The 461,373-nt window shown below is 35.3% G+C and carries 418 protein-coding genes, 1 tRNA gene, 2 pseudogenes, 4 riboswitches and 4 other annotated features (2 of these 429 cut by a window edge); of the genes and pseudogenes, 199 read left to right on the forward strand and 222 right to left on the reverse strand.

Annotation, left to right across the window (positions count from 1 at the left end; translation table 11 throughout):
- From NMG63_RS03600 to NMG63_RS03615, 4 genes are all read left to right on the forward strand, one after another.
- Window positions 1-3,720, forward strand: the 3' portion of a protein-coding gene (locus tag NMG63_RS03600; RefSeq protein WP_254006358.1) for a SpaA isopeptide-forming pilin-related protein. It extends 795 nt beyond the left edge of the window; the window shows 3,720 of its 4,515 coding nt (coding positions 796-4,515); its start codon lies off the left edge, out of view; the stop codon is at window positions 3,718-3,720.
- 64 nt (window positions 3,721-3,784) lie between these two features.
- Window positions 3,785-4,618, forward strand: a complete 834-nt coding sequence (locus NMG63_RS03605) for a conjugal transfer protein TrbL family protein (protein WP_254006359.1) — start codon at window positions 3,785-3,787, stop codon at window positions 4,616-4,618.
- 56 nt (window positions 4,619-4,674) lie between these two features.
- Complete coding sequence (locus NMG63_RS03610) at window positions 4,675-5,514, forward strand: hypothetical protein (RefSeq protein WP_254006360.1); 840 nt, start codon at window positions 4,675-4,677, stop codon at window positions 5,512-5,514.
- A 2-nt stretch (window positions 5,515-5,516) separates the two neighbouring features.
- Window positions 5,517-7,421: a helicase HerA domain-containing protein gene (locus NMG63_RS03615; RefSeq protein ID WP_254006361.1), complete on the forward strand. Its 1,905-nt coding sequence runs from the start codon at window positions 5,517-5,519 to the stop codon at window positions 7,419-7,421.
- 303 nt (window positions 7,422-7,724) lie between these two features.
- Here the strand turns inward: NMG63_RS03615 and NMG63_RS03620 are convergent, their stop codons facing one another.
- Window positions 7,725-8,528: a hypothetical protein gene (locus NMG63_RS03620; protein ID WP_238000645.1), complete on the reverse strand. Its 804-nt coding sequence runs from the start codon at window positions 8,526-8,528 to the stop codon at window positions 7,725-7,727.
- A gap of 158 nt (window positions 8,529-8,686) precedes the next feature.
- The gene (locus tag NMG63_RS03625; RefSeq protein WP_254006362.1) at window positions 8,687-9,331 is read right to left on the reverse strand and encodes a hypothetical protein; all 645 of its coding nucleotides are present in this window, start codon (window positions 9,329-9,331) and stop codon (window positions 8,687-8,689) included.
- A 367-nt stretch (window positions 9,332-9,698) separates the two neighbouring features.
- Here NMG63_RS03625 and NMG63_RS03630 point away from each other — a divergent pair, with 367 nt between their 5' ends.
- The 8 genes from NMG63_RS03630 to NMG63_RS03665 all read left to right on the forward strand — a co-directional run bounded on the left by NMG63_RS03630 (window position 9,699) and on the right by NMG63_RS03665 (window position 17,978).
- Window positions 9,699-10,544, forward strand: a complete 846-nt coding sequence (locus NMG63_RS03630) for a M23 family metallopeptidase (RefSeq protein ID WP_254006363.1) — start codon at window positions 9,699-9,701, stop codon at window positions 10,542-10,544.
- Window positions 10,545-10,995: 451 nt separating this feature from the next.
- Entirely contained in the window at window positions 10,996-11,760 is a 765-nt protein-coding gene (locus NMG63_RS03635) for a hypothetical protein (protein WP_254006364.1), read from the forward strand.
- A gap of 336 nt (window positions 11,761-12,096) precedes the next feature.
- Window positions 12,097-12,450, forward strand: coding sequence for a hypothetical protein (locus tag NMG63_RS03640; RefSeq protein ID WP_254006365.1), 354 nt, complete (start codon window positions 12,097-12,099; stop codon window positions 12,448-12,450).
- 387 nt (window positions 12,451-12,837) lie between these two features.
- Window positions 12,838-13,104, forward strand: a complete 267-nt coding sequence (locus NMG63_RS03645; RefSeq protein ID WP_238000577.1) for a hypothetical protein — start codon at window positions 12,838-12,840, stop codon at window positions 13,102-13,104.
- Between the two features lie 23 nt (window positions 13,105-13,127).
- On the forward strand, window positions 13,128-14,603 hold the full coding sequence (locus NMG63_RS03650) for a hypothetical protein (RefSeq protein WP_254006366.1): 1,476 nt from the start codon (window positions 13,128-13,130) through the stop codon (window positions 14,601-14,603).
- A 147-nt stretch (window positions 14,604-14,750) separates the two neighbouring features.
- Window positions 14,751-16,676 (forward strand): type IV secretory system conjugative DNA transfer family protein, encoded by a 1,926-nt coding sequence (locus NMG63_RS03655; protein ID WP_238000579.1) that lies wholly within the window; start codon window positions 14,751-14,753, stop codon window positions 16,674-16,676.
- Window positions 16,677-16,723: 47 nt separating this feature from the next.
- On the forward strand, window positions 16,724-17,056 hold the full coding sequence (locus NMG63_RS03660) for a single-stranded DNA-binding protein (protein ID WP_238000580.1): 333 nt from the start codon (window positions 16,724-16,726) through the stop codon (window positions 17,054-17,056).
- A gap of 145 nt (window positions 17,057-17,201) precedes the next feature.
- The gene (locus tag NMG63_RS03665; protein WP_254006367.1) at window positions 17,202-17,978 is read left to right on the forward strand and encodes a hypothetical protein; all 777 of its coding nucleotides are present in this window, start codon (window positions 17,202-17,204) and stop codon (window positions 17,976-17,978) included.
- A 243-nt stretch (window positions 17,979-18,221) separates the two neighbouring features.
- Here the strand turns inward: NMG63_RS03665 and NMG63_RS03670 are convergent, their stop codons facing one another.
- Complete coding sequence (locus tag NMG63_RS03670; RefSeq protein WP_238000633.1) at window positions 18,222-18,626, reverse strand: hypothetical protein; 405 nt, start codon at window positions 18,624-18,626, stop codon at window positions 18,222-18,224.
- A 680-nt stretch (window positions 18,627-19,306) separates the two neighbouring features.
- Between NMG63_RS03670 and NMG63_RS03675 the strand changes: the two genes are divergently transcribed.
- Window positions 19,307-22,990, forward strand: a complete 3,684-nt coding sequence (locus tag NMG63_RS03675; protein ID WP_254006368.1) for a YobI family P-loop NTPase — start codon at window positions 19,307-19,309, stop codon at window positions 22,988-22,990.
- A 57-nt stretch (window positions 22,991-23,047) separates the two neighbouring features.
- Here the strand turns inward: NMG63_RS03675 and NMG63_RS03680 are convergent, their stop codons facing one another.
- Window positions 23,048-24,016: an LPXTG cell wall anchor domain-containing protein gene (locus tag NMG63_RS03680; RefSeq protein WP_254006369.1), complete on the reverse strand. Its 969-nt coding sequence runs from the start codon at window positions 24,014-24,016 to the stop codon at window positions 23,048-23,050.
- 273 nt (window positions 24,017-24,289) lie between these two features.
- A pseudogene (locus tag NMG63_RS09205) lies at window positions 24,290-24,403 on the reverse strand (hypothetical protein); the annotation flags it as partial.
- A 416-nt stretch (window positions 24,404-24,819) separates the two neighbouring features.
- On the opposite strand from NMG63_RS09205, the gene NMG63_RS03685 reads away from it, so the two are divergent.
- The 6 genes and pseudogenes from NMG63_RS03685 (at window position 24,820) to NMG63_RS03710 (ending at window position 38,202) form a co-directional block, all read left to right on the forward strand.
- Complete coding sequence (locus tag NMG63_RS03685) at window positions 24,820-29,970, forward strand: Cna B-type domain-containing protein (RefSeq protein ID WP_254006370.1); 5,151 nt, start codon at window positions 24,820-24,822, stop codon at window positions 29,968-29,970.
- A gap of 345 nt (window positions 29,971-30,315) precedes the next feature.
- A pseudogene (locus tag NMG63_RS03690) lies at window positions 30,316-30,932 on the forward strand (DDE-type integrase/transposase/recombinase); the annotation flags it as partial.
- A 721-nt stretch (window positions 30,933-31,653) separates the two neighbouring features.
- The gene (locus NMG63_RS03695; protein WP_254006371.1) at window positions 31,654-31,842 is read left to right on the forward strand and encodes a hypothetical protein; all 189 of its coding nucleotides are present in this window, start codon (window positions 31,654-31,656) and stop codon (window positions 31,840-31,842) included.
- Between the two features lie 413 nt (window positions 31,843-32,255).
- On the forward strand, window positions 32,256-33,851 hold the full coding sequence (locus NMG63_RS03700) for a type I restriction-modification system subunit M (protein WP_254006372.1): 1,596 nt from the start codon (window positions 32,256-32,258) through the stop codon (window positions 33,849-33,851).
- The gene (locus tag NMG63_RS03705) at window positions 33,841-35,016 is read left to right on the forward strand and encodes a restriction endonuclease subunit S (protein WP_254006373.1); all 1,176 of its coding nucleotides are present in this window, start codon (window positions 33,841-33,843) and stop codon (window positions 35,014-35,016) included. The genes NMG63_RS03700 and NMG63_RS03705 overlap by 11 nt, the downstream gene beginning before the upstream one ends.
- A gap of 21 nt (window positions 35,017-35,037) precedes the next feature.
- The gene (locus tag NMG63_RS03710; protein ID WP_254006374.1) at window positions 35,038-38,202 is read left to right on the forward strand and encodes a type I restriction endonuclease subunit R; all 3,165 of its coding nucleotides are present in this window, start codon (window positions 35,038-35,040) and stop codon (window positions 38,200-38,202) included.
- Window positions 38,203-38,316: 114 nt separating this feature from the next.
- On the opposite strand, the gene NMG63_RS03715 is transcribed toward NMG63_RS03710, so the two are convergent.
- Window positions 38,317-39,336, reverse strand: a complete 1,020-nt coding sequence (locus NMG63_RS03715; RefSeq protein WP_367399273.1) for an IS3 family transposase — start codon at window positions 39,334-39,336, stop codon at window positions 38,317-38,319.
- Window positions 39,276-39,980, reverse strand: coding sequence for a helix-turn-helix domain-containing protein (locus NMG63_RS03720; RefSeq protein WP_254006375.1), 705 nt, complete (start codon window positions 39,978-39,980; stop codon window positions 39,276-39,278). Before NMG63_RS03720 ends, NMG63_RS03715 begins: the two co-directional genes overlap by 61 nt.
- A gap of 573 nt (window positions 39,981-40,553) precedes the next feature.
- Between NMG63_RS03720 and NMG63_RS03725 the strand changes: the two genes are divergently transcribed.
- Window positions 40,554-41,707, forward strand: a protein-coding gene (locus NMG63_RS03725; RefSeq protein WP_254006376.1) for an IS3-like element ISErh1 family transposase whose coding sequence is annotated in 2 segments (ribosomal slippage) — window positions 40,554-40,827 and window positions 40,827-41,707 — 1,155 coding nt in all. Because the reading frame shifts where the segments join, the coding sequence is not laid out codon by codon here.
- 58 nt (window positions 41,708-41,765) lie between these two features.
- Here the strand turns inward: NMG63_RS03725 and NMG63_RS03730 are convergent.
- A complete protein-coding gene (locus tag NMG63_RS03730; protein ID WP_254006377.1) occupies window positions 41,766-47,297 on the reverse strand; it encodes an endo-alpha-N-acetylgalactosaminidase family protein in 5,532 nt (1,843 codons plus the stop codon).
- 444 nt (window positions 47,298-47,741) lie between these two features.
- On the opposite strand from NMG63_RS03730, the gene NMG63_RS03735 reads away from it, so the two are divergent.
- The 11 genes from NMG63_RS03735 to NMG63_RS03785 all read left to right on the forward strand — a co-directional run bounded on the left by NMG63_RS03735 (window position 47,742) and on the right by NMG63_RS03785 (window position 57,444).
- On the forward strand, window positions 47,742-48,074 hold the full coding sequence (locus NMG63_RS03735; protein ID WP_254006378.1) for a hypothetical protein: 333 nt from the start codon (window positions 47,742-47,744) through the stop codon (window positions 48,072-48,074).
- 473 nt (window positions 48,075-48,547) lie between these two features.
- Window positions 48,548-50,455, forward strand: coding sequence for a BglG family transcription antiterminator (locus NMG63_RS03740; protein WP_254006379.1), 1,908 nt, complete (start codon window positions 48,548-48,550; stop codon window positions 50,453-50,455).
- Window positions 50,456-50,464: 9 nt separating this feature from the next.
- Window positions 50,465-50,797 (forward strand): PTS sugar transporter subunit IIA, encoded by a 333-nt coding sequence (locus NMG63_RS03745; RefSeq protein WP_200548734.1) that lies wholly within the window; start codon window positions 50,465-50,467, stop codon window positions 50,795-50,797.
- Between the two features lie 201 nt (window positions 50,798-50,998).
- The gene (locus NMG63_RS03750; RefSeq protein ID WP_200548732.1) at window positions 50,999-51,322 is read left to right on the forward strand and encodes a PTS sugar transporter subunit IIB; all 324 of its coding nucleotides are present in this window, start codon (window positions 50,999-51,001) and stop codon (window positions 51,320-51,322) included.
- Between the two features lie 4 nt (window positions 51,323-51,326).
- The gene (locus NMG63_RS03755) at window positions 51,327-52,679 is read left to right on the forward strand and encodes a PTS sugar transporter subunit IIC (protein ID WP_254006380.1); all 1,353 of its coding nucleotides are present in this window, start codon (window positions 51,327-51,329) and stop codon (window positions 52,677-52,679) included.
- Window positions 52,680-52,764: 85 nt separating this feature from the next.
- Window positions 52,765-53,283 (forward strand): GrdB-related putative oxidoreductase, encoded by a 519-nt coding sequence (locus NMG63_RS03760; protein ID WP_254006381.1) that lies wholly within the window; start codon window positions 52,765-52,767, stop codon window positions 53,281-53,283.
- 15 nt (window positions 53,284-53,298) lie between these two features.
- Complete coding sequence (locus NMG63_RS03765; RefSeq protein ID WP_254006382.1) at window positions 53,299-54,294, forward strand: hypothetical protein; 996 nt, start codon at window positions 53,299-53,301, stop codon at window positions 54,292-54,294.
- Window positions 54,287-54,850, forward strand: coding sequence for a hypothetical protein (locus tag NMG63_RS03770; protein ID WP_254006383.1), 564 nt, complete (start codon window positions 54,287-54,289; stop codon window positions 54,848-54,850). Before NMG63_RS03765 ends, NMG63_RS03770 begins: the two co-directional genes overlap by 8 nt.
- On the forward strand, window positions 54,850-55,365 hold the full coding sequence (locus NMG63_RS03775; RefSeq protein ID WP_254006384.1) for a zinc-binding metallopeptidase family protein: 516 nt from the start codon (window positions 54,850-54,852) through the stop codon (window positions 55,363-55,365). The genes NMG63_RS03770 and NMG63_RS03775 overlap by 1 nt, the downstream gene beginning before the upstream one ends.
- Before the next feature lie 11 nt (window positions 55,366-55,376).
- The gene (locus NMG63_RS03780; RefSeq protein WP_254006385.1) at window positions 55,377-56,333 is read left to right on the forward strand and encodes a glycosylasparaginase; all 957 of its coding nucleotides are present in this window, start codon (window positions 55,377-55,379) and stop codon (window positions 56,331-56,333) included.
- Between the two features lies 1 nt (window position 56,334).
- A complete protein-coding gene (locus NMG63_RS03785) occupies window positions 56,335-57,444 on the forward strand; it encodes a Sapep family Mn(2+)-dependent dipeptidase (RefSeq protein ID WP_254006386.1) in 1,110 nt (369 codons plus the stop codon).
- A 108-nt stretch (window positions 57,445-57,552) separates the two neighbouring features.
- On the opposite strand, the gene NMG63_RS03790 is transcribed toward NMG63_RS03785, so the two are convergent.
- From NMG63_RS03790 to NMG63_RS03810, 6 genes are all read right to left on the reverse strand, one after another.
- Window positions 57,553-58,074, reverse strand: a complete 522-nt coding sequence (locus NMG63_RS03790; RefSeq protein ID WP_254006387.1) for a DUF8453 domain-containing protein — start codon at window positions 58,072-58,074, stop codon at window positions 57,553-57,555.
- A 211-nt stretch (window positions 58,075-58,285) separates the two neighbouring features.
- Entirely contained in the window at window positions 58,286-58,720 is a 435-nt protein-coding gene (locus NMG63_RS03795; protein ID WP_254006388.1) for a hypothetical protein, read from the reverse strand.
- 1,158 nt (window positions 58,721-59,878) lie between these two features.
- On the reverse strand, window positions 59,879-60,019 hold the full coding sequence (locus NMG63_RS09210) for an Arm DNA-binding domain-containing protein (RefSeq protein ID WP_367399272.1): 141 nt from the start codon (window positions 60,017-60,019) through the stop codon (window positions 59,879-59,881).
- A gap of 77 nt (window positions 60,020-60,096) precedes the next feature.
- Window positions 60,097-61,224: a restriction endonuclease gene (locus NMG63_RS03800; protein WP_254006389.1), complete on the reverse strand. Its 1,128-nt coding sequence runs from the start codon at window positions 61,222-61,224 to the stop codon at window positions 60,097-60,099.
- A gap of 28 nt (window positions 61,225-61,252) precedes the next feature.
- Entirely contained in the window at window positions 61,253-61,477 is a 225-nt protein-coding gene (locus tag NMG63_RS03805; RefSeq protein WP_254006390.1) for a helix-turn-helix domain-containing protein, read from the reverse strand.
- 415 nt (window positions 61,478-61,892) lie between these two features.
- Window positions 61,893-62,105, reverse strand: a complete 213-nt coding sequence (locus NMG63_RS03810) for a hypothetical protein (RefSeq protein ID WP_254006391.1) — start codon at window positions 62,103-62,105, stop codon at window positions 61,893-61,895.
- A 1,101-nt stretch (window positions 62,106-63,206) separates the two neighbouring features.
- On the opposite strand from NMG63_RS03810, the gene NMG63_RS03815 reads away from it, so the two are divergent.
- From NMG63_RS03815 to NMG63_RS03865, 11 genes are all read left to right on the forward strand, one after another.
- Window positions 63,207-65,366, forward strand: coding sequence for a bacteriocin-associated integral membrane family protein (locus NMG63_RS03815; protein WP_254006392.1), 2,160 nt, complete (start codon window positions 63,207-63,209; stop codon window positions 65,364-65,366).
- A gap of 3 nt (window positions 65,367-65,369) precedes the next feature.
- A complete protein-coding gene (locus tag NMG63_RS03820) occupies window positions 65,370-65,984 on the forward strand; it encodes an ATP-binding cassette domain-containing protein (RefSeq protein WP_254007568.1) in 615 nt (204 codons plus the stop codon).
- Window positions 65,985-66,646: 662 nt separating this feature from the next.
- On the forward strand, window positions 66,647-66,889 hold the full coding sequence (locus tag NMG63_RS03825) for a hypothetical protein (protein ID WP_254006394.1): 243 nt from the start codon (window positions 66,647-66,649) through the stop codon (window positions 66,887-66,889).
- Window positions 66,890-67,207: 318 nt separating this feature from the next.
- A complete protein-coding gene (locus NMG63_RS03830) occupies window positions 67,208-67,612 on the forward strand; it encodes a hypothetical protein (RefSeq protein WP_254006395.1) in 405 nt (134 codons plus the stop codon).
- Between the two features lie 308 nt (window positions 67,613-67,920).
- A complete protein-coding gene (locus tag NMG63_RS03835) occupies window positions 67,921-68,349 on the forward strand; it encodes a hypothetical protein (RefSeq protein ID WP_161636567.1) in 429 nt (142 codons plus the stop codon).
- 28 nt (window positions 68,350-68,377) lie between these two features.
- A complete protein-coding gene (locus NMG63_RS03840) occupies window positions 68,378-69,244 on the forward strand; it encodes a hypothetical protein (protein ID WP_254006396.1) in 867 nt (288 codons plus the stop codon).
- A 707-nt stretch (window positions 69,245-69,951) separates the two neighbouring features.
- The gene (locus NMG63_RS03845) at window positions 69,952-70,587 is read left to right on the forward strand and encodes an ABC transporter ATP-binding protein (RefSeq protein ID WP_254006397.1); all 636 of its coding nucleotides are present in this window, start codon (window positions 69,952-69,954) and stop codon (window positions 70,585-70,587) included.
- Window positions 70,588-70,945: 358 nt separating this feature from the next.
- Complete coding sequence (locus NMG63_RS03850) at window positions 70,946-71,560, forward strand: C39 family peptidase (RefSeq protein ID WP_254006398.1); 615 nt, start codon at window positions 70,946-70,948, stop codon at window positions 71,558-71,560.
- A 2-nt stretch (window positions 71,561-71,562) separates the two neighbouring features.
- Window positions 71,563-72,483: a hypothetical protein gene (locus tag NMG63_RS03855; RefSeq protein WP_254006399.1), complete on the forward strand. Its 921-nt coding sequence runs from the start codon at window positions 71,563-71,565 to the stop codon at window positions 72,481-72,483.
- Window positions 72,484-73,002: 519 nt separating this feature from the next.
- The gene (locus NMG63_RS03860) at window positions 73,003-73,881 is read left to right on the forward strand and encodes a hypothetical protein (protein WP_254006400.1); all 879 of its coding nucleotides are present in this window, start codon (window positions 73,003-73,005) and stop codon (window positions 73,879-73,881) included.
- A gap of 483 nt (window positions 73,882-74,364) precedes the next feature.
- On the forward strand, window positions 74,365-75,000 hold the full coding sequence (locus tag NMG63_RS03865) for an ABC transporter ATP-binding protein (RefSeq protein ID WP_062810464.1): 636 nt from the start codon (window positions 74,365-74,367) through the stop codon (window positions 74,998-75,000).
- Window positions 75,001-75,099: 99 nt separating this feature from the next.
- Here the strand turns inward: NMG63_RS03865 and NMG63_RS03870 are convergent, their stop codons facing one another.
- On the reverse strand, window positions 75,100-75,942 hold the full coding sequence (locus NMG63_RS03870; protein WP_013852874.1) for an aldo/keto reductase: 843 nt from the start codon (window positions 75,940-75,942) through the stop codon (window positions 75,100-75,102).
- 212 nt (window positions 75,943-76,154) lie between these two features.
- On the opposite strand from NMG63_RS03870, the gene NMG63_RS03875 reads away from it, so the two are divergent.
- The 3 genes from NMG63_RS03875 to NMG63_RS03885 all read left to right on the forward strand — a co-directional run bounded on the left by NMG63_RS03875 (window position 76,155) and on the right by NMG63_RS03885 (window position 77,450).
- Window positions 76,155-76,352, forward strand: a complete 198-nt coding sequence (locus tag NMG63_RS03875) for a YwbE family protein (protein WP_003773387.1) — start codon at window positions 76,155-76,157, stop codon at window positions 76,350-76,352.
- Between the two features lie 250 nt (window positions 76,353-76,602).
- Complete coding sequence (locus NMG63_RS03880) at window positions 76,603-77,019, forward strand: hypothetical protein (protein ID WP_013852875.1); 417 nt, start codon at window positions 76,603-76,605, stop codon at window positions 77,017-77,019.
- Between the two features lie 47 nt (window positions 77,020-77,066).
- The gene (locus NMG63_RS03885; RefSeq protein WP_238000297.1) at window positions 77,067-77,450 is read left to right on the forward strand and encodes a GNAT family N-acetyltransferase; all 384 of its coding nucleotides are present in this window, start codon (window positions 77,067-77,069) and stop codon (window positions 77,448-77,450) included.
- Window positions 77,451-77,967: 517 nt separating this feature from the next.
- Here the strand turns inward: NMG63_RS03885 and NMG63_RS03890 are convergent.
- Window positions 77,968-78,135, reverse strand: coding sequence for a hypothetical protein (locus tag NMG63_RS03890; protein ID WP_254006401.1), 168 nt, complete (start codon window positions 78,133-78,135; stop codon window positions 77,968-77,970).
- Here NMG63_RS03890 and NMG63_RS03895 point away from each other — a divergent pair.
- The gene (locus NMG63_RS03895) at window positions 78,128-78,544 is read left to right on the forward strand and encodes a bacterial Ig-like domain-containing protein (protein WP_254006402.1); all 417 of its coding nucleotides are present in this window, start codon (window positions 78,128-78,130) and stop codon (window positions 78,542-78,544) included. The two genes, NMG63_RS03890 and NMG63_RS03895, sit on opposite strands and share 8 nt — an antisense overlap.
- A gap of 99 nt (window positions 78,545-78,643) precedes the next feature.
- Here NMG63_RS03895 and NMG63_RS03900 read toward each other — a convergent pair whose 3' ends face one another.
- Complete coding sequence (locus NMG63_RS03900) at window positions 78,644-79,432, reverse strand: DeoR/GlpR family DNA-binding transcription regulator (RefSeq protein ID WP_013852877.1); 789 nt, start codon at window positions 79,430-79,432, stop codon at window positions 78,644-78,646.
- Between the two features lie 156 nt (window positions 79,433-79,588).
- On the opposite strand from NMG63_RS03900, the gene ulaG reads away from it, so the two are divergent.
- The 17 genes from ulaG (at window position 79,589) to NMG63_RS03985 (ending at window position 97,661) form a co-directional block, all read left to right on the forward strand.
- Window positions 79,589-80,659: an L-ascorbate 6-phosphate lactonase gene (ulaG, locus tag NMG63_RS03905; protein ID WP_254006403.1), complete on the forward strand. Its 1,071-nt coding sequence runs from the start codon at window positions 79,589-79,591 to the stop codon at window positions 80,657-80,659.
- A 15-nt stretch (window positions 80,660-80,674) separates the two neighbouring features.
- Window positions 80,675-81,118, forward strand: coding sequence for a PTS sugar transporter subunit IIA (locus tag NMG63_RS03910; protein WP_161636558.1), 444 nt, complete (start codon window positions 80,675-80,677; stop codon window positions 81,116-81,118).
- 19 nt (window positions 81,119-81,137) lie between these two features.
- Window positions 81,138-82,622 (forward strand): PTS ascorbate transporter subunit IIC, encoded by a 1,485-nt coding sequence (gene ulaA / locus NMG63_RS03915; protein ID WP_013852878.1) that lies wholly within the window; start codon window positions 81,138-81,140, stop codon window positions 82,620-82,622.
- Window positions 82,619-82,930, forward strand: a complete 312-nt coding sequence (locus tag NMG63_RS03920; protein WP_013852879.1) for a PTS sugar transporter subunit IIB — start codon at window positions 82,619-82,621, stop codon at window positions 82,928-82,930. The genes ulaA and NMG63_RS03920 overlap by 4 nt, the downstream gene beginning before the upstream one ends.
- The gene (locus tag NMG63_RS03925) at window positions 82,923-83,567 is read left to right on the forward strand and encodes a 3-keto-L-gulonate-6-phosphate decarboxylase UlaD (protein WP_254006404.1); all 645 of its coding nucleotides are present in this window, start codon (window positions 82,923-82,925) and stop codon (window positions 83,565-83,567) included. Before NMG63_RS03920 ends, NMG63_RS03925 begins: the two co-directional genes overlap by 8 nt.
- Window positions 83,564-84,430, forward strand: coding sequence for an L-ribulose-5-phosphate 3-epimerase (locus tag NMG63_RS03930; protein ID WP_003773398.1), 867 nt, complete (start codon window positions 83,564-83,566; stop codon window positions 84,428-84,430). Before NMG63_RS03925 ends, NMG63_RS03930 begins: the two co-directional genes overlap by 4 nt.
- Window positions 84,414-85,145 (forward strand): L-ribulose-5-phosphate 4-epimerase AraD, encoded by a 732-nt coding sequence (gene araD, locus NMG63_RS03935; protein WP_003773399.1) that lies wholly within the window; start codon window positions 84,414-84,416, stop codon window positions 85,143-85,145. Before NMG63_RS03930 ends, araD begins: the two co-directional genes overlap by 17 nt.
- Window positions 85,146-85,341: 196 nt before the next feature.
- Complete coding sequence (locus NMG63_RS03940; protein ID WP_254006405.1) at window positions 85,342-86,874, forward strand: leucine-rich repeat domain-containing protein; 1,533 nt, start codon at window positions 85,342-85,344, stop codon at window positions 86,872-86,874.
- A 295-nt stretch (window positions 86,875-87,169) separates the two neighbouring features.
- On the forward strand, window positions 87,170-87,874 hold the full coding sequence (locus NMG63_RS03945) for a helix-turn-helix domain-containing protein (RefSeq protein WP_254006375.1): 705 nt from the start codon (window positions 87,170-87,172) through the stop codon (window positions 87,872-87,874).
- A complete protein-coding gene (locus tag NMG63_RS03950) occupies window positions 87,847-88,833 on the forward strand; it encodes an IS3 family transposase (protein WP_254007443.1) in 987 nt (328 codons plus the stop codon). Before NMG63_RS03945 ends, NMG63_RS03950 begins: the two co-directional genes overlap by 28 nt.
- Before the next feature lie 209 nt (window positions 88,834-89,042).
- Window positions 89,043-90,224: an NAD(P)-dependent malic enzyme gene (locus tag NMG63_RS03955; protein ID WP_013852882.1), complete on the forward strand. Its 1,182-nt coding sequence runs from the start codon at window positions 89,043-89,045 to the stop codon at window positions 90,222-90,224.
- A complete protein-coding gene (locus tag NMG63_RS03960) occupies window positions 90,224-91,591 on the forward strand; it encodes a class II fumarate hydratase (RefSeq protein WP_238000289.1) in 1,368 nt (455 codons plus the stop codon). The genes NMG63_RS03955 and NMG63_RS03960 overlap by 1 nt, the downstream gene beginning before the upstream one ends.
- 35 nt (window positions 91,592-91,626) lie before the next feature.
- The gene (locus NMG63_RS03965) at window positions 91,627-93,021 is read left to right on the forward strand and encodes an aspartate ammonia-lyase (protein WP_254006407.1); all 1,395 of its coding nucleotides are present in this window, start codon (window positions 91,627-91,629) and stop codon (window positions 93,019-93,021) included.
- Window positions 93,022-93,099: 78 nt separating this feature from the next.
- Window positions 93,100-95,262 (forward strand): bacteriocin-associated integral membrane family protein, encoded by a 2,163-nt coding sequence (locus tag NMG63_RS03970; RefSeq protein WP_254006408.1) that lies wholly within the window; start codon window positions 93,100-93,102, stop codon window positions 95,260-95,262.
- Window positions 95,259-95,882 (forward strand): ATP-binding cassette domain-containing protein, encoded by a 624-nt coding sequence (locus NMG63_RS03975; RefSeq protein WP_238000287.1) that lies wholly within the window; start codon window positions 95,259-95,261, stop codon window positions 95,880-95,882. The genes NMG63_RS03970 and NMG63_RS03975 overlap by 4 nt, the downstream gene beginning before the upstream one ends.
- A 59-nt stretch (window positions 95,883-95,941) precedes the next feature.
- Complete coding sequence (locus tag NMG63_RS03980) at window positions 95,942-97,330, forward strand: Y-family DNA polymerase (protein ID WP_013852886.1); 1,389 nt, start codon at window positions 95,942-95,944, stop codon at window positions 97,328-97,330.
- Entirely contained in the window at window positions 97,290-97,661 is a 372-nt protein-coding gene (locus tag NMG63_RS03985; RefSeq protein WP_013852887.1) for a hypothetical protein, read from the forward strand. Before NMG63_RS03980 ends, NMG63_RS03985 begins: the two co-directional genes overlap by 41 nt.
- A gap of 784 nt (window positions 97,662-98,445) precedes the next feature.
- Here the strand turns inward: NMG63_RS03985 and NMG63_RS03990 are convergent.
- Entirely contained in the window at window positions 98,446-100,230 is a 1,785-nt protein-coding gene (locus tag NMG63_RS03990; RefSeq protein WP_254006409.1) for a beta-N-acetylhexosaminidase, read from the reverse strand.
- Window positions 100,231-100,628: 398 nt separating this feature from the next.
- Between NMG63_RS03990 and NMG63_RS09190 the strand changes: the two genes are divergently transcribed.
- From NMG63_RS09190 to NMG63_RS04035, 8 genes are all read left to right on the forward strand, one after another.
- On the forward strand, window positions 100,629-102,485 hold the full coding sequence (locus NMG63_RS09190; RefSeq protein WP_301332388.1) for an N-acetylmuramoyl-L-alanine amidase family protein: 1,857 nt from the start codon (window positions 100,629-100,631) through the stop codon (window positions 102,483-102,485).
- Window positions 102,486-102,702: 217 nt separating this feature from the next.
- Window positions 102,703-103,686, forward strand: a complete 984-nt coding sequence (locus NMG63_RS04005; RefSeq protein ID WP_013852890.1) for a tRNA dihydrouridine synthase — start codon at window positions 102,703-102,705, stop codon at window positions 103,684-103,686.
- A 12-nt stretch (window positions 103,687-103,698) separates the two neighbouring features.
- Window positions 103,699-104,526, forward strand: coding sequence for a RecQ family ATP-dependent DNA helicase (locus tag NMG63_RS04010; protein WP_254006410.1), 828 nt, complete (start codon window positions 103,699-103,701; stop codon window positions 104,524-104,526).
- A 15-nt stretch (window positions 104,527-104,541) separates the two neighbouring features.
- Window positions 104,542-105,501: an RQC domain-containing protein gene (locus tag NMG63_RS04015; RefSeq protein ID WP_254006411.1), complete on the forward strand. Its 960-nt coding sequence runs from the start codon at window positions 104,542-104,544 to the stop codon at window positions 105,499-105,501.
- Between the two features lie 332 nt (window positions 105,502-105,833).
- Window positions 105,834-106,880, forward strand: coding sequence for a PTS sugar transporter subunit IIC (locus tag NMG63_RS04020; RefSeq protein ID WP_003773416.1), 1,047 nt, complete (start codon window positions 105,834-105,836; stop codon window positions 106,878-106,880).
- Window positions 106,881-106,901: 21 nt separating this feature from the next.
- Window positions 106,902-107,897, forward strand: a complete 996-nt coding sequence (locus NMG63_RS04025) for a D-2-hydroxyacid dehydrogenase (RefSeq protein WP_254006412.1) — start codon at window positions 106,902-106,904, stop codon at window positions 107,895-107,897.
- 91 nt (window positions 107,898-107,988) lie between these two features.
- A complete protein-coding gene (locus NMG63_RS04030) occupies window positions 107,989-109,032 on the forward strand; it encodes an Ltp family lipoprotein (RefSeq protein WP_254006413.1) in 1,044 nt (347 codons plus the stop codon).
- Window positions 109,033-109,209: 177 nt separating this feature from the next.
- A complete protein-coding gene (locus NMG63_RS04035; protein ID WP_254006414.1) occupies window positions 109,210-110,490 on the forward strand; it encodes a hypothetical protein in 1,281 nt (426 codons plus the stop codon).
- A gap of 119 nt (window positions 110,491-110,609) precedes the next feature.
- On the opposite strand, the gene NMG63_RS04040 is transcribed toward NMG63_RS04035, so the two are convergent.
- Together NMG63_RS04040 and NMG63_RS04045 are read right to left on the reverse strand one after the other, a co-directional pair.
- A complete protein-coding gene (locus NMG63_RS04040) occupies window positions 110,610-111,629 on the reverse strand; it encodes an IS3 family transposase (protein ID WP_367399273.1) in 1,020 nt (339 codons plus the stop codon).
- Window positions 111,569-112,273 carry a helix-turn-helix domain-containing protein gene (locus NMG63_RS04045; protein ID WP_254006375.1) on the reverse strand — a complete coding sequence of 235 codons (705 nt, stop codon included), beginning with the start codon at window positions 112,271-112,273 and terminating at the stop codon, window positions 111,569-111,571. The genes NMG63_RS04040 and NMG63_RS04045 overlap by 61 nt, the downstream gene beginning before the upstream one ends.
- Before the next feature lie 328 nt (window positions 112,274-112,601).
- Here NMG63_RS04045 and NMG63_RS04050 point away from each other — a divergent pair, with 328 nt between their 5' ends.
- Window positions 112,602-113,306 (forward strand): GntR family transcriptional regulator, encoded by a 705-nt coding sequence (locus NMG63_RS04050; RefSeq protein WP_003773421.1) that lies wholly within the window; start codon window positions 112,602-112,604, stop codon window positions 113,304-113,306.
- Window positions 113,293-114,105 (forward strand): triphosphoribosyl-dephospho-CoA synthase CitG, encoded by an 813-nt coding sequence (gene citG, locus NMG63_RS04055; RefSeq protein ID WP_238000338.1) that lies wholly within the window; start codon window positions 113,293-113,295, stop codon window positions 114,103-114,105. Before NMG63_RS04050 ends, citG begins: the two co-directional genes overlap by 14 nt.
- Here the strand turns inward: citG and NMG63_RS04060 are convergent.
- The 4 genes from NMG63_RS04060 to citC form a co-directional block, all read right to left on the reverse strand.
- Window positions 114,102-114,644 (reverse strand): biotin transporter BioY, encoded by a 543-nt coding sequence (locus tag NMG63_RS04060; protein ID WP_013852895.1) that lies wholly within the window; start codon window positions 114,642-114,644, stop codon window positions 114,102-114,104. The two genes, citG and NMG63_RS04060, sit on opposite strands and share 4 nt — an antisense overlap.
- Window positions 114,634-115,620 carry a biotin--[acetyl-CoA-carboxylase] ligase gene (locus NMG63_RS04065; protein ID WP_003773426.1) on the reverse strand — a complete coding sequence of 329 codons (987 nt, stop codon included), beginning with the start codon at window positions 115,618-115,620 and terminating at the stop codon, window positions 114,634-114,636. Before NMG63_RS04065 ends, NMG63_RS04060 begins: the two co-directional genes overlap by 11 nt.
- Window positions 115,621-115,713: 93 nt before the next feature.
- Entirely contained in the window at window positions 115,714-116,202 is a 489-nt protein-coding gene (gene citX, locus NMG63_RS04070) for a citrate lyase holo-[acyl-carrier protein] synthase (protein ID WP_238000339.1), read from the reverse strand.
- A gap of 3 nt (window positions 116,203-116,205) precedes the next feature.
- Window positions 116,206-117,225 carry a [citrate (pro-3S)-lyase] ligase gene (gene citC, locus NMG63_RS04075; protein WP_013852897.1) on the reverse strand — a complete coding sequence of 340 codons (1,020 nt, stop codon included), beginning with the start codon at window positions 117,223-117,225 and terminating at the stop codon, window positions 116,206-116,208.
- 180 nt (window positions 117,226-117,405) lie between these two features.
- On the opposite strand from citC, the gene citD reads away from it, so the two are divergent.
- The 8 genes from citD to NMG63_RS04115 all read left to right on the forward strand — a co-directional run bounded on the left by citD (window position 117,406) and on the right by NMG63_RS04115 (window position 124,633).
- Window positions 117,406-117,702 carry a citrate lyase acyl carrier protein gene (citD, locus tag NMG63_RS04080; RefSeq protein ID WP_003773429.1) on the forward strand — a complete coding sequence of 99 codons (297 nt, stop codon included), beginning with the start codon at window positions 117,406-117,408 and terminating at the stop codon, window positions 117,700-117,702.
- Window positions 117,699-118,592 (forward strand): aldolase/citrate lyase family protein, encoded by an 894-nt coding sequence (locus NMG63_RS04085; protein ID WP_013852898.1) that lies wholly within the window; start codon window positions 117,699-117,701, stop codon window positions 118,590-118,592. Before citD ends, NMG63_RS04085 begins: the two co-directional genes overlap by 4 nt.
- Window positions 118,589-120,136 carry a citrate lyase subunit alpha gene (gene citF / locus NMG63_RS04090; protein ID WP_003773434.1) on the forward strand — a complete coding sequence of 516 codons (1,548 nt, stop codon included), beginning with the start codon at window positions 118,589-118,591 and terminating at the stop codon, window positions 120,134-120,136. Before NMG63_RS04085 ends, citF begins: the two co-directional genes overlap by 4 nt.
- A gap of 9 nt (window positions 120,137-120,145) precedes the next feature.
- The gene (locus NMG63_RS04095) at window positions 120,146-121,444 is read left to right on the forward strand and encodes a 2-hydroxycarboxylate transporter family protein (protein WP_003773437.1); all 1,299 of its coding nucleotides are present in this window, start codon (window positions 120,146-120,148) and stop codon (window positions 121,442-121,444) included.
- A 72-nt stretch (window positions 121,445-121,516) separates the two neighbouring features.
- Window positions 121,517-122,914: a pyruvate carboxylase subunit B gene (locus NMG63_RS04100; RefSeq protein WP_003773440.1), complete on the forward strand. Its 1,398-nt coding sequence runs from the start codon at window positions 121,517-121,519 to the stop codon at window positions 122,912-122,914.
- A complete protein-coding gene (locus NMG63_RS04105) occupies window positions 122,911-123,180 on the forward strand; it encodes an OadG family transporter subunit (RefSeq protein WP_003773443.1) in 270 nt (89 codons plus the stop codon). The genes NMG63_RS04100 and NMG63_RS04105 overlap by 4 nt, the downstream gene beginning before the upstream one ends.
- A 13-nt stretch (window positions 123,181-123,193) precedes the next feature.
- Window positions 123,194-123,517, forward strand: coding sequence for a biotin/lipoyl-containing protein (locus NMG63_RS04110; protein ID WP_003773447.1), 324 nt, complete (start codon window positions 123,194-123,196; stop codon window positions 123,515-123,517).
- A gap of 3 nt (window positions 123,518-123,520) precedes the next feature.
- Complete coding sequence (locus NMG63_RS04115) at window positions 123,521-124,633, forward strand: sodium ion-translocating decarboxylase subunit beta (protein ID WP_003773449.1); 1,113 nt, start codon at window positions 123,521-123,523, stop codon at window positions 124,631-124,633.
- Window positions 124,634-124,680: 47 nt separating this feature from the next.
- Here NMG63_RS04115 and NMG63_RS04120 read toward each other — a convergent pair.
- Both NMG63_RS04120 and NMG63_RS04125 read right to left on the reverse strand, forming a co-directional pair.
- Window positions 124,681-125,855, reverse strand: a protein-coding gene (locus NMG63_RS04120) for an IS3 family transposase (protein WP_254006415.1) whose coding sequence is annotated in 2 segments (ribosomal slippage) — window positions 124,681-125,582 and window positions 125,582-125,855 — 1,176 coding nt in all. Because the reading frame shifts where the segments join, the coding sequence is not laid out codon by codon here.
- 395 nt (window positions 125,856-126,250) lie between these two features.
- Window positions 126,251-127,186 (reverse strand): beta propeller repeat protein, encoded by a 936-nt coding sequence (locus NMG63_RS04125; protein WP_254006416.1) that lies wholly within the window; start codon window positions 127,184-127,186, stop codon window positions 126,251-126,253.
- 120 nt (window positions 127,187-127,306) lie between these two features.
- Between NMG63_RS04125 and NMG63_RS04130 the strand changes: the two genes are divergently transcribed.
- From NMG63_RS04130 to brnQ (NMG63_RS04150), 5 genes are all read left to right on the forward strand, one after another.
- The gene (locus NMG63_RS04130) at window positions 127,307-127,984 is read left to right on the forward strand and encodes a DNA alkylation repair protein (RefSeq protein ID WP_254006417.1); all 678 of its coding nucleotides are present in this window, start codon (window positions 127,307-127,309) and stop codon (window positions 127,982-127,984) included.
- A 65-nt stretch (window positions 127,985-128,049) separates the two neighbouring features.
- Complete coding sequence (locus tag NMG63_RS04135) at window positions 128,050-128,502, forward strand: CBS domain-containing protein (protein WP_003773454.1); 453 nt, start codon at window positions 128,050-128,052, stop codon at window positions 128,500-128,502.
- An 18-nt stretch (window positions 128,503-128,520) separates the two neighbouring features.
- Window positions 128,521-129,054, forward strand: a complete 534-nt coding sequence (locus NMG63_RS04140; protein ID WP_003773455.1) for a DUF4256 domain-containing protein — start codon at window positions 128,521-128,523, stop codon at window positions 129,052-129,054.
- A gap of 104 nt (window positions 129,055-129,158) precedes the next feature.
- Complete coding sequence (locus NMG63_RS04145) at window positions 129,159-133,760, forward strand: polysaccharide lyase family 8 super-sandwich domain-containing protein (RefSeq protein WP_254006418.1); 4,602 nt, start codon at window positions 129,159-129,161, stop codon at window positions 133,758-133,760.
- A 53-nt stretch (window positions 133,761-133,813) separates the two neighbouring features.
- Window positions 133,814-134,048 (forward strand) — a binding site (T-box leader).
- A gap of 46 nt (window positions 134,049-134,094) precedes the next feature.
- On the forward strand, window positions 134,095-135,387 hold the full coding sequence (gene brnQ / locus NMG63_RS04150) for a branched-chain amino acid transport system II carrier protein (RefSeq protein WP_254006419.1): 1,293 nt from the start codon (window positions 134,095-134,097) through the stop codon (window positions 135,385-135,387).
- Between the two features lie 25 nt (window positions 135,388-135,412).
- Here brnQ (NMG63_RS04150) and NMG63_RS04155 read toward each other — a convergent pair whose 3' ends face one another.
- Window positions 135,413-135,769 carry a DUF2513 domain-containing protein gene (locus tag NMG63_RS04155; protein WP_003773461.1) on the reverse strand — a complete coding sequence of 119 codons (357 nt, stop codon included), beginning with the start codon at window positions 135,767-135,769 and terminating at the stop codon, window positions 135,413-135,415.
- A 308-nt stretch (window positions 135,770-136,077) separates the two neighbouring features.
- Here NMG63_RS04155 and NMG63_RS04160 point away from each other — a divergent pair, with 308 nt between their 5' ends.
- Window positions 136,078-137,838, forward strand: coding sequence for an N-acetylmuramoyl-L-alanine amidase family protein (locus NMG63_RS04160; protein ID WP_254006420.1), 1,761 nt, complete (start codon window positions 136,078-136,080; stop codon window positions 137,836-137,838).
- Between the two features lie 6 nt (window positions 137,839-137,844).
- Here NMG63_RS04160 and NMG63_RS04165 read toward each other — a convergent pair whose 3' ends face one another.
- A complete protein-coding gene (locus NMG63_RS04165; RefSeq protein WP_254006421.1) occupies window positions 137,845-138,432 on the reverse strand; it encodes a nuclease-related domain-containing protein in 588 nt (195 codons plus the stop codon).
- A 166-nt stretch (window positions 138,433-138,598) separates the two neighbouring features.
- On the opposite strand from NMG63_RS04165, the gene NMG63_RS04170 reads away from it, so the two are divergent.
- The gene (locus NMG63_RS04170) at window positions 138,599-139,789 is read left to right on the forward strand and encodes a coenzyme F420-0:L-glutamate ligase (RefSeq protein ID WP_013852911.1); all 1,191 of its coding nucleotides are present in this window, start codon (window positions 138,599-138,601) and stop codon (window positions 139,787-139,789) included.
- 49 nt (window positions 139,790-139,838) lie between these two features.
- On the opposite strand, the gene NMG63_RS04175 is transcribed toward NMG63_RS04170, so the two are convergent.
- Entirely contained in the window at window positions 139,839-140,672 is an 834-nt protein-coding gene (locus NMG63_RS04175; protein WP_115354778.1) for a LicD family protein, read from the reverse strand.
- A 119-nt stretch (window positions 140,673-140,791) separates the two neighbouring features.
- Between NMG63_RS04175 and pip the strand changes: the two genes are divergently transcribed.
- The 8 genes from pip (at window position 140,792) to NMG63_RS04215 (ending at window position 148,942) form a co-directional block, all read left to right on the forward strand.
- Window positions 140,792-141,703: a prolyl aminopeptidase gene (gene pip, locus NMG63_RS04180; RefSeq protein ID WP_254006422.1), complete on the forward strand. Its 912-nt coding sequence runs from the start codon at window positions 140,792-140,794 to the stop codon at window positions 141,701-141,703.
- Between the two features lie 15 nt (window positions 141,704-141,718).
- Window positions 141,719-142,582 carry a Cof-type HAD-IIB family hydrolase gene (locus NMG63_RS04185; RefSeq protein WP_254006423.1) on the forward strand — a complete coding sequence of 288 codons (864 nt, stop codon included), beginning with the start codon at window positions 141,719-141,721 and terminating at the stop codon, window positions 142,580-142,582.
- Between the two features lie 61 nt (window positions 142,583-142,643).
- Window positions 142,644-142,892, forward strand: a complete 249-nt coding sequence (locus tag NMG63_RS04190; protein ID WP_003773475.1) for a hypothetical protein — start codon at window positions 142,644-142,646, stop codon at window positions 142,890-142,892.
- 39 nt (window positions 142,893-142,931) lie between these two features.
- On the forward strand, window positions 142,932-143,414 hold the full coding sequence (locus tag NMG63_RS04195) for a MepB family protein (RefSeq protein ID WP_115354781.1): 483 nt from the start codon (window positions 142,932-142,934) through the stop codon (window positions 143,412-143,414).
- 178 nt (window positions 143,415-143,592) lie between these two features.
- Window positions 143,593-144,972 carry a dicarboxylate/amino acid:cation symporter gene (locus NMG63_RS04200; protein WP_254006424.1) on the forward strand — a complete coding sequence of 460 codons (1,380 nt, stop codon included), beginning with the start codon at window positions 143,593-143,595 and terminating at the stop codon, window positions 144,970-144,972.
- A 109-nt stretch (window positions 144,973-145,081) separates the two neighbouring features.
- Window positions 145,082-146,235, forward strand: a protein-coding gene (locus tag NMG63_RS04205) for an IS3-like element ISErh1 family transposase (protein ID WP_123171090.1) whose coding sequence is annotated in 2 segments (ribosomal slippage) — window positions 145,082-145,355 and window positions 145,355-146,235 — 1,155 coding nt in all. Because the reading frame shifts where the segments join, the coding sequence is not laid out codon by codon here.
- Window positions 146,236-146,467: 232 nt separating this feature from the next.
- Window positions 146,468-148,204 carry a C69 family dipeptidase gene (locus NMG63_RS04210; RefSeq protein WP_254006425.1) on the forward strand — a complete coding sequence of 579 codons (1,737 nt, stop codon included), beginning with the start codon at window positions 146,468-146,470 and terminating at the stop codon, window positions 148,202-148,204.
- 60 nt (window positions 148,205-148,264) lie between these two features.
- Window positions 148,265-148,942 carry a TIGR00266 family protein gene (locus NMG63_RS04215; protein ID WP_003773481.1) on the forward strand — a complete coding sequence of 226 codons (678 nt, stop codon included), beginning with the start codon at window positions 148,265-148,267 and terminating at the stop codon, window positions 148,940-148,942.
- Window positions 148,943-149,059: 117 nt separating this feature from the next.
- Here the strand turns inward: NMG63_RS04215 and NMG63_RS04220 are convergent, their stop codons facing one another.
- Complete coding sequence (locus NMG63_RS04220; RefSeq protein WP_013852916.1) at window positions 149,060-149,707, reverse strand: peptidylprolyl isomerase; 648 nt, start codon at window positions 149,705-149,707, stop codon at window positions 149,060-149,062.
- Window positions 149,708-150,030: 323 nt separating this feature from the next.
- Here NMG63_RS04220 and NMG63_RS04225 point away from each other — a divergent pair, with 323 nt between their 5' ends.
- The 5 genes from NMG63_RS04225 to NMG63_RS04245 all read left to right on the forward strand — a co-directional run bounded on the left by NMG63_RS04225 (window position 150,031) and on the right by NMG63_RS04245 (window position 159,266).
- Window positions 150,031-156,306: an Ig-like domain-containing protein gene (locus NMG63_RS04225; protein ID WP_254006426.1), complete on the forward strand. Its 6,276-nt coding sequence runs from the start codon at window positions 150,031-150,033 to the stop codon at window positions 156,304-156,306.
- Between the two features lie 114 nt (window positions 156,307-156,420).
- Window positions 156,421-156,795, forward strand: coding sequence for a helix-turn-helix domain-containing protein (locus tag NMG63_RS04230; protein WP_254006427.1), 375 nt, complete (start codon window positions 156,421-156,423; stop codon window positions 156,793-156,795).
- A gap of 47 nt (window positions 156,796-156,842) precedes the next feature.
- Window positions 156,843-157,490, forward strand: coding sequence for a DDE-type integrase/transposase/recombinase (locus NMG63_RS04235; RefSeq protein ID WP_254006428.1), 648 nt, complete (start codon window positions 156,843-156,845; stop codon window positions 157,488-157,490).
- Window positions 157,442-157,654 carry an integrase core domain-containing protein gene (locus NMG63_RS04240; protein WP_254006429.1) on the forward strand — a complete coding sequence of 71 codons (213 nt, stop codon included), beginning with the start codon at window positions 157,442-157,444 and terminating at the stop codon, window positions 157,652-157,654. Before NMG63_RS04235 ends, NMG63_RS04240 begins: the two co-directional genes overlap by 49 nt.
- An 877-nt stretch (window positions 157,655-158,531) precedes the next feature.
- Window positions 158,532-159,266: a YwaF family protein gene (locus NMG63_RS04245; RefSeq protein ID WP_013852919.1), complete on the forward strand. Its 735-nt coding sequence runs from the start codon at window positions 158,532-158,534 to the stop codon at window positions 159,264-159,266.
- 92 nt (window positions 159,267-159,358) lie between these two features.
- On the opposite strand, the gene NMG63_RS04250 is transcribed toward NMG63_RS04245, so the two are convergent.
- Entirely contained in the window at window positions 159,359-160,495 is a 1,137-nt protein-coding gene (locus NMG63_RS04250) for an MFS transporter (RefSeq protein WP_115354787.1), read from the reverse strand.
- Window positions 160,496-160,699: 204 nt separating this feature from the next.
- On the opposite strand from NMG63_RS04250, the gene NMG63_RS04255 reads away from it, so the two are divergent.
- Together NMG63_RS04255 and NMG63_RS04260 are read left to right on the forward strand one after the other, a co-directional pair.
- Window positions 160,700-161,662 (forward strand): CobW family GTP-binding protein, encoded by a 963-nt coding sequence (locus tag NMG63_RS04255; protein ID WP_254006430.1) that lies wholly within the window; start codon window positions 160,700-160,702, stop codon window positions 161,660-161,662.
- 4 nt (window positions 161,663-161,666) lie between these two features.
- Complete coding sequence (locus tag NMG63_RS04260; RefSeq protein WP_254006431.1) at window positions 161,667-162,260, forward strand: hypothetical protein; 594 nt, start codon at window positions 161,667-161,669, stop codon at window positions 162,258-162,260.
- A gap of 88 nt (window positions 162,261-162,348) precedes the next feature.
- Here the strand turns inward: NMG63_RS04260 and NMG63_RS04265 are convergent, their stop codons facing one another.
- Window positions 162,349-162,612 (reverse strand): helix-turn-helix domain-containing protein, encoded by a 264-nt coding sequence (locus NMG63_RS04265; protein WP_123171524.1) that lies wholly within the window; start codon window positions 162,610-162,612, stop codon window positions 162,349-162,351.
- Window positions 162,613-162,717: 105 nt separating this feature from the next.
- Here NMG63_RS04265 and NMG63_RS04270 point away from each other — a divergent pair, with 105 nt between their 5' ends.
- Window positions 162,718-163,482: a lipoate--protein ligase family protein gene (locus tag NMG63_RS04270; RefSeq protein WP_254006432.1), complete on the forward strand. Its 765-nt coding sequence runs from the start codon at window positions 162,718-162,720 to the stop codon at window positions 163,480-163,482.
- Window positions 163,483-163,519: 37 nt separating this feature from the next.
- Window positions 163,520-164,353 (forward strand): hypothetical protein, encoded by an 834-nt coding sequence (locus tag NMG63_RS04275; protein WP_254006433.1) that lies wholly within the window; start codon window positions 163,520-163,522, stop codon window positions 164,351-164,353.
- A 40-nt stretch (window positions 164,354-164,393) separates the two neighbouring features.
- On the opposite strand, the gene NMG63_RS04280 is transcribed toward NMG63_RS04275, so the two are convergent.
- The gene (locus NMG63_RS04280) at window positions 164,394-165,332 is read right to left on the reverse strand and encodes an IS30 family transposase (RefSeq protein WP_254006434.1); all 939 of its coding nucleotides are present in this window, start codon (window positions 165,330-165,332) and stop codon (window positions 164,394-164,396) included.
- Window positions 165,333-165,462: 130 nt separating this feature from the next.
- The gene (locus NMG63_RS04285) at window positions 165,463-166,359 is read right to left on the reverse strand and encodes an RluA family pseudouridine synthase (protein ID WP_254006435.1); all 897 of its coding nucleotides are present in this window, start codon (window positions 166,357-166,359) and stop codon (window positions 165,463-165,465) included.
- Between the two features lie 234 nt (window positions 166,360-166,593).
- Between NMG63_RS04285 and NMG63_RS04290 the strand changes: the two genes are divergently transcribed.
- From NMG63_RS04290 to NMG63_RS04380, 19 genes are all read left to right on the forward strand, one after another.
- Window positions 166,594-167,013, forward strand: coding sequence for a YbaN family protein (locus tag NMG63_RS04290; protein WP_254006436.1), 420 nt, complete (start codon window positions 166,594-166,596; stop codon window positions 167,011-167,013).
- On the forward strand, window positions 166,982-168,676 hold the full coding sequence (locus tag NMG63_RS04295; RefSeq protein WP_254006437.1) for an ABC transporter ATP-binding protein/permease: 1,695 nt from the start codon (window positions 166,982-166,984) through the stop codon (window positions 168,674-168,676). Before NMG63_RS04290 ends, NMG63_RS04295 begins: the two co-directional genes overlap by 32 nt.
- A complete protein-coding gene (locus NMG63_RS04300; RefSeq protein ID WP_254006438.1) occupies window positions 168,676-170,316 on the forward strand; it encodes an amino acid ABC transporter ATP-binding/permease protein in 1,641 nt (546 codons plus the stop codon). The genes NMG63_RS04295 and NMG63_RS04300 overlap by 1 nt, the downstream gene beginning before the upstream one ends.
- Window positions 170,317-170,334: 18 nt before the next feature.
- Window positions 170,335-170,817 carry a methylated-DNA--[protein]-cysteine S-methyltransferase gene (locus NMG63_RS04305; protein ID WP_254006439.1) on the forward strand — a complete coding sequence of 161 codons (483 nt, stop codon included), beginning with the start codon at window positions 170,335-170,337 and terminating at the stop codon, window positions 170,815-170,817.
- Between the two features lie 334 nt (window positions 170,818-171,151).
- Window positions 171,152-172,372, forward strand: coding sequence for an arginine deiminase (arcA, locus tag NMG63_RS04310; RefSeq protein WP_123171516.1), 1,221 nt, complete (start codon window positions 171,152-171,154; stop codon window positions 172,370-172,372).
- A 31-nt stretch (window positions 172,373-172,403) separates the two neighbouring features.
- Complete coding sequence (argF, locus tag NMG63_RS04315; protein ID WP_003773514.1) at window positions 172,404-173,396, forward strand: ornithine carbamoyltransferase; 993 nt, start codon at window positions 172,404-172,406, stop codon at window positions 173,394-173,396.
- A 9-nt stretch (window positions 173,397-173,405) separates the two neighbouring features.
- Entirely contained in the window at window positions 173,406-174,341 is a 936-nt protein-coding gene (gene arcC, locus NMG63_RS04320; protein WP_003773516.1) for a carbamate kinase, read from the forward strand.
- Between the two features lie 35 nt (window positions 174,342-174,376).
- Window positions 174,377-175,777 carry a YfcC family protein gene (locus NMG63_RS04325; protein ID WP_254006440.1) on the forward strand — a complete coding sequence of 467 codons (1,401 nt, stop codon included), beginning with the start codon at window positions 174,377-174,379 and terminating at the stop codon, window positions 175,775-175,777.
- Window positions 175,778-176,111: 334 nt separating this feature from the next.
- Window positions 176,112-177,404, forward strand: coding sequence for an AraC family transcriptional regulator (locus NMG63_RS04330; protein WP_254006441.1), 1,293 nt, complete (start codon window positions 176,112-176,114; stop codon window positions 177,402-177,404).
- A gap of 99 nt (window positions 177,405-177,503) precedes the next feature.
- Window positions 177,504-177,824, forward strand: a complete 321-nt coding sequence (locus tag NMG63_RS04335) for an acriflavin resistance protein (RefSeq protein ID WP_254006442.1) — start codon at window positions 177,504-177,506, stop codon at window positions 177,822-177,824.
- A gap of 88 nt (window positions 177,825-177,912) precedes the next feature.
- Window positions 177,913-178,881 carry a nucleoid-associated protein gene (locus NMG63_RS04340; RefSeq protein ID WP_254006443.1) on the forward strand — a complete coding sequence of 323 codons (969 nt, stop codon included), beginning with the start codon at window positions 177,913-177,915 and terminating at the stop codon, window positions 178,879-178,881.
- Between the two features lie 151 nt (window positions 178,882-179,032).
- Window positions 179,033-179,887 (forward strand): DegV family protein, encoded by an 855-nt coding sequence (locus NMG63_RS04345; RefSeq protein WP_254006444.1) that lies wholly within the window; start codon window positions 179,033-179,035, stop codon window positions 179,885-179,887.
- Window positions 179,888-180,037: 150 nt separating this feature from the next.
- Entirely contained in the window at window positions 180,038-180,937 is a 900-nt protein-coding gene (locus tag NMG63_RS04350) for a diacylglycerol/lipid kinase family protein (protein WP_254006445.1), read from the forward strand.
- Window positions 180,930-181,181, forward strand: coding sequence for a penicillinase repressor (locus NMG63_RS04355; RefSeq protein WP_254006446.1), 252 nt, complete (start codon window positions 180,930-180,932; stop codon window positions 181,179-181,181). The genes NMG63_RS04350 and NMG63_RS04355 overlap by 8 nt, the downstream gene beginning before the upstream one ends.
- A gap of 58 nt (window positions 181,182-181,239) precedes the next feature.
- Window positions 181,240-183,057, forward strand: a complete 1,818-nt coding sequence (locus tag NMG63_RS04360) for a GHKL domain-containing protein (RefSeq protein WP_254006447.1) — start codon at window positions 181,240-181,242, stop codon at window positions 183,055-183,057.
- Between the two features lies 1 nt (window position 183,058).
- Complete coding sequence (locus tag NMG63_RS04365) at window positions 183,059-183,787, forward strand: LytR/AlgR family response regulator transcription factor (protein WP_254006448.1); 729 nt, start codon at window positions 183,059-183,061, stop codon at window positions 183,785-183,787.
- A 107-nt stretch (window positions 183,788-183,894) separates the two neighbouring features.
- Window positions 183,895-184,587, forward strand: coding sequence for an ABC transporter ATP-binding protein (locus tag NMG63_RS04370; protein WP_254006449.1), 693 nt, complete (start codon window positions 183,895-183,897; stop codon window positions 184,585-184,587).
- A 3-nt stretch (window positions 184,588-184,590) separates the two neighbouring features.
- Window positions 184,591-186,129, forward strand: coding sequence for a putative ABC exporter domain-containing protein (locus NMG63_RS04375; protein WP_254006450.1), 1,539 nt, complete (start codon window positions 184,591-184,593; stop codon window positions 186,127-186,129).
- 12 nt (window positions 186,130-186,141) lie between these two features.
- On the forward strand, window positions 186,142-186,300 hold the full coding sequence (locus NMG63_RS04380; protein ID WP_254006451.1) for a glycine zipper domain-containing protein: 159 nt from the start codon (window positions 186,142-186,144) through the stop codon (window positions 186,298-186,300).
- Window positions 186,301-186,351: 51 nt separating this feature from the next.
- Here the strand turns inward: NMG63_RS04380 and NMG63_RS04385 are convergent, their stop codons facing one another.
- Window positions 186,352-186,543 carry a helix-turn-helix transcriptional regulator gene (locus NMG63_RS04385; RefSeq protein WP_254006452.1) on the reverse strand — a complete coding sequence of 64 codons (192 nt, stop codon included), beginning with the start codon at window positions 186,541-186,543 and terminating at the stop codon, window positions 186,352-186,354.
- A gap of 183 nt (window positions 186,544-186,726) precedes the next feature.
- Between NMG63_RS04385 and NMG63_RS04390 the strand changes: the two genes are divergently transcribed.
- The 8 genes from NMG63_RS04390 to NMG63_RS04425 all read left to right on the forward strand — a co-directional run bounded on the left by NMG63_RS04390 (window position 186,727) and on the right by NMG63_RS04425 (window position 193,285).
- Window positions 186,727-187,056 carry a hypothetical protein gene (locus NMG63_RS04390; protein WP_254006453.1) on the forward strand — a complete coding sequence of 110 codons (330 nt, stop codon included), beginning with the start codon at window positions 186,727-186,729 and terminating at the stop codon, window positions 187,054-187,056.
- A 105-nt stretch (window positions 187,057-187,161) separates the two neighbouring features.
- A complete protein-coding gene (locus NMG63_RS04395) occupies window positions 187,162-188,634 on the forward strand; it encodes a DUF1538 domain-containing protein (RefSeq protein WP_254006454.1) in 1,473 nt (490 codons plus the stop codon).
- Between the two features lie 3 nt (window positions 188,635-188,637).
- A complete protein-coding gene (locus NMG63_RS04400) occupies window positions 188,638-189,306 on the forward strand; it encodes a P-II family nitrogen regulator (protein ID WP_254006455.1) in 669 nt (222 codons plus the stop codon).
- A gap of 182 nt (window positions 189,307-189,488) precedes the next feature.
- Window positions 189,489-190,811, forward strand: coding sequence for a PTS sugar transporter subunit IIC (locus tag NMG63_RS04405; RefSeq protein ID WP_254006456.1), 1,323 nt, complete (start codon window positions 189,489-189,491; stop codon window positions 190,809-190,811).
- A gap of 58 nt (window positions 190,812-190,869) precedes the next feature.
- Window positions 190,870-191,019, forward strand: coding sequence for a hypothetical protein (locus NMG63_RS04410; protein WP_254006457.1), 150 nt, complete (start codon window positions 190,870-190,872; stop codon window positions 191,017-191,019).
- Window positions 191,019-191,468 (forward strand): DUF3284 domain-containing protein, encoded by a 450-nt coding sequence (locus NMG63_RS04415; protein WP_254006458.1) that lies wholly within the window; start codon window positions 191,019-191,021, stop codon window positions 191,466-191,468. The genes NMG63_RS04410 and NMG63_RS04415 overlap by 1 nt, the downstream gene beginning before the upstream one ends.
- A gap of 14 nt (window positions 191,469-191,482) precedes the next feature.
- Complete coding sequence (locus NMG63_RS04420; protein WP_254006459.1) at window positions 191,483-192,571, forward strand: DUF871 domain-containing protein; 1,089 nt, start codon at window positions 191,483-191,485, stop codon at window positions 192,569-192,571.
- A 54-nt stretch (window positions 192,572-192,625) separates the two neighbouring features.
- Complete coding sequence (locus NMG63_RS04425) at window positions 192,626-193,285, forward strand: GntR family transcriptional regulator (RefSeq protein ID WP_254006460.1); 660 nt, start codon at window positions 192,626-192,628, stop codon at window positions 193,283-193,285.
- A gap of 21 nt (window positions 193,286-193,306) precedes the next feature.
- On the opposite strand, the gene NMG63_RS04430 is transcribed toward NMG63_RS04425, so the two are convergent.
- The gene (locus NMG63_RS04430; RefSeq protein WP_254006461.1) at window positions 193,307-194,842 is read right to left on the reverse strand and encodes an ABC-F family ATP-binding cassette domain-containing protein; all 1,536 of its coding nucleotides are present in this window, start codon (window positions 194,840-194,842) and stop codon (window positions 193,307-193,309) included.
- Between the two features lie 182 nt (window positions 194,843-195,024).
- On the opposite strand from NMG63_RS04430, the gene NMG63_RS04435 reads away from it, so the two are divergent.
- The 16 genes from NMG63_RS04435 (at window position 195,025) to NMG63_RS04510 (ending at window position 209,799) form a co-directional block, all read left to right on the forward strand.
- Window positions 195,025-195,570: a hypothetical protein gene (locus NMG63_RS04435; protein WP_254006462.1), complete on the forward strand. Its 546-nt coding sequence runs from the start codon at window positions 195,025-195,027 to the stop codon at window positions 195,568-195,570.
- Window positions 195,571-195,609: 39 nt separating this feature from the next.
- Entirely contained in the window at window positions 195,610-196,665 is a 1,056-nt protein-coding gene (locus tag NMG63_RS04440; RefSeq protein WP_254006463.1) for a VanZ family protein, read from the forward strand.
- A 285-nt stretch (window positions 196,666-196,950) separates the two neighbouring features.
- A complete protein-coding gene (locus tag NMG63_RS04445; protein ID WP_123171498.1) occupies window positions 196,951-199,353 on the forward strand; it encodes an AraC family transcriptional regulator in 2,403 nt (800 codons plus the stop codon).
- A 200-nt stretch (window positions 199,354-199,553) separates the two neighbouring features.
- Window positions 199,554-200,249 (forward strand): prepilin peptidase, encoded by a 696-nt coding sequence (locus NMG63_RS04450; protein ID WP_254006464.1) that lies wholly within the window; start codon window positions 199,554-199,556, stop codon window positions 200,247-200,249.
- A gap of 9 nt (window positions 200,250-200,258) precedes the next feature.
- Window positions 200,259-200,432, forward strand: a complete 174-nt coding sequence (locus tag NMG63_RS04455) for a Flp family type IVb pilin (RefSeq protein WP_003773565.1) — start codon at window positions 200,259-200,261, stop codon at window positions 200,430-200,432.
- Between the two features lie 23 nt (window positions 200,433-200,455).
- Complete coding sequence (locus NMG63_RS04460) at window positions 200,456-200,626, forward strand: Flp family type IVb pilin (RefSeq protein WP_003773567.1); 171 nt, start codon at window positions 200,456-200,458, stop codon at window positions 200,624-200,626.
- A 140-nt stretch (window positions 200,627-200,766) separates the two neighbouring features.
- Entirely contained in the window at window positions 200,767-201,306 is a 540-nt protein-coding gene (locus NMG63_RS04465) for a TadE/TadG family type IV pilus assembly protein (RefSeq protein WP_013852944.1), read from the forward strand.
- On the forward strand, window positions 201,281-201,856 hold the full coding sequence (locus NMG63_RS04470) for a TadE family protein (protein WP_013852945.1): 576 nt from the start codon (window positions 201,281-201,283) through the stop codon (window positions 201,854-201,856). The genes NMG63_RS04465 and NMG63_RS04470 overlap by 26 nt, the downstream gene beginning before the upstream one ends.
- Window positions 201,850-202,338 (forward strand): TadE/TadG family type IV pilus assembly protein, encoded by a 489-nt coding sequence (locus tag NMG63_RS04475; protein WP_003773572.1) that lies wholly within the window; start codon window positions 201,850-201,852, stop codon window positions 202,336-202,338. Before NMG63_RS04470 ends, NMG63_RS04475 begins: the two co-directional genes overlap by 7 nt.
- A gap of 21 nt (window positions 202,339-202,359) precedes the next feature.
- Window positions 202,360-203,169: a Flp pilus assembly protein CpaB gene (gene cpaB / locus NMG63_RS04480; protein ID WP_254006465.1), complete on the forward strand. Its 810-nt coding sequence runs from the start codon at window positions 202,360-202,362 to the stop codon at window positions 203,167-203,169.
- Window positions 203,170-203,183: 14 nt separating this feature from the next.
- Window positions 203,184-204,422, forward strand: a complete 1,239-nt coding sequence (locus tag NMG63_RS04485) for a CpaE/TadZ family protein (protein WP_003773577.1) — start codon at window positions 203,184-203,186, stop codon at window positions 204,420-204,422.
- Window positions 204,422-205,786: a TadA family conjugal transfer-associated ATPase gene (locus NMG63_RS04490; RefSeq protein ID WP_013852948.1), complete on the forward strand. Its 1,365-nt coding sequence runs from the start codon at window positions 204,422-204,424 to the stop codon at window positions 205,784-205,786. The genes NMG63_RS04485 and NMG63_RS04490 overlap by 1 nt, the downstream gene beginning before the upstream one ends.
- Before the next feature lie 11 nt (window positions 205,787-205,797).
- Window positions 205,798-206,721, forward strand: coding sequence for a type II secretion system F family protein (locus NMG63_RS04495; RefSeq protein ID WP_013852949.1), 924 nt, complete (start codon window positions 205,798-205,800; stop codon window positions 206,719-206,721).
- A 9-nt stretch (window positions 206,722-206,730) separates the two neighbouring features.
- Window positions 206,731-207,651, forward strand: coding sequence for a type II secretion system F family protein (locus tag NMG63_RS04500; RefSeq protein ID WP_254006466.1), 921 nt, complete (start codon window positions 206,731-206,733; stop codon window positions 207,649-207,651).
- Entirely contained in the window at window positions 207,651-207,962 is a 312-nt protein-coding gene (locus NMG63_RS04505) for a DUF192 domain-containing protein (RefSeq protein ID WP_254006467.1), read from the forward strand. The genes NMG63_RS04500 and NMG63_RS04505 overlap by 1 nt, the downstream gene beginning before the upstream one ends.
- Window position 207,963: 1 nt before the next feature.
- Window positions 207,964-209,799: a hypothetical protein gene (locus tag NMG63_RS04510; RefSeq protein WP_254006468.1), complete on the forward strand. Its 1,836-nt coding sequence runs from the start codon at window positions 207,964-207,966 to the stop codon at window positions 209,797-209,799.
- 43 nt (window positions 209,800-209,842) lie between these two features.
- Here NMG63_RS04510 and NMG63_RS04515 read toward each other — a convergent pair whose 3' ends face one another.
- Window positions 209,843-211,915 (reverse strand): glutamine synthetase III domain-containing protein, encoded by a 2,073-nt coding sequence (locus tag NMG63_RS04515; protein ID WP_254006469.1) that lies wholly within the window; start codon window positions 211,913-211,915, stop codon window positions 209,843-209,845.
- A gap of 276 nt (window positions 211,916-212,191) precedes the next feature.
- On the opposite strand from NMG63_RS04515, the gene NMG63_RS04520 reads away from it, so the two are divergent.
- The 4 genes from NMG63_RS04520 (at window position 212,192) to NMG63_RS04535 (ending at window position 217,570) form a co-directional block, all read left to right on the forward strand.
- On the forward strand, window positions 212,192-212,569 hold the full coding sequence (locus tag NMG63_RS04520) for a cytidine deaminase (protein ID WP_254006470.1): 378 nt from the start codon (window positions 212,192-212,194) through the stop codon (window positions 212,567-212,569).
- A gap of 166 nt (window positions 212,570-212,735) precedes the next feature.
- A complete protein-coding gene (locus tag NMG63_RS04525) occupies window positions 212,736-213,323 on the forward strand; it encodes a TetR/AcrR family transcriptional regulator (RefSeq protein WP_013852952.1) in 588 nt (195 codons plus the stop codon).
- Window positions 213,324-213,327: 4 nt separating this feature from the next.
- A complete protein-coding gene (locus NMG63_RS04530) occupies window positions 213,328-215,436 on the forward strand; it encodes an efflux RND transporter permease subunit (protein WP_254006471.1) in 2,109 nt (702 codons plus the stop codon).
- Window positions 215,426-217,570, forward strand: a complete 2,145-nt coding sequence (locus NMG63_RS04535) for a YhgE/Pip domain-containing protein (protein ID WP_254006472.1) — start codon at window positions 215,426-215,428, stop codon at window positions 217,568-217,570. Before NMG63_RS04530 ends, NMG63_RS04535 begins: the two co-directional genes overlap by 11 nt.
- 23 nt (window positions 217,571-217,593) lie before the next feature.
- Here the strand turns inward: NMG63_RS04535 and brnQ (NMG63_RS04540) are convergent, their stop codons facing one another.
- The 3 genes from brnQ (NMG63_RS04540) to NMG63_RS04550 form a co-directional block, all read right to left on the reverse strand.
- The gene (brnQ, locus tag NMG63_RS04540; protein ID WP_123171486.1) at window positions 217,594-218,886 is read right to left on the reverse strand and encodes a branched-chain amino acid transport system II carrier protein; all 1,293 of its coding nucleotides are present in this window, start codon (window positions 218,884-218,886) and stop codon (window positions 217,594-217,596) included.
- A 63-nt stretch (window positions 218,887-218,949) separates the two neighbouring features.
- Entirely contained in the window at window positions 218,950-219,462 is a 513-nt protein-coding gene (locus NMG63_RS04545; RefSeq protein WP_254006473.1) for a hypothetical protein, read from the reverse strand.
- Between the two features lie 348 nt (window positions 219,463-219,810).
- Window positions 219,811-221,052 carry a competence/damage-inducible protein A gene (locus NMG63_RS04550; protein WP_123171484.1) on the reverse strand — a complete coding sequence of 414 codons (1,242 nt, stop codon included), beginning with the start codon at window positions 221,050-221,052 and terminating at the stop codon, window positions 219,811-219,813.
- A 186-nt stretch (window positions 221,053-221,238) separates the two neighbouring features.
- Here NMG63_RS04550 and NMG63_RS04555 point away from each other — a divergent pair, with 186 nt between their 5' ends.
- From NMG63_RS04555 to NMG63_RS04565, 3 genes are all read left to right on the forward strand, one after another.
- Complete coding sequence (locus NMG63_RS04555; RefSeq protein WP_254006474.1) at window positions 221,239-221,784, forward strand: carbonic anhydrase; 546 nt, start codon at window positions 221,239-221,241, stop codon at window positions 221,782-221,784.
- A gap of 158 nt (window positions 221,785-221,942) precedes the next feature.
- The gene (locus NMG63_RS04560) at window positions 221,943-223,526 is read left to right on the forward strand and encodes an ABC-F family ATP-binding cassette domain-containing protein (protein WP_003773615.1); all 1,584 of its coding nucleotides are present in this window, start codon (window positions 221,943-221,945) and stop codon (window positions 223,524-223,526) included.
- Between the two features lie 20 nt (window positions 223,527-223,546).
- Window positions 223,547-224,707: a VanZ family protein gene (locus NMG63_RS04565; RefSeq protein WP_254006475.1), complete on the forward strand. Its 1,161-nt coding sequence runs from the start codon at window positions 223,547-223,549 to the stop codon at window positions 224,705-224,707.
- 52 nt (window positions 224,708-224,759) lie between these two features.
- Here NMG63_RS04565 and NMG63_RS04570 read toward each other — a convergent pair whose 3' ends face one another.
- Complete coding sequence (locus NMG63_RS04570; RefSeq protein WP_254006434.1) at window positions 224,760-225,698, reverse strand: IS30 family transposase; 939 nt, start codon at window positions 225,696-225,698, stop codon at window positions 224,760-224,762.
- Window positions 225,699-225,823: 125 nt separating this feature from the next.
- Complete coding sequence (locus NMG63_RS04575) at window positions 225,824-226,054, reverse strand: hypothetical protein (RefSeq protein ID WP_013852959.1); 231 nt, start codon at window positions 226,052-226,054, stop codon at window positions 225,824-225,826.
- A 171-nt stretch (window positions 226,055-226,225) separates the two neighbouring features.
- Between NMG63_RS04575 and NMG63_RS04580 the strand changes: the two genes are divergently transcribed.
- The 23 genes from NMG63_RS04580 to NMG63_RS04690 all read left to right on the forward strand — a co-directional run bounded on the left by NMG63_RS04580 (window position 226,226) and on the right by NMG63_RS04690 (window position 251,375).
- Entirely contained in the window at window positions 226,226-227,527 is a 1,302-nt protein-coding gene (locus tag NMG63_RS04580; RefSeq protein WP_003773620.1) for a PTS sugar transporter subunit IIC, read from the forward strand.
- 3 nt (window positions 227,528-227,530) lie between these two features.
- Window positions 227,531-228,568 carry a MupG family TIM beta-alpha barrel fold protein gene (locus NMG63_RS04585; RefSeq protein WP_123171481.1) on the forward strand — a complete coding sequence of 346 codons (1,038 nt, stop codon included), beginning with the start codon at window positions 227,531-227,533 and terminating at the stop codon, window positions 228,566-228,568.
- A 68-nt stretch (window positions 228,569-228,636) separates the two neighbouring features.
- A complete protein-coding gene (locus NMG63_RS04590; protein WP_123171480.1) occupies window positions 228,637-229,809 on the forward strand; it encodes a PTS transporter subunit EIIC in 1,173 nt (390 codons plus the stop codon).
- Between the two features lie 21 nt (window positions 229,810-229,830).
- On the forward strand, window positions 229,831-230,673 hold the full coding sequence (locus tag NMG63_RS04595) for a MurR/RpiR family transcriptional regulator (RefSeq protein ID WP_003773626.1): 843 nt from the start codon (window positions 229,831-229,833) through the stop codon (window positions 230,671-230,673).
- A gap of 84 nt (window positions 230,674-230,757) precedes the next feature.
- Window positions 230,758-231,660, forward strand: a complete 903-nt coding sequence (gene murQ / locus NMG63_RS04600; protein ID WP_254006476.1) for an N-acetylmuramic acid 6-phosphate etherase — start codon at window positions 230,758-230,760, stop codon at window positions 231,658-231,660.
- 9 nt (window positions 231,661-231,669) lie between these two features.
- On the forward strand, window positions 231,670-232,836 hold the full coding sequence (anmK, locus tag NMG63_RS04605) for an anhydro-N-acetylmuramic acid kinase AnmK (protein ID WP_123171478.1): 1,167 nt from the start codon (window positions 231,670-231,672) through the stop codon (window positions 232,834-232,836).
- A gap of 274 nt (window positions 232,837-233,110) precedes the next feature.
- Window positions 233,111-234,439 (forward strand): exopolysaccharide biosynthesis polyprenyl glycosylphosphotransferase, encoded by a 1,329-nt coding sequence (locus tag NMG63_RS04610; RefSeq protein ID WP_013852965.1) that lies wholly within the window; start codon window positions 233,111-233,113, stop codon window positions 234,437-234,439.
- 68 nt (window positions 234,440-234,507) lie between these two features.
- On the forward strand, window positions 234,508-236,280 hold the full coding sequence (locus NMG63_RS04615; protein WP_123171477.1) for an EpsG family protein: 1,773 nt from the start codon (window positions 234,508-234,510) through the stop codon (window positions 236,278-236,280).
- A 9-nt stretch (window positions 236,281-236,289) separates the two neighbouring features.
- On the forward strand, window positions 236,290-237,495 hold the full coding sequence (locus tag NMG63_RS04620) for a glycosyltransferase family 4 protein (protein ID WP_013852967.1): 1,206 nt from the start codon (window positions 236,290-236,292) through the stop codon (window positions 237,493-237,495).
- Window positions 237,496-237,500: 5 nt separating this feature from the next.
- Entirely contained in the window at window positions 237,501-238,514 is a 1,014-nt protein-coding gene (locus tag NMG63_RS04625) for a polysaccharide biosynthesis protein (protein ID WP_123171476.1), read from the forward strand.
- Window positions 238,515-239,624 carry a polysaccharide biosynthesis C-terminal domain-containing protein gene (locus NMG63_RS04630; protein WP_254006477.1) on the forward strand — a complete coding sequence of 370 codons (1,110 nt, stop codon included), beginning with the start codon at window positions 238,515-238,517 and terminating at the stop codon, window positions 239,622-239,624.
- Window positions 239,625-240,749, forward strand: a complete 1,125-nt coding sequence (gene wecB / locus NMG63_RS04635) for a non-hydrolyzing UDP-N-acetylglucosamine 2-epimerase (RefSeq protein WP_123171474.1) — start codon at window positions 239,625-239,627, stop codon at window positions 240,747-240,749.
- Window positions 240,749-241,921, forward strand: coding sequence for a glycosyltransferase (locus NMG63_RS04640; protein ID WP_254006478.1), 1,173 nt, complete (start codon window positions 240,749-240,751; stop codon window positions 241,919-241,921). The genes wecB and NMG63_RS04640 overlap by 1 nt, the downstream gene beginning before the upstream one ends.
- 57 nt (window positions 241,922-241,978) lie before the next feature.
- Window positions 241,979-243,724: an NTP transferase domain-containing protein gene (locus NMG63_RS04645; protein WP_254006479.1), complete on the forward strand. Its 1,746-nt coding sequence runs from the start codon at window positions 241,979-241,981 to the stop codon at window positions 243,722-243,724.
- Window positions 243,725-244,561 (forward strand): LicD family protein, encoded by an 837-nt coding sequence (locus tag NMG63_RS04650; protein WP_254006480.1) that lies wholly within the window; start codon window positions 243,725-243,727, stop codon window positions 244,559-244,561.
- Window positions 244,551-245,489: a DMT family transporter gene (locus NMG63_RS04655; protein WP_254006481.1), complete on the forward strand. Its 939-nt coding sequence runs from the start codon at window positions 244,551-244,553 to the stop codon at window positions 245,487-245,489. The genes NMG63_RS04650 and NMG63_RS04655 overlap by 11 nt, the downstream gene beginning before the upstream one ends.
- Before the next feature lie 112 nt (window positions 245,490-245,601).
- A complete protein-coding gene (locus NMG63_RS04660) occupies window positions 245,602-247,359 on the forward strand; it encodes an NTP transferase domain-containing protein (RefSeq protein ID WP_254006482.1) in 1,758 nt (585 codons plus the stop codon).
- Window positions 247,346-248,539: an ethanolamine utilization protein EutH gene (locus NMG63_RS04665; RefSeq protein WP_254006483.1), complete on the forward strand. Its 1,194-nt coding sequence runs from the start codon at window positions 247,346-247,348 to the stop codon at window positions 248,537-248,539. Before NMG63_RS04660 ends, NMG63_RS04665 begins: the two co-directional genes overlap by 14 nt.
- 130 nt (window positions 248,540-248,669) lie before the next feature.
- On the forward strand, window positions 248,670-248,939 hold the full coding sequence (locus NMG63_RS04670) for an ACT domain-containing protein (protein ID WP_254006484.1): 270 nt from the start codon (window positions 248,670-248,672) through the stop codon (window positions 248,937-248,939).
- Between the two features lie 8 nt (window positions 248,940-248,947).
- Window positions 248,948-250,306, forward strand: a complete 1,359-nt coding sequence (locus tag NMG63_RS04675) for a PFL family protein (RefSeq protein WP_254006485.1) — start codon at window positions 248,948-248,950, stop codon at window positions 250,304-250,306.
- Between the two features lie 12 nt (window positions 250,307-250,318).
- Window positions 250,319-250,684: a PaaI family thioesterase gene (locus NMG63_RS04680; protein ID WP_254006486.1), complete on the forward strand. Its 366-nt coding sequence runs from the start codon at window positions 250,319-250,321 to the stop codon at window positions 250,682-250,684.
- Window positions 250,685-250,694: 10 nt separating this feature from the next.
- Entirely contained in the window at window positions 250,695-251,012 is a 318-nt protein-coding gene (locus tag NMG63_RS04685; protein WP_254006487.1) for a DsrE family protein, read from the forward strand.
- Window positions 251,013-251,141: 129 nt separating this feature from the next.
- Complete coding sequence (locus NMG63_RS04690; RefSeq protein WP_254006488.1) at window positions 251,142-251,375, forward strand: hypothetical protein; 234 nt, start codon at window positions 251,142-251,144, stop codon at window positions 251,373-251,375.
- Between the two features lie 54 nt (window positions 251,376-251,429).
- Here NMG63_RS04690 and NMG63_RS04695 read toward each other — a convergent pair.
- From NMG63_RS04695 to truB, 21 genes are all read right to left on the reverse strand, one after another.
- A protein-coding gene (locus NMG63_RS04695) for an IS3-like element ISErh1 family transposase (RefSeq protein ID WP_123171090.1) occupies window positions 251,430-252,583 on the reverse strand; the annotation gives its coding sequence in 2 pieces (ribosomal slippage) (window positions 251,430-252,310 and window positions 252,310-252,583; 1,155 coding nt in all).
- Window positions 252,584-252,736: 153 nt separating this feature from the next.
- Window positions 252,737-254,416 (reverse strand): adenine deaminase C-terminal domain-containing protein, encoded by a 1,680-nt coding sequence (locus tag NMG63_RS04700; RefSeq protein ID WP_254006489.1) that lies wholly within the window; start codon window positions 254,414-254,416, stop codon window positions 252,737-252,739.
- Entirely contained in the window at window positions 254,416-255,444 is a 1,029-nt protein-coding gene (locus tag NMG63_RS04705; protein ID WP_254006490.1) for an ABC transporter substrate-binding protein, read from the reverse strand. The genes NMG63_RS04700 and NMG63_RS04705 overlap by 1 nt, the downstream gene beginning before the upstream one ends.
- Before the next feature lie 9 nt (window positions 255,445-255,453).
- Complete coding sequence (locus tag NMG63_RS04710; RefSeq protein ID WP_254006491.1) at window positions 255,454-256,458, reverse strand: ABC transporter ATP-binding protein; 1,005 nt, start codon at window positions 256,456-256,458, stop codon at window positions 255,454-255,456.
- Window positions 256,458-257,240, reverse strand: coding sequence for an ABC transporter permease (locus NMG63_RS04715; protein ID WP_254006492.1), 783 nt, complete (start codon window positions 257,238-257,240; stop codon window positions 256,458-256,460). Before NMG63_RS04715 ends, NMG63_RS04710 begins: the two co-directional genes overlap by 1 nt.
- On the reverse strand, window positions 257,233-258,066 hold the full coding sequence (locus tag NMG63_RS04720; protein ID WP_254006493.1) for an ABC transporter permease: 834 nt from the start codon (window positions 258,064-258,066) through the stop codon (window positions 257,233-257,235). The genes NMG63_RS04715 and NMG63_RS04720 overlap by 8 nt, the downstream gene beginning before the upstream one ends.
- A gap of 51 nt (window positions 258,067-258,117) precedes the next feature.
- Window positions 258,118-258,215, reverse strand: a riboswitch (purine riboswitch).
- Between the two features lie 22 nt (window positions 258,216-258,237).
- Window positions 258,238-258,340, reverse strand: a riboswitch (purine riboswitch).
- A gap of 68 nt (window positions 258,341-258,408) precedes the next feature.
- Window positions 258,409-259,320 carry a hypothetical protein gene (locus NMG63_RS04725; RefSeq protein WP_254006494.1) on the reverse strand — a complete coding sequence of 304 codons (912 nt, stop codon included), beginning with the start codon at window positions 259,318-259,320 and terminating at the stop codon, window positions 258,409-258,411.
- 44 nt (window positions 259,321-259,364) lie between these two features.
- Window positions 259,365-260,552, reverse strand: coding sequence for a phosphopentomutase (locus NMG63_RS04730; RefSeq protein ID WP_254006495.1), 1,188 nt, complete (start codon window positions 260,550-260,552; stop codon window positions 259,365-259,367).
- Window positions 260,539-261,453, reverse strand: a complete 915-nt coding sequence (locus tag NMG63_RS04735) for a tyrosine-type recombinase/integrase (RefSeq protein WP_254006496.1) — start codon at window positions 261,451-261,453, stop codon at window positions 260,539-260,541. The genes NMG63_RS04730 and NMG63_RS04735 overlap by 14 nt, the downstream gene beginning before the upstream one ends.
- On the reverse strand, window positions 261,434-262,615 hold the full coding sequence (dinB, locus tag NMG63_RS04740) for a DNA polymerase IV (protein ID WP_254006497.1): 1,182 nt from the start codon (window positions 262,613-262,615) through the stop codon (window positions 261,434-261,436). The genes NMG63_RS04735 and dinB overlap by 20 nt, the downstream gene beginning before the upstream one ends.
- On the reverse strand, window positions 262,603-264,258 hold the full coding sequence (gene recN / locus NMG63_RS04745) for a DNA repair protein RecN (protein ID WP_254006498.1): 1,656 nt from the start codon (window positions 264,256-264,258) through the stop codon (window positions 262,603-262,605). The genes dinB and recN overlap by 13 nt, the downstream gene beginning before the upstream one ends.
- A gap of 15 nt (window positions 264,259-264,273) precedes the next feature.
- Window positions 264,274-266,052, reverse strand: coding sequence for a 1-deoxy-D-xylulose-5-phosphate synthase N-terminal domain-containing protein (locus tag NMG63_RS04750; protein ID WP_254006499.1), 1,779 nt, complete (start codon window positions 266,050-266,052; stop codon window positions 264,274-264,276).
- Window positions 266,053-266,064: 12 nt separating this feature from the next.
- Complete coding sequence (locus NMG63_RS04755) at window positions 266,065-266,904, reverse strand: polyprenyl synthetase family protein (RefSeq protein WP_254006500.1); 840 nt, start codon at window positions 266,902-266,904, stop codon at window positions 266,065-266,067.
- Window positions 266,897-267,106, reverse strand: a complete 210-nt coding sequence (gene xseB / locus NMG63_RS04760) for an exodeoxyribonuclease VII small subunit (RefSeq protein WP_254006501.1) — start codon at window positions 267,104-267,106, stop codon at window positions 266,897-266,899. Before xseB ends, NMG63_RS04755 begins: the two co-directional genes overlap by 8 nt.
- Window positions 267,099-268,589, reverse strand: a complete 1,491-nt coding sequence (gene xseA / locus NMG63_RS04765) for an exodeoxyribonuclease VII large subunit (protein WP_254006502.1) — start codon at window positions 268,587-268,589, stop codon at window positions 267,099-267,101. Before xseA ends, xseB begins: the two co-directional genes overlap by 8 nt.
- The gene (locus tag NMG63_RS04770; protein WP_003773699.1) at window positions 268,586-268,990 is read right to left on the reverse strand and encodes a transcription antitermination protein NusB; all 405 of its coding nucleotides are present in this window, start codon (window positions 268,988-268,990) and stop codon (window positions 268,586-268,588) included. Before NMG63_RS04770 ends, xseA begins: the two co-directional genes overlap by 4 nt.
- Before the next feature lie 38 nt (window positions 268,991-269,028).
- Window positions 269,029-269,358: an Asp23/Gls24 family envelope stress response protein gene (locus NMG63_RS04775; RefSeq protein WP_003773701.1), complete on the reverse strand. Its 330-nt coding sequence runs from the start codon at window positions 269,356-269,358 to the stop codon at window positions 269,029-269,031.
- A 90-nt stretch (window positions 269,359-269,448) separates the two neighbouring features.
- On the reverse strand, window positions 269,449-269,967 hold the full coding sequence (locus NMG63_RS04780; RefSeq protein WP_254006503.1) for a DUF4303 domain-containing protein: 519 nt from the start codon (window positions 269,965-269,967) through the stop codon (window positions 269,449-269,451).
- Between the two features lie 12 nt (window positions 269,968-269,979).
- Entirely contained in the window at window positions 269,980-271,278 is a 1,299-nt protein-coding gene (locus NMG63_RS04785) for an RsmB/NOP family class I SAM-dependent RNA methyltransferase (RefSeq protein ID WP_254006504.1), read from the reverse strand.
- Entirely contained in the window at window positions 271,262-272,200 is a 939-nt protein-coding gene (locus NMG63_RS04790) for a bifunctional riboflavin kinase/FAD synthetase (RefSeq protein ID WP_254006505.1), read from the reverse strand. The genes NMG63_RS04785 and NMG63_RS04790 overlap by 17 nt, the downstream gene beginning before the upstream one ends.
- Entirely contained in the window at window positions 272,200-273,033 is an 834-nt protein-coding gene (gene truB / locus NMG63_RS04795; protein WP_254006506.1) for a tRNA pseudouridine(55) synthase TruB, read from the reverse strand. The genes NMG63_RS04790 and truB overlap by 1 nt, the downstream gene beginning before the upstream one ends.
- 100 nt (window positions 273,034-273,133) lie before the next feature.
- Window positions 273,134-273,301: riboswitch (Lysine riboswitch) on the forward strand.
- Window positions 273,302-273,362: 61 nt separating this feature from the next.
- Here truB and NMG63_RS09215 point away from each other — a divergent pair.
- Together NMG63_RS09215 and NMG63_RS04810 are read left to right on the forward strand one after the other, a co-directional pair.
- Window positions 273,363-274,976: an ABC transporter permease subunit gene (locus NMG63_RS09215; protein ID WP_367399269.1), complete on the forward strand. Its 1,614-nt coding sequence runs from the start codon at window positions 273,363-273,365 to the stop codon at window positions 274,974-274,976.
- A 2-nt stretch (window positions 274,977-274,978) separates the two neighbouring features.
- On the forward strand, window positions 274,979-275,713 hold the full coding sequence (locus NMG63_RS04810; protein ID WP_254006507.1) for an amino acid ABC transporter ATP-binding protein: 735 nt from the start codon (window positions 274,979-274,981) through the stop codon (window positions 275,711-275,713).
- A 526-nt stretch (window positions 275,714-276,239) separates the two neighbouring features.
- Here NMG63_RS04810 and rbfA read toward each other — a convergent pair.
- From rbfA to rplU, 19 genes are all read right to left on the reverse strand, one after another.
- Window positions 276,240-276,575: a 30S ribosome-binding factor RbfA gene (rbfA, locus tag NMG63_RS04815; protein ID WP_003773715.1), complete on the reverse strand. Its 336-nt coding sequence runs from the start codon at window positions 276,573-276,575 to the stop codon at window positions 276,240-276,242.
- A 17-nt stretch (window positions 276,576-276,592) separates the two neighbouring features.
- Entirely contained in the window at window positions 276,593-278,449 is a 1,857-nt protein-coding gene (gene infB / locus NMG63_RS04820) for a translation initiation factor IF-2 (protein ID WP_254006508.1), read from the reverse strand.
- Entirely contained in the window at window positions 278,442-278,768 is a 327-nt protein-coding gene (locus NMG63_RS04825) for a L7Ae/L30e/S12e/Gadd45 family ribosomal protein (protein ID WP_254006509.1), read from the reverse strand. Before NMG63_RS04825 ends, infB begins: the two co-directional genes overlap by 8 nt.
- A complete protein-coding gene (gene rnpM, locus NMG63_RS04830; protein WP_003773722.1) occupies window positions 278,758-279,012 on the reverse strand; it encodes an RNase P modulator RnpM in 255 nt (84 codons plus the stop codon). Before rnpM ends, NMG63_RS04825 begins: the two co-directional genes overlap by 11 nt.
- A 16-nt stretch (window positions 279,013-279,028) precedes the next feature.
- Complete coding sequence (gene nusA / locus NMG63_RS04835) at window positions 279,029-280,630, reverse strand: transcription termination factor NusA (RefSeq protein ID WP_254006510.1); 1,602 nt, start codon at window positions 280,628-280,630, stop codon at window positions 279,029-279,031.
- Between the two features lie 12 nt (window positions 280,631-280,642).
- On the reverse strand, window positions 280,643-281,074 hold the full coding sequence (rimP, locus tag NMG63_RS04840; RefSeq protein ID WP_003773725.1) for a ribosome maturation factor RimP: 432 nt from the start codon (window positions 281,072-281,074) through the stop codon (window positions 280,643-280,645).
- Window positions 281,075-281,222: 148 nt separating this feature from the next.
- On the reverse strand, window positions 281,223-285,524 hold the full coding sequence (locus tag NMG63_RS04845; protein WP_254006511.1) for a PolC-type DNA polymerase III: 4,302 nt from the start codon (window positions 285,522-285,524) through the stop codon (window positions 281,223-281,225).
- A 16-nt stretch (window positions 285,525-285,540) separates the two neighbouring features.
- Window positions 285,541-286,221 (reverse strand): ribonuclease III, encoded by a 681-nt coding sequence (gene rnc / locus NMG63_RS04850; protein ID WP_254006512.1) that lies wholly within the window; start codon window positions 286,219-286,221, stop codon window positions 285,541-285,543.
- A gap of 27 nt (window positions 286,222-286,248) precedes the next feature.
- Window positions 286,249-288,207 carry an ATP-dependent DNA helicase RecG gene (locus NMG63_RS04855; RefSeq protein WP_254006513.1) on the reverse strand — a complete coding sequence of 653 codons (1,959 nt, stop codon included), beginning with the start codon at window positions 288,205-288,207 and terminating at the stop codon, window positions 286,249-286,251.
- Between the two features lie 25 nt (window positions 288,208-288,232).
- Window positions 288,233-289,858 (reverse strand): DAK2 domain-containing protein, encoded by a 1,626-nt coding sequence (locus NMG63_RS04860; protein WP_254006514.1) that lies wholly within the window; start codon window positions 289,856-289,858, stop codon window positions 288,233-288,235.
- Window positions 289,858-290,217 (reverse strand): Asp23/Gls24 family envelope stress response protein, encoded by a 360-nt coding sequence (locus NMG63_RS04865; RefSeq protein ID WP_016357183.1) that lies wholly within the window; start codon window positions 290,215-290,217, stop codon window positions 289,858-289,860. The genes NMG63_RS04860 and NMG63_RS04865 overlap by 1 nt, the downstream gene beginning before the upstream one ends.
- 33 nt (window positions 290,218-290,250) lie before the next feature.
- Entirely contained in the window at window positions 290,251-291,063 is an 813-nt protein-coding gene (locus NMG63_RS04870) for a cell division protein FtsQ/DivIB (RefSeq protein WP_254006515.1), read from the reverse strand.
- Window positions 291,047-292,138, reverse strand: coding sequence for an undecaprenyldiphospho-muramoylpentapeptide beta-N-acetylglucosaminyltransferase (gene murG / locus NMG63_RS04875; protein ID WP_254006516.1), 1,092 nt, complete (start codon window positions 292,136-292,138; stop codon window positions 291,047-291,049). The genes NMG63_RS04870 and murG overlap by 17 nt, the downstream gene beginning before the upstream one ends.
- A gap of 9 nt (window positions 292,139-292,147) precedes the next feature.
- Window positions 292,148-293,158 (reverse strand): Holliday junction branch migration DNA helicase RuvB, encoded by a 1,011-nt coding sequence (gene ruvB / locus NMG63_RS04880; protein WP_254006517.1) that lies wholly within the window; start codon window positions 293,156-293,158, stop codon window positions 292,148-292,150.
- Complete coding sequence (gene ruvA, locus NMG63_RS04885) at window positions 293,159-293,746, reverse strand: Holliday junction branch migration protein RuvA (RefSeq protein ID WP_254006518.1); 588 nt, start codon at window positions 293,744-293,746, stop codon at window positions 293,159-293,161. It abuts the gene before it with no gap.
- A gap of 14 nt (window positions 293,747-293,760) precedes the next feature.
- Window positions 293,761-295,044 carry a GTPase ObgE gene (gene obgE / locus NMG63_RS04890; RefSeq protein WP_003773743.1) on the reverse strand — a complete coding sequence of 428 codons (1,284 nt, stop codon included), beginning with the start codon at window positions 295,042-295,044 and terminating at the stop codon, window positions 293,761-293,763.
- Between the two features lie 53 nt (window positions 295,045-295,097).
- Entirely contained in the window at window positions 295,098-295,382 is a 285-nt protein-coding gene (gene rpmA, locus NMG63_RS04895; protein WP_003773744.1) for a 50S ribosomal protein L27, read from the reverse strand.
- The gene (locus tag NMG63_RS04900; RefSeq protein WP_254006519.1) at window positions 295,379-295,699 is read right to left on the reverse strand and encodes a ribosomal-processing cysteine protease Prp; all 321 of its coding nucleotides are present in this window, start codon (window positions 295,697-295,699) and stop codon (window positions 295,379-295,381) included. The genes rpmA and NMG63_RS04900 overlap by 4 nt, the downstream gene beginning before the upstream one ends.
- A 4-nt stretch (window positions 295,700-295,703) precedes the next feature.
- Window positions 295,704-296,018, reverse strand: a complete 315-nt coding sequence (rplU, locus tag NMG63_RS04905) for a 50S ribosomal protein L21 (RefSeq protein ID WP_003773746.1) — start codon at window positions 296,016-296,018, stop codon at window positions 295,704-295,706.
- Window positions 296,019-296,036: 18 nt separating this feature from the next.
- Window positions 296,037-296,107 (reverse strand) — a sequence feature (ribosomal protein L21 leader region).
- Between the two features lie 373 nt (window positions 296,108-296,480).
- On the opposite strand from rplU, the gene NMG63_RS04910 reads away from it, so the two are divergent.
- Window positions 296,481-297,851 carry a polysaccharide deacetylase family protein gene (locus NMG63_RS04910; RefSeq protein WP_254006520.1) on the forward strand — a complete coding sequence of 457 codons (1,371 nt, stop codon included), beginning with the start codon at window positions 296,481-296,483 and terminating at the stop codon, window positions 297,849-297,851.
- A 37-nt stretch (window positions 297,852-297,888) separates the two neighbouring features.
- Here NMG63_RS04910 and NMG63_RS04915 read toward each other — a convergent pair whose 3' ends face one another.
- The 9 genes from NMG63_RS04915 to NMG63_RS04955 all read right to left on the reverse strand — a co-directional run bounded on the left by NMG63_RS04915 (window position 297,889) and on the right by NMG63_RS04955 (window position 310,415).
- The gene (locus NMG63_RS04915; RefSeq protein WP_254006521.1) at window positions 297,889-298,827 is read right to left on the reverse strand and encodes an IS30-like element ISErh4 family transposase; all 939 of its coding nucleotides are present in this window, start codon (window positions 298,825-298,827) and stop codon (window positions 297,889-297,891) included.
- Window positions 298,828-298,935: 108 nt separating this feature from the next.
- Complete coding sequence (locus NMG63_RS04920) at window positions 298,936-300,342, reverse strand: sensor histidine kinase (RefSeq protein WP_254006522.1); 1,407 nt, start codon at window positions 300,340-300,342, stop codon at window positions 298,936-298,938.
- The gene (locus NMG63_RS04925; protein WP_254006523.1) at window positions 300,326-300,994 is read right to left on the reverse strand and encodes a response regulator transcription factor; all 669 of its coding nucleotides are present in this window, start codon (window positions 300,992-300,994) and stop codon (window positions 300,326-300,328) included. Before NMG63_RS04925 ends, NMG63_RS04920 begins: the two co-directional genes overlap by 17 nt.
- A gap of 20 nt (window positions 300,995-301,014) precedes the next feature.
- Window positions 301,015-304,080, reverse strand: a complete 3,066-nt coding sequence (locus NMG63_RS04930; RefSeq protein WP_254006524.1) for a DNA polymerase III subunit alpha — start codon at window positions 304,078-304,080, stop codon at window positions 301,015-301,017.
- 39 nt (window positions 304,081-304,119) lie between these two features.
- Entirely contained in the window at window positions 304,120-305,043 is a 924-nt protein-coding gene (locus NMG63_RS04935; protein ID WP_254006525.1) for a DHH family phosphoesterase, read from the reverse strand.
- Window positions 305,030-306,232 carry an acetate/propionate family kinase gene (locus tag NMG63_RS04940; RefSeq protein WP_254006526.1) on the reverse strand — a complete coding sequence of 401 codons (1,203 nt, stop codon included), beginning with the start codon at window positions 306,230-306,232 and terminating at the stop codon, window positions 305,030-305,032. The genes NMG63_RS04935 and NMG63_RS04940 overlap by 14 nt, the downstream gene beginning before the upstream one ends.
- Window positions 306,225-306,542, reverse strand: a complete 318-nt coding sequence (ylxM, locus tag NMG63_RS04945) for a YlxM family DNA-binding protein (RefSeq protein WP_013853002.1) — start codon at window positions 306,540-306,542, stop codon at window positions 306,225-306,227. Before ylxM ends, NMG63_RS04940 begins: the two co-directional genes overlap by 8 nt.
- Complete coding sequence (gene ftsY, locus NMG63_RS04950) at window positions 306,532-307,491, reverse strand: signal recognition particle-docking protein FtsY (RefSeq protein WP_254006527.1); 960 nt, start codon at window positions 307,489-307,491, stop codon at window positions 306,532-306,534. Before ftsY ends, ylxM begins: the two co-directional genes overlap by 11 nt.
- A complete protein-coding gene (locus NMG63_RS04955; protein ID WP_254006528.1) occupies window positions 307,491-310,415 on the reverse strand; it encodes an AAA family ATPase in 2,925 nt (974 codons plus the stop codon). The genes ftsY and NMG63_RS04955 overlap by 1 nt, the downstream gene beginning before the upstream one ends.
- Before the next feature lie 124 nt (window positions 310,416-310,539).
- On the opposite strand from NMG63_RS04955, the gene NMG63_RS04960 reads away from it, so the two are divergent.
- Entirely contained in the window at window positions 310,540-311,064 is a 525-nt protein-coding gene (locus tag NMG63_RS04960; protein WP_254006529.1) for a hypothetical protein, read from the forward strand.
- Between the two features lie 57 nt (window positions 311,065-311,121).
- Here the strand turns inward: NMG63_RS04960 and NMG63_RS04965 are convergent, their stop codons facing one another.
- The 9 genes from NMG63_RS04965 to parE form a co-directional block, all read right to left on the reverse strand.
- Entirely contained in the window at window positions 311,122-311,799 is a 678-nt protein-coding gene (locus tag NMG63_RS04965) for a 5'-methylthioadenosine/adenosylhomocysteine nucleosidase (protein ID WP_254006530.1), read from the reverse strand.
- On the reverse strand, window positions 311,796-312,467 hold the full coding sequence (locus NMG63_RS04970; RefSeq protein ID WP_254006531.1) for a class I SAM-dependent methyltransferase: 672 nt from the start codon (window positions 312,465-312,467) through the stop codon (window positions 311,796-311,798). Before NMG63_RS04970 ends, NMG63_RS04965 begins: the two co-directional genes overlap by 4 nt.
- Entirely contained in the window at window positions 312,448-312,786 is a 339-nt protein-coding gene (gene rsfS, locus NMG63_RS04975; protein WP_123171425.1) for a ribosome silencing factor, read from the reverse strand. Before rsfS ends, NMG63_RS04970 begins: the two co-directional genes overlap by 20 nt.
- Window positions 312,779-313,789 carry a nicotinate (nicotinamide) nucleotide adenylyltransferase gene (gene nadD / locus NMG63_RS04980; protein WP_256478920.1) on the reverse strand — a complete coding sequence of 337 codons (1,011 nt, stop codon included), beginning with the start codon at window positions 313,787-313,789 and terminating at the stop codon, window positions 312,779-312,781. Before nadD ends, rsfS begins: the two co-directional genes overlap by 8 nt.
- On the reverse strand, window positions 313,786-314,070 hold the full coding sequence (locus NMG63_RS04985; RefSeq protein WP_254006533.1) for a YhbY family RNA-binding protein: 285 nt from the start codon (window positions 314,068-314,070) through the stop codon (window positions 313,786-313,788). The genes nadD and NMG63_RS04985 overlap by 4 nt, the downstream gene beginning before the upstream one ends.
- A complete protein-coding gene (locus tag NMG63_RS04990; RefSeq protein ID WP_254006534.1) occupies window positions 314,070-315,092 on the reverse strand; it encodes a GTPase in 1,023 nt (340 codons plus the stop codon). The genes NMG63_RS04985 and NMG63_RS04990 overlap by 1 nt, the downstream gene beginning before the upstream one ends.
- A complete protein-coding gene (gene purB / locus NMG63_RS04995) occupies window positions 315,082-316,386 on the reverse strand; it encodes an adenylosuccinate lyase (protein ID WP_254006535.1) in 1,305 nt (434 codons plus the stop codon). The genes NMG63_RS04990 and purB overlap by 11 nt, the downstream gene beginning before the upstream one ends.
- A gap of 100 nt (window positions 316,387-316,486) precedes the next feature.
- Window positions 316,487-318,955, reverse strand: a complete 2,469-nt coding sequence (gene parC, locus NMG63_RS05000) for a DNA topoisomerase IV subunit A (RefSeq protein ID WP_254006536.1) — start codon at window positions 318,953-318,955, stop codon at window positions 316,487-316,489.
- Entirely contained in the window at window positions 318,945-320,855 is a 1,911-nt protein-coding gene (parE, locus tag NMG63_RS05005; RefSeq protein WP_123171420.1) for a DNA topoisomerase IV subunit B, read from the reverse strand. Before parE ends, parC begins: the two co-directional genes overlap by 11 nt.
- 130 nt (window positions 320,856-320,985) lie before the next feature.
- Between parE and plsY the strand changes: the two genes are divergently transcribed.
- The 3 genes from plsY (at window position 320,986) to NMG63_RS05020 (ending at window position 324,098) form a co-directional block, all read left to right on the forward strand.
- Entirely contained in the window at window positions 320,986-321,588 is a 603-nt protein-coding gene (plsY, locus tag NMG63_RS05010; protein ID WP_254006537.1) for a glycerol-3-phosphate 1-O-acyltransferase PlsY, read from the forward strand.
- Window positions 321,589-321,687: 99 nt separating this feature from the next.
- Window positions 321,688-322,404 carry an ABC transporter ATP-binding protein gene (locus tag NMG63_RS05015; RefSeq protein WP_254006538.1) on the forward strand — a complete coding sequence of 239 codons (717 nt, stop codon included), beginning with the start codon at window positions 321,688-321,690 and terminating at the stop codon, window positions 322,402-322,404.
- Window positions 322,401-324,098: an ABC transporter permease gene (locus tag NMG63_RS05020; RefSeq protein ID WP_254006539.1), complete on the forward strand. Its 1,698-nt coding sequence runs from the start codon at window positions 322,401-322,403 to the stop codon at window positions 324,096-324,098. Before NMG63_RS05015 ends, NMG63_RS05020 begins: the two co-directional genes overlap by 4 nt.
- A gap of 72 nt (window positions 324,099-324,170) precedes the next feature.
- On the opposite strand, the gene NMG63_RS05025 is transcribed toward NMG63_RS05020, so the two are convergent.
- Window positions 324,171-325,324, reverse strand: a protein-coding gene (locus NMG63_RS05025) for an IS3-like element ISErh1 family transposase (protein ID WP_254006376.1) whose coding sequence is annotated in 2 segments (ribosomal slippage) — window positions 324,171-325,051 and window positions 325,051-325,324 — 1,155 coding nt in all. Because the reading frame shifts where the segments join, the coding sequence is not laid out codon by codon here.
- A 215-nt stretch (window positions 325,325-325,539) separates the two neighbouring features.
- On the opposite strand from NMG63_RS05025, the gene NMG63_RS05030 reads away from it, so the two are divergent.
- Both NMG63_RS05030 and NMG63_RS05035 read left to right on the forward strand, forming a co-directional pair.
- A complete protein-coding gene (locus tag NMG63_RS05030) occupies window positions 325,540-326,244 on the forward strand; it encodes a helix-turn-helix domain-containing protein (RefSeq protein WP_254006375.1) in 705 nt (234 codons plus the stop codon).
- On the forward strand, window positions 326,217-327,203 hold the full coding sequence (locus tag NMG63_RS05035; RefSeq protein WP_254007443.1) for an IS3 family transposase: 987 nt from the start codon (window positions 326,217-326,219) through the stop codon (window positions 327,201-327,203). Before NMG63_RS05030 ends, NMG63_RS05035 begins: the two co-directional genes overlap by 28 nt.
- A gap of 78 nt (window positions 327,204-327,281) precedes the next feature.
- Here NMG63_RS05035 and NMG63_RS05040 read toward each other — a convergent pair whose 3' ends face one another.
- From NMG63_RS05040 to NMG63_RS05065, 6 genes are all read right to left on the reverse strand, one after another.
- Entirely contained in the window at window positions 327,282-327,632 is a 351-nt protein-coding gene (locus tag NMG63_RS05040; protein ID WP_254006542.1) for a YtxH domain-containing protein, read from the reverse strand.
- A 138-nt stretch (window positions 327,633-327,770) separates the two neighbouring features.
- Window positions 327,771-328,493 carry a YebC/PmpR family DNA-binding transcriptional regulator gene (locus NMG63_RS05045; protein ID WP_254006543.1) on the reverse strand — a complete coding sequence of 241 codons (723 nt, stop codon included), beginning with the start codon at window positions 328,491-328,493 and terminating at the stop codon, window positions 327,771-327,773.
- Window positions 328,494-328,511: 18 nt separating this feature from the next.
- Window positions 328,512-330,887, reverse strand: a complete 2,376-nt coding sequence (gene pheT, locus NMG63_RS05050; RefSeq protein ID WP_254006544.1) for a phenylalanine--tRNA ligase subunit beta — start codon at window positions 330,885-330,887, stop codon at window positions 328,512-328,514.
- Window positions 330,888-330,896: 9 nt separating this feature from the next.
- The gene (pheS, locus tag NMG63_RS05055) at window positions 330,897-331,928 is read right to left on the reverse strand and encodes a phenylalanine--tRNA ligase subunit alpha (protein ID WP_301332389.1); all 1,032 of its coding nucleotides are present in this window, start codon (window positions 331,926-331,928) and stop codon (window positions 330,897-330,899) included.
- A gap of 34 nt (window positions 331,929-331,962) precedes the next feature.
- Window positions 331,963-332,157 (reverse strand) — a binding site (T-box leader).
- Window positions 332,158-332,196: 39 nt separating this feature from the next.
- Window positions 332,197-332,994, reverse strand: coding sequence for a metal ABC transporter permease (locus tag NMG63_RS05060; protein ID WP_254006545.1), 798 nt, complete (start codon window positions 332,992-332,994; stop codon window positions 332,197-332,199).
- Window positions 332,987-333,664, reverse strand: coding sequence for a metal ABC transporter ATP-binding protein (locus NMG63_RS05065; protein ID WP_254006546.1), 678 nt, complete (start codon window positions 333,662-333,664; stop codon window positions 332,987-332,989). Before NMG63_RS05065 ends, NMG63_RS05060 begins: the two co-directional genes overlap by 8 nt.
- Before the next feature lie 227 nt (window positions 333,665-333,891).
- Here NMG63_RS05065 and NMG63_RS05070 point away from each other — a divergent pair, with 227 nt between their 5' ends.
- Window positions 333,892-335,241: an FAD-dependent oxidoreductase gene (locus NMG63_RS05070; RefSeq protein ID WP_254006547.1), complete on the forward strand. Its 1,350-nt coding sequence runs from the start codon at window positions 333,892-333,894 to the stop codon at window positions 335,239-335,241.
- Between the two features lie 38 nt (window positions 335,242-335,279).
- On the opposite strand, the gene NMG63_RS05075 is transcribed toward NMG63_RS05070, so the two are convergent.
- From NMG63_RS05075 to NMG63_RS05215, 29 genes are all read right to left on the reverse strand, one after another.
- On the reverse strand, window positions 335,280-336,497 hold the full coding sequence (locus NMG63_RS05075) for an immunoglobulin-like domain-containing protein (protein ID WP_254006548.1): 1,218 nt from the start codon (window positions 336,495-336,497) through the stop codon (window positions 335,280-335,282).
- A 66-nt stretch (window positions 336,498-336,563) separates the two neighbouring features.
- A complete protein-coding gene (locus NMG63_RS05080) occupies window positions 336,564-337,247 on the reverse strand; it encodes a zinc metallopeptidase (RefSeq protein ID WP_254006549.1) in 684 nt (227 codons plus the stop codon).
- Between the two features lie 52 nt (window positions 337,248-337,299).
- A complete protein-coding gene (locus NMG63_RS05085) occupies window positions 337,300-337,584 on the reverse strand; it encodes an HU family DNA-binding protein (RefSeq protein ID WP_003773810.1) in 285 nt (94 codons plus the stop codon).
- A gap of 55 nt (window positions 337,585-337,639) precedes the next feature.
- Complete coding sequence (locus NMG63_RS05090) at window positions 337,640-338,638, reverse strand: NAD(P)H-dependent glycerol-3-phosphate dehydrogenase (protein WP_254006550.1); 999 nt, start codon at window positions 338,636-338,638, stop codon at window positions 337,640-337,642.
- Entirely contained in the window at window positions 338,638-339,948 is a 1,311-nt protein-coding gene (gene der, locus NMG63_RS05095; RefSeq protein WP_254006551.1) for a ribosome biogenesis GTPase Der, read from the reverse strand. Before der ends, NMG63_RS05090 begins: the two co-directional genes overlap by 1 nt.
- A complete protein-coding gene (cmk, locus tag NMG63_RS05100) occupies window positions 339,941-340,603 on the reverse strand; it encodes a (d)CMP kinase (RefSeq protein WP_254006552.1) in 663 nt (220 codons plus the stop codon). The genes der and cmk overlap by 8 nt, the downstream gene beginning before the upstream one ends.
- Before the next feature lie 10 nt (window positions 340,604-340,613).
- The gene (locus tag NMG63_RS05105; RefSeq protein WP_254006553.1) at window positions 340,614-341,591 is read right to left on the reverse strand and encodes a hypothetical protein; all 978 of its coding nucleotides are present in this window, start codon (window positions 341,589-341,591) and stop codon (window positions 340,614-340,616) included.
- Window positions 341,592-341,626: 35 nt separating this feature from the next.
- Window positions 341,627-342,154 (reverse strand): ECF transporter S component, encoded by a 528-nt coding sequence (locus NMG63_RS05110; protein WP_254006554.1) that lies wholly within the window; start codon window positions 342,152-342,154, stop codon window positions 341,627-341,629.
- A 46-nt stretch (window positions 342,155-342,200) separates the two neighbouring features.
- A riboswitch (FMN riboswitch) is annotated at window positions 342,201-342,316 on the reverse strand.
- A 105-nt stretch (window positions 342,317-342,421) separates the two neighbouring features.
- Window positions 342,422-342,979 (reverse strand): elongation factor P, encoded by a 558-nt coding sequence (gene efp / locus NMG63_RS05115; protein ID WP_003773819.1) that lies wholly within the window; start codon window positions 342,977-342,979, stop codon window positions 342,422-342,424.
- Between the two features lie 2 nt (window positions 342,980-342,981).
- Window positions 342,982-343,332: a hypothetical protein gene (locus NMG63_RS05120; RefSeq protein WP_254006555.1), complete on the reverse strand. Its 351-nt coding sequence runs from the start codon at window positions 343,330-343,332 to the stop codon at window positions 342,982-342,984.
- A gap of 410 nt (window positions 343,333-343,742) precedes the next feature.
- Window positions 343,743-344,009 carry a competence protein ComGD gene (locus tag NMG63_RS05125; protein ID WP_254006556.1) on the reverse strand — a complete coding sequence of 89 codons (267 nt, stop codon included), beginning with the start codon at window positions 344,007-344,009 and terminating at the stop codon, window positions 343,743-343,745.
- Between the two features lies 1 nt (window position 344,010).
- Window positions 344,011-344,298, reverse strand: coding sequence for a competence type IV pilus major pilin ComGC (gene comGC, locus NMG63_RS05130; RefSeq protein WP_254006557.1), 288 nt, complete (start codon window positions 344,296-344,298; stop codon window positions 344,011-344,013).
- Window positions 344,299-345,189: 891 nt separating this feature from the next.
- Entirely contained in the window at window positions 345,190-346,065 is an 876-nt protein-coding gene (locus NMG63_RS05135) for an ATPase, T2SS/T4P/T4SS family (RefSeq protein ID WP_256478921.1), read from the reverse strand.
- Between the two features lie 97 nt (window positions 346,066-346,162).
- Window positions 346,163-348,169, reverse strand: a complete 2,007-nt coding sequence (locus tag NMG63_RS05140; RefSeq protein ID WP_254006559.1) for a recombinase family protein — start codon at window positions 348,167-348,169, stop codon at window positions 346,163-346,165.
- A 14-nt stretch (window positions 348,170-348,183) separates the two neighbouring features.
- A complete protein-coding gene (locus NMG63_RS05145; protein WP_153297310.1) occupies window positions 348,184-348,357 on the reverse strand; it encodes a hypothetical protein in 174 nt (57 codons plus the stop codon).
- Window positions 348,358-348,415: 58 nt separating this feature from the next.
- A complete protein-coding gene (locus NMG63_RS05150; RefSeq protein ID WP_254006560.1) occupies window positions 348,416-349,267 on the reverse strand; it encodes an ATP-binding protein in 852 nt (283 codons plus the stop codon).
- Window positions 349,268-349,460: 193 nt separating this feature from the next.
- A complete protein-coding gene (locus NMG63_RS05155) occupies window positions 349,461-350,183 on the reverse strand; it encodes a replisome organizer (RefSeq protein ID WP_254006561.1) in 723 nt (240 codons plus the stop codon).
- An 88-nt stretch (window positions 350,184-350,271) separates the two neighbouring features.
- The gene (locus tag NMG63_RS05160) at window positions 350,272-351,270 is read right to left on the reverse strand and encodes an ORF6N domain-containing protein (RefSeq protein ID WP_254006562.1); all 999 of its coding nucleotides are present in this window, start codon (window positions 351,268-351,270) and stop codon (window positions 350,272-350,274) included.
- Between the two features lie 146 nt (window positions 351,271-351,416).
- On the reverse strand, window positions 351,417-353,162 hold the full coding sequence (mobQ, locus tag NMG63_RS05165) for a MobQ family relaxase (RefSeq protein ID WP_254006563.1): 1,746 nt from the start codon (window positions 353,160-353,162) through the stop codon (window positions 351,417-351,419).
- Between the two features lie 374 nt (window positions 353,163-353,536).
- Window positions 353,537-353,941: a hypothetical protein gene (locus tag NMG63_RS05170; RefSeq protein WP_254006564.1), complete on the reverse strand. Its 405-nt coding sequence runs from the start codon at window positions 353,939-353,941 to the stop codon at window positions 353,537-353,539.
- A gap of 100 nt (window positions 353,942-354,041) precedes the next feature.
- Entirely contained in the window at window positions 354,042-356,162 is a 2,121-nt protein-coding gene (locus NMG63_RS05175; protein ID WP_165737423.1) for a peptidase domain-containing ABC transporter, read from the reverse strand.
- Between the two features lie 11 nt (window positions 356,163-356,173).
- A complete protein-coding gene (locus tag NMG63_RS05180) occupies window positions 356,174-359,401 on the reverse strand; it encodes a type 2 lanthipeptide synthetase LanM family protein (protein WP_037606964.1) in 3,228 nt (1,075 codons plus the stop codon).
- An 81-nt stretch (window positions 359,402-359,482) separates the two neighbouring features.
- Window positions 359,483-359,710, reverse strand: a complete 228-nt coding sequence (locus tag NMG63_RS05185) for a plantaricin C family lantibiotic (protein WP_037606966.1) — start codon at window positions 359,708-359,710, stop codon at window positions 359,483-359,485.
- 71 nt (window positions 359,711-359,781) lie between these two features.
- Window positions 359,782-360,504 (reverse strand): ABC transporter permease, encoded by a 723-nt coding sequence (locus NMG63_RS05190; RefSeq protein ID WP_012858494.1) that lies wholly within the window; start codon window positions 360,502-360,504, stop codon window positions 359,782-359,784.
- A 13-nt stretch (window positions 360,505-360,517) separates the two neighbouring features.
- A complete protein-coding gene (locus NMG63_RS05195; protein WP_012858493.1) occupies window positions 360,518-361,252 on the reverse strand; it encodes an ABC transporter permease in 735 nt (244 codons plus the stop codon).
- Window positions 361,245-362,174: an ABC transporter ATP-binding protein gene (locus NMG63_RS05200; protein WP_437124111.1), complete on the reverse strand. Its 930-nt coding sequence runs from the start codon at window positions 362,172-362,174 to the stop codon at window positions 361,245-361,247. The genes NMG63_RS05195 and NMG63_RS05200 overlap by 8 nt, the downstream gene beginning before the upstream one ends.
- Window positions 362,175-362,183: 9 nt before the next feature.
- On the reverse strand, window positions 362,184-362,417 hold the full coding sequence (locus NMG63_RS05205) for a helix-turn-helix transcriptional regulator (RefSeq protein ID WP_012858491.1): 234 nt from the start codon (window positions 362,415-362,417) through the stop codon (window positions 362,184-362,186).
- Window positions 362,418-362,845: 428 nt separating this feature from the next.
- Window positions 362,846-363,862, reverse strand: a complete 1,017-nt coding sequence (locus NMG63_RS05210) for an endonuclease/exonuclease/phosphatase family protein (RefSeq protein ID WP_254007455.1) — start codon at window positions 363,860-363,862, stop codon at window positions 362,846-362,848.
- Window positions 363,863-363,926: 64 nt separating this feature from the next.
- Entirely contained in the window at window positions 363,927-364,682 is a 756-nt protein-coding gene (locus NMG63_RS05215; protein WP_165737421.1) for a DUF6973 domain-containing protein, read from the reverse strand.
- 383 nt (window positions 364,683-365,065) lie between these two features.
- Here NMG63_RS05215 and NMG63_RS05220 point away from each other — a divergent pair, with 383 nt between their 5' ends.
- Complete coding sequence (locus NMG63_RS05220) at window positions 365,066-365,872, forward strand: helix-turn-helix domain-containing protein (RefSeq protein ID WP_012858488.1); 807 nt, start codon at window positions 365,066-365,068, stop codon at window positions 365,870-365,872.
- Between the two features lie 192 nt (window positions 365,873-366,064).
- Here the strand turns inward: NMG63_RS05220 and NMG63_RS05225 are convergent, their stop codons facing one another.
- The 23 genes from NMG63_RS05225 to NMG63_RS05335 form a co-directional block, all read right to left on the reverse strand.
- Window positions 366,065-366,694: an MBL fold metallo-hydrolase gene (locus NMG63_RS05225; protein WP_254006565.1), complete on the reverse strand. Its 630-nt coding sequence runs from the start codon at window positions 366,692-366,694 to the stop codon at window positions 366,065-366,067.
- 33 nt (window positions 366,695-366,727) lie between these two features.
- A complete protein-coding gene (gene rpmG, locus NMG63_RS05230) occupies window positions 366,728-366,877 on the reverse strand; it encodes a 50S ribosomal protein L33 (protein WP_003773835.1) in 150 nt (49 codons plus the stop codon).
- A gap of 60 nt (window positions 366,878-366,937) precedes the next feature.
- Window positions 366,938-368,974 carry a peptidoglycan D,D-transpeptidase FtsI family protein gene (locus NMG63_RS05235; RefSeq protein ID WP_254006566.1) on the reverse strand — a complete coding sequence of 679 codons (2,037 nt, stop codon included), beginning with the start codon at window positions 368,972-368,974 and terminating at the stop codon, window positions 366,938-366,940.
- 20 nt (window positions 368,975-368,994) lie between these two features.
- Window positions 368,995-370,335 (reverse strand): DEAD/DEAH box helicase, encoded by a 1,341-nt coding sequence (locus NMG63_RS05240; RefSeq protein WP_254006567.1) that lies wholly within the window; start codon window positions 370,333-370,335, stop codon window positions 368,995-368,997.
- Window position 370,336: 1 nt separating this feature from the next.
- Window positions 370,337-370,990, reverse strand: a complete 654-nt coding sequence (locus NMG63_RS05245) for a class I SAM-dependent methyltransferase (RefSeq protein WP_254006568.1) — start codon at window positions 370,988-370,990, stop codon at window positions 370,337-370,339.
- A 1-nt stretch (window position 370,991) separates the two neighbouring features.
- Window positions 370,992-372,371, reverse strand: a complete 1,380-nt coding sequence (gene rpoD, locus NMG63_RS05250) for an RNA polymerase sigma factor RpoD (RefSeq protein WP_254006569.1) — start codon at window positions 372,369-372,371, stop codon at window positions 370,992-370,994.
- Entirely contained in the window at window positions 372,371-374,134 is a 1,764-nt protein-coding gene (gene dnaG / locus NMG63_RS05255) for a DNA primase (protein ID WP_254006570.1), read from the reverse strand. Before dnaG ends, rpoD begins: the two co-directional genes overlap by 1 nt.
- Before the next feature lie 18 nt (window positions 374,135-374,152).
- Window positions 374,153-375,526, reverse strand: coding sequence for a glycine--tRNA ligase (locus NMG63_RS05260; protein ID WP_254006571.1), 1,374 nt, complete (start codon window positions 375,524-375,526; stop codon window positions 374,153-374,155).
- Between the two features lie 29 nt (window positions 375,527-375,555).
- Window positions 375,556-376,254: a DNA repair protein RecO gene (gene recO / locus NMG63_RS05265; RefSeq protein WP_254006572.1), complete on the reverse strand. Its 699-nt coding sequence runs from the start codon at window positions 376,252-376,254 to the stop codon at window positions 375,556-375,558.
- On the reverse strand, window positions 376,244-377,140 hold the full coding sequence (era, locus tag NMG63_RS05270) for a GTPase Era (protein ID WP_003773851.1): 897 nt from the start codon (window positions 377,138-377,140) through the stop codon (window positions 376,244-376,246). The genes recO and era overlap by 11 nt, the downstream gene beginning before the upstream one ends.
- A complete protein-coding gene (gene cdd, locus NMG63_RS05275; RefSeq protein WP_123171393.1) occupies window positions 377,130-377,531 on the reverse strand; it encodes a cytidine deaminase in 402 nt (133 codons plus the stop codon). Before cdd ends, era begins: the two co-directional genes overlap by 11 nt.
- Window positions 377,528-377,896, reverse strand: coding sequence for a diacylglycerol kinase family protein (locus tag NMG63_RS05280; protein ID WP_254006573.1), 369 nt, complete (start codon window positions 377,894-377,896; stop codon window positions 377,528-377,530). The genes cdd and NMG63_RS05280 overlap by 4 nt, the downstream gene beginning before the upstream one ends.
- Window positions 377,871-378,314: an rRNA maturation RNase YbeY gene (ybeY, locus tag NMG63_RS05285; RefSeq protein WP_254006574.1), complete on the reverse strand. Its 444-nt coding sequence runs from the start codon at window positions 378,312-378,314 to the stop codon at window positions 377,871-377,873. Before ybeY ends, NMG63_RS05280 begins: the two co-directional genes overlap by 26 nt.
- Before the next feature lie 64 nt (window positions 378,315-378,378).
- Entirely contained in the window at window positions 378,379-379,011 is a 633-nt protein-coding gene (gene phoU / locus NMG63_RS05290; RefSeq protein ID WP_254006575.1) for a phosphate signaling complex protein PhoU, read from the reverse strand.
- A gap of 8 nt (window positions 379,012-379,019) precedes the next feature.
- Complete coding sequence (gene pstB / locus NMG63_RS05295) at window positions 379,020-379,772, reverse strand: phosphate ABC transporter ATP-binding protein PstB (protein WP_254006576.1); 753 nt, start codon at window positions 379,770-379,772, stop codon at window positions 379,020-379,022.
- Between the two features lie 2 nt (window positions 379,773-379,774).
- Window positions 379,775-380,998 carry a phosphate ABC transporter permease PstA gene (gene pstA, locus NMG63_RS05300; protein WP_254006577.1) on the reverse strand — a complete coding sequence of 408 codons (1,224 nt, stop codon included), beginning with the start codon at window positions 380,996-380,998 and terminating at the stop codon, window positions 379,775-379,777.
- A complete protein-coding gene (pstC, locus tag NMG63_RS05305) occupies window positions 380,995-381,939 on the reverse strand; it encodes a phosphate ABC transporter permease subunit PstC (RefSeq protein WP_254006578.1) in 945 nt (314 codons plus the stop codon). Before pstC ends, pstA begins: the two co-directional genes overlap by 4 nt.
- On the reverse strand, window positions 381,936-382,850 hold the full coding sequence (locus NMG63_RS05310; protein WP_254006579.1) for a substrate-binding domain-containing protein: 915 nt from the start codon (window positions 382,848-382,850) through the stop codon (window positions 381,936-381,938). The genes pstC and NMG63_RS05310 overlap by 4 nt, the downstream gene beginning before the upstream one ends.
- 61 nt (window positions 382,851-382,911) lie before the next feature.
- Window positions 382,912-384,123, reverse strand: coding sequence for a sensor histidine kinase (locus tag NMG63_RS05315; RefSeq protein ID WP_254006580.1), 1,212 nt, complete (start codon window positions 384,121-384,123; stop codon window positions 382,912-382,914).
- Window positions 384,104-384,778, reverse strand: coding sequence for a response regulator transcription factor (locus NMG63_RS05320; protein ID WP_254006581.1), 675 nt, complete (start codon window positions 384,776-384,778; stop codon window positions 384,104-384,106). Before NMG63_RS05320 ends, NMG63_RS05315 begins: the two co-directional genes overlap by 20 nt.
- Entirely contained in the window at window positions 384,747-385,730 is a 984-nt protein-coding gene (locus tag NMG63_RS05325) for a PhoH family protein (RefSeq protein WP_254006582.1), read from the reverse strand. Before NMG63_RS05325 ends, NMG63_RS05320 begins: the two co-directional genes overlap by 32 nt.
- Window positions 385,731-385,811: 81 nt before the next feature.
- A complete protein-coding gene (rpsU, locus tag NMG63_RS05330; protein ID WP_003773874.1) occupies window positions 385,812-385,997 on the reverse strand; it encodes a 30S ribosomal protein S21 in 186 nt (61 codons plus the stop codon).
- A gap of 188 nt (window positions 385,998-386,185) precedes the next feature.
- Window positions 386,186-387,613 carry a DEAD/DEAH box helicase gene (locus NMG63_RS05335; protein WP_254006583.1) on the reverse strand — a complete coding sequence of 476 codons (1,428 nt, stop codon included), beginning with the start codon at window positions 387,611-387,613 and terminating at the stop codon, window positions 386,186-386,188.
- Window positions 387,614-387,776: 163 nt separating this feature from the next.
- Between NMG63_RS05335 and NMG63_RS05340 the strand changes: the two genes are divergently transcribed.
- The gene (locus NMG63_RS05340) at window positions 387,777-388,412 is read left to right on the forward strand and encodes an ABC transporter ATP-binding protein (protein WP_254006584.1); all 636 of its coding nucleotides are present in this window, start codon (window positions 387,777-387,779) and stop codon (window positions 388,410-388,412) included.
- Window positions 388,405-389,187, forward strand: coding sequence for an ABC transporter permease (locus NMG63_RS05345; protein ID WP_254006585.1), 783 nt, complete (start codon window positions 388,405-388,407; stop codon window positions 389,185-389,187). Before NMG63_RS05340 ends, NMG63_RS05345 begins: the two co-directional genes overlap by 8 nt.
- A gap of 67 nt (window positions 389,188-389,254) precedes the next feature.
- On the opposite strand, the gene deoC is transcribed toward NMG63_RS05345, so the two are convergent.
- The 13 genes from deoC to NMG63_RS05410 all read right to left on the reverse strand — a co-directional run bounded on the left by deoC (window position 389,255) and on the right by NMG63_RS05410 (window position 400,373).
- On the reverse strand, window positions 389,255-389,917 hold the full coding sequence (deoC, locus tag NMG63_RS05350; protein WP_254006586.1) for a deoxyribose-phosphate aldolase: 663 nt from the start codon (window positions 389,915-389,917) through the stop codon (window positions 389,255-389,257).
- The gene (locus tag NMG63_RS05355) at window positions 389,904-391,370 is read right to left on the reverse strand and encodes a UDP-N-acetylmuramoyl-L-alanyl-D-glutamate--2,6-diaminopimelate ligase (RefSeq protein WP_254006587.1); all 1,467 of its coding nucleotides are present in this window, start codon (window positions 391,368-391,370) and stop codon (window positions 389,904-389,906) included. Before NMG63_RS05355 ends, deoC begins: the two co-directional genes overlap by 14 nt.
- Before the next feature lie 2 nt (window positions 391,371-391,372).
- A complete protein-coding gene (locus tag NMG63_RS05360) occupies window positions 391,373-392,119 on the reverse strand; it encodes a hypothetical protein (RefSeq protein ID WP_254006588.1) in 747 nt (248 codons plus the stop codon).
- Window positions 392,116-392,817 (reverse strand): RsmE family RNA methyltransferase, encoded by a 702-nt coding sequence (locus tag NMG63_RS05365; RefSeq protein WP_254006589.1) that lies wholly within the window; start codon window positions 392,815-392,817, stop codon window positions 392,116-392,118. The genes NMG63_RS05360 and NMG63_RS05365 overlap by 4 nt, the downstream gene beginning before the upstream one ends.
- Window positions 392,817-393,557, reverse strand: coding sequence for a pseudouridine synthase (locus NMG63_RS05370; RefSeq protein WP_254006590.1), 741 nt, complete (start codon window positions 393,555-393,557; stop codon window positions 392,817-392,819). The genes NMG63_RS05365 and NMG63_RS05370 overlap by 1 nt, the downstream gene beginning before the upstream one ends.
- Entirely contained in the window at window positions 393,541-394,077 is a 537-nt protein-coding gene (gene scpB, locus NMG63_RS05375; protein WP_254006591.1) for an SMC-Scp complex subunit ScpB, read from the reverse strand. Before scpB ends, NMG63_RS05370 begins: the two co-directional genes overlap by 17 nt.
- Complete coding sequence (locus NMG63_RS05380; RefSeq protein ID WP_254006592.1) at window positions 394,077-394,802, reverse strand: segregation and condensation protein A; 726 nt, start codon at window positions 394,800-394,802, stop codon at window positions 394,077-394,079. The genes scpB and NMG63_RS05380 overlap by 1 nt, the downstream gene beginning before the upstream one ends.
- Before the next feature lie 22 nt (window positions 394,803-394,824).
- Window positions 394,825-396,123, reverse strand: coding sequence for a pyrimidine-nucleoside phosphorylase (locus tag NMG63_RS05385; RefSeq protein WP_254006593.1), 1,299 nt, complete (start codon window positions 396,121-396,123; stop codon window positions 394,825-394,827).
- A 2-nt stretch (window positions 396,124-396,125) separates the two neighbouring features.
- Window positions 396,126-396,578, reverse strand: coding sequence for a dihydrofolate reductase (locus tag NMG63_RS05390; RefSeq protein ID WP_254006594.1), 453 nt, complete (start codon window positions 396,576-396,578; stop codon window positions 396,126-396,128).
- A complete protein-coding gene (thyA, locus tag NMG63_RS05395) occupies window positions 396,578-397,447 on the reverse strand; it encodes a thymidylate synthase (protein WP_254006595.1) in 870 nt (289 codons plus the stop codon). The genes NMG63_RS05390 and thyA overlap by 1 nt, the downstream gene beginning before the upstream one ends.
- A 46-nt stretch (window positions 397,448-397,493) precedes the next feature.
- On the reverse strand, window positions 397,494-397,784 hold the full coding sequence (locus tag NMG63_RS05400) for a single-stranded DNA-binding protein (RefSeq protein WP_254006596.1): 291 nt from the start codon (window positions 397,782-397,784) through the stop codon (window positions 397,494-397,496).
- A gap of 119 nt (window positions 397,785-397,903) precedes the next feature.
- Window positions 397,904-399,160, reverse strand: a complete 1,257-nt coding sequence (gene yfmH, locus NMG63_RS05405) for an EF-P 5-aminopentanol modification-associated protein YfmH (protein WP_254006597.1) — start codon at window positions 399,158-399,160, stop codon at window positions 397,904-397,906.
- On the reverse strand, window positions 399,147-400,373 hold the full coding sequence (locus NMG63_RS05410; protein ID WP_254006598.1) for a M16 family metallopeptidase: 1,227 nt from the start codon (window positions 400,371-400,373) through the stop codon (window positions 399,147-399,149). The genes yfmH and NMG63_RS05410 overlap by 14 nt, the downstream gene beginning before the upstream one ends.
- Window positions 400,374-400,450: 77 nt before the next feature.
- Between NMG63_RS05410 and NMG63_RS05415 the strand changes: the two genes are divergently transcribed.
- The gene (locus NMG63_RS05415) at window positions 400,451-401,899 is read left to right on the forward strand and encodes a nicotinate phosphoribosyltransferase (RefSeq protein WP_254006599.1); all 1,449 of its coding nucleotides are present in this window, start codon (window positions 400,451-400,453) and stop codon (window positions 401,897-401,899) included.
- A 109-nt stretch (window positions 401,900-402,008) separates the two neighbouring features.
- Here the strand turns inward: NMG63_RS05415 and NMG63_RS05420 are convergent, their stop codons facing one another.
- The 22 genes from NMG63_RS05420 to NMG63_RS05525 form a co-directional block, all read right to left on the reverse strand.
- Window positions 402,009-402,962: an ABC transporter permease gene (locus tag NMG63_RS05420; RefSeq protein WP_254006600.1), complete on the reverse strand. Its 954-nt coding sequence runs from the start codon at window positions 402,960-402,962 to the stop codon at window positions 402,009-402,011.
- A complete protein-coding gene (locus NMG63_RS05425; RefSeq protein WP_254006601.1) occupies window positions 402,962-404,068 on the reverse strand; it encodes an ABC transporter permease in 1,107 nt (368 codons plus the stop codon). The genes NMG63_RS05420 and NMG63_RS05425 overlap by 1 nt, the downstream gene beginning before the upstream one ends.
- A complete protein-coding gene (locus tag NMG63_RS05430) occupies window positions 404,055-405,590 on the reverse strand; it encodes an ABC transporter ATP-binding protein (RefSeq protein ID WP_003773913.1) in 1,536 nt (511 codons plus the stop codon). The genes NMG63_RS05425 and NMG63_RS05430 overlap by 14 nt, the downstream gene beginning before the upstream one ends.
- Window positions 405,591-405,926: 336 nt before the next feature.
- Complete coding sequence (locus NMG63_RS05435; RefSeq protein ID WP_254006602.1) at window positions 405,927-407,018, reverse strand: BMP family lipoprotein; 1,092 nt, start codon at window positions 407,016-407,018, stop codon at window positions 405,927-405,929.
- A gap of 108 nt (window positions 407,019-407,126) precedes the next feature.
- Complete coding sequence (locus NMG63_RS05440) at window positions 407,127-408,227, reverse strand: BMP family lipoprotein (protein WP_254007558.1); 1,101 nt, start codon at window positions 408,225-408,227, stop codon at window positions 407,127-407,129.
- 219 nt (window positions 408,228-408,446) lie between these two features.
- On the reverse strand, window positions 408,447-410,198 hold the full coding sequence (gene thrS / locus NMG63_RS05445) for a threonine--tRNA ligase (RefSeq protein WP_254006604.1): 1,752 nt from the start codon (window positions 410,196-410,198) through the stop codon (window positions 408,447-408,449).
- Between the two features lie 40 nt (window positions 410,199-410,238).
- Window positions 410,239-410,436: a binding site (T-box leader), on the reverse strand.
- 33 nt (window positions 410,437-410,469) lie between these two features.
- Entirely contained in the window at window positions 410,470-411,699 is a 1,230-nt protein-coding gene (locus NMG63_RS05450) for an aminopeptidase (protein WP_123171373.1), read from the reverse strand.
- Complete coding sequence (locus NMG63_RS05455) at window positions 411,699-412,613, reverse strand: ROK family protein (RefSeq protein WP_254006605.1); 915 nt, start codon at window positions 412,611-412,613, stop codon at window positions 411,699-411,701. The genes NMG63_RS05450 and NMG63_RS05455 overlap by 1 nt, the downstream gene beginning before the upstream one ends.
- 10 nt (window positions 412,614-412,623) lie before the next feature.
- Window positions 412,624-414,051: a pyruvate kinase gene (gene pyk, locus NMG63_RS05460; protein ID WP_123171371.1), complete on the reverse strand. Its 1,428-nt coding sequence runs from the start codon at window positions 414,049-414,051 to the stop codon at window positions 412,624-412,626.
- Between the two features lie 13 nt (window positions 414,052-414,064).
- Window positions 414,065-415,024, reverse strand: coding sequence for a 6-phosphofructokinase (pfkA, locus tag NMG63_RS05465; RefSeq protein WP_123171370.1), 960 nt, complete (start codon window positions 415,022-415,024; stop codon window positions 414,065-414,067).
- Between the two features lie 63 nt (window positions 415,025-415,087).
- Window positions 415,088-416,008, reverse strand: coding sequence for an ATP-binding protein (locus NMG63_RS05470; RefSeq protein WP_254006606.1), 921 nt, complete (start codon window positions 416,006-416,008; stop codon window positions 415,088-415,090).
- The gene (locus tag NMG63_RS05475) at window positions 416,009-417,169 is read right to left on the reverse strand and encodes a DnaD domain protein (RefSeq protein WP_254006607.1); all 1,161 of its coding nucleotides are present in this window, start codon (window positions 417,167-417,169) and stop codon (window positions 416,009-416,011) included. It abuts the gene before it with no gap.
- Window positions 417,169-417,756 carry a dephospho-CoA kinase gene (gene coaE, locus NMG63_RS05480; RefSeq protein WP_254006608.1) on the reverse strand — a complete coding sequence of 196 codons (588 nt, stop codon included), beginning with the start codon at window positions 417,754-417,756 and terminating at the stop codon, window positions 417,169-417,171. The genes NMG63_RS05475 and coaE overlap by 1 nt, the downstream gene beginning before the upstream one ends.
- On the reverse strand, window positions 417,753-418,574 hold the full coding sequence (gene mutM / locus NMG63_RS05485; protein ID WP_254006609.1) for a bifunctional DNA-formamidopyrimidine glycosylase/DNA-(apurinic or apyrimidinic site) lyase: 822 nt from the start codon (window positions 418,572-418,574) through the stop codon (window positions 417,753-417,755). The genes coaE and mutM overlap by 4 nt, the downstream gene beginning before the upstream one ends.
- A 2-nt stretch (window positions 418,575-418,576) precedes the next feature.
- Entirely contained in the window at window positions 418,577-421,078 is a 2,502-nt protein-coding gene (polA, locus tag NMG63_RS05490; RefSeq protein WP_254006610.1) for a DNA polymerase I, read from the reverse strand.
- A gap of 36 nt (window positions 421,079-421,114) precedes the next feature.
- Window positions 421,115-422,077, reverse strand: coding sequence for a metal ABC transporter substrate-binding protein (locus tag NMG63_RS05495; protein ID WP_254006611.1), 963 nt, complete (start codon window positions 422,075-422,077; stop codon window positions 421,115-421,117).
- 30 nt (window positions 422,078-422,107) lie between these two features.
- Entirely contained in the window at window positions 422,108-423,202 is a 1,095-nt protein-coding gene (locus NMG63_RS05500) for an AI-2E family transporter (protein WP_254006612.1), read from the reverse strand.
- A 25-nt stretch (window positions 423,203-423,227) separates the two neighbouring features.
- A complete protein-coding gene (locus tag NMG63_RS05505; RefSeq protein ID WP_254006613.1) occupies window positions 423,228-423,758 on the reverse strand; it encodes a hypothetical protein in 531 nt (176 codons plus the stop codon).
- Window positions 423,755-424,594, reverse strand: a complete 840-nt coding sequence (mreC, locus tag NMG63_RS05510; protein ID WP_013853063.1) for a rod shape-determining protein MreC — start codon at window positions 424,592-424,594, stop codon at window positions 423,755-423,757. Before mreC ends, NMG63_RS05505 begins: the two co-directional genes overlap by 4 nt.
- Window positions 424,595-424,662: 68 nt before the next feature.
- Window positions 424,663-425,370 (reverse strand): RadC family protein, encoded by a 708-nt coding sequence (gene radC, locus NMG63_RS05515; RefSeq protein ID WP_254006614.1) that lies wholly within the window; start codon window positions 425,368-425,370, stop codon window positions 424,663-424,665.
- A 199-nt stretch (window positions 425,371-425,569) separates the two neighbouring features.
- On the reverse strand, window positions 425,570-426,646 hold the full coding sequence (ftsZ, locus tag NMG63_RS05520) for a cell division protein FtsZ (protein ID WP_254006615.1): 1,077 nt from the start codon (window positions 426,644-426,646) through the stop codon (window positions 425,570-425,572).
- A gap of 18 nt (window positions 426,647-426,664) precedes the next feature.
- Window positions 426,665-427,900: a cell division protein FtsA gene (locus NMG63_RS05525; protein WP_013853066.1), complete on the reverse strand. Its 1,236-nt coding sequence runs from the start codon at window positions 427,898-427,900 to the stop codon at window positions 426,665-426,667.
- Between the two features lie 202 nt (window positions 427,901-428,102).
- Here NMG63_RS05525 and rpmB point away from each other — a divergent pair, with 202 nt between their 5' ends.
- Window positions 428,103-428,294: a 50S ribosomal protein L28 gene (gene rpmB / locus NMG63_RS05530; protein ID WP_013853067.1), complete on the forward strand. Its 192-nt coding sequence runs from the start codon at window positions 428,103-428,105 to the stop codon at window positions 428,292-428,294.
- A 30-nt stretch (window positions 428,295-428,324) separates the two neighbouring features.
- Here the strand turns inward: rpmB and NMG63_RS05535 are convergent, their stop codons facing one another.
- Genes NMG63_RS05535 through gmk form a run of 8 tightly spaced genes read right to left on the reverse strand, consistent with a single transcriptional unit; the run spans window position 428,325 to window position 436,885 of the window.
- The gene (locus NMG63_RS05535; protein ID WP_254006616.1) at window positions 428,325-428,918 is read right to left on the reverse strand and encodes a thiamine diphosphokinase; all 594 of its coding nucleotides are present in this window, start codon (window positions 428,916-428,918) and stop codon (window positions 428,325-428,327) included.
- Window positions 428,915-429,565 carry a ribulose-phosphate 3-epimerase gene (gene rpe / locus NMG63_RS05540; protein WP_123171363.1) on the reverse strand — a complete coding sequence of 217 codons (651 nt, stop codon included), beginning with the start codon at window positions 429,563-429,565 and terminating at the stop codon, window positions 428,915-428,917. Before rpe ends, NMG63_RS05535 begins: the two co-directional genes overlap by 4 nt.
- Window positions 429,562-430,416 carry a ribosome small subunit-dependent GTPase A gene (rsgA, locus tag NMG63_RS05545; RefSeq protein WP_254006617.1) on the reverse strand — a complete coding sequence of 285 codons (855 nt, stop codon included), beginning with the start codon at window positions 430,414-430,416 and terminating at the stop codon, window positions 429,562-429,564. The genes rpe and rsgA overlap by 4 nt, the downstream gene beginning before the upstream one ends.
- Window positions 430,416-432,167, reverse strand: coding sequence for a Stk1 family PASTA domain-containing Ser/Thr kinase (gene pknB, locus NMG63_RS05550; protein WP_254006618.1), 1,752 nt, complete (start codon window positions 432,165-432,167; stop codon window positions 430,416-430,418). Before pknB ends, rsgA begins: the two co-directional genes overlap by 1 nt.
- The gene (locus NMG63_RS05555; RefSeq protein ID WP_254006619.1) at window positions 432,160-432,891 is read right to left on the reverse strand and encodes a protein phosphatase 2C domain-containing protein; all 732 of its coding nucleotides are present in this window, start codon (window positions 432,889-432,891) and stop codon (window positions 432,160-432,162) included. The genes pknB and NMG63_RS05555 overlap by 8 nt, the downstream gene beginning before the upstream one ends.
- A 31-nt stretch (window positions 432,892-432,922) precedes the next feature.
- Window positions 432,923-434,137, reverse strand: a complete 1,215-nt coding sequence (locus NMG63_RS05560) for a transcription antitermination factor NusB (protein WP_254006620.1) — start codon at window positions 434,135-434,137, stop codon at window positions 432,923-432,925.
- Between the two features lies 1 nt (window position 434,138).
- Window positions 434,139-436,289, reverse strand: a complete 2,151-nt coding sequence (gene priA, locus NMG63_RS05565) for a replication restart helicase PriA (protein ID WP_256478923.1) — start codon at window positions 436,287-436,289, stop codon at window positions 434,139-434,141.
- Between the two features lie 23 nt (window positions 436,290-436,312).
- On the reverse strand, window positions 436,313-436,885 hold the full coding sequence (gmk, locus tag NMG63_RS05570) for a guanylate kinase (RefSeq protein ID WP_115354929.1): 573 nt from the start codon (window positions 436,883-436,885) through the stop codon (window positions 436,313-436,315).
- A gap of 115 nt (window positions 436,886-437,000) precedes the next feature.
- On the opposite strand from gmk, the gene NMG63_RS05575 reads away from it, so the two are divergent.
- A complete protein-coding gene (locus tag NMG63_RS05575; protein ID WP_254006622.1) occupies window positions 437,001-438,623 on the forward strand; it encodes an Rqc2 family fibronectin-binding protein in 1,623 nt (540 codons plus the stop codon).
- Here NMG63_RS05575 and NMG63_RS05580 read toward each other — a convergent pair.
- Window positions 438,577-439,236 carry a M48 family metallopeptidase gene (locus tag NMG63_RS05580; RefSeq protein WP_254006623.1) on the reverse strand — a complete coding sequence of 220 codons (660 nt, stop codon included), beginning with the start codon at window positions 439,234-439,236 and terminating at the stop codon, window positions 438,577-438,579. The genes NMG63_RS05575 and NMG63_RS05580 overlap by 47 nt on opposite strands.
- A 45-nt stretch (window positions 439,237-439,281) precedes the next feature.
- On the opposite strand from NMG63_RS05580, the gene NMG63_RS05585 reads away from it, so the two are divergent.
- From NMG63_RS05585 to NMG63_RS09220, 4 genes are all read left to right on the forward strand, one after another.
- Window positions 439,282-440,052, forward strand: coding sequence for an HAD-IIB family hydrolase (locus tag NMG63_RS05585; protein ID WP_254006624.1), 771 nt, complete (start codon window positions 439,282-439,284; stop codon window positions 440,050-440,052).
- Between the two features lie 13 nt (window positions 440,053-440,065).
- The gene (locus tag NMG63_RS05590) at window positions 440,066-440,617 is read left to right on the forward strand and encodes a hypothetical protein (RefSeq protein ID WP_254006625.1); all 552 of its coding nucleotides are present in this window, start codon (window positions 440,066-440,068) and stop codon (window positions 440,615-440,617) included.
- Between the two features lie 109 nt (window positions 440,618-440,726).
- On the forward strand, window positions 440,727-441,617 hold the full coding sequence (locus tag NMG63_RS05595; protein WP_254006626.1) for a hypothetical protein: 891 nt from the start codon (window positions 440,727-440,729) through the stop codon (window positions 441,615-441,617).
- 91 nt (window positions 441,618-441,708) lie between these two features.
- Window positions 441,709-442,080, forward strand: coding sequence for a prepilin peptidase (locus NMG63_RS09220; RefSeq protein WP_367399275.1), 372 nt, complete (start codon window positions 441,709-441,711; stop codon window positions 442,078-442,080).
- A gap of 24 nt (window positions 442,081-442,104) precedes the next feature.
- Here NMG63_RS09220 and NMG63_RS05600 read toward each other — a convergent pair whose 3' ends face one another.
- The 11 genes from NMG63_RS05600 to NMG63_RS05650 form a co-directional block, all read right to left on the reverse strand.
- Entirely contained in the window at window positions 442,105-442,761 is a 657-nt protein-coding gene (locus tag NMG63_RS05600) for an HD domain-containing protein (RefSeq protein ID WP_254006627.1), read from the reverse strand.
- Window positions 442,748-444,451 carry a phosphoenolpyruvate--protein phosphotransferase gene (gene ptsP / locus NMG63_RS05605; RefSeq protein ID WP_254006628.1) on the reverse strand — a complete coding sequence of 568 codons (1,704 nt, stop codon included), beginning with the start codon at window positions 444,449-444,451 and terminating at the stop codon, window positions 442,748-442,750. Before ptsP ends, NMG63_RS05600 begins: the two co-directional genes overlap by 14 nt.
- Before the next feature lie 251 nt (window positions 444,452-444,702).
- Window positions 444,703-445,293: a V-type ATP synthase subunit D gene (locus NMG63_RS05610; protein WP_254006629.1), complete on the reverse strand. Its 591-nt coding sequence runs from the start codon at window positions 445,291-445,293 to the stop codon at window positions 444,703-444,705.
- A 1-nt stretch (window position 445,294) separates the two neighbouring features.
- Entirely contained in the window at window positions 445,295-446,740 is a 1,446-nt protein-coding gene (locus tag NMG63_RS05615; RefSeq protein ID WP_254006630.1) for a V-type ATP synthase subunit B, read from the reverse strand.
- A 12-nt stretch (window positions 446,741-446,752) separates the two neighbouring features.
- Window positions 446,753-448,477, reverse strand: coding sequence for a V-type ATP synthase subunit A (locus NMG63_RS05620; RefSeq protein ID WP_254006631.1), 1,725 nt, complete (start codon window positions 448,475-448,477; stop codon window positions 446,753-446,755).
- Window positions 448,478-448,488: 11 nt separating this feature from the next.
- Window positions 448,489-449,055 carry an ATPase gene (locus tag NMG63_RS05625; RefSeq protein WP_254006632.1) on the reverse strand — a complete coding sequence of 189 codons (567 nt, stop codon included), beginning with the start codon at window positions 449,053-449,055 and terminating at the stop codon, window positions 448,489-448,491.
- Entirely contained in the window at window positions 449,056-449,364 is a 309-nt protein-coding gene (locus tag NMG63_RS05630; RefSeq protein WP_254006633.1) for a V-type ATP synthase subunit F, read from the reverse strand.
- Window positions 449,361-449,795 (reverse strand): ATP synthase subunit C, encoded by a 435-nt coding sequence (locus NMG63_RS05635; RefSeq protein ID WP_003773995.1) that lies wholly within the window; start codon window positions 449,793-449,795, stop codon window positions 449,361-449,363. The genes NMG63_RS05630 and NMG63_RS05635 overlap by 4 nt, the downstream gene beginning before the upstream one ends.
- A 13-nt stretch (window positions 449,796-449,808) precedes the next feature.
- Window positions 449,809-451,599, reverse strand: coding sequence for a V-type ATP synthase subunit I (locus NMG63_RS05640; protein ID WP_254006634.1), 1,791 nt, complete (start codon window positions 451,597-451,599; stop codon window positions 449,809-449,811).
- A gap of 11 nt (window positions 451,600-451,610) precedes the next feature.
- Window positions 451,611-452,603, reverse strand: coding sequence for a V-type ATPase subunit (locus NMG63_RS05645; protein ID WP_254006635.1), 993 nt, complete (start codon window positions 452,601-452,603; stop codon window positions 451,611-451,613).
- A gap of 7 nt (window positions 452,604-452,610) precedes the next feature.
- Complete coding sequence (locus tag NMG63_RS05650) at window positions 452,611-452,931, reverse strand: hypothetical protein (protein ID WP_254006636.1); 321 nt, start codon at window positions 452,929-452,931, stop codon at window positions 452,611-452,613.
- Between the two features lie 104 nt (window positions 452,932-453,035).
- On the opposite strand from NMG63_RS05650, the gene NMG63_RS05655 reads away from it, so the two are divergent.
- Window positions 453,036-453,124 (forward strand) — tRNA-Ser (locus NMG63_RS05655).
- Window positions 453,125-453,276: 152 nt separating this feature from the next.
- On the opposite strand, the gene NMG63_RS05660 is transcribed toward NMG63_RS05655, so the two are convergent.
- From NMG63_RS05660 to tsaB, 8 genes are all read right to left on the reverse strand, one after another.
- On the reverse strand, window positions 453,277-454,488 hold the full coding sequence (locus NMG63_RS05660) for a diphosphate--fructose-6-phosphate 1-phosphotransferase (RefSeq protein ID WP_115354942.1): 1,212 nt from the start codon (window positions 454,486-454,488) through the stop codon (window positions 453,277-453,279).
- Window positions 454,489-454,567: 79 nt separating this feature from the next.
- Complete coding sequence (locus tag NMG63_RS05665; RefSeq protein ID WP_238000405.1) at window positions 454,568-456,418, reverse strand: ABC-F family ATP-binding cassette domain-containing protein; 1,851 nt, start codon at window positions 456,416-456,418, stop codon at window positions 454,568-454,570.
- Window positions 456,419-456,432: 14 nt separating this feature from the next.
- The gene (locus NMG63_RS05670; protein WP_238000404.1) at window positions 456,433-457,731 is read right to left on the reverse strand and encodes an N-acetylmuramoyl-L-alanine amidase; all 1,299 of its coding nucleotides are present in this window, start codon (window positions 457,729-457,731) and stop codon (window positions 456,433-456,435) included.
- Between the two features lie 9 nt (window positions 457,732-457,740).
- Window positions 457,741-459,123 carry an asparagine--tRNA ligase gene (asnS, locus tag NMG63_RS05675; RefSeq protein WP_003774009.1) on the reverse strand — a complete coding sequence of 461 codons (1,383 nt, stop codon included), beginning with the start codon at window positions 459,121-459,123 and terminating at the stop codon, window positions 457,741-457,743.
- 19 nt (window positions 459,124-459,142) lie between these two features.
- Window positions 459,143-459,766, reverse strand: a complete 624-nt coding sequence (locus NMG63_RS05680; RefSeq protein ID WP_003774010.1) for a redox-sensing transcriptional repressor Rex — start codon at window positions 459,764-459,766, stop codon at window positions 459,143-459,145.
- Window positions 459,767-459,823: 57 nt separating this feature from the next.
- The gene (gene tsaD / locus NMG63_RS05685; protein ID WP_181877696.1) at window positions 459,824-460,834 is read right to left on the reverse strand and encodes a tRNA (adenosine(37)-N6)-threonylcarbamoyltransferase complex transferase subunit TsaD; all 1,011 of its coding nucleotides are present in this window, start codon (window positions 460,832-460,834) and stop codon (window positions 459,824-459,826) included.
- Window positions 460,835-461,263 carry a ribosomal protein S18-alanine N-acetyltransferase gene (rimI, locus tag NMG63_RS05690; RefSeq protein WP_181877697.1) on the reverse strand — a complete coding sequence of 143 codons (429 nt, stop codon included), beginning with the start codon at window positions 461,261-461,263 and terminating at the stop codon, window positions 460,835-460,837.
- Window positions 461,263-461,373, reverse strand: the 3' portion of a protein-coding gene (gene tsaB, locus NMG63_RS05695; protein ID WP_254006637.1) for a tRNA (adenosine(37)-N6)-threonylcarbamoyltransferase complex dimerization subunit type 1 TsaB. The gene runs 453 nt beyond the window's last position; 111 of the gene's 564 nt are visible here — the last part of the coding sequence; its start codon lies beyond the right edge, outside the window; its stop codon occupies window positions 461,263-461,265. The genes rimI and tsaB overlap by 1 nt, the downstream gene beginning before the upstream one ends.

The raw sequence follows: 461,373 nt of genomic DNA on the forward strand, positions 1-461,373 counted from the left end.
GGTGAAACCATCACCGTCACATGGCGCGCAGACCGTAGTTTTTACTGGCAATTATGGGGTGGGATTTCAGAACTTTTTGTAAATGGAAATCGTGCTTACTGTCTTGAACCATCCATCTTTGATCAAGTCGCAACCAACAATGCATCTTTCACAACCTTAGATAGCGTTAACGGTGTGCGCGTGCATCCAGATGGTCGTCTTGCATTTACCCCATCATCTAAACAACGCATTAACCTTGAGCTTATTGCGAATTATGGATACAAGTATCCAGGACATCAAACCATGCGTTATGAATGGGCAACCAAAAAACTTATCTGGAATGAAATGGGATGGGATGTGACCGGTGGTCCTAATGTTGATACTGAAATGGCAGAAATTCGTTCATTAATAGCACAACATAACGATAAACCATCGTGGCATGGCCAATCACGCAAGGTGAAGAAAGGTCAAGTAATTGATTTATCTGAAGCAGGATTAAATAAGTATAGTGTTAATGACAAACTAACACATGGATTAGAAATCATAAAAGATAGCGGCAACACTTTAAAAGTTCGAGTAGTTGAAAAAGATGCGAGATTAGTGATTAGAAAGAAAGGTGGATCAGAGCAAGGTACATCATATGTTTATTCGGACGGTCATTCTCAAAAAGTAGCTCACTTTAGATTTCAAGATCCAACGGATGCAAATATAAAATTTGAAATTAAAACAGAAAATATTAGCTTTAAGAAAACCGATACGAATGGAAGCCCTGTTGCAGGCGTTGTGATTGAAACATCGTATCAATCTGATATGAGTGGGCAAACATGGAAGCGTACAACGGACAAGAACGGACAATTTGTCAGTCGTGACTGGGAAACAGATCGAATGATGTATTATCGTGAAGTATCAGCACCAGCACCTTATGTGGTTGATCCAACAATTAAGTCTCATCGGGTGGTGGAAGGCGAGAATAAAAACATTATTTCGATGGTGAATAAATTCCAACGTTCTAACATCACGCTTACTAAAATTGAAAATGACTGGGATCAAAATTTTCCAGAAAATAAAGGTAAGAAATTAAGTGGGGCAAGCATTGAACTTTATGCAAAGGAAGATATTTATGAAGGAAGTCATCGTGTTTATCAAGCAGGAGACCTCTTGGGGACAAAAGTAACTGATTCAACAGGAAAAGTTGTCTTTAAAAATGTACCAATCGGTCAATATTACGCTAAAGAAACTAAAGCGCCAGAAGGTTATGTTCTCTTCCAAGGACAATGGGATATTTCGATTAAATATGATGGCGGTAAGCCAACAGTCAAAGTTACCGAAACCGGTAAGACAGTTACCAACCAAGTTATTTACGGTCAAGCTAAACTCATTAAGACCGATGGAAATCGTAAGCTTTTAGGGGGCGTTGTGTTTGGCGTCTATCGACTTGATGGAACCCTTGTTGAAGAGAAAACGAGTGATGCCAATGGTGAGATTCTTACATCAAATCTTCGTTATGGTGATTACTACTTTAAAGAACACCAATCCTTAAGTAATTATTGGCCAGATGAAACTCCAGTTTACTTCTCTATTCAACAACATAAAGAGGTGAAACATGTAACAATGGCTAACAAACAAGTCCTTGTACATCTTGAATGGAGTAAAACAAATGAAGATGGAATGCCTCTTGAAGGGGTTGGATTTAAAGTAAAAAATACAAAGACCAATGAATTTGTAACACTATCTTATGCAGATGGTAAGAAGGTGGTTGAAGAGGATATCTGGTTTACCGATGCACAAGGGGATGTATTTATTAAAGGTTTAATCGAAGCTGGTGAATATGAGCTTGTGGAAGTGGAACCTCTTGATGGATACCAAGTAATACAGCCGCTTAAATTTACGGTTGATAACAAGCAAAATTACATTGATCTCGGGGCGCTTATTGGACTGTCTCTCAATGTTGGAGACGTTGTGAATGAGTGGAATAGAGGAAATCTTAAAATTACTAAATGTGATATTGATACTAAAGAAGCTTTATCAAACTTTGGTTTCAAGCTCTACGATATGAAAAATAATTTGATTGGCTACTATGAGACAGGTGCTGATGGTACTGTAAGCATCGATAACTTAAAATACGGCACTTATGTTGTAGAGGAAGTAAAAGTTGGTGGCGACTACGGAATTGACCCTCAAAAAGCACGTCAAGAAGTATTCATTGAAGAACATGGGAAAACATATGAGGTAACCTTTGAAAATAAACATGCAGATATTAAAACGAATGCTTCGTTTGTAGCGTGTGATAAGGAAAATCCGGATATTGTGACCCTTGTGGACGTCGTTAAATACACTGATTTACAAGTTGGTAAAGAGTATGTACTTGATGGAACACTCATGTATAAAGATATTCAAAAACCCGTGAAGATTGATTATGAAATTGTTAAAGGGCAAACAGTATTCACACCTACATCAAAAGATGGAAGCATTGAAGTTAAATTTACATTAGATGCAAGCAAGTTAGAAGCTAAAACACTGGTTGTGTTTGAAGATTTATCACGCGAGAAACAATCAGTCGTTGTTCATCATGACATTAACGATATTGATCAAACAGTAACAATTCCAGAAATTGGTACAAGTTTAACGTATACAAATCGTGATAAAGAAACACCGAATATCGTCACATTGACGGATAAAGTACGTTATAACGATTTAGTCCTTGGCAAAGAATATACTGTTAAAGGTCAACTTCAAGATGGGCTTACGGGCTTACCTTTACTCATTGATGGAAAAACAGTCGATGGTGAAACGACATTTATCGCAAACCAAAAAGATGGCTTCGTGGATGTTACATTCACATTCGATCAAAATAAACTCGAGACAGAAAAAATCGTTGCGTTTGAAAATCTCTATGAGAAAGAGCGACTTATCGCAGTTCATGCGGATCTTGAAGATAAAGACCAAACAATTGAGATTATTACATATCGCATTTTAAAGAAAGATATTGATACCAAGGAAGTACTTAAAGAAGCTGAATTCACGCGCTATGACTTAGATGGAAACATCATTGAGGTATTAAATACAGATGAAAAAGGTGTTGTTGAATTTAAGTTATTCAAAGGTGAAGTCAATACAGCTAAGGAAACAGGAGCACCTCTTGGTTACAAGTTAAGTGATGAAGTTGTAACGATGGATACAAATGTGAGTGAAGATGGAAGCTTATTTGTTATCGAATACTATAACGAACTATTACCTGATGATGCTTTACCAGCAACTGGAGTTTCAAACTCATTTACGATTGTCGCCACGATACTCGTAATGTTAGGAGGAATTTTTATCGCATTAAACAAATTATTTAATAAACGAAAAGTAAACGTGGTAGGTTCTACCACAATAAAGAATAAACCAACCAATTGGTTTAAAAATATACTAAACGGATTCGCTGTATTAGCGACTTCTGCTATCGTTTTAGGAATCAGTACTGTGAGTGTAAGAGCGGATGTGATTGATGATTTAAACAGTCTTTGGAATAACTCAAAAAGAAATATTGGTCGACTTTTAACTTTAATTGGTACTGTCATTACTTCGATTGCGACAGTGGTTTTATTTATTGCATTTGTTATCCTTTTATTTAATTTTGTGATGTCAAGACGCCGCGGTGAGGATACAAGTGAAAAGATGATGCCGCTTTTTGGAGTACTTATTGGTTTCGCAATCGTCATTGCGTTATCTGCCTTCGGTTGGGCTTCATTAATTTAATTTTTAATTTTTAATTTTGTGATGATAAGTGTGGTAGGTTCTACCACACTCGAAAGGAGGGTGTATGGGTTTTATATTCCAATGGTTGTTGGATGAATTTATATCGATGCTTTTTGTGGTGATGGAACTCATTTATTCTGTGGTTTCATCGAATATCTTTGAAAATTCATACATACAATTCATACTAATTATTTTATCAAGTTTTGCAGGTGTATCATTCTTCTTAGGTTTAGTACCTGCAATATCAAAATATGTGTCGGAAAAGAATATCAATATCAATGAATTGATCAAAAATATCTTTACAGGATCACTTTTTGCTTTGTTATTTACACCGTTTTCAACGGCTATTTATCAGGTTGGTTATTTTTTATCAAGTGAAGCATTAACGATTGCAGGAAAGGCATCATCTATTATTACGAAAGATAATATATTCGATGGAGCAAGCCTCGTTACAATGATTAATGGTTATACAGGCTGGGGCATTATCATTAAAAGTAGCGTCGTTTTAGCTATGGTTGTTTTACTCATTATTATTCTATGGCAACAATATATACGAGCTGTAGATTTACTTATTTATCAACTGCAAGGTGTCATTTCGGTCTTTAGTATGGTGGGTGGTGATAATTCAGCTTTTAAAACCTATCTTAATGGCGTGCTGGCACTGACGATTACGCAATCGATTCAAGTAATGTTTTTATACGGTGGGCTTACGATTGTTCGGTTGGGTGGCATTACGGATATGTTTATGGCGCTTGCCTTCTTTGTGGCTGGAGTAGGCCTTCCTAAGAAAATGAAAGAATGGTCCTACACAACAGGAACTGCAAAAGGAATCTCTGCACTCGCTCAAACAAGTATGCAAACTTACACCACACTTCGTATGACTACGATGATGCAGTAGGAGATGCAATGTGGTAGATTCGTCCACGTACATTTAACTTTGAAAGGAGTGAAATTATGACCCAGCGAAAACAGAAAGAATTTGTTTATTTATCACAACTTGATCGTGGTGATAAGTTCTATAAGTGGAAATTAGGAAACTTTGTAATCGCGATAGTTCCTTTACTTGTATCAGCGTTATTCAAATCGGGTTGGGGTCTTATTTTTTCGATTGTTTTCTTAGTTACAACTTTAGTTTTAACTTTTGAAGTATACCCCGAAGAACATTTGATGAATTATTTGAAAGTGAGAGTGATCTATATGTTTAAACGAAAAGTAGATGTAAACCAACAGGTATATTCTCAAAATAGATTAATGCAGATTTCAAATCAAATTAAATTTGGAAAAATATATGAGCATCATATCACTTTAAGTAAAGGAGGGTATGCAGTTTTGTTTGAGTATCAACAACTTAACCCTGATTTAATGAGTGATTATGAAATTGAAATTGCAACGAAACAGAAAGCAGCATTTTTAAGCAATTTCCCTAAATTAAAAGAAATGGTCGTAGAATTATCCCAATCCTATGATGATGTTATCGCATATAATAAGGAGCTTTTAAAAACAGCGCCTCCACATCTTCACACCTGGATTGAGAAACGTATCGCTTATATTGAAAGATCGAGCCGCAGTAATAAAGAAGATGAAAAAACAACGATTTTATATTTAGAAAACAAAGACGATGATATTAATCAATTTATTCGTGACGTTGAACGTTTAGGAATAGAAAACAACGTGTCGCTACATATCTTACAAGGCGATAAATTGAAACGTGTAATCGCATCAATTATTGCGGATGTACGCTATAACGATATTTATCCAGAAAATACAGCACAAGCATTAGAAATGGAGGACTAGCAATGTTTGGAAGAAAAAAGAAAAAACAACAACTTCAAGAGAGCATTAAAGATCTTGAATTTAAAGACATGATTCTGCCTAACCGTATGCAGTCTCGATATGATCGCATTGAATTTAGTAATGGTAATTATGTTTCGTATGTTGCTATTAAAATCTATCCACGACGTACCGATACCAAACTTATTTTAAAAGATCTTGGATCGGTAAAAGGTGTATCAATCCTTTTTGATTTATCAGAACTATCGATATCAACATTCGAGAAACAGCTTAATAAAACGGTTCAAAATGAAGCAGATGGTATGAAGCGCAAAAGTAATGTGGATATCGTTAAACAAGGTGTGAATGAAAAAGCACAAAGTAACTTTATGACAGAACTTTACAATAATAATGAGAAAACATACAAAGGAACAGTCATTATCAAGATGGTTGCACCAAGTATAGATGAACTTAATACATTACGCAAAACAGTGAAATCTAAATTAAGTGCACGGTCTATTTTGGCGGATAATCTTAGCTATCGTCAAAAAGATGCCTATGCATCATTTATGCCATTCAATAACAACAAGATTCATGGATTTATTGAACACCCTTATACTGCGCAAACATTTGCGAATTTATGGTTGCCAAACTATGCGTCATGGGTTCAAGCCAAAGGGTTTCCCTTAGGCCAGATTGAAAATGGTGGTGCTTTCTACTTTGATCCCTTTGAACGGAGAATGAGTGTATCAAATTCTAATGGATTTGTGGTTGGAATGTCTGGGCGTGGTAAATCGTTCTTACTTAAAATACTGATTTTTAATATGGTATTAAACGGTAAGAATGTCATCATGCTCGACCCTAATAATGAATTTGCAGATCTTGTAACAAATTTAGGTGGGCAGGCAATACCCTTACCACTTCTGAATGTTTTAGAGATTCGTGTTCATGATAATGAATTGAAACAAGAAATCATGAATATGAAAGATGCGGAAATTTCAGACTTTAAGTTCCATCTTAATTTCTTAAGAACATGGTATACAACCTATGGAACAGATATTGAAAACAAAGAGGATAAATGCTTTGAATTCTTATGTAAGCATATATACGCGAAATTCAATATTAATGAGGAGATGGATTATTTAAATTTACCGGCTCACCAATATCCACGATTACGCGATGTTTATCATGAAGCAGTAGCCTTATCTAAGAAACGATTATCTGAACTTGTGGATGAAGGCATTATTTGGAAGCCAGAGCAGTTCTTGTCAGTAGCACAGACGCTTCAAACCGCAGTGCTTGATGGTAGTGATAGCCAATATTTTGATGTATATACCTCGGCTCCTATGGATTTGAGCAAGCAAATAATTCTTGCAATTCAACTAAAAACCATTAACAATCTAAAACCAGCTACAAAATCTGCAATCTACCTCAACATGAATAATTACATTAGTGCGCTCATTTTAAGTGACCGGACAACACCATTTCTTTATGGATGGGATGAATTACACATGGCGGTTGATAAACGTGCTGATGCAGATAATCAAGCGATTAAAGAGTTTGCGACAATTTATGCTATCGCGCGTAAGTTTGAAGTTGCTACTTGGGCAGCAACAACCTCACCTCAACACCTTAAGCATCATAGCGTGGTAGATTCAACCACAACAATTTTCTCACAATGTGCGTTCAAATTTATCTTCCAAGTTGTCGGTGATGACTACAAGCATCTTATAGAGATGGTAAGTAACTTGAATGAGATTGTAAAAGAAAAAGTTCAACTCTTACCACGATTTGAATGTATCTCTGTAATTGGTGAAAACATCAATTTCAAGGTAAAAGTGAAAGGGGCCAATCTCAATGATCTACAGGGTGATGAAGATCCTTACCTTGTTGAAATGGCACAGCTATTCGGTGATGCAGGTGGTCGATAGGTTTACAAGTAACACAAAAGAAATGCGTGGTAGGTTCTACCACGCTAGAAAGGTCTTCAAATGAATGTTTATGTATCACTTCTATTAAGCTTTTTATATTCATATAAATTTGCTCAAATTAGTGAAGTAAAGAAAAATGATAGATCAAGAAGAATAATTTCAATACCAACATTCTTCCTGTGCTGGATAAATTTCTTAATTTATATATGCTGGGCATATTATTACCAACATAACCAACTCAATACAGCTCTAAATATATTTAATGTATATGGGCTAATAACTGTTTTAGTCTTTACAAAGTTACTAGCGAAAACGCCTGTTAGAAGGTCTTCGATTCATTCTAGAGTAATTAACTTTGCAATTGTCGTGCTGGTAATTCTTGGTTGGTGTATCAAATAATGATTTCAAAAGTATGTAAAAAGAAGGAAACGATGCACTGATGAAAAGAGTTCTGTAAAGATCAATTTGCTCTTTCAAAACCACCCCATTAAAAGTAGTCATTGCTTCTTGAAAAGTTATTGATGGATTTGTCTCTTTGATCGTGTTGAATAGCATTTCTTGTAAATATGCCGAACCATAAGAGGCTATAAACACACCAACAAATAAATAGGAAATTAATATGGAATATTGCAAGGAAGCAAATAGTTTTTTTGAAGATTTGGGGGTGTTAGTTGTATCGAGTGTAAATGTAGCAAAAAGCAAAAAGAGTAAGATTGCAAGAAGTAAAGAAAAGAACAGGTGAGCTAAGAACAATGTTAGAGTAGTCGATTTGTAAGTCCTCCCAAAAGGCAGAGTGAATAATAATATCATTGAAAGCACAAATAATAGAGATAGCATTATTGATATCATCGAAAACCCTATCATAGGACTGTTGTAAGGCACATTGTTTTTAAGTCTTAAGACAAAATCAATTAAAAAAATAACTGCATAAACTAGAAAAACAACAAACATAACAGGAAGTGCAATATTTTTGAAGAATATACAAGTAATCATGATTGTCGCAATACTAGTGCCTATAAAACACCACACAATATAAAAATTAGTTCGATTGTTAATGTAGTAATCTTTTGTAGCAAAATCATTAAAAAAATCATTCATTATTTCCATCTCCCCTCTATATGATTATAACAAAGAAATAGGGTAGAACCTACCACACTAGAAAGGACAAGCTAATGAAAACAGATGATAATAAAAATCAAGAAATAATAATTGCGAACACTGATGAGGAATATTTGCAATTTATAGAAAGAATTAAATCTAAATAATTATTTTGAAAAGAATTTCTCAATATATTTTAGTTGTTTCCCAAGTGTATTTACAAAATCTCTTTTCTTACCTGGAGTTTCGAGTTGAATAAGTGAGTGAAATGAATTTAAAAGATGGAATGCAATCCAATCATTTCCAGTATAAAAAAAGAGCAATGGATAAAAGTTTTGTGTGAAGCATGAAACTGAAAATGAGATATTGTTATTAATGTTGTAATTCAACCTTTTGTTACCATCAACTATAAGCATCGGAGGCTGATTGTTAAGTGGTGAATACAACGCGATTATAGGAGTTTTAGAAACTGAATTTTGTGGTTTTTCATTGTTGTATCTAAACATTTCTTTATTATCAAAAAAAAGGACTTCTTTAAAAACCTGTGGTTGTTTAGTATAGAAATTAAGAATGTTTTCAATATTAAGAGTTATATTTATACTTCCATTATTGTAATAAAATGGTGCAGTGTAAGTCTCATATTTGTCATTATCACTATCACCAAAACCAGAGGAGTAAACAATTTTATGGGCATGTTTTTCTATAAAACGACTCCATAATTTAAGAGTTTGCTTTTCTTCGAATGAGCTACCTTTGTTCTCGAAAAAATCGAACAGAGCATCTATATCATTTTTTAATAAAAACTTCTCCATGTGATATCTCGCTTTCTTTAATAATTATACTAATTTTAGTATATCAAACATAACCTATGAATAAAAGTTGACACTATCTTCACACTAGAAAGGATGATGTCCTATAAAAACAAAACTACTGATCTCATTTTTAAAAAGCAATACTGGTAAGAAAATAATAAAGCTAACTGCAATCGTAGCGGTAGGTTTACTCTTTCTAATAGCAATTATTCCTGTAGCATTCATTGAAGCAATTAATCCGTTTAAAAGTAATCCATATTTAACTAATGAAATTGAAAAAGGTAATCGACGAGATGATGTATATGATAAAGCACTCAATGAAATCAAACAGAGTAAAAACACTGATGAACTTTATGTCAATTTGGATATGGTCCGTATCTTTGAATATTTTGTTGTCTATGATACGAAAAAAGAGTTAACGGAAGTTACGCAAGAAGACGCAAAGAAACATCTTGAAACCTACTATATTTATCAAGAAGATAAAGAAATTAAGATACCAAAATTAAACGATGAAGGTGAAGCGGTAATAGACGAAGAAACAGGAGAAGCGCTTCATGAAACTAAAGTAATAACGATTGAGAAAGCAAAGAGTCTCGATCAAATTATTGAAGATTTAAGTGTTGATTATCCAGCACTCCTTAATGAAGCCTATGCGCTTCAAATTGTGAATATTTATGACTTCCAAAAAAATATTACAAAGCGACGGATTCATGGTGGTGGAAATGGGGAACCAGTCGCAAAAGAATGTTATGTATATTACGAACCATTTGGTGAGTATTTGAAAGGTGGAGCCCATTATGCAGTTGATTTATCAGGTGAAAGAGGAACTCCAATTATGGCGGTTCAGGATGGTGTTATTAAAGAAATTGTAAATCAATATGATGATACCCCGGTCGGTTTAAGTTTTAATGAAGCGCAAGGATATTCAGGTAGAGAAAATTATGTTCTCATTGAACATGATGCTGCACTTGCTGGAGCATCTTCATTTAGTACACGATATATGCATATGACTGCGTGGGACGAGATGCCTTATAAGGTAGGGGATGTGGTAAAGATTGGGGAAATTATTGGTTACATGGGAAACAGTGGTTTTTCAACTGGATATCATCTGCATTTTGAGACTTGGGTTGATGGTAAACGCATTGATCCCCTCACGTTTTTTGATTTCGGCCAGTTGCGGGACAGTTCCAATTATAAAGGATGTGGATATTAAAAAAGTGTGGTAGGTTCTACCACGCATGAAAGGAGGAAATATGAGGCGCAGAAGAAAAATAGTGATTTTAATTATAGCAATTATGCTTTTATTTGTACTGTTATCCATGAATTTGAATTTTTATGAATTCATTCCGTTTGTATTACTTCTTTTAGTAATGCTTCTTATTGTACTAGTATTTCTATTATAAAAATATAAAAAATTAAAATTTTAGTGGAGGTGGGAGATTGTATATGTTTTAGGGATTTCCAAACACACTTTCACAGTTCTTAGATTAACTCTGATGTACTTTGTAAAAAATTAGATGAAAGATTAGAAAGGTATATGAAGGAAGGTGAAAAAAGTGCTAAACAGGGTTGGTAAAAAACAAACAATGATTCTCGTTGTTATAATAACGCTTATTTCATTCGTATTTTGTTTTAGTATTTATTCGTGGAGATCATCACTTAAGGTGAATGAGAAAAAAGACGTACCTATGCAGGAATTGAAGTTGAGTGTTACTGAATACGAATTAGAACTTGGAGATGCTCCACCTGATTTTAAACAATTTATTATGAAATCAGATATTAAAGAAAACGTAGATATTGATTTAAGTCAATTCAATAAGGATGAAATAGGTGAGTATGAAATCAAGTATCGTTATACGGATCTAAATATTCCGTACGGAAATTCTCTTATTGTTAAAATACATGACACCATGCCCCCGTTTATGAAACTTAAAAATTTAGTGATGGAAATGGGAAGTACAGTTGATGTCATGCAATTTGTTGAAGAATATCAAGACTATCAAGAAGTCGTTTTCTCATTTAAAGATGAACCGGATATGAATCGCAAAGGAAATCAATATATTAGAATCCTTGCAACAGATGCAAGTGGAAATTCTACATATAAAACAGTGATGTTAACGCTTAATGAGAAAATTGAGTCTTCACCCAATCATAACGCTGCTGGTGTGGTAGAACCTACCACACCTAATAAAGAACAACCATCATCTGCACCTTCATCATTCGAATCAAAACAACCACCTTCATTTCCTAATAAGAATGGTTCTTATGTTAAATTTCCAATTGAACAACACGGAACATTTGATGATGCTTTTATAGCATGTCAAAGAGAACGAGCGGAGCAAATAAACTCAGGTGTTACAGGTATTGGTAGTTGTAGACCTTATAAAGTCAATGGAATCAATAAAGGTTATGAGCTGATTTGGGAATAAAATAGCATCCTTTCAAATAAGGTTGAAAGCGTAATTGAAAAAGGAAATACTTTAATTTATACTCCTACACAAATGAGGGGTAACTATGTGTTAAAAAGGATTCATTTTATTTATAAGTTCATTTAAAAATACTTAAAAAAACTTAAAAAAAACGATATATCAAAATGAGTTTTTGATAAGGTCTAGAAGATGCTAAATATATCATTTTATATATCAAAATAAACTGCTTAAAAACCCAGTATTTAAAGGCTTTAGCGATGAACTCGTTCAGCGCTGTGATGGGAATGGGTACATTTATGGGTACATTCCCTTATCTTGCAGACAAAAAGAGGAAAAATGGGAACAGGAGTTGAGATTATGGAAAAGATAAAAGAGACTAAAATTAGAATCAATGAAGCCGATCTTAATCGTTTAAAATGCTTAACTGGCGCAACTACGATGAATGGAGCCGTGGATATAGCAATTAAATACACGCTTGATAGTTATCGCAAAGATATTGATTTTGATTTATTAAATTTTGTAGAACGAGTTGTTAAGGAGCGAATGCAACAGTATACGCAAGAATTATTTACTCGTATTGATGCAGTACAACAGGAGTTTGAACAATTATATATCATAGAGGCTGAAGTAACAGAAGCTATCAATGACCTAGTCTTTGCAATTCAACAAAAGCAAAGACCACAAAAATAAAGATAATAAAAATGTGGTAGGTTCTACCACGCCCAGAAAGGAAGAAGTTATTAAGATGATTTATGCATTATTGTTAATTTGGTTAGTTACCTTTACCGCAAGCTTCTTTATTTTAGATATAGCAAGTAAACGACTTGAATTACCCAATAAAAGGAATCGGATCTGTTTTTGCTTAAGATTCTCTTTATTGATAAGTACAGCTTTTACGGTGTTACTTTTTGTGCTTCATTTATTGACGGTTTTAAATATATTTTATTAAGAATATAGATTTAGAGACAATATGTGGTAGAACCTACCACATGTGTTAAAGCAAAAATAATCAATTAATTATGTAAGGAGTGATGAATTATAGATAAGCAATATTTGTTAAGGCTATCAAAAGAAAAGATGGATACATTAAAGGTTCGCCTGGATGTTAATACCTATAATAAAGCAGTAAGAACAGCGCTTGATTTTACCTTAGATAACTACAACCGTAGTATTAAGAATGAAGCGATGGAAATTATTGATCTTACAATAACAAATTCAATTCGTGCAGAAATTGTACCAGCATACAATTACATTAGAAAAGTGGAATACCTTCAATCACTGTTTAGAAAAAATCATGGAATCATGCTCAAAACGCTTAGTGATGCAAAAGAAAAAATGTGGTAGGTTCTACCACATTCTAAAAGGAGGTGATCCAGATAATCACGATAAAAACAAAATATAGTACGAATAATAAGAGTAACATCGCTTATCTCAATTACATTGCAACACGTGAAGGCGTAAAACTTGAACTATCACATGATCACATAAATAAACCTGTATCGCAAAAACAAAAAGATTTATTGAAGCAACTCTTTAAAGATGACGCTTTTAATGATGATTTAAAAGAATTGAAAGCGTTTCGAGATAAACCAAGCAGTTACACTGCAAGTGAGCTTATATCTCGAGGGCTTGATTACACATTGAATGTTGATAATAAAGTCTATCTTAATTATATCGCTACGCGTGATGGTGCTGTGGTAGAACCTACCACAAAACATGGACTCTTTGATTTGGAAGGAACTGCAGATTTAAAATCATTTAAGGAAATTATGAATAATTATTCGGGCCGTGTCTATAAGATGATTATTTCCCTACCATATAATTCAGATTTTAGAGAGAAGGAAAAGTGGGAAATGTTAATTCGCTCATCGCATCCAAAGATTGCGAAAGTATTTAATAGAAATGTATCTGATATAGCGTGGGTTGGTGCTGTTCATGAAGCAAGTAATCCCCATGTTCATTTAATGATATGGTCAAAAACAGAAAGGGAATTAGATTTAAATAAGACTGAATTTAAAAAAGCTATGGAATATTTAAAGATAACCTTTGCACAAAAAATCTATAAGAATGAATTTCGAGAATTAAATCAACTGCGTCAGGAAACAATGCAAGGACTTAGAAGTGAATTAATGAAGCATTTGAAATCATATAATCAAGGAATATTTCATAATGGTTTGGATGTGAATACATTTCACTTAATGCAGGCATTTGCGCGTGATATACCAGACGTTAAATATGGATATCAAAGTCCAGAAAATAAAGTAAAGATTAATCAAATTCTTGTATCGTTGATTGAACATCATCCTGATTTATATAAAATGTTAGAAGCGCTTGTCGAGAATCAAAGCAAACGAATTGATTACTATAATATTTCCAGAGAAGCAGATAAGAAAGATCATATAGAACAATTTATACAGAAGCTTTTCAATCCTACTAAAAATGATAAACCAATCTTACAAAATATGCTTATAACTGAATTACAGAGTATGGGGGATTTACTAGAAAATCGTGGTATCAATGTGGTAGAACCTACCACAAGTGAAAAACATAAATGTCAGTTTTCACTAGAAAAAGAACCACAACTTCTAAAAATGATTAAAACGCAAAGAGAAGAATATTTTAAAGGAACGCTTCCGAAACGTGTTCAGCAGGATCTTCAAATAATAAATATAAATAAGCAGGAGAATAAATTTTTAGATTCGAAGCAAGCTGGGAAAGAAAGCAAAAAAGAAATACTAGATTTTAAGAATAAAAAATACAGTGAAACAAGATTTTTCGTCAACAAGGAGTGTGGTAGAACCTACCACATCAAGAAGTCAAACTATAGGATTGAAACTGGGTAAAGGATTAATGCGATCAATGATGCAAATTTCTATGGAACTTGAAATGACATACAAACAAGCTTTCATTCAAAGTAAAAAGCATCAACATCAAAATCAAAATAAGAAAATAAAACTCGCACATCGTTTAGAAAAGGAGGAAAGGTATAAATGATTTTTATAGTGTCAATGATTTTGTATCTGTTTGGGATTATGACTTATATTGTATTAATGTCATATGATTATAGTACAAATAAACTGATTATGTCAGCGTTACTACCATCTTTTCTAAACATTAAGTGGCAATACTTATTAAGTAGTGCGATATTGTTTATCGTTATACCCTTGTACATTCATCTAGGAAAGAAAGCACAAGCTTCTGCAAATAAAAAACAAGTTGCAGGTGATTTGCACGGATCAGGTGCTTGGGCAGATCTTAAAGAAATTCGTGAGAATTATCAAAGTTATACCTTTAAAGATTTTTATAATGATAAATGTGTTCCAAGTGGATGGCTTGTCTACTATAGTCCCAAGACTCATGAACATTTTTTCGATATAACACCTTGTTCGGCATTAACACTTGCTCCCGCACGAAGAGGAAAAACTACAGCCATCTCAATCCCTGAAATTCTGTATAATGCTAAATCCGATGCATCAATGTTTATTCCGGATACCAAAGGAGAAATGTTAGATTTGCTTAAACCAATACTTGATGAATTGGGTATTCGAATTATCAACTATAACCTTGATGATACCGAGTACTCTGATAAATATAATTTGATTGGAGATGTGTCTGATTACTGGGATAAACATCTCGAAGCTTTAAGTAATGGAGACACAACAGAGAGTAATAAAGCATTAGCATTATGTCAACAAAACGCATTAATCATTGCAGAACAAATGATCCTTGCAACAAAACGTGAGGATACGGGAGCAATGCATAGTTTTTTCCTAGGGACATCGATTGGATGGATTGCATCATGCATTTTACTTGTGGTTCAATTTGCACCGAAACATTTACGACACTTTCCATCAGTAGTATCGGTATGTAAAGATCTTGCAGTTCAATCATTTGAAGAGAATAAACTTGGATTAATTTTGAGTAAACTTAAAAGTGACAATCTTGCAGTGAGTGTTGCAGGAGGGGCGATGTCAGCTGAAAAAGAACTCTTAAACAATGTGACATCATCCGTTCTTGATGCAATGCAACCATTTGAAAACAAAGCATTATTAAACGTATTTAACTATAGTGGAAGCAATTGTTTAGAGGACTCAGTAAATCAACAGACATTCACTTTCTTAAATTTTCCACTAAACAATACATCAGCATGCAGTATTGCTTCACTTATGATTACCCAACATGTTGAAGGACTAGCAGTTATTGCTAAGAATACAAAGTCTAATCATTCAAGTGATGTCGGAAAATTAAAGAGACCTTACCGTATTGAAGGTGAAGAAATTGGAAATATTCCAGCAATAAAAGGGATGGAGAAATATTTATCTCTTTATCAAGGATTCGGAATTACCTTTTCATTAGTATTTCAAGATTATACTCAGATTAAAAGACGGTATGGTAATAATGCAGAAACCATTCTTAAAAATGCAGACATCAAACGCTATATTGGCTTTAATGCCGATGATGTGGATTTTGGAAAGCGTGTGTCACAAGCATTAGGTACAATTACTGTCGAAACAAAAAGTCAGTCAAATTCATATCGAGGAGGCTATGGTGGTGGACCACATCGCTCTACAAGCACAAACCTCATTAAACGGGAATTAATGACTGTAGAAGAGGTCTTACAAACAAGAGATGCAATCATTATGAAAAGCCCCAACAAACCGCTTAAAACGAGTTTTGTGCCATATTATGATAAAAGATTCCCCGTTAAACTTAGCAGAAGTGGTTACAAAGGAAAAAGGGTGGGATTTGAGAATATAAAAGTGTTTAATGAATCTGAATTATTTGAAATTATTAACCTCAAAAAGATTAAGAATGAAAATGTCATCGATTCAATAAAAGCTGATGATATGTTAACAGAGGTAAAGAAACGTGAACTTGACCTAACAATGATGGATATAGAGAATAAAATAAATTAGATTATAAATAGTAAAACAAGGAATAAAAGAAAAGGAGAATAGTATTTATGAACAAAGTAATTATTACAGGAACACTACATGGACAATTAGTTAAAAATGAAATTGGAGAAGGTAAGAGCAAATTATTATTTACTATTATCTCACGAAATGATTATCCAAATCGAGAAGGAATTTATGAAAACACGTTTATTAATTGTGTTGCATGGAATGAAACAGCGGGTTTTATTTTAAGAAACTTTAAATCAGGAGATTCAATTGAAGCAATAGGAAGCATTATAAATGAAACTTGGGAAAAAGATGGGGTAAAACAATATAAAGATCGTATACACATTAAAGATGTGGGCTTTGTTCCAGTTAAATTAAAAAGTCAAACAGAATAGAAAAATTTAATGGATTTTATATACTTAACGATTTCGCTATAATTTCGTTATATATAAATTACTCATAGGGTGATTGCTTAAATAATTAATAGATAATATACTAAGATTAACATATGAAAATATATTATAGAGGGAGTGTTGCGGAATGGATCTTGTTGAATATTTTATCAATCACATTGGTGATAAAGAAAATGCATTTTATTTAGAGTTCGCAGAAAATTTTACCGACAAGTTACATGATTTTGAATTACCTGTAAAAGATCAATTGGAAATAATAGAGGAATGGAGAACACTTCTTTACCCCTCAAATCCAAAATCTAAACAATTGGAGGCCGAAAATTGTCTCAAATTTGTATTATATTCATTTTGGCTTTATAACAATGGTTACAATATTGAGGGACATTCTAACTTATTAAGTAGAATAAAACATCCAAGACAGATATCGGATGGAGAGTTTTATAATGCAACGGAGAGTAAATTTGGTAGAGACGAACGAGGTAGTGTAACTTGGTCGAGTAGAAGGAAATATATAAATGAATTGGAATTTAAAACCGTTGATGTAGTTTCAGATTTTATTGACTCTGATTTGAATACACTTATTAACTCAATTTCAACAAGCAATGATGATTTTTGCAATAAAAGATCGGATGACAAACTAGCACATATCAAAAATGTATTAGAAAATATAATGAAACCAACAAGAAGCGGAAGCTATATTGATGTTCCTTTTAGCGAGCTAACTAATGGATACATCACAGAAGAATCTGTCCGCGATTTTGGCAATGAACTACAGGTTTTTAGACATGCTAGACCTGATTCAATTCTTAAAAGACAGGAGTATTCAGAAGATCAAAAAAACTCCCTAATAAGTTATGGAATTGCAGTAGCAACGATAGCTTATAATTATGTTAATCAAAATTAAATTTTATTAGTATGTATAAATTAGATTTGGTGTCAAAATAGTAAACACTATATGATTTAGAAAATAAGTAATTAGAAGAGAGCGTCTTTTAAAATGAAGGCATGATGTTGAGATGGAAAAAACGTGACAAAGGCCGTTTTTTCAGAATATCGTAAGTTTCTACATCATGCCGTTAAGAATTTTAAAAGGTGCGACCGCGAAAAGGTTGTAGGGGTTCCTGCAACCTTTTTATTATATTAGAGATTAATTATCTTCATCTAAATCTTTATTTATAATTTTACCGTTTTCACTTCGGTACTGCTCAAATAATTCAGCCATTTCATTATCCTTTAAAGCAAATTTTTCAAGTTGTTCCAGCATTTTAATTTCACTGATTTTGGCTTGCATCTTGTCAAAAATAATTCTATTTTCAATCTCTTTTTTTGTCTTTTGTTCCCAGGATTTGATATTTACTTTATCGATTATTTCAATTGGTTGAATTGGTGATACAAGCACTTGATAAGGTGGCACAATTTTTTCAACACGTCCAGTAATTGGGTCGTTGTTGTAATCTGGAATTACCACCACATCATTTGGGTTAAGTTCTATTTTTGATGAACATAATACACTGATTTCATTTTTAATTTCTTTCACTTGATAATATAACATTGTTTATTTTCTCCCTTTCTATAACTTATTTTTACAATTGCAATTTTAATTAACTCTAGATTAAGTTACTTGCTCATTGTTTATCGCTCCTTTCTGATAATCAAGGGCTAGTCCCTTTGACACCCTATCCTTAGCACACAATTAGGTGAGAAATGCAAAATGAAATGAAGAGATGGCCGTAAGTCGTACTAGTGCGGGAGGAGGGTGAATGTAGTGAACGAATCATCTCGAAATGAAACTCGAGAGAAAAATTTTAAAAATGTTTTTAATTTAAAAATTTTCGAATTTTGCATTACGAACGAGTGTGCTATGGTAAGGGTGTCAAATACTACTATTAGTTATTAATGAGTTATATTTGGAAAAGTCTTGATTAATGTTCAGAAGTAACATATTTAGAAACTGATCTAGATCTTGAGGTGAGAATTTAACATAGCTTTATAGTAGATATTTCATTTAAGTGGTAAAAATAACAAGTAATAAATAATTTTGAGTTATTATTACGAAATTTAACTTATGAATTAATCAAATAGCAATGAAAAGAGAATAAAAGGTTTGCTTCATTATTATCGAGGTTTAAACAAAAATTAGATGATATTCCCATGATTAGCCTATCATCAATATTATTTGATATAATAAAATTAAATAAACGTGATTTAAATTGTCGTAAGGAGGCACTAAATATGGGTGATAACTTTTCAGAAGGATTACGAAATATGAAATCAGATATTAACAAAATGTATTCATATACAAAGTTGTGTATAAACGGAGCCAAAAAATTATTTGTTGAGAAAACTAGTGACGATTTATATTCAAGTCTTGGAGCAACTGATAATGCTGCCGAAAATGAAGCGTATGAAGAAGCTTTAGATTCTGCAATTTCAAATACAAACAACTTGAATATAGCTATAATGGGCAAGTACTCGTCAGGAAAGAGTAGCATAATAAAAACGTACTTTAAAAAACCAGAAAACGCAATTTTAAATCCAATTTATATTTCTTTAGCATCATTTAATGAAATAAAGACCCCCAAAAAAGGAGTGAAGAGAAATGAATACTTCCAGTCAATAGAAAAAAGTATTCTTCAACAAATTTTCTATAACGTAGATAGCAATAAAATTCCACTTTCAAGTTTTAAAAGAATTAATAAACATCCGAAATGGAAAACATTACTGACTTCAGTGACAGTAGTACTGCTGTTGGGATCAATTATCGTTTTTTTAAATCCTAATGCATTTGATTTTTTAGTGGAACACTATAATATTCTAACTTCGAAAAAAGGAGCTGGCTTTTCTCTTTCAGTTGTTACTTTTTTATTCGTTTTTTTTATGGCACTGATAAATAAGATCGCCTACTTCACTCTCACAAGTTTTAATATTAGTAAGTTCAAATTCAAGGATGCTGAAATAGAAATTAACGGAAAAAACGAATCATTATTTAACAGATTTGTTGATGAGATACTGTATTTCTTTGAAGTTACATCACACTCTGTAGTTGTTATTGAGGATTTAGATAGATTTGACGAACCTACAGTTGTTTTTACCAAGTTACGTGAAATGAGTTTATTAATTAATAGTTCTAATCAGATTAAAAGAAGGATTGTTTTTGTATATGCAATGAAAGATGATTTTTTTACTGACTATGCTGATAGGACTAAGTTTTTTGATTTTATTTTGCCAGTAATACCTTACGTTTCTGCCGTAAATTCAAATGAAATACTCTGGAAAAAACTAGATAAAAGACTTGGAATAAGTAAATCAGATTCAACGAAAAGTTGTGACATTGATAAAGAGTTTATCAACGATATCAGTGTATACATTTCAGAAAGTAGAATAATTGATAATGTTGTAAATGAATTTAGTTTATTTAAGAAAAAGTTAAATAAAACCGAGATGAGTGATAGGGGTTTGCTTTCTTTAATTATTTATAAAAACTTATTTCCGAGAGAATATAATGAATTATCTTCAAATCAAGGATTTATGTTTGATTTTATACAAAAAAAAGGAGAGTTATCGGATAGACTTAAAGCAGCTCATGAAGAATCAAACACTGAACTTATAGAAAAAAGGATCAAAATAATTGAAGAATCTTTAAACGGAATGAAGGAAATCAAGGAAGTTTTTATATCAAGGTTAACAAGTCATGAAAATCGTATAGTTACTAGTTTTAAATTAAATGATAACTCAAGTATAGATGTGTTAGAATTTCTAGAACTTGAAGATGAAGACATCTTTGAAAGAATAACTAATTATACAACTTACTCTGCCTCATCTATTGATCATAGTCATTTTGTGTATTCAACATTTGGTGGATATGATACCTTAGTTAATAGAATAAAAACTATAGGAATAAACAAATCAAAAAGTCTAGAGATCATTGACAAGAAAATCAAAAAAAACAATTCTTTAATAAAAGAAATTGATGATTATAAAATATCGACTTTTTTTTCAAAAATTAACATGAATGATTTAACCAAAAATCTAATGGAATTTGAGATATTTTTACTTAGAAGAGGATATATTTCAGAAGACTATAGAAATTATATTAATATATTTCACTCAGGCGACATTACAGAATCAGATTTCAATTATATTTTAACAGTGAAGAAAAACTCGATGTTAAGTTATGACTATGAAATAAACAACTTGAAAAATACAATTCTCAGACTAAATATTTCTGATTTTTCGGATTCTAATTTTTTAAATAATGATATAGTGGAAGAAATAATAATAAAAAAAGTAGATTATCCTAAACAGTTCAATGAATTAGCTAATATACTAAATAAACCCGATGATTCAGTAGAAGAATTCACAATACAATTTATCAGTAGAATTAGGAATAAACAAGCAGTAATACCTATTTTATTTAACACTATGGATGTAGGATTGATGCAAATAATTGAAAGAAATAGAGATAAGACAGAGCTAATGTATTCTATAATCGATGCATTTTTGACATTTGTACCGATTGATCCAATGAGTAAACTAAGCATTATATTAATTGAGTATATAGAAAACAGCTCTAATGTAGACTACTTATTTGATAATTATTCAGACGAAAGAATGGAAAAGCTTAAAAAACTGAATATCAGGCTTAGAATGGCAGACATTGATAATAAGCCATATTCATCGTATATTTATGATAACTTTTTGATAAATTTTTGTGAAAAACAATTATATGGATACTTTAGATATAAAGAGATTAGTATTAATGAAATTTGCAGAAAACATTTAACTGCAATTTCAAAGAGCAAGGAGCTTGAGGGATTATATAGGCATGTCATTATTAATATGGATTTATTTATTGATGAGTTTTATAAATACACAAATGATATAGAAGAAGATGAAGAAGTGTTACTAGAAGTATTGAGAGAGGTAAGGGATATAGAGCTTATAAATGATTTAATAAGTGCGATTAACATCCAATTTTCAAACATTAAAAACGTGTTACTAAATAATCAAATACGAAATTGTATTCTCATTGCTGGAAAATTCAAAGGAACATGGGATAATCTAGATGAAATTTTTGAAATTTATTCAGATAATGATAATATCCCAGATAAATATGCTGATTTCGAAAGTTTGATCACTGGTTTTTTTGAACTTAACTATGTAGAATTAAGTAAAACGAAATGGCAAAGTTCCGATAGAAATTTAAGGAACATGCATTACATATTGACGAGTCGAAGAGTATCTAATAGTAGTCTAGAACAAACGTTAGATAGCATTCCAATTCGCTTGAACATTTCAAGTAGCTTATTTGATGAAATTGATTTTAAAAGATTAGAGATGCTTATACTGAATAACAAATTAAATCTTACTGTCGATGTTATAAACAAGCTTATCCTTAATGAAAAATACGAATTGGCTTCTAAAGTAGTGATGCCTAATATAAATAGGTTTATTAAAGAAATAGCAGTATATGATATTAATGAGGAATTGATTAACGCCTGTGTTTTGAATGAGGACGCAACAGAAGCGGATAAATTGCTACTTCTAAATAGTATTGAAATAAGTTTAATAAGTAACAATTCTATAAAATATTTTATAGAGAGAGTAAATCCAAGAGATATCCATAAATACAATGAAGAGCTAATTAAGGAGTATTTTAAATTTCAGAAATCTGAAAATAACATATTAATCGGTATAAAAGATTTACTCATAAATAATATTCCTATCAATAACTTCACTTTTGTAAGTGAAGTAGGCGAAATAGCAAAAATAGGAGATACTAGATTAAAGTATGCAAAAATCACTAAATCAAAAATTGGATTAGAAGTAGCTGAATTGCTAGCTAAAAACGATGTAATTATACGGTATAAAGAGTTCCAGTCTTTTATAAGGTTAGTAAATAATCAATCTAATTAAAAAAAACAACGCACCATCAAAGGGAACTGACCTAGTTCCAAGGTACGTTGTTTTTTTTTAATTAGATTGACGCTTACGTTTATTTCGTATGACAAATAGTGTTCCAATTATCACTGCACTAATACCTAAAATAATAGTACTCATTGGTGATTCGACGCCTGTACCAGGAAGTTTCGAATCTGCAGAGTCTTTTGTTTGAGTAGGGTTATTAGGATCCACTGGATCAATTGGTTTAATTGAATCGATTGATTTCGTTTTTTCTAACGCTCTTATAGCATCATGGAGTTCAATCATGATTGCATCAATAACATGTTGACTATCAGCATCTTGATTTTCTAACATCGTAATTGCATTTTTAAGGATGGATTCAAATTTAGTCCAACTTTCCTCAGTATATTCATCTTTTTTAAGAGTTTTGGATGTTTCAACTAATGCTTGTAAGGCATCATAATTTACATCTTTCTCTGAGGTAAGTTCAAGATTACTCATTGCTTTCGTTAATGTTTGAACCATTTCATCAATAGATAATTGAATAGCTTCTTCATTATCATAAAGTTCTTTTGCACTTATAAGGACTGTTTCAAACTCTTTCCAACTTAATTTAGTATATAATTCTGGTTTTAGTTCTGAACCTTGTTCAATAAGAGTTTTTAAGTGTGTCTTATCTGCAGTAATAATTTTTTTACCATAGTTTAAAGCATAAGTTCCAAGCTCATGAGTCTTGAATACAAGTGCATCATCTACGTACTCAGCATTGACTGGTGTCCATGTTCCATCTGCTTGTAGATGGAGTAGTTCAGTCGCTGGTTGCGATGCTTTCATGAAAATAAATTGACGAGTCGAACGTGTTGGAATTGTTACAGTAACTTCACCATTAAGTGGTTTCACTTCAATACCGTTACGTACAAGACTCATATTGTAAATATCTACATCAATCATTTTTTCTTCAAATTCTTTTTTGAGTGCTTCATCTTTAGTTACATTAAGTATATCTGTGTCTTCAATAACATTTGAAAGACCAGTCATACTTATATTAAATTCTTTGTTCTCTAATGTGACTTCGTAAGGTGGTACTACTTTCTCAATGCGAACATTATCTAATACAACATCTTTGTAACTTCTAAAGTTTGCTTCTTTATTCGAGGAATCTTGAAGATTAGAAGATGCGTTTGTTGAATTGATACCAAACCATATTTGTCTAGACTCTGATTTTGCTTTGTAATCAAATGAAACTTTGTATGTTTTTCCAACCTTAAAGCAGAAATTTTAAGTGAATGTTTGATGAAAAAAAGTTTCAAGTTATGTTAAACCGTTTGTTTTCAAAGTCCAATCTCTATCAGTTACATCTGAGATTTTCTTACTGTTCCAACCGCATTGAATGTATGGTTCACGCTTTTCAGATAAATTAGCTCTGTTATGTTCAACACTTTAAATATTACCATCACGAAAAAGTAAATACCTTAGGCGCTGTTTTTTTAAGTATTGGAAGAATAAATTTTCTTTTATATGAGGATTATCCATAGGAATATTTTTTCATGTTCGGAATCAATCATTATAGTTGCCTTATATATTATCCATGCTATATTAATGTTAGGTTTTGGTATTTAAAAACCTAATTATGGACAATATTTTTTTATTTAAGAAAGTAAAACAATATGTTCACAATTCTAATGTATCTGGTGAATATAGGAAGGAGTATTTAAGTACTAAACAGCTACATTTCTGAGATAAATAATTTATCAACTTTTTGTTTTACAATTGTTGACTATGAGTGAATCCAAACCTACGTCGAAATGAATCATAACATTAAGAGGAGATAATATTAGATTATGTACAAAAAAAATAATAGAATACTAATTGTGTTTTTGCTTATATTTTCATTTGTAATAACTTCCGTATCAATTTATGGGGATCATACACCAAAATCGGGGAGAGATATCAAACTGCTTTTATTAGAAAAAAATTCAAATTTGTTTACAAACACAGAGGTCAACATTAAGAATAATTCTGGTGAAATACTCGATAAATATACTGAAGATAGTTATTTAGAAATAAATATGAATTGGTCAATACCCGAAGAATTAGAGGGGAAGTTGCAACAAGGTGATTTTTATGATTTAGATATACCTAATAATTTGACGGATATATCTATTCATAAATCCGAGAATATACAACTTAATAAAGATACGATTCGAATCTATATTGATACTAATCTTTCGGGTTATTTAAAATTTAATGCTAAATTAAAAGATTCGGATTTTCAAGAAGAAATAATAGAATTTAAAGATGCGATTACAACTCAAAGTATTGTTATCACGCGTAAAGAGGTCTCGGATTTAGGTGCAAGCTCAGAAAACAGTGCTGTCAAGGATTCAGTAAGTGAAGATGATACTCATTTACAGAGCGTAGCGCAATTTTCGAAACCGAGTTCAATTGCAGTATCACGCTTCAAAGTTTATACAGAACCAACCAAAACTACATACTTGTCTGGAGAAGAAATAGTTTTTTATGTGGGTGTTTCTCTTACCGATGAAAGTTCTACATTGTCCAATGCACATCTAAGTGTAAGAATCCCCAAAAAAAATATTGTAAAATCAACCCTATCAGCTTCCGATATTTCTAGTCAACTGAATAAAAAAATTAGTGAAATTGATGATTATTATATAATTGATTATGAATTAAAACCTCTGGGAGCCGGAGCAAGTTTAGACATTCCTTTCAAGTTTGAAACACATAACGGTGAAACTCCAAATGGATTTGCCATCTCGGTTGAAGCATCAATATCAAAAGATGACAACGATATGTTATCTTCCGATGCATTAGATTTTACCATTAATACAAATAAGCCGAAGATTGAAAAATTCATATATAACGGAAATTTCAAAACTAATAAAGACATGAATACTGTTCTTGCAGGATACGAAAAAAATAAAGAGCAAACAATGCTTTCCGAGTCTCTAACGGATTTAGAATATGTTCGCTTCAGCTATTCACTGTCCACAGGTGACTCTGCAGAGTCAGCTGGTTCAAGACTCTATGATCACGTTGTGATCGAAGATAAAATTCCTGATGATGCCGTCTTTGTCGCTGAAGATAATAAAGGCTGGACTTTTGATGAAAAAAATCGGATAGCAAAATACGTGTTCGAAAGTGAACAAGGTGTACATCTTGTTCCCAACTTGTTTTTAGATAAGGTATTCTTGAAGTTGAAATTTCCTAATGCCAAGGTTGGGGTCACACGAATTAATAATGTTACTGCAACATCGACACCCAAAAATATGGATAGTTTAGAGAGTCCTGATATTGTTTCAGACGATATTAAATTCGTATTGAAAGCAAGACCAAAAACACTTATAAACGGTTCCAAATCTATATCATATTCTGAATTTTATGATTATCAAAAAGATAGAGAAAAAGTATTTACTTGGAACTTGACAGCGAGTAATGCGATTGGTGGAGAGGAGCAGTTTGTGACCCTTGGTAGTCTTGAAATAAAAGATTATGGTCTAGATGAGCGACTCAAATATACGGAATTAAAAATTCCTAAACAAGAATATTTTAAAGGCACTTTATCTATAATCGCTTTGATGAAAGATGGAAATCGAATTATTTTAGGAAATGATTTATCGACAGAAAATGATCAATCATTTAAGCTTAATGAAGAAACTGTATCAATATCGATTTTAACTTCTGAAGATAGTGTTATCGAAAATAGTAAATCATTAAAAGTGTACATCGATACGATGCTTAGAGACACAGAACTGGATGTAGTGCCAGATAATGTGGTGGTGACATACTTAGAAAATAAAGCAGACTTCAACATAAGCACAAAAGAGGGACAAACTGAAACTAATTCAGTGCGATCCACCATACGCTTTTATAAAGTACGTCCAAGTGTTACATTAAATAAAAAAATCGAAAATTCAAAAAAAGATTATTTTATGGATGATTTAATAAAATACTCGTTGAGTTTAGACTTTAACAATTTTTTAGGTGATTCTAACTACATTGATGGAACTAAAATTGTCGATATTTTGCCGATTGGAAACGATTATATTAATGGGTCATCAAACGTGAAAATTGCTTCAAACGTATCAAGTAATATAAAATCACATGTTAATGATCCAGAAATCATCCATAACTATAAGGAATCTGGTCAGACGGCATTAGTATGGGATTTAGGAAAACTAGAATATAAAGGGAATAATAGCATGGGTTACATGCGTGGTTCTGTTATCGTTAGTTACTCTACACGCTTAACTAGTTTTGCGAGTCAAGGTCAGAACAAAAATGAAGCATACCTTTCATGGGTAAATTCGGATATTGTTAAAGCTGCAGGTGAAACGCAAAAAGATTTATACGATCTAAATAACAATGGTGATTATGAAGAGTTGATAAGTAAATCGAACGTTCAATTTAACTATGTACCACCACGTGAACTTTTAATTCGCAAAGAAGTTAAGGGCTCATTAGATTCGCGTTATCTGTTGCCACCAAGTAAAGGATTGAGTGAACTTGATACTCTTGTGAGCTATCGTTTTAGAATGGATAATTATTCAATTACAGATATCAAAACACTGTCATTTATTGACTTAATTCCAGATTTGAACGATAAAACAGCGAGTGAAGATGTGACTCAAGGATCAAAGCGAATTCCTAGAAATTCTAATTTTAAATTAATGCTTAGTGGACATATCACTCTTCCCGAAGGGTTGAATGTATACTACACGACAGATACTATCCCTGATGACATTAGAGATTTCTATAAAAATGCGATATGGCAATCTCATTTAGACGACTATCAATCTGCTACTGCATTTAAAATAGAATTAGAGAATGGATTTGTATTCGAAAGTGGAAAAGGCTTTGCATTTGATATAGATTTCAAGGTGCCCAATAATCTTAAATTAAATGATGGAGACAAGGCAGTGAACTCATTTGGTGTGTCTACATCTTCAAATCTCGATTTTTTCGAGTCAAATATTTCCACTCTGGAAATTGTCAAATATGCGGTGACTGGAACGGTATTTGACGATTTTAACGAAGACGGAGTTTTTGACAAAACAATTGATGACACGATTGCAAAGCATCGTGTTCGGCTAGTCGATCAAGATGGAAACGAGGTTGTAGATAAAGATGGGAAACCGTATGAAACTGTTACCGATGAGCATGGAAACTATACGCTTAATGTGTTGCATCAAGGAACTTATCGTGTCAAAATTTTGACACCAGAGGGTTTTGAAATCACAAAAACAGTGGAAGAATCTAACGGTTCTCACCTAGAGAATAACTCATCGCAAATTTCTAAAGAATTTACTCTTAATAGCGATAATCGTAAAGCGATTATCAATGCTGGTTTTTATAAAAAAGATACCTCTGTTGAAGTAGTTAAAGTACTAACTAATCATCAGGGCGATATTATCAAAAAAGAACAGAGTTTTGAGTTCCTAGTTCACATTGAAAACAAAAATGATGGATTAGATTCAATGATACCTTATTCAGGTAACGGAGCTATCTTACAAGAAGATTCCGAAAATAGAGTGAGTGTGATTCAAATCAAGGATGGTAAAGTTCAAATACCGGCTAATCATAAACTAATTATTAGTGGACTGCCTAAATTTAGCAAGTTGACAATTGTTGAACAAAACTCTGGTAAGTATGATGTAGAAGGAGGAATTATTGATACAATAACGGACAAAACGCATAAGTCTTTCACAGTTATCAACACATTGAAGAACGAAAAAACGAGCGTCACCGCACAAAAGGTATGGCTTGGTGGACCAATTATTAAACCGGATGTAAGTCTACAACTTTATCGAAACGGTAGTCCGTATCTTACACCAATTATTCTTCAAAATGGCAACACAGAATACACATGGGATAACCTAGATAAAACTGATCTTGAAGGTAATGTTTACAGTTATACTATTGATGAACTTAATGTTCCTGAAGATTATGCTAAGACCGTTAATGGAACTACGATCACAAATACTTATCTTCAAAAATTTAAAGATATTGAAGTTACAAAAGAATGGATTGGAGGACCTAAGGATAAACCAACGGTAAAAATCAACTTATTTGCGAACGGAATTATAGTAGGAGAAACAGCAATTCTCGAAAGTGGTTCTTCTAATTATATATGGAAAGATATGCCGGTAACTGATTTATTAGGGAACCCAATTTCGTATACAGTAGATGAGATTAATGTACCGCATGATTATAGTAAACATGTAGATGAATTTAAGATAACTAATACATATACTCCTGGAAAGCAATCAGTTCAAGTACAAAAAGTATGGGTTGGTGGTCCAAAAGAGAAACCAACAATCTCAGTGCAACTATATAGAAATAATATTGAGTTTGGAGAAGTTGTTGAAATGAGTCCGGGTGTGACGACGTATATATGGGAGAATCTCGATGTTGCGGATGAAAACGGTAATACTTATGTATATACTATTGATGAAATTGATGTTCCCAAAAGTTATAAAAAATCAATTCAGGGGACAATTTTAACAAATACGTACGAACCAGAGGTTATTGATCTTGTTATGAATAAAAAATGGATTGGTGGTCCAATAGATAAACCAAGTATAGAAATTGCTTTATTTGCTAATAATAATAAAGTGGGAGAATCTATCTATTTAACTTCCGGAAAAAGCACTTATACTTGGACTAATATGCCATTAACGGATATAAATGGAAATTTAATCCTTTATCATGTCGATGAAATAGAAGTACCATTGGGTTATGTTAAAACAATTAAAGGAATGACAATTACGAATACTTTCATGCGAGAGGATGATATCAACAGTGATACTAATAAACCTGAATCTTCAGATGAAAAACAAAATCATCTACTCAATAAAGATGAAAAACTACCAAGTACAGGGCAACAATCTGTGTATGGTAGAATCGGTTTGATTATATTATTTAGCGGTGTAATGGCATTGTTAATTTCAAACAAAAAGCGAAACAAATAGTTTTTATAGGATTTACTTATAACTATACTACGAAAATATATAACTTCAAATCGAAATGTGTTGTAGATTTTAGTGAAAGTAGTAGGGTTGAGATGAGAATACAAGAAAAGGCCTCATATGAGGCTTTTTTTTAATTCTATAATAATTTAGTTTCTTTTGAACAAACGTATCCTGTGTGATTGCGACAATATGTAGGAGTACTTTAATTTCTTGATGAACTTGAAATCTGGTTTGTATCGGTGTGGAATTAAGTTAATAATGCTGATTAGATGAAACACACATTCATTGAATTGAATGTGTCTCTTATTCAATTAGGTTGATATGAACACTAATTTATATTGTGAAATGGTCATATTTTTAACTCGTTACGGCCTTAATCTTAGCAAGATAACAGTTCAAATATATGAATAAAGAGTTGCAACTCTACTATATCCACGCTAAGAATCAGCCACGGTCCATTGAAGAAATGAAACATGAGATATTTCGCACTCACTTAAAGCAAGAATTTGATATTGCAGGAAAGATCATAGTTTTGAGTACCGACTTTACTTAGTTCAGAGGATGGGATGGTAACTTCCAATACAACTGCATTATTCTAGACCTTTCGCATCGAATCATTGTCGCAACTAAGACAGGTCGGTTGATGTCAAGTGGGATGCTAGAGTAAGATTAGAAACAGCACTGTTATCACAGAAAGAACGACCAAAAGACTTAATTCTTCATAGCGACCAGAGAACCAATTCTCATCGTAGGATTTCACAGAATATTGTTAAAAAATGAAATTACTCAAAGTATGAACAAGGCAGGATGTCCTTATAATAATATAGTGTTGGAACAATTCTCTAGAACTATGAAATTGGAACTTAGCCTCCGATTTTAATTCAGCAACGAGAAGCTGTAATACTATAATATATATTTGGGTGTTATAACCTGATAGACCGCATGCATCAAGTGGTTATTAAAGTTCAAACGAAATCAGAAATACTTATATCTATTTATATAGAAGTGTTCAAAAAAACTTTACCATTAGAAAGAACGTTTGATTAATAATTTAGAACCTAAAAAATCACTTGTTATATTTGAAGCAATCGAGGTTTCGAAGTTATTCCTTGGTTTGATGACTTATGTAAATTGAATGAAGAGGTTGTCGGGGAAGTTATGACTAGAAATTCATCTAAATAATTCAAGTAAATATTGACTATATTGTAATTTATTTTTAGATAGTTAACCCAACAAACCAATACTTGAATTTTGTCAACTTATGATTATAATGAGTGCGTTTTTAATATATTGAAATGTAGAAATGGTAGAAATTTTTTATGAAACTATTTATAAATATTTCAAGTAAATCTGATGCTAGATTACTTCAAAGACATTACCTTTGGGAATAATAGAATTAGTTGAATTCAGTATGGAAGAAACAATTAGTGATACCTATTGTGAGAACATTATGATGGATAAAGGTTTCCTTTACCCAACATTGACATTGTTAAGAAAATAATACCAGAAGGCAATAATATTGCCTTGATCGATATAAAAAAACCATCATTGGTGTATTAGATAGGCATAAGGAACTAATAGACAGCCTATTCAGCAATGAAAAAGTAAATCACTTAAAAATATGTTGGAATTAATGAAAGAAGGTAATCAATTCAAACAAGATATATTAAAGAAGTAAAAAGAATGCGAAATATTACTGATATAAGTACCAATGTACATAGCAAGTGGTTTCGTAACCCAACAGGTATAGATGCTAATTGTGACTTGGAATTACTTAAAGAAGAAAAATTAATAAAGGTTTTAGAGGATAATGATTCGACAATAACGTTTAACATAAACTGGCAAAAAATAAGAAATAAACTGATTGCATAAGTTTATTTCTCTGTTGTTTATCTACCTTTAGCGAAGTTTGCAAAGATTAACCAGTCAGATGATATTACAAAATGACTCTCTTAATTGACAGAGTGTTTATAATATAAACTTTTGTTAGTAACATGCTTCACGCTTATAAGTGAAGAAAAAAACTATTGAAAACATATTATTTTTAAATTTTGGATTGTATCTAATCAAATACATGATATAATAATTATAGTAAATCGATATAAGTTATATCTTAGAAGGAAAAGTAACTGTGCAGTTTGTGCAGGATTGCTTGTCCCACCAGAATTTTAGAAAACAGCCGCTGTAAAGCGGTTTTTTTATATATCCGCAACTTATTATTCATCATTAAAACAAGATGAATAATGTGATATGATAGAACATATAGAAGAAATAAAGGGGTAACTATGACAACGAACTTACATGCAAAATTATTTGGTGCGGCAGATCATTTACGAAGTAAAATGGATGCTTCAGAGTATAAGAATTATTTATTAGGTTTAATTTTCTACAAATATCTTTCGGATAAGTTGCTCGTTGAAGTTGTAGAACTTTCGGGTGCAGAAATCCAACACTATCCTACTAAGGAACTTCAAGTAAAGCTTTATCATGAGTTAACAGTAGATTCAGATGCTAAGGAAGCATTAGAAGATGCGATAATCGATAAATTAGGTTACACCATTAAGGAAGAATTCTTGTTCTCGGAACTTGCTGACAAGGCAATACAAAATATATTTCAATTAAATGACTTAAAGCAAGCATTTCAAAATTTATCATCTTCTTTTGACCAGTTTAATGGGCTGTTTGATGACGTAGATCTAAGTTCGAGAAAGCTCGGTTCTGACGATCAACAACGTAATATTACAATTACTGAAGTTATGAAACAACTTAATGATATTGATGTTTTAGAACATAACGGTGATGTGATTGGTGATGCTTACGAATACTTGATTTCACAATTTGCATCGGATGCTGGGAAAAAAGCGGGAGAATTCTATACTCCGCATGAAGTATCGGTCATGATGGCCCGCATTGTTGCTTTAGGACAAGAAGATAAAAGACTCTTTAGTGTCTATGACCCAACCATGGGTTCGGGCTCTCTAATGCTTAATGTTCGTAAATACTTAAACCATCCTGATACTGTTAAGTATCACGGACAAGAACTTAATACAACAACTTATAATTTGGCAAAGATGAATCTAATTCTTCACGGTGTTGAAAATGAGGACATGAACATTCGCAATGCGGATACACTGAATAAAGATTGGCCAACAGAAGAGCCATATCTCTTCGACTCAGTTCTTATGAATCCTCCGTATTCCGCCAAATGGTCAGCTGATGATAAATTTTTGGATGAGCCACGTTTTAATCGATACGGAAAACTAGCTCCTAAATCTAAAGCGGATTTTGCATTTTTACTTCATGGATTCTACCATTTGAAAGACTCAGGAACTATGGCGATTGTATTGCCTCATGGCGTACTCTTTAGAGGTGGTGCAGAAGGGGTTATTCGTGAAAAATTATTGCGTGATGGTAGTATTGATGCAATTATCGGAATGCCAGCAAATCTCTTCTTTGGAACCTCCATTCCAACAACTGTCATTGTCCTAAAGAAAAATAGAATGAATCGTGATGTGCTGTTCATTGATGCAAGTAAAGAATTTGTGAAAAATAAAAATCAAAACAAGCTTGATGATGTGTATATCGATAAGATTGTGGAAACATATAAGAACCGCAAGACTCTTGAGAAGTATTCATATGTTGCGTCGTTTACTGAAATTGAAGAAAATGACTTTAACCTTAATATTCCAAGATATGTCGATACCTTTGAAGAAGAGGAACCTGTAGATCTTTTTAAGGTTGGCGAGGAAATGAGAGTTCTAAAAAGAGAGAAGCAAGAATTGAAACAAGAATTGCTTAAAATGATGCAACAATTGAAATACTCCGAAGAAGACGCGGCTTGGATGCAGGGAGCATTTGAGGTAATAGACGATGAAAAATAAACCTGATATTAGATTCGATGGATTTAATGAGGATTGGGAACAATGTAAATTGATCGATATAGTAAATCGAGTTAATAAGTCCTCGAATTCAAATGTGTTGCCTAAAGTTGAGTTTGAAGACATTGTTTCTGGAGAAGGAAGATTAAATAAAGACGTTTTTTTAAAATTAGATGATAGAAAAGGGATTTTGTTTGAGCCAGAAAACATCTTGTATGGTAAACTGCGTCCTTATCTCAAAAATTGGCTGTTTCCTAATTTTAGTGGAGTTGCATTAGGTGATTTTTGGGTTTTTAAAGCAACAAATATTAGTGTTCCGTCTTTTGATTTTTATCTGATTCAATCAGACAATTATCAAAAAGTTGCAAATGATACTTCTGGTACAAAGATGCCACGGTCTGACTGGAAAAAAATTTCTGCAACTGATTTTGCTATCCCTGGCAAGCAAGAACAACACCAAATCGGGGTATTCTTCCAGTCATTAGATAATCTCATCACCCTTCATCAGCGTGAGTTAGAAAACTATAAACTATTAAAAAAAGGATTTTTGCAAAAACTCTTTCCTTCAAATGGTGATACAAATCCTTCAATTCGATTTGATGGATTTACTGACGCTTGGGAACAGCGCAAGCTAGGGGATGAGTTTGAAAAGGTTAATGAACGTAATGATGGAACCTTTGGAAAGGATAAATGGATTTCAGTTGCAAAAATGTACTTTCAAGAACCTGAAAAAGTTCAATCAAACAATATTGATACTCGAACTTATGTAATGCGAGAAGGCGATATTGCATTCGAAGGTCACCCAAATGCTAATTTTAAATTTGGCCGTTTTGTTGCAAATGATATTGGTGCAGGTGTCGTTTCCGAACTTTTTCCAATATACAGACATAAAGTAGAATACGACAATAATTATTGGAAACATGCGATTCAGCTTGAAAGTATTATGCAACCCATTTACGCTAAGTCAATTACGTCTTCCGGTAATTCTTCGAACAAACTAGATCCTAAGCACTTTTTAAGACAAGCAGTTTATGTGCCTAGAATAGATGAGCAGTATGAAATTGGGGGGTTCTTTAGGAACCTCGACAACCTCATCACCCTTCATCAGCGTGAGTTAGATAATTATAAAGAATTGAAAAAAGGATTCCTACAAAAGATGTTCGTATAGTTTGAATAATAGGGGGCTACTATGAGTAGAAAATATGATAATGAATTAGAGTTAGAGCGTAAATTAATTGAGAGTCTTGGAGAGGGTCATAATCAATGGACGTATCGTTCTGACTTAAAAAGCGAAGCGGATTTATGGAGCAATTTAAGAGAAAAAATAATACGAAATAATTTGGATGCATTAAATGATGTAATGCTCACAGATTATGAATTTGAGCTGATTAAAACGGAGTTGTTAAGTAAAACAACAACGCCTTTTAATGCTGCGAAGTGGTTAAAAGGCGAAAATGGCATTGCCCGTATCACGATTGATCGTGAGGATGTATCACTTGGATCGTTGTCGCTAGTGTTGTATTCAAACCGAGATATTGGTGGAGGGATATCATCCTATGAAGTTGTAAATCAAATTGCGACCAAACCATCGAATGCGGATGGAAGAGATCGTCGTTTTGATATCACATTATTGATTAACGGTCTACCTATTGTTCAAATTGAATTAAAACAAGTACGCGCCAAAGACGGATTCTACCAAGCTTTCAGACAAATAAAAAAATACGCAGAGGAAGGATTGTTTAGAAACAATATTTTTTCTACGCTGCAATTATTTGTCATTTCAAATGAACAGACAACGCGTTATTTTGCGAATGCAATGCCCGAGCAGATGAATGAAAAGTTTTTATTTAGCTGGCGTACAAAAGATAATGAGCGCATTGAGGATATTTATGAATTCTCAAAACAGGTTCTAAATATACCGGATGCGCATCGCCTTATTGCAGATTATACTATTGTGAGTGAAGATCAAGATAACAAAACACTGATGGTCTTGCATCCTTATCAAATCCATGCAATTGAATCATTATATCGTGCAGCAATGCAACATCAATCCGGATATATCTGGCATGCTACAGGGTCAGGGAAAACATTAACCAGTTTTGTATCCACGAAATTATTAGCCCGAAAAACAGGTATCGATCGTACAATCATGCTTGTGGATCGCAAAGATTTGGATAATCAAACAACGGGCGAGTTTACCAAGTTCGCATCTGAATTTAACACTGGGATATCAACCGGGACAGCATCTTCAAATAGCTTGATTGTAGGTACGGGAAGTTCACGAGAACTCAGTGAAGCACTGCTTTCAGAATCCAATACGAATACCATTATTGTAACAACGCGACAAAAGCTTGACGCGGCGATGCGATATGCAGAAAATCTTGAACTAGAACGTGGTACCCAACGGTTTAAAAAATTAGTTGGGTCTCATATCGTATTTGTTGTCGATGAGTGTCATCGTGCAGTGAGTTCAGAAGGTATGGAAGAGATTAAGAAATTATTCCCTAACTCGACTTGGTTTGGTTTTACCGGTACCCCAATTTTTGAAGTGAATAAAAAACAAGCGCAAGGACGACTTGCTCGAACTACCGAAGATCAGTATGGGCCTTGCTTACATACGTATACAATTAAGAATGCTCTTGATGATCACTCTGTTTTAGGATTTCAGGTGGAGCATGAAGATACCGTTGGGTCTCTGGAACTAGATAATGCGATTTTTAGATTCATGCGACATTCAGATGCAAAGAATGATCTTTCCGATAACGAACTGAATGAAGTAATTAATAAAATGGAACCAATTGATAAAGAGAAATATTTATCAAATAGTCATTATGATAATCAAAAGCATATCGACACAGTTATTTATAAAATATTAAAACCTGATAGTGCATCCATTAAGTTTAAATTCAAAAATGGTAAACCGACTATGTCTGCAATCTTAACAACGTCCTCGATTGATATGGCAAAGCGGTACTATAAGTCAATCAAAGCATTTACTGAGAAAGAAAAGTGGCATGAAATAAATTATGCGGATGCGAAACTGCGCGAAGGGTATGCAATTGATGATCCGGACTTTCCACGTGTTGCGATTACGTACTCGTTACAAGAAAATGATGATCAAGCTTACGAGATTCAAAATGAAATGAAAGAAATTATTAATGATTATAACCGAGCTTACGGTACATCATGGCGTGTTGAAGACATCGATCGTTATAATGGCGATATTAATAATCGCCTCGCACGAAAAAAAGGGGAGTATAAAATTCCGGGGAATCAAGTTGATCTCGTGATTGTGGTTGATCGCTTGCTTACTGGATTTGATGCACCGACAATTCAAACACTGTTCGTTGATCGAAATTTGATGTATGCAAATCTTATTCAAGCATTTTCTCGAACCAATCGTACTTACCCTGGGAAAGAAAAAGGTCTCATTGTAACATTTAGAAAACCCGAAACAATGGTGAAGAATGTAGAAGAGGCGACTTTACTCTATTCAAATGATAATACGAATGATAGCGGTCTGATTTATCCTTCGTACGAGGAATCAAAACGTAAGTTTGATAAAGCATCATTAAAATTCAATAAGCTAGTCAAAGGGCCGATAACGTTCAGTGAGGATGCACCCATTGAGAACAACATCGAATTTGTGAAAGCCTATCAAGAACTAACACGATCTTACGAGGCCTTAGTCACTTATGACGATTTTAATGAAGTGATTGCGACGTCAAAGACATTACAAGAAAAAGTAGCGTTATTACATGATAATGAAGGACTTTATCAAACTATCAAAGCTTCATTGATGCTCGAAGAAACTGAGAAAAAAGAACCTATGGATTTAGGGGATGTGGAATTTTATAGTGATATTGCATCAACGATATATGATGTTGATTCAGCTTATATTACGAAATTACTGGGCTTGTACGCACCTTATAATTCATCAGTGCGTGAAGACATCGAAAAAGCAATGGACAAACTAAACAAATCTGAATTCATTAAAAATATCTATAGAGCTATATTAAATGATATTGACTCAGGAATAATTAAGCCTGACGATGATACACAAGCGGTTAAGCGATATTATTTCAGTGAAGCGAGAGATTCAACGATCAGCCTGTTTGCGCAGGAATGGTGTGTCTCTGAAGATGAATTGATGATTTCAGCGGTTCAATATCGCATTGGTATGGAAACCCCTCCCAATATTGGAAGAATAACGAGTTCGATGAACGCTTCCGACTATGGTAAGCGACACAGTATTGATAAAGTAATACCTTTTATATATCATGCGAAAATTAAAGAGGCATGGTCAGATCTTCTAAATCATCAAATACTTGAAATTGATGCGGAATTGAGTTAATAATTTTGACAAGATAAAAGACTCATTCAATTCTGAACTGCTCCCTGTCAAGTAGACAGGTGAAATAAATAAAATATCCAAGATGATTTATCACTTTATGATGAATCATCTTTTTTATGCTACAAGTGACTGCATTTGTTTTTCTCTAATGTTTGACCAGTAAGCTTCAATCTTCTTGTTAGTTGGAATCGCGTAGACTACAGGTGTCTCTGTTCCTAGCGCTTCAGTTCGAACCATCATTGGTGTTTTGTTTTTGAAGCGTTTCTGAAGTCTCTTGTTGTTATAAAAATCAATATACACTTCAATTGCTTTCTTCAATTCGCTTCTTGTACTGAATTCATTAGGGTAGTACATTTCTGATTTGATTGTTCCCCAAAATCCTTCCATAGGACCATTATCAATACAATGTCCCACTCTAGACATACTTTGCATCACTCCTTGATCTTCTAGCTGTTTCCTAAATGCCCTACTTGTGTATTGGAATCCGCGGTCACTGTGAAATAAAGGTTTTGCCTCTGGATATCTCGCGATAGCTTTATGATAAGTATCAAACACAAGTTGATTATTGTTCCGATCACTTATTTGATACGCCACAACACTTAAATCATAAAGATCAATAATCGCACTGAGATATAGTTTCTTACTTGAACCTTTAATCTTAAATTCTGTGACGTCTGTCAGCCATTTTTCATTCGGTTTTGCGGCAAAGAAATTTCGATTTAAAATATTTTCAGCTGTGATTTCAGGAGTGCTTCGTGAATATTTTTTAGACTTTTGACGAATCACTGATTTCACCCCTAGCATCTTCATGAGTCTATGAATCCTCTTCGAGTTATATTGAACGCTATTCAACTCATTGATCCAATCCGTCATGCGTCGATAGCCTAAGATATGTCCAAATAGTTCATCATAATCAAGAATGAGATTGCAAAGCTCATGATTTTCAATTTCATTGCTTGTTTCAACACGATGCGTCCATTTATAATAACTACTTCTTGCGATTTTAAGTACCTTACACATCCACTGAATACTCCAGCCATGTTTATGATGTAGTTCCTGCACTGCGAGATACTTTACTTCTTGTTTTGCTTTGGAGAATATCGCCCCCTTTCGATTTCCTTCACTTTTTTTAATAGAATGTTCTCGCGTTCTTTCAGTTCGAGTTGTCTTTCAAGTAGTTTTACTTTACGTTCTAAACGTTCTTCATTACTAAGTTGATCTTCTTGTTTTCGCTTGCCACGTTTATCAAGAAGACCATCATCTCCCAATTCGTTATACTTTTTCACCCACTGATAAACCTGAGCATAAGAAAGTTCATAGCGCTCAGCAGTCCCCTTATAATCGTAGTCATGTTCAATACAATATGCGACAATTTCCTGACGCTCCTCAATTGTTGTTTTTCTACCTTTTGTCATATAGACTTCTCCTTTAGGATCGTAATCCTTTATAGTTTCAAGTCTATTATACTTTTTTATCCATCCGCGCAAAACCTCATGGGAACTTATACCATATTTAATACTAATATCTTTAAGAGAACCTGCGCCTTCAAGATAATCCCTAATTGCGGATTCCTTGAGCTCTTTCGAATAACTTTTGTTTCGATCTTTATCTGAAAAAACTTCAATACCATAAGTTTGATACTTTTTCACCCAACTACGTAATGTACTAGAATCAATAGATAATTCTTCAGCTATTTCTGGTGCACCTTTTATGCCATTCAAATATTCATTAATTGCTTGTTCTTTTATTTCGGCTGGATATTTATTCTTTCTCCCCATAGAAAAAGCTCCTCCTTTTTTGTAGTGCCCGATTTTATTTATTTCGGGTGTCTACTTTAAGGGGAGCTTATCATTCAATGAATGAGTCTTTTGTTCGACTAAGTTGCTCCAAATATTTATTAGTGGTATTTAATGTGAACTTTGTAAACTAAAACACTAAAATTTATTATTTAGAAATTTTAGAGAAAAAAACTTGTATACAAACTCATACATGATATAATAATTATAGTAAATCGACTTAAGTTATATCTTAGAAGGAAAAGCACTTCTGCAGTTTGTGCAGGATGGCTTATCCCACCATTTAAAATTTAGACTCACTTTTAAGTGGGTTTTTTGTGTTTTTAATTTTAAAGGTTACCAAAAAGTTACCAAAGTTATGAGAATATAAAATACTCACTAATTTCGACACAACTTTGAGAAACTTTATGAATTCAAGGCATGTTCTATACATACCATGATTCACTAAAAAAACAACGCACCATCAAAGGGAACTGACCTAGTTCCGTGGGACTAAAGAAAAAAACCTCTTGTATGAGAATTATTGTAAAATAGTTCAATATAGGAGGTTTTTATATGGGAACACGAACTATGCATAGCTATGAGACAAAGATGAAAGTTATAGAAATGAAATTGGCAGGATACTCAAGCAGGTTTATTCAGACTGAACTTGGAATAAAAAATGTAACACAAGTCAAAACATGGTGGAGATGGTATCGAAATGGTGAACACTATCGATTTTCTCAACCTGTAGGCAAGCAATATACTTTTGGAAAAGGGCCTGAAGGAGACACGGTCGAAGAAACACAAAGACTTAGAATTAAATCTTTGGAGCAACAAATTGAACTATTAAAAAAGTATTTGGAAAGAGAAAGGATGTGGTTCCTGAAATAATCATCAAGCTCGTTGAAGAGTATCGCAACACTGTATCAATTAAAGATATCTTGAATCTTTTTGGGGTACCTAAGTCAACGTATTACCGTTGGACTAAAAAAGAGCAACTAGATTCTAATAATTATTCTGTCAATGAAGCATTAGTAATTGAACTTTGTAAAGAAAATAAATTTCGTTATGGATATCGAAAAATAACTGCATTAATTCGAAAAGAAAGAATTATCAATAAGAATACTGTTCAAAAGATAATGCAGAAACACCAATGTCAATGCCGTGTTAAGGTCAAACGGTATCGAAAAAACAAAAATCCGAAGATCATTATGCCCAATATCATTAATCGCGACTTTAAATCACTACGTCCTCTAGAGAAATTGGTGACAGATATCACTTACATCCCTTATGGCCATAAAATGCTCTATTTATCTACGATCATGGATTTATATAATGGTGAGATTATTGCGTCTACATTGAGTGACAGACAAAACCTAGAATGTGTGGTTGATACATTAAATCAACTTCCGGATATCGTTCAGCCATGTATTCTTCATTCTGATCAAGGAAGTGTCTATACATCAAAAGAGTATCAACTTAGAGTAAAAAATAAAAGCATTACCATGAGTATGTCCCGTAAGGGGACACCCGCTGATAATGCTCCTATCGAATCGTTTCATGCCTCTCTAAAGTGTGAAACATTCGAATTAAACCCAGAACTAAAGGGTTCTACTGAAATTGTATCACAAACTGTGATAAACTATTTAAAATATTACAATGAAAATCGAATACAAGAAAAGCTAGGATATCAATCGCCCGTAAATTATCGGTTAACTTCATCCTAACTTGGTTTTTTCTTTAGTCCCACGGAACTAGGTCAGTTCCAAGGTACGTTGTTTTTTATTAATTAGGTTGACGCTTACGTTTATTTAGTATGAAAAATAGTGTTCCAATTACCACTGCACTAATACCTAAAACAATAATACTCATAGGTGATTCGACACCTGTACCAGGAAGCTTCGAATCTGAAGAGTCTTTTGTTTGAGAAGGATTATTTGGATCGACTGGATCAATTGGTTTAATTGAATCGATTGATTTCATTTTTTCTAACGCTCTTATAGCATCATTGAGTTCAATCCCGATTGCATCAATAACATGTTGACTATCAGCATCTTGATTTTCTAACATCGTAATTGCATTTTTAAGGATGGATTCAAATTTAGTCCAACTTTCCTCAGTATATTCATCTTTTTTAAGAGTTTTTGATGTTCCAACTAATGCTTGTAAGGCATCATAATTTACATCTTCCTCTGAAGTAAGTTCAAGATGACTCATTGCCTTTGCTAATGTTCGAACCATTTCATCAATAGATAATTGAGTAGCTTCTTCATTTTTATAAAGTTCTTTTGCACTTATAAGGACTGTTTCAAACTCTTTCCAACTTAATTCAGTATATAGTTCTGGTTTTAGTTCTGAAGCTTGTTCAATAAGAGTTTTTAAGTGTGTCTTATCTACAGGAATAATTTTTTCACCATAGTTTAAAGCATAAGTTCCAAGCTCATGAGTCTTGAATACAAGTGCATCATCTACATACTTAGCATTGACTGGTGTCCATGTTCCATCTGATTGAAGATGGAGTAGTTCAGTCACTGGTTGCGATGCTTTCATGAAAATAAATTGACGAGTCGAACGTGTTGGAATTGTTACAGTAACTTCACCATTAAGTGGTTTCACTTCAATACCGTTACGTACAAGACTCATATTGTAAATATCTACATCAATCATTTTTTCTTCAAATTCTTTTTTGAGTGTTTCATCTTTAGTAACATTAAGTATATCTGTGTTTTCAATAACATTTGAAAGACCAGTCATACTTATATTAAATTCTTTGTTCTCTAATGTGACTTCGTAAGGTGGTACTACTTTCTCAATGCGAACATTATCTAATACAACATCTTTGTAACTTCTAAAGTTTGCTTCTTTATTCGAGGAATCTTGAAGATCAGGAGCTACACTTGTTGAATAGATACCAAACCATGTTTGTCCAGACTTTGATCCTGTAATTTCAACTTCAAAGCGTTGTGCACCATCTTTATTGAGTGTAGCAGTCAGAGGGATTTGTTGTTCATTTCCTGTAAATTCTCCATCACCAATCATAACTGCATATGTTCCTTCTGATCCTGCTTCGTAATCAAATGAAACTTTGTATGTTTCTCCAATTTCAAAGCGGATATTTTGAGGAATCGTTTGGTAAACAAGTTTTCTACGTTGTGTTAAACCATTTGTTTTCAAGGACCAATCGCCATCAATTACGTCTGAAATTTTCTTATTGTTCCAACCACGTTGAGTATATGGCTCATGCTTTTCGGATAAGTGAGTTCTGTTATCTTCAACACCTTCAACGTTCCCCACAACAAATGGGTAAATACCTTGAGTACTATTTTCAAAGTCTTGGTAGAATACATTTTCTTTTAGATGAGGATTACCATTGTTTTTTGTAATTCGCACATCGTCGAAGTATGTCGCGCCATCTCCCGCTTCACGGATTAAGGATAATGTAACATTTTTACCATTAGTAGGTGCGGTAAAGTACACAAACATATTTTGGAAGTAACTATTGTTATTCACAGTAGATGAGTTTGTATTGTGTGCATATGCTTTTACATAGTTTTTTGCGATAGATTTTTCGGTATAGTTAGATATTATTTCTCCATCCACATTAAGTTCAAGAATTGCTTTCGAATCTGAACGGTTGTCGACACCAACATAAACTACATAAGTATCACCAGCTTCTAAATCTGTAAGTATCTGACTAACCTTAGTTGTCTCCGAATTATCCTGAATACGTAACATATCATTACTTGCTTGTGATTTTATGACATCTGCATTTTCTCCTGTCACATCCCATGCATCAAGATTTTGATAATTGAATCCTGGATCTACAATATGAGCACCACTTCCGTAGCTTACATTTTTTTCTGCCTGGTCTCCTTTATAGATTACATAAGGAATATCTGCTTTTGCATCTAAGGTAATTCGACCATCTTTAACTGTAATAGTATCAATTAATTTATTACCGGTTTCAGTCAACTGGTAAAACTTAACAGACGATACATTCCAATCGCTTGGAATTTCCCAAGTTGATGTTCCACCTTTTTTATTAAAGTGATAAAGCTTTTCTTGATCGCCTGTAAGGTTATTTCCATTTTCATCCCAGTTCCAAGGAAGAAGATACTTATCACCATCTAAGATTAAACGATCGTTAAGTTTTATGGTACGAGAACGATAATTATCGCGGTCATTTTTATAATCATTTGATTTTCTTTCGATTATTAATTTATCATTTGCGTCATTTACAAGTTCAACCATCATTTCAGGGTTCCAATCAAAGTTTTTACCTTTTGAGTTAGTCATATTAACTGGAGTTCCTTCAACCCAACGATTCACCTTAAAGTGTTGTATATATTTTGTAGAAAGGTTATTTTCGAAAAGATTTACAATATAACCATTATAATCGTTACGTCCTTGCCATCCTTCAAAGTCTTTCATGTTATAACCACCTAGGAGCGGATATTCGGCAGCGCCACCATATGAAGGGAAGTCTGCAGGCCATGAATCACGTTGTTGGTTAAAGATAAAGCGCGTTAATGTTGAGTTGATACCTTTTAGCGTATAACCTCCATAAGTAAGGTCGGCTGCCCAGTGTTGGAATGTTGAATCAGGTTCAAATGCATAACCCCATTCTCCGCCTAAACGCCATCCTTGATCATGAATTTCTTTTGCGAGTTGATGACTTGTCCATGCATTGTTGTCACCAGATTGACCATTACCCCATACGTCAACATAAATCCAGTCAAGGTTGTCACCAACTAAGTTTTTAAGGTCTTCAAATCGAGAACGACGTCCATTTGCTAAATCGATGGCAGCATCAATATTGATACCTTGATCAATCCAGTTCCAACCGTAGTTGTAGGAACCATCTGCAGATTTACGTAAGATTTTTTCATTGAAATATTTTGACTCTAGATAAGTTTCACTCGCATTAACATGAATACCAATCTTTGCGCCAAAGTCCACCGATTCATCTATTAAGTATTTGAACTCTTCAACACCACCCATGCGACGTCCAATATCTGCATAGTTTAAGTGTCCTGAGTCATGTCCTTCACTACCATAACCTTTTAGTAAAACTGATTGTCCAAGGCCATCTGTATGCAAGTTTATTTTTTTAATACCATCTAATGTCATTAAGAATGGGTTTTGAGCATGAGAACCAAAGTTCATTGCGATTCGATAAGCTACTAAATCTTTAACCGATTCTGCACCAACTGGTGAATACATAATATCTCTAAATGCAATAGCACCATCTTGCCAGTTCACAACACCATCATCATTAGCATCTTCTGTAATGACAACTTTAGCTTCTGGTAATTCAAGTGTTTGTTCATTGAACATCACATCACGGTGGTAAATCCATGGTGAACTAGATAATCCTACTGAGTTATAAGACTCAAATTCTTTTACACGTGCATTTATACGTACAAAGTCATTTACGCCACCACCTGATGAGTACTGTGAATTACTGTGCATACTTGCTGAAAGTTCGCTGTTTGAAATGACAGCATACATATAATTACTGTTAAAACTTCGTAGTGTGTCAGTTACCTCCGTTAATGTATCACCATTAACAGTTGTATCAGTTGAAATTTTTGCGCCGTACACATTAGCATTCGTTTCCGATGAATTGACGGATACTAAACTATGATTTGGAATTTCGAGGGTACGGATAATTTCTTCATTTGTTTTTTGTGAAGTATTATTATTCTTAATTTCAGTTACACTAAATTCAAGAGTATTATTTTTCACTTCCAAAAGTATCGTAAGATCAGCATTAATTTTATTTTCCGTATTGATTGCTTTTAAAATATATTTAATACTATTTTCGGATACTTTTTCTAAGCTTACTTCTGGAACAATATCAACATTATTAATTTTAATAGTATCAATTTTAGTTGGTTGACCTTGCATTTTTTTACCATTTGTTAAGGTGTAATCGAGCACCCTTGGAAATGCTTCGTCAAGACGAACTGTCATATCTGAAGATTTAATTTCTACAGGTACGACACCTTCATTATCTGGATCAACAGGACGCTCAGGTGTTATTTTCGTAACTTTAACATTATCGACTAACACTGAACCCATACCGCGATCTTTAAAAAATCCAAATGCTCCTATGCCTTTAGCAAGGCCATCCATTGTATTCGAAAGAATTTGTTGTCCATCAATAAAAAGCGTTATTGTTTGATCCTCTACAACAGTCTTCCAGTGGTGGACCTCATTTGGATTTAATACTGTTCCTTTGGAAGTAGGGGACCATGCTGGTTTAGCACCAAAGTTTTCTGTGAAATAATCCCCTTGATTATCTCCAATTACAGCATAACCATATTCACCACCATCTTGAACACGCACAAGTTGACCAAAACGAATCATATCGTTAATGGCGTCCTCTGCTTTTTCAATCGTAATGTCAGCTTCAAAAATATAATTTTCTAAAAGTGGTGTTTCTCTGAAGATAATAAGATTTTTATCTCTTGATTGAAAATAAAGTCGTACTGAATTATTGCCATCATGTGTGATGATTGATGTTTCGACTTTTCCTTTTTCAACGGTAAACATCTCTTTTAGTGATTCATCCGTCAAATCTTCAAAATTAGTTTCAAACGTATATTCCTCATAAGTATCAAGGACCGGTCTCTCAAATTCAGGTTCTGGAATAACAATATCATCTTGGTTATCCGCTTTTACAAGAATTTTTGAGAGAATTCCTGAATAGGTCCCTAGTTTTACGACAATGTCTTCAGACTTTTCTTGAAGTTGATTGATGACATTTGTATCGAATGATTGAGTAAATAGCTGTTTCTTATCACCATCATCACTTGTAATCCAAGCAATTAGAAGATCATCTTTTAAAGAAACTTCTAACGTATTTTTCGAACCTAATTTAGGACCTGGTAGTCGATTGTCATTTTTATAAGTACCATTTCCGTCAACTTTATATTCCCAAAACCACCCACCTGCATCATACGCTACAGTTAGAAAATTCTTAGAATCAGTATAGAATAAATGAACCCCAAAGCGGCTTTTTTCTGAGGTGTTCTCTGCAATAAAATCAAATGTAAAGTTTGCTTCTTTACCATCTGTTTTCCATTCCTTATTAGGTTTAAAGATTGCAGGATTGTCTTGATTATCATTTCTATCAGATGATGAAAGTTCATAATAGCGTACGCCATCTTTGATAACTTCCTTCACGGATCCGTTACTTGCAGAAATAGATTCCCACTCTGCGGTATTGTCAGCATAGATTTTACTTGGATTCGTAGTCATTGTTGTTAAGGCAACGACTATAGTAAGAAATCCAGTTAAAAATTTCTTCATATACTCCTCCTTTAGCTCTAGTTCTTTAGCTAATTTAAGTATACAAGTCTCTGTATGTAACCGCTTTAATTATATTGTTATAACCTTATAACTTCTTGTTGTATGAGCTTTAGGACAATATAATTTATTCTAAAAATTCTTTTTTAACAAAGTTTTGAGAAGTTATATGTTCAAAAGCAGATAAAACATATGATTTAATTATTACATTTACTTTATCGACTATCTTACTTGGTTAGATTAGTGATACATGTACTTGGAAGAGGGTAAGAAGATAAGTTAGAAGACATGCATTTACTTTGAATAGAAAGAGTATTTTAAAAAGACTTCATTCGATATTGAGTGAAGTCTAGAGTAAAAATAATTAGATAGGAAGATGATTTAAATAATGCTGAAGAAAGTATTACATTCTTTAATTCTTTTGTAGATTGAAGAAACAATGGTTTTATGACTCGTTCTATTGGAGAAACTACTCCCAAAATAGCACCATTGTCTGGATCAATGATTAAACTTATTTGTCTAGATACTGATATTATTGATCAGATTATTAATAGTGAGCGAATTGATGTGAAAAATCAAACATTGAAGATTTATTTTCAATCATTAACTGAAACTAACCAACTTGTTCATTTTTCAGAATCGAAATGTGAATACCGAGTAAGTAGTATTCAAGTTGATAATATTGGTCATTTAAATGTAGATATTCAATTTCTTCATAACATTAGTGACTCCAATAATATTCCATTAGATTATGTTCACTCGTCTATTTTGTGCATCTAATGATTGGTTACTGTAACTATGACAATCGGAGGTATATTTATCTACGAGCGACTAAAATCGTAGGATATTCGAACTAAACATTGATGATTATCAAGACATTTTGATTCATATAGTTATGTTGTATTTGATAATATTTAAAGAATTATTTAAGAATCACTATGGCATCTAACTAGTTGTGACTACAATTAAAGATAATTAAACAAAGAACTATTACAAGAGTAATAATCTTACTCTTGTAATAGTTCTTATTATTTGTATATTAGAATGAAATTATGACATATAAAATTTCCTAAGTCATGGCCGTGAACTTTGATGTGTTGAATGCTATTTTGATGCTAAAATAAGTGTAATCAACGAAAATTAATCATCATGTACTGAAACATTGTAAGATACGATTTGTTATTCTCAGGTTATATTAAATTAGTTATTAATTATCGAAAATGATGAAATGAGAATTGTAGAAGGGGGAAATAATGAATTCCAGACAACGCAAAATCTTAGAATATCTTTCAGATAAAAAAATATGGATTAAAGGTAAAGAACTTTCACGTATTATGGGAGTATCTGATCGAACGATTCGCTCTGATATTGATCTATTAAATCAAGAGATTCCTGGAATTATAGAATCGAGTACACGAGAAGGTTATCAATTAAACTTTAATAAATATCAGACTTATAAATATTTAAATACTGATGTCATACCTCAAACTCCAGATGAGCGCAGTATTTATATCATAAAAATACTTTTATTTTCAAAGAAACGACAAAAAATTATGGATTTACAAGATGAACTTTTTGTAAGTGAACACACGATTGAAGGTGACATTAAGCGAATCCGAGATTTAATAAAGCCGTATGGGGGCTTAAAATTAGTTCGAGAAAAAAATACAATATTTTTTCAAGGAAACGAACACCTTAAGCGGAAGATTTATCGTGACCTCCTAACAAACGAGATTAAAGATAATTTTTTAAATATTAATCGTACAGCTCTTCTTTATAGTCGTTTTGATTTGGTACAGGTAACCAAAATATTTGAAGAGACTCTTAATAAATACAATTATTCGGTTAGAGAAACCGCGATTCCAATGATTGTGGTACATATGGGAATAACGATTGAGCGTATGTTAAGTGGTCATTATCTCACTGATGATTCTATTAATAAACAAGTGGATCAAAGAATTGAATTTGAAATATCAGAATATTTCTTTGAAAGAATTATACAGATAGTTCCAATAAAATATTCTATTACGGAAGTTAGAGGTTTTGCTAATATTCTTATGGGATATCAAAATGCTTATCACTTGAATGATATATTAGAATATAAAAATAAAATTGTAGATCTTTCAAAACTTCTTGATGAAGTTGTAAAAGTACTTTATGAGACTTTTGATTTAGACTTTTCAATGGACGAAGATTTTAAAAATGGATTGCATCTACATATTCAATCACTAGTTTTGAGAATGAAAAACGGTACAGTAATTCCTAATGCTCATCTACAAGAAATAAAAAAATCATACCCACTCATTTTTGAAATGGGATTGGTTATTGGTCGATTAATTGGAAATTCGTTTGGTTTTGAATTGTCTGAATCAGAGGTAGGTTTTATTTCACTACACATTGGAGCGGCATATGATCGTTTATCTAGTAAGAAAAAGCATCATGTACTATTAATTGCTCCGCATAATCGAAGTCTTTCAAAATTAACTAAAGGGAAGATTACGAACATGTTTAAAGAACGTATGGAAATTATAGCAATACACGAGTACTATGTTGAAAAAAACATCGAAAAGATGAATGTTGATTTGATAATTACTACGTTGCCTATCGATCATAATCTTGAAGTAAAAACAGTTCAAATTTCGATGTTTTTGAGTCACGAGGACGAAGGAATGATATTCAGGGCATTAAATGAATTAGATAAAGAAGAATTTAACCTTGAATTTGGCAATCAATTTGGCACTTTAATTGATGAACGTTTTTTCTTTAAAAATCTCGAGAAAGAAACACCAAAAGAAGTTATAGATTATATGAGTCAAAAGCTTTATGAGAACGGTATTGTTTCAAAGGACTTTAAAGATTCTATTTTGGATCGTGAAGCAATGTCGTCGACATCATTTAGTTATTCAATAGCAATTCCCCATCCTTTGGATCTCAAGAGCAAGCAGTCAAAAGTGGCTGTTGCATTATTAAGAAAACCAATACAATGGGGAAGTTATAACGTCAAACTGGTAATGATGCTTGCAATAAACGAAAAAGATAGCTCAACAATGTGGTTGTTTTTTGATTGGTTATCGGAAACCATAACAAATCCATCAAAAATGTCAAAGCTGTTACAATCAAAAAATAGAAATGAATTTGTTCATTGGATGATGAATGATTAGGAGGATACAATGACAGATATAGAATTAGTAAGTTTTAAGATAATTAGCGAAGTTGGTACTGCAAAATCCTTTTTTATGGAAGCAATTGCTTTTGCTCAAAAAAATAATTTTGTAAAAGCAAGGAAATTGATTGAGGAAGGCGAGAATCATCGCATTTTAGGACATGAGACCCACTTTGAATTAATTCAAAAGGAAGCAAGCGGTGAACCGCTTGGGATTAATTTGATTCTAATGCATGCAGAAGATCAATTGATGGCAGCTGAAACAATTAAAATTTTAGCAGAGCAACTTATTAAGAGTTATGAAATAATTAATGAATTAGCGATACAAATCAATAAATAAAACCTTTCAGTATAGAAAGGTTTTTATTTATTGATTCTAAAATTCTTACGAAAAGTATCTAGAGATATGTAATATAGGTGAATTTGAGAACTATCATCACATAGTCACGTAATTATGTTCCGTTGTCTTAGGAAACGATAATATAAGCAAGCGGTTACATTAGCGGATATAATGTAAGTACAATAAGGAGGGAGAAGATTTATGAAGAGAGTATATTTATTTTGTAATGCTGGGATGTCAACGAGTTTGTTAGCAAGCAAAATGCAAACAGTTGCAGACTCACATAAGTTACCAATTGAAGTAAAAGCATTCTCTGACTCGAAGATGGATTCTATTGTCCAAGAATTTAATCCGGATGTAATTTTGTTAGGGCCACAAATTAAATATAAATTTGAGGAAACTAAAGCAAAATATGCGGGATCAGGGGTACCTGTTGAAGTCATTGATTTAGAGGATTATGGCAAAGTTGATGGAGAACGTGTATTAAAAAAAGCAATTATGCTAATTAAGGGAAAGGGGAAATAAGATCATGTTTGATTGGTTAGAAAAAACGATGGCTCCAATTGCTGAGAAGCTAAGTACAAATAAAGTATTGGTTGCTATTCGTGACGGTTTTTTAGTTAGTACTCCGTTAATTATAGTTGCATCGATATTCTTATTAATTGCGAATTTCCCTATAACTGGATATCCGGAGTTTATGGAGGGAATTTTTGGATCAGGTTGGGACAGCCATTTATTGGTGGTATCAAATGCTACAATAAATATGATTGCACTCTTAAATGTTTTAGGTATTGCTTATTCATATGCTAAACAACTAAAAGTTGAACCTATTTCGGGAGGAGTGGTTGCGCTTGTATCGTATCTAATCATTACGCCACAAACACACGAATTGTTCCTAAATGCAGATGGAAAAGCATTTAGAGGGTTTGCTTTCTCAAATTTAAATTCTCAAGGTTTATTCCTCGCCATGATTACCGCGATTGTTGCCGTTCAAATCTTTGCATATGTAACGAAAAAAGGTTGGGTAATTAAACTTCCTGAAGGTGTTCCACCAGCAGTAATGGGATCATTTGCTGCTTTGGTTCCTAGTATGTTTGTAATGATTACGTTCTTCTTAGTGCGTTTATTATTTGTGAATACATCTTTTGGAAATGCACAGAACTTTATTTTTACAGTATTGCAAACACCTTTGATGGGACTTGGAACAAATAAGTTATTTGAAGTAATTTATCAGTTCTTATCAACTCTATTCTGGTTCTTCGGTATTAATGGACCTGCAATTACAAATACCATATTCTCTCCAATTCATAATACGATGACTTATGCAAACCAGGCAGCCTACATTGCGGGTGAGTCGCTTCCATATATCTTTACGGGTCCATTCTCTGATTTTTTTGGAAACTACGGTGGGGGCGGAAGTACATTGTCATTAGTCCTATTAATGGTCACAATGGGTAAATCGCAACGCATGAAACAATTAGGTCGCTTATCGATTGTTCCTGGAATTTTTGGAATTAATGAAATGATTATATTTGGACTTCCAATCGTACTGAATCCAATAATACTGATACCATTTCTACTTGTACCGGTTATGAATATTGCATTATCAACAGCTGCGACAGTCATTGGAATTATTCCATATACAACAGGAATTGCCTTACCATGGACAACACCAATTTTCTTCTCGGGTTGGTTATCAACTGGTAGTCTATTTGCCGGAATATTCCAATTGGGACTTCTAGCACTTGGTTGCTTAGTTTATTATCCATTCTTTAGAATCTTAGATAAGCAATATCTCGAAGATGAAAAGAAACCACAAGATTTACAAGTGGATGAATTAGATGATATCTCGCTCGATGATATATCGTTTGATGACTTATAAGATTTAATATATAAAACACGAAGCGACTTGTGAAAGACCGATATGGACTTCATAAGTTTGCTTCGTTTCATTTAGGAGGACAATTATGAGAGTATTACTATTTTTTGATCAAACACAAGCTGGAGCTGGAGGTAAGGAAAGACCGAACGTCGAGTTGGCGGTGGAAAAAGGCGGAATTGGATCTTACCACATGTTTGAAAAATACATTAAACAAGAAGGGGGTCTCGTTCTAGCGACTATGTATTGTGGTAATGGTTATTTTTTCGACCATGAAGAAGAAGTGAAGCGTAAAGTTGCTGGACTTGCTACCAAATTAAAAGCAGACATTGTATTATGTGGCCCATGTTTTGATTATCCAGATTATTCAAGGATGTCAGCAATTCTCGCACAATACATCGAAGAAAACACTGATACAAAAGCAGTAGCAATGTTCTCAAAAGAAAATGAAGAAGTGATTAAACAATACAAATACAGTGTGAGAATCATCAAAATGCCACGTAAAGGTGGAACAGGTTTGAATGAGTCGCTTGAAAACATGTCAAAAGTTCTAAAAGCAGTTGTAGAAGATCAGCCAAAATCAAGTTATGAATCGTTTATATATTAAGGAGTTGTAATTATAATGAATCGTTTACAAGAATTATGTGCATTACCTGGGGTATCGGGAGATGAGAAAGAAATTCGAGATTATCTCTATAATTTTTATATTGATAAAAATTTAGGAATCATTGAAGATCGTCTAGGATCCGTATTTGGTGTGAAAAAAGGAAACTCTGATTACAATGTTATGATTAGTTCAAATATGGATGAGAGTGGACTCATGATTTCTCAAATTAATGACAACGGAAGTATGGAATTTATTGTTGTTGGTTTATATATGAAAGCATGGTTGAACGATCAGTATGTAACACTCCTCGATCGCCATCATAAGAGGTTGTCAGGAATCGTATTACGAAAAGGCGATGACTTTGTTATTGATGCTGGATTTAAAACAAAAGAAGAAGCTGAAGTTGCTGGAGTTCTTGTTGGTAATTTTGTCATCGTTACTCCAAGATTTGAGTTGTTAAATCAGAGTGTTGCAGCCAATAATTTATCAAACAGAGCTGGTATCGAAGTCGGTCTAAAACTTTTAGAATCACTTGAAAATAAAAATTTAAACTTTAATCTCAATGTTGGAGGGATTTCCCATTCGGTCGTTGGACAACGTGGTGCTATTACTGCGACAACATCAGTGCATCCAGATCTTGCTATCGTTGTTGATGCCGCTTATGTTGAATCATGGGACGACAAAGATATTTTTATAAGAAGCTTTGATAAATCACTATTACCAAGTCAAATATTAAAACAAGATCTTTATGAAGCAGCCAAAGCATGCGGTTTTATGCCTCAAGCTCATTTGACTGATCTTCCAACAGACGGTTCCTTTATCCATAAATCCTTATCTGGTACACCAACAATCGTTGTGGTAATTCCACTTAAATATAAAGATTCGATTTACAATGTCATTGATACACAGTACCTCGATAATATTACTACTGTATTGAATCACTATTTAACAACTTTAAATTCTAAGCGTATTGTGGAAACACAAAACTGTAGAGGAACTCGTCATGAGTAATCAAATTGATTGGAATGATTTATTAGAATTATCAGATATTTATGGTGTTTCTGGTATGGAATATCGAGTTGTAAAATATCTACAAGAAAAAATTAACTTACCACTTGAACAAGATGGTATTGGTTCAGCTCTATTTACTCAAAAAGGAAATGGACTTAGCATCATGGTGGCTACACATATGGATGAGGTCGGTTTCTATGTGAAAAAAATTGATGAAGATGGTTATCTTTTTTTACAACCAGTTGGTGGTATTTGGCCCCATGTAATCATGAACCAAGAAGTTGTAGTTATTAATGATCATGATGAAGAATTCTATGGAATTATTGGTAGTAAAGCAATGCATGGAATGACGATGGAAGAAAAAAGTAAAACAATTCCAATTGACCGTGTTTATGTAGATATGGGTGTTTCCTCTAAAAATGAAATACTTGATAGGGGTATTAAAGAAGGAGATATGGTCGCGTTTGTATCAAAAAGTCGTATCATGAATGATAAAAATTATATTTGTGGTAAGGCCTTTGATGATCGCGCAAGTGAGCGGTTGGAATGTGGTTAATGAATTCTCTAATTAATAAGCCAACAGATAATGAAGTTACTTTGGCAGCAACAGTACAAGAAGAAGTAGGACTTCGTGGCGCTCGAACCACTGCGGATTTGGTTTATCCCAATCTAGCAATTGTGATAGATACTACAGTTGCTGGAGATACTCCCGAGGATCATAATATCATTCGACTCGGTGGAGGAGTTACTATTAGTGTTATAGATTCTATGACTATACTAAATAGAGGTCTTCTTAATTATCTTGAAGGGATTTGTCGAACCAACAATATTCATTACCAATTAGGATGCTTCTTAGATGGCGGTACTGATGCGGGAAACATTCATAAATCACGTGAAGGAATTCCATCAATCATATTATCCATTCCAATGCGTTATATGCATACGCATCGAGGTGTCGTTCATAAATTCGATATCCAAGAAACATTACGATTAGTGGAATATATTGTCAGAGATCTAACAGTAGAAAAGTATAGAAAAATATTAAGTGAAAATTACAATTATAGAGAGTAGAGGTATAAACTATGTGGGGTATTATTGCTACATGGCGAATGGCTAAAGAAGGTGTAGATAGTGCAGTTACTATCCTAGAAGATAATGGTAATGCAGGAGATGCAATTGAAACAGCAATTAAAGCAATTGAAGATTTCCCATTCTACAAATCAGTCGGTTATGGAGGACTTCCAAATGAGGAAATGGAAGTAGAATTAGATGCAGCATATATGGATGGTACAACATTTGATATTGGCGCTGTCGCAGCAATTAAAGATTTTGCAAATCCAATTTCAATTGCACGTTCTTTAAGCCGATATAAAGTTAATAATTTATTGGTAGGTGCAGGTGCAGAGGCTTACGCTCATAAGGAAGGATTCGAACGTAAAAACATGCTAACCAATCGCGCCAAAATTCATTATCATAACCGCGTAAAAGATATGCGTGAAATCGAAATTTCGCCCTATTCAGGTCATGATACGGTGGGAATGGTCTCGGTAGATAGCGAACAAAATATTATTGCTGGTACATCTACAAGTGGCCTTTTCATGAAGAAAAAAGGACGCGTTGGCGACTCACCAATCATTGGGTCAGGACTCTATGCTGATAGTCTTGTTGGGGGAGCTTCCGCAACAGGTCTAGGTGAAGACTTGATGAAGGGCGTCGTTTCGTATGAAGTTGTGAGACTTATGAAGGAAGGAATCACACCACAAGAAGCAGTAGAAAAAGTAACATTCGATTTTGATCGTGAATTGATTGAACGTCGAGGTGAAGCGGGTGATATTTCTATTGTTGCTATGAATAAAAATGGTGAATGGGGAGTTGCATCAAACATTGATAATTTTTCATTTTCGGTAGCAACTGAAAAGCAAGCGAATACTGTTTATATCACAAAGCGAGTAGGAGATCACATGATACATGAAATTGCTCCTCAAGAATGGTTAGATAAGTACTTAAGTGAACGTATGAAACCTTTGGAGGAAAAATAATATGCTTAATAAAATTTATGCAAAAATGGATGAATTAATGCCAGAGCTTCTAAAATCAATCCAACGTCTTGTTGCTATTGAATCTGTTGAGGGGGTTCACACTGAGGATGCACCTTACGGTGAAATGCCCAAAAGAGCACTTTTAGAGGTGCTTACCATTGCTGAAGAACTAGGATTTCATACAAAGAACATTGATAACATCATCGGATATGCGCAGTATGGTGAGGGGGATGGCGACTATATCGGTATCTTTGGACATGTTGATGTCGTTCCAGTAGGAGAAGGGTGGTCTTATCCACCACTTGGCGGTGTCATCGATAGAGGACGAATTTGGGGTCGCGGCGTCTTAGATAACAAAGGACCAATTCTTACAAATCTTTATGCGCTCTATGCTCTTAAAGAATTGGGAGTAACCTTTAATAGACCGGTTCGTGTTGTTTTTGGTACAAATGAAGAGTCAGGATTTGGATGTGTTAAACATTATTTGACCAAAGAAAATCCTCCGGTATTTGGATGGACACCAGATTGTAAGTGGCCAGTAGTTTACGGAGAAAGAGGTCGTGCTCTAATTCAATTTGTTAATCATGGCTCTCAAGAAGACTTTAATGAATTTATTAACGAATACATTCTTTCAAGTCCAAATAATGGTGTTAAGTTAGGTATTAATGTTAAAGATGAAGACTTTGGTGAAATGATTATGCGTGGTTATAAACTGGGTATGACTGATGATAACCTATTCTTCCAAATTTCACTAAGTTATCCTAAAGTAAAAACTGTGGATGAATTGATTGAAATGATTCGTAAAGTAACTCCTGAAAGTATCGAAGTAGTTTGTGCTCACAACTGGAATCCTGTATTTTATGATAAAGAGTCACCAGAAATCACCTTATTAACTGATGCTTATGAAGAAGTAATGGGTGAACGTTTGGCTCCAGTTACAACAACAGGAGGTACTTATGCAAAAATTATTCCTAATATTATTGCATTTGGTCCAAGTTTCCCAGGTCAAAAAGATATTGCCCACTTACCAGATGAGTGGATGAATCTTGATGATATTTTGAATAATGCCAAAATTTATAGCAATGCTCTCTATAAATTGAAAGATCTATAAAAGTAGAATTATTCAAAAGAGTATAATCTGAATAAAAAGTGAGAACTTGAAGATGATCCCACTTTTTAATAAATATTGATACTGAAAAAATATTTAGTAGTAATGGAATTACAAGTTACGTCGTAAATGGTCTTGTAATAGTTCTAATAATTGTTTATCGATTGGCGCATCACTGATTCCAATAGATGGGAGTGTACTTAAGGATCTAAGTTTTCCTTCAAACGCTGCCTTATATACTTTGTTGGTATTTGTTGAAAAATATGATAATTCTATTGTTGATACATGATTAGAATCTAAGTTAGAAGGAACGACTGCATAAGTTGCTGTCTGTCCTGGAGCAAGTACTGTGTCCTTCATTCTAGTTGAGAATGGCTTTTCATTTACAGTCAAGGCTGAATCTGTAGTCTCATCAATGCTTGCTTTTTCAATACGAGCTGAAGAATTACCGAAATTTTTAATTACGATGTAAAAATGATCTCTATTCGTAATTAAAGGAGCAGTGTAAATTTGAAGATTAGCACGTGTGCTCTCTTCAATCATTTTATTTTGTTCTCTTGAATTTTTTCTAGACTCATATAAAGTCCACAAAAAAGCTGCTGTAGAAATAATTGAAGATAAGATAACTCCCAAAATCTGCTATATTTCATACGATATGTTTAGAAACATAAAAGATACCTCACTTTCATAGTTATTTAACTTTATTGTATTCCACTAAAAATTAACCTGTAATTAAATCTATTAGAGATTCTATAGTCGAGCAGGATTCGAATTTGAATTCAAGTTGGGAGATGTCATACTTCCTTAGTGTCGCTATATGTTCTGGAAAGCAATTCAGTGTTGACTAGTTTAAATTTTGTTTTTCAAAACGTGATAGCCACAATCCTAATTCTTTTTTAGTCAAAGAGTTAATTATTTCAATAAAATATTCCTTAACTTCTTTGACAATTAATTTCTGTTTTAAGAGTATATCGTTCCATACAATTTCATCAACACCACCAATAGAAGCATAATTAGTTAAATCATCTGAAGTTAGAAGGATGGTTTTTCCATATTCTAAACCATGACTTCTCCAGTGGGGACTTTTATTGGGAGGTAGAATGGGGACGAAATTAGCTCTACAATATGAGTGTAGAGGAATACATGCTACAAACGGAGTATCATTAATTAAGATAGATCCTGTATAATAATGATTTGCATCGAGTATCTGAGTATGACCTTTGTAGGTATACCTATTGCTCAATTCATCTATAAAATTTGTTGGCAATGTGATAATCATAGAATCTCTCCTTTGATAACAAAAAAAGCACTTCCGAAGAAGTGCTTCCGAGTGCTTTCTTTTAATATTAGTGTTTTTTTGTCAGGGTACTCTTGTTGTAAAACAAACTACTTCCTTCTGAGATCATCTATAAACTCAGTATAATATTAGTGTTTTTTTGTCAGGATACTCTTGTTATAGAACAAGCTACTTCCTTCTGAGATCATCTATAAACTCAGTATAATAAAGAAAGCACTATCTTTACGGCCATATTATACTTGATTCTATTTAATAAATCAAGATTGAAGAAAATTAATTGTGACGTTATTTTGTATTAGAAGCGTAGCGTGTGAATGTCATAAATCGTGTAACCGGCATTCAAGTACCATTCTTTTGAATGAATAATGCATCGAGTTATTTGCAAGAGGGACTTTGATTTCAAAAAATAAAGTCTGATTGTTTTATATCAAATTTTGATTTAATAAATTTGATATAACTATTCATTTGAGTGACTGTAAAGTTATCTAATTCAACATATCGAACAGCAGCGGAAGTTTTTAATTTTTTTATTTTTGTGCACGATCAGAATTTTTTCCTGTTACGGATTTATTAATTAAAATTCCTTTACCATCATAATCTTCAAAAGTGAGTCCTTTTAACTTAGTTCGTCGAGCACCTGTAGAAAATGCGAGTAAAATAATTAATTTGAAATAAATATTTACGAGGTCTTTTCAGGGAGTTTTTTCCAAGCCTCCTTAAACGTCTCATAATCTAAAATATTGGATTTGGTCATATCTTCACATTGTTTTTTTTATGAGAATAAATTGATAGAGACATCATTATATATACTCCATCTTTACTGCATATCCGAGTATCGATTTATAAAGTGAAATGATTTCATTTTTATATTTAACTGAAAATGGTTTACCACCTACGGTTGAACCGTCTTTTTTATGGAGAATAGGCGTTTTAACCTATACCAATGAATTTCTCCAAGCTAGTGCTTTTCTTAGTGTAATGGATGCAATAGCAGTATCAGGGGTTAAATTGGTTTACTTTGTAAAGATTTTATTTATATGTTTGTTCTTTAACATCGTATTTTGATAATTCAATCATTTCTATTCCAATTTCCCTAAGAGACATTCTCGATTTCGGTAAATCGTCCTTTTTCATTTCTTTTTAAAAATTTCGTTCTGCATTTATTGTTCTTTGTTTACTGTTAAATCCGCGTCGTTTTATCCTTCTTACTTTTCCCAAACTATCTCGGTACCTGATATCAAAATACCAGGTATTTCGTTTTTGATCTTTATAAACAGGCATACTAAAATCATTCTTTCACTATTCATGAGATCGTTAAAAGGTAGTTCGTTAAATTATCTTTTTGTTAGCGATAACGATTAGTAATTTATAGAGTTAATGAGTTTTACTAAATCATCGCCATCCCAAAGTACAATGTTATTTGAATCTGCAAGTTCTCTTGCTGGTTTTCTAAAACTATTGTTGGTTACAATTACGCCAACGTGTGAGTCGAAAAATTTTACTCCGTAAATTATTTCTTTGACGGTACCATAGTTTATTGGTGCATTATGAAATTTACATTGAAATGCAAATTTAACTTTATCTTTTGTTGCAATAAAATCAACACTTTGATTATTGACTTGTGGAACTTTTTTAATAATTATATAATCAAGTTTTGTTACAAGGTCAATTATAAAATCTTCGAATTCAGAGTGGTTTTTAAGGGATTCAAATCTCTTTCGTGTTATTAAATCTTTATGAAATGTACGAGCGTTTTCTATTCTTAAAATAATACCTGAAAGGTCAAAATGTTTATTAATTCGTTCGTTTTTGTAATCTATAAGTTGAAGCGTTCTTAGTGTATCTAAATATGAAGAGAGTGTTATAAAATCAAGATCAAATTCATTTTGTAATTTCTTTTGACTAAAAGTACTCTCATGAATAACAAATTCAACGATACGAGTTAACAAGTCGTGGTCATTCAAAACGTTTTGGTCTAAAGCTATTGCTTCGCTTAATTCATATTCTGATTGTTCCTTGGAAACTCTAGAATAAACTTTATTCTTTACTATTTTTTTTGTTATGTGTTCAGGAACTCCAATTTTACTATTATTTAGATTTTCATCTATAGAATCGCTTTTCTTCTGTATATCAATACTTATAAATGAGTTTTTAGGTTCGTATTTGTCAGAAGAAACCAAATTATCATTGTTGATATGATTTACTTGTGGATTTATATTTGAAGTCCTTTGTAGTTCTAATTTCTTAATTTCTTTTTTTAGGTGTAAATGTATGTATACAACTATAGCCGAAATTATTGAACAGGTATAAAAAGCGCCGACGTTTTCTTGATCTTTAAAAAGAGAAAAGAGTAGGATAATTTCGCTAAATATACAAAATATCGCTACGACATTAACAAATAAGTATAGCGCTTTGAGTAACAGAAATACGATATCTTTCAATAATATATTTAACTTTTTGATTAGATTATTTTTACGATTTAACATAATCCCCCCCCCATTTAAAATATTTTTGTTATTTAATATTTGCTTCTGCTAATATAGAGTCTATCGAAATATTATAGAGTTTGGAAATAGCTATCAGTTTTGATAATTTGATTTCATTTTTTCCTTGTTCCCAAAATTGAACAGATTTATGAGTAATATTGAGTTTATCAGCAACGTACTCTAGAGTCATATTATTTTTAATACGGTATTTTTTTAAAATAAGTCCTAATCTATCTTTTTCATCTTGATTCATAATTAACCTCTATCTCAAATGGTATTTGTAATACCATTATAATATAAACAATAGAAATATCAATAAACCTCCTATTTGGTATTATAGATAATAAATAAGAGCGTGAAATGAATGAGATCAGTTATAGTTCGTCAAGAAAGTCATCAAATCTTAAGCAATTGTAAATGGCATCCAAAATAGGTTTTGCTCAATCTACATACTCACAGAAGGAGAAAGGAACAGTTCTTGTGATTCGCAAAAGTCAGACTTGGAAGCCTTAAATCTATTATTGATGAGTATTGGGTATGGATATAAAGGCAATAAAGGAATGATACTGTCAATATGGTGTTGATGCCTAACAGGAGTTTAAGAAGATATAGAACGAAAAACTAAAAAAAAGAACAACGCTAGACTTTACCACGTTGTTCTTAATAATTTATCCGTTGTGACAATTTTCGCAGCAGTACATGCATCCATCAAAATCATGGTCGCCAGTCAGTCTTTCTGCTTCTCTTATCGCATCATGACAGTTTTTTTGCTCATCGAGTGAAACACGGTTTTTCATGTCAGGCAAATGATTACAGGTAGTAACATGTACCTCATGGTAAACACCATCAGTTTTACTTTTGTTGTATAGATACTTTTTCACTTAATCCCTCCTTTCCAACCACATCGTAGCAGTCTATAGGAATGATGTGTCAAAAGTTTATGAAACAGAGAGAACTTAATTTCACAAGATTTGAGAGAAGGAGAAATAAGATTGTATTTAATTTATTCCTCGCACATGGGAATCTGTGTTCATTTCAATATATTTGAGGAGGAAATGTCGTGAATCAAATCAAAGACTAATCCCTAAACAAACTTCTCAATGAAGTAAATAACTCGAATAATTATGCTATTGATAGAATTCATAATTGGATTTCGGATCAAGACAATGAGGATTATTTACAGGGAGACTTCAGAACAGTAATAACTTAGCTAAATCGTTAAAGTATTGTGACTCGATAGTTTCATGAAGTGGCAAATACGGAATTTGTTCTAGTAGTCTAAAGTTGATACACCTTGGTTGAGAAATGATAATATTAAATCGGAGAGGTTAACTTCGTACAATATATGAACAAATAAATATAAGGAAGTAGGAGGCAAGTCTTTTTCAAAAGAAACAGCAAAATCTATAAGTTATCTTTTAGTAGTCTAGATTATTTGTTTGAAGTGGTGTGCTGTCATGTTTTGATTTAAATAAATTAACATGTAAAGATGAAATATACGAAATGATGTAATCGCATACATGGTATGGTAGAATAATAAAGAATACATAATCTTTAGAGGAACCTATAATGCAAATAGAATTATTTTACGTATATCTGTATTTATGTAATTAATCACTTCTGTTAGTTGTGTATTAGCTGATTCCGGCAATTTTGGATCGGACAATGGTTTGAAATAAAAAGATGAAATATACTTGAGTTCATGGAAGACAGTAAGGATTGAAGCTTGGGACCCGCAATCTAGAAATAGCATCTGGAGTCAAGCAGAAATTTGATTATAAGCAACAGATAGAGCAAGTTTTGAGTATTATCATGTTGGATCGTGGGAAATTGGTAAGATACCTGAGGTTTCCCAACGTTTACGCTTATTGGGTGGGACTTTAAACACCTATGCTATTCTGTGTTATGAATAACCCGTACTTAATAAGTTAATTTAATTGTTAAAAACTACCATAGCACTTTAAAAAAAGAGGGGAATTGCAATGTCATCAAAAATTACGAGAGTCTTTACGTCTGTTTTCATCGTCTTTATAGTAATGTTCTCAATCTTGTTAGTGTCCGCACAACAAGAAACGATGCTTAATGATATTTTTAAATCAGGATCCTATAAGAGTATTTATATACCAGATACTGCAAAAATATCGAGAGATGAGTTTATGAGTATCATCGGTTCTGCCCAAAAAAATCATGTTTATTTTGGAAAATACAGCGAGAAAATTCGCTATGTATCTGTTAATGACTTTAGCACTGACGTCAAAGAATTTTTAGTCGTAAGAATTCCGCCGGGAACATTAAGTTTATCAACTTTTGAAACGAATAAAAATCACGATTTTTATGTCAAACCACTAAACATTGGTTCAAACGAGCAACTTGAATTAACTTTTAAAAAACTTGATGAAAGTATTTTAGACGAAGAAGTCTACGGTTTTCTTGATCTCTATGCAAAAGATCAAGAACAAGCTGAAGTATATATCGAAGAAATTGCTCAGCGAGCGGGGTTAGATGCTGATGAAATTGTTCAGCAAAAAACAATCTCAAGTGATGCTGAGTTTTTTTTCTTGTTTTTGATGGTTGCAATTGTAATTTTTTCGATAAGTAATATGCTCGTAACGATTTTTAGTTTTGTAAAAAGAAACAAAGAAATCGGCGTATATAAATTACTTGGATTGTCTGATTTTTCGGTAGCAAAAAAAGGAATATCTAAATATATTTCGTGGTATATAGTTTTCTCGGTTATTGTAATGTTTATGACATCATTAATTATGAACTATTGGAATATTTACCTAATTAAAATTCAGATTACATATCTATCAGTATATCTACTGGCATCGATTATTTTGATTATTACAGCTTCAACTGTTATTACGCGAAAATATAGCATTGCTTCGCTTACAAAAAACCAAAAAACAACAAATGCGATAATTAGGATTTCGATGGTGTCTAAAGTATTATTTACAATTATACTGGGATATTTTTTACTCAATACGACTAATATGTTAGAATCGCTTGCTGATCAACGCTATAAACTTAGTATTTTTGAAAACTATCGGGACACTTATGCTTTTACAAGTTATGCAAAAAACAGATCAGATATTAATTCTGCAGGCAATAAGCGTGTTCCAAAAGGATATCCAGAATTTAATTATTCAGATTTTTATAAAAAAATCGTCGCGGGTAATAATGGCTACTATGTTGATTTTTCCGCTTATTCTTGCCCTGATGAAACGAACGAACGAAAGTTAGCAAGAAATTGTTATGATGATCAGTATATTTTTGCTCTGGTTAATGATATCTATATAAACGATTATAAATTATTACCGATGGAACAAATTAAAAACGCCCTAAAAAAAGAAAAACGTGTCATATTAATACCGAGAGAGCTACAAGATTCTGAGAACTCGATACTTCAAGACTATAGAGAGTATTTCCAATCAACGAAAACAATCGTAAATGATTTGCAGATGGAATCAATAATCTATGAAGACTCAGATTTTTTCTCAATGAACAGTGAAGTAGTCGGTTCGGATTATCTTATCCATAATCCGATATTAATTGTATTTGATGAGAATACAGTTAAAGGGATTCCCGATTATCAACTCCGATTCTTTGGTTATGGAACGTCAACAGCTGCGCAATTTAGTCTGGACTCGACGGAAACAAAGGAAGCGTGGTATAAGAAGAATGAAGATGTTTTCAAAAAGTTCAATTTAGAGAATAATATTTCTGTTGAACATTTTAACAACACTTCAAATGATCTAAATATAATGATTTCTATTTTGGAATTTTCTTTAAAGATCTATACCGGTATACTGCTTATCTCAATTTTATTAATCAGTTTTGTATCCTTTAATATAACACATACGTATATGAGCGATATTCGAAAAGAAATCTTCGTTAGAAAACTAATAGGGGAATCTGATTTCAATATATTCAAACAATACATTCTTTTGTTATTCTTTACAGATTTACTTGCTGTTGTTATTGTTACTGTTATTTTGCCGGTGTTCTTAAAAACGACCATTAGTTTTAAAGGAATTGGAGTTCTGTTTCTGTTAATTATAATGATTGATGTTATCGTATTTAGTATTGTGAAATCGAAGTTTGTTAGAAATAATTCGAGTAATCAGATAAAGGGGGAATAGATGATGATTCAATTGAAGTCGGTAAGTCGAACATTTGGTAATCGCACGCTGTTTCATGATATTAATGAAAAATTTGTGGTGGGTGAATTGGTTGGGATATCCGGGAAAAGTGGCTCTGGAAAAAGTACACTATTAAATATAATCGGTTTAATTGATTCTGATTATGAAGGAGAATTATTAATTGATTCGATAGCTACTAAAGATATTAGCAAACGTAAAAAAGAGCAATTGGTCCGTGAGAATATCAACTATCTATTTCAAAACTATGCCTTAATTGATAATGAGAGCGTTCGGTATAATCTTGAGTTGGTACTTAAAAAGAAAGATGATAATAAGTTAGACGATGCTTTAAAACAAGTTGGACTCGATAGCGCAATATTAGAAACCCCAATCTATATACTTAGTGGCGGGGAGCAACAGAGAGTCGCATTGGCCCGGTGTATTTTAAAAAAAGGTAATATCGTTCTAGCGGATGAACCAACCGGTAATTTGGATCAAGAAAATGCAGAGATTGTGATGGGAATTCTTTCTGAGTTTACAAAGCAAGGGAAAGTCGTTGTGATTGTTTCTCATAGTAAAGAAATTATGCAATTATGCGATCGAGTTATAGAACTATAATAAGATGAGTAGTCTATTAAGGGCATTCGTAAATCTAGATCTTTAATTCCGAAATAATAGTAGTAATTTTTATATCTAATATTTCGTTGGATAAACCGAACGCCTAATTATGCATGTGGCTTTTCAGGCGGTTGATGTGTCACTTAAAAAGAATCTATCTCGGAAGACAGATTACCAATACACTTATTATTTTTTATTTTGACAAAGTGTCTTGATTATTGACCATGTTATGGTAATATCTGTGTAAGGGCTTTCTAAGTTGAAGCATGATTTTATAAGGTATAAATAATATCGGTAGATGCTTTTTCTATAATCAATGTCGGAGTATTTCTCTGAAAAAAGAATCTACTAAAAACTATTAGATAGTAGCTTTTTATTTTCAATTTCAACATTTATAACGTAACCAATGATCGAATGCATAATGAACAAGTTATCTAATCTTATAGATTCAAATCAAAAGAGCAGAAGGTATGTTTTGACGTAGTCATCGAATTGGCGTACCAGTACCTAGTCATAGTAGAAATGGGTACTCAGGGGATGATTTGATCATAATTCGTACTCCTTGGGTCTATTTGTATAATGTAAGTGCAGTGCTTAAGAACAGAATTATATTCAAATATTGAGTGTAATTTATTATTAATAAAATTATGAGGGGGAATATTATGAATAAAAATAAACAGGCAATGAAACTTGGAGAAATATCATTTGGTGCTGGCTTTTTTGCTTTTGTTGTACTAAGAATCGCACATGTTTTTTATGCTGCTGATCGGGCTATAAGTGGAGACTCATGGAACATATTCTTACAATTTAAAGGACTTACGATGATTAATCTATTATCATATGCATTAATTGTATTTTCGATAATAGCTTTTATTTATTCTTTGCTTAATATTGTTAAAGAATAGACCATATGGATATGAATCAAAAACATCAGATCCAGTCTATCTATTTGGAAGAAATCATTTAGTTTGAATATCTACAGCCCTTTAAATGAGTATAGCTTTGTTAGTGCGGGAAATGACCGCACTTTTTTATAAAAAATAAGTTAGATTCATTATGTAGAAATACTCTGTCTAACACTATGATATTAGACAGTAAATAATATGAAAATACTCTGTTTAAAAATCTTATGTTTGAATGGTAGATTACTTAAATTGGAATAATCCTACATAGATTAAAGTTGATGAAAAACATGTATAATAAAATTAACAGGAGGAATTTGAATGAAAAGGTTCATAATCGTATGGGTACTTGTTTTAGCGTTCATTTCCGGTTGTAGTAAGCAAGACATGCTTAAGACAATGCAAGATGATATTGAGTTAAATGGTATTGAAAGTGTTCGCATAGAGAGACATATCGGTCCAACTGTTTTAGAACGTGAAGTGAATGCTGAAGATATCTCAGAACTCGTAGACGCATTAGATGAATTTGAGGTAGAGAAAATCTCTAAGAGTAAAATGGAAGTTATCTATGGTGGAATGATAGTACTAACAATAAATCTAAAGAGTGGAACTACTAACGAATTTAACAATGTAGGTAATTATTACTTGATCGTGAATAATGAGAATTATGTTATTAAAAATAATAGTTTTAAACCATTTGATAGGTGGGTCGATGCGGTATTGTAGCGATAAACTTTATACTGATTTAATACTTTCGAAAAATTATTGAGAATTATCGAATTAGGTATTACTCGATAAAAGAATATATATGCAAAGTGCGAAATCATTCGCACTTTTTTGTCATTTAAGAGTAAAACGACAATTAAAAAAATTCCGTATCTAATTTAATACTGAGATATAAAATGGATGTATTATATGCAATAGTCTAAATATTTCCTAAATAAAATCGTGTCTTTAATACGAAATAGCGGAGTAAAATAGGGGCTTTTTTTGTGTTATATTTTATGCGTACACAAAAGAATAGGAGGGTGATTATGAGAAAAACGTTTTGTGTATTGGTTTTTTTGATTTTTACTATGGTGTTAGGAAGCATCGTTGATCTATCCGTCCAAGCGAATGAACCTGCTGGACCAACGGACTATAATTGTTATTATTATGGTTTCGACGGTCGTGCAAATAGAAAAAGAGCGATAGTTTCAAGTGTCGTTGATAAAGAGACGTATAGCCCAAGTGGTATTGAATGGGATTATTCGTCTTTAAAAGGACTCAACATGTTTTTTTCGATTCATAATTCTAGAACGGGTAAGGAACAAAGAGAAGTTCTTTTTATGAATCATGACTCGGGTTGTTTTACAATAACAAATACCAATACAAAGAGAGGAACTCAATATGATCTACGGGCTCGCAGACAAAATATATGGGATAGTGGGTATACTCAAGTTTCGGGATCTTGGAGACCGTAAGACTTTAAAATAGGATAGGAATTGTAAGATGCTTTCACGTAACGTAAGAAAAAATAGTGATTATCTACTAATTGTATTACTTTCTACATCTGTATTCTTCATTTCTCTTGAATCAAATAATCACACACTATCAACGCTTTGGGAAGGATTTCAGAATGGTTTTAAGTTTTCGGGAATCGATGCGTTGGAATTCGGTGGAGAAAACAATTGGTGGCCATTTTTCCATCAAAGTGTAGGGTCCTACATTAGTATGATGATCTGGGGCTCGAATTTATTTCAATTATTACTTCCTCTATTTATCACTATTGTTGGGATAAACATCTACCTAAAGAAAAACAATGAGCACTTTTTTGAGTGTTACCGTTTTGATTGTTATTCAAAATTCATACGGAAGAAGATTTTTGAAGAGTCGCTTAAAGTTTCAATTTCAATCTTCTTGGGTTATTTAATTTTCTATATATTCGTCTCATTATTTGGAAGTAAAGTGAGTGCAGCTGATATACAATTTGGTATTCCGGTAAAACTATTCATTGATTGGCTGCCGAAAGATTTCTTTTTAAACCACTGTAGGCTGTATCACTTATTATGGGGAATTTTTGTATTCTTTGTAGTCCCATTAATCTATGGTGTCGCATATGGTTTTGTAGTCCCTTATTTCCCAAATTTGCCTATGGCAACACTAGCATTTACGATGTATTTTATTTCTTTTTCAATCGCAAGTTCATTATTTATCCCTTATAACTCCGTTTTTAGATATATGTTCGATCCATCAGCTGTAATCGTTTCAGGAGCCTATAGTTATCCTAATACACTTATGTATCTATCGTCATTGCTGGTTCCGATTATCTCAGCAGTAGTCTTGTACTTTATAAGTTGTCGTCGCTATGAAGTTTAGAAAAATAAAAAAAATCTTACCTTGTATGATGGTCCTCCCATTACTTACCATCACTTTTATACACTTAGTAAACGTACACCTTGATACGGCACATGGATTCCAAATTTACGATGAGTATAAGGTATATTTTATGAACTCAGCTGCATTCAGCAGAGTCGGACTCTATTTCAAAGACATAATAATTTTGGGGGTATTGAATCTGATTGTGTATTACTTGTTTCTCTATACAGATACCGTAAGTGATCAGGAAACGTCAATTCATATGTTTATGATGTCACGATTTAAAAGTATAACCCGTTATTGGATCTATCTATTTTTAAAATATTTAAAGAACTCCTTCGTGATAATTATGGGTTATGGAGCACTTTTAGTTGCTTTTTCGAACACTCAACACGTTCGTTTCGTTTTGTCTCCTAATAGTTTAGTTGAACTTTTTTTACAGGGCATCAAGATAGCACTCTTGATGGTATTTTTAAAACTACTTTATAATTTTATAAACATAGCAACAAAAAACGGTTCCCGATCAATTCACAAAATATTTACTGTATTTATGTTGTTGTTAGCAGATATAATCATCGGCAAGTATCATTTAATTGTAATGCCTGACACGTATGATATCAATTTACGGTATATCTCAATCTATATATGTTTCATTGTTATGACTTATTTTTTATACTGGGGTCATTCAAAAAAGATTGGAGAATATTATGATTAAGATAAGAAATGTAACGAAGCGATTTAAAAAAATAGAAATTTTCGAAGACGTCTCTTTGGAACTTCCGAAGGGAAAAATTGTAGGACTTGTTGGCGAGAATGGATCTGGAAAAAGCGTCCTAATGAAGATGCTATGCGGCTATTCTAAACCCAACACAGGAACAATCAATGTGTATGGTGAAACATTAGGTGTAAACCGTGATTTTCCAAGGAGTGTTGGTGTTTTAATCAATGATTCGCATTTCATCAAAAACTACACAGGTATGGAAAATCTCGAGTACTTGATAAAAATTCGAAAACAAACGGATAAAAACTTCCTTAACGAATTAATTCAAATCTTCGATATGGAATGCAATGTTCACAAGCGCTATAAGTCTTATTCGTTAGGAATGAAACAAAAGTTACGAATCATTCAAGCGTTCATGGAACAACCAAATCTTGTACTCTTAGATGAACCCTTTAATGCTCTTGATAAAAGGTCAACAATGGTACTCATTGACTTAATAAAAAGATATATTAATAAAGACCGAGTCATTATCTTCACAAGCCATGAGTATCAACATATTGACCATCTTGCAGATACCGTCTTAACAATACAAGATAAAAAAATCATAGTTGATTGTGCATAAGAGCCAATCAATAAAACATTGATAAAAAAACACGCTCATCAAACTGGATGTAGACCAGTCGAATGAACGTGTTTTTTTATATATAATCTTAACCGTACTTAGACTGTTTCGGTTGGAATCAACATTTAGGTAGAAGACTTTCGTCAAGATTCGTTTTAGAATGAATTCAAATACAAAAGACTTTTTAATTTACACGCGTTGAAGTTAGTATCGAAAGTACTTTAAAATCAAGAATAACTTAAAAGTATAATATTATTTCCATTGTTAAGTTTACGGAGAAAAAAACAATGTTGATTTTAATATTTGAATAGTGTTACTGTTTGTATATACTACAAATTGAACATAAAGAGGGGAAATTATGGAGAAGCGTAGAAATTGTTTTTTGAAGATTGTTACTGTTGTACTTGTAGGTGTGATAACCTTTTCAGCCTCACTAACAGATTTATATGCCGCAAGTGGTAAGAAAACTTTATGGGTTCCACTGTATCAGCAAGGGCAAACGTATTGGTGTTGGGCTACGTCAGCTAAGATGGTAGGGGATTACCTTTACGGAAGTAGAGGGTCGATTTCAGATATAGTCTATCAGGTGACAGGCGAGAGGAATACTTCGTCAAAAGGAAGTGTTTCTGAAACGGTCGAGGCTGTTAATTATGCTTCTGCCTATGGAAATCACTATATTTCTAAGTATGGACCTTTGGGTTATTGGAAATATGCTACTTCCATTAATAATGGAAAACCTTACATCATTTTATTTGAATCAGACTTTAAAGAGGGAAGAAGTGGTCATGCGATTGTAGGAAGAGGTTATAAATGGGTCGAAAATAAAAACTCGTCCGATTATCATTATATTGAAGTCAATGATCCTTGGGGAAGAACCGTTTTTGTTGAATACGCTTCATTTGTTGGAGGAAAAGATCATATCTGGAATAAAGCAAATATTGTTTATAGTATCGTAGCGAAGGGGAAATTCTAATTATGAGTAGATTTAAGATAAAGTATTGGAGTATTTTGGGATTCGTCTTAATTGTGACTGCTTCGAGTCATATTTTACCAAAAAACTTAGTTTATGCAGATAGCGATGAGGGTACACAAATAGACGCGATCAGTATAAAAGCTAAGGATAAGGAATCAGTTAATGAGAGTCAAAAGTTTTTTGAATTGTTTATCGATGATCAAAGTCCAAGGAGAAGTAGAAGTCTAGGACAGGATACTTTTATTAGTCCACTAAGTGGAAATATGATAAAGCTGCTTATGTTGGATAATGACATTGTTATTTCTATTTTGGAAAATGAGGACATCAACTTAGATGAGGCTTCGATTGCATTTGAGTCTTTAACAGAAACAAATCAAATTGCAAACTTTCAAGAAGTAGATGGAGAATATATTCTAACAAATTTAGAGATGACAAATAGTGGAACACTTTCTATCGACTTAGACTATGTTGAAAATTATATTAATGATAACAAGCTGGATTCAGAAAAGATTGCGTATGTTAGAACTGGGTTACGTCCTGATTTAGCATTTGTATATTCTACTGAGACGAAAGAAATCATTCCTTTTTATAAAAAAATTGGTGACTTCATTGAGATAGAAGGCGTTACACATGGACAAATATATAAAGTTGAAGAATTGAGAGGTCCATTGCAAAAATATTATGATGAAACATATACTGTGGTTCCTGAAGAAGGCATTACTAAAGGAAGCGAATTATTTGGCGTACCATCTAAAAGTGTTTTTGGTAAAAAAAATTTAAGTGAAAATTTTAGAATTAACAATTCTAAATCTAAATTAGTTAGATCAATCATAATTGCTACACTCTCAATGATTGCTACTGGAATCGGTATTCTATATACTTGTAACAGAAAAAAATGCAAGCGAAAAATGAGTCAAGACTAACTTAGCAGATTCCAATTTTTTGGATCATTTTATGCTTCATAAACTAAAAGACTAACACCTGTTTTAATTAGGCGTTAGTTCTTTTTTTTAGATATTTACTTCTCCAGTATAAGTTGATGTAATCTATTCGAGACACAAGTCTTAGAACTTTTGCTTTATCTTAATAAAATGAAAAGTGCTTGAACAAATAATTCAATTATAATATAACAAATAAGATTCAATTTTGAGATAATACAAAGAAATAATAGACTACTAATCAATTCATTGTTAATTAAGAAAAATCTAGAGTGTAAGCTCCTAGAACACGAATAAAGTAGAGACACTTGAAAGTAAAATGAATTGATATATTATATGCGACAAGTCAATTAAATTCACAAAAAAAGTGTGTGAATAATACGAAATAATGGAGTAAAAAATCGAATTTTTTTATGATATATTTTATGCGTACACAGAAGAAAAGGAGGATGATTATGAGAAGAAAAATTGTGTATCAGGTTTTTGAAGACCTTAGATGAAGTGATGATTGATAGAATGTTACCGAAATTTGTAAGAAAGAACACTGATTACCTTCTTATTGCGTTACTTTCGTCATCTGTATTCTTTATCTCAATTGAAAGCGAATATGGTACTCTTTCAAGACTTTGGGAGGGATACCAAAACGGTTTCCAACTTACGAGTATAGACGCACTCGAGTATGACCCAGAAACAAACTGGTGGACATTGTTCCATCATAGTGTTGGATCTTATATAGGTATGATGATTTGGGGCACAAATTTATTTCAATTATTACTTCCTTTATTTATCACTATTGTTGGGATAAATATCTATCTGAAGAAAAATAATGAGTACTTTTTTGAGCGCTATCGTTATGACCGTCATTCGAAGTTCATGCTTAAAAAAAATATTGGAGAATCACTAAAAGTTTCAGCAGCAATCTTTTTGGGATATTTGCTGTTTTATATATTCACATTTTTTGTGGGAAGTAAAGTTACTGTCGATGACATGCAATTTGGAGTTCCAGTTAAACTTTTTATTGAGTGGCTACCTAAAGATTTCTTTTTAAACCACTGTAGGCTGTATCACTTATTATGGGGAATATTTGTATTCTTTATTGTTCCATTAATTTATGGTGTCGCATATGGTTTTGTAGCCTCTTATCTTCGTAATTTACCAATGGCTTCAATAGCATTTACAATATATTTTATTGCGTTTTCAATTGCAAGTGCATTATTTATCCCCAATGACTCTGTTTTTAGATATATGTTCGATCCATCAGCTGTGATCGTTTCAGGAGCTTATAGTTATCCTAATACACTTATGTATCTATCGTCATTGATGGTCCCGATTATCACAGCAGTAGTTTTGTACTTTATAAGTTGTCGTCGTTATGAAGTTTAGAAAAATAAAACAAATCTTACCTTGTATTATGGTCCTCCCGTTACTGTCCATCATTTTTATACAACTGATTAATGTGTAATTTGATAATTCTCATTGACTCTAAATTTACGAAGAGTGTAGGGTATATCTCATGAATCAAGCTGCTTTCAGCAGAGTCGGACTCTATTTTAAAGATATCATAATTTTGGGGGTATAGAATCTGACTGTATATTATTTGTTTCTCTATACAGATACCGTAAGCGAACAGGAAACGTCAATTCCTGTGTTTATGATATCACGATTTAAAAGTATAATCCGTTATTGGCTCTACCTATTTTTAATATATTTAAAGAACTCCTTCGCCATAATTATGGGGCAAGTATCATTGGATTGTGATGCCTGGCATGTATGACATCAATTTACGGTACATCTCAATCTACATATGTTTCATTGTTATGACTCTTTTTTTATACTGGGGTCATTCAAAAAAGATTGGAGAATATTATGATTAAGATAAGAAATGTATCGAAACGATTTAAAAATTTAGAAATTTTCGAAGACATCTCTTTGGAACTTCCGAAGGGTAAGATTGTAGGACTCGTTGGAGAGAATGGGTCTGGTAAAAGTGTACTCATGAAGATGCTGTGTGGCTATTCTAAACCCACCTCAGGATCAATCAATGTGTATGGTGAAACATTAGGTGTAAACCGTGATTTTCCGAACAGTGTTGGCGTTTTAATTAATGATTCGCATTTCATCAAAAATTACACAGGTATGGAGAATCTCGAGTACTTGATAAATATTCGTAAACAAACGGATAAAACCTTCCTTAACGAATTAATTCAAATTTTCGATATGGAGCGCAATATTCACAAGCGTTATAAGTCTTATTCGTTAGGAATGAAACAAAAGTTAAGAATTATTCAAGCGTTCATGGAACAACCAAATCTCGTACTCTTAGATGAACCCTTTAATGCTCTTGATAAAAGATCAACGATGGTACTCGTAGATTTAATAAAAAGATATATCAATGAAGACCGAATCATTATCTTCACAAGCCATGAGTATCAACATATCGAGCACCTTGCAGATACCGTCTTAACAATACAAGATAAAAATATCATGGTTGATTGTGCATAAGAGCCAATCAATAAAACATTGATAAAAAAAACACGCTCATGCAACTGAAATTATGTCAGTAAAAGAGCGTGTTTTGTATATGTTTGGGTACGTTAAATCTTAGAAATCTACTGAATCAGGATCGAGTGCAACTTTCGCCGTCCCTTTTAACGAGTCGATGAAAGTCATCGTTTCTTGATCTAATTCAAAATCAAATACTTGAAGGTTTTCAATAATTCTACTTGTAGTTACCGATTTTGGTAGAGGTAAGAAACCATGTTGAATCGACCAACGTAGAACAACCTGCGCTACTGTGCGGTTATACTTTTGAGCGATTTCTTGTAGTTCTTTAACCTCGAAGATACTACCTGTTCCAAGGGGGCTGTATGCTTCGGTTAGAATACCATGTGCTTTATTGTATGCTACAAGTTCTTCTTGCATGTCACTTGGACTTAAGTAAATCTGATTCACACTTGGCTTAATCACAGCTGTTTTTAAAAGTGCGTCAAGATGATGTGGGTGGAAATTAGATACCCCAATGCTCTTAACCTTACCGGTACGATAAGCTTCTTCCATTGCTTTCCATGCTTCAGCGTTTGCTTGTTCCCAGGTGTCACGAAGTGGAAGTGGGTTTGGCCAGTGAATAAGGTAGAGATCTACATAATCTAATTGAAGTTTTTTCAATGATAGATCCAAGGCTTCTAAAGCATCTTCGTAAGAGTGAGCATCATTCCAAAGTTTTGTAGTGATGAAAAGTTCTTCACGGGGAATGCCACTTTTAATAATTGCACGACCAACACTTTCTTCGTTACCGTATACGGCAGCAGTATCAATATGACGGTATCCAGCTTCAAGAGCATCGAGTACGGATTGTTCCGCAATCTCGCCATCCGGTGTTTGCCATGTACCAAAACCAATTACAGGAATTTCTAAATCATTATTTAAAGTATATGTATTTTTCATAGGTTCCTCCATGGATAAAGTATATCAGTTTTAGGTCTGATAGCGCATGGATATACATCAAACTAAGATGAAATTAAGATGAACATCTACCTTGGTAATCAATTATGAACTTTATTGAATAAGCATCGATGATGATAAGATGTCGATTGTTTTGAATAGCATAGGAGTGGGTATGGTATAATATTAATAAGAAAATTGAAAGCGAGAATTACATGAACGGAAAAAATCGTAAAGATATAACAATAGGTGCCCATGTTAATGTTGTGTTGAAACAAGACCAACGTACAGGAAAGCTTACAGAAGGGTATGTAGACCGTATTCTTACAAACAGTTCACATCATCCACATGGCATTAAAGTAATGTTGGCTGACGGACAAGTGGGACGCGTCCAAGAAATTTTAGAAGACTAAAAGGATTTCATTTTGAAATCTTTTTTTATTCTTTAGATTCGATGGATAATGGTCGGATTATTTTGGTTTGGTATGATATGATGAGTTTAAGAAGATAATGATTTAATCATATCCATCGGATAATCGATGTGAGTCGGGGAGTGTCATGAGGTTTAAGATAATTAACCTCTTGACTTGAAGCGAAACTTTCAATTCGAATAAATTAATGTCGTATGAATCGATATTGATGGATAATGGGAGTGGGGAGAACATGAAAAAACTTATAAAGATTTTTGGGGTAGGAATCATCGTAACGATTATTGCTCTAGTGGGTGATCGTTTTTTAAGTCAACGTAAAATTGATCAACTCGAGACACAAAATATTACACGGATCAGTACACGATACTTTGATGATGTTGTTGAGATTAAAAAATCTGATCCTAACTTTCAAAAAGTAATTGAACTTACTTCCAAAATAAAACTCGAACGTCGACATCGTTTTTTTGTGATTTATGGAATGCCGATAACGGTTACTTTTTATGATGGAGATGATGTTGTCGTTGAACTCTCACCAAACTATAATTTGATGGATGTAGACAATAAGATGTATCATACAAAATTATCGAGTTTTGATGAGTTGGAAACCTTGAGATCGCTCTTGGGTGTATATTATGGTTTTGATCAGTAAATTTAGATTTTAATATTTCTATAACTGAAAATTAGGAGGTAGATGCTGTGATTATATACCGATATGTTAATTTTGAAACGCTCAATGAATTTGAACTTGAAGCACTCATTAATCTATCCATAGAGTGGGATCAGGAACAATGCAGTACGGCTTACAGTGCCAATACGAAAGATTATTATAAGGATAAAGAATTATTTTTGGCTACGGATGAAACAAAGATAATTGGTTATGCATTAGGAACAATTAAGACATTATCACAAGCGACATCCTACAACCAAGTTGGTGAGCAGGCTTTCGAACTGGATGAATTGTTTGTCTCGAAACCCTATCGAAATCAAAAGGTTGGACAAGGATTGTTTAAGTTTATGGAAGAGCGTGTAGCTTCACATGTGGATTTGATTGGGGTGCATCAGATTACCAAAAATTATTAAGTTTATATGTTGAAGATCTCGGTATGGATTTTAAACATGCTCTAATTATCAAACGAACACGATGAGCATATCTTAAGCAGAACGAAATAAAAAACTCACAGACTTGTGAGTTTTTTATTTGTCCTTACACTTATTTGTATCAAAAGTATCGCGGTTTTGGAAATAGATTGAATACCGTAGAGATTGAAACTATTACAAAATAACGCTACAAATAGCATTGGAAAATGTATTTACGTGGTGTGATGTTAAATCACACACTATTATCAGTTTAATATTCTACATTAAATAATTAATGTATTTGGTAAGGGTAGGGGGAGATATAATGCTCGGATTGTTGAATAAATAAGAGAAGTTTAAACTGGAATTGTAGATTGTTTCAAGCCTTGCTCATTTAAGATCGCTTGGCGCAGCAAAAAAATAAAATTAGTGATATTTCATATTTAAATTAAATGATACAAACTGTAATGGAAATCATTATTTTAAGTGTCAATGTAATCGAAGACATCAGTGCACTTGCTCATTTTGATGCCATTGATTTCTTATAAATTGGAAACAATCCGTTAAATTCAATTACTGCTTTTGATGACATTATTGTTGATGGGGTTGTTGATACGACTAATCCGAGTACGTATTTAATTAACGATCGATATGAATCCACTTCCGCAAGCGCCACGATTGTGGTCAAAGAAGACTTAACGCGTATTAACGTAAAAGACTCGACGATTCATGTGAGTGATACGTGGAATGCTAAAGATAAGTTAATGTCCGCAAGGGACCAAGACTGGAATTTTATCGAGTCTTCACTGGATACCATTGACGTCAAAGCTTCTGTAGACACACAACATGCAGGCGAATACACGATTATGTATAGCCTAAAATCTATGTCACGTAGTGATGAAAATAATACTTATGCAGAGATTACAGTTCGTGTTATTGATGATAACGCACCGATAATTCATGAGAATCCTGAAACACAAGATCCAATTCCTACTAATACGGGGATTTCAAAATCCTACTTCGGTGATGGGGTCATTGGCGTTGGTGCCTTGTTACTTGTTTTAGAAGCGATAAAAGCAAAGCGTAATACGAACTAGTATTATTAGTAAGTTTAAAAACACGTATAAGATTTCAATTATGAAAAGATAAAAAAGTAGTAATCCCAATTTGAAAAATACTCAGATTTTCGAGTAGATTTAATCCGAGGAAACTTGAAGTACTTGAACTCCAAGCTCTTCGATTTCCCGAATGCTTTGGGTATTAGCGTATGTATCCGTGATTAAGATATCGACATGGGAGAGGTCTGTCACATTAAAGTTAGTATCATTGCCAACCTTACGATGGTCTGCAACGACAATAACCAAGTCGTGTGCATTCTGAATCATTCGTGCGTTAACATTTGCTTCATGAATATTGTTTGTTGATATTCCATGTTGTGCACTGATTCCAGAGCATCCCATAATCGCAATATTTGCTTGGACTTTTTCAAGTGCTCGCAATGCAATATCACCAACGAGTGCCTCTTTATGAGAACGAATCTCTCCGCCGGTCAAGATTACAGTGATCCCCGAGTGTAGGTTCATTGTAGCCAATCGTAAATTATTGCTTATTAATGTAAGATTGTCCTGGCAGACATAGGAAAGAACTGAAGCTGCAGTAGAACTGGAATTGAGAAATATCGTTGATCCGGAAGGTATGTAGGTTGCAGCTCGTTGTGCTAAGGATGTTTTAAGTCCTTCAAGATATATGTCACAGTGAGCTGTGTTTTTATGGTTAGGAAGTTCATTCAAGCGAACACCACCGTGAAATCGTGTTACAAGATTGGTTTGCTCAAGTGTTTGAAGATCACGTCTTACAGTCATTTCCGAAACTCCCAAATAATCAGCTATATCTGTAGTCAGCATTCTTGATTTATTTTCAGCTAAAAGATTTAAGATTGTGGTTCTTCGAGTTTTAAGTTCATCCTGAGTACTTTTTTTATACATAAAGCACCTCCTATGTTCATATGATAACATAATTACTATATTTTTTGTTATTAATGTTAGTACGAACATATAATTAAATAAAATGAACACATAACGGACTAGTAAGCGCTTTCTCACCGGAGTATGATGATACTGTAAAAAACAGAAGGAGACGATATGTATATGAATGATATTCATGATGTTACAAAAGAGAAATGGCTTCAAGCTACATTTCCAGAGTGGGGAACATGGCTTAATGAAGAGATTGCAGAGACGGAAGTTCCAGAAAAATCTTTTTCAATGTGGTGGTTAGGATGTACTGGTATTTGGTTGAAAACACATGAAAATACGAACATTTTAGTTGATATGTGGTCTGGGACAGGAAAACGAACACATGGGAATGGCATGATGAAGAAAGGACATCAAATGATGCGTATGGCAGGCGTAAAGGCAATACAGCCGAATCGTAGAAATGTTCCATTTGTTATTGATCCATTTGAAATTCAGGGGGTCGATGCACTTGTTGTTTCCCATATTCACTCAGATCATCTTGATTTAGTAACAGCAGCAGTTGTAGCTGAAAACTGTCCTAATGCACTTTTTATTGGCCCTAAAAAAGTTGTGGAAACATGGATTAAATGGGGGATTCCGAAGGAACGTACTCGTATTGTGAGACCGAATGATGTTTTAGAAGTTGGTAGCGTCGAACTTGAATTTCTAGACTCATTTGATAATACTGCCTTAATTACGGTAGAGAATCCCGATGAAATTCTAGCTGGATCACTTCCACAAGATATGGACGATATTGCTGTAAATATTCTAATGAAAACATCAGGTGGTAACATCTATCATGGTGCAGATTCTCATTATTCTGTTCTATATGCGAAACATGGGAAAGAACACAAGATTGATGTCGCATTAGCAAATTTTGGCGAAAACCCGGTAGGAATCCATGATAAATTAACTTCTTCAGATGTATTACGCATGGCAGAAGCGCTTCGAACAAAAGTTATTATTCCTCTCCACTATGATATTTGGACAAATTTCTGGGCAGATCCGCATGAAATTGTAACGTTATGGAATTTTAAGAAAGATCGATTAAAATACCATTTTAAACCGTTTATTTGGCAAGTAGGAGGTGAATATTGTTATCCACAAGATACAAATCATATCGCTTTTATGTTTGATCGAGGATTCCATGATCATTTCGAAAATGATACAGATGTTCCTTATCCGTCGTTTCTTTAGGAGTCGGACTGGTTTATGTTAAAGTACTTTAAAGAAAATGATTTAGTGCAATTTATTGATAGAACTGATTGTAATTGGAAAGAAGCGATTCGATTAAGTTGTCATAAATTACTTGAACATGATTATATTGGTGAAGACTATGTTGAGGGCATTATTGATTGTGTTGAAAAATATGGTCCTTATATCATAATTTTACCCCATGTTGCGATGCCACATGCATCGCCGGTTGAGTTTAAGATCAACAAAAGTGGTATCGCCTTTACAAAGTTTAAAGAGCCAATACAATTTCCAGAAAACAATCATGTTAAAGAAGCAAATTTATTTTTTACAGTTTCAGCAAAAGACGCAACAGAGCATTTAGATAATATTGTAAATTTAATGGAATTATTGAGTGATGAATCCGTAATAGAGACGTTGATGAAAATAGATAATATGATGGATTTTGAAAAATTAATTTAAAAGGGGAGGGTACATTATTATGTTAGATTTTGCAATGAATGTTTGGTCTTTTTTTGCACAAAATATTCTTACACAACCTGCATTTTTAATCGGATTTATTGTCTTGATTGGGTATATTTTACTTGAGCGTCCACTCTATGAGAGTATCTCTGGATTCTTAAAAGCAACAGTTGGATATTTTATTCTTGCTGTAGGGTCGGGGGGATTAATTAAAAACTTTCGTCCAATTTTGGTTGGATTAAAAGATCGTTTTAATTTAGATGCGATGGTTATTGATCCTTATTTTGGTCAAAATGCAATTACGGCGGGTGTTGAACCAACATTTGGACGTCATTTTAGTGATGTAATGTTGCTCCTTCTGATTGCATTTATTGTAAATATTATTCTTGTTCGATTGAAAAAGTATACAAAAATGCGCGCAGTCTTTACGACTGGAAATGTGCAAGTTCAGCAGGCTTCTACTGCATTTTGGATTATTCTCTTTTGTTATCCATTTTTAGGACGCGTTGAAGTACTGGTTGTGATGTCGATTATCTTGGGATTGTATTGGGCTGTGGGTTCAAATTTAACTGTTGATTATGCGCAAGAACTTACAGAGGGAGCCGGATTTGCTATTGCTCACCAACAAATGTTTGGTGTCGCTATTTTTTCGAAACTCTCAGAATATTTTAAACCTAAAGATAATTCGAAATCGTTAAAGCGTATTGAAGATATAAAGTTACCTGGATTTATGTCAATTTTTAATGATAACATGGTAGCCACATCACTTCTTATGCTTCTGTTTTTTGGTTCGATTTTATTGATTCTTGGGAAACCTTACTTAGTCGAAAATGAATTCATTACTGCTGATAAAAACTTTTTGTTCTATATCCTTGAATCAGCCTTACATTTTACGGTTTATCTTTCGATTTTACAGTTAGGCGTTCGAACTTTTGTTGCTGAGTTAACAGAATCTTTCCAAGGGATTGCAAATAAACTTTTACCGGGAGCAGTACCAGGGATTGATGTTGCTGCTAATTTCGCATTTGGATCACCAAATGCAGTAACACTCGGATTTCTATTTGGTGCATTGGGTCAGTTTTTAATGATTATACTACTCATTGTCCTAAAAGCACCGACGATTGTCATTGCGGGATTTATTCCAATGTTTTTTGATAATGCTGTCATTGCAACATATGCAAATCATCGAGGTGGCATTAAACCGGCTGTAATTTTCCCATTTATTTCGGGAATGATTCAAGTTTTAGGATCAGCACTTTTTGCTTCTTGGATTGGTCTTTCTCAATATGGTGGTTATCTAGGTATGTTTGACTGGGCCACTGTATGGCCAGGATTTACGATAATCATGAAAACACTGGGATATCTAGGAATTCTTGTCGTAATTTTTATTTTAGTTCTGATTCCTCAGCTTCAATATCGAAGAAATCCTCATGCATACTTCTTAATAACGGAAGATTATGAAGGTTATAAACAAAAATTTAAAAAAGAGGGGGTGCAATCATGAGAATTTTGGTTGCCTGTGGTAATGGATCAGGTACAAGTTTAATGCTGAAGAAGACTGTGGAGAAGGCGATGAAAGATTTAAATAAACCAATCACATTGATTCATCAAGCAGCGGTCTCAGAAGGTAAGAACACAGCAAAAAATTATGATGTCGTTTTTACTCCATTGAATTTCGTTTCGATGTTCGATCGTGCTCAAGATCAACACAATGTTAAAGTTTTTGGCATTAAAAATGTGATGTCTATTTCAGAAGTGACATCAGTGTTGGCGTCATATCTAAGTGGGAAGGAGAACAATTGTAATGAATAGACCGCGATTACAAGTGGCTTTGGATTATTCAAATATTGAAGATGGAATTGCTGCTGCAGTCGCAGTAGGGTGTGCTGTAGACATTGTGGAAGCAGGTACAATTATGCTACTTCAGACGGGAATGCAAGCGACGCGTATACTACGAAAATTGTTTCCTGACAAAATCATTGTTGCGGATACCAAGTGTGCAGATGCTGGCGGTACTGTGGCCAAAAATTGCAAAGATAATGGTGCTACTTGGATGACATGTATCTGCTCAGCAACGCTTCCAACCATTAAAGCAGCACTTAGGGAGATTGATGAAGTTCAAATTGAATTATATGGTGACTGGACCATGGAACAGGCGGTAAATTGGAGACAATGTGGTGTAAAACATCTAATTTATCATCAAAGTCGTGATGCGCTTTTTTCAGGAACATCCTGGGAACAATCTGATTTGAAAAGAATCCAAAAATTAATCGAGATGGGATTTGAGATTTCGGTGACAGGAGGGCTCAATTTAGAGACCTTGAAACTATTCAAAGGAATGAACATTGGTACTTTTATTGTAGGGCGCAGTATTACAGAATCCGAATCTCCTGGAACTCGTGCGCAAGCATTTCAAAATAAAATTAGTGAACTATGGTGTGATTCATGATGACTGCACTTGGAGTTTATGAAAAAGCACTGCCCCCTAATCTTTCTTGGGTCGAAAAATTCGAACTTGCAAAAAAACTAGGATTTTCTTATATAGAACTTTCTATTGATGAATCAGACGCGCGCTTAGATCGTTTGGATTGGGATATGAAAACACTTAGGGAGATTTCTGATGCTATGGATAAAACAGATATACGGATTCAGTCGCTTTGTTTAAGTGCACACCGTCGCTATCCCTTAGGTTCTTTGGATGCTAATACACGACATCATGCGCTCATTATTCTGAAGAAAGCCGTTAAAATAGCATCTATGTTAGGAATTCGTACAATTCAACTTGCTGGTTATGATGTTTACTATGAAGAGAAGTCTGAACTAACACGAGAATACTTTATAAGTAACTTAAAAAAATGTGTCGAAATTGCCGCTTCCAAACAAGTGATGTTAGCAATCGAAATTATGGATGATCCTTTTATCAATTCAATTACAAAGTATAATGCCATCAAATCACAAATACCATCTCCTTGGCTACAAGTTTATCCTGATATTGGGAATCTTTCGGCTTGGCCCGGGAATGATGTTGGTCAGGAATTGGAACAAAATATTGCGGCTATTGCAGCAATCCATATTAAAGATGTTGTTAAAGTTTCTCCACAAACAACCGGTGTCTTTAAAAATGTACGTTTTGGTGAAGGAGATGTTAATTTTCTAGCTAATTTTAAAACTTTGTTTCGAATAGGATATCGAGGAAGTTTTGTTTTAGAAATGTGGAGTGAGTCTGATCAGAATCCCGTTCGTTCGATAACAGAAGCATTGTTATACATTAAACCAATACTTAAGGAGGCAGGATATGTCCTTGAATCGTGAAACTTTAAACAAAATTAAAGAAGAAGTCTTTGAAGCTAACCGAAATTTGATTGAACAAGGCCTTGTAACATTAACATGGGGTAATGTTAGTGTTTTGAATCGCACTGAGGGGTATGTGGTTATTAAGCCAAGCGGCGTTGATTATCACAAAATGAGTCGTGAAGATATGGTTGTTACAGATCTTGAAGGAAATTCATTGGAGTCAGGTCAGCTCAAACCGTCTTCGGATTTAAAGACACATCTCGAATTGTATCGACATTTTCATTCCATATCTTCCGTGGTTCATACACATAGTGTTCATGCTGTTAGTTGGTCCCAATCTGGGCGTGATTTGCCAACTTATGGTACAACTCACGCGGATACGTTTAATGGCGATATTCCAAATACGCGGTTTTTAACGGAAAATGAAGTGGCGACAGATTATGAAAAAAATACGGGTACCGTAATTGTGGAGACATTTAGAGAGCGCCATTTAGATGAAATGGCGATACCTGGTATTCTTGTTAATGGTCACGGACCTTTTACTTGGGGTACAAGTGCTAAAGAAGCAGTTATGAATAGTCATATTTTAGAAATTATCTGTACTATGGCTTGCCAAACAGAAACGATAGTAAAAGATGCATCGCATTTACCGGACTATATTCTAAAAAAACATTATGAACGAAAACATGGACGTGATGCTTACTATGGCCAAGATTTCGATATTTTGAAATAAAGTATCTTTAACGAGAACGATCGTGTTCTCGTTTTTTTTGTAGATACAAACGAAAATTGAGTTTACGTGAAGAATATGAAAAAGAAAATTATAATAAAATTTGTGTAGATTCTAATAAAAATTATTGACTTCGTAGCGAAATTCGAATATTCTAAATGCGAATGCTTTGCATTTAGAATGAAGGAGATAGGATAACGTGAAGAAAAAAATTGTTGTTTTACTGTGTGCATTCATGTTTTGGTTTCAAATACCTGTACATGCTACATCCATTACCCTCGGGGATGAAGGGATTCGAAATGCCGTCCAACGGGCATTGAAATCAAAAGAAAATGCCTTTGATTTAGAGTCTTTAAAGGGAATAGAGGATTTAAATCGATTTCCAGTTCGCAATACCAAAAGTCTAGCTGAATTTGAATACATTCCAAACTTAAAGAAACTGATGATTATGAATTCGGGAGTGCAAGACTTTACACCACTAAAGCACTTAAATGAATTAAAGAGTCTCTTGATTACTCAGTTCAAGAAAAATGATACCCAATTTGATGCGAATGTTCTGAAAAGTATTCATCTTACTCAACTTGGATTTCAAAATATTAATGTCGTTAATCCAGAGCGTTTGCCCAACACAATCCATGATTTATCGATGGTAAATACCGGAATGGAAGATGCGAACTTTCTGAGTGGTTACCAGGAACTTGAACGTCTTATCGTTCGGGATGAACGGATTAATCCAAGGACGTTGAGTCTTAATCATCCCCAACTCCAATATTTGACGCTTGAATCGTTGGGGCTTGAATCATTGCCAGATGTAGACCAACTAAACCGTCTTGTCTTTGCGAATTTCAAAAATAATGAATTGAAAAATGTAGATTCATTGAAAACGTTACTGCAACTGAAAGAACTTGATCTTTCCAAAAATAGAATCTCTGATTTGAGTCATATCCCAAGTTCAGTTACGGACTTGAAAGCATTTGATCAAGTTGCGGAAGTTGATCTTTTAGAACATGAAGGTGTGTACTCATTTAAGAATCCATTTAAGTGGATTGATGGACACGTAATTCAGCCAGATATCTTTTCGGATGAAATCAAATATGATGATGAAAATCATCAGTTTACGCTTAAAAATCTTGATTTAGTTCAAGAGATTCGATTCTTAAAAAAAGATTTGAGTGATGGAGAAAAAATGATGACGGGTCGCTTGAAAATTGGTCGTATTGTGAAAACGAGCCCGCTTATTCCGCTGCAACCAATGCCCGAAGTAAATTTACCTCAAGAATTTACGACATCTTTAGGAAATCCGTATTTGTTTGAGTCACTTTTAAAGGATCATCCAGAGATTCAAACAATGACGTTGGATGTACCGGTCGACTATGATGTTGAAGGTACGCTCAAGCGCAATCTTAATGTCGTTTTTAAATCGGGACATGTGGTTTCTCATCCAGTAACAATTGTGATCACGTCAAAGACTTCTGAAGAGGAAAAGAACACCCCAAAACATGATTTAGATACCCAAAATCGACCACAACAACACGAGGATAAATCCCACTCAGTGATGCCACCTGAAACAAAATCTGCGAATAAATCCAAAACGACAACAAATAATAAGGTAGAACCAAATACCTTGCCGTTGACGGGCGTTAGCGAACGTGATACTGTTTCACATTACTTAATTGTCTTTGGTATGTTACTTCTCGTTTGTAGATCTGTACGCCATCGCCCATGTAAGTAACGCCTTAAAAATAGATAACTGACTTCTGTTAAACTATGGATGGAAGGGAAGTGCTGATATCACCAATCATTTTCAACACCAACCCAAACCAAAGACTTTGGCGAAAACCGGAATTTCAGATAATCATATCGGATCAATATTTGTTTTCCCAGGCATGGCATTGATGGTTATCAAAAATCGTAATTAGATCTTAAACTTTTAGAATGAAAAAGCTCGTAAGCCTGATAAGCTCCCCTTAAAGTAGACACCCGAAATAAATAAAATCGGGCACTACAAAAAAGGAGGAGCTTTTTCTATGGGGAGAAAGAATAAATATCCAGCCGAAATAAAAGAACAAGCAATTAATGAATATTTGAATGGCATAAAAGGTGCACCAGAAATAGCTGAAGAATTATCTATTGATTCTAGTACATTACGTAGTTGGGTGAAAAAGTATCAAACTTATGGTATTGAAGTTTTTTCAGATAAAGATCGAAACAAAAGTTATTCGAAAGAGCTCAAGGAATCCGCAATTAGGGATTATCTTGAAGGCGCAGGTTCTCTTAAAGATATTAGTATTAAATATGGTATAAGTTCCCATGAGGTTTTGCGCGGATGGATAAAAAAGTATAATAGACTTGAAACTATAAAGGATTACGATCCTAAAGGAGAAGTCTATATGACAAAAGGTAGAAAAACAACAATTGAGGAGCGTCAGGAAATTGTCGCATATTGTATTGAACATGACTACGATTATAAGGGGACTGCTGAGCGCTATGAACTTTCTTATGCTCAGGTTTATCAGTGGGTGAAAAAGTATAACGAATTGGGAGATGATGGTCTTCTTGATAAACGTGGCAAGCGAAAACAAGAAGATCAACTTAGTAATGAAGAACGTTTAGAACGTAAAGTAAAACTACTTGAAAGACAACTCGAACTGAAAGAACGCGAGAACATTCTATTAAAAAAAGTGAAGGAAATCGAAAGGGGGCGATATTCTCCAAAGCAAAACAAGAAGTAAAGTATCTCGCAGTGCAGGAACTACATCATAAACATGGCTGGAGTATTCAGTGGATGTGTAAGGTACTTAAAATCGCAAGAAGTAGTTATTATAAATGGACGCATCGTGTTGAAACAAGCAATGAAATTGAAAATCATGAGCTTTGCAATCTCATTCTTGATTATGATGAACTATTTGGACATATCTTAGGCTATCGACGCATGACGGATTGGATCAATGAGTTGAATAGCGTTCAATATAACTCGAAGAGGATTCATAGACTCATGAAGATGCTAGGGGTGAAATCAGTGATTCGTCAAAAGTCTAAAAAATATTCACGAAGCACTCCTGAAATCACAGCTGAAAATATTTTAAATCGAAATTTCTTTGCCGCAAAACCGAATGAAAAATGGCTGACAGACGTCACAGAATTTAAGATTAAAGGTTCAAGTAAGAAACTATATCTCAGTGCGATTATTGATCTTTATGATTTAAGTGTTGTGGCGTATCAAATAAGTGATCGGAACAATAATCAACTTGTGTTTGATACTTATCATAAAGCTATCGCGAGATATCCAGAGGCAAAACCTTTATTTCACAGTGACCGCGGATTCCAATACACAAGTAGGGCATTTAGGAAACAGCTAGAAGATCAAGGAGTGATGCAAAGTATGTCTAGAGTGGGACATTGTATTGATAATGGTCCTATGGAAGGATTTTGGGGAACAATCAAATCAGAAATGTACTACCCTAATGAATTCAGTACAAGAAGCGAATTGAAGAAAGCAATTGAAGTGTATATTGATTTTTATAACAACAAGAGACTTCAGAAACGCTTCAAAAACAAAACACCAATGATGGTTCGAACTGAAGCGCTAGGAACAGAGACACCTGTAGTCTACGCGATTCCAACTAACAAGAAGATTGAAGCTTACTGGTCAAACATTAGAGAAAAACAAATGCAGTCACTTGTAGCATAAAAAAGATGATTCATCATAAAGTGATAAATCATCTTGGATATTTTATTTATTTCACCTGTCTACTTGACAGGGAGCAGTTCAGCCTTTGCTGCGGGCTTTTTTTGTATAAACATGTTGTTCAGAATTGCTTTCTTTTTGATTTACACATAGCCTTAACCTATTTAATTGGTGAAAGTGATAAAATAGAGAAAAAGTAGAAGGAGTATGGTATGAGCCAATTAAAAGATTCATCACTAGAATTACATCGAAAACTTCAAGGGAAAATTGAAGTCAATATTAAAAAACCTGTAATATCACAAGAGGACCTTAGACTTTTGTATTCTCCAGGCGTTGCAGAGCCTTGTCTTCAAATAAAAGAAGATCTCAATAAAGTCTATGACTATACATGGAAGGGCAATACGGTCGCTGTGATTAGTAACGGTTCTGCAGTCCTCGGTTTAGGAAATATTGGCGCAGAAGCAGGACTTCCCGTAATGGAAGGAAAAGCAATGCTTTTTAAGGCGTTTTCGGGTTTAAATGCGATTCCATTAGTTATTAATGCGCAAACTCCTGAAGCAATCATTTCATTTTGTGAGATGGTAGCACCATCTTTTGGAGCAATAAATCTTGAAGATATTAAGGCACCCGAATGTGTTCTCATTGAAGAAAGCCTTCAAAAAACACTCTCGATACCCGTATTCCATGATGATCAACACGGTACGGCGATTGTTGTTCTTGCGGGACTTATTAATGCATGTCGTTTGGTGGGGAAAGATTTAAAAGATACAAAGATTGTGATTTCAGGAACGGGTGCAGCAGGGAGTGCTATTATCAAAATGCTTTATGCATACGGCGCAAGACATCTCTATGCAGTCAACAGTCAAGGCATTATTTCACCAACACATCAAGATACTGATGATGAAGTTGTTTCAGCTTTATATCAGTATTTGAATGAAGATAACGAAGCAAAAACGCTGCAAGACCTTTTGGTTGATGCGGATATCTTTATTGGTGTGTCGATTGCGAACCTATTAACATCACAAGATATTGCATCAATGACTAAGGATGCGATTGTGTTTGCACTTGCCAACCCAAATCCAGAAATTCCTTATGATGAAGCAATAAAAGGTGGTGCTCGTATTGTAGGGACAGGACGATCGGATTATCCAAATCAAATCAATAACGTTCTTGCATTCCCAGGAATATTTAAAGGGGCAATGTCGGTTCGAGCTACAGAAATTAATGCCCCCATGAAACTTGCGGCTGCAGAAGCCATTGCATCACTCATTTGTACAGAGGAACTCAAGGAAACGTATATTATACCAAGTGTCCTTGATCCTCGTGTTGTGGAAGAAGTATCTCAAGCAGTAGCGCAAAAAGCGCTTGAAACAGGTGTTGTAAAGGAGGACTAATGTCAACATTTGAAGATAAGTTTGGAAAAATTGATATTCCTGAAGGCGCGTTGTGGGGTGTTAATACACAACGAAGCTTACAAAATTTTCCGATTGGTCAAGAAACGATGCCTGAATCATTGATTGAAGCTTTAATTGTATTAAAGAAAGTATCAGCCAAAGTACACCGCCTTCATCATAAAATGGATGAGGATATCGCTAAAGTGATTGTGGAAGCGTGTGATTATCTTCTAGATGGTGACTTGAAGGAAGCATTTCCGCTTTCAATATGGCAAACCGGAAGTGGTACCCAAACAAATATGAATGTGAATGAAGTGATTGCTCATCTTGCGAATACACGATTTCACGGACATCACGTTCATCCCAATGATCATGTGAACCAGGGACAAAGTTCCAACGATATCTTTCCAAGTGCAATGCATATCAGTACGGTATTGTTGGTAAAAAACAGTCTCATGCCAAGTTTGGAGGGTATGATTGAAACCTTTGATGCACTGATTGATCAATATGGTCTTGTGATGAAAACCGGTCGAACACATCTTCAAGATGCAACACCGATTACTTTTGGCCAAGAGCTTGGTGCTTGGCGACATATGTACCAAGAGGGTCTTGACCAATTGAATCAGTGTCTTGAATCCTTACAGCCACTTGCAATGGGAGCAACAGCGGTAGGTACGGGTTTAAATTCTTATGAAGGTTTTGATCAAGCAATTTGTGATGAACTTAACCAAATGTATCACGAATCATTTAGACCTTCTGTCAATAAATTCCATGCGATCAGTTCTAAAGATAGTTTTGTTTTCCTTCAGGGTGCTCTTGCAGCCATTGCCTCAAATAGTCTGAAAATGGCGAATGATATTCGTTTTCTTGCTAGTGGACCACGTTGTGGTTTGGGAGAAATCTCTTTGCCGGAAAATGAAGCCGGTAGTTCCATCATGCCTGGGAAGGTAAATCCAACTCAGTGTGAAGCTTTAATGATGGTGTGTGCCCAAGTTATGGGAAATCAAACCGCGGTCACAGTCGGTGCGGCTTTGGGTAATTTTCAGTTGAATACGTTCATGCCGTTAATTATTCATAACACTACCCAATCAATTTGTTTACTTTCAGATGCACTTAATTCCTTTAACCTTCGTTGTTTACAAGGGATCGAGGTTGATAAAGAAAAAATGTCAGATAACCTACACAAATCACTGATGACAGCAACATTTTTAAACCGTAAGTTCGGTTACGATCACACTGCGAAAATTGTGAATCAAGCCCATCAAGAGGGAAAAAGTATAAAAACGGTTGTGGTAGAGTCTGGTGCTATGGGTGACGATGAATTTGATGCATTCTTTGATTATCAAAAAATGATACAACCGGATTAAATCACTTAAAACTTAAATACAAAATGGAGATCGGTATGAAAAACCAAAATGTTCGGATTGAATATGATTCATTAGGAAGTGTTAAGGTTCCAAAAGATGCTTTATATGGTGCACAAACAGTACGTGCACTCCAAAATTTTCAGATTACAGGTAGACGTGTTAATGACATGATGTATCTAGCGTTAGCGCAAGTAAAAAAAGCATGTGCGCTTGCGAATAAATCGGTGGGGGAATTGGATGGCCCTCGCTGTGATGCGATTGTTTTTGCGTGTGATGAGATTATCAGTGGTAAGTACAAAGAAGCCTTTATTACTGATGCAATCCAAGGTGGTGCAGGAACGTCTATGAATATGAATGTGAACGAAATTATCGCAAATCGGGCAGCTCAAATATTAAATAGACCCATTGGTGTCTATGACTACATTCACCCAAACGATCACGTAAATCGGGCGCAATCCACAAACGATATCATTCCAACGGCAGGAAAACTAACCGTTTTAAATTTAGGACTGTTACTCGTCGAAGAAATGATCTTTCTTGCTGATACATTTCATGCGAAAGCCCTTGAATTTAGTAACATCATCAAAGTTGGACGCACCCATCTACAAGATGCTGTCCTCATATCAATGGGTCAAGTTTTCCATAGTTATGAGTCGGTAGTACGTCGTGATATTCAACGTTTAAAACAGTCACTCAGTGAAATGCAAGTTATTAATTTAGGTGCTACTGCGGTGGGTACAGGTATCAATTCAGTAGAAGGATATCGTGAACATGCTGTAACGCATTTAAGTCGTATAACGGGTAAATCCTTTGTGAGTGCAGAAGATTTAGTGGATGCAACCAAACATGTGGATGGATTTGCGAATGTCCATGGTTCATTAAAAACATTTGCAGTGGGATTGTCACGAATTTGTAATGATATCCGTATGATGGCATCAGGACCTAAGGTAGGGTTTAATGAGATATTTTTACCAGAAAAACAACCGGGAAGTTCGATAATGCCGGGTAAAGTTAATCCAGTAATTCCCGAAGTTGTGAATCAAGTATGTTTTCAAGTGATTGGTAATGATGCAACCGTTACTCTTGCGGCTGAAGCAGGACAAATGGAATTGAATGTTTTTGAACCAGTTCTATTCGATAACCTGTTTGAATCGCTTGAGATATTACGGCATGCATGCGCAACCTTACGCATCCACGCAATTCAAGACATTAAGGTCAATGAACATCGCATTCAAGATTATGTGGAACACTCTCTTGCGATGGCGACAGCACTCGTTAAGTATCTTGGCTATGAGAAAGTATCTGAAATTACGAAACAAACTCTAAAAGAAAACAAATCACTAAAGACATTAGTGCTTGAACAAGGTTTGATGAGTGAAGCTGAAGTGGATGAAGCTTTAAAACCAGAATCGATGATTCATCCGCGATAAGCGTTAAAAAGGATTTTTTAGATGAAAAAACACAGTGTCTTAAACCTGTGTTTTTTCACAAAATAAAGGGGGGATTCTATGCGGAAATTGGGTTCGATTTTCACAATTTTGACGGCATTGCTTTTGTTTAGTATTACTTTTACACAGTTTGATCGGGGTTATAAAGCAAGTCAAAGCACGCTCTATAAACAAGAACAACTTAACCAAACAATCCAAACGGTAACGATGAGTTTGAGTATGGAACGGTTTCAAGGAGATCAAGCATCGTTTCTTAAGGCGCTTATAACGTTCTTACAAAATCACGATTACGACGCCTTGGTTAACATTCAAGATCGTTATACCAATAATTTCTATGTTTATACTGATCAAAGTGTGGCATGGAATCATTTAAAATTAAGTAGAGGACTTGATGATGTTAATTTTAAATCACAAGAAGAATATCGATTTATTTCAAACAGTACGCTTCAAAGCGAGGCGTATGCATACGTACTACCGTTTAATCGAAATGATAAACCACCTAAAAGTGATTCATACAATCCAGAGATAAACTATTATCCGCTTCACTTTTTGAATAAGACAGAAAATAAGACCGAAAACTTAATTGTCGGACTGGAAGTATTTGTGCAACCGGAAATGGTAACTCAATTTAAAACTGATTACTACAATGAATTTTTGCTTCCATATTTTCCCTGTTCAGATGTCAGTGCGAATGCTTATTGCGGCATGATTATTACAACTGATAATACAGGAATACAAATTCTTGATCAACTCATGCAGCTGAATGCTTTTACAAATCCACTTGAGTTTCCTAACTCATTATTAATCCTAACGATTGGTACCTTATTCACCATTCTAATGATGATTAACATGGAACAAAATCGTGAAATTACCATTCGTTACCTTCATGGGAATCGGTCGCTTCTTATTTTTAAGCGAATCTTTATGAAACCCGTGATGGCTTATATTGGTTTGTTTATGGGAACACTGATTGGACTAAGTATTTATAACGTTGGATTTATGAATACTGTTTCTTTACGGTATTTCCGGAATTTAGCTATTCTCACCGCAATTTATATCGGGTTTGTCATCATTACAACCATTTTGTTTTTCATATTTCAAACCGTTACCGTAAAAAGTATATTTTTAAAGAAACGCACAAAATCTAAAATTATGCAGATTGTCATTCCGAGTTTTAAAATCGTTGCGGTCGTCATCTTACTCATTCCGTTGGTTGGAATCTATGATACATATCAAAACATTCGTCGTTATCAAAGCGTTGTTTCTAGAAAACCTGAATTGCAATCAGGAATGATGATCAATTCAATTAATTATGGTTACGATACGACTTCGGTTGAAACAGATTTGTTTAATGTGCAAGTTTTTGAATTGGTGGAACGCTATGGCTTATCATATATCAACAATGAAGCAATGGTAGATCGTCATGATGACCTTGGATATATCATTACAAATCGAAATGCGTTAACGCATGAATCCATCATGACCCGTGATGGTCATGAACTTTATGTAAGCAGACTGGAAGCGAACACATTGCTTGTACCTGAAGGCAGTGATGATATGGCCGTTCCACACTTTAAAGTGGATACCATTCCGGTTCGAAAAACGCCTACTGTCGCAGCCATAAGTTACAATAACACTCAAAAAAGTATCCGTGATAATGCGCCCATTCTAATTGTGGTTACACCCGACTCAATGTTTGTGGAATGGATTGGGGATGGTTCTGTATTTACTTCTAAATCCAATCAAGCATCGTTTGACGCGATGATTGAAGCAATTTCAATGTGGAGTGATATGCCAGAAGTTACAAAATTGGAAGATGCGTATGAAACTACGATGACCCTGTATCAACATCAACAGTTTAAATTTTATGCAATGTTTGGTGCAACCGTGTCATTGATGATCTTATTTTCAACGTTAATATTTGAAATGTTTATTGATTTAAAAGGTATGGAAGTATCCGTACAGTATTTACAGGGGAAATATCGTTTAAAGCGCTATGGTAAGCTTGTGCTATGGAACATGATGTCATTAGTGCTTGGGTATGGTTTCACGCTTATTCATCGTAGTATTACGGCTACAGAAGTGAATCCTGCAATTTCATTGTATAGCCTCAGCGTATTATCACTTGTAGTGCTTATTACGGATTTAATGTGGATGATATATCAGATTCGAAAATTTGAAAAAGAAGTTATGTTGTATTTATTGAAAGGAGATTTAGGATGATTCAAATCGATAAAATTACGAAAACTTTTGGAAACCGTGTGATTCTCAAAGATTATTCTCTTGAGATTCATCAAAACAGTTTTACCGTTATTGCGGGACCCTCAGGTTCTGGAAAAAGCACACTTTTAAATATTATGGGACTTTTGGATGTACCCGATTCGGGTAATGTAACCCTTCTAGATCAACGAAATCTTAAACCATTCTCACGAAGTGCTTCCACGATGTTACGGAAACACATCGGTTACTTATTTCAAAATTTCGCACTGGTTCCTGAGAAAACCGTTGAATACAATTTGAAAATAGCAATGGAAGGGTATAAATATTCTAAAGACGCTATGATTGATGCATTAAAACAAGTAGGACTTCCCAATATTCTTGATCAATATGTTTACCAATGTTCTGGTGGTGAACAACAACGAATTGCGATAGCACGCTTATTGCTTAAACCTTGCGATTTGATTCTTGCAGATGAACCCACGGGAAGTTTGGATGAGGCAAATAAATATCTAATATTTGACCTGTTAAAAACATTACAAAAACTCGGGAAAACCTTAGTGATTGTTACACATGATCCTGATTTGATTGCGCAAGCAGACAATGTCATTTACTTAGAAACTTAAAGTAGACGACGCCAACTGTCGCTTATTCACGCTATACTTACAGTAAGGAGGTGGTTTGTATGAATATGGTCTTTGATTATGATAAAGAACCTTCACGGGATATATTATGCATTGATTGTAAGAGTTTTTATGCATCATGCGAAGCCGTTGCTCGGGGTTTAAATCCATTAAAAACAAAGTTAGTTGTGATGAGTTACCCCAGTGATAGTGTACGTGAACGGGGAAGTGGTTTGATTCTTGCCTCAAGTCCTATGGCTAAGAAAGCATATGGAATCAGCAATGTAAGTCGCGCACGTGATTTACCGTTTCCATATCCCGAAGATCTTGTGATTGCTCCACCTAGGATGAATCTGTATATGACCGTTCATCGTCAAATCAATGAAATTTTTAGATGTTATGTTGATGATCAAAATGTTGCTACTTATTCTGTAGATGAAACATTTCTAGATGTGACAGATTCGTTATCCTATTTTAACTGCAAAACTGCTTATGAACTTGCAAAAATCATTCAAATCCATGTTTACAAGGATACTGGAATTTATACGACAGTGGGTATTGGTGACAATCCTTTACTTGCGAAGCTGGCTTTAGACAACGAAGCCAAGCATACTCGTGATATGAAAGCAGAATGGCGTTATGAAGATGTTGTATCGAAACTTTGGAAGATTGAAACGATTACAGATTTTTGGGGAATCGGAAGTCGTACGGCACTTCGACTTAAACGTATGGGAATCGATACAATCGAACAGCTCGCTCACGCAAACTATCATCACCTCAAAAAAGAAATGGGTGTGATTGGCATGCAACTGTATGCACACGCTTGGGGCATTGATCGTACCTTTCTTGGAGAACACTACATCCCAAAATCAAAATCGATTGGAAACTCACAAGTTTTAAACCGTGATTATACGAATAAACAAGAGATTATTGTTGTGATTCGCGAAATGGCTGACCAAGTGGCGACACGACTTCGTAAGGAAAATAAATACACAAAATGCATTGGCTTATGGATTGGTTATTCGCTAAGCTATATTGATGAAACAGGTAAAACCGGATTCAGTAAACAAGTGAAAATCGAAGCAACCAACAACAGTGCCCGAATTGCGGAAGCGCTACTCCAAATTTTTGATCAGTATTACGACGTGCAAGTTGTACGAAATCTCGGTATTAATTGCACCCAACTGGAAAATCCTACCCAAGATCAATTAAGTCTTTTTGAACCTCTAGAAATCAAAGATCGCGATCGAAAACTCGATCAGGTGGTTGATGATGTTCGCAGCAAATTTGGATTTACGAAACTTGTATACGCAAGCAGTTTGACACAAGGAGGGCGTGCCATTGCGAGAAGCTCCTTAGTAGGTGGGCATGCTGGAGGCATGGAGGGTATTGAAAGTCGAGGTAGTGAAGATGACACGGAAGCGGACAAGAAAAACATTTATAAATTATAATGACTACCATGATCGTCCCTTCGGTTTAAAATGGGGAACTGCCTTTGCTTTATCAGAACTTACTAAAACAATCAATGAAGGCCAGGTTCAGGCAATGAAAAAAAATATTGAATTGCCACAAATGACCCAAGAGGAAATGGATTTGGTGCTTCAACATGCTTTTACGAAATCCTGTCGCATTAGTATCCAAGTAAACCTACGTGATGAAAACAATAATCTCATCGATACCATTACCGGTTCATTTACCGGCTACTCAGATCACATGTATCTTTATGTAGAAAATAACGTGATTAGTTGGGATGTTATCCGAAATATTTCTTTAGAAACCTAAGTGAATATAGATATATGATGATTAAAAGTACATCTTAACGGCACTATATCCGTTTGAATCGTATTGTGACAGTTATATCAACTATTTCTTACACATATTATACACTATGTGATTTTATGAGAGGATACTAGGCTATAGAGACGAGACTCTTTAAGACTAAAACGTTGATGTTTCTATAGTGGGAGGCTGTGATGAAGCGATTTTTAGTAGTATCGTATTAAGTATTATGATGGTGATTACATTCAGTAATCCATTCATTTATGCGGACGATCTGACACACACTTGGGAACTTGATCAAGTACTTCAAAACTATAATATTTTTTAGTTTTGGTATCACATCATAGCAACCATGTCGGATGTTTATAGTCATGTAGGACACTTCGCAGGTTCTGTAATTACCAATAATTTTTGTATTAAATCAGAGGTGCATTTTTATCCCTCTAAAAGACCAATAATACTTGTTACACCAATCGACGCGGATGTCCCAGCCGTTCCAGAAGATCTAGTGGATTCAAGTATTCCATAAAAACCAGAAGATCCTGTATATGCGATTGTTTCTAAAAAAACTGTAGTACCAAAAGTAAGCCAAGAATACAAATATAAAAAGTCGAAGGACATCTTACACAATACCGGTAAATCATGAAACCTCGGTGGATACGTTCTTATAGGTGCTGGAATTTATTTTCATAGAAAAAATCAAAAAAAATTTGTGATCAATTGTTTTTATAGATAAATTAAGAAAAAAACACACAATATCGTGTGTCTTTTTTCATGAACGAACTAATTAGGATTTTCTTTTTAATACAAGTGCACCACCGAATAACATGAGGCTACCCAAAATTTTATTGGTTAAATCATGCTGGATTCCTGTAATAGGAAGTGTTGTTTCGTTTGGTTTCATAGTTTGTGTCGCTGAAGTTATCTGTGTGGTAGGTGTTTTAGACATCGTTGTGGGTTTATTTTTTTCTGTTTTGGTGTCTAAGATTGTTGTGTCATCTTCTTTAGGGTTTGGTACATTTGGCTCATCGTTTTTGAATATGAGCGCTTTAAGTGCATTTTCTAGAGTTTCAGTCCACTCATCCACGTCACTTTGATGTGTGATTTTACGATTATTTTCGATAAGTGCTAATGCATCAGTAATAACTTCATAGTTTTCGTAGTCATCAGCATTTAATTTCGTAACACGTTCTTTGAGGACCTCTAGTTTTGAATAATCTGCCATCTTTAGTTCAAGATTGTTAATCGCATCTTCGAGTTGTGAATTAATTGCATCAACTTTATTCTGCTCAGGGATTCGGTATGAACGTACAATTGATGCAACAAAGTTTTGAAGCTTCATTACCGACTCATCAGAATAAAGATCAAGGTTTTTAGGGATTGTTGTTAGAGTGTGATCGAGTACTGAATAATCTGCAGGTTTCACTAATTTATCTGCATGACGCGTAGCAAACGCATCCATGAGTTCGATAATATGATTCATACCGTGATCTTGTGATGGATCATCCGCCCAAATCGCTTGCATGCTTCCAATCGATGGAATTTTACTGCCCCCAGCTAAGTCGTTAAAATCGTTGGATTGTGTTCGCTTCAGAGCATCTTTAAGGTTGTAACCATCTTTATCGATTCGACCTAATACCCAGTACCATCCATCATTTGTATTAAGAATTGGATGTCCTTTTGATGCAAAGTAGTCTGGTTTCGCGACATTAAATCCCCACCAACCTGAAGTCCAGTATGAAATAATAATATCTTTATCAAAAGTTCCGAATTGATCTTTACTATTGTAGTAGATACCATCGTTAAAACTCATGGGTTTCATACCTGCATCTTTAATGATTTGAGCTAAAGTATTTGAGTATGCAATAAAATCTCCATAAAGTCCATTTTTTTGCAGTTCACCCCAACCAGGTGATGTGAATACATCATTTGCATATTCATCAGCACCAAAGTTGAAAATTGAGGATGCATCCGCATTTCCAAAGTAGTCAACATATTTCTTAGTTAATGCTTGAACAAAAGCGATTGCTTCTTTATTTTCAATATTAACTGTACGTTCTGAAGTTTTGTTGTTGTTTTGGTAACGGACATTGCTTAGTCCAAGTTCTTCCATAGCTACAAGGATTGCGTCCATGTGGCCGGGGCTGTTAATGACTGGAATAATGTCAATTCCGATTGCTTTCGCGTGATTTAGAATGCGTGTCATTTCTGCTTCAGTTAAAACATCACCATTTGGATCATCATAATAACTCTTATTACCAACTGTGATGGCTTTCTTAAGTGCATCGCTTTCAAATGTTTTCCCCTGTACATTCATGGACATATCATCCAAAACAAAGCGTAAGCCATCATTTCCAAGAAGTATTTGTACCCCAGTATAGCCATTTTGGTGTGCTTGATCAATAATGGTCATTAATTGTTCTTCAGAGAAGTATTTTCGACCTGCGTCAATCGAAAGAATGCTTAAAGGGACTTCGGCGGGTTCTTCCGCATAAATCTTATTACCAAAACCTGTGAATGCTAATCCAAAACTTAAAGCTAAGATTACGAATTGTTTCTTCAAGTGTTTCATTGTTTCCTCCTTATGGTTGATGTTCACGGTAACGTTTTCCTCCTTCCATAAAAAAGACAGGACAATTACAAAAACGACGTTTTGTAATCACCCTGCCTAATTAAATAGTAACATGTGAACATTCATTTACATTATCAAAATACATGAGAAAAAGTACCTTGTCAAGCATTTCTCATTAAAAATGATACCGGTATCATTAATAACACAATGCATTTCGTTAAAAGTATAGATTAACGTTAGAATGTACTCACAAATCTTAAGAAATCTTAATAGAGCCCTTAAAGCAGCTCAAAACGAAAAAATATCTTTACATGACCGAGATTTTATTTTATTTTTAATTCAGAAACATATCAAAAAACAACATTATGTTTCAAAATAGAACAAAGGGGATGGAAGGCATGACACATAAATCAAAATACATATCACGATTTTTAAAGTGTATGATATGTTCTTGTATTAGTTTTACGGTTTTAATGAGTAAGACAACACTTATTAATGCTCAAGAACTAAAACAAGCAGAACAAGATTTGAAATACTACTCTGAATTGACACCAGAACGAGCATTAGTAATGTTTAAAGCTTACTTATACTCATTTGAAGGGATGACGGAAGAACGTGTTAATCGCTATATTAATCAGATTAAAAAACTTCCGGTAGAACAGCAAGCGGCCAAGATTGTGGAACTGAAAAAACCATTTGAAGAACGTAGAGTTCGAGAAAATCGTTTAAAAGCGATTGAGACGCTTACAGAGGAAATCCGTGGTAAGTTCTTTTTTATTCCAAGTAGCGTTAAAGAAAACTACATCAGTTTAATTCAAAGTGCACCACTTGAAGAACTAGAGAAATATCGCGAGGAATTACAAGCACTTGATAAGAAGAATTCTTTAATGGCGGATGTGTTTTTAAAACTTCGTGAAGAACTTTTCAAAATGAAATTTTTATCTCAAAGTGAGAAAAATCACTATGATAATGAGATGGAATCTGCATACAACGATAAAAATGAATACATGCTGCAAAGTGTTTTCAAACGAGCACAAGAAGCGAATGAAAAGGCACGTTTAAAAGCTCCTGAAACACTCCTTGGTAATGCGAAAGCGAAAGCGAAAACCAAAATCGATCGTTTATATGCCATGATTGATGCAATGGATCACGATCTTAAACCGTTACCCGATACTGCATTCTATCAAGGGTATAAACCTTTTTGGAAACAATATCAATCAATGCGTATACCAAAAGAAGCAATGTTGAAAGAATTGGAAAAGCAAAAACGTGTTGAAGATGTTGAATCATATATTTCACAAAAAGTAATGCAACACATGGACTATGTTTCGTTAGAGTATTCAGCACGAAAAGCGTTAAGCTTAGCAAAGCTTTATCCTAATGTTGCACCCGTTCAAAAACACCTTGCAGAAGATATATTCAAAACATGGCCTCAAGGTGATATTTCGGGTGTGTCTTTTGTATCCGATAGACGACTTCAACGAATTGAACTCGCAATCCAGGAATATAAGAACCAAACTAAAAAACCGGATGAACCTGCAAAACCAGTTGTACATATAAAACCAGATGTGCCTGCAAAACCAGGTGCACCTGTTAAACCAGGAGCACCTGTCAAATCAGTATTACCAGAAAAACCAAAAGTTTTGATTAAAAACACATGGAAAAAAATCGATCAGAAGAATTACTACTTCAATCAAGACGGATTTCCACTAACTGGATTTTTCAATGTAAATCAAAAACTTTATTATGCAACTGTAGAAGATGGAACGAAATTAGGTTGGCATAAGGTCAATAAAAAGTGGTACTTTACCGAACAAGACGGTTTAGTCGTTATGGGTTGGAAAAAGATTAAGAATCAGTGGTATTACTTAGATAACAGTGGTGTTATGGCAACAGGTTGGAAAAAAGTATCGAATAAGTGGTATTACCTTGGGGAATCGGGTGCTATGGCATCGGGATGGAAAAAGATAAACAATAATTGGTACTACCTTGAAAACTCAGGTGTTATGGCAACAGGCTGGAAAAAAGTGAATCATAAGTGGTACTATCTTGAAAATTCAGGAGCGATGGCTACAGGCTGGAAAAAAATTAATAATACGTGGTATTTTCTTGAACCGTCAGGAATGATGGCCACGGGATGGAAGAAAGTTAACCAGCAATGGTATTACTTTAATGATTCAGGCGCTATGATAACAGGACGGCACAAAATACAGGGGAAATGGTACCGATTTAATCAGAGTGGGGTCTGGTTATAATCAACAAAGAAAAACACTTCGTTTTGGAGTGTTTTTCTTTGTTGATTGACAAATTTATCATGAAAATGTAATACAGATAAATTAGAGAAGCTGAGTATGATTTTAACACAATGATATACCTATACACTTTATATGTATTGAAAAAAAAGACGAAAAATGGGACAATAAGTCACAAAGGCTCTATTAAAAAGAGTAAGATATTAAGCGAGGAAGAATCATGACACAAAATTTTTGGAAGGCACTACCAAAGCCCTTTTTTATACTAGCACCGATGGAAGATGTAACGGATGTTGTATTTCGCCATGTTGTTGCGAAAGCAGCTCAACCCGATGTATATTTCACAGAATTTACAAATAGCGAGAGTTATTTCCATGCGAAAGGACGAGAGAGTCTTCGTGGAAGATTGCTCTTCACAGAGGATGAGCAACCGATTGTTGCTCATATTTGGGGTGATAATCCTGACTATTTTCGTGATATGAGTATTGGCTTGGCTGAGATGGGGTTTCAAGGTATTGATATCAATATGGGGTGTCCTGCACCGAACGTTTTTAAACATGGTCGTGGCTCGGGTCTAATTTTACGTCCCGAAGTTGCCGCTGAAATTATAGAATCGGCTAAAGCAGGTGGTCTTCCTGTGAGTGTTAAAACGCGTTTAGGACATCGTGATGTTCAAGAATATAAATCATGGATTGCTCATGTGCTACGTCAAGATATTTCAAATCTATCGATACATCTTAGAACGAAGACGGAAATGAGTAAGGTTGATGCACATTGGGAGTTAATACCTGAAATCTTAAAACTTCGTGATGAAATTGCTCCGGATACCTTAATCACAATTAATGGTGATATTATGGATTATAAAATGGGGAAAGAACTTGCAGATCTTTATGGTGTTGATGGTGTCATGATCGGTCGTGGTATTTTTCATAATCCATTCGCATTTGAAAAAGAACCGCAAGAGCATAGTGCAAAGGAACTCCTTGACCTTTTCCGCTATCATTTAGATCAATATGATTTCTATTCTGCACAAGAACCCGGCTTATCAAAACCACTACATCGCTTCTTCAAGATTTATATTCGAGAATTTAAAGGAGCTAATGATTTGCGTACAGCACTTATGGATACAAAAACTACTGATGATGCGCGTACAATTTTGGATGCATTTGAGAAGGAACACCTTGATCTCTTACTTACAATATAATAAGGAGGCATCATGAATACATTTCAAGTGCTACAAGATTATTTTGGATTTGACGCATTTCGTAGTGGTCAAGAAGAAATCGTGAATACAATTTTAAACGGTCAGGATGTATTAGCGTTAATGCCAACTGGTGGTGGTAAGTCTTTATGTTATCAAGTTCCGGCAGTAATGTTGGAGGGGATTACTATTGTTGTATCACCCTTAATTTCACTTATGAAAGATCAAGTGAATGCCTTAAACTTGATGGGGATTCCATCGGCATACATCAATAGCTCATTAAATGAAAATCAGAAAAGACTTGTTTATGAGCGTGCTCTTCAAAACCACTATAAATTAATTTACGTCGCTCCTGAACAATTGTTGACGCAACGATTTCAAACGTTGATTCAAGGGATCACAATTTCTCAAGTTTCGGTTGATGAAGCGCATTGTGTTTCACAGTGGGGTAATGATTTTAGACCCCAATACTTAGACATACCCAAATTTATAGAGATGGTTCATCCACGTCCTGTTGTAACGGCCTTTACCGCTACCGCAACCGAACGAGTACGCGAAGAAATTAAAACAAATCTTAAACTTATTAATCCACTCGAAACGATTCAATCGTTTGATCGACCCAACTTGTTTTTCCAAACAAACGAATTGAAAGATATCGATAAAAAAGACTATATTTTAGATTATTGTCTCAATACAAAGGATTCAGGGATTATATATTGTCAAACTCGTAATGAAGTTGAGACCATTACAAACCTACTTCGAAGCCATCACATCGCTTCGGCAGGATATCATGGTGGTATGAATGCATCGGAACGTATTGCAAATCAAGACGCATTTATCTAAGAGAATATCCAAGTTATGGTCGCAACGAATGCCTTTGGGATGGGCATAGATAAGTCCAATGTTCGATTTGTTATCCATCATAATATGCCTAAAGAATTGGAAGGGTATTATCAAGAAGCAGGTCGAGCTGGTCGCGATGGCCAAGCGGCAACGTGTATCTTGCTTTTTAATGGTAAAGATATTCGTACGAATCAATTTTTTATTGAACAACTTGATGAAAGTCATGATGATCAAAATTACCTTGCAGTTGTAAAAAAACGTGCCAATGATCGCTTATCTCAAATGGTCGATTACAGTAAGACAACTCAATGCCTTCGGTATAAATTAATGACTTATTTTGATGAGAAAGCACCAACTCAATGTAATCAGTGCTTTAATTGTTTAAACCATTACAAAAGTGTCAATGTAACCATGGAAGCACAGAAAATCATGTCGTGTATCTTAAGGATGCATGAACGTTATGGAACAGGTCTGGTAATCGATGTCTTAAGAGGCGCAAAAACACAACGCATCTTAGATTTAGATTTTCATGAGCTCAGTACATATGGAATCATGAATTCATACGATAAGTCACGCATTGAGATTATTATTCAGGGTTTAATTGATGTTGATTATATTGAGCGTCTTACCGATCAATACAATATTTTAAAAATTACTGAAAAAGGGAAGTCATTTCTTATCAATCGAAGTGATTTAAGCATTCGTCTACCTAAAGAGAAGCAGAAGCCAGAAACACGAACAACTGTTCACGAAGTAGATACAGATCTTCTTCAAGCACTTAAGTCAATTCGCAAAGAGTTGGCGGATAAACGAGGTGTACCACCCTTTATTATTTTTTCAGATGTCTCTTTAATTGATATGTGTAGCTTAATGCCTCGAAATCCAGAACAATTCTTAGCTGTAAAAGGAGTTGGGAAGAAAAAACTTGAACTTTATGGTGCCCAATTCTTAGAATGCATTCATGAATATATTTAAAACTCGTATTCCAATTACGAGTTTTTTTTTATAACCACTGCAATTTTAAAGTTAACGATTTAACGATAAAAGTTGTACAATAAACGAAATAATTCACAAGCTGTGCATGATGTGAAGCTCTAAAATCTTAAGAATCTAACCATATCATCAAAAATATAATCATTTGATTAACTAAAGAGTGGGTTTTACGTCAATCTGCTTGAAAATGACGAATTTTGATTAAAATATATAATATTAAGAATGTGTGGAGAGCCAATTGACAGTCATTTTAGTGCATGATAATATCACTTTACACTAGTTGTTAGTTGATTCACAACTTAGAAGGGGAAATTATGGAGAAAATGAATTCCAAAGATTTTATGAATAAGATTTTACAAGGAGCAGCGATGGGAATCGTTGTTGGTTTGATTCCAAATGCAATATTTGGAGAAATTTTTAAGGCTTTAGGAAGCCACTTTGCAGTATTTGCAACATTAGCGGGGATTGTATTCGCAATTCAGTTTACAGTACCTGTATTAGTAGGGATGTTCTCATCTCTTGAGTTTAAATTAAATGGCCTTCAAATGGCTTCTGTTATTGGAGCTGCATTTATTGGTAGTGGTGCTGCACGTCTTGTTGAAGGTGCATGGGTATTAAAAGGTACAGGGGATTTAATCAATACAATGCTTACTGTTGCAGTCGCAATCTTAATCATTCGTTGGTATAACAACCGTATTCCGAACCTAGCAATCGTTATTACACCAATCATTGGAGGTGTTATTCCTGGATTTATCGGTTTATTAACATTACCTTATGTTGGTAAGATCACAGGTTTATTAGGATCATTAATTGCGAACTTTACAACGTTACAACCGCTCTTAATGATGATTCTGATTGCTGTATGTTTTGCGTTAATCATCGTTACACCGTTATCAACTGTTGCGATTGCATATGCAATTTCTCTTGCAGGTCTTGGTTCAGGAGCAGCAAACGTTGGGATTGCAGCTACTGTATTTACACTTGCTTACGGTTCATCTAAAGTTAATAACAAAGGTACAACATTTGCATTATTCTTTGCAGGTCCGAAAATGTTGATGCCTAATTACTTAAAAAATCCAATTATGTCTTTACCTATCGCAATTAATGCGGCAGTAACAGGCGTTGTTGCTTACATTTTCCAAATTCAAGGTACAACAGCATCAGCTGGTTTTGGAATTACAGGCCTTGCAGGTCCAATTAATGCTTATAGCTTTATGACTGCAACACCTGTTGTGCGAATTATTATCTTACTTGTTCAATACTTAGTTGTTCCATTAGGGATTGCAATGGTTACACATACAATCTTTACAAAAATGGATCTCTATAAAAATGAAATCTTTACATTTAATTCAGGAAAATAACTAACAGAAGGAGCATAAACTATGTATAAATTTATCGTATTTAATGTTCGTGAAGAAGAGCGCGAACTGACACTTGATTGGGCTAAACGTAATAATGTCGAAGTTACAATGGCTGAAGGTCAATTATCAATGGACAACATCCATATGGTTGAAGGTTTTGATGGATTATCTACTAGTCAAAATACAAAATTAGAGCCAGAAATGTATTCAATCTTAAAGGGTTACGGTATTAAACAAATTGCACAACGTAGTGCTGGGTTTGATTACTATGATCTTGATTTAGCTACGGAAAATGGATTAATCATTACAAACGTACCAAGTTACTCACCAGAGTCAATTGCTGAATTCAGTGTTACATCTGCATTAAGTTTAATTCGTAAACTCCGCGTGATTGAAGAAAAAACACGTCAACATGATTTCCGTTGGCAACCACAAATTCGTGCAGGTCTTTTAAAAGAGATGACTGTAGGGGTAGTTGGTACAGGTCATATTGGTCGTAAGTCTGCGGAATTATTCAGTGCTTTCGGTGCTAAAGTGCTTGCATTTGATGTATATCAAAATGAAGAAGCAAAGCAATATGTTACCTATGTTGATTCTGTAGAAGAACTGGTTTCAATGTCAGATGTTGTAAGTCTTCATGTTCCCGCAACAAAAGATAACCATCATCAATTTAATGCGGAAATGTTCCGTAAATTTAAACCAAATGCATACTTCATTAATGCTGCACGTGGATCAGTTGTAGATACAAAAGCATTGATTGAAGCGCTTAATCAAGGACATCTTGCTGGTGCTGCATTGGATACATATGAAAACGAAAGTCCTTTTATTCCAAAAAACTTCTCAAATCAAACAATCGAAGATGAACTATTCTTAGAAGTCTTGAATCACGAGAAAATCTTATTCACACCACATATTGCACACTATACTGATGTATCTGTACGTAATATTATGGAATTTGCCTTGACGTCTGTACTTGAAATTCTAGAAACAGGCACAACTGCAAACCGCGTTAACTAGATATAAAATAGAATTCATAAATTAAAAGACACTTTATGGTGTCTTTTAATTTATGTTTCAGAAAAAGTACAAAGGGGAAAGAAAACTAATTATGAAACAGTCGAATAAATTTGGAATTGTGTTTTTGATTTTATTAATGCTTGTTGGGTGTGGCCAAACAAAAACCGTGCCACTTAAAGCTATAACAGTTGATCATGAAAATTTGGGTATAACACTTCCAGAATTGGAACAACATGTTGTACAGAATCTAAAAGAACGCATGAAATCATCCAAAGAATCATTTCAGATTTACGGAGAAAATATTTATACGCTAAACCTTAAACATGATGTAAATATTATGGCTCGCTTGGTTGATGAATATGTGACTGAAGTCTATTTTACGGTAGATTACGATATTAGAGAAACAGAAGATGCCACTGAAATCGGTCGGTTTATTGGGGAATCACTCAGTGAGCTTTCAAAAGATTTAATGCCTTCAGTGAATCTTAAAGAAGTTATTAATACATCCAGTGATCGATATCAAGATTTTAAACTTGAAGATGTATATTATCGTTCGGATTTAATTGATGATAGTACCATTTTCTATGGTGATGCAGTCTCCGATCATATTCAGTTTTATAATGTATTTTCAAAGAAGTATGCTACGACTGCAATGACACAACTGGGATTCCGATATACTGAATTTAGTGATGATCTTGAATATACAGCGCATCAAAAAGAGCTCAATGATGAGGCTAAAAAGGTTGAGGAAGAAAAAATCAAAAAAGATCAAGAAGAGGCTGATAAGAAAGAGCAAGAAAAAAAAGAGAAAGCAGCACAAGCTAAAAAATCTGAGAAACCAGCGCTTTCGATGTCTCAAATTAATGCGAATCGAAAGGCAAGAGAATATTTAAACTATAGTGCATTTTCACGTACGGGTCTGATCGAACAACTTGAGTTTGAAGGATTTAGTGAAGACGATTCAACGCGTGCCGCTGACAGTACAAATACAAATTGGAATTTACAAGCTGCTCAAAAAGCACAGGATTATCTTGACTACACGAGTTTTTCGCGTGATGGTTTAATCGAACAACTTGAATTTGAAGGGTTCAGTAATGAAGAAGCGCTGTATGGCGTTGAAAAAGTAGGATATTAATATTTAAAGGTGCATTTGCACCTTTTTTTTATGAAGTTGTACGTACCATTTGGTTATTTTTAATCTTTCTCATTAGAGAATTAATGTTGGTTTTAAGTCGTAAATGAATAATTGATGAAGTGTCCCCAAAGGATGTTTAGGAATGATAGGCTTTAGGTAGGATACAAGGAGGTATATATGAAAAAAAGGTTTAGAGTTATCCTACTTACTTTATTTATTTTTGGATTGATGCCTGCACAAACAGTACGAGCTTCATCAACATCGCTTGTAGAGCTTATGGCAGGTGGCGGCAGTGAGGGAGAGGGAGAATGGGTTGTCAATTTACAGACTGATGCAAATGATACGCTCATGCTTTCTGAATTTGAACTGGAAGTTAATGATCATACGGTATCACTGCCTATCGCTTACGGTGATGATGATTCAACATCCGTTTCTCTTATCACTGAAACAGATATTATGCCGCTTCTAAATGATAGTCAGCTAGAAGAATACAAGACCTTAAAAGCATCATACGATCAATCAAAGCAAACTTTTGATGACACATGTGAGGTCGTTGAATCGCCTACAGAGGACACGGATGAGTGCAGCATCCTTCGACAAGATGTGACGAAGGCTCTGGATGAATTGAATCTTTATTTTGAAAAAAATCTTCAATATCGTATGAAATTCAGTACACGAGATGGAAGAAAAGGTATCTATGAGTTTAAATCAGCTCAAGAATTATTTAAGACAAAACGAATTGAACTGCCTTTAGAGGAAAACACGAATAATCCCTATCCCGATTTTGACTTAAAAGAAGGAGAGTATCTTCTTATTCGTTATGCGGGACATGGCTATTTTGGGAGTGATTATTATCGAGCTTATATTCGATTGTTTACATCGGATGATGTTTATATAGAGTCGATTGATACTTACATCAATGGAATTAAGGCGAATACACAAAAACAAGAAAAAAATGTGTTGATTCATTCTGGTTACCCAATAACAATCTCAGAATTTGAAAGTTTTCTCTATGATGAAGCACAATCTGAGGAAAGAGAACAATTAATTATTAAAGAAGAATATAAAGACTTATTGAGTACCGAACAGATTGATGCATTGCGAGATTTTTACACAATGGCAAGTCGCGCAACACCGGATCATTTGGAATATTTGAAAATTGTAGATGATATATTTAGTTTTGATATGAATATTAAAAATGGAAACGGAGATCGCGTCACGTACACGTTTAAAGATGTTTCATCTCTGAATGATGCAGTGCATGATGGTTTTATTATTAGTTTTGATCATGTTAATCTTGAAAATCATGAGGATAAAGGTTTCAATGCAAATTCAGGAAAGGAAGCAGAGCAGTTAGAATTTGATGCGAACATCTTACCGGCAACCGGTATTGGCAATCAATCCATTATTTTAGGCTGTGTTTTTATTACTTTAGGGTATTACTTGAAACGTAGTTAGTTATGTTATTTTTATATTAGAGCAAAAGACACCCATTTTGAACTGCTCCCTGTCAAGTAGACAGGTGAAATAAATAAAATATCCAAGATGATTTATCACTTTATGATGAATCATCTTTTTTATGCTACAAGTGACTGCATTTGTTTTTCTCTAATGTTTGACCAGTAAGCTTCAATCTTCTTGTTAGTTGGAATCGCGTAGACTACAGGTGTCTCTGTTCCTAGCGCTTCAGTTCGAACCATCATTGGTGTTTTGTTTTTGAAGCGTTTCTGAAGTCTCTTGTTGTTATAAAAATCAATATACACTTCAATTGCTTTCTTCAATTCGCTTCTTGTACTGAATTCATTAGGGTAGTACATTTCTGATTTGATTGTTCCCCAAAATCCTTCCATAGGACCATTATCAATACAATGTCCCACTCTAGACATACTTTGCATCACTCCTTGATCTTCTAGCTGTTTCCTAAATGCCCTACTTGTGTATTGGAATCCGCGGTCACTGTGAAATAAAGGTTTTGCCTCTGGATATCTCGCGATAGCTTTATGATAAGTATCAAACACAAGTTGATTATTGTTCCGATCACTTATTTGATACGCCACAACACTTAAATCATAAAGATCAATAATCGCACTGAGATATAGTTTCTTACTTGAACCTTTAATCTTAAATTCTGTGACGTCTGTCAGCCATTTTTCATTCGGTTTTGCGGCAAAGAAATTTCGATTTAAAATATTTTCAGCTGTGATTTCAGGAGTGCTTCGTGAATATTTTTTAGACTTTTGACGAATCACTGATTTCACCCCTAGCATCTTCATGAGTCTATGAATCCTCTTCGAGTTATATTGAACGCTATTCAACTCATTGATCCAATCCGTCATGCGTCGATAGCCTAAGATATGTCCAAATAGTTCATCATAATCAAGAATGAGATTGCAAAGCTCATGATTTTCAATTTCATTGCTTGTTTCAACACGATGCGTCCATTTATAATAACTACTTCTTGCGATTTTAAGTACCTTACACATCCACTGAATACTCCAGCCATGTTTATGATGTAGTTCCTGCACTGCGAGATACTTTACTTCTTGTTTTGCTTTGGAGAATATCGCCCCCTTTCGATTTCCTTCACTTTTTTTAATAGAATGTTCTCGCGTTCTTTCAGTTCGAGTTGTCTTTCAAGTAGTTTTACTTTACGTTCTAAACGTTCTTCATTACTAAGTTGATCTTCTTGTTTTCGCTTGCCACGTTTATCAAGAAGACCATCATCTCCCAATTCGTTATACTTTTTCACCCACTGATAAACCTGAGCATAAGAAAGTTCATAGCGCTCAGCAGTCCCCTTATAATCGTAGTCATGTTCAATACAATATGCGACAATTTCCTGACGCTCCTCAATTGTTGTTTTTCTACCTTTTGTCATATAGACTTCTCCTTTAGGATCGTAATCCTTTATAGTTTCAAGTCTATTATACTTTTTTATCCATCCGCGCAAAACCTCATGGGAACTTATACCATATTTAATACTAATATCTTTAAGAGAACCTGCGCCTTCAAGATAATCCCTAATTGCGGATTCCTTGAGCTCTTTCGAATAACTTTTGTTTCGATCTTTATCTGAAAAAACTTCAATACCATAAGTTTGATACTTTTTCACCCAACTACGTAATGTACTAGAATCAATAGATAATTCTTCAGCTATTTCTGGTGCACCTTTTATGCCATTCAAATATTCATTAATTGCTTGTTCTTTTATTTCGGCTGGATATTTATTCTTTCTCCCCATAGAAAAAGCTCCTCCTTTTTTGTAGTGCCCGATTTTATTTATTTCGGGTGTCTACTTTAAGGGGAGCTTATCATTTTAGGGTGTCTTTTTGTTTTAATTTCATGTACTTACTCTCAAAATGAGCCACAAATCATGAAATGTATACCAATTTTTCACGTTTCATCCTAAAATCTTAGGGTATAATGAAAATGAATCTATTTTTAGGTCATAAGTAACACAAATTGCACAATTTTTTCATAGTGTTTTTTAAGTGTTTATAATGTATACATTTGAGTTCTTTCTCCATATAATGAACTTAAATAGGTATTTTTAACAGAAGGAGGTAATGATGAGAGATTATATGAGTGATGTCATTAGTATGATTGATTTGAATCAAAATCTTCCCTTGAATCAAATCATCTATGAAGGGTTGCGATCCGCAATTATTCATGGTGTGATTCCAATGGGAGAACGTATCAATGAAAAGCATTATGCCCAAGCACTAAATGTGAGTCGAACGCCGATACGAGAGGCGTTACACCGAATTCAAAACGAAGAGATTGTTCAATATGTGCCAAATTATGGCATTGTTGTTACAACGTTTACTCATGAGGATGTCTATGAGATTTACCAAATCCGAACGGCTTTAGACATTCTCGCAACCACAAATGCAATGCGACTGATGACACCAGAACGGGAAGCTGCTATGGAGACCTTATTAACGGAGACAGAAGCGGCACAAGCTGTGGGGGATGTTGAGAAAGTCATTGCAATGTCGAAAGAGTTTAATACGATGATTTATCGTTTTGCGGAAATGCCGCGGTTAGAAACAATTCAGAATCGACTTCGAGATTATATCATTCGATTCCGAGATATATCATTAAAAGCGGATAGTCGTCGTGCTAAAGCACTCCATGAACACCGACTCATTTTCAGATGTTTAAAAAATAATGATGTCGAACAAGTTCAGATGGTCATTACGGAACATCTTCTAGAATCTCGGGATTTTATTCTTTTAGAAATGGACCGACAATTACAATATGAAAAAAAATGATCTTGTATTACTTGCTTTAAAGTCTTTAATTTTAGAAGTCAGTTTATATCCGAAACCTGGATTGGTAGATCCTATGGATTCGGGATCACATGATGATATGGATTATAATATGTTTTTAGAAAGTTGTTTTGCGTTGGTTCCTGGATTTGAAGCATACTTTGACGCTGGACTCAATCATCGTGGAACATTACCGGAACTTTTTGAGGTAATACGAAACGTTGGTATCGAAAATGAGAAGGCAATGTTTCATGCGACGGAAAATGTTAATACGCATAAAGGTGCTAATTTTCTATACGGTGTGGTTATCGCTGCTATTGCTTTCATGAACATGCCCAATTTAAAGACGCTAAGGGAAGGGATTCAGGCCATGACATCAGGACTTGTTGATGCGGAGCTTAAGTCACTTACAGTTTATAAGACCCATGGAGAGCGCATGTTTTGTGACTACGGGTTTACTGGAATACGTGGTGAGGTAGAAGCTGGGATTCCTCATGTCTTTGAAGTGGCATTACCAATGTTAGATTCTGATAACGATAAGTTAGTTGCCCGAAAGAAAGCATTGCTTGCTTTAATGCAGTCAAATAATGATACGAATATGCTTAAACGTGGGGGGATTGAAGGTCTTGAATTTGGGAAGTCCCGTGCACACAGTTCTTACCAAGATTTAGATGAACATCTTATTCAGATGAACTACGAATTTATCGAACGTAATTTAAGTCCTGGAGGTACTGCAGATTTACTGGCTTTAAGTATTTTTATTCAAATGTATCGTGATCAACGATTAAAGGATGCTGATTAAGCATCCTTTTTATTTTTAATGTGTTCGGGCATTCGTGATGCGATAAATGCACTCAAAGTCATAGATAACACATCTGTAGGAATAAACATGAAACAGTATGAAATAAATAATTTTGAAATGGGTAATGCAATTCCGTGATAGGTTTTAAGATTAAAATACAAAATTGGAAGGGCAAGTGTATAAAGGATGGTTTCTCCGGCTACAAAGGCAAGGAAACGGCGGTTTTTAGGTAATTTATGATATAAGGTGTTAATAATATAAACCATGGGAATAAATCCTAAGATAAAACCAAATGTTGGTGACATAACGATATTTGGGCCTGACATTCCGCCAGCAAAAACAGGTAAACCAATAAATCCCATTATTATATATATTAATACTGCCATTACCGCTTGTTTTCGAGTTAATAAAAGTGCACTTAAGCAAATTGCTAAGACCTGAAGTGTAAAGGGTACAAATGGAACCGGAATTTTAATCATGGATCCAATAATGATAAATACTGAAAATAGGGATGATAGGGCTAAATCTTTAACGTTCATATTTTTTTTCTCCTTGAATACTTACTTCTCCTGAGTTTAATGTACGAATATTTTGGTCTTCATCACAAACAATGAGTTGACCTTTTTCATCAATATCCTTTACGTAGAACCGTTGTGAGAAGTCTTGATTGATATAAATGTAATGATTGATGATAAAGCATGATGAGCGATAATCGTGAATGATGGTTTTACGATTATGCGGAAAATCTGTATAGAGGTTAAAGAAACTGTCTGTGATGGTTGCGATGAGTTTATTGCGATCAATGTCCGTTTGGATATGTTGATCGAGTGATGTATAAATCTCATTCAATTCTTGAGGAAGGTTTGAATCATGGAAAACATTGAGTCCAATACCCAAAATGAGATAACGGTATTGATTGCTTTCTAAAATAATCTCACCTTCTGTAAGGATGCCTGCAAGTTTCTTGCCATCAAGGTAGATGTCGTTAAGCCATTTTATATCGACATCGAGTTGGTATAAAGTGTATAGGGCTTCTTTCACTGCTAAAGCAGCAATAATCGTAATGAGCTGAGTATCTTCTAGAGAAAGCGTCGGTACAAAAGCGAGACTCATGTAGATACCGTTTTTTGTTGGTGAATAAAACGAACGTCCTTTGCGTCCACGTCCTTCACTTTGATGATCGGTAACCACCAAAAAGGGATTCGTAAAGGTTTCAGGAATCATCGCTTTAGCCGAAGAATTTGTGGAAGGAACGCTGTCATAACAGTAAACATCTTTAATCAATTCGTATTGCAAATGACTGCGGATTGCAGCACGGGATAAATTGTTTGCGTTATGAACTAACTTGTAACCACGGTTTCGGACGGATGAAATGGTATATCCCTTTTTACGAAGTTTATCGACTTCTTTCCATACATTGGCACGTGTCATATGAAGGATGTCGCCGATATGTTCACCGCTGATAAATGCATCTTCGTGTTCAATGAGTAAATCGAGAACGGTTTTTGGTTTCATAGTATACTCCTTTGCGAATGAAGATTAACATAAAAACACCCCATTGTAAACTTTAAATAACGAAGAGTTTACAATAGGGTGTTTTTTTAGTGTTTATTGTGACGATTTCACGTTTTCGATGAGGGTATTGATTGTATCGATTACGGTATCAAGGGTATGCTTGCGACTTCGGCTGCATCCATGTGCATCATCATCACAAATAAGACATTTACGCGGTGCAATCCCCAGATCTTTACGATTGATGCCCTCGACATCAAGATCGAAAAGGCGACCAAGCGGATGTGTATCCTCCAGGTTGACCATGGCTTCTTTCACCGTTTCAGCTTTTAAATCGCTGATGTAATAAGCTTCAGGACCAGTATGATTTTCAAGTTGACAGTCATAACATTTCGCGAATTGATCCAATTCAAAGATTCCTTGCTTGAATGCCCACTGATAATTGGGCGTTGATTTAGTAGGACCTGGAATATTCAGTTTAAAACTGATGATTGATTGGGTAGGGAATTGTTTTTTGAGGTCAGCAATTGTTTGTACACGTTTTTCACGGGCATCAAGCATTGCTTCTAAAGTTACTTCATTCATACATTAAGCTCCTTTTAATGCCGCGATTACCTGTCTGCCTTCTTCACTGATAAAAAATGCAAAGGTTGTTTCTGGGACAAAGTGTCGCACGGCATCAAGGTTTTCTTCAGCGAGCAGTGAACGGACCTTGGTTGCGGAAATAATACTTTCCTCATTTCCGATACGATTGACAATTTCTAAATCAAGTTTTCCCTTAAATTCTTCCTGCAAGGCCTCATTATAGATGTTTGTGGCATTTGAAAACGGCTCAGAACCGACATAACGTTTGGTTATGTTTAGGGCTGGAGCGATGTGGTGGGCAAATACACGGGCATCAAGTCGTGCTTGGACAAAGGTCACATCATCATCTTCTTTTAAAAAGTAAGAAGGGAAGGTAGCGCTTGAAACCATATAATTTTCAGTTGGAAGGACTTTCACATTTTTAAGATGTGCAGTTCCTTGACGTACAAGCTCAATACGTTGTGCTGCTTTAAATGCACTCATTTCTTCACTCAATACAAAAACATAGACGTATTTGCTTTCGGAAGCCGCTTTTTCTACCAGAAATTGATGACCCAAGGTGAATGGGTTGGCATTCATGACGATTGCGGCAGTGTTGGGCGCGTTTTGATTTAAGGATTCGAGGTTTTTAATAAAAACATCAAAACCTGTGATGGCTTTCTCCATAAAAACAAGTGTATGATCTACAGATTCAATCTCATGAAAGCCGAGATACTCAAAACCTTTCTTGCACCCTGGTTTTGTATAAACATAATGTTTAAAGAACCCTTCTTGTACATTTTGATTCATGACATGAGAAATGATTTCATTAAAGAGTGATCCACCTTGATACGTCGAATCTACCGCGACGCACTTGATAACATTTTGATATCGTGATGCTGTCGCAATCAGTTCGTCTTCATCATTATAATATCCGTAAGTCTCATCTAAGGTAGATTCCTCTCGAATGCCTTCTTGCATTAAGAGGTTTAACCATTTTTCCTTAACGCTTGGATTTGATTTGATATAGAGTTTTTTAATCATAATAATCTCCTTTTCTTCACAATTCAATAATAGCATACCAAAGTTTTGTTTCATAAGTGTTTTTTGAATGTTCTTTAAGGACCCTAACCCTTGATGTAAGCGTTTGCCATATGGTATTAATTAAGTACAGGAACCTATGTTACAAGTGTGATGTTTGTGATTTAGGAGGAAGGAGAAGAAATGGAAATAAAACACAGCGCAATAGCAGGTACATTAGAATCAAGTGATGTACAAGTTATGGTGGAACCTTCTACAGATGGAGTCTCTGTAGAATTAAACAGTAGTGTCATAAAACAATATGGCGCTCAAATTCTTGAAACGGTTCATGAAGTCTTAGACACATTAGAAGTCAAAGATGCGAAAATTGTCGTTCAAGATCAAGGTGCTTTAGATTGTACAATCAAAGCACGCGTACAAACTGCTGTTCTTCGTGCAAGCGATACAGTCGATAACCTACCTTGGGGGTCTAAATTATGAAAAATAGAATTAGACGTACGATGATGTTCTTAAATGCACAACGAGCTTCACTTGTGAAAGATGTTTATGTTTACAAGCCAGATTGTGTCATTTTAGACTTAGAAGATGCTGTTTCAGAAAGTGAAAAAGATTCAGCACGTGTTCAACTTTACCACACGTTAAAATCAGTGGATTATCATGGTGTAGAACGTTGGGTTCGTATTAATCCCGCAACAACAACGTATTATCATGAAGATATTCGTGCAGCGATTGCAGGCGGTTGCGAAGGAATTCGTTTACCAATGACCGAAACTAAAGAAGAAATTTATGATGTGGAACGCTTAATGGCGGAAGCAGAAAAAGAATTCGGTCGTGAAGTGGGATCAACAATGTTAATGGCAGCCATTGAATCACCACTTGGCGTAATCAACGCATATGAAATCTGTACTGCAAGTCCACGTATGATGGGGGTTGCATTAAGTGCAGGTGACTTTACACGTACCATGCGTGCGACACGTACTAAAACGGGAGAAGAGCTCTTTATGGCTCGATCAATGCTTGTGATTGCAGCACGTGCTGCAGGCATTATGGCATTTGATACAGTGCATACAGACCTTAATGATTTCGAAAGTCTTGAAAAAGAAACACGATTGGTTAAAGACATGGGATTTGATGGGAAGTCAATTATCTCACCAAGACAAATTGCGACAATCCATAAAGTCTTTACACCAACTCAAAAAGAAATCGAACATGCTCTACATATCGTAGAAGGTGTTAAGGAAAGTGCTGCGAAAGGTATTGGAGTTCTTATTGTTGATGGACAAATGGTTGACGTTGCCCACGTTGAAGGGGCAAAACGTACCCTTGAACTCGCTCAAGCAGCAGGCGTATATAAGGGGGATTTAATATGAAAAACAAAGTAAATCGTATAATTCCTGATGAATTTCTAGTAGATGGTGTTGAAGCCTTCCAAGGACAATATTATCGTGATAATTATGAGTATACAAAAGCTGCACCAACAATTAAAGCTCAAGTAAACCCACATGATTCAAAAGTTTTAGCTTCAATTCGTGAAGCCATTGAAAAAGTGGGACTTAAAGATGGTATGTGTATTTCATTCCATCACCACTTTAGAAATGGTGATTACATTGCGGCAATGGTCTTTGAAGTGATTAAAGATATGGGAATTAAGGATCTCTATCTTTGTGCATCTTCTTTAGGGAAAGCACATGCTTCAATAGTTCCGTTAATTGAAGATGGTACGATTACCACCATTTCATCTTCAGGTGTTCGTGATGAAATTGGGGATGCAATTTCTGCAGGAAAACTTAAAAATCCAGCATTAATTCGTTCACACGGTGGTCGTGTTCGTGCTATTGAAACTGGACAAGTTAAAATTGATGTTGCCTTTATTGGAGCACCAACCAGTGATGTATACGGAAATGCTTCGGGTAAAGGTGGAAAAGCAGATTGTGGTGTTCTAAGCTACTCTGATGTTGATGCACGTTATGCTGATAAAGTTGTCGTAATCACAGATACACTTGTTCCTTACCCAAATAATCCATATTCAATTAAAGGAATTGATGTTGATTATGTTGTTGAGGTTGATAAAGTTGGAGATTCGTCAAAAATTGCAGGAAATGCAATTCGTATGACGCAAGATCCTCGTGAATTAATGATTGCAGAATATGCAACCAAATGTGTTGTAAACACACCATGGTTTAAAGACGGCTTCTCCTTCCAAACTGGAGCTGGTGGTGCAAGTTTAGCAGTAACACAATTCTTGAAACAACCAATGGAAGAACAAAATATTAAAATGAGTTTTGCTTTAGGTGGTATCGTTAAACCGATGGTTGATATGCTTAAAGAAGGTTATATTCATGCGATTGCAGATACACAAGATTTTGATATCGCAAGTGTTGAATCAGTGCATGAAACACCAAATCATTTTGAAATTTCAACTTCTGAATATGCAAACCCATTAAATAAGGGTGCATATGTTAATAAGTTAGATTATGTAATCCTTGGAGCACTTGAAATCGATGTTGATTTTAACGTTAACGTTGTTGTTGGTTCAGATGGAACCATTCAAGGAGCACCGGGAGGACATGTTGATACATCAGCAGGTGCTAAGTGCTGTATTATTGTTTCACCACTAGTTCGTGGTCGTTTAGCAACAGTCCGTACATCCGTAACATCCGTAACAACACCTGGAGAAAGTGTTGATATTCTTGTTACTGATTATGGGGTTGCGGTGAATCCTGCAAGACCTGATATTCTTGAAGCACTTAAGAAAACAGATTTACCATTAGTTACAATTGAAGAATTACGTGATATTGCATACGACATTGTAGGGGAACCTGCAGACATTGAGTTTGAGGATAAAGTCGTAGCGTTAGTAGAATATCGCGATGGAACACTTATTGACGTGATTCGTCAAGTAAAAAACATCTAGGGGGACATTATGTCAGAGAAAAAACAACTTAAGTTTTACGGGATTCAATGGCCAATTATGCTAGCAATCCTTGCAATCGGTGCACTCGGAATCTTTACAGAAACATTCGGAACCGATATGCCTGCAACACTATTAGTTATGTTTACAATAGGTATTCCACTTTATGAAATCGGAAACCGTATCCCAATTTGGAATAAATATGTTGGGGGAGGAATTGTTCTTGCGTTCTTAGGAACATCCGCAATGGTATACTTCAATATTCTTCCAGAAGTATATGTAGAATCAATTGGAAACTTTACAGAAAAAGTAAACTTCTTAAACTTATTTATTATTGTATTAATTACCGGAAGTGTTTTATCACTTGATCGTAAAGTTTTACTTAAGAGCTTTGTAGGATATATTCCTGCAATCCTTGGTGGATTATTAGGAGCATTCTTACTTGCTTCAGTTGTTGGAATTTTCTTCGGGAAAGCACCACAAGATATTATCTTAAACTATGTTCTACCTGTAATGGGTGGTGGTAATGGTGGTGGAGCAGTTCCACTATCACAAATGTATGCGGATGTTACCGGTCTTCCAAGTGAAAACTACTACCAATTCGCTATCATTATTCTTACAGTCGCAAATATCTTTGCAATCATGATGGCATCATTACTTGACCGTCTTGGTGAATTACGTCCGAACTTAACAGGTAATAAGAGCACAATCTTACGTAATGAATCTGAAGAACTTGTTAAAGAAGATGAAAAATATGATCCAACACTTCAAGATGTTGCTGCTGGACTTGTATTAGGACTTGCTTGCTTTGGTTTTGGATTCTTAATGAGTAAATTAATCTTACCAAGTATCTTTGGTGTTAAGATTCATAATCTTGCTTACATGATTATCTTTGTAGTTATCTTAGCTGCAACAGGTGTTGTACCTCAAAATATTCGTGAAGGTGCAAAACGTCTTCAATCATTCTTCTCAAAATACCTTGTACTAATTATCATGGTTGGAGTTGGTGTTGATTTAGACCTTGGTGAACTTGCTCGTGCATTATCATTCAGTAACGTTATTCTTGCCCTTGCAATTGTTGTAGGAGCAACACTTGGTTCCGCTATCGTTGGTTGGTTCGTAGGATTCTACCCAATCGATGCAGCGATTACAGCTGGTTTATGTATGGCGAACCGTGGTGGTTCTGGAGACCTTGCTGTTCTTGGAGCTGGAGACCGTATGGGACTGATGGCTTATGCACAATTATCATCCCGTCTTGGTGGGGCGATCGTGCTCATCATCGGATCCATATTATTCTCAATCTTTATGTAATGAATGATGGAAAGAGAGAGACTTCAAAGTCTCTCTTTCATTCCGTAATGCAATAGTTCAGAAAGGAGATCTATGCAAACAATTAAAATTAATGATGTAACGGTACGTGATGGAAATCAGTCGTTACTTGCAACACGTATGGAACATGAAGACATCCTTAAAATTTTAGCGGAAATGGACCAAGTAGGTCTGAATGCGATTGAAGTTTGGGGCGGTGCTACCTTTGATGGTGCACTTCGTTTCTTTAAGCGCAGTCCATGGCAAAATTTAAGAGATATGAAACGCGTTGCACCCAATACACCTTTTTCGATGTTGTTACGAGGTCAAAACATTGTAGGATATCACCATTATGATAACGATACGTTAGAACGATTTATTCGTCTAAGTCTTGAAAATGGGATTGATATTATTCGTGTATTTGATGCTTTGAATGATATTGAAAATGTAAAGAATGCAATCTATTTTATTAAGAAACATGGTGGACACTGTCAAGGAGCAATTTCTTATACGGTAAGTCCTGTTCATAATATTGATTATTATGTTACTTATGCAAAACAGTTGGTTGAAGCTGGATCGGACTCGATTTGTATCAAAGATATGGCGGGAATTTTATTACCGGATGTAACCTTTGAACTTGTGAAGCGTTTAAAAGAAGAACTTGATGTTCCAATTAACCTTCATTCACATGCAACAACAGGTCTTTCAAGTCTTGTTTTTGAACAAGCGATGAAAGCTGGTGTCGATATTGTGGATGGTTGTATTTCACCATTTTCAAATGGAACATCCCATATTGCATTGGAAACACTGCTCGAAACTGCACATGTCACAAATCGTGAAACTACACTTACACACACTGCCTTACAAGGCGCATACGAAGAAGCAAATGAACTTGCAACGAAATACATTGCAAGTGGTCAATATCCTGCGAAAGCATTAATGATTAATCCCAATATTTTAACGTATCAAGTTCCTGGTGGAATGCTCAGTAATTTAATGAGTCAGTTAAAAGATCAAGGTGCATCCGATCGTTACGAAGAAGTTCTAAAAGAAATTCCAAAAGTTCGTGAAGATTTGGGTTATCCACCGTTAGTAACACCCCTGTCACAAATGGTAGGAACACAAGCGGTCTTGAATGTCTTAACAGGCACCCGTTATAAAATGGTACCTAAGGAAATTAAAGATTATGCTATGGGTCTTTATGGCACATTCCCAGGTCCTGTTAACGAGGAGATTATTAACCTTATCTTGAAAGATGAAAAACGTGTTGAAAAACAACCTGTTGAATCCATGCCAAGTGTTTATGAAGCAAGTAAAATTGAACTTGAATCAAAATTGGGTCGTGAAGCTTTAGAAGAAGAAGTGTTATCCTATATTCTCTTCCCTCAAAATGCTATTTTAGAAGGTGAAGAACCTAAAGTTCGTCCTGAATTCATTGAGTTCAAGATGTTTGATGGAGGAGCTGTGAAATGAGTCCAACATTTACATTTTTAGATGGATTAACTGTGAGTTTATTTTCAATGCTTGTTGTGTTTGTTATTCTTTTACTTTTGGCGCTTGTACTTCAAGTATTTACAGCGGTGTTGTCGAAGTTTGATAAACCGGAAGCACCAACAGAACAAAGAATTGAAGATAATGATGAAGAACGTCGTCTTGTTGCGAAACTTGTTGTGAGCTGTTTAGCTCAAGAAAACGAGTCTCAAAATATTCGTATTAAATCAATTAAGAGAGTTAAGTAGAAGGGAGATATGAATGGAAAAATATAAAGTATCTGTAGATGGAAAAGTTTATGAGGTTGAAATTGAGAAAGTTGGAGATTTTGAACCAACAGTGTCAACACCAGTCTCATCAAGCGGTTCTGGATCTGCATTAAAAGCACCGATTCAAGGATCTGTACTTAGTGTTCTTGTGAAACCCGGACAATCTGTTTCAAAAGGTCAAGCCGTGATGGTTATTGAAGCAATGAAACTTGAAAATGAAATTGTAGCCGATCAGGATGGTGTGATTGATCAAGTGCTTGTTTCCGAAAAACAAGTAGTCGATAATGGTCAAGACTTGTTGACCTACCGAGGTTAAGATATGTTAAATATTCTATTTGATTTCTTAAATCAAACAGGTTTTGCTGCTATGACCTTAGGGCAATTTGTGATGATTGTTATCGCATGCACACTGTTATTCCTTGCGATTAAAAAGGGATATGAGCCTTATTTACTCATTCCAATTGCATTTGGTATGTTGCTTGCAAATTTACCGTTATCAGGGGTTATGGAAGAAGGCGGTGTTTTAAACCTTCTTTATCAAGGGGTTCACCTTGGTCTTTTCCCACCACTGATTTTTATGGGAGTTGGGGCGGCTACCGATTTTGGTCCGTTGCTTTCAAACCCTAAAAGTTTAATTCTGGGTGCTGCGGCACAGTTTGGAATTTTCTTCGCTTTCTTAGGTGCAATTGCACTTGGATTTAATGTGATGGAAGCATCCAGTATTGGAATTATTGGAGGTGCTGATGGACCAACAGCCCTTTACTTAACAAGTCAATTGGCACCACATTTATTGGGTCCTATTGCAGTTGCTGCTTACTCCTATATGGCGCTTGTACCCGTCATACAACCGCCAATCATTCGTGCTTTAACTTCAAAAGAAGAGCGCGAAATTAAAATGGTTCAACTTCGTGAAGTGTCTAAAAAAGAAAAAATTCTCTTCCCTATTGTTGTTACGATCTTAGTGTCACTCATCGTACCAAGTGCTGCACCTCTTGTGGGGATGTTGATGTTTGGAAACTTAATAAAAGAAGTCGGTGTTGTTCCCAATTTAGTTGAAACAGCTAAGAATCCTTTGATGTATACCATCACAATTTTCTTAGGAATGACAGTTGGTGCGACAGCGAATGCTGAAACCTTCCTTAATACACAAACTTTAGGGATTATTGCTTTAGGTCTTGTAGCCTTTGCTGTTGGAACAGCATCAGGGGTTATCGTTGCTAAAATAATGAATCTCTTTATTAAAGATAAAATCAACCCAATGATTGGTGCTGCAGGGGTTTCTGCAGTTCCAATGGCTGCACGTGTTGTACAAGTTGAGGGTCAAAAAGCAGATCCATCAAACTTTTTACTCATGCATGCAATGGGTCCTAATGTTGCAGGTGTCATCGGTTCTGCAGTTGCTGCAGGATTACTCCTCACATTTTTTGGATAATAGCTTAAAAAAACACCCGGTATTGGAACTGACTTAGTTCCGTGGGACTAAAGAAAAAACCAAGTTAGGACGAGGTCAACCGATAGATAATTTACGGGAGATTGATATCCTAGCTTTTCTTGTATTCGATTTTCATTGTAATATTTAAAATAGTTTATCACAGTTTGTGATACAATTTTAGTAGAACCCTTTAGTTCTGGGTTTAATTCGAATGTTTCACACTTTAGCGATGAATGAAACGATTCGATAGGAGCATTATCAGCGGGCGTACCTTTACGGGACATACTCATGGTAATGCTTTTATTTTTTACTTTGAGTTGATACTCTTTTGATGTATAGACACTCCCTTGATCAGAATGAAGAATACATGGCTGAACGATATCCGGAAATTGATTTAATGTATCAACCACACATTCTAGGTTTTGTCTGTCACTCAGTGTAGACGCAATAATCTCACCATTATATAAATCCATGATCGTAGATAAATAGAGCATCTTATGACCATAAGGGATGTAAGTGATATCTGTCACCAATTTCTCTAGAGGACGCAGTGATTTAAAGTCGCGATTAATGATATTGGGCATAATGATCTTCGGATTTTTGTTTTTTCGATACCTTTTGACCTTAACACGGCATTGACATTGATGTTTCTGCATTATCTTTTGAACAGTGTTCTTATTGATAATTCTTTCTTTTCGAATTAATGCAGTTATTTTTCGATATCCGTAGCGAAATTTATTTTCTTTACAAAGTTCAATTACTAATGCTTCATTGACAGAATAATTATTAGACTCTAGTTGCTCTTTTTTAGTCCAACGGTAATACGTTGACTTAGGTACCCCAAAAAGATTCAAGATATCTTTAATAGATACAGTGTTGCGATACTCTTCAACGAGCTTGATGATTATTTCAGGAACCACATCCTTTCTCTTTCCAAATACTTTTTTAATAGTTCAATTTGTTGCTCCAAAGATTTAATTCTAAGGCTTTGTGTTTCTTCGACCGTGTCTCCTTCAGGCCCTTTTCCAAAAGTATATTGCTTGCCTACCGGTTGAGAAAATCGATAGTGTTCACCATTTCGATACCATCTCCACCATGTTTTGACTTGAGCTACATTTTTTATTCCAAGTTCAGTCTGAATAAACCTGCTTGAGTATCCTGCCAATTTCATTTCTATAACTTTCATCTTTGTCTCATAGCTATGCAAAGTTCGTGTTCCCATATAAAAACCTCCTATATTGAACTATTTTACAATAATTCTCATACAAGAGGTTTTTTTCTTTAGTCTCACGGAACTGGGTCAGTTTCATTTTAATACTGGGTGTTTTTTTATTTGAAAAATACTTTAGGTGGAATGATGTATTCACTAAAGGTCCACGTATCGCCATTATCGGTACTGATAAAGACCGCATCAGCATTTTGTCGGTAGTCGCCATTGTTTTGGGTAAGTCTTACCGATAATTCGTTGTTCTTGCGTATGGGTGCTGTTGCTTGAATAAAAATATCATTCCAGCCGATAGCGGTATCGTTAAGTGTTTGTGCTGGAAGGATAACTTCAGTAAAGGTTTCACCGTAATCATTACTTCGATAAAGGTGTGGTGAATTGGGTTGGGTTACCTAAAGTGTTTTAGGGTCACTTAGGGATGCATCAGTTATCTTGTTGGTATAGTTTGGGATGGGTTGTGAAGTCCATGTTTTACCATTGTCCAAAGTATAATGATAACTTACAATTTCTGAGTTTAATGCGACATGACTGGACAAGGCAAGAATGCCTGTCTCATTCACGAAATCGAGATAAGCGGCAGTAATAATTGATAATGGAGGTTCATGAAAGATGGTTGTTGAGGACCAGCTTGCGCCTCCATCCATTGTTGCAGTTACGATAACCTTGCCATCTTTCTTATTTAAAATTTCATGATGGTTTTTTGAACTGAAGATACGCTTGTCTTCTTGAAAATGACCTTGCGAAGATGTAGTGAAGTCGTCTGATTCTACCGGGGTTTCAATCCAAGGACTGTCTTCATTTTCGCGTATACGCAAAAACATATTCTGGTCATCATAAAAAGATGCTTGAGGATCTGTTTCGTAATCCGGGGTTGTAGGGAAATGCTTTTCCTTATAGGTTTTTTCAGTCATATCGTTATGATATCTCAGTACATCATTTTCCAAATTCATATATAGAATTAAGTGGTATTCGTAGTGAGTGTTATTTTGTAAGGGCAAGGTTTTAAAAAGTTTATCCGGTCGTTTTGTTGCTTCGGTTGAAAGTTTCACATCAAAGATCCACCAACCTTGCTCTTCAGCTACAGGATCTATCGATTTCAAAGTTTCGATTTTATAATCAATCAAGGGAGCTTTTTGGTTGAGTTTTGATTGATGAGTACGAAGGTAGCCACTAAGCCATGCATTCATATTTTCATCTTGGCTTAGGGCGGGATTATGCTTTGAAGTATAACGTGTAATCTCAGGTGCTTGGGCGCTTATATAGAAGTAAGCCAAGAGAACTGTTAGAGATATAATGGCAGCGAGAATGCGTTTCATTGTTTTCGACATAAAGACTCCTTTTTAATAAGCATACGACTTTCATTAAATAAATCAAGAATAGAATGTCTCGGGTCGTTAGAAGCGTCAAAATAATAATTAGACGTTATAATAGATTCTAGAGGTGATGATATGAAAACGTGGACCGTTGAATCCGTTGTTTTGTATTTAGATGATTTTAAAAATGAGAGTCGACGTAAGACCTTGATGAAACAAGGTGCAAATGATAAAACGGCGGGAGTTCCTTTAGGAATTATGCGCAAATTGGCAAAAGAAATTGGGAAGGACCACCAATTAGCTTTATCTTTATGGGAACTTAACATTATTGATTATCAATTGCTTGCGGTACTTCTTTTTGATCCCAATGAGCTGGATGAAGTGACCGTTTTTAAATTTCTCAATGAGATTCAGGTTATGACGCTTCAGGAGGACCTTATTTTTCGATGTCTTGTTTTCTCACAAGATAAAGATGTGTGGGTTGAGCGTTTGAAGTTTGAGACTGCAGATCATTTAGGGCGTGCTTATTGGACTTTTGTTGTGGATGCAATTAAGCGAAAGCAGAAATCAGAGCTTGAACTCATGGCTTTATTGGATGAGATTGAAGTGAATTTAGTTCATGCGCATCCCTTAACGCAATGGATGATGAATCGAGCTCTATGTGAGATTGGCTTTGGTTATTCTGAATTTGTGGATAGAGCTTATGAGATTGGTGAAGCATCTGCGGTCTATAAAGATATGAAAGTAGCTAAAGGATGTACATCAGCGTATGCGCCTTATTGGATGGATGCGGTTTTAAAACGGAATGTGTAATGTTATGTGATTTGGTGGTCGTCTTTGGAACTCATGGTAAAATAAGGGTGTAAAAGGATGGGATTATGACAACATTAAATAATATTAATTCAAAGCATTTAAATGAAGCACCTTATACAAGTATTGCATTTTTATTAAAACCTAAAGGCTTGATTGGATATATTACAAATACCGCAAGTGTTCGACAAGCGTTAGAGAAAATGAGGTTCCATGGCTATACTGCGATGCCTGTAATTACAGAAGATGGTCAATTTTATGGAACGATAAATGAAGGTGACTTTCTTTGGTATTTAATTCATGAACAAATAACGGACATGAAAGATGTTGAAGAAGTGTATTTAAAAGATATTATGCGTCATTCTTGGAATCCACCGGTAACCATTGATGTTGATTTAACTTATGTTTTAGAACGTATTTTAGATCAAAACTTTGTACCCGTTGTGGATGATCGTAATAAATTTATGGGGATTATTACGCGTAAATCAGTACTAATGTATTATCAAGATATGAATCGGTAGAAGAAAGGGAGAGTTTGGATGAATCAAAAGGAATTGCTTATAAGTTTACAAGAACGGTTTGAAATGAATGAACACCGTCATCCTACGATTGTTTGGGATGATGTTCTTGAAGGGATTCAGTCAAATTCACACGTTTTAGATTCGCTTTTATGGATGGAAGAAACGCAAGGGGAACCGGATTTGTTTGTTTTGGATGACGGTTCATGGATATACATGGATTGTGCTCCAGAAAGTCCTGTAGAGCGACGTAGCTTGTGTTATGACGCTTTAGCCTTAGAACAACGCAAGAAGAATAAACCGAGCGGCAGTGCCGTTCAAATTGCGCAGGAGGCAGGGGTGCGTTTGTTGGATGAGACGCTTTACCGCTTTCTACAAAATCATGATGTCGTTGATCAGAAAACATCATCGTGGATTGAAACACCCGCAAAAATCCGTAATCTCGGAGGTGCTTTATTTGGAGATTACCGCTATGGTACAGTGTTTATTTATCATAACGGCGCAGATTCCTATTATGCAGCTCGAGGATTTAGAACTTATTTAAAAATAAAATAAAACAGATTCGATAAGAATCTGTTTTTTAATGATTAATGTTAAAAACAATTGACAACCTAACCGGTTTACCTTATAATCACCTTGAAAAGAAAGAGGTTACATTTATGAGAAAACCCGTTATGTTTTTACTCACGCTGCTTCTCACCGTTACGTTGTTCCCAACCCAACAACGTATTGAAGCGTTGGATGTTGGGCAACCCGCTTCAGCAGCTGAGTATTTCGTCAATTCTGATTTTTCATTGACCGAAAATGTTGTCCCAATGGATGAAAGCAACAAAACAAACAATAAAGATATTGGTTTTTGGTCCAATGATCTTAAACCACAAGGATGGATGTTTGAACGTTACAGCAGCTCATCCCTCGATCGTTCTCAATATAAGGCTGATCTAGATCAAGGTGTGATGACCGCTTCGTCAAACAGTCAATACCAAACACCAATGTCTTTTTTCAAACCTGAGAAGAAAATAAAGGCAAAACCCAATACAACTTATATTGTGAAAGGGTCCTATAAAACTGATTTTAAAATCATTGCGAATGGTAAACCTGCAGTCGTTAACTTGAATATTGATCAATATAATCAAAACACATTGATTAAACCATCAATCGAGTTCGAACTTCCTGCCGCACCTACCTGGACTGATTTTGAACATGAATTTAAAATTGAGTCTGCGACAGACTTCTTACCCGTTTTTAAATTCGCATTTATCAAAGGATCTTATTCAATAAAAAATATATCTCTGAAAGAAAAAGAAATCGCATCGGATATTAAACTTACAGATTTGAATGTTGTGCAAGATGAAATGACACTCGCACCGCAAGCACAATCTGTGATTAAACCTGTTGTTGAACCGAGTGATTATCCTGTTGATCGTTTGGAATGGTCATCCAGTAATCTTGCGATCGCAACCGTTGATGCACAAGGTGTTGTGACTGGAGTTTCTGAAGGACTCAGTGTCATTACGGTTTCAGACTCTAAAAGTGGATTAAATAAACAAATTAATGTAAATGTTCGTGCTCCAAAAGATACGAATCTATTTGCGAAAAATATTTTAGAAAATGGAAGCTTTGAAAAACTCGTCAAAGCACCCAATAAAGGCAATACAAGCGCCGGAAATTGGCATCAAGATGTTGGTTTTTGGGATCAAGACTTAAAACCTGAATCATGGGTTTTTGAACGCTACAAATCGTCAAATTTAGATGCATCGTACTACAGTGCTGAGATGGTCAAATCCGACGTCAAAGATGGATCGTATGCTGCGAAAATTAATTTAGCGCGTAATGATCAAAGTGCTTTAAGTTTCTTTAAACCACAAAAACGTTATGATGTGAAACCCGAGACAACGTATGTGTACGAGGGTTGGTTTAAAACTCAAGATCTTGAAACATTAAATTCAGCACAAGCGCGCATTAATTTACAAGTAGATGGCTATGCAGCAAATAAATTTTCTGGCGTAGTTCATGCGGATACCATTAATGCATCCGATCAATGGATTCGTTTTAAAGTTGAATTCAAGACGGATGATAAAACAACACAAATCTTACCGGTATTCCGTATGCATAATACGAAAGGATCTTATTTCCTGGATGACCTCATGCTTTATGAAAAGCCAATCGGGGCAACATCAATTCAATTGAACGATGATGCGCTCGATATCGCATTAAATCAAAAAGTATTATTACCTGTTGTTACCGAACCGAATGCAATCAATAAAAAAACTTTAGAATGGTCATCAAGTGATGAATCGATTGTTCTTGTTGATCAAGGTTCAATCGTAGGTCTTAAAGCGGGAAGCGCAAAAATTCGTGTCAGCTCTGCATTTGATCCAACCATTTATGATGAAATGACCGTTACGGTGTTAAATACGAATTCTTTACCGATTCAGTCGATCTCAGTAGCATCTAATTCGATTCAACTTGATGAAAACCAACTTCAGTATCTTGAATTTGAAATGTCTCCTGTTCATGCAAACTACAAAGACTTGAGTTTTGTTTCTAAAAACAAAAATGTTGTAGCTGTGACTGAGGAAGGTTTGCTTCTGCCTCAAAAACAAGGTGTAACAGAAGTTCAAATATTATTTGGAAACAACGTTTTAAAAATAATTAACGTTGAAATTACACCGTCTCAAAAAAATGCTGATATGCAATCAATGATTCATCAATGGCAAAAACGATATATAGGAGACAGTAGTATTTCAAGTTCTCTTAAAGATTCGTTTAAAGATAAAGTCATTCGCGAAGGTGAATCACTTTATAGTAGTATGAAAAAAACAAATGATTATAGAGAAGATCTCTGGGATAATACCAGTGCTACAAAGTCTTCGAATATGACTAAACAATTCCGTAATCTAAAAGCTGTGGTTCTTGCATATCAAATGCCTGAATCCACCTTATACCAACAAAGAGATGTCTATGAAGAAATTGTTTCAGGAATGGAACATCTTTATAAAGTTTTTAGTTATAACGGAAACCAATCGGTATTTGAAGGAAACTGGTGGGATTATCAAATTGGAAGTGCGAAAGCAATTACTGATAGTTTAATTCTACTCGCCGATTACATGCCACATCAACGACTTGAATCTTTGGTTAATGTCGTAGAAAGCTATGTACCAAATGCTGTTGATCAAATGAGTAAAAAAGGTGATATCGCAACGGGGGCAAACCGAACGGACTTAGCAATGAGTTTACTTGGGACTGCTTTATTAAGTGAAGATGTTTCTAAATTGGAAAGACTTCAAAACGATTTAGTTCCTTTATTTGAACTGGCAACTTCAGAAGATGGTATTTATGAAGATGGCTCAATGGTTCAACATAAAACAATTCCTTATACTGGAGGATATGGTTCTGTATATTTAGAAGGTGTTTCAAGTCTTCTTACCTTACTTCAACCAAGCCCATGGAAATTAGATGAATCAACATATCAAACATTATTCCCTGTATTAGAGCGTGGATTTATCAGCATGCTTCATGAAGGTCAACTAATGGCAATGGTGCAAGGACGCGGAATGTCTCGTGCACCTGAACTGATGAAATCTTCCAGTGCTTATGGTGGTGGGTTCAGTATGCTTGGGAACTTGCTTTTTGTAAGTGAGATTGCTCCGGATTTATTTAGAGATAAAGTTGAAAGTGTTACAGCGCTTTGGTATCCAAACATTGAGAAAGCCATCAATCCGCTTGATCATGTTCGGGATATGAAACATGCTGAACAAATTACAAAAGCTTTAAATACACAAAGTGATCCTGTGGAACTTGAGAAGAAAGTTTCGATTTTCTCTGCAATGGATCGTGTTGCTGTGCATCATGAGCGTTATACTTTAGGATTGAGTATGTACTCAAATCGTATTGCGAACTTCGAATCATTCAGTGGCGAAAACGGAAAAGGATGGTACACTGGAGACGGTATGTACTACCTCTATACCCATGATGATCGTCAATTTGGAGTTAGTTATTGGCCAACGGTTAATCCATATCGTTTACCGGGTGTAACCTTAGATACACGTGAGCTTGCTTTAAGCAGTGGCGAACGTTTGCTCTCACCACAAAGTTTTGTAGGGGGTGTTGAACAAGGTTCTAATGGTACAGCTGTGATGAACTTAGATAAATCAAACTTTAACCAACAAGATCTCACTGCACAAAAATCGTATCTCTTTTTAAATGATAAAGTTGTGCTTATGGGAAGTAAGATTCAAGGAAACTCTCCTGAGACAATTGAAACGATTTTTGAAAATCGTATTATCGATACACAGATTGGTGATCAATTCTCAATTAATGGGAAACTCATGACGGACACTCAACAAAAAATGACCGTCACACCGAATATGTGGGCACACTACGAATCAAAACAACATAATGATGCAATTGGTTATGTTTTCTTAGAAGAAGCACCCATTACGTTTGAATATGAAACACGTAAAGGTACGTATAAATCAATAAACACATTGTTTGGTAATGATAAAGAATATGAAAATGAATTTGTATCAATTCGTCAAAACCATTCATCTAAAGCAGAAAATGATTCCTATGCTGTTATGATCTTACCGCAATACAATCAAGCAGAAACAGCGTCATTAAGTCAAGCTAATCCAATTCATATTGTGAGAAATGATGCGTCAATGCATGCTGTGTATGATGCAGAACAACAAATTATTGCAGTGAACGTCTTTGAAGAAGATCAACTATCCCTTGATTTTGATGGACTTCCAATCAAGGAACTTAACCTTAAACCAGGCTCATATGTGTTCCATTATGAGAAGGGGATCTTAACGGTGAGTGCAAGTGATCCATCACAAGCAGTTGATACAGTAGATGTTGAAGTTGTATTAAAAGATAAAGACATCATGATGCGTTCAAAATCAGATGTAAAAGTACTGACATTTGATTTAAATCCCAAAAATGGACAAACACGTACTCAAACTGTAGAACTTGTTAAGGATGATAACAATGGCAACGGCGGTATTACACCTGAAAAACCAGAAGTAAAACCCGAAGAAAAGCCAGGAGAAACACCTAACGAAAAACCAGACGTGAAGCCTGGAGACAATAAACCAGGTGATGGTAATGGATCATCAAATTCGGAAACGGATGCTTCTAACGATGAAAGTCATTTACCGTCAACAGGTCGTGCTCAAGACATGCCAGGATTTGTATTTCTCATGATTGGTATGGGCGTATTGATGATTTTAGAATCTCGTCGAAAACATCAATCTTAATTATTAATGAGTAATATATTGACAACCACTCGTAGATTGATTATTATAGTTAAAATAAATCGACGATAGTGAAGGAGTAGGGTACTTCATTGAATGCACAGAGAGTTGACATGAGCTGAGAGTCAATGATTCAAGAGTATCTGAAAATCATCACTTAGATGTATTACTGAAGTAAGTAAGTAAGTAATACCGGTTGTTCACCGTTACCCGAAACGCGTATAATTATGTACGTTGAGTGCCATACATTGTATGGAATTTGGGTGGTAACGCGATAACCTCGTCCCTTGTGGATGAGGTTTTTTTGTCGATTATTTATGGAATTAAGGAGAAGCGTATGCAGAAATTGTCTCGTAAGAATACATTATTCGTATCATTAACATTATTTTCACTGTTTTTTGGTGCTGGAAATCTCATTTTCCCACCCTTTTTAGGTGAATCATCAGGGACACATACTTTAGTGTCGTTAGCAGGTTTTTATATTACAGCAGTTTGTTTTCCCATTTTCGCAGTCATTGCAATATCTCAAAATCGCGGTTTATATCCGCTTGCTTCAAAAGTTCATCCTAAATTTGCTTTGATTTTTACTTTTTTAATCTATCTTTCAATCGGTCCACTTTTAGGAATTCCAAGAGCGGGAAGTTTACCTTTTGAAATGGCGGTTGCTCCTTTTCTCGGTGTTTACGCATCCTATCAACAATTAGGACTTTTTATATTTACGGCAATCTTTTTTATCGCTGCTTATTATATTTCAAAAAATCCTACGAAGTTGGTGGATCGTATGGGGAAACTTCTTACACCACTTTTACTTATTTTGATGTTAATTGTATTTGTAGGGAGTTTCATAAAACCATTTAATGGCTTTACATCAGCAAGTGGGAATTATCAAACAACTCCTTTTGTTCAAGGCTTTCTTGATGGTTATCTAACGATGGATACCATTGCAGCGTTGAATTTTGGACTTGTTATTTCACTAATTATCAAAGATCTTGGAATCACCGATGAAAAAGACGTCGTAAAAAATACAGTACGTGCGGGAATGTTTGCAGGTGTTTTATTAGTTGCTGTTTACGGTGCATTAGCATATCTTGGAGCCTTAAGTGGAACAATTTATGGTTTTTCTGAACACGGTGCTCAAACGCTTGCGAATATTATCATTCATATATTTGGACCCGTTGGCGTCATTCTCTTAGCAATTATTTTTACTTTAGCTTGTCTCACAACTTCTGTTGGATTGATTACTTCTTGCAGTCAATATTTCTCATCAAAAACTAAGTATTCGTATAAGTCTTGGGTCTTGGGTATCACAGTATGGAGTTTTGTAACGTCAAATCTTGGTTTAAGTAAAATTTTACAGATTTCGGTGCCACTTTTGGAGGCAATTTACCCAATAGCAATGGTTCTTATCGTACTCAGTTTTCTCGAATTGTTTTGGAATGTAAAACAGTCTGTGTATCAAATTACGATTGGCGTCACGACCTTGATGTCATTATTATCGATTTTTGATACTTACTTTTTCACAAGCGTATCGTTACTTAGCCGAATTCCTTTAAATTCTCATGGTTTGGCATGGGTTGTTCCAACTTTAATTTCGCTTGTAGCCATTCAGATTTATAGTTTATTCGATTAAAAAAGAGTGTATCCGGGATACACTCTTAATATCCATACCGTGTAGATCGATAAGCAAAAAGTCCGTATGCAAATATTTCTACCGTATAAATTGGATATTTCTGATTAATTTCATTTTTAAATTCATTATATAGGTTTGTATCTTTGACTGCCTCGATGAGGTTTTTCCCGTTTTGTGTTAATTGAATTGAAGGGTTCTCAGAATCAGTAGAAGATAGTGTAACAATGTTTGCCTGATGCATTTTATGTAAATGATCCATGCATTCTTTTATATCATTTGTATTTTGTAAATCATTGAGGGATAGGTCCTCGAAAGTAATGGTTGGCTCTGTATGTTCGAGATGGAGTAGGATATCTCGTACACAATCAATATTTAGTTTCATTTTATTCCTCCTTCTTCTAACACTTTAATTATATCAAATCGTGTGCAATGCCTACATTGTTTATCATGCTCTTATGACATTCTGTTGATTTCGGCTTATGTGACTTATCAGGGCGTCCTATTAAGCTTTATGCATATATCTAGGTTTTCAACATTGTAATTATCTTGCGAATGACCAAATAACACGCACAAACCCTATTGATTTTAACCTGTATTAACAACTATCGAGAGTGTTTTATAAATATTCTTTACATTGCTTTTGTTCTCGATTATCCTAAGCTCGTTCGACACAATAAGGAGATTTTGAATATGAGAATGTTATCGATGTTACTCATTTTATCATTCGTATCCGGTTTTTCGTTTTTTTCTCAGCCAATTTTTGCAGAGGAGCGAAAACCTAGAGAACGTGATTTAGTCGCTTTAAAAGCCTATCTCATTTCATTAGAAGATATGGATGATGAAACTGTTGATTTGGGACGTCATGCGGAAAAAGTTGAAAAGTATATTCAAATTATTGAAAAAACAGCAATCCCGAATCGTCAAGAAAAAATAAATCAGATAAAGAAAATGGTTGAAGACTCAACCAAACGAAAACGAAGAATACGTAATCTAGAGCGTTTTGAGAACACTTTAATGCGAAAAGGTATTTTGTCAGATTCTCAGAAAAAATATTTTATTGATCGATCTAAAGAGACTGCGGATGATTCCCAACTTGATGAGCTTAAAAAAGAAGTTGAAAATATAGAACATCAAATTATGCAGGATAGTCAATACGTCGAACTTTATCTTAAAGCAATTGATTCGTTTGATAAAATCCGTAAAGATATGAGAAATTATTATGCAGAAGAACTTGCGAACATTTGGTTGAATTCTAAAAATTTTGAAGGACAAGTGGTTCCTTATTTTGAGAAAATTGAGGCTGAACATGTTCGTAAGGGTGGGAAAGCATGGAAGCGTCCACAAAATGAGTCTGTAGAGGGTAATGACGATTCAAGTGTTGGTGAGTCTGAACAACGTGAAGATGAAGCGCAACGAATTCAATTCATTAATAAGCAGAAGGCTTTAAGCAACGATTTGAAAATATCGTTTAAATTTTTAACAATTAAAGATATCAATAAGTTTTTAGCTCTCATTAATGCTTCGCAAACAACACAAGAACTTGATGCGATACGAGATCAAGCAACTAAGCTAAATCAAGAGAATCAGTTGTTCATGAATCACACAGAGCGTTTAAGACAGCAAATTCAAAAAAGTTATAAGATAACTGATAAAGATAAGCAAATCTTAACAAATCAACTGAATCATGCAATTGCAAGTCGCAGTATTTTGGAAGTGAATCAGATTACACAGGCAATAAAATCTTTAGAATCAAAATTTATTAAAGTAGAACAAATCCCTCATCAAGGGAATCTTGTAGTTTCAAAACTGGATCCAAAACCAAACTTAATCGTAAAACATAGCCAAGGATGGCAAGGCGAAAAAGGAAAGTCTACTTATCGTGACAAGACTTTAGAACTTGTTAAGGGGCGTTGGGAGACAATCTCGGGTTCCCGTTATTATTTCGATAATTTAGGAAAACCTTTGACCGGCCTGATTTCAATCGTGAATAATAAATTTTATATCGATCATGAAAAAGGTATGGTGACCGGTTGGAGAAAAATATCTGATAAGTGGCACTACTTTACCCTAAAAGGTGCACTCAAGAACCAGTGGAAATCGATTAAGGGTATTTGGTACTATTTTGACTCAAGTTCAGAAATGGTAATAGGATGGAAAAAAATAGCCAATAAATGGTATTACTTTGAAAACTCAGGAGCTATGGCAACGGGCTGGAAACAGATTAAACAGAAATGGTACTACTTAGATAAATCGGGATCGATGGCAACATCATGGAAGAAAATTAAAAATAAGTGGTACTACTTAGAACCTTCTGGTGCAATGGCAACAGGATGGAAATACCTCAATCATAAATGGTACTATTTTAAAGACGGTGGCCAGATGATAGTTGGAAAAGCATCCATTCATAACAGAACTTATTATTTTGATACTCAAGGAGCACTAAAAAAATAGAACGACCTAAGAAGTCGTTCTGTTTTTCTTTGCAATTCGTTTACGGTAACGCCGATGCTTCCATCTTTTCAAAATCATGAAGCGTTGACGCCGAAGCAATAATCGATTAATCCTTCGAACTTCAATACGGGATAGTTTGGCACCCTTCGAAAATGAGCGTGCCGAGCTTAGGGTATACAGATCTCTAATCGGGCGATCAATTTGATTGACCAGTACACAATTTTTGATAAGTGAAGCATCAATCCCTAAGTACGATGCGAGTGCTTCTACGTGATAACGGTTTTGTATAAATGGATTACGTATTGATTGGTCGGTATCTTTCTTAAACCATAATGCATCATCATAAGAACCGATGAATGGATGCTTTGTGTACTTAACTTCAAAGCAAGCGATACCGCTTCGATTTACGACAATCAAATCAATTTCTGTTATTCCGTTATTGCGAACAATAGGAATATAGGTACTATGATATACAAATGTATTTGAGTCTTGAGATAACAGATTGAACGCTTCGAGTTCAAATTGCATACCTCGATCTTTGGCCTTCTTTTTTTTGATTTTATGCTGATAGATACGATAACGAATTGGCTTCATGCGATTACCTCTAAAATTGTTTTAGTGATATCATAGCATATACGCATCCTAAAGGGATACTGTTTTATATTTTTTATTTAAATTTGTTCCGAAATGTGTTAGAATCATTAATGGATTGCCTCTCTACGAGGCTTTCAGTGTTTTATAAAGAAAAAGGATGTTATATATGGAAAGAAAAATTGGTACTGTTTCAAGAGGTGTTCGTTGTCCGATCATTCGTGAAGGTGATGATTTAGCTCAAATCGTTACAGAAAGCATTTTGGAAGCTGGGAAGAGTGAAAATTTTGATGTTCGTGATCGTGATATTATCGCATTAACGGAATCCATTGTCGCTCGTGCTCAAGGAAATTATGTTTCTGTTGATGCCATTGCGAAAGATGTAAATAAAAAAATGGAAGGTGGAACAGTGGGTGTTATTTTCCCAATTCTTTCACGAAATCGTTTTTCAATTTGTTTACGTGGAATCGCTAAAGGTGTTGATAAGGTTGTGCTCATGTTAAGTTACCCTTCAGATGAAGTAGGGAATGAACTTGTGAGTTTAGACCAGCTTGATGCATCAGGTATTAACCCATATAGTGATGTTCTAAGTCTTGAGCAATATCGTAGTTTATTTGGAGAAAACAAGCATCCATTTACGGGTATTGATTACGTTTCTTACTATGCAAGTATAATTGAAGAAGCAGGAACTGAGGTTGAAATTATTTTCTCAAACAATCCTCGTACAATCTTAGATTATACTGATAAAGTTTTAGCGTGTGATATTCATACCAATGCGCGTACAAAACGTATTTTACGTGATAATGGCGCAAAAATTGTTTGTGGACTTGATGATATTCTAAATGAAAGTGTAGACGGTAGTGGATACAATGAACGCTATGGTTTACTTGGCTCAAATAAATCTACTGAAGATTCTGTAAAACTTTTCCCAAGAGAATGTACAGATTTAGTTGAAGATATTCAAAAACGTATGCTTGAAGCAACTTCGAAGCATGTTGAAGTGATGGTCTATGGTGATGGGGCATTTAAAGATCCAATTGGTAAAATTTGGGAACTTGCAGATCCTACCGTTTCACCGGCTTACACAACAGGTTTAGAAGGTACTCCAAATGAGTTAAAATTGAAGTATCTAGCAGATAATGATTTTAAAGATTTACAAGGTGAGGCTTTGAAGAAAGCAATCGAATCTCATATTAAAGAGAAAGATGATAATCTTGTAGGTAATATGGCAGCTCAAGGGACGACACCTCGTCGATTAGTTGACCTTATTGGTTCACTTTGTGATTTAACAAGTGGATCTGGCGATAAAGGAACACCAATCGTATTTGTTCAAGGTTATTTCGATAACTTTGCAGATTAATAAAAAAAGTGTATCTCCACATTAACGTGAAGATACACTTTTTTTTATTTTAGGATTCAAGTGTTTCAATGCGATGTATTTTTCGATCTTCTTCTGCGGGTAGCGTCATATAGTCGCCAAAGGCACGCGTTAGAACTGCATCCGCATCCGAAGGGATTTTAAACATCTCATCTTCGAATAGTGTTTCAATAGGTTCTTTGATATGTTTACGTTCAATGATTGATGTGTTGTATTGATCGTAATTTTCAAAGTATAAGTAACCTAAGTCACCGATACATGATGTCTCGACGTCTCGGTATTGTGTCATTGCTTTATAGCGTTTTTTCATAAGAATTGGAATAAAGATATTAATCTTATACAGTTTTTCATTAAGAAATTGCATGGTTTTCTTCAAAATGAGTTTTGCACCTTTATCATTTTCTGTTTCTTGAACTAATAAGAAAATGCGTAAAAGACGTGTGTATTTATTAACCTGTTCAAACTGCTTGCGACGTAAGGTTTCATCATCAGGCACGCGATCCATAGGGAAAATATCGACCCATGCACCTTCATATCCTTTTTGTGTTTTTGATACGGTTTCTTTAATTTTAAGAATATCGGATCGTACTTTTGAAAATTCAATGGCAAGGTATTTATCGTTTTGACGTGATTGGTAACGATAAGGTGTATTATTTTTAAGTTCTTGCGCCATTAATGCATCAAAACGATCAAAATCCTCACGTTCCATTGCGATATCAACGTCATCATCCCAAGGAATAAATCCTTGATGACGAATTGCCCCCAGTAACGTACCGGCATATAAGAAATAATTGATGTTTTCACGATCACAGAATGCTTTAACCCATACTAATATATTATAATCTTCGCGTTGTAATTCGTTCATATTTGGACCTCTTTTCAATTACATAACATACTAATAATAGCGATAACGATATATTATTTCAAGTTTTATAGACAAATTTAAATTCATGATATAATAATAAAAAGAAAAAGAGGAAAAAGATGGAAATTACAGATCGATTATTAACTCAAGATGGACAATCTATAGCGGTTTATACGCATGGAAATAAGCAAAATCCAGCCGTTGTCTTTCTACATGGTGGGCCGGGTGGTTGTATCTCGGAGAAGTCTTTTAGTTTTTTTGATTTAAATAAATGGTTTGTGATCGCCTTTGATCAACGTGGTTGTGGTCAATCAAAGCCTTTCGCAACATTAGTAAATAATACACCGTTTTCAGGTGTAGAGGATTTGGAGATGATTCGACGTCATTATGAGATTGAATCTTGGACTGTTTTTGGTGGGAGTTATGGATCGACACTTGCCTTGTTGTATGCGATTAAACATCCCAACCGTGTATCGCAATTAGTATTACGCGGTATTTTTCTTGGAAGACAATCGGATGTTGATTGGCTTTATCAAGAAGGTGCGTCCTACTTCTATCCTGAAGAACATGAAGCGTTTAAAGCTGTTATTGCCCCTAATGATCGTCATGATTTAATTAGGGCATATTATAATGTTTTTACGGGAACAGATGATGTTCAAAAGCAACTGTGTGCAAAAGCGTGGTCAACATGGGAAAGTTCGCTGGTCCATTTAATTCCTAAGTCGCAAGATTTAGAAGTTACTGATGCAGACATAAGTCTAGCAACGCTTGAATGTCATTTTTTCGCAAACCAAATGTTTTGGGATGATGATAATTATCTTCTAAATCACATCAATCAGATTCAAACTATTCCTACGGAAATTGTTCACGGTCGTTATGATGTTGATTGTAGACCAAGTGGGGCATACGAATTAGCACAAAGGTTAGATTCTGTGCACTTGCATCTTGTTGAGGCAAGTGGTCATAGTCCTTATGATGATGCAATGTTTGAACAATTAGTTGGTATAATGAAAGATCTCGAGATTAAATAGATAAAGGAGCTTTTTATGATTAAGTTAATTGCAAGTGATATTGATGGTACTTTATTGAATTCTGAACATGTCATTACAGATCGTACGCGAGAGGTGATTCATGCAGCACGCAATCAAGGGTATGAGTTTATGCTTGCGACGGGCCGAAATTATGAGAGTGCTGCGTCTATAGCGGAAGCATTGGACCTTGATCCACATCAAATTCCAATCGTTTCGCTTAATGGTATGCGCGTAGAGCATCCAATTCGAAATTATCGAGCAATCCAAGCTCCAATGAGTTATGAAGCGTGTGAGCGCATGGAAACACTTGGTACCAAGTATTTTATGGGCATCCTTTATTGCTTTGAAGATATTATATATTTTCAAATGGATGCACGATCTGAAGAAGATTTTGTATTTGGCGAAGATGAAGATCGATTAAGATTTTTTAGTGATGGTGCACGAGTATCTAAGGTAGATCATTTAAGTGATCTTCGTCATCGATTTGAAGCTGGGGATTCGATTCTCAAAATTGTATACATACAAAATGCAGATTATACAGAGTTGGTGAAAGAACGGATTGCTTTAGATATGGATGCGGATTATGATTTATTAATGGTAGCGCCTGGTTGGGCTGAAATCATGCCTAAACGTATTAATAAAGGTGATGCAATAATGGCGTATGCTGCTTACCGTGGTATTAAACCCGATGAAGTGCTTTGTTTTGGTGATAGTGATAATGATTTGACGATGATAAAACAGGCTGGAATTGGTGTTGCAATGGAAAATGCGAGACATTCTTTAAAAATCGTTGCGGATACGGTGACGTGTACAAATAATGAAAACGGCGTTGCGGAATATATCGCGGAGCATTTACTGAATTCGTTTGTGAAGGTCTAATGATATTTAATGATAAGAGCGTGGTGTCATGTTATAATGTTACTAACAAGGAGGTAATATTATGAACAAATTATTTAAAGTAGCAATTGGTGCTGCAGCTGTTTTAGGAATTGGTGTTGTAGTTAAGAAAATCATTGAAAAAGATATTATTCAAGATAAAGTAAAAGAACGTGAAGCCATGAATTACCTTAAAGATAAATATGGTGAAGAAGCTTTAGATGGTAAGAAAATCATGATTGTTAATGATGATCACGCTGTTACACAGGCTGATATTGCGAAAGATGTACTAGAATACGAAATAAACAAATAAGAAGTCTTAGGACTTCTTTTTGATGTTAAAGGAGAAAGCATGTCAGAAGGTATTAAGCTATTATGTGAGGAAGATATAAGTGTTGATGTTATATCAAAAGATCCATTTAATGAAGCGTATGCGGGAATGAATGTTCTTATTGCGAACCAGTTTGAATTTGTATTTCGAGAAGGACGCAGCACGCCCAAAAAACTGGGTCATTTTGTTACCTTGTGGCAGAAAGATTCTCAAGGACTCAAAAACATACCGTATCATCAATCAGATATGAAGGATGGACTGATTATTTATATTTCGGATGAACGTGATCCGGGTTTTTTTGTGGTCCATATTAGGGATATGGATCAATTTAAAATCTTACAAAGCGAACATGTTCCTGGAAAGATGGGCTTTAGGGTATATCATCCAAGCATCCTATTAACCTCATCACAAGCTCAAAAAACGCAAACCAAAATGAAGCCTTATTTTATTTCGATTTCAGACCCTAATTTTAAAAAACGTATTTTATCGTATTGTGGTGCTTGAAATCTTAGAACAACTTTGATACACTACATACGAATCCTTTAAGTAAGCACGAGATGTTTATAAGGAGTAAAAATATATTTTTTTAGTATATATTTATATTCTTTTCGGACTTATTTGATTCAAAATAAGTTTTTTTTTTGGAAAACTTATTATTTGGAACCAAATACAGGAGGGAAATATGAAGAAAAATAACTTCACACGTAGAATTGTTTGGACCTTGGTTTTAGGTTTAGGAGTGGGTCTTGGTTTTATATTTTTAAGAGAGACCTTGATTGGAAATGGTAATGCATCGCTTTGGAAGCAGATCAACGATTTGTTATTTGCGGATATCTTACATGAGTCAAATCCGACGGCCATAGGGATTTTCTTTATTATTGGACAAATCTTCATGCGTTTGTTGCAACTTGTTTTAGTACCACTAATCTTTACATCGATTGTAAGATCGATTCAACAAATCCAAGAAACACGCGTACTCAATAAACTTGCGAAGAAAGGGTTTGCGAACTTTATGCAACTCTTAGCGATCGCAATTATACTTGCAAGTACTACTGGTTTTACCGCATACAAATTGGGCGTATTTCAAATATCCAATTTAAGTGCGATTGAGATTACAGAAGGGGTTGTAAATCAAACAAACCCACTGTCAATGATTTTGAATGCTTTCAATAATAATGCACTCGGAACACTAAGCAGTAATTCAAATATTATTGCCGTCGTCGTTCTTGCGTTGATTGTTGGTGTGATGTCACATCAACTTGGCGAGAAGATGGAAGTCTTACCAAAACTTGTCGATGAAATCTATCTTCTGTCGATGAAATTATTGGATCTTGTGATTATGAAATTCGGTCCAATCGCAATCTTCTGTTTACTTGTTAGAACGCTTGCATCATACGGGATTGATTACTTACAGCCGGCACTTATCTATATGATACTGACGTCATTAACACTTCTTGTTCTTGGATTTGCAGTGTTTCCGATATTCATTGCATTTAAAACAGGATTATCGCCACTTCCATTTATTAAGAAGATGTATAAAGTTGCTGTATTTGGTTTTTCAACCTCATCTTCAGCTGCAACCCTTCCATTAACTCAAGAAACGGTGATGAACGAACTCGGTGTAGATGAATCCGTTGCATCGTTTATCGTACCACTGGCATCAACCATAAACATGACGGGGACTGCAGTCATGCAAATTATTGCGACATTGTTTGTCGCATCCGTAGCGGGTTATCATGTTGGTATTATTGAACTAATATCGATAATTCTCTTGACCATTATTGGATCAATCAGTACTCCTGCGGCACCAGGATCAGGAGCAATCTTACTCTTCACAATTCTTACCGGAATGGGCTATACAAATCAGTATGCTTTAGCTGCATACAGTTTCATCCTCGCAATTAACCGTCCTGTAGAAATGTTGGTGACGGCCATAAATGTGGTGGATGATGGAGTCAGTGCAGTCTGTGTTGCACATGATTTAGAACAATTAGATCTTAAAACCTATCATGAATTCCCTCAAGCACTTCAAGCTGAGGAACAAGTTCTTGTGAAATCATAAAAACTTTAAAACGGTATACAAAAGGAACTGACCTAGTTCCGTGGGACTAAAGAAAAAAACCTCTTGTATGAGAATTATTGTAAAATAGTTCAATATAGGAGGTTTTTATATGGGAACACGAACTATGCATAGCTATGAGACAAAGATGAAAGTTATAGAAATGAAATTGGCAGGCTACTCAAGCAGGTTTATTCAGACTGAACTTGGAATAAAAAATGTAACACAAGTCAAAACATGGTGGAGATGGTATCGAAATGGTGAACACTACCGATTTTCTCAACCTGTAGGCAAGCAATATACTTTTGGAAAAGGGCCTGAAGGAGACACGGTCGAAGAAACACAAAGACTTAGAATCAAATCTTTGGAGCAACAAATTGAACTATTAAAAAAGTATTTGGAAAGAGAAAGGATGTGGTTCCTGAAATAATCATCAAGCTCGTTGAAGAGTATCGCAACACTGTATCTATTAAAGATATCTTGAATCTTTTTGGGGTACCTAAGTCAACGTATTACCGTTGGACTAAAAAAGAGCAACTTGAGTCTAATAATTATTCTGTCAATGAAGCATTAGTAATTGAACTTTGTAAAGAAAATAAATTTCGTTATGGATATCGAAAAATAACTGCATTAATTCGAAAAGAAAGAATTATCAATAAGAACACTGTTCAAAAGATAATGCAGAAACACCAATGTCAATGCCGTGTTAAGGTCAAACGGTATAGAAAAAACAAAAATCCGAAGATCATTATGCCCAATATCATTAATCGCGACTTTAAATCACTACGTCCTCTAGAGAAATTGGTGACAGATATCACTTACATCCCTTATGGCCATAAGATGCTCTATTTATCTACGATCATGGATTTATATAATGGTGAGATTATTGCGTCTACATTGAGTGACAGACAAAACCTAGAATGTGTGGTTGATACATTAAATCAACTTCCGGATATCGTTCAGCCATGTATTCTTCATTCTGATCAAGGGAGTGTCTATACATCAAAAGAGTATCAACTCAAAGTAAAAAATAAAAGCATTACCATGAGTATGTCCCGTAAGGGTACACCCGCTGATAATGCTCCTATCGAATCGTTTCATGCCTCGCTAAAGTGTGAAACATTCGAATTAAACCCAGACCTAAAGGGTTCTACTGAAATTGTATCACAAACTGTGATAAACTATTTAAAATATTACAATGAAAATCGAATACAAGAAAAGCTAGGATATCAATCTCCCGTAAATTATCGGTTAACTTCATCCTAACTTGGTTTTTTCTTTAGTCCCAAGGAACTAGGTCAGTTCCAAATGTATACCGTTTTTTATTCGAACATGTTTGAGAGAATGACAGAAATATATTACATGATTGCTCAGTTAACAATCGTATCTTTTCAAAAATTCTCATTGTGATACTATGAATTTAGACATAGAAAGGGAGGTATATAAATATAAACTACGAAATGTTTTAGTGTGCATTTTTTTATGTATGGAGGAAACTATGAGTAAAATAAAAAAAATTGCATTAACAGGTCTTATGACGATTGTTGGAATGAGCTTAACCATCACAAGTACATTCGCGTGTACCGGTATTATTGTTGGGAAAAATTTAACCGAAGATGGCTCTGTGATTATTGGACGTACTGAAGACCTTGAATTAAATCATAATAAGACATTTGTTGTGAAGAATGTGGAAGGACGGATGCTTGATAATACAGTTCCGTTTGTAGATCCATCCAATGGCTTTACCTATACAGCAAGTGAACATAATTATAAATATACGGCTATACCGGATGTCACCCTGAATGATGGGATGTATGACGCAGCTGGAATTAATGAAAAGGGTGTTGTAATGACGGCTACGGTATCTGCGAAGTATGATCCTGCTTATAAAACGGTTGATCCATATGTATCGGATGGATTAACAGAGGCTGCCATCACAACGTTAATTTTACCGCGCATTCAATCAGCTCGTGAGGGGATTGAGTTAATAGCGCAGGTCATTGAAGAAAAAGGATCTGGTGAAGGGAATATTGTTGTTTTAGCGGACAAAAATGAAGTGTGGTATATGGAAATTCTATCGGGGCATCAATATGCAGCGATTAAGTTCCCTGATGATAAATTCGGTGTCTTCCCCAATGCTTTTTATTTAGGAACCCTAGATGGTTTTGAAGCGGAAGATGTTATTCAATCAAAAGACCTCAAAGCAACCGCTATAGCAGCAGGTCGTTATGTTGAACAGGATGGAAAGTTTCATATTGCAAACTCCTACAATCCAATTGTAATGTCAGATGGGAATCGATCACGTGTTTGGTCAGGGATTAAAGCCATCAATCCAAATAGTACGGTGAATTACAATGATGATACCTTCGAATTACTTCAATCGATGGATGGTAAAGTTGGATTGAAAGATGTCATGAAATTCCAACGGAACCGTTTAGAAGGTACTGGATTTGTCCCTTCAGATGAGATTAAATTGGATAATAAAGGGAATATTTTAAGTCAAGAAGAAAAAGATCGCAGTAAGTATCCGATTGGTAATATCAATACCATGGAGGCACATATCTTCCAAATTAAAGATTCGCTGCCTGCAGATGCAGGTGCTGTAATGTGGCTTGCTGTTGGATCACCACTTTTTTCACCGTACATTCCGTATATGGGAAACATCACTGACACACATAAATCCTATCAAGTTACCAGTACATCATTTGATGAGAACTCATGGTATTGGAATGCAAATTCAATTGCCCATCAAGTATTTAAGGATGATGTATCGCGGAATGAAATTCAAAGACAATGGATTGAGTTTGAGGATTCATTAATTCAAGACCAGCTCAATATTGAAAAACGTTTAATGATGCGTTCAGGAGACTTTGATTATCAAGCACATACACTGCAAGTAGCAGATGATGCCTTTAATAAACTGAAAGCATTAGATCAAAAACTTAAAGGAATTGAACCGAAGACAGAAGAACCGAAGACAGAAGAACCGAAGACAGAGGAACCGAAGACAGAGGAACCGAAGACAGAAGAACCGAAGACAGAGGAACCGAAAACGGAAGAACCGAAGACAGAGGTACCAACGAAGAATGAAACGCCTAAAAAAGGCGTGACTCAAGCTTCGAACACCCTGCCACAAACGGGAGTTTCCACATCCCAAACTCTGCTTTACGGTGCTTTGGGTATAGCATTCGTAGGTATGGTTGTTGTCTATAAATCATATCGCAAAGAACACTAAAGAGGCATTACGCCTCTTTTTTTCTTTTTATGATATAATTCAAGAAAAAGGAGAACATTTATGGAATTTAAAATTGAAGGAACTTACCCCGTTTTGCGTTGTTTTCTCGATGAAGGGGAATCCCTTATCACAAGTGCAGGGAATATGTCTTGGATGACTGCGAACATGAGTTATAAGGTGCATTCAGGGGGTGGATTTAAGAAGGCGTTTGGTCGTGCTTTTTCAGGAGAAGGTTTCTTCCAAAACACATATACTGCAGGCGATTCGAATCAAGAAATTGCGTTCGCGATGTCGATGCCTGGAGTTATTAAACACATTGAAATGGATGGATCTAAAACGTTTATTGCTCAGAAAAACGCATTTTTAGCTTCAGAGCCGGGTGTTGAGTTTTCAAATGAATTTACGAAAAAACTCTCTGCTGGATTTTTTGGTGGTGAAGGCTTTATTCTTCAAAAATTCTCTGGAGTCGGTAATCTCTTTCTCGAAGCGGATGGTTCTTTAATTACCTATGATCTTAAAGAAGGCGAAAGTTTGTTAGTTGATCAGGGGAATCTATTTATGTTTGAATCGGGAGTTTCTTATGCAATTGAAACAGTGAAGGGTTTAAGTAATAAATTTTTTGGTGGCGAAGGCTTCTTCTTGGTTAAACTTACCGGACCAGGTCAAGTTGTACTTCAAACACTGCCAATTTCTAATTTAGCGGGTGAAGTGAATCGTGTGCTTCCAACATCAAACTAGTCAAGTATAATCTTTAATTCTAGGAGTTTCTCTTTGAGGGGAACTCCTTTTGTTATGAAAAAAAACCGTACACAGTGTGTACGGTCATGCTATTCTTATGTATTAAAATTCGTTGTCTTAATTTTGATTAGGGTTCGTATAGGTTTTACCTTTGGTATCGACTGTGACACGCTTCATGACTTGTTCTTTGCCGTCTACAGGTCGATTGTCTTGGTTGGTATCAACACTTACAATACGATCAACTGTATCCATACCTTCCACAACATTTCCAAATGCCGCATAACTACCATCAAGATGTGGTGCATCAGTTGTTACGATGAAAAACTGTGATCCTGCAGTATCATTACCCTTACTACGTGCCATTGAAATAATACCACGTTTATGACTTATCGGATTATCGAAATTATTTTGAGAAAATTCTCCTTTAATCGTATATCCAGGCCCCCCCGTTCCCGTACCTTTTGGATCGCCACCTTGTATCATAAACCCAGGAATTACACGGTGAAATAACAAGCCATCATAAAAAGAATCTTCTACGAGTTTTATAAAGTTATTTACGGTGTTTGGAGCGATGTCTGGGTAAAGTTCAAGCTTGATAATCCCACCATCCTCCATCTCAATGGTGACGATCGGATTTGTGTCTTTTGAAAAGTCTTGAACTTCTGAAGATGGATCGGGTTTCGGTTGTTCTTTGGTTTGAGAACACCCAGTAAGTGAAATTAAAACGAAAAAGCTGATTGCAATCAATGTTTTTATTTTTTTCATAATGCCTCCATATTTTCCTATATTATACCATATTTGAAATTTTGCCAGTGAGAAGAGAATTTTTTAAGAATAATGACGAACATCGATAACGATGTAACGCAAAGGGTTAAAAGCACTTAGATGGGGGTATTCTCAAATTAAGTAAAGATTACCATTATTTTACTTGTGAAATGTTACCGTTTACACTTGACAAGTATGCTTGCAAACGCAATAATGGACACGTAAGCGCTAACAATATGAAATACATGAGAAATATCTTTGGTAAAGATATCGATTAAAGATGTTTAAATGTTTACTGGTTTTTACTAAATAGGAGGAAGAGTATGAATTCGTCATTTAGAAAAGCAGTTAAAATTATGGGGGTGGTGGTAGCTGTGACGTGCTCAAGTGTATTTATTGAAAAAACCCCGATCCATGCTGCGGTTGTGGAACCTGTTGTGACTAAAACAGATTCACGCAATGTTGATTTTAACGATGATTGGAAATTTAAATTAAATGTTTCAGGCACATCTAGTCCAAGTGAAATTGACTATGATGAGACAGACTGGCAAGCGTTATCCTTACCTCATGATTGGTCAATCTTTTTTGATTTTGACCATAACTCACCGGCACAAAATGAGGGTGGTTTGTTGAATGGTGGTACAGGTTGGTACCGCAAAACTTTTGTCTTCGATAAAAAGATGGACAAAAATGTACGCTTAAATTTTGGTGGTGTCTATATGGACTCTACTGTTTTTGTAAACGGTAAAGAAGTTGGAAATTATCCTAATGGTTATACCCCTTTTTCATATGATATAACATCCTATCTTAATCAAGAAGGTCCGAATACAATTGCTGTGAAAGTTGTAAATAAACAGCCAAGTAGCCGTTGGTATTCAGGTAGCGGTATCTATCGTGATGTTTCGTTGACCTATACAGATGATGTTTCGATTAAGGAATACGGGACAACAGTCTTAACACCTAACTTAGATAAAGAAGTTGGAAAAGACGTCACTACTGAGGTTAAGACAACTGTTTTAAATAAATCGAAAAAAGCAGAAAAAGTTAAAGTTAAGACAGAAGTTGTAACCGTTGATGGGACATCAATGGGGAAGGCAGAAACTAAAGAAGTCGAAATCCAAGCAGGAAAAGAACAAACCTTGGATTCCACAATTATGGTTTCAAATCCAAGCCTTTGGGATATTGATTCACCGGTAACATATCGCGTTAAAACGCAGGTATTAAAAAGCAATCGTGTTGTAGATGAAACGGTAGAACGTTTTGGATATCGTTATATGAACTGGACACCAAGTGGTGGATTTTCATTGAATGGTAATGATGTTAAGTTCTATGGCGTATCAATGCATCACGATCAAGGTGCACTTGGATCTGTCGCAAACTATGATGCGATGCGACGTCAGATGGAAATTCTAAAAGATATGGGTGTAAACTCTGTCCGAATTACACATAACCCAGCTGATGATAAATTACTCGCAATTGCGGAAGATTTAGGTCTTATGATTATTGATGAAGCATTTGACACGTGGTATGGCGGTAAAAAACCATACGACTATGGTCGTTTCTTTGAGGCGAAAGCAACGCATCCCGAAGCGCTTGATGGTCAATCATGGGCTGAATATGACTTAAAACGAATGGTTGCTCGTGGTAAAAATTCACCAGCAGTTATTATGTGGTCACTTGGTAATGAAATTGGTGAATCCAATAGCGGTAGTGCAAAAGCAGTTCAAACGATTCGTAATCTACATCGTTGGACGAAAGAAGTTGATGATACACGTTACACAACCATGGGACAAGATGTTTATCGTTGGGCTCCTACAGGAGGACATGAACTTATTAGTGCTGAGGTTGATGCTGTAGGGATCAACTATGCAGAAGATTCATATAAAGCAATCCGTGCAAAACATCCAGATTGGTTGATCTATGGATCGGAAACATCATCCGCTACACGTAGTCGTGGGGTTTATGCATTCCCAGATGAATTACGTTCACACGACAACAGTGCAGCGCGTAAATACCAACAATCTGATTACGGGAATGATCATGTAGGTTGGGGTAAAACCGCAACCAATTCATGGATTCCAGATCGTGATGAAAAAGGGTATGCAGGACAATTTATTTGGACTGGATTTGATTATATTGGTGAACCAACACCATGGCATAACCAGAATCAAACCCCACCGAAATCTTCTTACTTTGGTATTATCGATACCGCAGGATTCCCTAAAAATGATTTCTACCTTTACCAAAGTCAATGGAAGGATGTTGAAACAGATCCAATGGTTCACATCTTACCGCACTGGAACTGGGAAAAAGAATCGTTATTAGATTACAACATGAGAACGCGTGATGGAAAAATTCCAGTACGTATCTTCTCAAATGCCGCAAAAGTTGAACTGTTCTTAGATGATGTTTCACTTGGCGAAAAAGCATTTGTTCAAAAAACAACAGCGTATGGACGTCCATATCAGGAAGGTGCCAACGCTAAAGAATTATACTTAGAATGGCGTTTGGATTTTAAACCAGGAACGTTAAAAGCGATTGCTAAAGATAAAGATGGTAATGTCATCGCTGAAGATGTGATTAAAACATCGAAAGGTTCTGCAGCAGTTGAGTTAGTGCCTGAAAAACGTGTAATTCAAAATGGACGTGATCACTTATCATACATTCATGTGAATGTAGTTGATGAAAATGGTGTTATGAATCCGAATGCACAAAACAATATTATCTTTACCCTTGAAGGGAATGGAGAAATTGTCGGGGTTGATAACGGTGATCCAGCAAGTAATGAACGCTATAAAGCACAACATGATGGAACATGGCAACGAAAAGCCTTTAATGGTAAAGCGCTTGTGATTGTTAAATCGGATGGGCAAGAAGGTTCATTTAAACTGACAGCTAAAGCAGAAAACTTATCTGAAGGTAAAACAGAAGTCTTCGCAATTGAGAAGAAACCTGAAACGCCTAGTATTTTAGGGTTTGATGATGTTTCAGTCTTTACCGAAACACATGTTCAACCCGAATTACCGAAAACAGTAAATGCTATTTATTCAGATGGTTCTGAAAAAGCGGTAGATGTAAATTGGGAAACCATTGAAGCATCCAAACTTGAACAACCTGGATCATTTAGCGTAAAAGGAACTGTAGAAGGTGTAGCGATACCGGTTAACGCAACAGTATTGGTGCGTATGATTACAGATCTCATAGATCCAGTTTTAGCAACACCTAAAGGTACAATGCCAAGCTTGCCTTCAACCGTTATTGCTTATTATTCTAACGGGGCAGAAGTTAACCTTCCTGTTACATGGGAATCCATTACCGATGCCATGATTGCGGAAGCAGGTGTACTTAAGATTTCAGGTCAAGCACATTCAGGTGGTCAAGATTATCCCGTATTTGCACACATTACGGTATTAGAAGCGACTGCCGTTCAAGAAAATATTGCTATTCGTCGTCCTCAAGATACTTATCCGATTGCGACAAGTTCCTATATGAGCGGTGGCGACCGTATTGAACGCATCAATGATGGAACGATTGCATTTGAAAATCGATGGACAAACTGGGTTAATAATTTTGGTGATAAGCAAGAAGAATGGGTAATGTTAGAGTTTGAAAAGATTGAAACGATTCATCAAGTAGGCATTCATTTCTTTACAGACAATACTACGAAAGTACCGGCTTCTTTAACCATTGAAACCAGTGTTGATGGTGTAACGTTCACACCGGTTGTTAACCAAAGTAAAAACAATAACTTTGTAGTAACATCTGGTGATGTTAAAACAGAAATTCCAATTAAATTTGATAAGGTTGATGCGAAATTTGTTCGTCTCAACATGACGTCTCAAATGAACGGTGATAAACCAAGACCCATGGGTCTATCTGAATTAAAAGTAATTGGTGATACCTTTAAGATTGAAGCCAATTCAAAAGCAGAATTAGAAATGATTCATCTTGATACAAAACCATTAGAGAACTTTAAAGTTGATCAAAATGTTTATGTTGTGGGTGTACCATTTGGAAAAGCACTTCCTGTGCTTAAAGGAACTGCGAAAGCAGGATCTTTTGTGAATGTAGTCCAACCAACTCGCGATAATAACTATCAAGGTAAAGTACGTGTAACATCAGAAGATGGACTTAATTCAAAAGATTACGATGTAACTTATGTTGTATCAGATCCAGTATATGATCATACAACACTGACACTTGATCGCATTGAAGGAAAGACACAAGAAACAATTCCATTTAAAACAGAAAGTTTATTAGAAGATGGCACTGCCATTGCACCATCACTTCTTGATATTACCTATGAAGTAGTTCAAGGCGATGCATCTGGAATTCGTATGAATGCGGGCTTAATCTACTTACATAAAGAAGGAACATATACTGTTAAAGCACATGTTTCCTACGGTGGTAAAACATACGAAAGTAACGAAGTAAGCTTTACAGTAATGAAAAATGAAGTGCAAGAACCGATTAAAGCGTTTAAACCTGTTGTCATTCGAACAGAACGTAGTAAGAAGATTGAACTTCCAAAAACTGTTACTGCACAATATGAAACACTCTTTGATAAAGATGTTGCCGTAACATGGGATGCATTTGATGTGTTACGACTTGACGAATACGGAACCTTTGAAATTAAAGGTCGCGTAGAAGGTACAGATATACAAGCTGTGGCTAAAGTCATCGTTGAGGGATATGTTGGTGTAGAAAGCTTTAGTCTTGTTACACCGAAGGACAAATCCTTTAAATTACCATTCAAAGCAAAGGCATACCATAATACAGGTCGTGTTGATGAATTTAATGTCGTTTGGGAAGCATTTGATAAAGAAAATCTAAAAACACCGGGTACATATATCCTTAAAGGTATGGTTGAAACCGCAAATACTGAAACGACACTAACCATTCGTGTAGCAGCAGAATATGAGAAGGGCGATAATATCGCTAAAATGTGGACTGGATCAGAACTTCCAGCAGCAATTGCATCCTTTACAAATGATGGACCCGGATCAAATGACCGCGTAAGTGCAATGAATGATGCAGTCATATCGTATACCAATACTCCAGCAAACCGTTGGACAAACTGGCAAGCCCAAAGTCGCGAAAAAGATTGGGTAGGGATTGTCTTTGCAGACGCAGGTACTATGGCACCACGCTTCGTTGATAACTTTAATATTGGATTCTTTGAAGACAATGGAACTGGATATCCAGGATCCTATGTAATTGAAGTTCTTAAAGAAGGCATTAAGCCAGAATTACCAACAAAATTTGGTCATATCAGCAGTGAGGATTCAGTGCTCAATGATCCAAATAATTGGGTTGAGGTTCAAAACTTAAAGGCGAAACCATTTGCTTATCAAACAATGAATACTTTAACGTTTGATGGCGTTGAAACGTATGCAGTACGTATTAACATGACAAAACAAACCAATAAAAAAGGTCTTGCAGTTACGGAAATTGAAGTTTATGACCGTATCGCAAAAGCACATCAAGACTTTACAGTAACACTAAAAGTTGATGGTAAAGACGTCGATGCCTTTACGCAAGATCATAATTTTGTATATGAACAAAAAACAAACAATCTTCCATCACTTGAACTGCAAGCAACAAATAACGCAAACATTACCGCTATTGAAATCGAAAACGGTATGAAATATGTTGTGAGAGCAGAAGATGGTATTAAAACAGAAACCTATACGATTACCTATGACACAAGCATTCGTGATGCACGCAATGCTTTAGTGAAAATGATTTCAAAAGCTAAAAATGTTGATATTGAAGGCTATGAAAGTCTTGGTGTACAAGCAATGCAAACATCAATTCTTAAAGCACAAACTGCAGTTGAAGATTTAAATACAGATGTGAAAACCCTTCAAAGTCTAACGAAACTACTGGAAAAAAATATTGATGATCTTGTAGCCGTGGGCGATCAAATTGATAAGGCACGTGAATCCTTAAAAGCGATGATTGATATTGCGGAAAGCATCGATCGGACACTTTATACAGATGAAAGTCTTGCTGCTTTAGATAAACAACTATCGTTTGCGAAAGTAAGTTATGAAGATGATTCCGCAACAACAGTTATTCTTGACGTTGTTACCCAAAATCTTCGTGAAGCAATCTTTGGATTAGAGTATCGAGATCAAACTGTAAAAGGTCCTTTTGATTCGATTACGATGAATCCAAAGGTATCATTTGAAGGTTCAACACCGATTACTGAAGAAGCATTTATCAATGCTTTAAATATTCAAAACCCAGATGGTGTTGCCTTTGATATTGAAACAAACTTTATGGAACTTGTAGATCAAAATACAGAAGGAACCTATGCAGTTACGGTTCGACTCATTCGGGCACAACGTGCATTCTTCCGTATGAAGTCCAATCCATATGTTAAAGAATTTAAAGTAGATGTTACGATTCAAGGTGAAAGTAGTAAACCAATTGTTACGGAACCAAAAGAAGAGTCCGTTACACCTGAAGCACCAACAACACCACCATCGACATTACCAACGACAGGTGTCGGTACACGAAATGTATCAAGCCTTATTACTCTTGGTGGGTTAATGTATGTTGTTAGTCTTAAAAAGAAACGTAAACAGAAATAATCATTTAAGAAAGAGCTCATTTTATTGGAGTAGTAAACTAAAAGTAGACAAGTAAAAAAGACTTGTCTACTTTTTTTGTGTAATAATAAAATCAGAGATAAAACGGAGGTATTAATGATGGGAAGACCCAAAGGTGGATTAAATAATAAATGGACTTATGAGGATCGTATTAAAGTCGTTACACGTCATATTGATGAACATATAAGTGCTGCGAAACTATCACAAGAAACAGGAATACCTAAAGGAACGATTAATGGTTGGATTGATCGATTCATGCGCGATGGTAATGAGGGTTTAAAAAACAAGAAAAAGACAGGAAATCATTTTTCTGCGCTTCATACGAGTAAATCATTAACTGAGATCGAACGACTTCAACTCGAAATTCTAAAACGAGATATTGAGATTGCACGATTAAAAAAAGGGTACCAGGTGAAAGGAGTTGGTGTAAACAAGGAGTTCGTTACTTTAAAAGACAAGAATTCCAAATAGCACATGATTTATCTTTTAAACATCCGATTACGTTCATTCTTAAATTTATGAATTTGAACCGATCTGGTTATTACAAGTGGTTAAAGCATAAAGATGATCTCAATATTTATGAACAAAAAAGAGCGATTCTTAGCGTTGTGATTAAAGACTGGCATCGACGTTTTCCAAGTTATGGTTATCATGATATCGCTGCAGTCATGAGAAAGCAAAGTGATTTAGGGTTTGAATTTTCAGATAATTTAATCCGCAAGTGCTGCAAGTTTTTAAATATTAAATCAAAAGTTAAACACTATTCCTATAAAAAATCTGGAACACAAAGTCGAATTTATCCTAATATTATAAAGAATCAATGGAAGGCAACAAAACCTTTAGAAATTATTGTTTCAGATATGACACATATTCGAAACAAAGGGATTAATTATGAATGGACCTTAATAGTTGATACCTTCAACAATGAAATTATAGGTTCTGCATTATCGCGTACAACTGGTGATCCTAAGCCTTACTACAAGTGTCTCGAGGATATTCTTGCGCTACTTAAGGATAATAAAAAAACAGCTCCCACGATTCTTCACACAGATCAAGGAGCTGTCTACCACTCTAAAGCTTTCGCTAAAGCGCATGAAAATTATAACATAATTAGACTATGTCACGAGCTGGAACACCTACAGATAATCCAATTGTCGAATCATTAAATGGATGGATTAAAGCAGAAATGGCGTGTGATTATCAATACTGGTCCGTAGATAACTTTGAAAATTTTATCGAAGAATATGTACATTATTTTAATTTTGAAAGACCTGCTTACTGTTTAAATTACAAAACCCCTATCCAATATAAAATGGATAAGGGTTTCTAGTCTTTTATTAATGTCTACTTTTGTTTGACAACTCCATTTTATTGAGTTCTTTTTTTTGTTTTTAGATAGTTTCAAGGAGTGGTAGAAAATTATATGTATACTATGCTTTTTTTAATGAAAGGAGAGGTCTGTTATGAAAAAACAATCTAAGATTCCTCTAATTATATCTTTCGAATAACCTTTTGATATTTTTAGAGTGCTCACCTTTATAAAGGTTTAAAAGGCAGGTAAATTTATGAAAAAAGTAAATATTGATGATTTACGCAATCATCAGTTTCAGGATGCATTTATTGAATAATTTCAGGAATTTGGGTATCAGATTCCTGAAAACGATGTGTTTTTTGAAACCATGAATAATGAACAAGATAATAAAGTACTAGCATACGAAGCGGATGGTAAGCTTATTGCATTTATAATGTAAGGACTGGCTTCAAAATTACTTATTGAAGTGGAAGCATTTGCTCAAAGAAATCAACGATTTAAACTGATCCTAACAACTGATTCTGCAGATGATTTGTACTTGAAAAATGGCTATATACTGGATCAAAGTTATACCGCTAAAAACAATTATTCTGTATACATCAAGTACCTACCGTTTAGATAATTCAAAATCCTCAATTCAATGACTGAAACGATTCGATTTTCAAAAACACCAAATAAAAAATTGGTGTTTTTTTATAAATTGAAACAGTCAGAATCATTTTAAAGACTTGTCTCGATAAATTTTAGACGGATTATTTATAAATTTTTTCGATCATAATTAAGCACATAAGAATTCCGAACTTCTTTTGCATAATCAACTCATAATATCAGTGTGATTTTATGGTGAAATAGGGTATAATATATGCTACGTTAAAAATTAGAAAATGGAGTTCTTATGAATCGATTAATTGAAAATTTATACTTTAGTCAAAATCCTTTCAATATCTACTCTCCCATTCATATCTTGATGTTAGTTTTGGTGGGAATTTGTGTAGGATTATTGATTAAAAAACGTGAAGAGATTGCAGCGGGTGGATATCAATCCTTACGTTGGATTTTCCTTGGACTGTATTTTATCCAACAAGTTCTGCTTTATAGTTGGTATGGCATGAATCAGCAACTAACGTTGAATGATGCGCTGCCTCTTTATCCTTGTCGGATCTTACAGATCATGACGATTATCCTCTTAATTACGAAACAGGAACGTATTTATGAAGTCCTGGGACTTCTTGGAATCCCGGCAGCTGTGACTGCGTTAATTCTCGCAGATACAAGTGGTTTTAGTTTTCCAAATGCAATGTTTATCCAATTCTTTGTAGGACATTCGATGATGATCTTGGTTCCCTTGTATATGAAGTATCGCTATCATTTTTCAATCCAGGAAAGTGCAACGGTAGGCGTTATTAAAATGGTTGGAGGCTATTTTGTTGTTGTAAGTTTCATCAATCATTTACTTCATACAAATTACGGTTATGTATCTGCACCACCATCAGCCTTGAGTTTTCTCAATGGTGTACCAAGTATTATTTATACATGTGGTTATTTCATGATTTATGTTGGTGTTGTACTTATTGGAAGCAAGATTGCAACACATGAAGAAGAAGATATTATTCTTACAATTGAATCCTAACAGTGTTAAGTTTTAAAAAGCCAATTCATGTTGAATTGGCTTTTTTTAATAACTATAAAAAAACCACTTTTGAAACAAAGTGGTTTGTGTAATTATTTTAATTTACGATCAGATATAAACGCAAATACAACCATTGCGATTGCATTAATCGCTAGCACATTAATTGCGAAGACCATACTTGTACGATCAGCGATTGAACCAATGATTTGAGGTGTAATAATTCCACCTAAAGCGGCACATGTTAAAAGCAAGGCTAAACGTTTTTGATTACCAATAACATATTTTGATGTATTCGCAATACTTGTAGGGTAGATTCCGGCAAGACATAAGCCAAGACCCAGAATTGAAATTGTAATAATTACAGGATTCATAGTTGAAACAAGTCCGAAGAATGCGAGTGCAGCTCCAATTGTGTAAATTAGAACTAATTTTGTTCCTTTAACTTTTTGAGAAATAAATGCAGTGATTAAACGACCAATCATGATCATAATCCATGTTAAGGAAACAAGTGTTGCTGCAAAAGCATCCGATAGAATATTCATACTCTTTAGGTAAGTCATAAACCAACCATTAATGGTATTTTCAAGTCCAAGATAGAAGAACATTACAAATGCAACTGCGAAGAATGCAAAGTCTAGTTTTTGTGTTTCCACAACAGTTGTAGATTTTTGTTGTCCCTTTAAATCAAGATCCATTGTAAGATAGTTAATCCATGAAATTGTTGTAATGGCTGTTAAAAATAAAATGAGTTGGTTAAAATCAAACCCGATTTTCTTTAAGCCGATGATTACAAATGATGCAAGTCCTGCACCGATAGCGAAGATCGTATGAAGCATATTCATGTCTCGTGATTTGTTATCACTTAAATCATTTACGATTGCATTACTTAAGATACTTACAGCACCACGACCAATACCCATTAAAATAAAGCCGAGCCATAGTATTTTACGGATTGAATCTGTAAACACAACGATGGATAAGAAACTCAATGGTACAAGAGCAGCAAGGATTCCAATCGCAATCTTATTTCCAAATCGTTCGGATACGAAGGGACTGATAAAGTTTGAGAGTAGGTTACCTACGGCAAACATTGAGAGCAAGGTTCCTGCATCACTGTATGATAGATTCAAGTTCATAATAAGGTCTGGCATAATTGCGCCAATACCTAGGATAAAGATCCCACTTAAGAAGAAACTAAAGTAGGTTCTTAAGATTGTTTTGTTTTTCATATTGTTATTCTTTCCTCCACAAATCATCACATAGGGTGACGACAACACTAACCATTCTAATTAAGTAAACCGGTTTTGTCAAACAAACCTCTCTAGATTGTTGGAATTGAATACAATGTATCGATTTATTTCATTTTAAGTCGCTTTTTACTTGCATGGAAGCAGTCACTCACGCATAATATATATAATAATTAGGAGGACGTTATGATACCAATTACGATTATTTCTGGTTTTTTAGGATCGGGTAAAACAACATTCATCAATCAAATACTGCGCGAGTCTCAAGAGGATACAATCGGTTTGATCATTAATGAGATCGGATCAGTAAATTTGGATAAAGCATTTATTAAGTACGAACAAGATCGAATTTTTGAAATTAATAGTGCTTGCTTATGTTGTGTTGACGATCGCGAATTTGAACGTGCCATCTTAGATTTAAAAACGCAATTTGAATCGCAAGATATGCAGTTGAAATCTATTATTATTGAAACAAGCGGTTTGGCGGAAGTGAATCCCTTAATTCAAACAATATTAAAATCACAACCCATTCAGAAACAGTTCTATTTGAATGAAATCATCACCCTTGTGGATGCGGTAAATGGGGAACAAGCACTTGAAAATTATCGAGAATCCTTAGAACAAATTGCTTTTGCAGATCGCATCTATATTACGAAAACGCAATCCACGCCTTATCACTTATTAGGGAAACTTAAAGCGATTAATCCTCTAGCTCCTGTTTCGCTTTTAAAACAAGATCAAACGTACATCCATCTTCTGAATGAAGATCGTTTTGATGCATCCCACACCAAGTATGCGTCCCTGAGTGAATCCGTTATAGATCAAGCACAAGACACAAAGCATCATCGTCATTCTCATGTTGATACATTAACGCTTTATGCAGAAAATCCACTCTCTTTTTCGGATTTTAAGGATTGGCTTGTGGATTTGGTTGAAGTGATGGGACATGATTTACTTCGTTATAAAGGAATTTTATCGGTAGAGGGTCTTGAAACTTCCATCGTAGTTCAAGGCGTCGCAAGTACTTTTATGATCGACTATGGCGATGAAATTGGGGATTGTCGAAGTCATTTCGTGCTTATTGGACGTAATATTAATGTAGAAAAGATTCAAGAATCATTTAAGGCGCTGGAGCGTCATAAGGAGTAGCACAATGTATATTGTTAAAGTAATGCAGTATGAGCGTCATCATACATTAGGGGTCTTTGATACGGAAGCAAATGCGCTTAACTTTATCAAACAAATTCCTCATATTGAAATTGAACAGTACCAAATTGATGGGGTTGAGGAACCTTTTGTTGATTATTCGATCAATCGTGATTCTCTCGGTGATTATGAAGAGATACACTACAATGGAAAACAAGTGCCCATAACCAAGCATATGTTTGTTCCTAATGAGCGAATTTCTGTTTTTGTTATTCCTGTAGTATATATGGACAGTCCGGAGACAGGACTTGTTGATGATGCAACACAAGTTGATGCATATATCGTAACCAATGAAGAAGTAGAATCGTATATCGATAAAAGAGAATTTCTTGCACGAAAAATAATGGAGGAAGCAGATGCACGTGGTTTTAAAAATATCGAACGTGCTTATGCTGGATCGGAAGATGGCGAGGCGATTATTGCCGTAGATGCATCAGGAAACAGTCGTTTCTTAACGCATTTGGATGCAGGTCTTGTAGATCAATTTGAATTTAATGACGAAGAAAAACTGAAAAAAATAATTGAAAATACGTTTGAATAAGTGAATCGCACCTTAAGTGGTGCGGTTGAGATTTGAATTTATAAAAAAAATCCTACACACATTATGAAGGATTTTTTTTATAAGCATCTTAACCAAAAAGTCGTTGCGCTTCACGAATGCCATTGCGAGTGAGTTCGAAGCCACCTACAACCCATAACTTTGTATAACCTTCAGACTGGAGTAATGTAATGCTTTCGGTAACTTGTTTTGCATCGATATTGAGATTTGATGCAATTTCTTCAATGAATGAACTGTTAAAATTGGAAACAGTTCGCGAACAGTCGTTACGGTCACATCGTGTTTGATATAAAAGATAAAGTTGTTCGAGTACATCGCGTTGTTGTTTTTGCATGGTATTCCTCCTTTATCATAATTATAGCACGTGTTTGTGAAAGGTCATGGTTGTTGACTTGTTGGAGTGATAAACCTAAAATTTAGTTAGAAAGTAGGGGATATTATGAAGGCAATTATTATAGATGAAATCGGTCAACCTGAAGATGCTTTTGTATCAACCGCAATTGATGCATATTCATTAAAAAATGTTGCGGAAGATGAAATGATTCTTCATCTTTTTCAACACCAAGGTATAAATATGGGCGTAGATGATGTACGGATGGATGATTTTGAAAAAGGTCTTGATTTTTATCGAGCGCACAACCTTCCGGTTACAATTCGTAACTCTGGAGGTCGATCGATTGTAGCGGATGAAGGTGTTTTAAATATGTCGCTCATTTTTCAAACAACGAAGTCTATGAATGATAACTATCAATTCTATAAAGATTTTATTCGTGATGCACTCAAGCCCATTTCCAATGAAATTGAAATTTTTAAGGTTGAGGGAGCCTATTGTCCTGGCGATACGGATATGAGTATTAATGGTCAAAAGTTTTGCGGGACTGCCCAACGGCGATCAGGTTCTCGAACTTCGATGGTATGTTATATTAGTGTTTGTGGTGATCAATTACGACGTGGTGAACTTGTTCGTGATTTTTATTCGCAATGTCGTGGTGATGTTGTGGATGTGAATCCACATTCGATGCAATCATTGGATCTTCTTACGGGTTATGCATTAACACCTCGTTATATTGGGGATCTTCTGATTCATGCCTTAACGCAATATTGTGAGAGTGTTGAGGGTCGAAAATTGGCAGATCTTGATGCATTACGCTTTCAAGAAGCATTGGATCGCACGCGTGAGCATAACCAAAGACTGTTACCGTAACGGTTTTTTTTATGTATAATAAGAATTGAGGTGGATTATGAAAAAAATCATAAATGGATTTCTAGGATTAATCGTCATTGGCTTTTCGATTGTGTTAGTTGGGACATTGATGGTCCAATCGCAGTTAGAGAATATATCATCATTAGTTGAACCAACATTTGTGGATGTTGAATCACAAGTAGCACATTATTTAGAACCCATTCGAAGTTCAATTCCAGAAACAAAACAAGCTGAATTTGATGCATTACAAGAGCAAGTTGTCAGTGATCCTAAGTTCCAAGAGATTTCTGAAACTTTGGTAACTAACGCATTAAATGATGTGGTCTCTGGTGGAATGAGCATGAACGAGACTGCTTTTAAAGAAGATGTCCAAGCTTATATTGAATCGTATGCACCTGAAATTGAAACGCTAAGCGAAGGCACAGTGTCAGTGGATGAAGTGAGTACGGTTGTGGAAGAAGCATTGAATAATCCCGAATTCCAACAAACCTATGAGACGATTGTTACACGCGTTCAACAAGAATTATCGCCGAAGCAACAACGCATTTTATCTTATGTTAATGGGTTTACGAAGATGCGTCGTGAAATAATAACGGGAACGATTCTAATTCTTGCAGTGACGCTTCTTGTTTTAGTTTTAATGAATCGTGGATGGCAATGGTCGAAGTTATTTGGGACTATTGCACTGATAATGTCAATCATAATGTTAATGCTTTATTTTGTATCCCCATTTATTATGACGTTTCTACAAAATCGTGTAGGCATGTCGATTACGTTAAAGCAGAATCCATTTAAACTCTATTTATGGAGTGCATTAGGTGCTTTTGTAATGGGTATTCTATTTAAAATCTTGAATCGATTTGAATCATAATAAAAAAACAAACATGATATCATGTTTGTTTTTTCTTTTATCAAATCTCAACCGCACCACTTTTACTTTTATTAAAGTCTATCTCATAGGCCGTTTTGAAGTCAAATATTTTTCGCGGCATTGAGTTAATTTTGAAGCAAATATCATCAAGATATTGTTGCGCTATATCATACATTGATTTACCTTTTGGTATAAACCTTCTTACTATTGCATTCGCTCGTTCATTGGTTCCACGTTGAAAAGAACAGTATGGATCACACTTATATAGTTTCACACCCAACCGCTTGGCTGTAATTCCTAATGTTTTAAATTCAAGTCCATTATCTACTGTTATCGATTTCGTGGTTATATTATTCTCTTCAATAAATTTTCGAATTAAGTTTGATGTGTAATAGTCATATCGATATTCTGCTTTAATAAGCCAGGTCATTCTTGAGCAGCGGTCTACAATGGATATAATCGCTGCAGATTCATGTTTCTTACCGATTATAGAGTCGATTTCGAGATGGCCAATCTCGTTACGTTTCTCAATGTATTTAGGTCTAAGGCTAATTGGAAGTACTGTTTTCTCTTCCAAGTTCCATCTCAAGTGATTCATCATTCCACTAATTCTCTTTTTACGTTTTCGACGTTTATAGCACATTCTATTTGGTTTTATATCAAGTTTACCTTGATTAATCCAGTTATAGACTTGCTGCGATGAAACACACGGTTTATATGGATGATATCGTTTATAGTTACTCAAGCATACTTCTACCGAATGAACTTTAGGATCATAGTGAGAATGCAGATATTCGATTAGGTGGGAATATTTTTCTCGAATATCAATCGTTCGTTTCTTATAGACATTATTTTTATATCTAGAAATCGTAGAATGAGATATATTGAGTTTACGTGCTGCCTTGCGCATAGAGTAGCCGATGCTTAATAGAATATCAATTTGGTCTTTCATTTTTTTATCTAATTGTTTATACTTCATATGGGAGCTCCTTTTAGTCGGGTGGGCTCCTTTTATTATACAAAAACAACCGCACCTTGGGTGGTGCGGTTGAGATTTGAATTTAGGAAAAAACAAACATGATATCATGTTTGTTTTTTTATTTGTGGAATCATGAATGAGATAATTCAGTTATTTTATCTTGAAAGTAACTTGGAAGCGGTATTTCAAATTGCATTAATTTTAAGTATTTTGGATGTACAAATTCAAGTCTTGCAGCACAGAGGTATTGACCAGTTTTATCAGTGTCTGAAGGATGACCGTATTGAGGGTCACCGTGAAGGGGTATATTTGCGTGTAAGGCATGTACACGAATTTGGTGTGTTCTTCCTGTTTCAAGCTTACAACGAATCAAACTCGAGTTTATATATGTTTCTATTTTCTCAAAATGAGTTCGGGCAGGTTTACTGCGAGCCTGGTTGACGGTCATGATTTTTGTATTTGATTTGTCCGGACCAATCGGTGCATCAATTAGAACGTGTGCTTGTGGTAAGACACCATGAACTAATGCATAATAAGTACGATTCATCGTTTTATCAAGTAACTGTTCAGCAAGAAATTGATGTGTTTTATCATCCTTGGCAATTACAAGTAGGCCAGAGGTATTACGATCAATGCGGTGAACCAATCCGGGGCGAATATAGTGATCAGAATTAGCGTTTAGATAATGGAGCAATCCGTGCAAGAGCGTATCGGACTTTACACCATTACCTGGATGCACGACAAGCCCTCTTGGTTTATTCACGACAAGAAGGTACTCGTCTTCGTATACCACATCTATGTCCATTTTTACCGGTTCGATATCCAATGCTTTAACTTGGTAAGTAGAAGCGGTAATACAATCATTGAGCTTTGTTTTATAATTCGCTTTGGTAGCCATGTCGTTACATAAAATTGTGCCATCTTTGATCATGCTCGCAATTTTACTTCGTGATAGGTCTAAATGTTCATTTAAAAAATGATCAATGCGTAAACCAACTGTTTTTGATGTGATGATCCATGATCCCATATTAATACCTCTATTTTTTTACTTGGAAATTATATCACGTGAGTCAAACAGATTAAAGATAAAATAATACAAGTTTTACGGCTTGCAAAACAGTTGTTAATATGAGGGGTATTTGCACAAGTAGGGCCTTTTCGATGTTGATTTGTTGGTTTGGATTAAGAATTACACAAATTCAAATGATTTCACACGATTTATCGGTTGTTTATCGATTATAATTTTTTGACGAGGTGACTTATGAAACGAACATTTATGATGATTTTAGCATTGTTATTTTTAGGCTTAGCCTTGTTGGGGGTATTCCTACCTGTATTACCCACGACGCCATTTTTATTGTGTGCATCTGTTTGTGGAGCAAAAAGCTCTGACCGTTTTCATCAATGGTTAACACACACGTCCGTTTACCAAAATCATCTTGATGATTTTGTCACAAAACATACGATGAAACGAAAGAGTAAACAAAAAATTCTTATCCTTGCTACCTTGATGATGGCTTGTGCATTTTATTTTTCCAAAAATTTCTATGCGCGCATTATTATCGGCTTGCTTGTTTTATTTAAATATTATTATTTCATCTTCAAAATTGCAGATGAAGATGAAGAGACTGCGCTGGAGGATTTAAAGTATGATCAATATTCAACTCATAAAGACTGTTGAGGAAGCAAAAAAACCGATCGTAGAGACGGTTTTTTATAAATGGTTGGCGTTAATTGCGAATATCGTATTAACGCAAGTTTTTGTGATGGTTTTAGTAGACATAAATTCGGGAGTATCGATTCAAATCCCATTCTATTTCTGGATTGCCCTTCTTGTAAAAGGGGTTGCTCTTTATAAAAGTTCACGGGCGATGCATCAAACAAGCTCATGCGTCAAAATTAAGATGCGTTCACTTATTTTTGGGAAATTGTTTGAACTTGGATCGGATTATCAAACTGTATTATCGAGTAGTGAAATTACGCAAGTATCGACAGAAGGCGTTGAACAACTTGAAAACTACTTTGCGCTTTACACACCACAATTTATATACAGCTTACTGGCCCCATTAACACTTTTTATATTTTTACTTCAGTATTCATTTAAAGTTGCATTAATCTTATTTATTTGCGTACCATTAATTCCGATTTCGATTGTCATTGTTCAGAAGTTCGCAAAAAAATTACTTAATAAATATTGGTCACAATACACAAGCTTGGGAGATCATTTCCTTGAAAATTTACAAGGACTTACCACTTTAAAAGTCTTTGATGCGGATGGTGTACGTCAAGAGTTAATGGATGAGGATGCTGAATCATTCCGAAAAGTAACCATGCGTGTTCTTATAATGCAATTAAACTCAATTTCTGTAATGGATTTGGTTGCCTATGGTGGTGCAATGTTAGCACTTGTAATTTCAGTTTTCGCCTATAAAGATGGATCCTTATCGTTAACTGGAATGCTTTTATTCATACTACTCTCATCTGAATTTTTCATTCCTATGCGGCAACTGGGTTCTTATTTTCATATCGCAATGAACGGTATGGCAGCAAGTGAAAAAATGTTTAAATTGCTTGCGACGGATGCTGGATGTAAAAAAGTATTATCTGATTCTTTCAGTGACAAAGGATATGAAGTCGAAAATGTATCGTTTTCATATACCGATACCAATGTATTATCAAATATTAACTTCTATGCTGAATTCGGTGAATTTATTGGTATTGTCGGTGAAAGTGGCTCGGGAAAAAGCACACTTGTCTCATTACTTATGGGACGTATTCTTCCTAAATCAGGACATCTCTATTTTGGAGACCAAGAGATTAATTGCAGTCAACTTTATAAACATGTCACGTATGTAAGTCATGATAGTATCATCTTCAAAGGCTCTGTACGCGAAAATCTTATGATGGGTGGTTCATATTCCGATGGGGAACTTAAAAGGTGCTTGAACCGCGTTAATCTCGAGTTAAATTTAGATCACGAAATTAAGGAACGTGGATCGAATCTTTCGGGTGGACAAAAACAACGATTGGCCATTGCTCGCGCATTAGTTCATGATACGCCGTTCTATATATTTGATGAAGTGACATCAAATATTGATGTTGAAAGTGAGATGATTATTCTTGATACAATTCAACAGCTACGTAAAGACGGTAAAGGTATTATTATGATTTCGCATCGCCTCGCAAATTGCTTTGATTGTGATCGGATTTACGTACTTGATAAGGGAGAGATTGTTCAATGTGGTGAACATGCTTCATTAATGCAAACACCTGGAATGTATCAAGAACTGGTAAAAGCGCAACAAAATCTTGAGAACTATTCATTTCTAAAGGAGGGTGAATGATGAAAAAACGAACAGGGTTGAGCATTATGGGAAGTCTTATAGGATTCGTAAGACCCCTTTACCTTCCAATGATGGGTGCCATTGCGCTTGGAGTACTCGGTCATTTTGCGGCAATTGGTATTCCTTACCTTTCTGCACGTATTGTTGTTGAGATCATCAAGAATAATTCCATAACCTTCTTACTCATAATTCTAATAGGGTGCGGATTACTGCGTGGTGTTTTTCGCTATGGTGAGCAAGCTTTAAATCACTTTATTGCATTTAAACTTTTGGCACATATCCGTTATGAGGTGTTTGCGAAACTTAGATCACTAGCACCTGCGAAACTTGAAACAAAAGATCGTGGTAATTTAATTGCGATGATCACAAACGATGTTGAGCTGCTTGAAGTTTTTTATGCACATACTATTTCACCGATTATTATAGCCGTGATTATTTCCATCACTGTCGTCACAACGATTGCTTTAAAAGCAAATACACTTGCATTGATTTCTCTCGCTGCATTGGCTTCGGTTGGTGTAATCGTACCAATTATAACCAGTAAGATAGGCAATGAATTGGGTTTGGAAATACGAAATGATCTTGGAGATTTAAACACAAATGTATTGGATTCAATACGTGGTATTGAAGAATTGGAACAATACCAAAATTCACAGCGAACCATGGATTTACTGAAACAACGCACGCATGACCTTAACGAAAAGCAAGATATACTCAACCGCTATCAAAGCATGATGCGCTTGCTCGTCGATCTCATAATTATGACGTCTGGTTTCGCAATCCTTTATTTCGGCAGAAATCTTGACTTTAATATCCTATTGCTTGTGTTTACCTTGCATATGAGTTCATTTGGTCCCGTTATTGCCTTGTCGAATCTAAGTGGCGATTTATACCATACACTCGCTAGTGGTCAGCGCATTCTTGATTTGTTGGATGAAAAACCACAAGTAAACGAAGTTGTTGATGGAACGAACGAGGCTTTCGAAGAAGCATCATTAAATGATGTGACTTTTAGTTATGATAAGGAAATCATATTAGAAGAAATCACAATGAGTACTACAAAAAATAAAATTATTGCTTTAACGGGTGACAGTGGAGCCGGGAAGTCAACCATCCTCAAACTGTTAATGCGTTTTTGGGATGTAAGCGCAGGAAGTGTGCGCATAAATGATCAGGATATTAAATCCGTAACGACCGGTCATTTACGAAGTATTGAAAGCATGATGAGTCAAGATACCGATATTTTTAAAGACACGATTAAGAATAATATCGCTTTCGTAAAACCGGATGCAAGCGATGAGGAAATTTATGAAGCAGCTAAACACGCTTCAGTTCATGATTTTATCATGTCGCTTCCATCAGGCTATGATACGATGATGGAAGAATTCGGGAGTAATCTATCATCGGGTGAACGTCAACGAATCGGATTAGCACGTGTATTCCTACATGGTGGTGATTTAATCTTGCTTGACGAACCAACAAGTAATTTAGATAGTCTCAACGAGGCAATCATTCTCAAATCTATCGTTGAGTATAAACATAATAAAACAATTTTGATTGTCTCTCACCGTGCTTCAACACTTAAAATTGCGGATGAAGTATGGAAACTTGAAGATGGGAAGTTGAACCACGTATTATAAATCGACGGAGGAATAAATATGATTGGACGCATTTGTAGCATCGAGAACCAAGACTACTTGATTGTTGAACATGAAGGAAACGTTATCTTTATAAGTACTGCTCAAGATTTAGATTTTTTTAAACACAAATTTAAAGTTGACCATCTGGAACTCGATGCTTCAGCGTGTGAGCCGGTTGTGGATCAACTTCAAGATTACATACTGGGGAAACGCAGGCAATTCGATTTTCCATATAAGTTGATCGGAACGCCATTTCAGTGTCAAGTATGGGAAGGACTTCTAGCGATTCCCTATGGATCCACCATCAGTTATGAAGGGCTTTCCGACATGCTGTTTGACACACGAAAAACGCGTGCTGTGGCTCGAGCAGTCTCCCAAAACCCTCTATTGCTTTGTGTACCATGTCATCGTGTTATTGGTAAAAATGGAACCTTAACAGGATTTAGAGGTGGCATCGAGTTAAAAGAGCGTCTTCTAAGACTAGAAAGGGACATGAATTGAAGTAAATCAAGGTTTTCATGCCTTTTTCCACGATCTTAATCGGATTTTTAGTAGAAAAATATTTTATATCATTTATCAAAGGCCCACTTAAGAGTGGGTTTTTGTTTGTTTTTTGTTCACTAATCAAAAAAATCACATGGAATTTTGCAAATGCTAAGAATACAATTTGAAAAGGGTTAATTGTCCTACACGTATTCAAAAAAGCGCTTACAATGTAAATGTAAACATAGAAGGTCGCACAACCCATGGGAATTAGACTCTCTATGTTCGGTAATGAAAGTGTTCCTGATCAGTTCACTTTCAAAACCTAGAAAAAAAGAAAAGAGGAAACGTAATGAGCGCAATTAGAGTTACAAGCGAAATTGGAACGCTTAAAAAAGTTTTATTACACAGACCTGGTAGGGAGCTTTTAAACCTTACTCCCGATACACTAGAACGTCTTCTATTCGATGACATTCCTTACCTTAAGGATGCACAAGATGAGCACGATAAATTTGCTCAAGCACTTCGTGATAACGATATTGAAGTTGTTTACCTCGAAGATTTAATGGCAGAAGTGATTAAAGATTCAAGTCTACGTAAACAATTCCTAAATCAATTCATTGAAGAAGGCGGAATCAAAACACAACGTGAACATGACATGGTTTACAATTTCTTAGATTCAATCAAAGATGAAAAAGAACTTGTTTTAAAAACTATGGAAGGTGTTCGTACACATGAACTTGATCATTCAGGTAAAAAGTCATTAGTAGAGATGGCTGGAGAGATTCAAGATTTAATCTTAGATCCACTACCAAACCTTTACTTTACACGTGACCCATTTGCATCAATTGGAGATGGTGTAAGCTTGAACCGTATGTATTCTGTAACACGTAATCGTGAAACAATCTATGCAGACTACATCTTCAAATACCACCCAGAATATAAAGGAAATGTTCCTTACTACTATGACCGTACGGCAGATTTCCATATTGAAGGTGGAGATATCCTAAACATCAATGCTAAAACATTAGCAATTGGGATTTCACAACGTACACAAGCTCAAGCAATTGAAGACATCGCACATAATATCTTCAGTGTTGAAGGTACAGAGATTGAAACAATTCTTGCAATTGATATTCCAAGCAGTCGTGCATTTATGCACTTGGATACAGTATTTACACAAGTTGACTATGACAAATTTACAATTCACCCAGGTATCCTTGGACCTCTACAAGTATTTGAGATCACTAAAGGTACAAATGGAGATGTAAACATTGTTAAGATTGATACGGATCTTGAATCCATCTTATCAAAACATGTTGGACGCCCAGTTACATTAATTAAATGTGGTGGTGAAGACATGATGGCTTCAGAACGTGAACAATGGAATGATGGTTCCAATACACTAACAATCGCACCTGGTGTTGTTGTTGTGTATGACCGTAACGAAATCAGTAATGAGTTATTAAAATCACATGGACTCAAATTAATTGAGTTACGTGGTGCAGAACTTGTTCGTGGTCGTGGTGGCCCTCGTTGTATGAGTATGCCATTAGTTCGTGAAGATATTTAATTAGAAAATAATAAAAGGAGATTAAGATCACATGGGAGTAAATTTAAGCGGAAGAAGCTTCTTAAAGCTTTTGGATTTCACATCAGATGAAATTAGATATTTAGTAGACTTATCAAAAGAGTTTAAAAATTTAAAACTCACAGGAACACCACACCGTTATCTCGAAGGAAAAAACATCGTATTACTTTTTGAAAAAACTTCAACACGTACACGTTGTTCATTTGAAGTAGCAGGTATGGACTTGGGTATGGGTGTTACATACTTAGATCCAGGTAGTTCACAAATGGGTAAAAAAGAAAGCATTCCTGATACTGCACGTGTACTTGGTCGCATGTATGACGGAATTGAATACCGTGGTTATGCACAAGAAATTGTTCAAGCATTAGCAGATGATGCAGGCGTTCCAGTATGGAATGGTTTAACTACAGAATTCCACCCAACACAAATGATTGCAGACTTATTAACGATTGAAGAAAACTTCGGTTATTTAAAAGGTCTAAACTTTGTATTTATGGGTGATGCTCAAAATAACGTTGCGAACTCACTTATGGTTGCATGTGCAAAAATGGGTCTAAACTTTACAGCTTGTGGACCTAAAGCACAAATGCCACATGCAGAATTAGTTAAAGAATGCCGTGCAATCGCTAAAGAAAACGGATGTACTGTAACCTTGACTGAAGATGTTAAGAAAGCAACAACTGGTGCTCACGTTATTTATACTGATATTTGGGTATCAATGGGTGAACCAGATAGTGTATGGGAAGAACGTATTAAACTCTTAAGTCCATACCAAGTAAATAGTGATGTTATGACAAATGCAGCAGATGATGCAATCTTCTTACACTGCTTACCTTCATTCCATGATCTTAAGACTACAATTGGACAAGAAATCCATGAAAAATATGGCTTAAAAGAAATGGAAGTTACAAACGAAGTGTTTGAATCAAAACAATCTAAAGTCTTCAATGAAGCAGAAAATAGAATGCATACAATCAAAGCTGTGATGTATGCAACACTTAAGTAGGCGATTTCTATGGGAAAACGTATTGTAATCGCTCTAGGTGGTAATGCGCTCGGTAATAATGCAGAAGAACAAATCGAGCTCGTTAAACAAACAGCACAAACAATCGTTGATATGGCTGAAGAAGGCTATGAAGTGATCGTAGGTCATGGAAATGGTCCTCAAGTAGGTATGATTAATTTGGCAATGGAGTTCGCCGCTAATAATGGCGGAGGAACTCCAGCAATGCCATTTCCTGAATGTGGGGCAATGAGCCAAGGCTACATTGGATATCATCTACAACAAGCTATTCAAAACGAATTGCGTAAACGTAAGTTAAGTAAACACTGTGCAAGTGTTGTGACCCAAATGATTGTGGACGAAAAAGACCCAGCATTTGATAAACCAACAAAACCAGTAGGACTCTTCTATACAGAGGAAGAATCCGTTAAACTTGCAGCAGAAAAGGGATACAGTTTTATGGAGGATGCAGGACGAGGGTATCGTCGTGTCGTTGCTTCACCATTACCAAAAGAAATCGTTGAAATTGATCTTATTAAGCAATTAACAGGTCAAGGCGATATTGTAATTACAGTTGGTGGTGGCGGTATTCCAGTTATAGAAACAGCTGAAGGTTATAAAGGGGTTGCAGCTGTTATTGATAAGGATCGTTCTTGCTCAAAGCTTGCTCTTGACCTAAATGCCGATATGCTTATTATCTTAACGGCAGTGGATCGTGTATGTATTCATTACAACACACCACAACAAGAAGAACTTGCAACAATGAATGTTGCAGAAGCAAAACAATACATCAAGGAAGGCCATTTTGCTCCTGGAAGTATGTTACCTAAGATTGAAGCTTGTCTCGACTTTGTAGAACAAGCATCTGAAGGTCAAGCTCTTGTTACGTCACTTGTACGAGCAAAAGATGCACTTGCAGGGGTTACCGGAACGATCATCAAAAAATAGTCAATCTATATAGATGACATACGGAGGAGAAAAATATGGCAAAAGAAAAGAAATCTAGAAAAATGCTCTCATCCTTTTCAATTCTTTTTATCATTCTGTTTGTTTTAGCTCTTGTAACGGTATTAATTCCTGATGTAACAAGTGCAACATTATCAACAGTAATGATGGCTCCAGTTAAAGGTTTTGCAGATGCGATTGATGTCTGTGTGTTTGTTATGATCCTTGGGGGATTTTTGGGACTTGTAACAAAAACTGGTGCATTGGATGCGGGGATTGCAGCATTAGTTAAAAAACTTAAAGGTAATGAACTTATCATTATTCCAGTATTGATGACACTCTTCTCAATCTGTGGCTCTACCTACGGAATGCTTGAAGAAACGGTGCCTTTCTACGCACTACTTACTGCAACCATGGTTGCGGCAGGATTTGACGCTGTTGTTGGTTCAGCAGTTGTCTTACTTGGTGCGGGAGCTGGGGTTCTTGGATCAACAATTAACCCATTTGCAGTTGGTGCAGCATTGGATGCGATTCCTAAAGACATTCCAGTGAATAATGGACTTGTTATGTTAATTGGTCTTGTATTATGGATTGCTGCACTTCTCATCTCAATTTACTTTGTAATGAGTTATGCTAAAAAAGTTAAACAAGATAAAGGATCAACGATTCTATCACTTCAAGAACAAGATGAAATCAACAAACACTATGGACATGCTGAAGGTGCTACCGCAGTTGAATTAACAGGTACACACAAAACAGTTCTTATCTTGTTTGGAATTACATTCTTAGTAATGATTCTTTCCTTTATTCCATGGGGATCCTTTGGAATTACATTCTTTGATAGTTGGACTGCTTGGTTAACAGGGATTCCGTTTGGAGAATGGTACTTCCAAGAAGCAACAACTTGGTTCCTACTCATGGGTATTATTATCGGTATTGTTGGTAAACTTAACGAGAAAGAAATCGTCGATACATTCATGGATGGCGCTGCCGATATGATGAGTGTAGTTCTCGTTATTGCATTAGCACGTGGAGCTTCAGTTCTTATGACTGAAACAGGACTTGATGTTTACATCTTGACCAATGCTGCGAATGCACTTAAAGGGGTGTCAGGAATAATCTTTGCACCACTTGCATACTTACTCTACTTAGTACTAACTTTCCTTATTCCTTCCTCATCAGGACTTGCAACCGTGTCAATGCCAATCATGGCACCACTTGCATCAGAATTAGGCTTCAGTCCTGAAGTAATGGTAATGATCTTCGTAGCGGGTAGTGGTCTTGTCAACCTCTTTACCCCAACATGTGGAGCAATCATGGGTGGTCTTGCAATCGCCAAAGTTGAATACTCTACTTGGATTAAATTCTCGAAGAAAATTATTCTTATAATTGCACTTGTAAGTGTCATTATCCTAACCGGAGCAATGCTCATAATTTAAGCTATAATATAAAATAGAATCAAGGAATGGATGTTGCCTTCCATTCCTTTTTTCATTTAGCAAGATATTAACAATCATCCGTCTGATGCAAATCCTGTTTTGCGTTTATCGATATGCACGAGGGGTTGATTATGGTTTGTGAATGGGTGTTTCAAGCGGTTTTAAGTTTATGAAACGTGTAAGATGCCAATCCTTACACGTTTTATTTTCGAAAGGAAACACGATTAAGATTAAATAATTTATGTTGTAAGAGGGCAATCTAGGTACTGTAAAAAAGTGTTTTTTTAGTGTACAATAAGAGTGTAATCAAGAAGTGTGAAAGGGGGTATATTTCATGGACTTTGTAACTGAAATACAAGGTAAAAACTGCTCTCGATATGATAAGCGAAAGCTCTGCAGTTTTGACATGGAATTTATTGACTTACCAACCTATCCGATCATTCATCAAGCGTCACGCTTTCTCTTTATTAAAAAAGGTGAGGGAACGATTTTGATTGACGGTATAAGTTATCCTATTAGAGAAAATTCTCTTATCGCAATTCTTCCTTGGGAAATCACAGAAATTGAGAGCGTGGCCAGGCCCCTCCAATTCGTACGCATAATCTATAATATCGATTACATTTCTCAAGCAATGAAGTGTGGGGCGAATCCAAGTAATGATATGATTGCAGTGACAGGACCTCTAGAAAAAAATCACGTGATTCAATGTACTTCAAAAGAAGCTGATGTTATTTTGAAAGTGTTAGATGAGATTCGTGATGAGGTCGGTGTTGAATCGAACCTCGATATTCCTGAGGAACAAAGTTTATCAAAACTTTATGTCACCAATAAACTTATTGAGCTTGTAATTCATTTCCAACGTTTTGCGAATAAGAAGGAATGTAAGATGAAGTCGAATCAAGAAATTGAACTCGATCATCGCTATAAGATTTTCAAATATTTATATTCACATTTAAGTGAAAAATTAACACTTTCTAAACTATCCGGATTTTTTTATATGAGTGAATCTGCAATTAGTAAGTATATTTATGATGTGACAGGCTTGTCCTTTACGGCGTTACTTAATGAGATGCGTATTGTGAAGTCGTTAGACTTACTGATTTATACAGGAATGTCACTGAGTGAAATTGCGGAATTAACAGGGTTTGCGGATGCGTCGCACTTATCAAAAGTATATAATGAACGCATCGGTACAACGCCAAATGAATATCGTAAAATTTACCGGAATATTCATCAAGTTATAAATGATAAAGAATTAAGTCTTTCGTATCAGGTGTTAAATTATATGTATAACAACTACAAAGAAAACTTAAAAATACAAGAAGTTGCGGATAAGTTCAACATTCCACTGGTAGAACTTAATCTCATTCTGCTTTTCCAAGTAGAAATGAACTTTGAAGACTTCTTGAATTATCTTAGGATCAATAAGTCGTGTGAATTACTCTTATCAACCGATTTGGCAATTGTCGATATTGGCATCGCGGTAGGGTATAATAACAGTAAGACATTTCATCGAAATTTTGTGAAACAAAAGAACATGACGCCAGGAATTTTCCGCAAGTCGGTAACGATGCCAACAAGTGCGGTTGAAGATCCTGCAGAATTTATCCGAGCAACGATTTCTTAAAAAGACTGTCCAAAGACAGTCTTTTTCTCTTTTCTTCGAATATCATTGAATAATGTGAACTTATTGTGATAAATTATAAGAGAAGAAATGAGGCATTGGATGTTTAAACCTACGATAATTGCAGTATCATTAACTGTGTCAATTCTTGCGTTTGGATCGATTCCAGCAAAAGAAGAAGAGAAACGACCACAAATACGTGTTAATTCAATTGAACGACCAACGATCAATGCAGATGGGTCTTATCAAGATAAATATGTGGAGTTGTTACAAAGTTCAGAACACAAGGCACCGATTTTGAGTGAAGAGTTCATTCAGGCACGAGTAGAGCCTTGGACTTATATTGTTTTATACACAAGTGTCTTGGTAGTTGTAGCTATCGGTTCAATTTGTTATATCAAACAAAAACAAGAACGCATCTAATCAAGAATTAACATTAAATTTACCTAAAACAACATGCTTTCCATGTTGTTTTTTGTTATATTAGTTAGGTATCATCATGGAGGTAATTATGAATATTGATAAAGGAGTAATACATTCTTTAGATCGAGATTTACAATCAATGATTCTATCAGAAAAACCCTTAAATTTTAATACATCGAAAGATGTGGAACCTTTTATTGCAAAGTTAGCGAAAGCATTTCAGTCTAGTCCAACCGCTTCTAAAGCAAAGCTTAATTTAGGAAGTCCATTTTTAAGTTTAATCGGAACCCCAATTAATTTTATTGAAGAAACTCAGAAACTTGCAAAGCAATGGTTTGATCATCATATTGCGACCATGACAGTCGAAAGTTCAAATCTATTATTTGCGATGGTTGACATGGGCGATTTTGTTTCATTAGCGATGTTTGAGGTCTTGAGTAAAAATGGCTATATTAAAATTACTCAAAATGAACATGGATTGGAAAATGCTTTAGTTCATAATCAAGCAATCCTTCCAGAAACGTTTGCGAGTGTTAAAAACGCTTTTATGGTTAACCTGACAACCGGGGAAACTTTAGTAAAATTTCATGATATTCGTTATCGCGAACTTTTAGAGACGATTTTAGATTGCGAGATTATTGCGAATTCTAAAACAAGTTTCCAAGTTGTGGATACACTTGTAGGGACGATATCGGAAGTACGCGAAGATTCTCATTTCGAAAATATTGTAAAGGCGAAACAAGTAATTACGGATAATGTTGACTTTTTCGATGAAATTGAACCAAAACAAATCTTAAAAGAAGTGTTTGATACGTTTTCTGAAGAGGAAGAACGTTTAATTGACACTACCTTCGAACAAGAACATGTTCAAGACATGATTAATCTAAAAATGGTAAACCGTACCCAAGCTGCCAAGAAACATCGTATTGTTACTGAGTCCGGAATTGAAATAATCTTACCACTTGATATTTTGGATATAAGTGATGTTGTTAATATATCTACGGATATCAATGGTCAAGTATCGATTGAACTTAAAGATATTGGGAAAATTCTCTAATTACTATAATGAACAAGCATGTTATAGGTTCATTATAGAGCCGGATTTACAACTCAATTGAGTGAAATTTCAGATAATTGTGTTTTATGTCAAATATACTTTGACACGGTGCATTCACTTCGATATACTCTATCTATAACGGAGGGGTATTATGAAAAAAATAGCCATAATATGTGATTCATCGGTGTCATTTACTCAAGCTGAAATTGAAAAGTTTGGCGTCTATATTGCACCATTGACCATTATCCATAATAATACGGTATATATTGACCAAGTCACAATAACTGAAAATCAAGTAAATGATTTGTTACGCAATCACGAAGTTGTAAAGACGTCTCAACCCAACCTTGGGACGATTTACGAATTATTTGAAAAAGTTATGTCTGAAGGTTATGATCATATCTTTGCATTAAGCATCGGGACTGCTTTATCCGGTACTTACAGTTCAATGGAAATGGTGAAACAAGATCTCAAAATTGAGAACATGTCTGTAATCAATACCCATTCCATCACGGGCCCAGTTCAACAAGCTGTTGCTGCGATTCGTAAAATGAATGAAGCAGATTACAGTGTGGAACAGATTGAAGTTTATTTAGATCATTTTTTCTCTAATCAAATTTCATATATCTATCCTCAAACACTTGATCAAGTGATTGCAAGTGGTCGTGTTTCGAAGACTGCCGCAAAAGTGGCGAGTTTATTGAAAATTAAACCTGTTTTGTATTTGGAGAATAAAGGTCAGTCGATTGAAAAGTTAGGTGTTGCACGTTCTGAACGTAGAATTTTTTCATTACTTGTGAATGACTTAATACATCACGAAGTGAAACCGGAAACCCATGATATTTATCTTCTTCACAGTGAAGGATTGGACACATTAAAACGATTCCAAGATTTTCTAACGGAATCTTTAGGTCCTTTTACCATTAAAATAGTCAATCTACCAGCTGCTGTCGCAACACATGCAGGTATTGGAACACTTGCATTGCAATGGTGTTATAAAATATAAATTAAAGTTCCATTAAACCTTTAGCCATACCGCTAAGGTTTTTTTTTGAATCAGACTTGAAACCGACGATCTTAAATTTGTCGTGAATTCGGTTTGATTATCCTTACAGTTGATATCATGTGGTATAATATTTACAAAAGAGGTGATGCTATGTATTTGTTTATTTATAATCCAAAAGCGGGGTTATCGCAACCAAACGAATTGAATGAATTCATTCATTGCTTAAATCAAAGTAAGATTCGTTTTGACTTATTTCTAACAGATCTTAATTATGGTCCTGTAGAAATTATGGATGAAGTTGATCACAACTATGAAGGTTATATTATTGCAGGTGGTGATGGTACGGTAAGCCAAATGGTTCAGGGATTATACAATCACAAAATACGTAAGCCGCTTATTATTTTACCTATTGGGACTGCGAATGAGATTGCGAAAAATTTAGGGAATGTCGCCCATATTACTGATATTCTAAGCAATCTTGAAAACTTAACTGAAAGACCAGTTGATCTGGGCGTTTTAAATGAAACGGATTGTTTTACCTTTGCACTCACGTTTGGAAACTTTACAGAGGTTACATATAAAACACCGCAGAACTTGAAAAATTGGTTGGGTTATCGCGCTTATTTAATTTATGGTTTTTTAACGTTTCGACGCATTCATGCATATGGTTTGAAAGTTCGAATTGATGACACGTCGTTTTCGGGTAGTTTTGTATTTGGAGGCATCACGAATTCGAAATCTGTGGGGGGCATCTTTCATTATGATGAAAATGAGATTGAATTATCAGATGGTCTTTTTGAGGTGATGTTGATACGGAAACCACGAAATGTTTCACAGATACGTCAAATTCTTAAAGGAATGATGAGTCGTGAATATGATAATGAAATGTTTGTGATCCGTCAGTGTACAGAAGTAGAGATTCAGTCGGATACGGTAATGTCTATGAATATTGATGGTGAGTTTGCAGGAGATATGAGTTCGTTTAAAGCAACGAATCATAAAGAGATTTTAAATCTTATGGATTATAAAGGAGTCACAACACATGATTAGCCAATTGGAACAATTTCGTTTGGATAAACTAACAGAGGCGATTGAGATTCAATCGATTTTAAGTCCGAAGCAAGCAAAAGCGCTTGCGGGTAGTTTGTATGATGAAATTGATTGGGATGATGTTCATGTTCGCTCAAAGAGTTTTCAACGTCTTGTGACACCTTTCCTTTATGAACGTAATGTATTGCGTTCTCAACATGAACGCAGCTGTTCCATCAAACGTGGGTTTAAGTTCAAACGATAACAGTCTCAATTTCATATTGTTAGATATTAAAGTACAAAAATGTTTGTCAGGAGGTATCATGTCATATTTCTTAATGATTACAATCGTTGCGATTTCGATATCGTTTTTTTATGGACTATCTTGGTTTTTTCTAAATCGAGAAATGATTGTTTTAAGGCATCGTAAACAAACGTTATTTAAGTTTCTTGGAATTTTTATTCTCATTCAAGTTCTCAATAATTATATCTTAGAATTCACTCCTGGATTAGTATCGAGTCTTATGAACCGAAATCTATTGTATTTAGTGGAAGGTCCGGTATTTGCGATACAAGCTCTTGTTTTATCGATCATTCTGGCGCGTGATGCTCACATAAGCTACCTCCATGCTTTGTCTTCAAGTTTATTCAGTTACTTTATCACAGGAAGTCTATTTACCGTTGTGACTACGATTCTATATCAAATTTTGATACCATTTCCAAACTTAATTTCGTATACCGTTTTAGGTGGGTATGTACTCACCGCGTGTGTTGCCTTTCTAATCTCGATCCTATTTCGCATCTCAAATTTTAGTGATTATTTTTCAAAATTGTTTACTTCACGTCGAAAAGCCTTATTAGTAACCTTTGCGTTTTGGTGTATTAAGGATGTGTTTCGTATCATCTATGTTTATGGCACCAAAAGTTACAGCAACGCATCTTTTGTTTTAGGTGTTATTGTTGTGTTTGAAGTAATTCTCATCATCTTAGTAATTTCCGTTTTAGAACATCAACGCTTGATCTTACACACACAACGTGTTCATTACCTCCAACAGGTTCAACAGGCTCACTCCTTAGAACGATTAACTCAAGAAGTGCGGATGTTGCGACATGACTTTAAGAATTTGTTTTCTAGTATTTATCTTGCTTTTGATGAAGGGGATGAGACGGTTCAACGTATCCTCGACCAAACCGAACGTTATATGGATCATGTTGACCATCCAGAACCTATTCAAATTACCCATACACCAAATGATACTGGTTTTGTTGAGGTAATTCTCAACACGCTTTATGAACTGCGTTTGGGTTTGGGGATTTCAATGTTTCTTGTCATTGGTGGTATTGTGCTCTTGGAGGTTTCCGGAAAAAATTTAGGTATTTATCAATATCTTGAAGCCAATCGCATTCATCTGATTCTAGTTCTTTCTTGTTTAGCGATTGTGAGTGTTGTTTTTCTTTCGTTTGAATCGGTATCGAAACGTATTGATGCCACCAATTCTTATATTGCTGAGCAAAATTATTATCTTAATTCGCTTTTTAAGCTCCAAGAAGGCGTGAGACAAAGCCAAAAGATTTACCGTGATACGTTTAATCAACTTGCATATCAAATTGAAGCCAGTGGCTTGGATGGCGGTAGAGAGTACCTAAGAACCAATACATTGGCGATTGATCACCAACTTGAGAAGGAAGTAAAACAAACGGCTCAGCTTGCGAATATCGAAATCATGGAGATTAAGAGTTTGCTCCTAGGGAAATTCATCGAAATGCAGGGCAAAAAAATTGATTATGTCTTTGAATGTATGAATCCGATTCAGACAATCTCGATGCACTCCAATGATTTTATCCGGGCAATTGGTATTTTAATCGATAATGCGATTGAAGCGGTAGAAGGACATCCCACAGGTTACATTAACGTACTTCTTTATCAAGAAGATACATACCTTAAAGTTGTGGTAGAAAACACAATTCATGAACCCATTGCAATCAACAAAATCTTTAATCCTGATTACAGTTCAAAAGGGAGTGGAAGAGGCCTAGGTTTACAAAGTTATCGAAGTATTTTGAATAAATATCGTAATGCTGTAGGACATACCTCATGCACAAATGATAAATTTAAACAAGAACTCAGAGTGGAGAATTAAAATGATACCTGTATATATATTAGAAGATGAAACAATAATTCGTGAACACATACAAGATGTAATTGATAAACATATTGTGATACAAAATTATGATATGAAGATTTTGTGCGCAACAGATAATCCAGAGTCTATATTAGAAATAGGTGCTTTGGAAAATGTTCGGGGTTTATATTTTCTTGATGTCGATTTAGGGCCCAATGCGATGAGTGGTTTTGAATTGGCTAAAATAATTCGAGAACGCGATCCTCGTGGCTATCTTGTCTTTATTACGACACATGATGAATTGTTGTTGGAAACATTTAGAATGCGTCTTGAAGCAATGGACTATATTCTCAAAGATGATATGAACCAAGTGGATGAGCGTATTCGACATTGTATTGATGAGACCATCGATCGTGTCATTAAGGAACAAATGGAAATTGGTGAATATTATACGGTTAAAATATTTGATGATCTTTATCATATTCCAGTCAGCGAGATCCTTTATTTTGAAACATCTCAAGAGAAACATCGAATCATTATTCATGCAGATCGTGATATTTTAGATTTTGTTGGAAATCTATCCAAAATTGATATCGATTTGGGTAAGACCTTTGTACGAGTGCACCGATCTTATGTTGTGAATGAAAAACGGATTAAACGAATTGACCGTGGCAAGTCCGAAATTGAACTGGATAACGGTGAAATTATTCCTATGTCTCGAAAGGGGCGTAAAACGCTAGAAGGCTAAAGCCTTCTTTTTTTTGTCATTAAGCCAAGAAATTGGGTCGTTTAGGTCGTTTAAAGAAGATTTCAAATGATTCATGATAATCTTTAATTATTCAAAGGAGATTGAATATGATTAATGTTAAGAATATGACAAAGAAATACGGAAATAAAACAGCTGCAAATAATGTTTCGTTAATTGCAAATCCGGGGGAAATCACAGTTTTATTAGGTGAAAATGGTGCTGGAAAGTCCACAACCATCAAATCTATAATTGGTTTATTAGATTATGAAGGGGAGATTTCAATTTGTGGTTATGATAATCACAGTGTAGAAGCCAAAAAACGTTTTGGATATATACCCGAAGTACCGGTTCTTTACGATCTACTTACCGTACAAGAACATATTGATTTTATCGGTCATGCTTATGACGTTAAGAATTATGAAGTGCTCGCGACGGAATATTTAGATTTATTCCGACTTGATTCCAAACGGGATACGATTGCGAAAGAGTTATCAAAAGGGATGCGTCAAAAACTCTCAATGATTCTTGCACTCATTACGGAACCTAAGGCGATTTTAGTCGATGAACCGATGATGGGACTTGATCCTCAAAGCATTGAAGATACTCTTAAACTACTTACAGACCTAAAAGATAAAGGTACCAGTGTTCTATTGAGTACTCATGTAATTGATATTGTTAGTGAAGTTTGGGATCGTGCTTATATTATGAAAAATGGTCACGTTATTTGTGAAGTATTGCGAAAAGATATTAAAGATAAGAGTCTTAAAGAGATTTATTTTGAAGTCGGTAAGGAGATATAGAAGATGGTAATACTGCTTAAACTATCATTACTAAAACGGTTTGCGAAAATAAGAAATATATTGAGTAAGCCTACTTCCGCACTTTTTACTTTAGGAGCACTTTTACTTTACGGTTCAATGTTTATCCCAATGTTTAGACATGAAGGAAAAGCAATTATGGCACCGGAACTCATGCAAGCATATATTATGATTGTTTTAGGGATTTCTGCCTTTTTCATGCTTTCTATGGTGCTCTCAAAACATCAAAGTCTATTCTTTCTTGAAGATTCGTATTTTATGTTCATCGGACCCTTTAATCGAAAACAAATCTTAAGTCTTTTACCTTTTGAAAACATTTGGGGAAGCATGCTGCTCGCATTATTAGCGTCATTCCTAAGTGCTTTCCAGTTTAGTTTGCATTTTGCAATGCCAATTCAGCTTGTCTTGATCACATTTTTTATGAATACACTCTTGATAAGTGCGTTTTCATTGATTATGGAGTGGTTTTATCTTAAAGGCATTATTCAAAAAACTAAGAGTAAAGGACCACGCATTCTTTTGGGATTATTAATCGTGTGTGCTTTATTAATTTTTGGAACTCAATTTTACCAAAATGGTTTTGATGTCATGGCATCTTTAATGGCTTTTGTAACCCAAGATTCCTTTTTCTGGATACCTTTATTTGGATGGGCTAAACTGGGTCTTGTTGGATTTGTAAGTCAAAACATAGTTCAAGTTTTACTGGGCTTTGGCTTAATGGTCTTATTCCATGTTATTGCAATCTATGTTTTTGCGAATACAAAGGGAGACTTCTTCGAACAAGCAATGCTTGATGCTGAAGATTTTTCAGAATTCTATGCCCGTGCAAAATCAGGTAAGCAAGAAATCAATACAGATGATATCAAACAGGTTGAAGTAAAATATGGTATTGGTGCTCGTGCTATACATAATAAGAATGTACTCTTACTAAAAAAACAAAGACGCATGATCGGTCTAAAAGATGTTTTAATCTATATTATCTACCTTATTATGGGTTTTTTTATGAAGATGCCGATTCAAGGATACATCATGTTTATTATTATTGCGTTATTTAATCAAGCAAATATTGATACATTAACGGATGATTTAAAACAATATCATTTGTACCTCATTCCGGATTCACCATTACGTAAACTATTTAATACAATTAAACTACCATTTCTTAAATCACTGGGGATTGCTTTATTCTTTACTTTAGTCTCTATTGGGATGGCTCGTGCAAATCTTGGCGAAGCGTTGGTAGCACTTGTATTCGTATCAAGTTATGTTGCTTTAATTAACGTATCATCAATTTTAACCATTCGCATAATGAAGTCTCGTCACAACCAAATCGTGGATATGCTTCTACGGATGATTCTATGTGTATTACCCATTGTAGTCGTATTTGCGACTGCCGGCCTTTTAAGTGTCGATATTGAAGCAAATGCAATGGCTCTAGGTTTAACTGTGAGTGCACTTGCTTATGCAATAGCTGGGGCAGGATTTGTCTGGGTGGCACCGATGCTCAGAGGAACTGAGTTTTAAGGAGGGGACAATATGAAACATGAAAAAAATGCATTAGCAACATGGATTCCAATTGGTGTTGGTGTTGGCTTGGTTATCGGTCTTATCTTTGATAAGCTCGTACTTGGTTTGGGTTTAGGATGCAGTGTTGGAGTTTGTGTCGGAAGTTATTTAGATTCAATGGATGATTGATGTATAAAAAAAAACAGGCATTTGCCTGTTAACTAATATATGATCTGGGGACTACTCATCAATAAATATATCTTGTAAGTCAGTCTTGAGCGCTTTCGCAATATTGAAAGCAAGTTGTAATGATGGCACATACTTATTGTGCTCTACAGCCAAGATCGTTTGCCGGGTTACACCGGTTTGATCTGCAAGTTCTTGTTGTGTTAATTTTAGTGCTTTACGTTTTTCTTTAATTTTATTTTTCATTTCATCGTACCTTTCCGATATGATGAGTTAATCTTAGTATCCCCTTAACCTATGATTAGTTGGTTATAGTATAGCAAAAAGTTCTTTAATTGTGAGTAAAAGCTTAAAAAAACATTGTTTTTACTACTATTTGTTTTAAAAAAAGCACATATAGGATATGATATGAGAAAGAAGGTGATTATTATGGAACAAGTACTTGTAACGTTAATTATTATTCTGGTTGTACTTATAATTGGTTTAAGTATTGCGCGTATTCAAGAACGTACAACTGAGTATGATGTATTTGAGGCTGAACGAAAATCACGACCTTATACAGAAGCAGAGGTACATCACCATGAGGTGAAGTTTGGAAGTAAAGCCAAACCAAGCAATTCGATTCGCGTAAGTGAAACTACTGAGGAAGAAATTCGTCATCTCGTTTTATCAGGTAAGAAAATCTTAGCGATAAAAATGCTCGTTGAGAAAACGGGAATGTCGCTATCAGAGGCAAAGCATCGTATTGATCAATATTAGTAGAAATCTAACTTCGGTTAGATTTTTTTTATGTGATATTACACATAAACTCATTATGAACGTACATTCATGTTATATTTAAAACAGTAAGTTAGGAGGGGTTATTTGAATATCTTATTAAGTAAATTTAAAGAGGTATCTTTTTCAGTATTGCCCATTACAGTTTTAGTACTCTTAATGCATTTTTTTCTAGTACCACTTGAAACAGATGTATTGGTACGATTTCTCATTGGGGGATTATTTGTAATCATCGGTTTGGGCATTTTTTTATTTGGTGCAGAACTGGGGATTGTACCAATCGGAACGCTTATGGGGAAATCGATTGCGCGAACGAATAAAGTGAGTATTGTTGCGGTGCTAGGTCTAGTTCTTGGTTTTTTAATTACCTTTGCGGAGCCAGACTTACAAATTCTTGCGAATGAAGTGAATGTGGCTTCTGGGGGTACCTTATCCGCAACATTAATTGTAAGTGTTGTTTCGGTAGGTGTAGGCATAATGGTAGCGATCGGTCTTTTGAGAATTTTGTTTAATAAACCTCTCAATAAACTTTTTGCTGTTACTTATTTTGGAATTATGGTATTAGGTGTTTTTGTATCCGAAGAGTTTCTCGCAATTTCTGTTGATGCCTCGGGTGCTACAACCGGTGCAATGACAACACCGTTTATTCTTGCTTTAGGGTATGGGGTGTCTCAACTTAAAGGTGGAAAGCATGCGGAGGAGGACAGTTTTGGGATGGTTGGACTGGCATCTGCAGGTCCTATATTTATGGTTATGATCCTAAGCTTAGTTAGAGGACTTGGTGGTATTGAAGGAGAGAGTGCCGTGATTCTGGAATCACAAGGGATTCTCTTGCCTTTTATTCGGATATTGCCTACAATGTTGAAAGAGTCCTTGCTTTCATTGTTACCACTCACAATTTTGTTTATTGCCTTTGATATGTGGAAGTTCAAACTGACACGTTTTCGAAGAGATAAGATTTTTAAAGGACTGTTCTATACTTTCTTTGGTCTTTCCATTTTTATGACAGGCGTTCAAGCAGGATTTATGGATGCAGGTCGTATTTTAGGAGAAGGTGTTGCTTTAATCCCAAATCGCTCTCTGCTGTTAGTTGTAGGTTTTTTAATGGGTATGGTGGTTGTGTTGGCTGAACCGGCGGTATATGTACTGACCGAACAAGTTGAAGATGTAACTTCTGGCCATATTAAGAAAAAATCAATTCTGGTTACACTATCAATAGGAATAGCGTTTGCAGTGATGTTGTCCATGCTACGCATTACATCAGAGCATTTAAAACTATGGCATTTACTACTGCCGGGATTTATGTTGGCTACGGTTCTATCGTTCAAGGTTCCTAATATTTTTGTGGGAATTGCATATGATTCCGGTGGGGTAGCATCGGGCCCCATGACAGCAACCTTTGTATTAGCGTTTGCTCAAGGTGCTGCATCAGCAATACCGACTGCGAATGTAATGACGGATGGCTTTGGTGTTATTGCGATGATTGCAATGATGCCAATTATTGCAATTCAAATTTTAGGATTCTTATATGCCTTAAAAACTAAAAAAAGAGGAGGTTAGAGGATGCCTTTCGAATTATCAAATCTTATAATGGTTTGCTCAATTGTTGAACGTGAACACGGTTCGCATATACTTTCAATTTCCCGACAAGTGGGTGCTACAGGTGGGACTGTTTTTCAAGGTAGAGGATGTGTAAGAGATCGCCTTCTTAATATGCTCGGTATTGAAGAACGTCGTAAGGAAGTATGCATTACAATTATGCCGGAGGTTTTTGAAACAGACTTCTACGAACGCATACAAAAACATACTCAATTTAAAAAACCGGATACAGGTGTAGTTTTTTCAGTTCCCTTAAAAGGAGTCTTAGGGATTCAAAAATTACCGGGTCATGTTAAAACGCTAAAGGAAGGTGAACGACATATGGGTACAGATGCTATTTTTATTATTGTTGATGATGGTCTAGCGCAAGATGTCATGCATGTTGCAAAAAAACATGGAGCAACAGGTGGAACCATTATTCATGCACGTGGGTCTGGAACGCATGAGCATGAAAAATTATTCAATATGGATATTGAACCAGAGAAAGAAATTATTTTAATTTTATCGGAAATGGAAATGACATCATCCATCGTCGAAGCGCTTAATGCGACATTCGAAATTGATAAACCTGGACATGGTGTCATCTTCGTTATTGAAACATCGCGAACATTGGGTCTTTTAGGTCAAGAATAACTTTAAACAGGTTTCATCAACCTGTTTTTTTATGTTTTATTGTCCATTGGAATTCGTGTGATTTTTGTGAAACTCTTATGATAACGCTTGCATCTGGTGATGACTGTGTTATATTAAGATTAGCTACATGGTATATACCACTCGAAATACCGGTATAATACGTAGTAAAGGAGAAGATATATATGGAGAAATTAACTTCATGGATGGAAGAGCATTTCGTCCCAATTGCAATTAAAATTGGTTCGCAAAAGCATTTAGTTGCGATTCGTGACGCTTTTATCAGCATTATGCCGATTACAATGGCGGGTTCTGTTGCGGTTCTATTAAACGCACTTGTACGTGATTTACCCGCTAAGTTTGGGGCGGATGGTATTACCGATGCTTTCAGTTGGCTTATTGGTATTAATGGAAACATTTGGTTTGGTACGCTTGCGATTTTAGCTTTAGTGTTTGCATTTGCAATCGGTTATCAATTATCAAAAGCTTATGATGTTGATCCTTTAGCGGGTGGATTGATTTCACTTGCATCATTTATTGTCGTTACGCCTCAAGTAGCATCAATTGATGTAGCAGGCTTAGCAGAACCTGTTGTTGGATGGGGATTTATCGGAATTGGTTATATGGATGCGAAGGGTTTATTTACAGCTCTAATTGTTGGCTTTATCGCAACCATCATCTATGCAAAACTAATGAATAAAAACATTACGATTAAATTGCCAGATCAAGTGCCTCCAGCAGTTTCACGTGCCTTCGCATCAATCATTCCAGGATGTGTTGCTTTATATACAGTAGGTACACTTGCATACCTTACATCAACATTCTTTGATGCTTCGGTTGGTGATCTTATACTTAAGTATGTTCAGATGCCTTTCCTTAATGTTTCCCAAGGACTTGGATCGGTTATCTTTGTTACGATGTCTGTTTCAGTGTTCTGGTTCTTTGGTCTTCATGGTACCAACGTATTAGCACCTGCACTTGATGGTGTTTATAAGGTTGCTTTAACAGCAAATACGAATGCTTATAATGCAGCGTTATCGGCTGAAAATTTACCTTATTTATGGACACGTGGATCATTTGATGCATTTGCATGGATGGGTGGAGCAGGATGTACACTCGGCCTCATTATCGCATTGCTTATTTTCTCAAAACGCGAAGAAAATCGTGCTGTTGCGAAATTGAGTGCTCCGATGGGACTGTTTAATATCAATGAACCTGTAATTTTCGGATTACCGATTGTTTTAAATCCAATTTATTTAATTCCTTGGATTTTAGTACCAACAATTCTCGTTACGATTGCATATCTTTCTACATCAGCAGGAATTGTACCACCAGTATTCCTTGAAGTACCATGGGTAATGCCACCCATCCTTTATGCTTGGATGGCGACAGGCTTCTCATTCTCAGCGGCCTTGCTTGCTTTGATTAATCTTGTCATTGGTACTGCAATTTGGGCGGTATTCGTTTTAGTTGCTAATAAAATTGATTATACTGAAACACAAGAATAATGGTATCGAAATATTAGGGGCATCCTTGCTCCTAATATTTGTTTTAGTGGAGGTAGTTATGAAACAGTGGCTTGTTTTTATTTTCGCATTTGGAACGCTTTTGGTTCTATTATCAAGTACAGTAGACCAAGGTAGTGGGATTTTTCTTTTAGGAATCACACTCATTGTGATTGCACTTGGTTTATTTTATCGAAAGGGGAGAGAATGATGGAAGTTTATCGAACGATCAGTGGAACACCGGATCAATGTTTTGATTTATTGATTGAATCGCTGTGCATGGATATCTTATCAAGTACCGGTCAATCAATAAATGAAGATGAAATCCGAGAAGGGTTTCGCTATGATAAACAGTTGAGAGGCCGTATGGGTAATTCTGGAATCGTTACTGTGACGATTTTAGAAATTAAACGACCCGAAGTGTATAAAGTGCGTTTTGAAAGTGCCCAAGGCATTAATATTCTTGAGTATCATCTTGAAGCAATTGATAATTCAGAATTTCAATTAAAGTACATGGAATCCTATCACTCGCATAAAAAACGAAAGATGTTGAATTTTAAACTGATGGAGCGATTTTATCGTAAAGGCAGTTTGAAACGTATTAACCTATTATTAGATCAAATTGAAGGTATTTTGCGAGAACGAACAACGAAGAAATAGAGAAGGAGCATATTATGGCACGTTTAGGAATATCGATATATCCAGAAAATTCCACAAAGGAAAAGGATATTGCGTACTTGAATCAAGCAGCAGACTGTGGTTTTAAACGTATTTTTATGAGTTTACTTCAATCTGATTTTGATCATAAAGATCAACTCATTCGTGATTATCGTTTGCTTACGGATGCTGCTCACCAAAGAGGCATGGAAGTTATTGTCGATGTGGCACCTGCAGTATTTAAGGCATTTAATATTACGCATACAGATCTTTCTTTTTTTAATGAAATTGGTGTAGATGGTATTAGACTTGATGAAGGGTTTAATGGTTCATTAGAAAGTCAAATGACCTTTAATCCATATAATTTAAAGATTGAATTAAACTCAAGTCAGGGAAATGATTATATTGAAAATGTCATGACGTATTATCCAAATAAAAATGCTTTAATCACATGCCATAATTTTTATCCGCAACGATATACGGGACTAAGTAAGGAACATTTTGATTATTGTAATCAGAAGATTCGAAAACTAGGACTTCAAAGTGCTGCATTTGTATCAAGTCAAAATGAGGATACTTTCGGTCCATGGCCTGTTTATGAAGGCTTGTGTACACTGGAACATCATCGTGATTTACCAATTGATGTGCAAATTCGGGAGTTAATTGCGACCGAAATGATTGATGATATTATAATTGGTAATGCTTATGCATCGAATGAAGAATTAGCCTCATGTGCAAGCATCGAACTGGGCAAGTTACAGTTTAAAATCGACTTAGAGGTTGAGCTTTCAGATGTTGAGTCTAAAATAGTTTATGAACATTATCACTTTGTTCGTGGTGATATGAGCTCTTATATGGCACGCTCAACGATGCCGAGGGTTACGTATGCGGAAGCATCAATTCCACCTAAGAATACGGTTGACTTAAAACGGGGCGATGTTGTTGTTTTAAATGATGCATATGGCCGTTATAAAGGGGAATTGCATATTGTTCTTGAAGCGATGCCAAATGATGGAAATAAAAATAAAATTGGGCAAATTCCTGATATGGAAATGATGTTGCTTGATTACATCAAACCATGGCGTCCATTCGCATTCATCAAATAATCGTTGATTGTTTTTAATATTATTTTATAATAGGTATATATTGGAGGTGTAGGGATGAAGATTCCACTTTATCAGCAAATTAAAGATAAAATCATAACAATGATTGAAATCATGGAACCAAACGCCTCAATTCCCAGTGAACGTGATTTTACCGATCACTTTCAGGCAAGTCGTATGACCGTACGAAAAGCAATTAATGAATTGGTTGATGAAGGATACCTTTATCGCGATGCCAACCGTGGTACGTTTGTATCGGACAAGCGATTAATCAAGAAGAATTCATTACTAACACCAGAGTTTGATAAACATACAATTTTATATTTTGATGTAAAGGCTTCTTGTGGTGAAGACGTGAGTTCAAAATTAAATATTTCTCAGGATACTTCAGTGGTACGGTTTATTCGCATCTTATCCAAAAATAATATTAATATTGCTCTTGAAGAAGTTTATATCGCTCGGAATCAATTGTCTGATGATGCGTTCAACGATTTACCAAAACTAGAGAATTTTAATGCATTCTTCAATCGTGGTAGTGCGTCCTTTACGGTGATTCCAATGCTTGTTCCAATTAAATATGCGAATCTTTTAGGAATCAAGCTCGAAAGCCCGATTTTATCCATTGAATCTATTATTTATAAAAATGATGGAAGCCCACTTGTTTACATTAAGAGTTTTAATCATCCTATTTATCGATCAATTGAAATTACAGATTAAAAAAAACTTAGACACAATAGTCTAAGTTTTTTTCTGTTTTTCTATACTGATTATCTTATCAATCCAATCTTCATAGAAGCTAGCTTCATGGGAAACAAGAATAATTGTGCCTGTATAAGATTGTAAGGCGTATTTCAAGGCATCCTTACTTTCGATATCAAGATGGTTGGTTGGTTCATCGAGTACGAGCATATTTGTATAACGATTCATCAACAAGCATAGTTTTACCTTGGTTTGTTCACCACCACTTAATGTCTTGATGCTACGACTCCAATGTTCTTCTTTCATGCCGACTGAGGCAAGGGTCTTACGCACTTCGCCCTGAGAAAACTTTGGATAAGTTTGACTCACGATTTGCAAGGGCGTTAAAGTGTCGTCACTCCAATTAAGGCTTTGTTCAAAGTAACCGATTTTTAAATCATCATTTAAATAGATGCTACCATCTAAAGGTTTAAGTTGGCCCATGATTGTTTTGATGAGCGTTGATTTACCAATACCATTAAAACCTGTAATCGCAAAGCGTTCTCCGCCATAAATTTTCATATTAAAGCCATCAATTAGAACCGAATCATAACCGATTGCAAGTTCAAGTGTTTCAAGAACTCGAACGTCAGCTTGAGAAAGTGTTTTGAAAGCATAGTTTTGTTTTGCGTGAGCTAAGGGCGCGTGGACACGATCAAGACGATTTAATTGTTTCTGACGTCCTCGTGCCATCTTTGCATTACCACCTGCTTTATTTTTACGAATAAAAGCCTCTGTTTTATCAATATAATTTTGTTGTTTGGAATAAAGACTGAGTTGTTCCATGCGGTTATGTTCTTTTTGTTTTAAAAAGGCGTCATAGTTTCCGTTATAACGTGTTATTTTTTGAAAATCGATATCGACGATGACATTTGCGACACGATTGATAAAAGAATCATCATGGGAAACAACGATAAAACTCTTCGCATAAGCATTCAAATAATTCGCAAGCCATTCAATATGATCAACATCGAGGAAGTTTGTTGGCTCATCAAGCAATAATACGTCTGCATCGGAGAGTAATAACTTTCCTAAGATTACTTTTGCACGTTGCCCACCGGATAAGTGCTCAATTTTTGTGTCAGATCCTAGGAGATGTAATCCAAGTCCTTGAATTACTTTTTGAATTTCTGTTTCTATTGTATAAAAATCCGCCTGTAAAAGACGTTCTTGAATGTTTGAAGCTTTGCGAAGTGCATCCTCATTCTCAATTGATTCTAAGTAATAAGCATTCATGCGTGTCTCTAAATCAAACAATTCTTTGTAGGTTGTGGAAAGGTAACCGTGAATAGTAAGGGTAGGGTCAACGCTGACATATTGATCCATAAATGCAACATTCAGCTTATCTTGCCAAACTACAGTTCCGAAATCGGGAGATAAATCACCAGTCATAAAGCGTATTAATGTACTTTTACCGGCTCCATTTAAGCCAACAAGACCGATATGGTCTCCCTTATGTAAGAGAAACTCTGCATTACTATAGAGTTGTCGCTCCACAAATGTGTGCGTTAAATTCTTAATTTCAAGATAGGGCATTCTAAACCTTCTTTCGTGATGAAGGTTTAAGCTATAACATCCTTCATTTAAAATATATTGCTTATTATAACATAGTTGTTTTGAATAATTAAGATTTGTACAAATTAGGAATGGTTTTATCTAATACGGCGAAACGAATAAATATCCTATTTTCTATGATACGTTATAGGGGGGATTTTATTATGAATAAAAATAGAAAACACATAAATGTATTTGTGAGTCTTGTTTTAGTTGTTGTTGTTTCGTATCAGGGATTTAAGATGCATTACGCCGTATTGGTATTAAAGTCTGATACTGTTCCGTTTCAACGGACTACCCAGACAATCTATGTTGTACGTAAAAATACTGAGTTTGTACTCCCGGCACATAATTTGTATGAACCCGACCAAGAAGTCTTGTTTAAGGGATGGATTCTTGATTCTAAATCAAATCCACAAAATAAAATTATGGTTACAGATGATATAGCGGTATATGCCTCATGTAAGGTTGTGACCTCGGAAGTAATGGTTGAAAATGTTGAGATTCCGTTTAAAACGATGTATGTTGATCCAAAATCGTTTGATATGATCGATCCAGTACAAGGGGAAAATGGGGTTATGGAGGTTCGAACACGGGTTATTTATCATGATGATGAGATTTTCAAAACCGAAAAACCGATTAAATTTGTGAAAACAATGCCGATTGATGAAATTAAACATATTAATCTTGAGAATTCTCGACAAGAATAGGGGAATCATGTAAAATTTAGATATAGAATGGAGTTTTACATGTTTGAACGTTATTTAAGTCCTATCATAAACAATACTCAAGGGGTATCCATCAATTCAGGCATCATCGTTTATATTCTTATCGCGATGATTTTTTTAGTGAGATATCGCAAAACAACAATCAAAAACAAAATTTTAGGTCTTCTTTTTATTTTGTATCTTGGAAAAGTTATGGATCTTACATTATTTCCGCTTCCTTTAAATCAAAAAGAAGTACAGAATGCAGCCATTCATTTTTCTCTTGAAAATGCATCCATTGATTATTATAATTTGATTCCGTTTCGAAATGGATTCAGTCTCAAAAATCTCAAAGAGCCATTGCTAAATGTATTAATGATGGTTCCAATGGGCGTGTTTCTACCAATGTTTTTTAAACGTTTTCGTAAGGTAGAAAAGACGGTACTTGCAACCTTTATGATTTCGCTCCTGATTGAATGTGCTGAATTGTTATTGACGCTTTCTTTTGGTGTTATATTATGGCATTTTGATGTCACCGATTTAATTACAAATACATTTGGGGGATTCATGGGTTATTGTTTGTATTATCACGCAGTCCGTCATGTTCTGGTATATTTAGATCGGAAAGAAGATCATTGGTTGCAACGAAAAGGGTTTGGTGTCATGTCTGTTTTACTGCTGTTTATTTTTATGATGTCGAGCATTTATTTAGAGGTGTCTGCAAATGATTCAATCACGTATCGCTTAAACATGCGGAATATGATTTCAAATGGGAAATCGAATCGCAAGTATTACTCCTTTGATCCCCATTCGGTATCGATGGAAGGATCAATGAAATTGAAACGAGATGATTTTGAAGGGATTCATGATGATAATCCGACGATTGAGTTAAAACAAAAGGTATTGTTCCTTGATTATTCGTTTGGAAAATACGAGGTAGGTCGAATTCATTTAGATGCTCATCAAGAAGTAGGCGATGTGCGTTTATTTTCAATCCTTTGGGATTTAGAGCGTGGTGGTGATCACTTCTATTTCATAACTGAATCCAAGATTGCGACAGCACGCAAGGTTGGTGAAGCGAAGATTACAAATCCATAAAGAAGGAAACCCTTCTTTTTTTTTGCGTATTTGTACGAAAAAGTGGACAAAATAGACATATTCTGCGTATAAATCTACCAAATGTGCAAAACCTATGTGAAATTTTGTTGAAATGTGTTAAATTATACATGTTGTATTCGATAAAGAAAAAGATATAAACAAAAAAAACAATCTTTGATTTTAATAAGTATGGGTAATGCTTATCAAAGAAAAAGATAATCGTACGATTCTAAATGAATCCTCTATGATTCTTTTTGATGACAATGTGCAAGGGAGAACCATACCATGAATACTATACATATCAAAAAATCTGAATCCTGCTCGCTCGCAGGAATTGCTATGAATAATGGAATTGTTGTTGTTAGAAGAAATTTACCGTACCGGACATTTTTAAAACAAATTGACGGCAAGGAATTTGAGGCGAATAAAGCGTTTGAAGTGATCTATGTCGTAAAGGGCATGATTGGACTTCGCGTAAATGGTTCGTATTTAAATCTCAATGAAGGTGATGTTTATATTCTTGAACCGAATCGAGCTCATTGTTTTTATGCAAACAGTCGGGATAATTTACTTCTCGTAGCACAGATTGATTCATCGTTTGCAGAGGAACATTTTAACTTATCGCCAAAGGTAAGTATCGATAGTACACTTAAAGACCAGCGAAATAAAGTACGTCTTATTGAATCCATTCGTCATCTGTATGGCCAAAAAGATGCAGGTGAAGTAACATTTGAAGAAAGTTATCATGCTGTTAAAGAAGTTGTGGATTCTATAAAACTCTTTGTTATGAATCAAAAACGATCCATTATAAGTACTGATTCCATTGAATCCATCGTAATAGATATTACAGAAAAGTATGCAGATGCGAAAAATGAGAAAATAACGTTAGAGGGACTTGCGGACGAGTATAATGTGAGTGGCGCATATCTATCGAGAATGTTTAAAAAGATCACCGGCGTTAATGTAAGTGAATACTTTAGGGTGAATCGCATTAATTATGCTGTTGACTGTTTAATCAACACAGACTTAACAATGACAGAGATTTCAAATCATTGTGGCTTTTTAGATATTAAAGCATTAGGAAGAGATTTCCAAAAAGTTTTTGGTTTATCACCAACACAATTTAGAAAACAGTATACAACGGAACATATCGCATCCTTAGAATATCCTTATGCTGCAGATTCTAAAGTACGTTATTTCTTGGAAGTGGGTACAAAAGGCCCAAGTCAACTCGAAAATGAGCCTATTAAAGCACTTGAAGCTCGAATCAATCCAAACTTTATTAAAGGACACTTCCGGAATGCGTGGGGTGTTGTGGTTGATTTGGATTGTGTGGTCGATCGTGATTTCTTAAGTATTGCGGAATTACGGGAAACACTGGGGCAATTTAAATTTAAAACAGTTAAAATTAAACTTGCGTTTTTAGACGGTGTCTTTAAATTGCAAACAAAATCTGGTGCCTTGCGTGATTTCTCGTCATTTGAAATTTATAATATCTTCACAGTATTTTCTGAATTTGATATTATTCCAGTATTGAGACTTGATTTTGTAAGCTTTAATGCGTTATTACAAGAAGGTGCGAGTTTAAATGAAATCAATCATGCTGTAGTTGGGATGCAGAAAGCATTGGATGAGGCATCATTAATCATTAGTAATTCTAAACTTCGTGAGTGGGGTTATGAATTATACTTTCCAACCATTAACGATGCGGTCAGTGATCAATCAAGAAGACCAATGTTTAAAGAATGCATTCATTCTTTCGTAAAAGTCCTTCAAGAAAAGTTTGATCAGGAAAAAGTGCGTTGGGGCTTGTACCTTGGTTCTTTTGAAAACGATACACGAGATATTCATCAAGAGTATCTTGAGATGATTGCGGAAATGAATATCGAACCAGCATTCTATACATGTGACCTCAATTTCACAAACAATGATTTTGGAAGTGATCAATTACTACCGAAAATTCTTAATGATATTCGTGAGATTAATCATGCAATCCGTATTAGTTTACCTGCGGATCGCTTAGGAAGACATATTGTGGCAGCTTCATTCAACTATACGGTTGAAGATGATTATCGTTGGAATGATGCATTTGATAATCCATTCTATAATCTACTCTTTCTTCCAATTCTGCTTCAGCTAAGTTTAGGTGACTTCTACTTTTCATCTTGGAATATATTAGGTAAGTCGCAGCATCAACTGATGCCGATGTCTTATTCAAGTTTCTATAACTATCTTGGTGTTGAACGGATGCCATTTTATGTCCTTAAATTTCTTCAAGAATTGTTTAGTACTGTCGTTGATTATGGTGAGGGTTATATCGTGACCCGGAATCATCATGATTATGCAATTATTGTATATTCCAACTATTACGAATCGTATCGTCGTGTAGACTCTAAAGATCGTAACAGTGGTTCAGAGTATGAGCGTAAGGTTAATTTTAAAATTGAAAGCATTAGTGGCCGTTACAAAATGACGGAACGCTATTTAGATTATAAAAATGCATATTTCTGTCAGAACTGGATTGAAGATACCGGAATGTCAAATCTGACTCCAGAAGAGCGTGATTACATCCGCCAGCAATCAAATCCACGAATGAAGGTTAAATATTTGGAAATCGATGGTGAATTAGATTACGCATTCAATCAGAGTTTGTTGAATATTAGTCTCATTAAGTTAAATAAGATATAAAAAAGATACCAAATTACGGTATCTTTTTTATATCTATCACATCTAATACAATTAATTACAATTGGTATGACAAATAATGCGAAGTGCACAACAAGGATGGGTAAACGGTTAAAATTTTGTGAAATTCACGTCAAAATATTGGTAGATACAGAGGTCATATCATCATATACTATCTATGTCGGTGATGAGGAGATTCTATAGTGAATATTATTGTTTATATGGTTCTAACTGCTTTATTTTTTACACTAGGATACAACATTTCAAGATTTGTGAAAGATACTGTAGCTTGGAAACAAAAACGTAATAATAAGATCTATAAGGTCTTTCGTCCAGAAGATGCGCATGACGCATTGATGAATGGCATTTATGTCGGTGCAGCTACTTTAGTTGCATATACATCATTCGGATTGTTTGAAGCAACTGTTATTTCTGTAATTGCTTTCTTAGCGGTTTATGGTATTCGAATCGATCAACGCATTCGAATTATTCCAAATGAGATGGTCCTTTGTGTCCTTGTCATTGGTGTAATATATCAGTTTGTAACAAATGGATTTCATGGATTGTCAACTGGACTTATAGCAATGCTATTAACAGGTATACTGTTCTTTGCTACAGCCTTCTTGACAAAAGCATTCTCTGGAAGTCTCGGTGTGGGAGCAGGCGATATAAAGCTTGCAATTGCATTATCATTTATGTTGGGATTACCTAATATCTTAACATTTCTAATAGGTATCGTACTTTGCTTGTTAATTTACATTGTTATCGGTTTTTACACCAAAACGATGTACATCGGTAGTACATTCCCCATGTGTACACAATTAATGGGCGGTGCTTTATTCGCGCTGTATTACCCAGTCATCAGTATGTTGATTTGCAGTGTTCTGTTAGGATGTTAGGAGATAGTTATGATAACCGTAAATGAATTTATGGACGAGGAGTCTGGACAAGGCATGGTTGAATACGGACTCATTCTCGTATTGGTTTCAGTAGTTACAGTAGTGGTGCTCAAATCTATCGGGAGTGGTTATGTTAAAACAATGTTTGAAACAGTCGCTGATCTAGTCCCTAAAATTAATTAGGGAAGAAAAATGAGGAGAAAATTATGAAAAACTTTTTATTCAATGAAGAATCAGGACAAGGTATGGTTGAATACGGTCTTATCTTAGTTCTTGTTTCAGTAGTAGTTATCGTTGTTATGAAGACTTTAGGTACAAACCTAAAAGGAATCTTCGAAAACGTAGGTAAAGAATTACAAGCAGGTAAAGGCGCTTAGTCTTAACACGCATTTATAAATTGTTAAAGTATCGCGCAAGTGATACTTTAACTTTAAATATTTTATAATCTCTATCCGGCTTGGATAGTTCCGAGGGGATGATTTTTCATCCCCTTTATTTGTCGCTTTAAGGAGTGAATATGATAAAAAAACTTAAAGGTGAAAGTGGTCAAAGTGTTACGGAATTTGCTTTAATCCTTCCTATTCTTATAATTATGCTTGCTTTGATCATGGACGTTGGTAAAGCGGTGCATGCGAAGGTCAATTTACAATATCTAACCAGTGAAATTCAAAAGGTTGCGGTATTGTACGACGAAGGTGGTGCAACGGGTGGTGTAAAAGATCAATCCCGATTTAGCAGTAAAGAGAAGACGATTGAAACACTTATTAACAATAATGGTACACTTGACCCTAAACGCTTAAAATATGAAATTGACTTATCTGATATTGAACATCGTGATTTTACGCGAAAAATTTGGAGCGCAAATGATGGTGGGTTTATCGGACATAAAAATAGAACTGATATACGTTATGTAACCGTAACAACAACTTATGATGTTCCTTTCTCAATGTATATTACAAAACAAATAATGGGTGAGACACTTCGTCTAACAGAAACGTACAGTGGTTTAATGTACTTAGGAGGCGATGGTGATGCTAATGTCAAAGTTGGTCAATAAATCTAAAAAAGAAAAAGGTCAGGCAATGGTGGAATTTGCGATTGTGCTGCCACTTTTTCTATTGATAGTTTGCTTTTTAATTGATGTAAGCTGGGTGGTTTATAACAAAGTGCAGTTTGATTACTCACTGCGTAAGATGGCCATTCAATTGGATCTTGGTCCTCAACAAAAGCATGCCCTCCATACGAATCAAAGTTATATCGTAGATGGTGGTTGGGCCAATACTCATATTCGCGATATGTATGAAAAAAATGTCGAAGAAATGGGTGCACCGATTGATGTAAGTCGTGTAACGATTGAAAACAGTCGTATTGCGGTACTCGCTGGTAAACGCGAATTTAATTATGGTGTTCCAGATGGTACGGATAAAGATCGCGCAAACAGTAAATTTAAAACAACGACAATGGAAATAGCGTCGGATGTAAAATACAAAGTCTACCCAATTACTCCTTTCTCGAAGCCATTCCTCAAAGATGGTGTAGAGTTGAAAAATAATCTTTATAAAATTAGAAGAATTGAGTTAGTAGGGGGTAAGAATCAACAATGGTAAATTTTAAAAATGAAGAAGATGGAAATATTCTAATTATGTTTGCATTTATTCTAATGTTTCTATTGGGATTTGTTGCGCTATCAACGGATGTTGTTTTAGCAATGAATAAAAAAGATAAATTAACAGAAGTAGCCTATTTGGTTCGTGAAGCACGTCTTGATATCACAGAAGAAATGTTGCATTCACAACAAGGTCAACAGATTGCATTGGATAATGCACATGAGATCCTGAAACGAAATGGTATTGATCCCAGTCAATTCGAGTTGGTCTGGAATGAACAACGTGGTATGTCTCCAAATGGTAACTATATGATTAGTCTTACCGGGACTATTATTTTACGTGATGTTTATAAAACGACAACTTTGAAAGCACTTGGAATTGATGAGTTCCCAATTAAAGTTGAATTACCTGTATGGCAAAACTTTACAGATCAACAACCTATTTGGGATGGTCGTACTCCAACCATTAATGGTGTTTATTAATATTAAGAAAGAGGAATTACTTTGGATAAGAATAAATTAATTTCTGTAGTTGTAGCTGCAGGTGTATTTCTTTTAGCGTTAATGAACCCAATCCAAGGTTTAAAAAAGGAAATACCGAAGAAAGATTTAACGCAAGTTGTTGTAGCGCTTAAACCCCTTACAGCACAAACTCGAATTACTCAAGATATGATAGAAGTTAAGAGCGTTCATAAAGATGCTGCACCTGAAGGTGCTTTTGCGGATGCTGAGCGTGTTGTCGGTAAAGTTACAACTACAAAGATGTCCGTTGGCGATATGTTTACTGGAGAAAAGGTAGAGGTAGTGGGTCAAGGTTCAAGTGGTTTAAGTACAGTTCTTACGGACAATATGCGTGCTTATACTGTAAAACTTGAAGGACAATACGGAATGCAAGGGTTAATTCGTGTTGGAAATAAAATTGATATCATTACTGTTTTAGATAGTGATTTACCAGAAGATACACTTCAAAAATATGATTATTTGAAGAAGAACTATCCTCAATTGTATGCAGGATCTGTTGAAACTGCAGTTGATGGTAAAGAACGTATTCCAGTTCTTGGTTTGAAAGAAAAGAAAGCAGTGCTCCTTTTACAAAATAAAGAAGTTCTTGCAATCGATCAAGAAACCTTACCGGATGATAAAAAAGTAGCGGATAAGATGTATACAACGGTAACACTAGCTGTTTCTGCTGAAGATGCACTTAAATTAGCTGTTTCTGAATCAGTAGGTACTAACCGTGCAATCTTAAGAAGTCATGATCATGACAAGGTTGATAAAGTTCCTGGTGTTATCACAGGCGATTTATTGAAATAGAGAAGGAGAATTAGATGGAGTTAAAAGTTTTAGTATTTGCTGAAGATAGTGTCGCACAAAGACTCTTTCCGATGCTACAAGATGATGAAATCCGCATCGTTGGTAAATCAAACGATGAGAACAAAGTCTTAGATGATATCTCAAAAACAAAACCAGATATTGTTCTAATTTATTCTTCTCATGAAAGTATTTTGCAACGTGTATGTCAACAAATTTATTTATTACGTCCTAAATCTGTACCCGTAGTTTTAACACAAGAATACACAAGTGAAACGATGCAGAAGGTTATGCAAACAGGTGTTCATTATATTTTACCGATGCAAATTGATCGTTCTACTTTAGTACAGCAATTAAAAGGAATTCATAGTAATGAGTCATCACGACTTATTGCATTAGAAAACAGTTCAACAAACAACTGGAAATCAAAAGTTATTACAGTTTTTAGTTCAAAAGGTGGTGTTGGTCGTACAACAGTAGCAATGAACTTAGCTGTGAAACTTGCTCAAAAGAAATTAAAAGTTGCGATTTTAGACTTTGATCTTGAATTTGGAGAAGTTGCAACGGCAATGCGTATTGAAACGAAAGATACACTTGCTGAGTTATTACAAGAACAAGCAAGTCCAAACGTAGATACCATCCGAAAATATATGGCTGTTCACCCTTCTGGTGTAAACGTGCTTGCTGCACCTAACAGTCCTGAATTTGCGGATAACATTTCAGTTTCACAAGTTGAAAAAATTGTATCGTCACTTCGTTCCTATTACGATTACCTAATTATTGATACGAGCATGGGATTTAATAACATTAACTTGTCATGTTTTGATTTGTCATCAACAATTATTTATGTAACAGGAATGGATATTCCAACATTACGTAGAACCAAAAAAGGATTGTCGATTGTAACCTCATTAGCAGGTAATGAAAAAATTAAATTGGTAGTTGCGAAAGAAGAACCTGGACGTGTTAAGCCGAAAGATGTTTCACGTGTCTTGGAATTCCCGCTATGGCATACCATCCCTTATGATTTAAAATCATCGATTGATGCTCTAAATCAAGGGAAACCGATTGCAATTGATTCACCATTATCCGGTGTTGCGAAAGCATACCAAGTTATGGCGGATGAAATTGATCAATCCGATTCACCGGATGAACAAGAAGCGGGTCCTGCGGGACTTCTTGCTAAATTTTTACCAAAACCTAAAGAAAAACCTGCTAAAGCAAAAAAAGGTAAACGAAAAAAAGGTGGTAAATAATGAAGTTATCAGAACGCTTAGAACGTGCTAAAGCAACTGAAGGTGGCGGCTCGGGTGATGGACTAGCGTTTATGCCTGGTGTATTTGAAGTTGATGCCGAACCTCAAGTTGACCAATTTAAAGACTTAAAAGCAATTATTCACCGTGAAACGATTGATGCGTATAATACACGAATTCAAGACAATCACGGTGATAAAGAAGGAATTGATGTTCGTGAAATTATTACGGAATGCTTAACACAACGTGCAGAAGCAATGACGAAAGCAAAGCGCGAACAATTAATTCAAGAAATTTTTGACGATGTTACGGGACTTGGACCTTTAGAAGTTCTAATCCGTGATGAAGATATTTCTGAAATCATGGTTAACGGTCCGAATACGGTTTATATTGAACGTAAAGGTCGTCTTGAGTTATCCAACGTTTTCTTTAGAGATGATGCTCACGTAGCTCAAATTATTAATCGTATTGTTTCACCATTAGGTCGTCGATGTGATGAAGCAAACCCAATGGTTGATGCGCGTTTACCGGATGGTTCTCGTGTTAATGCCATTGTTCCGCCTGTAGCTTTAAGTGGGCCAACAATTACAATTCGTAAATTTAATTCAACACCACTGCAAATCAGTGACTTAATTGGATTTAATTCGATTTCATTTGGTATGGCTGCTTTTCTTGAAGCATGTGTTAAAGGACGCTGTAACGTTGTGGTTTCTGGAGGTACTGGTTCTGGGAAAACAACATTACTTAACGTTCTTTCAAGCTTTATTCCTGAAACAGAACGTATTGTAACCATTGAAGATGCGGCTGAAATTCAGTTAATGCAAAATCATGTTATTACACTTGAAGCACGTCCAGCTAACGTTGAAGGTAAGGGTGCTGTAACCATTCGAGATATGGTAAAGAACTCCCTCCGTATGCGTCCTGACCGTATTATTATTGGTGAGGTTCGTTCCGGTGAAGCGCTTGACATGTTACAAGCGATGAATACAGGTCACGATGGCTCTCTTGCTACAGGTCACGCGAATACACCGAGGGATATGGTTTCACGTCTTGAAACAATGGTTATGATGTCAGGAATGGATCTGCCTATTAAAGCGATCCGTGAACAAATTGCATCTGCGATCAACATCATTGTTCAACAAACCCGTCTTCGTGATGGTTCACGTAAAGTTGTTGCGATCACAGAGGTTACAGGTATGGAGGGTGAAATTGTTACACTCCAAGACATCTTCGTTTTCAAACAAGAAGGCTATGATGCTGCAGGTAAAGTTAAAGGTAAATTTATGGCAACGGGTATTCGTCCATACATCATTGATACATTAGAAGCGAATGGTATCCTTGTGAAAGATGAGTGGTTCCAAAAATAATGTGGATTATAATGGCAGCATGCCTTAGTTACATTACGCTTGTTGTCCTTCAATTTGTATTAAATTTGATTTATCATCGCTTCATAATGTTAAAAGACCGTTTGGACTTAATCGAAAAACAAAGTTTATACGGTTATTCAAAAAAATCAAAAAAAGATCAGAAAAAAGAAAAACAATCCATCAGTATTGAAGTTCCAGAAAAATTAAAAGAAAATCTCTTAATGGCTGGAATTAACTTACGACCGGATGAATTTCTGAAAATGTGGTTAGGACTTGCTGCGTTTGCAGTTGTAATTTGTGTTGCACTTGATAAAGGGATGATTGTTACATTATTCGCTTTCGCTGCAGCACTTATTGGTCCACCGATGTATATTAAAATTAAAAGAAAACAACGAATTGGTAAATTTAGTCAACAATTAGGTGATGCATTATTAATTCTTTCCAATAGTTTACGTGCTGGTTTTACCTTTGAACAAGCACTTGCAAGTATTGCGAAAGATTTACCGGATCCAATTGGTCCTGAGTTTCTTAAAGTGTGTCGTGAAGTTGAATTGGGAGAGAATATTGAAAAATCTCTGGCCGCTGTATCAACACGCATGGAATCCGAAGAAATGAAATTGATGAACACTGCTGTTAGTATTCAAAGACAAGTAGGGGGTAACCTTGCGGATGTCTTGGATAATATCGGTGAAGCGATTCGAGAACGGATTACAATTCAGAAAAATATTAAGGCTCTAACAGCACAAGGAGATGTTTCTGCGAAAGTAATTGCAGGATTGCCGGTTGTTGTTCTTGTCTTAATTTCGATGGTTAATAAAGAATATATGGAGCCAGTATTCACAACTCCATTCGGTTATGCATTGCTTGGTGTTAGTGCAACCCTTGAAATCATGGGTTATGCGATGATCAAGAAAATAACAAATATTGAGATGTAGGAGGAAATCATGATAAAAGCAATTACAGGAGCAATCTTTGCGTATGTCTTCGTAGATTTTGTAATGAGTGTCTTAACAGGAAAGTCACTTGTTATTAAAAAACGATTGGATGAAACAAAGAATTCGAGCTCACAAAAACATGGTTCTGATGACATTTTGGATAAAACGTTCCAAGAACGTTTCTTACAACCGATTGTTGATAAGTTGATTCATGCCGTATCAACAATGCTCCCGGTTAAAGCAGAATCTCAATTAAAACTTGCAGATCGTTTGCTTAAAGCGGGGATTACAACGAATCCTAAAGATTACCGTGCGATGAATGTTATTATTATTGTCGGTTTTGGATTAGTTGGACTTTATCTTGCTATTACATCCCATCAACGTGGGTTTTCTCGCATTATGTATATGATGATGGGGATGGCTGGTGGATACGTATATCGTCGTTATTCACTAGAGGGAAAGATAACAAAACGTAAAAAAGTTATCAAAGGACAATTACCTGAAGTAATGGATATTTTAAGTGTTTCTGTTGTTGCCGGTCTAAGTTTTGACCAAGCACTCGGACATGTTACAACCAAAGCAGAGGGACCGTTGATTGAAGAGTTTCGTATTTGTCAACGGGAGATCATGTTGGGTAAACCTCGTAAAGAGGCGTTAAACCGACTTTCTGAACGAACTGAAATTGAAGAGGTAAAATCTTTTACCAATGCTATTATTCAAGCAGATGAACTTGGGATTTCACTCCAAAATGTTTTAATGAGTCAATCTCAAATGATTCGTACTTCACACCGTCAAGATGTTGAAGAACGTGCTGCAAAAATTCCAGTTAAAATTCTGATTCCAATGGTACTCTTTATTTTCCCTGTTATCTTTATTATTCTGCTCGGACCAGCTGTGCCGACAATTATTGAAGCATTGGGAGGCCGATAATGATAAAAAACCTCGAAATCGCATCAAACTTTGGAACACGTTTCAAAGGGTTGATGTTGAGAAAAGAAATCAATGAAGACCAAGGAATGTTATTTCTTCATTGTGCACGTGTTCATACTTGTTTTATGAAGTTTGACATTTGTGTCATTTACTTAGACAAAGACTTTAATATTATTGACCATGAAGTAATAAAACCTTGGCGTCTCGGTAAAAAAGTAAAAGGTGCGCGTCATCTAGTTGAAGCGTCACCTCAAATCGTAACATCACTCAGTGATATTACATTTAATGAATTAATTATGAAGGAGGGATAAGATGAACGATTTTTTTGATATGAGTTTTGGTGATGATTCAAAATCAAACGACTTCGCCATGCCGACATTTGACGCATCAAATGACATCGACGATGAAGAAGATGATGATCTCGAAGAATCATCGAATAAATTCAAAAAGACACTTTTCGGAGGCTATACACGCGGTAGTGTTGAAGCATATGTAGAACAAATTGAACAAAATGTTTCACAGATGCAAGGAAACCTCGAATTTCAAATCAAAGAAATGTTGCTTGAAAAAGCTTCACTTTCTCAAGAAAATGCATTACTAAAGTCACAATTTACAGATGCAGAATCGAAAATGATTGAAATTGAAGAAGAGTACAAACGCATTAAAGGTTTAAATGAAGAATTAGCTGAAAATATTAAGAATCAAGAATTACAGTTTTCAACTGAGTTAAATCAATATAAGACCGTTAGTGGAGAATTACAAGAAGAATTAGATAAAATATCTTCTCACTATCAATCACTCCAGGAACAGTTAGAACGTGCTCATGGTGAAGTATCCGTTTTAACACAGCAAGTGAAAGAAAATGAAGAAGAAAATATTAAAGTTGAGCAATACCTTGATCAACTTGAATCAAGCCTACAAGAAAAGAATCGCGCACTCGAAGAAAGTGTACGCCTCTTAAAAGAAAAAGAAATTGAACTTGAAACAAGTAATGCGGAAGTTCACGAGTTACGCGAACAAATGCTTGTTATGGAAACTAAACTAGCAGAAAAAGATTCGGAAATCGCACGTACTATGAAAATTTTAGAAGAATATCAAGCTCAAGAAGAAAACTTTATGGCTTTAATTGATCAAAAAGAAGATATGATTATTGAACGCAATAATGCACTTCAAGAAGCAGCGCGCATGGTTGAATCATTAGAAAGCCAACGCGAAGCATTTGAATCACGTCTAATGGATCAACAAGGAACAATTGATGAACAACAAGAGTCAATTGAACATACACAGTATGTCCTTGATGAAAAAGAAGAAGAGATTAAAACACTTGAAGTCAAAATTCAACAACTTACTGAAGCTGTCGAAGCAATGAACAGTCAAGATGATTTAGCTGTTGAAACCTTAACAAATGAAGTAGAGTTTTTAACTAAAAAACTTGAACTCATGACATCTGAAAAAGATGAGACTGTAATGTTGTTGCAAGAAAAGATTCAAAATCTTACACAACAACTTGAACAAGTTCAATTACAACCAAATATTATGCAACGTGTAGAAGATATTCGTACGCAATATGATCAATTACTTCAAAAGAAGGATATTATCATAAACCGTTTGGAAGCAGAAGTTAACAGCGCTCCTTCTTTTACATTCGATCAAGAACGTGCACTTCTAAAACAAGAAATTGCGCAATTGCAAGAAGAACTTAAGCAAGAAATGATTGACAAATATCAGGTTCGTAAAGGATTGAACGATGAGGTGCGTCGTCTCAAAGAACGATTAGATACACAAACGTTTCAAGGGCAACCCAGACAAGACTTTGAACGCATTATCGATGAAAAAGACACCCAAATCAATCAACTCTTTCAGAAATTACAGAATATGCAAAAAGAAATGGAAGCATTAATGGGTCGCGTTAATTTTACAAACCCATCTCATGATGCACTTCAAGAACGTACTCGTATTCAACATATGAATATGCAAGAGCCTGTCCTTGAGCCGGTTGCAAATTTTGTACCAACACCGCAGGTTGTTGAACCTGTAGTAGCAGCTAAAAACGACTTTGAAGAAGAAATTGCGCGTATTTACAAGCAAATTGAAGCTCAAAGAGAAACATTAGATGCATTTATGGATCACTATAAATACAATTCATAATAAGAAAAAGGTATTCAAGTTGAATACCTTTTTTTGTTGTGTACTAGAGTTCAAATAATAATTGCGTATAAGTTGGGAAGGGATAATGTGATTTGGAAATTACGCGTTCCATTCGATCAACCAGTTCGCGAATTGTCTCAAATTCTGGTCGAATTTGATGATGCATTGCGAGTGATTTTTCTTCTAAATCAGTAATTTCGTGAACAAACAATAATTTCTGCTCAAGTGTCATGATTGCAGCGTCAAGTGCATCGAGATTTGACTCGAGGTTTGTGATTTGACGTAGCACATAACTGCTTTGACTGTTTGATTTCGATAAGTGATTAATAGAAGTTACAATTGCAGGCATAATATCTTGTTTCACCATTTTTAGTAAAGTATTGGCTTCAGTGTTGATGGTTTTTATAAATCGCGTTTGAACGATAATGGTACGGGCTTGTAATTCACGTTCACTCAGTACTTCAGTGTTTTTAAATAATTTAACTGTATTTGGATAAAGCATAGAAGGAATTGAATCAACATAGTGTTCAAGATTTGGTAAACCACGTCGTACCGCTTCATCTTTCCAGTTATCATGATAAGCATCACCATCAAAAATAATCCTGTGATGCGCTTTAATGATTCGCTGACAGTGTCCCAATGCTTGTTCGCGAATATCTTGTACATACTTGTATTGTTCCAAGTCATCCGCGATACGCTCAAGTGATTCTGCCATAATTGAACATAACACAGTATTTACAAATGCACTACAAATCGAAGAGCCTGGCATCCTGAATTCAAATTTATTTCCAGTAAATGCAAAAGGAGATGTGCGATTTCGATCTGAGTAATCTTTCGTCACAGCGCTCAGTGTGGTAAGTGGTGTAAAATACTGAACCTCTTTTTCAATATTAATTTCCTTTGAGGTCGCTAATTGCTTGAATATTTCTTCAAGAACAGATCCTACAAAGAGTGAAATAATAGCAGGGGGTGCTTCAGATGCTCCGAGTCGATGATCATTGCCAGCAGATGACCCTGCAAAACGCAATAATTCCGCATGCGAGTCAACCGCTTCTACGAGTGCGCACACAAAGACAAGGAAACGAATATTCTCGTGAGGACGTTCGCCCGGTTCGAAAAGGTTGTGGCCAGTATTTGTTACTAAGGACCAATTATTATGCTTACCGGATCCATTAATATTTTTAAAGGGTTTTTCATGAAGAAGTGCTGATAAATGATGTTTTTTTGCAACGCGCTGTAATGTTTCCATAACAATCATATTTTGATCAAGAGCAATATTTGCCTTATCGAAATGGGTAACGATTTCAAATTGTGCTGGAGCGACTTCATTATGTTCCACTTTACTGTAAACACCAAGTTTCCACAACTCATCATTAACATCCTCCATATAGTGCACAACATTTGAAGGAATATTACCGTAATAATGGCCCACTAAATCTTGACCCTTCGGTGCATTTTCGCCTAAAAGGGTACGTCCCGTAAAAACAAGATCTTCTCGTTGTTCGAAATGTTTAGAACTAACCAAGAAATACTCTTGCTCTAAACCAATCATAGCATCAACACTCGTAACACTTTTATCACCTAAAAGGTTTACGATACGAGTTGCCTGTTTACTTAAGGCTTCCATAGATTTTAAAAGTGGCGCCTTCTCATCCAAGGATTCACCGTGATATGAAATAAAAATTGAGGGAATAAATAAAACATGGCCCCGAATAAATGCGGGAGAGGTTACATCCCAATATGTATATCCACGTGCTTCGAAGGTTTGTCGTAAACCACCATTTGGAAATGAGGATCCATCTGTTTCTCCTTTAATTAATGTTTTGCCAGAGAATCGTGTGATTGGCTTACCATTTCGATCGGGCTCAATAAAAGCATCGTGTTTTTCCGCACTTGAGCCTGTCATCGGATGAAACCAATGAGAATAATGTGTAGCACCATGTTCTAAAGCCCACACTTTCATTGCATGTGCAATTGCTTCCGCATTTGCCATATCCATTTTCTCTTTATATTGGATTGCATTTAACCAACGTTCAAAAACGGGGCGAGGTAAATACTCACTCATCACATCCTTTGTGAAGAGCTTACTTCCAAAATCTTCGTACGGTTTCTTCATATAATTCTCCTTTTTCTTGTAAAATATAAAATAATTTGCAGTAAAAGTAAAGAATTTTTTGATTTTGATTTACTTTTTTCAAATATATTAGAAAAATAATGGATATTATTCTAATTTGAAGTAGTTTTTAGACTTTAGAAAGATTGTATCGCAGATTAGTATCGTTAAAAATAGTATACATATATGGCCAAAGTTAGTATGTATATTTATTTTTACAAAACTCTTTTATTTGTGTAATTGATGTGATAGAATTACGGAGAAATAGGAGAGATAAGTATGAAATATAGTGATTTAATTGATATAGCACACCAAAATTCAAGATGTGATGTGCTATCCTCGAATGCATTATTAAATGGAGAATGTACGGCATTATTATCAGCGGATGGAAACGTATATACTGGGATTTCTGTTCAAAGTACAACAGGAGCAGGATGTAATTCAGGTGTAAGTGCTATTGCGGAGGCTTTAAAATCTGGAAAAACACATTTTGTGAAAATGGTTACTGTGAACGGTGAGGGAAACGTGATTGCACCTTCAGGTCAAACACGAGAACTTCTTTCACAAATTAATGCAGATAATAAGCAATGTGAGATTATGGTTTCTAATGACCATTTAGTAATTCTTGATCAACTCTTGCCATATGCAGCATATTAACACGGGAAACCGTGTTTTTATTTGTCTAATGATGCGATAATAGAACTATAAAAAATAGAAAACGATACAATTTCATGAAAATAGTTGACCAACGGTCAGTTTGGTGATAAACTAAACAACGGCTGGCATAATGACCAATGGTCAGTTTGTATCGGAGGAGGGAAATATGGTATCCAAGCTTGAGAAAAACAAGTTACTTAAAGAGAACAAATTGTATAATGCTGCGTATGATTTATTTACAAGTCATGGAATTAACGAAACATCAATCAGCGATATTGCGAAACATGCTGGAGTTGGTAAAGGAACCTTTTATCTATACTTTAAAGATAAATACGATATTTTAGATCGCATTATTTTTAAGAAAAGTTCGGATGTTTTAGTTTATGCGGTTAACGAAACACATTTAAACGTATTCGAACATTTTGAAGATGAAGTGATATTTTTTATCAATGTAATTCTTGATTTTTTAGAACAAGATCGGCTTCTTCTAAAGCTTATCCATAAGAATTTGTCATGGGGGGTTCTTAAGAAGGCAAAAGAAGACTATGAAGAGATAAATTTAATCTATCATATGTTTACAAAAGGGCTTAAAGATTTAGGCATATCAGAAGCAGAAATAGATCATACGATTTACATTGTAATCGAACTTACGGGTTCAGTTGCATACAATACAATAATTCTTGAGGAACCCTCAAGTTTAGAAACCATGAAGCCCTTCCTCTTCGATACCATAAAACGTATTATTAGGAGATGATTTCGTGAAGAAAGGTTTTACCCAAGCGTTTGGAGATGCGATTGCGAAACACCGCAAAATTATATTAATTATTGCGACTTTGCTTTTAATTCCATCGCTTTACGGAGCAGTATCTACGAAGATAAATTATGATATTCTAACATATCTTCCAAAAGACTCTGAGTCGGTTAAAGGTCAAGAAATATTAGACCGAGAATTTGGTGGTGCATCGACTGGAATGTTAGTCATTGAAAACATGACAAACAAAGATGTAGTAAAAACAAAAGAAAAGATTAAGACGGTTAAAGGTGTCGAAGATGTAATTTGGGTCGACGACCTTGTAGATATATCCGTTCCTTCAACAATGTTACCCGAAGATGTACAGTCGTTACTTTTCCGTGAGAACTCAACATTACTTATTGTTAAGTTTGATGAAGGAAATGCCTCACCACTTACCCATGAAGCAATCGATGATATTCGATCATTGCTTGATGAACATTCATTCCTCAGCGGAATGTCTGCATTATTAAAAGATACAAAAGAACTTGCAGATGCACAAACACCAATTTATGTTGGACTTGCAGTATTACTTGCCACATTAGTGCTCGCAATGACTTTAGAATCAACCGTTATACCATTTATAATCCTCTTGAGCATTGGATATGCAATCGCTTATAACTTTGGAACAAACGTGATATTTGGTCAAATATCATATATAACCAAATCATTAGCTGCCGTATTGCAATTAGGTGTAACGTTGGATTATTCGATTTTCTTATTACATCGTTATGAAGAGGAGTTACGCAAGAATTCAAACAAAGAACAAGCAATGGGTTCTGCGATTGCCTCAACTGCATCATCGATTGTAGGGAGCTCATTAACCACGGTTGCAGGCTTTTTAGCAATCGGTGCTATGAATCTAACAATCGGTAAAGATATTGGATTTGTAATGGCTAAGGGTGTCGTGTTAGGTGTATTATCAGTTCTAACTGTATTGCCTTCATTAATTCTTATCTTTGATGGTCCAATTCATAAATGGCGCCATCGCACAATTCTACCTGAATTTGATCATCTATCAAAATTAGTTACACGTCATGCGAAAGTATTTGTACTCATCGGTGTTTTACTCTTCGTTCCAGCATACTTTGGACAAAGCAATAATGATGTTTACTACAACCTTGATGAATCCTTACCAAAAGACATGACATCAATGGTCGCACTTACAAAACTAAAAGATGATTATAATATGCAAACAACACATTTTGCAGTCATTCCAAAAACAGTTCCTGATTTCGAAATCACCCGAATGATTAAAGAAATCGAATCGTTGGATGGCATTGAAAATGTTATTTCATATCAAAAATATGTGGGTCCTACAGTTCCAGAATCGTTTTTACCGGAAAAGGTAGTCTCAATTTTCGAAAAAGGTGATTATAAACGTCTCATCATTAATTCTTCTTTTAAATCCGCTACGGATGAAGAAAACCAACAAATAGAGGCGATATCTTCAATTATGAAACATTATGATGAAGATGCATTATTAACGGGTGAAGGGGTCTTAACAAAAGATCTGATCGATATTGCGGATGAAGACTTTGCTCGTGTTAATGCACTGAGTTTTGCTGCCGTATTTATTATCATTGCCCTTGTATTTATGTCCGTATCAATTCCAGTTCTCTTAATCGCAGCAATCATGCTTGCAATCTTTATTAACATGAGTGTTCCATTCTATATGGGAACTTCTATTCCATTTATAGCTGGTATCGTAATTGGATCAATTCAATTAGGGGCTACAGTTGATTATGCAATTCTGCTAACTACACGATTTAAAGAAGAATGCGGGAATGGTTTAGAAAAACATGAAGCAATGGAAATTGCTGTTAAAGAATCAGCTAAGTCAATATCAACAAGTGGACTTGCATTCTTTGGTTCTACCGTAGGTGTTGCAATTATTTCTGAGATGGAATTAGTATCAAGTCTTAGCGGTATGATCGCTCGTGGAGCAATCATTTCTACACTCGTTATATTATTTATTCTTCCTGGTATCTTACTTGGATGCGAAGGAATTATAAGTAAAACAACACGGGGATGGAAAAAAAGTAATAAAGGAGATGTTATAACGAATGAAGACTAAAAATTCAATACGTGCACTAAGTGGTGCGATTGCAATCAGTATGGTTGCCGTTGTACCTGTAAGTGCAAATGAACCGATAAAAAAAGACGAAACAGTTTTTGTAAACTTGGATAGTGATGGTCGCGTGATTCATAAAGTATCAAGTGTACACTTACATTCAGATAAAGAATTAAAGACTGTTTCAGATAAATCAAATTTAAAAAATATCGTCAATGTTAAAACGGACGATCAACCTGGTATTGCGGGTAATACAGTAATATGGAATACAGATCAAAAAGATGTTTATTATCAAGGAGATATCGAACAATCATTACCGATTGAAACATCGATTCATTATACCTTAGATGGTAAAACAGTTCGTCCAGAAGATATTGTTGGACAAAGCGGTCGATTAAAGATTTCAATCGACATTAAAAATAACGATCCACGCACTATTAAATTAAAAAATGGTGGAACAAAAAATGGTTATGCACCTTACATGGTTGCAACTGTCATGAACTTATCCTCAGACATTTTTAAAGATGTTACTGTGAATACAGGTAAGTTAATTCAAGATGGGAACAATCAAATTGCTACCTTTGCTGTTCTTCCAGGAATGAAAGAAAATCTCGGTATTACCAAAGATTTCTTTGGTCTTGATGACCATATCGAAGTCCAAGCAGATGTTGTGGATTTTGAAATGAGTCCGATTGTCTTTACCGCGACTTCAAACATTCCAAATTTAGAAGCATTAGAAGAATTTGATCGTGTTGAAGATGTTGCAAGAAGTATCGAGACTTTAAAAGATGCTGCCAACCAACTTGCAAACGGAACACAACAATTATCCGATGGTTCAAATCAATTAAATAGTGGCATTACTGACTATGTTAGTGCAGTTGGTAAAGTAAGCGATGGATCGCATGAGCTTGCTTCAGGTTCGGGTGTGTTTTTTGACGGTATTTATCGAAGCTCGGTAGGTGCACAATCCCTTGCTGACAATACATCTCTTTTTACCGAGAAAACAGCACAATTAGGTAATGGTTATATGGCTTTAAGCGAAGGTGTTACGCAATATGCTTCCAAAGCAACTCAATTGAGCGAAGGCTTTATTAAAGCTTCTGAAGCATTGCAACCCGTTAGAGGCTCTGTAACCAAACTTAAGACTGGAATGAGTCAAATTGATTCGGGTACACAACAATTGACGACGGGAAGTCATCAAGTTGTATCAGGTGTAAACGGAGTCCAGGGTGCAAATACAATGGGATTAGGTCAAATTAAACAAACAGCACAAACCATTGCATCGCTCAAAGAACAAATTACGGTACTTGAAAAAGCCATTGCATTGATTCCTGAAGACAAAGATCGTACAGAAATCCAACAAGAATATGAAACACTTGTTAAAACGGTTAATGCACTCGAACAATCCAATGAAGCAGTAAATACAATCTATGGACACGTTGATACACAACTACCTACGCTTGTTGAAGGTAGTGAAGCTGTGAAACAAGGACTTGAAACTGTGAATACAAATCAAAAATCAGTCTTAGCAGGACTTGGTCAACTAGATCATGGATTGGAACAATTTGAAACTGTGTCTGCACAATTGAATGAGAATGCACAAAAACTAAATGCTGGAGCCTTGGTACTTGATACTAAATCTAAAGAGGCATCACGTGGAAGTCAACTTCTACTTGATGGTTCGTCCAAACTTTCCGCAGGTGCTACTGAACTATCATCAGGCATTCAAAAACTAAATGACGGATCAATTGTTGTTAAAGAGGGACTTGATGCTCTTGCACAAGGCTCAAATCAAGTTTATCATGCTGGTTCACAACTCGAAGCAGGAGCAACCAAACTTGCTGAAGGTTCAACAGAACTTAATAACAAAGTTAATGAAGGAATGGCTGAAGCGAAATCACACGATGAGATCAGTATGGATGATTTAACTCGAATTCTTGATGTAAAAGATGGTCTCTTAGAGATCGCTGAAACAAATACAACATTAAGTGGTCTGGGTTCTGACATGGAAGGCAGTTCCAAAATGATTATGAGAACTGAGGCAATAAAGAAAGAAAAAGAAACAAAAGTGATTGAAGAAACAGTTCAAGAACACAAAGGATTCTTTGCTTGGATTAAAGAAAAAATTTCAAAATAAAAAACGACTTCGGTCGTTTTTTTTTAAGCTTCAATCAGTGTAAGGTTTGCATAGATTGTTGTAATAATGGCAATGACGATTCCAGGTATGACCCAAGAAAGTTGAAGGTTATGTAATGGAAGCGTCGAGATGAGTTTAAAGCATGTACTGTAAGCATGATTAATACTTGATAGGATACTAATACATCCCACAACAATCGTCGTTATTTTAAATGTTATATCGGGTATGTCGCCTATAAGGGTTAAGAGAATTAAAGTAATTGCGATTGGATAGATTGCACTCAGTATCGGTGAACTGATCGCTAAAATCTGATTCAAACCGAAATTACCAATGATTAAACTAATTATTGAGAGTAAGATAACAAATTTTTCATAACTTAGGATATGTAGAAGTTCTGAAAAATATTTACTGCATGAAGTAATTAATCCGACACAAGTTGTAAGGCATGCTAAGGTAAAGATCAATCCAAGTACAATTGGACCATAAGACCCATAGGCCGCATATGAAACAGCAATTAAGACCTCTGCACCATTGGTAGCATTTGGTAAATTTGGTGCAATATGAGAGCCTAGAAGTGCCAAAAGAATATAAACAAGAAATAATAAGATCCCTGCAATCGCACCAACTTGATATGTTGTATTACGAATCAGCTTTTTATCGGTAATTCCGATGTCTTGTATAATCATAGAAAGTACAAGTCCAACTGTAAGGGATCCGATCGCATCCATCGTCATATAACCATTAATAAATGCGGCCGTTGCCGGATGGAGACGATATGGATCTTTGGGAGGTAAAATTACATGTGCCTGTTTAGAAAAAATCAGGACTGAAGTAATAATCAAAAGACTGAGAAGAATCGGTGTTAATACTTTACCCATACGATCCACTAACTTATTGGGTTTCATGGATAACCATGCGGCAATACCAAAGAACACAAACGTATAAATAAGCATTGCGACACCCAAGTTCGATGCAGATAACATCGGTTTAATTGCAATTTCAAAGGGCATTGTACCTGCTCGTGGAATCGCTAATCCAGGTCCTATAGAAATATAAATAATAACGGTGAACGCTGTGGCAAAGTGCGGGTGAACTTTTGACCCAATTGGATTGAAGCCTTCAGCCTTTGCGACGGCACTAATGCCTAAAAACGTTAGAAAGACGGCAGACATTGAAAAGAAAAAAATTGATATTGGAAGGTTATATCCCGAAAGATAACCAATCATGGAAGGAAAAATAAGATTTCCAGCACCAAAAAACATAGAGAAAACTGTAATACCAAGAGAAAGTACCTCAAGGCGTGATAATTTGTTCATAAAGGACCCCAATTTCTAGAATTTAAGTTTAAAGTATAAAGGTGGATAATAAGTGAAATTGTACTAATTCCCGAGGATATGGTCAAAGTTTTTTTCAAATAGCGTAATTTGGTAGTCAATTGTGTTGTACGTGATTACCGGACTCGAATTATTTGTTTTGTTTTTAATGATACTACTTAATTGGATTAAACGGTTATGATGATCGAGAATCAGTGAAGCCATTCGATCATGAGTATTGAGATCATCGTTACGATAATTTTGGCTGCAAATCATATCACCTTGGCTTCGAGACTTAAAACGAATTGATTCATTCAGAGATGCAATTTTCACGTCTTTATGGTCCGTTAGTCGAAATGATCTTAAAAATGTGCGATGATAATTATCTTTATAAAACGTTCCATCCTGATTTAAAATAACATACGTTCCTGTATGGGTCAAAATCAACTGGGATTCCAATTCATTACCACATTTATAGAAGCGAGTGTGTTTCATAAATGGATTCAGTGATGAATACATAAACAAACCAATACACATTGATATTAATAGGAAATAGGTTAAGATATTCTTTTTATTCATATGCATAGATCCCCCAATAAAAGCGCTATAATTAGGATTATACACTGTTTTAGCGATTATAGGTCATCTTTCTTATCATTTAAACGATTTATTTTAAAATACAATAAGTCATATTCGTATTTGATACTTTAAGAGTGTTTTTGCATAAGCGTTTTTATCTTAAATCGATTTAAGTTTTATTTAAGTTTATATTAAGAATTAGGTTTTAATATATAGGGGTCGGACAGTGGAGGGGGACATGTATTCCCAGTACATGGTCACTGTGAAAATATATTCATTCTTCTCCTTGAATATAGCCGACATAAAAAAACGATGTAGTCTTCCGTCATTTAACTACATCGTTTTTTTTTATTTGATTTCATCGAAAATCATTTTCAAAGCATGATTTGTTGCCATTTTTTGGATTTGTATTCGTTCATCAGCATGGTTTCGACCTAAGTTGAGGGTTTTCACTTCAACACCTTTTGACGTCGCAATTGCAATATATACAAGTCCTACCGGTTTATCATCAAAACCACCTGTAGGTCCTGCGATTCCTGTTATACCAATACCAATATCTGAACCTGCAAGTGTACGAATATTGGAAGCCATTAGTTTCGCGACTTCCGGAGAAACAGCTCCAACGGTATCAAAATATTCATGAGGTATGTTTAGGATTGCGTTTTTCTGATCGTTTGAATACGTAGTAACACCCAGATTAAATACTTTTGAACTCCCGGAAACGCGTGTTATTCGGGAACTTAAAAGTCCTCCTGTACAACTTTCAGCCGTTGAAACGCTCATGTTTTTTCGTGTAAGTAAGGGAACAATCACATCTTCAAGATAGGGCACATCAACACTGTAATAATAATCTTGAAAAAGTTCTTTGATTTCTTCGATTACGGGTTTTATAAGTGTGTCCGCTTCAAAATAAGATTGAGCACTTGCAGTAATACGCAACATGACGCTGCCATCTGAAACATATGGTGCAATTGTAGGGTTTTGATAATCGATCATTTTATCTTTGAGAATTGATTCGACTGTTGATTCACCAATTCCAAATAAATAGATCTTATGCGATACAAGCGTCACGTTTGTTTTTTGTTTTAAGTAATCATTAACAGATGTTTCAAACATCATTTTCATTTCACGTGGGGGTCCCGGAAGTAATATAACAGTTTTGGTGTTGGTTTCAATACCAATGCCTGGAGCGGTACCACACATGTTTTCAAATACAAAAGCACCTTGAGGAATCATCGCTTGCTTAATATTGTTTTCGGTCATAGATTTACCACTTGTTTTAAAATACGATTCAAGCTTATCCATGGTAGGTTGGTGAAGTATAAGAGGAAGACCAAGCATTTCAGCGATAATTTCTTTTGTAAGATCGTCATAAGTTGGTCCAAGTCCACCTGTAAGAAGAATGACATCACTACGACTTAAAGCTTCCGAAAAACTATGCTTAAGACGCTTCGGATTATCACCCACAACACTTTGATGATAACAAAATATGCCATCATTCGCTAATTGTTGGGCAATATACGTTGCATTTGTATTCACAACATCCCCCAACAACAATTCGGTTCCAACACAAATAATTTCTGATTTCATAATTCAACTCCGTTCTGTCACTATAATACCATTGTTACTGTCTTTTAACGAGAAAAATTCTTGATGACATTTTGTGATAGTTTCATGACAACCGCCGTTATATTTGAATAATCATTTTATAATAACTATAAGATCGTAATTGTTTTTAAAACACAATCAAACAGCGATGAAAGAAGAGGAGTAGTTATGCGTCATAAATGGGAAAATTCACTAGATTTATTAAAAGATGGAAATCTTCGCTTTACAAATCAAACGGTTCGAAATTCACATCATGCTCAACATGAGATGGAAGACTTAGGAACGGGACAAAATCCTTATGCGATTATTCTTAGTTGTTCGGATTCTCGTGTGTCACCGGATATTATATTTGATTGTAAGTTAGGGGATTTGTTTTTGATTCAAAATGCTGGTAATATTTCAGATTCTTCGGTGTTAGGAAGTATTGAATATGCGGTTGAGAATCTTAAAACGCCTTTAGTTGTCGTCTTAGGTCATAGTCAATGCGGTGCTATCAGTGCCGCGTTCAATAACCTATCACTTGATGGGAATCTAAAAACCATTGTGGATCAAATCAAAGGACACATTTTAAGTGAAGGCATTGATCATTCATCGGAAAACCACGCTCAAAAAACGGCTTCAGAAATCGCAGACAATTCGTCTATCAAACGTCATGATGTTAAAGTTGTGAGTGCGTTTTATGACATAACAACAGGACTTGTATCGTGGTTATAATTGCATCAATATCATAAGACTACTATATTCACAAAAATTTGCTATACTATTAAGAAGATAAGTAATGTAAAAGCCAAGACAAATCTGTCTTGTTTTTATTGTTTATTTATAAATATACTCTATAATAGGAGTTTGAACGAATTTAAAGGAGAATATCAGTGATTAGTACAAATAATTTATCGTTAATGTTTGATGGCAAGGCATTATTCGAAGAGGTATCTATAACATTTACAGAAGGTAATTGTTATGGTGTCATCGGTGCAAACGGTGCAGGAAAATCAACCTTCCTGAAACTCTTATCCGGTGAGCTTGAACCAACAAGTGGTCATATATCAATTCCAAATGGAAAACGACTCTCGTTTTTAAAACAAGATCATTTTGCCTTCGATGATTTTACAGTTTTAGAAACAGTTATCATGGGGAACGAAAAACTCTATGAGATTATGAAAGAAAAAGAAGTGATCTACGCAAAAGAAGATTTCTCAGAAGCGGATGGAATTCGTGCTGGTGAACTGGAAGAACAATTTGCGGATATGGATGGTTGGAATGCTGAAGCAGAAGTGTTCACATTATTAAATGGTCTAGGCGTTGATCGTCAGTATCACGAATCGAAAATGGAACAACTTACAGGTTCTGATAAAGTTAAAGTATTATTAGCCCAAGCAATTTTTGGTAATCCTGATATTCTTCTACTTGATGAGCCAACAAACCACCTTGACCTTGAAGCCATTCAATGGCTTGAAGAATTCTTAATTAATTTTGAAAGTACCGTAATTTTAGTATCCCATGACCGTCACTTTTTAAATAAAACATGTACTCATATTGCGGATATTGATTTCGGTAAAATTCAGTTATTTGTAGGAAACTATGACTTCTGGTATGAATCCAGTCAATTAATCCTTCGTCAAATGAAAGATGCAAATAAGAAAAAAGAAGAAAAAATTAAAGAACTTCAAGATTTTATTGATCGCTTTAGTGCAAATGCTTCAAAATCAAAACAAGCAACCTCACGTAAACAAGCTCTATCAAAAATCAAACTTGATGAGATGGTACCTTCAAAACGTCGTTACCCATTTATTGAGTTTAAACCAAAACGTAATCTCGGAAGTTCAGTATTAGAAGTTGGCGATTTGAGTGCTACTTTAGATGGCAAAGAACTTTTCACAAATTTAAGTTTCACAATTGGAAATAACGAAAAGGTAGCGTTCGTAGGAGACCAAGAAATCACTAAATCACGCTTTTTTGATATCATTACAGAACGAGTTCAACCAGATGCTGGTTTTGTGCATTGGGGATCAAGTGTTGATTATGGATACTTCAATAAAAACTTTGATGAAGATTTTGAAACTGATGAACGAATTGTTGATTGGCTCATGGAATTTTCTGATGAAAAAGATGAAACGTATGTACGTGGATTTTTAGGACGCATGATTTTTGCTGGAGATGATGCATTGAAGAAACTTAATGTTCTATCCGGTGGTGAAAAAGTGCGTTGTATGATGTCCAAGATGATGATTATGGGTAAAAACGTTCTAATTCTTGATGAACCAACAAACCATCTTGATATGGAGTCCATTACTGCATTGAATAATGCACTGATTAAATTCCCAGGTACAATTCTTTTAGCGTCACATGATCACCAAATTATTGAAACAACCGCAACACGTATTATGGAATTTAAAGAAGATGGTACGCTTGTAGACTATCTCGGAACATACCAAGAATATTTAGACCGTAAATAACAAGGAAAGGGGAATTGACGATGCAAACCTATTTTTATCCAATACGAACAGCTCTAATCAGTTTTCCTTTCATTGCATTTGCGATGTTAATTCCATATTTAATTTATGATTATCATAAACATGGCTCGGTCTCAAAATGGCGGGCTGTGGTAATCTACAGTTTTATTTTCTATTTACTGTGTGCTTTTTATCTGGTAATTTTACCATTACCCGATCGACAAACAGTGCATACACATTGGAAAGATATGATTCAACCCATTCCATTCTCATTTATATCAGACTTTATTCGAGAGTCCTCGATGCGTTTATCAAATCCAAGCTCTATTCTGATGGGATTAAAAGAGGGGGTATTCACTCAACCGGTTTTTAATATCCTGATGACTGTCCCTTTTGGAATTTATTTACGTTATTACTTTAACTGTGATTTAAAGAAAACAGTGATTTTAAGTTTTATACTATCATTGTTCTTTGAGTTAACACAGCTTACAGGGCTTTATGGACTGTATCCAGGACCTTATCGTTTATTCGATGTGGATGATTTAATCTTAAATACTTTGGGTGGGCTTTTCGGATATGGCATCGCACCCTTAATGACTTACTTTTTTCCATCTCGAGAAGCGTTGGACTTAGAATCTGCTGAAAAATCGGTTCGAGTTACTTATATACGGCGTCTTGTCGCTTATATGATTGATACAGCGATAATGTCAGTGGTTCTTTCAGTATTTATGCTTGGAATGCGTGCAATTAATCCCGAAGTAGCCCAGAATCATGTATTTGTGTCGATGGTTAACTTCATTGGATTCATCTTCTTTTTTGCGATATGGCCAATTGTACATCAAGGATCAACCGTAGGTATGTCAGTGGTGCAAGTACGTATCGTGGCAAAGCAGAGTGCATCAAGAATCAAATCTATAATTTTAAGAACTGTTCTTGTTTATATATTTATCATTCGTTTTGGAGATATTACAGGGGCACTGTTTGAAATGGTTTCATCAACCAATTTATATGTTGGTACCATTACGTCGGTCCTCTATTTATTGGTGATTTTAGGTTATTGGATATTTATTGTGAGTCATATTATTTCAACATTGTTTCGCAAGGATTATCGCCTTTTTTATGAACGGATTTCGAAAACATCTATTGTTAGTACTTATCATGAAAAAGAGTCGATGCATTCATAGTTTAAAATACATAAAAAAACGTTCGCTGTTATCAGTGAACGTTTTTCTTTTATCAAATCTCAACCGCACCACTTTTACTTTTATTAAAGTCTATCTCATAGGCCGTTTTGAAGTCAAATATTTTTCGCGGCATTGAGTTAATTTTGAAGCAAATATCATCAAGATATTGTTGCGCTATATCATACATTGATTTACCTTTTGGTATAAACCTTCTTACTATTGCATTCGCTCGTTCATTGGTTCCACGTTGAAAAGAACAGTATGGATCACACTTATATAGTTTCACACCCAACCGCTTGGCTGTAATTCCTAATGTTTTAAATTCAAGTCCATTATCTACTGTTATCGATTTCGTGGTTATATTATTCTCTTCAATAAATTTTCGAATTAAGTTTGATGTGTAATAGTCATATCGATATTCTGCTTTAATAAGCCAGGTCATTCTTGAGCAGCGGTCTACAATGGATATAATCGCTGCAGATTCATGTTTCTTACCGATTATAGAGTCGATTTCGAGATGGCCAATCTCGTTACGTTTCTCAATGTATTTAGGTCTAAGGCTAATTGGAAGTACTGTTTTCTCTTCCAAGTTCCATCTCAAGTGATTCATCATTCCACTAATTCTCTTTTTACGTTTTCGACGTTTATAGCACATTCTATTTGGTTTTATATCAAGTTTACCTTGATTAATCCAGTTATAGACTTGCTGCGATGAAACACACGGTTTATATGGATGATATCGTTTATAGTTACTCAAGCATACTTCTACCGAATGAACTTTAGGATCATAGTGAGAATGCAGATATTCGATTAGGTGGGAATATTTTTCTCGAATATCAATCGTTCGTTTCTTATAGACATTATTTTTATATCTAGAAATCGTAGAATGAGATATATTGAGTTTACGTGCTGCCTTGCGCATAGAGTAGCCGATGCTTAATAGAATATCAATTTGGTCTTTCATTTTTTTATCTAATTGTTTATACTTCATATGGGAGCTCCTTTTAGTCGGGTGGGCTCCTTTTATTATACAAAAACAACCGCACCTTGGGTGGTGCGGTTGAGATTTGAATTTAGGAAACGTTCGCTGTTATCAGTGAACGTTTTATATTGTTTTTAGATATATTCATCTGCTTTGACTGTAAACATAATTGCGCCAGCCATAGGATCTTTTTTGATTTCAGCTTTAATGCGTTTGCACGCTTCGTCCTTATCTTCCATGTCCGTTTCGAAATAGAGTTTGATACCATCTTTCTTTACAAAAGTGCATTTCGGATCGGTCATTGTTTCAACAATTTTTTGAATTTGTTTTTGCATGATAGGACTATTTATAATAATTGTATTCATATTAATACCTCTTTCTACAAATTAATAGTAGCAAAATATGGAACCGATTACAATAAAAAAACAAAGATATTGAAATAATATTCCAATATTTGCGAAGAAAGGTTGAAATATATTTTGAAATCGGTTACTATTCATATGTAAGCACTAACAAGTGCAGGAAAGGGAGTTAATATGGAGAAGTTAACACAATTTATAGAAGAGAAGATTGCCCCACCACTCATCAAATTTTCTCAGTTAAAATACGTTCAAGTAATGCAACGTACTGGACTTGGAATCATGTCCTTATTAGTTATTGGTTCTGTATTTTTACTTATTGCATCATTCCCGGTTAAAGCTTGGACTGATTTCTTAGGAGATAAACGCTGGGTTATTGCAGCAGCATCTGGAGTAGGGACAGGTTTTATTGCCCTCTATACTGTAATCACGACATCTTATGGATTGGTCGAGTACTACAACAAACAACGCGGAGAAAATCACGATATTGTTCAACCGATGATCCTAGCCGTTGCATCATTCTTACTTTTAAATCCAGCACAAACTGTTACAACAATGGTTGATGGTGTTGAAGGTAAGTTTACAGGTGTTCCATCAACATATATGGGCGCACTTGGCGTATTCGCTGCATTGATTGTCGCAATTATTACGGTTGAAATTTATCGATTTGTTGTTAATAAAAAACTTGTTATTAAAATGCCAGAGGGAGTTCCTCCAATGGTATCTCAATCATTTATCGCTTTAATCCCAAGTTTCTTTGTAATTTTATTCTGGTGGTTATTAGGTCATGTTTTCCAATTAAACATTCCAGAATTGATTGCAGGTGTGTTTAAACCATTAGTAGCCGTTGGTGATTCACCAATTGTTGTGATGATTGCAACACTTTTAAACCGAATCTTATGGGCTGTTGGAATTCACGGATCTAACATCGTAAACTCAGTAGGTGGTACATTCTGGGGTCAAATGTCACAATTGAACCTTGCTGCATTTGAAGCTACCGGTACACTTGCAAATCTCCCACACACATATACATCCGTATTTATGGATAACTATATTTGGACCGGGTTGTTCCCATTATCACTTTGCTTAATTATGTCAAAATCACCACGTTTAAGCGGTTTAGGTAAACTTGCTTTAGCTGCATCCTTATTCAATATTGGTGAACCTCTTATCTTTGGATTACCAATTATGTTGAATCCACTCATGATGATTCCATTCATCTTAAGTTACTTAGTGCTAGCACTTGCCGCAATTGTTTTAACAACATTAGGTGTTATACCAGTACCGGCATTGATGATTTCTTGGATTACACCAGCACCGATTAAAACATATTTAGCGACAGCAGGAAGTATTCCAGCAACAGCGTTTGTACTCGTTGGTTGGGTATTTATGTTCCTATGCTTCTATCCATTTGTGAAGGCAATGGAGAAAAACGACCTCGCTGAAATGGCTGCTGCGGAACAAGCAGAAGAAAACTAAATTATGTTAGGTATCTCAAGCTATTTTAAAGATTTAGATTACGGATATTTAGAAGCTGCGGCTGCTATAGGAGTGAAGTATTTATTTACTTCACTTCATATTCCAGAAGAAGATTTATCGAAATTGGATCAAGAAATGCCAAAGTTTTTATCGGAAGTTAAACGCTTAGGTCTTGAACTAGTACCCGATATTTCTCCTGCAACTTTTGAGAAACTGGGAATTGCTGCAAATGATTATAAAGCACTTAAAACACTTGGTTTTACATCACTACGTCTTGACTATGGATTTGATGACTTTGATGTCGTTAAATCACTTCAAAAAGACTTTGATTTAATGTTGAATGCAAGTGTTGTAAATGAACCGTATATTCTTGATGCTTTGGAAGCAGGTGTTGATTTTAAGAATATTTCTGTTCTACATAACTTTTATCCTAAAACGGAGACGGGACTATCGTTAGATTATTTTAAAAAAATCAATGAAGTATTTATTCGTCACAATATAAAAATTATGGCTTTTGTACCCGGTGATGCTTTAAAACGATTCCCTCTTTATGAGGGTTTACCTACCGTTGAGAAACATCGTCAATGTAATCCGTATCTTGCAGCCGTGGAATTGATTCATGATTGTGGTATCACGGATATTCTAATTGGAGATAGTAAAGCACACCTTGAAACGTTATTCTATATTGAATCGTATATGAAAGATTCAATTATGCATATACCTGCATTCTTTACTAAAAATGCACCGGATATGTATGATAAAACGTTTGAAGTGCGTAAGGATTTATCTGAAAATGTGATTCGTATGTTAACACCACGTATTCCTGGGATTCCCGTAACCGATAATGGACCGCGTGTCCGTGGAGCGATTACGATTGAGAATGAATTATCGGGACGATACAGTGGTGAAATGCAAATTTGTAAAAAAGCATTTCCAATGGATGCACGAACCAATGTAATCGGATTTATTCATCCTGATTACGTAGATCTTGTTCATGCCATTGATCGATATACTAAAATAAAATTTGTGCGTATTGACTAAGAAGGATTCTATCCTTCTTTTTTAAAATGCTAAGTACGCAATACTGTAAGTAGAAGAGGAAGTTTATTATGTTTTTAGAAAAGTTTGTTTCATTGATACAGGGAAGTCGTTGTTTAAACGCTATAAAAAATGCGATTAATAAAATGGCATATATCAATATCGTTTTGGGTGTTTGTATTTTTGTGTATTATCAGTTTGATCAAATCGGTTGGGTTCGTGATCCATTTCGTAATCAAGCTGTTCTGTTTTACCAGCTATATTGCGTCATGTTATCGATTTCTTTATCGTATCTAATTGCGAGTGAAGTTTTAAATACGAATGTTGATCTGAGTTTTACGATGAGTACTGTTTTCTTATCGTTATTACCTGGAGTTGTTTTGGTTCCAAATGGACACACAACCACGTTTCCATTGGTTACGATGATCGTATCTGTAATCGTATCACTCGCTTTCAATTATTTGGATTCGTTTAAGTTTAAAGGAACGCGGATTCCCCAAGCCGTTACGGATTACTATAACCGCTTATGGCCAACTATCGTCATGTTGCTTTGTCTATTAATCTTTATATTTATTTTTAATTATTTCTTTCTAGTGCTGGCTAATGGTATTATAGTAGTAACCAATGTTTTGAGTGAATTTATTATCATACTATCACTCATCATGATTATTTGTATGTTTTGGGTTTTAGGGATTCATGGTGTTGGCGTTATAGGAACATTAATGAGACCGTTTTGGTTCCATATGATGCTTGTGAACGGATTTATGATCGTTTCAGGTAATTTACCCGTATATATCGGTACGGAAGCATTCTTAGGGTGGTGTGTTTGGATCGGTGGATCTGGATGCACATTAGGATTAACGGTTAATTTGCTTTTTGCGAAAAGCCGTCATCTTAAAACACTTGGAAAAGATAGTCTTCTTTCAAATATATTCAATATTAACGAGAATATAATTTTTGGAACACCGATTGTCGAGAATAAGTATTTTAGAGTGCCTTTTTTCTTAGCACCGTTAATAACAGGAAGTGTTGCGTACTGGGCAATGAATCTAGGTTATGTTTCGATTCCAAGTATTGTAGCACCATGGGTAATTCCCATGCCCTTAGGTTTATTTATTTCAACCTTAGGAGATGTGCGCTCACTGCTATTAGCACTTATTCTAGTCGGTATTACGACGCTAGTTTATTTTCCGTTTTTTAGAATGTATGATCAATCGTTGGTTAAACAAGAACACGATAAATAATATATCATAGGAGGATTTTAGATGAGTTGTATTTATAGGATTAAAGAGAATATGCATACTTATACTGATACAGAAAAACGTATTGCGGAATACATTCTTGAGAATAAAGATGAAGTTGTTAATTTTTCATCGCAACATTTTGCGAAGGAGATTAATTCTTCTGCAGCTGCAATCGTTCGTTTTTCAAAAAAAATTGGCTATAACGGATTCACTCACCTAAAAGTAGAGCTTGCTCGAGATCACAGTGAAGAAGAACAATCGTTTGATAAACTCATCAAAGAAGAAGATACGATTGAAACCATGGTACGTAAATCACATTACAGCAATCATAGAACCTTTGATAACACATATAAACTTTTGAATCTTGAGGTGTTGGATGCTTCAATTGCAGCAATAAGCAATGCGCGTCGCATCTATCTCTTAGGTATTGGAGGTTCAGGTATTGTTTGTCAGGACCTTTACCATAAGTTCGTTCGTATTGATGCAGATGTTGTTTATTTCGATGATTTCCATTTGGAAATGTCTTCACTAACGCATATAACTGAAAACGATGTCACTATTGCCTTATCCTATTCGGGTCAAACGCGTGAAATTATTATGGCTCAAAAACTCGCTCAAGATAAAGGGGCTACAACGATTGCGATCACTCAAGTAGGACGTAATGAGCTTGCGAAGAATTCTGACTTTGTCATTAACATTCCTAAAGAAGAGTCAGAAGTTCGTTTGGGTTCTATTGCATCACGTTTTTCAATGTTAGCTATTTCAGATTTACTTTACTTGGGTGTTGCGAAAAACAATATAGAAGAAACACGTCGTAAGATCGTAAATACACGCGACACGATTAAATCAATTCGAAATATTTAACTTTATTTCACGCTTTTGTTAATTAAATTGAAATATCATTTCAAAGAAGGTATAATAGATATACAATGAAATGAGGACAGATATATGAAAATCGACTTATCAAAAATTGGTACCGAACTTCAAAATCCAAATACTAAAAATATCGATCGACTCGATTCCGTCGAGATGGTAACCTTGATCAATCATGAAGATCAACGTGTTATAGATGCGGTTGGTGAACAAACTTATGAAATCGCCGCTGCTATCGACGCTACCTATGACGCAATTGCTCAAGGTGGTCGCCTTGTATATATGGGGGCTGGTACATCAGGCCGTCTAGGCGTCCTTGATGCATCCGAATGTCTTCCCACATTTGGTGTTGGCGAAGAGTCAGTAATAGGAATTATTGCAGGTGGTGACATCGCTTTAAGACATCCAGTTGAAGCTGCTGAAGATGATGAAGTTAGTGGTATGACGGACTTGAAAGCCATTAATTTTTCGAAAGATGATATTTTGTGTGCAATTGGTGCATCCGGTCGAACACCTTACTGTATTGGTGGTCTTAAATACGCTAAAGAACTTGGTGCTCAAACAATTTCAGTTGCATGTGTTTCTCAAAGCAAGATGGCTGCATACGCCGATCATCCCATCGAAGTTGTAGTTGGGCAAGAGGTTATAACAGGTTCTACACGTATGAAATCAGGTTCTGCAACGAAGATGGTTTTAAATATGATATCCTCCGGAGCGATGATTAAACTGGGTAAAGTTTATGGAAATCTAATGGTGGATGTTAAAGCAACAAATGCAAAACTTGTCGAACGTGCACGCAATATAATTATGAACGCAACTGGGTGTACTTATGAACGTGCAACCGATTTATTGAATTTAAGTGATAAAAGTGTCAAAGTAGCCATTGTAATGGAGTTATGTAATCTTGATGTTGAAGAAGCGTTACATCTTCTAAACCAAAACCAAGGGCATATTACACGTGCTTTGGAAAATAAATAGGGGAACAATATGGAAACTAAATATGCAGTTGGACTGATGTCTGGAACATCTCTTGATGGGATTGATGCAGCTTTAGTAGAAATCAAAGGTTCGGGTACTGAAACGTCATGTACTCTAATTCATTTTGTAACGCTTGAGATTCCAAAAGAGATTCGTCAACGAATTTTAAGAGCCAGTGTACCAGAAACATCACGTGTTGATGAAATTTGTTCACTGAATTTTGAATTAGGACACCTCTTTAATGATGCAACGACAAAAGTACTGACAGAAAGTAATTTTAAGGGATCACTTGATTTTGTAGCTTCCCATGGACAAACATTATACCATCTTCCAAATCCAAGTAATCAATTGATGAAGTCAACACTTCAAATTGGAGATCCATCAATCATCGCATTCCATCATAAGGTTCCTGTAGTTTTTAATTTTAGAGTCATGGATATTGTGGCAGGTGGGGATGGTGCTCCACTGGTTCCATATTCTGAATTTCTAATGTATCGCGAAAAACATAAAACGGTTTTACTTCAAAATATCGGTGGAATTGGTAACGTTACGGTAATTCCTAAAAATGCTCAGCTTGATGATTTGTATGCTTTTGATACCGGTCCGGGTAATATGATGATGAATGCAGCAACATCTCACTATTATAATGAGTTATATGATAAGAATGGGCTACATGCGAAAAAAGGTACTTTAATCGAAGCACTTTATCAAAAACTTTTAAATCATCCTTATCTAAAACTTGAACCACCCAAATCAACTGGACGCGAGCTTTTTGGAGAGCACTTAGTTTCAAAATTATATAAAGAAGGTTATGATGCTGATGATGTTATTTATACATTAACAAAATTTACAGCACATTCAATTACAGATGCATACAAACGTTTTATTATGCCTAAACATACGATCGATAAAGTGATTATTGGTGGTGGTGGCGCATATAATCCCGTATTGCTCGAAGAAATACGCATGATGTTACCTGATGACATCATGGTTTGTACTCAAGAAGACCTCGGTTTTTCAAGTGATGCAAAAGAAGCCATTGCGTTTGCAATATTGGGTAATGAAACATTGGCGGGCAGGTCAAGTAATGTGCCATCTGCAACAGCTTCGAAAGAACATATGATCCTTGGTCAAATCTGCCCAAACCCGTGGTCATCACTAACAGAATCAGATTGATTCTGTTTTTTTTTATTGTTTCTTAACAATTACTGAAGACGTTCTATCAATATTGAATCTAATACGTCAAAATGATATAATTGACAAGGATAAATAGGTTATCTACTGTGTTTTATACAAAATGATTCCATTGAAACATGATTCAACCACTTCAATGGAATTTATTGTGATTACACTTTATCTATAACGTATTTGATTACTAAAAATATAAAAATGTTTCTATATGAAAACGAATTTGTGTTTTACGGGTAGTAGTTAATAATTAGGAGAAAATATGAGTAAAAATCTAAAGTCATTAGTAATTGTGGCTCTAAAGGGATTTATCTTTGTGTTTTTAGCAGCGGTATTCTTTTATCTCTTTGGAAAAGAAAATATTGCACTACAAAATTGGTCAAGAACAGCGGTCATTACAGGTTCGACCTTTATCTTGATTGGCATTTTAATGCTTAAGGTTTACGGACCTTTCGAAATTGGTGTAAAAAAGAGCAAACCAATTATTTATAATTCAACGATTGCAATTATGTTAACGGATTTAGCGACATTTTTTCAATTGATGGTCATGAATACAAATCCTAATAACAATCAATCTTTTAAAATTGAGCAATTGGATTTATTATTCTATACCATACTCATTCAGATTATTGGGATTGTGATTTTTGCCTATTTAGGCAATTATATTTACTTCAAGATGTACAAGCCGTCTCGTACTATTATTGTATATGATGAAAACGACCAAGTGAGTTTAGGAAAAGTTAAACATTATTTAGAGCGTTTTAAGCTGCAATATGATATTTTAGGATGCATTGCTGTTGATGATCCGAATTTGGAAGCAATGCTTTACAATGTTGATTATGTTGTAATCTTAGAAACACCTATAAGTGAGCGAAAACGTCTGGTTGATCTTTGTTACAAGCATCAATTAAATTTCATGTTTGCGCCTTCGATTTCGGATATTGTTGAATTATCAGGGTTCTCGATGGTTGTCGATGATAAGGCTATGGTTGAGGTAAATATTCAAGGTCTATCTTTCGAACAACGTGTTTTAAAACGAATTTTGGATATCTTTGTAGCGGTAGTTGGTGCCATTTTATCATCACCAATTTGGATTATCGCAGCAATTGCGATCAAACTTAATGATGGTGGCTCAATTCTTTTTAAACAAAAAAGAGCGACAATTGACGGACGCATTTTCGATGTTTATAAATTCAGAACAATGAAAGAAAATGTTGAAAATTATTCTGCTACAGAGCATGATGACCGAATCACATCAGTTGGAAAGGTTCTTCGTAAAATTCGTATGGATGAACTTCCCCAACTCATCAATATACTTAAAGGTGAAATGAGCATTGTAGGTCCTCGTCCTGAAATGCTTGAAAATGTCGATTCTTATCAAAAAGTGTTGCCCGAATTTGCTTACCGCTTGAAGGTTAAAGCAGGCTTAACAGGTCTAGCGCAGATCGAGGGTAAGTACAATACATCTCCAAAAGATAAACTTCTAATGGATCTTATGTATATAGAAAACTATTCAATTTGGACTGATTTTAAATTAATCTTACGCACTGTTGTAGTTATTTTTAAAAAAGACAGTACAGAAGGGTTTTAAACTCGTTTAAGTCTTAGGGAATTTATCTTTAAGACTTATTATTTTATATTATTTTATTGGAGGTAATTATGTACTATTTTGCACTGGTATTTCCTTTTATTGTTAGTTTATTACCAAAATTAACAAAAAAGCAAAAGTTTTATTTGGCAACGGTCCCACTTTTTATTATCGTAATTTTTAGAGTAGGTGTAGGTACAGATTATTTTTCCTATGAATATCTCTATAATTTACAAAACGTAACAACGTTTGGGAAAATGTTAGACCATCAAAGTAACATTGAACTCGGATTTCGCATTTTTATATTTATATTTAAATCCATTGGTTTACCATTCCAATTTTTTATTGGTTTTTTTGGAGCCGTTACACTCGGTTTCTTTGTAAAATGGATTGATGAGACGACTGATTCATCACTCGTTTCGCTGATTCTCTTTATTGGTATGTTTTTCTTTGTTTGGAATTTAAGTGCAATTCGTCAAGGTCTTGTTATGGCAGTTGCGTCCTATTATTTCTTTAATCCTCAAAAAAATCTATCCAAAAAACAATCAATCTTACTTGTAGCAGCACTTGCGCTATTCCATATATCTGTATTATTCTACCTACCGATTATATTCTTAGCACGCAACGTTAAATGGAATAAAAAAACATTGATCATTGTTCTTGGTATTTCTTTTGTTTTTGCATTCATTCCATGGCAACGTGTACTCGCACACCTTCCATTTATTCCAGGATCTAAGAAAATAATGGGATATATTGATGCGAAGACACAAGTCTTGAACTTTGCAGGAATTGTCCGTATTGCATTCGCTACAGTAATTCTTTATCACTACGATAAAATCACGGATTCCGTATTTAAGAAATTCATGGTTGATTCGACTTTACTTGGATTTGCAGTTTACTTTTGTTTGAAATTCTCAGAATTAATTGCTGGTCGAACAACGATTTATACGTTTATTCTCTGCATCGTCGTATTCAAGTATATACTTGACCACTATTTCTTAAAAGACTCAAAAGTTTTGAATGGATTAATCTATACAGGACTCGCATGTTTTACAGGTTTGTTTCTCTACAAAGACATCAATGCCTACATGCACCAATCTAATTATCGTGGTCCAAACAAGTTATTACGATTTAACACAATTTTCAATCGTCCGAGCTATGATGATTATGACAATCGCTTTGCATATCTAACAGTTCGACGTAATTGTAATGATGAGCGCGATGAGCTTTTAGATTCTCAAGCCGCGTTACCTTCATCATCAAAGTATCAAGAGAATCTTTCCTATTATGCAATGTGGGATCATGAATCAGAACTGTATGGAATTTTAGGAACCGATCGAACTTGGATTGTTGAACCGACCTTTAAACGTAAGCCAACGGTCTATGGTTCACTTGTTGCATATACTCCAAATGATGACTTAAAACAAGCTTTTAAATCTACAGAGTATCTTGATTTAGCGGGTAAAGAAGTCACCAAAGAACACATTCAAGAAGCTTTAAGCAAGGATTCACTTGAACGTCAAGAAATCACAACGCAAGCACTTGATGTCAAATCTTACGATGTTGAGAAACTTCCTGAAAGCATTGTTAATATGTTTCCTTATAAAGATGAAATCATAAGTGCAAAATATGTTGAATTCAACAAACCTTATGCCTACAAGATTCTAGATCTTGAATACATTGATTATCATTTCTTTATTTATGTAGATGAGTCATTTGAACCCATTGTACCTGTTTTAAGTAATGATTTTTATCGGATTGCACCGGATGGTGTTATCACTGTAGATACATATTGTCGTCAACGCCTTTACAATAAAGATGGTTCTTTATTGTGGCAATATTAAGGAGGTCCTATGAAAGTACTTTATTTAAGTTCAACAAATTCAGGGATGCATCGTCACAGTATTTACTTTGATCTACTTTCTGAATTTCAGAAAAAAGGACATGATGTTACGATTGCATATGCTCGTGAAAAACGTTTAGGCCAAGAAACAGAGTATTATGAACAATTTGGTATGCACTATCTTGGCATTAAAACTGGAAATTTAACGAAAAATAGTAATTTAATTGATAAAGGCATCGCAACCCTTCGAATTGATTCACAATTCAAGAATGCGCTGAAAAAACATCTGGGACATGAATCGTTTGATCTTATTCTGTATTCAACGCCCCCTATAACACTACTAAAAACCGTTAATTATCTTAAAACAAAGAATCCAAACGCGTTACTCTACTTAATGCTCAAAGATATCTTTCCACAAAATGCCGTTGATCTTGGATTTATGAAAGAAATGGGTTTGATTCATCGTTTCTTCTCTCATAAAGAAAAAGCACTCTACAAAATGTTTGATGTGATTGGCACGATGTCACCTGCGAACCTAAACTATATGGAAAAACATCATCCATCTACCGTAGGACGACTCGAAATCTTACCAAACGCATTAGATATTAACGAAAACAATACAGCTCATGACAGCATTTCCATTCGTGAGACGTATTCCATTCGTGATGACCAAACGATTCTTCTCTATGGCGGTAACTTAGGGGCACCACAGGCAATTCCATTTGTGATCGAATGTATCGATCGCATTAAAAATGATGATCGTATTGTGTTTTTAATCGCAGGGTCGGGTGCAAAAGAGGAACTGATTACTTCCTTTATTCAAGAAAACAATATATCCAACACACTTTTCCTAGGGCAACTTGAAAGTAGGGTATATAATAGTCTTGTAAGTCAATGTGATGTTGGTTTGATATTCTTAGATCATCGTTTTACGATACCAAATTATCCGCAAAGACTCTTGACCTATCTCGAGGCTTCTAAACCCGTTGTTTGTGCTACAGACACAGCGACTGATATCGGAACGATTGCAATGACCAATCAATATGGATTTGGGATTGAAAGTACGGATGTTGAGGCATGGTATCAAGCAATTGATACGCTCGTATCCAATCAGACTTTAAGAATAGAAATGGGTGCAAAGGGGCATGAATACTTAATGAATCATTATACCGTTGCACACGCATATGAAATAATTATAAAACACATGGGAGCGTAAAAAATATGTTTAAAAATAAAGTATTACTCATCACAGGCGGTACCGGCTCATTTGGAAATGCCGTTGTACGTCGTCTTTTAAATGAAGACATTAAAGAAATTCGCATTCTATCTCGAGATGAGAAAAAACAAGATGACATGCGTAAGTTTTTCAATGATGATCGCTTAAAATTTTATATTGGAGATGTTCGTCAGAAAGAATCACTGATTCATGCAGTTCGAGGTGTTGACTATATTTTCCACGCTGCTGCTTTAAAACAAGTTCCTTCCTGCGAGTTTTTCCCAATTGAAGCTGTAAAAACCAACATTATCGGAACGGATAATGTCTTAGAAACAGCCATTGATTGTGGTGTTGAACGCGTTGTTTGTCTATCGACAGATAAGGCTGCATACCCAATTAACGCAATGGGAATTTCAAAAGCTATGATGGAAAAAACATTTGTTGCGAAAGCACGTATTGCAAAAGAAACAAATACTGTAATTTGTGGAACCCGTTATGGAAATGTTATGGCTTCACGAGGATCTGTAATTCCATTATTCCTAGAACAAATTCGAAATGGTAAAGAATTAACGCTTACAAACCCACATATGACACGTTTCTTAATGAGTTTAGACGAAGCAGTTGAATTAGTATTATTTGCTTTTGAACACGGTGAACCCGGTGATCTCTTTGTCCAAAAGTCACCTGCAAGTACGATTGAAGATTTAACACAGGCAATCATAGAACTTACAGGATACCAAAAAGGAACCCGCATTATTGGAACACGTCACGGTGAAAAACTTTATGAAACGCTTTTAACTAAAGAAGAATTCGAAAAAGCTGAAGATCTTACAGATTATTATCGAGTTCCTATGGATCAACGCGATCTCAACTATGATAAATATTTCATGGAGGGTGAAGAAATTCATGAAGAACAAGAATATAATTCTCATAACACATACCGACTTAATGTTGAAGAAATCAAGGCTAAGTTAGTTAATCTTTATGAAATTAAAGATGAACTGAAGGACATGATGTAGATGAAAATTCTTGTTACAGGTGCTTCGGGATTTGTTGGAAAAAATCTTGTAGCATCATTAAATCATCTTGGTCATACTGTACTCGCATATGACCGCAACAACACACTTGAAGAACTCGAGGCTTATGCATCTCATGCAGAAGTTGTTGTACATCTCGCAGGAATTAACCGTCCTACCGATCCTGAAGAATTTAAAAAAGGTAATGTTGGTTTTACCGAACACTTATGTAGTGCATTAGCTAAGCATAATAATAAAGCGCCTATTCTCGTTTCGTCCAGTATTCAAGCTGCGCTTGATAATGATTATGGTCGTAGTAAACGTGAAGGTGAATCGGTTTTAATTCGTCATATGGAACAAACAGGTGCTAAAGTGTGGATTTACCGTTTCTCAAATCTATTTGGAAAGTGGTCTCGTCCTCATTACAACACAGTTATTGCAACATGGTGTCATGCAATTTCAAGAAATGAAGCCATCCAAGTTAATGATCCAAATATCTCATTAAACCTCATGTATATTGATGATGTTGTTTTTGAACTTGTGAGAGCAATTAATGGATCTCCTACTGTTGTTGAAGGGGTTTACTGTACGGTACCAACATCTTATGATGTTACTTTAGGTGAGATTGCAGATCTCTTACATTCTTTTAAAGAATCACGCAATTCACTTTTTGTACCCAATCTTAAAGAAGGTTTTGAGAAAAAACTGTATAGTACATACCTCTCGTTCTTACCTAAAGATGCGTTTAATTATTTTCTCGATATGAAATGTGATGATCGTGGTTCATTTACCGAATTTTTAAAATCACCGGAACGTGGCCAGGTAAGTATCAATATTTCAAAGCCTGGAATCACAAAAGGAAATCACTGGCATCACAGTAAAAATGAAAAATTTCTAGTTGTTTCCGGTCAAGGTTGTATCCAATTTAGGGATATCTTTGAAACAGAGATTATAGAATATCATGTATCGGGTGAGAAGCTTGAGGTTATCGATATTCCAACCGGTTACACACACAATATCATTAATACGGGTGAAACAGATTTAATCACGGTCATGTGGGTTAATGAACCATTTGATCCTAATACGCCCGATACACACTATTTGGAGGTTTAGATGAAAAAGCTAAAAGTTATGACTGTCGTGGGAACACGTCCTGAAATTATTCGTTTATCTGCAGTGATTAATCGTTTAGAATCAAGTGATGCAATTGAACATGTGCTTGTGCATACAGGACAAAACTACGATTATGAATTAAATGAAGTGTTTTTTAATGACTTTAAACTTAGAAAACCTGATTACTTTTTAGAAACCGCTACGGGTAAACCCGTTGGTACGATTGGTAATATCCTTATCAATATTGAACCTGTTTTAGAGGAAGTAAATCCTGATGCATTCTTAGTGCTTGGAGATACCAACAGTTGTCTTTGTGCAATCGCTGCAAAGCGTAAGCATATTCCAATTTTCCATATGGAAGCTGGAAATCGTTGCTTTGACCAACGTGTTCCTGAAGAAACAAATCGTAAGATTGTTGATCATATTTCTGATATCAACTTAACTTACAGTGATATTGCTCGCGAGTACTTATTACGAGAAGGTCTTTCCGCTGATCGCGTTATCAAAACTGGTAGCCCGATGTATGAAGTCATTCAATCGCGTCAGGATGATATTGCCGCAAGTACAATTCTTGAATCACTTAAACTCACAAAAGGTGAATATTTTGTCGTGTCAGCACACCGAGATGAAAATATTAACTCAGAAAGAAATTTCTTGAATCTAGTTGATAGTTTAAATGCAATTGCCGAAAAATACCAAATGCCCATTATAGTAAGTACACATCCACGCACAAAAAACATGATCGATGCGAAAGGTGTTTCTTTTAACCCGCTTGTGAAAATTATGAAACCAATGGGATTTAATGATTACGTAAAACTTCAAGTGGATTCTAAAGCTACTCTAAGTGATAGTGGAACGATTAGTGAAGAATCATCAATTCTTAAGTTCAAAGCACTTAATCTACGTGAAGCTCATGAACGTCCAGAAGCAATGGAAGAAGCATCTGTAATGATGGTAGGGCTCGAAAAAGAACGTATTTTACAAGGGCTAGAAGTATTGGAAGAACAAGAACCGGAAACATTACGCTATGTTTCTGATTACAGCATGCCGAATGTATCTGAAAAAGTATTACGTATTATTATTTCTTATGTTGACTACATAAATCGCAATGTTTGGAGTAAATAATGAAGGTTCTATTCGTTAATTCGGTTTGTGACTACGGAAGTACCGGTAAAATTGTACGAGATCTCGCAAACGGACTAAAAAAAGAGGGCCACGAAGTTTTAATATGTTACGGTCGTCATCAGGCAAAAGAAGATACGGATACGTTCTATATTGGTGATAAGCTTACGACATACAGTCATGTTTTCATGACGCGTGTCTTTAACCGACATGGACTGCATTCAAATCGTGCAACTCAAAAACTAATTGAAAAAATTGAAACCTTTAATCCGGATGTGATTCATTTGCATAATTTACACGGATACTACTTAAATGTTGAAATGCTCTTTGAGGCATTAAAAACATTTAAGGGAAAAATTTATTGGACCTTTCATGACTGTTGGCCAATCAGTGGAAGCAGTGCTTATTTTGATTTCAACGGATGTAAAACGTGGAATGAAGGCTGTGTTGAATGTAATTCAACACGAGATTATCCTGAAGCATTAGTATTTAAACGCCAAAAGAAAAATTTCCTTTGGAAGAAAAAAGCATTTAGTGGTCTCGATAATTTAACCTTAGTGACGCCATCTTATTGGCTTAAAGAATTACTTTCAAAAAGTTTTTTAGCTCAGTATCCGTGCGAAGTAATCCATAATGGTATTAATACGGATCTCTTTAAACCTACATATGATTCAGAATTAACAAAAAAATATGAGAATAAACTCGTTTTACTTGGCGTTGCAAGCGTTTGGGAGCAGCGCAAAGGCTTAAACGACTTCATTAAGCTAAGTACCATGATTTCTGATAATTACAAAATTGTACTGATTGGTTTGACTGAAGAGCAAAAGAATTCATTACCCGCTGCAATTGATGGTGTATTACGAACGGACAGTGCAGAGCAACTTGCAGCGTATTACACACTTTCGCACCGTTTTATCAATCCAACCTATGAGGATAACTATCCTACAACAAATATCGAAGCGCTTTGCTGTCATACACCTGTGATTGCATATGATACAGGTGGTAATAAAGAAGTTTCGATTAAGCCGTTTATGACAATTATTCCCCAAGGCGATTTGGAAGCAATTGTTCATGAACTCAATTCATATAAAGAAATATCTTTTGATCACTTTGATAGTTTGACTCACGATTCCCATACATTTGTGTCAAACACTCTTAAGTTGTATCAGCGGTAATTGAAAACCCTCCGTTCAAATGTTACAATATGTAAGCAAATTTGAACGGAGGTTTTTATGTTTTCGAAATTTTATATTCTCAGAACGTTACTTGAGCATGAAATTTCATCACAGCGTGAATTAAGCAAACACACAAATTTTTCCTTAGGGAAAGTTAATTCACTCTTGAATGATTGCATCAATCAAGGATATGTAAATAATTTCAAAATTACAAAAGAAGGACTTAGGTTTCTTAAAGAATACGAGGTCGATAACGCAATAATTATGGCTGCAGGGTTTGGATCAAGGTTTGTACCTTATACCTATGAAACACCCAAAGGGCTTATGGAAGTTCACGGTGAGCGAATGGTCGAACGACTCATCAAACAACTTCAAGAAGTAGGCATTAAAGAAATATATGTCGTAGTCGGTTATCTCAAAGAGAAATTTGAATATCTCGTAACGAAATACGGGGTCAAATTGATTCATAATCCCGATTACAATCGATACAACAACATCTCTACGATTTATCATGCACAAGATGTTATGAAAAACACGTTAATTATGCCATCAGATATCTATATTATGGAAAATATGTTCCATAAATATGAATTTAAATCATGGTACGCTACAACATTTTTTGAAGGTGAAACGGATGAATGGACTGCAAAAACAGCACCAAGCGGCCTTATTACTGAGATGGAAATTGGCGGCAAGGATGTACTTGGCCTTTATGGACCCACATTTTTTGACGCCGAAACATCTCAAAAAATAATTAAAGCAGTTAATCAGGATATTAAGATTGCTGGAAAAGAGCAGTATTACTGGGAGAACTGCTGGCTCGATCGAATCAATCAAATTCATATTTATTCAAACGAGGTCGAACCAGAGTCAATTTTCGAGTTCGAATCAATTGAAGAGTTACGTGTTTTTGATACGACATATATTACCGAGACAAAAAATGAAATGATTTCAATTATTTGTAATGTCTTCGGAGTTACATCAAATGAGATAACCGGAATTGAGTCCATGAAAAAAGGGATGACAAATGATTCCTTTATCTTCAGAGTCAATAACAAGTCTTATGTGTTTCGGGCTCCTGGAAAAGGAACTGAACAACTGATAAACCGACGCGAAGAGGCGGAAGTGTACCAGGCAATTAATCACTTAAAGTTATCGGATAAGCTTTATTATATCAACCCAGAAAACGGTTATAAAATTTCACGTTATTATGATAATTGTGAGTCGATTACCCAAGATGATATACCACAAGCTTTTAGTATCTTACGAATGTTGCACTCAAGCGATATCTCAGTGAGCCATTCCTTTAATTTAGAAGAGCGCATTGCATATTATATGACTTTATGTAAAGATTCTAATGCGATTTTATTCGATGATATCAATGAGGTATCAAGACTCGTTGATGAAGAAATATCCTATCTTAATACACTTGACCGTCCGAAAGTTTTATGTCATATTGATCCAGTGGAATCGAATTTCGTGAAATTATATGATGGTTCTTTACGACTCTTAGATTGGGAATATGCAGCCATGGGCGATCCAATATTAGATATCGCAATGCACGCAATTTACTCAGGACATCAAGATGATCAAATCTTAAAATTACTTGAAATCTATCTTGAACGAAAACCTACAAAACAGGAGTCTAAAATCTTATTTATGTATGTTAGTTTATCAGGATATCTCTGGGCTTTATGGGCTCAATTTAAACAAGCCAGCGGAGAATCGTTTGGAAGTTATTCATTGGATCAATACCACTATGCACATAAGTATGCACGCTTAGCGTTGTCTATGGAGGACTAAATGAACAAATTACAGCAAGAAGAGTTGAATATTCTCGTCGAATTCGATCGAATTTGTCGAAAACATGATATTATCTATTCACTCTCATCAGGAACATTATTAGGGTCAATTCGTCATCAAGGATTTATTCCTTGGGATGATGATATTGATGTCAATATGTCTCGCAGTGAATTTAATCGATTCGAATCGATTGTTTCTGAGGAATTAGATAAAGATTATTTCTACCAATCTTTTGATACTGAAAAAGATCACTATCACGCTTTTAGTAAGATTCGAAGTAATAAGATTGAGCTTGTTGAAAAATCAACTGAGTATCTTAAGATAAACCACGGTGTTTGGATTGATATATTTCCTTATGATAACATTCCAGATGATATAGCATTTCGTGATGAGCAAAAGAAAAAAGTAGGTTTCTACAATAAACTTATTTCTCTATTTGTATATACATTTGTTACAGATGAAGATACCGGCAAAAAACGTATCATCAAAAATATTTTTTATCATCTAAATCGTATCTTTTACCGCGTGAATTTCTTGCTTCCAAGTTTGTATAAAAAACGTCAATATTGGATTGAAAAATATAACAATGAGAAAACAGAATATGCGAATATGCTTGTGTTCAATTATAACGACGCAATTTATAAATCAACATTTATTCGTAATGAAATCTTAGATTCTGTTACCTCAGGTGTATTTGAAGGCCACGAATTCTTAATTCCAACGGCATATGATGAAATTCTAACTTCAAATTATGGGGATTATATGCAATTACCTCCAGAATCAGAACGTGTTTCCAATCATGAGGTCGTTTTAAAGGATCATCGCAATGCGAAATAAGGGAACGATTACTGGTTTATTTTCGGGTCTTTTTTGGGGACTCGATACGGTGATGATTGGTGTTGTCTTGTCATCAACGATGTTCGTAGCTTTTGGTTCCAATGCACCACTAATCTCAACATTTATCCATGATGGTGCATCCTTCCTATTTTTACTGATCCTCATTCTGATTCAGAGACAGGCTAACGATTTAATTCGTGTTCTTTTTTCCAAATCAGGCATGATTATAGCTATCGCAGCACTGTTAGGTGGACCTATAGGTATGGGTGCGTACATCTTATCCATTAACCACCTTGGACCTGCAATCTCCGCAAGCATCTCTGCAATCTATCCACTTTTTGGGGCAGTATTAAGCTTTATTGTCTTAAAAGAAAAACCAAACAAACGAACTCTCTTAGGACTTCTAATTGCGATATCCGCAATTATCCTCATGGGGTTTACAGGCAGTGTAGGGGTTACGAACTTACAATCTGGCCTATTCTTTATAACTCTATGCATTATCGGATGGGGAAGTGAAGCCGTAATAATCAGTACAGCACTTAAACAAGATGTTCCATCTCATATTGCACTTGCAATTCGTCAACTTGTATCATTTCTCACATATGGATTGATCATAATGCCACTGGTTGGCTATTCACAACTTCAGTTTTTAGTTGTGAAAAATCCAATATTCTTAATGGTTCTAATCAGTGGAATCATTGGTTCGATTTCGTATTCATTTTACTATAAATCTATATCTCTTATAGGTCCAAGTAAAGCGATGGGACTCAATATTAGTTATCCTGCTTGGGCATTTCTGTTTCAGTTTATGGTTGATCATACATTTAACTATAAGAATTTTATTCTTGTTATTTTTATTATGATTGGCTCAATACTTTCTTCCGAAAACCCACGGGAATTAATAGAACTTTTTAGACGTAAGAAATAGAAATTTAAAGAAAAAAACAACACAAGGAAGTGTTGTTTTTTCTTATGTTCAATTTCTTGATTTCATTGTCTTTCTTGAACATAAATGATAAAATTACTAAAAGGAGAATTTCATGAATATCTATCAATTTAAAATTTTGCGTGAGTGCTTAAATGACGCTACACACGCCCTTGAAATAGACAATGAAGCAATGAAATCATCATACCAATCGCTCATAGATATGGATTATCTTGATCAATTAGGGAAGGTAACATCAAATGGTTTGGAAGCTATGGAAGCTTATCGTGTAGATAATGCGATTATCATGGCGGCAGGAATGTCCTCTCGTTTTGCTCCACTCTCATACGAACGACCTAAAGGCCTTTTGAACGTTCATGGTGAAGTTCTTATTGAACGACAAATCCGTCAATTACACGAGTGTGGTATTACGGATATCACAATCGTTTTAGGATACATGAAAGAACAGTTCTATTACTTAGAAGACAAGTATCAAGTTAAAATAGTAATCAATGATGATTATTATCGGTATAATAACACTTCAACACTTATGCTTGTCCTTGATCAATTGAAAAATACATACATCTGCTCTTCTGATAACTACTTCGTAGAAAATGTATTCAATCAGTACGAGTATAAAACGACCTATCCCGTACAAATTCATACCACACATGAAAACGGGGAGTATTATGCTGATTTTACGGATGAAGGACTTATTACCCAAATCAATATTGGATCTGGATCTTACAATTGTATGGTCGGTCATGTTTTCTTTGATCAAGCATTCTCACACGCGTTTGGAGAACTCCTAAAACAAGAATATCCTAAGGAAGAAACTAAAGCCAAGCTTTGGGAAAAAGTTTATGTGGAGCATATGGATCAATTCACAATGTACGCAGAAGTGTATTCCAAGGACATCATCAAAGAATTTGACTCACTCGAAGAATTACAAGCGTTTGATGCCTCATATTTGGATATTAAAGATAGTGAAATTTTTAATAACATTATGTCGGTACTTAAGTGCAAAGTTTCAGATATTACCGGAATTGTACCTGTTAAAGACGGTCTCACAAATTTATCATTAAAATTTGAATATGACGGAAAAGCGTATATTTACCGTCATCCAGGCGTTGGAACCCATGAATACATTAATCGCAAATCTGAGTTTTTTGCCCAACAAAAAGCAAAAGAATTAGGTTTTGATGACTCCTATATTTATATGGATCCAGAAAAAGGTTGGAAATTATCTTATTTCATTGAAGAAGCTCGAAAATTGGACTACCATCAATGGGATGAAGTTAAGCAAGCACTTGAAATGATTAAAAACATGCACGATCAACAACTATCGGGGGAATTTGAATTCAATATTTGGAGCAAGTCCTGCGATTTCATTGGGAAGTTATCACAACACGATAAGAATGCCTTCAGTGATTTTGATGCATTATATAAACTCATTGAATCTGTAAAAAAATATGCGGATGAGGACAAGGTTCCTTTAAGATTATGTCATTGTGACTTTTATGATCCGAACATTTTGTTCTCAGGTCAAGATTTATACCTCATTGATTGGGAATATGCAGGCGTGGATGATCCTGGTGTTGATATTGGTACCTTTATCGCTTGTTCGGACTATACTTATGAAGAGGCTATGCATGTTCTTGAACTTTATAATAAGACCCCTATGAATCCGTTGATGCAACGTCATTTTATCGCTTACATTGCGATTGCATCATACTATTGGTTCGTATGGGCTATTTTCCAAGAATCAAATGGTGCTGCAGTTGGAGAATATCTAACAATCTGGTACAATAACTCAAAATTCTATGGAAACAAAGCGTTAGCGCTCTATGAGGAAACCTATGAAAATAATTAGTGATCTTGTCATCTACATCATCATGGCTTGTGCTGTTGTCGGATGTTTTTACTCAATTAAAGATAGTGAATCAGAATTGGGTAAACAATTCACGGCAGGAATTGAATCAATTGGCGGTTTATTCATTCCTATTGCCGGAATTATGGCAGCGTTACCGATTCTTAATGTTTTTATTTCAAGATTTATTGCACCGCTTTTCACAGTCTTTGGTGCAGATGCAGCCATGGCAGCCACATCATTGTTAGCAGTTGATATGGGTGGATATCAGCTGGCTGCTGCTTTAGCGCAAACTCATGAAGCATGGATAATTTCCATGACTGTAGGTTATATGGCTGGTGCGACCATTGTTTTTAGCATCCCAATTGCGACTAAAATTATAGACGAAAAATATCATCGACAACTCTCAATAGGAACAATGATCGGCTTTATCACAATTCCATTTGGAGTATTAATTACAAATATTCTTATTATGATCTTAAATCCAATGATACGTACTGTTGTGTCTTCTGATCCTAATGCACCGCAAGTATTACTAAATATGACGTTTTTAATTCTCATGAAAAATTTATTACCGTTAATTATTATATGTTTACTAATGGCGCTGGGTCTTTGGAAGAAATCAGAACTTATGATTAAAGGATTCCAATACTTTTCAAAATTTATCGAAATTTACACAAAAGTTATCTTAACAATCAGTATTCTTGAACACTTCACACATATCTTTAGCAATCTGTTTGGTACTTATCTTCTAGATCCTATTATTGCGGATAGTGTTGATGTGGAACGTGCACTCGAAGTTGCAGGATACATTGGATTAATGTTAAGTGGTGCCTTACCAATGGTTTATTTAATTGAAACAAAACTTAAGAAACCTATTGAAAATTTATCAGACAAACTTAATATTTCACAGAAGATTGCAACCGGAATTCTAGCGAGTTCCGCAAATGTGATTGCCGCATTCACAATGATCGATGATACGATGGATGATCGTGAAATTATCGCAATTACGGCATTCTCAGTCTGTGGTGCTTTTGTTATTGGTGACCATCTTGCTTTTACCGCTAACTTTCAACCACAGTTAATTCTACCGTTAATGGTTGGGAAACTTACTGCTGGTCTACTTGCAGTTTGGATTGCCCTCAAGGTAACATCCAAAATACCAACAAAATCCAAACTATAAATCTTAAATTATAGCTTTCTCGAATAAGAAAGCTTTTTTATCGTTAGAAGAAAAGAATAAATGGTTTAAATTTTTGTTTCGAAGTCCAAATCCATTTTGAATATGATATTATTATTCCGAGAGGTGAATTATGAAAGCAATTATTACTGTAGTAGGACGAGATAACGTTGGTATTATCTCAGGAGTCTGTCAATACTTAGCAACAGAACAGGTTAATGTTCTTGATATCAACCAAACAATTGTCGATGCATATTTTAATATGCTTATGATTGTCGATTTATCACAATGTTTAAAACCCTTTGATGAAGTCTCAAATCAACTTCAAGTGGTCGCAAGCAAGCTTGGAGTTGTCATTACGATGCAACGTGAGGACATTTTTTCCTCGATGCACCGGATTTAGGAGGATTTATGCTTAATCAATTCGAAATTCAAGAAACACAATCAATGATTTCAAATCAAAACTTAGATGTCCGCACCATCACGATGGGAATCAGTCTGTTGGACTGTGCGGATTCTGATTTAGATCGTTTTAATGAGAAAATTTATAATAAAATCACTTCACGTGCTAAAGACTTAGTACGCATCGGTGATGAAATTGCACATGAGTATGGAATTCCAGTAGTTAATAAGCGTATTTCTATTACACCCATTGCTATTGCTGCATCTGGATGTAATGCAACATCTTTTGTTTCAACTGCAAAGATTCTTGATAAAGCTGCAAAAGAAGTGGGTGTAGATTTTATTGGTGGTTTTAGTGCAATCGTCCAAAAAGGATGTACAGCGGCAGATGAAGTACTGATTCAAAGTATTCCTGAAGCATTAGCGGTTACTGACCGTGTTTGTGCAAGTGTCAATGTTGGTACAAGTCGTAGTGGTATTAATATGGATGTTGTTAAACAACTTGGTCAGACCATTCTGGATTGCGCTAAATTAACTGGTGACCGTGAATCAATCGGATGTGCGAAACTTGTTGTTTTCTGTAATTCCGTTGAGGACAATCCCTTCATGGCAGGTGCTTATCACGGTATAGGTGAAGCTGATACAGTTATTAATGTTGGTGTCAGTGGACCCGGAGTTGTTAAATGCGCGCTGGAATCGGCTCGCGGTGAAGACTTTGAGACCCTTTGTGAGACTATAAAGAAGACTGCGTTTAAAATTACCCGAGTTGGGCAGTTAATCGCCCAGGAGGCGTCAAGACGTCTTGGATATCCATTCGGTATCATCGACCTTTCGTTAGCACCGACACCAGCAGTGGGTGATAGTATCGGTGAAATCTTTCAGGAAATGGGACTAGAGGAACCCGGCGCGCCTGGAACGACACTTGCATTAGCGCTGCTTAATGACAATGTGAAAAAGGGTGGCGTGATGGCTTCATCTTATGTTGGTGGTCTAAGTGGTGCTTTTATCCCAGTAAGTGAAGATCATGTTATGATCTCTGCTGTTGAGAAGGGGGCACTTACACTTGAAAAACTTGAGGCAATGACCTGTGTATGCTCGGTTGGTTTGGATATGGTTGCAATTCCAGGTGATACACCCGCAACTACCATCTCAGGAATTATTGGTGATGAGGCTGCAATTGGAATGATAAATAACAAAACGACTGCAGTACGAATCATACCCGCATACGGTAAAGGAGTAGGCGAAACGGTTGAATTTGGTGGGTTGTTGGGTTATGCTCCTATCATGAAGGTAAATCCTTTTAGCTGTGAATCCTTTATTAATCGAGGTGGTCGTATTCCCGCACCCATTCACAGTTTTAAAAATTAGTAGGAGTTTATAATGAATCAAAAATTAGATTTTATGTCTGTTAATAAGATTGAATGTATTGAAGTTAAAGAAGATTATGCGAAATGTATTGTTAGAGTTAACGAGGCATCGATGAATTACTATGGTTATGTCCATGGTGGGCTTTATTTTGGACTGGCAGATTCGACTGCAGGTTATACTGCTAGCAGTCGCGGCGATAATTACGTAACATTAAATGCCAATATTAATTATATGTCTGGTATTCAGACGGGAACGATTACATGTATTGGTACCGTTTTAAGTCGAACCCGAAAAACATGCGTAGTTGATATCAAAATTTATGATGATAACGAGGTATTGTGTGATACCGGTACGTTTACGATGTACCATATAAACTAAGGAGTATTCTATGAAGGTCATTTTTCATTTAAATCAAATTGAACGGTTTAATCATTGTATTGCGAACATTCGTAATTTAAGTTCAAGAAATATAGAAAAACTTGAACTCTTGATTAATGGTGATGCAATAACTCTTTTAGTTTCAGAAGATCAATCATTATTCAAACAGCTCTTAGAACAAAAAATTGATGTTGTTGCGTGTCAAAACTCACTCAATGCCCATCATATTCATGCTGATCAATTATGTGATGGCATCCGAATTGTCCCAACAGGTGTATATGAACTTATCGAAAAACAGACCAAAGGATATGCATACATTAAACCTTAGTAAAACAAACAACTTGATTCACATCGGGTTGTTTGTTTCTTTTATCAAATTTTAATATAAATTGAACTGGGCATTGATCCTAAAGATTTTAACTGTAAAGTAATCCAATTATCAGGTGGCAAAAACAACGTGCCGCAATTGCGCGATCGCTTGCAACACCAGCATCATTTATATTGGCAGATGAACCAAACGGTAATTTGGACGAAGAAAACGCTACGATACTTGTGGATATCTTTAAAAAGCACACAAATACCCAATACAAAGGCATTATTAACATTTAAGAAATTGATGGATGTAACACTTGCATTGAGTAAAAATGGTCCTAACGTTATCAATAAATCAAAATTAACAGTAAAACAGTAAAAAGACCGAAATACGGAACTGGCCTAGTTCCTTGGGACTAAAGAAAAAACCAAGTTAGGATGAAGTTAACCGATAATTTACGGGAGATTGATATCCTAGCTTTTCTTGTATTCGATTTTCATTGTAATATTTTAAATAGTTTATCACAGTTTGTGATACAATTTCAGTAGAACCCTTTAGGTCTGGGTTTAATTCGAATGTTTCACACTTTAGCGAGGCATGAAACGATTCGATAGGAGCATTATCAGCGGGTGTACCCTTACGGGACATACTCATGGTAATGCTTTTATTTTTTACTTTGAGTTGATACTCTTTTGATGTATAGACACTCCCTTGATCAGAATGAAGAATACATGGCTGAACGATATCCGGAAGTTGATTTAATGTATCAACCACACATTCTAGGTTTTGTCTGTCACTCAATGTAGACGCAATAATCTCACCATTATATAAATCCATGATCGTAGATAAATAGAGCATCTTATGGCCATAAGGGATGTAAGTGATATCTGTCACCAATTTCTCTAGAGGACGTAGTGATTTAAAGTCGCGATTAATGATATTGGGCATAATGATCTTCGGATTTTTGTTTTTTCTATACCGTTTGACCTTAACACGGCATTGACATTGGTGTTTCTGCATTATCTTTTGAACAGTGTTCTTATTGATAATTCTTTCTTTTCGAATTAATGCAGTTATTTTTCGATATCCATAACGAAATTTATTTTCTTTACAAAGTTCAATTACTAATGCTTCATTGACAGAATAATTATTAGACTCAAGTTGCTCTTTTTTAGTCCAACGGTAATACGTTGACTTAGGTACCCCAAAAAGATTCAAGATATCTTTAATAGATACAGTGTTGCGATACTCTTCAACGAGCTTGATGATTATTTCAGGAACCACATCCTTTCTCTTTCCAAATACTTTTTTAATAGTTCAATTTGTTGCTCCAAAGATTTAATTCTAAGTCTTTGTGTTTCTTCGACCGTGTCTCCTTCAGGCCCTTTTCCAAAAGTATATTGCTTGCCTACAGGTTGAGAAAATCGGTAGTGTTCACCATTTCGATACCATCTCCACCATGTTTTGACTTGTGTTACATTTTTTATTCCAAGTTCAGTCTGAATAAACCTGCTTGAGTAGCCTGCCAATTTCATTTCTATAACTTTCATCTTTGTCTCATAGCTATGCATAGTTCGTGTTCCCATATAAAAACCTCCTATATTGAACTATTTTACAATAATTCTCATACAAGAGGTTTTTTTCTTTAGTCCCACGGAACTAGGTCAGTTCCATACTGAATTATTCGGTCTTTTTCTTATTATATCGACAACTTCGTATAATGTATATTATGTAATATTTCAAGATACAAATAATGGCTTAATTTCTTGTGTTCTGACATCTACATAACCTTTGTCAGATATTTTCAAACTTGGTGATACTAACAAACCTAATACTGAAAAACTCATCAACTCGTTTTGCGCTTTATAGCCGAGACCTTTAAGATCTTGACGAATTTGAGCTACGTCATTGGCCAATGATTCCATCGAATTCGTAGAAACAATACCACCATATGCTAGTGGCACCGTATGGTGTTTGTTTTGAATGGATGATACGATTCCGCCTTGCATTTTAATTAATAAATTTACTGCATTTACAATTTCATCTAAATCTGTTCCCATTACTAAAATGTTGTGATGGTCATGCGTCCATGATGTTGCGACCGCACCTTTTTCTGTAAAACCATTATCCACAAAACCAATTGCTATCGGTTTCTGATGACCATAACGTTCAATCACAGCAATCATGGTTAAACCCGCGTCCTCCCACTGCAAGACCCCTTCCCTCGTTTTAACAGGGATTACCATCTCTTCTGTAAAGGTATTCGATATTTCACGATGCATAATTCTTATCTTAACCTCATCACCTTCTAAATTTGAGATTGGTAACTTAAGATCATCTTGTTTAATGGGTCTTCGCTTAATCGTATTAAAAATGTAGTCAGCATTAAAAGTAAAAAGATCTTCAGGAAGATTTGTGATATTTGTACCTTCCTTGTATACTGAATGGATTGTGAATGCATCTAAGTCATCCAGTAAGATAAAGTCCGCTTGTTTACCCGGAGAAAGTACACCACGGTTATAAAGCTGCATGCGTTGAGCTGGGACATACGTCGCTGCATATATTGCATCCTCAGGTCGCATACCGTTTTTAATGCATAATTGAATGAGATGATTCATATGTCCTTTGGTAATTAAATCATCAGGCATTACGTCATCAGTAACAAGACAAAAACTTCCGTGAAGATGATGATTACATAGAGTTGCAATCGTCTCCTCATTTAGAGACTTTTCTTGCATTTGAACAAGAACGCCCATTCGCGTGCGTTCAAGTATTGATTCCTTAGTTTGAAGTGTGTGATCAGAACCAATTCCCCTTTGGATAAACCGCGATAATTCTAAGCCTGATATTCTTGGAATATGACCTTCAATCGGTGAACCCGGCTTACATTCTTTAAAAGTTTCAATAATTCTTCGTGTCATCGTATCTTGTTCAGAGATGACATCTTTAAAGTTCATAATTTCACCCAGAGCAATTACCTTTGGGTGTTTGCAGAGTACTCTGACCGCTTCTTCATCAACAATACCGCCAGTTGTCTCCAAGTTTGGATTTGTAGATGGAACTGAAGAAGGAATTGCATAAAAGATATCAAGTTGTGTATCAATATCCATAAAATCAATAAGACCTTGTGTTCCAAATACATTTCCTATCTCGTGAGCATCCGCAACGATTGTGGTTGTACCCATTGGAAGGACTGTATTCGAAAATTCATTAGGATTAGTCATTGAACTTTCTATATGCATATGAATGTCAATAAGACCTGGTATGATCCACTTTCCTCTTGCATCAATCTCATGATCTACAATAATATCTGCCTTACCGATATGGTAAATCATTGAATCTTGAATATAAAGGTCACCCTTCTCAAATGTTCGTTGTGACGTATTATAGAGGAAAGCGTCTGTATATTTTGTAATCATTATTGATTCATTAAACGATTGTAACGATCAATCCACTCAGGCATTAGTGGATTCATTACTTCGTAATTAAGTGTTTTTGCGCTTTCCGCAATCTTACCATATGTTTTATTCAACGCGACAGCATCACTCAATACAACATTTTTATTTACAGGTGCTTCATTCAATGTTTCTGCTGTTTTTTCTTGTAATTCTTGACTTAAGCGCCAATCTACAAATTTATATGCAAGATCTTTATTCTTAGAATTTTTATTAATTTCGATTGTGTTAAAGTTTGCGTATGTACCTGTCTCTGGGAATACGAGAATGGCACCAGGTACTGATTTCTTAATCACATCAAAACCAAAGTCCCCTACAACTGCAACATCAATTTCTCCTGTACTCATCATAACCGAAAGATCAGATGATTTTTTATACGTTTTTTTAATATTTGTTTTGAGCGATTCAAGCCCCTCGAATGCTTTCTCACCTTTATCCTTACTGAGGTCTCCCCCACTATAATCATTGGCCATTTGAATCATCGCAGGTCCGAATGTGGATGCAATTTCAGGAATTGCGATTTTCCCAACAAGATCTTCACGCCATAAATCATTCCATGAGGTAATCGGTTCTTTAACGGTATCGCTATTATAAACAATGCCGATGCTATTAATAGTATATGGTACACCATAGCCTCTACGTGTGACTTCTTGAGCTGCATCAATTAGTGATGATGCATTTGTTAATTTTTGTAGATCAATTTTCTCAAATAAGTCAGCTTGATAACCGTCATCCGCTGCTTTTTGTGAAAGCTCAATAACATCAATATTACTGTTATCACCACTACTAAATTTCGCAAATCGTTCTGAAGTACTTCCACTATCTAAAACTATCTTAACGTTATGTTTTGTTTCAAAAGGTTTAAATACCTCGTCACGCAATACTTCTTCACTTAGACCCCATGAAGATACAACCAACTCTTCTGTTTCACCTTTTTGTGAACAACCACTAACCATAAACAGTGCAAGTGCTAAAGCAATTTTCTTTTTCATAATTTCCTCCTAAATGAAAATAATTGACTTTGGATCTAATTTAAAGGGAACTACTGAATCGATGTGTAGTTTCTCCTGTGTACATAATTTAAACATGCCACATTCAGTTATAACTTGGTATTGATAACAACTACCCAGATATGCAACGGATACAACTTTACCCGAAAGTTCATTTATACCGGTTCCTAAAACGAGTTCGGATGGTCGAATGCCAAATGATGTTGAACCTAAAGATTCTTCTGACGAAACGAGACCTTTTCCGTTATTTAAAAACTTCATATCTTCAATTTGTTTTATGTTTTCAAAACCTACAAACTCCGCAACATAATGTGTTTTGGGATTTGAGTAAATAACTTCTGGTGCATCAAGTTGTTCAATTTTACCGTTGTTCATAATCGCAACACGATCACTGATTGCAAAACATTCATCTTGATCATGTGTTACAAATACTGTTGTAATTTTAAGCTCTTGTTGTATTCTACGAATTTCTTCTCGCATCTGGATTCGAAGTTGTGCATCAAGGTTACTCAGTGGCTCATCAAGCAGTAATAACTTTGGTTTGATGACAAGTGCACGTGCAAGCGCAACACGTTGTTGTTGGCCACCTGATAACTGACTTGGATAACGATCGAGGAACTCTGTAAGTCCGCACGTTTTTGCCATCGATTCTACTTCGTAATGAATCGTGTCTCGATTAACTTTACGCTGTTTTAAACCAAATGCAATATTCTCACGAATGCTTAAATGTGGGAACAATGCATAACTTTGAAATACCATTCCAAAATCACGATCATTTGTTTTAACGTCATTCATCTTTTTATCTTCTACATAGAAAGTTCCAGAACGTATAGTGTTAAATCCTGCGATGGTGCGTAATGTTGTGGATTTACCACAACCTGAAGGACCCAATAACGATAGTAATTCCCCTTCTCTTATTTCTAAATCTAAGTCTTGAAGCACATTGTGTTTTCCGTCATAGGAAACACAAATACGATCTAATACTGCAAAATTCATCAAATTTTGGCTCCTTTTCTACTTAAACCTTTATCCATAATAATCATCAATACCATCGTAAATACCATCAGAATTACGGATAGAGCACTTACAATAGGATCAAAATTATATTCAATATGATTCATTAGTGCTCCCGGTAAGGTATTCATTCCAGGTCCTTTAAGATACATAGAAACTGGTAAGTTATTAAATGAATTAATAAAGCCCATAATACTTGCTGAGAGTATCGCATCCTTAATATTGGGAAGAACGACTTTAATAAATCCCTCCAACTGACCACATCCTAAAATGATGGATGCTTCATGAACACTCAAATCAAAATCATGAAGGGATGCGCAAATAATACGTATTGTATAAGGAAAAACAATCAACATATGGCCAATAATTAGTGCTATGTTCAAGTTGATATGAAGTTGAATTACTAAGTATTGAAAGAGTGCATATGCAAGGACAATTGATGGGATCAACGAAGGTGCTAAGAAAATTGACTTAAACCGTTCGCTCCATTTTCCTTTTGTTACGACTAACGCATAAGATGCAGGTATAGCAATCACCATACATAGAATCGTCGCGAGCACTGAAATTTTAAAACTTAATACAAAACTATCCATAAAAACTTGAGATTGAAAAACCTTAACAAACCATTTCATCGTAAATCCCTGAATGGGGAACTCAATGATGGGTGCTTCCCCAAATGCGGTGACGGTAATAATTAGAAGTGGTATTCCAATAAATGCAATTGCAAGATAGGCAATACTGTCCATAAATCGATTTTTACTCATGAGTTAGCCCCCTCTTATCAACCTTATTACTGAAGTATGTCATCATTTTCATTATGCCTGCTGATAGTAAAATCATAATAAATGCAAAGACACTTGCTGATTGCCAATTCATCAATTCATTTGACTGTTGATACAAAAGCGTTGAAAGCATCATATTCTTATTACCACCGAGCAATGAAGGTGTCACGTAGGCACTAATAGTACCTGTAAAGACGAGAACTGAGCCCAATACAATACCAGGAAATGAGAGTGGTAACACAATTTCTTTAAATATTGCACCCTTCTTTGCACCTAGAGTTTGTGCGGCTTCAATTAATTTACCATCAACCTTTGATAATACAGAGACTAAGGTATTAACCATAACGGGAAGAAATAAATAAACAGAACCGATAATAATTGAAAATTCTGTATACATAAATCCTATTGGTTCTTGAATCAATCCAAAACCGAGTAATAACTGATTTAGAAAACCATTTTTACCCAAAATTGTTATCCATGCAAACCCACGAATCACCGCGTTCGTGAATAATGGAAACAAAACAAGCGCCATCGTCAATTTACGTCTCAATGCTGATCCCGTTACAATGAAGTAAGCTGTTGGAAATCCCAACAGAAAGCAAACTAAGGTTGTAATGAGACCAATTCGAATTGTTCGTATCAAAATACTTTGATAAAACGAATCCGTAAGTACGGTTGTATAGTTTTCGATTGTAAATCCATTATTGATAAATGTGGGCATAATGGTTATGACAAGTGGAATTATCATAAAAACAATTACAAGAAATAATCCCGGAAAAAGATACACCGAATTTTTAAAACGTTTCATGAACGCCTCCTAACAAAAATAAAAGCTTCCTATCATTAGAATGATAGAAAGCTAAAAAACACTTTCTATCATAGTCTGATGTTTACGGTATCAGGTAGAAACGTGTCCCCTTATTAGACACATATATGATAAAAAAGATTCTATTTTAATATAAAAAAAGTTTTTACCAATAGGAAAAAACTTTCCTATCGTAGTCCGAAATTTACATTGGTATCGGCTAGAAACTATCACTCCATATTAGTGATGATATACGATTCGTAAAAACATGGATATTATAGCACGTCGTTCTATTTAATCAAGTGAATTTCATAAATTAAAAAAAACAAGACCTTTTTGGTCTTGTTATTGTATCGCCTTACTCAATTGATTCAATGTTAATAAATAGGATTCAAGATCATGATTTTGATAGGCATAGAGCATATTCTCAATCCCTTTAGGGTTAAGGTAAACCAATGCAGCAATGTTATTGTTTTCATCATAACCTACAATGGCTTCACCCTCTTCTGTATTTTCCCATTTTCGTTCAACTCGTGTACAAAAGGAACTAAATATATCTTGTGCTTTCATTGCAAAAAATTCGCGATCTTTTATATAGGATTCCACGGTAGCCCTCGGAACATAGTATGCATCAACAAGTACCATGTCATCCATATAAATTGGAAACTCATTTCCGTTTATTAATTTAAATTCAATGGATTGAGTATAGTCTAAAGCCTCTTCGGTTTCATCAATCAAATCATCATTATTTGATTGCAGTCTGATTTCAAGTGCCTTCTTGAAGTAATGCTGGGCTTGGGTAAACTCATTCATTTCAAGTAGACATTTTGCACGTTCATGATATATTCGATCTAAAGCCCCAGGGACATCTTCTAAAAACTCATTGACCTCAAGTGAATCAAAGAGTTCAATCGCAATCTCATAATATTTTAAGCACTTGAGAACAATTGCTTTATCAATTAAATTATTAATTTGGATTTCATGATTTGTCGTTCCGTGTGCAAAATCGATGCACTTTTCAGTATAATAAAGGGCATCTTTATAAAGATGATTGAGTCGGTAGAGATACGCGAGATGATGATTCAATGTATAACGTTCTTCAACATTCAAATCCGCTATAAAAATACGTTCTCCATCTTTTATCAGCTTCGCTACAGAATCCGGGTTATATGCTTGCTCCCGTAAGTTTTGAAGTGGATCATAGAGTACATAACCTTTTATAACACTTACCGCATCACAAAAATCTATAAAATTCATAGACCCTCCTTTTTTATAAAAAGCACCAGTAATCTGGCGCTAAATTATTTTAACTGATCAAGAACAGATGTACCGTACTCCGTAGGTTTTGCACCGAAGTTATCTACAATCGTTGCCCCTAAATCCGAGAACGTATTATTTTTTTCTAACATACCCTTCCCTTCTAAAGAAGGAGAGTAGTAAAGAACTGGTACCTCTTCACGGGTATGATCTGATCCAGTGTGTGTTGGATCATTACCATGATCAGCAGTAATAATAAGTAAATCACGATCACCAATATGTTGTAGTAAGGTGCCGAGTTGAACATCGAATGCTTCAAGGGCCTTACCGTAACCAATTGGATCACGACGGTGACCATACATCGCATCAAAATCCACGAGATTTACAAACATAAATCCATTAAAATCATGATCTTTTGTGATACGAATTGTTTCTTCCATTCCGTGTTCATTACTCTTTGTACGATATGACTCAGTGATACCTTCGCCATCAAAAATATCTGAAATTTTTCCGACACTAATAACATCATTACCGTTTTCTTTAAGTGAATCCAAAGCAGTTTTACCAAATGGTTTAAGTGCATAGTCATGACGATTGGAAGTGCGTTTGAAAGCGCCTTTTCCTTCACCTACAAATGGACGAGCAATGACGCGACCAACTTTCCATTCGTCTTTCATCGTTAATTCACGAGCAATTTCACAGCATCGATAGAGTTCATCGAGTCCAAAAACATCTTCGTGAGCTGCAATTTGAAGTACAGAATCAGCAGATGTATAAACAATCATCTTTTTCGTTGCCATGTGTTCTTCACCCAACTCATCTAAAATTTCAGTACCACTTGCTGCTTTATTACCAATGATTTCGTATCCTGTGCGTTCTTGCAGTTCATCTAAAAGTTCTTTCGGAAAACCTGTTTCGGTAAATGTGATAAATGGATTTTCAATATAAAGACCCATCATTTCCCAATGACCTGTCATCGTATCTTTACCATTTGAAGCCTCAATCATTTTTGTATAGTATGCTTTCGGTTCCGATACCGGAGAAACACCTTTAATATTATGTAAATTACCGAGTCCAAGTTGTTCAAGGTTAGGCATATTTAAACCATTCATTGCCTCCGCAATATGACCTAACGTGTCTGTACCTACATCGCCAAATTTCGCAGCATCATGTGCTGCACCGGCTCCAACTGAATCCATCACTACTGTAATAATTCGATCAAATTTCTTCATCTCTATTCCCTCCTTGATTCGAAAAACCACCTTTTAAAAACTGATCATACTCGCGCTTCAATGTTTTCTTATTGACATGAGTATAAATCTGGGTTGTTGAGATATCTTGATGACCGAGGAGTTCTTGAATAATACGCAAGTCTACGCCTGTGTCTAAGATAGCTGTTGCGAAACTATGTCGCAAAGTATGTGCTGAAATAGGAGTTGAAATTCCCATTTCTTTACACCTAGATTTTATCATAGAATCAATGTATTGTCTTGATATTCCCTTGCCTTTTGCGTTAATAAATACTTGCTCTGTCGGTAGAATTAGCCATTGTGGACGAATATTATTTATATATTCACTTAAGCCCTCAATTGCATCAGCAGATAAAGGAATCATGCGTTCTTTATTTCCTTTACCAAGAATTCGCAACCACTTTTGCTCAAGATAAACTTGCGAAAACTCTAAATGAACACATTCCGAAACACGCAAGCCACACCGGTAGAGCAGCAATAAAATTGCGAAATCTAGATAATCTTTACCTGTGACACGTTCAAAAGAAAAAAGTTTACGTATTGTGTCATCCGAAACAACTGTAGGCAGACGTGTACCTTTATTTTTGAGTGAAACAAATGCTGTTGGATCATGTTGTAATTGACCACTGTTCAACAAATATTGATGAAACTGTCGTATAACTACAACCTTATGTTGAATTGTTGAAGCGGCATAATCATTCTTAATATCATCAATGTATTTTCGAATTACCTCAGCATCAACAGATTGAAGTGATGAAATAGATTCATGTTCTAAATAGTCAATATAGTGCTTTAAGTCGTTCCGGTAAGATGTAACAGTTAATGCTGCTTTAGGATCAATAAATTGGAGGTAGTGAATAAAATCATTTGCTTTTGTTTTCATGACGTGTCTCCTTGAGTATCGATCTTGTCGTCTTAAAAAGATCTTGGCTGAGTTCTTTATTAAGTCTCTGGATGATATCGTTTACTGTAATTTCATCCAAATCATCAAAGATATTTAACTGTTCAATTATTTCATCTTTCGGCATTAAGTTTGTCATTGTAACTGAAATGAAAGAAACGCCACCTTCCCCTTCAAATTCATCGTATAAACTCATGAGTCGTTCAAAAACTAAGTTTTGGTCACTCGTATATTCATCAAAAGTAAAGGAACGTGTTGCCGTCTTATAATCATCAAGTCGAATTGAGAATGATATGGTCTTTCCTACAACATCTTGACGTTCCATACGACGAATTACTTCCCCCAATTCGTTTAAAATTGCATTACGAATTTCATCAAGTTCAGTCATAGCATCTTTGAATGTTTTCGATTGCCCAATTGATTTCATGGTTACATCAGTATCAATTACTGAGTGATCGTATCCATTTGCCTTCTGCACGAAATTTTGCGCATTGATACCCAAAATGTTTTTGAGATGATCAGGATTAAAGTGAGCAAGATCTCCGATTGTTTCGATACCAATCCGCTTTAACTTCGGTACCGTTTTTTGTCCAATTCCGTGCATAGAATCTATGGAAAGCGGCCATAATTTTTGTGGAACTTCCCGAATTCTAAGCACTGTAATACCACGAGGTTTCTGCATGTCACTCGCCATCTTGGCTAGAAATTTATTGGGTGCCACACCAATAGAAATGGGAAGTCGCAATGCTTCCCAGACGCTTTTTTGAATTTCAACGGCAAGATCAAGTGGCTTTTCATATTTTTTTATAACGTCTGTCATATCAACATAACATTCATCAATACTTGCGGGTTGCATGATCGCCGAATATGAACGAATGATATTCATAAATTTAACCGACAAATCCTGATACAATTCAAAATCGACTTCAATGACTTCCAAGTGAGGACAAAGACGTTTGGCTTGTGCAAGCGGCATAGCAGAATTAACACCATAAGAGCGTGCCTCATAGGATGCAGTCGTAACAACAGATCCTCTTTGGTTACTACAAACGACAACCGGTTTACCGTATAAACTTGAATCTGTAATAAGATGCGCACTTGCATAAAATGCATTAATATCAATATGAAAGATTACTTGTGCCATTTTAATTGTTGGCCTTCCTTGAGAAGTTCACGTGCGGAATGTAATGATGCACTTGTATTATTACCAGACATAATTAACGCCATCTGTTGAATACGATCTTCTCCTGTAATTTCTCTAATGTCGGTCACAACATCTTCATCGACTTCTGCTTTAGATATAAGATAATGGTGATCCGCACATGCTGCAACCGCAGCTAAATGTGAAATGGTCAAGACCTGAGATGTTTGAGAAAGTTTACTCATTTTCGATCCAATTTTAAGCGCAACACGACCACTAACACCTGTATCTATTTCGTCAAAAATAATTGTAGAAACACCATAAATCGAACTGAAAATCGTTTTGAGTCCTAACATTAATCGGGAAAGTTCACCACCACTTGCAACACGTTCTAATGGAGATGGCATAATCCCTTTATTCATCGATACGAGAAAGTGTGCGGATTCAGCACCATCAGATGTTAAGTCTGATTTTTCAAGAGCAATTACAAATTGAGCATTTTCAAGCAATAAGTCGTCAAGTTGTTCGACAATAGACTGCTCGAGATTATTTTTCGCCTTCAATCTGGTTTCAGATAGACTTTGGGCTGCTTGAAGAAGCTTTGCATACAATGCTTCAATCTCATTTTCTAAATCCGTTTTAAAATCATCAAAATGTTCAGCTTGTTCAATCTGTTGAATAAGTTCATTTTGCTTCTTAAATACACGTTCAAGAGTTCCATATTTACGAATCAATTGGTCATATTGATAGACACGATCTTGTAAAAGATTATATTCATACTCATCAAAAACCAGACTACTGTTATAACGAACTAACTCATCACGAATATCTTCTACTTCATAATAGACATTTTTAAAACGTTCCTGAAGTTCTTGATCTCGTAAAGCATCAATGATGTCTAAAAAATCATAAAGTTTGCCTACGACGCCCTGTTCTCCATCAAGCGTCTCTTCGAGATCATTCACAAACGATTTAGTTTTTTCGAAATTTGAAAGTGTTTCAAGACTATCTTTGATCGTTTGATAGTCATCGATACTTGGATTTAAATCTTGGATCTCTTTAAGCTGAAAATGAGCAAATGCAATTTCATCAGGATTAATATTACTGTTTTCAAGGTTTTTTAAACGCATTTGTGCTTCTTGATATTTTTTAAATAGTTCATTGTAAGAGAAACGTACAGTTTCATTTTGCGCAAATTCATCAAGCAACTTCAAATGGTTTTTTGAATTCAGTAGATATTGTGTCTCATGTTGAGAATGAATGTCAAGAACACCATCCAAACAAGATTTAACTGTCGATAGATTAACAACACGATGGTTAATTTTACACATACTCCGTCCTTCAAGATTCATTTCTCTTGAAATAACTGCGTACTCATCGTCTTCGTCATACAAATCAAAAGCAACGAGTTTCTTTTTAAGATTTATCGCTTTATCAAGGTCAAAAGCGACTTCCACACGTGCACTTTTACCATTTTTTCCAACAACAGACGCACTACTTCGCTGTCCTGATACAAAATTTAGTGCATCAACTAGAAGCGATTTACCTGCTCCAGTCTCACCGGTGAAAACGTTAAAACGATCTGAAAAATCAACAGATATATGATGAATTAAAACAAAATTATCTATCGTTAAATGAGTAAGCATGGTATTCCTCCTTTACTAATTAAAATAATCGAAAACATTGTTTATATGAATTTTTTGAGATGATTTCGCATCCTTAGAAGTCTTATTTAAATGGAGGCATGAGACATGTAAATCGATGCATTCATTATCTGCCTTTAACTGATGAAGATTACGAAGAACATTTTGAAAAAGAACACTTTTTGTGCTTTCAACGTCATAAACAACAATTTTAAGTTTACATGAAATTATTTTTTCTAAAATATCGTGATCCACAAATAGAATTTCAGAGCAATTTACCAATCCAATATCTAATTGATTAGACTGAATTCTCTGCTTAATTGAGTTGATGGATGGACCAAAAGACAGAATAACCCCTGCACTTTCAATACTAAAATCATTTTCAATCTGCCATCCCCTTATCGGAGTTAATGCGGTTTCCGGCGCAACATACTCAAGCCCTGTTGGAATTCTGAGAACACTAATTTGAGGCTCTTGAATTATTTGTTCCAAGATTGAAATCGTATCAACAATCGATTTACCCATGTACACCTTAAAATGTGCTAGGTTTGCAAAGACACCTAAATCAAAAATACCTTGTCGATATGTATCGCCCTCTAGATTTAGTCCAGAATCATTCACTATTATAGTAATTGGACATTGTTTGATTGAAAATTGATTCCGCAGTTGCAAGACGACGCCATCGACCTGAGAAGCATGAATTGAAATAATTACATGTTTCCCTTCTTGAACAAGTCCATGTGCAATCGATACTAAAGCCTGCGTTGATCCCGAAGTTGCGATAAAGTGATCAGGTCTGGTAAGTGCAAACGTTGGTAAATAGTCTTTTAATTTGTAAGTATCTGCAAGAACATAAAGATCTGGATCATCTTGAGCAATATCCGTCAATTGATAATCAATTGCTTCTAAATATGTATGATAATTATCGGCACGATCATGATCCGTTTTAAACGTTGGAAATTCAAGCTTACGTTGTTTTTTATTCTTTAAACGCGTTTGTACGTGAATTACATGGGGACCTTTATATTTTTTCGATAATTCAAATACACGAATTAACTCCTTAAGATTTTGACCATCCATAGGTCCTTGGTAATCGACGCCAAACTGTTTAAATATTGTTGGTTCCAATACCGTCTCCTTAACCGCATCACGTATTTTAGTAAGCGTCGCAAGAATTGGACGACTTATGGGGTTGGAGTCCAGGAGTGATTTCATATCTTTTTTAAAGCCCGTATACGTTTTACTGATACGTATGGATTTGATTAAGGCATCCATCGAGGTGTAATGTCTTAAAAGCGATTGTTGTTCATCAATCAGGATGATGGTAAGATTTGGTTTAAAACGGCTAATTTGGACCAATGTTTCATAAGTAATACCATAATTCAAAGCATAATCATTGAGAACGATGACATTATTAACATCCGGATGTTCAATAGCATATGCTAGTGCAACACCCAATCCTTCTCCAGGTTTTCCGCCACTATAACGATCCATTGGATTTTGATCATCCAAATACATGGATCCAGAATTTCTGAGTAGCAAGTCCTCAGCTCTACCTGTAAGAATTTTATGAACCATAACTTGCTTCCCACCATCAAAAATGATATTGTCGTGATTTAAATCAAAAACGTGATGGAGTGCCAGTGTTGTTTCAAGTACATTGATATTTTCAATAATTGTATCTACTTCATATCGTGTTTTAGACGCAAGAAAAACAGCGATTTCATCACTGAGTTTTTCTAATTCATCAACGGTTAAAGACGTAAAATCATACGATTTGCTAAATTGTTCAAACAAGAGACGTGCCTCCTATAATTCGCGACTCATCATTTCATCAATAATCTGTTTTAGATTTCCATTTTCAATATTCATTTGTTTTAATAAATCTTTAATATTTGAAAAATACGATTCCGTTAAAGTGTGGGCTTTCTCTACACCAAGTAAACTAACCACGGTTGTTTTATCACGTTCAGCATCACTTTGATTACTCTTTCCAATTTGTTCAGATGTTTTCGTAACTTCAAGAAGATCATCTTGAAATTGGAAGGCAACTCCAAGCGTTAAACCTAAATCATGTGCTAATTTTTGATACGAATCCTTACCTGCAATTACGGCCGCCATTTCAAATGCCCCTGCAAATAGACATCCTGTTTTTAGATTATAACAAGCAACTAAATCATCAATATGATTTATGTGATCATCGATATCCAATTCTTGTCCTAAAATCATTCCATTATTACCCGCATTCCGCGCCAAAATCTCAAGACATTTTCCAAGAACATCTGAATCTAGAGAAGACTGAGATAAGGCTGTAAAAGCGCCTGTTAATAATGCATCCCCCGCAAGAATTGCAACACCCTCCCCAAATACTTTGTGATTGGTTGGTTTAAAACGACGTAAATCATCGTCATCCATCGCTGGCAAATCATCATGTACAAGAGAATAGGTATGAACCATCTCAAGAGCACATGCTGGATTTAAACCTTGTTTATAGTCACATCCAAAATCCTCAAGCATCGCCAGTAAAAGACGTGGTCTCAATCGTTTTCCACCACTCATCAACGAATACGTCATCGCTTCTCTAACGACTGATGTTTTTGGATAATACTCTAAAATCGCATCTAAACGCGCATCAATATCTTTAATCATTTTGATCCCCTTGGTGTTTCTGAACTAACGCTTTAACTTGGTTTTCATAACCACTTAAGCGTTCTTGACATTGCTTGGATAAATTAAGGCCTTCCTCAAAAAGAACAATTGCTTGATCTAGAGGTAAACTATCCTTCTCTAATTCATTTGCAATTTCTGCCAAACGTGCCATTGCAACTTCAAAATTAAAATCTTTATTCATCTTTAGACTCCTTACTGATGACTTGTGTTACCACAAATCCATCTCTAAATTCTAACTGAATTCGATCATCAACATTTACTGACTCAGTACTTACAATATGGATATCATTCACCCGCGGAATGATATAACCCTGGTTCAGATTTCGTTGAATTACTTCGAGTGGTGAACGATACTTTAGTGATTTAAGTATATCGTTTAAACGCTCTTTTTTCAAGTTCAACCCGCGTTCCATTACTGAATAAAAACGTTCATCATATTGCTCAATCATCCCTTGATTTTGTTTAATACCTCGATCAATATACTGCGAATAAAAATCAAAACGACTCTGCATCATTTCAAACTTTTGAAGCGATTGAGTGACTTTCTGCTGAATTGACGCAGAACTTAAACCGAGATATTGATTTATAATATTAGACGAATTGTTATGCTTCAGTGATAATGAATTCTCCATACGATTTGAAATAAGAGCAAGAATCCGTTTTGATTCATCAAAAAGAACTTGTTGATGTGTAATCCTTACTGTTAAGGTATCCAATTTTTGTTGTTTACGTTCAACAAAAAGTACAGGATCTTTTAAAGCACTACTTTGAATTAATGATGTAAAATCACCGGTACGGCGAAGATATTTGTTACGGACCGCAAGATAATACTGATTTTTGTAATCACGAATCATCACTTGCATCTCAATCCTGTTTGGTGTTGCTGCTACAGCTGCAGCGGTGGGGGTTGCTGCTCGATAATCAGCAACAAAATCAGATAAAGTAACATCACTTTCATGTCCAACACCTGAAATTATGGGAATTTCACTTTTGAATATTGCTTCAACGACTTCAGGTGTATTAAAAGCCCAAAGATCTTCTATTGAACCCCCTCCACGTCCGATAATAATAGTATCAACGTGTTCATTATGAGCTCTTTGAATTTGTTGAACCAAACTTTTAGAAGCGAGGTCTCCTTGAACATAGGCTAACAAATCAATTTGCTTGGCTATTGGCCACCGTTCTTGAAGTGTACGTGTAATATCAGCATAAGCCGCACTGTTTTCACCTACTATAACTGCAATTCGTTGTGGATATTTAGGGATTTTTTTTCGATGTTTAGGATCGAAATAACCACGATCTTCAAAATCTTTTTTTAATTTTTCAAATTGGATATACAAATCACCCAGACCATCAAGATTCATACGATCCGCATAAATTTGAACCGTACCCGTATCGGTATAAACCTCACAGCGTCCAAAAATAACAACCTTATCGCCATCTTTGGGTTTAAAAAGTACTTTACTTGCACTTCGCCGGAACATAGCACAGGTAATTCTACTTTTGTCATCCTTGAGGGAAAAATAAAAATGCCCACTATGATGTGCTTTAAAATTCGAAAGCTCACCGACTAATGCGACATTCTTAAAAGAAGGATGTTGATCAATAACACCTTTTAATTCATTAACAAATTCTGTAACCGTAATTACATCCTGAGTTATCATAGTGCATCAATGACTCCATTAATTAATTTATAAGATTCCTCATCTGAAAAATCTTTAGCAAGATTAACCGCTTCATTAACAATAACAACTTTATCTTGATAACCGAGTTCTAATTCAGCACAAGCCATGAGAAGAATAGCTTGTTCAATAAATCCTAAACGGTCAAAACGCCATTTCGTTAAATAATGATCGATTGCTCGCGAATAAATATCTTTACGTGCTTCTACATTCATGACTACTTGTAACATTTCATCCTGAAGATTGAAATCTTGAATAAATGTACCGACTTCGGATACAAAGCGATTATCTTCAAGAACCTCTTGCATGGATTGCTCTCTCAAGAGATGAATATAAATTGCTGACATTGCATTTTGTCGTTCGTTATATCGCGACATTACCATAAAAAAACCTCCACAGTAAAAGAAGCAGACTCCTGCTTCTAATTAAACTTAAATCCTACAACATTAATATTGATTGAAGTATTACTGAAATCAACCATTAATTCAATGTTGCGTTGTAAATCATTTTGTAATGCACGACATACACGTTCAACATCTTTACCATATTTTACGCGTACTTTAAGATCGACATTAACATGACCGTTTTCATTTGAAACTATCAATGATTTTTTACCTGATCCATCTTCAAAAAAGATAGCATCATTTTCATTCACTGTAATCTGAACAATATGATTAATAACATTGTTCGAAATTGCAATTTGACCAAGACCAGTCTTCTCATTTTGAATTAAGACATATTCATTTGACATATTTATCACCTACTAAACTAATTATAACAGAAAAAAAAACTAAACAAAAGCAAGAACACAAAAGGTTTAACAATTATCGCTCAACACACCTCAAATCAATATTTTTTCTTCGATTCGTTGGATCCGATTTAATGAGCGTGTATATGGCTCTTCCTCTGCTTTACATAGGATTGAAAAACACTCACCTTTCGGAATCATATCATAAGCTTGGGTATCTTTGAACTCAATTAAACATATCGTAATTACTTCAAGATAAGACTCAAAATTTTGACTAAAATAATGATTATATAAATCTTCATTTATTGGACACATTGAGGCGAATGCTTGATAATGCCATTCATTGGTTGTGAACTTTAACGTTTCGATGGCATCGCTTTGATTATATTCATCATTTTGACTTTGAATACGATACTGTAGCAATTTTTTCTTAAAATCAAAATCTGTATTGAGAGAAATGCTTAACATTCCATTTTGAGGGGTCACATCTACAGCCATGGCATAAAACTCCATCGATGCATTGTCAATAATAAAATGCTTCATATTTTCCTCAAGAAATAATGCAGTTTCTTTTTTAATATTGGCAATTGCCGTTCGCTTACTTACTACCATGTTTCCCTCCTTTTATTTATATGATTCAAACTTATTCCGTAATCCCTTAGGATAACGATTATTTCCTTTTCTTCCATCACCTTTAACAAAACCTAAGACATGCCCCCCATATGTGACACAATGAATGCCTTTTATCGTTGTATCGATAGGATGACCATACAGATAACGATAAGCTGTCTCAAGATCTAATTCGAGGTGTTCAAATACATCCCTAAAATTAAGGGATTGAGCAAGCGTATGGCTATAATCAATACGGTTTTTCTTAATTTCTCCAATAAAAACACCATCACGGGTTATATGGAGCGGTTCTTCAAGAAACCCTCGATGACGCAGAGCATACACTTTACCCGATTTTTCTTGAATATTTCCGACCAATTTTCGATCAAAACAATCAAAAGAGATCGGTTTGTTGATACCGAAGTTTAAGACATGACGGCTTTTATCTGCTTTTAATACCCGAATTCGAGCAATAAAATGTCCTTCTCCATCTTTCGAAGGAAAATAACGCGCTACTTGGTCTTCCAAGCCAAGATATCCCCTACTTTTTTCAGGAAGGCCAACAGGTTCTAAGTGACACTCTGGATGGTCCTCCAAAAAAGATAGAATAACACGTTCATTCTCATGGAAATTTAAAGTACATGTCGAATAGACAATAACACCACCATCGACACAAGCTTTATAGGCATTTTCAAGTAGTTGTTTTTGAAGTCGACTAAAACGGAGCGCTTCAGAATTTTTAAATTCGAGGGCAAAATCGGGAGTACGACGATAAAGCCCTTCACCACTACATGGTGCATCTAATAATACTTTATCAAAAGTATTATTAAGTTTATCTGTAAGTTCATCCGTATCCATTTGAGTTACAACGCCACGTTCTGAACCCCAGCGATCATAATTATGTTGAAGTTTTATATTACGTTTAGAATCAATTTCATTACTAATTAAGAAACCCGTTGTTAATACACTCAAAATTTGTGTTGTCTTCCCACCCGGTGCAGCACACAAATCCAGGACAATGTCACTGGGCTCTACCTTTAGCGCAGTAACTGGTGTGGTCGCTGTAGGGTCTTGAATATAATAACATCCTGCATGACTTAAAGGATGTGTTACTGTCTTTGCATAATCATCGGGTATTAAAATTGTCGGATCAATTAATGAGGGTGTTCCACTAAAAGGGAGAGTACATGGTTTTAATGGGTTCAGTCTTATTCCGTGAACAGAATCCATTTGGTAAGCCGCTACAATTTTTTGATATTGTGGTTCACCAAATGACTCGATCAACATTTTTTGATAATCAGCTGTTAGTTTCATTAAGAATCAGTCTCGCTTCTTTTACATCACGATGCATTTGCTCTACAAGTGTATCAATGGAATCAAATTTCAACTCATCACGAAGACGCTTTACAAATGATTGTTTAATTACTTCACCATAAATATCTTCATCAAAATCAAGAATGTATGTTTCAAGCGACAGATGTTCTGTCGTATTAAAGGTCGGGTTATGACCAATATTCATGACCGATTGGTACATTTTTCCCTTAACCTCTACAAACCCGGCATAAACACCTTGTTTAGGTATAACATATTCGTCCACAACATCCATATTAGCCGTAGGAAATCCAATTTCTCGCCCACGATGTTGACCACCCACAACAAATCCACTAATAGAATACAGTCTTCCTAATAAATCATTTGCCTTGTGTACATCACCATTTAAAATTGCTTGTGTAATTGCCGTCGTACCAATTTTCTGTTCATTCACGTGATCTAAGGGTACAACATGTGTATCAAAATAGTAATGACCCAGTGAATTTAAATCATCCACAGATCCTTCACCACGATAACCGAATTTATAATCTGCACCACAAATAAGAGACTTTACATTGAGAGGGACTAAAATTCTTTCAATAAATTCTAAAGGTGATAATTTTGATAGGTCTTTAGTAAATTCAATGGTAATCAAATAATCAATACCCAATGATTCCGCAATACGAACTTTTTCTTTTATTGGCGTTAAATGTTTAACATGTGACTTATTATGAAGCACTGTCCAAGGATCTGGATCAAATGTTATAAGTGCAGTTTCGTAATTGTATTGTTGTGCTATGCTTTTTGCTTCATTAATTAAAATTTGATGACCTCGATGCAAGCCATCGAAATAACCAATGCATGCTGCGAGTTGACGATCATTACGATGAAGTTGTAGATAATCGCGTATAGTTATTTGCTTCATTACCAAAGTCCTCTCACTGATTTAAATGTTGAATCGTGTTCTCGTTCGTATACAGCATAATAAGTACCCGTATCAATCAGAACTTGATCTTCTTCAATATCCAATTTAAGTCTCTTTCCATTTTTAACGTAATCCTCCATGCGTGGATTTACGATTTTAGGTAAAGCAATTGTATCTTTGACAGATATCAACTCAATCTCAGGCGTCAACGCTTCTAAAGTTAATGCATTCTCGAGCGTATAAGGCCCCACCTGTTCACGTTCTAAAGCCGACATAGTACCAAGTGTCCCTAACAACATACCAATATCTTCACAAAGTGTACGAATATAGGTGCCATTCGATACGAAAGCTCTAAATTCAATTTCATCATCTTCAAAACCAATAAGTTCTAAATTATAGATTGTTATATCTGTATAGAGTTGCTTGACCTCTTCATCGTTGAATACATACTCATATGATTTTTTCCCATTTATTTTTTTTGCGGAGACTTTGGGAACGCGTTGTGTTTGAGGACCTGTAAGTTTTTCAAAACATGCCAAAACGTCTTCTCTTGAATATTCTGGAATAACTGCTTGATCTTCTACCTCACCCCAAATATCGCCGGTTGAAGTCTTCATACCTAACTTACATTTCCCTCGATAGGTTTTATCATTTAAACCTAAATAAGGAAGTGCTTTTGTTGCTTGATTAACTGCTAACACTAAAACCCCTGTGGCCATTGGATCCAAAGTTCCACTATGCCCTACTTTAACATTTAATAATTTTCGCACTTTCGCTACCACATCAAATGATGTCATTTCTTGTGGTTTATTAATACATAAGATACCGTCCATAAGAACCTCATTTCTACCTATAAATTATATAGGTTTTTCACAATTAGTCAAAACCAAACTTGACTTAATTTCACTGAGTGATATGATTAGTCTATTAAAAGACAATATTAGAGGTAGCGATGCAGATAAGTATGTATTGGAGCTGGCAAGCTTTGAAGATACAAAAAGGCAACCATCGCCGAACGGTAAAAACAGCAAAATTTTTACTGTGGGGTTATAGGAAATACCTATAACACTCCTTCCTTAGTGAAGTGGAGCTAGACTATCCTTATTTCAATATGGACCTCTAGCGTGGGTCTTTTTTGTTTATTTTTAGGAGGAGACATGTTATGCAGAGCAAAAACATGAAAAAAGTGTTACTTTTATTTTTAGTTCTATTAACCATTACTGGTTGTACGAACTCAGGTCATCGACAGGATGATTTAGTAGTTGGAATGGAATGTAATTATGCCCCATTCAACTGGACACAATCTACAGAAACAGAATTTACAGAACCATTATCTGATGGTCATAGTTATTGTGATGGCTATGATGTTCAGATGGCACGTCATATCGCAAAAGAACTCGATCGCAATTTAGTTATTAAGGAGCACGCAGTATTTAAAGGCTTACTCGAATCCGCTAAAGTTGGCGATATTGATCTTATTATTGCGGGTATGACAAACACAGAAGAACGTCGTCAAGAGGTTGATTTTACTGATGTCTACTATACAAGTCAAATGGTATTAGTAACAAAGAAAAACAGTCCTTATGCAGATGCAAAAACACTTCAAGATTTCTCAGGTGCTCATGTCTCAGCACAAATTGGTACCATGCATGATCAACTGGTGGATCAAATTCCGGCTGTGAAGCACGGTGTACCACTTGAATCATTTCCTTTTTTAACTACAGCTGTCAATAATAATGCAATTGATGCATTTGTTTCAGAAAAACCCGTTGCACTTGCAATTACAAGTAGTAACCCAGACTTATCGATTGTTGAATTCGAAGGAAATAACGGTTTTATCGTTGACGCAGAAGAAGTTACTGTTTCAATTGGTATTGCAAAAGGAAACGATAAACTCCTTAATGATGTAAATGATGCATTAAGTAAGTTATCACCTGAGCAACGCGATGAAATGATGTCTGATGCCATCAAACGTCAACCAAGTTCTAGTGAAGATCAAACGAAGTTAATGCCGAGCGGATTCTTTGCAGGTGTCGGTTTCCTCATTCAAAACAATTGGAAATTATTCTTGAACGGATTGGGCGTCACATTGCTTATTGCCTTAACCGGTACATCCTTTGGTCTAATCATTGGTCTCTTTATTGCCGGATTACGACAAATCAAAATTAGTGACCGCGATAAAGGAATTACACGATTCTTTAAACGTATCATGAATGTTATCGTGACTGCATATGTTCAATATTTACGTGGAACGCCAATGATGGTTCAAGGTATTTTAATCTATTATGGATTACGTGGATTAGAGGTCGCCATCTCACCTCTTACAGCTGGGATCATCATAATATCGATTAATACATCTGCTTATATGTCTGAAATTATTCGTGCAGGAATCCAAGCTATCGACAAAGGTCAAAATGAAGCAGCACGTTCACTTGGAATGACGGAAGCTCAAACTTTACGTTATGTAATCTTACCGCAAGCGATCCGAAATGCTATTCCAGCTATTGGTAATGAATTTGTCGTAAATATCAAAGACTCTTCCGTGTTGAATGTAATTACCGTTTCCGAATTGTTCTTCCAAGGGAACCGTCTAACTGGTATTTACTACCGACAAATGGAACCATTCTTTATTGTTTCCCTCATTTATCTTGTCCTTACAATTTGTTCAACTCAAATCTTAAATATGATTGAAAAAAGAATGGATGCTCCAAAAGGAAGTTATCCTGCATCTGTTACCCATAAAGTTCATTTTGGTAAAAAAGAAGGAGGTAATTAACAATGAGTTTTTTATCCATATCCCATTTAAATAAGTCATTTGGTGAATTACAAGTCTTAAAAGATATTAACCTTGAAATTAAAAAAGGTGAAGTTGTTTCATGTATTGGATCTAGTGGTAGTGGTAAATCAACACTACTACGTTGCATAAACCTCCTTGAAACTTTTGACAACGGTACCATTACCTTTAACAATGAAGATGTTACTGACCAACAAATGGATATCAATAAGTATCGCTCTCAAGTTGGGATGATTTTCCAGTCTTTTAACCTTTTCAATAATAAATCTGTCTTAGAGAATTGTACTCTAGCACCCATTAAGGTCTTAAAAGTTGATCCGAAAGAAGCTGAGGCTGAGGCGATTAAAAACCTTGAGCGTGTTGGGATGGTCGAATTTAAAGATCAAAACGTAAAGCAACTATCAGGTGGCCAAAAACAACGAATTGCGATTGCCCGAGCATTATGTATGAAACCTGAATTTCTCCTCTTAGATGAGCCTACATCAGCTCTAGATCCTGAAATGGTCGGAGATGTACTTGAGGTCATTAAAAGCTTAGCAAAAGAAGGCTATACAATGTTTATCGTTACACATGAAATGGATTTTGCTCGTGAAGTTAGCGATCGAATTCTCTTTATGGATAGTGGTATTATTCTTGAAGAAGGATCACCCGAAGAATTATTCTTAAATCCGAAAGAAGATCGTACAAAGCAATTCTTAACGCGATTTATGAAAGTATAATTGATTACTAAAAAACGGCTCATAGCCGTTTTTTTAGTTCCCTATTCTATAAAAGCAATCTCGGTATCAGTTCTAAATTCAAATCTCGTACACAACACCAAAAAGTGAATGATAAAAGAAAAAGAGACTACAGCGTCTCTCTTTGTAATATTTTTTTTCTAATAATGAGAAAACAGATATAAATAATCAGATAAGCGAGTACTACTATGTCTGTGGCTGGTTTTTCTGTGTATAGAATCACTGGAAAAATTAACAGATAAATAGAGTTTGTGTATCTTTGTAGTTTTTTATTCCAACATTCTTTTGATTCATATATGATTAACAACAACGTAATCATTATAAAAATTAGACACATAATACTTACAACGGTATAAACTACTTCTCTACTGTTAAACATAATTTATGCTCCTTTTTGATATGGTGAAACACTATCTCGATGCTGATTGCAATTAACTGTCACAATCTAATTATTGTGATGGCAACATTTTATAAAAGAAACTTGGATGTACATCCAAGTTTCTTTCTTTTATTTTTTAAGCGATTCTAAAATACCATCGATTTTAGCACCATATTCCGATGATTCATCGAGTTTAAAAATTAATTCAGGAGTACGACGAATACTCAATGCTTTACTTACTTCTGAACGAAGCATGCCTTTTGCTTTATTTAAAGCATCCATTCCAGGTTGTTTCTTAGAATCTTCTAAAAAACTAACATAGATTGTAGCAAATGAGAAGTCGTTTGTCACATCTACTTCTGTAATACTTACAAACTTTAAACTTGGATCATTTAATCGATTTTGAATAACTGGTGCAAGTTCGCGCTTAATGATAGATTCAATACGTTCTTTTTTAACTGTCATATTAAATTACCTCTGTTCTACTTTTGTTCAACTTCAATTTCGCCAAACGATTCAATAACATCGCCTTCTTTAATATCATTAAAGTTTTCAATTGTAATACCACAATCAAATCCTTGAGATACTTCTTTTGCATCATTTTGGAATCGTTTTAATGAGGCCATTTGTCCTTCATAAATAACAACACCATCACGCATTAAGCGAACTCCGGATTCTTTAAGCATTTTACCATCTGTAACCATACATCCAGCAATCGTACCAACTTTAGAAACTTTATAGATTTCACGTACTTCAGCTTGTCCAAAGATTTTCTCTTCGAATACAGGCGCTAACATACCCTTCATCGCTGCTTCCATAGCTTCAATTGCTTTATAGATAATATTGTAGAGACGAATTTCAATACCCTCTTCGTCAGCTTTCTTTCGAATCGCTGCAGTAGGACGGATATTAAATCCTATAATAATTGCATTTGATGCAGATGCAAGCATGATATCATTTTCGGTAATTCCACCAACAGTAGCACGAATTACGTTTACACGAACATCATGTCCATCACCAACCTCAATACGTTCTAGCGCTGCTTTTACGGCTTCTGCTGAACCTTGAACATCTGTTTTTAGAATTACATTAATATCTTGAATTTCACCATCAGCAATTTGTTGTGATAAATCATCAAGACTTAATGCACTTGTTTGATTGCGATCTGCTAAGATACGAGCTTGGTTGCGTTTGTCTGCAACAGCACGTGAGCTCTTTTCATCTTTAAATGCTCTAAAGGAGTCCCCCGCAATTGGAACATCACTTAAACCAATAATTTCAACTGGCATTGAAGGTAATGCTTCTTGCAATTCACGGCCACGGTTATCGACCATTTTACGTACACGACCAAATGTAGTACCTACTACAACTGGATCACCTTGACGTAATGTACCTTTTTGAATAAGTAAGGTTGCAACCGGTCCACGACTCTTATCAAGTTTCGCTTCAATAACAGTACCAAATGCTAAACGGTTTGGGTTCGCTGTTAATTCTTCTAATTCAGAAGCAACAAGAACAGTTTCAAGTAACTCTTCAATTCCCTCACCTGATTTAGCAGAAATCTTAACGAATACAGTGTCTCCACCCCATTCTTCTGGCATAACACCAAGATCACTGAACTCTGAATATACACGATCAATGTTGATATTTGGTTTATCAATTTTATTGATTGCTACGATAAGCGGTACATTTGCTGCACGGGCATGATCAACCGCTTCACGTGTTTGTGGCATGACACCATCATCCGCTGCAACAACAACAATAACGATATCAGTAACACTTGCTCCACGAGCACGCATCGCTGTAAAAGCCTCGTGACCTGGAGTATCTAAGAATGTAATTTTTTTACCTTTATGGGTAATTTGGTAAGCACCAATATGTTGCGTAATTCCACCAAATTCATCTGCAACAACATCTGTATTACGAATTGTATCCAATGTCGTTGTTTTACCATGGTCAACATGACCCATGATTGTAACAATTGGAGGGCGTTGTTCTAGTGTTTTCGGATCATCTTTTTCTTCATCATCCAATGTTAATTCATCTACAGGTTCTACACGAGTTGCTTCAACTTCGTATTCCATACAGATTAACTGAACTGTATCATCATCTAGAGAAGTATTGATCGTAACCATTGTTCCCATCATAAATAAAAGCTTGATGACTTCTGCTGGACTCTTATTAATCTTTTCTGATAAATCTTTTACCGTAATACCATCAGTATACTCAATTTCCGAAATTACGACGTTATCTTTCGGTTTAAAGTTGTCCTGAGCGGGACGCTTATTATTACGATTTTGTTTGTTTTTATTATTTCTCTGTCTTTTTTTATTACTCACTTACTACGTCACCTCTTTCTACTAAGTAAGATTTAAATACTTTACTAAAACCACGATCACTCACTCCAACTGCAACTCGGTTTGTCATACCAATTGACCATGACAATTCTTCTCGAGTAACTCCACCTATTACAGGAATACCTGCAGTGTTGCATTTATCTTGGATTTGTTTTCGGGTTCTCTCGGATGCATTATCCGCTAATACAACTGCATACACTTTGTTTTTTGTGATTGCTGGTAGCAATTCATCACCGTAAACTAATTTACGGCCACGTTGGCATAAACCCAGTGTATTTAACATTTTTTGTTTATCGAACATAGTTCTTAAGCTCCTCATAGATTTCAACCGGAACTTTTGTTTTAAGTGCACGTTCAAGAGCACGAGACTTTTGAGCTTTCTCAATGGTCTCTTCCGTCACATATAAATATGCTCCGCGCCCATTTTTTCGGCCACTTGGGTCTATTTCAATTGTATCCTCTGGTGTTAAAACAACACGAAGCATTTCACCCTTCGGATGTTGTTCTCCCGTTACGATACACTTGCGCAATGGTACTTTTTTCATTACACACCTCCTAAGATTATTCGGCGTCGTAGTACTCATCAAATTCATCAAAGTCGATTTCTTCTTCTAACCATGAATTTGATTCAGCTGCCTGTTGTTTCTCAATTTGTTTGAGTTCTTCAGGTGAATACTCAGGAAGAATATCATATTCTTTTTCTTTAAGAAGTTCACTGGTATTAACCGGCTTATCTTCTTCACGTTCTGGTTTACGTCTACGACGGCGTAAATCTTGTTCTTCTTTACGTGATGCATCTGCAAGTTGTTCAAATTTCGATACATAATCTGTACGTGGTTTGAAAACATCTTTACGATCAATTTTAATAGCTTCTTCTGATTCTTCAGCTTCTTCTGTTTCTTGAGATTCTTCGATTATTACTTCTTCAGAAACCACATCAGTTGTTTCAACTGGTTCAACTTCTTCAATAATTGAATCCGTAGAAACTGCCGTTTCTTCAACTTCAACGGTTGCTTCAACTTCATCACGATCTACAAGTTCCTCAATCACTTCTGCTTGAACTTGTTTAGAACGAATTTCCGCTTCATAAGCTGCCATTAGTGAAACATAGTCAATACCGTCTGCTTCCGCTTCAGATACAGATTTAATATCAATACGTTGTTTCGTTAGACGTACCGCTAAACGAGCATTTTTACCACGTTTACCGATTGCTAATGAGAGCTGATTATCATCAACAATAACAACAAGTCCTTTATTATCCGCATTTGGATAAACAGCGATTACTTCTGCTGGAGCAAGGGCATTGTTGATCAACTCAACCATGTTATCACTCCACTCAAAGATATCGATTTTTTCACCTTTAAGTTCTTCGATAATTGCTTGAACACGACTACCACGTGGTCCGATACATGCTCCAATAGGATCAATATCAGAATCGTGTGAATAAACAGCTATTTTTGTACGTTCACCTGCTTCACGTGCGATCGCTTTGATTTCGACTTGTCCCTCAAAAATTTCAGGAACTTCGTTTTCAAATAAACGACGTACAAGCATCGCATCAGCACGTGACACAAGGATTTGAGCACCCTTAGTATCGCGGTTAACATCAGTAATTACAACTTTAAGTGTTTGCCCTTCACGGTATGTTTCGCCTTCAATTTGTGCAGCACGAGGCATCACTGCCAAAGATTTACCTAAGTTAAGAACGACAAATTTTTCTTCGACACTTTCAACCATAGCCATAATCATTTCACCGAGTTGATCAATATATTCATCATAAACAGCTTGTTTTTCAGCTTCACGGATTTTTTGTTTAATAACATTTTTCGCAAGTGTTGCTGCAGCGCGTCCTAATTCAACAATTGGTTCTTCAATCATGTAGTACTCGCCTACTTGAAGTCCTTCTGCACCTTCAGGAAGTTCTGTAATTCCAACTTCTAATTCATCATCCATAACTTCTTCAACAACGAGAAATTTATGGAATAATTTCATTTCTTGAGTTCTTTCATCAATGATTACATCGACAAGTGCATCAGGAACACCAATTTGTTTGCGATACGCTTTAATCAGTGAGTCTTGTAATGCATCAATAATAATCTCTTTTGAAATATTGCGATTATCTTCAATTTCTTGCATCGCTAATATAACATTTTTAACGTTCATTTCACTATCTCCTTAAACTTTAACCGCTAATCTTAGCATTTTAATATTTAAACGTTCAATTGCAATTTTCTTTAATGCTGTTTTTTGTCTATAAGATACAACAACCTCGTTTTCGTCTACGGATATTACTGTTCCTTCTACATAGTCAGCACCTTGTATTGGATTTTTAAATTTAATTAATACGTATTGATCAACAACATTATCATAATCTTCTTCAAGAATGACACGTTCTGCACCCGCAGAACCTACATCAAGACCAATCTCATAATCCAATGCTTCACCAAATGCTTCACCAGCCTTTGCACAGATTTCTAGATCCACAGGTTTGAAGTCTTTACGCGCAATACTCAATTCAAGCAATTCATTACTAATGAGTTCTGCATCAATAATATCAAGTCCCAGTGCTTCTGCAGTTGGTTTAATTTTCTCTAAATACTTTTCCATAATCGCTCCTTAGACAATATATAAGGAGTGGCTTAACCACTCCTCTGTTTCAAAGTATACGCATATTATACACTTAAACCGTGGTAAAAGCAAATCTATGCATCCAGTTTCAGCAGTTAAAAATAGATAAATTTTAGTCGTTTATTTTTTAAAACAAACTCATCTGATTACTATCTTGTAAATGGGATGTGACACCTAGCTCATCTAATTTTTTGACAGAAGTAGAACTGATTCCTCCACGGGTAATAAGATCCTTTTTAGATATAAATGGTTGTTCTTCCCGGGCCTTTACAAGTTGACGGGCAACGTTATCACCCAAACCATCTACTACATTAAATGGTGGAAGAATAGCTTTATCATCGCGAGGATCCAGGCTGAATTCTGTAGCCTTTGACAATTCTAAATCTAGAGGGCTTACCTTATACCCTCTACTTTGGAGTTCAAGCGTAACCTCCAGCGTATCAATGAGGTTTTTTTCTTTGATTGTTACATCTTTTTTGGTATCAAAACTCTTTAAACGCATATTAATTGAGTTTAAACGACTTGCCACTATTTCTTGTGATGCACACATCGTTTCAATCTCATAAGCATTTACACGTAATGTAAAGTACACTGCATAGTATGCTCTCGCATAATAAACCTTAAACCATGCTACACGTATCGCCATCATAACATATGCTACGGCATGCGCCTTGGGGAACATGTATTTAATTTTTAGACATGAATCAATATACCATTCGGGCACATTATTTCGTTTCATGGAGGCAATCCACTCATCAGTTAGTCCGCGTCCTTTACGAACACTTTCCATGATGGTAAATGCTTCCTTGGCTTCAAGTCCGTAATGCATGAGATCAACCATGATATCATCACGACACCCAATTACCTTATCAAAGGCTAATCCCTGTTTGATGAGTTCCTCAGCATTATTACGCCAAACATCTGTTCCATGAGAAAGACCCGATATACGAACTAAATCCGAGAACTTATTTGGACGCGTCGCTTCAAGCATTCCACGAACAAACGGTGTTCCAAACTCTGGTAATCCTAATCCACCGGTCACTTCATGATATTTGCGCTCATCGACATCTAATGCTTCTGTTGAACCGAAGAGTGATAAAGTTTTCTTATCATTCATTGGTACATCATGAATATCAACACCCGTTAATCGTTCCAACATTTTCATCGCTGTTGGATCCACATGTCCCAAAATATCGAGTTTAAGCACATTATCATCAATATCATGAAACTCGAAATGTGTTGTATACCAGGTAGAGTCCGGATTGTTTGCAGGATATTGAATCGGTGTGAAATCATGAACGTCCATATAGTCCGGAACAACAATAATCCCACCAGGGTGTTGTCCTGTTGTTCGTTTAACGCCTTCAGCACCAACTGCAAGATAAGTATTCCATGCATTATTACTGTTTGTAATATTCATGCTCTCATGATAACCCAGAACATACCCAAACGCAGTTTTTTGTGCAACTGTCGAGATCGTACCAGCCCGATAAACATATTCTTCACCAAATATTTCTTTGGTGTACGCATGCGCAAATTCCTGATAGTCTCCTGAAAAGTTTAAATCGATATCTGGAACCTTGTCACCTTCAAACCCTAGGAACGTTTCAAAGGGAATATCCTGTCCTTCACAATGGAGCGCTTTGCCACAATTTGGACAATCTTTAGGATCTAAGTCGAAACCCGATGAATATTCACCATTTAAAAAGAATTCATTATAGTGGCAATTATCACAAACGTAATGAGGCGCGAGAGGATTAACTTCAGTAATCTCAGCCATTGTAGCTACAAGAGATGAACCAACAGAACCACGCGATCCTACAAGATATCCATCATCCAGTGACTTTTTCACAAGAAGATGAGAAATATAGTAAATAACACCGTAACCATTTCCAAAAATTGATTTAAGTTCTCGTTCAATTCGTGCTTGAACAATTTCAGGGAGTGGATTTCCATAGAGCTTATGCGCATTATGGTAAACAATATCTTTAAGGAGTTCATCACTGTTTTCGAGATGCGGTGTAAACAATTCCTTTTTCTTAGGTGAAATATCTTCAATTTCATTTAATAATTTTACTGGGTTTTTAATGACATACTCATAGGCTTTATCTGCCCCTAAAAATGCGAAAGCATCCAACATCTCATTCGTACTTCTAAAATGTTGATTCGGCGCCTCAAAAGCCATTCGACGTTGTTCATTAAATATATACAACGGATGTCGTGAACCACCAATTCCTTGTGAATGGATGTAAACATCGCGAATTACCTTTTCACTGGGATGGTTATAGTGTACATTTCCAACTGCTAATATCGGTTTATTAAGCTTTGTGGCTGTACTAATAATACGATTAATGATATCCAGTAAGCGTGCTTCACTTTCAATTGCTTGACTCTCCAACAAAGGAGCATATAAGTCTAAAGGCATAATCTCTACGTAGTCATAAAAGGCAATGCAACGTTCGAGTGCAGCTTGACTTTTATTCATAGCAATTTCAAAAAGTTCGGAATTGGTGCACCCTGCGCCAATTAACAAATTCTCGCGGAATCGTTCTAATTCACTTCTCAAAATTCTCGGCTCTGCCATTACAGCATCCCCTTTTGACGTCTTACCAAAAAACGCAAGATATTTGGTATGCGAAAGGGTTATTAGTTGATATAAATCTTTAATGCTTGATTGAGTTTTAGCGATTACAGTACAATGACTTTTACGTAATTTTTTAAAACTTGATTCATTATTTAAAGATTGAAGATCATCAATTGTCTGCATCGTGCTTAATTGCTCCAGACGCAGCATCTCTAAAAAGACAAGCGATAATACTTCAGCATCATAATCAGCACGGTGAGCAACACCTTCGTCATAACCAATACGCATAAATCGTGCAATACTTCCCAAACGATAAGAGCGTCGATTATCAAAAAGTGCACGTGATAAATCTAAAGTATCAATCACTGCATTTTGAATTGGTTCTTTTCCCAACCTACGAAGTGTTTCTTGTATAAAATCAATATCAAACTGGGCATTATGCGCTACCAATACATGATCCCCTAAGAATTCTAAAATTTCATCCATTGCTTCTTCAATTGTCGGTGCATTCACGAGATCAGCATCCGTAATATTGGTTAATTCTTGAATAAAAGGTCTAACCGGAACTGGAGCTTTTATAAATGTTTGCATCTTCTTAACCACACGACCATTTTCAATTAGAACACCACCAAATTCAATGATGTGATCGTAATAATTTGAAAGCCCTGTCGTTTCCAAGTCAAATGAAACATAAGAACCTGATTGAAGAGGTTCACCATGAGCGTTAGAAACGATTTTAAGCTCACCATCAACCATATTCATCTCAACGCCGTATCCCAATTTGAACTCATGATCCGGATACTTCGAACGTAATTTTTTAAGATTTCCGTATGCTTTCGGAAATCCTTGCACACCTGTATGGTCGGTAATGATCATACCCGGATGTCCCCATTCAAAAGCTTGCGCCATATATTCGGAAGCATCGTTAATTCCATCCATTTCGGAAAACTTTGTATGCAAATGAAACTCGACACGTTTTTCATCCGCTGTATCAAAACGACGGAAAATATTATCAATTTCCTCATAGCGATCCATCTTAAAAATGTAATCACGTTCATACTTCGCATCAAATACATAGGTTCCAAATACACGGATACAAATACCTTTTGAAATGATTTCTTCTTCGGTGTCCGCAAAATCAACAACACAAATTGCAGATTCCCCATCACTTAAATAATACTTAGCAATGAATTTCCCTGTTCTTGTTTCGCGAACCTCTACATCAAAAACCTTACCCGCTACCGAAACATCACGTGCTTCATCCGTAAGCAAACTCATCTTTATCGGATTATAGTTTCCTTTACCGTTTCGACGCTTTGGCACCCTTGAAACGACTTTACGATCGACCACTTCGACTTTATCAATTTTAGGCATTTCTGAAACTTCATCTTCAAGGTTCCCCGTTGAAATTTCCGCATCTACGTCAAGCTCAATACCCAATGATTTTAGTGCATCACAAAGAGCACCACATTCTCGTAACGTTGCTTCTTGATGATGCTGATCAATACATAATAACTTGAGCTGTTGATTAACAAGTTGCAACGATGATTCTTTCACAGCACTTAAATTCTGCGCGCGAACAATCATATCCGTATACTGGCTGATATTTAAAAAATCAAGATCACAATGCTTAGACTGCACAATAAGATCAACATCTGTTTTAGTATACAATTTTAATTTTTTCGTTAGCTCTCTATAGACTGAAAAAGGTAATGCATTCATTACCTTCACGTTGAGAATCAATTTCTTTTTTTCTGGATTATACTTACATGAGATAATGTCCGCATCCTCAAAATGAAACGAATAATTTTTATTTATTCCAAGTTTGTCAAAAATTTCGGTCACGATATCATCTCCTTTTTTATTTTACAAGTTTCTCAAAGGCATCCTTCGCTGCCATTTGTTCTGCTTTCTTTTTCGATAAGCCTTTTCCTTGGCCGAAAATAAGTTCGTCCAACTTCACAACCACTTCAAACTCAGGTGCATTGGAAGGCCCCACCACATTAATAACCTCATAACTGACTGACTTCCGTGAGTCAGATTGTATGTACTCCTGTAACTTCGTTTTATAATCTGTAATACTTAAGGATTCAAGTTCATTAAATGCTTCATTCATTACAGAATCAAGGACTCGATTAACACTATCGATACCACTATCTAAATAAAGCGCACCTATAAAACTTTCGAATAAATCAGCGATAATTGAAACTCTTACTCTACCACCATTTTTTTCCTCACCCATTCCCAACATTAAATAATCATTAAGTTTGAGTTTTAGGCTATATTGCGCAAGAGCATCTTCACATACGAGTTTTGCTCGATAAAGGGTCATATCGCCTTCATTAAAATGATCTTGATGTTTAAAAAGACGCTCTGATACACATATTTGCAATACAGCATCACCCATAAATTCAAGACGTTCGTTGTCTTCTAATAATTCTTCTGCCTCATTGACATAAGAAGAATGAATAAAAGCATTATTAATTAAATCTTTATTAAAGTATGGAATCTTCATAGAATCCAATAAATCCCATTTTGTCATGTTATCACCTTATAATATTATACACCATTATGTCGTTTTAAAATACTGTCGGCGGTCGACATCCGCAATTATTTCTTTGTAATTGCTGTTATCTAAATTTTGAGCAATAGCGATTGCGTCAATCTTAGCTTGTTTTAGGATATTTTCGTCTTTTATAATATCTCCCAGAATAAAGTTTGGAAGTCCTGACTGACGTTGTCCTAATACATCGCCAAACCCTCTTAGTCTCATATCAGTCATTGATAACTCAAAACCATCATGGGAAGAAACAAGCGCGTTCATTCTTTGTGCTGTTTCATCACTTTCATTACTGCTAAGTAAATAGCATACTCCCTGCTTGGTGCCACGACCTACACGACCTCTTAACTGATGCAACGTCGCAAGACCAAATTGTTCAGCATTGTAAATAATCATCATATTAGCATTATGTACATCCAAACCTACTTCAATGACACTTGTGCTAATGAGAATATCAATCTCCCCTAAAACAAATGCCTGCATTTTCTCATTCTTTAATTCACTTGGCATTTTTCCATGCACGAAATCCACCGTATAGTTACTGAATACCGGTTTGAGATTTTCACAAATTGTATGAACATTCTTAACACCTACCCGTTCACCCTCTTCAATTGCAGCGCAAACGATATAAATCTGCTCGTGTTTCTTTAAACGTTCTTCAATTGGCACCATAATGCTACGGAGTGAATTTTCATGAACCCAATGTGTTTCAATTTCTTTTCGATGACTTGGATAAGTCGCTATTGTAGAAACATCTAGGTCAAAAAACAAACTCGCTGCAAGGGTACGGGGTATAGGAGTTGCAGAGAGCATGAGTGTATCAACTTGCTTCCCTTTTGTGATGAGTGCACGACGCTGATCGACACCAAAACGATGTTGTTCATCGATAATCGCGAGACCGAGATTATGAAAGACTACGTCTTTTTGAAAAAGTGCATGTGTACCAAAAATAACCGATGCCTCACCAGTAGCGATTGCTTGAATTACATCATCACGATGATCTATACCTTGTGATAATACAACACAATCAATATCCGGAAAGAGCTTCTTAAAAGACTGAACATGCTGCATTAATAATAACTCTGTAGGTACCATAAAGGCGACTTGATACCCAGCCAAATAATTTGCATAGGCTGCAAGCAGTGCAACAACAGTTTTCCCGCTCCCAACATCACCTTGAAGTAATCGATTCATTTTCTTAGACGATTCAAGATCAACAAGAATCTCATTTAAGGACTGTTCTTGATCAGCAGTTAACTCAAAAGGCAACATGTCAATTTCTTTTTGAACCGCATCTCGTTCAAATAACTTTGAAACACCATACTCACGATCACTATTATTTAACGTGATTGATAGATGGTAAGCTAAAAATTCTTCATATTTAAGTGTTCTTAAACCATGATGAAGTTCTGTTTCACTTTGTGGCATATGAATCGCCTTCACTGCATCAAACCGATCCATAAGTCTATATTGCATCTGAAATTCTGTGGGTATAATGTTTGGTAACGATACATTCTCAACAATCTTCACGACTAAACGTTCGATTTCATACTGTTTAATCCCCGATTTTTGACTGTATACCGGTTTGATTCCAACGATATCTTGAATATCCTTGTTACTTACCGTTTTAGCAGTGATGTTTCCCTCTTTACCAACAATACCAACTACAACAATACCATGTTCATAATGGCGCGTATTCAAATAACGACGGTTAAAAATCGCAACAGGAACAATTTGATCTTGGAAAACAACTTTAAAATTTGTTACTGATTGATTGCGACGAAATGTAAAATTTTTAAAACCACCCAATAATCGTCCCGAAAAAACAACCGTATCCCCTGGTCGCCACGCATCCTGAGGTTTTGCCTCAAGTCGTTCGTAACGGTAAGGAAAAACCATTAGGAAACTTTCTGGTGTGTCAGCACCATAAGCTTCAATGATTTTTAATTGCTTATCTGTGAGCTTCATAAAAAAATAAAAGGGCTAAGCCCTTTTACTCTACTCCAATGATGTATGAATAAACTGGTTGTTCACCACGATGTGATTCTACTTCTACATCGTATGTAGATTCAATAAAATCAACAACTGTATCAGCTTCTTCATCTGATACATCTTCTCCCGTGATTAAAGTAACAAGTTCACTTTCATCATCAATTAACTTCGCACAAAGTGCCTTAGTTGTTTCTAAACGATTAGGGTTGGTTACAACAATGTCTTTTTCAAGAATCCCCATGAAATCATTTTGTTTAATTTCAATGGACTCAAACATCGTATCTTTAATTGCGTATGTAACTTGACCTGTTTTGGTATTGGCAACAGCTTCAAGCATTTCAGTTAAATTATCTTCAACATCTACATCAGGATTAAACATAACGCATGCTGATAATCCTTGAGGAATCGTTTTCGTTTCAATAACATGAATATCTTTGTCTTCACAAATATCTTGAGCCTGTTTTGCAGCCATAATGATATTTGAGTTGTTTGGCAGAATAAAAATATGATCTGCGTCAATACTATTGATAAGTGCCACAAAATCTTCAGTTGATGGGTTCATAGTTTGACCCCCGCTGATAATGTATTCTGCACGGAGTTCTTTAAACATATCCACAACACCCGTACCTGCAGCAACAGCTACAATTGCGTATTTACTGTGTTGTTTTTGAGTTTTAGAAGCATTTGATTCGGCATCTAAAATCGTATTGTGTTGTTCAGACATATTTTCAATTTTCAGCTTAACAAATTCACCATAGCGTTGCGCTAAGTTTAGAGCATTACCTGGTTTCAATGTATGAACATGAACTTTAACTAAATCTTCATCCGTAACAACTACCAATGAATTACCAAGTGCTTCTAATTGCGCTCTGAATTTATCTTCATTATAACGGTTGATTGATTCTTCATCGAGACGTACGATAAATTCTGTACAGTAACCAAATTCATCATGTTCAAAATCTGAAGCAGCGGCATGATTGGACTCATCACCCTCTTCAAGTTCGATAGGGTTCCCTTTTAATTCTGCTAGGAATCCTTCAAGAACGGTAACATAACCTTTACCACCACTATCGACAACGCCGACTTCTTTTAATACAGGCAGAAGTTCTGGTGTTCCATCTAAAGACGTATTTGCTTCAGCTACTAAACATTCAAAAAACTCAATGACTGAGATTTCAGGATTTTTAAGTACAAACTCATAGGTAGCCTGTGAACTCTCACGTAAAACAGTTAGAATTGTTCCTTCAACAGGACGCATAACTGCCTTGTAGGCAACTTCTTTACCTTTTTGGAAAGCTTCCGCAAGATCCATAACACTTGCTTCTTGTAAATTTTCTACGGATTGTGCAAATCCTCGGAAGATTTGAGAAAGGATAACGCCTGAGTTTCCTCGCGCGCCCATTAATAAACCGCGAGATAATGTTTTGGATAATTGACCTAAGTGTGATGTAACAGCTTTTTTAGAATCTGTTAACCCACTTGTGAAAGTAAGATTCATATTTGTTCCTGTATCTCCATCGGGAACAGGGAAAACGTTAAGAGCATTAATTTCATGATGCTTATTTGTAAGATTGTTGGCACCACTTTGAAGCATCTTCAAAAAGATATCGCCATTAATAGTATTCATTATTGAACAACCTTAATACCTTGAACATAAACATTAATCGTATTAAAGTTTTGTTGAAGTGTTTTTTCTAACATGTATTTCGCTTTCTTTTGAACTTCGAGTACTACTTCTGAAATCTTAACGTTATAACTTACAATAATATATAAATCTAAATCAAAACCATTATCCCCTTTACGCACAATAACACCTTTGGAATAATTTTCACCCTTTAACAATTCTGCAAGGCCATCTTTAAAGACTTGCTGAGAGGCCATACCAACAACACCATAACATTCTGTCACGACACCGCCAGCTAGCATTGCGATTGCTTCGTTTGAAACATTGATTTTTCCAAATTCATTGGTTTTTTCAATCGCCATCATTTCTCCTCCTCTTTCATATTTTTTATATTTTTATGATCCACATGCCTTTACAACGGCAGACTGTGTTTCTTCAGTTGGACCGTACTCGATAAACTCGATGCAACGAGCACTCGAATCAGCCCCACTTATAATAGTAGCATATTTATTCAGTTGTGGTAAAGTTTCTACATTTGTAAAAACAAAATAATCATTATTCATAACAATTCTCATATAGTCAGGTTCAACTTTTGTAGGCTCGAAATGAATTTCAGAAACGGAAGCCATAGAACCATCATCAATGGTTGCCAAAGCGGATAGCAGCGATTCAGATATTGATTCCTCTGTAAACCCTACAAGTAATGGTAATCGTTCGATCACAGAAGGATTCACCGATTCCAACTCTTTATAATATCCATCTTCAAAATAAATTCGAATTGTTGGTTCCAATGTGTAACCCACAGCTTTCTTTTCCGTTACATTTAAATTTATGATACCTTGACGATAATATACATTAGCGTCAACATTGTCAATCCCCTTAACTTTTTTTCCTTTATAGTTTATCAATGGCTTAAAGGTTAAATAGATGCGTTGATTCTCATGTATGTTGATTGCATCTTTGATTTCCGCATCACTAAGAATTACATTACCGTTCACTCTTACATTATGAATTCGCGAAGCATCGCTTTTATCAAAATAATAAATCCCTACGAAAACTCCGATAACAATTAAAAATTGAAGCATTTTAATCAACCGACGTTTTCGCTTATTGCGGCGAATCGTCTTCTTTTTAAGGTCTATCGAGGCCTTTATTTTATCAATCGGCTCTCGCTCATCATTCAATTCAGGATTATTGCGACGCGTCATCGTTCCCCACCACCTTTTCAACTAAATCTGCAATATTCGAAACCGCATCAGGCGTTGCAAGCTTACGTGCATTATGACCTAATTCAACCAAACGTTGTTTATTACGAATCAGTTCAAAAACATGTTTATTCAATACGTCATCATGGATATTTTCTTCTAATAGCATATCACAAGCGTTCTTATCAAATAACGATTTAGCATTATAAAATTGATGGTTATTTGCCACATATGGGCTTGGTATTAGAAGTGACGGTAGGCCAAAGGATTCAATCTCAGCAACTGTAGAAGCACCTGATCGACATACAATTAAATCGATTACCGGTAATAACGCTTTTTGGTCTACAAATCCTTCCAGACGAATATTTGGATGTACTTCACCAACTTTTTGTTTGAAACGATCAATATGAAGTGGACCCGTAACAATAATTACTTGAGTCATTGGATCATCATAATACTTAACAAACTTTTCAAATTTTTTATTCATTGCAGTTGAACCTTGGGACCCCATAACCATGAGGACTGTATTCAATTTTAAATCCAAATTGAGACGTTCGACTTCTTTAGAACTATCAATTTCTTCATGTACCAAAGAAGCTCGAGGATTCCCAAGATAGTGGACATAATCTCTACCTGAAAATGCTTCTTCATAACACGTAATGATTGCCTTTGCGGAATCCGCAATCATCTTATTTGCTTTTCCTGGATACGCATTTTGTTCATGGAGAACAATCGGAATCTTAAGCGATTTTGCCGCAAATGTTACGGGCCCACAAACATACCCTCCAAATGCAAATACAACATCCGGTTTTAATGATTTTAAGTGTTTTTTAGCAGCACGATAGGCTCCAAATTGAGAAAAAACAGCTTTAATTTTATCGAATATACTGCCTTGAAGTCCTTGATTGTGGATTGCAAAAAAAGGATATCCTGCCTCTGGCACGATCCAAGATTCCATTTTATGATCGTTCCCAATAAAAACGACTTCTGTATTTCGATTCTTTTTAATGAAATCAGCATAGGTGATTGCTGGGTAAATATGACCACCACTACCACCTGTAACAATACATACTTTCATACCCTACCTCTATTCAAATAGCCTTTGATTTACATCGATTTTTAAATGTTCATAAGCCTTTGTTGTTACGACACGACCACGCGGAGTACGATTAATAAAACCTAGTTGTAACAAATATGGTTCATAAACATCTTCAAGTGTCATGGTTTCTTCAGAAATCGAAGCGGCTATTGCTTCAATTCCAACAGGTCCACCATCAAAGCGTTCAATAATTCCGCGGAGATAACGTAAATCAACATCATCAAGCCCTAAGTTATCGACTTTTAGTTTATCAAGTGCCAACTGGGTTATTGAAATGTCGACAACATTATCATTTAAAACCTGAGCGAAATCTCTTACACGTCGAAATAAACGATTTGCAATTCGTGGTGTCCCACGTGAACGTTTTGCAATTTCACTTACACCTTCACGATCAATAACAGTATTGAGTACACGACTTGTTCTCGCAACAATCGTTTCAAGTTCATCTTGACTGTAATACTCAAGTTTTGAAATGATACCAAAACGATCTCGTAACGGAGAAGACAAATCCCCTGCCCGTGTTGTCGCTCCAATGAGCGTAAACGGCGGTAAATCAATTTGAATGCTTCTTGTTGATGAATCCTTACCAACAACAAGATCCAAAGTGAAATCCTCCATCGCAGGATACAAAACCTCCTCAACAGCTTTAGGCATACGGTGAATTTCATCGATAAATAGAACATCACCCGGCTCCAAGCTTGATAAGATTGCTGCCAGATCACCACTACGCTCGATACTTGGTCCACTCGTCACTTTAATTCCTGTTTGCATTTCATTTGCGATTACATGCGCTATGGTTGTCTTACCTAATCCCGGAGGACCATAAAACAACAAATGATCTAAAGCTTCATTACGCGTTTTAGCGGCCTCAATAAAAATTTTTAAATTTTCCTTAAGCCCTTCTTGCCCTACATACGCAGAAAGCGTTTGAGGACGTAGACTTTCTTCGTAATCTTGGCCGGATAAAATAGCTTCACCAGACATTAAACGTTCTTCCATCTACAGCCCTCTCTTTCTTGAATGCAAGAGCTTCAAGCCTTCTTTAATCATATCATCCACTGAATCAAGATTTAGAAGTGACAACTCATGCTTTATATTGTTCAATTCTACTTTTTTAAAACCTAGATCACCTAAAGCATCCAGTGCTTCATCAACAAGCGGTAATGCCTTTGTACTTGATGAAGGCGTATCTGATGCAATAAACTTACCTTTAAGATCTAACATCATTTGAGAAGCCATCTTAGGCCCCACACCCGGTAGTTTCTTAAGGAAAGCCATATCTTCTTGATCAATTGCACGAATGATATCATCGCCACTAAAACGGCTTAAAATTGTAATCCCTGTCTTAGGTCCTACCCCTTTTACTGTTATTAACTGACGGAAGATATCTAATTCACGCTTTTCTACAAATCCAAATAAAATGATTGCATCTTCTCTCACATGTTGGTAAGTGTGAAATATTATGCTCTCATTTAATGTAACCATTTCTGGATTCCCACAAAATACTTGATAACCAATACCATGGTTATCGACCACAACATAATCGATTCCTCGATCCACTGCAACACCTGAAATAAATGCAATCATATTATCACCTATTATTATTCTACCATACCTTCTTCAAAAACAAATTGAATATCTGCAACAATTACAATATCGCCATCTTTTACACCTGCTTCACGGAGCGCTTGGTCAACACCTAGACGCTTCATAGCAAGCCCAAACTGAACTGCGGATTCCTCAGTATCAAATTCATATTGACGTAATTGACGGTCAATGATATCACCGGTAACACGCCATTTTGTTTGATTAATTTGCTCAATATCAAAATTACGTTTTGGTGCTTCATATTTATAAACAACAGATTCACTTTGTTCTTCGATACGTTCTTCAACGTGTTCGTCAAGAATATCTGCAAGACGGTAAAGTAGCGAATCAATTCCCTCGCCAACCATTGTAACAAGTTCGAAAATTTCTAAGTCTGGATATGCTGCTTTAAATTTCTCTAAATTTGCGGGTGCAACCTCTAGATCCATTTTATTTGCAACAACAACCATTGGTTTTTTCAGTAAGTCTTCATTATATTTTTCAAGTTCGTTATTGATGACTTTATAATCCTCAATCGGATCACGTCCGTCTTCTGCACCCATATCCACAACATGTACTAATACTCGACAACGTTCGATATGTTTTAAGAAAACATGTCCAAGACCTTTCCCTAAGTGTGCATCTTCAATTAAACCTGGTAAATCAGCTACAGCAAAGGAACGTCCATCTGGACTACTTGAAATACCTAAGTTTGGCGCAATCGTTGTGAAATGGTAATCCGCAACTTCTGGCTTCGCTCTTGAAATTACTGAAAGTAGTGTTGATTTCCCAACAGATGGATAACCAATAATACCAACATCAGCAAGTAATTTTAACTCAATGGTGATATCAAGTTCTTGACCTAATTCACCCTTTTCAGAAAATGTAGGCGCAGGGTTATTTGCTGTCGCAAATCGAGCATTACCTCTACCGCCACGTCCTCCATGAGCTACAACCTCACGTTGGCCCACTTCAGTTAAGTCAGCAATAACAATACCTTTTTCGTTATCAATAACCATAGTACCTACTGGAACTCTTAAAATTACATCATCGGCTCCGGCTCCGTGCATTTTTTTATTCTTCCCAGGCGTACCATGTGAAGCTTTAATAACACGATTATATCTTAAATCAAGTAATGTTGATTTATTAGAGTCTGCGACAAATACGATATCGCCACCTTTACCACCATCACCGCCATAAGGTCCACCAAGTGGAACAAATGCTTCGCGACGGAAAGATGTCATTCCATCACCACCGTTTCCGGCTACTACTTTTATATTAACGCGATCTACAAACATTAAATCACCCTTTCCATTTCAATTAAAAACCCCCTATTTAAGGGGGCTTCAGATTAAGCTACTGGATAAACTGAAACACATTTGCGAGTTTTGCTAATGCGTTCGAATTTAACAACACCATCCACTTTAGCGAATAAAGTGTCGTCGCCACCACGGCCTACGTTAACACCTGGATGAATCTTTGTACCACGTTGGCGGTATAAGATTGAACCTGCTGTACAGAATTCACCATCTGCGCGCTTTGAGCCTAAACGTTTTGAGTGTGAGTCACGACCGTTTTTTGTCGAACCAACACCTTTTTTAGAAGCAAATAATTGGATATCTAATACGAATTTCATGAAGTAACCTCCTTTTCATTAATTTCGATATATTTAGATTGAGTTTGTTCCATTGTTTTAAGTTGTAACAATACAAACTCAAATAATTTTTGATTAAGTTCATTACTCTGTTTAATTTCAATTTCAATTAGTGGTTCCTGAGTCATGATTAATTCTACTGAATCATCCAATGCATCAAAACCGTTGAGAGCACCAACCATAATGGAACTAACTCCAGCACACACTAGATCAAATCCGTGATCACCAGAACCAGCATGACCTGTTACAGTCATTTTTTTATAGAACCCTTCGCTAACTAAAACAGATACATGTATCATCGAACTATCCTGCGTTAATTTCAGTTACAACTAACTTAGTATACGGTTGACGATGACCTTGTTTTTTACGTGTTGAACCTTTTTTAGCTTTATACTTGAAGATAGTAATTTTCTTACCTTTTCCATGTTTTTCAACTTTAGCAGTTACAGTAGCACCTTTAACGTATGGAGTACCAACTTTAAGTGTGCGGTTTTTAACAGCAACAACTGTTTCAAAAACAATTTCTTCACCTTCTTGAACATCCAATTTTTCAACGAAAATTGTTTGATCCTTTTCAACTAAAACTTGTTTTCCACCTGTTTCAATAATTGCGTACATAGTACACCTCCTTCAATTTTTTGCCATAAGACTCGCCAAGTAAGGTGGACGAATCACTTAAACCTTACAGTGTGCGGTTGTACGTCCAGAGACATGCAACTACGCCTTTAAATGCCTTAACATTATATAACAGTCCCATTCCAATGTCTAGTGTATATCTTAATTATTTTAGATATTAATCATTCACTTTATTCAGACACAAAATCATATTCACCCAAGTGCTATTTATTGAATTAATACGATTTTATTTTCACGATGAATATTTATCTTAATTCTGACTTTAAACGGTAAACTTAAAAAAACAATAACATGAAAAATATATGATTTAAATGATTTTTCAACCTTAATACTTAAATTCTTCTTAAGATTCACATAATAAAATTTATTTCTGCTATTTGTATGTTAAAATCGTATCGAAAGGTGGATTTGGGATGAAAGCATTTTTAAATTGTGGGTGCGTCTATGAAAGCTAAACGAAGCATAAAAGTACGTAAACTCAATATGAAGGCAGTAGCTTCTATTATTGCCGCACTACTCGTTGTTGTAACAATCATCGTTACTTTGATATTTAATCCTTTCTCAAAGTATCCGAAATATATGACACGTGTTTCAAACGAGTATAAAAAAATTGGTCATCATGAAGTCATCAAAGAAGCAACAGATGATCGTGTCATGGTTTTACACTACCCAACGCTTGATAATGAAAAAGTAAATACTTGGATTCAAGAATTTACCAATCAAAGTAAAGAGCGTTCTAAAGGATTATCTAACAGAGATGGTAAGAAAGCTGAAATATTTCAGGATTACTCGATTTATCAAGTCCATGATAAATACGTAACAGTAGATATTAAAACATCCTTAAATAGCGAGATTACAGATGAAATTTCCCGCACTTATGATATCGAAAGCGGAGAATTTGTAAAAGCTTCAGATTTGTTTAACGAGCTTGGTCTTAATAAACTAATCAGCGATGTAAGGGCAACGCTTTCCAAACCGAAAGAAATGGAACGTCAAAGTTATCTTAAAGCGACTTCTTTGGATGAAGACACCGCCCTTTCTTTATCTGAATCAAATGTTGTCTTTAATATTAAGGGATTTACTAATCCTGTCTCATTTGATTTATCTAAAATAACGGATTACTTCTCCCATACAATTGGTTCTTTCGAAAAAACAAATGGTGAAATAGCACCCGTATATCTCGATCGTGGTATTAACCCAAAAGAAAAAATGGTCGCATTCACATTTGATGATGGACCACATCATCGTAATACTCAGCTAATTATGGACGAAATGGATAAATATGACGGTCAAGCAACATTTTTTATGCTTGGGGAGCGGGTAAATCAAAACCCATCCATCGTAAAAGAAATTGTTCGTCGTGGCCACCAAATTGCGAATCACTCATTTACACATCCTGATTTTAATTCAATGGATATTCAAGATGTTAATAATGAGATTAAGAGTACTGAGGAAGCCCTTTTTAAAGCATCGGGCTTAAAAGGTCCATTTATGGTTCGTCCACCCTATGGCAATGCCAATGCAGAAGTTCGCAAGGGCGCTCCTGTAACATTTGTCAATTGGTCTGTAGATAGTGAAGATTGGGTATCTCGTGACCCTCAACAAATCTGTAATACGATTGATAAATATAAACATGATGGGGCAATTATATTACTCCATGATATTTACGAATCGAGCTATGAAGGATTTAAATGTGCTGCAAAAAAACTTCATGAACAAGGTTATAAATTTGTGACCGTTGAGGAATTACTTGAATCACGTAATGATGTCGTTAAAACCAACGCAATCTATTTCAACGCTGATCCAACTCAGTAATACAAAAAAAGTTAGGCTTGTCCTAACTTTTCTTTTATCAAATCTCAACCGCACCACTTTTACTTTTATTAAAGTCTATCTCATAGGCCGTTTTGAAGTCAAATATTTTTCGCGGCATTGAGTTAATTTTGAAGCAAATATCATCAAGATATTGTTGCGCTATATCATACATTGATTTTCCTTTTGGTATAAACCTTCTAACGATTGCATTCGCTCGTTCATTGGTTCCACGTTGAAAAGAACAGTATGGATCACACTTATATAGTTTCACACCCAACCGCTTGGCTGTAATTCCTAGTGTTTTAAATTCAAGTCCGTTATCTACTGTTATTGATTTGGTTGTTATATTATTCTCTTCAATAAATTTTCGAATTAAGTTTGATGTGTAATAGTCATATCGATATTCTGCTTTAATAAGCCAGGTCATTCTTGAGCAGCGGTCTACAATGGATATAATTGCTGCAGATTCATGTTTCTTACCGATTATAGAGTCGATTTCGAGATGACCAATCTCGTTACGTTCCTCAATGTATTTAGGTCTAAGGCTAATTGGAAGCACCGTTTTCTCTTCCAAGTTCCATCTTAAATGATTCATCATTCCACTAATTCTTTTTTTGCGTTTTCGACGTTTATAGCACATTCTATTTGGTTTTATATCAAGTTTACCTTGGTTAATCCAGTTATAGACTTGCTGCGATGTAACACACGGTTTATATGGATGATATCGTTTATAGTTACTCAAACATACTTCTACCGAATGAACTTTAGGATCATAGTGAGAATGCAGATATTCGATTAAGTGGGAATATTTGTCTCGGATATCAATCGTTCGTTTCTTATAGACATTATTTTTATATCTAGAAATCGTAGAATGAGATATATTGAGTTTACGTGCTGCCTTGCGCATAGAATAGCCGATGCTTAATAGAATATCAATTTGGTCTTTCATTTTTTTATCTAATTGTTTATACTTCATATGGGAGCTCCTTTTAGTCGGGTGGGCTCCTTTTATTATACAAAAACAACCGCACCTTGGGTGGTGCGGTTGAGATTTGAATTTAGGAAGTTAGGCTTGTCCTAACTTTTATTTTGCTTTTTTTACGGAATAGAAGAATGATGTACCCACACCCAGTTCTGATTCTACCCAATATTTTGATCCACTTGCATCACATATCGCTTTAACGATTGATAATCCAAGTCCACTACTGGAACCACTTCGTTGATAGTTTTTATCAATTTTATAGTATCGATCCCAGATATGATCAATAATATCCGGACTGATTCCGATTCCATGATCTGTTACTGAAACAACAACGACATCACCCTCAACGTCTGCTTTAATTACAATTACATTATCGTCACCAACATACTTCGTAGCATTATTAATATAATTGTATAGAACCTGTCCCATTTTAATTTCATCAGCAAGCACCATTAAATTGGGGTCGCAGTGAATTTCAAATTGCAGATCCATCGCTAAGAATAAATGTGTCGTCATATGAATTTGCTGTAACACAAAATATTCAGTTTCTTTAATATCAAAAACATTGGCTTCATATTTAGATAGTGTCAACATATCATTTACTAAACGCTCCAAATGATTAACCTCATCTACAATAACATTAAGATGCTGTTCGCGCATTTCGGGATTATCTCCTGAGATATCCTGAATCATCTCTGCATAGGCCTTAATCATTGTTAGAGGGGTTTTGATATCATGTGAAACGTTAGCAACCAAGTCCCTACGTAATTCATCCGTTTTACGAAACTCTTGTGTAGCATAGTTCAAAGTACTCGCAAGTGTTTCAACTTCAGAATAATCATTTCCTTCAAAATCCACTGACAGATCCCCATCAGCTAACTTTTTAGCACTATTCGTAATTTTAGTAATTGGACTTGAAAGTCGCTTCGATAAAATAAAAGCAACAATTGTCGCAACACTAAAGACTACAAGTGCCAACAATCCAAATTGTCTTTTCAAAACAAATACCGTTGAATCTAAAAGTTTTATAGGAGAAATAACAAAAATATAATTGGGCTTACCATTAATAAGCGTACTTCTGCCATAAAAATACATTCCTTGTTCATGAATTCCATTATTAAAATTAATCGAAAAATCGCGTGTCGGAGCATTGTCAGCCATAATCATATATTCTTTCATTGTTGAATTTTTCAGATTGTTTAACTGGCAGGGAATATTGGGGTTCTCACCAATATAAGTACGAACCCCAAGATCATTATAGATACTAATACACATATTTTCAGTAGCTAGAATTTTTCCTGTTGCTTCCTCGACGATTGAAATATCCGATCGTTCTAATAAACGTTCAATCTCAGTGACCTTCATTTGAATTGTTTGAGATCGATTGCGCTCGTAATAAGGTCCTATAAATGAAATTTGTAACATCCATAAAAATAACAGCATGATTCCTGTTAGTAATAGGAAATAGAACCAAATACGAAAGGCCATATTCTTAGTTGTTGATTTCAAACTTATAACCTGTTCCACGAACCGTAACAATGTAGTCACGGTATGGACCTAAGTTTTGTCTTAACATTTTGATATGAGTATCGACGGTACGATAGTCACCATAATAATTATAATTCCATACTTTATCTAAGAGCACATCTCGTGATAACGCTTGATCTTTATGTTGAATAAGGAAGACCAACAGATCAAACTCTTTTGGTGTGACATTAATACGTTCACCATCAATGATTAAATTACGTCCTGTAATATCAACTTCAAGTCCGCCGAAAGAATAAACACTGTGTTTCATTCCTTTAGCACGCTCACTCACAGCTTTAATACGAGCCATTAATTCTTTAGGTGAGAACGGTTTCGTGACATAGTCATCAATCCCTAATTCAAACCCAAGCAACTTATCGAACTCCTCTTGACGTGCAGATAACATAATTATCGGAACATCTTTGATTTTCTTTATTTCACGACATGCAGTAAAACCATCAAGATTTGGCATCATGATATCTAAAACCACAACATCATAGTCATTAGTTTTGACCATTTCAATTGCTTCAGCTCCATCGGACGCCTCATCACATAATAACCCCGTTGCCTTTGCATATTCCTTAGCAACTTCTCTAATTTTCTCTTCATCATCTACAATCAAAAATCTAACCATGTGAATTCACCTCTTTCATTTTATGATTCGTGAAACTCCGGTTTTGAATCAAATCGATACATATCCATTATGATCAAAGATCCTGGTTCACGCATCTGCCCCTTCACTAAGACAAGTGCTCCTATTTCTAGGTTCACTTTTATTTTATCATATACTGACGGAAATACCACTCCATCAATCAAACCTGTATCATCGCTTAACTGAATAAAGGCCATTTGGTCCCCTTTTTTCGTCCGATGCAACTTAATTCGATCGACCATCGCGATGATTCTGAAATATTTATCACGAACTTTGACTTCAATCAATGAATCCGATTCATGCTTCTGTTTCAAACGCAAGGTTGGATGTTCACTGAAATAAAATCCTAAGACAACCAATTCATCATTTAAAACTTGTCTTCGATTTTCAGCTACCTCCGTGAAAATCGGTTCACTGATTAAATCCATATTTAAAGATGACTGTCCATCTTTTTCAACACGAATGATATTCGCATACCGTAGTGCTTCTTCAAGTGACGCAATCATACTTAAACGATCTGAATTTAAATAATCAAAAGCTCCTGCTTGAATAAGCAATTCAAACTGGTTTTTCTTAATTCCCACAAGATTTAAACGACTGATGGCATTATAGTAACTCAAATACGGACCATTTTCATGAACCTCATTTTGAATTTTAGCTCCGATACTTTTACTAATACCCTTAATTACCGTAAATGGCAAGCGAATTGCATACCCTTCAAGTGTATAACTGTTACTGCTTTGCTCTAAATTAACAGGACGTAAGTCCACCTTTCGTCGGCGACATTCATCAATGTATTGCCGTGTCTTAACCTCACTACCAATAACACTGGTTAAAAGATAGGTATAGAACAAGTGTGGATAATTAGCCTTTAAATATGATAATTGATAAGCAATTAGCCCATATGCAACTGAGTGAGATTTATTAAAACCATAGTTTGCGAATTTATAAATAAGTGAAAAGAGTTCTTCCGCAAAGATTTCATTATGGCCTTTATTAATACATCCTTGGATAAACTCCGTTTTTAATCCATCCAGTTCTTTAGCATTCTTTTTTCCCATTGCTTTCCGTAAAATATCTGCTCGAGCTAAACTGAATCCAGCCATAATCTGAGCAACTTGCATAATCTGTTCTTGATATATCAAAATACCATTGGTACTTTCCGTAATTCTCTTCAAATCATCATGAATGTATTTGACCTTTTCTGGGTGATCACGATTCTCTAGATATAAAGGAATATTCTCCATCGGACCCGGTCTGAATAAGGCAACCGTATCGACGATATCACTAAACTTGTGAGGTTTAACTTTCTTTAACAATGCCTTCATTCCATCCGATTCAAGTTGGAAAACACCAACCGTCTCAGCCCGTGAAATCAAGTCATACGTTTTTTTATCATCTAGTGGAATTGACATAATATCAAAAGATTCAGACTCATTAATTTGTCGGCTTATATTGTCAATAATCGTTAGATTTCTCAAACCTAAAAAATCGATTTTCACTAAACCAATGGACTCAAGATAACTCATCTCATATTGGACTGCTTTAGTTTCCGAATCCAACTGAATAACCGGAACAACAGTATCAAGAGGTTTTTTGCTTAAAACAATACCTGCTGCATGTGTTGAGGTATGTCGTGGCATCCCCTCTATCTTACATGCAAGCTCAAAGGTTTTATTTAAAAGATCCTCTGATTGAATCAGTGATTTAAATCGACTGTTTTTATTGTAATTGTCGTTTAAGCTCAACGTTGGATCAATAAGTTTCGATACTTGGTCCACTTTACGGATTGGAACTTGTAGAACGCGCGCTGTATCACGAAAAGCCTGACGTGCTTTAAGCGTCCCGAATGTTACAATGTGCGCAACATAGTCATCTCCATATTTATTTCTTACATAATCAATTACAAATTGTCGTTTATCATCCGGAAAATCAATATCAATATCCGGCATTGAAACACGTTCTGGATTTAAAAAACGTTCAAACAGCAGATCATATTCAATGGGATCAATTTCAACAATACCCAAGCAATATGCAACAAGTGAACCCGCAGAACTCCCACGACCAGGTCCTACATAAATCCCCTCCTTCTTAGCGTAGCGAATAACGTCGTAAACGATTAAAAAATAATCAGTGAAGTTCATTTCATTGATTATTTTTAACTCATAATTCAATCGTTCACGATATTTTTCTGGAACAGAATTGTTTAACCTCCGTTTTAATCCAAAATGACTCAGTTGTTCTAAGAAAACTTTATTACTTACTTCTTGATGTGTCTCAAATTCCGGCAACTCAGTTGTGAGATTCATAATTGATACATTACACATCTCAGCAATTGTATCAGTTAATAATATCTCTGTTTCTGAATACAGCGACTTAAAATCATCATCATTAATAAAATTCCGATTTGGCGAGGACACGAGGGTTTTATCCTCTAAATATGTGCTTTTATCGATTGCTTGTAGCGCCCGAAACGCTTCCTCATCATTTTTGTTTTCATAATATACTTTAGGAAGTGCAACACATTCAATCTCTCGTAAAACAGCCATTTGTCGCAGCTGATCATTAACCGATGAAAAAAATCCAGATTCTTGATGTGATAAGCCTATATAGAAATATGAGAACATTTGTTTTAAACGTTCCATCGTATCTGCCACTTCATCGAGGTTTTTACTCAACATGCCTTTTTCAAATGGACCCTGTTCTGAATAGGCAATAAAGATTAATTCGGATTCAAAAGGCATTACATCCGCTTCCGAAATAGAAGCTTGTTTTGAAAGTAAGTAAGATAAATGGATTAAGCCCTGATATCCTTTATTAGTTCGTGCAAGTACTAATGAATCGTAATTGGATTCATTCTCAGAGATTGTAATTTCCATGCCATAAATAGGCTTAATATTATGTTTACGTGCTGCATTATAAAAATCCAATGCACCAAAAAGAACATGCCGATCTGTTAAGGCAATGCTCTTTGATTCATTATGTTTCGCTTTTTCGCAGATTAATTCAACAGGCATCATCCCCTGCAATAGAGAATAATGACTGCGGACCATTAAGTGTGTCGCCATTTTGCCACCTCTAATATTATTATACATGAAAAAACATCGCTATAATAGCGATGTTTCTGCCAATTCATTGATTAACGTCTCCATAGTTTCATGCGTTAAACCTTTAATGCCACAGGCTAAGCGATGTCCACCACCGTTATAACGTTGCGCAATTGTATTAATGGTATTGTTTTGAGATCTCAACGAAGCTTTAAAGGATCCGTCTTCAGTCTGGATAAACAATCCCCAAATTTTAAATTCACGAACTCCAGCCATTGATCCAGTAAACATTTTTGCATCTGATTCTGTGATTTCCATTTGGTCAAGTAACGCTTGATCAATAATCACATAGGCAAATGCATCTTTAACCTGGATATGGTTTTGGATTTCACGATTAATCTCAAAATTTCTACGCGTTCGTAAAAAAAGTGCATGATTAAGTTTTGTGATATTTGCCCCTTCGTCCATAAGCCATGCTGCTGCACGAAGTGTTTTGGATGAAGTCGTTTCAATTGAAAACTTTTGTGTATCCGTCAAAATACCTGACAGAAGCGTATTTGCAACGGATTCATTCATCTTCATTTGAAGTTCATGTAATAAATCTGCAACGATCTCACAAACACTTCCACGACTTGAATCAACAATCTGTAGATCGCCATAGGCATCCACTTCTGGATGATGGTCAATCTTAATAATTGTATCTGCCTCTTGATAACGCTGATCATCAATTCGCTCTTGATTTGCACTATCCAGTACAATTGCTAGAAATGATCCGAGGTCTTCTACACAATCCATGGGTTCATAAATCGTAAAATTATGAAGATCACTTCCTAACATCAAAATTTCCTTTTTTGGATAATTTAACTTTAACCATTTTGCCAGCCCTACCTGAGACCCTAATGCATCTCCATCCGGTTGAACATGACGAAATAAGCAAATTTTATCAAAGGACTCGACGTATTCTAGAAATTTAGTTTTGTTCATTGTGAATACGGTAGGCATCAGTCGCAATGACTAATTCTTCATTTGTTGGACAAACCCAAATATCCATTGATGAAGCATCAGTACTTAATTTAACTTCTTTACCACGTGTTTTGTTGTTTAATTCACGATCATAATCAAGTTTTAGACCTGGTTGCAATACATCTAAAATTGCTTCACGAGTCCCTGTATCGTTTTCACCAAGTCCTGCTGTAAAGACAAGTCCATCAACATGACCTAATTGAAGTGCATAAGCACCAACATATTCTAATACACGTTGTGCATACATCTTGCGTGTTAAAATTGCACGTTCATTACCTTCGTCAATACCATTTTCGATATCGCGAGCATCACTTGAGATTCCACTAATTCCAGCCATACCTGATTTTTTATTGAAAATATCAAGAACTTCTTCTGCAGTAATATCGAGTTTACGCATTAAGTAAGTAACGATTGCAGGATCTAAATCCCCAGTACGTGTACCCATCATTAATCCAGCTAATGGTGTGAATCCCATAGATGTATTAACACATTTTCCACCTTTAACAGCAGAAATAGATGCACCATTTCCTAAGTGAAGTGTAATTAAATTAACATCTTCAACTTTTTTACCCATTAATTCAGCCGTACGTTGTGCTACATATTCATGTGAAATACCGTGTGCACCATAACGACGAACAGCTAAATCACTGTAGTACTCGTATGGTAATGCATACATATACACCTCTTCAGGCATTGTTTGATGGAAAGCAGTGTCAAATGCAAAGATATGTGTCGCATTTGGCAATGCTTCTTTAAATGCACGATATCCAATCAAGTTTGCTGGGTTATGTAATGGCGCTAAATCTGCAAGTTCTTCAACTTGAGCTACTGACACTTCATCGCATAATGCACTTCCTTGGAAAAATTCACCACCATGAACAACACGGTGACCTGCAGCTACAATTTCTGATAAATCAGAAACAATATTTTTTTCCACAAGACCTTTTAACACGAGATCAACCGCTACGTGATGATCAGGAATATCTAATGTATCTGTATCTTTTTGATCGTTATATTTAAATGTGATAATTCCATCATTTAAACCAATACGTTCAACAATACCACTTGTAAGCACTTCTGCTTCTGGCATTTCTAATAATTGAAATTTCAATGAACTACTTCCGGCATTTACCGCTAAAACTTTACTCATAATTTCCTCCTCTATTGAAATCATCTAAGATTTTATTGACTTCCCCATCCCCAAGGGCATAAAGTTTATCAAATAATTTTTGATAGGATGTCGCAACTCCCAACTTTTGCTCATACTCTTCGAGTAATCGGGTTGTTCGATTTAAGTTATCATAAACAGCCGAACGACTAATATTAAGGATATCCGCAATTTCTTGATATGACAAGTCATCTTGGTAATAATATTGAAAAACTTGTATTTGTTTTTCTGTTAACAAACTTTCATAGTAATCAAATAATCGATTTAACTCGACTGCTTTCTCAACGCTCATGATTATCATTAACAAGATGATACAAATAACTTTCAATATCGAAAGCTCTTAAATCACCCACCGTTTCTCCTAAACCAATATGGCTTACCTTGAGATCCAATTCGTCTTTAATACTCAACAACACACCACCTTTAGGCGAACCATCGAGTTTTGTAACAATTAAAGAATTAACCGGAGTCACCTCGGTAAAGGTTTTCGCTTGAGATAATCCGTTTTGACCTGTATTGCCATCAATAACAAGGTAAGTGTGATCGATACTTCCAACTTCACGCTCTAAAACACGCTTCATTTTTTCAAGTTCTTTCATGAGATTAACTTTGTTTTGTAAACGACCTGCACTATCACAAATCATAACGTCAAAATCATGTTCCTTAGCATATCGTGCGGCATCCACATAAACAGATGCGGGATCTTGATTGTCTTTACCACCAACAAAGTCCACACCAATCTCATCGGCCCAAACTTTGAGTTGATTACTTCCGGCAGCTCTAAATGTGTCACCACCTACCAACAAGACTTTATAGCCTTCTTGTTGGTAGTTGTAAGCTAATTTAGCGCATGTCGTCGTTTTCCCAGAACCATTCACACCTACGACCAAAATTGCATTAAGTCGTCCCGGTTCAATGGCATAAGGCTCTAAATTATCACCATACTGTCTTAAAATCACTTCAACAAGAGTCTCTAATGCTTCTTCTTCACTCATTGAAGTCTTAACACTTTTTCTAAATGTTTTGATAATTTTTTGAGCACTTTTCAACGATACATCACTTTGAATCAAAACCGCTAATAGATGATCATACCAGGCATCATCAAACTTTGGTTTCCCAGTGAACATTTGTTTTAATTTATTACCAAAAGATGCTTTAGTAGAATCTAAACCCGTTGAGTAAAGTTCCTGTTCTTTTTGATCTTTTTTATTTGATTTTTTAAACATATCAAAAAATCCCATTATGCTTCCTCCTTTAATTCAATCGCTTCATCCAATCGTACGCGTAGCATGGATGAAACTCCCCGTGTAGGCATTGTAACGCCATATAAGACATCACATTGAGCCATCGTTCCAGATCTATGTGTAATCACCAAGAACTGCGTATCATCACTGAAGTCCTTTATATAGTTTGCTAGGCGCTCTACGTTAGCTTGATCCAACGCAGCTTCAACCTCATCAAAAATACAAAGTGGAACATGACGGGCTTTTAAAATTGCAAACAGTACTGAAATCGCAATTAAACTCTTCTCACCACCCGAAAACAAACGAATATTTTGAACGGATTTCCCCGGTGGCTGAACATCAATATCAATACCTGTATTTAACAGATCATTTTCATCTTCTAATACAAGTTTAGCCTTACCGCCACCAAATAACGCTCCAAAAACTGGTCCCAATTCCGCGTTAATCTTATCAAACATTTCTTTGAACTGTTTGACCATTATTTGATCCATCTCTTCAATGACACCGAGAAGTTTATCCCGTGAAGAAATCAAATCATCGAGTTGTTTTGTTAAGAACTCGTGACGCTCAAACGCCTCTTGGTATTCTTCCGGAGCTTCAAGGTTTACATTTCCTAACGCAGCAATTTCACCACGCAACTTAAGAACCTCGTCGCGACTGTTTGCTGCTGATTCATCATAAATATTTTCAAGAGCATACTCAAAGGTCATTTGATACTCACTGGACAAACGCTCAAGATTTGATTCAAGCCGTGTCGCATGTTTCGTATCACTTAAATTAACCTGATGTTTTTCTTGTGTAAGTTTATTCAGATCGCTGCGGTATTGACGAATCAATACTTCCTTACGTTGCACCTCATTACCGAGGGCTAAACGACGTTCTCGAATTAATGCAAGATTAGAACTTAATTCATCGCGTTCCATATAAGCACGATTCAATTTTCCAATAACTTCATCGACAACATCTTCCGTCATAAACTCGTCATTTGGATTTATTTCCTCATACTCTTGTTGCAAACGTTCATATTTAGAGCGTTTAACATCTAGTAAAGGTTCTAATTGTGCTAATGCAATACGACGTTGCATTAAAACATCGTTCGTCTCTTTTAAAGTCGTTTGTAACATGCGTACTTCATTTTCCGAAAATACGATACGATCTTTTAATTTTGTAATTTCTTCTTCTAACGATTCCTTGTCGCGTTTAAGCGTTAGCATTGATTGCTGATTATTTTTTGTTTTACCACCAGACATTGTTCCACCGCGGTGCATTACATCACCATCAAGTGTAACAATTTTGTAGGAATGATGGAGTTGCTTAGCAAGACGGTTTGCATCTTCAATTGTAGATACAACAAGAACATTCCCAAGCAAGCTTTCTTTTAAGATATCAAACACATCATCATTTGATACAAAATCTGAAGCGACGCCCATAAATCCTGGTGCATGCTCACAAACAGTTAGAGCATCTTCAGAAACAGAACGTGATTTACATGATGTTAAAGGAATAAAGGTCGCTCTTCCCGACATATTTTTCTTTAGAAAATTAATGGCGTTCACGGCAGCTTTATCGTTTTCTGTAACGATATGAACCATCGATCCCGCTAAAGCGGTTGTTATCGCTAATTCTAAACCGGACTCAGGCGTAAAAACATTTCCAACTGCATCAAGAACTCCAAAAAGAGACGCTTTGTTGTTCATAACCGCTTGAACCCCTGCTTGTGATTCAAAAGGTCGCTCTAAACGATGTACAACAAGTTCTAAGCGGTTTTTTAATTGGTTTAATGATGACATTAAAGCATTGAGTGATTGTTGTTTATCTGCGAGTTCTCGATTTTTTTCATATGTTGTTTCTGTTAAAAGTTCAACTTCCGCATTCAGTTTTTTGTGACGTTCTTTTCGTTCGTCAAATTCCAACTTGGCATCATTCATCGCCGCAAACAATTCTTGAGCTTTAGCTTGTTTGTCACCAACTTCTAAGGTGTACTTACGACGCTCATCAATTTCAACTTTACGTGTTTCCAAAATACCGATTTCACGGACAAATTGCATCACCTTCTCTTGTCCTTTAACAATATCTTGATCCATTTTAAATATTTCTTGACGTTTTTCTTGAAGCTCATGGTCATAAACACCAATATTTGTTTCTAAAGAAGCAATCTCCGACTCCAAACGATAGGTATCGTTTTTATTTGAATCAATAAGTTCTTCTAGTTCTTTAATTTCACGACAAATTACAGAAACCTCAATTGACTCAAGCAATGCTTTTTTTTCTTTGTATTGTTCCGCTTTTTTCGCAGCACGCTTTAAAGAACCCACTTGACGTGTTATTTCATCCACAATATCTTGCATTCGATCAACATTTTCTTTTGTACGTTCAAGTTTATTGATGGATTCAATCTTTCGTTTTTTGTATTTGGAAACCCCTGCTGCCTCTTCGAAAATAACACGACGTTCAATTGGCTTTGCCTCCGCAAAATAACTGATTGTCCCTTGTGAAATAATCGATAATGAGTCTCTACCTAATCCCGTGTCCATAACTAAATCATGGACATCGCGTAATCGGCACGGAACTTTATTAATGAGATATTCCGATTCTCGTGTATCTCGATAAAGTCTACGCGTTATTTCTAACTCTTCATAGTCACTATTGAGTGGTCGTGCTTCGTTATTGAAGACGAGTGTAACCTCCGCAAGGTTAACCTTCCGGCGCGTTTCAGACCCATTAAAAATAACATCAGTCATACTCGAGCCACGCATTGATTTTACGGACTGTTCTCCTAAAACCCAACGTATCGCATCACTAATGTTACTTTTCCCACATCCATTTGGACCTACAATACCAGTAACGGCATCATCGAAGTTAATTATAACTTTATCTGCAAACGATTTAAAACCTTGCATTTCTATCTTTTTGAGGAACATAGAAACCCCCATTCTTATATGGTCTTATTATACCGTAATATCTTGAAACATGAAAGATGTATCCAACAATTTGATTTTCTGTCTACAAAGTGCTATTCTTTTATTGGCTACGTTAGGAGGAAATATGCGAAAACGAATTATTCTAATTGCGTTTACTGCAGTTGCACTCGTGTCTTTATTTGTCGTTTTATACGATCAATTTAAACCCAAAACAAGTGCTCTAACGCTGCGTGCCGGTATGCCTGAGAGCGAAACGGTTATTAAACTTAATGAAATCCAGACTTTTTTAAATGATAATCCAGGACAACACGTATTTTTACTTAAAGATGGTGATTCTGATTCTGACTATGTTGAAGATGCCCTACTAGCACCTTTAACAACAGAACAAGAAGTACGTCCCACACCGGAAATCATTTCAATTGATATGTCTGAAGCTCAAAACATATCTGTAACACGCTTAAAACAATTATTGGGTGTTGAAAAATATCCAGCATTTGTCGTAATTGAAGCTAAAAAGGATAAGGTAGATGTGAAATCTACGCTTGTATTTAAACAAGACAATCCCTTTACGAGCGACGATCTGAAAACATGGTTTTTTGATAACGGTCTCTGGACTGGTCCTTATGGAATTGAAAACAAAAAATCATAAAACAAATACGATTTAAATCTATAAAGAAAACGTACAAGACTAACCTGTACGTTTTTTTTATAGATTTAAAATAAATTCCTGACATAAAGTTGCACTAACTTTACTTGCTAAAGGTAAGTATTGTTCGAAATCAATGTCATTTTCTGGGTCATGCGTAACATCCGATAATCCTCTTAAGACAAGAAATGGTGTTTGACTACGGTGACACACATGAGCAATCGCCGTCGCTTCCATCTCAACACAGATAGCTTCTGAAAAATGTTCTTGAATAGTTAAGAATGCCTGTGATGACTTTGTTACAAATTGATCTCCCGAAACGATAAGACCGACATGGTAACGCTTTTCCATACTTTCAAGAGTTTTTTTAGCTGTTTGGAAAAGTTTTGCATCTGTCTCAAAAATAAATCGTTTATCTGTTTGAGTACCCGGTCCAATATCGAGATCGTGGTATTGAAGGTGTGTCGCAACAACCATATCACCATGCTTTTGGTCAGGTCTTAGCCCCCCAGCACTCCCAATGTTTAATACCATTTGTGGATTAAATACTCCGATTAAGCAAGAAGCTGTATAGGCTGCGTTGACTTTACCGACACCACTTTGCGCTACGATCACTTCTTGATTCGAAAGTATACCAGTATATACATCTACTCCCGATACATTACTTGACTCAACTGCTGACATCAATGATGTTAATGCAGATACTTCTTCTTGCATAGCACCTATAATTAAAATCATATGCACTCCTTTGTGATGACAAACATCACTTTTTCACCTTCAGAACTGATACCTGCGTGGTTAAAATCAGTATAAGTACTTACCGAATAACCATGTTTCTCATACGCAGAAATAAGAATTTCCGGACTAAACACCCACTGATAAACACTGTCAAATGTTCCATCAAGAAAATTAATGACATGGACTAAATGAGAACCATCAACTTCAATTTGATATGCGTAATCAAAGGAATCTGTTGATCCTTCTTCATAATAATCATCCGCGAATTCGTTCAAACGATGAGGATGGTGACAATCTAAGATAATGTGTGATGAAAGCTTGACGCTTTGATCTACAAATTTTAATAAATCTTCCTCAGTGAGAATGTAATTGAGACTATCACCAACACATACTAAAGTGTCATAAGTTTTTTCATCTGTGTAGGTTAAGAAATCTCCTTGAACCATTTTCGTCATTAATTCAGGATATTTTTCATAACCAAGTGCAAGCATTGAATCATCGAGATCAACACCTTTAACGTCATACTGCTCATTAAGTTCCTTCAGTAAATCACCTGTTCCACATGCTAATTCAAGTAATGACTCTCCTACCGCATGCTTTGTGATAAATTGTTTATATAACTGAGTTCCTTCTTTTGAGGCAAAAAGACTATCGTAATACGTTTTCATCGATATAGTCCTGATAAAGTTTTTCTAAATTGTAATGACCACGTTCCTCAGTTAAAAATAAGTGGACGACTACATCATAAGCATCAATAAGAATCCATGTTGATCCGTGTTGACGCTCAATACTGCGGATTTTATATCCTTCTTTTTCAATTGCAACTTCCACAAACTCAGCAATTGCATTAATTTGACGTACACTGGGTGCATCCGCAATTACAAAATAATCACAAAGTGGATTTTCTCGTTTAAAATCAACTGTTACAATGTCATTTGCTTTTTTCTCATCCATTGTTTTCACAATTACATCTAATAAATTATTCATTATGTCTCCTTAAATAGGCATCTTGTGCCTTTTTCACTTCTTTAAACCCACCAACCAAATTTTGTTTTGATAATGTTATTAGGGGCTCACTGTCGTAGCCTCTACCCCGTTCGCACTTATCAGCAATATATAAAATCATTCCAATTTTATTTGTTGATGCGCCATTAACATGTCCTCGAATTGCATTTAAAACCTGCTTATCTCGAACATAGTATTTCTTTGAAAGTTCCGAAGCCGCTGCAAATCCATGATAAAATGCCGGATGTAATCCAACTTGACTGGGATAATTTGATTTCATGGTATTGAGTAAATTTTCTTTTGAATCTTCCTTACATAAATCATGAATCATGCAAGCAAGTGTAACCCGGTCTTTATCAATATTATGAGCATCAGCTAATTCTAAAGCAACTTCTTTAACTCTCAAGACATGTTCATAACGCTTTTGAGAAACACGATTTCTTAATATTTCGTCCAGATACAGACTGTGTTTGGTCATGTATTGAAGAACTCGTGGTGAAGTCTTAGTAATTGATCCCTTACGGATCTCGGTCGAACTTATCGGTAAAACAGGGCCTGTAACAATCGGAAATTGTGTTTCAATATTAAAATCACGTGCATACATGATGAATTGTACTCTTTGATTTAACTCGTCAATATCTTTCCATTTGTCTAGAGTAGGCAATTGATCCGAACCAATTAACCATTCAAATTCGCAATCCCTGTTCTGTGCTTTAAGTATTCGAACTGTATCGATCGAATAGGAAGGTAAAGGTAATTTGGATTCAAGATCAATGGCTTTCATCTTATGATAAGGTTCGATCATCAATTGAACCATCTTAAATCGATGATGAAAGGAAGAACTACCTTCTTTAAAAGGATTTTGCGCACTTACAACAAACCATAGTTCATCCGCTTTACGTTGTTTTAGGGCATTCTTTGCCATCATTAGATGACCATCATGAATGGGGTCAAAACTCCCCCCAAACAAGATTATTTTTCTCAAACTTTAATACGTCCGTTTTTACTGTAACGATAGAAAACCGCAACGCGCCCTATTTTACTTACTAAATCACAACTAAAACGGTCTTCAAACGCTTCAACTGCCTCTAAAATGGTAACATCTGAATTCTTTTGGATACTTACTTTCACAAGATTATGAGCTAACATGGATGTTTCGAATGTTTCATATACAGTCTCTGTTAATCCGTTTTTTCCAATAAATACAGTTGTTTTCTCCTCATGAGAAATTCGTTTTAATTCTTTTTTTTGATCTTTACTTAACATTAAATGATCGCCTTTCTGATTACGACTTCAGCTTCTTTATCGAAACTTGTCTCTAATTCTTTTAATTCACCTTGAATACTAATAAATCCAACATCGAAAATCTCGATATCAATATGCTTATCGGTCACAGGCCACTTTTTCTTACGATAGGAAGGATTTTGAATCATAAATTCATGTTCTAATCCAAAATTTGCTTCAAGTCGTTCCGGTTTAATACGTTTTAATTCAAACGGAAGATAAGAGACAACATGAACGTGTGATTTAGGACTTACCGTGATGGCACCTAAATTACCAATCATAATTGTTTGCTTTTCATACAATTGATATACTGCCGGCTTGAGCGTTTTTTGAGGCGCTAACATCACGAGGTTCTCATCGGTAAACTTCGTTAAAAGGTTTGTTTCATTGCTTAATCCCGGTGTATCATAAACATCATAATTTTCCGTCTCAATATGCAATACATCTGCAGTTGTGGAAGCTACTGGAGATACCGATAAATCATTTTTACCCATCAGTGCATTAAGCAAAGACGACTTTCCTGCGTTGACACATCCAACAAATGCACACGGCGCGTCCTCTAAGTAAGGATTTAACGATTCAAGTGTATTCTTTTTCAAAGCAGAAACGTAGACTATATCCATCAACGAAACATCTTCATCTTTTAATGATCGCATAATTGCATTTGTTAGTTTGTTATTTGAAACAGACTTTGGTAGAAGGTCACGCTTATTTACAACAAGCACAACACTTTTATTTCTTAATGCACGAAGTAATCCTGTGTGCATACTTTGATTCAGATGCATGATATCTAAAACCCATAAGATATGGCCTTCAAAACGCTCAATAAACTCAAGCGTTGTTCCATCATTCACATCTGCTTTAACCCGTTTAAAATCACGATAATGCTTTAAACGAAAACACGACTGACAATAATCATTTTCAATTGCCTTCGCATAGCCACGTGTTGTTGTATCTTCAGTTTGTAATACTGAACCACAACCAACGCATTTTTTATTTTCCATATATATTTACCCTTTCAAAAATGGTATCTACTCTTCTTAAAAAGTAGTTTAAATCAAAACACTGTTCTAATTGTTCTTGAGTCATCAATGTTAATACGTTACCGTTTTCAATAAGCACGTCTAAGAAAGATGTATGCGTATTGTAAGCCTCCATTGCAAGGGGCTGGATTAAGTCATACGCTTCTTCACGACTTAGACCTGCTTTATCAATCAATGTAGTCATTACACGTTGCGCAAAAATAACACCGTGTGTCAAGTTGATATTATCCACCATTTTGTCTTCATAAACAACTAAATTCGCAACAATTCGTGTAAATCGATGCAACATATAGTCTAATAAGGTAATTGCATCCGGAAAAATAATTCGTTCTGCACTCGAATGGGATATATCGCGCTCATGCCATAACGAAACATTTTCAAACGAAGTTAGCATATAACCACGGATTACACGTGCACATCCCGCCATATTTTCGCTGCTTATTGGATTTCGCTTATGTGGCATTGCCGAAGAACCTTTTTGACCTTTATTGAAGAATTCTTCAACCTCTCCAACTTCAGTACGTTGAAGATGACGAATCTCCGTTGCAATTTTCTCAATACTTGTTGCAATCATTGCAAGCGTTGACATATAAAAGGCATGACGATCTCTTTGTAACACTTGTGTTGAAATATTTGTTGATGTAATCCCTAATTGAGAACAAACATAATCTTGAACAAATGGATCTGTATTAGCAAAATTACCAACAGCCCCACTGATTTTACCCGCCTCTAAATCGCTGCGAGCAGCTTGAAAACGTCCAAGATTTCGATTCATTTCATCATACCAAAGTGCAAACTTTAGTCCAAAACTCGTTATATCGGCATGAATTCCATGTGTTCGCCCAATACAAGGGGTGTCCTTATATCGTATCGCTTGTTGTCTTAAAACTTCAATAAAATCCAAAAGTCCCTGCTCTAAGATATCATTTGCTTGCTTATAAATATATCCATAGGCTGTATCTACAACATCCGTACTCGTCAAACCGTAATGAATCCATCGTTTCTCATCACCCAGTGTTTCACTTACCGCTCTTGTAAATGCGACAACATCATGGCGAGTTTCAGCTTCAATTTCATAAATACGATTGATATCAAAGGAAGCATTTTCTTGCAATGCTTTCAGATCGTTATCTGGAACTACCCCCAGTTGATTGAATGCCTCTGCTGCATGAATCTCGACTTTGAGCCACGCTTCAAAACGAAACTGATCGTTAAAAATTGTTTTCATTACATCTCTTGAATACCGATTAATCATAAAACCTCCTAATTGAAATAATAAAGTCTGGAAGTATACAACCGCCAGACTTGGTTTTGTAAGGTCGAACGTAATAACTCTACCCTACAATTATACATAATTATAAATCAAGTTTCAAAGGTTCAGTAACGCTTTTATCTTCTACTTTAGGAATTGCAACTTTCACAACATGAACAAGAGGTCTCAATATTGAGAAATCTTTTTCGGAAGTTACCGTTGAGAAGGTTGCATCTGCAGACATAATTGGAACATCTTTAATTGGAATAATAGAAGTATGATCATTATAAATTAAGATATGATCTTGAATATTTCCTACAAAGATTTCTCCCAAATAGTGCGGGTTACTCTTAACCATCTTCACAATCGAGGTTCCTTGTGTCGCCCGATTGTTTATCGCTATATCGTGTGCTTTAATCCGCTTCATTTGGAATCGATCCGATACAAAGACAACTTCAGATTCATCCGATAAGCCCATTGTTGATACAACACGATCATTAAGTTTTAATTTCATCCCGATAACACCTTTAGCACGAAGTCCAATGGGATTAATCTCAGAGAGATCAAGACGCATACATTGACCTTCTTTACTTACAAGAAGTAAATGTTCATCATTTGTAGTAATAACCGCACCAACTAATTCATCATGCTTACCTAACTTCATAACATCGTAAAGTCGATTGGTACGTTTTACTTCAAGTTCGGAAATTGCTGTTTTCTTAATCATACCGGATGCAGTAGATGTCACAATAAAACGATACGTATCAAATGATTTTAACGTAAAGACACTAATGATTTTTTCATTAGGATCACATTTCATGTATTGATTAATATGTGACCCCGTATCGCGCCAACGTGCTTCATCAATCTCATGAACTAAAATCATTCCATATCGCCCTTTTGAAGTCACAAAAACGAGATAATCCGTTGTTTCAACTTCTGAACTGAATACAGGCATATCTTCATCCATAAGCGCGATCACATCTTTTTGACTTGAACCATATGATCGTAAGGAAACTTTTTTAAGGTATCCATCACGCGATACAGTAACCATGACAGCTTCATTCGTAATAAGACTGAGATGATCCACTTCCAATTCCGAAATCTCTGCTTCTATTGCAGATCTTCGCGGTGTATCAAACGCTTCTTTTATTTCCATAAACTCTTTAACGATCATATTATTCAACATATCGATATTATGAATAACAAGATCAAGATATTCAAGCTCATTGGCAAGCTTAGCGAACTCATCACGAAGCGCATTAATATCTGTTGAAGATAAACGATATAACTGTAAATCAACAATCGCAGTCGCTTGTGCTTCTGTAAATCCAAACTCAGCCATGATATTATTGCGAGACTCTGATCGGTTATTTGAACTACGAATAACCGCAATAATTTCATCGAGGATTGAAGTTGCTTTCATCAGTCCTTCAAGAATATGTAATCGTTTTTCTTTTTGTTCGTAGCGATATTTACTACGATTTAAGACAACTTCTTGTCTAAATTTCAAATACGCATCAAGCACTTCTAAAAGACCACAAACCTTAGGACGTTGATCTACAATCGCAACCATATTCGCATTGTAATAAACTTGCAATTCAGTGTATTTATAGAAGAGATTAAGAATACTTTCGACATTCGCATCCCGTTTGCAGTCAATAACAATTCGTAGACCCGTACGGTCCGATTCATCTCGAACATCCATAACATCGCCAAAACCTTCACTGGCTTTCGTAAATCGTAATTCATCAATTTTACGCACTACATTCGACTTAATCACCTCATAAGGTAACTCTGTAATGACAATTTGTTTCATGCTTTTATTTTCAACAATCTCTGCTTTAGCACGAACTACAATACGTCCCTTACCCTTGCGAATGATATCTTCAATTCCTTCTTGCCCTTGAATAATAGCACCCGTTGGAAAGTCAGGACCTTGAACCATCGTCATAATCTCTTCAACACTACAATTTGGATTATGTAAACGATAGATGGACGCATCCATAATTTCATTGAGATTAAACGGAGGAATGTTTGTTGCATATCCTGCAGCAATCCCTGTAGAACCGTTTACCAAAAGGTTCGGATAACGAGCCGGTAAAACAGAAGGTTCCGTCGTCATATCATCAAAGTTTAATACAAATGGAACTACTTCTTCATCAATGTTTTCTAAAAGTTTTTGTGATAATTTTGAAATACGTGCTTCCGTATAACGCATAGCAGCTGCAGGATCATCATCAATACTCCCATTATTCCCTTGCATGTCAATGAGCGGCATATTCATCTTCCAAGATTGTGACATACGGACCATTGCCTCATAAACAGAACTATCTCCGTGCGGATGATAATTACCAATTACAAGACCAACTGTTTTGGCAGATTTACGATATGGTTTATCATAAAAGTTTTTATCATGAAACATCGCATACAAAATACGACGTTGAACTGGTTTTAATCCATCACGTACATCGGGGAGTGCACGTTCCTGAATTATATATTTTGAATACCTACCAAATCGTTCACCAACAATGTCTTCGATAGGTAACTTAATCAATGAATCATGCGACATGTGGATCCTCCTCTAACGTAAACGCGACATTTTGTTCAATCCATTCACGACGAACATCAACTTTATCTCCCATAAGTACTGAGACACGCTTATCTGCAACTAAAAAGTCATCAATTTGAACTTGAATTAACGAACGTGTTTCTGGATCCATTGTAGTTTCCCAAAGTTGATCCGCATTCATTTCACCAAGTCCTTTGTAACGTTGCAATTCAATTTTACCGTATTGTTTTCGGTATGTTTCCAATTCATCTTCTGTATAAGCATAATGAACGTTCTTTCCGGATTTGACACGATAAAGTGGCGGTTGAGCAATGTAAACATATCCAGCTTCAACGAGCGGACGCATATGTCTGAAGAAAAAGGTTAACAATAACACTTGAATGTGGGCACCATCTGTATCCGCATCGGTCATAATAATGATTTTGTTATAGTTACAGTCTTTTAATTCAAAATCTTTACCGACACCTGCTCCCACACAATGAATGATGGTATTAAGTTCTTCATTTTTAAGAATATCTTCAAATTTTGCTTTTTGGGTATTTAGTACTTTCCCTCGTAAAGGTAAAATAGCTTGGAATTTACTATCACGGCCTTGCTTTGCACTACCACCCGCAGAATCCCCTTCCACTAAATACAATTCATTTTTATTTTTATTTCGTGTTTGCGCATTCGCAAGTTTTCCTGATAAAATGCGCTCAATTTTATTTCGCTTTCCATTTCGTGCTTGTTCTCGTGCCTTTCGAGCAGCTAAACGAGCATGGGAGGCTTTTTGTATTTTTGTAATAATCTTTGTAGCTTCTTCATGATGAACATCTAAGTAGTAAGGTAATTGCTCTGAAATAACTGCATCAACCACACCTTTCGCAACAGGTGTTCCCAGTTTACCTTTAGTTTGTCCTTCGAATTGAAGTAAATTTTCCGGAATACTTACAGAAAGAATGACTGAAAGACCCTCGCGAACATCATTCCCTTCAAAATTCTTTTCTTTATCTTTAAGAAGGTTATGTTTACGTGCCCATTCATTAATAACTTTTGTAAATCCTGAACGGAAACCCGCAACATGGGTACCTCCGTCATGAGTGCGAACAAGGTTTACATAAGAGTAAGTATCTTCGTTGTATCCTTCATTATATTGCAACGCAATCTGAACCGAAATACCCTGATCAGAACCATTTAATAGGATGACGTCGTTTAGAACTTCTTGATCCTCATGAATGTATTCCATAAACGCTTCCAGACCTTTTTCGTAGCGATACTCGCGCGTTACATTAACACGCTCATCAGTAACGATAAATTGAATTCCTTGCAGTAAAAAAGCACTTTCTTGAACGCGTTCACAAATAGTATCAAAACTAAATTTTGAATTTTTAAAAATCGTTGGATCTGCTTTAAAACGAACACGGCTTCCTATTGGACCACGATCACTTGTTTTTTTAAGTGGTTCAATTTCTTTACCACCATTTCTAAAAGTCATATTATAAGTTCCGTCTTTACGGAAGACACTCACATTAACCTCTTCGCTTAGCGCATTCACAACAGATGCACCAACACCGTGAAGACCCCCACTTGTTTTATACCCACCTGCTTCAGAAAATTTTCCACCGGCATGAAGCACAGTAAAAATGACCTGTAATGCACTGACTCCACTCGTGTGTGTCTCAATCGGCATTCCTCGACCCTCATCTCGAATCGATACAGTCATATCATCTTCTATATTTAAACGAATTGTCGTCCCATAACCATTAAGGGCCTCGTCAATCGCATTATCCATAATTTCCCATACTAAATGATGCAAACCACGTGAATCGGTAGATCCAATGTACATCCCAGGGCGTTTTCTTACAGCTTCAAGACCTTCTAGAATTTCAATACTTGATGCTGAATAATTTTGTGTACTCAAGCTCTCCAACTCCTCTCAACGTGTATTATATCATGACCTAATGATTATTTGAGTACTAAAAGTTTAACCATCATGAAAAGTTCTTTTAACTTTGCCATTGAACATGGTAAAATGATTTTGAGGTGAATTTATGGAAATATTATTAGCAAGTGTCCTTGGGTATCTCTTAGGATCAATTCCCAATGCATTAGTCATTGGAAAAGTATTTTTTAATACGGATATCCGTGAACACGGTTCTGGAAATCTTGGGGGAACAAACGCTGGTCGAACACTCGGTGCGAAAGCTGGCGTTGCAGTTGCGATATTGGATGTCTTAAAAGCAACCATTGCTATGGTTATTACTAATTTAGTGTTCCCAGAAGCAACTATCTATGCTGGTTTTTTCGCTACATTGGGTCACTGCTTTCCAGTGTTTGCTAAGTTTAAAGGTGGCAAGGCTGTTTCAACTGCGATGGGGTTTTTACTGGGAATTTCAATTCTTGTCACAAAAAGACCTGTACTTCATTTTATAGTTCCAGTTCTTCTATTTTTTGCAGCGCTGTATCTATCTAAAATGGTTTCGTTATCTGCTATGGTTTCAGTTATTACTGCAGTCGTTATTCTTGGTTTATCACAAGAAAACATTCAAGTTACAATTGCTTTCGCAATCATTGCAGCGATCGTTATCTATCGACACCGTTCAAACATTCAAAGAATTCTTGACGGTTCCGAACGAAAAATTACATGGATGTAGAGGGAAGTTTCCCTCTTTTTTTGTATAGATTTGGTGAAGATATTGAAAATAGTGAAAATAGTGATATAATTATGCCATATTATAATCAAGGAGAAAAATATGATTAATATTGAGAATGTTACGAAAACTTATAATGGTACCCATAAAGCCGTTGATGATGTGTCCATTCAAATTAATTCCGGAGAAATCGTTGGATTTATCGGCCCTAATGGTGCAGGTAAAACAACGACCATTAAGATGCTTACAGGGATCTTAGCACCCGATTCCGGATCAATTACCCTTAATGACTTAAGCATCCGTGACCAACCAATTGAAGCGAAGCAACAGTTTGGTTATGTTTCTGATGACCCAAATGCATTTTTAAAATTAAAAGGTATCGAGTATTTGAATTTTATTGCAGACATCTACAATATTAATGAGTTGGACCGCCAACAGCGTATCCAAGACTACACTCAACTACTTGGAATGGATAAAGCATTGAACGATAAACTCTTATCCTATTCCCATGGTATGCGTCAGAAAATTATGGTTATTGGGGTTCTTCTTCATAATCCATATTTATTAATTCTTGATGAACCCTTAACTGGACTTGATCCACAATCCTCTTATATTTTAAAAGAAGCAATGCGTGAACACGCAAATCAAGGCGGTGCTGTATTCTTCTCAACCCATGTTCTTGAAGTAGCCGAAAAGTTATGTGACAAAGTCGTTATCATTAACCACGGTCAAATTGTATATACTGGTACTCTAGAAGCCTTAAAATCTAGCTACAACCAATTATCACTTGAAGAAATCTTCTTGGAGCTGACAAAATGAATCGAATTCTGACACTAACCAAAACAATGTTGAAAACAACGACTTATGATTTTACACAACAACTATCCACAAAGAAAAAAAGGAATTCAAAATTTATGATTCTCATATTTGCATTACTTTTTATCTATCTTGGTGGAATCATCTTTTATCTTTGGAACACGCTCATTAAATCGTCCGTTTCATTAGGACAACCTGGCATCGCAATCCATACATTATTCGCAAGTGCAAGTGTCTATATACTAATTATTGGTATTCTTGTCGTTCCCGGTATTTTCTACTTTTCAAAGGATATTGAACGATATTTAGTACTTCCAGTCAGTGCTTCTGATATTTTGTTTGCAAAATTCATTACAAGCTTAGTGACCATGTACATCAGTGCAGCCATTATTTTTATTCCCTTCGCAATTGCATATATTGTGAATGCTAAGCCGGATATATTCTTCATTATTCGATTTATTCTCAGTTCACTCATGATACCCATCATTCCATTTACACTATCACTAGTCTTTATGATTCTCATTTTGACATTTGTTCCCTTCTTTAAGAATAAAGATGTTTACACCTATGTCTCTACATTCTTCGGTATTGTACTTGGTCTTGGTATGGCATACCTAGGCCAAACATCAGGAACCGGTGGTGCTGATTTTCTAGCTAATGTCATGTCGAGCATCGCTTCAGGAGACAATGCCTTATTAAAAGTACTCAACGGTGTCTTCCCTACTATCCCTTTACTTTCTCAAGGGGTTGTTTATGCCGATTATGGAAAAATGATCTTGGGAATTGTTGTATCGATCCTCAGCCCATTCTTACTCGTAACACTGGTTCAAAAGTTATATTTCAAAGGGGTTATCGGTATCGACGAAGCCACTTCTAAGAAAACCGCATTAACATCTGAAGCATTTCAAAAATCTACAAAACAAAGATCTGCGCTTCGATCAATAATGCGCTATGATATTCGAAACATCCTTCGAACACCAACATTTACCACGAATTATTTCGCAGGACTTATTATTATACCGGTATCTTTTGTCATTCCATTGTTTATAGGTATATCAAAGTCCCCAGTCTCCATTACCGAGATCAATCAGACAGTACAAGAAATTATGAGCACCAATTTCTACAGCCAAGCCTTTTACGTTAAATTTGCATTAGTAGCCATAATTGGTCTTTTAGTCTCATATTTTATGGCCAATGTCGGTATGATTACCGCAACGTCTATTTCTCGGGAGGGTCGCACACTCCAACAATTCCAAGCAATGCCACTTGATTTTATGACCTTAGTTCACGCGAAAATACTAATCGGTGCAATCATAACTGTCATTCCTACTTGGATTATCGGAATCGTAATTGCCGGCTTCCTTAAATTAAATGTCGTATATGTATGTATCTTCATCTTGAGTTCCTTTTTGGGTTCAATCCTTTCCAACACAAGTGCCATCGTATTGGATGTATTTTCGCCAAAACTAATTTGGGACAATGAAACACAAGCGATTAAACAAAATTTTCTTGCTGTAGTTCCGCTATTCTCCTCTTTTTTAATTATTGGAGGATTTGTGTTTGCAGCGCTTAATTATAATCCAATTCATGTAATATATATTTTTGGTCTTATTCTCATGATTCTCAGTTTTCTCGTGTATCAATTGATAAAGAAACTGGTTTATAAAAGACTGCCACAAATCATTGAAACACTCTAATAAAAAAACCTTAACACTGAAACATAAGTTTCGGAACTGACCTAGTTCCGTGGGACTAAAGAAAAAACCAAGTTAGGATGAAGTTAACCGATAATTTACGGGCGATTGATATCCTAGCTTTTCTTGTATTCGATTTTCATTGTAATATTTTAAATAGTTTATCACAGTTTGTGATACAATTTCAGTAGAACCCTTTAGTTCTGGGTTTAATTCGAATGTTTCACACTTTAGAGAGGCATGAAACGATTCGATAGGAGCATTATCAGCGGGTGTCCCCTTACGGGACATACTCATGGTAATGCTTTTATTTTTTACTCTAAGTTGATACTCTTTTGATGTATAGACACTTCCTTGATCAGAATGAAGAATACATGGCTGAACGATATCCGGAAGTTGATTTAATGTATCAACCACACATTCTAGGTTTTGTCTGTCACTCAATGTAGACGCAATAATCTCACCATTATATAAATCCATGATCGTAGATAAATAGAGCATTTTATGGCCATAAGGGATGTAAGTGATATCTGTCACCAATTTCTCTAGAGGACGTAGTGATTTAAAGTCGCGATTAATGATATTGGGCATAATGATCTTCGGATTTTTGTTTTTTCGATACCGTTTGACCTTAACACGGCATTGACATTGGTGTTTCTGCATTATCTTTTGAACAGTATTCTTATTGATAATTCTTTCTTTTCGAATTAATGCAGTTATTTTTCGATATCCATAACGAAATTTATTTTCTTTACAAAGTTCAATTACTAATGCTTCATTGACAGAATAATTATTAGAATCTAGTTGCTCTTTTTTAGTCCAACGGTAATACGTTGACTTAGGTACCCCAAAAAGATTCAAGATATCTTTAATTGATACAGTGTTGCGATACTCTTCAACGAGCTTGATGATTATTTCAGGAACCACATCCTTTCTCTTTCCAAATACTTTTTTAATAGTTCAATTTGTTGCTCCAAAGATTTAATTCTAAGTCTTTGTGTTTCTTCGACCGTGTCTCCTTCAGGCCCTTTTCCAAAAGTATATTGCTTGCCTACAGGTTGAGAAAATCGATAGTGTTCACCATTTCGATACCATCTCCACCATGTTTTGACTTGTGTTACATTTTTTATTCCAAGTTCAGTCTGAATAAACCTGCTTGAGTATCCTGCCAATTTCATTTCTATAACTTTCATCTTTGTCTCATAGCTATGCATAGTTCGTGTTCCCATATAAAAACCTCCTATATTGAACTATTTTACAATAATTCTCATACAAGAGGTTTTTTTCTTTAGTCCCACGGAACTAGGTCAGTTCCTTCAAAATCTTAAGGTTTTTTATTGTTATTAAACTATTAAAGACTTCAGATTATTTTGATAAGCTCCCCTTAAAGTAGACACCCGAAATAAATAAAATCGGGCACTACAAAAAAGGAGGAGCTTTTTCTATGGGGAGAAAGAATAAATATCCAGCCGAAATAAAAGAACAAGCAATTAATGAATATTTGAATGGCATAAAAGGTGCACCAGAAATAGCTGAAGAATTATCTATTGATTCTAGTACATTACGTAGTTGGGTGAAAAAGTATCAAACTTATGGTATTGAAGTTTTTTCAGATAAAGATCGAAACAAAAGTTATTCGAAAGAGCTCAAGGAATCCGCAATTAGGGATTATCTTGAAGGCGCAGGTTCTCTTAAAGATATTAGTATTAAATATGGTATAAGTTCCCATGAGGTTTTGCGCGGATGGATAAAAAAGTATAATAGACTTGAAACTATAAAGGATTACGATCCTAAAGGAGAAGTCTATATGACAAAAGGTAGAAAAACAACAATTGAGGAGCGTCAGGAAATTGTCGCATATTGTATTGAACATGACTACGATTATAAGGGGACTGCTGAGCGCTATGAACTTTCTTATGCTCAGGTTTATCAGTGGGTGAAAAAGTATAACGAATTGGGAGATGATGGTCTTCTTGATAAACGTGGCAAGCGAAAACAAGAAGATCAACTTAGTAATGAAGAACGTTTAGAACGTAAAGTAAAACTACTTGAAAGACAACTCGAACTGAAAGAACGCGAGAACATTCTATTAAAAAAAGTGAAGGAAATCGAAAGGGGGCGATATTCTCCAAAGCAAAACAAGAAGTAAAGTATCTCGCAGTGCAGGAACTACATCATAAACATGGCTGGAGTATTCAGTGGATGTGTAAGGTACTTAAAATCGCAAGAAGTAGTTATTATAAATGGACGCATCGTGTTGAAACAAGCAATGAAATTGAAAATCATGAGCTTTGCAATCTCATTCTTGATTATGATGAACTATTTGGACATATCTTAGGCTATCGACGCATGACGGATTGGATCAATGAGTTGAATAGCGTTCAATATAACTCGAAGAGGATTCATAGACTCATGAAGATGCTAGGGGTGAAATCAGTGATTCGTCAAAAGTCTAAAAAATATTCACGAAGCACTCCTGAAATCACAGCTGAAAATATTTTAAATCGAAATTTCTTTGCCGCAAAACCGAATGAAAAATGGCTGACAGACGTCACAGAATTTAAGATTAAAGGTTCAAGTAAGAAACTATATCTCAGTGCGATTATTGATCTTTATGATTTAAGTGTTGTGGCGTATCAAATAAGTGATCGGAACAATAATCAACTTGTGTTTGATACTTATCATAAAGCTATCGCGAGATATCCAGAGGCAAAACCTTTATTTCACAGTGACCGCGGATTCCAATACACAAGTAGGGCATTTAGGAAACAGCTAGAAGATCAAGGAGTGATGCAAAGTATGTCTAGAGTGGGACATTGTATTGATAATGGTCCTATGGAAGGATTTTGGGGAACAATCAAATCAGAAATGTACTACCCTAATGAATTCAGTACAAGAAGCGAATTGAAGAAAGCAATTGAAGTGTATATTGATTTTTATAACAACAAGAGACTTCAGAAACGCTTCAAAAACAAAACACCAATGATGGTTCGAACTGAAGCGCTAGGAACAGAGACACCTGTAGTCTACGCGATTCCAACTAACAAGAAGATTGAAGCTTACTGGTCAAACATTAGAGAAAAACAAATGCAGTCACTTGTAGCATAAAAAAGATGATTCATCATAAAGTGATAAATCATCTTGGATATTTTATTTATTTCACCTGTCTACTTGACAGGGAGCAGTTCATTTATTAAAGATGTCTTTTGCTTTATCGGTCAAATCTTCAGCGGTTTCTTTAGCTTTATCGGTCAAATCTTCAGCGGTTTCTTTAGCTTTTTCCGATAAATCTTCTGCCACTTCTTTACCCTTAGTCACTGCATCAGCAGTCATATCGCGACCTTTTTCCAATACGTCTTCAGCAGCTTCTTTGGCTTTTCCACCAAATTCATTCATCTTTTCAGATGCTTCTTTAGTTACTGATTCTGTTTTTTCACCAAGATCTTCAGCGGTTTCTTTGGCTTTTGTACCCAAATCATCAGCAGAGCTCTTTGCTTTTGCTGCAAGTTCTTTTGCTTTGTCTAATAAATTTCCCATATAATAAAGCCTCCCTTTTTGTATATGTTGATTATATCGTACATCATACGAATCAATCAAAGCTTTTGACTTAATCCTTACATTCTTCATCAAAGGTTCACAAAAAACCTCCAGTACTTAAACTAGAGGTTTTTAGAATTAATCTTCAAATTTTACGTTGTGATATACTTCTTGAATATCTTCAACTTCGTCAAACATCGCTTGAATTTTTCTGAAATTGTCAGCATCTTCGCCTTCAACTGTTACGTATTCATTTGGTAAATAGGTAATTTCAAGCACATCAAATTGAATTTCACCCAACTTACTTTCGAGTGCTTCTTTTGCTTTATGAAGACTTGTCGTATCAACAGTAACAGTCATATGACCATCTTCTTGTTCAATATCGATAAGGTCTACTTCATTTTCTAAAAGAATTTCCATAATTGTTTCTTCATCACTGGATTCAAATGACAACAACCCAACGTGCTCATATCCGTGAACTACGGAACCATTAACACCGATCTTACCTTTAGATTTTGTAAAGCAATTTCGAACTTCACTGTATGTACGATTATCGTTGTCTGTTAAACATTCAACGATAAATGACGATGCACCCGGTCCAAACCCTTCATAACGTACAGCATGATAGTTCTCTTCAGAACCACCCTTAGCTTTATCAATCGCACGTTTAATAACATCGGCAGGAACTTGTTTAGTTCTTGCTTCATCAATGATGCGTTTTAAACCCACGTTCATCTCAGGATCAGGAATACCAGCCTTAGCTGCCATATAAATTTCTTTTCCATATCGTGAATACACTTTCGTTTTAGCGGCCGCTGTCTTTTGCATCGACGCCTTACGAACTTCAAATGCTCTACCCATATTTTTTACCTCCTAATGTTATCGCACTTCAACGTTGAAACGTTTTGTTAGTTCTTCAATCACTGCACTCATTATATCATTAATTTCCTCTACCTCGAGGGTACGGTCTTGCCCAAAGGACAATTGGAATGCAATGGATTTTTTATTTCCTAATTTTTCTGATGTAAATACATCAAAGACATTTAAATCAACCAAATATTTTCGAGATACTTTTTCAATTGATTGAATTAAATCACTTACCGAAACTTCATTATCACAAAGAATCGCTAAATCTCGAGTCATAATTGGATATTTTGCTACTGCAGTCGCTTTTATAGCACCTGCTTTTTGTCCTAAAAGATAGTCCAAATCAATTTCTAAATAAATAGGGTCTTTTAAGTCGTATTCTTTTGCATAAAGAGGATGAAGCTGACCAATAACCCCTAAGTGTTTACGGTCAAACAGAATTTCTGCACTCTTGAATGGGTGGAATTTTGAATCATCAAATCCACTTGGCTTGAACTGGAATCTTTTTTCATTAAAACCTAACGTTTCAAATAATTCCATAATCATTCCTTTTATAGTGTAAAAGTCTAAAGGAATCTCAGTTTTCGTCCAATTTTGATTAAATAACGATCCCTGTCCAATAACTCCCAAACGATTTGATTTCGTCCCTTCAGCATATACTGAAGACTGTTCGAAGAAGAGCACATCTGAAATCTTGTGAGCATTATTATATGCTAAAACCTCTACCATCGATGGCAACAAGTGTGTTCTTAGATATGCACGCTTGTCACTAATCGGATTCGCTAAACGAATGGGTGTTCCTAAACTTTCCGAACCAACAGTCTTTGATTCATCCACAAGTGTATAGGATAGAATTTGATCAGCACCAAAACCAAGGAGAATATCTTCAATCATTCGTGTCTTAAGTTGGTGATCATTTAAATTACCGAGTGTTAAATCCATTAATGGTAATGTTTCATCCATGACATCATATCCGACAATTCGGATCACTTCTTCAATTAAGTCTTCCTCAATGGCGATATCTTTACGATACGACGGTATTGTACATACAATTCTATCATCAATATTTTTAGGATTAAAATTAAGACGTTCGAAAACATTTATAATTTCTGATTCTTCTAAAGATGTACCAAGATATTTATTGATGCGTTCAACGGTAATTGATACCTCAACCGGTGTACTATCAAGTGAACCCCATTGAACAGTCTCTTCTAGTGCTGACGCACTTGCATACTCTAGTAATAGCGAAACTGCACGATCCATCGCTTGTTTTGAAGCGTTATTATCCATCGGTTTGGTATAACGTGTGGAAGATTCACTGCTTAAACCTAAACGAGTTGCAGTTTTACGAACTGAAACATGGTTGAAACGTGCGACTTCAATCACAAGTCCTCTAGAATGAGGTTGAATCATGGAATTACCAAGACCCATAATCCCGGCAATACCTACTGGTACTGAGCCATTCATAATAACAAGATCGTTTTTTTCTAGATCATATGTTTGACCATCAAGTGCTTCTACGGTTCCTTCAAAATCATCACGAACTGATAAATCTTGATTTTTTAAGAAATCAATGTCGTAAAAGTGCATTGGATGACCTGTTTCAAGCATCACGAGATTTGAAATATCGACGACATTATTAATTGGTTTGATTCCCGAACCAATAAGTGCTTCACGAATCCAATCTGGAGAAGTTCCGATTGTTATATTACCAATCACTTTCCCCAAGAACAGAGGTGATTTTTCAGTGTATGATTGAATCTTAAGTTCTGTCTTACTACCAATTTCTGATGCGCCATCAAATTGAGGTAATGTAAGTTTACGTCCAAATAATGCGCTCACTTCATGCGCAATTGATATAATCGACATGAAATCAGATCGGTTTGGAGTTTGAGATATATCAAGAATTTCATCATCTAAGCCAAGCGCAACCGCTGGATTACTACCAGGTTCTGCTTTAGGAAGAACTACAATCCCTGTTTTTTGTTCTTCTGTTTGGAATTTTTCAGCAACACCCAGTTCATTCAGAGAACAAATCATTCCATTGGATTCTACACCACGAACTTTTGAAGCCTTGATATTAAAATCACCCGGCAAGACGGCTCCTACCTGTGCCACGCAAACATATAAGCCCGCTTTAATGTTTGATGCGCCACATACAATTTGCTCAACACGGTCACCTAAATCGACTTGACAGACGTTTAAATGATCACTGTCCTCATGTGGAACACATTCCAATACATGACCAACAGTTAAATGTGTTCCATGAATTAACGGTTCAATTCCTTCAACTTCTAAGCCTGCGTTTGTTAAGGTATCCGCAAGTGTTAATGTGTCAATATCTGCAATATCAACATATCTATTCAATAATTTTCTACTAACTAACATTCTAACCTCCTACTCAAAACGCTTAAATTGATCAATGAAACGTTTATCATTTGTATAAAATGATCGGATATCATCAATACCATATTTAAGCATCGCTATACGTTCAACTCCGATACCAAAGGCAAATCCCGAAAGTGTAGGATCATCGTAACCTGCAGCACGCAGTACATTAGGGTGAACCATACCACCCCCAAGAATTTCAATCCAACCTGTATCTTTACAAATACTACAGCCTTTACCACCACAGATATGACATGTTACATCAATCTCTACACTTGGTTCTGTAAATTGGAAATAACTAGGTCTAAAACGAATTTCACGACTTTCGCCAAACATTCTTTTGGCAAAAAGGTTTAAAGTACCTTTTAGATCCGATAAAGTAATTCCATGACCCAATACTAAACCTTCCATTTGAACAAATTGATGGGAATGTGTCGCATCATCATCATCACGTCGATATACTTTTCCAGGACAAATTACTTTCACAGGAACAGATGGTGCATATTCTTCGAGTGCACGCATTTGAATTGCAGTTGTGTGGGTTCGAAGTAAGGTATGTTCGTCAATAAAGAATGTATCTTGCATCTCACGAGCTGGGTGATCTTGTGGAATATTGGCACGTTCAAAGTTATATAAATCAAGTTCAACTTCGTCACCTTCTACAACTTTATAACCCATCTCCCTAAAGAAATCTTCCATTTCTCGGCGCATAAGAATGAGTGGATTTTGACTTCCTTGTTTAAATTGAGTTCCAGGTAATGTCACGTCAATCGCATCTTTAGCCATATCTTTTTTTAATTTAATAGCCTCTAAGTCTGTTTGCTTCTCTTTAAGCGCAGACTCAATACTTTGTTTTGCTTCATTTACACGTTTACCAAACAACGGTTTTTCCTCATTTGATAAATCCTTCATTTGTCCCATAACTTTCGTTAGAAGACCTTTCTTACTTAGATATTCAATACGAACATCATTTAAGTGCTCAAGAGTTTGTGCATTTTTGATTGCTTCAATCCCTTGATTCATAATCTCTTTCAAGTCCATATAAATCCTCCTTAAACATAAAAAAAACCGCACGTCCAGGAACGTCAAGCGCGGTACCATCCTGATTTATACAAAAAATGTATACATCTCTTCGTTTTTAACGCAAACGAAACGTAAGTGATTAGCTTCTCTCCAAGATGAATTCGCAGGTTATCAATCAATAGTTCCATCAACCCTATTGTTTCTATAAAAGATCTTGCCTGTTACTAATTCTCTTCAATGATTTTTATCTTCTCTATTATAACTAAAAGCGAAGGTAAATTCAAGATTACCCTCGCTTTAATACAGCTTTTATTATAATAAGTATAACTAATACCCCAACACCTAGAAGGACAATCGTTCCTCCTGGAGCAAGATTGAGAGCATATGATAGCGCAAGTCCGAGCCATACGAAGGTTAAAGAGAATCCAATTGCATAAAGCATTGTGGATCTATAGCTCTTTGATACCTGCATAGCACACGCTGTAGGAATAACCATAAGGGACGAGACAATCAAAGCACCCACGATTCGAGATGCAATCGACACCGTGATTGCGGTAAGGATCGTGAATATCAATGAAATACGGTTCGTATCAATACCGGAAAGAAATGCGGATTTTTCGTCAAAAGCGAGGTAAAAAAATTCACGATAGTATCGAATCGATACTCCAATAACAACTAAACTAAGTAAGATTGCAAGGAAGTTATCACTATCACCGATTGCGACAATGCTACCAAATAAAAAACTATTAAAATTCGCTGGATTTTTTACAAAACCAAGCAAAACACCAGACAAACCGATTCCAAAGGACATGATAATCGCAATCGCAAGTTCTTGATATTTTCCGAATTTCTTCTGAATAAACTCAATACTCAATGCAGCAACCAAACTTAATGCAATCGCCCCGACAATCGGATTAAACCCGAGAATCAATCCAATTGTAATTCCACTTAGTGAAACATGCGATAATGCATCACCAATCATCGACATTCTTTTGAAAACAACTACTACACCAATAAGTGGTATAATCACGGCTAACAAGCCACCAACAAGAAATGCCGTGCGCATAAATTCATATTTAAACATGTGTCATCACCTCTTGAACCATACGATTTTTCACTTCAAAAACGCGGTTAATTTTTTGTACATCATGGTCTAAGTTGTGAGTTACCATTACAATCGTCATTTTTTGGTCCTGATTCAGTTTTTCAAGGAGTTGATATAAATTTGTTATCGCCTCTTGATCCAAACCATTGGTCGGTTCATCTAAAAACAATATCTTAGGCTCTACAATCAATTCTCGTGCAATTAACACTCGTTGCAATTGCCCACCTGAAAGATTGTTAATCATTTCTGAAGCATATGCTTCCATACCAACGCGCTCAAGTGCTTCAAGTGCACGTTTTTTTCGAGACTTATTATAAAAATTAAAAAAACTCCCTTTAGAAAGTCTAAGCATAACGATTTCCAACGACGTTGCCGGAAAATCCGCAACACTCAGCAATCCGCCTTGTGGCACATACCCTATAGAATCAAACTGACTAAACGTATCTATTGACTCCCCCAAAAGTTTTACCGTACCCGATTTTGCTTTCTCAAATCCCAAAATAACTTTAAGAAGCGTCGATTTTCCTGATCCATTTGCCCCTGTTAGAGCTACAAAATCTCCCTCATCAATCGCAAAGGACACGGACTCTAAAATATTGTTTTTAGAATATGAAAAATCCATATTCTCTAATTTAAGTATTGATTTCATGCCATCTCCTTGTTAATATTTTTTTTATTTTTCATCTATAAATTTAATCTATTTTAGAAACATCTTACCAAAATATACGAATTACAACCATATGCAAATGGTTCGCAACAACTATTATATGTTTGATTTAATTCTGTGTCAACAACAGTTATGCGTTTACGGTCATATCACTCAAATTTCATTTTAAACATTGGTATAATAAATGTATACATTAAGGAGGATTATGTATGAAAGTTGTAGTTATTGGTTGTACACATGCAGGTACATCCGCAGTTAAAGCAATTATTAATGAAGACCCTACTGCTGAGGTAAAGGTATTCGAACGTAATGATAATGTTTCATTTTTATCATGTGGAATTGCTTTATATATCGGTGGTGTTGTAAAAGACGCTCAAAGTTTATTTTATTCAAGCCCTAAAGAACTTGCAGAATTAGGTGCAAACGTAAATATGGAACATAATGTTACAGATATTGATGTTGAAGCAAAACGTGTATCTGTTACAAACTTACTAACAAATGAAACTTTTGAAGAAAGCTATGATAAGTTAGTCCTTACGACAGGTTCATGGCCAATTGTGCCACCAATTCCAGGAATTGAAGCTGAGAATATTATGTTATGTAAAAACTATAATCAAGCTCAAGAAATCATTGCACGCAAAGACAAAGCTGAAAAAGTTGTTATTGTTGGTGGTGGATATATCGGAATTGAACTTGTCGAAGCATTCGGCGAATCTGGTAAAGATGTAACTTTAGTTGATGGACTTGATCGCATCCTTAATAAGTATCTAGATCCAGAGTTTACAGATGTATTAGAAGCAGACCTGACAAACCGTGGTATCAAACTTGCACTTAACCAAACAGTTCAAGAGTTTAAGTCTGATGATAATGGAAATGTAAGTCAAGTTATTACTTCTGCTGGAAGCTATGATGCAGACCTCGTAATTATGTGTGTAGGTTTTAAACCAAGTACAGAATTAATTAAGGATAAAGTTGAAACCTTGCCAAATGGTGCAATTAAAGTGAATGAATATATGCAAACAAGTCGTCCTGAAATCTATGCTGCTGGGGATAACGTAGCGGTTCACTATAACCCAACAGGCGACCACGCTTATATTCCTCTTGCAACAAATGCAGTTCGAATGGGTACACTTGTAGGAAAGAATATTATTGAAAACAAAGTTAAATACCGTGGAACACAAGGTACTTCTGGATTATACCTTTTCGGATATAATATTGGCTCCACTGGAGTTACTGTTAATTCAGCGCCTTTCTTTGGCTTAGACGTCGACTCAGTACTGGTTAAAGATAATTACCGTCCTGAATTCATGCCTACAACTGAAGAAGTAATGATGAAACTTGTGTACGAAAAAGAAACACATCGTATTGTCGGAGGTCAAGTAATCTCAAAGTATGATATCACTCAATCCGCAAATACACTTTCACTTGCTGTTCAAAACAAAATGACAATCGAAGATTTAGCTTATGTTGACTTTTTCTTCCAACCACATTTTGATCGTCCTTGGAACTACTTAAATATACTTGCTCAAGCTGCAGTAGAAAAGGAATCCAAAAAATAATTAGAACTATCGTATTGATGAAATTAGAAATTCTTTCATCAATACGATTTTTTTATGTATGTTTGCCTTCTTAGAAGTGCATCTTTTAAAACTTGATGAAACAAATTGTTGTTCCAAATGTTTAAATGTGCTTCTGGAATACTTAATTCACTAATATATCTAAAGAATGTCGGTATCGTCTCCACAAAAACTTTACGACACGAAGTTGCCCTCTGATTTCGATAATCCGTAACAGAATAACATGTATTATACGTTCCAGGTATCCTCACATTAACATTATTTGATGTAACCTCAATTCGATCTGAAATATTATTATGATCGTAGTCAACTGCACTTACATTCTCAAAAACATCATAAGGCTGATATTGATTGATTGAAATCGGTTGAGCATCGAGCTTTGGCATTCGATTACGTATTTTTAGTTTCAAATTCCCTCCAGTATAGTTCACAAATGTACTTGGAATATAAACTGTAACTTCATTCCCCTCAACCAACCGTTGCCGCCCATCAACACAACCTGATTGTTTTGCGCCAACTTTGAAGTAAGAGACAATCCCTTTATACTTAACAACATCTTTAATTTTTTGAAACATTGCACCTTGTCTATAGAACGATGTATTTCCATGAGAACGAGAACAATACTGTCCATACTCTACAACCTTGCCTTCATAGGACGGGAATGGTGTAGCTGTCGCGATCAGAGTATGATAGTACACTGTAATTCCTCCTTGTTTAAAAACTGAGTCAATCGAATAGTCTTTACCGTCGTATTGATGCGATAGAGATTTCATGCTCGTTAGATATAGAGGCACCTCTACGGTACGATGTGTTTGTTGATGGTGTATTTCAAGCGACAACGCGTAATCACCTTCTATCAAGGTGTTAAGGGGTATCGAGCCATAAAAACCTACATTTTCATAATGATGATTGCAGGATTCTTGGCTTATCTGGTTATCCTCACACAACCGATAACCGCGATAAGACATGAATCGAGTAAGATTTACAGAATCTAATGACATTTGGAATACTTTATGTGAAGGACCCTTCACATGGAGCCGAAATGAGTGTGTCGAAGCATCATAGTAATTTTGATAGTCTCTTATAAAGGCCCATCCTTTCAAATAAAGCATTCCCTTGTCAAAATTTACCTCAAGTAACTCATTTGGAACTTTTTGTCGATCGTCGATATATTCACAGGTAACCTCTGTTGCGAAAGCAAACATAAATATAAATAGAAAAAATAAATAACAACGCATAATCATCCCCCTATTTAAGTAAACACGATTCCTAGTAAGACATAAAAAAAAGACACACGTGGTGTCTTAATCATTGCGACGATTATAGATTGCAATATATCGAAGAATACTTAACAGAGTTCCAACTAACGCAGCTACATAGGTAAGCGCCGCTGCCGTTAACATTTTCTTGGAACCTTGAAGTTCTCCAGAATCAAGCAATGATTCTTGCTCTAAGATTTTAATTGCTCGTAATGATGCATCAAATTCCACAGGTAGCGTTACTAATTGGAAAATCGCAATGACACATAATAGAATAATTCCAATTTTAAGAAACTGTGGACTTCCAAACAAACCAATCATAATCGGAATCATACTGAATTTACTTGCGACAATCGCAAACGGTAAAACTTTATTACGTAATGCAATAAATCCATAATTCTCAGCATGTTGAATGGCATGACCACACTCATGAGCTGCGACTGAAACTGATGCAATACTTGTTTCATGATAAACCTTTGGTGATAGAGCTACAACTTTTTTTGTTGGATCATAATGATCACTCAATTCACCACCATTAGATTCAACAACTTGAACATCGTCAATATTTTTAAGATCTAAAATTCGACGTGCAACTTGCGCACCGGACAAATGTTCAAATGTATCCACTTGGCTGTATTTGCTGTAAGCAGATTGAACATACATCTGTGCAGCAAAAGATATTATAGCGGCAAGGATTACAAATCCATAACCGACACCCATTAAACCCATACTAACCTCCACTATAGAAAAAGGAGACAGGCTCCTTTTTTAAAATCATTAATTATTTAACTGCGTCTTTAAGAGCTTTCGCAGGTTTGAATCCTACACTGTGTGATGCAGCAATGCGGATTTTTTCTTTTGTTTGAGGATTAAAACCATCACGTTCTGCACGATGACGAACCTCAAATTTTCCAAAACCAGCTAAATCGACTGTTCCCTTATTTTCGAGAATTTCTTTTACCTCGTCTAGGAATGTTTCGATAAATTCATTTGCTTGTTTTTTACTAATGTCTAATTTGCCAGCGATTGACTCGCTTAATAATTTCTTGTTGTATGTTTCACTCATATTGAAACCTCCATTTCATAATCAAATAATAGCATTATAACTGCTGTCTGACAAGTTAAATACGCTCAGGTTTCAAATCTCTCACCATTAATTCACTTATGGCTTCAGAAGGGCATTTTTCTTCATATATAATTTTATATATTTGTTCAGTAATTGGCATATCAATGCCCTCTTCCACTGCGATTTCATAAACAACTTTTGCAGCGAAAACACCCTCTACAGTTTTTGTATTATGATCTAGAAATCCAACAGCTGAATTTTTTTGACCAATCTCCATCCCTGCTTGGAAATTTCGTGAATGAATCGATGTAGCTGTAACGACAAGATCACCAACACCACAGAGTCCAAGATAGGTTTCAGGTTGTCCACCCATGTGAACACCAAACCGTTGCATCTCAGTCAAACCACGAGTTATTAATGCAGCACGTGCATTATCACCCGCATCCAATCCTGCAGCGATTCCACTTGCAAGTGCAATAACATTCTTGATAGCAACACCATATTGTGATCCAATTACATCATCATTGGTGTAAACTCGAAAATAATCATTTGAAAAGAGAACTTGAATTTCTTCAGCAAGAACAGGGTTATCCGACACTGCATTGATTGTTGTGATTTTTCTCAATACAACTTCTTCTGCGTGCGAAGGACCGATTAAACTCACAACTCCCTTCAATTTATTAGGATCAATGACACGTTTAATAACATGATCAAGTAATTCATGCGTTGTAGGATGCAATCCCTTAGCAACATTGATAATAATAACGGGATGATTTAAATGAGTATTTAACTCGATGCATACTTCTTCTACAGCACCTGTTGGCACTGCAAGAAGTATAATTTGAGAGTCCAATATATCTTCGAAATTTTGTGTAGCATCTAATCGTTCGTTAAGTTTAACACCAGGAAAAAATTCTTCATTTAAATGATATAAATGTACATCTACAACCTGATCCAACTTACGTCCCCACATCATAACTTCATGTCCATTATCCGCTAAGACTTGACCTAAAGCAGTTCCCCAACTACCAGAACCTACAATTCCGATTTTCATTAAGCTCCCCTCTTTCTAATTAGAATTCTAATTGGTGTCCCTGTGAAATCAAAAGCATTTCTCAGAGCATTTTCTAAATAGCGCTTATATGAGAAGTGACACAACTCGGGATCGTTAACAAATATAACAAATGTTGGTGGCACTGTACTAACTTGTGATGCATAGAATACTTTTAAACGTTTTCCATTGTGTGATGGCGGCGGTGTAAGCATGACAGCATCATGAATTACTTCGTTGATTACACTTGTACTGATACGTTTGATACTGTTAGCATGAACATCCTCGATAAGAGGAATCAACGTATGAACACGTTTACGTGTTAATGCGGATACAAATACAATCGGTGCATAGGATAAGTACATAAACTCACTACGAATAACTTTTTTTACATCTTCCATAGCAGTTTCTTCTTTATCTACAACATCCCATTTATTGTAAACAATAATAATTGGTTTTCCAGCTTCGTGCGCAAACCCAACAACATGTTTATCTTGAGCACGAATACCGGCTTCACCATCGATTAAAAATAACACAACGTCACTTCGATCAATTGCACTCATAGCGCGTAGAACTGAATATTTTTCTACATCTTCATAGACTTTACCGCGTTTACGAATTCCCGCTGTATCAATGATGACATAATCACGTTCGTTCATTCTAAAAGGTGTATCGATTGCATCGCGTGTAGTTCCTTCGATATTTGAAACAATTACGCGATCTTGATTCAACATTGCATTTACTAGTGAACTTTTCCCTACATTAGGGCGACCAATAGCACAAAAACTGAGTTCATCTTCATACATCGTAATCCCATCTTGTGGTAATTTTTTAATAACCTCATCCAAAAGATCACCTAAACCAATACCGTGTTCACAAGATACTGCAAACGGTTCATCATAGCCAAGTGCATAAAACTCATAAATATCCGATACAAATTGAACATCGTCTACCTTATTTGCCGCAATAATGACTGGTTTGTTTGTTTGTCTTAAAAGTCGTGCTATAAATTCATCATCTGTAGTCATGCCTTCTTTAGCACTTACAACAAAAATAATAATGTCCGCTTCATCGATAGCAATATCGACTTGCATTTTAATTTCTTCTTGGAACGGTTGGCCTTCCATCTGAATTCCACCCGTATCAATAAATCTTAAATCCTTTGTTAACCATGTGGTCTTTCCATAAAGTCGATCACGTGTAACCCCTGCTTCGTCATGAACAATAGAAATTCTCTCGCCCATAATTCGATTAAACAGAGATGATTTCCCTACATTAGGACGGCCAACGATTGCTACTACTCCATCAATCATTCAAATTCCTACTCTCTATAATATTTACTATTTGTGATACAACTTCTTCAATTGACATCGATGTTGTATTTATTTCAATGGCATCTTCAACCTTAATCAGTGGTGATTCTTGACGATTCATATCACGCTCATCGCGCTCAATTAAGTCAGAATGAACTGCTTCATATGTCGTTTCAATTCCATTTTTTACTAATTCGTTAAATCTTCTGCGTGCACGTACGCCCGCATCAGCGGTTTGAAATATTTTCACTTCAGCATCTGGAAGAACAACTGATGTGATATCACGTCCATCCAATACAAATCCTTTTTTTGAAGCAATTTCTCTTTGAATTGATACTAAAACATCACGAACTGATCTATGTTTAGATACTTGTGAAGCTGCTCTCGAAACTTCGTCGTTTCGAATAAGAAGCGATACATCTTGACCATTTACTAAAATCATATTCTCTTCGGGTAATTCAATTACCAAATCTTTAACGATGTTAAAGCATGCTTTTTCATCATTTAAATCAATATTTTGATTCAAACAAATAAGTGCAACTGCTCGATACATTGCGCCTGTATCGATATGCACAAATCCTAATTTTTTTGCTAATTGCTTAGCGATGGTGCTTTTCCCCGACGCACTCGGTCCATCAATTGCTATATTAAACACAAAAACTATCCTACTTCCTAAATTGCGCTACAATCAACAACAATACAACAATAATCGCAAGGATTAATAACGAAAGAACGACGTTCAACATTCGATTCGTGCGAACCATCGTCTCGTTCATTTGATCGATGTTTTGTTCTTGATCAATAATTTTATGTTGTAATGTTTGTGTTTGAGCGAGTAATTCACTGCGGAACTTATCCGAATCAAAATCACTATCGGAATAATCTTCCATTGCATCTAATTGTGCCTGCATTTCAAAAATTGAATCATCTTCTTCAGATAAGATATTCTCAAACTCATCCGCATCCAACTCAAATTCTACAGAACCAATTATTTCTTGACCTGATAAATCCGACGATTCTTCTTCGTCATCCACCATTTCTTGAACCGCCATTGCGATTGTTTTTTCTAATTCATCTTCTTCATCAAACGCATTAGCAGTATTTTGTTCTACTGATTTGAATACTATTGTCTCATCAAGATTTGGTAACTCATCAAGATTTACTTCTTCTTCAGCTTCATCCTCAATAAAAACGTCTGCATCCATCGTAGACAATTCTGGATCAATAGCATGTAAAACGGTTGTCATTTCATCATCGTTAAAAGGTTTTGCAATTTCTGATGACTTATTCAACTCGCTTAAAATATTTGCATCGGTATTTTCAAGATCACGATAACCTTTGCGAACATTATACTCTTTGACTTCATCTAAAAAATCTTTGAGATATGCACTTTCAAAAGTATCAAATTGTGGTTCAACATTTGGTTCTTCGCCAACTGAGTTTTCTACTTGAACCTCTTCAATTTGACGTGCATGTGTTGGCTCACGATCTTCTCTGGCTACGACATCCATTTTATCAAACTGATCATCAATTTGGTTCAATCGATTCGCAAAATGTGAGAGATCTGAATTTTCAATATTACTTTCAGAGTCCAATGCAATTTGCTCATGTAAGTCTTGATATTTATTCACTCGAGATTTCATAATATCCAATCACTCCTTGAGATAATTATATCACATTAATGTCCTGTGATTCTATGTAAATGGGGACGTAAAACACTAAAGAAAACGATTAATAGCGTCCCTTTTGCTAAATTAAATGGTAAAAACACCGCAAAGAGCAAATTCCAGGCACCTTCTTGGGTCATTCCATATAAAGGGAATGTTATAAAGTAATTAATAATATTCATTAAAAGTCCACTCGCACACACCGTAAACACATATAACCCAAAACGCTTCGTTTTAGTTTTAGGTTGATACAATGCAATAGGCAACATAATCAAGACTGCATAACTAAAGTTTGCAATTTCACCGACTGGACCAGCATTTTTAGATAAAAATAACATATGCATGAGATTTTTTAAAAAAGCTATCATGAGTCCGGGTCCTGCCCCTAATAAATATCCACCGATAATAACTGGTAAATCACTAAGATCTGCTTGTAATGGCGAACCTGGGAGTACATAAAATTCAAACATATATAGTATCAATGATACTGTTGTCAGCATTGCTATATTAACCATTGTGCGAGTATTATATTTTTTCATATTAGCCTCCTTGTAAAAAAATATTAATACTCAAGGCAAACATGAAAAAAAACTTCTTCCATCCAGACTTTAACTGTCGCCACTTGAATCTAACAAGTTCAACCAAATTGGTTCGCGGGGTTTACCGCCGATCGGGAATTACACCCTGCCCTGAAGTATACAAGATTATTATAAGTAAACAATAGACTAATGTCCAATACTTGTACTGTGAAATAAAAAAAGCAAATTCAATCCTAATGGTGAATTTGCTTTTAATTTTTTTATGACTTATGCACGACCCGAGTATTTACCATCAGTAGTATTAACGAGAACAACCTCGCCCTCACTGATAAAAAGTGGCACACGAATTTCTAAACCTGTTTCCACAACAGCATTTTTTTGTGCATTTGTTGCTGTATCACCCTTAACTGCTGGTTCAGCTTGCGTAACGGTTAAAGCAATTTTTTCAGGCAAATTCACACCCAGAACTTCTGATTCATAGAAAACAACTGTAATATCTTGGTTTTCTTTCATGAAGTTCATTTCCCACTCAAGACGCGATTTCGCAATTTCTAGTTGCTCATACGTTTCACCATCCATGAAAACAAGTTCTTCACCTGCATCATATAGATATTGCATAACACGCTTATCGATATGAGCTTGTTCAACTTTATCGCCACCGATCATTGTTAATTCCGTAACGGAACCTGAACGCATGTTGCGAACCTTAGCTTTAATAATCATTTGTCTTTGCGCTGTCTTATTATGTGATGTATCCAACACTTGGTATAGGTTGTCTTCATAAATAATTGACATCCCTGCTCTTAAATCATTTGATTGAATCATAATTAATCCTCCATTTTAGTTAAGTTAAAACTTCCATCATCAATTATATCATAAGAAAACCGATATGACCTAATACCATTTATCGAAACATAAACTTTTTCATCTTTTTTTTGTGCTTGAACCTCATAGTACTCATCTTCATACGTGAAATCTTCATCTTCAAAACAAAAATGATCAATTACAAGTCGTTCCAATTCAATACGTTCTTGAATACGCTTGATTGATTCCGATAATCGGTAATGCTTGACATATAGCACAGCTGCTTTACTAATACAAAAACAAAGAACAATAAAAACGAGATGGGTGCAGCCTATCAGATTACCATCCATAAAATTCGAATTTTTCCGATTCAAAAATGTATGTCACCCTACTATCTTTACAACTAAAATCAGTAACATGATGCAGTAATATTTCATAACCGGGTTTTTTGATAATATACTTTCCATTAAAACTGATCTCATTGTTTAAATTATTTTTTTGAAAAGTATACGATTGTCAATGCATTTGACACGTCTACTTCGAATCAGTAATTGTTGCAATTGCAATTCAAAAACAGTATTTTGTTTGACTCGCGGTGCATCCGCAATGAGTTTATAGCTCTGCTCGAGTATTTGATTTAAAACTATCAGCAATAAAGGAGTGATTGCGAGACAAACTAAGAACTCAACAACAGAATAACCTTTATGCATAAAACACACAGAGCAGGTATACCATCACACTTAAAAGACACAAACAATACATCACCTCAATATATGTAAAGCAATTAATCACATCGATACCTTCCAAACCCCAGTTGTAGGACACATGTATAGTTATTGACCCTAATGGTTCCACCTTTATTAATATTACCGTTTGCATTAAACCAATGATTTTCATGAATCGGAACTGTTTCTAAGTGTTCCATAGCACTTAATTGATACTCCAACAGAGCAGGTTCGTTTTTAGATTCAACACGAAACGTAAGAAACATTCGCAGTGATACGCTAAGTATAAATACCACTAAGAGAAACTCACATAAAGTAAAATTCATACTATACTGCTTGACCATCTTCAATTTGGATAACCTCGCCATTAAAACACTTGTATTGATTTTCTCTTAGATAACCTGCATTTATAAGCTGATCAACAGTCGTTGGTAGTTCATCATAATTTATTTTGTACTGCATAATTGCTGCATCAACAATTTTCTTTTGTGCATCACACCCTTTGCGATTAACCATTGTTATTGTTTTTTGGATATTTGGTAACGTCAACATAAATATGATTGCGATAATTGTCATAACGAGCACCATCTCAATAAGCGTAAAACCTTGTTTCATAATCCCTCCATTAGTTTAAGTGGAATCATTACTAGTTCATAGTAAACAACCACAATCATAATTATGTTAATCGAGACAAAAACCCTATAAGCAAAAATCATTTTCTTCAGATGATGTGAAATCAAAACATCCGAGAGGTTTAGACACAAATTAAGCGACCTTTCTAAATCATTAAACAAGAACCCTTCTCGCATATTACTTTTAATTATAGGGTGCAGTGAGGAATGGGTTAAAGCATCAGAAATATCCTTTCCCTGCTCTAACATTCGCTCAATTTCAAAGGCAATCGAACCCGCTAACGTATTCGACAACGAAATACGTAAACACTTGATTGTAGAAAGCGTCGTCTTTGTTTCAGGATAAAGAACGTTATAGAATAGACAAAACTGTTCGGAAATGTACAAAATAATTAAATTACATTTAATGAGTGTATTCAAACCAGCAATTACAATCATCCGTATTTTACGGTGAAAAACAATAAAAGCTATGACAAGACCGAATAGAATAAAAAAAACCTGCAAATAAACGAGTGCTGGACAAAACAAACTTGAAATCGCTGAAAAAAGTGGTTTGGTTGAAAACACCTCAATTTCTGAAATGACTGTTGGTAAAAGTATTTTTTTATAAAAAACGAGCATGACCAGGACCATAAAATGTAGAAATAGCCAATAACCTATAGATTGATGGATCACCTTTAAGCGTTTATATTTACGCGTCAAAACTTCATTATATAGTTTCAAAAGCGTGATACCCGAAACCTTCGGGTACAGTAAATAAAACCTTTTTGGAAGCGTACGCTTAAGATATGCATCAAAAGACATATCGTTAATATTTAAGTATTGTTTTATTTCTTGAAACGTTAACCCTACACTTAAAAGCCTGAAAATCGATTTATCCGTCTCTGTTGTGGTGTAAAACTTTATCGGTAAACGATTGACTGAGTCGATTACGGATTTGAACTTGATCAGCAAATTCATGCTTAAAAACAACTTCTCCTTTCTCTTCTTTTAAATAATGATACAAAATTGCAATAAGTCCTGATTCAATCTCATAATGCGTTGCCCCAAGATCAATAAGCCGATTTAATGTATGGAAACAACTTCTTGAATGAATGGAAGCGCAGACCAGATGCCCCATATTGACAGCACGTATACATAATTTTAAATCAGACATTGTTCGAACTTCTCCATATACGATAATGTCTGCATCCATCCTTAACAGCTGATTCAAAATGTCTTCTTGGGTAAGCCTTGATTCGATGGGTTCCAGTTGGATCACATGGCTATAAAAATGTTCAATCGGACTTTCAACGCTATAGATAGACTCAGATGAAACCTCTTTAAGCGTATTAAACATTGTCGTAGATTTACCTGATCCTGTAGCGCCCGAAAATAAGATGAGTCCTGAACTAGCATTGAAAGATTTTATAAGAGATTTTAGAATTCTTTTATTTGAAATGCATTGGCTAAGAGAATGAATCAATACAATGTTTAAAATGCGTATCACTCCGTTTTTTCTTTCAAATGACTCTATTGTAGCAAATCTAAAAAAATATCTCCGTTCGAATATCATCGTAAAGCTACCAGTTTGAGGTATTTCCTTTTGACTTAAATCAAAGCGAGAAATGTATTTTAAATGCTCATATAACTTGACCGACAAATCATCGTGGATGGTTTTAATTGTCTGTTTATGTCGCCTGAGGCGAATCACCTGGTACATTTCTGTAATATCAAAGTGTATATCTGTTATTGAGTGTGCAATCGCCATTTCGGTTGATATTTGTCAACAAAGTTTTTCAAATATTTACAAATAAAAAAAGAGGTAACCACCATTTTTAGTAGTTACCTCTAATCTCATCTATATTTTACTTGTCGTAGTTTATAAGCCTTATTGTTTCTTTTTTTACATCTACCTTTACAATATCATATCCTGCATTATAAATAGAATTTCCCATAGGTCTATCTTCACTTGCATACCAATAGCTTGGATAGGTTCTTGCTGATTTACAAAGTTTTCTGCCTATAAGTTCTTCCACCTTTGAAAAATCAAGCTCTATTTCTCTGTCTTGCCCTTTCAGATATTCTGTTATCGGTGAAAATCTGCTGTCTTTGTGAATATACTTTTTATCTTCTTTTTCCTCTATATAGGTATCTTCCTTTATTTCATCATCTTTTTCTATCTCAAACTTACCGATAAAGTTAAAGTAAATATCTATCCTTTGAATAAACTTATATCTTTTAAGTTTTTGCTTTTGGTAGATTATTATTTTATCTATCAGTTGATTTATCATTGAGGTTGTGAGTATCGAAAAATCAGTAAAACTCTTAATGGTTTTAATAAACTGTTCTGTGTTATCACTAACGGACTGTAGTTTCTCCGTTACCTCCTCAAGTTCAACTATTTCAGTATTTAGTGTCTTTTGCTCCTCTGTGTATTGAACAGCTATCTTATTAAAGGTTTCATCGTTTATTCTGCCACTTGCATTATCTTCATATAGTTTTACAAACAGCCTATCTATCACAGCAAGCCTATTTTTATCCGCTTTTAATTTCTTTATATTTTCCTTTTGACTTTTCTCCCTTTCTTCAAGTCTTGCTGATATAACGATATTTTTAAATTCTTCCTCATTGTTCTCAATATATTTACTAATATCTTTTAAGGCTTCTAAAATAAGCTCCCTGACTACTTTTGTTCTGATATAATGTGCAGAACATTCATTTCTATGTTTCTGATAGGTTGAGCATACATAATTATCATATCTAACATCTTCTTTGTAATGTCCTGTCCCCTTGCGATTTATCCCTCTTGAATTATATAGTTTTTCTCCACAATCTCCACAAAACAGCTTACCTGTGAGTGGATTTACCGTTCCTTCTCTTGACTGCCTTCTTGTCGTTTTCAAAAGGGAATTGGCAATATCCCATGTTTCTTTATCTATAATGGCTTCATGAGTATTTTCAAAAATAGCCCAGTTTTCTTTTTTATTGGTATATCTCCTCTTATCCTTAAAACTTGGCTTTATGGTCTTAAAATTTACAGTATGACCTAAGTATTCTTCACGCCTTACAATACATTGTATGCTAGTCCCCCACCAACGATAAGGAGTGTCAAATTCCTTGTTTACACGATTTCCATAACCATTCATAGCCATATAGTATGATGGAGAATATACCTTTTCTTTATACAATAAATCTGCTATTTGATAAGGTCCAAGTCCGCTTACTACTAAAGAATAAATTCTTTTTACAACCTTTGCAGCTTCTTCATCAATAATCCATTTGTCTTTATTCTCAGGGTCTTTTTTATATCCGTATATGGCATGACTTCCTGTATGCTTTCCCTCAAGTCCTTTCGCCCTATATACTGCCTTTATTTTTCTACTGGTATCTACTGCATAGATTTCATTGATGATATTTTTGATTGGAATACTTATATCTGTTTCCATATCGGTAGTAAAAGTATCTACATTATCATTTATGGCAATAAATCTTACATTATGTTTTGGAAAAAATTCCGTTGTATAGATACCTACATGAAGATGATTTCTTCCAAATCTTGATAGGTCTTTTACAATTACCGTTCCTATTTCTCCGTTTGCAACCCTTGTTATCATATTTTGAAACTCAGGTCTATCAAAATTCGTTCCGGAATAGCCATCATCAATGAAAAATTCACACTGAAAAAAGCCACTCTGCTTGGCAAACTGGCTTAAAATCTTCTTTTGATTTGTAATGGAATTGCTTTCTCCTTGAAGTTCATCATCTCTTGATAAACGACAATAAAGAGCTGTTTTTCTGTTAGCTTGAATAGACATATTTTCCTCCTGTCTATCAAGCCTACCTACGATACTTGTATTATACTCCTTTTTCATAATTTTTTCCACCGTTAATTGTCGTTATTTTTTATAACTTCCTGCTTAATGATTGATTTCATCTTATCTTTCAGCTCTTTTCCATTTTTCTTACAGAAGATATTAACGGTGTATTTTGTATTTCCAATTTCTTTTTGAATTACTTTAGTCTTTTTATTATCTGTGCTTTCTGTTTGTATAGTATTCATAAATTCCCCTTTCCTTGTAATAAAAAAGCGATTAGAATTTCTACTTTTCCAACCGCCTTTACTCATCTATTAAGTTTTGTGCTTTCTTCAGCTTTTCTTTGCTTTGTATTTTTCTTCTATCAAGTCCCGTTACCCTAAGAGGTAAGCACATCTCTATTATCCTTGAATAAATTCTCCCAAGCATTATATCTTCCTGTTCTTTTTCTATATCCTTAAAATTAAGGTTTGTCGTTATAATGGTCGGTCTTGCTTTTAAGTATCTTGCATTGATTACATTGTAAATCTGCTCTAAGGCATACTCTGTATTTCTTTCTATCCCAAAATCATCAAGTATTAAAAGGGTAGAGCTTGTTATCTGCTCAATATACTCATTTCTATCAAGGTTAAAGCCACCTTTTTGTAAGTCATTTAGTATCTGTGCAAAGTTTCTCATCTTAACCGTATAGGAATATTCTGTAATTATGGCATTTGCTATCGAACAAGCTATATATGTCTTGCCACTTCCTACATTTCCGTATAAGAGTAAACCTACATTGTCCTTTCTTATTTCTTCAAAATGTTTTACATAATTTTTAGCTTTTTTGATGATTTCTTTGTCGGTATCTTCATCAGCATTTTCAAAGGTATATGCTATTTGATTTTTGGATATAAAGCAGTTTTGCCTTAACCTATCTTGTTTTAACAGTTTTTCTCTTTGTTTTTCTTGTTCAGCTCTATCTCTAACACATTTGCAAGCTGTTCTAATAATCATAGGCTTATCTAAGATTGGAATTGCTTTACCGTCTATTCTCTCATTACAAGCCTTGCAATAGATGTGTCCGTCTTTTTCATAGTGAGTATCTTTGTTGTAGGTAAAATCCGTACCCTGAATTTTTGTAGTTATCATATTTTGATTTTCTTTATTATTCATAGTTTTTTCCTTTCTTGAAAATCATCCACAAGCTGTGGACGATTTATAGCATTGTATTTCTCGCACCAGTGGTGCGATATTTTATATATGCCTCTAAAATGTATTTTAAGACTTATTTTTATCTTGGCTATATTCTGATACCTTTTTAAGCCTTAACGCTCTAAAAACGCCTTTCCACCGTCTTATTTGACAGTTATAGGCTGTCGCTATCCTCATAGTTGGTTGAATAGGTTTTAGAAGTTCCATTTTGAATATTTTTCTGTGTTAATTTCTCCTTATCCTGTTCATACCAATTAAGGATTGTTACATAGTGGTCTTTATAGTCTGTGCCTTTACTCTTGATATACCTTGACAGCTTTTCAATCATTATTTCAGTATGACCTTGTAATTTATCCTTTAACTTTTGATATTCTTCGTCGGTTAATCTAATATTTTTATATTCTCCATAAAGAGAAATTGGGGCAACCTGCTCTATTCTCCCCTTATCTATACTAACCTTATCTAATCTACCCTTATCTATACTAGGTTGACCACTTGACAACCTTTGGTTAACCAGATGACAACCAACATTTTCTTCTGAAATATATGTTCCGTTTTCCGTTTGGTAAAGCTGCTGTTTTTGCTCTATATACATAGTCGGCTTATATCTGTCTTTTCTAATAAAATTATTTATCTTCCAATGAGTAATGACTATAATTCCTCTTTCAAAGACAATTACAAAACCTTTTGTAATTAGGATTTTTAAGTCATCATCATTTGCCCCTATGATTTTTATTATCTTCTTTGGATTATCCACAAAGCCGTCATCATCTGCCCTCATTGATAAATGAAAATATAGGCATTGACTACTTAGTGGCATATCCAAAAATAAATCGCTATCCACTATCTTCAGTGAAAACATTCTTTTATCTGCCATTTGTTTCTACCTTTCTTCAATAAAAAAAGACGATAGATTTCTACTTCTACCGCCTTGCATATTGCTATAATTTTTTCATAATTATATATTAAATTTTTAAGTCTTTATTATTTAACATCTTACTAAACATATCATGGTACATATCTTTAGAAGATTCTTCTATCTTGGTAATGCTTGATACCTTATTTCCGGCATCCTTTGATGAGGCTCCGCAAAGATAAAAGGCTTCATTTTCTGTTCCATAATCTATGGCAATATATCTATCGTGATACTTTTTACCGGCTATCTTCAGCTTCAGGTCTATATTAGGATAATCTTTTCTAAAATCATCTAAAATATTTTTTGTAAGCATATCCTTATTTTTAACATTATCACTAAAGACTATGATTTGCGTTTTATCTCTTGCAGCCCTTAAAAGTTCAAGTGTTTTAAGCCCTATATAGTTATCTATAACATAAATGCTTTTCTTTGCCGACTTATATATTTTCGTATAGGCAACATCCGCTTCTATCTTATCTCCGTTCATCAAAAGGAAATGTTTATATGTTTCCGGATCTATAAAATTGTCCATTACCTTTTTCAAATCTTCTTTAGTAGCTAATGTGTTAATCTTGCTATCCATCCTTGCAATATCATTTGTATTTTGGTTGGTTTGAATAGCAATTTGCACTAATTCCTTTGAACCGATAAAATCTTGATTTTCAATGATGAAGTCTTTCATCTGCTTAAATGTTCTAATAAGTGCTTTTGATTGTGTTATAGCAAGTTCACCTTTCAGCACAGTCATAAGCATATAAATACCTTGTTCTGTAAACACGTAAGGCAATGCCCTACTTTTAGGACTAACATTTGCGGTCAAAAAATTTGATCGCAAATCTTCCAACTCAATTTTATCTAATCTAAACATAAAATCATCGTCAAATTTTTCTATATTATTTCTTACCTGTTGATTAAACGCTCTTGTACTGTAACCGTATATTTCTGCTAAATCAGCGTCAAGCATAACTCTCTGTCCACGAATAAGATAGATTTTTTCTTTTATAGTTTTATCATCTACAATTTTTATCTCTCTTTCTTGCTCTGCCACAAAATACACCTCCAATATATTTTTTTAAGTCAACAACCCGTTGACCTAATATTTTTTATCATAATCAGCTTACATCTAATAAGCCCATCCTATCATTACATCTTCAGTTTAATTGCTATAATTATACCAAAAATATTACTTCTTTTCTATCTCTCAGTTTCCTTGTGGATATGGTCTTTGTTCTTGTAATGCTCCTTAGCCCATGCTTTTTGCCTATCCTCTTTTTTAATCTGCCTTTGAAATTCTTCTAATGCCATTTTTACACTTGGTTTTTCTCCTCTTGCAATAGCTTTTTTATAGGCTATTTCTATCTCAATATTTATATCTATTCCAAAGTCTTTATTTACTTCACCAACTACATATTTGATATGGTTTATTTGAGAGATTTCCTCTTTTATAAATTTCTGGTTAAAGGTAAGATGATTTATATCTGTCTGTAACTCTCTTTTTTCTTTCTCCCATTTTTTTGTTTCTATCTTTTCACTTCCACTTAATTTTTTTAGAATAGATTTTGCTCTAATATATTTATCAATTTCTTCTTTATGGGAATTGTAATATTCTTCTTTACTTGCTCCTGCTATTTTGCTGAAGATAGAATTATCAGCTCCCTTGTATCTATCATAGATGGTTTTATATTCTTTCATAATTTTAGCTTGTTTGATTATAGTTTCTATGTTCTTAATTTGCTTATTACAATCCTCTATGCTTTCCTTATTTTCTTTTAGCTTTGTCAATACTTCATCTTTTTTACACTGTATATCTATGATTGTCTTTAAGTTATTACTGCTCATATAGGATAGGGCTTTGACATATTTCTTAGAGTCAAAATGTTCTTTTCTCATTCTGCTGTCATAACTTAAATTTTTAGATAGTTCCTTTTGAATTTTATAGTAGGTTTCAAGATAGGAATAGACATTAAAAAGGTCTGGAGTTAGGTTATATTCTTCTTGTTTTTCTTTAGAAGATCCTTTCAATAAACCTTTTACCATATTTACCAAACTTAAAATCCAACTGCTTATTTCTGCAATTTCTTCTTTTATTTTTTTGAACTCAGCATTTAAAGCTATGATTTTTCTGTTATGATTGCCTCTTTCTGTCTGTATACCTTTTTTCTCCATCTGAAAGCTTGCTGTTCCTAAATGAATTTGTGGAAGTTCTTCTCTGCCTTGTTCTTCAAAGGTGCGTGGGTCTATTCTTTTATCTATATTATTTTTTGCCAAATGCTCATTTGCTTTCTTTGAAAAGTTCTCCCTCCATTCTTTCGCTTTGTCAGGTTCGTTCCAATCATTTAGATTTACTTTTCTTGATTTATAGTTTCCACTTTTTAGTTTTATCTTTTCTCCATTTTCATCAAGGATATATTCTTTTCTGCTTTTAGGTTTCCAATTTCCTTTTTCTTCAATTTCTCTAAGGGTAAGTAAGATATGGGCATGAGGTTGTTCTTCATTATCACTTGCCATAGGATTATGAATATTACAATCTGCTATCATACCTTTAGATGTAAAATTTTCTTCTATGAACTCACTAATGAGTTTTATCCTATCTTCTTCATTTAATTCTCTTGGAAGTGTTAAAAGTAAATTTCTTGCAAGCTGTGAGTTTTTACTTTTCTCTATTTTTTCAACACTATTCCATAGGTATTCTCTATCGGAAAACTCTTTAGGGATATGTTCCGGCAAAAATATTTTCGAAAAAACAAGGTCATCTTTTTTAGAGTAATCATGGACTTTTACATAGTATTCATCTCTTAATTTATCTCTTGCGTTATATGCAGCCTTTGCAATTACGCTATGCCCTTTTGACCTTGAAACTATATCTACATGGGTATGCAAACTTTTTATCTCCAATTTGTTTAGCTCCTTTCCATTTATGATTTTTATATTTTTAGGCATAAGAAAAGCAGATAGATTTTTCTTAAAATTTTTCTATCTGCTAATCTCTATCCGATATTTAATTTTTATATTTTAGTATCTTTATGATGTTAGGTATCTTCGCTCCCTTTTTCAAAGGGCGCAAAGATACACCGTTTGACTACGGTGCTTTGCGTTCCTGCGGAAAGCCTATCGCTCCGCTAAGGAATTCAAAAGGATAAATCCATTTTGAATTGTATAGGGGGCTACTCCCCCTTAAACCCCTGTGGACTTTGTTTTTTGTAGATTTACCAAATCAACAAAAAAGCAAAGTGTTAAAATTATCTCCACTTTGCACCATCAATTCTCATATTTACTTTTCATAAAAGCCACCTATCTAATCTTTATTTTTAATCCTAACTTTCTAAAAAAACATCTTCCATATCTTCATCCGAGTTTTCTACTTTCTGATTTTCTAACCTTTCATTTTCATCATCAGTATTTTTAGTTTCTTCTACATCAATCTCTTTATCTTTAATATGAATTTCCGTAAGTTCCTTTAGCTTTTCTCTGTTCCTGTTATCTGATAGGACATAGTCTAAAAAGGCATAAACTAAATCATTATTTGTGTCTTCTTGCCTGCCTGTAATTTCTCTTTCAAAGGCTTCAAACACTCCGCCTTTCCTTATTTTTCTCTGAGTTTCTGCACTTCTTTTGAGTTTATTTATCTTTTGATTAAGTTGCTTTGCTCTGTTTTGTGCCTTTTCAATTTTGTTATTTTCTTTTTTTAATTGTTCCATCGCTTTTTCTAATTCTTTCATCTTTAAATTCTCCTTTCAAATTTTATAAAATGCAAAAGGCTAAATATCACACTTTCTTTAATGCAACATTTAGCCTTTATTTTTATCAATCATACAATCATCATTGTGCTTGAAAAAGTTTCCTACATTCCATATTTTTATCACACAATTCATCATATTTTCCGCTGTCAATAATATGACCCTTTTCCACAAAATATATTCTATCCGATGATGAAACAGTCGATAGTCTATGAGTAATTGTTATTAAAGATATGTTTTTTTCTTTCAATCTACTTAATATCTTTTTTTCAGTTATTGCATCCAATTGACTTGTTCCCTCATCAAGAATCACTATTTGAGGTTTATCAATTAGCACTCTGGCAATAGCTAATCGTTGTCTTTGTCCTCCTGATAAATTACACCCATTATCTCCAATCTGTGTATTTAATTTAAATGGCATATCACCAATATCATCATCAAGACACGCAAGACTTATAGCTTCTTTAATTTCTTCATCCGTGTGCGTTCTAGTTAAATCAATATTATTCCGTAAGGTATCATTAAAAAATAATTCATCTTGAAGTACAGTACCAAATAAATTTCTGTATGATTTTAAATTATAGTCACTAATCCTTTTAGAATTAATAAATATATTACCTGTGTCCGGATTATATAATGATAATATTAACTTTACTATAGTAGTTTTTCCACAACCCGTCTTTCCTACGAATGATATTATTTCGCCCTTTTTCAATGTGAATGAAATATCACTAATCGTTTTTTCACTGCTGTTTTGAGCATAAGAAAAATTTACATTTTTAAATTCTAAATTTCTAAAATCTGCAATTTCTTCCCCATAAAATAATTCTTCATCTTCATAAACAATTTCTGTTAATCTATCTATAATAGTTGCAGAATACTGAAAATCAAATATATTTTGAATAATAACGGAAAGTGGATTCAAAAACAAATTTCCTAACGCAACAAACGCCATCATTTCACCAACTGTCATTTCATTTTGCCCTATTAAAAAACTTCCAACAAATAAAATGACAAATGTTGGTAACATTCTGTAAGAAAGCATAAAACTCTGATAAAATCCAAGTGTATTTTCTCTCCTATATTCCGAATATATTTGCTTACCATAATACTCATTCCATTTATTAGTTATAGCTTGACTTACTCCCAAAGTTTTCATTATGCTAACATTTGAGAAACTTTCTATTAAGTAGCTTTGAGCTTTTTCTCTTTTCAATATAGAATCTACATTTCTCTTATCCACTGTTCGTAGAAAAAATATAAGAAATACACACAAAACTATCCCAAAAGAATATGTTATGCCAGCCAAAATGATTGAACTTTTTAACATAACTACAGCTACTATAACAATTGTTGTAAAATCAATAAATATCGAAGTTACTACATTGGTAAGGATTTGCTGCAATGAATCAATTCCATTTATCCGAGAAACCATATCTCCTGCTGAACGAACATCGAAAAACTTCAATGGCAGTTTAAAAACTTTTTCAACTATTATTTTCTTTAATGAAGAAACATATTTTTTTTCAAATAAATTTATAATCTTCAACCTGATAAACGAAAGGCATCCATATACAATAACAAAAATAATTGAGCCAGAAATTAGCAACCAAAAATTTGAATTTACACTTTTACCTACAACATCATCAATTATATATCTTGTAATCCATGGTGTAAATAAAGTAAACAATTGGACTATAATCGATAATATTATCACTGTTGAAACTATTCTACGATCTATCAGCCCCATCTTCAAAAAATCAAATCTGCTTATGTCACTTTTTCTCTTTTTAAATCTATCGTTCCTCTCAAAGAATACTATTACCCCTAAAAAAATTTCATTAAATTCATCAATTGTTGAATTTATTTGTCCTACTTGAGGATCAATATAAAAAATTTTATCTTTTTTAATACTATCAATTACTACATAATGGTTATTTTCTACAACAGCTATACACGGAAATTTATCATTAATTGAGTTAATAAATTTATTAGAATTCAATCTTACTGCTTTTCCTGTTAGCCCATAATTATCTGCTAACCTCATCAATTCCTTTATGGATACTCCATCTCTTGAAATATTTGATTCTTTACTCAATTCTGCTATATGTATTTTACAATCATAGTAATGTAAAACCATAGCCAATGCTGCTATTCCACACCCAGTTTCTGAAAGCTGTTGTATAAATCTTATATGTTTCAAAACATGTTCTCCTATTCCAATACCAAAATAGATGGTAAATTAGGGTTGCGTAATTTCAACAATCCATACCCTATTCCAGATAATCCAACCATCATTCCCGGCGAATACTTATATGGTATTCCGCACTTCCAAATCCCCTCTTTTAAATCATTTAATATATACTGCATATATATATCACATTTATTCTTTATTTCTGAATTTCCAAGTATATCACTTGCCAAATTTAAAATTTCTATATTGCCTAAATCTCCATGACAAAGACAATGACTTCTTCCAAATCCAAATTTTAAACTTGTTTCAACTGCGTTGTTTATGTCAAGCCAAATTTTCTTTTTTCGTTCAGCTGTAATCGGTAAATTCATTTTGTATAAATATAGTCTGCTTAACAATATTCCACTTGCTCCATGACACCAAGCCACTGGAATATTATTTTCCAAATCATCATACTTTATACCATCCTCAGTTTCTCTCTGATCTGACCAATTTTTGACATCTGCCTTATAAAGAAGATCTTCATATGATAATGCTTTTTCAATTACATCTACATACCTTTTATCTTCTACATACTCATATAATTTTCCTAATGCCCAAGCTATTCCAGATGTTCCATGTGCAAATCCTCCCAATGGAGATTTAGCAAAAGAACCTTTCCACGCAATACTATTTTCACTCAAGCTAACATATCCTTTAATTATATTTTCTGCATAAGATTTTGCTAAGTCTAAAATATAATCTTCAGATTTAAATTCATAGTATTTTAAAAGTATAGCAATTACCCCTGCTGATCCAATTATAATATCATAATCCTTATCATTAGATATATTCCTTTCACACATTAGCAATATTTCATTTCTAATAAGCTCAATTTCATTTGAATCAAACATTGACCCTAATTGTTCTTCTAAAACAACTAATGAATATATTATTGGTGTTTCTCCCGAAAATCCTCCAAACAGTATTTTTTCTCCATTTTCATCAAACTCTTTTCTTCTCTGATTGTATATTTTTATACTGTTATAGCAACGTTTTATGACTTGCAAATATTTTTCTTTCTTTGTTTCTTTATATAAAAATATAAAGTATACTAATATGCCCGAAATTCCACTATATAAATCCATACTTACCGGAACCATATTCCAATCATTTGTCTTTTCCCCTATGATATTCATATCAATCCAACTAATATCATCTAATTTTCCAACAAATGAATTTTCTATCAAGAAATCAGCTATTTTCTCTGAAATATATAAATAATCTTTTTTTACATCTTCTAAATCATATTTCTTATCAACTTTAACCAATTTCTCATGTTTTATTTCTTTATTCTCTGTAAAATTATACTTAGGATCATAATTCAAAGCAGTAGAAATTAACAATGATTGTATCAACATATCCTTTCCATTCAAATTCTTTATGTTACTTTCAACTAAACTCATTGCATTTTGAACGAAAAAGCCATCTACCTGAGTTCCATAAATATCTTCTATATCACAAGAAGTTATATTTGAAATAAACATTGGAATATCATTTTTTAACATAGACATATATTCTAAATTAGCTAATCGTTCTAACTTATTTTCTTTATCCATCTGAATCCATAACCTAGAAAATAGCATTTCCCTATCTAATGCACTTCGTAAAAAATCAGGGTGAAAAGACACTTGTATCATAGATGAATAAAACTGAGTTGACCTCATTATTTGTCTTGAAAATAGATTTTTATATTTCCCGATTTCCTCAACAAGTTTTTCTTTGCTGTTGTCTTGTAATATTTTTTTATAAGTATTCATGAAACCACTTTTCAAGTTTTTCCTATACTTTGATAAATCAATAGTCTTTTCTTTTATGAATGGATTATTGTTCTTCTTTTCAAGAAAAGAAGTTCTATAACTTATTTTCATTTCATCTGTTAAAATCCCTGAAATACTTGCACTTTCAATTGGAATTTCTTTATCATCTTCATTTGTCATTGCACTAATATCAACGCCACTTTTCCCTTCTTTCCCCCACACTAAGCTAGGGAGAATCCCTACTCTTTTTACAGATTTTTCTATCATTTCGTAAATTTCATCAGAAGCAGTTTCTATAGATGAATACATCGCTTTATTATGAAATATAGTTTCCAAATCTATTAAAACCGGATGACTACCATAAGCAATTATATTTTCATAGTGAATATCATTGCCTCTCAGTATATACAGTATAAACAATAATTCACCCAATTCTTCATAATAATCCCCAACTTCTATTTCATCTGAACAAGCCTTATGGGATATATACTCACTCCATCCATAATCTTCTTTATCTATTACCTCAATAGAATATAACACACTCCCAACAAGGCGGTTGAATGTTTTTATTGTTTCTTGAAAAACTTTATCCAACTTTAGTGAACGTGGCTTATATACGACAGATTTCCCATTATCTGTATGAACTATCACAACTGATTTTCCATTATTGTGCGAATCTGAAATACTCAAATCTACGCTTTCAATCACATTTGAAACTCCAAAACTTTTCACTAATTCATCAATATCTCTATAAAAATTATCAAAAAATCCAAATGTATTATCAATCCAGTCATATATAGTTTCCGACATAAGCCTAAACATTACTGGATATTCTTCTAAGTATTCCCAAAACTTATCTTCAACATATTTTTCACTAAAATACTTATATCTTTCTTCCTTATTCTCACCCTTTAACTTTCCTTCTTCTTTTGCTACATTCAATTCTAAAATTAAAGTTCTATAAGATATATTGATTAGTTTTTCCAATAACTGTATTACAAACTGATTTACAACTTTCTGTGGTATATTAAAGTCATTAATTCGGCTATTTAGCCTAAATAATGCCAATTTCAAAAAAGGTATATAGAAATTATAAAAAATAGGAGCTGTTTTTTCATTATTCTCATTTTTTATATGAAGATCTGGCAACTTTATATCTTTTGCTATATCAGATTTTAAATCTTCAATCATATCAAACCAATCTGTAATGCTTTTTGTTTTTTTTACAGAAAAATTTTCTTCTGATAGTAATTCGATGATATTATCAAATTCACCATTCAAATTCTCATTCATGAATTTACTGTAATTTTCAAATCCATCCTTCAAAAAATTTTTCCAATATTCTAATCGTTTTTCAGTCAATTCGTCATTTTTAGATGTCAAATTCTTATTTACATATTTTCTTTCAAATGAATATGCCCCTTTTTCAAACCTATTTATAAAACTCATACATACCTCCTGATTTCCTTAATAAAAAGAAGGCAGACACAATTGTATCTGCCTCCCCCTTCCTTGCCTACGACAAAAGTGTTAGCAGCAAATAATTGTTGCTATAGGGCACTCTGTAGTAACAGTGCAAGCACGACCACAAGAATGTTTGCCTGAATAACAATGACAATATGTGTTAGCTGTTCCACCTGCCATTATTCCATCAAGTTCACTATCGGACAATTCACGGAAAATATCTCCTGCTGGATTGTCAAGATTTTCTGACTTGGAATAAATAGCTTTTTTCCAGTTTTCTACCTTCTTTGACATAGCACAGTCCTCCTTTCCACAAATTTATAAATACAGCATGAGCAAGGATCTCATACTTATATTTACCTAAGTCAAAATTCCTCCCTAAGCGAAATTTTTGAAAACAACTTTACATCAAGGAATACCATAAACAGTATAACTAAGCACGCAACTATTTTTTCAAATATAGCCGAGTTTACTTCGCCGGAAATATAAAACATTGCATTTACACAGTAAATATATGCAAATTTTATTTGTGATATGAAAACCCCAACAAAAGCAAATACAAAAGCAAATGCAACCGTTATCTGTATATTTTGTTTAAAATACAACATAACCCCAATTATAAATGCCGACAATATATAGCATATTATTCCATGAATCAAATATTTTGCAAAATATGATAAAACAAATGAGCTACTTATACTGTTCAAATTAAACATTAATTCCAATAAGCACATAGACAAAAATGTGGCTATTATATAAACTATCGCAAATATAAACAGTACACAAAATTTATTAAGTATTATCTCTTTTCTATTTATCGGTATTACCAGTAAATTTTTGAGAGTATTATTGCGTTTTTCCAATGCAAATAATTCCATTCCAATCATAGAAATTACCGGTATAAATAAATAATAACTATTTAAAGTCAAACCATTTTCAAAAAACCATCCTAAAACTTTTCCGTAAGCAACGCCATTGTAAGTCATGTTTCCCATAAAATACTGAATCACAGCACCAACAATAACTATAATTGCAACTACTACTGGTAGTTTTTTTCTTTTATGTTTTTTTAGCTCTAAAGACACCATAACTTCACCCTGTTTACAAATCTTGTCTCTTAAGAATATTTAGTGTTCCCACCAAATATAATGCAAATACTAATCCTACATTGGCAATCATAAAGTACACATTATCATTATTCTGAACACCTTCAAAATTTTTATACCACATAATGTGTGGTACACTAGCTAGTGGACTAATTCCTTGCAGTATCTTCATTAGGAAAAATGATGATATTATATATATACTTCCTATTAAATTTGTAGTAACACTATTCCCTTTAGTTAAAATCGTAACTATCGATACAGGTAACACAGCTAATGTTACAAGAAAAGAACTAATTGCACACAATACAAAGAATCTAAAAACTAAATGTAGATTCATACTTGATTGAAATCTACTAACATAACCTGCTGAAACTATTACTGCAAAAACAATACCCATAAATATAAATGCAATACATAAAACATATAATGCCTTTGCAAAAAATAACTTTATCCTTGATATTGGAACAGTCCACAAATATTTTATCGTATCACTCTTATATTCATTAGAAAAAGCTGTGGTCGCAAACGATAACAATATCATAGGTAGTATCAAATAATTCATATAACTTAGTGAAAATTTATATAGATACATAAAATTATCAAATAATCCCACAGCACTTACTGTATAAAATATAGTAAGTGCTAAATATACAACAACCAACGCCCCAGATAAGTATATTGCTTTAGATCTTTTATTCTTTTTAAATTCAGACAACAATAACCTAGCCAATTCCATGTCCTCCAGTAACTTTTTTAAAATAATCTTCAAGAGTAATTTTATCTTCTACTATGCCAACTATCTCTATATTATTTGTTACAAAAATCTTATTGAGTTCTGCAACACTTAAATTACTACTATTTATTAAAAGCCCCTCATTAAATTCTGAAATACATTCTGAATTTATACCTCTATCATTCAGTATCATTTTAGCCTTATCAATGTCTTTCACGAAAACTCTAATACTACTATTTTCTTTGTTTCTCCACTCCTGTACACTGATTTCTTCAATCATCTTCCCAGAGTTAATAATTCCTATACGATCAGCTAAGCTTTCTAATTCAGATAGGATATGGCTTGATATCAATATACTTACTCCAGATTCCTTCAGTTTTTTCAAAAGCACTCTTACTTCAGAAATGCCAATTGGATCTAATCCATTTATAGGTTCATCCAAAATTAAAATATCCGGATTGTGCATAATTGCATTTGCAATAGCTAATCTTTGTTTCATCCCTAATGAATATTTTGAAAATAATTTCTTATCTCTATACGGTAAATTCACCAATTCTAAGGCTTTTTGTACACAAATCTGTTCTAATCCTCTCAATTTAGAAAAAATCTCTAAATTTTCTGTCCCCGTCAAATTAGGATAAAATCCCGGATTTTCTATTATACATCCAACTTTCTTTAGCACATCTCTTTCTTCATTTCTACGCATATCTTTCCCTAAGATTGCAATACTTCCTTCCGTTGGATTCACTAATCCCAAAAGCATTTTCATTATTGTAGTCTTTCCTGCTCCGTTTCGTCCTAGCAATCCATATATTTCACCTTTACCAACAGAAAAACTCACGCAATCAACTACCCTTGTGCCATTATATTCCTTAGTTAAATCATTTACACATATAACTGCTGACATTTTAATTTTCATCCTCCATTACTAATTACCACATCCACAACATGGACACTTGAAATCTCCTGTACCGTCCAAATCAAAAATAGAATAGATACAAGTATCCAATGACATCGCTATTTCATTTGCAACTTTTAACGATGGTGTTTCATTACCCAATTCTATTAAACTTATATACTGTCTTGTGATACTAATATTTTCCACAAGCTTTTGCTGTGTAATATTCTTAACCTTTCTAACTTCTTTAATTCTGTTTTTCACACTATTAGTCCTCTCTAACTTTGTTTATTTACAGTATACACTATTTCAAAAATTTTAGCAAGTATATATTGCTAAATATTTATATTTATTGTCGGTTACACCTGATATAGTTCCTACCCCTGAATCTCACAGCGATGTTTTGTTCTACTTGGCAGGCTCTTTTCCAATATTTAGAAAATCTTCGCCTACTTCCCCGTAGATACATATCCTTACAGACCGCTCATTCAATTGTCAAAGAACAATTTTCTTTATGTCTGTATGATATTGTATTTTTGCTATTCTTCCCGTATGTCCTCAAAGTTGGAAATATGGCTTATTTTTTCGTTTTTCCACGATTGTGGAATAATTATAAAATTATTCTTTTCACATAATAAAAAGACTAAATATCCTTTTGGATAAATAGTCTTTTTAGAGTTGCCTTTAAATATTTATTTTGATATTTCAACAAAAATTGCTCTATGATCCGACTCCCTTAACTTTAATACATCTACCTTTTTTACACGATAAGTGTCTTTTGGTATTAGAATATGATCAATTGAGGTTGACATCCATATAGGAAAATTAGAATGCCATGTTCCCCGTCTAAATCTTGACAAATAATCAAGTACATCTTCATGTGTCGTTATACTATTCAATGCTCCATGCCTTAGTGTTGCATTGAAATCACCTAGAATTATTGCCTTAGGATTACTCTCTACAATATTTGAGGAAATTACATTTAAATCTCTATTCCAATTACTCATTAAGCCCAATAACGGCGGAGCTGTGTGTAATCCTATAATATCTGGCATATCTTTATCTATTGATTTTAAATATATAGTTCCAAATTGAGTCATTAAACTTTGATTAGTATCAATATATTTTGAAAAACTTTTTTTGATAACAATAGTAACCGGAGCAATATTTCCACTTGTAGGGATAGAAGTAAATACTTCATATTTATCATAATCAATATTAATTGATTTAAATAATTCTTTTAATCTATTGTTAGCCGGATCTCCTTTATAATATCCTTCTAACTCTGGAAATACCACAATATCAGCATCAAATTCACCAAATATTTTATAAATACTTTTGCTTTCAAGTTCATTTTCAACATTCCATTCAACTATTTTTATAGTATTACCCTCATGCGTATCTATATTTTTAGTTGGATTTACTCCAAATACAATTAGTATCACAGATGTAATCAAAGCTAAGCTCAACAGGAAAAAATATAAATTTTTATAGCCATGCTTGTAAACTGTCAATGCTAATGCAACTACCAAAACAAGACCTATTACACATCCAAATAATACTGTAAACGAATAAAAGTGTGCAAATATCACCTTAGCAGATAAAATCTTATTAAAATTAGTTCTTGAAAAAAAGCAATGTGTAATAGTTATAAGCATATAGAATGCTACTATTACTACAAAAACAATGCTTTTCCATCTACATTTCATCACATTCTAACTCCTTTAAAAAATTTGGAGCGATTGTCAAAATCGCTCCAAATAAAATACAAATCTACATACCTGAACCGTCTGTGGCAACTAACCTATCATTTATAATACGCTTACAACTACCATTTCTAACTTTTGACTTTACCGCATCCACAATACTTGAAGTTGACTTTCCGGATACATTTATACCTCTACCCACTGCATTATTATGAAGATCCATTTGTTTATCTATTCCACTGGATGTGTACTCATGAGCTGTTGCCCACTTCTCTGCCGCTGAAGTTCCTATAGATTGCTTCATTAGAGCATTCCATAAGCAATGTCTAAACGCATCTGAGTTGTCTTGCCAACCATTATGTCCGTACACCTCTATTGTTTTCGCTGTAGCAGTTTTACTTGCATTGTAAACTTTTACAGCCTGAACAGGATGTGCAATAGCTAATTTTCTTTCAGCAGTATTTAACTTTCCATATCCGGGTAAATAATCCCCTATACTCCTTGTAGTAGGTCTCTCTAACCCACCATTCTTTATAAATTCTATAAGATGTTGGTCTTGCTCTTCTTCTGAGCTGTTAGGATTTTCTTGAACGAACCTATCTAATTCATCTGACAATATAGCTAGATCGTTAGTATCTCTTATTTCAACTTGATGAAAATTAACATTTTCAGATTGTTCAATATTAACATCTTCATTTACTACTACATCTTCCGAATACTGTGAATCTGTATTCTCATAAGCGAATACACTTGTAGGTGCGATCATTGTCAATGACAATATTGTTGCAACAAAGGTCTTAGTAATCATTTTCTTATTTAACATTCTTATCCTCACTTTCCATAATTATTTTTTCTAAATACTGCTACTCAAGATTAAGTCAATCGCCGTTCTTATACCTCTGAGGATTTCTGTAATTCATAAAATTGCACCTCCTTTATCTATTTCAATTAATCGGTGATTACTGATTACAGTTAAACTTGTAATAATGATATTTTCAATAAACTTTTTCTATGTAATGTACTTTTATCCTAACTCTAATTTCATTCAGTTAATATATTCTAACTTTATTTATATTATACACTTAACAATAATTTTTCGCAAGTATATATTGCTAATCGTGTAATGTTTTTCAGATTTCTACGATTGTGGAAATAGTATGATATAATATAAGTTAAGAATATTTTGTATCAAGGAGGTTATCTATTATGAAGTGTAAAATAACCTTACAAGAACGCTTAAAGGATCTAAGAGTTTCTCATAATCTAAATTTAGAGGAATTGGCTAAACTAACAGGTATTTCAAAGTCTGCTTTAGGTAACTATGAAAATGATGATTACAAAGAAATAAATCATGGTAATTTAGTTACACTTGCACAATTTTACAATGTATCTACTGATTACTTACTTTGTCTTACAGAAAACAAAAATCACCCAAATACAGATTTAACTAATCTACACTTGAGTGATGATATGATTGATTTATTGCTAAGTGGCTCTATCAATAACCGTTTACTTTGTGAAATTGCTACACATGATAAGTTTAAGGAGCTTATGGCTGATACGGAGATTTTTGTTGATGGTGTTGCTACTAAGCGATTTAATGACTTAAATTCTTCTCTTGAAACTGTAAGGACTGAAATCCTAAATCAAAATCCCAATGTATCTAATGACCATACTTTAAGAACTCTATTAGCTGCTCAAGTAGGCGAAGAAGATTTCTTTTGTCATATTACCCATAAAACATGGGATAGTATTATAAAAGATATTCGTAAAAATCATGAACAAGACATTGACAGTATTCCTGAAGATGATGATACCTTATCATTACAGAAAATTCGTCAGATTATGATTTCTTCCGGAAATAACATGGACAAATTCATTGAGATTTTCTGTAATTCCTTTCAACTAAAGTATAAAAGGTTATCTGAAGATGAAAAGGAATTTTTAAGGAAATTATTTAAAAAATCTCCTATCATTAAAAACTCTGGTATTAACTTTAGAAAGAGAAAATAATAGTTTACAAAAACTCTTTAATCCATTCAGTTTTAATAATCGTAAGTAGGCTTGATAATTTGTATTTTATATTTGAAGTTATTCTATATTGGAATAACTTCTCTTATAGAATACAACATCCAGTAAATCGTGTAACTTTTTATCAATATATTCCATACTTAGAACTACGTGAACAAATAAAAAAAACCTAAACTAAAGGTTAGGTTTTATATATGGATTTGTCTTAATTTCTTTAAAAAGTGTCGTTGGAGAACCGTGTCCTGGATAAAGTGTATAATCCACATCTCCAAAATCTTCTATAAAACTTCGAAGTGATGCATTCATCACATTCATATTTCCCGTCGGTAAATCTGTTCGACCAATACTTTGTTCAAAGATAAAATCACCATCAAAAATGAAATCATCAAAAACATAGGAAATCGAACCACTGGTATGTCCAGCAGTCTTAACGACATCACATTCAAAGGGCCCTACCGTCAACGGTTCTAAATCAATCGCAATCGGATTGGTTTTAATGGTAAAAGGCTCGGGTGTTTGATTGGAGAGATTATACGACATGTCTTTAAGGTAATGAATTTCTTCATGGTACATGTAGACAGGACAATTAAATTTTTCCACAAGCACATCTACACCTGAAATATGATCAAAGTGTCCGTGTGTTAATAGAATCCCAATTACTTCAAAATTCTGTGTGGGTTTCAATAGGTTTATCGCATTTTGATTTGGGTCTAAGCATGGATCAATAATTAACATTTGATTCCCACTACTTAAGTAATATGTATTTGTGGCTGCATAGCCTAATGTTTGATATGTTATCTTCATTGTTTTCACCTAGAAAAAAAAGCCAAAATAGGCTTATTTTTTTTCCTTATGTAATGTATGTTTGCGCTCACGTGGGCAGTATTTTGTAACTTCCATACGTTCTAATTGAACTTTTTTGTTTCTACTTGTGTGATAGTTTTCTTCGCCACATTCTGTGCAAACTAAAATCGCTTGAGTTCTCATAGTTACCTCCAATATTTATTAGCCAACTCATTATATCATATATTATTTTAATTGCATATATTATTTTAAATTCATATACGCATCTACAATTCGATCTCCCGTTGAAGTACATATATTTGTAACAGGATTCGACAAATCTTCAGTATAAGCAAGTGGTGCAATGCACGCAACAGCAATCTTAGGTTGCTCATAAGGTGCAAATGCAACGTAGGTATTATTGATGTATGAACCAATCTCTGGGTCATATGCTTGTGCAGTACCCGTCTTGGCAGCAGCACTGTAAGGTACTGTTGCAATTAAATCCCCACACATATTTGAAGAAGCACATAAACGCATACCCGATCGAACACGTTCTAGCATTTCTTTATTATCCAATGAATTTAAAATATTTACATTGTTTTGGTAAACTGGACGATGAGTATCATGATTCAATGCCTCTTTAACAAAATGAGGTTGTAAACGATATCCCCCATTAGCAACTGTAGTAATGTATTGACTCAGTTGCATAGCATTGTAGTTATCAAATTGTCCAATTGCAAACTCGAGTAATGATCCCGAAGTTGTCGTACCACCTTTATATCCTATTTCTTCTCGTGGGTAATCCACTTGTGTACGAACCCCTAAACCAAATTGACTATAGTAATTTCTCATTTGAGCAAATGTTTTTTCCGCATCCGTAAAAACGAGCGGCCCATTTGGTACGTAAGAAGAACCACCGAGACGTATCGCAACATTAAACATGTAAATATTTGATGAGTGTTGTAATGAAGTTTGATCATCTACAATACCAAGATTACGCCATGAATGTCGTGGCGGTGTTCCTTCGATATACATTGGTGTATCATTCACAGTTTCTCCAGGTTTCATGACCCCTGTATCAAGGCCCATATAGACCGTTGCACCCTTAATCGTTGAACCGACAGGATAACCTTGTAGCATGGTTAATTGAGGATCGTTGTAATACTTACCATCTTTACCACGAACCATCGCTACGATACCAAGAATGTCCCCTGTTTGAGGGTCTGTTGCTACGACATGAATCTGATTATTAATCTTTGTACGTTCACCAATACTCTTCTGATAATCTAATCGTTCCTTGACAATTTTTTCCATTTCTTTTTGCAAATCCATATCAATAGTTAAACGAATATCATTTCCTTTTCGACCATCTTTTTGTAATTTAAATTTACTTCCTGATGTTCGCTCATATTCACTGTTATAACCCGATAAGAATTTTTCATACTGATATTCCAGACCATACGCACCAACCTGTTCACTTAGTTCATAACCCTCAGCGACATAGTAATCACGTTTTTCATAAGGAACATCTCCTAAATCACCAATTAGTGACATAAGATCAACTTCTTTATTGGGTTCTCGCTTCCAAGATGTAGTACGCGAGAAACCTGGAAACTCAGCTGCGTGCTCCGCTAAATACGAAATCTGTTCATTGGTAGCCTCTTCCAAAATAATTGAAGGTTGCCCCATTTGAATATTCCCCATTTTGACTTGGACTTGAAATGCAAGTCGATCATCTTTAGAAAGTGTATCCGTCATTTCTTTTGTAATTCTGCTTTTTTTCAATGCCTCAACTGCGCTTTGATCCATTTCTGTTTCTTTAATTGTTTTTCGATCTTCTTCAGTTAAAAGACTTTCTCCAAGATTGTTCTTTCTCAACCACAATACTTTAAGATCATCTTCATTCAATTCATCTTTAACTTCAAATTGCTTTGCAAATTTAAGGGCTACCTCTTCTTCTTTCATACCTTCAGGCATCTTGGAAGGGTAATATGTTATTGAATTTACTGCTTTATTAGACACGATAATTCGACCCTTTGAATCAAGAAACTCGCCACGCATCGTCGGCATTCGAACAGGTGGGGATGAGTATTTAGCAAGTAAATCTTCATAATGACTTTGGCCTACAATTTGAATCTTATATAATCGGAAAACAAGACCCACAGCGATCGCAACCAGTATTAAAATAAAGATTTTAAGACGAATATTAATCATCTTATCCAGATCTAATCCCTGTTTTAAGTGTTCGCTACTCCCTGTGTAATTGTCAGTTTTTTTTCGTCGCTTAAAAATACCCATCAAAACCTCCCGTTAATTCACTACTTTTCAGTGTCGAGTGCACGCTCGCGTTGTTTTGCTTTTGCACGTTCTTTTTTCTGATCTCTAATTTCTTGTTGGATCATATTACGTTTCTTCTTATTTGTTAAACGTTCAATTTCACGTTTTCGCTTTACTTTATAGCCAGGCTTAACCTTAACATTTTTACGATGAAGAACCTGAACAATTTCTGGATCAAGTTGTTTCGTACGCTTTTCTAAATTAAACCAAGGACGAACGTCTTCAAGAGCGCCATCTTTTACACGTTTGTACTCAAATCTTAAACCTTTTTTCATTAATCGTGTTACTGCACCTTGATCTTTTTGAGTCACGATACTAATACTGTAACCTTGGCGACCACTTCTACCTGTACGACCTGAGCGGTGTGTGTAGAAATCTAAGTCGTGATTTGGTAACCCTGCGTTAATAACATGGCTGATTTCAGGTAAATCGATACCACGTGCAGCTAAATCCGTAGCAACAATATATTGAACACGTTTACTATTAATTTGATTCAATACTTGTTTACGTCCACGGTCACTCACATCACCGTGAAGTTCCACACACTCGATACCATAGTCACGAAGGTATCGTGCTACTTCACCCGCTTGAACTTTTGTATTGGTAAATACGACTGCAAGTAAAGGATTAATCGCAGATAAAACATCAAGAACGGCTTCATTCATATCCCGGTGACGTTGATTGATTAAAATGTGATCAATTCGTGGTTTTAGTTTTTCTTCAGTTGAAACAATCTCAATTGGATGTTTCAAATATTTTTTAATGAATGCACGAAGTCCCGTAGGAATTGTTGCACTATAAAGCATGAAAAGCGTGTCATTTGACAATCTTGATGCAATCGTATCAACTTCATTAATAAAGCCATAGTCAAGCATCATATCAGTTTCATCAATGACAAGAGCTTTAACAAAGTCGAGTCTTAAAACACTCCAGCTTAGTATATCAAGAAACTTTCCTGGTGTAGTGATTAGAATCATTGGTTGTTTTTCGATTTTTTTCTTAAGACGGGTGTTATCCATACCACCAATCGCAAGTTCTGTTGTAATACGTTCATCTAACGATGTAATTTCGCGAGCGAAATTTTGAATTTGCATTGCAAGTTCACGTGTCGGCGCAAGAATTAAGGCTTGTGTTTGGTCTACTGTAGGATCAATGAGCTCTAAAATTGCGAATAAGAACGCATGGGTTTTCCCCGTACCTGTATCCGATTTAACAATCAAATCACGCTTGTTCTTAATTTCTTTAAGAACTTTTTCTTGAACTGATGTTAGTTCTCTAAATTTATTCAGTTCAAAAAACTTTTTATTAATATTATTCATCATATTAACACTCCTTTTCTAAAATATTTCTTATGGTGTTATATTCTGTTTCAAAAGCAGCATTGTGCTTTTTAATTGAATATAGATGATTTGCGCGATTGGTTAAATAGATTAAATAATCTTCTGTAATATGTTTTTTCAACACAGGACCAATCAACACATCTTCCTGTGTTAATGCACAATTGGTTGATGTTGAGATTTTTATTACCATAATAAAAACAGGAATCTCACGTTCCAAAAGGAAACGTTCATCAACAATATAAAATCCATTCTCAGCTACTGTTTGTCGAAGCCAAGCATTTTTTGTATTTGATTGAATGATTATTGTATCATTCACCTTAAATTTATAATTAGAAATTATAGACCAAATGGTTTCTGCACCCATACCGGCAATTACGAAGCAATCCGCGTCGCCTTGAAATCCTTCAAGACCATTACCGAGGTGGAGTTTAATTTTATCTTGATAACCAAAACGTTCAACGTTTTCACGCGCTTGTTGTAATGGTTTTTCAGCAATATCAAGACCATAACCAATAACTGCTTTATGCTCTTGAATTGCTTTAATCAGAAGTAATCCATGGTCTGTTCCTACATCAGCAACACGTGCTTTGTTAGGGATCAAATTAAAAATCTCTGTAAGTCTATTCGAAAGCTTCATATTATCGTTTGTCTACAAAGTCTCTTAAACGTTTTGATCGCGTTGGATGTTTTAACTTGCGAAGCGCTTTTGCTTCGATTTGACGAATACGTTCACGTGTAACGTTAAACTCTTTTCCAACCTCTTCTAAGGTACGTGTACGGCCGTCCTCTAAACCAAATCTTAATCGCAAGACTTTCTCTTCACGTTCCGTTAAACCTTCAAGTACCATCTTAATTTCTTCTTTTAGAAGTTGATTGTTAGCATACTCATCTGGTGATAATGCATCTTTATCTTCAATAAAATCTCCAAGATGCGAATCATCTTCTTCACCAATTGGTGTTTCCAATGAAACAGGATCTAAAGCAATTTTTTGAATCTCACGGACTTTTTCAGGGGTAATATTTTCCATTTCTGCTGCGATTTCTTCAGCGGTTGGTTCACGTCCTAATGTTTGAACAAGTGAGCGTTGGATTCGTGTCAATTTGTTAATTGTTTCCACCATATGAACTGGAATTCGAATTGTACGAGCTTGGTCAGCAATCGCACGTGTAATAGCTTGACGAATCCACCAAGTCGCATATGTCGAGAATTTAAATCCTTTTGTATAGTCAAATTTTTCAACTGCTTTAACAAGACCCATATTACCTTCTTGAATCAAGTCTAAAAATAACATACCACGACCAACGTATTTTTTAGCAATCGATACAACAAGACGAAGGTTTGCTGAAATAAGAATTCGACGTGCTTCTAAACCATCATAATATGTCGCAACCCAGTTTGTGAGGAAAGCTAAGTTTTCTTCATCACCGTTTTCAGTGAGATACGCTTCGAAGTCGTCAAAAAAGTAACCAATTTGGTTTTCTGTTAAACGTTCTGCTAATTCCTCATCGGTAATTGCAGGATCAACAATTTCTTTATATTTATTGATAATGAATTCTTTTGCTTGTTCACCTTCTTGAAGTCGGCGTGCAATTTCGGGCTCATCTTTAGCATCTAAAAGATTAACGCGACCAATTTCCTTAAGATACATCTTAACTGGATCGTTAATACGTACCATGTTTGCACTGGTCAATTCATTTTCATATGAGCTTAGGTCAACTTTATTAAGTGAATCATCAAAAATTTCATCCTCTTCAGCTTCATCATTAATAAAATCATCATCGACATCCGGTTCTCCAGCTTCGAGCATTACCTCCTCATCAATATCGTCTTCATCATCACTCAAAATGATTCCTTTTTCCGTGAACCATTCAAAAAGCTCTTCTGAATCATCGTCATTCAAATTAAGGTGATCGATTGCCTTCTCTACATCATCATTTAATAGAACGCGCTTTTTCTCATATTGTTTTAGAAAACTCTCTTTAACTTCTTCTAATGTTTTTAATTTTTTAGCTGCCATCAATGTTCTCCTTCTCTCTTATTTTTATTTCTTAATTGTTTTATTGCTTCTTCGAGTAGTGCCGCTTGATCATCTATCTTATCTTGTTGAAGCACCCGACCCTTCATATCATGGATTCCCATGACGACAAGATGATTCCGAATCAAACTAATATTTTGTTCCATACTTGCTCGATTATAGCCATCTAATAAGTCACTTGATTCAATATCGATAGCAAATTTTTTCATTTTTTCAGATATATTTAGGGATAGTATATCTGCAATTTCGATAACTTCTTGATTTCGATAACAATCTAGGATAATAAGTGCAAAATCAGTAGCTAGATCTGATACTAAAAATCCTAATTGGTCACGATACAAATATGCTGCTTCTTTAGAAATCAGCATTTGTCTCAAAATTGCTCTTTCCGGAATGTTAACATTAAATTCCATAGTATTTGAAACATTATTTGAAATCACCGGTGTTTCGCGTTCAATCATCACGCTGCGTGCGTTTAATTGTTGTGATAAAACACTGTATTCAAAATTTGTTTTATCTGAAAGTTTTTTGAGATAGTAGCTTTGTTCTAATTCGTCTTCATTTTTTAAATGGTCAATCATAAATTGAACTACGCGTTTACGATTATCAAATGAATCTAAACCATAATTGCCAATTCCATAACTCATTAAAAAATCAAGCCAATTAATACGATCATCGACACCTTTTTGTACACGTTCAATGCCATATTCACGTATACACTCATCTGGATCTAATCCCGTATCATTATACCATACTGTTACTGAGCAATGTGCTTTACGCAATTTCATTCCAACTTGGTATGTTGCTTCAAGTCCCGCACGATCACCATCAAACGCTAAAACAACATTTGAACTGCATTGCTTTAACATTTGAATTTGTTCATTGGTACATGCAACACCCAGTAGTGAAACTGTGTTATCATAGCCTGATTTTGTAAAAGCAATTGTATCCGTAACACCTTCTGCTACAAGAATGAAATCATGTTTCCTTGCGGAATCTTTTGCATTGTGTAAATTATAAACTGTTAAACCTTTCGTATACAGCCGTGTCTCCGACGTATTGATATATTTGACCTTATTTTCATCGCTTAAAGCGCGTGCACTAAAAGCAATCACACGACCATGTCGGTCATAAATTGGGAACATAATCCGCTGATAAAATACATCTTCTATTCCACGATCTGTAACGCGAACTAAATCTGAATCGACCAGTTCTTTTTCATTAAAACCTTTCGCTAATAAGTATTTTGATAATTGATTATCCCCAAATGCGACACCAATACCAAACTTCTTAATTAATTCCATACTGTATCCACGCGCTTCAAGTTTACTTAACGCATCTTTCCCTGCCTTTGTATAAAGTTGAAACTCAGTAAATTTTTGAGTTTCATCAAGTGCTTGAAACAATTTTAATTTTTCTTCATCTATCGGAACAGTGTTTTGTGGTTCATATTCTGTAACATCAATATCGATAAACGATGCTGTTTTAACGACGGCATCAATGAAACCAATTTTTTCAAAATCCTTAACAAAAGAAAAAACATTTCCTCCAGCGCCACAAACAAAACATTTATAAATTTGCCGATCTGGTGAAACAGACATTGACGGATTGTTATCATCATGAAAAGGGCAAACCCCCCAGTAATTTTTGCCCTTTTTTGATAGTGTCATGTATCGAGAAATGGTATCAACGATATCCGTTTTTGAACGAATGTCATTGATCAGTTCTTCTGGCATTCGCTTCATATCACTCACCCATTATTCTTATTTATTAATTTCTGAATTCATCAATGCAATCGCTTCGTCTACACTTACACGAACTTGTTCCATTGAATCACGGTAACGTAAAGTAACTTTTTGATCCTCTAACGAATCAAAATCAAATGTAATACAGAATGGTGTTCCAATTGCATCTTGACGTCGGTATCGTTTACCAATACTTGCAGTTTCATCAAAATCACAAGCAAAAGACCCCATTAATTTGTGCATAACCTCACGCGCTGGTTCGCTCAATTTTTTTGAAAGAGGTAAAACACAGACTTGTGTTGGTGCAAGTTTTGGTGAAAAATGCATTACAACACGTGTATCATTTTCAAGTTGTTCTTCTTCATAAGCTTCACAAATCAGTGCAAGCATCAGTCGCTCAACACCCAATGACGGTTCTACACAGTAAGGAATATATTTTTCATTTGTTTCAGGATCTAAATATTCCATACTTACTTTAGAGTGTTCTTGATGTTGTTTAAGGTCATAATCTGTACGATCAGCAATACCCCATAATTCATCAAATCCCCATGGGAAACGGTACTCGATATCACTTGTACCTTTTGAGTAATGAGATAATTCATCCTCGTCATGTTCTCTAAGTCGTAAATTCTCAGGCTTAATACCTAATCCAATTAACCAATCCATTGCGAATTTTTTCCAGTATTCATACCATTCAAGGTCTTCTCCTGGTTTAACAAAAAACTCAAGTTCCATTTGTTCAAACTCACGAGTTCTAAAAATGAACTGTCCTGGTGTAATTTCATTTCTAAATGATTTCCCAATTTGAGCTATTCCAAATGGTAATTTTTTACGCATTGAACGTTGAACATTTCGATAATTAACGAACATTCCTTGTGCAGTCTCGGGACGCAGATATATCGCATTCGAAGTATCCTCTGTTACACCTTGAAATGTCTTAAACATTAAGTTAAATTGACGGATATTTGTAAAATCGTGACCTCCACAATTAGGACATGGAATGTGATGTTCTTGGATGTATAATTCCATATCTGCATTGCTCATCACACCTGCATTAATTTCTGTCTCGGAAAATTCTTCGATAAGTTTATCCGCACGGTGCCGTGTATTACATTTACGACAATCCATCAAAGGATCATTAAACGTATCTAAGTGGCCACTTGCCTGCCACACAGATGGATTCATTAAAATTGCAGACTGAATACCAACATTATATGGATTTCGAGAAACAAAAGATTCCCACCATAATTTCTTAACATTTTGTTTAAGTTCGATTCCTAAAGGACCAAAATCCCAAGTATTCGCTAAACCACCATAAATCTCACTACCTTGAAAGACAAAACCACTTGTTCTCACATGGTTTACTATCGTCTCAAATTCATATTTTTTCATTCTTTCACCTTCCAATTACTTTCCCTCTATTATACATCAGAAATGAGTTTCCAACTATTAAATTTATAATCACCATGAAATTCTAAATATTCCACGAGTATTTTAAGTAAAGCGTATCGATCAATTGTTTCTAAATATGCATCGACATCACGATTCGAAAAAATACCAAGTAGTGCAATCATCAATGATTTAGTCGTTTTTATTGTATGTTGCGCATGCGTTGCACAGACATAACCTCCGTGTTCAATTGAGAATGCATTTACATTTGTATTACCACACATGACACATCCATCAACATCCGGTGTAAAGCCCTGTGTTTGAATTATAAAAGCCAAGTATTTTATACAGTGAACTTCTAAATTATTGGCCTCAATACAATTCTCAAACCATTGATAGAATAAGTGATGTGAATCGTAATCAAAACATCGCACCGTTAATTCAGAGACCAATGACATATACATTAACCAATCTAGATTCTGTCGCACTTGTAAATATGCGTTGATTGATTCACCACCTATAATTCGATTTAATTTATGTTCTTGATAATTAAATCGATATTGAACTTTAGAAAATTCAAGTCCTAATCGTCCTTGCTTTGATTTTGCACTGTAATAACCTGGCAAAATCATACGAATCAATCCATACTCATAACCAAGAAAATGGACCATCGCATCATGTTCTCGAAATGGAACAATCGATACAATGAATCCAACATCTTTATTGTTCATATTCAGTTTCGATATATCCAAGTTGATTCAACATGCGAGCGCGATTACGCCAGTTCTTTTCAACACGAACATACGTTTCTAAAAAGACTTTTTCACCAAGCACTGTTTCCAACTCACCACGAGCACGCTCACCAATTTGTTTAATCATACTACCTTGCTTACCGATAATAATCCCTTTTTGTGAAGGACGATCTACGAGAATCACGGCACTAATGATTGTTGCATTTTTCTTTTTCACAATGCGTTCAATTGCGACAGCGACACTGTGTGGTATTTCCTCTTCAGTAAGTTCAAGAATTTTTTCTCGAACAATTTCCGCCATAATAAATTGTTCTGGGTATGCACTCACCTGATCTTTAGGATAATACATTACACCTTCTTCCATATAACTTAAGGTTACATCGAGTAAGCGGTCTACATTGTTATTTTCAAGGGCCGAAATAGGAACAATTTCCGCAAATTGAAAATCAGTTGAAGCAGCAATACGCTCAAGGAGTGCTTGTTCGCTCATCTTATCAACTTTGTTAATAATTAAAAACACAGGTATTTTAAGCTTGCTTAATCGTTCAATTACAAACTCATCACCCGTCCCGAAAGGTTCTGCACCATCAATGATGTAGTAAACCAAATCCACACCTTTAAAGTGAGCATAAGCGGTACGGTTCATTCGCTCTCCCAACTGATGTTTCGGCTTATGAATCCCAGGTGTATCAATAAAAATCAATTGATAATCTTCTTCGGTCTTCACACCAATGATTGCATCGCGTGTTGTTTGTGCTTTTTCTGTTACAATCGCAATTTTTTGTTTAACGATTTGATTGATTAATGTTGATTTCCCTGCATTGGGACGACCAACAATTGAAATAAATCCTGATTTAAATGTCATTTAAGTCCTTCTTTCCAAACATTAACGGCATCAGTTCCTCAATGTTAGTTGTCATTGATTCTTTACCGTTTGATAAATATATAGGGGTTGTCGGTTCAAGTAACTCAGACAGCACTTGACGACAAATACCACAAGGACCTGCTAAGAGATTCCCGTCTGTAACGATTGCAATACCAACAATATCTTCTTGACGATATCCATGAGAATACGCTGAGAACACAGCACTTCGTTCACCACAATTCGTTGCACCATACGATGCATTTTCGATATTTGCGCCTACAAAGGTCTTACCATCACGTGTCAGAAGACAAGCGCCAACATGGTAGTTCGAGTAAGGTGCATAGGCATTGCCCATTGCTTCAAAAGCTTTTGTAATGAGTTCGTCTTTCATATAAATCTCCTTGTGAGTACGATAACTCCTATAATGATTGCATAAATAGCTGCCAGTAACACAGCACCTGCAGCAATATCTTTTATTTCCTTAACGTGCAAATTATAATTTTTAATAAGCAAATCACAAATATCCTCAACGGCTGAATTTAAAAACTCAGTAACCAGAACCATAAACACTGCACTGATTACAAACATCCATTCAACTGGGGTGATCCCTACAAAAGCAAAAAAGACAACAGCAATCAACCCAAGAATAAGTTGAATAAGAATGCTGTGATCATATAACACTCCGGTCTTTACACCCTGAAATGCCGACTTAAACTTTTTTCGGGTGCGCTTAAGAATCTTTGCGAGCGATATCATGTAAAATCTCTTTCTGAAGTCCAAACATCACTACTTCCTCTTCAGGTGTATGATGATCATACCCAAGTAAGTGGAGGTATCCATGCGCTACAAGAAAACAAAACTCACGTTTAATCGAGTGTCCGTATTCTTCTGCTTGTCGGCGAATCGCATCAACACTGATAATAATATCCCCCATCATAAAAACTTCCCCTTCCATTGAACCATCCTCAAAACTTAAAACATCCGTTGGACGATCAATATCGCGGAATTCCTTATTAAAGTTGTGAATGCTTGGGTCATCGACTAAAACAACATTAACTTCAACTGATTTCTTAAAACCAGTCTTATTTAAAGTCTCTTCCAAAATTGGACTGAGATATGTTTCAAAAGCGTCCCAATTCTCATCATTTGATTGATTAATATAATTTATTTCCATTTTATCACTTCCTCATTAATTATATCACAAAAAAAAGGCTTAAATCTAAGCCTTTTATCACATATTAACCAAAATCTATATGACGTCCTTTAACTATATAGATAACATGCTCACAAATATTGGTAGCATGGTCCCCTGCGCGTTCAATATTACGTAAGATTCCGATTGTTTGTGTTGGGATACGATCAGTCTCCAAAGGCTCAGATGCATAACGTGCCATAATCCCTTGAAACAACTCATCCAAAGATTCATCCATTTCCGCCACATCATAAGCATCTTTTACATTTGGATTCTTGAGAAGTGACACCACGGCATCAAAATTCTCAAGAAACTTAGCCCCTAACAACTCCACATCACATTGATATTCTGGTTGTGATTCTTTACTTTTGATCACGTACCTACCCATGTTTTTCGCATAATCACCAATACGTTCCAAATCCGCAGATACTTTTATTCCACCCACAACCATTCTTAAATCTTTCGCAACTGGTTGCATTAAGGATAGGATTTCAATAGCTTGATCATTAATATTTTCATCAGAATCATTGATATAATCATCTTTTTCAATTACGTTTAGTGCAAGTGTCTTATCTTCTGTTACTATCGCTTGAATTGCCATCGCCATTTGTTTACGAACGCGGTCAGCCATAGCCAATAAATCCGTTTCAAACACCAACATTTTCTCTTCTAATCGCATAGTTCCTCCTAGCCAAATCGGCCTGTAATGTAGTCTTCAGTACGCTTATCTTTAGGGGTATGAAATAGTTTTCGTGTCGTCTCATATTCAACAATATCACCCATTAGGAAAAAAGCAGTCATATCACTAATCCGCCCCGCTTGTTGCATTGAATGCGTAACAATAATAATCGTGTAATCCTTCTTTAAGTCCAAAATCAACTCTTCAATTTTAGCCGTTGCAATTGGATCAAGGGCCGATGTCGGTTCGTCCATTAAGATAACTTCAGGTTTTAATGCAATTGCCCGCGCGATACATAAACGTTGTTGTTGTCCACCAGACAAACGAAGTGCCGATGAACCTAAACGATCTGAAACTTCATCATACAACGCTGCTTTAATTAATGCGTTTTTTACGGCATCATCTAAGATTTTTTTATCCTTTATTCCTTGACAGCGCAATCCATATGCAACGTTATCATAGATACTCATCGGAAATGGATTGGGATGTTGAAACACCATACCAACACGCGTTCTTAAATCAACCACATCCACATCGCGACCGTATATGTTCTCATCTTCGAAAAGAACACTACCCTCAATGCGACAATTCTCTACTAAATCATTCATACGATTAAAGCATCGTAGAAAGGTTGATTTACCACACCCTGAAGGACCAATAAAAGCTGTAACTTTTTGTTTCTTTATGTCTATTGAAATTTCTTTGAGTGCCTGATGCTCGCCGTAGAAAAGATTTAGATTTTTTACTTGGAAACTATTCATGATTAATATCCCATCCTTTTTTGAAGTTGCTTAGAAATATACTTGACGGTTAAATTTAAAATTAGAACTAATGCCAGAATCACAATTGAAATTGCACTTGCCAACTCGAAATTAGGTTGTTCTTGACTCATTACCGACCATATATGAACCGCTAAAGAGGTTCCTCCTTGAGTTAATCCCGGTGCATCGTTCACAAACGTTCCCATTGTATAAATAAGCGCTGCCGATTCCCCAATAATACGACTTACAGAGAGTAATACAGCTGATAAAATTCCTGGTAATGCACTTGGAAGGACTACTTTAAAAATAGTTTGTGTTTGAGTTCCACCTAAAGATAGAGAAGCAGAGCGTAAGCCATCGGGCACAACCAACAGAGATTCTTTGACGGATCGAATGATTACAGGTAATAAGATGATTGCCATTGTCATACCACCAAGCAGAATACTCAAACCCGAAACATTGAAGAATGCAGTAATTGGAAAGAGCACCGCAATCCCAAGGAGACCAAAAATAATACTTGGAACACCCGCGAGCATTTCAATACTGCTTTCAAGCATTCGTGTCATTGCAGTATCTGGTGCTATTTCCGTTAGATACAGCGCTGCCCCGATACCAAGTGGCAATGCAAACAAGAGTGATGTCGCAATTAACAGTAATGTCGCAAGAATTGATCCCCAAATCCCACCACTTTGCGTTTTAAAGTAAATAGACTCTAAACGTTGCGCCTGATCCAGTTTTAAACTTAAAGATTTGGCATCATCACCGGCAACATGTCCTGAAATCATACGATTTCCATTTGAATCACGCATGGTAATCCGCTCGATTGCATCCCCACGATGCATGACTTGATGCTTTTCAAATTGAGGCCCTGCCGTTAGATTATACGTTTCGTTAAATGGACTTTTATCATCAATATAAGTCACGATAACCGTTTTTTTACCTTCGTGGTTTTTATCGTTACGAACAGCAATACCATACGATTCATTAAATACATCACCCGAATCTAAATTCCCTGGATTCACATAGATTCCAGATTCTGTTTTAGAGAAGCCAAGAAGATAATTTTCAGACCAATAATTCGATTTCAACATATCCAAACTCAATGTATCTTTTCCTCGAACAATTACAAAACTAAAAATCCCAACAAGGACCAAAACAGAAAGCAGTGAAGCCACATACGTAATTCCATTTAATAAGAAATCGTGAATTCTACGTTTACGTGTCATTTACCTTCATTCCCCACTTTCCGTTTAAATGCATGAATCATTAGATTAGAGATAAGAATTATAATCATTAAGACAATACCCACACTGAATCGGACATCGTAATCAACCCCCGATGTCTCTTTCATACCCGAAAGCATAGTGGATGTTAAGGTTCGGGTAATATCGAATGGATTCCAAGTTGGACCTGTCGGTTTGTTACCGGCAACCATCGAGACAGCAGTGGCCTCCCCAAAAGCACGTGCTAATCCCAGAATAAGTCCTGTCGTAATTCCCGACTTCGCAGATGTTAGAACGACTTTAAAATTTGTTTGGGTGGACGACGCCCCAAGAGCAAGAGAACCAAGTTCCAAATTCTTATCAACAGCATTCATTGAAACAATTGAAAGAGACGTCATTGTCGGTAACACCATAATCGCAAGTAATATTACAACAGCCAACATTGATCGTCCACCAAATGTTGAAAAACCAAGAGTCGTTGCAAATTGATCTACAAAAGGTACGATAACACCTGAAGCAAAAACACCATATACTACAGAAGGTACAGCAGCAAGCATTTCAATAACCGTAGTCAGAAGCTTCGCTAATTTTTTAGGTGCAATCTTGGAAATGAACAATGCCGTCAACACAGAGATTGGAAACGCAATTAGCATTGCCAGAAAAGCTGTTATTACGGTATTAATAACAATAAACAAAACACCGTAAACGTGCTTGTCCGCTTCCCAAACAAATCCAGTCAAAAAGTCAGTTAATGAAATTTGATTTGGTCCATATGTAGGCAGAAATACAGCAATGCCCCGTTTAAAAATGAATATAAAAATAATGATGACCATGGAAGCTGCAAGAATTCCTGTCAGTTTTAATAAACTTTGAACCCAAACATCGACTGATTTTTTTCGACGTTGATATCCTTCAGTGCTGAAGCGATTCGATTGATAACTCATACAAGATCCTTCCATTGCGAAAGTTCTCCGCTAAATATTTTTTGAAGTAATTCAGGTGATATATCCTCCATTGTATTGGTCTCATTAACAACCACAACAACTGCATCCATGCAGTAAACTCCAGAACTCATCCCCTCACTTACCGGTTCCTCTTTTTTAAATTTCCGCGACGCAAACCCAATATCTATATGATTTGCACCGTTCTTCTCACTCCCTAAAGTTCGCTTATAGCCATCACCCGACCCGGTATGGTTTGGTTCATATTTAAAATTGCCTGCCATTGGAATGAAGGATTCTACCGCTGCTTTAATTGTTGGTTCTACCGAGGTGGAACCTCCGGTCTTAAGAACAAGGTCGGTGTTATCCCTTAAAACGATGGGGTGGTTTTGTTTTAAATCTTCCCATAATACACCTTTGGACACATCCACAATCCCACCAGATGCTAATACAATTTCCTTACCCTCTATCGAATTATTTAAGTAGTCTAGAAATGCAAGTACTAATGCTTGTTTCTCATCTGATTCAAAATCTCCCTCACGTCGTGTTACAAAACTGAATGGACGTGCTAATTGATATGAACCCTGATTAACAGAATCAATCGTTGGTAAGACACCCAAATATTGGAGCGGTTTAATACCATTGCCTTTAAAATCTGTGGCAAGTGACACATATCCAATTGCATTGTGAGCCTGTCCTACCTGGGTTGCCATATCCCCATTCCCCGTTGTCTCCGCACTATTGTGCGTAATTGATTTAATCCCCGCAATGGATTCAAACGCCTCGCGCGTTCCAGATGAACCATCTCGTGTATAAACCTTGATTTGATCCTCATCCCCCTGTACCTGACACCCACTGAGAATAAGAGTGAATAGAAAAAGCAAAATAAAAGATTTCCTCATAATAATACTCACACCCTTTCCAACTATTATAGAAAGTATAGCGAGGTATCATTAAAAGAAAATCAATTAAAGGTTAATTCTGTGTTAACTTTATTGTAAAGGTTGTACCTTTATCAATCTTACTTGTGACATTAATCGTGCCTCCATGTGCCTCCACAATCGATTTCGAAATTGCAAGACCAAGACCACTACCGCCATTTTCACGACTGCGATCTTTTTCACCACGATAGAAACGTTCAAAGATATGCGGAATTAAATCCGGTTCCATACCCTTGCCATTATCCATAAAATCAATATGAACATAATCTTCATCCGTATCACATTGGATTTTAATACGACCGTTTTCTGCATAATTAATTGCATTATTGAATAGATTTAAGAAAACTTGTGAGAGACGAAATTGATCAGCATATACTGTAATGTTTGAAGGACAGTTTAGAACAACTTTTATATTCGCTTGATGCAGTTCTTGTCTTCGTTCATAAATCAATCCATCAAAGAATTGTTTTAAATTAAATACGGTTTTTTCTAGATATACGGTATTTGACTTGAGTCGTGATTGAAGTAATAAATCCTCAACGATGTGATCAAGTCGGTTATTTTCTTTTTCTATTTGTTTTAAAAACTCTTCTAATGTTTCCGTATCATCAAATTCTGGTCGATTCAAAATTTCAACCATCCCCTTAATCGAAGCTATAGGGGTGCGTAGTTCATGAGACGCATCGGCAATAAATCGTTTCTGCATCTTTTCACCTTCTAAAATGCGGGTAACATCTTGGAAAATTAACATACATCCGTTATATCGTCGCTTTTCAGTGAGAAAAGGAATTGATAGAACTTGGAACTCGACATCTTGATAACTTACTTGACGAACAAATTGCTTTTCGTTTAAAAATGCATCCAATAAGGTTTGGCGTATCGGCGAATCAATCTTTACATCATACACACTCTTTGCATCTACATGAATGAGTTGATCAAAATATTGATTACTCACCTCAAAGTCACCTCTTTGATCAATGTAAACCAAAGGTGATGGAATTGCATTGATTAATTGTACTGTACGATCATAAGCATAGTCTGCTTGCACCGTAGCTTCTTTTTTTACCATTTCAACATCTTCTTTGATTGTTTCAACTTTATTTTTTGTATTTAACGTATCCAGGATAAATAGCAAAGCCATTCCTAAACTTAAAAATAAGATTGATACAACAGTACGGCTCCATAGAGCAATCACTGAAAGAAGTACGAGAATTAACAACTGTATTTTATTCTCTTTTCGCAACATAACCAACTCCTCTCAGCGAATTAATCTTAACATTTGAATCTTCTAATTTTGTTCTCAATTTAAAAATATGAACATCTACGATTCGTGTATCTCCATCATAATCAAAATGCCATATTTCTGACAATATTTGATCTCGTGTTAATACAATATTTTCATTCTGTAATAAATAAATTAACAAATCAAATTCTTTTTTCGTAAGCTCCACAGGATTTGAAGCGACCACCACTGTATGTTGGTCCAAATTAATGACAATGTCACCGACTTCAATTCGTCTAAGTTCATGATTCATATCAACTCTACGTAAGTGTGCTGTAATGCGCGCCGAAAGTTCTCTTGGCGAAAATGGTTTAGACAGGTAATCATCTACACCCGCTTCAAACGCTTCGAGAATGTCCGCTTCCTCATCTTTTGCGGTTAGCATAATCAAGATCGCTTTTAAACCACGGCTTCGAAATTGTGTAACAAGTTCAATTCCATCGTAATAAGGAAGCATCCAATCAATAATGATGACATCATATTGTCCCTGCAACGCCATCTCAAGACCTTCACGGCCATCTTTTGCAGAATAGACATCAAAACCCATCTGCTTTAAGTCATAACGCAACAGACGGCGTATGCCTTCCTCATCTTCGATTATTAGTATTTTCTTGCTCACGACGATCTCCTTCCGCAAACTTCTTAAGAATCTTAATCACCAAAGGATGTCGAACCACATCACTGTGTGACAAATTAACAAAGCGAATTTCTGGAACATCCGATAAATAATCTTGCGCGATCCGAAGCCCAGAAGCTTGATGACGCGGAAGATCAATCTGATCAACATCTCCGGTTACAATCATTTTCGAATTACGACCAAGTCTCGATAAAAACATCATCATTTGAGCCTTAGTCGTATTTTGTGCTTCATCAAGAATAATCATAGCATCATCCAAGGTTCGACCACGCATATATGCTAATGGCGCAATCTCAATAACACCTTTATCCATATAACGTTGAACACGTTCTGGAGAAAGCATATCATCTAATGCGTCATAAAGCGGCCTTAAGTAAGGATCAACTTTTTCTTTCAGATCACCAGGTAAAAAACCCAAGTTCTCTCCCGCCTCGACAGCAGGACGCGTTAAGATAATCTTCTGTATTTCGCCCTTTTTTAAAAGTTCGACTGCATAGCAAACCGCTAAAAAAGTCTTACCCGTTCCCGCCGGTCCAATCGCAAAGGTCAAATCACTTTGTTTAAATGCATCAATAAAAACCTTCTGACCTAAAGTTTTAGGTCGAATGGGCTTACCCGTATACGAACGTGTCAAGACCTCGTCCATCATTTCAATAAAACGCTCTGTTTGATTTAAACGCACAACATCAAACAAATACTCAAATTCTTGCACATCCAAACGCTCATAGCGTTTAATAACAGAGGCTGCAAGTCGTATAAATGTGACGGTTTCATTAACATTAGCTTCAGAACCTACAATGGAAAGATAAGCATCCCGTGCTTGAATATTGACGTCATAATTTTTCTCGATATGACTAATATTTTTATTCTCAATACCAACAAGTTGTTGGAGTGAGATTTCAAGTTCGTTTAAATTAACTGTTTGAGTTACCAAGAGTAGTCCTCCTTATATATTAATCATATCGCAAATTTAAAAACATGCAATAAAAAAGAAGCGCTTAGCGCTTCTGATTTGTTATCTACGTTTTTTACGGCGTGCTTTTTGAGCAGCTTCCGACTTCAATTTACGTCGTACGCCAGGTTTTACATAAAACTCTCTTTTGCGAGCCTCAGCAAGGGTACCATTACGAGATACTTGACGTTTGAATCTGCGTAATGCGTCATCCAAACCTTCGTTCTCTTTTACTACAATTCTCGACATGACTAACCTCCCTTCTGATGCAAGCAAATTAATTATAACACTTCATCAATCAAAATCAAGTATATAATTAGGATTTTTTCGATATATTGCTAATATATTGCTAAAACCATAAAACCCAAGTGCATAAGCACCCTCACACTCACGTTTTGATACAATCTAATCGATCTAGCATCCTAATTATGCATGATTTATGCTGATTTTTTTCGATGATTTGTTGTTTTTTGTTCTTGATTTTTTGTTCGTGTGCGACTTCCATTCGCCTTCTTGCCATTTTGAGATTGTTTCTTTGCTTTCTTAGAAGCATGATTACTCCAATCATATGGACCATTTAACTCTTTTTCTTTTTTCTTAGGTTTCCCTTTTGATTTAGAATCCCTTTGTTTCGTCGGTTTCTTCTTCGTTTTTGATTCTTCTGCTTTGATGCGCTCTAACTTCGCTTTTTTCTTTTTACTAATTTTCCCATCCTTGATTGTTTTATCAAGTAAAGGATAGTTGTGTGATTTGATTACAGGAACACGCATCTGAATCACATGTTCGATATCTTTAAGTAATGGAATTTCTTCAAAATTACAGAATGAAATCGCAGCACCACTAAAACCTGCACGACCAGTTCGACCAATTCGATGCACATATGTTTCAGGAACCTCTGGTAATTCATAATTCACGACATATTTTAATTCATTAATATCAATACCACGCGCCGCAATATCAGTTGCAACCATTACATTAATCGTACCATCTTTAAATCCGCTCAGAGCACGTTGACGGGCCCCTTGCGACTTGTCACCATGAATTGCGACTGCATTGATGTTACTACGGCATAAATCACGTGCCACGCGGTCTGCACCACGTTTAGTACGTGTAAAGACAAGAACAGAATCAAAAGACTTGTTCTCCAAAACATCAATTAGAAGTTGAGTCTTATTACGTTGATCTACATAATAAACACTTTGCTCTACTGTTTCAACAGTAGATGATACCGGTGTAACTGCAACTGTTGTAGGATTATTTAAAAGCATTTCCGCAATACTTGAAATTTCTGAAGGCATTGTTGCAGAGAAAAGAAGTGTTTGTTTCTTTTTAGGAAGTTTTTTAATAATGCGTTTCACATCATTAATAAATCCCATATCCAACATGCGATCGGCTTCATCAAGAATAAAAATCTCAATCTGTGATAAGTCAATATAGCCTTGACTCATTAAATCCTCAAGACGACCTGGTGTAGCAATTAATGTATCAACACCATTACGGAGTGCTTTAACTTGATAACGTTGGGCAACACCACCAAAGACAACAGTTGAACGTAAATCCATATACTTGCCATACATTTCAAAATTTTCTTGAATTTGAATCGCAAGTTCTCGTGTGGGTGTTAGTACAAGTGCACGTATTTTACGTTTTCCATTACGATCAAATGCTTTCTCTTTTAAATTTTGTAACGTAGGTACCGCAAAAGCAGCAGTCTTTCCAGTACCGGTTTGAGCGAGTCCAATCAAATCATTATGTTTTAATAATGTTGGAATGGCTTGTTCCTGAATCGGTGTTGGTTTTTCATAACCTTGTTCCGTTAACGCTCGTAAAATTTTCTCATTAATACCTAAATCTTTAAATTCCATATAATTACTCCTTAAATTCTTTTATACATTTTGTGTTCATGATAGAACACCAACCGTTTAATCTTATAGTTTTATGAGCCCAATGTAAACAAAAATAAATTAATGTGCTGTTTTACCTTAAATTCCCTATGTTTAAGCTATGATAATTCTATGGAGGCATTTTATGATAGAACTAACAAACATTAATTTTAAGAATATACTGCATTACCCTACAATTAAAATTGTTGAGGGTGAAACAACTTTTATTACAGGACCATCGGGTTCTGGCAAATCAACACTCTTAAAACTTATCAACGGAACCGTTGATGCTAATGAGGGAAGCATTTCGTTAAACGGGATTAAAATTGAAGATTATAATCGCATCGAATTACGTAGAGATTATATTTTATGTGATCAATCTGTTTATTTGTACGAGCAAAGCGTACGCGATAATTTTCACTCGTTCTATAATTTAAGAGAAGAATCCCTCTTAACAGATTCACAAATCAATAACTTTCTAGAATTATCGTGCTCAAGTGCACACCTTGATGATTCTGTAATTTCTATGTCTGGTGGAGAACGTCAGAGAATCTATATCGCTATTTGTTTATCTTTAGCACGAAAAGCGATTATGTTTGACGAACCCACTTCAGCGCTTGATGATCTGACTGCGGACACTTTGTTAAAAAATATGAAAACGTACTGCACCCAAAATCACTTGGACTTAATTATTGTGAGCCACAATTCAACCTTGAGTGAGAAATACGCCGATCATTTAGTCCTAATTTCAAATTTGAAGGAGGACGATGCTCATGAATAGCGGAATCATTGAATTAAGTATTGTTCAATTTAGTTTAATATATCTGTTGCTATTGATCGTATTATTAATCATGAAGCGGGCAAATATAAGTCAGACACGTCTGCTATTTACCGCAAGTATCAAGATGTCGGTTCAATTATACTTATCAGGTCTTATCTTAACGTACATCTTTGGAAACCCGCATCCACTCTTTGTGGTTCTTTATCTGACTTCGATGGTCCTTTTTTCAACCTTTAGAATTTTAAAGAAAAACCCCCGTTTAAACCGCAAATTTAAACGTGTTATCTTTTTATGTCTTATGACTTCGGGTCTCTTTGTCGTTGCATTTTTTGTAGGGATTATTGTTAGAACAAGTATCTTCAACCCACAATATGCAATTCCAGTAGGAGGAATGATCATTGGTAATGCTATGAACGGATTAAGTCTAGGTATCAAAACGCTTACTGATACACTTGATCTTGAACGCAATAAGGTTGAAACTTTATTAAACTTAGGGGTTACCCCCAAAAAGATTATGATTCCATTCGTCAATCAATCGTTAGAAATGGCTCTTTTACCCACCCTAAATAATATGTTGAATATGGGTATTATTTCCCTCCCCGGAATGATGACAGGACAAATCATATCAGGAACAGCTCCCCTCACTGCCATTATGTATCAAACAGCAATAATGATTGCAATCACAACTGGTGTCGCATTGACGACATTTACTTCACTTTCAATGGGTTATCGAACGCTGATAAGTGAGAACGAACAGATTAATTGGTACCAATAAAAAAAGGTGTTTTCAGCCTTTCATTCAAACGTATTAAATACATTTGAATGGCTGAAACACCTTTTTTTTAGTAATCAGATTGACTTACTTCGTTTTTAACCAATGCAACACCAGATGATGTACCAATTCGTGTAGCTCCTGCTTCGATCATCGATTCCATATCTTCTTGACTTCGAACACCACCAGAAGCCTTTACAGAAGCTTGATCTTTAACTGTGTCTTTCATCAGTTTAACAGCTTCAAACGTTGCTCCACCTGTACTGAATCCAGTTGATGTCTTAACAAAGTCAGCACCCGCAGCAACAGCAAGTTCACAAACCTTAACGATTTCGTCATCTTCTAAAAGACATGTTTCAATAATCACTTTAAGGATATTTTCACCACATGCAGCTTTAATTGAACGAATTTCATTTTCGATTAAGTCGTATTTTTTGTCTTTTAAAGCACTGACGTTAATAACCATATCAATCTCATCCGCACCATTATCAAGAGCATTTTTAGTTTCAAAAACTTTTACTTCAGTTGTATTTGCACCTAATGGAAAACCGATTACAGTACATACTTTCACATCTGTACCACTTAGAAGTTCACTACAAAGTGAAACAAATCCTGGGTTAATGCATACACTCATAAAATCGTATTCTTTTGCTTCATCGCATAAAACACGAATTTGTGCTTCTGTAGCGTTTTGCTTCAAAAGCGTATGGTCAATATATTTACTTAATTTCATTTTCTTTTCCTCCGTATAGTTTTTCGAGGATCAGTGATGCACATACTTCGTCACCCATCCACTTTTCTTTTGAGCCATGCTCACGATAGATAAATTTTTCTTCGCCTTTTCCAATAAGAACAACCGTATCGCCTGGCCGAGCCATTTTTAGAGCTTTTTCGATTGCATCCGTACGATTCGGCACAAATTCATAATTATTGGACTCAATTCCTGTAATAATATCTTGTGTAATATCAACAACACGCTCGTCTCGATTATCATGTTCTGTAATAATTACATGATCACAATAACTCGAAGCAACATGACCCATAATCGGTCTCTTCGCCGTATCACGGCCACCTGCTGCACCGAATACAGTTATTAATCGCGCATTATCATCCTGTGTCTCACGCACAAACTCATAAACATTTTTCATGCTGTCTGGGGCGTGACCGAAGTCAACAATCACCCTAAACGGTTGTCCCTTAGTAACCATCGTTTGACGACCATCTACATGTTCGATATCTTTTAGTTCTGGAATTATTTTTTCAATATCATAACCACGTTGATGTAGAATTGCGATGACATTAAGCATGTTGTATACGTTAAATATCGCTACAAAATTTGTGACAACCGGATATGATTTCCCTTCATGAATGAGTGTGAATTCTGTAAAGTCTTCATGTAAAACAATTTCCTGAGCGCGATAATGCGCATTTGGATTTTCGATGCCATATGTTACAACATTCGAATAATTTTGATTTTTAAGAATTTCACCATATTCGTTATCTATATTTAGAACCATAAAGCCAGAAGGTTTTAAATTATCGAAAAGCATTTTCTTAGCCTCAAAATAGTTTTCCATCGTTTTATGATAATCAAGGTGATCATGCGTTAGGTTAGTAAAGGATGCATTATCAAAGTCTATGGACTCTACTCTTCTTAATGCAAGCCCTTGACTTGATACTTCAAGGCAAACTTCTTCAACGCCTTCTAATCGCATATCCTGAAGATATGATTGCAACTCAACAATATCAGGTGTTGTTAATGAAGGGGCGAATTTATGATCGTTATACTCAACAGAAATTGTACCAATATAGCCCGCATTCACACCAAATCTTTTCAGAATGTTGCGAACTGTAAGCATCGTCGTACTCTTTCCATTCGTACCCGTTATGCCATAAACATACATGTTTTTTGATGGGCTGTTATAGAATATATCAGTGACACGATGTAATTCAGTCATCACATCCGCGACGCGAATGTATACAATTCCATCGATAGTATCGATATCGTCGGAGTGGACTATCGCAACAGCTCCATTTTCAACTGCTTGTCTTGCAAACTGATGACCATCAACAGTTAAGCCTTTTAAACAGAAGAACATTCCGTTTTTAACACGATCACGAGAATCAAGCACCAAATGATCAATGTCACAATCAAATTCCGTGTTCACAAGTTTATTCAATTTCATACTTATCTCCTACTCTTTTTTTCTGCTTTAACGCGTTGTTTATTAATTTTCTTAATGCAGCGCGGTTTGATAAGTTCATTTACAATACAATAATCTAATAAAAGGGTCTCATCTAAATTCAATATTAAGTCTGCCAAGTCTTTAATTTGTCCAGATTCAAGCTTTTTGTCCGTCCAAAGAGGATAGGTTTCGCATTCAGTTAAATTGTATCGATAAAAGGTATTTATATCTTCTCGAAACAGTACGATATCCGTAGCGTTTTGGGCGATGCATCGAGCTGAACTCATATTTGCGATATAGGGTTGTAATCCATATCTATTAATTGGAATTAAACGATCCTGGAAATCATTATATAATTTAAAATACTGTGGTAACTCCAAAATTGCGGTTTCGCGATCATACAGCGTATTTAACAAGCCATCGAAAAAAGGAATGTATACCCTGTTTTCATTTTCGACTTGAAATACTTTTAATTTTGATTTAATTGGCGCGATATCACATTGAACGATAAAGTTTCGTTCTTTGAAAAGAAGATTATCCCACATATCAAGATGCTCATTCCGAATTCGCTCAAACTCTGTTTCAAATGTTTTTTTAGTTTCTAAACTATGCTGAAAAACGTCAAGTTTTAAAAGATCAAAATCAGATTTAGGGTTAAGCCCTAAATTATACATCTTATTCATATCCATCAACATTTTGATTTCTTTTTTAGGACGCTTCTGGTCATGATATTTTTTCAGTATATTCACTTTATCACCTCACACGCGGAAACAATATTACAAATATAAATACTTGCTGTTTCAGCTCTAAGAACATTGTCTCCAAGGCTCACTTGACGGTATCCCATTGCTTCAAATTTGCTACGTTCATCACTACTAAAACCACCTTCGGGTCCGACAAGTACCGTTATGGATTTTGTATCTTCACAAACTGTGTGAATCAAATGCGGCTCATCCCCAATGTCCGCATAAAGATTCAAATCGGACTGATATTGAGGTAAATCATCAAGTGTTACAATGCCTTTGACGGGGACTTCAAATTGTCGGTAAGATTGTTCTGATGCTTCCTTCGCAATGAGGTTAAGTCGTTCCATTTTGCGTTCTGCTCTTTTTCCAAAATCACGCACTACTCCATGTTGACTTTGGTAAAGAACAATTTCATCGACACCACACTCGCATGCTTTCTGAATCATCCACTCGAGTCGTTCTGATCGAATTAATGAAGCGACGATACGTAATTTGAATTTTTTATCGTTCCATACGATTGAGTCTTTAATTGTTAAATGTGTAAGCGTATCATCTGTAAATGAAGCAATCACCCCATTGCCATAATGATCTACAAGTCGAATCGAATCACCCTCTTGCATTCGAAGTACTTTTCGACATTGATGTAATTGATCTGCACTGAGTTGCAAGTCCTCAATTGATTCAATGAAGAATTGTTGCATTAGATTTCACCTTTTGCTGTTAGAAGCAATTTTTTAACCTCAAACGGTTTTAACTCTCGGTATTGTCCGATTTTAAGATCATCAATATCAAGATATCCAATCTGATAGCGATGAAGTTTCAATACTGGAAGTCCGAAATGCGCAAATATTTTACGAATTTGTCTGTTTTTACCTTCGTGAAGTGTAATCGAAAATTGAGTTTTATCTTTAGAAGCATCATATTTAACGCGGCCAATTTCGACACCTTTATATTCTACACCTTCAATCGTAATGCCTTCTTTAAGTGAATTTGTTACTTCATAAGAAAGTCTTCCTCTGACACTTACGCGATATATTTTTGATAAATCAAATTTTGGATGAGTCATGTAATAAGCAAAATCACCATCATTCGTTAGGATTAAGGCACCTGTTGTTTCGCGATCGAGACGACCTACAGGAAAGACACGAATGTCATTTGGCACTAAATCCACGACACTTTCTCGATCTTTATCATCATTTGCACTTGATACAATGCCACGAGGTTTGTTTAAAATGTAATATACTTTTTTTTCTTCAACATTGATAAGGATTCCATTGACCATAACACGGTCTTCAGTCGAAACTTTCAGTCCCTGTTCTGTAACTTTAATCCCATTAACTTTTACTTTACCTTCGTTTATTAAAACTTCTGCTTTACGACGGGAACAATATCCGCTCATCGCTATAAATTTTTGTAATCTTATATTATTTAAAGAGTTCATTATTTTCTTCCAACATTTCTATCTTAATTTCGGGTAATTCTTTCAAACTCGTCAGTTTAAATACATCCATAAATGAGTTTGTCACTTCATAGAGTATTGGACGTCCAACTGAATCGGCCCGTCCACATTCTTGAATTAAATCCAGCGCTTCCAATCTTCGACACATCATGTCACTATTTACGCCGCGTATTTCTTCAATTTCTAACCGCGTTATCGGTTGTTTGTATGCAATAATCGCAAGTGTTTCAAGAGCCGCTTGAGATAATTGACGGTTTTTATTGAATTCAAGCATGTCGGAGATAATCTCATGCAGTTCTTTTTTTGTAATTAGCTTATATACAGAACCAAACTCAACCAGTTCTAATCCGCGATTTGAATCCATTAAACTTTGTTTATAATCTTGTATTTTGTTATTAAATACTTCGTCATCAATTCCAAGAGCAAGCATTAATTGTTCTTTATCAACGCCTTCTTCTCCAAAGGCAAATAAAATGCCTTCAATAATTGCAAAATCAGTCATTAAATCGCCCCTTTCAGATAAACCTCTTCATCTTGATAACTCATTTTTAAATCGCCCATTCGTAACATATCTAAAACTGCTAAGAATGATACGAGTAGGTATTGCAGGGTGGGTGCTTGAGATAATACATGGTCAAGAGACAAAACGACGCCACCCTGAAACACTCTTCTTAAATCTTCTACGACTTCATCAACAGAGAGTTCCGCGCGTTCTATAGATACATCCTGAGGGTGTGCCAACTTAAAACGACTCATCACTTTCATCATTGCATTCATGAGGTCATAGGGCGTTTGTTCATAAGTAATCGAATCTTGTAAACTCGTCTTAATTTCCCTAAACAAACCGGATGAGATGGGTTTTGCGAATTGTTTTGAACGTTCTTCATAACGCTCCGCTAATTCAATGCTGACCTCTTTATAACGTTGATATTCGATAAGACGTCTCACAAGGTCATTCTCATCATCTTCTACATCTTTTGCATCGAGTTCACTTTTATCCCTAGGCAAAAGACGTTTACTTTTGTATTCGATTAAACCGGCAAGTTCACTAAGATATTCAGACGCTACTTCAAGTTTTTGATCTCGAACGCTATCTATAAAAGCAATGTATTGATCCGCCAATTCATCAATATTTAAATCAAAAAGATCAAGCTTTTTATCTTTAATTAGATAAAGCATTAAATCCAAGGGACCACTAAATTGATCAACAGATACTTCAAAATTCATGGTTGTTCTCCAATCTAAACTATTATAGCACGGCAGCAATTAAATTTGGTTTTTCAACAGGTTCTTGACCCATCACAAAACATGAAACTGTATTATTTTTATGATTATCGGTTATTGGTGAATCGCTATAAAGAGTCGCAAGTAAATCACCCGCGTGAATTACATCCCCAATTTCTTTGCGAAGTACAATTCCCGCTTTGTAATCAATAATATCCTCTTTGGTTTGTCTTCCTGCCCCTAAGTGCATGGACACAATACCTAATTCCATAGCTTTTAAATCATGTAAGTAGCCATCTTGCTCTGCAAACACTTCAACCTCATATTTTGCTTTCGTAAAGGCGTCGAGATCATTAAAAATCAAGATATCTCCACCTTGTGCCTCAATCCATTTTAAGAATGTATCATAAGCAGCACCGCTTCGTAATGTTTCTTTTGCGAGTGTATAGCCACTTTCTGGTGAATCCGAAAGATCTGCTTGATACAGCATATATCCTGAGGCAACAAGACACAGCTCTTCTAAATCTTTTGGACCTTCATTTTTCAAAGTCATAATTGCTTCTTCGACTTCTAGTGCATTCCCAATTGAATGTCCTAATGGTTGATTCATATTTGAAAGCATCGCATTGACTTCACGGCCAAGATTACGACCAATCGTAATCATTGTATTCGCTAACTCACGCGCATCCTCAACAGTCTTCATAAACGCACCTTCGCCATATTTTACATCAAGTAAAATACAGTCTGCTCCCCCTGCCAATTTTTTTGACATGATCGATGAAGCAATTAAAGGTATCGCATTAACGGTTCCTGTAACATCACGTAATGAGTAAAGAACTTTATCTGCATAAACTAAATTACCTGTTTGACCAATAACCGCGAGATTAATCGCATTAACTTGATCAATGAAATCTTGACTTGAAACCTCGATGTTGAAGCCAGGAATGGATTCTAACTTGTCGAGTGTTCCACCGGTATGACCTAAACCTCTACCACTCATTTTAGCAACCTTTGCGCCAGCTGCTGCAACAATCGGACTTAATATAATTGTAGTTTTATCGCCAACGCCACCTGTTGAATGCTTATCAACTTTCTTTCCAACAATGGATGACAAATCAATAACATCACCACTGCGCATCATTGCATCCGTCAAGGCAGTAGTCTCATCGAGACTCATTCCTTTTAATACGATTGCCATGAGTAGAGCACTGGTTTGATAATCTTTCACAGTACCCTCTGTAACTCCATGAATCCAAAAATTAATTTCTTCTTGAGTTAACTCAAGACCATCACGTTTCTTTTCAATTATTTCTACTATTGTCATAATTATATCCTCTCGTAAGTTACTTGTTTAAAAGTACTGTATTCAACCTGATTCTTGATCTTGAATTCTAAATCAGAAAAATCCGGAAAAAATGTATCACCAATTACATCATTTGGTATATACGAAATGATTAACTCGTGAGCAAAAGGCAAACTTTGAGCGTAAATTTCTCCGCCACCCGCGATAAAAATATCTTCGCTCGATTCTTGATGTTGACTTAAAAATGCCCTAAGATCTGGAATTGCATTTTCAATCGAAGCGTTTCGTGTTACGACATAGATTTCTCGGTTATCAAGCTTTTTAGGAAGACCCTCGAACGTTTTCCGACCCATAACCACTTTTTGATTCAGAGTAGACTTTCGAAAATGTTGTAAATCTTCTTTATTATGCCATGGCATCGATCCATTTAAACCAATAGTGCGATGGTTATTCATTGCGACAATTATTTTAATCATCACACACTCACCTTAGCTTTTATTAATGGATGTGGATCATAGCCGACTACTTCAAAATCTTCAAACTTGAAATCTGTAATTTTTTCTTGGTTTCCATGAATTATGAGCTGAGGTAAAGATTTCGGTTCGCGTGCTAATTGCATTTGAACTGCATCATAATGATCATTGTAAATATGTAAATCACCAAAGGTATGGACAAATTCTCCCACCTCTAAATCACAAACTTTAGCTATCATGTGTAACAACAGCGCATACGAAGCAATATTAAATGGAACACCTAAAAATACATCTGCACTACGCTGATAAAGTTGCAATGATAGTTTTTGATCATTGCTTACATAAAACTGCATAAATGCATGACAAGGTGGTAGTGCCATTTGATCAACTTCGGCCGGATTCCAAGCACTCATAATAATACGACGTGAGTATGGGTTTGTTTTAATTGTCTCAATCACGTTATTAAGCTGGTCAACACCACCAAAATCACGCCATTGTTTACCATAAACCGGACCCAATTCACCGTATTTTTGAGCAAACAAATCATCAGCAACAATGCGTTCAATAAACTCATCCATAGTTTCACCATTGTAATCATCCGATTTTTTAAAAAGTTCGTAAGGCCATTCATTCCAAATTCGAACTTTATTTTCGACAAGCCATTTGATATTGGTATCGCCGCTTACAAACCATAATAGTTCTTTCGCAAGCGATGGAAAATGAACTTTTTTAGTCGTAAGCAAGGGAAAACCCTTGCTTAAATCAAAACGCATTTGATAACCAAAAACGCCTGTCGTACCCGTTCCCGTACGATCTTCTCGTCGTGAACCTTCGTCTAATACAAATTGACACATTTCCAAATAATTTTTCATTTTATCACCTACATCCTATTATACAAAAAAATCGCTCTCTTTGGTACTATTTCGGATATAAGAACTCAAGATGTTCCGCAATTAAGATAAATTTTTCATCATTAATTTCTAATCTACCTTTCACAGAAATTAAACTCCCCGGTTTACAAGAATTTGTGGTTGTCTCACTCGCACCTCTCCAAAGTAAAATTGGAAATATATCCTTACGGAAAATACCTGGTGGAGTTCTAAAATTTGAAGTGACACTTACATGCATCAATGCGTAACTTTCATTTGAGTGCTCCTCAATTGGAACTGGCATTGTTTCGATGTGTCCTACTAATTGTACAAAATTCATTTTTTCCTCCTTTTCTCTATGTGGGTTGCCCCACACTCATAAATTTACTTCAAATAGATAGCATCCTAATATTTTTTTTAAAAATACAACAAAAAAGGTTAGATTCAATAGAATCTAACCTAATTATCTGAATTAACCATTCGTAAAAATGTATCATCACTGTCCAAAATCACATCCACTAGATCCGCCAGTGCATCATACGATAAATCTCGAATCATCTCTAAATAATCAAAATACGAAACACCATCGAAATGAGCTCGTCCCAACGTAATTGCAAGTTCATCTGTCTTACTTAGTGACATAATCATCTCGCCATAGTATCGCTTTTTCAATTGATTAAACAAAGATTCATCATGTTTTAAATGATTCATACGATGCTTAATAATATCTTTAAACGCCTCATGCTTATGCCCTTCATTTACAAAATAGATAACTCCAAATGATTCGCGAATGTCAACATCATAGCCATATGAGTTCGAAACGATTCCTTCATCAAGCCAAACCTGATAATCTGGAATCATCTCGGAAAAATTCATTTCTAAAAGCATCCGTATCAAAAACTCATCTTTTAATTTATCATTACGCTCATAAGGAAACTTAAAAGAATAAGTCATTTTTGGAACCTCTACATCGCCTTGAATTTCTCGCTCTTTAATAGCTACAGTATGGGGTTCCTTATCAAACAAATCAACAACTTCCTCGCTTACCGCACGATGTGATTGGGTCTCTTGCAGGACAATTTCCGCAACTTTTTGGGGTTCCATCGGTGTTACGATTGTTAAAGACATACGATGATCAGAATAGTTCATCTCAAAAGCACGAAGCAAATCAGCGCGTGTCGTTTCTGTCACACTTTGTTCCGTTCCCGCGATATCATAAATAAACGGATAATGATGAAATAAGTTTACATAAGTCTCATTCAATAGACGCATATCCGGCATCTGTTCATACATCTTAATTTCTTCGATAATGATGCCCTTCTCTTTTTCAACGCTTTCTTCACTAACGCTAAACTTACTTACAAATTGAATCAACAGGCGTAATGGCGCCTCCAAATCACCGTTATGACCAAAATAATACATAGTTTGTTCATACGACGTAAAAGCATTACCACTTGCACCTAATTCCGCAAACTGACTTAATATGTCCTTGCTCTCATCTTCAAACAGTTTATGTTCTAAAAAATGTGCAACACCCGATTTATGCTCAACTACATTTCCTTCGATGCTTTGCTTAAGATTTAAAGCCCCAAACGGAGTCCCATAGACAGCACTTGAACGTTTAAATCCTGGTCGGTGCACAATGGTTACGGTTAATGCACTTGGTGTTGTAAAGGTATACACTTTTTCATTAAAATCATTTTTAATTGTTTTCATTATTTTCACCTCGATATGCGAAGACAAACGGTTTTGTGATTTTCGTCAATACGGCTTTCACATCCGACTCCGTAACTGTACGGATTTTTTCTTGCATTGTTTCAATGGACTCATCAACTTGCAGCATATTATTTCTAAAAGTATGATCTGCAATACTCTTTATCCGTTCGGTATTACCTTCTAGTGAAAGATCTAAATAGTTAATAGCCGCTGTTAAATCTAAAGGTTCATTTCGGATTATCTCAAATTGATCTTCAATCAGTGATAAAGTTTTTTCTACATTTTTATCACTAACGCCTGTCGCAATATAGAAGATTCCATCATAAACTTGACGTGATGCATAGATGGAATAGCACAAACTGTGCTTTTCGCGAATATTCTGAAAAAGAAGCGAAGTCGGTAGTTGACCGAGGTATGCAATAAACACGAGATATGCATAATACAAATCATCATAAGGTGTAATGCTTGTTTCATAGACGCATACAAGCTCACTTTGAGTTCCTTTATACCGTTCTTCGAGATACGTCTCTGTAATTTCTGTTTTTAGAAGTGATTCGTTTATTGGCATTGAGTGTCCAACCGTAAACGCATCAAAATTACATGCTCGATCAACGCCACCCACAAGATAAATTTGCTTATTAAACTCTTGAATACAACGTGTATGGAGCTTTTGAACGTCCTTTAAACTTACACTATCTAAATCACCCAAATCTCCGAAGGCGCTTAAACCAAACAACTGACCTTCACCTGCATGTTTAAAACCTTTAACCAGTGCATTTTGTGATGCATTTTCTTTTATATGCATATGACTGATGCGTAAATTTTTCTTTGCTTCTTCAAGAGTTTGTTCGGTTAATAATGGATATAGGTACATATCTTCAAGTAATTTAATCTGCTTATCCAATAACAATTCATTAGTAAATCGTTCGTGAATCATTTTAATGCCGAGATCAATAACTTGGTATGTTCCCAAAGTATAAGTTAAAGCACTTGTCTTCGCTCCGTATAACATATCGTGACGCTGTGCGAGTGATGTTTTAGTTGGGTTTTCAATAAGACGATCCCCCATCATCCGCGTGAGTAGATTTGCGATGGTATTTGTTTTTGATTCAAGCTTAAATACAATTTTTAACGAAAGATACACTTCATGAAACTTTTCTTCATTGATTTGATAAACCTTAATGTCATTTTTTAATAATAATTCTTCATTCATGATACATCCTCCAAAAAATGATACAATATAATAGCATTGTACATCAATATGATGTAAATAGAAAGAACGGTGACATAATGATAAAACCTAACGATGCAGTCTTTTTGACTGACTTATATGAATTTACTATGGCTTACACATATTTCAAACAAAACCGACATGAAGAAATTGTTTATTTTGATATGTTTACCCGAAAAATACCAAACCAAGGTGGTTATCTTATTTTTAATGGCTTGAGCAAACTTATTGAAACCATTAATAATTTTAAGTTTACACAGTCACATATCGATTATCTCTATGAACAAGGATTTACAGATCCAAAATTTCTTGATTATTTATTGAATTTAGAATTAAATTTAGACATTTGGGCCGTTGAAGACGGTACAGTTGTTTTCCAAAATGAACCTTTGGTCACAGTTCGTGGTACTGTCATCGAAGCACAGCTAATCGAAACACTTTTACTATTATCTATCAACTACTCAACCTTAGTTACAACTAAAGCAAGCCGTATTGTTAACGCGGCTCGTGGACGCGCAGTACTCGAATTCGGTGCTCGTCGTGCTCACGGCTACGATTCTTCCGTTGATGGTGCCCGTGCTGCAATTATTGCAGGTTGCGTCGGAACATCCCATACCCTTGCTGGTTATCAATACGGGGCTCATGTTTCAGGAACCATGGCACATTCCTATATTCAACTTCACGATTCAGAATTTGAAGCGTTTATGTCCTTCGCGGAAATCAATCCCGATAACGCAATTTTCCTCGTTGATACCTATGATACATTGGGGTCTGGAATACCAAACGCAATTAAAGTAGCCCATGAATATCTAATTCCAAACGGTTTCCGTCTCAAAGCAATTCGTCTTGATTCTGGAGACTTAGCATACCTATCTAAAGAGGCTCGTAAGATGCTTGATGAGGCAGGCCTTCAAGATTGTAAGATTATGGCATCCAACTCACTTGATGAATATCTCATTGATGACTTAATCTACCAAGGGGCTCAAATCGACTCATTTGGTGTTGGTGAGAATCTCATAACTTCAAAATCGGAACCTGTCTTAGGCGGTGTCTATAAGCTTGTGGCTCAGGAACGCGCAGATGGAACGCTTACACCAAAAATCAAAGTAAGTGAGAACATCGAAAAGATAACAAACCCAAGTTACAAACGACTTTATCGTTTCTATGATAATCATACAAACAAGGCGCTCGCAGATTATATCGCCCTCGCAGATGAAGTAATCCCAACGGATACAATTACCATTTTTGATCCTTCTGCACCTTGGAAGAAGAAAACACTCACTGATTATCAAGTAAGAGAATTACAAGTGCCCATTTACCAAAATGGTAAATGTGTTTATGAGTTACCAAATCTTGAGGAAATTGCACTCTATTCTCAAAAAGAATTGGAAACAATTTGGGATGAGGTAAAACGACTCCACTATCCGCATCGTTATTATGTTGATTTATCTCAAAAACTTTATGACTTGAAATTAGAGTTACTTCACAATATAAGCGAGAATAAATAATTAATTTTTCGATAAAACACGACAACTGACTTTAACGTTAAATTCAAATAAAAAAAGGTATGACCTCATCCATGTGAGATTCATACCTTTTTTTGCGTAAATTATTTATTTAACGTTTACCTGCATCATAAGGTTGTCCTGCAGCCTTAGGAGCTGCCGATTTCTTAGATGTGAATACAAGGACTACTAAAGTCGCAATATATGGTAACATTTTGAAAACTTGATCCGGAATTCCAAGTCCATTTAGGAATGGTATTCCTGAATAAACATTGGATAGCGTTAATGCAAGAGCGAAAAATAGAGATGAAAAGAAAATTGTCTTAGGTCTCCATTGACCGAAAATAAGAATCGCTAACGCAAGGAACCCGTAACCATTTGCAGTACCTGTAAATGATGTGCTGATTGGAACTGTAATGATAAGTCCACCAAGCCCTGCAAGTGCTCCAGATATAAGAACTCCAGCCCAACGGATACGTTTTACATTTCCACCTGCTGCATCAAGAGCATGTGGATTCTCTCCTGCTGATCGTAATCGCAAACCAAATCGTGTTTTATAAATAACAAAGGTTGCGATAAAGAGGATTGCAATTCCAATATAGGTTGAGATATACGCATTGGTAAAAAACAACTTACCAATAATGGGTATTTCTGACAAAAATGGTACCTTTCGAATGAGAAACTCATTTCTGAACGGAATTTCTTTAACCGAATATAAGAGTCGTGCGATATAAACTGTAAATGCAGGTGCAAACATATTAATGGCTGTACCACTAATAGTTTGATCCGCATTCATGTTTATTGCGGCAAACGCATGTACAGCTCCCATAACAACGCCGGCAAGAATGGCCGCTAACATGGCAACAATGTAAAGTAATTGACCAGACATATGGTTCTGAAGGAAAAACAGAGTGATAACTCCAAAGAAGGTACCAAATACCATAATCCCTTCTAAAGCAATATTTACAATACCACCACGCTCTGAGAATAAGCCACCAAGTGAAACTACAAGTAATGGGATTGCAACATACAACATCTGTTGAACAATAAATGCAAGTGTGTTCATCAGTTATCACCTCCGGAATTTTTCGTCACTTTCGCAATAAATCCTTTAAGAAGTATTGTAAGTGCGCTCACATAGATAATTGTAGCGGTGATAACAGAGATAATTTCAGGCTCAAGACCAAATAATTGAAGATTATTACCACCATACGTAATATGCGCTATAAAGAGACCTGAAAGAATAATACCTATAGGATTACTTTGCGCAAGTAAAGCTACTGAGATACCGTCAAATCCTTCTGTAAGAAGAACATTAAGCACATCCATGTATTTTCCAACATTTGCAAGGTACATCACTGCACCACCAAGGCCCGCAAGAGCACCTGCTATCGTCATCGATAGAATGATTGATTTTTTTTCATTGATACCCGCATAGCGGCTCGCATGACGATTATATCCAACTGCTTTCAGTTCAAATCCAAACTTTGTTTTTTCTAAAACGATATAAATCAAAATTGCCATCACAATTGCAATTACAATTCCAATATTTACCGATGATCTGGGAAAAATCTTGTTTAAACCCAATACCGGTAAATATGCATTCACAGGTGGTAAAGTACGTGAATGAACAGAATCGAATGCAGTATTGGTAATCAGATAGTTTACGGCATACATACCAATATAGTTCAACATAATCGAAGCAATAACTTCGTTCACATTTCGATAAGCCTTCAAGATCCCTACAATCGCACCCCACAGTGCCCCAGCGAGAGCCCCACCAATTAGACCTACAATCCAACCAGTACCGGCAGGCATCCAAGTCCAGTTTACACCAATATAGACAGCCGTAAATGCACCAACTGTAAACTGTCCAGAAGCCCCAATATTAAAGAGACCCGTTTTAAATGCGAATCCAACAGATAACCCCGTTAGAATAATGGGTGCTGCTCTAAAGAGAACATTTCCCATACCACGTAGGTTATGGTGGAAACCACCTTTAAGAATAATCCAAAATGCACTTAATGCATATTGTGGGGTCGTAAGTAAGATTACGAGAAACCCAACAAATAATCCAATGATTATCGCAAGGAAGGATGCAATAACAGCATGATTTCCTTCATTTGCAAAGAATTTTTTAATTTTTGTACCAATCGAACTAGTTTTTGCCATTTAGAGTACCCCGCTTTGCTCCAGCCATATATAAGCCAAGTTCTTGTTGCGTAATATCTTCTGGCTTAAATTCACCTACAAACTCTCCATTGTACATCACAAGAATTCGATCACTGATGTTCATTATTTCAGATAATTCGTACGATACGAGGAGAACAGATTTCCCAGCATCGCGTTGAGCTACAAGTTGGTTATGTATATATTCAATTGCACCTACATCAAGACCTCGTGTTGGTTGAACAGCCATTAGAACTTCTGATCCCATATCGATTTCACGAGCCAATATAGCTTTTTGTTGATTTCCACCAGACATACTGCGTACAACAGAACTCGGTCCTTTTGAACTTCGAATATCAAACTTTTCAATCATCTTACGTGCATACGTTTCGATTTTGTCGAAACGAAGCATTCCATTTTTCTGGAAGCGGTCTGTAAAATATTGTTTTAATACAAGGTTGAAATCCAATTTATAGTCAAGAACTAAGCCATCTTTATGACGATCTTCGGGAATATGCGATATTCCATGAGTATTTCTGTATCGAATTGATTTATCTTCAATGCTTTCACCTTTAAGCACAATCTCACCCTGTGTTATTGGTAACATCCCTGCAATTGCATAAACCAATTCATGTTGTCCATTACCTTCAATACCCGCAATACTTACAATTTCACCTTCATGCAATGCAAACGATGCAGCTTTAACGGCATCATGATTTCCATGCGAAGAAGCAACATTAATATTGGTAACTTCTAAAACGACTTCACCGCGTTCTTGCGGTTTCATATCGATATTTAAATCAATTTTTCGACCCACCATCATTTCGGACATTTCATCGACGGTCACATCTTTCACATTGACGGTTCCAATAAATTTACCCTTGCGTAAAACCGACACACGATCAGCCACTTCTTTGATTTCGTTCAATTTATGGGTAATAAAAATAATCGATTTTCCTTCAGATCGAAGTTGCTTCATGATTGCCATTAACTCTTGAATCTCTTGTGGCGTTAAAACAGCCGTCGGTTCATCAAAAATCATAACATCACTTTCACGATAAAGTAATTTTAGAATTTCGACACGTTGTTGCATTCCTACTGATATATCCGAAATTTTCGCATCCGGATCTACATTTAGATTGTATCGATTACTTAATTCGATAATGTCTTTACGAGCATCTCCGAGACGGACCATTCCCCGTTCAACCGTTTCCACTCCTAAAATAATATTCTCAGTAACCGTAAAATTATCAACCAGTTTAAAATGCTGGTGTACCATACCAATCTTATGGTAGGTCGCCTCATGAGGGTTATTGATTTGAGTAACTTTGTCACGAATGACAATTTCTCCCGAGTCTGGTTGATACATCCCAAATAACACAGACATCAACGTTGACTTTCCAGCACCATTCTCACCCAGCAGCGCTAGAATTTCCCCTTCACGAAGTGAAATTGTGACGTCATCATTGGCTCTAATGCCAGGAAACGTCTTGGTGATATGATTCATTTCAACAATATTTTTCATATTCCCTTACACTCCTTAAACATATCATACACAAAAAAAGAACGATAAAACAGTAAAATTTAAATAATAAAAATATCAAGCATACTTGATATCCAATTGTCGATTTTTAATAAGCATCATCCCCGTATTATTTTTTTACTATAAACCGTCATGCTCTATTCAATTGAAGCGTTAGATTAAAACTGTTTGTTCGTGAATTAACCCTTTGTGATGGGTTCTAACTTCAATCATCCCCCGATAGAATATGATTTATGTTCACCTAAATATTAGCATTTTCAACACATTTTAGCAAGCGCTTTCAACACTATAAAACATACATATCGCTGAGCTTAGTGCTCAGCGATAATAATCAATTTTTAGATTTGGAAATAAACTTTGATCCGTAAAAACATCTCCCTGTTCATCATGTTCTGTTAGTATTACTAATTTATCGTTTTGAATTTCTTTTTTTGTTTTTTCAAGAAGTGCCTCGATATCTGTCTTACCAATTTGTTTCAATCTGGATTCATCAAAAGCCAAGCCAACAGCCTCATTGTTTAAGTCAACACTGAGTTGTTTTCCACCTGGAAATTTACCTTCGAAGTTATCTACAAGAAGATTTGTGACCGTTTTTCGAATACCCTTGGTTGCAGAATAAACCACTTTACTGCTTAAGTACGATTGATCAACATCTACCCCGATATAACGTTTATCTGCATCTTCAGCAGCTTTTATGATCGACTGACCAGCACCACCCGCCGATCCGAAAACAACCTCCGTTCCTTCGTTATACCAACTAGACCCTAACATTTGTACTTCTGTAGATGGCTCGAATGCCCCAGAGTATTTATATTTGAGATCAATAATTTTATTTATACTTTTAGCGCCTTCTTGCAAGCCTCTTACAAAACCCATTCCGTAACGTTCTACCGCAGGAATCTTAGCACCTCCCACGAATCCTACTTTAGTATAACCCTCAAGTGCAGTGACGTATCCAGCTAAATAAGCAGCTTGTTCTTCTCTAAATAAAACTGGAACGAGATTATCACGAATTTCGATTGTTCCTGACTCATTAGGTTTTGGTAAAGCATCAATCAGAATAAACTTAGTGTGTGGAAAATCATTTTGTACTTTAGCCGCAGTTGCTTCAAAATAAAATCCCGGTAAAACTACGACCTTAGCGCCTCCTTCTTCTATTGCTTTTTGAATTTCATTATAGAATGCAATATCATCTTTATTTTCTGGTCGATAATATTTATACGAAACATTATGTTCCTTACAAAAATCAATAATACCTTCCCAAGATTCTTGATTAAATGAGTGGTCATCGATCGTACCAATATCCGTTATCAAAGCAATTTCAGAAGTCGTCTGATCTTCTGTTGGTTTTGAAGAGCATGCTCCAAGCAAAAATAAACATATCAATAAAATAATAATTTTGGATTTCATAATCATCCCCCCTTGCACTTTAACTTTATCAAGTGAAAGTACGAGATTCAAACACTTATTTTTCCACTTACGCGAAAAAAAAACGGCACTTAAGCCGTTTTATAATAACTATTTAATAAATGTGATATTAATGTTTTTCAAGATTGGATCACTGATAACATCTGAGAAATCATCAGCATGTTGTTTCTTGATTGCTGAAGTAACACCATCTTTATCCGCTTTCATATCTAAGATAACTTTATCCAAATCTTCTTGTTTGAAAGTTTTGAAACGGTCGAAGTTCTTTGGTAATCCGACACCATCATCATTGATATTGTAAGCATGTTGTGTTCCACCTGGGAATTTTCCATCATAGTGTGCTTTCAAGCCTTCATAAACAGCAAGTTGAAGTTCTTTTAAAGCTGATGTAATAATTGTTTCGCTTTCGCCTGCTTGGTCCACATCGACCCCAATAACTTTAGCTTCTTTATCTTCTGCAGCCTTAAAGACTGAAGGTCCAGCACCACCAGCAGAAACGAAGATGACTTCAGTTCCACCTGCATACCAGCCGGATGCTAACATTTGAACTTCTTGTGACGCTTCAAATGTACCTGAATATTTATACATCATATCGACTGTAATACCTAACTCTTCAGCTGCGTGATTTGCTCCGTAAACATAACCTAAACCGAACTTTTCAACAGCTGGAACTTTCATACCACCAATGTAACCTAATTTAGTATAGCCATCTTTAACTGCAGCATATCCTGCTAAGAATCCAGCTTGTTGTTCTTCCCAAACAACTGAATACATATTAGGACCAATAACTGGCTCTGACTGAGGTGTCTCCGATGGAGCACCGTCTACAAAAATAAAGTTTACATCTGGAAATTCTTGTTGTGCTCTAAATGCTGCGTTAGCGAATAAAAATCCTGGCATAACAACAACCTTAGCGCCCCCTTCAGTAATCGCTTTTTCGATTTCGTTAAAGTATGCCTCGTCGTCTTTCGCAACGGGACGGTAGTATGTATATGTAACTTTATTTTCATCTCCATACTGTTTAACGCCTTCGTATGAACCTTGGTTAAATGAGCGGTCATCAATTGTACCAACGTCAGTAATCAAAGCGATTTCTGCGCCTTTTCCATCTTGAGCTTTTTCTCCACCTGAACAAGCGGTAAGAGTAAGAGCTAACAAGACAACTAAAACACTAGAAAATAGTTTTTTCATCTGTTTCCTCCATACAAGTTTCCTTGTGTCTATATCGTATCGAATTTTATATTGATAATCAATAGAAATGTCACAAATAAATGTAACCGGTATCATTTATGTAGGGATAAATTTTAAATCGTTATAAATCACGAATCAACTAAGAACAAAAAATGAGCATTAATACACCTCTGCATTAATGCTCATTCTATTTAATTGTTCAAAATATTAATGAATTTTTTATTTTTCGATTTTATGAATATAACGTGTATTAATTTCGTTTTCAACCATTTGCATGAATGCATCTAAATCAAAAGGATTTTGTGCTCGTTCACCATAACGACGAACGTTGACGCTACGATCTTCAATTTCTTTATCTCCAATAATTAATTGAAGTGGAATTTTATTCTTCTGTGCTTCACGTAAACGATAACCTAATTTTTCATTACGACCATCAACATGTGCACGAATCCCTTTTTCTAAAAGAAGATTGCAGACTTCGTTTGCGTAATCCATATGGAACTCCGTATTAACTGGTATAATTTCAATTTGTTTTGGAGCCATCCAAACTGGAAAACCACCTGCAAAGTGCTCAATAAGAATACCAATAAAGCGTTCAATTGACCCGAAAATAGCACGGTGAAGCATGATTGGACGTTTTTTCTTACCATCTTCCGCAACATACGTGAGGTCGAATCGTTCAGGAAGATTCATATCCAATTGGACTGTACCACATTGCCACACTCGGTTTAATGAGTCTCTTACTTTAAAGTCTAGTTTAGGACCATAGAAAGCACCATCGCCTTCATTAATCTTAAAGTCGACACCAGCAGCCATACAAGCCTCTTTAAGCGCTTGTTCTGAACGATCCCAAACTTCTATGTCACCAATATATTTGTCCTCAGGACGAGTTGATAACTCGATTGAATAAGAAAGACCAAATGTTGAATAAATTTCATCAATGAAATCTAAAATTTCTACAATTTCATCTTGTAATTGATCCTCACGCATAAATAAGTGGGCATCATCTTGAGTAAAAGAACGAACGCGGAATAAACCGTTCAAAGCACCACTTGCCTCATGACGATGAACATGTCCCATCTCAGCAAGTCGAATTGGTAAATCACGGTATGAATGCAAACCGTTTTTATAGACCAGCATTCCTCCTGGACAATTCATGGGTTTAATTGCGAATTCACGATCATCGATTGTTGATGTATACATATTTTCGCGATAGTTTTCCCAGTGACCTGAGACTTCCCACAACTCTTTATTTAACATCGTTGGCGTTTGTGTAAATACATATCCTCGTTTGATATGTGCATTGTAGTAATACTCATCCAATGCATGGCGCAATGTCATACCATTTGGTAACCAGAATGGGAACCCTGGTCCAAATTCGCTCATCATAAAAAGTTCAAGTTCTTTTCCGAGTTTCTTATGATCACGTGCTTTCGCTGCTTCTAACCATTCAAGATACTGGTTAAGATCTTCTTCAGTTTCAAAAGTAATTCCATAAACACGTTGAAGCATTTTGTTATTGGAATCGCCCTTCCAATATGCTCCAGAAACCTTAAGAAGCTTGAAATATTTCATTTTCTTTGTCGTTTCGACATGTGGTCCTCGACATAAATCAATAAATTCTGCTTGACGGTATGCTGTTATTGTTGCATCATCCTCAAGATTGTTAATAATATCGATTTTATATGAATCATCTTTAAAAATTTCTAAAGCCTCTTCTTTTGTTAACTCTTCACGTGTAATGCGTTTATCTTCTTTTGCAATTTTACGCATCATTGACTCAATTTTAGGTAGGTCTTCTTCTGTTAAAACTTGATCCCCTAAATCCATGTCATAATAAAAACCGTCTTCAATTACAGGCCCAACCCAGAACTTTGCTTCAGGATATAGACGCTTCACAGCATGAGCAAGTAAGTGTGCTGATGAGTGATTCAAGATATTAAGACGTTCGTCTTCTCTAATATTTACCATAATAACCTCCTCTATAAAAAATAAAAAACGTAAATCCATCCAAAAGGACGAATTTACGCGGTACCACCTTTAATTCACAATTTAAATTGTGCACTTAAACTGTTAACGCCAGAATACGGGATTTTTTCTAAAATCCAACTCTGAGGTGGTAAATACGCATATTCTACGAGAAGTTTTCACCAACCACTTCACTCTCTAGTTCAAAACAACGTATTTTTGTCCTCTTCACTGTTTATATATTATTTATACATCAATAGTAAAAAAATATCAACTAAATTACAAAATTACCTTCACTAAATACGACAATTTCTTTATCATCGTGTGTCGTTCCTACAACACTCATATCCTCGCTACCAAACATAAAATCTTCATGATTTAATGAATCATTTGCATTATGGGCAAGTAATTCTTCATCAGTCATTTCAGTACCACCCTTAAGATTCATTGGGTAAGCACGGCCTAAGGCCATATGACATGATGCATTTTCATCAAAAAGCGTGTTATAGAATAAAATATTCAAGTCGGAAATTGGAGATTGATGCGAAATGAGTGCAATTTCTCCAATGTGACGGCTACCTTCATCCGTATTTAAAAGTTGTTCTAGTGTCTCACGTTCTTGTTTTGCATCAAACTCAACAACTTTTCCGTCAACAAATTTCAGCCAGAATTCATCGATAAGCTTACCATTATAGTTTAATGGTTTAGTACTATAGACAATTCCATTTACGTTAAGGCGATCTGGCATGGTGAATGATTCCTCAGTTGGCATATTCGGATTAAATGTATAGCCACGTTCTGAAACTTCTTCTCCGCCAGCCCATACATGATTATCAACCAATCCAACGACAATATCGGTACCCTTAGCATTTTTGAAATGTAATGATTTAAAATTGTAATCGTTTAAAATTTGATTTTGATGTGATAGTTTTGCATTATGTTTTTCCCAAGCTGCAACTGGATCATCATTTTCATTAATACGTACGGCATAAAGAATAGCTTCTAACAGTTTTTCATACGCTTCTTCAACCTCAAGATCCGGGAAAACAACATGTGCCCATTCTTTAGTTGGAAGTGACACTAAAGACCACTGTCCTCGGTTCGCCATCGTATACTCTCGCATGCGCTTTAAAGCTTGTCCTTGTGCTTTAGCTTGTGCAGCCAGTTTATCACCGTCTACATCAGCCATTAGCCCTGGTGATGGCGCGTAGATAGAGAGACGGCATAAATCTTCATCTAAATAACTATCGTATTCGTCAATAAGCCATTGAGGAATATCGGTAAGTGTTTCAATATCTTGATTTTGAACATGCATTTTCGCTATATGATCATCACCAAATTTGATAACAACTTTTTTTGCACCTGCAGCATAAGCTTCCTCTACAATCAAACGAGCAAATTCATAGTGCTCCGCTTTGACATTAACTAAAACTGTTTGTCCTTTTTGTACATTAACACCTGAACAAACCGCAAGTTTAGCATATTTTTTTAATAAATCATTCATTATCTGTGACCTTCTTTCGAGTAACACAACATCGCCGCACCTATTACACCAGGTTCATCCAACTTCGCTTCAACAAATTGAGTATCTCTCATTTGTTCATGAACGAGTTCCTGATAGTAACCGATCATACGGTCCCAATATAAGTTTTTTGATTTCGTAACACCACCACCAATTACAAAAATATGTGGATTACATACATGCGCAATTGAAGAGAGCATCATTGCGAAATCGTAAGACATTTCATCAATAAGTTGAATCGCCTGTTCATTTTCTTGTTCCATAAGGGTGAAAATTTCTTCTGCAGACTGAATTTTTGGATCAATCAATTCTTGAGCTTTACGAACTAATGCCGAACCACTTGCTTCATTTTCAACCGCACCCGCATTTAAAGTATTAATGTCCGAACGTCGAACACGTTCACGATCTATCACGATATTACCGACTTCACCCGCATACCCCTTGTGACCAGAAAGCACTTGTCCATTAAATACAAGTGCCCCCCCAATACCCGTAGAATGCGTTAAATAATACACAACGTTGTTGCCTTTACCTGCACCGACTAGTGCTTCAGCAAGACCTGCAACGTTTGCATCATTATCCATATAGATTGGTAAATCTATATGTTTTTTAAGATAATCGATTACCGGATACTCCGTAAACCCTTTCATGTTAGTAGATAAGGTTACGCACCCAAGTTCTGTGTTAACTGGACCAGGTAAACCCAGTCCAATTCCAACACATTCGTCAAATTGTTTTAAGTTTTTTATCATCGAAATGATGTTATCTAAAACAACTTCTGGTCCCTCAAGTGCGTATGATTCGCTCTTAACTTGCTCATGAATCTTTCCATCTTCATCAATAACAGCCACACGTACATTCGTACCGCCTAAATCAACTCCGATATATTTATTCATAACAATCTCCTTATTTTATTTCAATAATTTTCATTGTATTTGTATTACCGGTACCTGTTGGGTATCCAGCAGCAATAATAACTTTTTTACCTGGTTCGATTCCGAAGTTTTTAGCAATTGTATTTGCAATTTCATCATCGTTTGTCATTTCATTTCGGATATCTGAAACAACTGGTTTAACACCCCATACGATTTCGAGGCGATTTTGTACTTCTTTAGTGAAAGTAACAGCAATCACAGGAACGTTAGGACGGTATTTTGAGATACGTTTAGCAGTTGAGCCGCTTTGAGTAAATGCAATTACCGCAGCAACATCATCAAGGTTTAATGCTGTTTCAGCAATTGAAATCCCGATTGAATCTTGAATTGTTCGTTTTGATGATTTAATTGAATGACGTAAACGATCACGGTAAGGAATAATTTCTTCCATAGCAATCGCAATTTCTGCCATTGTACGAACCGCTTCAACTGGGTATGCCCCAACAGCAGATTCACCTGAAAGCATAATTGCATCAGTACCGTCTAAAATTGCATTGGCAACATCACTAGCTTCAGCGCGTGTAGGACGTGGGTTTTGTTGCATTGATTCAAGCATATGAGTTGCTGTAACTACAGGTTTACCCATTCTGTTTGCTGTTTTAATGATTTGTTTTTGGTAAATTGGAACTAAGTGTGTACTTACTTCAACACCTAAGTCTCCACGAGCAACCATAACTCCATCTGCTACTTCAAGAATGCTTTCGATGTTATCGAATCCTTCTTGGTTTTCAATCTTAACAATGATTTGGATATCTGGTTTACCAGCTGCTTCAATAACTTCGCGAATATCTAAAACGTCTTGTGCACGTCGAACAAATGATGCGGCAATATAGTCAATACCATTAACTGCACCAAATGTGATATCTGCACGATCTTTTTCAGAAAGGAATGGCATACTTAACACTACATTAGGTACGTTAACACCTTTACGTGTTTTAATAAGACCTGGATTATCGATACGACAAACGAGATCACCATCTTTTTTATCAATAACTGTAAGTTTCATTTTACCGTCATCAATAAGTAGGTAATCATCAACTTTAACATCTTCATAAACTTCTGGTACTAATAAAGTAAAACGTTCGTTATTTCCTAAATAATCTGCATCAAAACCTACACGAACAATATCGCCCTCTGCAAATTCAAGTGCACCATTTTCCATGTCGCCACAGCGAATTTCTGGACCTTTAGTATCTAAAAGAATCCCTAGGTTAATACCAATTCGATCACTTACTTCGCGAACGACTTTCATACGACGTAAATGATTTTCTTGAACATCGTGAGAGAAGTTAAAGCGAACGATATTCATTCCCTCATTTGCGAGTTTTTCAATCATCTCTGGTGATTCGGAAGCGGGTCCGATAGTACAAATAATCTTAGTTTTTTTCATTTCATGCATATTGTTTATCCTCCTATACCAATCTGTCATGTAATTCAAACAGCGCTCTACTTGATTTTTTAGGCATTTTCAATGCTTCATCAATATCGATTGCTACTATTTCTTCGTTTAAGATGCTGACGCATTTTCCGCCATCACCTGCGATAAGCAGTCTAACTGCCTTATCACCGAATTGTGTTGCTAAAATACGGTCACGTGCTGTCGGTGATCCACCACGTTGTATATGACCTAAAACAGTTGAACGGCCCGAAAAACCAGTATGTCTTGAAATCTTTTGCGCTAGAAGTTCTACATCAGTTATTTTTTCACTAATGATAACAATTGCATGTCGTTTTTTCTTCACTTCTTCAATTCTGCTTAAGCGTTCTAATACTTCTGATTCATCATATCCTGTTTCTTTTGTAATAATTACTTCCGCACCTGTAGTTAATCCAGCATAGAGGGCTAAATCACCACATCGATTTCCCATAACCTCTACAACTGAACAACGATGGTGTGAACTCGAAGTATCACGGAGTTTATCAACATTGAGAATAACTGTATTCAACGCTGTATCAAAACCAATCGTGTAATCAGTAGATGCAATATCATTGTCAATGGTACCTGGAATTCCGATACAGTTAATCCCCATCTCTGTAAGTGCCATCGCACCACGGTAACTTCCATCACCACCTATGACAACCAAACCTTCAATACCGTGTTTCTCTAAGTTCGCTACAGCTTTTTCGCGAACTTCAAGAAGCTTAAAGTCCTCAAGACGTGCACTCCCTAAAATTGTTCCACCTTGAATAATAATGTCACTAACATCACCACGACTTAGCTTTCGAATATTATCGTTTACTAAGCCTTCGTATCCGTCAAAAACACCAAACACTTCAAGTCCGGCTGAAATACCAGAACGGACAACGGCACGAATCGCTGCATTCATGCCCGGAGCATCACCACCTGAAGTTAATATGCCAATCTTCTTCATAATTCACCTCTCTTGTAATCATACCACTATTTTATTGCTATTTCTCTACAAAATGTTGATAAATTACTTGTTTCGTCTATTTTGTCCTACCATTTCATATGGGATTGTTAAAGCATGGATACGATCTACCAATCTTTTAGCTCGAATCTCATCAGAAGTTCCCTTATTATCGAGTTTGTATAGGTCAACAAGCATGTCAGGACTGTAATTACTTGTTATTATCGTCTTTTTTTTGTTTTCAAGTCGTTCATTTAGAATCGACAATAAGATTTCATCACGACTCCATGACGTGATTGGCTCCGCACCCAAATCATCCAAAACAAGCAATGGAACCTTTCTTAGCTTTCTTAACGTATATTCCATCTCGGTCGGATGTGTAAATAATTGCTTTAAATGGCTCATAAGTTTTGGTACATGAATAAACGCAACATTGCGACCACTCTTCGCAAAGTCGTTTGAAACACACGCACTTAAATAACTCTTTCCAATCCCTAAATTACCGTATAAATAGTATCCTGGTTTATCATTTTCAACAAAGTTAATCATATCTTCAAGAACGCCCAAATAATTAGGGTTCTCATTTTCAATTGATATTTTCGAAAATAATGCATCGTGCAAACTAAGTGGTAAATCAAAGATAACATACTGACTTAAATAAGCATTTTCTTCTGCAATCTCGCGAACAATTGGAAGTTCAAAAATTTGCTCAGATAATATCCCAGTTGATTGATCATAAATTAGGTCTACATATTGACCCAAACTTGGATCGTTTTCAAGTTCTTCAGCTGAGTATGATTCAGCTTTTCGCTTATTTAGAACCCAATTTTTGAATTGAAACGCATTCGCTTCAACAATCGAATCTGGACACTCAAATCGTTCCATGAAATCGATTATTTCTGGTAATATACGTAAACGTTCAAACGTTTCGACACGCTTTTGAACTTGCTCATCGGATAACTCAAATTTTAGATTACGTAAACTCATCTAGATCTCTCCTTTACTTAGCATCCCTTTTAATCGAGATTTTAGTTCATCAACATCTTTATCAATAGTAGTATCTGTGGAATAGGTTGGTGCTGCAACTTCAACCTTCGGTTTAGGTACACGCTTATTACTTGATGAATTTGGCGCCTCGCGTTCTTTAAGAGCATCCTCCAATGTTTTTACACCACGACGTTTCCATGATGATGCAACCTTTTCAACAAATCCTCTGTTTAAATTTTTGTCATTTGTTTCTAGAATATACTCTACAAGTACATTAATGACCTTATTATCAAAGCCGAAATTATGCTCTAAAGATTTTAACAGTTTGCGATCTGCATCAATAATATATGTATCCTCTTGTTTATATGCCAAGAAGCTAACAGGATCAAGTTCATATGGATCTGAAACACTTTCAACACTTTGCGTTCCGTGATTTTTTTCAATAAGATACTGAAATTTTTTCGAATCAAAATCACCCGTTTCAAAATTCGTAGAAGCCATTAATACTGATTTCATGTCCAAGTAGTTCAAATTATAAAAAGAGCCAAACACCCCTACTTTTTCACGAACAAGCTCGGTTCGAAATGCCAATGGATACATAACGTTACTTATCGACTTAAAGAAGCCCTCAACATCGAATTTATGCTTACGATCTGTGTCTGTACCTTCAATGCGTTTTGATGTATATGATTCTTCTAACGACTCATCCCAGGATGATAATCGAGATAAATCAAAACTTGCAGATATTTCATTATCCAATTCAACACAAATACTTTTACGATAGCGTGAACAAACCTCAATAAAAGCTTCGTTCCCTCGTACAATTGCATAGAGTCTTCCAAAGGTTGGATGTTGTAAGAAATCATGAGGACTAAGCGGTGGTGTCAATACAAGCGTTAAAACTCCTGTGTCATAGGTACGAATAAGTGCAAATCGCTCTAACTCTTTTCGATAATCGTTTAAATCCGATGTCCCAAGGTGCAACATATGAGTCAAAGTTTTAATTGTTACCTCCGACTCAAATTGACCAAACTCATAAAGTGTTAAATATAAACTTAATGCAGGATATGAAAAAAGAGGTTGATATAAGAGGATCAATGACTCCATTTGATCGGGTGCTATTTTAAAATCTACATTTGTTTTATATACGACTTCTTGCATCAATTGTATCCTCCTTTTTTTATTTTTTCAATTAACTTCTCAGTGTCCCGATTTAAGTCAACGATCGTACTATTATTACATAGAATATAGTCTGATTTTTCTTCTTTTATCTTTTCCGAATACTGACGATTCATTCTTCGATCAATATCTTCAGACTTCATACCACGATTTAATAACCTTTTAATCCGAGAATCATAATCAGCACTCACCATAATGATAAGGTCAAACAGATCCTCCATCTCTGACTCGAAAAGAAGCGGTACTTCGAAAAAAATCAATGTCTTTTTATCATCATGAATATTCTGGATAAATGCTCTTACTTCCGCAAAAACTTTTTCTTCAAGTCGTTCGAGTAATTTAGAATTTTTAAATAATATTCCAGACATAATTTGTCGATCCACCGTTTTATCAAGCCGAAGAATTTCAGGTCCCAATAATTCAATAATAAAATCATATAAAATGCCCTCTGGTTCGTAAAAAGAATGTGTCAAACGATCCATGTCATAAACTTCATAACCTAATTCAACTATATGATGACTTACACTCGACTTCCCGGCTCCAATTGTTCCAGTTATTCCAATTTTCATATCTGCACCTTCTGACATTTTTCACAAAATACAGTTGATCGACCCGATACAACAATTCGTTTCATAATCGAACCACAACGCGAACACGGATCGCCTGCTCTCCCATATGCATTAAGGTTAATTTGGAAACGACCCGATACATTAAGCGATGAAGTGTATGAACGCACAGTTGTTCCTCCGGCTTTGATTGCGTTACTAAGGACAACCTTCGTCGTCTCTACAAGTAAATCGCACTGTTTCATCGTTATTTTCGAACCCGTAGTGAGAGGATGAATTTGAGTTTCATAAAGAATTTCATCTGCATATATATTACCAATTCCTGCAATAATACTTTGATCCAATAATATTGTTTTCATAACACGGTTGGAATGATGAATTTTCTGATAGATGTATTCACCATTCAAATTTGTATCAAATGGCTCTAAACCTAGGTTTTTTGTTTCTAAATATTTTAGTGGCTCTTTGACGATAGCCATACGTGAGAATTTTCGTGTATCTAAATAGTGAATCGTGCCACCATCATAATTAATAACACAGTGCGTATGCTTCGATGGAGCTTTATCGTAATCGTAAAGATGAAACTTTCCTTCCATTCTTAAGTGAAGAATCCAATGCAATCCATTAGACATCTCAAACCAGAGGTATTTCCCGCGACGATGAAATGCCTGAAAGCTTGAGCCTACCAGACTCTCTAGTGGATATTCAGATTGATCTTCGAGTAATTTTGGATAAATAAAATCTATCGAATCAATATGTTTGTCTTTGAGAGACTTCTCAAGTGTTCGTATAATTGTCTCAACTTCTGGTAATTCTGGCATACTTAATACCAATCCTTACCTGTATCCACAGAAACGTTTAAATCAATTGGCCATGAGACAATGTGTTCCATAACTGATACCATCAAATCTTGAATGTATTCAAGTTCATCATCATAAACATCAAATACGAGCTCATCATGAACTTGTAAGATCATCGACGATCTATAGTTATTTGACGTCAATAATTCATCTGCTTTGATCATTGCTATTTTGATAATATCTGCAGCCGTACCTTGAATCGGCGCATTCATCGCTGCACGCTTTCCAAAATCTTTCACTGCACGATTCGCATCATAGATTTCAGGAATATAACGACGACGATTAAAAAGCGTCTTAACGTAACCATCACGCAAACAGTCTTCAACGACAGAATCCATATATTTTGTAATGTTAGGGTAAATTTCGTTATATCGTGTAATAAAATGACGTGCTTCTGGAATTGTTATATCCAACTGTTTTGAAAGTCCATACTCTGACATACCATAGACAATTCCAAAGTTAACACTTTTTGCTTGACGTCGCATAGTACTTGTTACATCTTCAACACCAAATATAGCTTTCGCTGTTTCAGAGTGGATATCATGACCTCCGTTAAATGCTTCCATCATACGTTTTTCATCTGCTAAATAAGAGAGTACACGGAGTTCAATTTGAGAATAATCAATTGACATTAAGGTACAGCCTTCGGACGCTACAAAGGCTTTCCGAATCATTCGTGTTTCTTCGTCACGAACCGAAATATTTTGTAAATTTGGATCACTTGACGATAATCGACCTGTTTGTGTTGCGTGTTGATTAAAAGAAGTATGAATTTTACCATCAGCATGAATATGCTTCGTTAAACCTACAGCATAAGTACTATAAAGTTTTTGATACTTTCGATATTCTAAAATTGGAGCTATGATTGCATGTTCTTCAATTAAGCCTTCAAGCACATCCACAGCAGTTGAACGTTTCTTTTTAGTAGGCAATTGGAGATGGTCAAATAATACCTCTGCAAGTTGTTTTGGCGAATTTAAATTGAATTCCATCCCTGCAAGTTCATAAACTTGATTGCTGAGTGTCTCGATTTTTTGATGTGTAACGCGTGCGATTTCATCTAGAACGCTTCGATCAACATTAATTCCTCTAAACTCACACTTCGATAGAATCGGAACTAAAGGCTTTTCAATCTCTTCATATACTGAATAAACTTCAATCTTATCTGCTTCAGATTTTAGTGTATTAAATTGGGTAAGTATTGCTTGAGTAAATGCTGCACCTTTTTCCATACCTTCATATTCATGAAACCATAAACCAAATTCATCTTTTAATCGTGCCATAGTCGTTATTGACGAGTTCACAATAAATGCAAGAAGTAATAAATCATCAAATTGATTCATTATTTCTATATCGTTTTCTAAACAAAATCGATAGAGTGACTTAGACGAGTCAACCACAATAGAAATATCCGATGAAATGAGCGCTCTAAAAGCCTCATTTCCAACCATTTCTCCAAATGTTAAATAAATATTCTCTTTACCATCGGAAAGGTAACACCCTTCTAGGTTTCCTTTTTTGTCAAGTTCCATTGAAATTGCAATCATCGACTTTTTCCAAGATAAATCCAAATCAATAAATTTGATTGTCTCTTTTTCAACCACTTCGACATCATAATTATCAGTAATGAGTGAATTCATATCATATTTACGATAGAAAGCATTTAATGACTCGTTTGGTATCTCATACTTGATGCTGGAAAGATCAATATCAAGTGGAACAGAGGTATGTATTTCAGCCAATTGATAAGACATCCTCGCTTGTTCTTCGAATTCGCGAATTTTTTCGCCCATTTTCCCTTTAATTTCTTCTTTATGCATATACAAATTGTCAAAAGTACCATACTGCCCAAGAAGTTTAAGTGCAGTTTTCTCACCGATTGATGGCACACCAGGAATATTATCACTCGCATCACCCATTAACGCTTTCATATCTACAATTTGTTTTGGTTCAATACCCATTTCATCCATTAAACTTTTTTTATCCATAAGGCGTAAATCCGTAAGACCTTTTTTCATAAGCAAAACATCAACATTATCATCAATAAGTTGCAACATGTCACGATCACTAGTTAAAATTTCAACTTTATAATCCGGATACATTTTTGACATTGTTCCGATAATATCGTCCGCCTCGTAACCACTTAGTTCAAACCGTTGAATTGGATACGCATCTAAAAATTCACGTACAAGCGCAAATTGAGACACCAATTCTTCATCAACCTCTTTACGAGTCCCTTTATATGCATCAAACATATCATGACGAAACGTTTTATCCTTTGTATCAAAAGCCACAAGTACATGTGTAGGATCAATGATTTCTATAGCTTTAGCAAGCATTGTTGAAAAGCCATATACAGCATTGGTGACAACTCCTGAACTGGACTTCATGTATCCCCTTGAAAGCGTTCCATAGTAAGCTCTAAAAAGCATTGAATTCCCGTCTATTAATAATAATTTATTCATGTTTTCCTACTTTCTAAATAAGTAAAACCCTTGGGATTACTTAGCAATCGTCTCAAGGGTTTCTAGATTAAGTCTCATTTTCGCGATGTAATCATAATTCGCTTCGATATCTTTATCTGATAGATTATAAAGATTGCTTAATTCAATTTGTGTTAAATTAAACTCTGTTTTTAATTGATTAAATAATTTTACGTATTCTTCAGGCATATTCTCTTCATATGCAATGAACTGAACGCCATCTTTCGCAATTCGTGCTCGAATCGCATTGAGCATCTCTTCATCTGGTAGAACACCGTATTTTGATAATGTCGCTGGATAAACACCGATATTATAGCTCTTTTGCCAGTTGCCAAAAGATGGTGTCATCGATACAAATTTAATTCCTTTTTCGGAATCACGTAAAAGTTGATATTGTGCTTGAAGACCTGTTAACTCTACTTCTAGTGTTTCAAATTGCTCTGTAAAATACGCCTCTTCATCTGGATAAGTCTGTACGAGCCAATCTTTGATTGTTCGCGCCATTGAAGTCATCGCTAAAGGATCCATCCATAAAAACGGATCTTTGTCATATTGATCAACTCCAGTAAAAGCATCCGACTCATAATATTCAGATTCAATTGCATGCGATTGTCCATCAACAACAACATTTGTGTATCGTTTAAATGGATATAACATGGATCGTTCCGATAAATCAATCATCTGTAATTTAGAGTTTTGAAGATCATCCAAGTAGAGTTGCCAATAAGGCTGTAATTCATTAATATAAAAAATTGTATCTGCTTTTTTTATAATTTCTTGAAAGTCATCTTTTACCGTTGCCTGTTGAGGTATTAAACCTGTGTCAATGCGCTGAACGTTAACACGTTCTCCCGCAAGACGTTCTACTAGGAACTGAATCGGATAATTCGTAACAATTACATTCCTACTTCTAGGAACACATCCTGACAACGTACCCAGTATGATAACCAACACTAGTAATTTACTCATCAATCGTTTCATACACAACCTCTTTTCACATTTTATTATACACTAATTTTCTTCAGGGATAACCCAATTATTCTTTCTCAAGTTGAATAATGCTCGTATTGAGAAGTACAATGGCATCGAAATCAAGATCCCTACAAAGCCAAATAAAACACTCGATGCGAAAAACGCAAATAAGGACCAGAGCGGTTCGATTTTATCACGCTTGGAGTAAACCATAGGAGAAACTACATAACCATCAACATTTGATAGAATAACCAATCCGATTGTAAGAATAATCACTCTCGGTAATGGTAACGTTAAAGCCGTTAGGATTCCCAATACATGCACGACGGTTGGACCAATATATGGAATTAACAATCCAAATGCTGTTAATACTCCGAGAACGAATGCATAATTATGTCCAACAGCTAAATAAAGCAAACTATACTCAATACATGTAATTGTCATAATCACAACGAGTGTCCCTAAATAGCGACTAACCGCATGATCAATAACAATGATTGAATTTCCAAGCTTTGGAGAGATATTATTCGCAATACGTAAAACGCTCCCCGTAAAATTTTCATAATCGAATACAAAATACATCCCGATAATAAACGAAAAAATACCCGTAGTGATTGTTGAAAAAATCTTTGATATAAACTGCGAAGCAGCTGCTGGTAGTGTTGGTATCTGACCCACAATCCCATTAAGCATTCCCATCACTTGTTTAAAAATATCATCTGCCCACGGAGAAGGATTATTATGATTAATTTCTTTATAGTAATTATAGAGTTGTTGAATTCCATCCATACTATTACCGATTAACTGCGAAATATCTGTATACAATGACGGTAAGATCGATGAAAAGAGCAGCACTATCAAAACCACAAATAATACAAGCGTAATTGGAACACTAATTGCTCTTTTAATATTATATTTTTCAAAAAACACCGCAATCGGTCTTACAATATATGCAAGCGCAAATCCAATAATAAATGGCAGCAGAATTCGCTTAGCTAATTCAAATGCATGTTGCCATACAGCCCATGTTTGCATCAATAAGAAAACACTTAATAAAAATAACATAAATGGAACAAGTTGTTTCCAACTGAAATGATCGTCAAAAAAATTTTGAATACGTTGAAAAATGTTCATTAGTTTGTTTCTCCCTCTATTTTTATTAACGCATATATAAATTCTGAACGCGTTGCATAATCATACGATGCATTAATTTATATAACGTCATAGCGATTGGTAGCAGAATTAAATTACCAATAATAACCCATAACGTTCGGGTACTTATAAAAGTAATTAAACTATATGACACCCCTTTTACTAGAGGTAACATGCCAAATATTAACATTTCTTTAATAAATAAACCAATAACGGCTAAGACTAAGAACTCGAAGGTTGAAGTACCAATATAACGGTCCCATACTCTCAAGATCGCTATCGTGATTGAATAACTGACAAAAAACATTGGAAACGAGCCAATATGGCATAAATCCATCCAGATTCCTAATAGAATTGCTTTAACTATCGATTCCGTTTGTGAATCATTTTGAGTCAATAACATGAGTCCTAAAAAATGAAGACTACTCACAAATGTTAAGGAACTTAAACCCAGTTGTGTAAAGAGTGCATTAAAAATTGAATCTAAAACCAAAAGAACTACAATATACAAGAAATGCATCCAGCGAATCATTCTCATGATTTCTTCACCACCGATACATATTTAATATTATTGTAATCAACAGAAGGCTTTACATAAACCAATACACCCACACTATCCGCAACATTTTTAACAGAATCCACTTTTCCAACAAATAAACCGCTTGGATAGACACTACTTATACTTGCCGTTGAAACAGGCATATCCGCAGCAATGGTCGATGTTGATTCAAGTAAAACAACTGAAAACAACTTTTTCTCGTGGTCGTAAGAATTCAAAATCCCTTGAACATAATTTCCTTTGGAAACCTCAATTTGTACCGTAGCATTTGAATTCTCATCATTCGCGATAAGAAGGGCTACTAAAGATTGATTTTTATCAACACTTAAAACCTTACCAATGATGCCCTTTGGCGCTACAACACCATCCCCTACAGCAACACCATCTTGGCTCCCCTTATCAATCGTAATTACAGAATCCCATTTTTCTGATGAACGGTTTTTAACCGTTGCGTTAACTTGTGTATATTCTGAATATACTGAATTTAGTTCATTTAGAGCCTTTAATTCTGCAACTTCACTCTCTAACTCATTTAAACGCGTTTGCCAATGATGCGATGTTTCCAATTGCGTTCTTAACTTATCATTTTCATGGCGTACATCCCACATCGTTGATGTGTCTTTTACAACATTACTTACTGTCTCAATTGGATAATCGATAAGGCCATAACGTACCATCGAAATGAAACTAAAGAAATTACGATCTGACGATTCATAAAATGATGATTTTTTAACAAATCCCATTCCAAAAAGACAAACAATAACTGTTGTTAATAAATATATAAGTACACGTCTAAAATTATTCTTTCGTTTCATTTAATCACCTTCTTTATTATACTTACAAATTCAACTTTTTACAAATGAAAGAATAAGGGTTTTAGCCCTTATTCTTCAAACAAAACCGGATGCAAATGACGCAAAGAAACCGAGTTTGTAGAAGTAACAATAATGTGGTCAACAACTTCAATCCCCATCATCATTCCGACCTCTATTAAGGCTCGTGTCACCTCCAAATCAGCCTCACTAGCACTTAATGACCCCCCGGGATGATTATGAACTAGCACAATCCTTGACGCATTGCATCGGACCGCCTCTCTAAAGACATCGCGAGGATGAACGAGACTTTTATCCGCTGTACCCTTAAATAAATCTAAATAATGTATCAAGTTATTTTGATTGGATAAGAAAAGCACTCGAAAGAGTTCCTGTTCCTCAAATCCGATTTCAAGATTTAACCAACGAACAATTCTATCAGATGAACTTAGTTTGATTTTCTCTCCAGGAAAAGGACTCACAATTCTTCGCAACAATTCATGCACTGCGAGTAAAGTTGTACACTTCGCCTGTTTCATTCCTTTGATTTTTGATAGTTGACTGTATTGAATTTTAATTAGATTTTGAATTCCACCAATTGATATCAACACCTCCGAAGCAAGAGAAACGACATGTTTATTTCGTGTTCCTGTTCGAAGCAAAATCGCTACAAGCTCCTCATCGGTCAATTTATTCGGTCCAAGCGCTAATAGCTTTTCTCTTGGTAAAAGTTGAGATCGTTCCAAGTCAACGTCCCCATTGAATTTTTGCTTTACCATAAGATAGACTACCGCTACTGCTTGTGAGGATTTTGTAAACAGCAGCCAAGCCTATTAATACAATTAATCCTGTTAAATATAACGAAAGCATATATCACCTCCGTTACTAGGTATGTACTTTAGAAATAACTTCATAAAAAAAGAAAGAAGCGTGTTCTTTCTTTAATTCTTATGATTTAAAAAGATCAAACATTGTTTATTATCGTGTCTTAAAGAACTCAGGAATATCGTTGTTTTCGGTGCGACGTTCTTCCTGATTGTTATGAGATGTTTGATATGCCGGTCTTGATTCTGCAGCAGTACGCGTAGCATGAACTTCTGGCGCTGGTTCTTCTGCACCATCAAATCCAGTAGCAATAACAGTTACAATAATTGAATCTCCAATATTTTCGTTGATTGCGACACCAAAGATAATATCAATATCATTTCCAGCTGCATCACGAATATAATCTACTGCTTCTGACGCATCTTGAATTGAAATTGAATCACCACCGGTAACGTTAACAATCGCGTTACGAGCCCCATCAATTTGCGCTTCTAAAAGTGGAGAAGTAATCGCTTTTTCTGCTGCTTCGATTGATTTGTTTTCACCTTGTGACATACCAATCCCAATCAAGGCACTTCCTTGTCCGGCCATAACTGAACGAACATCTGCAAAGTCAAGGTTAATCATTGCAGGAACAGCGATTAGATCTGTAATTGTTTGAACACCTTGTCTTAACACATTATCTGCTTCTTTAAATGCCTCTTGGAATGGAATTCGCCCGATTACTTCTAACAATTGATTATTGCTTACAATAATCAGCGAATCAACGTAAGATTTCAACTCTTCCAAACCTGACATTGCTTGATTTGAACGACGGCGTCCTTCAAATGTAAATGGTTTTGTAACGATACCAACAACAAGTGCTCCCTCTTCTTGCGCAATTTTCGCAACAAGTGGAGACGCTCCTGTACCTGTTCCACCGCCTAAACCTGCTGTAACAAACACCATGTCAGCATCTTTTACAGCTTCTCGAATTTCATTTTCACTCTCAACAGCAGCTTTGCGTCCCATTTCTGGATTAGCCCCTGCTCCAAGACCTTTTGTTACTTCTCGGCCCAATTCAATACGATTCACTACAGGTGAACAGTTAAGCACTTGCAAATCTGTATTTGCGACATAAAATTCTACGCCCTTCATGCCTTCATCTACCATGCGATTAACCGCATTACATCCTGCGCCACCGACACCTATTACTTTAATTCTTGCTACTTGTTCAAAATTCGCATCCATATTTGTTCACTCCTCCATCTAACGTTCAAAGAACATGCTCTTTAGTTTTTGAGTAATCGAGTCATCTTCATCTTTTTCATATTGTAACACAACTCGTTTAAACTCATCTTCATCAACGCTTGAGAGTGTTACATCACGGAATATACTTTGGTCTTTATAAAAGTAAAATGCCCCTACAAGAGATGTTAAACCATAGTCTTTTACACCAAATGTTGTAGAACGGTATGTAACCGCCTCCGCTTCTGTTATATTTTCAATACAATCTGTAACTCCTGAAATCTCTGCGGCTTCACCACTAATAATAAAACGCGGTTCTCCAAGATTTTCAAAAATCGGTTCACAACTACTACATATTTCACCCACAAATTTATTTATATCATCTGCGACTAAATTCATAAGATCTACCTGTGATAAGGTATGGGATGTCGATTTAGTCGACCAAATAAATATTGGGTCATCTTTCGGATTTTCATTATTCAAATCGATATTAAAATACAACAAACGATGTACAACATCGGTTGGTACCTTTAATGTGCGTTCGATTTTCTTCATAAAGACCTCAAATCCACGATCGATATAATCATTCGATAAGAGAATCCCTTTACTGAATAATGATAATTTTGTTAACTTTTCACCTAATGTTAAGGCAACAATCGGCTTATCAATTGATGCTTCGAATAAAGAAGCTTCTTTTGCGAAACCAATGTCATCTAAAACAATATCAATAATCTTTAATCCTGATTTTTCAACACATGACACATATGGGAAAATGATGGATTGTTTTCCAAAATAGCAGTCTGCTTCAATGGTCAAACTTTCACATCGTTCGTTTAATGGTAATTTACGTGTCGAACTTCCGTTCACAAAATATTTACTCATTAAAACATTTGTTAATATATGTCCTTCAGGAGCTTTTACGTTTAATAATTCTTTATATGCTCTTTTTACATCATTCTCAGAAATACGCCCAGTGATTGGTACGCGCAATTGTTTATTAATTCGCTTCATGTGGACGCCAGGAACAAGTAAAAGTACTTGCTTAATTACAACCCCCAAATTTCGCGATGCATTTTCAATCGCTTTTTTAATTGAATCGACCACATGTGTTTCACTCATGATCGAGTATCCTGCCACACCTAAATGTGGGACACGTTCAACCTTTAATATATTTAATCGGCCATTGAAAAATTGTCCAACTAACAAGCGCACTTCATGATCCGCGATTTCTAAAGCTGCAATAATTTGTTTCTCCATCAGCGAACCTCCTTGTGCTAATATCATAATATCATAATAAAGTCCAATAGCAAAGTGATAGATGGTGTGTTAAGTGCATTTTTGCTTGTTATTTCACACAAGAATTTTTGGTGATAATTTTTCTCTGAGATACTTGATTAAACAAAATCTATATGATATTATAGTCAAGCGTTATGAAATAGATAAGAAAGGGGGTTACGGTATGCCTAGAGTATGTTCCGTATCCGGTAAAAAAACACTATCAGGAAACAAACGTTCACATTCACTTCGTGCAACACGTCGTAAATGGAATGTAAACTTGCAAAATGCAACAATTATGGTGGATGGAAAACCAACTCGTGTCCGTATTTCCGCCCGTGCACTAAAATCATTGAAAGCACAACAAGCAAAATAATAAAAAATACGGTTTACACCGTTTTTTTTATTATGAATCGCATGCTTGAATAACGAGAACACTTGCTTCTTCGAGAATTATTTCCGCAGCATCACCAATCATTTCATTTGAAGTGAGGTAATCATCAAAAGGAAATATTTCTCGTCGGGTAAGAGGATATTTAAATCCGTTAAGAGAAATAAAACCTTGTGTTAGCACAATTACAGAAAAATACTTATAATTTAACTTATTCACGATATGGCTCCCTGAGTCATATCGTTTTATTTTGTTTAAATCATCATACAACTCAATTCTCGAGTCTTTAATCGCAGTCATAATATTTATGAACTCATGATCTTTACGACGCCCTAGACCACCGAGCACGCGAATTACATCGTATTCGTCACAGAGTGAATATGCATACTTAAAATCTGTTTCATCTTTAATGGGGTTTAACTTGTGTATATGCGAACAGTGCAATTCAATCTCCTTGAATTGCACTGCAGTTACAGAATCAAAATCGCCACAGGCTATATCCATCGATATTCCATCCCGAGCGCAAACAAATGCACCGTAGTCTACACCGATTACATCTCCAATTATCGCATCGTGATGCTCGCCTAAAACGATTGTGACGGTTTTCATAGTAACGATGAAACCGCCTTTTCAATGTCATCCCCAAATACATAACTTCCCGCAACTAAAATATCAGCTCCGGCCAATCGGGCTCTTGGTCCTGTTTCACCATTAATGCCACCATCCACAGAAATTAGATACTCATAATTATTAAGCTTACGCATCTCATCCAATTGCTTTATGCGATCAAGCATCTCTGGCATGAATGCTTGTCCACCAAAACCGGGCTCTACACTCATAACTAAAACCAAATCAACATGTTTTAGGTAAGGAACAATTTTATCGAGGTCCGTACCCGGTCTCAACGTAATTCCTGCTTTAATTCCTTTTTTCTTTAAACGTTTAACTGCTTCAATACCTTGTGTTGGATCACCATAACATTCTGTATGAAAGGTAATTGCATCAGCACCATTCTCAATAAACATATCAAAATATTTTTCAGGATTAACAATCATAAGATGTACATCCATTAATAAATCAGACACTTGACCAATTTGTTTCATAATAGATGGTCCAAAGCTAATGTTATCTACAAAAACCCCATCCATAACATCATAGTGCAACCATGTTGCCCCTGCTACTTCAACACGTTTTAATTGTGTTTTCATATCTTTAAAATCCAAGGATAATAAAGATGGTGATACGATTTTACTCATCGTGACTCCTCCTTAATTAATGTTAAGCAATCAAGATAATCTTGATGACGTTGTTTTGAGATTTCGCCGCTCTCTACTTTTTCTTTAATTATGCACCCTGGCTCCTGAATGTGCATGCAATCTCGATACTTACAATTTCCGATAAACGGTACAAAATCAGGAATGGATTGTGATAATTCAACCGGATCAACAGAACTAAAATCTAGAGAAGAAAATCCCGGTGTATCAGCAATCCATCCGCCACATAGTGGATAGATTTGATTATGACGTGTCGTATGTCGTCCACGGCCCAACGCTTTAGAAATTTCTTGGGTATTAAGTTCCAAATCATGACTGATTCGATTTAAGATACTTGATTTCCCGACACCACTTTGTCCTGCCAGAACAGATATTTTATTTGCCATAACAGATTCAAGCGCATCCGTTGCGATATCGTTCCCGCTCATGATAACCGTATATCCAAATTGTTCATATTCATCAAGAATACTTTGTTTCAAGTCTGAATCTGCCAAATCCCCTTTTGAAACTATAATTATTGGATTAATATTTTGAAGTGATACAAGGAAAATGAGTCGGTTCACAAGCGTAAAGGAAAAATCAGGTTCTTTTGCAGACATCACAATAAGTGCTTGATCGACATTGGCTACAAGCGGACGAATTAATTGATTTCGACGAGGCAAAACTTGTTGGATCACCCATTTCCCATCTAATTCTTCTATATGAACATGATCACCAACAATTGGTTTATCTCCAAGTCTTAATTTTCCCATTGCGGTCGCTATAATGAATTCACCCTCAAAATAAACCGAATATCGATTCGATACAATGCGTGTTATTACTGCTTCTCTCATTATGCCTCCCTGTCGTTATTACCATCTGGCTTATCTTCACGTTCAGATGGTTTTTCTTCTTTTTCGTCCTCTTCCTCTTTTGGACGACTGCTTTCACTATAGTAATAAAGTGTCACAGAATTCCCGGAATTTTGGATATAATAGCTTCCTGGCATCGGATTTGACCGAATTACAGTACCATAACTTAAGCCGTTCAACTCAGAAATGCTTAAATTTTGAGTTGGAAGTTCTGAGGTTGTTACCTCAACACCCAAGCCTTCTAATTGTGCTTTCGCATCCGCAATGGATTTACCAATTAAATCGCCCGGTAAAACAAGTTCTTTATCTGAACTTACGACTAAAACAATATCATAACGTTGTTCAGGTTTAATTTTATCTCCAGGCATCAAGCCTTCTTGTCGAATTATATGACCTGTCGGTACGGATGATGAATACTCCGAAGTTGTTTTAATATTAATATTTTTATCCGACAAAATCGCTTTCACATCATTAACCGATTTCCCCGTGAAATCCTCCACAGTGTAAATTTTACCCTGAGAAACAATCAGTTTAATTTGATCACCTTTAAGTACCTTCGTACCCTTCTCGGGTTTCGTTCCAATTAACTTTCCATCTTCATATTTATCAGAAATTTCGTATAAGTAGGATGGAGCGTAATTGAGCCCTAAATTTGCAAGGTGCTCCTTGGCCTCTGAAACAGAAAGACCCGCTAAATCTGGAATTTCTATATCACTTGGCTTTTTAGGAGCAAATATCATCCAAATACTAAAGATAACAATTACAACTGCCAGTAAACTTGCACCAACAATCATTTTTCTTTTCTTTTTGGGTTTTTGTTGATTTGGAAGTGTTTCAGTTACACCATTTAACTTTTCGATTAACTTGGTACCGTCATCACTTTCCATCGTCGCTTCCCACAAGGGCTCATCAGCACGTGACTCCAAAAGACATGTGTCTAAATCTTCAACGAATTCCTTCATATTTGCATATCGGTGTGTTCGGTTTTTATGTGTTGCTCGCGCGATGATATTCGCAATTGAATTTGGCAGTGTTGGATTAAATTTCATCACTGAAGGAAATGGTTCTCTCATGTGCTTCATTGCAATCTCAACGGGTGTCTCACCACGATAAGGCACATCACCTGTCAATAATTCATAAAAAACAACTCCCAGTGAATAGACATCCGATTGTTCTCCAGCACCTTCGCCTCGAGAACACTCCGGTGCCATATAATGTACAGACCCAAGTACTGAGTCTGATTTTGTTAATTGGATTGCATCGCCCGCAAGCGCAATACCAAAATCAGTTATTTTAACTGTTCCGTCATCTTTAACAAGAATATTTTGAGGTTTAATATCACGATGAATAACATGAGCTGCATGAGCATGCTGTAATGCTGAAGCAAGTTGTTGCATGATTGCTACTGACTCATATTTATCCAAAGCACCACGACGATGAACAAGTTGTTTCAGAGTCGTACCACGAATCATTTCCATTACAATGTAGTGTTGCCCCTCATCTTCACCGACATCATAAACCTCTACAATACTTTGATGATTTAATCCTGAAGCTGCATTGGCTTCACGTTGAAATCTCAACAGCGCAACCGGATCATGAGATAAATCTCCTCTTAAAACTTTAAGGGCTACCTCCCGATTTAAAACAGTATCCAATGCTAAGTAGACATCCGCCATCCCTCCGGTACCAATCTTCTTAACTATTCGATAACGTTCTCCAATAATACTATTCATGGCGATCTGCCTCGAGGAGGATAATTGAGATATTATCGTATCCACCTGCCTTATATGCCATTTCCATTAAATGATTACGCTGAGCAAGTAAACCATTAATCTTAAACGTCGACTCAATTTGATCTTGAGGAACATATCCATGAAGACCATCTGAGCAGAGCAAAAGATAATCCCACTTTGGTGTAATCGTTACAACCTCAAAATCAACATTCTCGTCAATTCCAACGGCATTCATTAAAATATTTCGTTTAGGATGGTTATAAATTTCTTCTTTTGATATTTCATTACGCTTATACATCTCATAAGCATACGTTTGATCATGACTCAGGCAGCTTAATTGATTTTCTTTCACACTATAGATTCTGCTATCTCCAATATTAAATCCGATAACATCCTCACCTAAGACGACCACAGCAACAAGAGTCGTTCCCATGCCCGAATACTCACGTACAACTAAAGACTCATGATAAGTAGCACGATTAATGGAAGTAATTGCTTTGTCAAACCACGCGCGAATATCCTTCAGATTTGAAAATTCACGTTTATCAATAAAAGATTCACGAAGTAGTTTCACAACCATTTGACTCGCAACAGATCCTGCATTCGCGCCCCCAATACCATCACATACAACAGCTAAAAGTGCATTGTCATTTTCAACTACAGCAACATAGTCTTGATTTTCTTTACGGATTAATCCGATTTCACTGATACTTGTATACTTCACGCGAAAACCTCACTTATTCTATCTATTTATATTAACATGTTCTCTTTAATTTAGCGATATAAAACCCATCACCCTTTGTCTCAACAGGATTAAGCGTAATTTCTTTAATAAGTTCGAAATTTGAATGATGTTCCAAAAATGCTTGGACCTGTTTCTCATTTTCTTTTCGATTTAAGGTACAGGTAGAATATACCAAAATTCCATCTTTTTTAACAAACTTTGATGTATGGATAAGCATTTCTTGTTGGATCTTAACAAGTTCATCTAAATCTTGAGGGAAAATATGATAACGCAAATCATGCTTATGGGATAGGACACCCAGTCCAGAGCATGGTGCATCCACGAGAATTCGATCATATTCTTGATCTGTTTGAAACTGAAGGACATCACTTGTAATGATATTCGCGTTTAGTACATTACAACGTTCTAAAAGCGCTCTTGTAGCTTCTGCACGTGATTCATGAAGTTCTACACCCGTTATAGTTCCAGTATTTTCAAGATAATTTGCAATTTGCACTGTTTTAGTACCCGGCCCACAGCAACAATCAAGTACGGATAATGATGGCTCTAAATCCATCCAACGTACGACTTCTTGACTGTTGATATCTTGCACAAGAACATAGCCTTCTTGTAAATATTTACTTTTGAAAAGTGACGGCTTAGCAAGGTGTTTATCGTCATCATCAAGTATGAAATCTGATAAATCATCAGTTGTTGGTTTTAAAGCATTAAAACGTACATAGGTCGGTTTAATATCTTGACAATATTGCGCATAAGCTATCGAAAAGGATTCACTGTACTGCTTCGATAAGAGTTTCATAATCCAGAGTGGCATACTATATTGAATTGATGCCACTTCAAGATCGCTCCCGCTGATTTCACGTTCATTCCGTTCTATCACTTTTTTCAATACCGCATTCACAACACCTGAATAGCGATGCTTACCAATTGCTTTACATAAATCAACCGTTTCACTTACCAAAGCATAGTCTGGAATTTTGTCCATTTTAAAATATTGTGCACATCCCATTTTAATAACGAGTCGTACTTCTTTCGGTAACTTTTTATCTACTAAATCTTCATATTGATAATCTAAAAATAAACTATTCTGTAATGTAGCGTAAACAAAAGCACTCACAAACGCTTGATCCTGAGCGGGCAAATCCAACTCTTTGAGTACTAAGTGCGCATGGCGTCCTTTGAAATAAACTTCACTCAGTACTTTATAACTCTCTAATCTTCTCATATTATTCTAATGTTATGGGATTAACGTCCACAACAACTCCTGTTCCGTTAATTTTGCGATATAACTGTAATGCTTGATTACAGATGTTAATCATTGATTCTAAGTTCTTACCTTTTAAGATAATTCGGGTTCGATGTTTTCGTTGAAGTTTTCTCAGTTCGGTAGGACCTAAGATTTGAAAGTCTTGATCATTCAGTAACTTTTGAAAATCTTCTGCTGCTTGCCATGATTTCAACGCATCTTCATCTAAGAAGACCAGAGAAATCAAGTAATTATAAGGCGGATATCCTGCTATTTTTCGATATTCCATTTCTTGTTTGAAGAAGTGCTTATATTTTTGATTCACTGCACAAACAATTGCGTAATGATCCGGATTACTTGTTTGAATGATAACCTCTCCCGGATATTGTCCTCGTCCACTGCGACCTGCGGCTTGTAAGATCATATTAAAGGTTAACTCAACCGAACGATAATCAGAATATGCAAGGGTTGCATCTGCATTCACAATTCCTACTAACGTTACATTTTCCACATCTAATCCTTTCGCAATCATCTGCGTTCCAACAAGAATGTCAGATTGATGATTAATAAAACCGTTTAAGATACGTTGATGTGCATTTTTCTTTGATGTGGTATCGGCATCCATTCTCGCAATACGTGCTTGGGGAAAGAGCCCTTCGAGCTCTTCGACTAAGCGCTGTGTACCAACACCACTTCCGATTATTTTAGGTGGTTTACCATCTACAAGTGGTAATTGGTGATAACTTTCTCCGCACATGTGACAACGAATCGTTTGATCATCTTTATGGTAGTTTAAAGCGACATCACAATGCTCACAGAGTAATACCTCATTAGTGATCGCATTTTTTAAAAGTGTATTGTACCCTCTTCGATTAAGAAGTAAAATCACTTGTTCACCCAGACTTAGACGTTTTTGAATCCCTGATAAAAGCGTTTCGGTTAAGTATGGAGACTGCTTTTCATAAAGTGCTGTACGTGTATCGACAAGCGTAACGGTTGGAAATCTATGATTAATCCGATCATTGAGTTCTAAGAGTTGATAATTACCCTTGAGTGCTCGTGCATAACTTTCTAATGCTGGTGATGCACTCCCCAAAACCAATGGACAGTTATGAAATTGACTGCGCTTTATTGCGATGTCACGCGTATGATACATGGGCACTTGATCTTGCTTATAACTCGAATCGTGTTCTTCATCCATGACAATTAACCCTAAGTGTTCAAAGGGCATAAAAATTGAAGATCGTGTACCAATCACAATTTTGACTTGCTGTTTTTGAACTCTAACGTATTGTTCATATTTTTCTTGATCGTTTAAAGCAGAATGATAGATTGCGACATCCTCCCCAAACCGTTCAGAAACCCTTTGAATCATTTGCGGTGTTAACGAAATTTCTGGAACCATAATCAGTACTTGTTTTTGTTCCTTTAACACTTGTGCCGCTGCATTTAAGTATATTTCCGTCTTACCACTTCCAGTAACACCATGGAGTAGGTAAGTACTCGCCACACCAAATTCAATTTTATTGAGTGCGTCTATTTGATCTGGAGTTAAAGTAGGTTTTAGATAGTCTGCATTTATGGATTGCTCTTGATACGTAACTTCACGTTCAAATTCCTCTACAAAACCCTTTTCGATGAGTTTTCGATAATCTGAATAATAGTGTCGTGCTGCTTTAAGCGAGAGAGGCGTGTTTTCATCCAGATATTTCAAGAAAGCACATTGTTTTGGGGTCAAGTCAGACCCTATCAACTGGCCTGTTAATTTTAAAACCCGTTCCGTTTTAATCGTTCCCGCAGAACTTTTAGGTTTTAGTTTATTCGGTAGAATGGTCTGCAAACAACGAATCATCGGTGTCATATACGCATAACTCATCCACAATGCTAGATCATCTAACTCTTGATTTAAAATTGGCACTTCATCCAACACAGAATCAATTGGTGCTACGTTATAACTCGTTTCATAGGGGTCCTTTACGGAATGAACAAAGGCAACCATTAGACGATTACGCACTCGTACCATGACCCTCACTCCTGGTGAAACATTAAAACCATTATCGGAATATGTAAGTGTTTGATTATTTAAAAAACTCTCTTCTATATATACTTCTAAATATTTCAATGATTTCACCTCCCATAGACTGAAAACAACTCTTATAGAGTTGTTTCGATGTTTCTTTTAATAATTAAAGCAACAGAGTCTGCAGCTTTTTGCGGATCTTCATTACAAATAACATAACGGTAATGATTCATTAATTCCATTTCCTTAGCTGCTTTTTCAAGACGTTCGTTAATTACATCTTGAGATTCCGTCTGTCTTCCTTCAATACGACGCTTGAGTTCTTCCATACTTGGTGGTACTAAAAAAATACTGAGTGAATCAGGAACGCGATCAATAACTTGGAGCGCACCTTGAACCTCAATCTCAAGCAATACATTTTTACCTAAATCTCTCAAACGATCAACTTCCGCTAACAACGTCCCATAATGATTCCCAACAAACTCAGCATGCTCGAGTAATTCATTATTCTCAAGTGCTTCATTAAAACGTTCCTGAGTAACAAAATAGTAGTCTTGTCCATCGACTTCGCCATTTCTTGGTTTGCGTGTTGTCATCGAAATAGAAAATGCTAAGTTCAACTCTTCACGATCAAAAAACAACTTACGAACTGTTCCTTTTCCTACCCCACTAGGACCTGAAAAAATAATTAATAATCCTCGTCTCATAAACACCATCCCTTTTAATAATTTTACTTATTATACCATAACAAGTCAAACAATTTTATAATCCGTGTAGACTTAATGTTATAATATTAAATATTAGTATTGAGAGGTAGATTATATGGCTATTGATGGCGTACTGTTAAATCGAATTGTAAGGATGATGAATGAAGATTGTCCTGTAAAAATAAATAAAATTACTCAACCTTCAAATCATGAATTTATGCTTCATTGTTTTGCAGGAAAAAAAATGAATATGTTCATCTCTACACACCCTGTATTTAGTAGAGTTCAATGGACTAAAGAAAAACCGACCGCAAATCTTGATCAGACACATTTGCTAACGCTTATGCGTAAACATCTTGAAGGTGGTATTATCACACAGATAAGCCAATACGGCTTTGATCGTGTTATAGAGATTCATATCGAGCATCGTGATAACATGGGAGTCATTAGACCCTACCGTTTAATTATTGAACTTTTAGGGAAATACGCTAATATTATAATCGTTGATGAGAATAATATTATTATTGATGCACTTAAACGTATATCCCCATTTGAAAATACTTCGCGAGCAATTGTGAGTGGTAGCATTTACGAATATCCGCCACAATTTGATAAAAAATCATTTTTAGAACTCGCATCCTACAATCCCGATGATGCATTAAAAAACCAATTTAATGGAATCTCACCACTGTTAGAACGAGAAATCACCTTCCGTTTAAAAACACAAAAACCTGAAGATATCATAAAACTCCTGTCTGAGTCACAAAACATTTATCTGTATGAGCAAGATTTCCATATTATTGAACTGACTCATCTCAATCAAAGTTTTAAAAAAGAACCGATTATGGAAGGTCTTGACTTATATTTCAAAGATCTTCAACAAAAAGATCGTATCAAAGCACATACCGGTGATCTTTTAAAACTAATTAAGCGTGAATTGAAACGTAGTCGAATTAAACTTCCGAAGTTATATGATGATTACGATCATGCTCAAGACAGTGATTATTTGCGCGAAAAAGGAGATCTTCTCTTCGCATTCGCAAGTTCTTTACCCAATGGACATCATGAAATAACCGTTAAAGATTTTGAAGGTAATGATGTAACCATTGAACTCGATCCCCGATTTAATGGAAAAGACAATGCGAAACGCTATTTTAAACGCTATCAAAAAGCAAAGACAAGTTTGTTTTATCTTGAAGAACAAATCAATAAAACCGAAGCACGCATCCATTATTTTGAACAACTTCAAACTCAAGCAGAGCAAGCAACAGTTGAAGACGCCCAAGAGATTAATGATGAGCTGATATCACTAGGAATTATCAATCAAAAAAGATTGAAGAAACAAAATATTAAGAAAAAGAAAAAACCAAATTATCTTACAATTGTCTACGATGATGAAACTACAATATTTGTAGGTAAAAACAACATTCAAAACGACTACCTAACTTTCAAACTTGCTCGTAAAGAAGATATGTGGTTTCATGCAGCAAATACATTTGGAACCCATGTCATTATTAAAACTCCAGAATTGGATGAGCCTAAAATCAGACTGTGTGCACATCTTGCAGCATTCTATTCAAAAGCACGACATGGTAGCAGTGTTGAGGTCTACTACACTCAAGCAAAAAACATAAAAAAAATCCCAGGTGCTAATCCAGGACTGGTAAGTGTATCGACACAAAAGAGCATCTTTATAGATCCAGATGAATCGCTCGTTGCATCTTATTTGAATGAATAACTTCTTTATATGAGGGCATTACCGACGATACTACTTTATAAAATCGATCACTATGATTAAATTCAATGATATGGGAGCATTCGTGAAGAACTACATAATGAATAAATGGAATACTTTCATGATATAAGTATGTATTAAATGCGAGCTCATGATTTTGATTACAGCGACCATACAATCGTTTATAACGTCTCACTTTAAAGGGAGGCGTTTTTAATTTCAATCGCCATGCATACAAACACACCAACGAATCCAACCGTATTTCGAGCTGTTTCTTAAAATAATCATCAACCTTTTGGTTGATACGTTCATCCGATAACGATAAAGGCGTCGTAATTTCAATCGAATCTTTTGACTCAACAATCTTAAAATCGTTTCCCTCCAACGTTTTCACGTTTTTGTATACGCCAAAAACACGAAGCTTATTCATCGTTTGATGATGATAACCTAGTGGTTCAAAAGCTTGTACATGTTTTTCAATCCAAGATTTTTTTTGACTTATAAATGACTCAATAACGGTATCGGGTGTATTGATGGGTGCCTTCACAATTACCCTGCCATCACGAACCAAGATTGCCATTGTTTTACGTTTGCTTCTATTGATTTCTATTTTCATAAGGGTATCATAGCACATTCATGCTATACTATTTAAGGTGATAAAATGAAAAATAACGAAATATTCTATTTTGATGTAGATGGTACGTTGTTGGATAATACCACACATACCGTTCCACAAAGCACATTGGATGCGCTGTATCAATTAAAAGAAAAAGGATACTTAGTAGCTCTATGTACTGGAAGAAGTTTATTGGGCATTCATGAAGCTGGTGTTGATGATATCTTTCCTTGGGATGGATATGTTCTTTCCAACGGCTCTCTCATTTTAGATTCGAAACAACAAGTCATTTCTGAGATCTACTTTGAACCTGAGTTTATTCATGAACTTATTGCAGTCAACAAAGGTCCATTACTTTTAGAAGGGTCCCGTAATACCCTCACAAGTAAAGCAAATAAGCGTTTATTAGAATCGCTTCAGCACTTTGGAATTCCTGCAGAGTATCCTGTCGTATCGTATCAAAATGAAAAAATTTATAATTTAATTAGTTATGATATCGACACGCTCTCAAAAGATGATTATAATAGACTTATCGGTGATAAAAACACCGCTTTTGATCAACTTGGAAATCTTGAAGTCATTCCCACACAAGGCGGAAAATATAACGGATTAAAAACCTTGAATCAACACCTCAACGTATCACGGTATGTTGGTTTTGGTGATGGCGATAATGATGTCGATTTCTTAAAAAATGCAAATTATTCAGTAGCACTTGGGAATGCTTGTGATTCCGCAAAAGAAGTTGCTGATTTTATAACTCGCGATGTTGATCAAGATGGTATTATGTACGCTTTACAATATCATGGTGTACTTTAGGTAGGAGCGAAATATGAATTTTACAGATGAAGAATTATTTAAGATGAATATGTTAAAAGATAAACGTCGCCGTTTACTTTATGTCATCAAAGGAAAACAAGAAGGTTATCATATTCTTGAACGTGAAATGAAAATTATGAATATCATAACAGGTCGAAATCTTTGGGTTCTCCTTGGATTTGTAATGTCTTACGGTTTACTTAGACAATCACTACTTACTTCAGTTATCGTTTCGATCGTAGTTTTTATTGCTTTTTATCTTTATGAAAAGTTCTTTTTCTTGAAGGATCGAAATATTATTAAGATATCAGATGAAGATTATGCAAAACTGAATTCAGTAAGTGCTCTTAAGTCCAAAAAAACAGATACAGGATCGTATGTTGTCGTTCCCCTACTTGTGATTATAATTCTATTAACACGTAATGTGGATGGACGGTATACACCGTCAGAGTTTGATTTATGGATTATGTATGTTGGTATCGCATTATTAATCGCTATGAGTGGCTATTTTGCAGTTCAGTACTTAAAATTAAGAAAACAAATTAAAACAATAGAAGATAAATAAAAACAGTAGATTTTCTACTGTTTTTATTTGAAAACACCTTGGTTATTTACTTGCCTTATGACGGATGAATGGGTTAAACTTAATGTAGTCGTAAAGAGAGGGTGTTTAGATGAGAAAAAGAAATATTTTACCAACTTTATTTATATTAATTGGACTTGGATGTCTTGGTGGTGCTTACATTCTGAACCAAGAAGGTTACCGTCTCTATGCTGCTTTAGCTTGCGGAACTTCACTGTTTTTTGTAATCATGAGTATTATCGTCATATCTATCCACAAAGGCCAGGATTATGAAAATCTTACCGATGAGGACCCAGACCACGATTTGGATGATGAAACGGTTGATCAATTTGAAGATGATTTAGAATCTGATGACCTTGAATTGATTGAGCCTGAAATTGAGATGGACGATATTGATCCGTTTGAAGTTACAAATTCAACGCGTATTTTCAATCCTACAAATTTCGATGACCCTTTAAAAATGGCTCTTTCTTCCACAAAAAATAATGATTTAAAACAGAAAAGTGAATCCGAACAGCAAGCAAGTGATACGTCATCGCGCGTTACATTAACACTTGTAAGAAGTGATGAAAATCAAGAAAACATCTATCAACTATTACATAAAATGAATGCCCGAGGACTTCTAAAAGAATCAGTAGCTTATAAGATGAACTTTGAACAAATTCAAAATCATAAGCTATGCAATAAATATATCTTCGAAAATATCTTTAACGATATCCCTTCAATCAGTCTTGTTAAGGAACGGAGTCGCAAAGAAACACTAACACATATTAAAGTGATGGCCGGAGTTTCAGACAACGATCTAGTTCTTATTGGTTACATCCCTACAAAACACTTGGTTGAAGTTCATAAGTCCTTTGACTCAATTTATCATATCCGTGGTAAAATAACTGGTGGACATTACAAAAATTGGAAAACTGATGGTGACTGCAAGCAAGGCGAACTGCCCTTCATCGCATCAATTACAATTTTTTCTAAATAAGGGCGAAAGCTCTTTTTTTTATGTCATGTTTTAATTCATGACTAATTAGTAACAGGTGATTCTTATTGAAGCAACAAATTCCTTACTCATTATGATCTTACTTGTCATGTCATACATTGACTATAAGATACTGAAAATACCTAAATGTCTTATAAACGCTATCTACATTATTCGAGTTGTCAATCCTGCACCAATCACGATTGATAATTTTATCAGTTTGTTATGTCTCGGATTCCCTTTTTATTTTTTATGGCGTTACCGAAAAAGTATTGGACTTGGAGATGTTCTACTCATTCAATCCCTTTGTTTTTATTTGGGATTTGAAAAAAGTGTATTGGGAATTTACTATACGTCGCTCGCATCGACAATTTTATTATTAATTCAAATTCAAAAACGTAGCTTACCTGATACCCCCTATCCTTTCGTTCCGATTATTAGCATTGGATTCATGCTCGCCCTATAAAAAAAAACAGTTTCCTGTTTCTTTTTACATATCTGATTCGTTCATTTCATCATAAAAGGCTTGGTAAAAGTCCAGTAATCGTTGATGACGCACTCTCCCAATTTTTTTGGCCTCTTCTGTTTCGAGTAACTCATAAAGTTTGATTAATTTCTCATCGAGATGTTCAATCGCATTGCGTTCTGTATTTCGATACGTTGATAGCGAATCAATTTCTATTCTTTTAAGCGTCGGATCATAAAGTGGTGTCCCCTTACTCCCTGCATAGTAGAAGGTTCGTGCAATACCAATTGCACCCATAGCATCAAGATAGTCAGCATCTGATACTATTTGTGCGACACGAATTTTATTTTTGATTCCAAATCCGCCTTTGTATCCAATTTGAGATACGCCTAATATTATTTCATCGTCATAACCTTCAAAATTTAAATCCCATTCACGAAAAAGATTTTTAAGTGCTAACTCAAGGTTATCCGTCTTGAAGATTTTATCATCAAATACATCATGTAAATAAGCAATTACTTTAATTACAAACTCATTATCCGTTTCAGAAATTAAGCGTGAAGTGAGATTCACAACACGCTTTATGTGGTAATAATCATGACCTGATTTGTCTTTGGACATCATTTTAAAAATGTTCTGATCAAGATTATCTAAAATACAAATTTGATTATTGGATAGCATTTTCTAATAGTTCAAGCACTTCTTCTGTGGTTGCACAGTTTAGAGCTTTATCTGTTAGTTCTTTCATATCTTCGTAACTTAAATCACGGATAATACGACGTGCTTCTAAAATTGATGATGCAGACATTGAGAATTCATCCAAACCAAGTCCTAAGAGTAAAGGAATTGCTTTTTCATCTCCAGCCATCTCACCACACATACCACACCATTTGCCCTCTTTATGAGCTCCATCGATTGTCATTTTTACAAGACGTAAAATTGATGGGTTGTAAGGTTGGTAAAGATATGATACTTTTTCATTCATACGGTCAGCAGCCATTGAGTATTGGATTAAGTCATTTGTACCAATACTGAAGAAATCTGCTTCTTTAGCAAATTGATCTGCAAGCATCGCTGCAGCAGGAATTTCAACCATCATACCAAGTTCAATATCATCACTGAATGCAATGCCTTCTTTTGATAGATTTTTCTTTTCTTCTTCTACAACTGCTTTCGCATCACGGAACTCTTGAATAGTTGCAATCATTGGGAACATGATTGCTAATTTACCATAAACGCTAGCGCGTAATAGTGCACGAATTTGCACATGGAAAATATCAGGACGGTCAAGACATAAACGAATTGCTCGGTAACCTAAGAATGGATTCATTTCATGTGGGAATTTTAGATATGATAATTCCTTATCACCACCAATATCAAGTGTTCGAACAACTACACGACCTGGAGCCATGTTTTCAAGTACTGTTTTATATGCTTGGAATTGATCTTCTTCATTTGGTAATTCAGAAGCATCCATATAGAGGAATTCTGTACGATATAGACCAACAGCTTCTCCTCCATTATTAACAACACCTTCTACGTCATTTGGTGTTCCAATATTCCCTGCAAGCTCAACGTGACGACCATCTTTCGATACTGATTCAGCGTCTTTAAGCGCAAGTAGGCTCTTACGGTGTTCTGCATAATCATCAGCTTTTTTAGAGTATGAAGCTTTTTCTTCTTCAGTAGGTTTGAAAATAATTACACCCTCTAAAGCATCAAGAATAACTTCATCACCATGTTCGCATTGATCTAAAAGTTTACCTGAACCTACAACTGTTGGAATTTCCAAACTACGAGCCATAATAGCTGAGTGTGATGTACGTCCACCAATTTCAGTAGCAAATCCTTTAACAAAATTGCGATCCAATTGAGCTGTGTCAGAAGGTGTTAAGTCTTCCGCTACAATAACAACTTCCTCATTGATTGTTGTTAAATCTGGAATATTTAGTCCACACGCATGGCATTTCATACGGTAAGTAACATCTTTGATGTCAGCCGCACGTTCACGGAAGTAAGGATCATCCATACTTTCAAACATACCAATAAACATATTACCAATCTCATTAATTGCAAATTCTGCATTAACAGAATCATTTTTGATCATCTCTTCGATTTGACCCACAAATTCTGGATCTTGAGTAACCATTAAGTGAGCATCGAAAATTGCAAGTTCTTCATCAGCGAGACGTCCCACTGCATTTTCTTTAATTGCTGTAATGTCCTTTTGAGTTGCAATAACAGCATCTTGTAATTTTTTGATTTCTTCTTCCGGGTTAGCATCACGTTTTTCAATTTCTAAAACTGGATGTTGAAGTTTGAAAACCTTTGATACTGAAACACCTGCTGAAGCAGCAATACCTTTAATCATAGAATAATCTCCTTTTTCCCTAATTCATCATTGTCATTTTAGCACTTTTTACTTACGTAATCAAAGTTTTTAGTAAAAGTTAGTATGAAACTTTGGTGCTCTATATTTGAAAAATCACATTCGAAACTTTCTATCTCTATTACAGAGTTGCTCTATTTATAAAATTCCCTTTACACATAGAGTAAAACGTTCATGTTCTTTTAGACTTCTCAATAACAAAAGACAGGCTTAAAACGTCTGTCTTTTGTTGATTACATTTTTTTAACTAATTTCATGCGGATGAATTCTTCACGCTCTTTTTCCTCAAGTGCATCGGAAATTGTTTTAATCTTAATTTCCAAATCTGGAATAACAATCTGTTCTAATGCATTCGCACGTTTACGACTTTTTTCGATAGCTTTCGCGAGTCGATACATACCATTATCCAGCTCTGCTAGCTTAGCGGTATACAATTTAACCTGACGCATCTGTAAAAACACTTCATCAAGTCTTGAATTACTCACACTGAGTGCATAAGGAATTTTAACTTCCTTTTCTTCAATCGTAACTTTAGGAATTTCAATTCCCATAACGGAGCGATAAACAATCTTGATATCTTCTTCAACTGGCATTAAATTCGCAATGCGATCAATAACGCCTAAAGAAACGTTAGCACGTTGTAAGGATCGATATGCTTTGTCATACGTTTCATCAATCACATCACGCAATTCTTTGACATCATCCATCATTTTAGACAACTCTTGCATTAGAATTACTCGCTTTCGATCCATTAGCTCGTAGCCCAACTTCGCTAATCGTAGCGATTCTTTACACGCAAGTAGATTTCCTTTGGTAATTAACACCTTAATGCATTCCTTCTAATAAAACCGCATCCACAAGTTCTGGGCTATTTTCTTTGAAATATACCACTGCTGTATGATTATCATAATGATCATCAAGCAATTTCGCATCAAGACGATCTAGATCGTGAATTGGAAGCAGCGATAATAAATGCCAACCGATGTCCAATGTTTCAGATACGGACCGATTCGTTTTGTCTCCTTGCCCAATAAAGTAATTTTCAAATATCTTACCAAACGATAAATATTTTTGATCGGCTTTTGACAGCTCATCCAATCCAATTACGGAGGCAAGATTTCGAACATCGATTACTTTTGCATACGCCGCAAAAAGTTGTGATGAAACACTTGAATGATCCCCTCTTGTTAATCCTTCACCAATACCATCTTTCATAAGACGAGACAGTGAAGGCAAGACGTTGATGGGAGGATAAATCCCTTTTTGCGTCATACTACGATCCAATACAATCTGACCTTCAGTAATATATCCAGTACAGTCTGCAATTGGATGTGATATATCATCATTTGGCATTGTTAGTATTGGGATTTGTGTTAATGACCCTGTGCTTCCTTCAACACAACCTGCGCGTTCATACATGCTCGCAAGGTCTGAGTAGAGATATCCTGGATACCCTTTTCTTCCTGGAACTTCTTCCTTAGAAGAACTGTACTCACGCAATGCTTCACAATAGGAAGTAATATCCGTCATTACAACGAGAATATGCATGTTTTTTTCAAATGCAAGATATTCTGCTGCAGTAAGTGCAAAACGTGGTGTCAAAATACGTTCAATGATAGGGTCATTAGCAAGATTTAAGAACATGGTTACATGATCCATAACGCCGTGTTCCATAAACGTTTGTTTAAAGAATGCGGCAACATCATGTTTAACACCCATCGCCGCAAAGACGATTGCGAAATCTTCATTATTATCGCCATGTAACTTTGCCTGACGCACAATTTGTGCTGCCAATTCATTATGTGATAATCCACTACCCGAAAAAATTGGTAATTTTTGTCCTCTAATAAGTGTATTAAGCCCATCGATTGCGGAAACACCCGTATTAATGTAGTTTCGCGGATAGATTCTTGATACTGGGTTAATAACACGACCATTGATATCAGAAAATTTTTCTGTAAAAACCGGTCCTAAACCATCGATTGGTACACCTGAGCCACTAAAACTACGTCCTAATATTTCTTCAGAAAGACCAATTTCGATTGGTTTTCCTGACAGTTTCGTCAACATGTTTTTCTTTGACATGCCTTCTGTATTCTCAAAAACCTGAATTAATGCTCGTTCACCTTGCAATTCAATAATTCGGCCAAGACGCTTATGATTATCATCGTCTACGAGCTCAACGAGTTCATCAAACGAAGCATCTTTTACGCCTTCAATTGCTACAAGAGGACCATTAATACTCGATAATCCTTTAAAAAATATACTCATATCGAACTCCTCCTATTGAATGGACGCAAGTGCGTCGTCAACTTTTTTGTAGTATGCATCAAATTTTGTTAAATCTTCGTCAATTGCATATTTAATTCCAACAATTTCATCAAAAATATGAGTGTTGGAAATAGCATTCATCGTTTTTTTATCTTGAAGAACTATTTGACATTGTTTATATGTATAGTTAATTAGCTTCAACATTTCAAATTGTTTTTGTAAGGAAACCGAACTGTCATATTCGTGAAATGCATTTTGTTGTAAATATCCAACACGAATTACACGTCCCATTTCAAGTGTTAGTTTTTGTCGATCAGCTAAAACATCTTGTCCAATTAATTTTACAATCTCCATTAAACTTGTTTCTTCATTCAGAATTGATAAGATCATTTGTCTGTATTCCAAGAATTCAGGACCAATGTTCTGATCATACCAGCCCTCAAGATGAACAAGGTATTCACTATAAGATAAATTATAGTTTATCGATGGAAAGTGACGTATATAAGCGAGTGACTTATCGAGAGCCCAAAAACAGCCAATAAAGCGTTGAGTATTTTGTGTTACAGGTTCAGAAAAATCAGCTCCTTGAGGTGATATCGCACCAATAATACTGATTGAACCAACATCACCATTGAGTGTATCAACATAAGAACTTCTTTCATAAAAGGCTGCTAAACGTGAGGCAAGGTACGCTGGAAATCCTTCTTCTGCAGGCATCTCTTCCAAACGACCCGACAATTCTCGTAGAGCTTCAGCCCAACGAGATGTAGAATCCGCCATAAGCGCTACATGATACCCCATATCACGGTAATACTCTGCAAAGGTAATACCAGTATAGATTGATGCTTCACGAGCAGCTACAGGCATGTTAGAGGTGTTTGCAATCAAAATCGTTCGTTCCATTAGGGTACGACCAGTCTTTGGATCAATTAACTCTGAAAACTCTTCTAAAACTTGGGCCATTTCGTTGCCGCGTTCACCACAGCCAATATAAACAATAATATCTGCATCACACCACTTTGCAAGTTGATGTTGAAGCATCGTTTTACCAGCTCCAAATCCACCTGGAATTGCTGCACTCCCCCCCTTAACAATTGGGAAAAGCGTATCAATAACACGTTGCCCAGTTATAAGAGGCTCTTTCGCATCAATGCGACTTGCAACTGGTCGTTCATGGCGAATTGGCCACATAACGGAAAGTGAAAAATCCGTACCGTCTTCTAAAGATAAAAGTGTATCATCAATTTTATACAAACCATCTTTACAGTCAGTAGCAATAATACCTTTTTTTGTTGCCATTAAACGGTGTACAATGGATCCCGTTTCTTCAAATGTTGCATAGACCTGACCTAATTGAATCAGATCACCTTTTGAAACGCAAAAACTAACGTTCCATTCACGTTCTTCGGACAAGGTACGCATACTTTGCCCAACATCAAGATAGGAACCATATTTTTCAGATAAACCTTGCAGTGGACGGCCGATTCCATCATAAATATTTCCAAGGAGTCCGGGTCCTAATTCAATACTTAACGGTTGCCCTGTATGTTCGATCGGTTCGCCTATTTTCATGGACGATGTAGACTCATAGACTTGAATAGTCACATAATCATTATCGATTCCAATAACTTCTCCTAATAATTTTTGATGTCCAACATATACCATCTCTGACATTGTGAAGTTATCAACATCTTGACTTTTAATAATCGGACCATTAATCCAATAAATTGTACTCATATTGACCACCTCTATATCCATAATTTACTTTCCTGAACAAAATATTCCATCGCTGAATTAAAACGAGAATCCAATGTATAATCATGCACAACATTACCAACCTCACATAAAAAACCACCAAGTTCGAGATCGATAAATTTAAACCTTGCATTTTTTAGATTAAAAAATGATTGATCCTCTTCGCGAATCGAAATTACAACAGATGATGTTTCATTCAAATTTAAAACTTTTAAACAATCGTCTAGATACTGTTTATAATTATCTGATTCTCGAAAACGAATGACATCTTCTTTCAAATCATTTCCAAACGACTCTAGTAATTCTTGTCGACGCATCCTCAATCGTTTTTGCACACTAAATCTTAACTCAGATTCAACACGACTACGTTTTTTCTCTTCTCGATCTTTAATACTTTTGATTCGAGATTTAATTGAATGTTCGACTTGTAATTTATAAGCAGATAATTCAGCATCAACTTTTTCCTTTTGAGCACGTTGGCTCATCTCGGTATAGTTATGTGCCTCTTCATCAATAATACTTACGATTTCTTTTGAAACCTTAGCTTTTTCTCCTGCCATTTATACCACCTCTCCGATAATTTTAGAAATTGTTTCATCAATCATTGACTGAACTTCATGAGACTTATGTCGGTCTGATATTTCAACAATTAACGGACTCGGAACATTTAGTTTCAGGTCTTGAATGTATTCTCGATCCAAATCGAAAATCTTAGTAGTAAGCAAAATAATTCCAATTTCTTGATTATGAATTACTTTACCAAGTTCCTGTTTGAGTTCTTCTTTTTCGTGAACAACCACGCCTTCGATACCAGCTAAACGAAGTCCCATTTGGGTGTCGATGTTGTCACTGATAAGATACATTTTCATAATTTATTAATAATAAGAATAGCGATTAAAAGTCCATAAATCGCAACCCCTTCAGCAAGAGCAACGAAAATCATTGCTTTACCAAAGTTTTCACCCTTCTCAGAAATAGCACCAATTGCTGCAGGAGCGGCTTGCCCAACAGCATAACCAGCACCGAGCACCGAACAACCTACCGCAATTGAAGCAGCTAAATACGCCATACCTTGTGCGTTACTTCCTTGGAACGCATTTGATACTGCCTCATCCGCATGTGTATAACCTGTAATTAAAACAACACCAATTAGAGCTGCAAAGAAACATGATACTTGGAACCAAACACGGAACTTAGCATTTTGCGGATCCACCTTTTTCTTGTAAACTGGAACGAGTGGTAATGTAATAAGACCGATTAAAAGCATTGGTCCAATAATTTCAAATAATGATAATGACATATGTATTTCCTCCTTAGTAGACTGATTTAAATGGCTTACCGCCACCGTCGTAGTAACGACTAAACATTTCATAATACTCCAAACGTAATGTTTGAATTCCAACTATAAGTCCTTCTAAACCAATAACGAAAATATTACCAAATATTAAGATTAGAATACCTGCATTTCCCGCCATTTCATTTAGAGTCATCACAACACTCATCATCCCGGCATGAGAGAGAACAAAGCCTCCAACACGAAGAAACGACATCGTATTTGCAATAAAACTCAAAAGAACTTCAAATAACTCAAAAAAACTTTCAACTAAATACCCGCCCCAACCTTCATGGGGAGAAGCACTCATTTTATTCATAAGATTAGATAATGGTTCTTTAAACAGAATCATTAATAAAGGTAAAACGATAAATATAAAAATAGTTAATGGATTTACAACATGAATGCCTTGAGAATTCAAGGCTACGGCTGCCATAATAAATCCATAAAACATAAGGCCAGCGATACCATTTTGACTGTAGATTGCATTTGTGAAATCCTTTTTTTTAAAGGACAGAACAATATTCAGTCCAATTGACATGAGTATCAAAACAACACCCAATGTAACCGTAGTGAGTAGAAGCGTCATTGTAAAATCAGGACTTGTAACATGAATTGGCAAACCCAAAGGTGCTAATAATGGCTTCAAGATTTCTTCGTTTCCAAAAAACGATCCGTAAATCAATCCAAAGAACATCGAAAACATTCCAATTCGAACTGCAACGTCACCAAGCTTGATTCCTTTTTTCTTGGACAGTAAATACCCACCCAGAGCAATCACAAAACCTTGACCTAAATCTCCAAACATAATTCCAAACAGCAGACAATAAGTTACTGCGAAGAAGGATGTCGGATCAAATTCACCATATTTGGGCAGGCTATACATCTCAACAAACATTTCAAACGGTCGTGAAAACCAACCATTTTTCAGTCGTGTCGGTGCTAGCAAACCTTCTTGTGTCGAAGCATCAAAGTTTAATACTTTCATATCCTCTGCGAATAATGATTCGAACACACTCAATCTATCTTCTGGAATAAAACCAACAATAACCGCTTCTTGATTATAAATTGTGATGTACTTGTAATAAGCCTCTTTTAATGACTGGACTTTAATATATCCGTACATATTTTCCAACAAATCAGAGCATTCTTTTCTCAAACTATCATCTGCTCCTATTGGAATTGCAAGAGGTTCAAAAAACAGCGATTCAAACATCTGTACGAGATGATTCTCATCCGCTTCCAAACAGACCCAAACAATCCAACCATATTGTTTTGTACGATGTAATTCTGTGAATACAAAGCGTTCATCATTATGTAAAGTTATTTTAGATAATGAGTTTGTCGGTATTCTACCGAAATGAACGCGAATAAAGCCTTCTTCTACATGCTCCATTGGATATTCTTTCAACTTACTGAGTGCTATCTTATCATCATCATTTAAACTTGATAGTGACGATTCTTGTCGATGAAGCGTATTATACCTCTGTTCGGCTTCTTGAAGTGCATTCTCGATTTGAGCGACGGAATACTCGCGATCATAATGGTCACTTAAGGTCAAATGTAAATCGGTAATAATACGTTCACAGCGCGATAAATAACTATCATAAATACGATCATTTGGATAAATTAATCCACCATCTCCATCCTTCACAACTTCTGTTGCAAGCTCAGGATGAAAATTTGGACAAGTCATAATGTTATCAATCATCGACAATACATTCTTAGGGTCAGTTGATACCATAACAAGTCTCATTTTTTCTATTGCCACTAAACCACCTCCTAAATAATCAGCAACTTAACAATTTCTTCGGGGCTCATTTGGTATCGAACACCTTCAACAACATCAATAATATTTTCTATTTCTATTTTTATAAGAAACATATATGAAAATAAAATTACATCCGAATTCGTTGAAAATCGAATTTTCCGTTTTAAAATACTATAACGAATCATATCGAAATAGTATTCGATGTGTCGATCTCCTTCAAAGTCTTCATATTTACCGTAGGGTGTTTCTTTAAATGCTTCTAAAAAACTGTCCGCATCTAAATTCAGAATCCACTCTTGCAGTCTGTTTTCTGAAATATAGTACGGCTCATAATGAACACGTTTTAATATCTCAGTTGATGTCATATTAAAATACTTTTTCATTCGGTAAACATTCGAAATATTTTCAAGTTCAATATTAATTCGAAAAACTTCGAGCAATTCTTTGTTGTTTGGCTCATGGCGAATTAAATCCAACATACGCTGGTTATAAAAGATTTTTAAACTATCTTCGCACTTTGATATATCAACAACATTATCTGTAAGGAACGCGAGTGGTTTATTGTATGACGTGTGCTCTAAATACTTATAAACCTCTTCAAAAGTTGTGCATTGCGCTAAACCATATACATCAAATGACATAAGATGATTAAGATCTTCAACGAAGTCTTCCACAAAATGACTCGTACCTGCATCAATTGCATGCAAGATAAAAATAATTTGAGCGATTTCAACTTCGCGAACATAGAATTCATAAAAATGATGCTTACTGGTTTGAATAAACCGCATAAGACTTAGGAATTCCAAATGTGACTTTAAACGAATACGTTGTTCAAAAAATCCACGATGGATTCCTTTCTCATTAATCCCTTCCAGTACATCTGAATATCGTGTTTCATTTTTTAAGAAACTTGCGATACCAGGTATATCTGGCATTTCCAGCATCGATCGATAGTGGGCCGCTGTTAGATGTTGACTATAAAACGAACGTGCCTTAGTAGACATTGCATAATCACTTGCCATCTAATGTAGTAATTCTTGTAAAAAGAATTTGCTCCCATTCTTCTTTTGCTACATTAAACCGCTCGTCCAAGTCCTTGACACGTTCGTTATATTCATGATCTGACATAGGTTTAAGGCGTTCGTAGCGTGCATTAGACTCTTCTCGAATCTTCGCAGACTCGTGTTCAAATACTTCCGATAACGCATTATCTATCGATTTTTTTAATTCTTCAAAGTGTTCTTGATCAAATTCACTCGTCAACTCATGTTCATGAACCAACTGCTTTGCACTTTGATTTGCTTTCAATATTCGAAGAATATGTTCATCCATAATTTGCCCTCCTTAAAAAGACAAAACCTATAATACTCCTATCAAAAATAAATTTCAATAAAATATTCCTTTTTTTATTAAAACTTGGTATAATACACATTGTTGGAGAAATACCCAAGAGGCTGAAGGGGTCGGTCTCGAAAACCGATAGGAGTGAAAGCTCGCGAGGGTTCAAATCCCTCTTTCTCCGCCATAATAAAAATACCAATCACTGCTATAGTGATTTTTTTTATGAGTTCATGTGTAATTCTATTTAATCACTTATATGATTTTAAATCAACATTCTGTTCGAACTCTAATTGAAATTGTGATGAAAAAAAAGACTCCGCAAGGAGTCTTTTAAAATTAACGCATGTAGAAAGGTTTAACTTGACGAGGTAATCCTTTTTCGTCAAACATAACAACTGGACGTCCTACTAGAAGAGGAGCGATATAGTCGTGTGCTTCTTGGGCAATACCTGCAAATTCTGGTAAGATCCACTCAATTGGGAAGTTCTTAACATGGTTTGCGACATTACTTGCATCTGTTGCAAAGAATTCAACATCGTATTCTTCAACACCTTCAACACGTTTTAGTGCAACCATTTTACCTGTAAATGATGGTTCCATTGAACGCATATGTGCTGACATACCAAGTTTGAATGATTCTTCAACATCTACTTTTGATTGTTCTGTAGCATGTGAACGTTGCGCGTTACTTAAGTCTTGTACTTTAGCACGTTCTGAAATACCTGCTTCAAGAATCATTTCACGTAAAGCATTTCCTGCTCCACCAAGAACTGCATGGCCAAATGTATCATTTTTTGATTCACCAGCAGCTAAGTAAGTTCCGTCTTCATAACGAACACCTTCACTTACAACGATATAGCATTTATTTTTTTCATCAATGTGTTTTTGAACTGTTTTTAAGAATGCTTCTTTATCGAACGCTAGTTCAGGAAGAACTACCATATCAACAACACCTGAAACACATGCACTTGCTGCTAACCAACCAGCATCGCGTCCCATTGTTTCAAGAATGAATACATCTTGACGTGTATAAACTGTACTATCCAACCATGTTTGGTAAGCAGTTGTAGCGATAAATTTCGCTGCACTTGCAAATCCTGGACAGTGATCGATAACCATAAGGTCATTATCAACAGTTTTTGGACAACCAACGAATTGGAATTCAGTGTGTCCATTTGCTTCTGCATATTGTGATAATGCATAAACTGTATCCATTGAGTCGTTTCCACCAACGTAGAACATTGTACGGATATCATGTTTTTCTAAAATTGCGAACAATTTTTCGAAATCTGCAACGTTTTCACGTTTTAATTTATAACGACATGAACCTAATGCACTTGAAGGTGTTTGACGTAAAACATTGTTTTCGTCTTCACTCATGTGTGTTAAATCCACAAATTTTTCTTCAAGAATTCCCTCGATTCCATGAAGACCACCTAAAACCACATCATAAATTGGGTTCAGTTGGTTTGCTTTAACGATACCTGCAACAGTAGCGTTAATTACTGATGTTGGCCCACCTGATTGAGCCACTAAACATTTAGCCATATAGTAATCTACTCCTTTATTTTTTACCAATTCCTATTATACACAATAATATCAAAATAGCCAAATAAGAAAGCAATTTCTAATCGTTTTCTTCCAAGATTTCCGAAACCTCAGCCCATTCATTTTCACGATGCTTAATTTCATTATGAATTTCATCTATTGTTTGATTTAATTGATTCATTTTTTCATAATCATGATAATAATCCGGACTGAACCGAAGTTCACGATGAATTTCTAAATCCTCGTAGTATTCAATCAGTTCTTCTTCAAGTTTCTTTTGTCTGTTTTTATATTTTTTAATATTCACATATTCATTTTTATTGGTTTGTTTCTGCTCTTGAGATTTTTGTTTGTTTTCGTTAACAATATCAGTCATACTCATTTCTGTATGTTCAAGGACACCATCTTTCAGTAACAAAATATCCGTCGCAAGTTTCTCAATAAAATAACGGTCATGTGATACAAAAATCATTGTACCATCATAATGACTCAGTGATTTTTCTAAAGCTTCTTTTCCTTGGATATCAAGATGATTCGTTGGCTCATCAAGAACAAGAAGGTTATCATGCCTTAACATTAATTTAATCAATGATAAGCGAACACGTTCACCACCAGAGAGAACAGAAACCGATTTAAAGACATCTTCACCCTTAAAGAGAAATTGACCTAAAGCGGTTCGAATCTCTGTATGATCCAACTGCGGAAATTCGTCCCATACCTCTTCCAAAACAGATTTATCCATCGAGAAATCAAGAAGATTCTGATCAAAGTAACCCATCTTAATTTGATGTCCCAACAAAATATCGCCTCCAAGTGGTTCTAAACGTCCTGATAAAGACTTTAGAAGCGTCGACTTACCGGTACCATTATCACCAACAATCGCATAACGACGACCTCTTGTGAATGTTTGCGTCACTTTTGTCAAAGGCTTATCATAGCCAATAACAAAATCACTTAGAGTGAGTACATCTTTCCCACCTCTTAATTGTGACTTAAATTCAGCTTTAAATTCCTTTGTCTTAGAATCCTTAGTTTCAAGTCGGTCAATACGATCTAAATATTTAATTTTTGACTGTGCAAAAGCAGCTTTATTCTTTTTATATCTAAATTTTTCGATTAAACCTTCGATACGTTCGATTTCTTTTTGCTGATTTCGAACCTTAATGTTATGGCGCTCGATATCTTTTTCTTTTAATACTTGATAACCCGTATAATTACTTGAATAACGTGTCGCGATGTAATCCTCTATCTCGACGACCACATTACAAACACGGTCTAAAAATAAACGGTCATGTGAAACAACAACTACAGAACCATCATATGCATTTAGATAGCCCTCAAGCCATTCAATGGTTGAAATATCTAAATGATTTGTTGGTTCATCTAGAAAAAGAATATCGGGTTTACTTAATAAAAGCCTAACAAACGCTAAACGCGTAACTTGGCCTCCTGAAAATGTATTAAGAGAACGGTCTAAGTCCGATACTGTAAAGTTAAATTTTGTAAGCAGTGTATGAACTTCTGTTTCAATTGAGTATCCACCACGTCTTAAAAATTCAGTTTGAATTCGATCATAAGACTTTAGAATTTTATCACTGTGATCTGTCTTCATCAAAGCTTCCAAATCATTGAGTTGAGTCTGAAGCTTTGTGATATCGCTGTATGCCTCCGCAAAGAAATCCTTCAGTATTACTTCATCCTGAGTTACATGAATTTGTTCTAAAAATCCAGTTCGTATTCCCGACTTCCAAAACACATCCCCTTTATCCAAACCCTCATTCCCGGACAAAACGTTAAAGAGAGTTGTCTTACCAACCCCATTCGCGCCAATGAGCGCAACTTTTTCATTCTCTTGTATGATTAAATTTAAGTCTTTAAAAAGCTCTTGGCTCCCAAAAGACTTAAATGCACTTTTAATTTGAACTAACATATACTATCACCTAATTATTTAGAGTATCCCAATTCTGCTAGAATACCTGATACAGTGGCATCGACTATTTTTGAATGTTCTTGTTTCCATGTATTAAATGTTTGATCATCATTCATGAACCCATATTCAATTACAATCGAATGCATGCCCTTGTTGCTTTCAGACGCAAATTGATTTAACTCACGATAAGTCTCATCCATGGTTCCAGCACCTGTAAAACGCCCACCCGCTTCACGTATTGAATCAATTGAATCATATCCTTCAATTTGTTCAGGATGGTAAACACCGTCCATACTTCTACCTGAAGACCATATTGAAGGTTTTAATGAGGTAGCATTCATAATATTCTTCATAATATTTGTAGCAAGTTTATTTGATGTGAAATTGGAGTACATAATTGTTGTACCCTTATCGCCTTCATACGGACTATTTGGAAATCTTAACTGAATGTAGTACTTTGCACCAACATCATAAGCTGATTTTAAACGCCCTTCCGTGCCATTTAAAGACTTTGGTTTACTGTCATCACGAGCAATCATAACCGTAAGCCCCTTGGCTTCCAACTGCGTTTTAATCTCCTCTGCTGTGCGATACATTTCTTGACTCTCTATAAGATCGGAACGTTGACCTCCATAATCAATATTTCCGTTTTCATCTTCAACTAAACCAACTGGATCGATTACAATATCGATATTATCTTTTGGAGTTTCAACAGATGATACCTCCAAAAAAACATAATTATCGTTCATAACCTTTTTAGAATCATCATTAAATAAATCCATATCGGCAATCATTCTAATTTTCTTAGAGTACCCATCCTTGGATACCGAATAAAATACATCATCGATTTTATTATCTGAACGTAAGGATAATTGTTTGAGACCTTCCAATATTTTTATTTGATAGAATCCATCTTCGAGCATCTCCATTGGAATTTTATTATCTAAATCAACATTCATCATGTAGACACTTTCTTCATTTTTACAGAGGTTATTCAAAAACACCGTCTTTCCATCAAATGGATCTTGTTCGTGGATTGTATAAGCTTTATTGTACAATCCTAAAGTCTGTCCATAGATACCATAATCGTTCAAATCGATTGGAGGTTGATGTTCTAATGTCGAAAGCAATTCTTGTGTTTGAATAAAATCTGTCTTACATATCGAAAAGTGATTATCTGTTTCTTGATTCGCTGGTTTATAAAGATCATAAACAGCATAAAATAACAGTCCTAATAATAGAATAAAAGGAACTACAATTTTGTAGTTCACTCTTTTTCTTTCTTTTGGAACATATTTTGATTTAAAATCCATGCTTTACCCCTAATAATCTAAATGACGTGGTGTACGCGCAAATGGTACTACATCACGAATATTTGTCATTGAAGTAATATACATCAAGAAGCGCTCGAATCCTATTCCAAAACCTGAATGTTTGACACCGCCATAACGTCTTAAATCTAAATACCATTCAAGACTTTCTTTTGGAATATCCAACTCTTCCATTCGTCTTTCAAGAACATCAAGACGTTCTTCACGTTGTGATCCACCTACAAGTTCCCCAACATGTGGAACTAATAAATCACAAGCTGCAACGGTTTTTCCATCTTCATTAAGTCGCATATAGAACGATTTAATTTCTTTTGGATAATCTGTAATAAATACAGGACCCTTAACAACTTCTTCACTAATATAACGTTCATGTTCAGATTGTAAATCCGTACCCCACTCAACCTTATATTCAAAACGGTCATTTTGTTTTTCAAGTAATTCAACCGCTTCTGTATACGTCATTCGTTTGAATTCACTTGAAAGTAATTCGTTAAGTCGTTCTAATAGTGTGGTATCAATTCGCTCATTGAAAAATTTCATTTCTTCTGGAGCATTCTCAAGCACATACTCGATGCAATATTTAACGAGGTCTTCTATTAAATTCATATTATCTTCAAGATCTGCAAATGCTATCTCTGGCTCAACCATCCAAAATTCACTTGCATGGCGTGCTGTATTTGAATTTTCAGCTCTAAAAGTAGGACCAAAAGTATATACATCTCTAAATGCGAGTGCAAAAGCTTCAGCATGTAATTGACCTGATACGGTTAGACTTGCTTTTTTTCCAAAGAAATCTTTTTCATATTTAGCATCATCACGTGTTGTAACGACAAATGCTTCACCAGCACCCTCAGCATCATTTCCTGTAATTACTGGTGTATGCACATAAACAAACCCTTGATTTTGGAAAAATTCATGGATTGCCATTGAAAGAACAGAACGGACACGGAACACTGCCATAAATGAGTTTGTTCTTACGCGTAAATGCGCAATTTCTCTTAAATATTCATAACTATGACGTTTTTTCTGTAACGGATAATCCGAACTGCATTCGCCTTCTAATTTAACTTCTTTAACTTCGATTTCAAAAGGTTGTTTTCCATCCGGAGTAACTTTAAACAATCCAGTTACCGTAATCGCTGTACCTGTATTGTATTTACCTATTTCATCATAGTTATCTAAATCTGCTGCATAAACACATTGTGCACTTCTAAAATAAGTTCCATCATTTAACTCGATGAACCCTACATTTTTTCCTTTACGGTTAGTTCTAACCCAACCTTGCAATTGCACAAATTCAATTGCATCAACTTCAATTTCCGAGCCATATGACAACAGGTCATAGCACTCTCGTATTGTTAAATATGAAATCATCTTTACACCTCAACTATTTTTAACGAATATTATTAGTCTGGAATATTAATTCCTGAACCGTAGATACGACATCTACTGTTTTTACAATTACATGTTTTGGAACCTGAATATGTTCACTTGAAAAGTCAACAATTCCTACGATTCCTAAATCTACGAGTTTATCTATTGTTTCTTGAACATTTTTTGAAACCGTTACGATTGCTATGCGACATCCCTTGGGCATTCGTTCTTCCAACTCACTCATGTGATAGATTGGAATATCTGATGCTTCTCCAAGTTTGTTTGGATCAATATCAAATGCACATGCAATTTCACCAACGACGTGATTCCAACGATTATAATTCAAAATAGCACGCCCTAAATTTCCGGCACCTACTAAAATTAACTCTTCTTCAAAACTCACACCTAAAAGATTATCAAACGTTTCAATTAAGGTCTTTACATCATAACCATAACCTTGTTTACCAAGCGAACCAATAAACGAAAAATCACGACGTATTGTTGTAGATTCAATATCTACAAATAAAGATAGTTCTCTTGATAGAATACGTTCAACTCCCATATTATAGAGTTTTCTTAATGCCTTTAAATATATAGGGTACCTTTGCATTGTTGCTTTTGGTACATTAGATATATTACTCATGATATCACCACCGTGTAAATCATATCACAAAGTCTTGCCTTATTAAATGTGAAAACTTTAATAAGAGATCAGTTGTTTGTTAGAAAGTGCAGAAATTTCACAATCTCCACGAACGCCTTTATCATAGGCAATTTGACCCGCAAGTCCAATCATCGCAGCTTGGTCCATGCATGCCCAAAGTGGTGGTACTAAAATATTTAAACTTGGATATTGAGCATTTAAAGCTACAATTTGTTTACGAACTTCTGAATTAGCGGCGACACCGCCTGCTAATACTAGCGATTCATATTGAACCTCAGAATTTTCAAGTACATATTCCACCCGTGACATTAGTTCTCTGACCGCAGCATGTTGAAACGCATACGCAACATCTTCAACAATGATCTCACGGTCGTTACGTTCCTCACGCAATGTTAATTGCCTTACTGCTGACTTTAAACCACTAAAAGAGAAATCCAATGGATTTTCTGTCTTAACTTTTGGCAATTGGTAGTTTTCTTTACCAGTTTGTGCCAACTTATCAATTACAGGACCTCCAGGATATCCAAGACCAAGTAATCGTGCAACTTTATCGAATGCTTCACCAACTGCATCATCCTGAGTTTTTCCAATTACCTCAAATTGATATTCGTCTTGCATTGATACAAGCTCTGTATGACCACCGGAAATAACGAGCGCAAGCAGAGGAAACTTTAAATCACCGACAAGTTTATTTGCATAAATATGTCCGGCAATATGATGAACTGGAATAAGAGGCTTTCCTAGACTCCATGCAAGAGTTTTCGCAGCCATAACACCTACATGTAACGAACCAATCAATCCGGGTCCCTGCGTTACTGCAATCGCATCAACGTCTTCAATTTTTATATTTGCTTTATCCAAAGCGTCTTTAATTACAATATTGATATTTTCAACATGAAGTCTTGAAGCAACTTCAGGAAATACACCTCCATATTGTTTATGGATTTCTATCTGTGTTGACACTGAGTTACTTAAAACCTCAAAACCGTCCTTAATTATTGCACAAGATGTTTCATCACAACTTGATTCTATAGCTAATATTAACATTTATAACACCTTTCTCATCACTACTGCATTTCTATTAATCCCATAATAGTTTTTTCGAATAGAAATTTCTTCAAAATTGTATTTAAGGTAGAATTGGAGTGCTTTCCTATTGTTTTCTTCGACTTCTAAGAAGATATTCTTTATCTCATAATTAATTGCTACTTTACATAAATGATTCATAAGCATGTTTCCATACCCTCGTGATTGAAAATCCTGATGAACTGCTATCTGTAATAAATCACAGGTATCATCAAGAATTCTGAGACTGAAGAATCCACATATGTAATTTTCTACTTCAATAACATACATCAATCCATTTTCAATTGAGAGTTCACTTAAATATTGTTTCTCTGTCCAATGAGAAGTTAGTGTCATCTGGTCAATACTAACAATCTCACTTAGATCATTTTGCGTAGCTTTTCGTATCATTATTTTAAATAATTGGGAACGAGTAAGTCAATATTCGATTCGATTTCCCACGATTTCTCAACATCGATTATATTTTGAATTATTTGTGGTTGTTCTACTGTTTTATGAAC

Origin of the sequence: Erysipelothrix amsterdamensis (genome assembly GCF_940143175.1) — a bacterium.
GTDB classification, from domain to species: domain Bacteria; phylum Bacillota_I; class Bacilli_A; order Erysipelotrichales; family Erysipelotrichaceae; genus Erysipelothrix; species Erysipelothrix amsterdamensis.

What these genes read in the sequence shown, in the direction of transcription:
- NMG63_RS05155 (WP_254006561.1), bottom strand. Translation starts at nt 350,183, where the DNA reads ATGGCAGATAAAAGAATGTTTTCACTGAAGATAGTGGATAGCGATTTA.
- NMG63_RS05420 (WP_254006600.1), bottom strand. Translation starts at nt 402,962, where the DNA reads ATGAACACACTTGCATTTATTGTTCAACAGATGTTGTATGTTGCAATC.
- NMG63_RS04435 (WP_254006462.1), top strand. Translation starts at nt 195,025, where the DNA reads ATGAATAAAAATAGAAAACACATAAATGTATTTGTGAGTCTTGTTTTA.
- NMG63_RS03610 (WP_254006360.1), top strand. Translation starts at nt 4,675, where the DNA reads ATGACCCAGCGAAAACAGAAAGAATTTGTTTATTTATCACAACTTGAT.
- NMG63_RS04425 (WP_254006460.1), top strand. Translation starts at nt 192,626, where the DNA reads ATGAAGATTCCACTTTATCAGCAAATTAAAGATAAAATCATAACAATG.
- NMG63_RS05590 (WP_254006625.1), top strand. Translation starts at nt 440,066, where the DNA reads ATGAATTTTACAGATGAAGAATTATTTAAGATGAATATGTTAAAAGAT.
- NMG63_RS03965 (WP_254006407.1), top strand. Translation starts at nt 91,627, where the DNA reads ATGAAAAACCAAAATGTTCGGATTGAATATGATTCATTAGGAAGTGTT.
- NMG63_RS04545 (WP_254006473.1), bottom strand. Translation starts at nt 219,462, where the DNA reads ATGAATAAAAAGAATATCTTAACCTATTTCCTATTAATATCAATGTGT.
- NMG63_RS04460 (WP_003773567.1), top strand. Translation starts at nt 200,456, where the DNA reads ATGAAAAACTTTTTATTCAATGAAGAATCAGGACAAGGTATGGTTGAA.
- NMG63_RS03765 (WP_254006382.1), top strand. Translation starts at nt 53,299, where the DNA reads ATGAATCGTTTACAAGAATTATGTGCATTACCTGGGGTATCGGGAGAT.
- thyA (WP_254006595.1), bottom strand. Translation starts at nt 397,447, where the DNA reads ATGAAAAATTATTTGGAAATGTGTCAATTTGTATTAGACGAAGGTTCA.
- NMG63_RS05180 (WP_037606964.1), bottom strand. Translation starts at nt 359,401, where the DNA reads ATGAGTTTTATAAATAGGTTTGAAAAAGGGGCATATTCATTTGAAAGA.
- NMG63_RS04225 (WP_254006426.1), top strand. Translation starts at nt 150,031, where the DNA reads ATGAATTCGTCATTTAGAAAAGCAGTTAAAATTATGGGGGTGGTGGTA.
- NMG63_RS03910 (WP_161636558.1), top strand. Translation starts at nt 80,675, where the DNA reads ATGTTAAAGTACTTTAAAGAAAATGATTTAGTGCAATTTATTGATAGA.
- NMG63_RS05615 (WP_254006630.1), bottom strand. Translation starts at nt 446,740, where the DNA reads ATGAGTATATTTTTTAAAGGATTATCGAGTATTAATGGTCCTCTTGTA.
- radC (WP_254006614.1), bottom strand. Translation starts at nt 425,370, where the DNA reads ATGGTAAAGCAAAAATTCAATGGGGACGTTGACTTGGAACGATCTCAA.
- NMG63_RS04580 (WP_003773620.1), top strand. Translation starts at nt 226,226, where the DNA reads ATGGAGAAGTTAACACAATTTATAGAAGAGAAGATTGCCCCACCACTC.
- NMG63_RS04455 (WP_003773565.1), top strand. Translation starts at nt 200,259, where the DNA reads ATGATAACCGTAAATGAATTTATGGACGAGGAGTCTGGACAAGGCATG.
- NMG63_RS04325 (WP_254006440.1), top strand. Translation starts at nt 174,377, where the DNA reads ATGGCAAAAGAAAAGAAATCTAGAAAAATGCTCTCATCCTTTTCAATT.
- NMG63_RS04630 (WP_254006477.1), top strand. Translation starts at nt 238,515, where the DNA reads ATGAAAATTCTTGTTACAGGTGCTTCGGGATTTGTTGGAAAAAATCTT.
- NMG63_RS05210 (WP_254007455.1), bottom strand. Translation starts at nt 363,862, where the DNA reads ATGAAATGTAGATGGAAAAGCATTGTTTTTGTAGTAATAGTAGCATTC.
- gmk (WP_115354929.1), bottom strand. Translation starts at nt 436,885, where the DNA reads ATGAGACGAGGATTATTAATTATTTTTTCAGGTCCTAGTGGGGTAGGA.
- NMG63_RS04045 (WP_254006375.1), bottom strand. Translation starts at nt 112,273, where the DNA reads ATGGGGAGAAAGAATAAATATCCAGCCGAAATAAAAGAACAAGCAATT.
- NMG63_RS04335 (WP_254006442.1), top strand. Translation starts at nt 177,504, where the DNA reads ATGTTTAAACCTACGATAATTGCAGTATCATTAACTGTGTCAATTCTT.
- NMG63_RS04390 (WP_254006453.1), top strand. Translation starts at nt 186,727, where the DNA reads ATGGAACAAGTACTTGTAACGTTAATTATTATTCTGGTTGTACTTATA.
- NMG63_RS04705 (WP_254006490.1), bottom strand. Translation starts at nt 255,444, where the DNA reads ATGAAAAAGAAAATTGCTTTAGCACTTGCACTGTTTATGGTTAGTGGT.
- NMG63_RS04035 (WP_254006414.1), top strand. Translation starts at nt 109,210, where the DNA reads ATGAAAAAAAGGTTTAGAGTTATCCTACTTACTTTATTTATTTTTGGA.
- NMG63_RS04665 (WP_254006483.1), top strand. Translation starts at nt 247,346, where the DNA reads ATGAAAATAATTAGTGATCTTGTCATCTACATCATCATGGCTTGTGCT.
- rpsU (WP_003773874.1), bottom strand. Translation starts at nt 385,997, where the DNA reads ATGTCGAGAATTGTAGTAAAAGAGAACGAAGGTTTGGATGACGCATTA.
- murG (WP_254006516.1), bottom strand. Translation starts at nt 292,138, where the DNA reads ATGAAAGTATGTATTGTTACAGGTGGTAGTGGTGGTCATATTTACCCA.
- xseA (WP_254006502.1), bottom strand. Translation starts at nt 268,589, where the DNA reads ATGATAACTCAGGATGTAATTACGGTTACAGAATTTGTTAATGAATTA.
- NMG63_RS05470 (WP_254006606.1), bottom strand. Translation starts at nt 416,008, where the DNA reads ATGAGTTTACGTAATCTAAAATTTGAGTTATCCGATGAGCAAGTTCAA.
- NMG63_RS04770 (WP_003773699.1), bottom strand. Translation starts at nt 268,990, where the DNA reads ATGGTAATGTCGCGATATAACGAACGACAAAATGCAATGTCAGCAATT.
- NMG63_RS03700 (WP_254006372.1), top strand. Translation starts at nt 32,256, where the DNA reads ATGACAACGAACTTACATGCAAAATTATTTGGTGCGGCAGATCATTTA.
- ylxM (WP_013853002.1), bottom strand. Translation starts at nt 306,542, where the DNA reads ATGAGCGTTGAGAAAGCAGTCGAGTTAAATCGATTATTTGATTACTAT.
- NMG63_RS04595 (WP_003773626.1), top strand. Translation starts at nt 229,831, where the DNA reads ATGAGTTGTATTTATAGGATTAAAGAGAATATGCATACTTATACTGAT.
- era (WP_003773851.1), bottom strand. Translation starts at nt 377,140, where the DNA reads ATGACATTTAAATCAGGATTTATTTCAATTGTTGGTCGTCCCAATGCA.
- NMG63_RS03720 (WP_254006375.1), bottom strand. Translation starts at nt 39,980, where the DNA reads ATGGGGAGAAAGAATAAATATCCAGCCGAAATAAAAGAACAAGCAATT.
- ptsP (WP_254006628.1), bottom strand. Translation starts at nt 444,451, where the DNA reads ATGATTAAAGGTATTGCTGCTTCAGCAGGTGTTTCAGTATCAAAGGTT.
- obgE (WP_003773743.1), bottom strand. Translation starts at nt 295,044, where the DNA reads ATGTTTGTAGATCGCGTTAATATAAAAGTAGTAGCCGGAAACGGTGGT.
- asnS (WP_003774009.1), bottom strand. Translation starts at nt 459,123, where the DNA reads ATGATTTCATATTTAACAATACGAGAGTGCTATGACCTGTTGTCATAT.
- NMG63_RS03985 (WP_013852887.1), top strand. Translation starts at nt 97,290, where the DNA reads ATGACACGGAAGCGGACAAGAAAAACATTTATAAATTATAATGACTAC.
- NMG63_RS05380 (WP_254006592.1), bottom strand. Translation starts at nt 394,802, where the DNA reads ATGAATTTTGAAGTATCTGTTGATCAATTTAGTGGTCCCTTGGATTTA.
- NMG63_RS04490 (WP_013852948.1), top strand. Translation starts at nt 204,422, where the DNA reads ATGAAGTTATCAGAACGCTTAGAACGTGCTAAAGCAACTGAAGGTGGC.
- NMG63_RS04345 (WP_254006444.1), top strand. Translation starts at nt 179,033, where the DNA reads ATGAAAAAAATAGCCATAATATGTGATTCATCGGTGTCATTTACTCAA.
- NMG63_RS04780 (WP_254006503.1), bottom strand. Translation starts at nt 269,967, where the DNA reads ATGGTAGTAAGTAAGCGAACGGCAATTGCCAATATTAAAAAAGAAACT.
- NMG63_RS05240 (WP_254006567.1), bottom strand. Translation starts at nt 370,335, where the DNA reads ATGATGAATAATATTAATAAAAAGTTTTTTGAACTGAATAAATTTAGA.
- NMG63_RS03960 (WP_238000289.1), top strand. Translation starts at nt 90,224, where the DNA reads ATGTCAACATTTGAAGATAAGTTTGGAAAAATTGATATTCCTGAAGGC.
- NMG63_RS03605 (WP_254006359.1), top strand. Translation starts at nt 3,785, where the DNA reads ATGGGTTTTATATTCCAATGGTTGTTGGATGAATTTATATCGATGCTT.
- NMG63_RS03805 (WP_254006390.1), bottom strand. Translation starts at nt 61,477, where the DNA reads ATGAATCAAGATGAAAAAGATAGATTAGGACTTATTTTAAAAAAATAC.
- NMG63_RS05355 (WP_254006587.1), bottom strand. Translation starts at nt 391,370, where the DNA reads ATGAAATTGAATAAACTTGTGAACACGGAATTTGATTGTGACATTGAT.
- brnQ (WP_254006419.1), top strand. Translation starts at nt 134,095, where the DNA reads ATGCAGAAATTGTCTCGTAAGAATACATTATTCGTATCATTAACATTA.
- NMG63_RS04940 (WP_254006526.1), bottom strand. Translation starts at nt 306,232, where the DNA reads ATGAGTAAAGTTTTAGCGGTAAATGCCGGAAGTAGTTCATTGAAATTT.
- NMG63_RS05560 (WP_254006620.1), bottom strand. Translation starts at nt 434,137, where the DNA reads ATGAGAAGATTAGAGAGTTATAAAGTACTGAGTGAAGTTTATTTCAAA.
- NMG63_RS03670 (WP_238000633.1), bottom strand. Translation starts at nt 18,626, where the DNA reads ATGTTATATTATCAAGTGAAAGAAATTAAAAATGAAATCAGTGTATTA.
- NMG63_RS03665 (WP_254006367.1), top strand. Translation starts at nt 17,202, where the DNA reads ATGGATCTTGTTGAATATTTTATCAATCACATTGGTGATAAAGAAAAT.
- NMG63_RS04505 (WP_254006467.1), top strand. Translation starts at nt 207,651, where the DNA reads ATGATAAAAAACCTCGAAATCGCATCAAACTTTGGAACACGTTTCAAA.
- rpmB (WP_013853067.1), top strand. Translation starts at nt 428,103, where the DNA reads ATGCCTAGAGTATGTTCCGTATCCGGTAAAAAAACACTATCAGGAAAC.
- NMG63_RS04375 (WP_254006450.1), top strand. Translation starts at nt 184,591, where the DNA reads ATGGTAATACTGCTTAAACTATCATTACTAAAACGGTTTGCGAAAATA.
- pknB (WP_254006618.1), bottom strand. Translation starts at nt 432,167, where the DNA reads ATGAATAGTATTATTGGAGAACGTTATCGAATAGTTAAGAAGATTGGT.
- NMG63_RS05170 (WP_254006564.1), bottom strand. Translation starts at nt 353,941, where the DNA reads ATGAAAGAATTAGAAAAAGCGATGGAACAATTAAAAAAAGAAAATAAC.
- recO (WP_254006572.1), bottom strand. Translation starts at nt 376,254, where the DNA reads ATGAACAATAAAGATGTTGGATTCATTGTATCGATTGTTCCATTTCGA.
- NMG63_RS05315 (WP_254006580.1), bottom strand. Translation starts at nt 384,123, where the DNA reads ATGTTGCGAAAAGAGAATAAAATACAGTTGTTAATTCTCGTACTTCTT.
- brnQ (WP_123171486.1), bottom strand. Translation starts at nt 218,886, where the DNA reads ATGAACAAATTATCACGCCTTGAGGTACTTTCTCTTGGTATTACAGTT.
- NMG63_RS03815 (WP_254006392.1), top strand. Translation starts at nt 63,207, where the DNA reads ATGTCATCAAAAATTACGAGAGTCTTTACGTCTGTTTTCATCGTCTTT.
- NMG63_RS04195 (WP_115354781.1), top strand. Translation starts at nt 142,932, where the DNA reads ATGTCAGAAGGTATTAAGCTATTATGTGAGGAAGATATAAGTGTTGAT.
- NMG63_RS05125 (WP_254006556.1), bottom strand. Translation starts at nt 344,009, where the DNA reads ATGAATTTTACTTTATGTGAGTTTCTCTTAGTGGTATTTATACTTAGC.
- murQ (WP_254006476.1), top strand. Translation starts at nt 230,758, where the DNA reads ATGAAAATCGACTTATCAAAAATTGGTACCGAACTTCAAAATCCAAAT.
- NMG63_RS05595 (WP_254006626.1), top strand. Translation starts at nt 440,727, where the DNA reads ATGAGAAAAAGAAATATTTTACCAACTTTATTTATATTAATTGGACTT.
- NMG63_RS04825 (WP_254006509.1), bottom strand. Translation starts at nt 278,768, where the DNA reads ATGTTCGATAAACAAAAAATGTTAAATACACTGGGTTTATGCCAACGT.
- NMG63_RS04535 (WP_254006472.1), top strand. Translation starts at nt 215,426, where the DNA reads ATGAAGACTAAAAATTCAATACGTGCACTAAGTGGTGCGATTGCAATC.
- NMG63_RS05670 (WP_238000404.1), bottom strand. Translation starts at nt 457,731, where the DNA reads ATGGATTTTAAATCAAAATATGTTCCAAAAGAAAGAAAAAGAGTGAAC.
- rpmA (WP_003773744.1), bottom strand. Translation starts at nt 295,382, where the DNA reads ATGAAATTCGTATTAGATATCCAATTATTTGCTTCTAAAAAAGGTGTT.
- NMG63_RS04970 (WP_254006531.1), bottom strand. Translation starts at nt 312,467, where the DNA reads ATGAAAACGTATTACGATAGTCTTTTTGCCTCAAAAGAAGGAACTCAG.
- NMG63_RS05345 (WP_254006585.1), top strand. Translation starts at nt 388,405, where the DNA reads ATGAATAGCGGAATCATTGAATTAAGTATTGTTCAATTTAGTTTAATA.
- NMG63_RS04155 (WP_003773461.1), bottom strand. Translation starts at nt 135,769, where the DNA reads ATGAAACTAAATATTGATTGTGTACGAGATATCCTACTCCATCTCGAA.
- NMG63_RS03680 (WP_254006369.1), bottom strand. Translation starts at nt 24,016, where the DNA reads ATGACTGGTCTTTCAAATGTTATTGAAGACACAGATATACTTAATGTA.
- NMG63_RS03660 (WP_238000580.1), top strand. Translation starts at nt 16,724, where the DNA reads ATGAACAAAGTAATTATTACAGGAACACTACATGGACAATTAGTTAAA.
- NMG63_RS04555 (WP_254006474.1), top strand. Translation starts at nt 221,239, where the DNA reads ATGCGTCATAAATGGGAAAATTCACTAGATTTATTAAAAGATGGAAAT.
- NMG63_RS04240 (WP_254006429.1), top strand. Translation starts at nt 157,442, where the DNA reads ATGTCACGAGCTGGAACACCTACAGATAATCCAATTGTCGAATCATTA.
- NMG63_RS04985 (WP_254006533.1), bottom strand. Translation starts at nt 314,070, where the DNA reads ATGTTAAGTAAAGATCAAAAAAAAGAATTAAAACGAATTTCTCATGAG.
- NMG63_RS04900 (WP_254006519.1), bottom strand. Translation starts at nt 295,699, where the DNA reads ATGATACATGTATCTGTTTTAGTTAGCGAAGGGTTCTATAAAAAAATG.
- NMG63_RS04010 (WP_254006410.1), top strand. Translation starts at nt 103,699, where the DNA reads ATGAATACATTTCAAGTGCTACAAGATTATTTTGGATTTGACGCATTT.
- rpoD (WP_254006569.1), bottom strand. Translation starts at nt 372,371, where the DNA reads ATGGCAGCTAAAAAATTAAAAACATTAGAAGAAGTTAAAGAGAGTTTT.
- NMG63_RS04280 (WP_254006434.1), bottom strand. Translation starts at nt 165,332, where the DNA reads ATGAAGTATAAACAATTAGATAAAAAAATGAAAGACCAAATTGATATT.
- ftsZ (WP_254006615.1), bottom strand. Translation starts at nt 426,646, where the DNA reads ATGGATGCGAATTTTGAACAAGTAGCAAGAATTAAAGTAATAGGTGTC.
- NMG63_RS05385 (WP_254006593.1), bottom strand. Translation starts at nt 396,123, where the DNA reads ATGACAATAGTAGAAATAATTGAAAAGAAACGTGATGGTCTTGAGTTA.
- NMG63_RS03980 (WP_013852886.1), top strand. Translation starts at nt 95,942, where the DNA reads ATGAATATGGTCTTTGATTATGATAAAGAACCTTCACGGGATATATTA.
- NMG63_RS04495 (WP_013852949.1), top strand. Translation starts at nt 205,798, where the DNA reads ATGGCAGCATGCCTTAGTTACATTACGCTTGTTGTCCTTCAATTTGTA.
- NMG63_RS05245 (WP_254006568.1), bottom strand. Translation starts at nt 370,990, where the DNA reads ATGAAGCTTTCGAATAGACTTACAGAGATTTTTAATTTGATCCCTAAC.
- NMG63_RS04930 (WP_254006524.1), bottom strand. Translation starts at nt 304,080, where the DNA reads ATGGCGACACACTTAATGGTCCGCAGTCATTATTCTCTATTGCAGGGG.
- NMG63_RS05190 (WP_012858494.1), bottom strand. Translation starts at nt 360,504, where the DNA reads ATGGTGTCTTTAGAGCTAAAAAAACATAAAAGAAAAAAACTACCAGTA.
- NMG63_RS05020 (WP_254006539.1), top strand. Translation starts at nt 322,401, where the DNA reads ATGAATCGAATTCTGACACTAACCAAAACAATGTTGAAAACAACGACT.
- NMG63_RS04500 (WP_254006466.1), top strand. Translation starts at nt 206,731, where the DNA reads ATGATAAAAGCAATTACAGGAGCAATCTTTGCGTATGTCTTCGTAGAT.
- NMG63_RS04755 (WP_254006500.1), bottom strand. Translation starts at nt 266,904, where the DNA reads ATGATTAAAGATATTGATGCGCGTTTAGATGCGATTTTAGAGTATTAT.
- NMG63_RS04245 (WP_013852919.1), top strand. Translation starts at nt 158,532, where the DNA reads ATGAATCGATTAATTGAAAATTTATACTTTAGTCAAAATCCTTTCAAT.
- NMG63_RS03930 (WP_003773398.1), top strand. Translation starts at nt 83,564, where the DNA reads ATGATGACTGCACTTGGAGTTTATGAAAAAGCACTGCCCCCTAATCTT.
- NMG63_RS05235 (WP_254006566.1), bottom strand. Translation starts at nt 368,974, where the DNA reads ATGGGTATTTTTAAGCGACGAAAAAAAACTGACAATTACACAGGGAGT.
- NMG63_RS05505 (WP_254006613.1), bottom strand. Translation starts at nt 423,758, where the DNA reads ATGAGAATGATTCGCTGGATGCATTTCTTGTATATTGTAGTTCTTTTG.
- NMG63_RS04475 (WP_003773572.1), top strand. Translation starts at nt 201,850, where the DNA reads ATGGTAAATTTTAAAAATGAAGAAGATGGAAATATTCTAATTATGTTT.
- NMG63_RS04340 (WP_254006443.1), top strand. Translation starts at nt 177,913, where the DNA reads ATGAATATTGATAAAGGAGTAATACATTCTTTAGATCGAGATTTACAA.
- xseB (WP_254006501.1), bottom strand. Translation starts at nt 267,106, where the DNA reads ATGAATAAAGATTTTAATTTTGAAGTTGCAATGGCACGTTTGGCAGAA.
- NMG63_RS03760 (WP_254006381.1), top strand. Translation starts at nt 52,765, where the DNA reads ATGAGAGTATTACTATTTTTTGATCAAACACAAGCTGGAGCTGGAGGT.
- NMG63_RS04965 (WP_254006530.1), bottom strand. Translation starts at nt 311,799, where the DNA reads ATGATTTTAATTATAGGTGCTATGCAAGAAGAAGTATCTGCATTAACA.
- rimI (WP_181877697.1), bottom strand. Translation starts at nt 461,263, where the DNA reads ATGATACGAAAAGCTACGCAAAATGATCTAAGTGAGATTGTTAGTATT.
- NMG63_RS04020 (WP_003773416.1), top strand. Translation starts at nt 105,834, where the DNA reads ATGGAGAAAATGAATTCCAAAGATTTTATGAATAAGATTTTACAAGGA.
- NMG63_RS04655 (WP_254006481.1), top strand. Translation starts at nt 244,551, where the DNA reads ATGCGAAATAAGGGAACGATTACTGGTTTATTTTCGGGTCTTTTTTGG.
- NMG63_RS04140 (WP_003773455.1), top strand. Translation starts at nt 128,521, where the DNA reads ATGAATCAAAAGGAATTGCTTATAAGTTTACAAGAACGGTTTGAAATG.
- NMG63_RS03795 (WP_254006388.1), bottom strand. Translation starts at nt 58,720, where the DNA reads ATGATTATCACATTGCCAACAAATTTTATAGATGAATTGAGCAATAGG.
- ulaG (WP_254006403.1), top strand. Translation starts at nt 79,589, where the DNA reads ATGTATATGAATGATATTCATGATGTTACAAAAGAGAAATGGCTTCAA.
- NMG63_RS04575 (WP_013852959.1), bottom strand. Translation starts at nt 226,054, where the DNA reads ATGAATACAATTATTATAAATAGTCCTATCATGCAAAAACAAATTCAA.
- NMG63_RS04360 (WP_254006447.1), top strand. Translation starts at nt 181,240, where the DNA reads ATGTCATATTTCTTAATGATTACAATCGTTGCGATTTCGATATCGTTT.
- NMG63_RS04810 (WP_254006507.1), top strand. Translation starts at nt 274,979, where the DNA reads ATGAGTTTTTTATCCATATCCCATTTAAATAAGTCATTTGGTGAATTA.
- NMG63_RS05475 (WP_254006607.1), bottom strand. Translation starts at nt 417,169, where the DNA reads ATGCAAGAAGTCGTATATAAAACAAATGTAGATTTTAAAATAGCACCC.
- NMG63_RS05365 (WP_254006589.1), bottom strand. Translation starts at nt 392,817, where the DNA reads ATGCAACAATTCTTCATTGAATCAATTGAGGACTTGCAACTCAGTGCA.
- NMG63_RS04005 (WP_013852890.1), top strand. Translation starts at nt 102,703, where the DNA reads ATGACACAAAATTTTTGGAAGGCACTACCAAAGCCCTTTTTTATACTA.
- NMG63_RS05045 (WP_254006543.1), bottom strand. Translation starts at nt 328,493, where the DNA reads ATGGGTAGAGCATTTGAAGTTCGTAAGGCGTCGATGCAAAAGACAGCG.
- NMG63_RS04465 (WP_013852944.1), top strand. Translation starts at nt 200,767, where the DNA reads ATGATAAAAAAACTTAAAGGTGAAAGTGGTCAAAGTGTTACGGAATTT.
- NMG63_RS04510 (WP_254006468.1), top strand. Translation starts at nt 207,964, where the DNA reads ATGAACGATTTTTTTGATATGAGTTTTGGTGATGATTCAAAATCAAAC.
- NMG63_RS05215 (WP_165737421.1), bottom strand. Translation starts at nt 364,682, where the DNA reads ATGTTAAATAAGAAAATGATTACTAAGACCTTTGTTGCAACAATATTG.
- NMG63_RS04550 (WP_123171484.1), bottom strand. Translation starts at nt 221,052, where the DNA reads ATGAAATCAGAAATTATTTGTGTTGGAACCGAATTGTTGTTGGGGGAT.
- NMG63_RS05680 (WP_003774010.1), bottom strand. Translation starts at nt 459,766, where the DNA reads ATGAGTAATATATCTAATGTACCAAAAGCAACAATGCAAAGGTACCCT.
- NMG63_RS05200 (WP_437124111.1), bottom strand. Translation starts at nt 362,174, where the DNA reads ATGAAAATTAAAATGTCAGCAGTTATATGTGTAAATGATTTAACTAAG.
- rsgA (WP_254006617.1), bottom strand. Translation starts at nt 430,416, where the DNA reads ATGAGAGAAGCAGTAATAACACGCATTGTATCGAATCGATATTCGGTT.
- plsY (WP_254006537.1), top strand. Translation starts at nt 320,986, where the DNA reads ATGGAAATATTATTAGCAAGTGTCCTTGGGTATCTCTTAGGATCAATT.
- pstC (WP_254006578.1), bottom strand. Translation starts at nt 381,939, where the DNA reads ATGAGTTATCAATCGAATCGCTTCAGCACTGAAGGATATCAACGTCGA.
- NMG63_RS05085 (WP_003773810.1), bottom strand. Translation starts at nt 337,584, where the DNA reads ATGAGTGAAACATACAACAAGAAATTATTAAGCGAGTCAATCGCTGGC.
- NMG63_RS05630 (WP_254006633.1), bottom strand. Translation starts at nt 449,364, where the DNA reads ATGAAAATGTATCTTATCAGTGACAACATCGACACCCAAATGGGACTT.
- NMG63_RS03695 (WP_254006371.1), top strand. Translation starts at nt 31,654, where the DNA reads ATGCGAAATATTACTGATATAAGTACCAATGTACATAGCAAGTGGTTT.
- NMG63_RS04115 (WP_003773449.1), top strand. Translation starts at nt 123,521, where the DNA reads ATGTTAAATATTCTATTTGATTTCTTAAATCAAACAGGTTTTGCTGCT.
- NMG63_RS04710 (WP_254006491.1), bottom strand. Translation starts at nt 256,458, where the DNA reads ATGAATTTTGCAGTATTAGATCGTATTTGTGTTTCCTATGACGGAAAA.
- NMG63_RS05080 (WP_254006549.1), bottom strand. Translation starts at nt 337,247, where the DNA reads ATGGGTTTAATGGGTGTCGGTTATGGATTTGTAATCCTTGCCGCTATA.
- truB (WP_254006506.1), bottom strand. Translation starts at nt 273,033, where the DNA reads ATGGACGGTATCTTATGTATTAATAAACCACAAGAAATGACATCATTT.
- mobQ (WP_254006563.1), bottom strand. Translation starts at nt 353,162, where the DNA reads ATGCCTAAAAATATAAAAATCATAAATGGAAAGGAGCTAAACAAATTG.
- NMG63_RS03770 (WP_254006383.1), top strand. Translation starts at nt 54,287, where the DNA reads ATGAGTAATCAAATTGATTGGAATGATTTATTAGAATTATCAGATATT.
- NMG63_RS04385 (WP_254006452.1), bottom strand. Translation starts at nt 186,543, where the DNA reads ATGAAAAATAAAATTAAAGAAAAACGTAAAGCACTAAAATTAACACAA.
- NMG63_RS05340 (WP_254006584.1), top strand. Translation starts at nt 387,777, where the DNA reads ATGATAGAACTAACAAACATTAATTTTAAGAATATACTGCATTACCCT.
- NMG63_RS05090 (WP_254006550.1), bottom strand. Translation starts at nt 338,638, where the DNA reads ATGAAAATCGGAATTGTAGGTTCTGGTAGTTGGGGAACTGCTTTAGGT.
- NMG63_RS04295 (WP_254006437.1), top strand. Translation starts at nt 166,982, where the DNA reads ATGATCAATATTCAACTCATAAAGACTGTTGAGGAAGCAAAAAAACCG.
- NMG63_RS05525 (WP_013853066.1), bottom strand. Translation starts at nt 427,900, where the DNA reads ATGGAGAAACAAATTATTGCAGCTTTAGAAATCGCGGATCATGAAGTG.
- NMG63_RS04255 (WP_254006430.1), top strand. Translation starts at nt 160,700, where the DNA reads ATGATACCAATTACGATTATTTCTGGTTTTTTAGGATCGGGTAAAACA.
- NMG63_RS05185 (WP_037606966.1), bottom strand. Translation starts at nt 359,710, where the DNA reads ATGTCAAAGAAGGTAGAAAACTGGAAAAAAGCTATTTATTCCAAGTCA.
- NMG63_RS05495 (WP_254006611.1), bottom strand. Translation starts at nt 422,077, where the DNA reads ATGAAACGATTGATGAGTAAATTACTAGTGTTGGTTATCATACTGGGT.
- NMG63_RS04525 (WP_013852952.1), top strand. Translation starts at nt 212,736, where the DNA reads ATGGTATCCAAGCTTGAGAAAAACAAGTTACTTAAAGAGAACAAATTG.
- NMG63_RS04865 (WP_016357183.1), bottom strand. Translation starts at nt 290,217, where the DNA reads ATGGCGATTGAAAAAACCAATGAATTTGGAAAAATCAATGTTTCAAAC.
- NMG63_RS05145 (WP_153297310.1), bottom strand. Translation starts at nt 348,357, where the DNA reads ATGAATACTATACAAACAGAAAGCACAGATAATAAAAAGACTAAAGTA.
- NMG63_RS03705 (WP_254006373.1), top strand. Translation starts at nt 33,841, where the DNA reads ATGAAAAATAAACCTGATATTAGATTCGATGGATTTAATGAGGATTGG.
- pip (WP_254006422.1), top strand. Translation starts at nt 140,792, where the DNA reads ATGGAAATTACAGATCGATTATTAACTCAAGATGGACAATCTATAGCG.
- wecB (WP_123171474.1), top strand. Translation starts at nt 239,625, where the DNA reads ATGAAAAAGCTAAAAGTTATGACTGTCGTGGGAACACGTCCTGAAATT.
- NMG63_RS05575 (WP_254006622.1), top strand. Translation starts at nt 437,001, where the DNA reads ATGGCTATTGATGGCGTACTGTTAAATCGAATTGTAAGGATGATGAAT.
- NMG63_RS03640 (WP_254006365.1), top strand. Translation starts at nt 12,097, where the DNA reads ATGGGAACAGGAGTTGAGATTATGGAAAAGATAAAAGAGACTAAAATT.
- NMG63_RS05425 (WP_254006601.1), bottom strand. Translation starts at nt 404,068, where the DNA reads ATGGCAAAAACTAGTTCGATTGGTACAAAAATTAAAAAATTCTTTGCA.
- NMG63_RS04415 (WP_254006458.1), top strand. Translation starts at nt 191,019, where the DNA reads ATGGAAGTTTATCGAACGATCAGTGGAACACCGGATCAATGTTTTGAT.
- NMG63_RS03710 (WP_254006374.1), top strand. Translation starts at nt 35,038, where the DNA reads ATGAGTAGAAAATATGATAATGAATTAGAGTTAGAGCGTAAATTAATT.
- recN (WP_254006498.1), bottom strand. Translation starts at nt 264,258, where the DNA reads ATGCTTACTCATTTAACGATAGATAATTTTGTTTTAATTCATCATATA.
- NMG63_RS04085 (WP_013852898.1), top strand. Translation starts at nt 117,699, where the DNA reads ATGAAAAATAGAATTAGACGTACGATGATGTTCTTAAATGCACAACGA.
- ftsY (WP_254006527.1), bottom strand. Translation starts at nt 307,491, where the DNA reads ATGGGATTTTTTGATATGTTTAAAAAATCAAATAAAAAAGATCAAAAA.
- NMG63_RS04190 (WP_003773475.1), top strand. Translation starts at nt 142,644, where the DNA reads ATGAACAAATTATTTAAAGTAGCAATTGGTGCTGCAGCTGTTTTAGGA.
- NMG63_RS03875 (WP_003773387.1), top strand. Translation starts at nt 76,155, where the DNA reads ATGAACGGAAAAAATCGTAAAGATATAACAATAGGTGCCCATGTTAAT.
- NMG63_RS05620 (WP_254006631.1), bottom strand. Translation starts at nt 448,477, where the DNA reads ATGAGTACAATTTATTGGATTAATGGTCCGATTATTAAAAGTCAAGAT.
- NMG63_RS04160 (WP_254006420.1), top strand. Translation starts at nt 136,078, where the DNA reads ATGAGAATGTTATCGATGTTACTCATTTTATCATTCGTATCCGGTTTT.
- NMG63_RS04260 (WP_254006431.1), top strand. Translation starts at nt 161,667, where the DNA reads ATGTATATTGTTAAAGTAATGCAGTATGAGCGTCATCATACATTAGGG.
- NMG63_RS05070 (WP_254006547.1), top strand. Translation starts at nt 333,892, where the DNA reads ATGAAAGTTGTAGTTATTGGTTGTACACATGCAGGTACATCCGCAGTT.
- NMG63_RS03745 (WP_200548734.1), top strand. Translation starts at nt 50,465, where the DNA reads ATGACAGATATAGAATTAGTAAGTTTTAAGATAATTAGCGAAGTTGGT.
- NMG63_RS03750 (WP_200548732.1), top strand. Translation starts at nt 50,999, where the DNA reads ATGAAGAGAGTATATTTATTTTGTAATGCTGGGATGTCAACGAGTTTG.
- NMG63_RS04250 (WP_115354787.1), bottom strand. Translation starts at nt 160,495, where the DNA reads ATGAAAAACAAAACAATCTTAAGAACCTACTTTAGTTTCTTCTTAAGT.
- anmK (WP_123171478.1), top strand. Translation starts at nt 231,670, where the DNA reads ATGGAAACTAAATATGCAGTTGGACTGATGTCTGGAACATCTCTTGAT.
- rpe (WP_123171363.1), bottom strand. Translation starts at nt 429,565, where the DNA reads ATGAGTAAAATCGTATCACCATCTTTATTATCCTTGGATTTTAAAGAT.
- NMG63_RS03990 (WP_254006409.1), bottom strand. Translation starts at nt 100,230, where the DNA reads ATGAAACACTTGAAGAAACAATTCGTAATCTTAGCTTTAAGTTTTGGA.
- NMG63_RS05635 (WP_003773995.1), bottom strand. Translation starts at nt 449,795, where the DNA reads ATGTCATTATCATTATTTGAAATTATTGGACCAATGCTTTTAATCGGT.
- parC (WP_254006536.1), bottom strand. Translation starts at nt 318,955, where the DNA reads ATGTCGCATGATTCATTGATTAAGTTACCTATCGAAGACATTGTTGGT.
- NMG63_RS04775 (WP_003773701.1), bottom strand. Translation starts at nt 269,358, where the DNA reads ATGTCAAATGAATATGTCTTAATTCAAAATGAGAAGACTGGTCTTGGT.
- NMG63_RS09210 (WP_367399272.1), bottom strand. Translation starts at nt 60,019, where the DNA reads ATGCCTGTTTATAAAGATCAAAAACGAAATACCTGGTATTTTGATATC.
- pheS (WP_301332389.1), bottom strand. Translation starts at nt 331,928, where the DNA reads ATGGACTTGAAAGAGATTATGAATCAAGGGATTGAAGCAATCAAAAAT.
- ulaA (WP_013852878.1), top strand. Translation starts at nt 81,138, where the DNA reads ATGTTAGATTTTGCAATGAATGTTTGGTCTTTTTTTGCACAAAATATT.
- NMG63_RS04380 (WP_254006451.1), top strand. Translation starts at nt 186,142, where the DNA reads ATGAAACATGAAAAAAATGCATTAGCAACATGGATTCCAATTGGTGTT.
- NMG63_RS04785 (WP_254006504.1), bottom strand. Translation starts at nt 271,278, where the DNA reads ATGAAACTAACAGCTGATTATCAAAAAATGTTGATCGAGTCATTTGGT.
- NMG63_RS04270 (WP_254006432.1), top strand. Translation starts at nt 162,718, where the DNA reads ATGAAGGCAATTATTATAGATGAAATCGGTCAACCTGAAGATGCTTTT.
- NMG63_RS05650 (WP_254006636.1), bottom strand. Translation starts at nt 452,931, where the DNA reads ATGGATGAACATATTCTTCGAATATTGAAAGCAAATCAAAGTGCAAAG.
- deoC (WP_254006586.1), bottom strand. Translation starts at nt 389,917, where the DNA reads ATGAAATTAAGTAAATATATTGACCATACGCTTTTGAAGCAAAACGCT.
- NMG63_RS03850 (WP_254006398.1), top strand. Translation starts at nt 70,946, where the DNA reads ATGGAGAAGCGTAGAAATTGTTTTTTGAAGATTGTTACTGTTGTACTT.
- NMG63_RS04330 (WP_254006441.1), top strand. Translation starts at nt 176,112, where the DNA reads ATGGACTTTGTAACTGAAATACAAGGTAAAAACTGCTCTCGATATGAT.
- NMG63_RS03945 (WP_254006375.1), top strand. Translation starts at nt 87,170, where the DNA reads ATGGGGAGAAAGAATAAATATCCAGCCGAAATAAAAGAACAAGCAATT.
- NMG63_RS03685 (WP_254006370.1), top strand. Translation starts at nt 24,820, where the DNA reads ATGTACAAAAAAAATAATAGAATACTAATTGTGTTTTTGCTTATATTT.
- NMG63_RS04300 (WP_254006438.1), top strand. Translation starts at nt 168,676, where the DNA reads ATGAAAAAACGAACAGGGTTGAGCATTATGGGAAGTCTTATAGGATTC.
- NMG63_RS04210 (WP_254006425.1), top strand. Translation starts at nt 146,468, where the DNA reads ATGAGTAAAATAAAAAAAATTGCATTAACAGGTCTTATGACGATTGTT.
- NMG63_RS04400 (WP_254006455.1), top strand. Translation starts at nt 188,638, where the DNA reads ATGCCTTTCGAATTATCAAATCTTATAATGGTTTGCTCAATTGTTGAA.
- NMG63_RS04230 (WP_254006427.1), top strand. Translation starts at nt 156,421, where the DNA reads ATGATGGGAAGACCCAAAGGTGGATTAAATAATAAATGGACTTATGAG.
- NMG63_RS09190 (WP_301332388.1), top strand. Translation starts at nt 100,629, where the DNA reads ATGACACATAAATCAAAATACATATCACGATTTTTAAAGTGTATGATA.
- NMG63_RS03975 (WP_238000287.1), top strand. Translation starts at nt 95,259, where the DNA reads ATGATTCAAATCGATAAAATTACGAAAACTTTTGGAAACCGTGTGATT.
- NMG63_RS04420 (WP_254006459.1), top strand. Translation starts at nt 191,483, where the DNA reads ATGGCACGTTTAGGAATATCGATATATCCAGAAAATTCCACAAAGGAA.
- citC (WP_013852897.1), bottom strand. Translation starts at nt 117,225, where the DNA reads ATGATTAAAAAACTCTATATCAAATCAAATCCAAGCGTTAAGGAAAAA.
- NMG63_RS05430 (WP_003773913.1), bottom strand. Translation starts at nt 405,590, where the DNA reads ATGAAAAATATTGTTGAAATGAATCATATCACCAAGACGTTTCCTGGC.
- NMG63_RS04935 (WP_254006525.1), bottom strand. Translation starts at nt 305,043, where the DNA reads ATGAACAAAACTAAATTTCTAGAATACGTCGAGTCCTTTGATAAAATT.
- NMG63_RS04615 (WP_123171477.1), top strand. Translation starts at nt 234,508, where the DNA reads ATGTACTATTTTGCACTGGTATTTCCTTTTATTGTTAGTTTATTACCA.
- arcA (WP_123171516.1), top strand. Translation starts at nt 171,152, where the DNA reads ATGAGCGCAATTAGAGTTACAAGCGAAATTGGAACGCTTAAAAAAGTT.
- NMG63_RS03775 (WP_254006384.1), top strand. Translation starts at nt 54,850, where the DNA reads ATGAATTCTCTAATTAATAAGCCAACAGATAATGAAGTTACTTTGGCA.
- NMG63_RS05040 (WP_254006542.1), bottom strand. Translation starts at nt 327,632, where the DNA reads ATGGGAAATTTATTAGACAAAGCAAAAGAACTTGCAGCAAAAGCAAAG.
- NMG63_RS04925 (WP_254006523.1), bottom strand. Translation starts at nt 300,994, where the DNA reads ATGGTTAGATTTTTGATTGTAGATGATGAAGAGAAAATTAGAGAAGTT.
- NMG63_RS05060 (WP_254006545.1), bottom strand. Translation starts at nt 332,994, where the DNA reads ATGTTTAAATATGAATTTATGCGCACGGCATTTCTTGTTGGTGGCTTG.
- citG (WP_238000338.1), top strand. Translation starts at nt 113,293, where the DNA reads ATGAAAAAAAATGATCTTGTATTACTTGCTTTAAAGTCTTTAATTTTA.
- NMG63_RS03620 (WP_238000645.1), bottom strand. Translation starts at nt 8,528, where the DNA reads ATGGAAATAATGAATGATTTTTTTAATGATTTTGCTACAAAAGATTAC.
- NMG63_RS03840 (WP_254006396.1), top strand. Translation starts at nt 68,378, where the DNA reads ATGCTTTCACGTAACGTAAGAAAAAATAGTGATTATCTACTAATTGTA.
- argF (WP_003773514.1), top strand. Translation starts at nt 172,404, where the DNA reads ATGGGAGTAAATTTAAGCGGAAGAAGCTTCTTAAAGCTTTTGGATTTC.
- polA (WP_254006610.1), bottom strand. Translation starts at nt 421,078, where the DNA reads ATGAATAAATTATTATTAATAGACGGGAATTCAATGCTTTTTAGAGCT.
- NMG63_RS05585 (WP_254006624.1), top strand. Translation starts at nt 439,282, where the DNA reads ATGAAAAATAACGAAATATTCTATTTTGATGTAGATGGTACGTTGTTG.
- NMG63_RS05075 (WP_254006548.1), bottom strand. Translation starts at nt 336,497, where the DNA reads ATGCGTTGTTATTTATTTTTTCTATTTATATTTATGTTTGCTTTCGCA.
- NMG63_RS04440 (WP_254006463.1), top strand. Translation starts at nt 195,610, where the DNA reads ATGTTTGAACGTTATTTAAGTCCTATCATAAACAATACTCAAGGGGTA.
- NMG63_RS05065 (WP_254006546.1), bottom strand. Translation starts at nt 333,664, where the DNA reads ATGAAATCAATACTTAAATTAGAGAATATGGATTTTTCATATTCTAAA.
- NMG63_RS03900 (WP_013852877.1), bottom strand. Translation starts at nt 79,432, where the DNA reads ATGTATAAAAAAAGTACTCAGGATGAACTTAAAACTCGAAGAACCACA.
- NMG63_RS05015 (WP_254006538.1), top strand. Translation starts at nt 321,688, where the DNA reads ATGATTAATATTGAGAATGTTACGAAAACTTATAATGGTACCCATAAA.
- nusA (WP_254006510.1), bottom strand. Translation starts at nt 280,630, where the DNA reads ATGAACGTTAAAAATGTTATATTAGCGATGCAAGAAATTGAAGATAAT.
- NMG63_RS04430 (WP_254006461.1), bottom strand. Translation starts at nt 194,842, where the DNA reads ATGCCCTATCTTGAAATTAAGAATTTAACGCACACATTTGTGGAGCGA.
- phoU (WP_254006575.1), bottom strand. Translation starts at nt 379,011, where the DNA reads ATGCGATTAGAAGAGAAAATGTTGGTGTTTGAAACGGATTTATTGGCT.
- der (WP_254006551.1), bottom strand. Translation starts at nt 339,948, where the DNA reads ATGATTGATGGAGTAGTAGCAATCGTTGGCCGTCCTAATGTAGGGAAA.
- NMG63_RS04030 (WP_254006413.1), top strand. Translation starts at nt 107,989, where the DNA reads ATGAAACAGTCGAATAAATTTGGAATTGTGTTTTTGATTTTATTAATG.
- NMG63_RS03920 (WP_013852879.1), top strand. Translation starts at nt 82,619, where the DNA reads ATGAGAATTTTGGTTGCCTGTGGTAATGGATCAGGTACAAGTTTAATG.
- NMG63_RS04520 (WP_254006470.1), top strand. Translation starts at nt 212,192, where the DNA reads ATGAAATATAGTGATTTAATTGATATAGCACACCAAAATTCAAGATGT.
- rplU (WP_003773746.1), bottom strand. Translation starts at nt 296,018, where the DNA reads ATGTACGCAATTATTGAAACAGGTGGAAAACAAGTTTTAGTTGAAAAG.
- NMG63_RS04470 (WP_013852945.1), top strand. Translation starts at nt 201,281, where the DNA reads ATGCTAATGTCAAAGTTGGTCAATAAATCTAAAAAAGAAAAAGGTCAG.
- NMG63_RS05390 (WP_254006594.1), bottom strand. Translation starts at nt 396,578, where the DNA reads ATGATTAAAATAATTGTCGCAATGAATAACCATCGCACTATTGGTTTA.
- rsfS (WP_123171425.1), bottom strand. Translation starts at nt 312,786, where the DNA reads ATGAATAATTTATTAGATGTAATTGTGAAAACAATGGATGAGAAAAAA.
- NMG63_RS04685 (WP_254006487.1), top strand. Translation starts at nt 250,695, where the DNA reads ATGAAGGTCATTTTTCATTTAAATCAAATTGAACGGTTTAATCATTGT.
- NMG63_RS03630 (WP_254006363.1), top strand. Translation starts at nt 9,699, where the DNA reads ATGGTCCGTATCTTTGAATATTTTGTTGTCTATGATACGAAAAAAGAG.
- NMG63_RS04065 (WP_003773426.1), bottom strand. Translation starts at nt 115,620, where the DNA reads ATGAAACCAAAAACCGTTCTCGATTTACTCATTGAACACGAAGATGCA.
- NMG63_RS04700 (WP_254006489.1), bottom strand. Translation starts at nt 254,416, where the DNA reads ATGATTACAAAATATACAGACGCTTTCCTCTATAATACGTCACAACGA.
- NMG63_RS04145 (WP_254006418.1), top strand. Translation starts at nt 129,159, where the DNA reads ATGAGAAAACCCGTTATGTTTTTACTCACGCTGCTTCTCACCGTTACG.
- NMG63_RS04735 (WP_254006496.1), bottom strand. Translation starts at nt 261,453, where the DNA reads ATGAAAACAAAAGCAAATGATTTTATTCACTACCTCCAATTTATTGAT.
- NMG63_RS03880 (WP_013852875.1), top strand. Translation starts at nt 76,603, where the DNA reads ATGAAAAAACTTATAAAGATTTTTGGGGTAGGAATCATCGTAACGATT.
- thrS (WP_254006604.1), bottom strand. Translation starts at nt 410,198, where the DNA reads ATGGTAAATATTAGAGAAGACGAACGTCTTAATATCTTGAATCACTCA.
- rnc (WP_254006512.1), bottom strand. Translation starts at nt 286,221, where the DNA reads ATGACAAAATGGGATTTATTGGATTCTATGAAGATTCCATACTTTAAT.
- NMG63_RS03860 (WP_254006400.1), top strand. Translation starts at nt 73,003, where the DNA reads ATGATTGATAGAATGTTACCGAAATTTGTAAGAAAGAACACTGATTAC.
- NMG63_RS04355 (WP_254006446.1), top strand. Translation starts at nt 180,930, where the DNA reads ATGATTAGCCAATTGGAACAATTTCGTTTGGATAAACTAACAGAGGCG.
- NMG63_RS03865 (WP_062810464.1), top strand. Translation starts at nt 74,365, where the DNA reads ATGATTAAGATAAGAAATGTATCGAAACGATTTAAAAATTTAGAAATT.
- NMG63_RS03800 (WP_254006389.1), bottom strand. Translation starts at nt 61,224, where the DNA reads ATGTTAAATCGTAAAAATAATCTAATCAAAAAGTTAAATATATTATTG.
- NMG63_RS04165 (WP_254006421.1), bottom strand. Translation starts at nt 138,432, where the DNA reads ATGAAGCCAATTCGTTATCGTATCTATCAGCATAAAATCAAAAAAAAG.
- NMG63_RS05030 (WP_254006375.1), top strand. Translation starts at nt 325,540, where the DNA reads ATGGGGAGAAAGAATAAATATCCAGCCGAAATAAAAGAACAAGCAATT.
- NMG63_RS04050 (WP_003773421.1), top strand. Translation starts at nt 112,602, where the DNA reads ATGAGAGATTATATGAGTGATGTCATTAGTATGATTGATTTGAATCAA.
- NMG63_RS04060 (WP_013852895.1), bottom strand. Translation starts at nt 114,644, where the DNA reads ATGAACGTTAAAGATTTAGCCCTATCATCCCTATTTTCAGTATTTATC.
- purB (WP_254006535.1), bottom strand. Translation starts at nt 316,386, where the DNA reads ATGATTAATCGGTATTCAAGAGATGTAATGAAAACAATTTTTAACGAT.
- NMG63_RS04130 (WP_254006417.1), top strand. Translation starts at nt 127,307, where the DNA reads ATGAAAACGTGGACCGTTGAATCCGTTGTTTTGTATTTAGATGATTTT.
- NMG63_RS04910 (WP_254006520.1), top strand. Translation starts at nt 296,481, where the DNA reads ATGAAAGCTAAACGAAGCATAAAAGTACGTAAACTCAATATGAAGGCA.
- NMG63_RS03615 (WP_254006361.1), top strand. Translation starts at nt 5,517, where the DNA reads ATGTTTGGAAGAAAAAAGAAAAAACAACAACTTCAAGAGAGCATTAAA.
- NMG63_RS05105 (WP_254006553.1), bottom strand. Translation starts at nt 341,591, where the DNA reads ATGAAATCTCGAGTGAATAAATATCAAGACTTACATGAGCAAATTGCA.
- NMG63_RS04220 (WP_013852916.1), bottom strand. Translation starts at nt 149,707, where the DNA reads ATGAAAAAAATAAAAACATTGATTGCAATCAGCTTTTTCGTTTTAATT.
- pstB (WP_254006576.1), bottom strand. Translation starts at nt 379,772, where the DNA reads ATGAATAGTTTCCAAGTAAAAAATCTAAATCTTTTCTACGGCGAGCAT.
- NMG63_RS03735 (WP_254006378.1), top strand. Translation starts at nt 47,742, where the DNA reads ATGACTCGTTCTATTGGAGAAACTACTCCCAAAATAGCACCATTGTCT.
- NMG63_RS05500 (WP_254006612.1), bottom strand. Translation starts at nt 423,202, where the DNA reads ATGAACATTTTTCAACGTATTCAAAATTTTTTTGACGATCATTTCAGT.
- NMG63_RS04855 (WP_254006513.1), bottom strand. Translation starts at nt 288,207, where the DNA reads ATGAAGCTCACAGATAAGCAATTAAAAATCATTGAAGCTTATGGTGCT.
- NMG63_RS03625 (WP_254006362.1), bottom strand. Translation starts at nt 9,331, where the DNA reads ATGGAGAAGTTTTTATTAAAAAATGATATAGATGCTCTGTTCGATTTT.
- NMG63_RS05110 (WP_254006554.1), bottom strand. Translation starts at nt 342,154, where the DNA reads ATGAAAAAATATAATACTCGCACAATGGTTAATATAGCAATGCTGACA.
- NMG63_RS05440 (WP_254007558.1), bottom strand. Translation starts at nt 408,227, where the DNA reads ATGAAAAAACTATTTTCTAGTGTTTTAGTTGTCTTGTTAGCTCTTACT.
- NMG63_RS04235 (WP_254006428.1), top strand. Translation starts at nt 156,843, where the DNA reads ATGAATTTGAACCGATCTGGTTATTACAAGTGGTTAAAGCATAAAGAT.
- rnpM (WP_003773722.1), bottom strand. Translation starts at nt 279,012, where the DNA reads ATGAAAAAAGTACCATTGCGCAAGTGTATCGTAACGGGAGAACAACAT.
- NMG63_RS04370 (WP_254006449.1), top strand. Translation starts at nt 183,895, where the DNA reads ATGATTAATGTTAAGAATATGACAAAGAAATACGGAAATAAAACAGCT.
- NMG63_RS03740 (WP_254006379.1), top strand. Translation starts at nt 48,548, where the DNA reads ATGAATTCCAGACAACGCAAAATCTTAGAATATCTTTCAGATAAAAAA.
- NMG63_RS05260 (WP_254006571.1), bottom strand. Translation starts at nt 375,526, where the DNA reads ATGAAAAAATATGAATTTGAGACGATAGTAAACCATGTGAGAACAAGT.
- NMG63_RS03825 (WP_254006394.1), top strand. Translation starts at nt 66,647, where the DNA reads ATGAATAAAAATAAACAGGCAATGAAACTTGGAGAAATATCATTTGGT.
- ruvB (WP_254006517.1), bottom strand. Translation starts at nt 293,158, where the DNA reads ATGGAAGAACGTTTAATGTCTGGTGAAGCTATTTTATCCGGCCAAGAT.
- NMG63_RS04100 (WP_003773440.1), top strand. Translation starts at nt 121,517, where the DNA reads ATGCAAACAATTAAAATTAATGATGTAACGGTACGTGATGGAAATCAG.
- NMG63_RS04365 (WP_254006448.1), top strand. Translation starts at nt 183,059, where the DNA reads ATGATACCTGTATATATATTAGAAGATGAAACAATAATTCGTGAACAC.
- mutM (WP_254006609.1), bottom strand. Translation starts at nt 418,574, where the DNA reads ATGCCAGAATTACCAGAAGTTGAGACAATTATACGAACACTTGAGAAG.
- tsaD (WP_181877696.1), bottom strand. Translation starts at nt 460,834, where the DNA reads ATGTTAATATTAGCTATAGAATCAAGTTGTGATGAAACATCTTGTGCA.
- NMG63_RS03955 (WP_013852882.1), top strand. Translation starts at nt 89,043, where the DNA reads ATGAGCCAATTAAAAGATTCATCACTAGAATTACATCGAAAACTTCAA.
- NMG63_RS04265 (WP_123171524.1), bottom strand. Translation starts at nt 162,612, where the DNA reads ATGCAAAAACAACAACGCGATGTACTCGAACAACTTTATCTTTTATAT.
- NMG63_RS04185 (WP_254006423.1), top strand. Translation starts at nt 141,719, where the DNA reads ATGATTAAGTTAATTGCAAGTGATATTGATGGTACTTTATTGAATTCT.
- NMG63_RS03855 (WP_254006399.1), top strand. Translation starts at nt 71,563, where the DNA reads ATGAGTAGATTTAAGATAAAGTATTGGAGTATTTTGGGATTCGTCTTA.
- NMG63_RS04170 (WP_013852911.1), top strand. Translation starts at nt 138,599, where the DNA reads ATGGAAAGAAAAATTGGTACTGTTTCAAGAGGTGTTCGTTGTCCGATC.
- NMG63_RS03755 (WP_254006380.1), top strand. Translation starts at nt 51,327, where the DNA reads ATGTTTGATTGGTTAGAAAAAACGATGGCTCCAATTGCTGAGAAGCTA.
- mreC (WP_013853063.1), bottom strand. Translation starts at nt 424,594, where the DNA reads ATGAAACGAAAGAATAATTTTAGACGTGTACTTATATATTTATTAACA.
- NMG63_RS04105 (WP_003773443.1), top strand. Translation starts at nt 122,911, where the DNA reads ATGAGTCCAACATTTACATTTTTAGATGGATTAACTGTGAGTTTATTT.
- NMG63_RS04025 (WP_254006412.1), top strand. Translation starts at nt 106,902, where the DNA reads ATGTATAAATTTATCGTATTTAATGTTCGTGAAGAAGAGCGCGAACTG.
- NMG63_RS04405 (WP_254006456.1), top strand. Translation starts at nt 189,489, where the DNA reads ATGGAGAAATTAACTTCATGGATGGAAGAGCATTTCGTCCCAATTGCA.
- NMG63_RS04860 (WP_254006514.1), bottom strand. Translation starts at nt 289,858, where the DNA reads ATGAATACTATTAATGGCGATATCTTTTTGAAGATGCTTCAAAGTGGT.
- NMG63_RS04725 (WP_254006494.1), bottom strand. Translation starts at nt 259,320, where the DNA reads ATGAATTTTATAGATTTTTGTGATGCGGTAAGTGTTATAAAAGGTTAT.
- NMG63_RS04215 (WP_003773481.1), top strand. Translation starts at nt 148,265, where the DNA reads ATGGAATTTAAAATTGAAGGAACTTACCCCGTTTTGCGTTGTTTTCTC.
- pheT (WP_254006544.1), bottom strand. Translation starts at nt 330,887, where the DNA reads ATGTTAGTTAGTAGAAAATTATTGAATAGATATGTTGATATTGCAGAT.
- NMG63_RS03970 (WP_254006408.1), top strand. Translation starts at nt 93,100, where the DNA reads ATGCGGAAATTGGGTTCGATTTTCACAATTTTGACGGCATTGCTTTTG.
- NMG63_RS05660 (WP_115354942.1), bottom strand. Translation starts at nt 454,488, where the DNA reads ATGGCTAAATGTTTAGTGGCTCAATCAGGTGGGCCAACATCAGTAATT.
- NMG63_RS04590 (WP_123171480.1), top strand. Translation starts at nt 228,637, where the DNA reads ATGTTTTTAGAAAAGTTTGTTTCATTGATACAGGGAAGTCGTTGTTTA.
- coaE (WP_254006608.1), bottom strand. Translation starts at nt 417,756, where the DNA reads ATGAAAATTGGAATAACTGGAACAATTGGAGCCGGGAAGTCGAGTGTA.
- NMG63_RS05335 (WP_254006583.1), bottom strand. Translation starts at nt 387,613, where the DNA reads ATGGAATTTAAAGATTTAGGTATTAATGAGAAAATTTTACGAGCGTTA.
- NMG63_RS05370 (WP_254006590.1), bottom strand. Translation starts at nt 393,557, where the DNA reads ATGAACTCTTTAAATAATATAAGATTACAAAAATTTATAGCGATGAGC.
- NMG63_RS09220 (WP_367399275.1), top strand. Translation starts at nt 441,709, where the DNA reads ATGATCTTACTTGTCATGTCATACATTGACTATAAGATACTGAAAATA.
- NMG63_RS03785 (WP_254006386.1), top strand. Translation starts at nt 56,335, where the DNA reads ATGCTTAATAAAATTTATGCAAAAATGGATGAATTAATGCCAGAGCTT.
- NMG63_RS04135 (WP_003773454.1), top strand. Translation starts at nt 128,050, where the DNA reads ATGACAACATTAAATAATATTAATTCAAAGCATTTAAATGAAGCACCT.
- NMG63_RS05535 (WP_254006616.1), bottom strand. Translation starts at nt 428,918, where the DNA reads ATGAAAACCGTCACAATCGTTTTAGGCGAGCATCACGATGCGATAATT.
- ruvA (WP_254006518.1), bottom strand. Translation starts at nt 293,746, where the DNA reads ATGATTGCATTTATTTCAGGTGTTGCAGTGGATCGAGGAATCGATTAT.
- NMG63_RS03835 (WP_161636567.1), top strand. Translation starts at nt 67,921, where the DNA reads ATGAGAAAAACGTTTTGTGTATTGGTTTTTTTGATTTTTACTATGGTG.
- NMG63_RS05400 (WP_254006596.1), bottom strand. Translation starts at nt 397,784, where the DNA reads ATGAATTTTGTACAATTAGTAGGACACATCGAAACAATGCCAGTTCCA.
- NMG63_RS04990 (WP_254006534.1), bottom strand. Translation starts at nt 315,092, where the DNA reads ATGGAAAATAAAAAATGCGTTGGTTGTGGTTCAGTATTACAAACTGAA.
- arcC (WP_003773516.1), top strand. Translation starts at nt 173,406, where the DNA reads ATGGGAAAACGTATTGTAATCGCTCTAGGTGGTAATGCGCTCGGTAAT.
- NMG63_RS04870 (WP_254006515.1), bottom strand. Translation starts at nt 291,063, where the DNA reads ATGACGCGTCGCAATAATCCTGAATTGAATGATGAGCGAGAGCCGATT.
- comGC (WP_254006557.1), bottom strand. Translation starts at nt 344,298, where the DNA reads ATGAAACAAGGTTTTACGCTTATTGAGATGGTGCTCGTTATGACAATT.
- NMG63_RS03830 (WP_254006395.1), top strand. Translation starts at nt 67,208, where the DNA reads ATGAAAAGGTTCATAATCGTATGGGTACTTGTTTTAGCGTTCATTTCC.
- NMG63_RS04410 (WP_254006457.1), top strand. Translation starts at nt 190,870, where the DNA reads ATGAAACAGTGGCTTGTTTTTATTTTCGCATTTGGAACGCTTTTGGTT.
- dnaG (WP_254006570.1), bottom strand. Translation starts at nt 374,134, where the DNA reads ATGAAGCGAATGCCAGAAGAACTGATCAATGACATTCGTTCAAAAACG.
- NMG63_RS04625 (WP_123171476.1), top strand. Translation starts at nt 237,501, where the DNA reads ATGTTTAAAAATAAAGTATTACTCATCACAGGCGGTACCGGCTCATTT.
- NMG63_RS04570 (WP_254006434.1), bottom strand. Translation starts at nt 225,698, where the DNA reads ATGAAGTATAAACAATTAGATAAAAAAATGAAAGACCAAATTGATATT.
- rpmG (WP_003773835.1), bottom strand. Translation starts at nt 366,877, where the DNA reads ATGAGAACTCAAGCGATTTTAGTTTGCACAGAATGTGGCGAAGAAAAC.
- NMG63_RS04675 (WP_254006485.1), top strand. Translation starts at nt 248,948, where the DNA reads ATGCTTAATCAATTCGAAATTCAAGAAACACAATCAATGATTTCAAAT.
- NMG63_RS05415 (WP_254006599.1), top strand. Translation starts at nt 400,451, where the DNA reads ATGATAAAACCTAACGATGCAGTCTTTTTGACTGACTTATATGAATTT.
- NMG63_RS04125 (WP_254006416.1), bottom strand. Translation starts at nt 127,186, where the DNA reads ATGTCGAAAACAATGAAACGCATTCTCGCTGCCATTATATCTCTAACA.
- NMG63_RS04515 (WP_254006469.1), bottom strand. Translation starts at nt 211,915, where the DNA reads ATGAAGAAACCGTACGAAGATTTTGGAAGTAAGCTCTTCACAAAGGAT.
- NMG63_RS04660 (WP_254006482.1), top strand. Translation starts at nt 245,602, where the DNA reads ATGAATATCTATCAATTTAAAATTTTGCGTGAGTGCTTAAATGACGCT.
- NMG63_RS04095 (WP_003773437.1), top strand. Translation starts at nt 120,146, where the DNA reads ATGTCAGAGAAAAAACAACTTAAGTTTTACGGGATTCAATGGCCAATT.
- NMG63_RS03820 (WP_254007568.1), top strand. Translation starts at nt 65,370, where the DNA reads ATGATTCAATTGAAGTCGGTAAGTCGAACATTTGGTAATCGCACGCTG.
- citD (WP_003773429.1), top strand. Translation starts at nt 117,406, where the DNA reads ATGGAAATAAAACACAGCGCAATAGCAGGTACATTAGAATCAAGTGAT.
- araD (WP_003773399.1), top strand. Translation starts at nt 84,414, where the DNA reads ATGTCCTTGAATCGTGAAACTTTAAACAAAATTAAAGAAGAAGTCTTT.
- rimP (WP_003773725.1), bottom strand. Translation starts at nt 281,074, where the DNA reads ATGGAAAAGTATTTAGAGAAAATTAAACCAACTGCAGAAGCACTGGGA.
- citX (WP_238000339.1), bottom strand. Translation starts at nt 116,202, where the DNA reads ATGAATGAAGTAACTTTAGAAGCAATGCTTGATGCCCGTGAAAAACGT.
- pstA (WP_254006577.1), bottom strand. Translation starts at nt 380,998, where the DNA reads ATGACACGTAAACGTAGAATTCACGATTTCTTATTAAATGGAATTACG.
- NMG63_RS03730 (WP_254006377.1), bottom strand. Translation starts at nt 47,297, where the DNA reads ATGAAGAAATTTTTAACTGGATTTCTTACTATAGTCGTTGCCTTAACA.
- NMG63_RS05625 (WP_254006632.1), bottom strand. Translation starts at nt 449,055, where the DNA reads ATGGCAGGAGAAAAAGCTAAGGTTTCAAAAGAAATCGTAAGTATTATT.
- NMG63_RS05280 (WP_254006573.1), bottom strand. Translation starts at nt 377,896, where the DNA reads ATGATATCGCTCGCAAAGATTCTTAAGCGCACCCGAAAAAAGTTTAAG.
- NMG63_RS05645 (WP_254006635.1), bottom strand. Translation starts at nt 452,603, where the DNA reads ATGTCTACTAAGGCACGTTCGTTTTATAGTCAACATCTAACAGCGGCC.
- NMG63_RS03675 (WP_254006368.1), top strand. Translation starts at nt 19,307, where the DNA reads ATGGGTGATAACTTTTCAGAAGGATTACGAAATATGAAATCAGATATT.
- NMG63_RS05220 (WP_012858488.1), top strand. Translation starts at nt 365,066, where the DNA reads ATGAAGTGTAAAATAACCTTACAAGAACGCTTAAAGGATCTAAGAGTT.
- NMG63_RS04670 (WP_254006484.1), top strand. Translation starts at nt 248,670, where the DNA reads ATGAAAGCAATTATTACTGTAGTAGGACGAGATAACGTTGGTATTATC.
- yfmH (WP_254006597.1), bottom strand. Translation starts at nt 399,160, where the DNA reads ATGAAAACAATTAAAAATGATTTTAATGAAAAAGTGTATACCTTTACA.
- NMG63_RS04915 (WP_254006521.1), bottom strand. Translation starts at nt 298,827, where the DNA reads ATGAAGTATAAACAATTAGATAAAAAAATGAAAGACCAAATTGATATT.
- NMG63_RS04650 (WP_254006480.1), top strand. Translation starts at nt 243,725, where the DNA reads ATGAACAAATTACAGCAAGAAGAGTTGAATATTCTCGTCGAATTCGAT.
- NMG63_RS09215 (WP_367399269.1), top strand. Translation starts at nt 273,363, where the DNA reads ATGCAGAGCAAAAACATGAAAAAAGTGTTACTTTTATTTTTAGTTCTA.
- NMG63_RS03645 (WP_238000577.1), top strand. Translation starts at nt 12,838, where the DNA reads ATGGATACATTAAAGGTTCGCCTGGATGTTAATACCTATAATAAAGCA.
- NMG63_RS04200 (WP_254006424.1), top strand. Translation starts at nt 143,593, where the DNA reads ATGAAGAAAAATAACTTCACACGTAGAATTGTTTGGACCTTGGTTTTA.
- NMG63_RS05410 (WP_254006598.1), bottom strand. Translation starts at nt 400,373, where the DNA reads ATGAATGAAGAATTATTATTAAAAAATGACATTAAGGTTTATCAAATC.
- NMG63_RS04960 (WP_254006529.1), top strand. Translation starts at nt 310,540, where the DNA reads ATGCGAAAACGAATTATTCTAATTGCGTTTACTGCAGTTGCACTCGTG.
- NMG63_RS04790 (WP_254006505.1), bottom strand. Translation starts at nt 272,200, where the DNA reads ATGAAGCAAATAACTATACGCGATTATCTACAACTTCATCGTAATGAT.
- NMG63_RS05450 (WP_123171373.1), bottom strand. Translation starts at nt 411,699, where the DNA reads ATGAATGATTTATTAAAAAAATATGCTAAACTTGCGGTTTGTTCAGGT.
- NMG63_RS04720 (WP_254006493.1), bottom strand. Translation starts at nt 258,066, where the DNA reads ATGAAACGTTTTAAAAATTCGGTGTATCTTTTTCCGGGATTATTTCTT.
- NMG63_RS04585 (WP_123171481.1), top strand. Translation starts at nt 227,531, where the DNA reads ATGTTAGGTATCTCAAGCTATTTTAAAGATTTAGATTACGGATATTTA.
- ybeY (WP_254006574.1), bottom strand. Translation starts at nt 378,314, where the DNA reads ATGGAAATAAATTATATTAATCAATCAAATGATGAGAATTGGGACGCT.
- rbfA (WP_003773715.1), bottom strand. Translation starts at nt 276,575, where the DNA reads ATGACAGTTAAAAAAGAACGTATTGAATCTATCATTAAGCGCGAACTT.
- NMG63_RS05580 (WP_254006623.1), bottom strand. Translation starts at nt 439,236, where the DNA reads ATGAAAATAGAAATCAATAGAAGCAAACGTAAAACAATGGCAATCTTG.
- NMG63_RS04305 (WP_254006439.1), top strand. Translation starts at nt 170,335, where the DNA reads ATGATTGGACGCATTTGTAGCATCGAGAACCAAGACTACTTGATTGTT.
- NMG63_RS04175 (WP_115354778.1), bottom strand. Translation starts at nt 140,672, where the DNA reads ATGAACGAATTACAACGCGAAGATTATAATATATTAGTATGGGTTAAA.
- NMG63_RS04290 (WP_254006436.1), top strand. Translation starts at nt 166,594, where the DNA reads ATGAAACGAACATTTATGATGATTTTAGCATTGTTATTTTTAGGCTTA.
- NMG63_RS05135 (WP_256478921.1), bottom strand. Translation starts at nt 346,065, where the DNA reads ATGGCGATTGCACACTCAATAACAGATATACACTTTGATATTACAGAA.
- NMG63_RS03925 (WP_254006404.1), top strand. Translation starts at nt 82,923, where the DNA reads ATGAATAGACCGCGATTACAAGTGGCTTTGGATTATTCAAATATTGAA.
- NMG63_RS04485 (WP_003773577.1), top strand. Translation starts at nt 203,184, where the DNA reads ATGGAGTTAAAAGTTTTAGTATTTGCTGAAGATAGTGTCGCACAAAGA.
- NMG63_RS04285 (WP_254006435.1), bottom strand. Translation starts at nt 166,359, where the DNA reads ATGGGATCATGGATCATCACATCAAAAACAGTTGGTTTACGCATTGAT.
- cdd (WP_123171393.1), bottom strand. Translation starts at nt 377,531, where the DNA reads ATGAAAGACGAACTCATTACAAAAGCTTTTGAAGCAATGGGCAATGCC.
- citF (WP_003773434.1), top strand. Translation starts at nt 118,589, where the DNA reads ATGAAAAACAAAGTAAATCGTATAATTCCTGATGAATTTCTAGTAGAT.
- NMG63_RS04730 (WP_254006495.1), bottom strand. Translation starts at nt 260,552, where the DNA reads ATGAAGAAATTTGATCGAATTATTACAGTAGTGATGGATTCAGTTGGA.
- NMG63_RS04610 (WP_013852965.1), top strand. Translation starts at nt 233,111, where the DNA reads ATGAGTAAAAATCTAAAGTCATTAGTAATTGTGGCTCTAAAGGGATTT.
- NMG63_RS05665 (WP_238000405.1), bottom strand. Translation starts at nt 456,418, where the DNA reads ATGTTAGTTCAAATTAAAAGTGCATTTAAGTCTTTTGGGAGCCAAGAG.
- NMG63_RS04955 (WP_254006528.1), bottom strand. Translation starts at nt 310,415, where the DNA reads ATGTTCCTCAAAAAGATAGAAATGCAAGGTTTTAAATCGTTTGCAGAT.
- NMG63_RS04445 (WP_123171498.1), top strand. Translation starts at nt 196,951, where the DNA reads ATGAATACTATACATATCAAAAAATCTGAATCCTGCTCGCTCGCAGGA.
- NMG63_RS04645 (WP_254006479.1), top strand. Translation starts at nt 241,979, where the DNA reads ATGTTTTCGAAATTTTATATTCTCAGAACGTTACTTGAGCATGAAATT.
- NMG63_RS04350 (WP_254006445.1), top strand. Translation starts at nt 180,038, where the DNA reads ATGTATTTGTTTATTTATAATCCAAAAGCGGGGTTATCGCAACCAAAC.
- dinB (WP_254006497.1), bottom strand. Translation starts at nt 262,615, where the DNA reads ATGGCACAAGTAATCTTTCATATTGATATTAATGCATTTTATGCAAGT.
- NMG63_RS04680 (WP_254006486.1), top strand. Translation starts at nt 250,319, where the DNA reads ATGAATCAAAAATTAGATTTTATGTCTGTTAATAAGATTGAATGTATT.
- NMG63_RS03780 (WP_254006385.1), top strand. Translation starts at nt 55,377, where the DNA reads ATGTGGGGTATTATTGCTACATGGCGAATGGCTAAAGAAGGTGTAGAT.
- NMG63_RS04110 (WP_003773447.1), top strand. Translation starts at nt 123,194, where the DNA reads ATGGAAAAATATAAAGTATCTGTAGATGGAAAAGTTTATGAGGTTGAA.
- NMG63_RS03845 (WP_254006397.1), top strand. Translation starts at nt 69,952, where the DNA reads ATGATTAAGATAAGAAATGTAACGAAGCGATTTAAAAAAATAGAAATT.
- NMG63_RS04275 (WP_254006433.1), top strand. Translation starts at nt 163,520, where the DNA reads ATGAAAAAAATCATAAATGGATTTCTAGGATTAATCGTCATTGGCTTT.
- NMG63_RS04715 (WP_254006492.1), bottom strand. Translation starts at nt 257,240, where the DNA reads ATGAGTAAAAATCGATTTATGGACAGTATTGCCTATCTTGCAATTGCA.
- pyk (WP_123171371.1), bottom strand. Translation starts at nt 414,051, where the DNA reads ATGCATGAAATGAAAAAAACTAAGATTATTTGTACTATCGGACCCGCT.
- scpB (WP_254006591.1), bottom strand. Translation starts at nt 394,077, where the DNA reads ATGACTGATTTTGCAATTATTGAAGGCATTTTATTTGCCTTTGGAGAA.
- NMG63_RS05225 (WP_254006565.1), bottom strand. Translation starts at nt 366,694, where the DNA reads ATGAAGATAACATATCAAACATTAGGCTATGCAGCCACAAATACATAT.
- NMG63_RS03870 (WP_013852874.1), bottom strand. Translation starts at nt 75,942, where the DNA reads ATGAAAAATACATATACTTTAAATAATGATTTAGAAATTCCTGTAATT.
- NMG63_RS05600 (WP_254006627.1), bottom strand. Translation starts at nt 442,761, where the DNA reads ATGCTATCCAATAATCAAATTTGTATTTTAGATAATCTTGATCAGAAC.
- efp (WP_003773819.1), bottom strand. Translation starts at nt 342,979, where the DNA reads ATGATTCAATCAAATGATTTAAGAGCAGGGATGTCAATTATTTATGAA.
- NMG63_RS04015 (WP_254006411.1), top strand. Translation starts at nt 104,542, where the DNA reads ATGGTCGCAACGAATGCCTTTGGGATGGGCATAGATAAGTCCAATGTT.
- NMG63_RS05455 (WP_254006605.1), bottom strand. Translation starts at nt 412,613, where the DNA reads ATGAATAAATATATCGGAGTTGATTTAGGCGGTACGAATGTACGTGTG.
- NMG63_RS03655 (WP_238000579.1), top strand. Translation starts at nt 14,751, where the DNA reads ATGATTTTTATAGTGTCAATGATTTTGTATCTGTTTGGGATTATGACT.
- NMG63_RS05150 (WP_254006560.1), bottom strand. Translation starts at nt 349,267, where the DNA reads ATGAATAATAAAGAAAATCAAAATATGATAACTACAAAAATTCAGGGT.
- NMG63_RS05435 (WP_254006602.1), bottom strand. Translation starts at nt 407,018, where the DNA reads ATGAAATCCAAAATTATTATTTTATTGATATGTTTATTTTTGCTTGGA.
- NMG63_RS04565 (WP_254006475.1), top strand. Translation starts at nt 223,547, where the DNA reads ATGCAAACCTATTTTTATCCAATACGAACAGCTCTAATCAGTTTTCCT.
- pfkA (WP_123171370.1), bottom strand. Translation starts at nt 415,024, where the DNA reads ATGAAGAAGATTGGCATATTAACTTCAGGTGGTGATGCTCCGGGCATG.
- NMG63_RS04620 (WP_013852967.1), top strand. Translation starts at nt 236,290, where the DNA reads ATGAAAGTACTTTATTTAAGTTCAACAAATTCAGGGATGCATCGTCAC.
- NMG63_RS05140 (WP_254006559.1), bottom strand. Translation starts at nt 348,169, where the DNA reads ATGAAAAAGGAGTATAATACAAGTATCGTAGGTAGGCTTGATAGACAG.
- NMG63_RS04640 (WP_254006478.1), top strand. Translation starts at nt 240,749, where the DNA reads ATGAAGGTTCTATTCGTTAATTCGGTTTGTGACTACGGAAGTACCGGT.